This window comes from Agrobacterium sp. 5Ca50 (assembly GCF_055381905.1).
On sequence record NZ_AP026438.1, the window covers coordinates 2,380,145 to 2,841,517 of the forward strand.

At 54.8% G+C, this 461,373-nt stretch carries 421 protein-coding genes, 3 tRNA genes, 1 other RNA gene and 3 pseudogenes (1 of these 428 running past the window's edge); 177 read left to right on the top strand and 251 right to left on the bottom strand.

The window, feature by feature from the left end; translation table 11 throughout:
• Window positions 1–143, bottom strand: the start of a protein-coding gene (locus ACZ5FM_RS11605) for a DoxX family protein (RefSeq protein ID WP_464038741.1). 247 nt of this gene lie to the left of the window's left edge; the window shows 143 of its 390 coding nt (coding positions 1–143); the start codon lies at window positions 141–143; its stop codon lies beyond the left edge, outside the window.
• Between the two features lie 246 nt (window positions 144–389).
• Window positions 390–866, bottom strand: a complete 477-nt coding sequence (locus tag ACZ5FM_RS11610; protein WP_312945536.1) for an Lrp/AsnC family transcriptional regulator — start codon at window positions 864–866, stop codon at window positions 390–392.
• A gap of 122 nt (window positions 867–988) precedes the next feature.
• Between ACZ5FM_RS11610 and ACZ5FM_RS11615 the strand changes: the two genes are divergently transcribed.
• A complete protein-coding gene (locus ACZ5FM_RS11615) occupies window positions 989–1,408 on the top strand; it encodes a DUF2000 domain-containing protein (protein WP_464038742.1) in 420 nt (139 codons plus the stop codon).
• A gap of 6 nt (window positions 1,409–1,414) precedes the next feature.
• On the opposite strand, the gene ACZ5FM_RS11620 is transcribed toward ACZ5FM_RS11615, so the two are convergent.
• The gene (locus tag ACZ5FM_RS11620) at window positions 1,415–2,224 is read right to left on the bottom strand and encodes a class II glutamine amidotransferase (RefSeq protein WP_275641753.1); all 810 of its coding nucleotides are present in this window, start codon (window positions 2,222–2,224) and stop codon (window positions 1,415–1,417) included.
• Window positions 2,225–2,476: 252 nt separating this feature from the next.
• Here ACZ5FM_RS11620 and ACZ5FM_RS11625 point away from each other — a divergent pair, with 252 nt between their 5' ends.
• The gene (locus ACZ5FM_RS11625; protein ID WP_250982029.1) at window positions 2,477–3,700 is read left to right on the top strand and encodes a multidrug effflux MFS transporter; all 1,224 of its coding nucleotides are present in this window, start codon (window positions 2,477–2,479) and stop codon (window positions 3,698–3,700) included.
• Window positions 3,701–3,772: 72 nt separating this feature from the next.
• Here ACZ5FM_RS11625 and ACZ5FM_RS11630 read toward each other — a convergent pair whose 3' ends face one another.
• Window positions 3,773–4,387 (bottom strand): L,D-transpeptidase, encoded by a 615-nt coding sequence (locus ACZ5FM_RS11630; protein WP_192488320.1) that lies wholly within the window; start codon window positions 4,385–4,387, stop codon window positions 3,773–3,775.
• A 440-nt stretch (window positions 4,388–4,827) separates the two neighbouring features.
• Between ACZ5FM_RS11630 and ACZ5FM_RS11635 the strand changes: the two genes are divergently transcribed.
• The 4 genes from ACZ5FM_RS11635 to ACZ5FM_RS11650 are packed head-to-tail and all read left to right on the top strand — an operon-like array spanning window position 4,828 to window position 8,633.
• Window positions 4,828–6,237: a circularly permuted type 2 ATP-grasp protein gene (locus ACZ5FM_RS11635; RefSeq protein ID WP_250982030.1), complete on the top strand. Its 1,410-nt coding sequence runs from the start codon at window positions 4,828–4,830 to the stop codon at window positions 6,235–6,237.
• 3 nt (window positions 6,238–6,240) lie between these two features.
• Window positions 6,241–7,182, top strand: a complete 942-nt coding sequence (locus ACZ5FM_RS11640; protein ID WP_312945539.1) for an alpha-E domain-containing protein — start codon at window positions 6,241–6,243, stop codon at window positions 7,180–7,182.
• A gap of 19 nt (window positions 7,183–7,201) precedes the next feature.
• On the top strand, window positions 7,202–8,017 hold the full coding sequence (locus ACZ5FM_RS11645; RefSeq protein WP_312945541.1) for a transglutaminase family protein: 816 nt from the start codon (window positions 7,202–7,204) through the stop codon (window positions 8,015–8,017).
• Window positions 8,018–8,030: 13 nt separating this feature from the next.
• Window positions 8,031–8,633 (top strand): class I SAM-dependent methyltransferase, encoded by a 603-nt coding sequence (locus ACZ5FM_RS11650; RefSeq protein WP_464038743.1) that lies wholly within the window; start codon window positions 8,031–8,033, stop codon window positions 8,631–8,633.
• On the opposite strand, the gene ACZ5FM_RS11655 is transcribed toward ACZ5FM_RS11650, so the two are convergent.
• Complete coding sequence (locus tag ACZ5FM_RS11655) at window positions 8,630–9,439, bottom strand: transglutaminase-like domain-containing protein (RefSeq protein ID WP_464038744.1); 810 nt, start codon at window positions 9,437–9,439, stop codon at window positions 8,630–8,632. The genes ACZ5FM_RS11650 and ACZ5FM_RS11655 overlap by 4 nt on opposite strands.
• 103 nt (window positions 9,440–9,542) lie before the next feature.
• On the opposite strand from ACZ5FM_RS11655, the gene ACZ5FM_RS11660 reads away from it, so the two are divergent.
• Complete coding sequence (locus ACZ5FM_RS11660; protein ID WP_464038746.1) at window positions 9,543–9,953, top strand: VOC family protein; 411 nt, start codon at window positions 9,543–9,545, stop codon at window positions 9,951–9,953.
• Between the two features lie 83 nt (window positions 9,954–10,036).
• Here ACZ5FM_RS11660 and araD1 read toward each other — a convergent pair whose 3' ends face one another.
• From araD1 to chvE, 4 genes are all read right to left on the bottom strand, one after another.
• Window positions 10,037–11,032 (bottom strand): AraD1 family protein, encoded by a 996-nt coding sequence (gene araD1, locus ACZ5FM_RS11665; protein WP_464040461.1) that lies wholly within the window; start codon window positions 11,030–11,032, stop codon window positions 10,037–10,039.
• A gap of 99 nt (window positions 11,033–11,131) precedes the next feature.
• Window positions 11,132–12,328, bottom strand: coding sequence for a multiple monosaccharide ABC transporter permease (mmsB, locus tag ACZ5FM_RS11670; protein ID WP_192488313.1), 1,197 nt, complete (start codon window positions 12,326–12,328; stop codon window positions 11,132–11,134).
• Window positions 12,325–13,863 (bottom strand): sugar ABC transporter ATP-binding protein GguA, encoded by a 1,539-nt coding sequence (gguA, locus tag ACZ5FM_RS11675; protein ID WP_192488312.1) that lies wholly within the window; start codon window positions 13,861–13,863, stop codon window positions 12,325–12,327. The genes mmsB and gguA overlap by 4 nt, the downstream gene beginning before the upstream one ends.
• Window positions 13,864–13,954: 91 nt before the next feature.
• Window positions 13,955–15,019: a multiple monosaccharide ABC transporter substrate-binding protein gene (gene chvE, locus ACZ5FM_RS11680; protein ID WP_192488311.1), complete on the bottom strand. Its 1,065-nt coding sequence runs from the start codon at window positions 15,017–15,019 to the stop codon at window positions 13,955–13,957.
• A gap of 251 nt (window positions 15,020–15,270) precedes the next feature.
• Here chvE and ACZ5FM_RS11685 point away from each other — a divergent pair, with 251 nt between their 5' ends.
• Together ACZ5FM_RS11685 and ACZ5FM_RS11690 are read left to right on the top strand one after the other, a co-directional pair.
• On the top strand, window positions 15,271–16,317 hold the full coding sequence (locus ACZ5FM_RS11685) for a LysR family transcriptional regulator (RefSeq protein WP_192488310.1): 1,047 nt from the start codon (window positions 15,271–15,273) through the stop codon (window positions 16,315–16,317).
• Window positions 16,318–16,359: 42 nt separating this feature from the next.
• A complete protein-coding gene (locus ACZ5FM_RS11690; RefSeq protein ID WP_464038747.1) occupies window positions 16,360–16,812 on the top strand; it encodes a hypothetical protein in 453 nt (150 codons plus the stop codon).
• Here the strand turns inward: ACZ5FM_RS11690 and ACZ5FM_RS11695 are convergent.
• Together ACZ5FM_RS11695 and ACZ5FM_RS11700 are read right to left on the bottom strand one after the other, a co-directional pair.
• Window positions 16,802–17,041 (bottom strand): hypothetical protein, encoded by a 240-nt coding sequence (locus tag ACZ5FM_RS11695; protein WP_464038748.1) that lies wholly within the window; start codon window positions 17,039–17,041, stop codon window positions 16,802–16,804. The two genes, ACZ5FM_RS11690 and ACZ5FM_RS11695, sit on opposite strands and share 11 nt — an antisense overlap.
• An 18-nt stretch (window positions 17,042–17,059) precedes the next feature.
• On the bottom strand, window positions 17,060–18,307 hold the full coding sequence (locus tag ACZ5FM_RS11700; RefSeq protein ID WP_464040462.1) for an ROK family transcriptional regulator: 1,248 nt from the start codon (window positions 18,305–18,307) through the stop codon (window positions 17,060–17,062).
• A 273-nt stretch (window positions 18,308–18,580) separates the two neighbouring features.
• Between ACZ5FM_RS11700 and xylF the strand changes: the two genes are divergently transcribed.
• The 3 genes from xylF (at window position 18,581) to ACZ5FM_RS11715 (ending at window position 21,888) form a co-directional block, all read left to right on the top strand.
• The gene (gene xylF / locus ACZ5FM_RS11705; RefSeq protein WP_250982038.1) at window positions 18,581–19,621 is read left to right on the top strand and encodes a D-xylose ABC transporter substrate-binding protein; all 1,041 of its coding nucleotides are present in this window, start codon (window positions 18,581–18,583) and stop codon (window positions 19,619–19,621) included.
• A gap of 150 nt (window positions 19,622–19,771) precedes the next feature.
• Complete coding sequence (locus tag ACZ5FM_RS11710; protein WP_250982039.1) at window positions 19,772–21,085, top strand: sugar ABC transporter permease; 1,314 nt, start codon at window positions 19,772–19,774, stop codon at window positions 21,083–21,085.
• 20 nt (window positions 21,086–21,105) lie between these two features.
• Window positions 21,106–21,888, top strand: coding sequence for an ATP-binding cassette domain-containing protein (locus ACZ5FM_RS11715; protein WP_250982040.1), 783 nt, complete (start codon window positions 21,106–21,108; stop codon window positions 21,886–21,888).
• A 93-nt stretch (window positions 21,889–21,981) separates the two neighbouring features.
• Here ACZ5FM_RS11715 and ACZ5FM_RS11720 read toward each other — a convergent pair whose 3' ends face one another.
• The gene (locus ACZ5FM_RS11720) at window positions 21,982–22,893 is read right to left on the bottom strand and encodes a flagellin N-terminal helical domain-containing protein (RefSeq protein ID WP_192488304.1); all 912 of its coding nucleotides are present in this window, start codon (window positions 22,891–22,893) and stop codon (window positions 21,982–21,984) included.
• A gap of 527 nt (window positions 22,894–23,420) precedes the next feature.
• On the opposite strand from ACZ5FM_RS11720, the gene bcsN reads away from it, so the two are divergent.
• The 10 genes from bcsN (at window position 23,421) to ACZ5FM_RS11770 (ending at window position 38,465) form a co-directional block, all read left to right on the top strand.
• A complete protein-coding gene (gene bcsN / locus ACZ5FM_RS11725) occupies window positions 23,421–24,275 on the top strand; it encodes a cellulose biosynthesis protein BcsN (protein WP_464040463.1) in 855 nt (284 codons plus the stop codon).
• A gap of 87 nt (window positions 24,276–24,362) precedes the next feature.
• Complete coding sequence (gene bcsA / locus ACZ5FM_RS11730) at window positions 24,363–26,561, top strand: UDP-forming cellulose synthase catalytic subunit (RefSeq protein ID WP_464038749.1); 2,199 nt, start codon at window positions 24,363–24,365, stop codon at window positions 26,559–26,561.
• The gene (locus ACZ5FM_RS11735) at window positions 26,558–29,065 is read left to right on the top strand and encodes a cellulose biosynthesis cyclic di-GMP-binding regulatory protein BcsB (RefSeq protein WP_464038750.1); all 2,508 of its coding nucleotides are present in this window, start codon (window positions 26,558–26,560) and stop codon (window positions 29,063–29,065) included. The genes bcsA and ACZ5FM_RS11735 overlap by 4 nt, the downstream gene beginning before the upstream one ends.
• Entirely contained in the window at window positions 29,062–30,111 is a 1,050-nt protein-coding gene (locus ACZ5FM_RS11740) for a glycosyl hydrolase family 8 (protein ID WP_464038751.1), read from the top strand. The genes ACZ5FM_RS11735 and ACZ5FM_RS11740 overlap by 4 nt, the downstream gene beginning before the upstream one ends.
• Complete coding sequence (locus tag ACZ5FM_RS11745) at window positions 30,108–32,330, top strand: tetratricopeptide repeat protein (protein WP_464038752.1); 2,223 nt, start codon at window positions 30,108–30,110, stop codon at window positions 32,328–32,330. The genes ACZ5FM_RS11740 and ACZ5FM_RS11745 overlap by 4 nt, the downstream gene beginning before the upstream one ends.
• Window positions 32,331–32,572: 242 nt before the next feature.
• Window positions 32,573–34,096, top strand: coding sequence for a sugar ABC transporter ATP-binding protein (locus ACZ5FM_RS11750; RefSeq protein ID WP_464038753.1), 1,524 nt, complete (start codon window positions 32,573–32,575; stop codon window positions 34,094–34,096).
• 10 nt (window positions 34,097–34,106) lie between these two features.
• Complete coding sequence (locus ACZ5FM_RS11755) at window positions 34,107–35,108, top strand: ABC transporter permease (protein ID WP_464038754.1); 1,002 nt, start codon at window positions 34,107–34,109, stop codon at window positions 35,106–35,108.
• 74 nt (window positions 35,109–35,182) lie between these two features.
• Window positions 35,183–36,136 (top strand): substrate-binding domain-containing protein, encoded by a 954-nt coding sequence (locus tag ACZ5FM_RS11760; RefSeq protein WP_250982046.1) that lies wholly within the window; start codon window positions 35,183–35,185, stop codon window positions 36,134–36,136.
• 82 nt (window positions 36,137–36,218) lie between these two features.
• On the top strand, window positions 36,219–37,271 hold the full coding sequence (locus tag ACZ5FM_RS11765; protein ID WP_464038755.1) for a sugar phosphate isomerase/epimerase family protein: 1,053 nt from the start codon (window positions 36,219–36,221) through the stop codon (window positions 37,269–37,271).
• Window positions 37,272–37,292: 21 nt separating this feature from the next.
• The gene (locus ACZ5FM_RS11770) at window positions 37,293–38,465 is read left to right on the top strand and encodes a Gfo/Idh/MocA family protein (RefSeq protein WP_464038756.1); all 1,173 of its coding nucleotides are present in this window, start codon (window positions 37,293–37,295) and stop codon (window positions 38,463–38,465) included.
• 49 nt (window positions 38,466–38,514) lie between these two features.
• On the opposite strand, the gene ACZ5FM_RS11775 is transcribed toward ACZ5FM_RS11770, so the two are convergent.
• From ACZ5FM_RS11775 to ACZ5FM_RS11790, 4 genes are all read right to left on the bottom strand, one after another.
• Entirely contained in the window at window positions 38,515–39,267 is a 753-nt protein-coding gene (locus ACZ5FM_RS11775) for an ABC transporter ATP-binding protein (RefSeq protein ID WP_192488293.1), read from the bottom strand.
• Window positions 39,261–40,328: a FecCD family ABC transporter permease gene (locus ACZ5FM_RS11780; protein WP_464038757.1), complete on the bottom strand. Its 1,068-nt coding sequence runs from the start codon at window positions 40,326–40,328 to the stop codon at window positions 39,261–39,263. Before ACZ5FM_RS11780 ends, ACZ5FM_RS11775 begins: the two co-directional genes overlap by 7 nt.
• Window positions 40,328–41,464 (bottom strand): ABC transporter substrate-binding protein, encoded by a 1,137-nt coding sequence (locus tag ACZ5FM_RS11785; protein WP_464038758.1) that lies wholly within the window; start codon window positions 41,462–41,464, stop codon window positions 40,328–40,330. Before ACZ5FM_RS11785 ends, ACZ5FM_RS11780 begins: the two co-directional genes overlap by 1 nt.
• 101 nt (window positions 41,465–41,565) lie before the next feature.
• On the bottom strand, window positions 41,566–42,699 hold the full coding sequence (locus ACZ5FM_RS11790; protein WP_464038759.1) for an ABC transporter substrate-binding protein: 1,134 nt from the start codon (window positions 42,697–42,699) through the stop codon (window positions 41,566–41,568).
• A gap of 111 nt (window positions 42,700–42,810) precedes the next feature.
• On the opposite strand from ACZ5FM_RS11790, the gene ACZ5FM_RS11795 reads away from it, so the two are divergent.
• Window positions 42,811–43,623, top strand: coding sequence for a class I SAM-dependent methyltransferase (locus ACZ5FM_RS11795; protein WP_464038760.1), 813 nt, complete (start codon window positions 42,811–42,813; stop codon window positions 43,621–43,623).
• A gap of 61 nt (window positions 43,624–43,684) precedes the next feature.
• Here ACZ5FM_RS11795 and ACZ5FM_RS11800 read toward each other — a convergent pair whose 3' ends face one another.
• From ACZ5FM_RS11800 to ACZ5FM_RS11845, 10 genes are all read right to left on the bottom strand, one after another.
• Window positions 43,685–44,416 carry a L,D-transpeptidase gene (locus tag ACZ5FM_RS11800; protein ID WP_371815274.1) on the bottom strand — a complete coding sequence of 244 codons (732 nt, stop codon included), beginning with the start codon at window positions 44,414–44,416 and terminating at the stop codon, window positions 43,685–43,687.
• 14 nt (window positions 44,417–44,430) lie between these two features.
• Window positions 44,431–45,435: a L,D-transpeptidase family protein gene (locus tag ACZ5FM_RS11805; RefSeq protein WP_409515545.1), complete on the bottom strand. Its 1,005-nt coding sequence runs from the start codon at window positions 45,433–45,435 to the stop codon at window positions 44,431–44,433.
• Between the two features lie 176 nt (window positions 45,436–45,611).
• The gene (locus ACZ5FM_RS11810; RefSeq protein ID WP_464038761.1) at window positions 45,612–47,906 is read right to left on the bottom strand and encodes a heavy metal translocating P-type ATPase; all 2,295 of its coding nucleotides are present in this window, start codon (window positions 47,904–47,906) and stop codon (window positions 45,612–45,614) included.
• 170 nt (window positions 47,907–48,076) lie between these two features.
• Window positions 48,077–49,390, bottom strand: a complete 1,314-nt coding sequence (locus ACZ5FM_RS11815) for an HlyD family type I secretion periplasmic adaptor subunit (RefSeq protein WP_464038762.1) — start codon at window positions 49,388–49,390, stop codon at window positions 48,077–48,079.
• Complete coding sequence (locus ACZ5FM_RS11820) at window positions 49,377–51,224, bottom strand: type I secretion system permease/ATPase (RefSeq protein WP_464038763.1); 1,848 nt, start codon at window positions 51,222–51,224, stop codon at window positions 49,377–49,379. Before ACZ5FM_RS11820 ends, ACZ5FM_RS11815 begins: the two co-directional genes overlap by 14 nt.
• Before the next feature lie 14 nt (window positions 51,225–51,238).
• A complete protein-coding gene (locus ACZ5FM_RS11825) occupies window positions 51,239–52,006 on the bottom strand; it encodes a hypothetical protein (protein WP_464038764.1) in 768 nt (255 codons plus the stop codon).
• Window positions 52,007–52,134: 128 nt separating this feature from the next.
• On the bottom strand, window positions 52,135–54,906 hold the full coding sequence (locus ACZ5FM_RS11830; protein ID WP_464038765.1) for a TonB-dependent receptor: 2,772 nt from the start codon (window positions 54,904–54,906) through the stop codon (window positions 52,135–52,137).
• 148 nt (window positions 54,907–55,054) lie between these two features.
• Entirely contained in the window at window positions 55,055–56,062 is a 1,008-nt protein-coding gene (locus tag ACZ5FM_RS11835) for a FecR family protein (protein ID WP_464038766.1), read from the bottom strand.
• Window positions 56,063–56,174: 112 nt separating this feature from the next.
• Entirely contained in the window at window positions 56,175–56,675 is a 501-nt protein-coding gene (locus ACZ5FM_RS11840; protein WP_259143474.1) for an RNA polymerase sigma factor, read from the bottom strand.
• Between the two features lie 191 nt (window positions 56,676–56,866).
• Window positions 56,867–57,985 carry a mandelate racemase/muconate lactonizing enzyme family protein gene (locus ACZ5FM_RS11845; RefSeq protein WP_464038767.1) on the bottom strand — a complete coding sequence of 373 codons (1,119 nt, stop codon included), beginning with the start codon at window positions 57,983–57,985 and terminating at the stop codon, window positions 56,867–56,869.
• A gap of 256 nt (window positions 57,986–58,241) precedes the next feature.
• Here ACZ5FM_RS11845 and ACZ5FM_RS11850 point away from each other — a divergent pair, with 256 nt between their 5' ends.
• The 8 genes from ACZ5FM_RS11850 to ACZ5FM_RS11885 all read left to right on the top strand — a co-directional run bounded on the left by ACZ5FM_RS11850 (window position 58,242) and on the right by ACZ5FM_RS11885 (window position 65,660).
• Window positions 58,242–58,922 (top strand): GntR family transcriptional regulator, encoded by a 681-nt coding sequence (locus ACZ5FM_RS11850; protein ID WP_312945571.1) that lies wholly within the window; start codon window positions 58,242–58,244, stop codon window positions 58,920–58,922.
• 206 nt (window positions 58,923–59,128) lie between these two features.
• Window positions 59,129–60,613 carry a pectate lyase family protein gene (locus tag ACZ5FM_RS11855; protein WP_464038768.1) on the top strand — a complete coding sequence of 495 codons (1,485 nt, stop codon included), beginning with the start codon at window positions 59,129–59,131 and terminating at the stop codon, window positions 60,611–60,613.
• 192 nt (window positions 60,614–60,805) lie between these two features.
• Window positions 60,806–62,014, top strand: coding sequence for a TIGR03862 family flavoprotein (locus ACZ5FM_RS11860; RefSeq protein ID WP_464038770.1), 1,209 nt, complete (start codon window positions 60,806–60,808; stop codon window positions 62,012–62,014).
• Window positions 62,015–62,205: 191 nt separating this feature from the next.
• On the top strand, window positions 62,206–62,343 hold the full coding sequence (locus tag ACZ5FM_RS11865) for a DUF1127 domain-containing protein (RefSeq protein WP_192488279.1): 138 nt from the start codon (window positions 62,206–62,208) through the stop codon (window positions 62,341–62,343).
• A 266-nt stretch (window positions 62,344–62,609) separates the two neighbouring features.
• Window positions 62,610–62,816 carry a hypothetical protein gene (locus ACZ5FM_RS11870; protein WP_259143463.1) on the top strand — a complete coding sequence of 69 codons (207 nt, stop codon included), beginning with the start codon at window positions 62,610–62,612 and terminating at the stop codon, window positions 62,814–62,816.
• Between the two features lie 351 nt (window positions 62,817–63,167).
• Window positions 63,168–63,362 carry a hypothetical protein gene (locus ACZ5FM_RS11875; protein ID WP_464038771.1) on the top strand — a complete coding sequence of 65 codons (195 nt, stop codon included), beginning with the start codon at window positions 63,168–63,170 and terminating at the stop codon, window positions 63,360–63,362.
• Between the two features lie 34 nt (window positions 63,363–63,396).
• Window positions 63,397–64,602 (top strand): DNA cytosine methyltransferase, encoded by a 1,206-nt coding sequence (locus ACZ5FM_RS11880; RefSeq protein ID WP_464038772.1) that lies wholly within the window; start codon window positions 63,397–63,399, stop codon window positions 64,600–64,602.
• Window positions 64,602–65,660: a DNA cytosine methyltransferase gene (locus tag ACZ5FM_RS11885; RefSeq protein WP_464038773.1), complete on the top strand. Its 1,059-nt coding sequence runs from the start codon at window positions 64,602–64,604 to the stop codon at window positions 65,658–65,660. Before ACZ5FM_RS11880 ends, ACZ5FM_RS11885 begins: the two co-directional genes overlap by 1 nt.
• Here the strand turns inward: ACZ5FM_RS11885 and ACZ5FM_RS11890 are convergent.
• From ACZ5FM_RS11890 to ACZ5FM_RS11905, 4 genes are all read right to left on the bottom strand, one after another.
• On the bottom strand, window positions 65,586–66,872 hold the full coding sequence (locus ACZ5FM_RS11890; RefSeq protein WP_464038774.1) for a 5-methylcytosine restriction system specificity protein McrC: 1,287 nt from the start codon (window positions 66,870–66,872) through the stop codon (window positions 65,586–65,588). The two genes, ACZ5FM_RS11885 and ACZ5FM_RS11890, sit on opposite strands and share 75 nt — an antisense overlap.
• Window positions 66,872–68,578 carry an AAA family ATPase gene (locus tag ACZ5FM_RS11895; RefSeq protein WP_464038775.1) on the bottom strand — a complete coding sequence of 569 codons (1,707 nt, stop codon included), beginning with the start codon at window positions 68,576–68,578 and terminating at the stop codon, window positions 66,872–66,874. Before ACZ5FM_RS11895 ends, ACZ5FM_RS11890 begins: the two co-directional genes overlap by 1 nt.
• 232 nt (window positions 68,579–68,810) lie before the next feature.
• Complete coding sequence (locus ACZ5FM_RS11900) at window positions 68,811–68,948, bottom strand: hypothetical protein (protein ID WP_464038776.1); 138 nt, start codon at window positions 68,946–68,948, stop codon at window positions 68,811–68,813.
• Window positions 68,949–69,071: 123 nt separating this feature from the next.
• A complete protein-coding gene (locus ACZ5FM_RS11905; RefSeq protein WP_464038777.1) occupies window positions 69,072–70,256 on the bottom strand; it encodes a hypothetical protein in 1,185 nt (394 codons plus the stop codon).
• A gap of 830 nt (window positions 70,257–71,086) precedes the next feature.
• On the opposite strand from ACZ5FM_RS11905, the gene ACZ5FM_RS11910 reads away from it, so the two are divergent.
• On the top strand, window positions 71,087–71,656 hold the full coding sequence (locus ACZ5FM_RS11910; protein ID WP_464038778.1) for a tyrosine-type recombinase/integrase: 570 nt from the start codon (window positions 71,087–71,089) through the stop codon (window positions 71,654–71,656).
• 33 nt (window positions 71,657–71,689) lie between these two features.
• On the opposite strand, the gene ACZ5FM_RS11915 is transcribed toward ACZ5FM_RS11910, so the two are convergent.
• Entirely contained in the window at window positions 71,690–72,109 is a 420-nt protein-coding gene (locus ACZ5FM_RS11915) for a canopy family protein (RefSeq protein WP_464038779.1), read from the bottom strand.
• Between the two features lie 120 nt (window positions 72,110–72,229).
• Here ACZ5FM_RS11915 and ACZ5FM_RS11920 point away from each other — a divergent pair, with 120 nt between their 5' ends.
• The 5 genes from ACZ5FM_RS11920 (at window position 72,230) to ACZ5FM_RS11940 (ending at window position 76,654) form a co-directional block, all read left to right on the top strand.
• Window positions 72,230–72,700 (top strand): hypothetical protein, encoded by a 471-nt coding sequence (locus ACZ5FM_RS11920; protein WP_464038780.1) that lies wholly within the window; start codon window positions 72,230–72,232, stop codon window positions 72,698–72,700.
• 344 nt (window positions 72,701–73,044) lie between these two features.
• Window positions 73,045–74,025, top strand: a complete 981-nt coding sequence (locus tag ACZ5FM_RS11925) for a hypothetical protein (protein WP_464038781.1) — start codon at window positions 73,045–73,047, stop codon at window positions 74,023–74,025.
• Window positions 74,026–74,093: 68 nt separating this feature from the next.
• The gene (locus ACZ5FM_RS11930) at window positions 74,094–74,876 is read left to right on the top strand and encodes a hypothetical protein (protein WP_464038782.1); all 783 of its coding nucleotides are present in this window, start codon (window positions 74,094–74,096) and stop codon (window positions 74,874–74,876) included.
• A gap of 53 nt (window positions 74,877–74,929) precedes the next feature.
• The gene (locus ACZ5FM_RS11935) at window positions 74,930–75,613 is read left to right on the top strand and encodes an AAA family ATPase (RefSeq protein ID WP_464038783.1); all 684 of its coding nucleotides are present in this window, start codon (window positions 74,930–74,932) and stop codon (window positions 75,611–75,613) included.
• 552 nt (window positions 75,614–76,165) lie between these two features.
• Window positions 76,166–76,654, top strand: a complete 489-nt coding sequence (locus tag ACZ5FM_RS11940) for a hypothetical protein (protein ID WP_464038784.1) — start codon at window positions 76,166–76,168, stop codon at window positions 76,652–76,654.
• 46 nt (window positions 76,655–76,700) lie between these two features.
• Here the strand turns inward: ACZ5FM_RS11940 and ACZ5FM_RS11945 are convergent, their stop codons facing one another.
• The gene (locus ACZ5FM_RS11945; RefSeq protein WP_464038785.1) at window positions 76,701–77,459 is read right to left on the bottom strand and encodes a DUF2958 domain-containing protein; all 759 of its coding nucleotides are present in this window, start codon (window positions 77,457–77,459) and stop codon (window positions 76,701–76,703) included.
• A gap of 313 nt (window positions 77,460–77,772) precedes the next feature.
• Entirely contained in the window at window positions 77,773–78,219 is a 447-nt protein-coding gene (locus tag ACZ5FM_RS11950) for a DUF6641 family protein (protein WP_464038786.1), read from the bottom strand.
• A gap of 145 nt (window positions 78,220–78,364) precedes the next feature.
• Between ACZ5FM_RS11950 and ACZ5FM_RS11955 the strand changes: the two genes are divergently transcribed.
• A complete protein-coding gene (locus tag ACZ5FM_RS11955; protein WP_464038787.1) occupies window positions 78,365–80,062 on the top strand; it encodes an AAA family ATPase in 1,698 nt (565 codons plus the stop codon).
• 41 nt (window positions 80,063–80,103) lie between these two features.
• Here the strand turns inward: ACZ5FM_RS11955 and ACZ5FM_RS11960 are convergent, their stop codons facing one another.
• Together ACZ5FM_RS11960 and ACZ5FM_RS11965 are read right to left on the bottom strand one after the other, a co-directional pair.
• On the bottom strand, window positions 80,104–81,417 hold the full coding sequence (locus ACZ5FM_RS11960) for a tyrosine-type recombinase/integrase (protein WP_464038788.1): 1,314 nt from the start codon (window positions 81,415–81,417) through the stop codon (window positions 80,104–80,106).
• Between the two features lie 206 nt (window positions 81,418–81,623).
• A tRNA-Arg gene (locus ACZ5FM_RS11965) sits at window positions 81,624–81,700 on the bottom strand.
• Window positions 81,701–82,038: 338 nt separating this feature from the next.
• Here ACZ5FM_RS11965 and ACZ5FM_RS11970 point away from each other — a divergent pair.
• From ACZ5FM_RS11970 to ACZ5FM_RS11980, 3 genes are all read left to right on the top strand, one after another.
• Window positions 82,039–82,551: a MarR family winged helix-turn-helix transcriptional regulator gene (locus ACZ5FM_RS11970; RefSeq protein WP_464038789.1), complete on the top strand. Its 513-nt coding sequence runs from the start codon at window positions 82,039–82,041 to the stop codon at window positions 82,549–82,551.
• A gap of 407 nt (window positions 82,552–82,958) precedes the next feature.
• Window positions 82,959–83,822 (top strand): WecB/TagA/CpsF family glycosyltransferase, encoded by an 864-nt coding sequence (locus ACZ5FM_RS11975; RefSeq protein ID WP_464038790.1) that lies wholly within the window; start codon window positions 82,959–82,961, stop codon window positions 83,820–83,822.
• Between the two features lie 178 nt (window positions 83,823–84,000).
• On the top strand, window positions 84,001–84,210 hold the full coding sequence (locus ACZ5FM_RS11980; protein ID WP_275641795.1) for a hypothetical protein: 210 nt from the start codon (window positions 84,001–84,003) through the stop codon (window positions 84,208–84,210).
• Window positions 84,211–84,220: 10 nt separating this feature from the next.
• Here the strand turns inward: ACZ5FM_RS11980 and ACZ5FM_RS11985 are convergent, their stop codons facing one another.
• Both ACZ5FM_RS11985 and ACZ5FM_RS11990 read right to left on the bottom strand, forming a co-directional pair.
• Entirely contained in the window at window positions 84,221–84,997 is a 777-nt protein-coding gene (locus tag ACZ5FM_RS11985; protein ID WP_464038791.1) for a polysaccharide deacetylase family protein, read from the bottom strand.
• On the bottom strand, window positions 84,990–86,303 hold the full coding sequence (locus tag ACZ5FM_RS11990; RefSeq protein ID WP_464040464.1) for an O-antigen ligase family protein: 1,314 nt from the start codon (window positions 86,301–86,303) through the stop codon (window positions 84,990–84,992). The genes ACZ5FM_RS11985 and ACZ5FM_RS11990 overlap by 8 nt, the downstream gene beginning before the upstream one ends.
• A gap of 353 nt (window positions 86,304–86,656) precedes the next feature.
• Here ACZ5FM_RS11990 and ACZ5FM_RS11995 point away from each other — a divergent pair, with 353 nt between their 5' ends.
• A complete protein-coding gene (locus ACZ5FM_RS11995) occupies window positions 86,657–87,898 on the top strand; it encodes a lipopolysaccharide biosynthesis protein (protein WP_464040465.1) in 1,242 nt (413 codons plus the stop codon).
• Between the two features lie 6 nt (window positions 87,899–87,904).
• Here the strand turns inward: ACZ5FM_RS11995 and ACZ5FM_RS12000 are convergent, their stop codons facing one another.
• Both ACZ5FM_RS12000 and ACZ5FM_RS12005 read right to left on the bottom strand, forming a co-directional pair.
• On the bottom strand, window positions 87,905–88,846 hold the full coding sequence (locus ACZ5FM_RS12000) for a glycosyltransferase family 2 protein (protein ID WP_464038792.1): 942 nt from the start codon (window positions 88,844–88,846) through the stop codon (window positions 87,905–87,907).
• Window positions 88,847–88,858: 12 nt separating this feature from the next.
• Window positions 88,859–89,767 (bottom strand): glycosyltransferase family 2 protein, encoded by a 909-nt coding sequence (locus ACZ5FM_RS12005; protein ID WP_464038793.1) that lies wholly within the window; start codon window positions 89,765–89,767, stop codon window positions 88,859–88,861.
• Window positions 89,768–89,959: 192 nt separating this feature from the next.
• Here ACZ5FM_RS12005 and ACZ5FM_RS12010 point away from each other — a divergent pair, with 192 nt between their 5' ends.
• Together ACZ5FM_RS12010 and ACZ5FM_RS12015 are read left to right on the top strand one after the other, a co-directional pair.
• On the top strand, window positions 89,960–91,030 hold the full coding sequence (locus ACZ5FM_RS12010) for an endo-1,4-beta-xylanase (RefSeq protein ID WP_464038794.1): 1,071 nt from the start codon (window positions 89,960–89,962) through the stop codon (window positions 91,028–91,030).
• A gap of 3 nt (window positions 91,031–91,033) precedes the next feature.
• Window positions 91,034–92,104, top strand: coding sequence for a glycosyltransferase family 2 protein (locus tag ACZ5FM_RS12015; RefSeq protein WP_464038795.1), 1,071 nt, complete (start codon window positions 91,034–91,036; stop codon window positions 92,102–92,104).
• Here the strand turns inward: ACZ5FM_RS12015 and ACZ5FM_RS12020 are convergent, their stop codons facing one another.
• A complete protein-coding gene (locus tag ACZ5FM_RS12020; protein ID WP_464038796.1) occupies window positions 92,105–93,703 on the bottom strand; it encodes a GumC family protein in 1,599 nt (532 codons plus the stop codon).
• A gap of 331 nt (window positions 93,704–94,034) precedes the next feature.
• Between ACZ5FM_RS12020 and ACZ5FM_RS12025 the strand changes: the two genes are divergently transcribed.
• The 3 genes from ACZ5FM_RS12025 (at window position 94,035) to ACZ5FM_RS12035 (ending at window position 96,311) form a co-directional block, all read left to right on the top strand.
• Window positions 94,035–95,450: a phosphomannomutase gene (locus tag ACZ5FM_RS12025; RefSeq protein WP_464038797.1), complete on the top strand. Its 1,416-nt coding sequence runs from the start codon at window positions 94,035–94,037 to the stop codon at window positions 95,448–95,450.
• 94 nt (window positions 95,451–95,544) lie between these two features.
• Window positions 95,545–95,946 (top strand): group II truncated hemoglobin, encoded by a 402-nt coding sequence (locus tag ACZ5FM_RS12030; protein WP_464038798.1) that lies wholly within the window; start codon window positions 95,545–95,547, stop codon window positions 95,944–95,946.
• Window positions 95,943–96,311 (top strand): DUF423 domain-containing protein, encoded by a 369-nt coding sequence (locus tag ACZ5FM_RS12035; RefSeq protein ID WP_464038799.1) that lies wholly within the window; start codon window positions 95,943–95,945, stop codon window positions 96,309–96,311. The genes ACZ5FM_RS12030 and ACZ5FM_RS12035 overlap by 4 nt, the downstream gene beginning before the upstream one ends.
• Window positions 96,312–96,347: 36 nt before the next feature.
• Here the strand turns inward: ACZ5FM_RS12035 and ACZ5FM_RS12040 are convergent, their stop codons facing one another.
• The 3 genes and pseudogenes from ACZ5FM_RS12040 to ACZ5FM_RS12050 all read right to left on the bottom strand — a co-directional run bounded on the left by ACZ5FM_RS12040 (window position 96,348) and on the right by ACZ5FM_RS12050 (window position 97,828).
• Complete coding sequence (locus ACZ5FM_RS12040; protein WP_464038800.1) at window positions 96,348–96,623, bottom strand: hypothetical protein; 276 nt, start codon at window positions 96,621–96,623, stop codon at window positions 96,348–96,350.
• A pseudogene (locus ACZ5FM_RS12045) lies at window positions 96,604–96,927 on the bottom strand (DUF2325 domain-containing protein); the annotation flags it as partial. The pseudogene ACZ5FM_RS12045 and the gene ACZ5FM_RS12040, both read right to left, overlap by 20 nt.
• Window positions 96,928–97,177: 250 nt before the next feature.
• Complete coding sequence (locus ACZ5FM_RS12050) at window positions 97,178–97,828, bottom strand: TetR family transcriptional regulator C-terminal domain-containing protein (RefSeq protein WP_192488264.1); 651 nt, start codon at window positions 97,826–97,828, stop codon at window positions 97,178–97,180.
• 267 nt (window positions 97,829–98,095) lie between these two features.
• On the opposite strand from ACZ5FM_RS12050, the gene ACZ5FM_RS12055 reads away from it, so the two are divergent.
• The 11 genes from ACZ5FM_RS12055 to ACZ5FM_RS12105 all read left to right on the top strand — a co-directional run bounded on the left by ACZ5FM_RS12055 (window position 98,096) and on the right by ACZ5FM_RS12105 (window position 111,285).
• Entirely contained in the window at window positions 98,096–99,349 is a 1,254-nt protein-coding gene (locus tag ACZ5FM_RS12055; RefSeq protein ID WP_464038801.1) for a Zn-dependent hydrolase, read from the top strand.
• The gene (gene hydA, locus ACZ5FM_RS12060) at window positions 99,346–100,800 is read left to right on the top strand and encodes a dihydropyrimidinase (RefSeq protein WP_464038802.1); all 1,455 of its coding nucleotides are present in this window, start codon (window positions 99,346–99,348) and stop codon (window positions 100,798–100,800) included. The genes ACZ5FM_RS12055 and hydA overlap by 4 nt, the downstream gene beginning before the upstream one ends.
• Window position 100,801: 1 nt before the next feature.
• Entirely contained in the window at window positions 100,802–101,230 is a 429-nt protein-coding gene (locus ACZ5FM_RS12065; protein WP_464038803.1) for an NUDIX hydrolase, read from the top strand.
• A gap of 59 nt (window positions 101,231–101,289) precedes the next feature.
• Window positions 101,290–101,652 carry a hypothetical protein gene (locus ACZ5FM_RS12070; RefSeq protein WP_464038804.1) on the top strand — a complete coding sequence of 121 codons (363 nt, stop codon included), beginning with the start codon at window positions 101,290–101,292 and terminating at the stop codon, window positions 101,650–101,652.
• Window positions 101,649–102,443 carry an ABC transporter ATP-binding protein gene (locus ACZ5FM_RS12075; RefSeq protein ID WP_464038805.1) on the top strand — a complete coding sequence of 265 codons (795 nt, stop codon included), beginning with the start codon at window positions 101,649–101,651 and terminating at the stop codon, window positions 102,441–102,443. Before ACZ5FM_RS12070 ends, ACZ5FM_RS12075 begins: the two co-directional genes overlap by 4 nt.
• A gap of 156 nt (window positions 102,444–102,599) precedes the next feature.
• The gene (locus ACZ5FM_RS12080; protein WP_464038806.1) at window positions 102,600–103,475 is read left to right on the top strand and encodes an ABC transporter permease; all 876 of its coding nucleotides are present in this window, start codon (window positions 102,600–102,602) and stop codon (window positions 103,473–103,475) included.
• On the top strand, window positions 103,472–104,344 hold the full coding sequence (locus ACZ5FM_RS12085) for an ABC transporter permease (RefSeq protein ID WP_464038807.1): 873 nt from the start codon (window positions 103,472–103,474) through the stop codon (window positions 104,342–104,344). The genes ACZ5FM_RS12080 and ACZ5FM_RS12085 overlap by 4 nt, the downstream gene beginning before the upstream one ends.
• Window positions 104,345–104,364: 20 nt before the next feature.
• Window positions 104,365–105,357 (top strand): ABC transporter substrate-binding protein, encoded by a 993-nt coding sequence (locus ACZ5FM_RS12090; RefSeq protein WP_464038808.1) that lies wholly within the window; start codon window positions 104,365–104,367, stop codon window positions 105,355–105,357.
• Window positions 105,358–105,779: 422 nt separating this feature from the next.
• The gene (locus tag ACZ5FM_RS12095; RefSeq protein WP_464038809.1) at window positions 105,780–106,967 is read left to right on the top strand and encodes an efflux RND transporter periplasmic adaptor subunit; all 1,188 of its coding nucleotides are present in this window, start codon (window positions 105,780–105,782) and stop codon (window positions 106,965–106,967) included.
• Window positions 106,968–106,979: 12 nt separating this feature from the next.
• Window positions 106,980–110,306, top strand: a complete 3,327-nt coding sequence (locus ACZ5FM_RS12100; RefSeq protein WP_464038810.1) for an efflux RND transporter permease subunit — start codon at window positions 106,980–106,982, stop codon at window positions 110,304–110,306.
• 286 nt (window positions 110,307–110,592) lie between these two features.
• Window positions 110,593–111,285 carry a Crp/Fnr family transcriptional regulator gene (locus ACZ5FM_RS12105; RefSeq protein WP_250982092.1) on the top strand — a complete coding sequence of 231 codons (693 nt, stop codon included), beginning with the start codon at window positions 110,593–110,595 and terminating at the stop codon, window positions 111,283–111,285.
• Between the two features lie 207 nt (window positions 111,286–111,492).
• Here ACZ5FM_RS12105 and ureG read toward each other — a convergent pair whose 3' ends face one another.
• The 20 genes from ureG to ACZ5FM_RS12205 form a co-directional block, all read right to left on the bottom strand.
• Entirely contained in the window at window positions 111,493–112,104 is a 612-nt protein-coding gene (ureG, locus tag ACZ5FM_RS12110; protein WP_250982093.1) for an urease accessory protein UreG, read from the bottom strand.
• A 147-nt stretch (window positions 112,105–112,251) separates the two neighbouring features.
• Window positions 112,252–112,923 carry an urease accessory protein UreF gene (locus tag ACZ5FM_RS12115; protein ID WP_464038811.1) on the bottom strand — a complete coding sequence of 224 codons (672 nt, stop codon included), beginning with the start codon at window positions 112,921–112,923 and terminating at the stop codon, window positions 112,252–112,254.
• Between the two features lie 3 nt (window positions 112,924–112,926).
• Window positions 112,927–113,454: an urease accessory protein UreE gene (gene ureE / locus ACZ5FM_RS12120; protein WP_464038812.1), complete on the bottom strand. Its 528-nt coding sequence runs from the start codon at window positions 113,452–113,454 to the stop codon at window positions 112,927–112,929.
• 68 nt (window positions 113,455–113,522) lie between these two features.
• Window positions 113,523–114,395 (bottom strand): GGDEF domain-containing protein, encoded by an 873-nt coding sequence (locus ACZ5FM_RS12125; RefSeq protein ID WP_464038813.1) that lies wholly within the window; start codon window positions 114,393–114,395, stop codon window positions 113,523–113,525.
• Between the two features lie 363 nt (window positions 114,396–114,758).
• A complete protein-coding gene (locus ACZ5FM_RS12130) occupies window positions 114,759–115,295 on the bottom strand; it encodes a redoxin family protein (RefSeq protein WP_464038814.1) in 537 nt (178 codons plus the stop codon).
• Between the two features lie 151 nt (window positions 115,296–115,446).
• On the bottom strand, window positions 115,447–117,159 hold the full coding sequence (ureC, locus tag ACZ5FM_RS12135; protein WP_464038815.1) for an urease subunit alpha: 1,713 nt from the start codon (window positions 117,157–117,159) through the stop codon (window positions 115,447–115,449).
• A 31-nt stretch (window positions 117,160–117,190) separates the two neighbouring features.
• On the bottom strand, window positions 117,191–117,808 hold the full coding sequence (locus ACZ5FM_RS12140; protein WP_259143376.1) for a Urease operon accessory protein: 618 nt from the start codon (window positions 117,806–117,808) through the stop codon (window positions 117,191–117,193).
• 5 nt (window positions 117,809–117,813) lie between these two features.
• Window positions 117,814–118,224 carry a lysozyme inhibitor LprI family protein gene (locus ACZ5FM_RS12145; RefSeq protein WP_259143375.1) on the bottom strand — a complete coding sequence of 137 codons (411 nt, stop codon included), beginning with the start codon at window positions 118,222–118,224 and terminating at the stop codon, window positions 117,814–117,816.
• Between the two features lie 8 nt (window positions 118,225–118,232).
• The gene (locus tag ACZ5FM_RS12150; protein WP_464038816.1) at window positions 118,233–118,589 is read right to left on the bottom strand and encodes a GFA family protein; all 357 of its coding nucleotides are present in this window, start codon (window positions 118,587–118,589) and stop codon (window positions 118,233–118,235) included.
• A 1-nt stretch (window position 118,590) separates the two neighbouring features.
• Window positions 118,591–118,896, bottom strand: coding sequence for an urease subunit beta (locus tag ACZ5FM_RS12155; protein WP_464038817.1), 306 nt, complete (start codon window positions 118,894–118,896; stop codon window positions 118,591–118,593).
• A gap of 23 nt (window positions 118,897–118,919) precedes the next feature.
• Window positions 118,920–119,177 carry a DUF1272 domain-containing protein gene (locus tag ACZ5FM_RS12160; RefSeq protein WP_464038819.1) on the bottom strand — a complete coding sequence of 86 codons (258 nt, stop codon included), beginning with the start codon at window positions 119,175–119,177 and terminating at the stop codon, window positions 118,920–118,922.
• Window positions 119,178–119,197: 20 nt separating this feature from the next.
• Window positions 119,198–119,500: an urease subunit gamma gene (locus tag ACZ5FM_RS12165; protein ID WP_192488241.1), complete on the bottom strand. Its 303-nt coding sequence runs from the start codon at window positions 119,498–119,500 to the stop codon at window positions 119,198–119,200.
• Between the two features lie 19 nt (window positions 119,501–119,519).
• On the bottom strand, window positions 119,520–120,359 hold the full coding sequence (locus ACZ5FM_RS12170; RefSeq protein WP_464038820.1) for an urease accessory protein UreD: 840 nt from the start codon (window positions 120,357–120,359) through the stop codon (window positions 119,520–119,522).
• Window positions 120,278–121,462 carry a CE1 family esterase gene (locus tag ACZ5FM_RS12175; RefSeq protein WP_405049360.1) on the bottom strand — a complete coding sequence of 395 codons (1,185 nt, stop codon included), beginning with the start codon at window positions 121,460–121,462 and terminating at the stop codon, window positions 120,278–120,280. The genes ACZ5FM_RS12170 and ACZ5FM_RS12175 overlap by 82 nt, the downstream gene beginning before the upstream one ends.
• Before the next feature lie 241 nt (window positions 121,463–121,703).
• Entirely contained in the window at window positions 121,704–122,399 is a 696-nt protein-coding gene (urtE, locus tag ACZ5FM_RS12180; RefSeq protein ID WP_192488239.1) for an urea ABC transporter ATP-binding subunit UrtE, read from the bottom strand.
• A gap of 1 nt (window position 122,400) precedes the next feature.
• Window positions 122,401–123,162 (bottom strand): urea ABC transporter ATP-binding protein UrtD, encoded by a 762-nt coding sequence (gene urtD, locus ACZ5FM_RS12185; RefSeq protein WP_409515546.1) that lies wholly within the window; start codon window positions 123,160–123,162, stop codon window positions 122,401–122,403.
• A 5-nt stretch (window positions 123,163–123,167) separates the two neighbouring features.
• Window positions 123,168–124,346: an urea ABC transporter permease subunit UrtC gene (gene urtC, locus ACZ5FM_RS12190; RefSeq protein WP_250982103.1), complete on the bottom strand. Its 1,179-nt coding sequence runs from the start codon at window positions 124,344–124,346 to the stop codon at window positions 123,168–123,170.
• Window positions 124,343–125,947, bottom strand: a complete 1,605-nt coding sequence (urtB, locus tag ACZ5FM_RS12195) for an urea ABC transporter permease subunit UrtB (protein WP_464038821.1) — start codon at window positions 125,945–125,947, stop codon at window positions 124,343–124,345. The genes urtC and urtB overlap by 4 nt, the downstream gene beginning before the upstream one ends.
• 185 nt (window positions 125,948–126,132) lie before the next feature.
• Complete coding sequence (gene urtA, locus ACZ5FM_RS12200) at window positions 126,133–127,422, bottom strand: urea ABC transporter substrate-binding protein (protein ID WP_250982105.1); 1,290 nt, start codon at window positions 127,420–127,422, stop codon at window positions 126,133–126,135.
• A 222-nt stretch (window positions 127,423–127,644) separates the two neighbouring features.
• The gene (locus ACZ5FM_RS12205) at window positions 127,645–127,845 is read right to left on the bottom strand and encodes a DUF2735 domain-containing protein (RefSeq protein WP_464038822.1); all 201 of its coding nucleotides are present in this window, start codon (window positions 127,843–127,845) and stop codon (window positions 127,645–127,647) included.
• A gap of 497 nt (window positions 127,846–128,342) precedes the next feature.
• Between ACZ5FM_RS12205 and ACZ5FM_RS12210 the strand changes: the two genes are divergently transcribed.
• The 3 genes from ACZ5FM_RS12210 to ACZ5FM_RS12220 all read left to right on the top strand — a co-directional run bounded on the left by ACZ5FM_RS12210 (window position 128,343) and on the right by ACZ5FM_RS12220 (window position 133,818).
• Window positions 128,343–129,377, top strand: a complete 1,035-nt coding sequence (locus ACZ5FM_RS12210; RefSeq protein WP_192488234.1) for a glutamine synthetase beta-grasp domain-containing protein — start codon at window positions 128,343–128,345, stop codon at window positions 129,375–129,377.
• Between the two features lie 126 nt (window positions 129,378–129,503).
• Window positions 129,504–132,899: a hybrid sensor histidine kinase/response regulator gene (locus ACZ5FM_RS12215; protein ID WP_464038823.1), complete on the top strand. Its 3,396-nt coding sequence runs from the start codon at window positions 129,504–129,506 to the stop codon at window positions 132,897–132,899.
• Window positions 132,892–133,818, top strand: a complete 927-nt coding sequence (locus ACZ5FM_RS12220) for a response regulator (RefSeq protein WP_464038824.1) — start codon at window positions 132,892–132,894, stop codon at window positions 133,816–133,818. Before ACZ5FM_RS12215 ends, ACZ5FM_RS12220 begins: the two co-directional genes overlap by 8 nt.
• 13 nt (window positions 133,819–133,831) lie before the next feature.
• Here the strand turns inward: ACZ5FM_RS12220 and ACZ5FM_RS12225 are convergent, their stop codons facing one another.
• The 7 genes from ACZ5FM_RS12225 to ACZ5FM_RS12255 form a co-directional block, all read right to left on the bottom strand.
• The gene (locus ACZ5FM_RS12225; RefSeq protein WP_464038825.1) at window positions 133,832–134,563 is read right to left on the bottom strand and encodes a polysaccharide deacetylase family protein; all 732 of its coding nucleotides are present in this window, start codon (window positions 134,561–134,563) and stop codon (window positions 133,832–133,834) included.
• Window positions 134,564–134,734: 171 nt separating this feature from the next.
• Window positions 134,735–135,853, bottom strand: coding sequence for a branched-chain amino acid ABC transporter substrate-binding protein (locus ACZ5FM_RS12230; RefSeq protein ID WP_464038826.1), 1,119 nt, complete (start codon window positions 135,851–135,853; stop codon window positions 134,735–134,737).
• A gap of 119 nt (window positions 135,854–135,972) precedes the next feature.
• Window positions 135,973–136,326, bottom strand: a complete 354-nt coding sequence (locus tag ACZ5FM_RS12235; protein ID WP_259143357.1) for a DUF6867 family protein — start codon at window positions 136,324–136,326, stop codon at window positions 135,973–135,975.
• A gap of 330 nt (window positions 136,327–136,656) precedes the next feature.
• Complete coding sequence (locus tag ACZ5FM_RS12240; protein WP_250982113.1) at window positions 136,657–137,385, bottom strand: ABC transporter ATP-binding protein; 729 nt, start codon at window positions 137,383–137,385, stop codon at window positions 136,657–136,659.
• Window positions 137,385–138,230: an ABC transporter ATP-binding protein gene (locus tag ACZ5FM_RS12245; protein ID WP_464038827.1), complete on the bottom strand. Its 846-nt coding sequence runs from the start codon at window positions 138,228–138,230 to the stop codon at window positions 137,385–137,387. The genes ACZ5FM_RS12240 and ACZ5FM_RS12245 overlap by 1 nt, the downstream gene beginning before the upstream one ends.
• Window positions 138,231–138,250: 20 nt before the next feature.
• Entirely contained in the window at window positions 138,251–139,648 is a 1,398-nt protein-coding gene (livM, locus tag ACZ5FM_RS12250) for a high-affinity branched-chain amino acid ABC transporter permease LivM (protein WP_250982114.1), read from the bottom strand.
• Window positions 139,649–139,652: 4 nt separating this feature from the next.
• Window positions 139,653–140,555: a branched-chain amino acid ABC transporter permease gene (locus tag ACZ5FM_RS12255; RefSeq protein ID WP_192488225.1), complete on the bottom strand. Its 903-nt coding sequence runs from the start codon at window positions 140,553–140,555 to the stop codon at window positions 139,653–139,655.
• A 383-nt stretch (window positions 140,556–140,938) separates the two neighbouring features.
• Here ACZ5FM_RS12255 and cysQ point away from each other — a divergent pair, with 383 nt between their 5' ends.
• A complete protein-coding gene (gene cysQ, locus ACZ5FM_RS12260) occupies window positions 140,939–141,730 on the top strand; it encodes a 3'(2'),5'-bisphosphate nucleotidase CysQ (protein ID WP_250982115.1) in 792 nt (263 codons plus the stop codon).
• Between the two features lie 63 nt (window positions 141,731–141,793).
• Here the strand turns inward: cysQ and ACZ5FM_RS12265 are convergent, their stop codons facing one another.
• The gene (locus tag ACZ5FM_RS12265; protein ID WP_259143353.1) at window positions 141,794–142,498 is read right to left on the bottom strand and encodes a LuxR family transcriptional regulator; all 705 of its coding nucleotides are present in this window, start codon (window positions 142,496–142,498) and stop codon (window positions 141,794–141,796) included.
• Between the two features lie 517 nt (window positions 142,499–143,015).
• Here ACZ5FM_RS12265 and sciP point away from each other — a divergent pair.
• Both sciP and ACZ5FM_RS12275 read left to right on the top strand, forming a co-directional pair.
• Entirely contained in the window at window positions 143,016–143,291 is a 276-nt protein-coding gene (gene sciP, locus ACZ5FM_RS12270) for a CtrA inhibitor SciP (RefSeq protein ID WP_027675777.1), read from the top strand.
• Window positions 143,292–143,564: 273 nt separating this feature from the next.
• The gene (locus tag ACZ5FM_RS12275) at window positions 143,565–143,846 is read left to right on the top strand and encodes a GNAT family N-acetyltransferase (protein WP_192488222.1); all 282 of its coding nucleotides are present in this window, start codon (window positions 143,565–143,567) and stop codon (window positions 143,844–143,846) included.
• Between the two features lie 95 nt (window positions 143,847–143,941).
• Here the strand turns inward: ACZ5FM_RS12275 and ACZ5FM_RS12280 are convergent, their stop codons facing one another.
• Both ACZ5FM_RS12280 and ACZ5FM_RS12285 read right to left on the bottom strand, forming a co-directional pair.
• Window positions 143,942–144,229 (bottom strand): hypothetical protein, encoded by a 288-nt coding sequence (locus tag ACZ5FM_RS12280; protein ID WP_464038828.1) that lies wholly within the window; start codon window positions 144,227–144,229, stop codon window positions 143,942–143,944.
• On the bottom strand, window positions 144,174–144,524 hold the full coding sequence (locus tag ACZ5FM_RS12285) for a flagellar export protein FliJ (RefSeq protein ID WP_250982118.1): 351 nt from the start codon (window positions 144,522–144,524) through the stop codon (window positions 144,174–144,176). The genes ACZ5FM_RS12280 and ACZ5FM_RS12285 overlap by 56 nt, the downstream gene beginning before the upstream one ends.
• Window positions 144,525–144,963: 439 nt before the next feature.
• Here ACZ5FM_RS12285 and ctrA point away from each other — a divergent pair, with 439 nt between their 5' ends.
• The gene (gene ctrA / locus ACZ5FM_RS12290) at window positions 144,964–145,668 is read left to right on the top strand and encodes a response regulator transcription factor CtrA (RefSeq protein WP_192488220.1); all 705 of its coding nucleotides are present in this window, start codon (window positions 144,964–144,966) and stop codon (window positions 145,666–145,668) included.
• Window positions 145,669–145,738: 70 nt separating this feature from the next.
• Here ctrA and ACZ5FM_RS12295 read toward each other — a convergent pair whose 3' ends face one another.
• The 3 genes from ACZ5FM_RS12295 to chpT form a co-directional block, all read right to left on the bottom strand.
• Window positions 145,739–146,209: an alpha/beta hydrolase family protein gene (locus ACZ5FM_RS12295; protein ID WP_464038829.1), complete on the bottom strand. Its 471-nt coding sequence runs from the start codon at window positions 146,207–146,209 to the stop codon at window positions 145,739–145,741.
• Window positions 146,185–146,787: an alpha/beta hydrolase family protein gene (locus ACZ5FM_RS12300; protein WP_464038830.1), complete on the bottom strand. Its 603-nt coding sequence runs from the start codon at window positions 146,785–146,787 to the stop codon at window positions 146,185–146,187. Before ACZ5FM_RS12300 ends, ACZ5FM_RS12295 begins: the two co-directional genes overlap by 25 nt.
• A 179-nt stretch (window positions 146,788–146,966) precedes the next feature.
• A complete protein-coding gene (gene chpT, locus ACZ5FM_RS12305) occupies window positions 146,967–147,611 on the bottom strand; it encodes a histidine phosphotransferase ChpT (RefSeq protein ID WP_250982120.1) in 645 nt (214 codons plus the stop codon).
• 158 nt (window positions 147,612–147,769) lie between these two features.
• Between chpT and ACZ5FM_RS12310 the strand changes: the two genes are divergently transcribed.
• The gene (locus tag ACZ5FM_RS12310; RefSeq protein ID WP_192488217.1) at window positions 147,770–148,363 is read left to right on the top strand and encodes a DUF1134 domain-containing protein; all 594 of its coding nucleotides are present in this window, start codon (window positions 147,770–147,772) and stop codon (window positions 148,361–148,363) included.
• A 213-nt stretch (window positions 148,364–148,576) separates the two neighbouring features.
• Window positions 148,577–149,737 (top strand): coiled-coil domain-containing protein, encoded by a 1,161-nt coding sequence (locus ACZ5FM_RS12315; protein ID WP_464038831.1) that lies wholly within the window; start codon window positions 148,577–148,579, stop codon window positions 149,735–149,737.
• 12 nt (window positions 149,738–149,749) lie between these two features.
• Here the strand turns inward: ACZ5FM_RS12315 and ACZ5FM_RS12320 are convergent, their stop codons facing one another.
• Both ACZ5FM_RS12320 and ACZ5FM_RS12325 read right to left on the bottom strand, forming a co-directional pair.
• Window positions 149,750–150,631, bottom strand: a complete 882-nt coding sequence (locus ACZ5FM_RS12320) for a TrmH family RNA methyltransferase (RefSeq protein ID WP_464038832.1) — start codon at window positions 150,629–150,631, stop codon at window positions 149,750–149,752.
• Window positions 150,621–151,013 carry a hypothetical protein gene (locus tag ACZ5FM_RS12325; protein ID WP_192488214.1) on the bottom strand — a complete coding sequence of 131 codons (393 nt, stop codon included), beginning with the start codon at window positions 151,011–151,013 and terminating at the stop codon, window positions 150,621–150,623. Before ACZ5FM_RS12325 ends, ACZ5FM_RS12320 begins: the two co-directional genes overlap by 11 nt.
• A 37-nt stretch (window positions 151,014–151,050) precedes the next feature.
• Here ACZ5FM_RS12325 and ACZ5FM_RS12330 point away from each other — a divergent pair, with 37 nt between their 5' ends.
• Both ACZ5FM_RS12330 and rpoH read left to right on the top strand, forming a co-directional pair.
• Entirely contained in the window at window positions 151,051–152,088 is a 1,038-nt protein-coding gene (locus tag ACZ5FM_RS12330) for an RluA family pseudouridine synthase (RefSeq protein ID WP_464038833.1), read from the top strand.
• A gap of 203 nt (window positions 152,089–152,291) precedes the next feature.
• Window positions 152,292–153,194 (top strand): RNA polymerase sigma factor RpoH, encoded by a 903-nt coding sequence (gene rpoH / locus ACZ5FM_RS12335; protein WP_192488212.1) that lies wholly within the window; start codon window positions 152,292–152,294, stop codon window positions 153,192–153,194.
• A gap of 98 nt (window positions 153,195–153,292) precedes the next feature.
• Here the strand turns inward: rpoH and ACZ5FM_RS12340 are convergent, their stop codons facing one another.
• On the bottom strand, window positions 153,293–155,608 hold the full coding sequence (locus ACZ5FM_RS12340; RefSeq protein ID WP_464038834.1) for a hypothetical protein: 2,316 nt from the start codon (window positions 155,606–155,608) through the stop codon (window positions 153,293–153,295).
• 60 nt (window positions 155,609–155,668) lie between these two features.
• Window positions 155,669–156,967 carry an adenylosuccinate synthase gene (locus ACZ5FM_RS12345; protein ID WP_192488210.1) on the bottom strand — a complete coding sequence of 433 codons (1,299 nt, stop codon included), beginning with the start codon at window positions 156,965–156,967 and terminating at the stop codon, window positions 155,669–155,671.
• A 237-nt stretch (window positions 156,968–157,204) separates the two neighbouring features.
• On the opposite strand from ACZ5FM_RS12345, the gene ACZ5FM_RS12350 reads away from it, so the two are divergent.
• Window positions 157,205–158,092 carry a DMT family transporter gene (locus ACZ5FM_RS12350; protein WP_259143324.1) on the top strand — a complete coding sequence of 296 codons (888 nt, stop codon included), beginning with the start codon at window positions 157,205–157,207 and terminating at the stop codon, window positions 158,090–158,092.
• Between the two features lie 42 nt (window positions 158,093–158,134).
• On the opposite strand, the gene ACZ5FM_RS12355 is transcribed toward ACZ5FM_RS12350, so the two are convergent.
• Entirely contained in the window at window positions 158,135–158,680 is a 546-nt protein-coding gene (locus ACZ5FM_RS12355; protein ID WP_464038835.1) for a transglutaminase-like cysteine peptidase, read from the bottom strand.
• 552 nt (window positions 158,681–159,232) lie between these two features.
• Here ACZ5FM_RS12355 and ACZ5FM_RS12360 point away from each other — a divergent pair.
• Complete coding sequence (locus tag ACZ5FM_RS12360; RefSeq protein ID WP_192488207.1) at window positions 159,233–159,814, top strand: transglycosylase SLT domain-containing protein; 582 nt, start codon at window positions 159,233–159,235, stop codon at window positions 159,812–159,814.
• A 106-nt stretch (window positions 159,815–159,920) separates the two neighbouring features.
• Here ACZ5FM_RS12360 and ACZ5FM_RS12365 read toward each other — a convergent pair whose 3' ends face one another.
• From ACZ5FM_RS12365 to ACZ5FM_RS12385, 5 genes are all read right to left on the bottom strand, one after another.
• Window positions 159,921–160,532 (bottom strand): alpha/beta hydrolase, encoded by a 612-nt coding sequence (locus ACZ5FM_RS12365; RefSeq protein ID WP_464038836.1) that lies wholly within the window; start codon window positions 160,530–160,532, stop codon window positions 159,921–159,923.
• A 126-nt stretch (window positions 160,533–160,658) separates the two neighbouring features.
• A complete protein-coding gene (locus ACZ5FM_RS12370) occupies window positions 160,659–161,603 on the bottom strand; it encodes a VOC family protein (protein ID WP_464038837.1) in 945 nt (314 codons plus the stop codon).
• Window positions 161,604–161,837: 234 nt separating this feature from the next.
• Entirely contained in the window at window positions 161,838–162,911 is a 1,074-nt protein-coding gene (locus ACZ5FM_RS12375) for a DUF2218 domain-containing protein (protein WP_464038838.1), read from the bottom strand.
• An 85-nt stretch (window positions 162,912–162,996) separates the two neighbouring features.
• Window positions 162,997–163,701: a uracil-DNA glycosylase gene (gene ung, locus ACZ5FM_RS12380; RefSeq protein WP_250982130.1), complete on the bottom strand. Its 705-nt coding sequence runs from the start codon at window positions 163,699–163,701 to the stop codon at window positions 162,997–162,999.
• A gap of 24 nt (window positions 163,702–163,725) precedes the next feature.
• Window positions 163,726–164,121, bottom strand: coding sequence for a VOC family protein (locus tag ACZ5FM_RS12385; RefSeq protein WP_250982131.1), 396 nt, complete (start codon window positions 164,119–164,121; stop codon window positions 163,726–163,728).
• Window positions 164,122–164,449: 328 nt separating this feature from the next.
• Here ACZ5FM_RS12385 and ACZ5FM_RS12390 point away from each other — a divergent pair, with 328 nt between their 5' ends.
• Window positions 164,450–164,812, top strand: coding sequence for a YbaN family protein (locus tag ACZ5FM_RS12390; RefSeq protein ID WP_464038839.1), 363 nt, complete (start codon window positions 164,450–164,452; stop codon window positions 164,810–164,812).
• An 11-nt stretch (window positions 164,813–164,823) separates the two neighbouring features.
• On the opposite strand, the gene ACZ5FM_RS12395 is transcribed toward ACZ5FM_RS12390, so the two are convergent.
• From ACZ5FM_RS12395 to ACZ5FM_RS12405, 3 genes are read right to left on the bottom strand one after another with little or no spacing between them, the layout of a single operon-like run.
• Entirely contained in the window at window positions 164,824–165,606 is a 783-nt protein-coding gene (locus ACZ5FM_RS12395) for a heme ABC transporter ATP-binding protein (protein WP_464038840.1), read from the bottom strand.
• Complete coding sequence (locus ACZ5FM_RS12400) at window positions 165,603–166,691, bottom strand: FecCD family ABC transporter permease (protein WP_312945658.1); 1,089 nt, start codon at window positions 166,689–166,691, stop codon at window positions 165,603–165,605. Before ACZ5FM_RS12400 ends, ACZ5FM_RS12395 begins: the two co-directional genes overlap by 4 nt.
• Complete coding sequence (locus ACZ5FM_RS12405) at window positions 166,688–167,581, bottom strand: heme/hemin ABC transporter substrate-binding protein (protein WP_464038841.1); 894 nt, start codon at window positions 167,579–167,581, stop codon at window positions 166,688–166,690. Before ACZ5FM_RS12405 ends, ACZ5FM_RS12400 begins: the two co-directional genes overlap by 4 nt.
• A 218-nt stretch (window positions 167,582–167,799) precedes the next feature.
• Between ACZ5FM_RS12405 and ACZ5FM_RS12410 the strand changes: the two genes are divergently transcribed.
• The 4 genes from ACZ5FM_RS12410 to purU all read left to right on the top strand — a co-directional run bounded on the left by ACZ5FM_RS12410 (window position 167,800) and on the right by purU (window position 170,769).
• Window positions 167,800–168,147, top strand: coding sequence for an antibiotic biosynthesis monooxygenase family protein (locus ACZ5FM_RS12410; RefSeq protein ID WP_192488197.1), 348 nt, complete (start codon window positions 167,800–167,802; stop codon window positions 168,145–168,147).
• 7 nt (window positions 168,148–168,154) lie between these two features.
• Window positions 168,155–168,676 (top strand): heme utilization cystosolic carrier protein HutX, encoded by a 522-nt coding sequence (gene hutX, locus ACZ5FM_RS12415; RefSeq protein WP_464038843.1) that lies wholly within the window; start codon window positions 168,155–168,157, stop codon window positions 168,674–168,676.
• Between the two features lie 125 nt (window positions 168,677–168,801).
• Entirely contained in the window at window positions 168,802–169,596 is a 795-nt protein-coding gene (locus ACZ5FM_RS12420) for a YbaY family lipoprotein (RefSeq protein WP_464038844.1), read from the top strand.
• A 288-nt stretch (window positions 169,597–169,884) separates the two neighbouring features.
• A complete protein-coding gene (gene purU / locus ACZ5FM_RS12425) occupies window positions 169,885–170,769 on the top strand; it encodes a formyltetrahydrofolate deformylase (RefSeq protein ID WP_192488195.1) in 885 nt (294 codons plus the stop codon).
• Window positions 170,770–170,776: 7 nt separating this feature from the next.
• Here purU and ACZ5FM_RS12430 read toward each other — a convergent pair whose 3' ends face one another.
• Together ACZ5FM_RS12430 and ACZ5FM_RS12435 are read right to left on the bottom strand one after the other, a co-directional pair.
• Window positions 170,777–172,165 carry a sensor histidine kinase gene (locus ACZ5FM_RS12430; RefSeq protein WP_464038845.1) on the bottom strand — a complete coding sequence of 463 codons (1,389 nt, stop codon included), beginning with the start codon at window positions 172,163–172,165 and terminating at the stop codon, window positions 170,777–170,779.
• Window positions 172,162–172,842 (bottom strand): response regulator transcription factor, encoded by a 681-nt coding sequence (locus ACZ5FM_RS12435; protein ID WP_250982139.1) that lies wholly within the window; start codon window positions 172,840–172,842, stop codon window positions 172,162–172,164. Before ACZ5FM_RS12435 ends, ACZ5FM_RS12430 begins: the two co-directional genes overlap by 4 nt.
• Window positions 172,843–173,028: 186 nt before the next feature.
• On the opposite strand from ACZ5FM_RS12435, the gene ACZ5FM_RS12440 reads away from it, so the two are divergent.
• The 6 genes from ACZ5FM_RS12440 to ACZ5FM_RS12465 all read left to right on the top strand — a co-directional run bounded on the left by ACZ5FM_RS12440 (window position 173,029) and on the right by ACZ5FM_RS12465 (window position 179,099).
• On the top strand, window positions 173,029–174,096 hold the full coding sequence (locus ACZ5FM_RS12440) for an ABC transporter substrate-binding protein (RefSeq protein ID WP_250982140.1): 1,068 nt from the start codon (window positions 173,029–173,031) through the stop codon (window positions 174,094–174,096).
• Between the two features lie 278 nt (window positions 174,097–174,374).
• Entirely contained in the window at window positions 174,375–175,319 is a 945-nt protein-coding gene (locus ACZ5FM_RS12445) for a Bug family tripartite tricarboxylate transporter substrate binding protein (RefSeq protein ID WP_464038846.1), read from the top strand.
• A complete protein-coding gene (locus ACZ5FM_RS12450; RefSeq protein WP_275641849.1) occupies window positions 175,316–175,810 on the top strand; it encodes a tripartite tricarboxylate transporter TctB family protein in 495 nt (164 codons plus the stop codon). The genes ACZ5FM_RS12445 and ACZ5FM_RS12450 overlap by 4 nt, the downstream gene beginning before the upstream one ends.
• 99 nt (window positions 175,811–175,909) lie before the next feature.
• Window positions 175,910–177,427: a tripartite tricarboxylate transporter permease gene (locus ACZ5FM_RS12455; protein WP_192488189.1), complete on the top strand. Its 1,518-nt coding sequence runs from the start codon at window positions 175,910–175,912 to the stop codon at window positions 177,425–177,427.
• A 236-nt stretch (window positions 177,428–177,663) separates the two neighbouring features.
• Complete coding sequence (locus ACZ5FM_RS12460) at window positions 177,664–178,176, top strand: HPP family protein (protein ID WP_464038847.1); 513 nt, start codon at window positions 177,664–177,666, stop codon at window positions 178,174–178,176.
• 167 nt (window positions 178,177–178,343) lie between these two features.
• Window positions 178,344–179,099 (top strand): SDR family oxidoreductase, encoded by a 756-nt coding sequence (locus ACZ5FM_RS12465; RefSeq protein WP_250982144.1) that lies wholly within the window; start codon window positions 178,344–178,346, stop codon window positions 179,097–179,099.
• 65 nt (window positions 179,100–179,164) lie between these two features.
• On the opposite strand, the gene ACZ5FM_RS12470 is transcribed toward ACZ5FM_RS12465, so the two are convergent.
• The 7 genes from ACZ5FM_RS12470 to ACZ5FM_RS12500 all read right to left on the bottom strand — a co-directional run bounded on the left by ACZ5FM_RS12470 (window position 179,165) and on the right by ACZ5FM_RS12500 (window position 184,455).
• The gene (locus ACZ5FM_RS12470; RefSeq protein WP_464038848.1) at window positions 179,165–180,244 is read right to left on the bottom strand and encodes an amino acid ABC transporter permease; all 1,080 of its coding nucleotides are present in this window, start codon (window positions 180,242–180,244) and stop codon (window positions 179,165–179,167) included.
• Window positions 180,241–181,425 carry an amino acid ABC transporter permease gene (locus ACZ5FM_RS12475; RefSeq protein WP_464038849.1) on the bottom strand — a complete coding sequence of 395 codons (1,185 nt, stop codon included), beginning with the start codon at window positions 181,423–181,425 and terminating at the stop codon, window positions 180,241–180,243. The genes ACZ5FM_RS12470 and ACZ5FM_RS12475 overlap by 4 nt, the downstream gene beginning before the upstream one ends.
• 20 nt (window positions 181,426–181,445) lie before the next feature.
• The gene (locus ACZ5FM_RS12480) at window positions 181,446–182,477 is read right to left on the bottom strand and encodes an amino acid ABC transporter substrate-binding protein (protein ID WP_250982147.1); all 1,032 of its coding nucleotides are present in this window, start codon (window positions 182,475–182,477) and stop codon (window positions 181,446–181,448) included.
• A gap of 399 nt (window positions 182,478–182,876) precedes the next feature.
• Window positions 182,877–183,281, bottom strand: coding sequence for a BRA0787 family protein (locus ACZ5FM_RS12485; protein WP_464038850.1), 405 nt, complete (start codon window positions 183,279–183,281; stop codon window positions 182,877–182,879).
• Between the two features lie 96 nt (window positions 183,282–183,377).
• Entirely contained in the window at window positions 183,378–183,581 is a 204-nt protein-coding gene (locus ACZ5FM_RS12490) for a hypothetical protein (protein WP_250982149.1), read from the bottom strand.
• A 58-nt stretch (window positions 183,582–183,639) separates the two neighbouring features.
• The gene (locus ACZ5FM_RS12495; protein ID WP_192488181.1) at window positions 183,640–184,233 is read right to left on the bottom strand and encodes an RBBP9/YdeN family alpha/beta hydrolase; all 594 of its coding nucleotides are present in this window, start codon (window positions 184,231–184,233) and stop codon (window positions 183,640–183,642) included.
• 39 nt (window positions 184,234–184,272) lie between these two features.
• The gene (locus ACZ5FM_RS12500) at window positions 184,273–184,455 is read right to left on the bottom strand and encodes a hypothetical protein (protein ID WP_250982424.1); all 183 of its coding nucleotides are present in this window, start codon (window positions 184,453–184,455) and stop codon (window positions 184,273–184,275) included.
• 341 nt (window positions 184,456–184,796) lie between these two features.
• Between ACZ5FM_RS12500 and ACZ5FM_RS12505 the strand changes: the two genes are divergently transcribed.
• On the top strand, window positions 184,797–185,327 hold the full coding sequence (locus ACZ5FM_RS12505; RefSeq protein WP_250982151.1) for a flavin reductase family protein: 531 nt from the start codon (window positions 184,797–184,799) through the stop codon (window positions 185,325–185,327).
• 16 nt (window positions 185,328–185,343) lie between these two features.
• Here the strand turns inward: ACZ5FM_RS12505 and ACZ5FM_RS12510 are convergent, their stop codons facing one another.
• The 8 genes from ACZ5FM_RS12510 to ACZ5FM_RS12545 all read right to left on the bottom strand — a co-directional run bounded on the left by ACZ5FM_RS12510 (window position 185,344) and on the right by ACZ5FM_RS12545 (window position 195,606).
• Window positions 185,344–185,790, bottom strand: a complete 447-nt coding sequence (locus ACZ5FM_RS12510; RefSeq protein WP_464038851.1) for an RrF2 family transcriptional regulator — start codon at window positions 185,788–185,790, stop codon at window positions 185,344–185,346.
• Window positions 185,791–185,956: 166 nt separating this feature from the next.
• Window positions 185,957–187,126: an FMNH2-dependent alkanesulfonate monooxygenase gene (ssuD, locus tag ACZ5FM_RS12515; protein WP_464038852.1), complete on the bottom strand. Its 1,170-nt coding sequence runs from the start codon at window positions 187,124–187,126 to the stop codon at window positions 185,957–185,959.
• A gap of 311 nt (window positions 187,127–187,437) precedes the next feature.
• Complete coding sequence (locus ACZ5FM_RS12520) at window positions 187,438–188,871, bottom strand: FAD/NAD(P)-binding protein (protein WP_464038853.1); 1,434 nt, start codon at window positions 188,869–188,871, stop codon at window positions 187,438–187,440.
• Window positions 188,872–189,200: 329 nt separating this feature from the next.
• Window positions 189,201–190,247, bottom strand: a complete 1,047-nt coding sequence (locus tag ACZ5FM_RS12525; RefSeq protein ID WP_464038854.1) for a substrate-binding domain-containing protein — start codon at window positions 190,245–190,247, stop codon at window positions 189,201–189,203.
• A 268-nt stretch (window positions 190,248–190,515) separates the two neighbouring features.
• Window positions 190,516–191,559: an L-glyceraldehyde 3-phosphate reductase gene (gene mgrA, locus ACZ5FM_RS12530; RefSeq protein WP_464038855.1), complete on the bottom strand. Its 1,044-nt coding sequence runs from the start codon at window positions 191,557–191,559 to the stop codon at window positions 190,516–190,518.
• 75 nt (window positions 191,560–191,634) lie between these two features.
• A complete protein-coding gene (locus tag ACZ5FM_RS12535; protein ID WP_464038856.1) occupies window positions 191,635–192,897 on the bottom strand; it encodes an SfnB family sulfur acquisition oxidoreductase in 1,263 nt (420 codons plus the stop codon).
• A 10-nt stretch (window positions 192,898–192,907) separates the two neighbouring features.
• Window positions 192,908–194,176 (bottom strand): SfnB family sulfur acquisition oxidoreductase, encoded by a 1,269-nt coding sequence (locus ACZ5FM_RS12540; RefSeq protein WP_464038858.1) that lies wholly within the window; start codon window positions 194,174–194,176, stop codon window positions 192,908–192,910.
• A gap of 32 nt (window positions 194,177–194,208) precedes the next feature.
• Window positions 194,209–195,606: an LLM class flavin-dependent oxidoreductase gene (locus ACZ5FM_RS12545; protein ID WP_250982158.1), complete on the bottom strand. Its 1,398-nt coding sequence runs from the start codon at window positions 195,604–195,606 to the stop codon at window positions 194,209–194,211.
• Between the two features lie 344 nt (window positions 195,607–195,950).
• Here ACZ5FM_RS12545 and ACZ5FM_RS12550 point away from each other — a divergent pair, with 344 nt between their 5' ends.
• The 12 genes from ACZ5FM_RS12550 to ACZ5FM_RS12605 all read left to right on the top strand — a co-directional run bounded on the left by ACZ5FM_RS12550 (window position 195,951) and on the right by ACZ5FM_RS12605 (window position 208,203).
• Window positions 195,951–197,126, top strand: a complete 1,176-nt coding sequence (locus tag ACZ5FM_RS12550) for an aminotransferase (protein ID WP_464038859.1) — start codon at window positions 195,951–195,953, stop codon at window positions 197,124–197,126.
• Window positions 197,123–198,541 (top strand): FAD-binding oxidoreductase, encoded by a 1,419-nt coding sequence (locus tag ACZ5FM_RS12555; protein ID WP_464038860.1) that lies wholly within the window; start codon window positions 197,123–197,125, stop codon window positions 198,539–198,541. The genes ACZ5FM_RS12550 and ACZ5FM_RS12555 overlap by 4 nt, the downstream gene beginning before the upstream one ends.
• A gap of 10 nt (window positions 198,542–198,551) precedes the next feature.
• Window positions 198,552–199,349 (top strand): MetQ/NlpA family ABC transporter substrate-binding protein, encoded by a 798-nt coding sequence (locus ACZ5FM_RS12560; RefSeq protein ID WP_464038861.1) that lies wholly within the window; start codon window positions 198,552–198,554, stop codon window positions 199,347–199,349.
• Window position 199,350: 1 nt separating this feature from the next.
• A complete protein-coding gene (locus ACZ5FM_RS12565) occupies window positions 199,351–200,508 on the top strand; it encodes a methionine ABC transporter ATP-binding protein (RefSeq protein ID WP_464038862.1) in 1,158 nt (385 codons plus the stop codon).
• Window positions 200,462–201,154: a methionine ABC transporter permease gene (locus tag ACZ5FM_RS12570; RefSeq protein WP_192488166.1), complete on the top strand. Its 693-nt coding sequence runs from the start codon at window positions 200,462–200,464 to the stop codon at window positions 201,152–201,154. Before ACZ5FM_RS12565 ends, ACZ5FM_RS12570 begins: the two co-directional genes overlap by 47 nt.
• 77 nt (window positions 201,155–201,231) lie before the next feature.
• Complete coding sequence (locus tag ACZ5FM_RS12575) at window positions 201,232–202,290, top strand: isopenicillin N synthase family dioxygenase (protein ID WP_259143248.1); 1,059 nt, start codon at window positions 201,232–201,234, stop codon at window positions 202,288–202,290.
• A 194-nt stretch (window positions 202,291–202,484) separates the two neighbouring features.
• Entirely contained in the window at window positions 202,485–203,525 is a 1,041-nt protein-coding gene (locus ACZ5FM_RS12580; RefSeq protein WP_464038863.1) for an ABC transporter substrate-binding protein, read from the top strand.
• Between the two features lie 8 nt (window positions 203,526–203,533).
• Window positions 203,534–204,529 (top strand): ABC transporter permease, encoded by a 996-nt coding sequence (locus ACZ5FM_RS12585; protein WP_464038864.1) that lies wholly within the window; start codon window positions 203,534–203,536, stop codon window positions 204,527–204,529.
• Complete coding sequence (locus ACZ5FM_RS12590; protein ID WP_464038865.1) at window positions 204,529–205,320, top strand: ABC transporter ATP-binding protein; 792 nt, start codon at window positions 204,529–204,531, stop codon at window positions 205,318–205,320. Before ACZ5FM_RS12585 ends, ACZ5FM_RS12590 begins: the two co-directional genes overlap by 1 nt.
• Window positions 205,313–205,609: a hypothetical protein gene (locus ACZ5FM_RS12595; protein WP_464038866.1), complete on the top strand. Its 297-nt coding sequence runs from the start codon at window positions 205,313–205,315 to the stop codon at window positions 205,607–205,609. The genes ACZ5FM_RS12590 and ACZ5FM_RS12595 overlap by 8 nt, the downstream gene beginning before the upstream one ends.
• 38 nt (window positions 205,610–205,647) lie before the next feature.
• Window positions 205,648–207,009 (top strand): O-acetylhomoserine aminocarboxypropyltransferase/cysteine synthase family protein, encoded by a 1,362-nt coding sequence (locus tag ACZ5FM_RS12600; RefSeq protein WP_464038867.1) that lies wholly within the window; start codon window positions 205,648–205,650, stop codon window positions 207,007–207,009.
• A 186-nt stretch (window positions 207,010–207,195) separates the two neighbouring features.
• Entirely contained in the window at window positions 207,196–208,203 is a 1,008-nt protein-coding gene (locus tag ACZ5FM_RS12605; protein ID WP_464038868.1) for an acyltransferase family protein, read from the top strand.
• A gap of 168 nt (window positions 208,204–208,371) precedes the next feature.
• On the opposite strand, the gene ACZ5FM_RS12610 is transcribed toward ACZ5FM_RS12605, so the two are convergent.
• The 22 genes from ACZ5FM_RS12610 to ruvC all read right to left on the bottom strand — a co-directional run bounded on the left by ACZ5FM_RS12610 (window position 208,372) and on the right by ruvC (window position 231,725).
• Window positions 208,372–208,448 (bottom strand) — tRNA-Met (locus ACZ5FM_RS12610).
• Window positions 208,449–208,583: 135 nt separating this feature from the next.
• The gene (gene mnmA, locus ACZ5FM_RS12615; protein ID WP_464038869.1) at window positions 208,584–209,780 is read right to left on the bottom strand and encodes a tRNA 2-thiouridine(34) synthase MnmA; all 1,197 of its coding nucleotides are present in this window, start codon (window positions 209,778–209,780) and stop codon (window positions 208,584–208,586) included.
• A 208-nt stretch (window positions 209,781–209,988) separates the two neighbouring features.
• Window positions 209,989–211,170, bottom strand: coding sequence for an OpgC family protein (locus tag ACZ5FM_RS12620; protein WP_464038870.1), 1,182 nt, complete (start codon window positions 211,168–211,170; stop codon window positions 209,989–209,991).
• 366 nt (window positions 211,171–211,536) lie between these two features.
• The gene (locus ACZ5FM_RS12625; RefSeq protein ID WP_312945710.1) at window positions 211,537–212,604 is read right to left on the bottom strand and encodes a Tim44 domain-containing protein; all 1,068 of its coding nucleotides are present in this window, start codon (window positions 212,602–212,604) and stop codon (window positions 211,537–211,539) included.
• A gap of 201 nt (window positions 212,605–212,805) precedes the next feature.
• Window positions 212,806–214,401, bottom strand: a complete 1,596-nt coding sequence (gene serA / locus ACZ5FM_RS12630) for a phosphoglycerate dehydrogenase (RefSeq protein WP_464038871.1) — start codon at window positions 214,399–214,401, stop codon at window positions 212,806–212,808.
• A gap of 78 nt (window positions 214,402–214,479) precedes the next feature.
• Window positions 214,480–215,658: a phosphoserine transaminase gene (locus ACZ5FM_RS12635; RefSeq protein WP_250982175.1), complete on the bottom strand. Its 1,179-nt coding sequence runs from the start codon at window positions 215,656–215,658 to the stop codon at window positions 214,480–214,482.
• Between the two features lie 214 nt (window positions 215,659–215,872).
• The gene (locus tag ACZ5FM_RS12640) at window positions 215,873–216,718 is read right to left on the bottom strand and encodes an outer membrane protein (RefSeq protein WP_259143215.1); all 846 of its coding nucleotides are present in this window, start codon (window positions 216,716–216,718) and stop codon (window positions 215,873–215,875) included.
• Between the two features lie 194 nt (window positions 216,719–216,912).
• Complete coding sequence (glmM, locus tag ACZ5FM_RS12645; RefSeq protein WP_464038872.1) at window positions 216,913–218,268, bottom strand: phosphoglucosamine mutase; 1,356 nt, start codon at window positions 218,266–218,268, stop codon at window positions 216,913–216,915.
• A gap of 174 nt (window positions 218,269–218,442) precedes the next feature.
• The gene (ftsH, locus tag ACZ5FM_RS12650; protein ID WP_464038873.1) at window positions 218,443–220,392 is read right to left on the bottom strand and encodes an ATP-dependent zinc metalloprotease FtsH; all 1,950 of its coding nucleotides are present in this window, start codon (window positions 220,390–220,392) and stop codon (window positions 218,443–218,445) included.
• 153 nt (window positions 220,393–220,545) lie between these two features.
• Entirely contained in the window at window positions 220,546–221,835 is a 1,290-nt protein-coding gene (gene tilS / locus ACZ5FM_RS12655; RefSeq protein WP_464038874.1) for a tRNA lysidine(34) synthetase TilS, read from the bottom strand.
• A 37-nt stretch (window positions 221,836–221,872) separates the two neighbouring features.
• Window positions 221,873–222,877, bottom strand: coding sequence for a tol-pal system protein YbgF (gene ybgF, locus ACZ5FM_RS12660; RefSeq protein WP_312945719.1), 1,005 nt, complete (start codon window positions 222,875–222,877; stop codon window positions 221,873–221,875).
• Between the two features lie 165 nt (window positions 222,878–223,042).
• On the bottom strand, window positions 223,043–223,579 hold the full coding sequence (pal, locus tag ACZ5FM_RS12665; protein ID WP_192488149.1) for a peptidoglycan-associated lipoprotein Pal: 537 nt from the start codon (window positions 223,577–223,579) through the stop codon (window positions 223,043–223,045).
• A 211-nt stretch (window positions 223,580–223,790) separates the two neighbouring features.
• The gene (gene tolB / locus ACZ5FM_RS12670) at window positions 223,791–225,098 is read right to left on the bottom strand and encodes a Tol-Pal system beta propeller repeat protein TolB (RefSeq protein WP_192488148.1); all 1,308 of its coding nucleotides are present in this window, start codon (window positions 225,096–225,098) and stop codon (window positions 223,791–223,793) included.
• Window positions 225,099–225,118: 20 nt separating this feature from the next.
• On the bottom strand, window positions 225,119–226,291 hold the full coding sequence (locus ACZ5FM_RS12675; RefSeq protein WP_192488147.1) for a cell envelope integrity TolA family protein: 1,173 nt from the start codon (window positions 226,289–226,291) through the stop codon (window positions 225,119–225,121).
• Between the two features lie 8 nt (window positions 226,292–226,299).
• A complete protein-coding gene (tolR, locus tag ACZ5FM_RS12680; protein ID WP_192488146.1) occupies window positions 226,300–226,755 on the bottom strand; it encodes a protein TolR in 456 nt (151 codons plus the stop codon).
• 30 nt (window positions 226,756–226,785) lie between these two features.
• A complete protein-coding gene (tolQ, locus tag ACZ5FM_RS12685) occupies window positions 226,786–227,505 on the bottom strand; it encodes a protein TolQ (protein WP_192488145.1) in 720 nt (239 codons plus the stop codon).
• 261 nt (window positions 227,506–227,766) lie between these two features.
• Window positions 227,767–228,207, bottom strand: a complete 441-nt coding sequence (gene ybgC / locus ACZ5FM_RS12690; RefSeq protein WP_275641878.1) for a tol-pal system-associated acyl-CoA thioesterase — start codon at window positions 228,205–228,207, stop codon at window positions 227,767–227,769.
• Between the two features lie 122 nt (window positions 228,208–228,329).
• Window positions 228,330–228,851 (bottom strand): NUDIX hydrolase, encoded by a 522-nt coding sequence (locus tag ACZ5FM_RS12695; protein ID WP_275641879.1) that lies wholly within the window; start codon window positions 228,849–228,851, stop codon window positions 228,330–228,332.
• The gene (locus ACZ5FM_RS12700; RefSeq protein WP_275641880.1) at window positions 228,848–229,426 is read right to left on the bottom strand and encodes a DinB family protein; all 579 of its coding nucleotides are present in this window, start codon (window positions 229,424–229,426) and stop codon (window positions 228,848–228,850) included. The genes ACZ5FM_RS12695 and ACZ5FM_RS12700 overlap by 4 nt, the downstream gene beginning before the upstream one ends.
• Before the next feature lie 21 nt (window positions 229,427–229,447).
• Window positions 229,448–230,488 carry a Holliday junction branch migration DNA helicase RuvB gene (ruvB, locus tag ACZ5FM_RS12705; RefSeq protein ID WP_192488141.1) on the bottom strand — a complete coding sequence of 347 codons (1,041 nt, stop codon included), beginning with the start codon at window positions 230,486–230,488 and terminating at the stop codon, window positions 229,448–229,450.
• A gap of 77 nt (window positions 230,489–230,565) precedes the next feature.
• Window positions 230,566–231,183: a Holliday junction branch migration protein RuvA gene (gene ruvA, locus ACZ5FM_RS12710; RefSeq protein WP_275641881.1), complete on the bottom strand. Its 618-nt coding sequence runs from the start codon at window positions 231,181–231,183 to the stop codon at window positions 230,566–230,568.
• 29 nt (window positions 231,184–231,212) lie between these two features.
• Window positions 231,213–231,725, bottom strand: coding sequence for a crossover junction endodeoxyribonuclease RuvC (gene ruvC, locus ACZ5FM_RS12715; protein ID WP_192488139.1), 513 nt, complete (start codon window positions 231,723–231,725; stop codon window positions 231,213–231,215).
• A gap of 251 nt (window positions 231,726–231,976) precedes the next feature.
• Between ruvC and ACZ5FM_RS12720 the strand changes: the two genes are divergently transcribed.
• Both ACZ5FM_RS12720 and ACZ5FM_RS12725 read left to right on the top strand, forming a co-directional pair.
• On the top strand, window positions 231,977–234,292 hold the full coding sequence (locus ACZ5FM_RS12720) for a methyl-accepting chemotaxis protein (RefSeq protein WP_464038875.1): 2,316 nt from the start codon (window positions 231,977–231,979) through the stop codon (window positions 234,290–234,292).
• A gap of 156 nt (window positions 234,293–234,448) precedes the next feature.
• On the top strand, window positions 234,449–235,447 hold the full coding sequence (locus ACZ5FM_RS12725; RefSeq protein ID WP_250982187.1) for an LLM class flavin-dependent oxidoreductase: 999 nt from the start codon (window positions 234,449–234,451) through the stop codon (window positions 235,445–235,447).
• A 59-nt stretch (window positions 235,448–235,506) separates the two neighbouring features.
• Here ACZ5FM_RS12725 and ACZ5FM_RS12730 read toward each other — a convergent pair whose 3' ends face one another.
• On the bottom strand, window positions 235,507–236,253 hold the full coding sequence (locus ACZ5FM_RS12730) for a YebC/PmpR family DNA-binding transcriptional regulator (protein ID WP_275641883.1): 747 nt from the start codon (window positions 236,251–236,253) through the stop codon (window positions 235,507–235,509).
• A gap of 190 nt (window positions 236,254–236,443) precedes the next feature.
• Between ACZ5FM_RS12730 and ACZ5FM_RS12735 the strand changes: the two genes are divergently transcribed.
• A complete protein-coding gene (locus ACZ5FM_RS12735; RefSeq protein WP_275641884.1) occupies window positions 236,444–236,947 on the top strand; it encodes a pyridoxamine 5'-phosphate oxidase family protein in 504 nt (167 codons plus the stop codon).
• A 69-nt stretch (window positions 236,948–237,016) separates the two neighbouring features.
• Here the strand turns inward: ACZ5FM_RS12735 and ACZ5FM_RS12740 are convergent, their stop codons facing one another.
• The 7 genes from ACZ5FM_RS12740 to ACZ5FM_RS12770 form a co-directional block, all read right to left on the bottom strand.
• Complete coding sequence (locus ACZ5FM_RS12740) at window positions 237,017–237,859, bottom strand: MBL fold metallo-hydrolase (protein ID WP_464038876.1); 843 nt, start codon at window positions 237,857–237,859, stop codon at window positions 237,017–237,019.
• 132 nt (window positions 237,860–237,991) lie between these two features.
• The gene (locus ACZ5FM_RS12745; protein WP_250982190.1) at window positions 237,992–238,816 is read right to left on the bottom strand and encodes a TIGR00282 family metallophosphoesterase; all 825 of its coding nucleotides are present in this window, start codon (window positions 238,814–238,816) and stop codon (window positions 237,992–237,994) included.
• Between the two features lie 11 nt (window positions 238,817–238,827).
• On the bottom strand, window positions 238,828–239,406 hold the full coding sequence (locus tag ACZ5FM_RS12750; RefSeq protein ID WP_250982191.1) for a 5-formyltetrahydrofolate cyclo-ligase: 579 nt from the start codon (window positions 239,404–239,406) through the stop codon (window positions 238,828–238,830).
• Window positions 239,406–240,668 carry a hemolysin family protein gene (locus ACZ5FM_RS12755; protein ID WP_192488835.1) on the bottom strand — a complete coding sequence of 421 codons (1,263 nt, stop codon included), beginning with the start codon at window positions 240,666–240,668 and terminating at the stop codon, window positions 239,406–239,408. The genes ACZ5FM_RS12750 and ACZ5FM_RS12755 overlap by 1 nt, the downstream gene beginning before the upstream one ends.
• Window positions 240,669–240,983: 315 nt before the next feature.
• A non-coding RNA gene (gene ssrS, locus ACZ5FM_RS12760) (6S RNA) lies at window positions 240,984–241,142 on the bottom strand.
• 73 nt (window positions 241,143–241,215) lie between these two features.
• Window positions 241,216–241,599, bottom strand: a complete 384-nt coding sequence (locus ACZ5FM_RS12765) for a cell division protein ZapA (RefSeq protein ID WP_250982192.1) — start codon at window positions 241,597–241,599, stop codon at window positions 241,216–241,218.
• Window positions 241,600–241,616: 17 nt separating this feature from the next.
• Entirely contained in the window at window positions 241,617–241,889 is a 273-nt protein-coding gene (locus ACZ5FM_RS12770; RefSeq protein WP_192488130.1) for a DUF4164 domain-containing protein, read from the bottom strand.
• A 317-nt stretch (window positions 241,890–242,206) separates the two neighbouring features.
• On the opposite strand from ACZ5FM_RS12770, the gene tkt reads away from it, so the two are divergent.
• The 9 genes from tkt to rcdA all read left to right on the top strand — a co-directional run bounded on the left by tkt (window position 242,207) and on the right by rcdA (window position 253,416).
• On the top strand, window positions 242,207–244,189 hold the full coding sequence (gene tkt / locus ACZ5FM_RS12775; RefSeq protein WP_464038877.1) for a transketolase: 1,983 nt from the start codon (window positions 242,207–242,209) through the stop codon (window positions 244,187–244,189).
• A gap of 57 nt (window positions 244,190–244,246) precedes the next feature.
• Window positions 244,247–245,257: a type I glyceraldehyde-3-phosphate dehydrogenase gene (gap, locus tag ACZ5FM_RS12780; RefSeq protein WP_275641888.1), complete on the top strand. Its 1,011-nt coding sequence runs from the start codon at window positions 244,247–244,249 to the stop codon at window positions 245,255–245,257.
• A 375-nt stretch (window positions 245,258–245,632) separates the two neighbouring features.
• Complete coding sequence (locus ACZ5FM_RS12785; RefSeq protein ID WP_275641889.1) at window positions 245,633–247,441, top strand: potassium/proton antiporter; 1,809 nt, start codon at window positions 245,633–245,635, stop codon at window positions 247,439–247,441.
• A gap of 108 nt (window positions 247,442–247,549) precedes the next feature.
• Entirely contained in the window at window positions 247,550–248,749 is a 1,200-nt protein-coding gene (locus tag ACZ5FM_RS12790) for a phosphoglycerate kinase (protein ID WP_464038878.1), read from the top strand.
• A 191-nt stretch (window positions 248,750–248,940) separates the two neighbouring features.
• The gene (locus ACZ5FM_RS12795; protein ID WP_192488125.1) at window positions 248,941–249,966 is read left to right on the top strand and encodes a class I fructose-bisphosphate aldolase; all 1,026 of its coding nucleotides are present in this window, start codon (window positions 248,941–248,943) and stop codon (window positions 249,964–249,966) included.
• Window positions 249,967–250,197: 231 nt separating this feature from the next.
• Entirely contained in the window at window positions 250,198–250,677 is a 480-nt protein-coding gene (locus ACZ5FM_RS12800; RefSeq protein WP_250982197.1) for a 2TM domain-containing protein, read from the top strand.
• A gap of 397 nt (window positions 250,678–251,074) precedes the next feature.
• Window positions 251,075–252,352 (top strand): MFS transporter, encoded by a 1,278-nt coding sequence (locus ACZ5FM_RS12805; protein WP_250982198.1) that lies wholly within the window; start codon window positions 251,075–251,077, stop codon window positions 252,350–252,352.
• The gene (locus tag ACZ5FM_RS12810; protein ID WP_250982199.1) at window positions 252,349–252,540 is read left to right on the top strand and encodes a DUF1192 domain-containing protein; all 192 of its coding nucleotides are present in this window, start codon (window positions 252,349–252,351) and stop codon (window positions 252,538–252,540) included. Before ACZ5FM_RS12805 ends, ACZ5FM_RS12810 begins: the two co-directional genes overlap by 4 nt.
• Window positions 252,541–252,900: 360 nt before the next feature.
• Complete coding sequence (gene rcdA, locus ACZ5FM_RS12815) at window positions 252,901–253,416, top strand: protease adaptor protein RcdA (RefSeq protein WP_250982200.1); 516 nt, start codon at window positions 252,901–252,903, stop codon at window positions 253,414–253,416.
• A 177-nt stretch (window positions 253,417–253,593) separates the two neighbouring features.
• Here rcdA and rpmE read toward each other — a convergent pair whose 3' ends face one another.
• Complete coding sequence (gene rpmE / locus ACZ5FM_RS12820) at window positions 253,594–253,815, bottom strand: 50S ribosomal protein L31 (RefSeq protein ID WP_192488120.1); 222 nt, start codon at window positions 253,813–253,815, stop codon at window positions 253,594–253,596.
• A 253-nt stretch (window positions 253,816–254,068) separates the two neighbouring features.
• Between rpmE and ACZ5FM_RS12825 the strand changes: the two genes are divergently transcribed.
• A complete protein-coding gene (locus ACZ5FM_RS12825) occupies window positions 254,069–255,862 on the top strand; it encodes an ABC transporter transmembrane domain-containing protein (RefSeq protein ID WP_464038879.1) in 1,794 nt (597 codons plus the stop codon).
• 20 nt (window positions 255,863–255,882) lie between these two features.
• Here ACZ5FM_RS12825 and ACZ5FM_RS12830 read toward each other — a convergent pair whose 3' ends face one another.
• From ACZ5FM_RS12830 to ACZ5FM_RS12850, 5 genes are all read right to left on the bottom strand, one after another.
• Entirely contained in the window at window positions 255,883–256,914 is a 1,032-nt protein-coding gene (locus ACZ5FM_RS12830) for a peptidoglycan -binding protein (protein ID WP_259143078.1), read from the bottom strand.
• A 2-nt stretch (window positions 256,915–256,916) separates the two neighbouring features.
• A complete protein-coding gene (locus ACZ5FM_RS12835; RefSeq protein WP_192488118.1) occupies window positions 256,917–257,984 on the bottom strand; it encodes a flagellar motor protein MotA in 1,068 nt (355 codons plus the stop codon).
• Window positions 257,985–258,163: 179 nt separating this feature from the next.
• Entirely contained in the window at window positions 258,164–258,964 is an 801-nt protein-coding gene (locus ACZ5FM_RS12840) for an inositol monophosphatase family protein (protein ID WP_192488117.1), read from the bottom strand.
• Between the two features lie 142 nt (window positions 258,965–259,106).
• The gene (locus ACZ5FM_RS12845; protein ID WP_250982203.1) at window positions 259,107–260,195 is read right to left on the bottom strand and encodes a tetratricopeptide repeat protein; all 1,089 of its coding nucleotides are present in this window, start codon (window positions 260,193–260,195) and stop codon (window positions 259,107–259,109) included.
• Between the two features lie 7 nt (window positions 260,196–260,202).
• Window positions 260,203–260,856, bottom strand: a complete 654-nt coding sequence (locus ACZ5FM_RS12850) for a thiamine phosphate synthase (protein ID WP_464038880.1) — start codon at window positions 260,854–260,856, stop codon at window positions 260,203–260,205.
• A 106-nt stretch (window positions 260,857–260,962) separates the two neighbouring features.
• Here ACZ5FM_RS12850 and ACZ5FM_RS12855 point away from each other — a divergent pair, with 106 nt between their 5' ends.
• Window positions 260,963–261,724 carry a sulfite exporter TauE/SafE family protein gene (locus ACZ5FM_RS12855; RefSeq protein ID WP_464038881.1) on the top strand — a complete coding sequence of 254 codons (762 nt, stop codon included), beginning with the start codon at window positions 260,963–260,965 and terminating at the stop codon, window positions 261,722–261,724.
• 25 nt (window positions 261,725–261,749) lie between these two features.
• On the opposite strand, the gene ACZ5FM_RS12860 is transcribed toward ACZ5FM_RS12855, so the two are convergent.
• The 5 genes from ACZ5FM_RS12860 to ACZ5FM_RS12880 all read right to left on the bottom strand — a co-directional run bounded on the left by ACZ5FM_RS12860 (window position 261,750) and on the right by ACZ5FM_RS12880 (window position 264,513).
• Complete coding sequence (locus ACZ5FM_RS12860; protein WP_312945741.1) at window positions 261,750–262,352, bottom strand: tetratricopeptide repeat protein; 603 nt, start codon at window positions 262,350–262,352, stop codon at window positions 261,750–261,752.
• Window positions 262,353–262,455: 103 nt separating this feature from the next.
• Window positions 262,456–262,581 carry a type B 50S ribosomal protein L36 gene (gene ykgO / locus ACZ5FM_RS12865; protein WP_003497670.1) on the bottom strand — a complete coding sequence of 42 codons (126 nt, stop codon included), beginning with the start codon at window positions 262,579–262,581 and terminating at the stop codon, window positions 262,456–262,458.
• Between the two features lie 144 nt (window positions 262,582–262,725).
• Window positions 262,726–263,796 (bottom strand): 5-(carboxyamino)imidazole ribonucleotide synthase, encoded by a 1,071-nt coding sequence (locus tag ACZ5FM_RS12870; RefSeq protein ID WP_464038882.1) that lies wholly within the window; start codon window positions 263,794–263,796, stop codon window positions 262,726–262,728.
• The gene (gene purE / locus ACZ5FM_RS12875) at window positions 263,793–264,293 is read right to left on the bottom strand and encodes a 5-(carboxyamino)imidazole ribonucleotide mutase (RefSeq protein ID WP_250982207.1); all 501 of its coding nucleotides are present in this window, start codon (window positions 264,291–264,293) and stop codon (window positions 263,793–263,795) included. The genes ACZ5FM_RS12870 and purE overlap by 4 nt, the downstream gene beginning before the upstream one ends.
• A 16-nt stretch (window positions 264,294–264,309) precedes the next feature.
• Window positions 264,310–264,513, bottom strand: a complete 204-nt coding sequence (locus tag ACZ5FM_RS12880) for a YdcH family protein (protein ID WP_192488111.1) — start codon at window positions 264,511–264,513, stop codon at window positions 264,310–264,312.
• 234 nt (window positions 264,514–264,747) lie between these two features.
• On the opposite strand from ACZ5FM_RS12880, the gene ACZ5FM_RS12885 reads away from it, so the two are divergent.
• A complete protein-coding gene (locus ACZ5FM_RS12885; protein WP_464038883.1) occupies window positions 264,748–264,924 on the top strand; it encodes a YdcH family protein in 177 nt (58 codons plus the stop codon).
• A 104-nt stretch (window positions 264,925–265,028) separates the two neighbouring features.
• Here ACZ5FM_RS12885 and ACZ5FM_RS12890 read toward each other — a convergent pair whose 3' ends face one another.
• The 3 genes from ACZ5FM_RS12890 to ACZ5FM_RS12900 form a co-directional block, all read right to left on the bottom strand.
• Window positions 265,029–265,283: a DUF2312 domain-containing protein gene (locus tag ACZ5FM_RS12890; RefSeq protein ID WP_192488109.1), complete on the bottom strand. Its 255-nt coding sequence runs from the start codon at window positions 265,281–265,283 to the stop codon at window positions 265,029–265,031.
• 158 nt (window positions 265,284–265,441) lie between these two features.
• Complete coding sequence (locus ACZ5FM_RS12895) at window positions 265,442–265,747, bottom strand: DUF1244 domain-containing protein (protein WP_192488108.1); 306 nt, start codon at window positions 265,745–265,747, stop codon at window positions 265,442–265,444.
• Window positions 265,748–265,763: 16 nt separating this feature from the next.
• Window positions 265,764–266,555 (bottom strand): N-formylglutamate amidohydrolase, encoded by a 792-nt coding sequence (locus ACZ5FM_RS12900; RefSeq protein WP_259142998.1) that lies wholly within the window; start codon window positions 266,553–266,555, stop codon window positions 265,764–265,766.
• A 204-nt stretch (window positions 266,556–266,759) separates the two neighbouring features.
• Here ACZ5FM_RS12900 and ACZ5FM_RS12905 point away from each other — a divergent pair, with 204 nt between their 5' ends.
• Together ACZ5FM_RS12905 and pyk are read left to right on the top strand one after the other, a co-directional pair.
• Window positions 266,760–267,236 carry a DUF1036 domain-containing protein gene (locus tag ACZ5FM_RS12905; protein ID WP_275641899.1) on the top strand — a complete coding sequence of 159 codons (477 nt, stop codon included), beginning with the start codon at window positions 266,760–266,762 and terminating at the stop codon, window positions 267,234–267,236.
• Complete coding sequence (pyk, locus tag ACZ5FM_RS12910; RefSeq protein ID WP_192488106.1) at window positions 267,236–268,675, top strand: pyruvate kinase; 1,440 nt, start codon at window positions 267,236–267,238, stop codon at window positions 268,673–268,675. The genes ACZ5FM_RS12905 and pyk overlap by 1 nt, the downstream gene beginning before the upstream one ends.
• A 126-nt stretch (window positions 268,676–268,801) precedes the next feature.
• On the opposite strand, the gene ACZ5FM_RS12915 is transcribed toward pyk, so the two are convergent.
• From ACZ5FM_RS12915 to ACZ5FM_RS12925, 3 genes and pseudogenes are all read right to left on the bottom strand, one after another.
• The gene (locus tag ACZ5FM_RS12915; RefSeq protein ID WP_250982410.1) at window positions 268,802–270,583 is read right to left on the bottom strand and encodes a peptidoglycan L,D-endopeptidase MepK; all 1,782 of its coding nucleotides are present in this window, start codon (window positions 270,581–270,583) and stop codon (window positions 268,802–268,804) included.
• Window positions 270,584–270,871: 288 nt separating this feature from the next.
• Window positions 270,872–271,075: pseudogene (locus ACZ5FM_RS12920) on the bottom strand (helix-turn-helix domain-containing protein); the annotation flags it as partial.
• A gap of 170 nt (window positions 271,076–271,245) precedes the next feature.
• Window positions 271,246–272,434, bottom strand: a pseudogene (locus tag ACZ5FM_RS12925) (sigma-54-dependent transcriptional regulator); the annotation flags it as partial.
• A 169-nt stretch (window positions 272,435–272,603) separates the two neighbouring features.
• Here ACZ5FM_RS12925 and ACZ5FM_RS12930 point away from each other — a divergent pair.
• The 7 genes from ACZ5FM_RS12930 to ACZ5FM_RS12960 all read left to right on the top strand — a co-directional run bounded on the left by ACZ5FM_RS12930 (window position 272,604) and on the right by ACZ5FM_RS12960 (window position 280,692).
• Window positions 272,604–274,469: a M3 family oligoendopeptidase gene (locus tag ACZ5FM_RS12930; RefSeq protein WP_275641901.1), complete on the top strand. Its 1,866-nt coding sequence runs from the start codon at window positions 272,604–272,606 to the stop codon at window positions 274,467–274,469.
• A gap of 93 nt (window positions 274,470–274,562) precedes the next feature.
• Entirely contained in the window at window positions 274,563–275,198 is a 636-nt protein-coding gene (locus tag ACZ5FM_RS12935; protein ID WP_312945749.1) for an aminotransferase class IV family protein, read from the top strand.
• A 196-nt stretch (window positions 275,199–275,394) separates the two neighbouring features.
• Entirely contained in the window at window positions 275,395–275,763 is a 369-nt protein-coding gene (gene omp10 / locus ACZ5FM_RS12940) for an outer membrane lipoprotein Omp10 (protein ID WP_250982211.1), read from the top strand.
• Window positions 275,764–275,959: 196 nt separating this feature from the next.
• Window positions 275,960–277,870 (top strand): 5'-nucleotidase C-terminal domain-containing protein, encoded by a 1,911-nt coding sequence (locus ACZ5FM_RS12945; RefSeq protein ID WP_464038884.1) that lies wholly within the window; start codon window positions 275,960–275,962, stop codon window positions 277,868–277,870.
• A gap of 258 nt (window positions 277,871–278,128) precedes the next feature.
• The gene (gene hemH / locus ACZ5FM_RS12950; RefSeq protein ID WP_464038885.1) at window positions 278,129–279,163 is read left to right on the top strand and encodes a ferrochelatase; all 1,035 of its coding nucleotides are present in this window, start codon (window positions 278,129–278,131) and stop codon (window positions 279,161–279,163) included.
• Window positions 279,164–279,211: 48 nt separating this feature from the next.
• Window positions 279,212–280,228, top strand: a complete 1,017-nt coding sequence (locus tag ACZ5FM_RS12955; protein ID WP_259144722.1) for an SPFH domain-containing protein — start codon at window positions 279,212–279,214, stop codon at window positions 280,226–280,228.
• A gap of 2 nt (window positions 280,229–280,230) precedes the next feature.
• The gene (locus tag ACZ5FM_RS12960) at window positions 280,231–280,692 is read left to right on the top strand and encodes an NfeD family protein (protein WP_464038886.1); all 462 of its coding nucleotides are present in this window, start codon (window positions 280,231–280,233) and stop codon (window positions 280,690–280,692) included.
• Between the two features lie 20 nt (window positions 280,693–280,712).
• Here the strand turns inward: ACZ5FM_RS12960 and ACZ5FM_RS12965 are convergent, their stop codons facing one another.
• Window positions 280,713–281,708, bottom strand: a complete 996-nt coding sequence (locus ACZ5FM_RS12965; protein ID WP_464038887.1) for a KpsF/GutQ family sugar-phosphate isomerase — start codon at window positions 281,706–281,708, stop codon at window positions 280,713–280,715.
• 152 nt (window positions 281,709–281,860) lie between these two features.
• Between ACZ5FM_RS12965 and ACZ5FM_RS12970 the strand changes: the two genes are divergently transcribed.
• Window positions 281,861–283,375: an outer membrane beta-barrel protein gene (locus ACZ5FM_RS12970; RefSeq protein WP_464038888.1), complete on the top strand. Its 1,515-nt coding sequence runs from the start codon at window positions 281,861–281,863 to the stop codon at window positions 283,373–283,375.
• Between the two features lie 86 nt (window positions 283,376–283,461).
• On the opposite strand, the gene galU is transcribed toward ACZ5FM_RS12970, so the two are convergent.
• Complete coding sequence (gene galU, locus ACZ5FM_RS12975) at window positions 283,462–284,349, bottom strand: UTP--glucose-1-phosphate uridylyltransferase GalU (RefSeq protein ID WP_250982217.1); 888 nt, start codon at window positions 284,347–284,349, stop codon at window positions 283,462–283,464.
• A gap of 194 nt (window positions 284,350–284,543) precedes the next feature.
• On the opposite strand from galU, the gene ACZ5FM_RS12980 reads away from it, so the two are divergent.
• The 3 genes from ACZ5FM_RS12980 to ACZ5FM_RS12990 all read left to right on the top strand — a co-directional run bounded on the left by ACZ5FM_RS12980 (window position 284,544) and on the right by ACZ5FM_RS12990 (window position 287,373).
• On the top strand, window positions 284,544–285,767 hold the full coding sequence (locus ACZ5FM_RS12980; RefSeq protein ID WP_464038889.1) for a lytic murein transglycosylase: 1,224 nt from the start codon (window positions 284,544–284,546) through the stop codon (window positions 285,765–285,767).
• Window positions 285,768–285,833: 66 nt separating this feature from the next.
• On the top strand, window positions 285,834–287,054 hold the full coding sequence (locus ACZ5FM_RS12985) for an SGNH/GDSL hydrolase family protein (RefSeq protein ID WP_250982219.1): 1,221 nt from the start codon (window positions 285,834–285,836) through the stop codon (window positions 287,052–287,054).
• A gap of 133 nt (window positions 287,055–287,187) precedes the next feature.
• Window positions 287,188–287,373, top strand: coding sequence for a hypothetical protein (locus tag ACZ5FM_RS12990; protein WP_464038890.1), 186 nt, complete (start codon window positions 287,188–287,190; stop codon window positions 287,371–287,373).
• Between the two features lie 87 nt (window positions 287,374–287,460).
• Here ACZ5FM_RS12990 and ACZ5FM_RS12995 read toward each other — a convergent pair whose 3' ends face one another.
• Together ACZ5FM_RS12995 and gltB are read right to left on the bottom strand one after the other, a co-directional pair.
• Entirely contained in the window at window positions 287,461–288,918 is a 1,458-nt protein-coding gene (locus ACZ5FM_RS12995) for a glutamate synthase subunit beta (RefSeq protein WP_464038892.1), read from the bottom strand.
• Window positions 288,919–289,099: 181 nt separating this feature from the next.
• Complete coding sequence (gene gltB / locus ACZ5FM_RS13000; RefSeq protein ID WP_250982222.1) at window positions 289,100–293,845, bottom strand: glutamate synthase large subunit; 4,746 nt, start codon at window positions 293,843–293,845, stop codon at window positions 289,100–289,102.
• A 360-nt stretch (window positions 293,846–294,205) separates the two neighbouring features.
• On the opposite strand from gltB, the gene ACZ5FM_RS13005 reads away from it, so the two are divergent.
• Window positions 294,206–295,261: a threonine aldolase family protein gene (locus tag ACZ5FM_RS13005; protein WP_275641911.1), complete on the top strand. Its 1,056-nt coding sequence runs from the start codon at window positions 294,206–294,208 to the stop codon at window positions 295,259–295,261.
• 35 nt (window positions 295,262–295,296) lie between these two features.
• Here the strand turns inward: ACZ5FM_RS13005 and ACZ5FM_RS13010 are convergent, their stop codons facing one another.
• Window positions 295,297–296,157, bottom strand: coding sequence for a LysR family transcriptional regulator (locus ACZ5FM_RS13010; RefSeq protein WP_464038893.1), 861 nt, complete (start codon window positions 296,155–296,157; stop codon window positions 295,297–295,299).
• Window positions 296,158–296,246: 89 nt separating this feature from the next.
• On the opposite strand from ACZ5FM_RS13010, the gene ACZ5FM_RS13015 reads away from it, so the two are divergent.
• Window positions 296,247–297,251: a bile acid:sodium symporter family protein gene (locus ACZ5FM_RS13015; protein WP_259142895.1), complete on the top strand. Its 1,005-nt coding sequence runs from the start codon at window positions 296,247–296,249 to the stop codon at window positions 297,249–297,251.
• A gap of 35 nt (window positions 297,252–297,286) precedes the next feature.
• Here the strand turns inward: ACZ5FM_RS13015 and ACZ5FM_RS13020 are convergent, their stop codons facing one another.
• The 3 genes from ACZ5FM_RS13020 to ACZ5FM_RS13030 form a co-directional block, all read right to left on the bottom strand.
• Window positions 297,287–297,769, bottom strand: a complete 483-nt coding sequence (locus ACZ5FM_RS13020; RefSeq protein WP_464038894.1) for an Hsp20 family protein — start codon at window positions 297,767–297,769, stop codon at window positions 297,287–297,289.
• 165 nt (window positions 297,770–297,934) lie between these two features.
• The gene (locus ACZ5FM_RS13025) at window positions 297,935–298,519 is read right to left on the bottom strand and encodes a YceI family protein (RefSeq protein WP_464038895.1); all 585 of its coding nucleotides are present in this window, start codon (window positions 298,517–298,519) and stop codon (window positions 297,935–297,937) included.
• A complete protein-coding gene (locus ACZ5FM_RS13030; protein ID WP_464038896.1) occupies window positions 298,516–299,097 on the bottom strand; it encodes a cytochrome b in 582 nt (193 codons plus the stop codon). Before ACZ5FM_RS13030 ends, ACZ5FM_RS13025 begins: the two co-directional genes overlap by 4 nt.
• Window positions 299,098–299,446: 349 nt before the next feature.
• On the opposite strand from ACZ5FM_RS13030, the gene ACZ5FM_RS13035 reads away from it, so the two are divergent.
• Entirely contained in the window at window positions 299,447–300,388 is a 942-nt protein-coding gene (locus tag ACZ5FM_RS13035; RefSeq protein ID WP_464038897.1) for an alpha/beta fold hydrolase, read from the top strand.
• Window positions 300,389–300,408: 20 nt separating this feature from the next.
• On the opposite strand, the gene hisN is transcribed toward ACZ5FM_RS13035, so the two are convergent.
• Together hisN and ACZ5FM_RS13045 are read right to left on the bottom strand one after the other, a co-directional pair.
• Window positions 300,409–301,185: a histidinol-phosphatase gene (gene hisN / locus ACZ5FM_RS13040; RefSeq protein WP_312945766.1), complete on the bottom strand. Its 777-nt coding sequence runs from the start codon at window positions 301,183–301,185 to the stop codon at window positions 300,409–300,411.
• Window positions 301,186–301,588: 403 nt separating this feature from the next.
• A complete protein-coding gene (locus tag ACZ5FM_RS13045) occupies window positions 301,589–302,473 on the bottom strand; it encodes an N-formylglutamate amidohydrolase (protein WP_192488084.1) in 885 nt (294 codons plus the stop codon).
• A 183-nt stretch (window positions 302,474–302,656) separates the two neighbouring features.
• Between ACZ5FM_RS13045 and cpdR the strand changes: the two genes are divergently transcribed.
• Window positions 302,657–303,019 carry a cell cycle two-component system response regulator CpdR gene (gene cpdR, locus ACZ5FM_RS13050; protein ID WP_192488083.1) on the top strand — a complete coding sequence of 121 codons (363 nt, stop codon included), beginning with the start codon at window positions 302,657–302,659 and terminating at the stop codon, window positions 303,017–303,019.
• A gap of 82 nt (window positions 303,020–303,101) precedes the next feature.
• Window positions 303,102–303,176, top strand: a tRNA-Val gene (locus ACZ5FM_RS13055).
• A gap of 181 nt (window positions 303,177–303,357) precedes the next feature.
• On the opposite strand, the gene ACZ5FM_RS13060 is transcribed toward ACZ5FM_RS13055, so the two are convergent.
• A complete protein-coding gene (locus tag ACZ5FM_RS13060) occupies window positions 303,358–303,762 on the bottom strand; it encodes an acyl-CoA thioesterase (RefSeq protein WP_464040466.1) in 405 nt (134 codons plus the stop codon).
• A 212-nt stretch (window positions 303,763–303,974) separates the two neighbouring features.
• On the opposite strand from ACZ5FM_RS13060, the gene ACZ5FM_RS13065 reads away from it, so the two are divergent.
• Window positions 303,975–304,160 (top strand): hypothetical protein, encoded by a 186-nt coding sequence (locus ACZ5FM_RS13065; protein WP_192488081.1) that lies wholly within the window; start codon window positions 303,975–303,977, stop codon window positions 304,158–304,160.
• A gap of 12 nt (window positions 304,161–304,172) precedes the next feature.
• On the opposite strand, the gene ACZ5FM_RS13070 is transcribed toward ACZ5FM_RS13065, so the two are convergent.
• Window positions 304,173–305,960 carry an ABC transporter ATP-binding protein/permease gene (locus ACZ5FM_RS13070; RefSeq protein ID WP_464038898.1) on the bottom strand — a complete coding sequence of 596 codons (1,788 nt, stop codon included), beginning with the start codon at window positions 305,958–305,960 and terminating at the stop codon, window positions 304,173–304,175.
• A 247-nt stretch (window positions 305,961–306,207) separates the two neighbouring features.
• Here ACZ5FM_RS13070 and ACZ5FM_RS13075 point away from each other — a divergent pair, with 247 nt between their 5' ends.
• The 11 genes from ACZ5FM_RS13075 to ACZ5FM_RS13125 all read left to right on the top strand — a co-directional run bounded on the left by ACZ5FM_RS13075 (window position 306,208) and on the right by ACZ5FM_RS13125 (window position 326,264).
• Window positions 306,208–309,534, top strand: coding sequence for a transglutaminase family protein (locus ACZ5FM_RS13075; RefSeq protein ID WP_464038899.1), 3,327 nt, complete (start codon window positions 306,208–306,210; stop codon window positions 309,532–309,534).
• 1 nt (window position 309,535) lies between these two features.
• Window positions 309,536–311,941 (top strand): circularly permuted type 2 ATP-grasp protein, encoded by a 2,406-nt coding sequence (locus ACZ5FM_RS13080; protein ID WP_192488078.1) that lies wholly within the window; start codon window positions 309,536–309,538, stop codon window positions 311,939–311,941.
• Between the two features lie 6 nt (window positions 311,942–311,947).
• Window positions 311,948–312,832, top strand: coding sequence for a transglutaminase family protein (locus ACZ5FM_RS13085; protein ID WP_250982235.1), 885 nt, complete (start codon window positions 311,948–311,950; stop codon window positions 312,830–312,832).
• Window positions 312,833–312,984: 152 nt separating this feature from the next.
• Window positions 312,985–314,235, top strand: a complete 1,251-nt coding sequence (locus tag ACZ5FM_RS13090; protein ID WP_464038900.1) for a TadE/TadG family type IV pilus assembly protein — start codon at window positions 312,985–312,987, stop codon at window positions 314,233–314,235.
• 262 nt (window positions 314,236–314,497) lie between these two features.
• On the top strand, window positions 314,498–316,960 hold the full coding sequence (locus ACZ5FM_RS13095) for a glycogen/starch/alpha-glucan phosphorylase (protein WP_464038901.1): 2,463 nt from the start codon (window positions 314,498–314,500) through the stop codon (window positions 316,958–316,960).
• Window positions 316,960–319,167 carry a 1,4-alpha-glucan branching protein GlgB gene (gene glgB, locus ACZ5FM_RS13100; RefSeq protein ID WP_192488075.1) on the top strand — a complete coding sequence of 736 codons (2,208 nt, stop codon included), beginning with the start codon at window positions 316,960–316,962 and terminating at the stop codon, window positions 319,165–319,167. Before ACZ5FM_RS13095 ends, glgB begins: the two co-directional genes overlap by 1 nt.
• 36 nt (window positions 319,168–319,203) lie before the next feature.
• Window positions 319,204–320,466, top strand: a complete 1,263-nt coding sequence (glgC, locus tag ACZ5FM_RS13105) for a glucose-1-phosphate adenylyltransferase (RefSeq protein ID WP_259142766.1) — start codon at window positions 319,204–319,206, stop codon at window positions 320,464–320,466.
• Between the two features lie 5 nt (window positions 320,467–320,471).
• Window positions 320,472–321,911, top strand: a complete 1,440-nt coding sequence (gene glgA, locus ACZ5FM_RS13110) for a glycogen synthase GlgA (RefSeq protein ID WP_464038902.1) — start codon at window positions 320,472–320,474, stop codon at window positions 321,909–321,911.
• 3 nt (window positions 321,912–321,914) lie between these two features.
• On the top strand, window positions 321,915–323,543 hold the full coding sequence (locus tag ACZ5FM_RS13115; protein WP_312945771.1) for an alpha-D-glucose phosphate-specific phosphoglucomutase: 1,629 nt from the start codon (window positions 321,915–321,917) through the stop codon (window positions 323,541–323,543).
• A 106-nt stretch (window positions 323,544–323,649) separates the two neighbouring features.
• Complete coding sequence (gene glgX / locus ACZ5FM_RS13120) at window positions 323,650–325,632, top strand: glycogen debranching protein GlgX (protein ID WP_464038903.1); 1,983 nt, start codon at window positions 323,650–323,652, stop codon at window positions 325,630–325,632.
• A 143-nt stretch (window positions 325,633–325,775) separates the two neighbouring features.
• Entirely contained in the window at window positions 325,776–326,264 is a 489-nt protein-coding gene (locus ACZ5FM_RS13125; protein ID WP_259142709.1) for a MaoC family dehydratase, read from the top strand.
• A gap of 103 nt (window positions 326,265–326,367) precedes the next feature.
• Here ACZ5FM_RS13125 and ACZ5FM_RS13130 read toward each other — a convergent pair whose 3' ends face one another.
• Genes ACZ5FM_RS13130 through ACZ5FM_RS13145 form a run of 4 tightly spaced genes read right to left on the bottom strand, consistent with a single transcriptional unit; the run spans window position 326,368 to window position 331,496 of the window.
• Entirely contained in the window at window positions 326,368–326,922 is a 555-nt protein-coding gene (locus ACZ5FM_RS13130) for a sarcosine oxidase subunit gamma (protein WP_464038904.1), read from the bottom strand.
• Window positions 326,915–329,908 (bottom strand): sarcosine oxidase subunit alpha, encoded by a 2,994-nt coding sequence (locus tag ACZ5FM_RS13135; protein ID WP_464038905.1) that lies wholly within the window; start codon window positions 329,906–329,908, stop codon window positions 326,915–326,917. The genes ACZ5FM_RS13130 and ACZ5FM_RS13135 overlap by 8 nt, the downstream gene beginning before the upstream one ends.
• A complete protein-coding gene (locus tag ACZ5FM_RS13140; RefSeq protein ID WP_259142701.1) occupies window positions 329,905–330,225 on the bottom strand; it encodes a sarcosine oxidase subunit delta in 321 nt (106 codons plus the stop codon). The genes ACZ5FM_RS13135 and ACZ5FM_RS13140 overlap by 4 nt, the downstream gene beginning before the upstream one ends.
• A 17-nt stretch (window positions 330,226–330,242) precedes the next feature.
• Window positions 330,243–331,496, bottom strand: a complete 1,254-nt coding sequence (locus tag ACZ5FM_RS13145; protein WP_464038906.1) for a sarcosine oxidase subunit beta family protein — start codon at window positions 331,494–331,496, stop codon at window positions 330,243–330,245.
• Between the two features lie 341 nt (window positions 331,497–331,837).
• Here ACZ5FM_RS13145 and rpsU point away from each other — a divergent pair, with 341 nt between their 5' ends.
• On the top strand, window positions 331,838–332,065 hold the full coding sequence (gene rpsU, locus ACZ5FM_RS13150) for a 30S ribosomal protein S21 (protein WP_192488065.1): 228 nt from the start codon (window positions 331,838–331,840) through the stop codon (window positions 332,063–332,065).
• Window positions 332,066–332,198: 133 nt separating this feature from the next.
• Window positions 332,199–333,077 carry a tetratricopeptide repeat protein gene (locus ACZ5FM_RS13155; protein WP_371815298.1) on the top strand — a complete coding sequence of 293 codons (879 nt, stop codon included), beginning with the start codon at window positions 332,199–332,201 and terminating at the stop codon, window positions 333,075–333,077.
• Window positions 333,078–333,231: 154 nt separating this feature from the next.
• Here the strand turns inward: ACZ5FM_RS13155 and ACZ5FM_RS13160 are convergent, their stop codons facing one another.
• The 4 genes from ACZ5FM_RS13160 to ACZ5FM_RS13175 form a co-directional block, all read right to left on the bottom strand.
• Complete coding sequence (locus ACZ5FM_RS13160) at window positions 333,232–334,632, bottom strand: NAD(P)(+) transhydrogenase (Re/Si-specific) subunit beta (protein WP_192488063.1); 1,401 nt, start codon at window positions 334,630–334,632, stop codon at window positions 333,232–333,234.
• 11 nt (window positions 334,633–334,643) lie between these two features.
• Window positions 334,644–335,063, bottom strand: a complete 420-nt coding sequence (locus ACZ5FM_RS13165; protein WP_192488062.1) for a proton-translocating transhydrogenase family protein — start codon at window positions 335,061–335,063, stop codon at window positions 334,644–334,646.
• Window positions 335,063–336,214 carry a Re/Si-specific NAD(P)(+) transhydrogenase subunit alpha gene (locus ACZ5FM_RS13170; RefSeq protein ID WP_312945778.1) on the bottom strand — a complete coding sequence of 384 codons (1,152 nt, stop codon included), beginning with the start codon at window positions 336,212–336,214 and terminating at the stop codon, window positions 335,063–335,065. Before ACZ5FM_RS13170 ends, ACZ5FM_RS13165 begins: the two co-directional genes overlap by 1 nt.
• Window positions 336,215–336,354: 140 nt before the next feature.
• Entirely contained in the window at window positions 336,355–336,579 is a 225-nt protein-coding gene (locus ACZ5FM_RS13175) for an aa3-type cytochrome c oxidase subunit IV (protein ID WP_192488060.1), read from the bottom strand.
• A 349-nt stretch (window positions 336,580–336,928) separates the two neighbouring features.
• Between ACZ5FM_RS13175 and ACZ5FM_RS13180 the strand changes: the two genes are divergently transcribed.
• Both ACZ5FM_RS13180 and ACZ5FM_RS13185 read left to right on the top strand, forming a co-directional pair.
• Window positions 336,929–337,468, top strand: coding sequence for a TRAP transporter small permease subunit (locus ACZ5FM_RS13180; RefSeq protein WP_192488059.1), 540 nt, complete (start codon window positions 336,929–336,931; stop codon window positions 337,466–337,468).
• Window positions 337,469–337,494: 26 nt separating this feature from the next.
• On the top strand, window positions 337,495–339,003 hold the full coding sequence (locus tag ACZ5FM_RS13185; protein WP_192488058.1) for a TRAP transporter large permease: 1,509 nt from the start codon (window positions 337,495–337,497) through the stop codon (window positions 339,001–339,003).
• A gap of 77 nt (window positions 339,004–339,080) precedes the next feature.
• On the opposite strand, the gene ACZ5FM_RS13190 is transcribed toward ACZ5FM_RS13185, so the two are convergent.
• A complete protein-coding gene (locus ACZ5FM_RS13190; RefSeq protein ID WP_192488057.1) occupies window positions 339,081–340,190 on the bottom strand; it encodes a TRAP transporter substrate-binding protein in 1,110 nt (369 codons plus the stop codon).
• Between the two features lie 303 nt (window positions 340,191–340,493).
• On the opposite strand from ACZ5FM_RS13190, the gene ACZ5FM_RS13195 reads away from it, so the two are divergent.
• The gene (locus ACZ5FM_RS13195) at window positions 340,494–341,249 is read left to right on the top strand and encodes a gamma-glutamyl-gamma-aminobutyrate hydrolase family protein (protein ID WP_464038908.1); all 756 of its coding nucleotides are present in this window, start codon (window positions 340,494–340,496) and stop codon (window positions 341,247–341,249) included.
• Window positions 341,250–341,308: 59 nt separating this feature from the next.
• Here the strand turns inward: ACZ5FM_RS13195 and ACZ5FM_RS13200 are convergent, their stop codons facing one another.
• From ACZ5FM_RS13200 to ACZ5FM_RS13210, 3 genes are all read right to left on the bottom strand, one after another.
• On the bottom strand, window positions 341,309–342,271 hold the full coding sequence (locus ACZ5FM_RS13200) for a 2-hydroxyacid dehydrogenase (RefSeq protein ID WP_464038909.1): 963 nt from the start codon (window positions 342,269–342,271) through the stop codon (window positions 341,309–341,311).
• 287 nt (window positions 342,272–342,558) lie between these two features.
• The gene (locus ACZ5FM_RS13205; protein ID WP_192488054.1) at window positions 342,559–343,581 is read right to left on the bottom strand and encodes a LacI family DNA-binding transcriptional regulator; all 1,023 of its coding nucleotides are present in this window, start codon (window positions 343,579–343,581) and stop codon (window positions 342,559–342,561) included.
• Window positions 343,582–343,724: 143 nt separating this feature from the next.
• Entirely contained in the window at window positions 343,725–344,219 is a 495-nt protein-coding gene (locus tag ACZ5FM_RS13210; RefSeq protein WP_250982250.1) for a MarR family winged helix-turn-helix transcriptional regulator, read from the bottom strand.
• A gap of 81 nt (window positions 344,220–344,300) precedes the next feature.
• Here ACZ5FM_RS13210 and ACZ5FM_RS13215 point away from each other — a divergent pair, with 81 nt between their 5' ends.
• From ACZ5FM_RS13215 to ACZ5FM_RS13225, 3 genes are all read left to right on the top strand, one after another.
• The gene (locus tag ACZ5FM_RS13215; protein ID WP_464038910.1) at window positions 344,301–345,098 is read left to right on the top strand and encodes a creatininase family protein; all 798 of its coding nucleotides are present in this window, start codon (window positions 344,301–344,303) and stop codon (window positions 345,096–345,098) included.
• A 128-nt stretch (window positions 345,099–345,226) separates the two neighbouring features.
• Window positions 345,227–346,339 (top strand): CobW family GTP-binding protein, encoded by a 1,113-nt coding sequence (locus ACZ5FM_RS13220; protein WP_192488051.1) that lies wholly within the window; start codon window positions 345,227–345,229, stop codon window positions 346,337–346,339.
• Window positions 346,340–346,532: 193 nt separating this feature from the next.
• Window positions 346,533–347,525 carry a WD40 repeat domain-containing protein gene (locus tag ACZ5FM_RS13225; RefSeq protein ID WP_250982253.1) on the top strand — a complete coding sequence of 331 codons (993 nt, stop codon included), beginning with the start codon at window positions 346,533–346,535 and terminating at the stop codon, window positions 347,523–347,525.
• Between the two features lie 283 nt (window positions 347,526–347,808).
• Here the strand turns inward: ACZ5FM_RS13225 and ACZ5FM_RS13230 are convergent, their stop codons facing one another.
• The 5 genes from ACZ5FM_RS13230 to odc2 form a co-directional block, all read right to left on the bottom strand.
• Entirely contained in the window at window positions 347,809–348,456 is a 648-nt protein-coding gene (locus ACZ5FM_RS13230) for an outer membrane protein (protein WP_250982254.1), read from the bottom strand.
• Window positions 348,457–348,788: 332 nt separating this feature from the next.
• Complete coding sequence (locus ACZ5FM_RS13235) at window positions 348,789–349,253, bottom strand: glyoxalase superfamily protein (protein WP_464038911.1); 465 nt, start codon at window positions 349,251–349,253, stop codon at window positions 348,789–348,791.
• 261 nt (window positions 349,254–349,514) lie between these two features.
• Window positions 349,515–350,201 carry an OmpW/AlkL family protein gene (locus ACZ5FM_RS13240; RefSeq protein ID WP_464038912.1) on the bottom strand — a complete coding sequence of 229 codons (687 nt, stop codon included), beginning with the start codon at window positions 350,199–350,201 and terminating at the stop codon, window positions 349,515–349,517.
• A 299-nt stretch (window positions 350,202–350,500) separates the two neighbouring features.
• Window positions 350,501–351,070: a GNAT family N-acetyltransferase gene (locus ACZ5FM_RS13245; protein WP_192488046.1), complete on the bottom strand. Its 570-nt coding sequence runs from the start codon at window positions 351,068–351,070 to the stop codon at window positions 350,501–350,503.
• A gap of 194 nt (window positions 351,071–351,264) precedes the next feature.
• Window positions 351,265–352,398 carry an ornithine/lysine decarboxylase gene (gene odc2, locus ACZ5FM_RS13250; RefSeq protein WP_192488045.1) on the bottom strand — a complete coding sequence of 378 codons (1,134 nt, stop codon included), beginning with the start codon at window positions 352,396–352,398 and terminating at the stop codon, window positions 351,265–351,267.
• A 539-nt stretch (window positions 352,399–352,937) separates the two neighbouring features.
• On the opposite strand from odc2, the gene ACZ5FM_RS13255 reads away from it, so the two are divergent.
• The 3 genes from ACZ5FM_RS13255 to ACZ5FM_RS13265 all read left to right on the top strand — a co-directional run bounded on the left by ACZ5FM_RS13255 (window position 352,938) and on the right by ACZ5FM_RS13265 (window position 355,619).
• Window positions 352,938–353,831, top strand: coding sequence for a LysR family transcriptional regulator (locus tag ACZ5FM_RS13255; RefSeq protein ID WP_192488044.1), 894 nt, complete (start codon window positions 352,938–352,940; stop codon window positions 353,829–353,831).
• Between the two features lie 91 nt (window positions 353,832–353,922).
• Window positions 353,923–354,567 carry a DUF1007 family protein gene (locus tag ACZ5FM_RS13260; RefSeq protein WP_464038913.1) on the top strand — a complete coding sequence of 215 codons (645 nt, stop codon included), beginning with the start codon at window positions 353,923–353,925 and terminating at the stop codon, window positions 354,565–354,567.
• Window positions 354,564–355,619 carry a nickel/cobalt transporter gene (locus ACZ5FM_RS13265; RefSeq protein ID WP_464038914.1) on the top strand — a complete coding sequence of 352 codons (1,056 nt, stop codon included), beginning with the start codon at window positions 354,564–354,566 and terminating at the stop codon, window positions 355,617–355,619. The genes ACZ5FM_RS13260 and ACZ5FM_RS13265 overlap by 4 nt, the downstream gene beginning before the upstream one ends.
• A gap of 12 nt (window positions 355,620–355,631) precedes the next feature.
• Here ACZ5FM_RS13265 and ACZ5FM_RS13270 read toward each other — a convergent pair whose 3' ends face one another.
• The 4 genes from ACZ5FM_RS13270 to ACZ5FM_RS13285 all read right to left on the bottom strand — a co-directional run bounded on the left by ACZ5FM_RS13270 (window position 355,632) and on the right by ACZ5FM_RS13285 (window position 358,116).
• A complete protein-coding gene (locus ACZ5FM_RS13270; protein ID WP_464038915.1) occupies window positions 355,632–355,856 on the bottom strand; it encodes a hypothetical protein in 225 nt (74 codons plus the stop codon).
• Window positions 355,853–356,536, bottom strand: a complete 684-nt coding sequence (locus tag ACZ5FM_RS13275; RefSeq protein ID WP_464038916.1) for a GNAT family N-acetyltransferase — start codon at window positions 356,534–356,536, stop codon at window positions 355,853–355,855. Before ACZ5FM_RS13275 ends, ACZ5FM_RS13270 begins: the two co-directional genes overlap by 4 nt.
• A gap of 112 nt (window positions 356,537–356,648) precedes the next feature.
• Window positions 356,649–357,350 carry a tellurite resistance TerB family protein gene (locus tag ACZ5FM_RS13280; protein ID WP_464038917.1) on the bottom strand — a complete coding sequence of 234 codons (702 nt, stop codon included), beginning with the start codon at window positions 357,348–357,350 and terminating at the stop codon, window positions 356,649–356,651.
• Between the two features lie 127 nt (window positions 357,351–357,477).
• A complete protein-coding gene (locus tag ACZ5FM_RS13285; RefSeq protein ID WP_464038918.1) occupies window positions 357,478–358,116 on the bottom strand; it encodes a 2-dehydro-3-deoxy-phosphogluconate aldolase in 639 nt (212 codons plus the stop codon).
• A 154-nt stretch (window positions 358,117–358,270) separates the two neighbouring features.
• Between ACZ5FM_RS13285 and ACZ5FM_RS13290 the strand changes: the two genes are divergently transcribed.
• From ACZ5FM_RS13290 to trhO, 3 genes are all read left to right on the top strand, one after another.
• Window positions 358,271–358,759: a CYTH domain-containing protein gene (locus ACZ5FM_RS13290; RefSeq protein ID WP_464038919.1), complete on the top strand. Its 489-nt coding sequence runs from the start codon at window positions 358,271–358,273 to the stop codon at window positions 358,757–358,759.
• On the top strand, window positions 358,743–359,654 hold the full coding sequence (locus ACZ5FM_RS13295) for a CHAD domain-containing protein (protein ID WP_464038920.1): 912 nt from the start codon (window positions 358,743–358,745) through the stop codon (window positions 359,652–359,654). The genes ACZ5FM_RS13290 and ACZ5FM_RS13295 overlap by 17 nt, the downstream gene beginning before the upstream one ends.
• Before the next feature lie 107 nt (window positions 359,655–359,761).
• Window positions 359,762–360,706, top strand: a complete 945-nt coding sequence (gene trhO, locus ACZ5FM_RS13300) for an oxygen-dependent tRNA uridine(34) hydroxylase TrhO (protein WP_250982264.1) — start codon at window positions 359,762–359,764, stop codon at window positions 360,704–360,706.
• A gap of 130 nt (window positions 360,707–360,836) precedes the next feature.
• Here the strand turns inward: trhO and ACZ5FM_RS13305 are convergent, their stop codons facing one another.
• From ACZ5FM_RS13305 to ACZ5FM_RS13355, 11 genes are all read right to left on the bottom strand, one after another.
• Entirely contained in the window at window positions 360,837–363,047 is a 2,211-nt protein-coding gene (locus ACZ5FM_RS13305; protein ID WP_464038921.1) for a bifunctional diguanylate cyclase/phosphodiesterase, read from the bottom strand.
• Window positions 363,048–363,240: 193 nt separating this feature from the next.
• Window positions 363,241–364,020, bottom strand: coding sequence for a MetQ/NlpA family ABC transporter substrate-binding protein (locus ACZ5FM_RS13310; RefSeq protein ID WP_259142546.1), 780 nt, complete (start codon window positions 364,018–364,020; stop codon window positions 363,241–363,243).
• A gap of 33 nt (window positions 364,021–364,053) precedes the next feature.
• On the bottom strand, window positions 364,054–364,722 hold the full coding sequence (locus ACZ5FM_RS13315) for a methionine ABC transporter permease (RefSeq protein WP_259142544.1): 669 nt from the start codon (window positions 364,720–364,722) through the stop codon (window positions 364,054–364,056).
• Complete coding sequence (locus ACZ5FM_RS13320) at window positions 364,712–365,812, bottom strand: methionine ABC transporter ATP-binding protein (RefSeq protein ID WP_409515549.1); 1,101 nt, start codon at window positions 365,810–365,812, stop codon at window positions 364,712–364,714. Before ACZ5FM_RS13320 ends, ACZ5FM_RS13315 begins: the two co-directional genes overlap by 11 nt.
• Before the next feature lie 344 nt (window positions 365,813–366,156).
• Window positions 366,157–366,789 carry an NAD(P)H-dependent oxidoreductase gene (locus tag ACZ5FM_RS13325; RefSeq protein ID WP_250982268.1) on the bottom strand — a complete coding sequence of 211 codons (633 nt, stop codon included), beginning with the start codon at window positions 366,787–366,789 and terminating at the stop codon, window positions 366,157–366,159.
• A gap of 127 nt (window positions 366,790–366,916) precedes the next feature.
• On the bottom strand, window positions 366,917–368,296 hold the full coding sequence (locus tag ACZ5FM_RS13330; RefSeq protein ID WP_464038922.1) for a GH1 family beta-glucosidase: 1,380 nt from the start codon (window positions 368,294–368,296) through the stop codon (window positions 366,917–366,919).
• Between the two features lie 230 nt (window positions 368,297–368,526).
• Window positions 368,527–369,837, bottom strand: a complete 1,311-nt coding sequence (gene xylA / locus ACZ5FM_RS13335; RefSeq protein WP_464038923.1) for a xylose isomerase — start codon at window positions 369,835–369,837, stop codon at window positions 368,527–368,529.
• A 73-nt stretch (window positions 369,838–369,910) separates the two neighbouring features.
• A complete protein-coding gene (gene xylB / locus ACZ5FM_RS13340) occupies window positions 369,911–371,362 on the bottom strand; it encodes a xylulokinase (protein WP_464038924.1) in 1,452 nt (483 codons plus the stop codon).
• Between the two features lie 39 nt (window positions 371,363–371,401).
• Entirely contained in the window at window positions 371,402–372,430 is a 1,029-nt protein-coding gene (locus tag ACZ5FM_RS13345) for a LacI family DNA-binding transcriptional regulator (RefSeq protein WP_464038925.1), read from the bottom strand.
• A 139-nt stretch (window positions 372,431–372,569) separates the two neighbouring features.
• Window positions 372,570–374,153, bottom strand: a complete 1,584-nt coding sequence (locus ACZ5FM_RS13350) for a DHA2 family efflux MFS transporter permease subunit (RefSeq protein ID WP_259142513.1) — start codon at window positions 374,151–374,153, stop codon at window positions 372,570–372,572.
• A gap of 18 nt (window positions 374,154–374,171) precedes the next feature.
• Window positions 374,172–375,368, bottom strand: a complete 1,197-nt coding sequence (locus ACZ5FM_RS13355; RefSeq protein WP_259142494.1) for an HlyD family secretion protein — start codon at window positions 375,366–375,368, stop codon at window positions 374,172–374,174.
• A gap of 164 nt (window positions 375,369–375,532) precedes the next feature.
• Here ACZ5FM_RS13355 and ACZ5FM_RS13360 point away from each other — a divergent pair, with 164 nt between their 5' ends.
• From ACZ5FM_RS13360 to lysS, 5 genes are all read left to right on the top strand, one after another.
• Entirely contained in the window at window positions 375,533–376,186 is a 654-nt protein-coding gene (locus tag ACZ5FM_RS13360; protein WP_259144703.1) for a TetR/AcrR family transcriptional regulator, read from the top strand.
• A gap of 167 nt (window positions 376,187–376,353) precedes the next feature.
• Window positions 376,354–377,106, top strand: coding sequence for a TerC family protein (locus tag ACZ5FM_RS13365; protein ID WP_250982275.1), 753 nt, complete (start codon window positions 376,354–376,356; stop codon window positions 377,104–377,106).
• Window positions 377,107–377,253: 147 nt separating this feature from the next.
• Window positions 377,254–379,026 carry an SLC13 family permease gene (locus tag ACZ5FM_RS13370; protein WP_250982276.1) on the top strand — a complete coding sequence of 591 codons (1,773 nt, stop codon included), beginning with the start codon at window positions 377,254–377,256 and terminating at the stop codon, window positions 379,024–379,026.
• A 179-nt stretch (window positions 379,027–379,205) separates the two neighbouring features.
• On the top strand, window positions 379,206–380,663 hold the full coding sequence (gene gltX, locus ACZ5FM_RS13375) for a glutamate--tRNA ligase (protein ID WP_192488023.1): 1,458 nt from the start codon (window positions 379,206–379,208) through the stop codon (window positions 380,661–380,663).
• Between the two features lie 207 nt (window positions 380,664–380,870).
• A complete protein-coding gene (lysS, locus tag ACZ5FM_RS13380; protein ID WP_464038926.1) occupies window positions 380,871–382,367 on the top strand; it encodes a lysine--tRNA ligase in 1,497 nt (498 codons plus the stop codon).
• 191 nt (window positions 382,368–382,558) lie between these two features.
• Here lysS and ACZ5FM_RS13385 read toward each other — a convergent pair whose 3' ends face one another.
• The gene (locus ACZ5FM_RS13385) at window positions 382,559–383,470 is read right to left on the bottom strand and encodes a hypothetical protein (RefSeq protein ID WP_259142466.1); all 912 of its coding nucleotides are present in this window, start codon (window positions 383,468–383,470) and stop codon (window positions 382,559–382,561) included.
• Between the two features lie 335 nt (window positions 383,471–383,805).
• Window positions 383,806–384,537, bottom strand: coding sequence for an SDR family oxidoreductase (locus ACZ5FM_RS13390; protein ID WP_192488021.1), 732 nt, complete (start codon window positions 384,535–384,537; stop codon window positions 383,806–383,808).
• Between the two features lie 176 nt (window positions 384,538–384,713).
• On the opposite strand from ACZ5FM_RS13390, the gene ACZ5FM_RS13395 reads away from it, so the two are divergent.
• Window positions 384,714–385,493 carry an IclR family transcriptional regulator gene (locus tag ACZ5FM_RS13395; RefSeq protein ID WP_464038927.1) on the top strand — a complete coding sequence of 260 codons (780 nt, stop codon included), beginning with the start codon at window positions 384,714–384,716 and terminating at the stop codon, window positions 385,491–385,493.
• A gap of 117 nt (window positions 385,494–385,610) precedes the next feature.
• Here the strand turns inward: ACZ5FM_RS13395 and tal are convergent, their stop codons facing one another.
• Complete coding sequence (tal, locus tag ACZ5FM_RS13400; RefSeq protein WP_192488019.1) at window positions 385,611–386,567, bottom strand: transaldolase; 957 nt, start codon at window positions 386,565–386,567, stop codon at window positions 385,611–385,613.
• 210 nt (window positions 386,568–386,777) lie between these two features.
• Between tal and ACZ5FM_RS13405 the strand changes: the two genes are divergently transcribed.
• Window positions 386,778–387,770 (top strand): sugar-binding transcriptional regulator, encoded by a 993-nt coding sequence (locus ACZ5FM_RS13405; protein ID WP_464038928.1) that lies wholly within the window; start codon window positions 386,778–386,780, stop codon window positions 387,768–387,770.
• Between the two features lie 4 nt (window positions 387,771–387,774).
• On the opposite strand, the gene ACZ5FM_RS13410 is transcribed toward ACZ5FM_RS13405, so the two are convergent.
• Both ACZ5FM_RS13410 and ACZ5FM_RS13415 read right to left on the bottom strand, forming a co-directional pair.
• Window positions 387,775–388,647, bottom strand: a complete 873-nt coding sequence (locus ACZ5FM_RS13410; RefSeq protein WP_192488017.1) for a methylated-DNA--[protein]-cysteine S-methyltransferase — start codon at window positions 388,645–388,647, stop codon at window positions 387,775–387,777.
• Between the two features lie 78 nt (window positions 388,648–388,725).
• On the bottom strand, window positions 388,726–389,223 hold the full coding sequence (locus ACZ5FM_RS13415) for a DUF2244 domain-containing protein (protein WP_250982281.1): 498 nt from the start codon (window positions 389,221–389,223) through the stop codon (window positions 388,726–388,728).
• A 184-nt stretch (window positions 389,224–389,407) separates the two neighbouring features.
• Between ACZ5FM_RS13415 and nth the strand changes: the two genes are divergently transcribed.
• The gene (gene nth / locus ACZ5FM_RS13420; RefSeq protein ID WP_192488015.1) at window positions 389,408–390,178 is read left to right on the top strand and encodes an endonuclease III; all 771 of its coding nucleotides are present in this window, start codon (window positions 389,408–389,410) and stop codon (window positions 390,176–390,178) included.
• Here nth and ACZ5FM_RS13425 read toward each other — a convergent pair.
• Window positions 390,152–390,880: a sulfate transporter family protein gene (locus ACZ5FM_RS13425; RefSeq protein WP_464038929.1), complete on the bottom strand. Its 729-nt coding sequence runs from the start codon at window positions 390,878–390,880 to the stop codon at window positions 390,152–390,154. The genes nth and ACZ5FM_RS13425 overlap by 27 nt on opposite strands.
• Before the next feature lie 227 nt (window positions 390,881–391,107).
• On the opposite strand from ACZ5FM_RS13425, the gene ACZ5FM_RS13430 reads away from it, so the two are divergent.
• Window positions 391,108–391,944 (top strand): MurR/RpiR family transcriptional regulator, encoded by an 837-nt coding sequence (locus tag ACZ5FM_RS13430; RefSeq protein ID WP_464038930.1) that lies wholly within the window; start codon window positions 391,108–391,110, stop codon window positions 391,942–391,944.
• A gap of 36 nt (window positions 391,945–391,980) precedes the next feature.
• Here the strand turns inward: ACZ5FM_RS13430 and ACZ5FM_RS13435 are convergent, their stop codons facing one another.
• The 19 genes from ACZ5FM_RS13435 to ACZ5FM_RS13525 form a co-directional block, all read right to left on the bottom strand.
• Window positions 391,981–393,552, bottom strand: a complete 1,572-nt coding sequence (locus ACZ5FM_RS13435) for an FGGY-family carbohydrate kinase (protein ID WP_464038931.1) — start codon at window positions 393,550–393,552, stop codon at window positions 391,981–391,983.
• Between the two features lie 54 nt (window positions 393,553–393,606).
• Window positions 393,607–394,320, bottom strand: a complete 714-nt coding sequence (locus ACZ5FM_RS13440) for an HAD family hydrolase (RefSeq protein WP_192488011.1) — start codon at window positions 394,318–394,320, stop codon at window positions 393,607–393,609.
• A 15-nt stretch (window positions 394,321–394,335) separates the two neighbouring features.
• Window positions 394,336–395,817, bottom strand: coding sequence for a mannitol dehydrogenase family protein (locus ACZ5FM_RS13445; protein WP_464038932.1), 1,482 nt, complete (start codon window positions 395,815–395,817; stop codon window positions 394,336–394,338).
• Between the two features lie 54 nt (window positions 395,818–395,871).
• Window positions 395,872–396,873, bottom strand: coding sequence for an ABC transporter ATP-binding protein (locus ACZ5FM_RS13450; RefSeq protein ID WP_464038933.1), 1,002 nt, complete (start codon window positions 396,871–396,873; stop codon window positions 395,872–395,874).
• 11 nt (window positions 396,874–396,884) lie between these two features.
• The gene (locus tag ACZ5FM_RS13455) at window positions 396,885–397,709 is read right to left on the bottom strand and encodes a carbohydrate ABC transporter permease (protein ID WP_192488008.1); all 825 of its coding nucleotides are present in this window, start codon (window positions 397,707–397,709) and stop codon (window positions 396,885–396,887) included.
• A gap of 11 nt (window positions 397,710–397,720) precedes the next feature.
• Window positions 397,721–398,593 (bottom strand): carbohydrate ABC transporter permease, encoded by an 873-nt coding sequence (locus tag ACZ5FM_RS13460; protein ID WP_192488007.1) that lies wholly within the window; start codon window positions 398,591–398,593, stop codon window positions 397,721–397,723.
• Window positions 398,594–398,758: 165 nt separating this feature from the next.
• Window positions 398,759–400,072, bottom strand: coding sequence for an ABC transporter substrate-binding protein (locus tag ACZ5FM_RS13465; protein WP_464038934.1), 1,314 nt, complete (start codon window positions 400,070–400,072; stop codon window positions 398,759–398,761).
• Window positions 400,073–400,212: 140 nt separating this feature from the next.
• Window positions 400,213–401,166, bottom strand: coding sequence for a sugar-binding transcriptional regulator (locus tag ACZ5FM_RS13470; protein ID WP_464038935.1), 954 nt, complete (start codon window positions 401,164–401,166; stop codon window positions 400,213–400,215).
• A gap of 223 nt (window positions 401,167–401,389) precedes the next feature.
• Window positions 401,390–402,214, bottom strand: a complete 825-nt coding sequence (locus ACZ5FM_RS13475) for an ABC transporter permease (protein ID WP_464038936.1) — start codon at window positions 402,212–402,214, stop codon at window positions 401,390–401,392.
• Window positions 402,211–403,161 carry an ABC transporter permease gene (locus tag ACZ5FM_RS13480; protein WP_464038937.1) on the bottom strand — a complete coding sequence of 317 codons (951 nt, stop codon included), beginning with the start codon at window positions 403,159–403,161 and terminating at the stop codon, window positions 402,211–402,213. Before ACZ5FM_RS13480 ends, ACZ5FM_RS13475 begins: the two co-directional genes overlap by 4 nt.
• Before the next feature lie 56 nt (window positions 403,162–403,217).
• Window positions 403,218–404,753, bottom strand: a complete 1,536-nt coding sequence (locus tag ACZ5FM_RS13485; RefSeq protein WP_464038938.1) for an ABC transporter substrate-binding protein — start codon at window positions 404,751–404,753, stop codon at window positions 403,218–403,220.
• A 125-nt stretch (window positions 404,754–404,878) separates the two neighbouring features.
• Window positions 404,879–405,781, bottom strand: a complete 903-nt coding sequence (locus tag ACZ5FM_RS13490; protein WP_464038939.1) for a LysR family transcriptional regulator — start codon at window positions 405,779–405,781, stop codon at window positions 404,879–404,881.
• Between the two features lie 112 nt (window positions 405,782–405,893).
• Window positions 405,894–406,643: an ABC transporter ATP-binding protein gene (locus ACZ5FM_RS13495; RefSeq protein WP_464038940.1), complete on the bottom strand. Its 750-nt coding sequence runs from the start codon at window positions 406,641–406,643 to the stop codon at window positions 405,894–405,896.
• On the bottom strand, window positions 406,640–407,473 hold the full coding sequence (locus tag ACZ5FM_RS13500) for an ABC transporter ATP-binding protein (RefSeq protein ID WP_259142391.1): 834 nt from the start codon (window positions 407,471–407,473) through the stop codon (window positions 406,640–406,642). The genes ACZ5FM_RS13495 and ACZ5FM_RS13500 overlap by 4 nt, the downstream gene beginning before the upstream one ends.
• The gene (locus ACZ5FM_RS13505) at window positions 407,470–408,402 is read right to left on the bottom strand and encodes an ABC transporter permease (protein WP_250982296.1); all 933 of its coding nucleotides are present in this window, start codon (window positions 408,400–408,402) and stop codon (window positions 407,470–407,472) included. Before ACZ5FM_RS13505 ends, ACZ5FM_RS13500 begins: the two co-directional genes overlap by 4 nt.
• Entirely contained in the window at window positions 408,399–409,457 is a 1,059-nt protein-coding gene (locus ACZ5FM_RS13510) for an ABC transporter permease (RefSeq protein ID WP_405049369.1), read from the bottom strand. The genes ACZ5FM_RS13505 and ACZ5FM_RS13510 overlap by 4 nt, the downstream gene beginning before the upstream one ends.
• 28 nt (window positions 409,458–409,485) lie before the next feature.
• Window positions 409,486–411,126, bottom strand: coding sequence for an ABC transporter substrate-binding protein (locus ACZ5FM_RS13515; protein WP_312945818.1), 1,641 nt, complete (start codon window positions 411,124–411,126; stop codon window positions 409,486–409,488).
• A gap of 31 nt (window positions 411,127–411,157) precedes the next feature.
• Entirely contained in the window at window positions 411,158–412,219 is a 1,062-nt protein-coding gene (locus tag ACZ5FM_RS13520) for a dipeptidase (RefSeq protein WP_464038941.1), read from the bottom strand.
• 212 nt (window positions 412,220–412,431) lie between these two features.
• A complete protein-coding gene (locus ACZ5FM_RS13525; RefSeq protein ID WP_464038942.1) occupies window positions 412,432–413,106 on the bottom strand; it encodes a phosphoribosyltransferase in 675 nt (224 codons plus the stop codon).
• A gap of 241 nt (window positions 413,107–413,347) precedes the next feature.
• Here ACZ5FM_RS13525 and ACZ5FM_RS13530 point away from each other — a divergent pair, with 241 nt between their 5' ends.
• Window positions 413,348–414,520, top strand: coding sequence for a M20 aminoacylase family protein (locus ACZ5FM_RS13530; RefSeq protein ID WP_464038943.1), 1,173 nt, complete (start codon window positions 413,348–413,350; stop codon window positions 414,518–414,520).
• A 62-nt stretch (window positions 414,521–414,582) separates the two neighbouring features.
• Here ACZ5FM_RS13530 and ACZ5FM_RS13535 read toward each other — a convergent pair whose 3' ends face one another.
• The 8 genes from ACZ5FM_RS13535 to ACZ5FM_RS13570 all read right to left on the bottom strand — a co-directional run bounded on the left by ACZ5FM_RS13535 (window position 414,583) and on the right by ACZ5FM_RS13570 (window position 423,163).
• Window positions 414,583–416,376, bottom strand: coding sequence for an adenine deaminase (locus tag ACZ5FM_RS13535; RefSeq protein WP_464038944.1), 1,794 nt, complete (start codon window positions 416,374–416,376; stop codon window positions 414,583–414,585).
• Window positions 416,373–417,302 (bottom strand): nucleoside hydrolase, encoded by a 930-nt coding sequence (locus ACZ5FM_RS13540; protein ID WP_464038945.1) that lies wholly within the window; start codon window positions 417,300–417,302, stop codon window positions 416,373–416,375. Before ACZ5FM_RS13540 ends, ACZ5FM_RS13535 begins: the two co-directional genes overlap by 4 nt.
• Before the next feature lies 1 nt (window position 417,303).
• Window positions 417,304–418,326 carry an ABC transporter ATP-binding protein gene (locus ACZ5FM_RS13545; protein ID WP_464038946.1) on the bottom strand — a complete coding sequence of 341 codons (1,023 nt, stop codon included), beginning with the start codon at window positions 418,324–418,326 and terminating at the stop codon, window positions 417,304–417,306.
• Window positions 418,319–419,098: an ABC transporter permease gene (locus ACZ5FM_RS13550; RefSeq protein WP_250982305.1), complete on the bottom strand. Its 780-nt coding sequence runs from the start codon at window positions 419,096–419,098 to the stop codon at window positions 418,319–418,321. Before ACZ5FM_RS13550 ends, ACZ5FM_RS13545 begins: the two co-directional genes overlap by 8 nt.
• Window positions 419,095–419,922 carry an ABC transporter permease gene (locus ACZ5FM_RS13555; RefSeq protein ID WP_464038947.1) on the bottom strand — a complete coding sequence of 276 codons (828 nt, stop codon included), beginning with the start codon at window positions 419,920–419,922 and terminating at the stop codon, window positions 419,095–419,097. Before ACZ5FM_RS13555 ends, ACZ5FM_RS13550 begins: the two co-directional genes overlap by 4 nt.
• Window positions 419,923–420,041: 119 nt before the next feature.
• On the bottom strand, window positions 420,042–421,064 hold the full coding sequence (locus ACZ5FM_RS13560) for an ABC transporter substrate-binding protein (protein WP_464038948.1): 1,023 nt from the start codon (window positions 421,062–421,064) through the stop codon (window positions 420,042–420,044).
• On the bottom strand, window positions 421,061–422,128 hold the full coding sequence (locus ACZ5FM_RS13565) for a LacI family DNA-binding transcriptional regulator (protein WP_250982308.1): 1,068 nt from the start codon (window positions 422,126–422,128) through the stop codon (window positions 421,061–421,063). The genes ACZ5FM_RS13560 and ACZ5FM_RS13565 overlap by 4 nt, the downstream gene beginning before the upstream one ends.
• 120 nt (window positions 422,129–422,248) lie before the next feature.
• Complete coding sequence (locus ACZ5FM_RS13570) at window positions 422,249–423,163, bottom strand: LysR family transcriptional regulator (protein ID WP_464038949.1); 915 nt, start codon at window positions 423,161–423,163, stop codon at window positions 422,249–422,251.
• A 96-nt stretch (window positions 423,164–423,259) separates the two neighbouring features.
• Between ACZ5FM_RS13570 and ACZ5FM_RS13575 the strand changes: the two genes are divergently transcribed.
• The 3 genes from ACZ5FM_RS13575 to ACZ5FM_RS13585 all read left to right on the top strand — a co-directional run bounded on the left by ACZ5FM_RS13575 (window position 423,260) and on the right by ACZ5FM_RS13585 (window position 427,425).
• Window positions 423,260–424,447 (top strand): acyl-CoA dehydrogenase, encoded by a 1,188-nt coding sequence (locus ACZ5FM_RS13575; RefSeq protein ID WP_259142334.1) that lies wholly within the window; start codon window positions 423,260–423,262, stop codon window positions 424,445–424,447.
• Window positions 424,448–424,774: 327 nt separating this feature from the next.
• Window positions 424,775–426,211, top strand: a complete 1,437-nt coding sequence (locus ACZ5FM_RS13580) for an NAD-dependent succinate-semialdehyde dehydrogenase (RefSeq protein WP_259142324.1) — start codon at window positions 424,775–424,777, stop codon at window positions 426,209–426,211.
• Between the two features lie 116 nt (window positions 426,212–426,327).
• Window positions 426,328–427,425 (top strand): DNA alkylation repair protein, encoded by a 1,098-nt coding sequence (locus tag ACZ5FM_RS13585; RefSeq protein WP_250982311.1) that lies wholly within the window; start codon window positions 426,328–426,330, stop codon window positions 427,423–427,425.
• A gap of 11 nt (window positions 427,426–427,436) precedes the next feature.
• Here ACZ5FM_RS13585 and ACZ5FM_RS13590 read toward each other — a convergent pair whose 3' ends face one another.
• The 5 genes from ACZ5FM_RS13590 to ACZ5FM_RS13610 form a co-directional block, all read right to left on the bottom strand.
• The gene (locus ACZ5FM_RS13590; protein WP_192487982.1) at window positions 427,437–428,462 is read right to left on the bottom strand and encodes a sulfate/molybdate ABC transporter ATP-binding protein; all 1,026 of its coding nucleotides are present in this window, start codon (window positions 428,460–428,462) and stop codon (window positions 427,437–427,439) included.
• Window positions 428,459–429,352, bottom strand: coding sequence for a sulfate ABC transporter permease subunit CysW (gene cysW, locus ACZ5FM_RS13595; protein WP_250982312.1), 894 nt, complete (start codon window positions 429,350–429,352; stop codon window positions 428,459–428,461). Before cysW ends, ACZ5FM_RS13590 begins: the two co-directional genes overlap by 4 nt.
• A gap of 4 nt (window positions 429,353–429,356) precedes the next feature.
• On the bottom strand, window positions 429,357–430,178 hold the full coding sequence (gene cysT, locus ACZ5FM_RS13600; RefSeq protein ID WP_250982313.1) for a sulfate ABC transporter permease subunit CysT: 822 nt from the start codon (window positions 430,176–430,178) through the stop codon (window positions 429,357–429,359).
• Between the two features lie 72 nt (window positions 430,179–430,250).
• Window positions 430,251–431,237: a thiosulfate ABC transporter substrate-binding protein CysP gene (gene cysP / locus ACZ5FM_RS13605; RefSeq protein ID WP_464038950.1), complete on the bottom strand. Its 987-nt coding sequence runs from the start codon at window positions 431,235–431,237 to the stop codon at window positions 430,251–430,253.
• 177 nt (window positions 431,238–431,414) lie between these two features.
• Window positions 431,415–432,494 carry an enoyl-CoA hydratase/isomerase family protein gene (locus ACZ5FM_RS13610; RefSeq protein WP_464038951.1) on the bottom strand — a complete coding sequence of 360 codons (1,080 nt, stop codon included), beginning with the start codon at window positions 432,492–432,494 and terminating at the stop codon, window positions 431,415–431,417.
• 306 nt (window positions 432,495–432,800) lie between these two features.
• Here ACZ5FM_RS13610 and ACZ5FM_RS13615 point away from each other — a divergent pair, with 306 nt between their 5' ends.
• The gene (locus tag ACZ5FM_RS13615) at window positions 432,801–433,022 is read left to right on the top strand and encodes a DUF2934 domain-containing protein (protein WP_250982315.1); all 222 of its coding nucleotides are present in this window, start codon (window positions 432,801–432,803) and stop codon (window positions 433,020–433,022) included.
• Between the two features lie 44 nt (window positions 433,023–433,066).
• Here ACZ5FM_RS13615 and ACZ5FM_RS13620 read toward each other — a convergent pair whose 3' ends face one another.
• Both ACZ5FM_RS13620 and nspC read right to left on the bottom strand, forming a co-directional pair.
• On the bottom strand, window positions 433,067–434,308 hold the full coding sequence (locus ACZ5FM_RS13620; RefSeq protein WP_192487977.1) for a saccharopine dehydrogenase family protein: 1,242 nt from the start codon (window positions 434,306–434,308) through the stop codon (window positions 433,067–433,069).
• A gap of 83 nt (window positions 434,309–434,391) precedes the next feature.
• Window positions 434,392–435,489, bottom strand: coding sequence for a carboxynorspermidine decarboxylase (gene nspC / locus ACZ5FM_RS13625; protein WP_259142294.1), 1,098 nt, complete (start codon window positions 435,487–435,489; stop codon window positions 434,392–434,394).
• Between the two features lie 376 nt (window positions 435,490–435,865).
• Between nspC and ACZ5FM_RS13630 the strand changes: the two genes are divergently transcribed.
• The 3 genes from ACZ5FM_RS13630 (at window position 435,866) to galE (ending at window position 437,745) form a co-directional block, all read left to right on the top strand.
• Window positions 435,866–436,207 (top strand): ElaB/YgaM/YqjD family protein, encoded by a 342-nt coding sequence (locus ACZ5FM_RS13630; protein WP_275641983.1) that lies wholly within the window; start codon window positions 435,866–435,868, stop codon window positions 436,205–436,207.
• 8 nt (window positions 436,208–436,215) lie between these two features.
• The gene (locus tag ACZ5FM_RS13635) at window positions 436,216–436,632 is read left to right on the top strand and encodes a hypothetical protein (protein ID WP_464038952.1); all 417 of its coding nucleotides are present in this window, start codon (window positions 436,216–436,218) and stop codon (window positions 436,630–436,632) included.
• Window positions 436,633–436,767: 135 nt separating this feature from the next.
• Entirely contained in the window at window positions 436,768–437,745 is a 978-nt protein-coding gene (galE, locus tag ACZ5FM_RS13640) for a UDP-glucose 4-epimerase GalE (protein ID WP_259142262.1), read from the top strand.
• A gap of 74 nt (window positions 437,746–437,819) precedes the next feature.
• On the opposite strand, the gene ACZ5FM_RS13645 is transcribed toward galE, so the two are convergent.
• A complete protein-coding gene (locus tag ACZ5FM_RS13645; RefSeq protein ID WP_250982320.1) occupies window positions 437,820–438,401 on the bottom strand; it encodes a PRC-barrel domain-containing protein in 582 nt (193 codons plus the stop codon).
• 283 nt (window positions 438,402–438,684) lie between these two features.
• On the opposite strand from ACZ5FM_RS13645, the gene ACZ5FM_RS13650 reads away from it, so the two are divergent.
• The gene (locus ACZ5FM_RS13650; protein WP_464038953.1) at window positions 438,685–440,379 is read left to right on the top strand and encodes a sensor histidine kinase; all 1,695 of its coding nucleotides are present in this window, start codon (window positions 438,685–438,687) and stop codon (window positions 440,377–440,379) included.
• A gap of 252 nt (window positions 440,380–440,631) precedes the next feature.
• Here the strand turns inward: ACZ5FM_RS13650 and ACZ5FM_RS13655 are convergent, their stop codons facing one another.
• On the bottom strand, window positions 440,632–441,621 hold the full coding sequence (locus ACZ5FM_RS13655; RefSeq protein WP_250982322.1) for a sensor histidine kinase: 990 nt from the start codon (window positions 441,619–441,621) through the stop codon (window positions 440,632–440,634).
• A gap of 108 nt (window positions 441,622–441,729) precedes the next feature.
• Complete coding sequence (locus ACZ5FM_RS13660) at window positions 441,730–442,524, bottom strand: response regulator (protein WP_192487969.1); 795 nt, start codon at window positions 442,522–442,524, stop codon at window positions 441,730–441,732.
• A gap of 139 nt (window positions 442,525–442,663) precedes the next feature.
• Here ACZ5FM_RS13660 and ACZ5FM_RS13665 point away from each other — a divergent pair, with 139 nt between their 5' ends.
• Both ACZ5FM_RS13665 and ACZ5FM_RS13670 read left to right on the top strand, forming a co-directional pair.
• Window positions 442,664–442,867, top strand: a complete 204-nt coding sequence (locus ACZ5FM_RS13665; protein WP_192487968.1) for a NepR family anti-sigma factor — start codon at window positions 442,664–442,666, stop codon at window positions 442,865–442,867.
• On the top strand, window positions 442,864–443,430 hold the full coding sequence (locus ACZ5FM_RS13670) for a sigma-70 family RNA polymerase sigma factor (RefSeq protein ID WP_464038954.1): 567 nt from the start codon (window positions 442,864–442,866) through the stop codon (window positions 443,428–443,430). The genes ACZ5FM_RS13665 and ACZ5FM_RS13670 overlap by 4 nt, the downstream gene beginning before the upstream one ends.
• 69 nt (window positions 443,431–443,499) lie before the next feature.
• On the opposite strand, the gene ACZ5FM_RS13675 is transcribed toward ACZ5FM_RS13670, so the two are convergent.
• Entirely contained in the window at window positions 443,500–443,970 is a 471-nt protein-coding gene (locus ACZ5FM_RS13675; RefSeq protein ID WP_192487966.1) for an Lrp/AsnC family transcriptional regulator, read from the bottom strand.
• 176 nt (window positions 443,971–444,146) lie between these two features.
• On the opposite strand from ACZ5FM_RS13675, the gene putA reads away from it, so the two are divergent.
• Entirely contained in the window at window positions 444,147–447,836 is a 3,690-nt protein-coding gene (gene putA / locus ACZ5FM_RS13680) for a trifunctional transcriptional regulator/proline dehydrogenase/L-glutamate gamma-semialdehyde dehydrogenase (protein WP_464038955.1), read from the top strand.
• Between the two features lie 93 nt (window positions 447,837–447,929).
• On the opposite strand, the gene ACZ5FM_RS13685 is transcribed toward putA, so the two are convergent.
• The 6 genes from ACZ5FM_RS13685 to speB all read right to left on the bottom strand — a co-directional run bounded on the left by ACZ5FM_RS13685 (window position 447,930) and on the right by speB (window position 453,692).
• Window positions 447,930–448,712: a carbon-nitrogen hydrolase family protein gene (locus tag ACZ5FM_RS13685; protein WP_259144665.1), complete on the bottom strand. Its 783-nt coding sequence runs from the start codon at window positions 448,710–448,712 to the stop codon at window positions 447,930–447,932.
• A 2-nt stretch (window positions 448,713–448,714) separates the two neighbouring features.
• Window positions 448,715–449,515 (bottom strand): ABC transporter permease, encoded by an 801-nt coding sequence (locus ACZ5FM_RS13690; RefSeq protein ID WP_464038956.1) that lies wholly within the window; start codon window positions 449,513–449,515, stop codon window positions 448,715–448,717.
• Window positions 449,512–450,366: an ABC transporter permease gene (locus tag ACZ5FM_RS13695; protein ID WP_464038958.1), complete on the bottom strand. Its 855-nt coding sequence runs from the start codon at window positions 450,364–450,366 to the stop codon at window positions 449,512–449,514. The genes ACZ5FM_RS13690 and ACZ5FM_RS13695 overlap by 4 nt, the downstream gene beginning before the upstream one ends.
• On the bottom strand, window positions 450,363–451,400 hold the full coding sequence (locus tag ACZ5FM_RS13700; RefSeq protein ID WP_192487961.1) for an ABC transporter ATP-binding protein: 1,038 nt from the start codon (window positions 451,398–451,400) through the stop codon (window positions 450,363–450,365). The genes ACZ5FM_RS13695 and ACZ5FM_RS13700 overlap by 4 nt, the downstream gene beginning before the upstream one ends.
• A 73-nt stretch (window positions 451,401–451,473) precedes the next feature.
• Window positions 451,474–452,562 (bottom strand): ABC transporter substrate-binding protein, encoded by a 1,089-nt coding sequence (locus ACZ5FM_RS13705; protein WP_464038959.1) that lies wholly within the window; start codon window positions 452,560–452,562, stop codon window positions 451,474–451,476.
• Between the two features lie 77 nt (window positions 452,563–452,639).
• Window positions 452,640–453,692, bottom strand: a complete 1,053-nt coding sequence (speB, locus tag ACZ5FM_RS13710; RefSeq protein WP_312945838.1) for an agmatinase — start codon at window positions 453,690–453,692, stop codon at window positions 452,640–452,642.
• A 171-nt stretch (window positions 453,693–453,863) separates the two neighbouring features.
• Here speB and ACZ5FM_RS13715 point away from each other — a divergent pair, with 171 nt between their 5' ends.
• Window positions 453,864–454,826 carry a LysR substrate-binding domain-containing protein gene (locus tag ACZ5FM_RS13715; RefSeq protein WP_259142150.1) on the top strand — a complete coding sequence of 321 codons (963 nt, stop codon included), beginning with the start codon at window positions 453,864–453,866 and terminating at the stop codon, window positions 454,824–454,826.
• 60 nt (window positions 454,827–454,886) lie between these two features.
• On the opposite strand, the gene aptA is transcribed toward ACZ5FM_RS13715, so the two are convergent.
• Window positions 454,887–456,221 carry an omega-aminotransferase AptA gene (aptA, locus tag ACZ5FM_RS13720; RefSeq protein ID WP_464038960.1) on the bottom strand — a complete coding sequence of 445 codons (1,335 nt, stop codon included), beginning with the start codon at window positions 456,219–456,221 and terminating at the stop codon, window positions 454,887–454,889.
• A gap of 141 nt (window positions 456,222–456,362) precedes the next feature.
• On the opposite strand from aptA, the gene ACZ5FM_RS13725 reads away from it, so the two are divergent.
• Window positions 456,363–456,911 carry a cupin domain-containing protein gene (locus ACZ5FM_RS13725; RefSeq protein ID WP_192487956.1) on the top strand — a complete coding sequence of 183 codons (549 nt, stop codon included), beginning with the start codon at window positions 456,363–456,365 and terminating at the stop codon, window positions 456,909–456,911.
• 12 nt (window positions 456,912–456,923) lie between these two features.
• Here ACZ5FM_RS13725 and ACZ5FM_RS13730 read toward each other — a convergent pair whose 3' ends face one another.
• The 3 genes from ACZ5FM_RS13730 to ACZ5FM_RS13740 all read right to left on the bottom strand — a co-directional run bounded on the left by ACZ5FM_RS13730 (window position 456,924) and on the right by ACZ5FM_RS13740 (window position 461,021).
• The gene (locus tag ACZ5FM_RS13730) at window positions 456,924–457,820 is read right to left on the bottom strand and encodes an amino acid ABC transporter substrate-binding protein (RefSeq protein WP_464038961.1); all 897 of its coding nucleotides are present in this window, start codon (window positions 457,818–457,820) and stop codon (window positions 456,924–456,926) included.
• A 55-nt stretch (window positions 457,821–457,875) separates the two neighbouring features.
• Complete coding sequence (locus tag ACZ5FM_RS13735; protein ID WP_250982419.1) at window positions 457,876–458,745, bottom strand: amino acid ABC transporter substrate-binding protein; 870 nt, start codon at window positions 458,743–458,745, stop codon at window positions 457,876–457,878.
• A gap of 77 nt (window positions 458,746–458,822) precedes the next feature.
• The gene (locus ACZ5FM_RS13740) at window positions 458,823–461,021 is read right to left on the bottom strand and encodes a putative bifunctional diguanylate cyclase/phosphodiesterase (RefSeq protein ID WP_464040467.1); all 2,199 of its coding nucleotides are present in this window, start codon (window positions 461,019–461,021) and stop codon (window positions 458,823–458,825) included.
• Window positions 461,022–461,373: the final 352 nt, after the last annotated feature.

Below are 461,373 nucleotides of genomic sequence, written 5' to 3' on the forward strand. Positions count from 1 at the left end.
GGAGGTAGCGAACCTTCCATCTGGGAGGCGGGAAAGCCGAATAGTTTCTGTGTACCATGCTGAATGAACAGCAGCGCAACGATAATGCGAAGAGCAGCAAGGCCATAAGGCCGGTATTTGGAGAGATTGTCGAAGATTGCCATGAAGGATGCCCCTGTTGGATTTATTTCCGCTCGATAGCTCTTCGTAAACCCGTCGCGAAGACACATCTCGAACACCGGAATTCACATTTTCGGCATTTCCAAAGTCAGTCCAAGGGCCAAAAAGCCCTTATTCCACAAGTAGTTGAAAGCGAGCCGTGTTTGGTGGCCGAATCGCGAAATTACAACCTCGACACGTGAAGCAATATTAGCAAAGCCGGATTGTTTACCAACGCATTTTTGATGATTTTATACGCAATCCAGTGGAAAACCATGAAATGCCTTTATCTCTTTCAGCACAAATGTCGTCTGCATTTCCTTGATTCGCGGAAGGCGGCGAACAACAGACATGGCAAAATCTGCATAGCTATCCAGATCGGGCGCTACAACCTGCAACAGGAAATCCGCATCACCCGCGATACTGTAGCAGGCAACCACTTCCTTCAGGGCAGACACTTGTTGCGAAAAATCCTCCGCCTCTGCTTCACTGTGACTGTCGATCTTCACACGAATGAACGCCAGAACACCGAGCCCGACCTGCTTGCGGTCCAGTCTTGCGCCATACCCCTGGATAACGCCGGTTTCTTCGAGATTACGAACCCGCCTCCAACAGGGTGAGGTCGACAGTCCTACGGCGTCCGACAGCGCCTGATTGGTCATGCGACCATCCTGCTGCAAATGATTGAGGATGTGCACATCCTCCGCCTCAAGTCGCTTAATCGACATAAACTACCTCGTAAATCCCTTAATTAGGTAGAGCCTACCAAATTAGGCTTGATCTTAGCAATAATAGGTATGATCTACCTGGTAAAACCGCCTATTTTCCTCGCAGCACAATGAGGAAAACCATGACAACCGAGCTTCACACCGCCATCATCGTCAACCCTGCCCTGCCCGCTGGCCTGATTGCCAATACCGTCGGCGCCATCGGCATCGGCATTGGCGCCAAACGCCCGCAATTGGGGGGCGACCGACTGACAGACAGGCACCAGCGGACAATCGACATAAGTTCCAACAAGCCGGTTCCCATTTTGCAGGCGGATGCGGAAACTATCCGCAATATCATGCTGAAGATCATTGCCTCGGGTACGGAAGAACTTGTGACGGTACCGTTCCCGGCATTCGCCAGGGCCCTGCACAACTATCAAGATTATCAGCAAACGTTCCCTGACCGTGACCTGTCGCAGGAAACGATAGACGGACTGGGACTGGCCGGACCAACCAAACTGGTGAAGTCGCTGACCGGCGCTCTCAAACTGTTGCGCTGACCAGTATCACGCGGATTTGCAGAGAAGCTCTTCGTTGGCATCCGCCAGGCATGGATCGAACGGTGCAAAGGAAATCTTTGCGCCCTTCACCGTGGCAACCGTATCGGCCGGAATCAGTTCCCACGTCTCGTCCCGATCGCCGAAGGGCTCCGATGCAACAGCCACACCATCCGGCATGCGCCGCCAATAGAGCGACGGCGGCCGTTCATCGCTCGACCAGCGAAACGCATGCATCGTATCGCCATTGGCCAGAACCGCACTAAAACGGATGGGTTGGTCAACATTGGAAGAGCGCAGGATATCGAGGCAGGTCAGCAAGGTGCGTGAGAACGCCGAGATCGGATCAGCCGCCAGACCAAATCCCGCAGCGATCAGGAACATTGCCTCACTATCGCTGCTGCCGCTGCGTGCAGCATAGACATCATCAGGAATGAGCGCCTCGACCTTGCGTTTGACATGTTCGTAGCCACCAATCTGGCCATTATGCATGAAGAGGTGCCGATCAAGCCCGAAGGGATGGCAATTCGCCATCGACACGCCTCCGGTGGTGGCCGAACGCACATGTGCCAGAAACATCTGTGCCTGGATTTGGTGACAGAGCGAGGTCAAGTTGCGGTCAGACCAAGCGGGCAGAATGCCCTTATACATGCCAGGTTCCTTGCGGTCCCCGTACCAGCCAATGCCGCACCCATCGCCGTTAACAACGGTTTTGGCCTCGCGCGCCGCCATTGACTGGCTGATGAGTGAGCTCTCAGGCTCGATCAACAACGTGTCGAGCCAGACGGGTGAACCTGAATATGCAAGAAAACGGCACATAACTTTGGTTTCTCGTGTTTTTGCTAACAAGCAGCCACATTATAGAAAAATATGGCGCGAATTGATTAATGATTAGAAAAAGCGACTGCGCAACTCAAACACAGACAATTTTTGAAACAAAGCGCGATCACTGCGAAGACACCTTGCGCGATACAACCAGTGATTTCCCGCTGTAAAAAACGCCACGCACCTCTGCATTTCTTCTGAAAGCTGATAGAGCCGAACCATCTTCTTTATCAGCGCAGAATTTCAATGACCGCAGCCCCATCCTCGATTAGTTTTCGTGAGCGTATCGCCCTCTATGCCCTGCTGACCTCGTTGACCTCGCTCAGCATCGACGCGCTGTTGCCGGGCCTGCGCCAGATCGCCGATGAGGTCGGTACTGCACCGCCGCTATCGACCCAGCACATCATCTCGCTGTTCATTTTTGGCATGGCCTTTGGCGAATTGTTTCTGGGACCAATATCGGATGCATTGGGACGCAAGAAAGCGCTGGTTCTTGGCCTTTGCGTCTACGCAGCGGGAACGGTCGTAGCCATGCTGGCCGGATCACTCGAGATGGTCATTCTCGGCCGATTTCTTCAAGGTGTTGGCGTATCCGGGCCGAAGATCGCAACCCGCGCCATGATCCGTGACCAGTTTGAGGGCAATGACATGGCACGCGTCATGTCTTTCATGTTCACCCTGTTTATCCTGGTGCCGATGCTGGCCCCTGCGCTGGCGCAGGGCATCATTACCCTGTCGGGATGGCGCACGGTTTTTGCCATTTATCTTGTCATGGCAATGGTACTGGGCCTGTGGATGCTGATCCGACAACCGGAAACTTTGCCCGTTGAAAAACGTATCCCCTTCCGGCCAAAACTGCTTTTCAGCAATGCCGCGCGCATCCTCGCCAACCGCCGAGTGTTGCTGCTGATCATCACCACGGGCGTCGTATTTGGCGCGCAGCTTCTCTACCTCAGCACTGCGGCAGATCTGTTCTTTGATGCTTACGGCATCAAGGAAACCTTTCCGTTTTATTTTGCCGCATTGGCGACCGGCATCGGGCTGGCGTCATTCCTTAACGCAAAACTCGTCCAGCGTCTTGGCATGGAGGTGATGGCTCGCGCCGCTTTCGTGGCTTTGGCAATCACCGGCTTCCTGATGCTGCTCACCACCCTCTTGTGGACGGGTCATCTGCCGCTCACCGCCTTGATGGCATTCGGTTTTGCGGCATTCTTCGCAATCGGCATCCTGTTTGGCAATCTCAATGCCATGGCTATGCGATCGCTTGGACAGGTTGCTGGCCTCGGCGCATCCCTCATCGCTTCCGGATCCAGCCTTGTTGCCACGGTTTTTGCAGTAGTGATGGGCAGTTTTTACAATGGAACAGCAACCAATCTGGCTGCTGGGTTTTTTGTCGCCGGTATTATCTCGCTAATATTGGCAGAACTTGCCCTGCGCAGCGACGCCTCACCGATTGAAGCCCTGCGATAGGCACAACAGCCCGGAACACTGAAGCTCCGGGCTGTTGTGATATGGTCGTGTTGTCAGCGATCTCGACCTTGATCAGGCCTGAAGAACCACCACGCGTGCGCCAACCGGCACGCGCTCGAAAAGATCAATCACATCGTGGTTCAACATGCGGATACAGCCGCTCGACATGGCGTGGCCGATCGACTGCGGCTGGTTGGTGCCATGCAGACGGAACATCGTGTCGTTGCCACCGCGGTAGAGATAAAGCGCACGTGCGCCGAGCGGGTTGTTCGGACCACCCGGCATGCCGCCAGCATATTTCAGGTTCTTGGGGTCACGGCGCATCATGTTCGCAGTGGGTGTCCAGCTTGGCCATTCCGACTTCCGGCCAATATAGGCATCACCCTTCAACGCCAGCCCCTGACGACCAACGCCAACGCCGTAACGCATCGCACGACCTTCGCCCATCACGTAATAGAGGCGGCGGGCTGGCGTATCGACGACGACGGTACCAGCCGGATGTGCTGTTTCATATGCCACTTCCTGGCGGCGCAATTCCGGCTTGATCTTGTCAAGCGGCATGGCTGGAAGCGGGAACTTTTCAGCAGGCTTCGCGGCATACTTCTGCGTCATTGGAACACCGGTGCTCGCGCAACCGGCAACGAAAAGCGGCAATCCGAACAGTACCGCACGGCGTGAGATGGACATATAACCCCCGTCATCCAATCGAATATGAACAAGAGGTATAATTTTATGGTTAACAATGTACTAAACCCTTACGCGAAAGGTTAATCTTTTCCTCTTTGATGCATTTCCCCTTCTTCGTATTTTTGACGCGGCGCGCCACGCCTCGATTTTGTGCGCTTTGACTGGCATTTCTTCGTTCGCCCAAACTCAAAAAATGCAATTCAGAGTAAAAAATAAGCAATCGCATTTTTATCACGCAGACAGTTCGCAAAGATAATATTTGCCGCCCCGGAACCTTTGCGCAAATGCCGAATTTTTACACAGATCGGGCAATGCAAATTCCTGATTTGCGTGGGCTTTTTCTTGAACCAACGAATAAAAAATCTTTTTGCTGAACTGCGCATGGTTCTTGCATTGCTTCTGTCGTTGTATTCAAATGGTAAAAAATGGGGAACATACCGTTGGCATTTGACGAAATGATAAGTGCGGACAACGCTCCGCGAAGCCCATATCAAAACTATAACGAGTGGTACGACCGCCAGGACAGGGCGCACCTGATCCGCAAGTCAGAAGACGCAGAAAAGATCTTCCGAAAAACCGGCATTACCTTCGCAGTCTACGGACATGCCGACAGCGCCGAAAAGCTTATCCCCTTCGACATTATTCCCCGCATCATCTCAGGCCGTGAGTGGAGAAAGCTGGCACAGGGTATCGAGCAGCGCGTTCTCGCGCTCAACTCTTTCCTTGATGATATCTATCACAAGCAGGAAATCATTCGCGCCGGACGTATTCCGCGAGAATTGATCGAGAAAAACGAAGCCTTTCTTCCGGAAATGATCGGCTTCACACCACCGGGCGGCGTTTACACCCACATTGTTGGCACGGACATTGTCCGCACTGGCGAAGACCAGTTTTACGTGCTGGAAGACAATGCGCGTACACCATCAGGTGTCAGCTACATGCTGGAAAACCGCGAAACAATGATGCAGATGTTTCCGGAACTTTTCCACGAGAACAAGGTACAGCGGGTTGAGGATTATCCGTATCTGCTGCGTCAGTCTCTTTCGTCTCTGGCACCACCCGGTTGCACCGGCAAACCGCGTGTCGCCGTACTGACACCCGGTATCTACAACTCCGCCTATTATGAACATTCCTTCCTGGCCGACATGATGGGCGTGGAACTGGTGGAAGGGTCTGACCTTCGGGTGATGGATGGCAAGGTCAAGATGCGGACCACACGTGGCTACGAGGCCATCGATGTGCTCTACCGTCGCGTTGACGACGACTTCCTTGACCCGCTGACCTTCCGTCCGGATTCGGCACTGGGCATTCCCGGCATCATGGATGTCTACCGCGCAGGCAACATCACCATTGCAAACGCGCCCGGCACCGGCATTTCCGACGACAAGGCGATCTATTCCTACATGCCTGAAATCGTCGAGTTCTACACCGGCCGCAAACCACTTCTTGAAAACGTGCCAACCTGGCGCTGTTCTGAACCGGACAGTCTGAGATATGTGCTGGATAACCTTGCCGAACTAGTGGTCAAGGAAGTCCATGGTTCCGGTGGTTACGGCATGCTTGTTGGTCCGACAGCCAGCAAGAAAGAACGCACTCTGTTTGCTGAAAAGCTGCGTGCTCGACCCGCAAACTACATTGCCCAGCCAACACTTTCGCTTTCAACAGTTCCCATCATGGTAAAGAACGGCATTGCCCCGCGCCATGTCGATCTGCGCCCTTATGTTTTGGTTTCCGACAAGGTTCGCATTATCCCCGGTGGCTTGACGCGCGTTGCGCTGAAGGCCGGCTCGCTGGTTGTAAATTCCAGTCAGGGCGGCGGCACCAAGGATACATGGGTACTGGAGGACTGAAGCATGCTGGGACGGACTGCAAACGGACTTTATTGGATGTTCCGGTATATCGAGCGTGCCGAAAACATCGCACGCCTCATCGATGCGGGATTGCGCGTTTCTCTGACACGCAGTGGCACCGGTGATGAAGACTGGGACGGCGTGTTGCAAAGCGCTGGTGTGCGCGAAAGTTTTGCCGAGATACACGAGCGCGTCACCTCAAGTGACGCCATCGATTATCTGTTACGAGACAGCAGCAACCCCTCCAGCGTGATGTCGTGCATTGAAGCGGGTCGTAACAATGCCCGCATGGTGCGCACCGCACTAACACGGGAAACATGGGAAGCAACCAACGAATTCTGGATTGAGGTGAAAGCCATGCTTTCCCGAAAGGTCAAGGCAGCCGAACTTCCACAATGCATCGACGCCATCAAGCAACGCGCCGGACTGGTGCGTGGTGCATTCCATGGCTCCATGTTGCGCAACGATCTCTACAATTTCTCGCGCATCGGCACCTTCATTGAACGTGCTGACAACACCGCCCGAATTCTGGATGTCAAATATTATGTGCTGTTGCCGGCGGCCAGCCATGTCGGTTCTTCGCTGGACAACGCTCAGTGGGAATCCATTCTGCGCTCCGTTTCGGCGCATCGGTCCTATGGGTGGGTTTATGACGCTGAATACAAACCTGCAAACATCGCCGACTTCCTGATCCTCAATGGTCGAATGCCGCGCTCACTCGCCTATTGCTACGAAAAAATCGTCAGCAATCTCGGATATCTTGCTTCAGACTATGATGAAAAGCACAAGGCGCATGAAACCGCCGATGCTATTCGCGCAAGTCTTAAAAGCACGACGGTAACCCGCATCATGGATGGCGGCCTGCACGAATTCCTTGAGGAGTTTGTTAACCGGAATAACCAGCTTGGCCAGGAAATAACGGAAGGGTACCGCTTCTATCAATGAGCGGGAAACGGATGGAACAATGCGTCTGAAGATAAACCACGTTACCCGCTACACATATGATGCCCCTGTACCCTACGCCTTGCAGCGTGTGCGCCTGACACCGACAACGGGACCGGGCCAGACAGTAAGACATTGGGCGGTCAGCGTTGAGGGGGCAACAGTTGAAGCCAACTACGACGACCATTTCGGCAACCGTGTGGAACTTGTCGAACTTGAAGGACAAGGTCAGACCGTGACCGTGACGGCATCGGGCGAGATCGAGACGGAAGACCGCGCCGGTGTCTACGGTCCGCACAACACCTATGCGCCGCTCTGGTTGTTCATGCGCGAAACGCTACTGACAAAACCTGGCAAACTGATCCGAGAATTGGCCCGCAATGCGAGCGGTGAAAACGAACTTGCGAAACTGCATGGCCTGATGGAGACCATTCACCAGACTGTTGAATATTTGCCTGGTTCAACCGACAGTGAAACAACTGCCGAACAGGCGCTGGAGGCGCAAAAAGGCGTCTGTCAGGATCACACTCACATTTTCATTTCCGCTGCTCGAATGCTCAACATTCCAGCGCGTTACGTATCCGGTTATCTGCTGATGGATGGCGTGAAAGAACAAGCCGCAACCCACGCATGGGCGCAAGCCCATATTACCGGGCTTGGCTGGGTTGGTTTTGATGCCGCCAACAACCTCTGCCCGAACGACCATTACGTCACAATCGCCTCCGGCCTATGTTACCGTGATTGTGCGCCTGTTTCCGGCATGCGGATTGGGAACTCGGCGGAGGATCTGAACGTCTCGGTGACTGTGGAGCAGGCCCAAAGCCAGTCACAGAGCTAAGGCGGACGCCGGAATGGCAGACGGCAAACACGACATTACCACGCTGGACTTTTACACCCGGGAGGCAGATGCCTATACCTCGCGCGGCGAAAAACCATTGCATGTACAGTTGACACAGTTCCTGTCTCAGCTTCTGCCGGGCGCCAGCATTCTTGAACTGGGGTGCGGGGCCGGACAAGACAGCGAAGTGATGATTGCCCAAGGGTTTGACGTGCATCCCACTGACGGCACGGCGGAAATTGCACAAGCCGCAGCGCTGAGGCTTGGCATCCCCGTCAAAACTCTGCTGTTTCACGATATCGATGCCAAGCAGACCTATCATGGCATATGGGCCAATGCCTGCCTTCTGCACGTACCCCGTGCCGCACTTGGTGGCATCATCCGTCGCGTTCACGCTGCCTTAAAGGACGGCGGCATTTTCTACGCCAGTTTCAAGGCAGGGGAAAAAGAGGGGCGCGATCAGTTTGATCGCTATTTCAACTACCCCTCGGAAGCCTGGCTACGCGAGGTCTATGACCAATGTCCCTGGGCCAGCCTGTCAGTGGTGACGGCGAACGGCAGTGGCTATGACAGGCAACCCACACAATGGCTTCAAGTCACTGCGGTTAAACCCTAACCGTTCCGTTTCGCAAGAACGCCACCCGGTTGATGCGCATGTGCTGCTGGCCCTCCCGGAATAATTGGTATCTGGCCACCACGAATTTTGGCAACGCGAGCATTCATCCAATGCCGGATGACGCTGCGATATAACAGGCCCTTCAACCCGGTGATCGCCTGTCTATGCTGGCGATAAAAGACATCCGGACTGTCAAACAGGCCGAGATCGGCATTGATGCCGGTTTTCTGAATGTAGGTGCCGCGACCATTCCATTCAACGGCCGGCGCCTCAAGACAATCGGTGCCTGCACCGTAACCACACAGTGATGTACCCTGCCCCGCAAACCGACCCTGCAAAATTTTCAGAAATGCCGCGTCCAGAATGAAACCCTCAAGTTCCACCCAAGTGCCCTCATGATACACCTCCACCCAGCTATGCAGTATATTGTCAGGCGCAAGTCCATAGACCAGTTCCGGTACGACGCCACGCTGCAAACCCTTATGGATTGTAAAACCATGCAGGCGGCACGGGATGTTGACAGCGCGTAACAATGCCATCAGCAGCGTCGCCTTGGTGTTGCATTGGCCGTAACCATCAGCCAACACATCACTGGCCGGAATATCGTCAGCACTGTTGTAGCCAAACCTGATTTCGTTTCTGACATAGTCATAGACCACGCCAATGCGGGCATAAGCAGACAGCTCATTCCAGCCTCGCGCTTTCACCAGCGCTTGAATACTACCCGATCCGAAATTCAGCAAAGCGGTTTCTGCGAGATATTTCCTTGCTTCGTCTTCCATCATGACGCCATCCTTCAACTTCATGGTAAAAACCTACAAGCTACAGCGACTAGAGGTTCAAGCGCTAATTTGAAGAGAGCGGACGCAGAAACGTGCTTGACACGTTACTTGGACAACGGAGGAGACCATGCAACCACCAAATGCCATTCTCGAAACGGTGATTTACGCCGATGATCTCGATGCAGCAGAGCGCTTCTATCACGACGTATTCGGGCTTGAGATTGTGCGAAAACTGGCCGGGCAATTTGTATTTTTCCGCTGCGGCCAACAGATGCTGCTGATCTTCGACCCTGGGAAATCTCGCATCGCCGATCCCTCCAATCCCATCCCGCGTCACGGCACCACTGGCAGCGGCCATTTCTGCTTCCGGGTCGATAGCAAGACCGAAGTCGACAGATGGAGAGACCATTTTCTGTCACTGGGCATTGAGGTAGAGCACTATCAACGCTGGAACAACGGTTCTTATTCCGTCTACATCAGAGACCCATCAGGCAACTCTGTGGAGGTTGGTGAAGCCGGGCTCTGGAACCCGCAATAACGCATACAAAAGCAAAAGCCCCGAACCGCGAGGTTCAGGGCTTTTGATCGTAGTCAAAGAGCGCGGCATGCGCGCTCGGGAAATCAGAGCTGCTTTACCGCAATGATTTCTTCAGCTTCAACCTTCAGCGGGTTCTTGAGCGGCAGACCGAAACCGGCAGCTTCAATCTCGAACACGTCGCCAGCCTCGGGCTTTACGCCATCCGCGAAGGACAGGGTTGCCGTGCCGAACATGTGGACATGCACATCGCCCGGTGCGCGGAACAGGCCGTATTTGAAATGGTGGTATTCAAGGTTCTCGAACGTATGGGACATGTTGTCCTCACCCGACAGGAACGGCTTTTCGAAGATTGCCTTGCCGTTTCGAAGAATGCGCGATGTACCGCGAATGTCGGCAGGTGGCGCACCAACGCGGATTTCCGGGCCGAAGCTTGCAGGACGCAGCTTGGAGTGTGCCAGGTACAAGTAGTTGACCCGCTCTGTCACATGGTCGGAAAACTCGTTGGAAACAGCAAAACCGATACGGAAGGGCTCGCCCTTGTCCGAGATAACGTAGATGCCAGCCATTTCAGGCTCTTCACCACCGTCCAAGGCGAACGAAGGCGACAGAAGTGCAGCACCCGGTGCGGTGGCAACGTAACCGTTACCCTTGTAGAACCACTCCGGCTGAACGCCCTTTTCGCCAGCCTTCGGCTTGCCGTTCTCAAGACCCATCTTGAACATCTTCATGGAGTCGGTCAGCGTTTCTTCCGCCGTATCGTTGGCCTTCTTGTGCATGCTGTCACGCGTTGCAGCGGAACCGAGGTGGGTCAGGCCGGTGCCGGTCAGGTGCAGGTGGGCAGGATCCGGATGGGTGATCGGCGCCAGGAAACGACCTTCAGCATAGGCCTTCTCGAGATCGACAACATCGCCAAGACCATGGGCCTTAACAACATCAGCAAGGCTCTTGCCGCTGTTTGCGGCTTCGATTGCCAATGCATAAACGGAATCAGCATTGTTGACGGCACGCGCCTCGCCAGCGTCTTCGCGAACAGCGACGACCAGCTTGCCACTGGCATCCTTGACCTGTGAAATCAGCACGGTATTTCCTTTCCCGGCATTAAAAGCTTTAGACATGAACACGGCCGCTGAACGGCCGTGAAAAACCTCTGTAGTGAGGATGGAAGGCTGATCCGAAGATCAGCCCTTGTTCTTGTTGTAGACGTCGAAGAACACCGCAGCCAGCAGCACGAGGCCCTTGACCATCTGCTGGAAGTCGATGCCAAGACCGACAATCGACATGCCGTTGTTCATCACACCCATGATGAACGCGCCGATTACCGCACCGGTGATCTTGCCCACGCCGCCGGATGCCGAGGCACCACCGATGAAGCAGGCCGCGATCACGTCAAGCTCGAAGCCCACGCCGGCCTTCGGCGTTGCCGAGTTGAGGCGGGTTGCGATGATCATGCCAGCGAGGCCGGCCAGAACACCCATGTTGACGAAGGTCAGGAAGCTCAAGCGCTCGGTGTTGATACCGGAAAGCTTGGTTGCCTTTTCGTTGCCACCCAGCGCGTAGATACGGCGGCCGATGGTCGTGCGACGGGTAATGAAGCTGTAGAAAGCAATCAGCACCAGCATGACGATCAGAACGTTCGGCAGACCACGGTTGGCCGACAGCTTATAACCAAGGAACAGGATCGCAGCGGTTACCAGCACGTTCTGGATAACGAAGAAGCTGAGCGGCTCAACATCGATACCATGGCTCTGGTTAACCACACGGCGACGCCAGCTGAGGAAGAACATAACCAGCGGAATCAGGATGGTAATGATCATCGATGTGGTGTTGAGACCTTCGATGCCACCGATATCCGGCAGGAAGCCGGTGCTGATGATCTGGAAGTCACGAGGGAACGGACCGATGTTCTTGCCACCCAGCACGAACAGCGTCAGACCACGGAACACCAACATGCCCGCCAGCGTCACAATGAACGATGGAATGCGGTGGTAGGCAATCCAGTAACCCTGTGCCGCACCGATAACGCCACCGACAGCCAGACAGACAATAGCTGCCAAGAGCGGGTGCCAGCCCCATTGAACGGTCAAGATAGCCGCAATCGCCCCGACGAAGGCCACGATTGAACCGACCGAAAGGTCGATATGCCCTGCCACGATGACCAGCAACATGCCCAGCGCCATGATGACGATGAACGAGTTCTGCAGCACGAGGTTGGTCAGGTTGGTCGGAGCAAACAGAATGCCACCGGTATAAACCTGGAAGAACAGCATGATCGCGACGAGCGCAAGCAGCATCCCGTATTCCCGGATATTACTCCGCAGATAGGACGAGATGGAAACGACGTTGCTTTCTTCGGTATTGGTATTGGCCGAACTCATGAGTTCTTCTCCCCTGAGCGCATGATAGCGCGCATGATGCTTTCCTGGCTCGCCTCTCCCTTCGGCAGTTCAGCGACGATGCGTCCTTCGTTCATAACGTAGATGCGGTCGCAGTTACCGAGCAGTTCAGGCATTTCTGACGAGATCATCAGAACGCCTTTTCCATCGGCGGCAAGCTGGTTGATGATGGTGTAGATTTCGTATTTCGCACCGACGTCGATACCGCGCGTCGGTTCGTCGAGGATAAGAACCTCGGGGTTGGAGAACAGCCACTTGGACAGCACAACCTTTTGCTGGTTGCCGCCGGAGAGATTGACTGTTTCCTGGAAAATGCCATGTGAACGGATGCGCAGGCGCGAACGGAAATCCGTTGCGACCTTCATTTCCTTGATATCGTCGATGACGGATGCCTTAGAAACACCGGCAAGATTGGCAAGCGTGGTATTGTGCAGAATGTTGTCATTCAACACCAGACCAAGATGTTTGCGGTCTTCCGTCACATAGGCAAGCCCGGCATCAATCGCCTTGCGAACCGTGCTGACATCCACCGGCTTGCCATCGATCAGCACGTCTCCGCTGATCTTGTGGCCATAGGACTTGCCGAACACGCTCATGGCGAATTCGGTACGTCCTGCACCCATCAAGCCTGCGATACCGACCACCTCGCCCTTACGGACGGTAACATTGATATCATGCAAGACCTGACGGTCACGGTGCTGCTGGTGGAAGGCGTTCCAATTCTTGACCTCAAGAATGGTCTCGCCAATCGGCACGTTGCGTGGTGGATAACGATCTTCGAGATCGCGGCCCACCATGTTGCGGATGATGACGTCTTCGCTGATCTCTTCCTTGTGACAGTCCAGCGTCTTGACGGTCATGCCGTCGCGCAGAACCGTGATCTGGTCGGCCACTTTACGCACTTCGTTTAGCTTGTGCGTGATGATGATCGAAGTCAGACCCTGATTGCGGAATTCAATCAGCAGGTTGAGAAGAGCATCGGAATCGCTTTCGTTGAGCGAAGCTGTCGGCTCATCGAGAATGAGCAGCTTCACGCTCTTGGACAGCGCCTTGGCGATTTCAACAAGCTGCTGCTTGCCCACGCCAATATCGGTAACCAGCGTTTCAGGCGATTCTTTCAGCCCGACCTTCTTCAGAAGCTCACGCGTGCGATTGAACGTCTGCTGCCAGCTGATCACGCCATTGGTGGCGATTTCATTGCCCAGAAAAATGTTCTCGGCAATCGACAGCAGCGGCACGAGCGCCAGCTCCTGGTGAATGATAATGATGCCAATATCTTCACTGTCATTGATGGCGCGGAAATTACGCACCTGACCTTCGTAATGAATTTCGCCGTCGTATGAGCCCGCGGGATATACACCGGAAAGAACCTTCATCAAGGTCGATTTTCCTGCGCCGTTCTCACCGACGAGTGCGTGAATTTCACCCTTGCGAACCTTGAGGTTCACATTCTCCAGCGCTTTAACGCCGGGGAACGTCTTGGTAATATTCCGCATTTCGAGAATGGTATCGTCCATATCAAAATCCAGCGCCGGTTTAATCCGGCGATTTTTTCAAACAAAATCCGGGGGAGAAGACGATGCTCCACCCCCGGCATTCAGAAACAGATTACTTCAGCTGGTCTTCTGTGTAGTAACCGCCGTCAACCAGAACTTCCTTGTAGTTGTCCTTGGTTACAGCAACTGGCTTCAACAGGTAGGAAGGAACAACCTTCACGCCGTTTTCGTAGGTCTTGGTGTCGTTAACTTCAGGTTCTTTGCCCTGCATAACGGCATTGACCATGCCAACGGTAACCTTGGCCAGCTCGCGGGTGTCCTTGAAGATCGTGGAGTACTGTTCGCCAGCGATGATCGACTTGACGGACGGAACTTCAGCGTCCTGACCGGAAACAACCGGCAGCGGCAGATCGCCAGAACCGTAGCCAACGCCCTTCAGCGAAGACAAGATACCGATGGACAGACCATCGTAAGGCGACAGAACTGCATCAACCTTTGCATCTGTGTAGAATGCGGAGAGCAGGTTATCCATACGGGCCTGGGCCGTTGCTGGATCCCAACGCAGTGTACCAACCTTGTCCATGCCGGTCTGGCCAGACTTTACAACAAGCTTGCCGCTGTCGATGTAAGGCTGAAGAACAGACATCGCACCATCGTAGAAGAAGAATGCGTTGTTATCGTCTGGAGAACCACCGAACAGTTCGATGTTGAACGGGCCCTTGCCATCCTTGAGGCCGAGCTTGTCCGTGATCGAAGTTGCCTGCAGAACGCCAACCTGGAAGTTGTCGAAGGTTGCGTAGTAGTCAACGTTGCCGCTGTTACGGATCAGACGGTCGTAAGCGATGACCTTAACGCCCTTGTCAGCAGCCTGCTGCAGAACGTCAGACAGTGTCGTGCCGTCGATCGAAGCGATAACCAGAACCTTGACGCCCTTCGTTACCATGTTTTCAATCTGCGAAAGCTGGTTCGGAATGTCGTCGTCAGCATACTGCAGGTCTGTGGCATAGCCAGCGTCCTGAAGCTGCTTGACGATGTTGTTGCCGTCGTCGATCCAGCGTGCAGAGGACTTCGTTGGCATTGCGATGCCGACGGTGCCCTTGTCCTGAGCGAATACAGGCGCAGCAAAGCTTGCAACGCCGATGGCACAGGCTGCCATTAACGAGACGATGGATTTCATAAATCTCTCCCTTTGAACCCTTGTCAGGCGCGCCCCAGGCGCCGCCTTCAAATCCATGCCAGAATTGTAAGGAGGCAGATTTGGACAGGACGGTTTTTTACTTATCAGTACGCCTGCCCGCCGCTCCTCCACGGCACAGGTGCAAACTGTTCTGAATCCATATAACTGTCAAATAGAATATCTGGCGTTTGTCATATCAATTCTGATATATTAAATCGATATAACACCCGAAATTGGCGAGATGTGACATTATGAGCAACTCCAGAGAGCAAAACGCACTTGATAGGGATGATTTTTTCTCAGCAGTCGAGGATAATCCACTTTTGCGTGCAGGCTTGAAGATGGCCCATCTTCGTATGCTGGTCATGATAAAAGACCATGGACAAGTCAGCGCTGCGGCGGCAGCCCTCAACATGACGCAGCCGGCCGCATCACGCATGTTGTCCGAAATGGAATCAATCGTCAAAAGTCCACTCTGTCAGCGCGCCTCCCGTGGCGTCGTCTTGACACAGTTCGGTGAGGCTCTGGCCCTTCGTGCCCGCAAGATACTTTTGGAACTGCGCGAGGCCGGGCGCGAACTTGCCCAGATGAAATCCGGCAGCGGCGGATCGGTGTTTATCGGCTCGGTCACGGCACCCGCCATCAGCATGGTGGTACCCGCCATCAGCCGCGCCGTGGAGACTTATCCGGGCATTGAAATCAACGTGCAGGTGGAAACCAGTAACGTGCTGGCACGCGATCTCTTGGCCGCTCGTCAGGACTTTATCATCGGCCGTATACCCGAAGACCTGAACCCGGCTCCGTTCAACGCCCATGAAATTGGCGTCGAGCGCGCCTGTCTTCTGGTGCGAAAGGGCCATCCGTTACTCGACAATGGCCCTGCCCGCCTGCAGGATCTGTCAAACTTTGACTGGGTTTTCCAGCCACCGGGTGCCCTGCTTCGTCGCACCATGGAAGAGATTTTTGTGGCGAATGGCGCACCGATGCCCCGCAACATCATCAACACACCATCCGTGGTACTGACCCTGGCAATCGTCTGCAAAACCAACGCCATTGCACCGCTCGCCTATGACATGGCGGAGTTTGTGGCCGGGCAAAGCTCGCAGGTCGGGGAAATTCGCATTCTGCCAACCGACTTTGAGCTGAACCTGAAACCCTACAGCCTGATCACCGCAAAGGACCGTGCCCTACCTCCCAGCGCTCAGCTGCTTTACGACCTTGTTCTGGAAGAAAGCCGCAACGTCGCGTCCACCACCTATTCACCGTTGCAAGCCCTGCGCCATCTTTCCAATGCATAAGGTCTGAAACGGCAACGCTCACCTCAACGAAGGGAGGAAGACATGCTTTTTGGACAATCCGTCTTTCAGTCCGTTGTTGAACGGCTGAACCAGGAAGCGGAAGAACAGGCACAAGAAGAAGCAGTTACACCGCACAAGACGGTTACCGGTTTCACGACAAGTTTTGTGCTGGAGACAGAACGACCCGATCCTGAACGGTTTGGCGCGGCCTTCGATGCCTATCTCGACTTTCTGCCCGATCCACCAGAACCTGAGCCGGAGCCCGAACCGGAACCAATGCCCGCCTACCTGGAGCGGACGTCACTGGCGGACGTTTCCGATGAACTGGCAATCGATGACAAAGACACGGTTGAAAGCTTGTCGGAAAAACGTCGCGCTTTTGCCAAGCTCAATCATCCCGACCGGCTGTCACCCGACTTTCGTGCCAACGCCCATGCCCGCATGACAGCGGCCAACCTGCTGATCGATCAGGCTATCAAGCTGATCAGTCGTTAGCCTCGTCGTCTTTTGCCGCATCAGGCTTTTGTTCGACTGGCGGTCCAGGCTTGAATGTAAACAACAGCATATAGGCGGAATAGGCAGCAACGCCGCCGACAATCGTGCCCCAAAATGCTTCCTGGGTGATAAAGAACTCAATCAGAGACCACACAGTACAGGAGATAACAATCAAAAGCCGCACCCAGAGTGGACGGTAAATCGGATGATTGGTATCAATGAGCTGCATAAATCTCTCCCGTTTGGATCACCCCGCCTGTGCGCTGGGGGGTGTTGTCATTCCCGCCGAGACCATATCTTCATCCATGCGCGACAATGCAAGCCCCATATGCCCCTCAAAAACCAGTTCTGGTTCATTAAGTTCGACGTGAATGGCCGGTAAACCGCCAAAACGCACGGCTTGTGACTGTAAAAGCCCTTCCAGAATGCCGCCTTGCAGCAGATCATAATAGCGTGTGCCCGGCCCGGTGACGAAGACCGGCATATGATCATGAAGACTGAACAGGCGCGCAAGGCCATTGCCGAGCGCAAGTCCGGCCTGCCGGAATGCGAAGGCGGCCATGCGGTTACCATGGCGGGCATTGCTGGCAATCTTGTCCAGTTCGGCCAGCGGCACGAACTTCGCCGGTATCGTGTCCGGCGGCACTTCAAAGGCCGATCGCAAGATGGCGTAAAACCCGCAATAGGCTTCAATACAGCCACGCGAACCACATCGACAAAGCGCAGCGCCCGGCATGTGCAACATGTGCCCGAAATTCGGCGCTACCACTTCAAAGCCGCTTGCCGTTGAACGGGCAATACCAAGCCCGATACTGTGACCAAGCGACAGTGCCGCCAGCATGCCCTTGCCCCCGGTCAACAAACTATCCGGTTTGGTTTGCTGGCGCATCCACAAGGCTTCGGCCACCAGAAGCGTCTCATTGTTGACCGCAACGCGATTTTGCCAGACCTCGGCGAGATCGTCATGAAAATCGACCTGTTCGTCCCCGAGCACCGGCGACCAGACAAGCCGCCCACCGGCCGGATCCACCAGACCCTTGCTGCTAATTGACAAATGGCGGATCGCCTCATGGGTAATGCGCGAACGGCTGGCAAGTCGCGCAAGTCCCGCATTGATTGCCGCCACGAAGTCGCCGCGCCGCGTTTCCTGCCGTGGTTCGGAAAAGCGGTCGATCAGTTTGCCGTTGTAGTCGGCGAGTGAATACTGGATGGCGTCTGATGATATGATGACCACCGCCAGATAGGCGCAGGCGGCATTGGGTGTGAACAGTACACGAGGACGTCCCCGCCCCTGCGCCGACTGCTGCTCGGTGCGCAATATCAATCTGCTTTTTTCAAGCTCGGCCGTAATCGCCGACACGGTGCCCGAGGCAAGGCCGGTAAAGGACGAAATCTCGGTATGCGAAAGATTGCCGTGATGGCGTAGCGCCGACATCACCAGAAGACTGTTCTTCTGACGAACCAGTTCAGTGCTGGATATGGCCGAAAGCGGCAAATTACGTCCCTCATTACGAACAACACAACGCTGCCACCAGCGCCAGATAAGCCCGGCGCCCTCACAGTACAAGTGTTATCCGGCTCCTCCCGAAACCTTGGCTGATCCGACGTGGTTGCGAAGCACTACGTCTGGTTGACAGCTTTCAGAATCTCTGCCATTTAATTTCTCGACTGTCGAGAAAAAATGCATAGGGCATACTCGGACAGCAAATTCAGACAGTAGAAAACGCATGGAGGTGCGGACGCTACCTGTCACACCCGGGAGGACATCATGAAATCATTTGCCAAGTTATTGGCCGGAACGGCTTTACTCGTTTCACTGCACGGCGCTGCCATGGCAGCTGACCTCGTTGTTGGCGTGTCTTGGTCCAACTTCCAGGAAGAACGTTGGAAGACTGACGAAGCCGCCATCAAGAAAGCTCTTGAAGCCGCTGGCGCAAAGTACATTTCCGCTGACGCCCAGTCTTCCGCTGCCAAGCAGCTGACCGACGTTGAAGCCCTGATCTCGCAAGGCGCTAATGCGCTGATCGTCCTGGCGCAGGACAGCGATGCCATTGGCCCAGCCGTTGAAAAAGCGGTCGCTGAAGGTATTCCGGTTGTTGGCTACGACCGTCTGATCGAAAACAAGGACGCCTTCTACATCACCTTCGACAACAAGGAAGTTGGTCGTCTGCAGGCGCAGGAAGTATTCAAGGTCAAGCCGGAAGGCAACTACGTGTTCATCAAGGGCTCGTCTTCTGACCCGAACGCAGACTTCCTGTTTGCGGGCCAGCAGGAAGTGCTGAAGGCAGCGATTGACGGCGGCAAGATCAAGAATGTCGGTGAAGCCTATACAGATGGCTGGAAGCCGGAAAATGCCCAGAAGAACATGGAGCAGTTCCTGACCGCCAATAACAACAAGGTCGACGCCGTGGTTGCATCCAACGACGGTACGGCTGGTGGCGCGATTGCCGCGCTCGCAGCACAGGGCATGGCAGGTTCTGTTCCGGTCTCCGGTCAGGACGCTGACTTTGCAGCCCTGAACCGCGTGGCTCTTGGCACACAGACCGTATCTGTCTGGAAGGACAGCCGCGAACTGGGCAAGGAAGCAGCCAACATCGCGCTGGAACTGGCCGGTGGCAAGAAGATGTCCGAAATCAAGGGCGTAACAAGCTTTGAAGGCGGACCTAAGAAAGTTGCCATGCAGTCCGTGTTCCTCAAGCCGATTGCCATCACCAAGGACAATCTGAATGTGGTTATCGAAGCAGGCTGGATTCCAAAGGAAACCGCTTGCCAGGGCGTAAAGGCCGGTTCGGTCAAGGCCTGCGAATAATCGCATAGGCACCATCCTTTCCAAAGCGCCGCGAAGCAATGTGCTCCGCGGCGCCTTCGGAATGAAATGACCTTTATCAGGTCGTAGTGAGCAGCGGTTTCAGCCGGTAATGCTTAGACATCAGCATGATGTGAGGAGGAACGGCAGCCAATGGCCGACATCACGCAATCAAAATCGTCCCATCCCGCCAATGATGCAGGTCGCAGTTCAATTTCGCGCTTTATCGCGGCAACGGAACTCGACACCCGTCTTCTCGGCATGGTGGGTGCTCTTCTTCTTATATGGCTCGGGTTTCATTTCCTGTCCGGCGGATTGTTTCTCACGCCGCGCAACCTGTGGAACCTCTCCGTTCAGACGGCGTCGGTTGCCGTGATGGCGACGGGCATGGTGCTCGTTATCGTTACCCGCAACATCGACCTGTCTGTCGGCTCCATTCTCGGCTTCTCCGGTATGATCATGGGTGTAATGCAGGCTGAACTGCTGCCGAAGGTTCTCGGCTTTGAACATCCAGCGACCTGGATCATCACACTTGGCATTGGCCTGCTTGTCGGCGCTGCGATCGGCGCACTGCATGGCCTCATCATCGCCTTCATGAATGTGCCGTCCTTCATCGTCACACTTGGCGGCTTGCTGGTATGGCGCGGTGGCACCTGGTTCATCACCAGCGGCCGTACTGTCGCTCCAATGGACAGCACATTCCGCCTGATGGGCGGCGGTACAAACGGGTCGATCGGCGCGACATGGAGCTGGATCGTCGCGGCATTTGCCTGCGTGGCAATCATTGTCGCCATTCTCAACTCACGCCACCAGCGACGCCGTTTCGGTTTTCCCTTGCGCCCGGTCTGGGCGGAATATTTCCTCGGCGCGCTCGGTTGTGCCATCGTGATCGGTGCGGTTGCCGTTGCCAACAGCTACCCATGGCCGGTTGCCATTGCCCGTAACTATGCCGATGCCAATGGCATCGCATGGCCAGACGGCGGCCTGTTCATCGCCCATGGCATTGCCATTCCGGTGCTGATGGCGCTGTGCGTCGGCGCAGTCATGACCTTCATCGCCACGCGCCTGCGTTTTGGCCGTTACGTGTTTGCCATCGGCGGCAACCCGGAAGCCGCTGAACTCGCAGGCATCAAGACGCGCTGGGTCACCGTGAAGATTTTTGCGCTGATGGGAGCACTTTGCGCCATTGCTGCCGCCATTTCCACGGCACGCCTCAATGCAGCCACCAATGCCCAGGGTGAGCTGGATGAACTTTACACCATCGCAGCAGCCGTTATCGGGGGGACCTCGCTGGCTGGTGGTGTGGGCACGATCGCAGGAGCCATGCTCGGCGCGCTCGTCATGCAGTCGCTGCAATCCGGCATGGTTCTGGTCGGCATCGACACCCCGTTCCAGCGTATCGTCGTCGGTTTCGTTCTGGTGGTGGCCGTCTGGCTCGACACCATTTACCGCGCCCGCGCCAAGTAAGAGATTTAGGAGCTTCCGACATGACGGAACAAACCTCTCCCCTCGTGGAAATGAAAAACATCTCCATATCCTTCGGCGGCATTCACGCAGTCGAAAACGCCTCGGTCGATCTTTTTCCCGGTGAAGTCGTGGCCCTGCTTGGGCACAACGGTGCGGGCAAATCGACACTTATCAAGATATTGTCCGGTGCCTACCGCCGCGACCAGGGCGATATTCTCATCAACGGTGAAGCGGCAGACATCCGCAATCCGCGTGATGCCAAGAAATACGGCATTGAAACCATCTACCAGACACTTGCTGTCGCCGATAACGTCGATGCCGCCGCCAATCTTTATCTTGGCCGCGAGTTGAAGACCAAATGGGGCACGTTGGACGATGTAGCGATGGAAGCATCTGCCCGCGAAGTCATGGGACGCCTCAACCCAAACTTCCGCCGTTTCAAGGAACCGGTGAAAGCGCTGTCCGGCGGTCAGCGCCAGTCTGTCGCCATTGCCCGCGCCATTCTGTTCGATGCGCGCATCCTCATTATGGATGAACCCACTGCAGCCCTTGGACCTCAGGAAACCGCTCAAGTCGGCGACCTCATCAAGGAACTGAAAAAACAGGGTATCGGCATCTTCCTCATCAGCCACGACATTCATGACGTGTTTGATCTGGCAGACAGGGTATTCGTGATGAAGAACGGCAAGGTGGTTGGCCATGCCCGCACACAGGACGTTACCAAGGATGAAGTGCTTGGCATGATCATCATGGGCAAGGTACCGGCAGGTGCAACACCCGGCCCCGGCGCCATGAAAAACTGACCTATATTCTTTTCCATTGCTTGACCAAATGAAAAAGCCGCGCTCCGAAGAGCGCGGCTTCTCTCTTTATATATAAGAGAGTGAGTGGTCCGATTAACGGAACAGCGACAGGATGTTCTGCGAGTCCGAGTTTGCAATCGACAGCGACTGGATAGCCAGCTGCTGCTGCGTCTGCAGAGCCTTCAGACGAGTGGACTCTTCGTTCATGTCCGCGTCAACCAGACGGCCGATACCACGCTCAAGCGAAGCGTTCAGCTTGGCGATGAAGTCCTCCTGCATGTCGATGCGGGTAGAAACGGAACCGAGCTCAGCGCCAGCACTTGTCATCTTGGTCAGCGCGCTTTCAATAGCTGTCAACGCCTGATCGAGATAACCGGTAGAAGTGTTTGTAACGTCGAGGTTATTGACCGAAATGCCGAGCGCACCGCTGGTTGCACCGAGAATACCAGCTGTCGTGACGAGAGCGCCAGCAGTGTTGGTGCCGAACAGAACGTTCGCATCGGTGCCGGTCGACTTCATGACATAGTCGGTCTTCTTCACGGAAACGCCGCCGCTGCTGTCACGAACAAAGCCCGAGATAACAGACTGCGTACCGGAACCAGCGATCATGTTTTCGCCAGAGAAGGAAGCAGATTCAGCAATCGACTTCAGCTGCTCCTGCAGCTGCGTGATTTCTTCCTGAACCTTCTTGCTGTCTACGGAACCTTCCTGGGCCGTAACGAGCTTCTTCTTGATTTCTTTCACAACTTCAATTGCGGACTCCATACCGGAGTAGGCGGTATCAACCTTGGCAGCGCCAAGACCGATAGCGTCCTGAACAGCCGAAAGCGCACCATTGTCAGAACGCATGGTAGTTGCGATTGACCAGTAAGCGGCGTTGTCGGACGCTTGTGAAACGCGCTGACCCGTAGAAATGTTGTTCTGGGTCTTCTCGAGGTTGCTGTTGATCGAGCGCAGCGTCTGCAGAGCGGACATCGCGGAAACGTTGGTCAGAATGCTAGCCATAATTTTTTTGTCCCTGTTTTTACGAAATACTGGTTATGGGGACATACCGGACTGATAATATCCTACCGGAGCACAACAGTTCGGCATCATGCCACTCGGCTGATTGCTCTTAATGAACGACCAAGCCAAACCTGCTGCGGATGTAAGGAAATTCACATCCAATTGTTTCAGACTTCTTAATTTCGGGGGTTGTTCACATGGCTGAAAATGGGAAGGGTTAACAATCGCTTAACAAAATTCGCCAAATCTTAAAAAAATGTATGAACAAAAGATAAAAAACATCGCTCACAGGTTAATTTTCAGATTGCTAAATCAGGCACCTCCCCTATTCCATAGGCATGGTCTGGTCACAACTGATTCGGGTCCCTAGCGGCCTCTCCAGAACGCAAGATTCGGCGACAGTCACTCTCTCGAAAACCCTTGTTTTCGGGGCGATTCCGCTATTTCTTGGCATCCTCGCAGGCTGCACGGATAAGGGCGGAATCCAGACATCTGGCGCACCGCAAATGGTGGCAGCCGAACAGGCAATGATTTTCCCTCCGCCTGGCGGACCTGAAATCATGGCCGTGATTAACTACAATTATTCCAATGCCATGAAGCAGGATGTGCTTCTGCGTTCCGAAGGCACCACACCGGGCCAGAATTATCTGAAGATCGAGCTGTTTGGCCCGCAAAGGCAGGGTAGCACCGTAACAGATGGTCTTGGCTTTGAAGGCACGCGCGCCAGCCAGATTGCGCGTGAAATCCGTCGCGAGTTTCCCGGCAAGCGCATTTCGATGTCTCAAGAATATCTGCAAAACAGCTACGGCGCATTTTCCTATGCCGTGGGCAACGGACAGGGCAGCGATCTATGCCTTTACGGCTGGCAGGAAATTCGCTCCAAGCAGGACATGCGCCAGGGATTGCGTAACCTTGGCAAGATCAACGTTCGTGCACGCCTTTGTCAACCATCGGCAACCGTGCAGGAACTGCTGTCACTGATGTATAATTTCACGATCACTGGCAACTATACCAATCCGACATGGAACCCTTACGGCACGCCGCAGGCACCTGATGCAGGTATTGGTCGTTCCAGCAACCCGATTTATCCGGTCACGGCGACGTCCTTCCCGATGCAGCCGGGCTCGCAGGCACCGTTGCCACCACCAACACCACGCCGTGTCGCAGCCCCGGCCAATACAGTATATCAGCCTCAGGCCGTGGCACCGGTCACACCTCAGGCCATCGCAACGCAGCCAAAAGTAAATGTCGCCATACCGTCACCCCTACCTCAAGTGCCGCAAGCAACAAGGCAGGAAACGGCTGTAAAGCCCGAGAAAACGGTCGTCATTCCTTCTCCAGGATGCCTGTCAACAAATGGCAGCACGCAAGGATGTCGTTAACCTTTTTCGTTTAGGTTTTGTAAAGAAATGCCCGTGTGGGCGATAATTACAAAAGCTCAAAAGAGCATGCGAAACAGAAGGTCGCCGATGAGCAAGGCCATTACCATCCTAGTCTGGTTGCTGACATCGGTCTGCGTACTGACCATCATTACCTTGCCGGTGAGCCTTCAAACACACCTTATCGCCACCGCAATCTCGATTATCCTTCTTGGCACGATCAAGACGCTGGATGGCACTGGCCGCTGGCGGTTGATTGGCCTTGCCTTCGGCACGGCCATCGTACTGCGTTATGTTTACTGGCGCACCACCAGTACCTTGCCTCCGGTCAATCAGCTTGAAAACTTCATTCCGGGTTTCCTGCTTTATCTCGCAGAAATGTACAGCGTGCTGATGCTCGGCCTTAGCCTTGTCATCGTCTCGATGCCATTGCCGTCGCGTACCTCCAGACCCGGTTCGGAAGACTATCTGCCAACGGTAGACGTGTTCGTTCCAACCTATAATGAGGATTCGGAACTGCTGGCCAATACACTGGCCGCAGCCCGCAATATGGACTACCCGGCCGACAAGTTTACCGTCTGGCTGCTGGATGATGGCGGCACCGAACAGAAGCGTAATTCCAACAATATTCCAGATGCACAGGCCGCCTTGCGCCGTCACGAGGAATTGCAGAAATTATGCGCGGATCTCGATGTGCGTTACCTGACCCGTGCCCGCAACGAACACGCCAAGGCAGGTAACCTCAACAACGGCCTTGCCCATTCGACCGGCGAACTGGTGACAGTGTTCGACGCCGACCACGCCCCCGCCCGTGACTTTCTGCGCGAAACCGTTGGCTACTTCGAAAGCGACCCGAAGCTGTTTCTGGTGCAGACACCACACTTCTTTATCAATCCGGACCCGATTGAACGTAACCTCAATACGTTCGAGACAATGCCAAGTGAAAACGAGATGTTTTACGGCATTATCCAGCGTGGTCTCGACAAGTGGAACGGCGCATTCTTCTGCGGATCGGCGGCGGTCCTGCGTCGCACCGCCCTTGCCGATACCGATGGCTTCAGCGGTGTCAGCATCACCGAAGACTGTGAAACCGCGCTTGCCCTGCATTCGCGCGGCTGGAACAGTATTTATGTCGACAAGCCGCTGATTGCTGGCTTGCAGCCAGCCACCTTTGCCAGCTTCATTGGCCAGCGCAGCCGCTGGGCACAGGGCATGATGCAGATCCTGATCTTCCGTCAGCCACTGTTCCGGCGCGGCCTCAGCCTCACCCAGCGCCTGTGCTATATGTCGTCAACGCTGTTCTGGCTGTTCCCATTCCCGCGCACCATCTTCCTGTTCGCGCCGCTGTTCTACCTGTTTTTCGATCTGCAGATCTTTGTCGCATCGGGTGGCGAGTTCCTTGCCTACACCGCAGCCTACATGCTGGTGAACCTGATGATGCAGAACTACCTCTACGGCAATTTCCGATGGCCGTGGATTTCCGAACTCTATGAATATGTGCAGACCGTCCATCTGCTGCCGGCCGTGGTCTCGGTGATCTTCAATCCAAGCAAACCTACCTTCAAGGTAACGGCCAAGGACGAGTCCATCAAACAAAGCCGCCTGTCGGAAATCAGTCGACCGTTCTTCGTCATCTTTGGCGTACTGCTGGTGGCGATGGCCTTTGCGATCTATCGCATCTATGCCGAGCCCTACAAGGCCGACGTCACGCTGGTGGTGGGTGGCTGGAACCTGCTCAACCTCATCTTTGCCGGCTGCGCACTGGGCGTTGTCTCCGAGCGCGGTGAACGTTCGGCCTCGCGTCGCATCACAGTCAAACGCCGCTGTGACCTGCAAATTGGCGATAGCGATGTATGGCACCCCGCTATCATCGACAACGTTTCGGTTCATGGTCTGCTGATCAACATCTTTGATCGCAATCCGCCAACGGTTGAAAAGAACTCAACGGCCACCATCCGTATCAAGCCCTATGCAGATGGCGTGCCAACGACCATGACCATCAATGTTGTGCGCACCACCAAAAACGATGGTTACACTTCGATCGGCGCAACCTTTGCGCCTCAGCAGGCACAGGACCATCGCCTGATCGCCGATCTGATTTTCGCCAACTCCGAACAGTGGACGGCTTTCCAGCGCGCCCGGCGGTCCAATCCTGGCCTGATCCGCGGCACCTTGTCGTTCATGACCATTGCACTTTATCAGACCAACCGCGGGCTCTATTACCTGTTCCGCGGCATGCGGGGTGAACCACAAGCACCGGCAGCCGGTGCGAAGGGTGGCAAACAATGAAGCACCGTCTTGTTTGCGCACTTCTGCTGGCCTCCGTTTCAACATTTGCCTATGCGCAGTCAAACCCGTTTGACATGACCGGCGAGCGTCCAGCCAACCCGCCAGCTGCCGCACCACCAGCGGTCACTCCGCCACTTGCTCCTACTCCGGCTGCGCCACCTGTCGCTCCACCTGCAACACGTGTGGCACCGCCAGCTGCAACACCACAGGTATCAACACAGCCTGTGCGGCCACCGGTTGCACCGCAACCCACATATCAGCAGCCCGCACCCGCCGCGCCAGCTACGGTACAACAACCGGCCAGCAATCAGGCAACACAACAGCCACCGGCCAGACCTTCAACTGCGGCAGCTGTTGATGACCGCAAACGTTTTCTATTGCCGTTTAAAAGTCTTAGCCTTTCCGGTGAGACCGAACGCAAGCAATGGACAATCTATCTGACGCCGGAACAGGCACAGACGGCAACATCCCTTCGGATCGGTTACCAGAACTCGATCGTGGTGGCGCCTGAAAGCTCTAACCTGAGCGTGCGCATCAACAACACCATGCTGCCACCCAGCCCAATTTCTTCGCCGGATGGTGAAGGCAGCGCCTCGATGCCAATTCCTCCCGGCACCTTGCAGGCGGGAGCAAATGTCATCGCCTTCGCTGCACAGCAGCGACACCGCACTGACTGCACCGCACAATCGACCTATGATCTGTGGACAGACATCAATCCCGCTGAGACCTACATCAACTTCGGAGCCGATGTCGCCAATCGCATACAAAGTATCGATGACATCAGCGCAACCGGCCTTGATGCCTCCGGCGTAACCACGATCATCATCGTGGCGCCCACACTGTCCAACCCGGCATTTTCCGACCAATTGCTGCGCCTGTCACAGGCACTTGCATTGCGCACCCAAATGCCGAACCAGAATGTTGTTGTGACAACAGAAATGCCGGCGACCCAGCCTCCCGGCACCTTGACCGTTGTCGTAGGCACCACACGCGAAATTGCACCATTGGCTGGAGAACTGCCGCCGGAAGCCCTGGCTGCGGCGTATTCCGGTTTCGAAATGGATGCCAACCGCGCCTATGCGCCTCTGCTTGTCACCGGGCCGACACCACAGGCTGTGCAATCGGCAATCGACACATTGTTCACGGCCATGGAACGCCCTGCCGGATCGGTCAGAAGCACGCTTTATACAAAGGCATGGCACGGGCCCGATACGCCATTAGTAATGAGTGATCGTCGAATTGCCTTTTCAGAACTTGGCATTCAAAGCAGCGAGTTTTCCGGACGACGTTTCCAGACCGACTTCATGATCGGCGTTCCCTCAGACTTTTTTGCAGATGCCTATGGCGAAGCAACCTTGCTGCTCGACGCCGCCTATTCGGATGAAGTACTGCCCGGCAGCCAGATCAACATCTACGTCAACGGCAATATTGCGTCCACGGTACCGATCTCCAACAATGGCGGCGGTATATTCCGTCATTTGCCGATCAATCTGACGCTTCGTCACTTCGTCCCCGGCGCCAACGCCATTTCGATGGAAGCAGTGTTGTTGACTGAGGCGGACAAGGCCTGCCTGCCTGGTGCTACGGCGAGCGCAACGCCGAGATTTGCGTTGTTCGATACGTCCGAATTTTACATGCCGAACTTTGCGCTTCTTGGCAAAAAACCTGATCTCGCTGCTACCAGTGGCGTCGGCCAGCCTTACCGTGCAGACAACAGCCCTGTCGCAATTTCTCTGGATCGTGCCGATAGCGACAGCCTGTCGACGGCAGCAACGCTGGTCAGCCGCCTCGCCATGTCTGCCGGTCATCCTGTTCCGGTTGAAACTGTGGCCTCGGCCTCGGCAGTCGGCGACCGGGATGCAATTTTCGTTGGCACCGTCTCCCAAATGCAGCAGGCATTGCTTGCCCAATTCAACATCACACCGTCAAGCCAGGTCTCCTGGCTTGGAGGCCAAGGCGCCAACCAGAATGGCGACGATACCGAAGTGATGTTTGATGACTGGCGTCGCAAGGTTAACAACGGCAAATGGCAAGGTCAGATTTCTTCATTCGAGGAGTGGATGAAGCGCAACTTTGACATCAGTCCGGATACACTGCGCTTCCTGCCATCTGCGGAAGAATCCTATTCTCCACCAGCCAATGTCTCCTTCATGCTGGCACAGGGCTTGAGCCCGTCCGGTGACGGTGTATGGACCATGGCGACAGCACCAAATTCCAGTGATTTGCGCACCGGCATGGCCGCCATTTCCGAGGAAACCCGCTGGCGCAAGGTGGCAGGTCGCGTCACCACCTATGATGCCGCAACCGACACAGTGCAGAGCATACCCGTTCAGCAGCCGCGTTTTTATGTGACGCGCGAATTCTCGTTATCAAACTGGCGTTTGATTGCTGCCAACTGGCTTTCCACCAATGTCCTTTCCTATTCGCTGGCCTTTGTTGGTTTTCTCTGCCTTTTGGGCGTGATCACCACGGCCATGCTGCGCATGATGGGGAGACGCAAATGACGCCCTCGATCTTGCGCGCATTGCGTATCGCCGGATTTGCTCTGATGGCCACCCTTCCCGCCAAATCCTTTGCCGCAACAATCGATGCACCGGCATGGAGCGCGTATAAGAGCGCTTTCCTGGAAAATAGCGGCCGTATCATTGATACCGGCAATGGCAACATCAGCCACAGCGAAGGCCAGGGTTATGGCATGTGGTTGTCGGTGCTGGCTGATAATCCGGCAGATTTTGAGCTCATCTGGTCCTTCACCAAAACCGAACTGCTGGTACGCGATGATGGTTTGGCGGCCTGGAAATGGGATCCTCAGGCAAATCCGCATATCACCGACATCAACAATGCAACCGACGGCGATATCCTGATCGCCTACGCGCTGGCTTTGGCGGGACAGCAATGGAGCCGCCCGGATTACCAGCAGATAGCACGCACCATCATTGACACGATTGCACAAAAGGCCGTGATCCAGAACGCTGGCCGCACATTGCTTTTGCCTGCAGTCGAAGGGTTTTCTTCGGATGATCGGACTGATGGACCTGTGATCAATCCATCCTACCTGATTTTCGAAGCCTTTCCGGTGTTTGATGCCCTGTCGCCCTCACCCGTGTGGCAGGCATTGACAAATGATGGCGTCGCGCTGCTAGACAGCTTCTCTTTCGGTGATCGCAAATTGCCGGCCGACTGGGTGTCCATGAAGCGTAGGCCCCAACCGGCCGAAGGTTTTGCCCCTGAGTTCGGTTACAATGCCGTTCGCATCCCGCTTTACCTTGCCCAGGCAAAGGCAGGCAGCGCCGCCCTTTATAACCGGCTGCTGACCGGCATGAGTGCAGACAACGGCAATATTGCAACGATTGATCTCAGGCAGAATGCGGTGAAGGACACGTTGTCCGACCCCGGTTACCGTATGGTTGCGGCCATTGCTGCCTGTGCAGCCAATGGCACCAAGATCCCCGAAGATCTGCGCAGCTTTAGCCCAACCCTTTATTATCCCTCGACCCTGCACCTGCTGGCCCTGTCCGCAGCGACGCAGACACATCGGGAGTGCCTATGAAAACCACGCCACTTCTCGTCTCCACCGCTCTTCTGGCCGCAGTCGGTTTTGTCGCCGTCGAATGGCGAAGCGAAATCATGGGCCAGGTAACAGGCGTACATGGCAAGCCTGCGCAAAGCGGGCTGCTGGCGTTGCAGCCAACGCCATCAACAGCACCTGCGTCCTACAATGTGCCTGACAATAGCCAGAGACCGATTGAAGTGGCACAGCTAACAAATGATCTGCCAGCGCAGCAAACCGCACAGGCACGTGTCCCGCAGACCAACACCGCACCGCAGCCAGCAGCCACTGCTGTGCCGCAGGTGGACGAAAGCGCATTGCGTTACTTTGCCACGCAGGGCGACACGGCCCGTCTGAACGCCGAAATCGCCCGCCTGAAGTCGCTTTATCCCAACTGGGTTCCACCAGAAAACCCGCTTGCTGTACCACCGGTCGGTGATCCACAGCTTGAAAACATGTGGAAGCTCTATTCCGAGGCGCGTTACGCGGAAGTTCGCAAGGCAATTGTCGATCGTCAGCAGGCTGAGGCCGGTTGGCAGCCTCCGGCCAACCTGCTCGAGATGCTTGACATGGCAGAGGCCCGCATCAAACTAGTCAATGCATCCAACCTCAAACAATATGCGACAGTAATTGAGGTGGCGGCTGCCAACTCCGGCCTTTTGACCTGCAGCGAGGTCGATACGTTGTGGCGCGTTGCTGAAGCCTTCGCTCAAACCAATCGCGATAATCGCGCCCGCGATGCCTACATGTATGTGTTGACCAATTGCACGCAGGAAAATGAACGCCTGGCAACCGTACAGAAGGCCGCCGCTTTGCTGCCGCCCGCCATGACCGAGGAGCTGCTGGCGCAGGAAAAAACCAAGGCAGACGGAACACTTGAATTCGAACCGGTCAAGAATGATCTTGCCCGCCAGTTTGTCGCCAATGGCGGCACGGACGCAAAACTCACCGTCGCTCCGACCTATGTAAGTCGCTTGGAACGTCTTGCGGAAACCGATGGGCTGGCCAGCGATGATCTGTTGCTTGGCTGGTACTACATTATGCGGGAAAACGTCACCGACGCAGAAAAATGGTTCCGCAAAGCACACGACAAGGAAAATTCGGCATCAGCCTCTCAGGGTCTGGCGCTTGCTCTTCTTGCACGTGACAAACCGCAGGAAGCCGAGGAGATCATGTATGAGTGGCGTGATGCATCTGACGATGCTCACAAGACCTATCTGGCAGCAACCGCCAACCTGCTGGCGCTCGAACCGCCTGTTCCCCTGGATGCCGAGGTTCTGAAACGCATTGGCGAGGAAACCGTCAAGGCGAAAGACCCGGCAACCGCCCAGGAATTTGGTTGGTATGCCCGCGCTTTCCAGCAACCACAACTCGCCATTCAGTGGTTTACAACGGCCCTCGGTTGGAAGGCTGATGACGAACCATCTGCCTATGGTCTGGCATTGACCAACTACGAACTTGCCAATCTGCCAGAAACCCGTCGCATTCAACAGGAATGGGCAGGTCGCTCAGAGCGTATTGCCCAGCTTGGTCAGGTTCAGGCGGTCAATACCGCGCCGCGGACGGTCTATCCCCAGGCATATTCCACGGCACCTGCCGCGCAGGCGCCTGTTGACACGCGACCAGCCGCGGCAATTGTCCCTAGACAACCCCGTGCCGTTGCCGCCGATCGAGGTGGATCCCCGCAACAGCGTGGCTGCAACCTCACCAGCCGTCCGCAAAATCTGTCATCGCAAACTGCCTTGCAACAGGGTTGGTGCCTGATGGAGGCCAATCGGCCGGCAGAAGCTCTCAAAGCCTTTGAATCGGCCTTGCGCAGCGACCAGTCCAATATTCGCAGTGATGCCGCTTACGGCCAAAGCCTTGCTTACCTGCGCATGGGCCTAACCGACAATGCCGCTGTCTCTGCTGCCAAGGGCGGCATGGACAAAGGCAAGGCAACAGAATTGCAGGTCGCAATCCTGACTGATCGCGCGCTGGCGGCCTATCGCAACGGCCGTTACCCTGAAGCGCTGATCATGTTGGATCAACGGTCGCGTTTTGCCACGGAACGCACCGACCTTATGGTCATCAGAGGGTATTCCTACCTCAACATGAAACGCTATGCCGACGCGATCCAGATTTTCGAAAGCGTTGCAGCGACCGGCAACCGCGATGCTGTATTGGGTCTTGCCAACGCCCGCAGCGCCAGAGCTGCGGCCTCCGGCGCGGATTACTAAAACACTCAAAGAGCGAATTTTGACATGACTTCTCTCTTTTGATGTTCACGAAAAGCGTTATTCGAACGAATTTGCTTTACGTACCTCACAATGAAGGCTAGCCTTACATAAGGTCATGGTGAGCATGAAAAATGCCACCGAGCCGGAGCTTTGGGAGGAGTTCACGTGCAGCCAGAAAACCGGTGGACGCACAGCTTGTTGCTGGCGGCCTTTTCAGACATGCAGCCTGTGGGAAGCGCCCTATGACGGCGCAGGGCAAAGATTCCGCGTCTTTAATTCTCGAAGCCGCCTCACTCAACAAGTCTTTCGGCCCCGTACAGGTTTTGCACGACATAAATCTTCAGGTTTATGCCGGGGAAGTGCACGCCATCATTGGCGAGAATGGCGCTGGCAAATCGACATTGATGAAGTTGTTCGCCGGAAATGAACGCCCTACAAACGGCGAACTGCGCATTGACAAGAAACCGGTTACATTCGCCGGCCCTGTGGATGCTGAAAACCACGGCGTCGTGCTGGTCCATCAGGAAATCCTGCTGGCACCGGATTTGACCGTTGCACAGAATATCTACCTTGGCCGCGAGTTGACCCGTGGCCCGATCGTTGATGATACCGCCATGCGCGAAGGTGCTGCCAAGGCGATCCGTGATCTTGGCGCAGTTATCGATCCGGATGCCATCGTTGGTCGTCTATCGATTGCCCAAAGGCAGTTGGTGCAGATCGCCCGTGTTCTTCTGGTGCCGCACCGTCTGGTTATTTTCGATGAGCCAACCGCCTCACTCTCCCCTGTCGAAACCGATGCACTGCTGGCTGTCATCCGTGACATCAAGGCCAAGGGTGTCGCCGTTCTCTATATTTCGCACCGTTTGCCGGAGGTGAAGGAGATTGCCGATCGCGTCACCGTCCTACGCGACGGTCGCCTGATCGGCACCCATGACGCCGCGTCACTCAACCCGGCAGATATGGCTCGACTGATGGTGGGGCGCGATGTTTCCAAGCTCTATCCGGATCGCAAAACAGCGGCCGCACGGGAACCGGTGCTGGAAGTCGATAACTTCACCGTACCAGGCTACGTCACCGACGCCAGTTTCAAACTGCAAAAGGGTGAAATTCTCGGCTTTGCCGGGCTGGTCGGCGCGGGCCGCACAGAACTGATGGAGGGTGTTGTTGGTCTGCGGCCTGCAAGCGGCACTATCCGGCATAATGGCAACCCGGCACGCTTTCGTGACGCACAGGAAAGCCTGAAAGCAGGCATTGTTTACCTGAGTGAAGATCGCAAGGGCAAAGGCTTGCTGCTCGGTAAGGACCTGCGCATCAACCTTACCCTCGCCTCACTCAGACATTTCGTCAGCGGCCTGCAGATTGATGCCCGCAAGGAACGGCAAGCATTGGACGACGCTATCCGTGACTTCGATATCCGGACGGGCCGCAAGGATTTACTGGCAGGTCAGCTTTCCGGCGGCAACCAGCAAAAACTGTTGCTGGCAAAAATGATGATGCTCAATCCATCCATCGTCATCATCGATGAGCCGACACGCGGCATCGACATCGGCACAAAGGAACAGATCTACCGCTTCATCGTCGGGCTGGCCGAACAGGGAAAATCGGTGATCGTCGTTTCATCGGAAATGCCGGAGCTGATCGGCATCTGCGACCGCATCGTTGTCATGCGCTCCGGCCACATCGCAGGTGAAGTGACAGGCGATGCAATGACGGAACATGAAATCGTTGTGCTGGCAACAGGCGTCAGCTCTGAAAAAGTTGCTTAAGGGGGATTGAATGACAGACGCCGCTGCCGAAAAAACCAAGGCACCCAAAACCTCGAAAGACTGGGATTTACGCGCTGTCGCGCCCTTTGTCGCGCTGGCGCTTTTGCTGGTGCTCGGCACCATTGCCAACCCCAACTTCATCGGCATCGACAACCTGCTCAACGTCATCACCCGCAGCGCCTTCATCGCGATTATCGCACTTGGCGCAACCTATGTGATTTCGGCTGGTGGGCTTGATCTTTCCGTAGGATCCATGGTGGCCTTTGTCGCCAGCCTGATGATCCTGTTCATCAATAGCGGCACGATAGCCGATCCGACATGGATGTTGCTGACAGCCATGGTGCTGGCGCTGGTCATTGGCGCGATGTGTGGCCTTGCTAATGGTCTCATCACAACGATCGGGCGCATTGAGCCGTTCATCGCAACACTTGGTACGATGGGCATCTATCGCGGTTTGACGACATGGCTGTCGCAAGGTGGCGCAATCACCCTGCGCAACTCGGAAATTCAGGCCATGTACCGCCCGGTCTATTTCGGCACGGTGTTTGGCGTTCCGGTTCCCGTTCTGGTCATTTTCATCACCGCTGCGATCGCCGCATTCGTGCTCTACCGCACCCGTTATGGCCGCCATGTCATTGCTGTTGGCTCCAGTGAAGACGTCGCCCGTTACTCCGGTATTTCCGTCAACCGGGTTCGCACCATTGCTTATGTCGTGCAGGGTCTGTGCGTCGCAGTTGCGGTACTTCTTTACGTGCCACGCCTTGGCTCGACCTCTGCAACAACGGGCATGTTGTGGGAATTGCAGGCCATTACTGCCGTGGTCGTGGGTGGTACGGCGCTACGTGGAGGTGTCGGCCGCATATGGGGTACCGTTTGTGGCGCTTTCATTCTTGAGATCGTCGGCAACATCATGCTGCTGTCCAACTTCGTCAGCGAATATCTGATTGGGGCCATTCAGGGGGCCATCATTATCATTGCCATGCTGGTCCAGAGATCCTTGACCCGCAAATAGCAGGATTGGCCGGGCCGTTGGGGCGAGCCTGGTTGAGGAGGAGACGTGCCCCGCAATCTTTTGGGAGAAAGATCATGCGAACGAAAATATTAGGCATCGCGTTTGCAGCACTGGCGGCATCATTTGCCGGATCCGTGCATGCTCAGGACAAAAAAGTCACCATCGGCGTTTCCATTCCGGCAGCCGACCACGGCTGGACAGCCGGTGTGGTGTATCATGCAGAACGTGTCGCCAAGCTGCTGATGCAGGAACACCCTGGTCTCAACGTCATCGTAAAGACCTCCGCTGACCCAGCCAGCCAAGCCAACGCCCTGCAAGACCTTTCCGTACAGGGACTGGACGCGCTGGTTGTTCTGCCAACCGACCCGGATCCGCTGACAAACGCCATCAAGGAAATCAAGGACAAGAAAACCTTTGTTGCCCTGGTTGACCGTGCACCAAGTGTCAACGACAACACCATCCGCGATCTCTACGTGGCCGGTAACAACCCTGCACTTGGCCAGGTGGCCGGTGAATACATCAAGGCAACAACTCCTGACGCCGAAGTTGTGGTTATCAGAGGCATGCCAATCCCTATCGACCAGCAGCGTCAGGACGGTTTTGACAAGGGTATTGCCGGTTCCAACGTCAAGGTTCTCGACCGTCAATACGGCAACTGGAACCGCGACGATGCCTTCCGCGTCATGCAGGACTACCTGACCAAGTACAAGAAGATCGACGTGGTCTGGTGTCAGGATGACGACATGGCGGTTGGCGTGCTCGAAGCAATCCAGCAGGCAAAACGCACCGACATTCAATACGTGGTTGCAGGTGCGGGCTCCAAGGACATGATCAAGCGCGTTATGGATGGCGACAAGCTCGTACCGGTTGACGTGCTTTACCCACCTGCAATGGTCGCAACAGCCATGCAGCTGACCGCCGCGCATTTCTACGATCAGGTTCCGGTTAGCGGCGAATACATTCTCGACGCAACCCTGATCACCAAGGACAATGCCGAGCAGTTCTACTTCCCGGATTCCCCGTTCTGATATCGCCAAATGCAATGCGCCCGCCTGCGGGCGCATTCACCCCATTCCTATGTTTTTGTATGTTCGATAATGGAGGGTATTTATGAAGACGATCAAAGGACCTGCCTTGTTTCTCGGCCAGTTCGCGGGCGATGCAGCCCCATTCAACACCTGGGACGGCATTACAAAATGGGCAGCCGAAAAAGGGTACATCGGCGTGCAGGTACCCACATGGGCAAGCCAGTTGATCGATCTGAAAAAAGCCTCGGAATCGAAAGACTATTGCGATGAATTTGCCGGTGTCGCCCGCCAGAACGGCATCGAAGTAACGGAGCTTTCCACCCACTTGCAGGGACAGTTGGTCGCCGTTCACCCGGCCTATGATGAAGCGTTTGACGGTTTTGCAGTGCCGGAAGTGCGCGGCAATCCAAAGGCGCGCCAGCAATGGGCGGTAGAACAGGTCAAGATGGCCCTGAAAGCCTCCCGCAATATGGGTATCAAGGCCCATGCAACATTTTCAGGGGCGCTAGCCTGGCCTTTTGTCTACCCATGGCCACAACGGCCAGCCGGCCTGGTCGAAGCCGCCTTTGACGAGCTGGCAAAACGCTGGACACCAATTCTCAACTACGCCGATGAACAGGGTGTCGATATCGCCTATGAGATCCACCCCGGCGAAGACCTGCATGACGGTGTAACATTTGAAATGTTCCTGGAGCGGGTGAAAAACCACCCTCGCGCCAACATGCTCTACGACCCCTCGCACTATGTCCTGCAGTGCCTCGATTATCTTGACAACATCGATATCTACAAGGACCGCATCAAGATGTTCCACGTCAAGGATGCGGAGTTCAACCCCACCGGCCGACAGGGCGTTTATGGCGGTTATCAGGGCTGGGTAAATCGTGCCGGACGTTTTCGTTCGCTGGGCGACGGACAGGTGGACTTCGGTGCAGTGTTCTCCAAGATGGCTGCTAATGATTTTGATGGCTGGGCCGTGGTCGAGTGGGAATGCGCACTCAAACATCCGGAAGATGGTGCCCGCGAAGGCGCAGAATTCGTCAAAGCCCATATCATCCGCGTCACTGAAAAGGCATTTGACGACTTTGCCTCCAGTGGCACCGATGACGCCGCAAACCGCCGCATGTTGGGCCTGTAAAAAAGCTCCAAGAGGAACACGATGACTATTGAAGCAAAAACGACCGAAACAGCCACCAGCCGCATTCCTCTGGGCATGGTCGGCGGCGGTATCGGTGCATTTATTGGCGGCGTGCACCGCATGGCAGCGCGTCTGGACAACCGCTTTGAACTGGTGGCCGGCGCCCTCTCCTCCTCACCTGACAAGGCCGTGGCCTCGGGTCATGAACTAGGCCTGAGCCCGGACCGCGTCTATTCCAGTTACAAGGATATGGCGATCCGCGAAGCCCGGCTGAAAAACGGCATTGAAGCCGTGGCGATCGTCACGCCGAACAATGTGCATTACGAGGCGGCACGCGAATTTCTCAAACGTGGCATTCACGTCATCTGCGACAAACCGCTCACCTCTTCACTCGCTGACGCCAAAAAACTGAAAAAGGCAGCTGACGAAAGCGGTGCGCTGTTCATCCTCACCCACAATTACACGGGCTACCCCATGGTGCGGCAAGCCCGCGAAATGATAGCGGCCGGCGAGCTTGGCGACCTGCGTGTCGTTCAGGTCGAATATGCGCAGGACTGGTTGACCGAAGCGCTTGAAACAACCGGCGCCAAGGGTGCGGTATGGCGTACCGACCCCAAACAATCAGGCGTTGGCGGCTCCACGGGCGATATCGGCACCCATGCCTTCAATCTGGCCTCCTTCGTCACCGGACTGACACTGGATAGTCTGGCCGCAGATCTCGACAGCTTCGTTGAAGGCCGTCGTGTTGATGACAACGCCCACGTGATGTTGCGTTTTGCCGGCGGTGCCAAAGGCATGTTGTGGTGCAGCCAGGTGGCTCCCGGCAATGAAAACTCTCTGAAACTGCGGGTTTTCGGCACCAAGGGCGGGCTGGAATGGGCCCAGGAAGATCCCAACCGTCTGTGGTTCACACCCTTTGGTCAGGAAAAGCGGTTGATTACCCGTGGTGGTGCCGGTGCAGGTGCGGCAGCAGCCCGCGTCACCCGCATTCCCGGCGGCCATCCCGAGGGATATCTGGAAGCCTTTGCCACCATCTACACCGAAGCGGCCCATGCCATCGAGGCAAAGCGCAACGGCAAGAGCGTCGACAAATCAGTGGTTTATCCAACCGTTGATGATGGTGTAAATGGCGTGGCCTTCATTGAGGCTTGCGTTGCTTCATCGCGGAAAAATGCCGCCTGGGTGAAGCTGTAAAAAACAAGGCTTCCGGCTTCACTAGGAAACCGGAAGCGTTCTCCAAGTCTCAGAGCGCGCCGTCCACGATCACCAGCGGGCGACCCAGCGAGCAGTTTTCGATACGCGCCTCAATCTTGTAGATATCTCGTAGCATATCGGCATTGATCACATCAGATGTGTTGCCGCTGACGATCATCTCACCTTTTGCAATAACGATAGTGCTCTCGCAGTAACGAAGCGCATGGTTGAGGTCGTGCAGTGCAATAAGCACGATCATGCCATTCTTTTTGGCCAGATCGGCCACGAACCCCAGCACTTCGATCTGGCGATGCAGGTCTAACGCTGAGGTTGGCTCATCCATCAGCAGCACTTCCGGCCTGCGCACCAGCGCCTGCGCCAGCGATACCAGCTGGCGCTGACCACCCGAAAGTTCACCGAGGCCACGAAACGCCAGATCTTCAATGCGCAATGCCTTTAAAATGGCATCGATCTCATTGAGCTCACTGTCCTGAACACGCCAGCCACCACCCTGTTTGGCAGATAGCAGGATGGATTCGTACACGGTCAAAACCGCGTTCGCACCGGTATCCTGCGGCATGTAACATATGGTGCGATCACCCCGTTCCGTATCGGAAAGCTGCACCAGGCCGGGGCCGGAAATGAGCCCCGCAATACGCTTGAACAGTGTCGATTTGCCAGCCGCGTTTGGTCCAATAACCGCCGTCACACTGCCACTTTGCAAAAGGTCGATGCCGACCTTTGAAAGAACGGTAACGCGACCGTAGGACGCGCCGACATCCTTGAGAGCAAGGGCTACCATGCGCGCCTCCTGTTGGAAAAGATCAGAACGAAGAAGAAGGGAACGCCAACCAGCGCGGTGATGACACCGATCGGCAGGATAGCGCCGGGAATAAGCATCTTGCTGACAACCGAGGTCACGGACAACAGCAGTGCACCGCAAATGACCGAACCGGGCAGGAAGAAGCGCTGGTCCTCACCCACCACCATTCTGGCGATATGCGGACCAACCAGACCGACAAAACCGATGGTCCCGACAAAGGACACGGGAATGGCGGCCAGCAGGCTGACGGTCAGCATTGTCTGCAAACGCAGGCGACGAACATTGACGCCCATGCTGGCAGCCTTGTCGTCACCAAGACGAAGAGCCGTCAGTGCCCAGGCGTTTTTCATGAACAAAGGCACCGTCAGCACGATGATGCCACCGGTCACATAGACCTTCATCCATGTTGCCTTGGTCAGGCTACCCATGGTCCAGAACACAACTGCGGCCAATGCCTGTTCCGATGCCAGATATTCCAGCAGCGACAGCGCCGCATTGAAGGTGAACACCAAGGCAATCCCAAGAAGGACGATGGTCTCAACACTGACACCGCGCATGGTCGAGGCGAAGTGGATGAACATTGCAGCCAGCATCGCCATCAGAAACGCGTTGATCGGCACCATATAGTGTACGGCACCAGGAAAAATCGCCACGCCACCCACCAGTGCCAAGGCAGCACCAAAGCTGGCCGCAGCCGAGATACCAAGCGTAAACGGGCTGGCAAGCGGGTTGGACAGTATGGTCTGCATCTGCGCACCGGCAACCGAAAGCGATGCCCCGACTGTCACGGCCATAAAGGCAATCGGCATACGAATATCCCAGATAACCACACGAAGTTGGTCAGTGACCGAAGCCGGATCAAGGATCGCACCAACAACCTGCGACAGGGTATAACGCGCCGGGCCAAGCGCCATGTCTGCCGCAAGGCTGAGACACAGGGCAACAACCAACCCCACCAGAATGATAATCCTGCGCGCGGCAAGGGCGCGATATTGATCGCGCCCTGTTACTTTGACCTCGGTTTCACTCAAGGAAGCCATCAGTTCGAACCTTTTTCAAGAGAGACGAAATATCCCGGTTTGTAGGTAACCGGCAGGAAATTCTTGTGAAATTCCTCAAAGTTCTTCTCAGGGTCCAGATCGGCAAAAATATCGGGGTGGAACCACTTCGCAAATTGCTGGATTGGGAAGAACTCATATGGCGCGCCATAAAACTGGTGCCAGACACCATGAACCTGACCGTTCTTGACGGCAGACAGGTTCGGGAATGGCGTGCGTGTCATGAGACTGGCAAGGCGTTCGCGCGCCACCACCATGTCGGCCCCACGACCGAGCGGGACAAACTGGTTGATATCGGATTCAGCGGCCCAATTGGAACCGGTCACGATGACATGGGCAGGATCCGACACCACGAGCTGTTCGGGATTGAGGTCACCAAAGGTGGTCTTGATAATCCCCTCAGCTACATTGTGCCCGCCAGCCAGATCAACCATCGCGCCGAAATTGGCGGGGCCAAATGTGCGGCAGCAGGTGTTCTCACCCGAGATACCTGGCGAGCGTTCGATGAACACATTAGGGCGTTTCAGATCCTTGATGCCAGCCAGCCTGTCGGTGACGCGGGCAATTTCTGCACGGCGATAGGCAATGAATTCTTCTGCCCGCTGTTCCGCACCAAAAAGCTGGCCAAGAATACGGATTGATTTTTCGCTGTTCTTGTTTGGGTCAATTCGGAAATCAAGATAGATGACCTTGATGCCGGCAGCCGCTGCCTTTTCTTCAAAGCCGCTTTCCTTGGCACCCTTTTCAGCCTCAAGGTTCAATGTGATGACGTCAGGTGTCAGCGAAATTGCGGTCTCGAGGCTGAAATCGCCTTGCGGGATGTAGCCGAAACGCGGCAAATCTGCCAATGCCGGAAACTTTTCGACATAGGCCGTATAACTATCAGGATCTTTTTTGATGAGGTCATCGCGCCATCCGACAATGTTGTCGAATGTCTGATCACCTTTCAGCGCAGCGATAACGTGGATCTGCCTGGCTTCACCAACTATCACGCGCTTGGCGGGCAACTCGATCTCGACCGTATGTCCCGTGACATCGGTAATTTCAGCAGCGAATGCCGGCATTGCCAGAAGCGAAACGGCGAGCACCGTTACATGGCGAAACATCTTGAACCGCATGGGTGGTCCCTCTCTCTTTAATCAGAAATGGCGAGGCTGCAATTTTGCAGCCTCGCCTGTCGATCAACCGGCACACCCCCATGCACCGTCAGTCGTCTTTTTTACTCTGCGTCCTTCAGCGACACGAAGTAGCCGGGCTTGTAATCCAACGGCAGGAAACGTGCGTGCAACTCCTTGAAGGTTGCTTCAGGGTCCAGGTCTTTGAACAGGTCAGGGTGCAGCCACTTGGCAATTTCCTGAATGGCAACGAACTGGTACGGATTGTTGTAGAACTGGTGCCAGATGGCGTGGACATTGCCATCCTTGACCGCCTGCACACCGGTAAAGGCCGGACGCTTGGTCAGGTTTTCCAGTTTGCGGCGGGCTTCTTTCAAATCAGCGCCATAACCGACACCAACCCAGTTACCACCGGGAACATAAGCGTCCCACTTACCACCCGTCACGATGATCTGGTCAGGGTTCGAAGCAATGACCTGTTCGGGATTAACGGTACCGAAAGTGCCGGGAATGATATCCTTGGCCATGTTGATGCCACCGGCAATCTCAACCATCTTTCCAAAGTTTTCGTTGCCGAAAGACATGCAGCAATCATCGGAATAACCACCTGCGCGTTCGATGAAAACAACAGGCTTCTTCGGATTGTTCTTTTCCAGAACGTCTGTGACACTCTTGATGCTGTCGGCGCGGAACTTGATGAAGTCTTCAGCCAGTTGCTCCTTGCCCATCAGCTTGCCCATGACGCGCATGCTTGGCTCGGTGTTTTCCATCGGCTTTTCACGGAAGTCGACATATACAAGCGGAATGCCAACCTTGCCCAGCTTCTCGATGTAACCGGCTTCTTCCGTTGCCGTCTTGGCATCGATGTTCATCAAGATGACGTCGGGCTTCAGCGCCACTGCCTGCTCAATGTCAAATGTACCATCCTTCATGCCACCAAAAGTCGGCAGCTTGGCGATGTCAGGATATTTGGCCAGATAGGCCTCATAGGTTTCAGGGTCAGCCTTTGGCAGGTCATCGCGCCAGCCAACCACGTGTTCAAACGGGTTGTTCTTGTCCAGAGCAGCAAGGAAATAGATCTGACGGCCTTCGCCAAGAATGACATTTTTGACAGGTACATTCACCTCAACATCACGGCCGGTGACGTCCTTGACGGTGACCTTGTCTGCAAATGCCGGCCATACGCTCGACACGAGAAGACCCATTGCAAGTACAGTTGATTTGCCTGTAATGCGCATTGAAATTGCTCTCCGGTAAAAACTGCCGGGGCTTTATTATTTTATGACTGATACCGTCAAGTTTTATCTTTTAGACGGTTTCCAAAGTGACAAACGCCAGGGTTGGATACGATGTCGAGCATAGACGGACACGGGAATAATTTCGCGCTGCGTGATGAAATCAAGGCCTATTGGTCATCCCGCGCTGCAACCTTCGATCTTTCCCCGGGTCATGAGATTTTCTCCGATGAGGAGCGCGCCGCCTGGCACGCTTTGATCCTCAAGCATCTAGGTCCGGGTAACGGTCGGGTTGCACTGGATCTTGCCTGCGGCACCGGCGTAATCTCCCATCTGATGGATGATCTCGGTTTTGCCGTCACCGGTCTAGACTGGTCCGAAACCATGCTGTCACTGGCCCGCTCAAAGGCAATCTCCAGAGGCCGATCAATCCATTTCAGCATGGCAGACGCGGAAAACACCATGGAGCCGGATGGCACCTATGATGTCATCATAACCCGCCATCTGGTGTGGACGCTGGTAGACCCGAAGGCCAGCTTTGCCGAGTGGTTTCGCGTGCTGAAACCCGGTGGAAAACTGCTGATCGTGGACGGGGATTTCGTCAACATCAGTTTTGGCGAAAAGCTGCTCAAGAAGCTTGCCGCGCTTCTGGAAAAAGCCGGCATCAGCAACCCCGGAACACCACATGCGCCGGGCCACAGTGCCAGCACCCACAATAGCATCCTGTCCCGCGTCTATTTCTCGAATGGGGCACGCGCAGATGCCGTCGCCACACTGTTGAAAGACACGGGTTTCCAATCACTTACTGTCGATGCCAACCTTAAGAAAATCCATAAGGCGCAGGCCAAAGACCTCGGATTTTTCAAGGCAACTGCCCGTGGCCTGCAACACCGTTACGCCATTCTGGCAACCAAACCGGATGTCTGAGTAACAAAAAGCCCACGCGTTTCACCAAAGCGTGGGCTTTTGAAAATTCAGACCAAAACGATCAAACCGGCTGCGGGAGACCCGGAGCAACGGCAACCATCGGCGCCGAAAGGTTCATAACCAGGATCGGTGTCTTGCCCGGTACCCGGTTATAGAGATCGATGATATCCTGATTGAGCATGCGCACGCAGCCAGACGATACCGATTTGCCAATCGTCCACCATTCCGGCGAACCGTGGATACGGTAGAGCGTATCCTGGTTGTTCTGGAAAATGTAAAGCGCGCGTGCACCAAGCGGGTTGTTCAAACCAGGATCCATGCCGCCATTGGCTATGCTGTATGGCTGCAACTCAGGTTGGCGCGCCACCATTTCATCCGGCGGTGTCCAGCGTGGCCATTGGCGTTTGTACTGGATAACACCCCTGCCCGCCCATTCAAAACCGGCGCGACCAAGGCCAACGCCGTAACGCATGGCCTGACCACCTTCCATCGTCAGATAAAGGAAGTGGTTGCTCGTATCGACAATGATTGTGCCGGGACGTTCACTGGTAGGATTTGCAACCATCTGGCGATGGAAACGCGATGGAATTTTTTGATAAGGAATGGCCGGCAGCGGGAACTGCTCCTCCGGCATCGGGCCATACATGCTGGCCAGCATGGAATTATCCACAGACGGTTCAACCGGTGCCGCAACGGTCTGGTTGGAGGTCGTGGTGCAGCCAGCCAATACGGTGGTTGCCATTCCGGCCGTTCCTAGCAGGAACATGCGTCTTGTGATAATCTCGGTCTTCAATCGACGTCCTCAGTTTATTTTCTTATGCCCGCAAAGGGATCAGCCAGCGCCGCTTCGGGACGGCTGACGGGGTATTTGGTTTTAGATACGCTGGCCGCCATCTTCTTCGCGCCATTCTTCTCGAGAATTGCGCGGAAGCTCGGATGCATGCCTCCGTCGGAATATGCCATCACCGGAACCGACGTCGCCTGCGCGATGGCCAGATCCACTTTCTGCTTTTCCAAATCCAGTTTTGCCATGAGTGCCGAATCCGGCTGGTTTACGGCAGGAGGACAAACGGCCAAGGGATCAGAAGGTTCCCCACCGGAAAATTCTGTATTGAACACATAACGGCGACCGCAGACCGACACCTTCGGCTGGCGTTTTGTCAGCTCGAAGGAATCATATCCTTCCTTCAAGGTGCGCCAGAACGGCATGTTCTCGTCGTCCTTGTGCAGGGCCATATTTTTCGCCGTCATCCGGAAAGGATAGGCCTGCACCTGGAAGCGGCTCTGACCACTTTCCAGCGCCTTCTGAACGACAGCGTAAATTTCACCAACCTGCTGGTCCGTCATGGCGTAACATCCCGACGATGAGCACGCACCATGCACCATCAATGCCTCTCCGGTGTAACCGAGGGCAGATTCAAGACGGTTGGGATAACCAAGGTTGAACGATACGTAATATTGCGAGTTCGGGTTCAGCATCCCGGCCGAGACATGATAAAAACCTTCAGGCGCTTGACGGTCGCCAGATTTCATCTTCGGCCCAAGTTTGCCGGACCAGCGGCACATCGGGTAGGTTTTAAACAGCGCATAAGCACCAGACTTATCAACCTTCCAGACTTCCAGTTCGCTTTCCTGCTTGAAAATGCGAACAAGAACAGGGCTTTCCTGTTTCATGCCCTTGCTGGCCATCTCGGCCTTCACCTTACTGGACAGCTTTGGTGCCTCGGCCGTTGCGCTGAGGTCCATAGACGTACAGCTGGCCAGAGAAATACCCACCAGCGCAGCCGCCGCCAGCTTGTAAACAGATGGCAACAGAGAGCGCTTAAGCGAAAGACAGTGGTTTTGTTCTGGTAAAAACATTCCGCAATAATAGTCCGTATTCGAGTGCCGCTTTTATCACAGCTTCCGATGGACACATTACCCATTCGTTAAACATACGGACACAATGTGTTGATCACCGGAAGCAGTCTGTCAGACCCGCCAGGGCATTACTTGGGGATTTTTAGCAACCGCAGCGCATTGAGCGTAACCAGCACCGTTGCCCCCGTATCCGCCAAAATTGCAGGCCAAAGGCCAGTAATTCCAGCAATTGTGGTGACCAGAAACACCGCCTTCAAGCCAAGAGACATGGTGATATTCTGGAAGATGTTGCGCATGGTACGCTGAGACAACGACACCATTTGGGCAACATCCCCAACTCGGCTGTGAAGAATTGCTGCATCTGCCGTTTCCAGCGCAACATCCGTTCCGCCACCCATGGCAATGCCGACATTGGCAGCCGCAAGAGCCGGTGCATCATTGATGCCGTCTCCAACTTTGCCAACGATGTAACCTTCTTTCTGCAGTTCACCGACAATACGCTGCTTGTCCTGCGGCAACAGTTCGGCACGCACATCAATGCCAAGCTGCGCGCCGATGGCAGTCGCGGTGCGTTTGTTATCGCCCGTCAGCATCACAACCTTGATGCCACTATCCGTCAAAGCCTTCAAACCAGCGACCGCATCGGCACGGGGTTCATCACGCATGGCAATGGCGCCGCACAACACGTCACCGGCAATCAACAGCGACACCGTCTTGCCCTGATCGTTCAGCGCGGCAATCGCATCCAGCCGTTCCTGCGAGATCGTAACACGCTCAGCCGCAGCATTGGGCGACCCAAGGAAGACGTCGGTCCCTTCGAACCTCGCAGCAACACCCTTGCCACCCAGTGCCTTTGCATCGTCAACAGGCGGAATTTCAACGCCGTCTTCTTCCGCCTTGGTCAGAATGGCAAGCGCCAGCGGATGGCTTGATCCGGTTTCGAGGGCAGCGGCGAGACGTAGCGTTTCGACCGCCGTTTTCTCAAAGGCCAGCACATCGGTGACCTTCGGCTTGCCTTCGGTCAGAGTGCCTGTCTTGTCCAATGCAACCGCCGTCAGCTTGCCAAGCCCTTCAAGCACTGCGCCACCCTTCATCAACAGGCCACGTCGCGCACCTGACGACAGCGAGGCGGCAATAGCGGCGGGTGTTGAAATAACCAGCGCACAGGGGCAACCGATCAGCAGAATGGCAAGACCCTTGTAGACCCACTCGCTCCAGTCCGCCCCGAGCAGCAGCGGCGGCAGAACGGCAACCAGCGCCGCAACGACCACGACACCGGGGGTGTAATATTTGGAAAAACGGTCGATGAAACGTTCGGTCGGCGCCTTGCTTTCCTGTGCCTCTTCCACCAGCCGGACCACACGGGCAATGGTATTATCCTGTGCAGCCGCCGTCACTCGCACCCGCAAAGCTGCGTCACCATTGACCGTGCCTGCAAAGACTGCGTCACCGACAGACTTGCGAACGGGAACACTTTCCCCTGTTACCGGTGCTTCATCAATGGCGCTTTCACCCGAAACAACAGTGCCATCTGCCGAAATGCGGTCACCGGGACGAACCAGAATAACCGAACCTACAGCCAGGCTTTCGGCCGGCACTTCGCGGGTTTTGCCGTTTTCTTCCAACAAGGCGGTTTTGGGCACCAAAGCAGAAAGCGACTTGATGCTGGCACGCGCCTTTCCAGCCGCCACACCTTCCAGCAGTTCGCCAACCAGAAACAGGAAAACAACCGCAGCCGCCTCTTCCGTAGCGTTGATGATCAGCGCGCAGACTGCGGCAATGGTCATCAGCATTTCAATGGAAAATGGCGTTCCCGCCAAGGCCGCCATGATGGCGCGGCGCGCAATGGGAAACAGGCCAACCAGCATCGCTGCCGTAAAGGCGTAAAGCTGGATTGCCGGGAACAGGTGGCCGATGCCGTAAGCCAGCACAAGTGCCAGTCCGGCCATGATCGTCAAACGGCCCTTGCGGCTGCGCCACCATGGCCCGTCACTGACCCCGTGGTCATGACCATGCAACCCTTCAATCCCATCATCGGCCGCTGCACTCGCCGCACGGTCATGCTCGTGGTTATGTTTGTGATCAGTCCCGTGATCGTGGTTGCCATGACCGTGCTCGCCATGATCATGGCCCTTATTATCATGATTGTGAGAGCATGAGGGACCGTGCACATGCGGATCGGGCGCCGGCTTTACATCACGGCCTGCTAGACGTGTTGCCGGATAACCAAGGCCTGAGACCTTTTTTCCGATCGCAATCAGATCGCTCACATCATCATGCATCACCGTCATCGTGCCAGCGGTCACAGAAACGGAAACATCCTCCACGCCCGGCATACGGCGAACTGCCGTATCGATCTTGGATGCGCAGGACGCGCAGTCCATGCCGTCAATCTTGAAACGTGTGTTGTGCGACGTGCCCATAATGAACCCTCATTTTCCAGTCGCTCCTTTTTTAAGACCTATAGCAACTAGAGGTACAAGAGGGTTTTTCATGTAAATTCCCGAAAAATGACAACCATTTGAAACAAAAACATAAAAGCAGAAAACGACCTGAAATGGTCTGCAGGCCGTCTGTATATCATCAATACGTCTCACTCCTCACGGAATGCGCGGTTTACCTGATCGGACAAAGGTTTCATCAAATAGGAAAGTGCCGTGCGTTCGCTGGTCTTGATGAAGGCTTCTGCTGGCATGCCGGGCACCAGGGTGGCGTTTTCGAGTTTACTGCGCTCCCCTGAGGATACCGCGATACGGGCCACATAATAGGAAAATCCGGTCCGCTGGTCTGTGGTGAGGTCAGCTGCGATACGGCTGATATGCCCTTCAAGCTCCGGTGTTACACGCTGGTTGAAGGCAGACATCCTCAAAACGGCTTTTTGCCCCAGCTGCAGTTGATCGATGTCCTTCGGCGCAATTTGCACCTCCAGCGCAAGATCATCCCCTTCCGGTACAACAAGCATGATCGGATCTGCAGGCGTGACCACACCGCCCACCGTATGAACCGCCATTTGGTGCACGACCCCGGATTGTGGCGCAACGATATCGATACGCTTCAACTCATCTTCAGCGGCAACCTTGCGTTCGACATATTCCCCCATCTGGGCCTGAATTTCGCGCAACTCACGCCCAACTTCGGTGCGTAGTTCCTGATCGATCTGCAAAATCTGCAACTTGGTTTCGGTGATACGGCCTGCCGTCTGTGCCTGATAGGCAATCTTTTCACCACGCTCGCCACCAAATGTGGCGGCCTGCGTCTGCAAACTATTCAGGCGCTGGACGGACACGATGCCCTGCTCACGCAGTGATGTCTGCGAAACGATTTCCGCTTCCAGCACCTGAAGGCCCTTCTCGTAGGCCATCTCCTGCGCCTTCAACCCCTCGATTTCATGTTCGAACTGGGTGATGCGTTCGGCCAACTGCGCTTTTCGGCCTTCGCGGAAGGATTTGCGGAATTCAAAGAGCTTGGTTTCGCTGCGCATGGCGGCAGCAACATCGGCATCGTTCTGCCGCGATTGAAGCGCAACCGGAAAAACCAGCTCTGGCAAACCATCTCGCTCCGCTTCCAGCCGCACAAACCGCGCCATCAGCTCATCCAGCCGCTTGGTCACAATGGCAAGATTAGCCTTTGTCTGGGTCGCATCCAGCCGCATGACGATATCACCGGCCTTGACCTCATCTCCTTCGCTGACCAGAATTTCACCCACCACACCGCCGGTTGGATGCTGGACTTTCTTCACATAGGAATCCACCACCAGATGGCCTGATGCAACAATGGCGCCTGCCAGATTTGTAGTTGCTGCCCAGCCACCGACACCGCCCAGCAGAGCCACACTGACCACCAGAGCCATGACCAGATGTTTACGAATGGAACCTGAAACGTAAGTGCGCTGGTCAATGTTTGACATCAGGGTCTTCCTTCCGGTCATCCGGTTCACTTGCATTTTCAAGCCGTGCGGCCTGTGCATTGGCAACCACCCGCAGTGGTGTTACCGAATGGGCAGAAGCGGTGTAGCCACCGGCCGGCTGTTGTGGTGTAGGCGGTGTACGCAGCACTTTCGACAGAACCTCGTCACGCGGTCCAAAAGCCTTCATTCGCCCATCTTCCATCATCAGCACAAAATCGACGATACCGATGGCACTGGGGCGGTGAGCAATAACAACAACAATGCCTTTGCGATCCCGCACCGACGCCATGGCACGCACCACAGCAGCCTCACCTTCGGCATCGAGATTGGCATTCGGTTCATCCAGAACGACGAGGAAAGGCTCGCCGTAAAGCGCACGCGCCAGACCGATCCGCTGACGCTGACCGGCGGACAGCGACGAACCGGCCTCCCCAATATTGCTGTCGTAACCCTTTTCAAACCGCAGGATCAGTTCATGCGCACCAGCGGCCTTGGCCGCCGCAATAATGGCATCCGGATCGGCATTGTCCTCGAAGCGGGAGATGTTTTCGGCGATCGTGCCGTCAAAAAGCTCAACGCCCTGCGGCAGATAACCGATGTGACGACCGAGCGCCTCACGATCCCACTGATCAAAGCTGGCACCATCGATCCGCACCTTACCGCCGGCCGGAGTCCAGGCACCGGTCAGAATACGGGAGAGTGTGGATTTTCCGGAACCAGACGGCCCAATAATGCCGAGCGCCTGACCCGCAGCGACAGCAAAACCAACCCCGGCTACCGTTGGTCGTTTTTCGCCGGGCGGTACAATGGTGACATTCTCGACGCGCAAATCCTTGACCGGACGCGGCAAAGCCATTGATGTATCGGTCGATGGCACCTGGGTGAAAAGTGTGTGCAGACGCGCCCAGCTTTGCCGTGCTGCCACGAATGATTTCCAGTTGGAAATGGCGAGATCAACAGGTGCCAAAGCGCGGCCCATCATGATCGAGCTGGCGATCATGATACCACCAGAGGCTTCCTGCTCAATCACCAGCCAGGCACCGACCGCCAGAATGGCAGACTGCAACACCATGCGCAGCGATTTGGCGATATTGCCAAGGCTGCCGGCCACATCACCAGCCTTGCGATTGGCAGCAAGATAACCCTCGTTAGACACCTGCCAGCGCCTGCCAAGCCGCCCGGCCAGCCCCATGGCCTGTACAACTTCGGCATTACGGCGCGAAGCCTCCAGCAGTCGATTGCGCGCCATGTTTTCGGTGATGGTGTCGCGAATGGGTTTTTGCGAATAGATATTGGTGAGGACGGTCAATGCCACCAGCACGATAGCGCCGCTCAACGCCGTCACGCCGATCCAGAAATGGAAAAGAAAACATATGCCGAGATAAAGCGGCATCCACGGCAGATCAAAAAACGCTGTCGGTCCGGTGCCGGACACGAAAGTCCTGACATTGTCGAGATCACGTAGCGGCTGCAAACCATCACCAGAGGTCCGGGCGACAAGCGGCAGACGCACCACGGCATCGTGCACCTGACCGGAATATTGCATGTCGAAATGTTCACCGACGCGGATCAGCACGCGCGACCGGATGATATCAAGCATGCACTGGAAGGCATAAAGCCCGACGGCAATCAGGGCCAGCCCGACAAGGGTTGGCACGCTACCGCTGGCCAGCACCCGGTCATAGACCTGAAGCATGAAGATCGGTGAGGTCAAAGCCAGAATGTTGACCACGCCGCTGACGAGCGCAACACCGCTGAAGGCGCGCTTGAGGGGCGAAACGACCGCCGCAGCCAGAGACTGCGGCGGTGTTCGCTGCTGGTTTTGAAAGCCCACAGCGTTGTCTTCCCTTAGGCGGCCAGAGCCGTTGCACTTGCGAAGACGAAGTCAGATGCGTCCAGAACGCTGGAGTTCACGCCGACGAGCTGGATGGAGTCGGAGCCGTAGGCAACGTAAGCATCTCCAGCGTCATCGAAGATCGTCAGATCGCCGAAGTTGACAGCGCCCCAAGCAGAGATGTCGAGCTTGTCAACGCCGTCCTGGTAACCGGATGTACCAGCAGGGCCATCATTGGTGACAACATCGTTGCCGCCGGAGAACACAAAGGTGTCCGCGCCGCTGAAGCCGACGAGAATGTCGTCACTTGCGGTGTCTTCAATTACCGTGCCGGTGGCACCCAGGTAGGAGTAGAGGTAGCTCAGCGTGTTACCACGGGTGATGCCGTAGATTGCGTAGTCAAACGCATCAAGGCCCGTGCCGTTGTAGTTAAAGGACGGATCGAGATCGATCGAGAGCGCGACATTCGACAGAGTGATGCCAGAAGAGGATTCACCGTAGCCGGTGCCGAAATCCAGCGAGCTGACAGTACCGGTCAGGTTACCGAAGGAGTACTCGAAAGCACCACCGACGAGCACACCATTACCGCCGCTTGTGTTGCCGTTGCCCCACTGCGTGTAATCCCAGGACGGATTTGCACCGATAACTGCAGGATCTGTCTGCAGGCCTGGGCCGCTACCGTAGAATGCACCGTAAGTGGAGCTGTAAGTCGTGTTGCTCCAATTCTCCAGATAGGATTTGAAATCCGAAGATGCAGACGTTAGTGAAATAGTGGTAGCCATGATAAATTTCCTTTGCTTGGTTGCTAAGGTTTAGCCTGATCCAACAATCAGGACGGTTACTCCCTTGGCCGGGTTGCCGCCCGGTCAGGGGAACTTGCATTCGAGCCTGCCACCGGCTCGAAAATTCGTCACAATCTCACATTCAGACTGGCGAAGAAGGTCCGCCCTGGAGAGGGGTAACGGCTTCCGGCAGGAACGTGGTTGATATCGGTTACGTTATCGATGCTCAGTCGCAACGTGGTGCGATCGTTGAACTGGTAGGAACCGTAGAGATCGAGTTTTGTGTATTTGTTGGATGTGTAACCGCCATCCGGATTAAAGGTTTTCACCTGCGATAATGTCGGCGTCGAATGGGTTACGCGACCACCAATTGCCAGCTTGTTATCGAGGAAACGCACACCGGCATCAAGAGTAGCCTTGAGTTTTGGCGGCACACCCACGCTCGAATACATCTGAACATTGTCTGAGGAGACGGTTTGACCGTACCAGGTGCTTGGCACCTTTTGCGCCCATTCTGCGTCCAACCAGGTCGCAGAGCCACCGACCCAAGAGCGACCGGTGTCATAGTTGCCCTCAAGCTCGACTCCGCGCATCCGGGTGGCATCAGTTGTATTGACATAACTCTGGAGTTGTCGAGATCCTGCATATGGATAGAAATAACCAATCACAATAAGATCATCGATTTTGCGATTGAAAGCGGACACCTTCAGACGGAGCGTGTCATCCTCTGTAAAGACACCGTCAAAGTTGATGTTGGCACCAATTTCCCAGGTTTCTGCTGTTTCAGGCCGGAGACTTTCGTTCGGTGCATAAACAGACAGCGGAGATACGTCTTTCGGCAAGTCTCCAGCAAAGAACGCCTCCGTTACAGTCGGTGGCCGGTAGCTCTTCGAATAGCTAACATATGGTCGCAACCACTCAACCGGCGTAAACTCGACAGTGAAGGACGGCAACAATGCGCCGCCGGAACGATCGATATTCACGGTGTTTTCGGGATAACCGGCCGGCGTGCTTAAGGCAGCAATGGTTGTGCCAGCTCTGTAAAACTGGCCGTTATAGATTTCACCCTGACGGGTCGACCAGATATTTCTCAGAACGGCGTTAGCGCTGGCAAATCGTGCCGGATCATATGTCGCGACGTAATCATACTCAGTTGTGACGGCGGATGCGATGTAATTTACACGATCTCTGTAGTCGTAGTATTTCGGCGAACCCTTGAGCCGATACCAGTCATATCGTAAGCCTGCCGATAGTTTGACCCAATCGGTTGGCTCAATGTCTCCGTTGACAAAGAGACTTGCCATATCGCGACGACCGGCCGGACTGAACGAAGTAAAGTTCGATGCCAATTCCGGCCACACATCAATTGATGTACTGGACGCACTGGAATTTCCGTGATCACGGAATGCTTCGACGCCATAATTCAGTGTCGCCGGACCGACAGCAGTTTCAAAACGGCTGGTATTGTCGATATTGATACCAAAGCTCATGAAATCAGCGCTGATCAGTGTGTCAGGATAACCTGCAGCACCGCCCCGGGTGTGGCGAAGCGTCTCTTCCATCGTGTCGTTCAGCCAAAATGTTGAACGGAAATCGATCAGGTCATTATCGACGGGGTTCCAGTCAAGATTGGCGGTTACAGTATTAACTGTGGCCTCTTCATCGCTGAGCCCACCCATGAACCATGCAAAATCCTTCTTCTGATGGGTCCATGCTACGCCGGTCGTCACGTCTCCGAAATCACCTTCCAGTTTCAACAGCGACGACATATTGTCTCGTTGCATGAAGGTAACTTCACCGTCTTCATCCCCATCCCACTCAATATCCCCGTGGCTGCCAATCTTGTAATTGCCAAGCTTCTGGCGCGCGAAGCCGCCAGTGATCGAGAATGGGGAATCTCCCATACGCTTCGACGCCAGTATGGAACCGTTGAAATGCTGATTGTTGGTGCCAACAGTCGTATCGATCTCGACACCCCAGTCTTTTCCATCCGAGATGATATCGTCTGCGCCAACCGTGCGGAATGTCACCGCGCCCGCCAGTGAACCTGCAAGGCCCGATTTGGCGCCCGTTAACCGTTCAACCTCAACGGCACGAATGAAGGACGTTTCAACATAGCCCTTACCAGAACTGCCAATGTAGCTGTCGCCACCTGCTGAAATCGTACGATTAGCGTTCTGGCGCGCACCATCAACGGAAAGCACCACTCGACCCATGTCCTGCACACCGCGAACATTGGGCGACACTGCTGGAGAGTTGGCAACGGAGTTGTTGACGTAGGTCCCCGCGACATTGTCGAAGAGATCGCGCACATCACGTGCACCCAGGTCAGACTGAATGGCCTCGCGGCTGACAACACTGACACTGGCCGGTGTTTCGTACACCCAGTCGGGTGTTCCCTGATACCCGGCGCCTGATGCAGCGTTTCTGCCCGATTTACCGGTGATCGTAATGGTTTCAAGCATCGTGGAACCATCCGCTGACGGCACATCGGCAGCGGCCTGATCTGCACCGATAACCACCGACCGGCCATTGCCCGCAAACCTGAATGTAATACCCGTGCCACCGAGCAGTTGCGTCAAAGCTTCCTGAACGGTCAGGCTGCCGGTAACCGCGTTGGTACGCACGCTTCCGGAGGCCGGAGAGGCAAGCGTCACCTGCAGGCCGGACTGGCGACCAAATGCGCCAACCGCAGCCGACAGCAATTGCGCTGGGATATTGAAAGCACGACGTTCAGCCTGAGCTGCATTCGTTGCCGGTGTTGCCCCACCGGATGACTGCGCATGCGCCGCTGATACCCCGTAAAAAATTGCCATGGCCGTGCTGGCCATAAGAAGTGCGCGCTTGCCCGTCTGCCCCACGCCAGACTGCTTTGCACTTTGTTTATTGGAAGAACTCATTACCCTGCCCGTCTTCTTTGCCTACAGTGGCAAATGTTGAATTTCACATTCAACAAAAAGACGATTGCTCTCGGAATTTTTTTCAACCAAAACGAATTTTGTCTGTAACCAACTGGAAAGTAATGGAAATTTTTACGCCAAGTGAGACTTAAAAGCGCGACACGATCCGGACTGATCCCGATATCGAGCGGATTTTTCCGCCATAGGGCGTGACCAAAGCCTCAAGCGCCTGATCCGGCTCGTTGAGATTGTAAAAACCGGTCACCTTGCTATTGGCTAGCGACCTATCCGGCACGCTGATCCAGGCGGAGTGATAACGGCCAATCTTTTCGACGACTTCGGCGATTGTCTCGTCCACGACATAGAGTTCGCCACGACGCCAGGCACCAATCTCATCGACAGAAACCGCCTGTTTGCTCATGCGTTTTGTTGCACCGTCAACAGTCACCCGTTCACCCGGCACCAATACTTGTGTTGCGGATGGATCGTCACGGAGACTGGCCTTCACCGAGCCACGCGCGAGGGCAACGCTGGTCGCCTTGTCAGACATGCCAACATCAAAAGCGGTTCCCAGAACCTCCACTTTGACATCGCGTACATCGACCACGAACGGTCGCGCCTCATCCTTGATCACATCAAAGAATACCTCACCGGCAAGCACGGCGACATCACGCTGGCCTTGATGATAATTGACCGCAAGCGCACTTTTGGGTGCAAGCAGAGCCGTACTGCCATCCGCCAATGTCACGGTGAGACTTTCACCATTGCTGGTGCGATAATCAGCTTCCAGACGAACGGCCATGTCCGGAATGGACATGACGACAAGACAGAGCACCGCAAGCGTTGCCCCACCCAGCGCGAACCGGGAAAAGGTTCGTCTCGGCATAGAGAACCGCCGCATTGCACGACGTTGTGGTGTGGCCTGACCCGCATTCTCCCACTGGGAGCGCATAGCCGGTTCAACCGCCCCGAAAACACTCCAGCCACGACAGGTCTTTTCCCATGCCTGACGGTGGTCCGGACTTAGTTCCAGCCAGTTGCTGAATTCCTTCAGCAGATCTACATCATCCGAATTTTCCTCAAGACGTAAGAACCAGTCAGCGGCTTCGTCAAAAACATCCAATTCGCCTGCGTCTGGTTTCGCGGGATCGTTCATCGACGTGCTGCCTGTGTTCTCTCATGAGTAAAAATAACGGTTTTATGCTCTCCTTCTAAAGAGACGATTGAACGCAATATTTTTTTCATGGAAACGTCTTTTTTTTGGACGTTCATTTCATTTTCCTGACAAACTCCGCAAGCCCGGTCTTGACCAGACGGTGTGCGGTGGCAACCGAGACACCCAAATGCACCGCAATATCCTCCATGCGATAGCCGCCAAAACGGTGCATTTCCAACGCGAGGCGCGTGTCCGCCGGCATCTCGTTGAGGATTTCGCTGACCTGACGAACTTGATCGCAAAACAAAGCATGGTCTTCGGGTGATCCATGGTCCTGCGGCAGGCCCCAGAACGGCGTGTCATCCGGTCTTTCCCGAAGGTCGTAGCGACGACGTTTGCGGACGTCGAGTGCAAGGTTGCGAACAACACGGAAGAGATAGGCCTTGAGGGCACTCGGCGCTTCGGCCTGCTGCGGTACAAATTTGATAAAGGCTTCCTGCACAACATCCTCTGCCTCCTCTCGGGAGCCAAGAATGGGTGTGGCATATTTAATAAGATCAAGGCGATGCGCGACATAAACGGCATAACGCTTGTCGTCTTCCCGAATGCCCATTTTATACCAAACAGCTAATCAATATCGGATGACCCCGAACCATTCCAAGCTCGTATATCAGCCGGAACAACTCCGATCCAGAATTACATGAATGAAAAACTCATGAAATTCTACTTTCCATTGATTACCTTTATGTGATGTGTCCGATCGGCTGAGATCGGGCACATCAAAATTGAGATCGAGGGCCGGTCTTAGCTCAGGCTTTTGCCATAGCGGGCAAAACTTTCCGCCAGAATGGTGGTGCTGGCACCCGGACGTTCAGGACGCGCGTAGACACCATCCTTGACAGCAATCGGCTCTTCGAAATGGTCCTTGATCCATGGAATATACTCCAGAATGGTCGAGGCCGGATGCCAATAGCTGAGGTGCACATGCACTTGGCTCATTTCGCCGGCATGCGGCACGACCGGCAAACGATGCGCCAGCGCAAGGTCGGCCACCTGAATATATTCGGTAATGCCACCAAGGCGTGTCACATCAGGCTGCACATATTGAACGGCACCGGCCTCAATAAAGAAACGGAAGGCATCAACCGTATAAAGCTGCTCACCCAGTGCGACAGGGATAGTGGTGTTGCGCGCCAGCGTCGCATGGCTGCCGACATCATCGTACCAGAGTGGTTCTTCAAACCAGAAGATATCCAGTCCCTGCGCTGAGGCGCAAAACCGCTGGCAGGTGGGCAAATCCCATTTGCCATTACCATCAATGGCGATGCGAATGGAACTACCCAGGCGTTTACGCACTGCAGTCAGGCGCTCAATATCGACATTGGGGTCATCATGCCCAACCTTGAGCTTGATGCGTGTGAAACCATCCTCTTCCACAGCCTTTGCCGATCCGGCAAGCAATTGGTCCTTGCTAAAGGAAAGCCAACCAATATCAGTGTTGTAAGCCTCGACACCTTTGGTGCGGGCACCACCGAGATAACTCCACAGCGGTACGCCTGCCTTCTTGGCCTTCAAATCCCACAGAGCGACATCAACAGCCGCAAGCGCCAGATGGGTGATGCCGGCGCGGCCGACCCATTGCAGTGCCGGATTGCGCGCCAGTTTCGTCCAAAGGCGCGAGTGATCCGACGCATCTTCACCGATCAGCAGCGGTGCGTAACAATTTTGAATGCATGAAGTGATCAACCGGTCTGATGCAAGATGTGAGTGCGTACCGGTAAAACCATAGCCTTCCAGACCATCATCGGTGACGATCTTGGTACCAACCACACCCCAATGGGTGATGTTGTGCGTTGAATCTGAAATGGAATCCGAAGTCAGTGGCAGGTGGAGAATAAAGGGGTGAACTGAGGCAATTTTCATCTGTTTTGCTCCTGGTCGATCCGTGAACGCTGGAAAACGTGGGGGATCGTGAACTGGAATGTCATGAGTGGGGGCAGCTGTGCTGCCGCCGCAAGAGTGCAGGCAAACTGGGGCTGCAGGAAAAATCTGGCTAAAACGAAGGCCTCCTCTCCTTCTTTGATCAACATCTAACGCAGAACCATACGTTAGAAAATAAAAAATTTTTTATTTTTTGTTTTTAATTGCACTCGTGATGGATCTGACAGAAAATAACGCCATGACGATGATTAAGACCACGCTGGCCGAACAGGCCTATCAGGAGTTGCGCAACCGCATCATTCAGGGGCGATTGCCGGAAGGTTTCCGCCTTTTGCCCAACGAACTTGCTGTCGATCTCGGCATCAGCCCCACCCCCATCAAGGAGGCATGTCTTCGTCTGGAAGCAGACGGCCTTGTCACCACCTCAAGCCGGCGGGGAATGGTTGTCCGCAGTTTCGGTGAAACCGATGTCGAAGCGCTTTATGCCGCGCGTATCCTCATCGAAAAGGGCGCGGTGGAGGCAGCATTTGACGCAGGTCGTTTCGATCTGACCTTACAGAAGAAACTCGCAGAAACACTTGCGCAGCATAAATACTTCGCAACCCACCATTCCCTCGACGACCTGTCGAAAGCCCTGCAGCACGACCGGGCCTTTCACAGCTTGTTGGTGGATGCCGCGCAGATGCCGATCATCTCAGAAACCCATGCCCGCATTGTTGCGCAAACCCACACGGTGTTCGTTTCACTGCCGGGAGATTACAGCCGTTCGGTCGCCGAACATCAGTCCATCCTCGATGCTATCAAAGCTGGGGACAGGGATAAGATCGTGCAGGCGCTCAAGACACATCTGGAAATGAGCAGACGCAATACGCTGCATCAGGTTGCTATTCTAAAAGCCCGTAAATCAACTTCGGCATAAGTCGCTCTACACAATACCCTTTACATCGCTGTTTAGCATCGGCTGCTGGAGAGCAGCTCTTTAATGCATAGAGCTGGAAAACAGATTCAGCCAATATTATATGCAACCAAAAATTATATATTCAATTATTGATTGTACTAAATTCGCAGTAATGTCTACCATTCTAGCGGGGGGAGTTGATTCTACGTTTCGAGGAGGAGACAGTGATGACAACCACATTCCGCAAAGCCGCGTTTCTCGTGGCAGGGACAGTCCTGTCCTGCATGATCGTGCCAATTCTCGCCGCACAGGCACACGAAGAAATTGCCCGGCAGGCAATTGGCGCGAATGATGGCTGGGCTGCAGGCACGGATGGTGGCTCGAAGGCCGACCCGTCCAACATCTACACCGTGTCAAACCGCAACGAATTGCTGGACGCACTCCAGGCAGGCGGAAAACCTGATTTGCCCAAGATCATCAAGGTAGAAGGCACTATCAATCTGTCGGTCGACGATGACAATAAGGAGTTGACCCAGAAAGACTACGCCGATCCCGCCTATGACTTTGAGGCCTATAAAAAGGCTTACGCGCCCGCAGTCTGGAACGTGAGATTGACGGACAAAAAACGCCCGGAACGTGACTTGACTGGCCCACAGGAAGAAGCACGGCAACGGTCTGCCGACAATCAGAAAAAGCGCATCGTTATTCAGATCACCTCCAACACCACGATCATCGGCCTTGGAAATGATGCCAAAATCATCAAGGGTAATCTGTTTATCGGCAACGGCACCGAAAACGTCATTATCCGCAACATCACATTTGAAGATGCCTTCGATTATTTCCCGGCCTGGGATCCGGGTGATTCCTGGTCGCTGAACAAGAATTACCCCGGTTGCGACGAGATTTATGTCGATGCTGATACCGGCCCGCAAAAATGCCCCGGCGGCCGCTGGAACTCCGAATATGACAGCATCTCAATCAATGGCGGCAAAAGGGTCTGGCTGGATCACAACACCTTCACCGATGGTGAGCGGCCGGACAAGCTGTTCCCGCCAGTATTCCCCTTCCCACACAATCAGGTCGAGCAAAAAGTGCAGCACCACGATGGCCAAGTGGACATTACCAACGGCGCCGACCTCGTAACTCTGAGCTATAATCACTTTCAAAATCACGACAAGACATCACTGATCGGCGGTAGCGACAGCCTGACCTCAGACGAGGGCAAACTGAACGTTACGTTTAGGGGCAACTGGTTTGAAAACGCAGGACAGCGCATGCCGCGCGTGCGCTTTGGCAAGGTGCATAGCTACAACAACTACTTCTCCGGCGATGCATCCGGTGCGCCTGACGCAAATTTGAGCGTCCTTGAAAATCATGAACGCGGCATCAGCCAGTCAAAGGACATCCCTATTTTCCGCAGCGCTTTTGGTATCGGCAAAGGCTCCGCCATTTATTCGGAAAACAACTTCTTTGAGATCAGGAACGGCAACATTGGCAATGCGGGCAACATTCAAGGCGGAACGAGGTTCTTTGACTCCGGCTCGCTGGTGAATGGTGAGGCCGCAGACTTTGCGACAGTACTGAATGCTGATCCGAAAAAGCCGATTTCACCAGATGTGGGCTGGAAACCAACTCTCTATGGCAAGCTTCCGATTCCCGCGAAAAACGTACCTGATTATGTCAGGGCGAATGCCGGGGTTGGCAAACTTTAACTGCAAATCCCTGCCTTACGTACCAGAACGCTCTTATGGCGGTTTGCACCGCCATAAGTTCCCTGTCAGAACGTCGAATCGACGCCCCGCTATCAATTTCCAAAAATAAGTGCTGCGGCCGTGCAAAACCCGGCCGACTTGCGATAACAACGCTCTAACTTCAGCATTGGTAAAAGCAGGATGGCATTCCGAATGGCAAAAAAGCATGTGGCAATCATTGGCGGCGGACCATCCGGCCTGATGGCCGCTGATATTTTGTCTGCCGGGGGTCATGATGTCAGCATCTATGAAGCCATGCCCACCGTGGCACGCAAGCTGTTGATGGCCGGAAAGTCCGGTTTGAATATCACCCATTCCGAGCTCTACCTCGCGTTCATTGAGCGTTTCGGCGCAGCCAAACAACACCTGCAACCGGCACTTGATGACTTTGGACCATCCGATGTGCGTGACTGGATGGCAGAACTCGGCCAGCAAACCTTTGTGGGAACCTCCGGCCGGGTGTTTCCCGAGGTCATGAAAGCCTCGCCTCTGTTGCGCGCATGGCTGCATCGCCTCGAACAACAGGGCGTCAAACTTCATACCCGCCACCGCTGGACTGGTTTTAACGGCGACCTGCTGACCTTTGAGACCCCAACTGGAACAATCGACGTCCGCTTAGACGCCACATTGCTTTCACTTGGCGGCGCAAGTTGGCCCCGGCTTGGATCCGACGCCGCCTGGGTGCCGACCTTGAGAGACAAAGGGATTGGCATTGCCGACTTCAAACCAGCCAATTGTGGTTTTGATCTTCCGTGGAGCGATGTCTTCCGCAGCCGTTTTGCCGGTGCCGCAATCAAATCCGTGGTGACAAGTTCAGCGGCTGGCAGCTTTCAGGGTGAATTTGTCATCAGCAAACATGGCGTCGAAGGCAGCCTGATCTACGCCCACTCCGCCGTGTTGCGTGACGCGCTGCTGGACACAGGCAAGGCAACCCTGTTTCTCGATCTTGCGCCGGGCAAGACGGAAGAAAAGCTGGCCAGCGACCTCGCCAAAGCCAACTCGAAAGACAGCCTTACCAACAGACTGCGCAAAAAGACTGGTCTTAGCGACGTCAAGATTGCCCTGTTGCGTGAACTCACACCTGAGATCAGCCAGCTGGACCCTGCCGCTGTCGCAGCAAAGATCAAAGGGCTTGCACTTCCGGTAGCCACGACCAGACCAATTGCCGAGGCAATATCGGTCGCTGGCGGCATTGAATGGTCGCAACTGGATGAAAATTACATGCTGCGCCCGTTGCAGGGCATTTTTGCAGCTGGTGAAATGCTGGACTGGGAAGCGCCAACAGGCGGCTATCTGCTGACCGCATGCCTTGCGACAGGCAAAGCGGCAGCCAAAGGCATGCTAGAATTCCTCAAGACGTAAGCCAAAGCCACCTCCAGGTTTCAGGCCACACAGTTTCAGCGGCAATTTCGATCAAAATACAGGCAGTCTTGCAACCCAGCATCGTAAAGCGGCATGGGATGCAAAAAACGCATGCCTGCCAATTATACTTATGCATTATTTTTAGGCGAGAAATGTCCTATATTTAGTCATACCAAACAAAGGAGATGGACATGAAATTCGGCGAAATCGTAAGAAGTTACACAGCAAAGCGTCGCGCAGTTCGCGAACTGAACCAGATGGACGAACGTTCGTTGAACGATATCGGCCTGCGTCGTGAGCAGATCAGCCATGCTGTTTGGGGTCGTTGATCCCTTGGCAGGGTGCGCCAAAACGCACATTGAAACCATTGCACATTAATGGTGGCGGACGCCCAAAAGCCGGCACCATTTGGCTCCCATAAATGAGCCTTTTGACAGGTAACGCACAGTTTAGAGCGGCCTGCCCCAACCTGCCAAAAAACACATCACAGAACCCAGCAGGGCAAACATATATGCGCGGAATGGCAAACCGTGCCTAAGGTCACGCGCATCGCAGTTTGTGGAAATTAACCCACACGCACTGGTTTGCATTTGCGATGATTGGCAACAGCACAGTTTTGTTCTATGCAAATGCCATGTCAGAAAACGTTTTAAAATTCGAGCGTCGCCCTCAACCAAAACCACCGCGGCAAACCCCGCCGTGGCAAAAACGTTTGCTCGTCATTTTGGCTGTTGTGGCCTTTTTCGCCGCCGCCTTTTTCTATTATTATCTGACAGGCGAGCAGAGCGGCACGCTGGGCTGAAGTCCTGTTCGGACATCTGCATTCTACATGGCGGGCAACGGCGATCGTCACGTCTGCACGTGAAAACATAAAATCATTATTTTTGAAGATTATGGCGCACCCGACAGGATTCGAACCTGTGACCTTTGGAATCGGAATTGGAAGACTATGGTATTAAGCACTTGTTTTTACTTATTTCTCACCGATACTGTGTTAAGACTGCGCTAGTAATTTATTGGCGCGCCACGCTTCACGAGCCCATTCTAATATCGTCATGATCTGTCTGGCCGTGTGCGCAAAAGTGCGCACTCTTGCGAATACTGCAGCGAAAGTGCAATGTTGCCCATACGCCCGAATCACGGAGTGGTCTGTATGAGGCAACAACAAAAAATATCCGTCCTGCTCTCGGTCGAAGAGGACGCGCGGTTTTGTGCCTACTGCATCGAAAAAGGCTTCAAGAAAAGCACCTTGGTCGCCCGTCTCATTCGAGATCACTTGGATGAGCAAGGCTTTGGGTCTCGTAATTTAAATGACCAAAAATGGCTTGATGATAACCTGAAGGTCTAGCTCGCTCATTCTTTTTCTCAGCTCCAGGTGCTCAATGAATAGCTCATTTGAAAAATTTCAGAAGATGGAAGTGCAGGTCATCGATCTCTTCAGCGGATGCGGAGGGATGTCATACGGCTTTCAAAAAGCGAAAACCAATTCTATCTGCTACGACGTCCTCGGCGGTCTTGATATCGACAAGCACGCCAATAATACGTACCGCCGCATGATGAGGAAGCCCGCGCTCGACATGGATGTTCGATCCTTAGTCGAACGCCCAAAGCTTGATGCTGCTTTAAAGGAGTGGGGTTATAGTTCACGAAAGCCGCTGATCCTTATAGGATGTGCGCCCTGCCAAGGCTTTAGTTCGCATCGCAAGAAGGATCCGCGGTCAGATGACCGAAACGAACTGATTTCTGCCTTCGCGGAGATTGTTGCAATGCTGCAACCAGAGCTGGTGCTGATGGAGAATGTGCCAGAGCTTCTTCAGCAAAAGCATTGGCACTATTATGAGGCTTTCAAGAACCGGGTTGAACAGGAGGACTATATCGTCCGATCTAGAATACTGAATCTTGCGTCTTACGATGTCCCGCAAGAGAGGTATCGCGCGCTGGTTATGGCCTCGCGAGATAGTCTAAAGGTTGAAATGCCGTTGCCTACACGCGAGCCTAGCGCGTTTCGTACCGTGCGCGATGCGATATCTCATTTGCCGTCGCTTGCTCCCGGCGAAACCTGCTTCAATGATCCGATGCATGTGACCTCAAAGCACCGACCTGAAACCGTAAACCTATTGAGCCTAATCCCTAAGGATGGCGGAAGTCGTAGTGCTCTCCCAGCGGGAGTTGGTCCTGATTGCCACACAAGAGTTGACGGTTTTCGCGATGTTTATGGACGCCTATGGTGGGATAGACCGGCCGTCGCAATTACTGCCCGATGCAGGACGCCGTCATGCGGCAGATTCACGCACCCTGAACAGAACCGCGGTCTCTCGGTGCGAGAGGCAGCACTGTTGCAAGGCTTTCCGACGGAATACCAATTTGAAGGCCCATTTGACGACAAATATAAGCAGATTGGTAACGCCGTAGCTCCGATGTTCGCGGAAAATTTGGCCATCCACATCGACAGTTCATGGTTTGGTAACGCCCATAAGACCGATTTCTCCGATGATGTCCAAGCCCCAATAATGAAATCAATTTCATCCGGGCTGGCTGGAAGAAAACGACAGATCAGACTTGCCGAGAAACAAGTGGTGGCAGCCTAATGGCATACAGCCTCGTTGATTTATTCTGCGGCGCTGGAGGGATGTCTCTGGGATTTAAGCAAGCCGGTTGCGAGCCTGTGTTCGCAGCTGATTGGGATCAACACGCCTGCAATACCTATCGGCATAACCTCGGCAATCACGTACACAAGCTCGACCTAGCGTCAATCAGTGCGCCAAATCTGGATGCAGTGATACGACCACTTGCAGCCGAAATAGATATAGTAGCTGGCGGTCCGCCTTGTCAGGGATTCTCGGTACAGAGACGAGGCAATGCCTCCGATTCACGAAATGACCTCGTGCTGAGATTTGGGGAGTTTGCCACTCACCTTCGGCCGAAGGTAATCGTCATGGAAAATGTTCCGACCGTTTTAGGTTCACGTGGTAAAGAGCACATTAAAGAACTCTTTTCCCTGTTTGAAGCCAGCGGATACTCAACATCATCAACCATTCTTGATGCTTCGCTATTCGGCGTTCCGCAAAGTCGCCGCAGGGCGTTTATTATAGCGGTCAGAAGTGACGTTGGGGCTGCGTTTAGATTCCCCGCTCCGAATCATTTGGTAGTAAAGACTGTTAGAGATGCGATTGGTGATCTTCCGCCGCCGCCGGAGGACAATAGCGAGCATCCACTTTTTGCTAATCATCAGCGAGCAGCAATCTCGCCTAAAAATTTGGAACGGCTCAGTTACGTGCCCGAAGGCGGCGGTCGGTTAGACATTCCGTCGCACCTGCAACTGCCTTGTCATCGCAATTCAAATGGACATCGGCATTTGGACGTTTTTGGTCGACTTAGGTGGGATCGTCCCTCGGGAACAATCACGGCGATGTTTGATAACTTCACTAGAGGGCGCTTTGGCCACCCTGACCAAAACCGGAATATAACAAATAGAGAGGGCGCACGGTTGCAATCATTCCCCGACGAATTCGTGTTTTTTGGTCCTAAGAAGGATGTAGCTCGTCAAATTGGAAATGCAGTTTGCCCTGCGCTAGCGCAAACTGTTGCTCATTCGATTATTCAAATCCTCGCTGAGCAACGGAACTTCGCTAAGAAGGTTGCTTAGTGCTTGTGAGCCATCTCTTTCGAGCGACGCGGCTGTAAGCGCAATGCAGATGATTGGTGCGCCGTCTTGCGTCGTTCCCACCAAATGGGCTCTGTCTATGGTTTCTGAGTAGTATACAAGCGCCCCGAACAAAGCCTGCGTGCGACGTATATAAGCTGTGATTTGGTATATGTCTGCCGCTGGAGGGGAATCCTTCAGCAACAATTTGTATTTTGCGTCGACGACAGCTTTAACTTTGGACCCTAGTCGCAGCACAACGTCCGGATCCAGCACAGGGCCGCCGTCACCAAACAATTTGGTGCCTGTACCCGATAATCCATGAAGTTCGACCTCAATAGGTGAGAAGGCAGCTGACCAATTATCGAGCAGGTGGAAAACGCATCCTTCCCAAACAGTCTCAAGATTTTGGAAATGTGCAGTGCCAGCTGCTTTGAGAGAGACGGTGCCGCCAGACGCCGACATCTGTGACAATACTGCGATGCATTGCTTCAGAAGATCAAGATGGGAGGGATCCCATTCATTCTCGACAGCCTCGACAAGGAGATTAGTTGCTACTTCAATTGCCTCGTCAACATCCTCATAGATTGCGTGCTGATCTAAAGCGCCGAGCAAAACTTCGGTTTCACCTAGCTGTTGCAAGGTAATCAAAGGATGGCGCGTTATGTACTCGTGTGCCGTGAGGATGATGCGCGAATACTCGACGTGATGAATGCGCTCACTGTGCCTCACCGCGACTTGATGGTTGATGCCCTTGATTGCTAAGTTTGCGATTGTCTCGCCGAAATCGATGCAGCCATTGGGAAAGGATGTAATTTTGAGCCTACTAAGGTATCGCCATGGTAGACCATTTCGGATTGCTTCATTCAGCTTCCTTATAAAAGCAGGAACTAACCCATCGGGCCCTTCGGTTGAAGGTATTACTTCCTGGATGTACGCCGTGGCCGTTCTTCTGTTCCCAATATATGCGAGCTTTCGCATAACAGAGAGCATTTCGGGCGATTTGGGAGCTATATTAACTTCATAATTCGGCAGTGAAAGGCGCCCGACAAATGAACTAGGTGTGATAATTACTCCAGCACTTGTGTACGCAAGGCGGACGATACCAAGCTCTTCAAGCTCCCGAAGCGGCGTCTCGAGTTCGTTTGGGCTCCAATCCGCCAGCGGAATTACTGACGGACTTCCTCTCTCGCGAAGTGATATACGCAACATCATTACACGGCTGACTGGCTGTTTGTTTCATTCAGGAAGGGAAAATTCTCGCACGCTGGACGATAAGCCTCGCGCAAGAGCCCACGAGGATCAGACAGCATCGGAATGACTGTACCTCGCCAAATCTCCGTAAGTATTTTGTCATCTGTTGCACCTGCAAAAACCCCATGCCCGAAAGGAAGTAGGTTTTGGAAGCTGCTGTACCAGTCGCATAGCCTTTCCAGCACACCGGCATCAAGGCTTTCAGCCAGCATTGAGCGAAGACCTTCTACGGACGGCTTTACGTCTACCCGGTGTAACCTCCGGGATATCGCATCATCGAGCGACAATGCCGACTTATCCCTCGGATTCATCGTAGCAAGGATAACGAGATTAGGAGCAATCGTGATATCTTGCTGCGACAACGAGAGAGTAAAATTGCGCGATCGGTGCTCCACAAATGTTAGAAGTTCACCGATCACAGCATGAACATTTGCGCGCGTAAGCTCCTCAATAAGAAGAACGTGCTTGTCATGAGGATTATCTAACGCTCTTTGATTTATTACGCGGAAAATTTTATCACGCCTCTCGAATCCATTACCATCGCTCTTGGGCACGAATCCTTCCATAAAATCGGCGTAGGTCGTGTTTTCATGGAACTGAATTTCCTTAAGGCGCGCGTTGTCACCGTCTGTAAGTTGATCGGCAACCTTGCGCGCAAGCCGTGATTTTCCAGTTCCGGGGAGACCCGAGAGGACGATTATACGGCGATCCCCGACACTGTTTACGGCTTGAGTAACGTTATCGATCAGTCGTTGATCGCTGGTGCTGACAGGCGACCGCGAAGCAATTTCGACAGGTGCCATGAGATAACGCACGTAATCTTGTCGATTTGTGCGGGCGGCATCGTTCGGTTCAGGCTCGGGTTCACCAAGAAGAGCGTCAAATATGGTAGCTGCATTAGGTTCGAGCCGGCGAAACCCGTTCGCGTCCGACTCTGAAGGGATTAGCATGCCTCCGATGCCGGCTCGGTTAAACCAAGGCGTAATGTGCCGGGGGTCGTCGGTGAGCGGTACATCTCCGAGTTTTGCTAATCCCAGTTCATCTAAGGGATATCGGTCTCCGATGGTTGCTCTGAAAGCTCGGATCTTTCCTATCCCAGCATCTAGATCTGATGCATAGTGAATGTGCCCCAGTACCCTATTTATGTCCTGCCAGTGCAGCTTGTTATCTAGCTCCCTAAATGCCCGCCATATGGCACGTAGAGGAAGAAGATCTGCGTCATCTGGCACCGTGTTGCTACTCGATTTAGCTCCGGGCTTGGCTAGAAGAACTCGATTGGCAACTTGAGCACCAAGCAACGCTATGCGTCTGTTGGCGCCCTCAATAGCGACAGCAACATTTTCTACACCTTCGATCACCGCCCGGCCAAATCGCGTTTTGGCGATGATGTCATCGTGAACAGTTAAAAGACCCATTTCTTCAAACTCGGATTTCCAAGTTCGCAGGCGCTGATCACTGATGTCTTCTCTGGGTGCCTGGCCACCGGTGACACGAGAGGCAAACCGCTCGATAGCGGTGGCAAGGTGCCGTCTTACACCTGCGTTTTCACTGCCACGAAATATCTCACCCTCGGCGCTGAGCATAGCCCAAAGATAAGCGGGTGCGGTGACATTGGGAATGATGAGATCCACATCCGTGGAGCCATGATTAGAAATCGGCCAAGACATTCTGTTCACTCAATAATTAGGTTTTCATCAATAGTCGGCAATGGATGAAATTGCGTCCTGAAGAGTTATACCGAGTTTAGATTTATCTTTCGTTTCACATTCCCAGATTTTGTGTACACGCCATCCGGCGGTGCTAATTCCGACTGTATCCTGCCATTCCGCGCGATGTTGGCCGATAGCTTTTGTTCCAAAAAGCTTCGTACTTTGTCGGCCTTTTTGATTTTGCGCAGCCTCAATGTTGGTGCCAAAAGCAACCGTGAACAAAGAGGGCCAGTTTGATCTTAGGGAATATAAGGTCGGGTATACCGGGCAAAGCTTTCCGGTGAAGGCGAAACCGATACCCATGGAGTGGGCCATTTTCCGACTGCAAGCTCCGGTGATGTGTCGCGCCCCCGAAATGCGCGCATCACGCGAGTGCGTGTATGTTGGTCAAATCGGTCTATAGCACAGCCCCCGAGTGCCACAAAGGGAGCAGTGATAGTTAGGATCGCATTCAGTCTTTGAGCACCCTTAACATATCATCGCTCCAGCTGTTCGACTGAGACGTCGAAGTATCGAGGGCAGCTTGAGCTCGTTCTGCAGCTAGCTTGCCGGCTCCCCAAATGTTGTAAAGTAGCCAATCATCAGCAAGAAAGAACTCGCCGCCAAGTGGCTCTGCTTTTTCGTCCACCAGCCGCTTTTTCATCGCATCCTCGCCCGCGATGGCTATCACCGCGGTTGCGTAGGGGGCGGTCTCTGGCTGCGGATCAGGCTTGAACCTCTCCCAGTTGAAGGTGCCCTTGGGATAGGCGCTTTGGATTTGATCTCTGCGAGCAAGAGGGCTCTTTGAAAAGCCAACTTTAATAATGTGCTTGCCCTCCAGATCTTTCGCTGGTCGACCAAGATAAGCGGCAATGTCACCCGTTAGTCGAAGAATATACAGGTGTTTAGGCCCGTCAGTCTCACCCACCCAGTATGGTTGAGATGATGGCTTGACGGCACGGGTCGGAGTCAAGGCCGTTTCTAGCGTTTGAATCGTAGGGTCAATTAGGGCAGAATTTCCATAGACGGGAACCCCGTACACATCAAGTTCGAAGAGGTTGGCCGCCTCTACATCCTCAATTGGTACGCCGTTCGCACCAATAGCCTCCGGATTCGAGCCGCCGTAGGTGCGAGGAAAAAGCTCTTCCACATTTTTCCAGTCTTCAGGAACAATGCGCCAAGCTCGTGTGGCCTTAACTGCATATGGCCATTTCCCTTTGCTGTTTGGATCCAACTCCTTTTTTGCCCAATGTTCGCCAGAAATAAAGTCTTTAGCGTGGCCCGTTTCATGTGAGACCTCCAACACGCCAATGACTTTGCCGCGCATACTTTCTGGCCCCCTGTGCTTGGTTACGTAGATTGCTACCAGTCCGCCGGGTTGTGAGTTTTTTATGTAAGAGTTGCGTCGCCACTCGTTGGCAAAACCAATGCATCCCCATTCAACTGGGTCGAAGCCCCAGAACGATGTCAGCCAAACGCCTCGATTAACAGGAAGTACATCCCCAGGAGGAGCAAACTCGGGGATCGTATTCCAATCGAACGAGAAGACTTCTTGTTGCGCCGCGTCGATGTCGATATTGCCAAGCGCGCCGCGGATATAGTTCATGGCATCCTCTGCCGGATGGCGTCGGCCTTTTTTGACGAGAATGGTGGTCAAAGGAGGGAGCCCTCGGTCCGCCAGATAATGTAAGAGAACTTCGAGATGAGGCCCAAGGCCACGCCCTGTCGGATGCCCCCATCCGACGGCTTCGCCAACATGTTGGTACGTAGCGCGTCGCTTCATTAGAGCCCTTTGTGTAAGGAACCGCGCAATATCAAACTTCAACCCGTCCATCTTCATTCGCTTCCTACACCCAACTTCAGCCGCCTATTCGTCGTCTGGCCTCTGTTACCTTTAAGTCTATGTTTTGCGATTGGCTCTAGACCGATGCGCATAGTCTCGGACAAACTAGTCAAATTTCTGGGGAGTTTGCCACAAGCGCAGAAATTTCTATGAGAAATGCCTCGGTGATAATTACTCTATCTGCTACCCCGATTATTGCGCGAATTGTCTAAAGATTGGCCGGTGGAACTATAATCCACGGCGCTGGAGGGGAAAATCCAATCCCATTCCATTTCGGTTTATTGATTGATCTAATGATCGACCCGATGAGACCGATATTTGTTCGGCTGCTGCCCGATAATCGAGTAGAGACGAATTTCTGTCCCATTCACCGAAGAGGTGTTTCCTGACTGCCTAGATGGTCTGGTTTTGCTATTGCTCCGCACGCAAAAATAGTTGGCCGCACTAAAGTGGGTTTGCCGCTCCTTCAGTTTCTCTCGTCAGATCAAACCTCATAAAACACACATTTTCTGACGTTTGCGCTCTGGATGGCACTGAAGCCTTGATCCCGTAGAATAATTTTCGCTCAGCAAACAACGCTCGCCCTATCTGCTCATCGGCAACATAACTTGCGGTAGGAAAATGCTGCTTTTTATGAGGTTTCAATGAAGCAAGCTCGGGTTCTAACGGATACCGAATTCAAGCGGCTGCTGGCCGTAGTGGCGCAATCCAAGCATGCCGGTCGCAATCGGCTTGCCCTGATGCTGTCGCATCTTGCAGGGTTGCGGGTGGGTGAGATCGCCGCGCTTACGGTCCACGATTTAATCGACGGCGACGGCAAGGTGCGAGAGCAGTTACGGCTGCGAGCCGAGATTACCAAGGGCGGTCACGCTCGCGTTATCTTTTTAAATGAAAAGCTGCGCCGTGAGATCGCGCGTTATCGGATGGACTGGTTAGAAAGTCGGGATAACGATTCACCACTGCTTTTGACGCAGAAACGGACTGCGTTTTCTGCAAACACGCTCTGCCAACTGATGGGACAATTATACAAGAGCACCGGTCTCGACGGGGCGACTTCGCATAGTGGTCGCCGCTGGTTCATCACCCGACTTGCACATTCCGGAGTCAGCCCGAAGGTCATCATGACGCTGGCCGGTCATCGAAACCTGACGACCACCCAGCGCTATATCGATGTGCGTGACGAGATGATGAAAGCTGCCGTCGATCTGCTTTAGCCGACTTGTCGTGAAACACGACAAGTTCGATGGTCACGGAACTGCCGCGCGGTGGCGCGACAGCCAACCGGCAAGCTTCTGCAGGATTGAGGAAGCAGTCACGTCGCTTTTCTGCTGCGCAAGTACCTTCGCCGTGTCTTCCATCGGAAACACCCGGTGGTGTGCGATCCAGCCGAGCAGGTCATTACGGTGATCCTGATCACGTCGGTGCTGGTTGCATTGTTCGGATAGAATGGAGATTGCGACATCATCAGCCTCGATATCTGCCGTCAGTTGGTCGCTAAGAAACGCCACGACTTCCTGCGGCACTTGCCGACCCCGCGCACTCATCGACGTCAGATAGCTCGGACCCTTGCCGAGCATCCGCGTCGAAAACTCGGCCTTGCTCTGCACAAGCCGTACCTGCAGCATGCGCTCGCAGACTGCTTCCACAAGTTCGATATCGCTGACCATTGTATCCCTCCTTTAAAACCTGCAGTTCTGACCGGTTTGATGTTGGTTCTGCTGCTCACCGCTAAATAGCTGAGATATTTATCGGAATTGCGCTGCTGACCGAGCAGCAAGGAGAGGCGCATGGCGCAGATGAAAGACATCAATTATCGCGAGCTGCGGGAAGCGTATGTGGAACTCATGGCGAAAACCATTCGGCCCAATGGCTTCCTGACATTGGTTACAAATGGCGAGGGATCGATACTCGGAATACGGAAAGACCTGAAAAGCCTGCTTGCCCGTATTGACCGGGCACTGCTGGGGCCGAGATGGCAAAAGCTGGCGAAAGATGAGCGGACCGAAGGTGTGTTCATCTTTGAACACGTTGAAGGAAAAATCCACGCCCACGGCACGCTGCGTCTGCCGCCCCATGACGAGAACAATATTCACATGATCATCGGCAACCACTGGACGAAGCTATGTCCGGGTGGCAACTCCTTATTGCTGCCGATCGGAGATGCTGAAAGGCGCGCACGCTACTGTACTAAAGAAATGTCATTGCCGTGGTTCAGCGGCGATCAGGTCGTTTGCACCTGGGACTTTATGAACCGATAACTCATCTTTGTATGCTTCCGGCGCTGTTGCCACGCTACGCGCATGAGAGGCTGCAATTCTGGTACGTTTACTGCTGCTATGTTTGCAGAGCGGCAGATGTATTCTACCAACAGATGACAAGGTTCAAGACAACCAAAACGTCTTCGAAACGAACGCGCAGAGCGTGACACGGTCGAAGACGACTGACATTCAAACATCGACACCCATCACCCCCCAATGATCCGTCCAGATCGAATTCCCCGAAACAGCGCACAAGGTTTTGCCGAAAGCGCAAAGTTAATGGATTGGCAAGGAATTAGCCGCCAATCTACCACCTTCGTTCCTTTCATTCCGATACCGCGTTGATGAGCAGTATTTCCCCACACGTCAATAATTCCATCTTTCCTTCCCACACACAGGTTCCCTCTGTTCAGCGTCTGCGCGACGTTTTCCGCGAAGATCTACTTCCACTGAGCACCATCGAGGCTGTCGATCTGTTTGAGCGGTTATGGGCGTTGCACGAAACTGCCCGCCTCGACCATTTTCTCCGGCAGAAAACTCCTATGCGACGTTATGGAAAGGGACGCGGGCCGTTCCGCAAGGTATTACCCCCGCACGTTCCGTTGCGCGCCTTCAGCCTGCAGCAATTGGCGCTCATCAAGCTCTATTGGCCCGAACCCTGGCCAGTCCCTGAGCAGATCGACCAATCCCCGGCACGCTTGGTGCGAGGTGCTGCCATCATCCGCAAGGCCCTTTACGATTTCCTTGATGATGGGATGTTCCCACGCGAGCGTGCCATCAAACAGGAACTCGAACGGCGGCTTGCCGCGCCAGTTGCCAGCCTGGTGCGGCTGGATGCGTTCGCATTGATGATGCGCGACACTCCGCAAGAGCGGTTCGAAGCGATCAGTCATTATTATGAGCAGAAGCGTAAGAAGGGTTCCGGGTTTGCTGCAGGGCCGTTTCAGCAACGGCTCAAGGAGTGGCAGGTGAAGCCGTCTTACGACGCTTGCGCCATTCTGAGAAACGTCGAGCGGGAACTTGCAAACCCACGATACTTCTCCCCCGTAGATATCCAGAGGCTCGAACAGCGTTATTGCGTGGCCTCGCTGCCGCCCTTTCCTTCGATGAAGTCAATCCAGTCGCGCACCGCCAGACTAGCCATATGTATCGAAGCGGCGGTGCAAATCGGTCCGCATAGCAGGCGCCTTCGCTTGGACCCAGCGTTAGCCGAGAAGGTCGCAGGCAAATATAACGCATTTCTCACATCCGAAAATTCACCTCAAAAATCCAATCAATCTAAGCAATTGAAAATAAAAGAATATATCCGATACCTCCGCAAATAATACTCGATGAAGAACTTGTGGGTTCGGGCGATCTTCTGGCTGTCAATCACGACACACAGGAGAAAAAAATGTCTGAAATCACACAGGAAAACACCATCGTTGAAACCCCCGCCGCCCCGATCAGCTTGGCCGAACAGATGCGGGCAGAGACAACCCTGAAGTCCAAGGTCACCACGCTTCGCTGCGCCCGTCAGGCATGGGAATCTAGTGAGCTTGCTTTGAGCAATCACCGCAAATACGAGATCCTTGCCGAGACCTATCGGCTGCTGCGGTCCACGACGACGGAAGAGCTTCGCGAGGTCGCGACCGTGTTCGACATCAGCATGAATGCGGCAACCTCCGCGGCCTCGCTGGCCGTCAAGATCGTGTTCGGTGATACGGACCGCCGCCGTGCAAGCTCGCTCGGCAAGGTTCTCGAAGCCGCGGAGGCCAAGGAGAAGACGCCCGAAGACTTGGCCAGGTGGATCAAGGATGAAGGCGGCATCGAGAATATCCGTCTCCAGAAGGCAAAGTCGTCGGTCGAGAAGCCATCTGAAATCGGCAAGGCAAAGGCGCGTAAGCAGCACACACCGATTTTCGTCATTCCCGCAGCACAGGCTGCGGACATGAAGGATGGCACCGATGGCTTCCTCGTCCATATCAGCCGCCGTAACCCGGATAGCGGCCACGACGTCCTATTCACGCTGGACAGCGATGCGGTTCTCAACGCGGTGTTCGCTGCGATCGCAAAGATAAGTGAAGGCGAAGCCGCCAAGGCTGCGGACAGCAAAAGCCAGACGCGGTCCGTTGAGGTCAGCGGCGTTACGGCGAAAGGCCTCAAGGTTGCGATCGAAGACGCCGTACAGGCCTGATTTTACCGCGATGGCTAAGGGCCACCTCATAACACCCGAGCATGGAGATTACGATGAATTTTGCCGATACCTACGGACCGAAAGCGCTGTCCGACTTCCACCACTACGATCAGAAGCTTGCCGCCATGAGTTATGTTGGCGGCAACAACAAACGGCCTCTGCTGCTGTACGGCCCAGCCGGGACAGGTAAGACCGCATTCGCGCGTGCACTCGCCGAAAACCTCTGCGCGGAGGTGTCGCAGCACGACATCATGTTCATCAACGGTAGCATGGAGAACTCCATCGATACCGTGCGTGAGAAGATTTCGACCTTCGCATCGGTGACGAAGTTCAACGAAAGAGGGTTGAGCATCATCATCATCGATGAGGCTGATGGTTTCTCTGGTTCGGCGCAAAATGCTCTCAAGGCCGAAATCGACAAGGTGATGCCGTACACGCTATTCATCATGACGACCAACCATCTTGAGAAGCTGGCCGCCCCTATTCGCGACCGCTGCAAGGTCGCCCATTGCCCTTGGTCGATGCCTGGCGAACTCCTGCCACTAGCGCAGAAAATCTTGCTAGCAGAAGGCGAGACCATTTCCGACGACAAGCTCTTGCAAGTACTGGGAGCCGACTACGCGTATATCAGGGGGTTGAGCTTTCGGCAGATGTTCCAGCGTCTTGAGGACTTGGTTTGCCTCCGCAGGCTGCGCGGTATGAGCAATCCGACCGCCGCAGAGGCCAGGTTGTCGTGAAACACGACAACTCCGGGGCCAAATGGTCCCGGAGCCCATTCACACAAACCTTCACTTTTTCAACGGAGGAGTTTCATGCTTAGCGACACATCAGCCGATGCCGAGAGCGCCATCGACCAATACCAAACCGAATGGGCTGGAATGTACCGGCCTTTGACCGCCGAAATCAACGAAATCCGCTGCCGGATGGTCCCGCTTCAAATGAAACTCGATCGATGGGTCCCGTCGATTGGCTTGAACGCAACCCGATCTATGCAGTCGCGAAATAAGAGAATCCCCAGCTTCAGGATCTATTCATTGCGAAGACGACAGCCTCCTTAAAGACTGCGGCGAAACTATGCAGCGTATCTTTCAGGTCACTAGAAGGCTTAGCCTCGTAGATCTTGCAATTCGGTGGCCTCGCAATCTCCTGATGCAGCACACTACGCGCGCACTGAGGCGAGTGATGGCGAAGGCGGCCATCTGAATAGCCGCTTTAAGAAAAACTCAATTACCGCCAGCTATGGGGACCGGAGCAATTCGGTTCCCATTCGGCATAGGCAAATATTCGCAATGACACCATCAGAACTCAAAGAACGCATCGCACGACTACAAAAGCCACTGGCCTATTTGGAGGGTGGTATCTCTCTATACGTGGGAGCAGCCACATATACCGCGATGTTCAGCATGGACCGTTCCCAACGGACCAATTTGTATTTCGTTCGCCCTGACTTGAATTTGCGGAAGAAGGTATTGCCGGAGCCGCAGTTTTACGCGCAATTGAATGCAATTGTCGGTTTCGAATTCATCACCTCGCAGGATCGGATAGCGTTGGACCTTTTGGCCCGCAAGCATAAGCCGGTGACGAGCAAGTTCGTCGATGATGCGGAGTCCGAGGAAAGTGAGCGCCAAAGGCTTTCCGACTTGACGCTGGAACACAATGTCCCGATCCTGCGGTATGTGTTGCGTTGGGGACAAGACGGCTCGGAAGAGAAGTTCGCAGGTGCATTGCTGGCGACAAAGCAACAACAGTTTATTTTCGAGTTGGCGAACAAAGGCTGACTTCTCACCCGGACAATACGCAAGTCGACGGGCAGGTCGAAAGCACCTAGAAGCCATAATCCTCGTAGATCGTGCGACCACGCAGCTTCTCCCATACCGAATTTCTCAGGCACGCCTGATCGAAGACGCTGCGGACTGCCTTTGATGACGGCGGGGCTGCAAGCAGAGGTACGCGGCCAGTGAGAGGCAGGCTGAAAAGCTTCGGTTCATCGACAATCTGCCCTGCTATCGCGGCAGCTTTTAGATACGCGCTAATCGGCAAAGTGGCCGAGAATGTTTCGTCACGGACAAGCTCAATGCCCAGCATGGGTCTTATTGCCATAATGTCGGAAAGCCACAGCGACTGAAACACCGGCCCGCCATCGCTGAGATTGTGAAGCGCATCGACGGCATGACAGCAAACGCGGCTCCGGGTCAGTAGAATGACGGTTTTGCCGTTTGGGTCATAGAAACGTGCGACCGGGGGGAAATTCGCATTCTGCCGTGCATGCCATTGAAGGCGGCGCAGCAGCGTTTTCGGGAACATCTGCCGGTATCGTCCCGGCTCGTCCATTTCGTGGACGGTGACAGTTTGGCCCTCGGCCAGCGCAAAGAACAAAATTGCCCGCCATGACAACGCCGACAGATAGTTGCGCTGGTGCGTCTGGCCGTCGATCTCATAGCGCAGGTTCAGCGACGTGCCCTTGCGCTTGATCTTGTATAGGCGTTCGGACCCCACGTGTAGGTCGGTCATGAACAGCATGGCCAGATCAGTTTGCTCCTGTGTGGGTTTGTCGTTGTAATCGCCGGGTAAATGGTCTTCCATCAAATCTCCGCTCGGTTTCGGCGGAAACAAAATTCCAGATGGCGCAAAGGGCGAGTTCAAAGACACGAGCGAACAAACAGCCGAGCTGCGCGTACATTCGGAGTCAAACCTGACGGGCGACGCATATCAAGCAGAAGCACAGATGCATCAAGGAATGCAGCTAAGGGCGAAAATGCAGCGTGACAGCACAAAGACTAACCCGCGTTTCCGTGACGCTCCTTGACGATGTCCCAGCACCATCCGAACGCACGAACCCCATGGGATCAAATGATCCCATGGGGTTCGGATGCTTTCCCTGTGAAAACTGCGCAGTTTATGCGGGCTTACGCAGCATCTTGCCACGCTCGACAGCAGCAGCCGTCAGCTGCGCGTCAATCTCGCCCTCACGCACGGCCTCGATCAACGTGTCAATGATCTTTGGCAGTGCCGAAAGCTCACCGGCCTCGATGGCGTTTTTGTCCTTATCGAATTCGATAGTCTTGCCCGCGTAACGCAGGACGAAAAATACCTTGCCGTTGCCGTCAGTGAACCAACCCTGACGGACGCGCTTGGGGGCTTCGACCTGGATCCGAACGCCTTCAGCATTCTTACGGCGCACGATATGAGTCGGAATCAACGCTTGACCGGCGATCTTTGCTTCAGCCATCTGCTTCTGTTCGGCCAGTGCGGCAATCATCTTTTCCCGCGAACGCTGTACAGGGTCGGCCGACGCACGAATTGGGACTGCGGAAGTGAGCTTGAGGGCTTTGAGATGCGACATGGTGTCATCCTTTGCGAAACCGTTGAACGTGTTTCCCAGATACATCCGTTTGGCAAAAGGGCGAGTGGTTTATTAGCTGTAGACATCCACGGAGAATCGCCTTTAGGTGGTGAAAGTCTTCACATCCTAACCATTTCAGTTGCAGATGATCAAATCAATCAGGATCCAAAATTTCCAAAGAATAGACAATCCACTATCCATATCTCTCGGTCCAGTTACTGTCCTGGTGGGAGAGAATGGCTGCGGAAAGTCTTCATTTTTGAAAGGGGTTCATTGGGCCGTAAGGTGTGCAACCCTCGCTGAAGGTGGAAAAGTCACCCTCGACCAAATGGACTTTGTTCCTAGTAAAGATTTCTTGGATTTGGCCCATAAGCTCAAGCTTCAGAACAGTGCAGGCGGTAGAAAGATATCCGTTAGCCTGTTCGACGCCGACGATTCGGAAACTTCGATAGCTATCAGTGCCGCTCGCAACAACGCAGGCGTTCTGACGAATATCCAAGGTCCGCTTGCCGCAGAGATAACCGCGAATGATAAACCCAGCACCGCCTACATTCCTGGTATCGCGGGCGCTGCGGAAGAGGAGACGATCTTAGCGGTACCGATCATGCACCGGAAGGCGGCGTCTGGCGAAGGTGGCTCCGTTCTAAGACAAATAATTCTAGCTCATGCAGTTGGGGCTGACGGAACCGGAAAGCAACATCGAAAACTAGACGAGTTATCTAAATGGGTGTCGATGATCCTGCCCGACACAACCTTCTGGGTGAAATTCGATAGACTGCGCGATCGCAATATCGACGTGAAATTCCTTACTAATGAAATGAAAGTACACGGACAAAGCCACACGGTCGCATGGAAATCGATCGACATGGCCGGAACCGGATTTCTGCAAGTTGTACAGATATTCGCATACCTGTTATATTTTAGACCTAAGCTATTACTAATCGACGAACCAGACGCTCACCTCCATCCGGGGCGGCAGCAGCTTCTTATTCAAGCGCTTGAAAAAGCCTCGCTAGAATATCCGGAAACACAGATTGTTATTTCAACGCACTCACCGCACTTGGTCAGGGCCCTTTCGGATCGTGCATTGATTCACTGGTTGGAAGACGGAGTTGCAAAAGCCGATGGCGACGTTGTACGCGAACGGATGGGATGGAGTATATTAGATAAAGAGCTTCTCATCTTCACTGAAGACGGCAACACAGAGAAGCTCCAGCACTTACTGAATCAATGGCCGACGATCGCACAAAAATGCGCGATTTGGCCTACCTTTGGTAAAGAAAGCTTGCCTAATGGCCAAAAAGCTAGGGCTTTGATGGCAAAAATGCAAATAAAGATCTTGATCCACCGAGACCGAGATTTTATGTCCGACGAGGATGTGCAGGCGTGGAAGGAATTGAAGGGATACCCAGCGCAGAACATTCCTGTTTGGCTCACAGCAGGGTCTGATATAGAAAGCTCGTTTTGTAATGCAGCGCATGTCGCGGGTGTCATGAATGTTCCCGAACATGTTGCACAGGAGATAATAGATACCGCCATCGCGTCCTATGACCATGGCGAGTGGATGCAGCTATTTTCGAATGCCTATTCAGATGCAGTGAATAAACTGCCTGGAGATGGTGATCGTAATCCGATTGCCAGGTGGGCAGCGATGGGCGCCTACGACATATCAACCATTAAAGGGAAGAAGCTCCTAGGCTTGATTGCAAATGCTTGCATAGCCGTGCTTCCTAACCACGGCCTTGGTCAGAGGATGGGACGCCGTTCTGGTCTAACGAAGCCGACAGAAGGACAGCCTATTTGTATAGATCTGCGCACTGATGTGTTAGCAGCTCTCGCTTAAAGTATCTCCGACTGCCTAATTGGCAGTCGTTGAGCTGCCTCCTACCAGCCGACCTGCCCCGGCCTTAGCCTATCCTTGATATGTTCGGTAGCAACATGGGCGTAATGCTGCTCGATCATCTGCAATGAGGTGCGCGTGTTTAGCGCCACGTCATAGATCGACGCGCCTTTAATGAGCATTGTCGAGATATAATAGTGACGCAACGAATATGGAGTGCGGCGGACGCCTCGATAGTCGTATTCGAGACCAGCTGCCTTCAGAAGTTCGTTGAAGCTCCGTTTGAAAGACAGAATTTGCTTTCCTTCTGCGTCGGTAAACACTGGATCGTCGTCTTCCGGTTCACGACCGACCTCCTTTTCGAACATATCCCAAAGCATCGATAGCGCCGGGATAACGTCAAGAAGCGGGATGGAGGTGCCGTGCTTGCCCTTGCCGCGCACTTGCAGGCGCACGTCTTGTTCTCCAATGGGCTTGTTCTTGCATTCGCTGAAGCCGATGATGTTGGCCCAAGTGAGGTTCTTGGCTTCTGTCGGCCTCATGCCAGAATGGGCCATGATCTCGATATAGCAATAAAGGCGGATGCGGTCTGCCTTAATGTTTTTTGGCGTGGCCTTTATCGTCCATTCGCGGCCATCCTTGGCCTTGATGTCTTTCGTCTTCGGCTGGAGTTCAGAGATGCGGGCAAGAGCCGTGTTGAATAGCTTTTCATATTCCTCCGGTGTGAAACCGGGGCGGCGATTATCGATTCGTTTGCGTATGACAGGGTTCGGAATGACGATTTGTTGACAATAGCCCCAACGGACCGCCTGCTGAAACAAGCTACGGATGATGACCATCTCGCCCTTGATCGTACTCAGTGAGGGGATCTTGCGCGGAGCGGGGCGGCTGAAAACACGACCGCTTTCGCGTTCGACACGGATTTCGTTGATGTCGCTGCCCGGTCCTGATGTCCAATAGGTTTTGCGCCATTCCAGATAGCGTTCGATGTCGGGCGAGGTGATCTTGTCGATGGGCTTTTGACCGAAATAACCGATGAGAAAACGCCTGATCTTCGGCGGCCAGAAATAAGCGTGATCGGCGCTGCGTTCCTTACGCTCGGCTTCTTCCTCGACCCTCTTGATGAATTCCTCGGCCACCTCGTTGAAAGCGTGTTCCACGATGCTCAGTCCGTGCTTCAGGCGATAATTCTGCTCGTGCCAGATTTCGTTTGCTAGCCGACGAGCTTCTGTTTCGTCCGATGTGCCGAGGGACTTCCTGATCTGGCGGCTGTCCATCGTGTAGCGCATGGACCAATTTGTGCCGTCACGCTGGAAAAGAACGAAGGGGGCTTTGGCTTGTTTGACGCTTTTCAGCACGGGAACCTGGTCTCCAATGGTGTTACTAAGGTAGGTGGACCGCGCTAACAGTGTGCTAACAGTGGCTCCAGCCGAGAAACATCGACATTGAGAACAAAGAGTTTTTTCCGGCACGGTTAGCGTTGTGCTAACGCTGTGCTACCGATATTGCCTTGTCCGGAAAGGACAAGAAAAGACTGATAAACAAGAAATTTCAAATAGTTAACTGGCGCACCCGACAGGATTCGAACCTGTGACCTTTGGAATCGGAATCCAACACTCTATCCAGCTGAGCTACGGGTGCATCCGTAAGGGCGCTGAATCGCCCTGAACTATGTTGGTTCTTAGACTAGGTTGCGCTTCGCATCAATGCGGAAAATGCAGCGACTTGCATCACTCCACCCTTCAGTATGTATCTAGCCGTTATCGGGCAGATTGGCGCATGAAACTGGCCAAGCCCGTGACTTCGCCGACAAAACCACCGACTGCGCTACGAAGCACATCGTTACCAAAATCACAAAATCATCAGGACATTACTATCAGAAATAGAGCAATATCGTTTATTTTTCATTCGTTATTAAACTTGTTCTAATAAAGATAATTCTGTAATTAACTAATATCACTATCGAATCAGAGGAGTCGATGATGGATGGGAATCTCGCATATGTAACTTCAAAGAGTAAAAGCAAGTATGCAGCGTCCCCCGACAAGCCGTCCTATGGGGGGAGTGATGTCGATTATTCCATACTGTCGGAGGCAGTATTATACCGTTTGCGTCGCGCACAGCTCGCTGTAGTTCAGGACTTTAATGACAGCCTGGCATCGATCGGGCTGCGGCCCGCAGATTTCTCGGTCCTTATCGTCGTGGCCAATAACACTGATCTCAAGCAAAGCGACGTTGCCGAGGCGCTCGGCATACAAAGAGCAAACTTCGTTGCAATCATTGACAATTTGGAAGCCAAGGGGCTGCTGGCCCGCAGAAAATCAGACACGGATCGCCGGGTACATTTTCTAGATATGACACCTGATGGCCGCGAAATGCTCAGCAATCTCTCCGAGATCTGGAAACATAATGAGGAAAAGCTCATCAGCCGCCTTGGAGGAGAAAAGGCGCGCAATCAGCTGATCAATCTTCTACGACGCATAAAAGACTAAGGCATCTGCCCTAACGTCACATTACAAACGACACGACTACCGTAGCCGTGTCGTTTCCATTAAGAGCGGACCTCAGCCCCCCTCCTGTGAGGCCCCTCCCCGCTAACCTCATTACATGCCTTCATGCACAGCCCTTGTGCGGTATGGTTAGCAAAAGATGAATACAAAATCCCCTTATGCTGTTTCACCTGCCCGTTTGGGAACATTTGACCAACTTAACGACAGGAAACGACGCATTTTCTTGGCTAAATAACGGTAAAAACGCTCGATTATACGAATTGGCGTAACTTGCAGTTAACTAGACCAACCCTTTCGCGTTGCAGTTTTGTATTTAAAGAGGCAGTAATATAGTTCGAAACGGGCCAATAACCGTTTAAATCCAAAATGATTTTGTGGGGATGAACACCATGCATGCAAAAGGCCAAGGGAGAAACTGGCCGACGATTGCACTCGCGAGATTGCAAGTCGTTAAAGCAGGCATGGAAGAATCGGCCGATGACTTCATCGAACGTGCCACCCCCACACGTGACCGCACTGCCCGCCCCTATTACTCCACATCTGCAAACGGCCAAGTCATCGCCGAATGTCACGGCAATCCTGCCTTTGAGCAGACCATTGTCGAGGCCGATGAAATCCATGCTGACGGCATGTCGCTCGTGCTGTTCACCCGCTGGTTCTGCAAACAGCAATTGCCGGAACGTGTCGCCACAACGGATCTTGTTCATGCCGTTGCCAAACGGGCAGAGAAGACGGGAACGCGGTTTTATTTCCTTGGTGCGACGCCACAGGTCAATGACGCCGCAGTTGCCAAAATGAAAGAGCTTTATCCTGATCTGATCTTTGCGGGTGCCCGCAATGGCTATTTTACTGCCGATCAGGAAGACGCCGTCATTGAAGAAGTCATCAAATCAGGCACCGACATATTGTGGGTCGGCTTTGGCATTCCGCTTGAGCAGCAATTTGTCAGCCGCAATATCGACAAGCTGAAAGGCGTCGCCGTCATCAAGACCTGTGGCGGCCTGTTCGACTTCCTTGCCGGACGCAACAAACGTGCGCCGCAATGGATGCAGGATATGGGGCTGGAATGGCTTCACCGCATGCTGCAGGAACCCCGTCGTTTGGGCAAACGCTATCTACTGACCAATCCGCTGGCGATCTATGCCCTGCTACAGCACCGTTTTTTTCCCAAGCGCGCAGCAGCTGCCAAAAAACTGCCGCGAACAAAGACCCGGCCAAACCCAAAACCCTACCAGATGAGCCAGCCCAAATAAGGTCTGGCTCTTTTCGTTTCTGGCAAATATCTGTGACCCTAAGATTTGAAGGGTGACAATTAGACCGGTTTGCAGGCGTTCCGGGCGTTCTTCAATGTTGCCGCATTTCCATGATTGATATAATTTTAATCAATAACTCGGTAAATGAATTTTCTAACGTCCACAGTGGGAAACGACAATGCTCACGACCATTTCGCTTGTTATTTATGTGATCGGCACCGCAATTTCGCTGACCATGACGTATCTGGAAGGTGTGAAAAAGGGCCGCGGATGGGATGTCATGCGCGTCATGGGCCTGGCACTCTGCTTTATCTGGCCAGCCCTGATTGTCGTCATGCTTGTGGTCATTAGCGCCTCAGGCCTCAAAATGAAGCTGGCAAGGCACTAACCAAAACCAACTATACCTTGGCAGCCCGCTTCGCCTCTACGAGGCCAAGCTCCTCCAGCGCCGCATCGACAGTCAGGATGCGGCAACCAGCAGCAACCGACCTTTGCACAAGCGATTGCAGACGCTCCCTAGGGCATCCGTAAAATGATGGATTGTCCGAGACGTCATGCGTGAAGAAAATCAGCCAGCCGGGATTTTCAATCGCCGAATTCAGCCAATAATCTGCAGTTTCCAAAAAATGCGGATCAGGACGAAGTTCGACCGCCAGCAGATGGTAGAGATCGGTATTCTCGCGATTGACGCCAGGCAAAATGCCGCGTGATGAACGGAAGCGTCGCTTCAGCGTCGGTTGCGATGGCAAATAAGCCTTTCCAAACGGCACTGAAAAATTGCGTGGCGTTTGACGATGGTCGAAGCTTGAAAGCACTTCGCCATTGCGTGTCAGATCGTTATCCAACTCCTGCTTCGAAAAACTAATCAGTTTGCGGTGAGAATATGTGTGGCAGGCAAGCTCATGCCCGCGCGCGGCAAGTTCTCTGCAGTCGGCAGCGGTTGCCATCTGCTCGCCATTGTCGACCGTATCGATAAAACTGGCCGAGGTATAAAACGTACCCTTCCCGCCGGCATCTTCCAGGATCTGCGCACCAGCCCTGCTTGCCGTCTGCGGAATATCGTCAAACGTAAAGGACACGATTGGTGTACGAGTCTGCACATCCACGCGCTTCGTCGGAATATGCCGGACAAGACGGTTGGAAATTCTCTCAAACAGCGTTCCCTTGCTAGACATGGGTTATGTGCCTTTCCGGATAACGTTGTTTCGAAGAACCTGAAGCAACATTTGCCTCACAGAGTTGGTCATGTGCCTGATGATGCATACAATAGATTGCAATCAACATTGACGACCAGATGGGACCAGTCCCAGTGAAAAAATTGCTTTCAAGGCAAGCAGAAAGCAGAGCGAAGATCCACATACGGGCAAACAGCCGGTTCAAATCCGGCGCTGCACCGTTCTGGATAGACTTGGTAAGATCGCGTGCCGGCAGGATAACCAACCAGATGCAGGTGAGAACGAAAGCAGGCAGACCGCCATTCAGCAGGCTTTCAATGTAACCGTTATGGGCGTGCGCTGCGCCAACCGCCCATGTCTCATGAACTGCAAATTGGTCGAGCAAGGCGGTTGTGTTCCAGAAGGACTGGAACCCCTGCCCGAAAATCGGTGAATGGAAAAAGGTGACGAATGACAGTTCCCAGATATCCGTACGTCCGGTGAATGTCGCGTCGACACCCAGGCTCTCAACCACATCGCGGATCGAGCTGGAGAAGGTAGAGCCCACCGCAAACAGGTTCAAAAGACCGATCAGGCCACCCACAACCAAGAGAACCTGGCGCGGGTGCCGTTCCAGCCACCAGGACAACATCAGGGTAACAGGCAAAAGCATGGCGGCTGTTTTACCATTGGTCTTCATCAGAAAGACGAAGGCGAGCAACGTGATGATCGTTCCCTTCCATTTGGACCAGGAACCGCGCAGGTAAAGCCCAAAAAACACCAGCATGATCATGGCTGGTGCAGCGGCATTTTTGTGGTTGAACACGCCACGCCAGTCCCCGGCTAGCGCCGGTTCTGACAGGTCATAGGCCTGATGGATAGATCGTGCCGGCAAAAGGATGACACCGCCATAACAGACCAGCAGCAACACGCTGGACGCTATGGCCAGCAAACGCGCAAACTGCTGGCGATCAGACGGAAGTACCGCAATGATGCTGGTGATGAGACACAACAGGCCGGTAAAAACCAGGCGTTGGATGGCCGTGCCGGGCTGGCTGCCCAGCACGGACGCAATCAACATCCAGCCAAATAAGAGAAATATCGGCAAGCGCGGTTTCAGCAAAAGGCCAAGAAGCTGATAGCGCACTGCAAACAGCAAAAGCACGCCGGTAAGAGCAAGGCCAACAAGCTGGTTCAGCGCATTGGAACCACCAGAAGCAGTCGCAAGATTTTCAAATGGTCGAACGGAGATCCACAAGTACAGAAACACGGCCACGAACAAAAATCCGACAAGCCACCGCGGTCGCTCGGAGACGTCATCCGACATAGAAACATCATCCATGTCAGTTAAACGTGCCATAAGGTCCTGCTTTGGTGACGTTAATGTTCATAAAGCCGTTTTCAATTTGCCTGATCTTGCTAACTACTGGGCTATCGACCTGAAATACAGAATCATTTTCTCAGAGATACGATACATAAGCCCCAGTAACCATAAAAACATGAAGCTCTTTAACTCTCTCTTACCGTCAGGCAGTTAAGGTCAGAAGTCAAAACTCAATTCGGGTCTGGCAGGGCGTTGTCGCGTGACTGAAGCCATATATCCGGATGTGCGGCACACAAGCCGGAAAACAGGAGCAGGACGTGAATACGTCAAACTATAATTTCCGACGTTTGCTGCAAATGGCCCTGTCTTACTCGGCGTCCGGTGGCGCACTGCTGATGTCGAGCGCTGCACAGCTTTTGACATTCGCCCTGCTCGCCCGCCATCTCGGCGTAGAACAGTTCGCACTGTTTGCCTCGATTACCGCCGTCACCAATCTTGGCGTGCAAATCTGCGGCATCGGTTCCAACGAAACACTCATCCGCCGTGTGGCGCAGGACCGCTCGTCCTATCCGATGATGCTGGGTCATGCCTACATTCTCAGCGCTGCATCGGGCGGCCTGTTGTTTCTGATTGGCATGATCACCATACCGGTGTTTTTCCCGACGTCACCGCTGCTGGTCGACACGCTGATCACCGCCGCATTGATCCTGTTCACCAACCTCATTCTGTTGAAGGTGGTGTCGTTATCGACGCAAAGCTTTATTGCCCATTCGGAATTTGCCTCGGCAAACAAGCTGGAAGTGCTGTTTGCGATAACCCGGACCATTGCTGCGGTTGGCGCATGTCTGGTTTTCAATGTCACGACCGTGGAAGGCTGGGCACTGTGGAACTTTGCGGCTCACGCCATCACAGCCGTCATCTGCCTCAAGACCACCAAAAGGCTGGGCGCACCGCTGTTTACGATCGTGCGTGAAGAAATCCGTATCGGCATCCTGTTCTCGACCCAGTTTTTCTTCAAGGCTGTGCGCGGTAATGCCGACATCCTGATACTCGGCGCATTGGCCAGTGCAGAAATTCTCGGCAGCTATTCGATTGCACGTCGTATTCTGGACAGCTCCTACCTTTCTGTAGAAGCGCTCAATCGCCTGATCTATCCGGGCTCCGCGTCGCTTGCCATGCAGGGCATGGGCAAGACCATTGAACGTGCCAAGGGTATTTTGAAAGCAGCACTTGTTATCGCTATCGGCAGCGCCGGTGTCATCACCATTTTTGCGCCACTGCTGCCGCTGTTGTTCGGCCAGGAATACGTGTCCCTGCCAAGCCTCACCCGTATCCTCTGCTGGGCAGTGCTGCCTATGGCGGTTGCAGCTACGGCGCTCGAGGCATTGGGGGCTTCTGGACACCAGAATATCCGCGCAAAAATCTGGAACAGCGGCAACCTCATCGGTTCGCTGCTGGTGGCGCTGACCACCTGGGCCTTCGGTATTTATGGAACGCTTGGCAGCTATTTCATTGTCGAAATCGGCATTGCCTTGGCCGTATGGATGGCTCTTCTTAGCCTGCGCAATTCTCCCTCGCCTGCACAGGCAAGCGCCTGAACCGGCTTATGATTGCGGTTTTGCCTTATAGGGCGACAGCGTAATACCGATGCTGGCAAGCACACGGCCGACCGAAAGCAAAACCGGGTGTGTGGCAACCAGCGGCTGGCCGGTTTTTGCAAACACCGAGACGGCACGCACGAGCGACAGTCCAAGGCTTATAACATTTTTGGCCTGCAACAGCACCGCTCCCTGCAGGCCGGGCCTGCGGGCACGATCAATCGAATAGTTGATGATGCCGGTACGCAATGAGCGTGTCATGATCCATTTGGGTTCCATACGCTCAACCGGCACAAACTCGGTGATGATGGCTTCCGCACTCCAGCCAAAACGCAAACCGGCGCGTTTGCTGCGTGTGAAAAAATCCATGTCGCCGCCGCCGAGAAAGTTGAACTGTACGTCAAATTGCGGCTTTTCCAGCCTCTCGAAAACCCGTTTGGACAGCAGGCAATTTCCAGAGCCGTGGATCATATCGACAGGGCCGGTTTTTGCCTCGATCGAACCAAACAGCGGATGTAGCTCCACGCCCTTCGAAGCGGGCTTGTCAAAGGCGCGGATGACCGGACCACCAACAATGTCGACATCAAGCGTTTCAGCCGTTCGCACCATATTGGCAAGCCACATGGGCGATGCGATCTCGTCATCATCGATCATCAAAAAGTAAGATGCAGAGGGATAAAGGCTGCGCGCTTTGGCAAAGGCCGAGTTGATGGCATAACAATTGCCCTGCTGCGGTTCAACAAACGCCTGCCCCAACATGCCTGTATCAGTAAGAAAGCTTTGCGTGACCGCCAGAGCCTCTTGACCGACGCCATCATTGTCAATGACCACGATGGCAAAGGAAAAATCGACCTGTTGTGTGGCGAGCGACGCCAGCGTCTTTTTCAAACCGTCCGGCCGGCGAAAACTTGGAATACAGACAACGGCGTGAGGAGCCTGAGTGGTCATAAAATCTAACTCCTACAGTCCAGCGAGCGCAGCAGCCGAAAACAGCAATGCGCGCTTGGCCTGTCTTGGCCGGTGAATTAAAGTATCGCTTAATGCCATGAATGCTTTCCCATATCGGTGCGCACGTATGTCTTGGGCAATCGTATAAGCATTCATATGCCCTTCCGCCTTCTGCCGCAGGGCTTTTACCCGCTCGGACGGCAGACCTGCCAGAATGGACGGGTCATTAAAAATCGCGTCAATGACAGGAATACAATCGGCAAACTCCAGCGTCTTGGACATCATCACGCTTGAGGTGTGGACACGGTAATCGAGCACATGCGCGCCTTCGACATAGCGGAAAGGGCCTTTGGCCCCCAGCAGGCACCAGCCATGCCAGTCTTCGCCATAGCGGAGAGTTTCGTCAAAACCGCCTACCGCACGAAACATTGCCGTCTTGACCAGCATGATGCCGCCATTGACGATAAAATTTCCGCCGACCAGATTTTCCAGAATGTGACCTGAAGGCTTGCTGCGTTTGCGGATCAGGTTGCGCCTGCCGATTTTTTCTCCCTGCTCATTTATCCGCTCATAGTCGCCATAAATTGCAACGACGTCAGCGCCGTCTGCACCGGCAAGCAAGGTCGCAAAAGCCCCCTCACGCAACCGGTCATCGGCATCGAGAAACATTGTCCATTCACCCGAGGCTTTTGAAAGACCGAAATTGCGAACCGCCGACACGCCCTTTCGCCCGGAAGGTCTGGTCAGCAACGTGACGCGCGGGTCTGTAATTGCCTTAACAACTGCAGCCGTTCCATCCGTCGAACCATCGTCGACTACGATCACTTCCCCGGCCAGCGGACCTTGCGCCAGCACGCTGTTGATGGCTTCGCCGATAAAGGCTTCACCATTGCGAACAGGAATGACGACGGACACGGACATGGGTGATTTCTGGCCAAATAATAAAACTGGCGGCAGCATGCGCAGAGGGAAGTTACTACGGCATTAAATGAAAAACTGCCGATATATCATGCCAAACAGGGCGTTAACTTCATTTCACAAGAAAACCCTCCGGTAAACAATAGTCTGTTATTATCAGTCCCATCAAAAGACAAAGCGGAGCAGGTGCCGAGAATGTTTGGCAGAAGAGATTTTTTGCGCACAGCAACAGCAGCAGGTCTGTCACTGACAGCAGCTGGTTCATCTTTCGCCAAATCGACCAAGACCGACAGTAAACTTATCCCCTATGGCGCTGCGGTCTATCTGCCGGACATGCAGGCGGATTCACGGGTTGGCGAAGCCGTCCTGCAATATTGCTCGCGCATCACGCCCGTCAATGAGATGAAGTGGGACGCCATGCGTCCCTCCCCTGACGCATATGATTTTACCGCGGTGGATGCGATTGCCGACTTCGCCCGCCAGAACAAGCTGACCATGCATGGACACCCGCTGGTGTGGTATGCAGCGCTGCCAAGCTGGATATCGTCAGTCAGTGGTGCAGCCGCCGTTGAAAAGCTGATGGAAGATCACATCAACACTACTGTCGCCCGTTATAAGGACGTGACGCGAAGCTGGGATGTTGTGAACGAACCAATCCCCGACGCCGCAGATGGCCCAAAAGCCCGTCGTGATGGCTTCTGGTTCGAGAACCTTGGCAACGACCATATCGCCAAGGCGTTCCGTTATGCCCATGCGGCAGACCCAACAGCGCAGCTGGTGCTCAACGAATACGACATTGAATTTTCGATCCGCAACTCACCCAATAAGCGCACGGCCTTCCGCGATCTCGTACTGGAACTGTTGGATCAGGACGTGCCGATCCATGCCATCGGTCTACAGGGCCATTTGCGCGGCGGCTGGCCAATTGCCAAACAGGAACTGGCCGCGTTTGTCAGCGAGATGCGCGGACATGGCCTTAAGGTTCTGGTGACCGAGCTTGATGTGATGGACCATGAACTGCCGGAGCCAGCAGAGGAACGCGACGCAATTATTTCAGCACAGGTCAAGGACTTCCTTGAGGCGGCATCGGAAGGCGGCCCTCTCGATTCCATCACCACCTGGGGCATTTCCGACCAGTACAGCTGGATACGTTGGGCCTATCCGCGCAAGGACGGCACGGTCAATCGACCATTGCCGCTGGACTGGAGTTTCCAGCCGAAATCCATGTTGTCCGTTATCAACGAATTCCGTAATCGCGGTGCATAGTCCATGAATGCTGATCTGGCGCCCGTCCAAACTGCCCTTCAAATCAATATGCATCCTTTTGATGCTCCGCATGTCATCCACACATTGCCGCATCAGATCCGGGTATGGGAAAATCAGGTTGATCGTATTCTGGTGACGGTTGATACCGGACAGGTCAATGCTGGCCGCTACAAGGGCCAAGGCTTTGGCGCGGCCAAGGCACGGTTATTTGCATTTCTGGAAAGCCTGAGGATCAAGCATCCCAAACTGCATATCGATACTGTCGACTATAGCGCAGAAGCGCACCGAAAACTCGAGCACCTGTTCTTCTCCAGGGCTCCGCATTACCCCGACAAGGCATTCGATGGCGGTCCTTTCTATGTGTATTTTTATGGGCTGATGCGCGCCAACGCCCGTTGCGTGCTGCACATGGACAGCGACATGCTGTTTGGTGGTGCCAGCCAGACATGGATAAGCGAAGCCATTGCCCAGCTTGAAGCACAACCAAACGCGCTGGTCGTGTGCCCCTTCTCCGGCCCACCGAAAGACGGCGGCGACATGAGCCTTTCACTGCATGTTGGGATGCCCGGGGTAAAGCACATTCTTCGCGCGGAAAAACTGCAGCTGGACAGCCCCGCCTGGCGTTTCCCGACTGTCAGCACCCGCATTTTCATGATCGACATGCAACGGTTTGCTGACCGCATCGGTTCGCTTGACCTGCTGCGCCCCGACCTCAAGCGTCGCATACGCTCTTACGCCTTTAATCAGAAGCCGATTTCCATGCCGGCGGAAGAAGCCCTGAGCACCAATATGATTGCCAGGAATCTCTATCGGTTGGACTATATGGGAACCGGCCAGGGCATGTACTCACTGCACCCGCCCTATCGCTCGCCGCAATTTTACGCGGCCTTGCCATCACTGATTAAACGCATTGAAGCGGGCGATATCCCGGAAAGCCAGCGCGGCGATTTCGACATCAATTCGTCGATGGTCGACTGGAGTTCGGCAATTGCCGCCAAAAGCCGTTCCAAACGTTATCTCAAGGCGCTCAAGCACCTGATCTCCGCCAATATAGAACGGTTCTCGCGAAAATAATCAGGCGCGCGTGGCAGCCACTGGGGCAAATCCGTAGCTGCCGCGCAGGTAACGCCACGCACCAAACGTCAATGCCAGGCCAATTCCGAGGAACAGTCCAGCAAAACCACCCAAGATCATCAGCGTCATTTTACCGGGAGGCCAGCTGCGGAAGTTTGGCGAAACCGCACGGGAAATAACCCGCACGTTGGTGGAATTGATGGCCTGCTGTTCGGCAATCTGGCGCGATCGGGTCAGATAGGTTTCATAAATTGCAGCAACGGTTCTTGCATCGCGTTCAAGATCACGCAGTTTCACCTGCGCATCATTGTCGGTAAACACATTGGCGCGTTCGGCAACAGCCTTCTGGCGCAATGCATCCAGCGAAGACCGTGATTCAGCAACGCTGGTTTTGACGGTTTCGAGAATACGCTGCGCTTCCTGAGCAAACCCCTGTTCCAGCATCGCCTTCTCTGCATTCGCAGTCGCAAGGCGTGGATGGCGGCTGCCATAGGTCATGGTCATCGCGCCGATCTGCTGCTGCAGGATGCTGTATTGCTCGCGGATCGTGTTCATCGTCTCGCTGTCAAAAATGGCGGAACTCGCCACACGCTGTTGCGAAATGGCCTGCTCCATCTGCTTCAGTCGCGATTCTTCCTGAATAAGCCGCTGTTGCGCAGAAAGTACCTGTGCATTCAGTTCACCAGACAACTGGTTACTGACCAGTTCACCATTATTGACCTGCAAGCCGTTCTGCCGCTTGAACTCCTCGACCTTCTTTTCCGCTTCCGTCACATTGACGCGCAATTCCTCAAGGCGGGTGTTCAGGTCATCGGCAACACGACGACTGCCTTCAGACGTTGTCTGAAACAGTTCATTCTCAAACGCATTGATGATGGCGTTGGAAAGCGTCACCGACTTTTCGGGATTTGCCGACCAGACAGCCACTGTCACGACAAACGAACGTGGGTCGCGTTCGGCGACCACCCGGTCGCCCAATGCACGTAATGCTCCAATGCTGTTGTCGCCTTCTTCCGGCGGACGGGATAGCAACATCTTGAAGCGTTCAATCGGGGTAGGGTTGATAAATTCCGGGTCTCTGTCCAGCTTGAGTTCGCTCACAACCTGCGACAGCACGTTGCGGGATGTCAGGGTTCGCAGCTTGCTTTCGACTTCAAGGATTTGTGTATCGCGCTGCGGGCTGACCGAAAACACACCATCATTGATCACGTTGAGGTTGGATGGGTTAACGATGATATCGGTGTAGGCGGTGTAACGCTGTGGTGTCATTGCCGAATAGGCAAGCGCTGCACCAACACAAGCGATGATCGCCAGAATGATCCATATGATGCCGTCCCGCAGCCACGACAGAATATCACCGATACCAATGCGATCGATGAAGTTGATGCCGGGGAAATAACCGGCAAATGCGGATTGTTGCGGACGGATAACGTAAGGTTGTTGCGGCTCCGGCCTTAGTGCGGACCGTTCAGATTCCGTATATGACGGCTTATCGGATTCGGCATTCAGATAGGCGTCAAGCAGCGATCCCTGCGGCCGCGGAGCTTCTTCCATGGGCGAGTGAGCCTGTTTGTCTTTCGCTTTTCCAAGCTTGTACATCCGCTCTTCCAACACACTCCATGATCAACACTCAGCCGTCCCACAAATGGACAGGCAAAGCTTACGCACTAACGATTTGGCAAAATTGCGCAAAACCGCACACGTCATTTCTAGGTCATCATCATGAATATTGAGTTACTTTAGTTAAAACTTGAAAGGCTGGCTTTTAGCAACGACCAAACATTTTGTTGCTCTTGCAAAGCAGATGGGCCAGAAAATGTGGTAATGTACGCCAACATGGATGCTGGAACCTAACCGGGTTTAATTCATTTAAAAATCTGGACAAAATTCAATTTAGCTGCGTCGCAGCGCAAATGTGGAACGAGGGATTATGAGCCTGAAATTCGGAACGAGTGGTCTTCGCGGCCTCTCAGTCGACCTCGAAGGCAGCGCTTCTGCCGTTTACGCAACTGCCTTTGCAAAACACCTGATTGCTGCTGGTCTTGCCAAGACAGGATCACCCATATTGATCGGGCGCGACTTTCGTGCGTCCAGCCCTTCCATCGCAGAAACCTGCATTGGCGCGTTGACACGCGCGGGTTTCAAGCCGATTGACTGCGGCACAGTGCCGACCCCGGCTTTGGCGCTTCACGCCATGTCGCTTGATGCGCCAGCCTTGATGATCACAGGCTCCCATATTCCGGCTGACCGTAACGGCATCAAATTTTATCGCCCGGATGGCGAGATCGACAAGCAGGATGAGACCGCTATTGCTGCGCAAGCCGAAAAGGTGGAGCAGGAACTCCGCGATCTGACGCCCGGAACGGCAGAAGACCAATCGGCCAAGACGGCAAAACTGTTCTACGACCGCAACATCGCTCTGCTGCCTGAAAAAGCGCTCACAGGTCTGAAGATCGGCGTCTATCAGCACAGCACGGTCGCTCGAGATTTGTTTGTCGACGTTCTCAGCCATTATGGGGCAGACGTGGTAGCTCTCGGACGCTCTGAGACATTCATTCCCGTCGACACGGAAGCAGTTTCTGATGAGACGTTAAAACTCCTGAAAAAATGGGCCTACCAGCAAACGCTCGATGCCATTGTTTCCGCCGATGGTGATGGCGACCGCCCTCTCCTCGCCGATGAAAACGGCACGCCCTTGCGTGGCGACCTGATTGGCCTCATCACTGCTGGTTTCCTCGGTGCCAAAGCTGTCGTCACCCCGGTCACATCCAACTCCGGTATCGAAGCGAGCGGTGACTTCGATGTTGTCCGCACCAAGGTGGGCTCGCCCTTCGTCATTGCAGGCATGAACGACGCGCTAGCGGCGGGCAAGGATGCAGTCATGGGCTTTGAAGCCAATGGCGGCCTGTTGACGGCCTCGACCTTCACCATCAACGGATACAGCCTTTCACCGCTGCCAACCCGTGACAGTTTCCTGCCGATCCTCGCCGTTCTGTCGCTTGCCGCTGAGCGCAAACAAACACTGTCGGCACTGGCAGAAACATATAATCTGCCCATCGCAGCAGCCGATAGGCTGGAGAATTTTGCCCAGGAAAAAAGTGCTGCCCTGATGGCGCATTTGCGTGCCTCCGAGGACAATCTGGCTGGTTTTCTTGCATCTGTCGGCAAGGTACAGTCCACCAGTGACATAGATGGACTTCGTGTTACCCTGACCGACGGAAGCACCATTCACTTCCGCCCATCCGGCAACGCACCAGAGATGCGCTGCTACGTGGAAGCCGCCAACGAGCAGGACGCTGAAACGCTGTTGAAAAAGGGCTTGAACCTCATCCGTAATTTCGGCTGAGGTCACCCTGCGAAATTGCCGCATCCCCTGTTTCACTGTTGCGCTTGCGTTTTGTTAGCGCAATAAGTGCGGCAACCAACAAGGGATGACTGTCTTGAGCGATGAAACCATCACGCTGTATCAGGCGATTGGCGGCGACGAGACCGTCCGCGCGCTGACGAAACGGTTTTACGAATTGATGGATACCACGCCGGAAGCGGCCCGCTGCCGTGCCATCCATCCACCGGATTTGTCCAAAAGTGAAAGCAAGTTTTACGACTACCTGACCGGCTATCTTGGCGGACCACCGGTCTATGTCGAAAAATATGGCCACCCGATGCTGCGCCGTCGCCATTTCGTGGCACCGATTGGTCCGGCTGAACGGGATGAGTGGCTGCTGTGCTTCCGGCTTGCTATGGAAGAGACCATCGCTAACCCCAAATTGCGCGACATCATCTGGCGGCCGGTCGAACAGTTGGCTCTGCATATGCAAAATCAGGAAGAAAATCCATCATGACCGCACATGAACGATTGCGCCCCGTGGCGCTTTTCCTCGGTGGCATTCTTGGTGCTGCCGGTGTCGCTTTGGCGGCAGCGGCCACCCATACCGGCGAAGCCTACATGCTGGGCAATGCGTCAGCGATGAGCCTTGCTCATGCGCCTGTCCTCGTTGCACTGTTCATCGGATGGAATACTGTCAGAACAGCAATGCCTGCCAGCCTTTTATTGGGCCTGGGAACGCTGATCTTCGTTGGCGATCTTGTATCACGCCACTTCTCAGGAAGCAGCCTTTTCCCGATGGCGGCGCCATCAGGGGGACTTGGCATGATCGGTGGATGGCTGGTTCTCGCTGCGGGTGCTTTCTTCAAGGTCAGAACCTGAGCCAGGAAAGCACTCCGATATTGCAAGAGTAACGTTCTACCGCTTGTACCAGCGAAACCTCAGAATATTACCGCCATTTTCTGCATCCGCGCCGAGATCGATCGGAATGTCATCGCCGGGATGGCGTGCCCTCAAATGGGGAAAGAGCAGTATGTTGGTCTTTTCCCGTGCGGCGCGGGAGCGTCTCTCACGCTCGCCGATAATTTCATGCATATCAGGTACAAACCCTTCGCCATTGCTGGCTGCGATCTTGTGCAGATCGGCAAGGTCGTCGTTTAAAGATAATGAACTGTCACTGTGCTCTTCGCTCATTGCTGGCATTCCGCTCATTCATCGTCTGCAGCGCCCGCTCCAGACTGGATTTGCTACCGTTGCGCAGCGGAATAAACGTCTTGCCGAATTTCTTGCAGCCCGACTTCACCCGCAGACACGCATCATGACTAATACAGTCGATGGGGCAGAAAACGCAGTCGACAGAGGGAAGCAGCGTATCGATACGCGAGACGGCCTCACGCAACCCGCCATCGTGATGGATCAGTTCAGCATCGAAGTTGCTGGCAATCTGGCGAAGATGTGCAACCTGGCAGTCGCGGCCGCCAACATAAAGAAAGCTTTTCGGGCCGGCAGCGACCTGTTCATTGGCAGAAACTACAGATTGAGACTGACTTGCAGCAGCCTTGCCACCACGTTCAGCTTTCTTCTTGTCTTTCCGCGCCATGCCTCACCTTTATGTTGTTTAACACACCCTGAATCGTCGGGGTTGCCGGCACCATAATAAAGGTGAGTTTTAGAGTAAAGTATAAAGTTGATGATTTACGTCATGATTTTTCACCTGACGCATTTTTCAACCGTAAATATATATCGTATCACGCGCTCAACGGCTTGATATTGAGGCCGCCGACGAACAACTGCTCGAGATAGCGCGCCGCATCTTCAAAGCGCCCCTCCCCGTCATTTTCCTTGCCGAGCACGGCCCGCACCTGCACATCAAAGTCGGCATAATGCTGGGTTGTCGACCAGATCGAGAAAATCAGGTGGTAAGGATCACACTTGGTCATCAGCCCCGCCTTGATCCACACACGAATGACCTCGGCCTTTTCATCGACCAGTTCTTTCAGCGGGCCCTTCAATTCATCTTCAATATGCGGTGCGCCTTGCAGGATTTCATTGGCGAACAGTCGGCTTTCACGCGGAAAGTCCCGTGCCATTTCCAGCTTGCGACGAATATAAGACCGGATTTCCGTTTCAGGATTACCGTCCGCATTAAACGCCCGCAGCGGATCCAGCCATGTGTCGAGCACCCTTTCGATCAGGCCGCGATGCATCGCTTCCTTGGTGCGAAAATAATAGAGCAGATTGGGTTTGGACATTCCCGCCACTTCGGCAATCTGGTCTATTGTGGTGCCGCGGAAACCATGAACGGAAAATACATCCAGTGCCGCTTCCAGAATTGCTTCCTGTTTCTCTTCCTGAATACGGGTGCGTTTTTGGGTTTTTGCGGCACGTGGAATGGCCATGGGCTTCCTGTTTCTTTTAAATGCAATTGCCAACCAGCAATGACTAGAAAATTGGCACGGTCTATAGTTTAGGCATTATTTGCGGATTTTACCATTGAAATTCACGACACAGGGTAAATCAGCAGATCGAAAATTCACAATGTTTACCAAGCGGTCAATTTATCAAACATCGCTGGCAATGGGCAATCCACGAAAAAGAATTGCGAAAAATCAGGAATGGCATGCCCCTTGCGTCAGCAATGTCAAACAGGTGAGGAAAAGATAAGAATGGTGGCAGCACCGGGACAAAATATGCGGATCAATGCCGACAGGCTTTGGGATGCGTTGGAAGACATGGCGAAGATCGGCCCTGGCATTGCTGGCGGCAACAACCGCCAGACATTGACGGATGAAGATGGCGAAGGTCGCCACCTGTTTAAATCATGGTGCGAAGCTGCCGGCATGACGGTAGGCGTTGACCAGATGGGCAGCATGTTTGCCACCCGCCCCGGCTCCGATCCGGATGCCCTGCCGGTCTATATCGGCAGTCACCTCGACACCCAGCCGACGGGTGGCAAATATGACGGTGTTCTCGGCGTATTGGCGGGGCTTGAAGTTGTGCGCAGCCTCAATGATATGAAAATCAGAACCAAACATCCCGTTGTTGTTACCAACTGGGCCAATGAGGAAGGCGCGCGCTTCGCCCCAGCCATGCTGGCGTCAGGTGTATTTGCTGGCGTGCATTCGCTTGACTACGCCTATGGTCGAAAGGACCCGGACGGTAAAACCTACGGCGATGAGCTGAAACGTATCGGCTGGCTTGGCGAGGAAGAGGTCGGTGCACGCAAGATGCACGCCTATTTCGAATACCACATTGAACAGGGCCCCATTCTGGAGGCCGAAAACCGGCAGATTGGCGTGGTCACTCACGGCCAGGGCCTGTGGTGGCTGGAAGTGACGTTGACAGGCAAAGAAGCCCACACCGGCTCGACGCCGATGGATATGCGCGTCAATGCCGGGCTGGCAATGGGACGCATTTTGGAAATGGTTCAGGGCGTTGCAATGGACCATCAACCCGGTGCAGTCGGCGGGGTTGGCCAGGTCTTTTTCTCCCCGAACTCCCGTAACGTCCTGCCAGGCAAAGTCGTATTTACCATCGACATCCGCACACCGGATCAGGCAAAACTTGACAGCATGCGCGCGCATATCGAAGCCGCAGCACCAAAAATCGCCGCCGATCTTGGCGTTGGTTGCTCTATCGAGGCCATTGGCCACTTCGACCCTGTAACCTTTGACCCGACTCTTGTGAATTGCGTGCGTAATGCGTCGGAACACCTCGGCTACAGCCACATGGATATCATTTCCGGCGCCGGTCACGACGCCTGCTGGACCGCCAAAGTCGCGCCAACCACCATGATCATGTGCCCCTGCGTTGATGGACTTTCCCACAATGAAGCCGAAGCCATCTCCAAAGAATGGGCTGCGGCCGGTGCGGATGTCCTGCTGCATGCAGTGTTGGAAACAGCGGAGATTGCAGAATGACCACAGTCATCAAGGGTGGCACCATCGTCACAGCCGATCTCAGCTACCGGTCCGATGTGAAGATCGACGACGGCAAGATTATTGAAATCGGCACCGACCTCTCCGGCGGCGTGGTGCTGGACGCCTCCGATTGCTACGTGATGCCGGGCGGTATCGACCCGCATGTCCATCTCGAAATGCCCTTCATGGGCACCTATTCGGCGGATGATTTTGAAAGCGGCACAAGAGCGGCTCTGGCAGGCGGCACCACCATGGTGGTCGATTTTTGCCTGCCTGAACCCGGCCAGTCACTGTTGGATGCTTTGCACCGCTGGGACAACAAGACGACCCGCGCCAATTGCGATTATTCCTTCCACATGGCGATTACCTGGTGGGGCGAACAGGTCTTCAACGAAATGAAGACCATCGTTCAGGACAAGGGCATCAACAGCTTCAAACACTTCATGGCCTACAAAGGCGCATTGATGGTCAATGATGACGAGATGTTTGCCTCCTTCCAGCGATGCGCTGAACTGGGCGCCCTGCCCTTCGTCCATGCTGAAAACGGCGACATCGTTGCCCAGATGCAGGAAAAATTGATTGCCGAAGGCAATTCCGGACCGGAAGCCCATGCCTACTCCCGACCGCCCGAGGTTGAAGGTGAGGCCACCAACCGCGCCATCGTCATCGCGGACATGGCAGGTTCGCCTGTCTATATCGTGCACACCTCCTGTGAACAAAGCCATGAAGCGATCCGGCGCGCCCGCCAGAAGGGGATGCGTGCCTACGGTGAACCGCTGATCCAGCACTTGGTTCTGGATGAAAGCGAATATTTCGACAAGGACTGGGATCATGCCGCCCGTCGCGTCATGTCACCACCATTCCGAAACAAACAACATCAGGATAGCCTGTGGGCTGGCCTGTCCAGCGGTTCACTGTCGTGTGTTGCGACCGACCACTGCGCCTTCACGACAGAGCAGAAACGCAATGGCATAGGTGATTTTCGCAAGATACCAAACGGCACCGGCGGCCTTGAAGACCGCATGCCACTTTTATGGACCCACGGCGTAACGACTGGACGCCTAACCATGAATGAATTTGTGGCAGTGACCTCCACCAATATCGCCAAGATCCTCAACATCTACCCGCGCAAGGGCGCTATTCTGGTTGGCGCCGATGCCGATATCGTTGTCTGGGACCCCAAACGGGAAAAGACCATCTCGGCTGCCCAACAACAATCCGCCATCGACTACAATGTGTTCGAGGGCCGGAAGGTCAAAGGCCTGCCCCGCTTCACCCTGACAAGAGGTGTTGTTTCTATTGAAGAAAACACCATCAAGAACCGTGAGGGACATGGCAAATTTATCGCCCGAGATCCGTTCACGGCAACGGGCAAGGCGCTCTCGACATGGAAAGAACTGACCGCACCACGCAAGGTGGAACGATCGGGCATTCCGGCAAGTGGAGTGTGACATGAGCGACGATACAACACGCGAAATCATTATCTCCGCTGCAATTCTTCTCAACGAAAAACAGGAAATGCTGGTGGTGCGCAAACGCGGCACCAGCCAGTTCATGCAGCCCGGCGGCAAGATCGACGCCGGCGAAACGCCCGGTCAGGCGCTGTGCCGTGAACTGTCAGAGGAGATTTCTCTCGATCTCGACGAAAGCGCTTTCTCCTATCAGGGCGTCTACCGGGAAATGGCAGCCAACGAACCGGGCGCCACCGTTGTCGCCCATGCCTTTGTCGCCATGCTCAACCAAGACGTCACCCCGCAGGCAGAAATCGAAGATGTCCGCTGGCTTCCTATTCACGGGCAAAGCCCGCTGCCTCTGGCGAAACTGACAGAGTTCCACATGTTGCCGCTCGCCAGAAAGGCGCTTGGCAGCAACACACCGTAATAAGCAGGACAGTCCGTAAACACGTCAAAACGCAAATTTCACAACAGGTTGGATCAATCATGGCCAGAATTCTGATGTTGATTGCATTGCCTTTATTGCCTGCCACCACAGCCATGAGCGCCACCTTCCTGGATGGCGCTTATGGCGAAAAGGAAGGCTGCCGCTATTCCAAAACCGGGGAATCCAGCGGAGCCGATATCTTCTTCCTGCTGAATGACGACGGCATCACCACCTCGACCGCCTATTGCGCGTTTTCAGGCACCGCCGAGAAGACCTCGTCCGGTTTCCGCATTGAAACCCAATGCGAAAGCGAAGGGGAACAGGGCGACAAGGAAATGGTCGATCTGACCAAAAGCACCAAGGGTTACACGATCCGTTTCAAGGATGGCACAAGCTGGGGACCGCTTCCGAAATGCCGATGACAGTACCTCCTTCATACTCCGTTGTTTCCGCCCAAAACCTTGGCCTCACCTTTGAAACGGGTGATGGTCCGGTGCATGCCCTCTCCAACGTCAATCTAGAGGTCAAGAAAGGAGATTTTGTCTCCTTCATCGGCCCGTCCGGTTGTGGCAAGACGACATTCTTGCGAGTGATCGCCGATCTGGAAAAACACACTTCTGGCGATATCACCGTCAATGGCACGACACCGGAAAATGCCCGCAAGGATCGCTCCTACGGTTATGTATTTCAGGCCGCCGCCCTTTACCCCTGGCGCAGCATCGAAAAAAACATCGCCTTGCCGCTGGAAATCATGGGCTACACCAAGGCCGAACAGCAAAGCCGCATTGAGCGCACGCTGAACCTCGTCAACCTCAATGGCTTTGGCAAAAAATATCCATGGCAGCTTTCCGGCGGCATGCAGCAACGCGCCTCGATCGCGCGCGCATTGGCCTTCGACGCCGACCTTCTGCTGATGGACGAACCATTTGGCGCGTTGGATGAAATCGTGCGCGACCACCTCAACGAACAGCTTTTGAAGCTTTGGGACAGCACAGGCAAAACCATCTGTTTCGTCACCCACTCCATTCCGGAAGCGGTCTACCTCTCCACCAAGATCGTTGTCATGTCTCCGCGCCCCGGTCGCGTAACCGACGTCATTGAATCAACCCTTCCACGCGAACGGCCACTCGATATTCGCGAGAGTCCGGAATTCCTTGAAATCGCCCACCGGGTTCGGGAAGGTCTGAAAGCGGGGCACAGCTATGAGGAATAGTCTATTTTCCGCCTTGTTTCTCACCAGCCCTCCCGCCTCCAAAGACTTCTCATCACGCCCCTCTTCCCCACATTTGTCCTCACCTCGCAACACCTCGAGGGCTGAGGTAGAAGTAGAGATCAAGACAGGGATTGCGCCACAAACAGGGGGGCGGTCATGACGCTCTTCCGCGATCGCATCCTGCCCGTCCTTACCGTTATTCTCGCCATTCTTGTCATCTGGCACCTGTTTGTCGTCTATCTGAACGCGCCATTCGTGCGTGATCAGGCGGCACGCGCCGGTCAGGAAATCGGCTTCTGGCACGTGCTGCCGCAAACCTTTGCGCAGGAGCGGCCGGTACTGCCCGCCCCGCATCAGATCATCGCCGAACTTTGGGACACCACCGTCAACAAGGCGATCACCTCAAAACGCAGCCTCGTCTATCACGCCGGCATTACACTGTCGGCCACGCTGCTCGGCTTTGGTATCGGCACCGTGCTTGGTGTTGTGCTGGCCATTGCCATTGTGCATAACCGCGCGCTGGACCGCTCACTAATGCCGTGGGTCATTGCCAGCCAGACCATCCCGATCCTTGCAATCGCCCCGATGATCATCGTGGTGCTCAACTCCATCAATATCTCGGGCCTGTTGCCCAAGGCACTGATCTCCACCTATCTCAGCTTTTTCCCGATTGTTGTTGGCATGGTGAAGGGACTGCGCAGCCCCGAAGCCATTCAGCTTGACCTGATGCGCACCTACAACGCCACACCGCAGCAAACATTCTGGAAGTTGCGCTGGCCATCAGCCATGCCCTACCTGTTCACCTCATTGAAAATTGCGGTCGCCATTTCTCTGGTCGGCGCCATCGTCGGTGAGCTGCCAACCGGTGCTGTGGCCGGTCTCGGTGCACGGCTTCTTTCTGGCTCCTACTACGGGCAGACCGTGCAGATCTGGGCGGCCCTGTTCATGGCAGCTGCCGTGGCTGCCATCCTCGTATCGCTTGTTGGTATTGCCCATCGACGTGTGCTGAAACGCATGGGAGCAAGACCATGACCCAACCCTTATGGATTATCAGCGCAGTCGCATTCTGGATCGCCGCTTGGTCGCTGAATGAATGGCTTGTCCGCCAGAAATTCCAATCTGACGCGTTGAACCGGACAGCCCGTCTTGCCGTGCCTATCCTATTCGGTGTCACCTTGCTGGTTCTGTGGGAAGGGCTGGTGCGCGGCTTTGCCGTGCCCTCGATCCTGCTGCCGGCACCGAGCGCCATTGGTGCGCGGCTCTTTAGCTCACTTCCCATTCTCTGGGCGGACTTCCGCCAGACATTCCTGAAATCGGTTCTCACCGGGTACATCGCAGGCTGCGGCCTAGGTTTCATTGTCGCCATTCTGATCGACCGCTCTCCTTTCTTGCAAAAAGGCCTGCTGCCAATCGGCAATTTCATTTCCGCCCTGCCCGTCATCGGCGTAGCGCCGATCATGGTCATGTGGTTCGGTTTCGATTGGCCGTCCAAGGTTGCGGTCGTGATCATCATGACCTTCTTCCCGATGCTGGTGAATACCGTGCAGGGGCTGGAAGCATCGAGCCACATGGAGCGGGACCTGATGCACACCTATGCGGCCAGTTGGTGGAAGACGCTGCTGAAGCTGCGCCTACCTGCCGCCTGGCCGTTCATCTTCAACGCCCTGAAAATCAACTCCACGCTGGCACTGATCGGCGCCATCGTCGCGGAGTTCTTCGGCACGCCTATCGTGGGCATGGGTTTCCGCATCTCCGCCGAAATGGGGCGAAGCAATGTGGATATGGTCTGGGCCGAAATCGCCGTCGCGGCGCTGGCGGGTTCAGGCTTTTACGGATTGGTGGCGCTCGCAGAGCGGGCCGTCACCTTCTGGCATCCGTCCGTCCGTGGTGGACGAACGTAAATAAGAAAAAGGGAACAGCAATGAAAATGAAACTTGCATCCATTCTTCTGGCGGGCGCGTCGCTGATGACTGCGTTCAGCGCTCAAGCTGCCGAAAAGGTGACACTGCAACTCAAATGGGTCACACAGGCACAGTTTGCCGGATATTACGTTGCCAAGGACAAGGGTTTTTACGAGGCTGAAGGGCTTGATGTCGACATCAAGCCGGGTGGCCCTGACATTGCACCCGCACAGGTTCTGGCCGGCGGCGGTGCGGATGTCATCGTGGACTGGATGCCATCGGCGCTCGCAACACGCGAAAAAGGCGTGCCGCTGGTCAATATTGCCCAGCCATTCAAAAAATCTGGCATGATGCTGACATGCCTGAAAGAAACCGGCATCACCAAACCTGATGATTTCAAGGGCAAGACACTGGGCGTCTGGTTCTTTGGCAACGAATACCCGTTCCTGTCCTGGATGGCGCACCTGAACATCCCGACCGAAGGTGGTGCAGAAGGTGTCACGGTTCTCAAGCAGGGCTTCAACGTCGATCCACTGTTGCAGAAGCAGGCCGCTTGCATTTCCACCATGACCTACAATGAATATCTGCAGGTTCTGGAAGCTGGCGTGAAAGCCGACGATCTCGTGACCTTCAAATATGAAGATGAAGGCGTCGCAACTCTGGAAGACGGTCTCTACGTTCTGGAAGACAAGCTGAAGGATGCGACGTTTAAGGACAACATGGTCAAGTTCGTCCGTGCGTCACTGAAGGGCTGGAAATATGCCGAGGACCATCCCGATGAAGCCGCTGATATCGTTCTTGAAAACGACGCCTCCGGCGCACAGACCGAAGCACACCAGAAGGGCATGATGACGGAAGTGGCAAAACTGACGGCAGGCGCCACCGGTGCACTAGATGCTGTGGATTACGAACGCACAGTCAAAACACTTCTTGGTGGCGGCTCCGATCCAGTTATTACCAAGGAACCAAGCGGTGCCTACACCACTGAAATCACCGATGCTGCTCTGAAATAGTCGCAGGCCCCATAACTGGCGGAACCTGAACACTCATTCTCAAGTGCTTTGGTGCCGGGTCACGTCAACTGACAAAATGAGGTGCGTGGTTTTGTCTACGCACCTCATTTCATGTAAACCCGCGATTTCGATGAACAATACAACCACTGGAGATATTCATAAATGTATAGCAACTAAAGTTGTTGCGTATATTGATTTGTACCAGCTGACTAATTACATTGCGCTGCAGATAAAAAATTTCTGTTTGAGGTTTCGATGGCTGGCATTGGTGCGGGGGATACAGTTTCGCCTTAATGCTCTGGACAATATAGCCTGCGCCAAATGACAAGAGTTTTCGTCTCTGGTTTCACAAGTCGTAGTCAATGCCTTCTGACGTGGAGCACGCATAAGAGCATGTGAACGACCTTTCGCGGATATGACACATGCAGCGCAAAACCATCGGCAAGCCATTTGTTGTGGCACTTCTTTCCAGCGTATTGCTGCCCTTTGCAGCAACGGCCGAGGAGAAGTCTCCCGCTGAGGCACAAGCAAACCTGCCTTCAATCGTCGTGACAGAAACGGTCAAACGCGATTTGGTGGACCGGATTATCGCCACGGGCACCATTCAGCCGGTTGATGAAATCTACGTGCAGCCTTTGGTCGACGGTCTGTCCATTGACAAGCTGAATGTCGATATCGGTGACAAAGTGGAAGCCAACGAAGTTCTGGCTGTGTTGTCTACCGACGCGCTTCTCCTGCAAAAGAGCCAGCTTGAAGCCAACAAGGCGAAGGCTGAAGCGGCCCTTGCACAATTCAAGGCGCAGGTTATCGAAGCGCAGGCTAATTCCGACGATGCCTCCCGCCAGAGCGACCGTGCAGCAAGGCTCGGCAAAAGCGGCTCAGGTTCCGTCTCGCAGGTTGAACAGACCCAGGCACAGGCCGAAGTTGCAATGGCACGGCTGCAAGCCGCCAGACAGGCGGTCACGGTCGGCGAAGCCGATGTAAAGGTCGTTGATACCCAGATTGATGACATTGATCTGAAACTTGCCCGCACTGGCGTCAAATCTCCGGTGGGCGGTATCATCGCGGCAAAGAACGCCAAGATTGGCGCCATCGCCAACGGTTCCGGAACCCCGCTTTTTACAGTTATCAAGGACGGCGCTATTGAACTGGTCGCCGAACTCTCAGAAACCAGCATTCAGAAAATCAAAATCGGTCAGTCCGCATTTTTGACCATTGCCGGAGCCAGCAAACGTGTCGAAGGCAAGGTGCGTCTTGTGTCGCCAACCGTTGATCCGGTGACCCGTCTTGGCTCTATCCATATTACAATTCCGGCAGATGAGGCACGCTCGGGCATGTACGCCAACGCCGAAATCATTGTCGCCCAGGAAAATGCTCTGGCGCTTCCTCTTTCCGCTGTTACCACCAATCGTGACGGATCGACCGCACGCAAGGTGGAGGATAATATTGTCCGGCAGGTGAAGATCGAAACCGGCATACAGGACAACGGTTTCGTTGAAGTGTTGAGCGGCCTTTCCGCAGGCGACAAGGTTGTCGAAAAGGCCGGTGCATTTGTGCGTGATGGTGACCATATCAGCCCTGTCGCGGCTTCTGCCGCCGTCTCTAATTAACGGAGCGATCCCATGAACTTCTCAGCATGGTCGATCAAGAATCCGATTGCTCCGATACTCGGCTTTGTGCTGCTGCTTGTTGTCGGCATACAGTCGTTTTATACGTTGCCGATTACCCGCTTCCCCAACATTGACGTTCCAGTGGTGGCCATCACGGTCAACCAGAGTGGCTCCTCGCCATCTGAACTGGAAATGCAGGTCACCAAGGAAATTGAAGACGCGGTCGCCTCAATCAGCGGTATCGACGAAATCCAGTCAACGGTAACGGATGGCCAGTCGCAGACGACGGTTATCTTCCGTATCGAAAAGCCGACCGAAGAAGCCGTTCAGGACACCAAGGACGCCATCGACAAGATCCGTAGCGATCTTCCGTCTGACATTGAAGAACCAATTGTTACGAAGGTGGATGTCGAAGGCCAGGCCATTCAGACCTTTGCGGTTTCTTCGCCAAACATGACGCTGGAAGAACTGTCATGGTTTGTGGATGACACCGTCAAGCGCGCGCTGCAAGGCCAGCCCGGCATCGGCAAGATCGACCGTTATGGCGGTGCAGACCGTGAAATCCGTGTTTCGCTCAATCCTGCCAAGCTGGATGCCTATGGCATCACTGCAACCGAAGTAAACAGCCAGCTTCGTGGCACCAACATCGACCTCGGTTCCGGTCGCGGACAGGTCGCGGGCAACGAGCAGACCATCCGTACACTGGGCGATGCACGCAATGTCGCACAGCTTGCCGACACCACCATTTCCCTGCCAAGTGGCCGTTTCGTAAAGCTGTCGGAACTCGGCACCATCAACGACACCTACGAGGAGCCGAAGTCCTTCTCGCGCTTCAATGGCACACCGGCTGTAACCTTTGCCGTTTTCCGTTCAAAGGGCGCCAGTGAAGTCTCCGTTGCCGAAACCGTTGCGAAAAGCCTTGATGAAGTGCGTGCCGCACATAAGGACGTCACCATCGAAATGGTCGATGATGCCGTCTACTTCACCTATGGCAACTACGAGTCTGCCCTTCACACGCTGATAGAAGGTGCTGTTCTTGCCATCATCGTGGTGTTGCTGTTCCTCCGCAACTGGCGTGCAACACTGATTGCCGCCGTCGCGCTGCCGCTTTCTGCGATCCCGACATTCTGGATCATGGATGTCATGGGCTTCTCGCTGAACCTCGTCAGCTTCCTCGCCTTAACGCTCGCCACCGGTATTCTGGTGGATGATGCGATCGTGGAAATCGAAAACATCGCCCGCCATATCAAGATGGGCAAAACGCCGTATCGTGCAGCACTGGAAGCTGCCGATGAAATTGGTCTTGCGGTGATTGCCACAAGCTTCACCATCATCGCGGTCTTCGTGCCGGTGTCCTTCATGCCGGGCGTACCCGGCCAGTACTTCATCCAGTTCGGCCTGACCGTTGCCTTCTCGGTGTTCTTCTCGCTGATGGTAGCGCGTCTCATCACACCGTTGATGGCCGCCTATCTGATGCGTGCTGAAGACGCCATGGATGACCATCACGATAATGACGGCAAGCTGATGAAGGCATATACCCGCCTCGTCACTGCCACCACACGCAAATGGTGGGCCCGTTATCTGACCCTGGTCGGTGCAGTGGCGTTTCTTGCCGGCTCGCTGTTTCTTCTCAGCGGCGTGCCGGGCAGCTTCATGCCTCCGGAAGATTCCTCACGCGTCGTGCTGTCCATCGAACTGCCGCCTAATGCGACTCTCGATGAAACCGACGCCACCACCACGAAAATCTATGACGCATTACGCGACATCAATGGCGTGGAAAGCGTTTTCGTTCTCGGTGGTGCCTCGCCAAAGGGTGATCTGGAACTGCGCCGTGCCACCGTGCGCGTCATTTTGCAGAACATCGACCACTCACTTGTCAAAATGCTGCTCAACAAAGGTCTAGGCTCAATTCCGCTCATTGGACAGTACTTGCCAAAGGTCGAGGAAACAGGGCGCACCAGACCGCAATGGGATGTTGAACGCGATATTTTCGCTCGCGTAAAAAGCATTCCCGATGTTCGCATCATCAAGCTGAATGACCGTGCAGAACGCGAACTGACCTTCAACTTCCTGTCGTCAAATGAAGCCGATCTGAACGAAGCAACCGGCATCCTGGAATCACGCCTGCGCGCCTCATCCATTCTGGCAAATGTCAGCTCGGAAGGCGCCCTGCCCCGTCCGGAACTGCAAATTCGTCCGCGCAAGGATGAGATTGCCCGCCTCGGCATAACGCCCCAGCAGATCGCCCAAACCGTTCGCGTTGCCACTATCGGTGATATCGACGCCTTATTGACCAAGATTTCGTTGGATGATCGCCAGATCCCGATCCGGGTTCAGGCCTCGCTCGATGTTCGCCGTGATCTCGCACAAATCCGTGCGATCAAGATCAAGACGGCAGCCGGCGCATCCGTACCGCTCTACAGCGTTGCCGACATTGATTATTCGGAAGGTCCAAGCTCCATCAAGCGCAACAACCGTAACCGCGTAGTCGCCATTGGTTCGGACGTTCCATTCGGTACCGCACTTGATACGTCAACGGCTGAATTCAAGCGTATCGTTTCTGAAACCCAGCTGCCACCATCAGTGCATTTGGCCGAAAGCGGTGACGCCAAAATTCAGGCCGAGATGCAGCAGAGCTTCGGCAACGCCATGTTGCTTGGTCTGATGCTGGTTCTGGTGGTCCTGATCCTGCTGTTCAAGGACGTCATCCAGCCATTCACCATCCTGTTCTCTCTGCCGCTGGCAATCGGTGGCGTGGCGGTCGCGCTGATCATCACCCAGAATGCGCTGTCCATGCCTGTTCTGATCGGCATCCTGATGCTAATGGGCATCGTCACGAAGAACGCCATCCTACTGGTTGATTTCGCCATTGAAATGCGACGCCACGGCATGGAGCGTGTTCACGCCATGGTGGAAGCTGGCCGCAAACGTGCCCGTCCGATCATCATGACATCGATTGCCATGTCAGCCGGCATGCTTCCTTCGGCGCTCGGCGTTGGTGAAGGCGGTTCATTCCGCGCGCCAATGGCGATCGCGGTGATCGGCGGCATCATCGTATCGACAGTCCTGTCCCTGGTGGTTGTTCCTGCCTTCTTCCTGATCATGGATGACCTCTCCACGCTTCTGGGACGGATTTTTGGTCACTTTGTCGGCAAGAAGGAAGAAGACCCGGACGTTCTCTCCAAGGAAGAACTGTCCCAAATGGCGCTCGATAACTCCCGCGCCTTGGCAGAGGTTGAAAAACGGATGGATGCCATGGAGCGTACCGGTTCAGCTTCAACGCGAGCCAATACGAAAAACGACAATGTTCTGAGATTACCGCCCCTCGCAGCAGAATAAAGTCTTGCTCAATGACACGACAAACGCCGGATGCATAATCCGGCGTTTTTGTTTGCGCAGGCACATAAATGCCAAGCAACATTTACAGGGAACTTCACAGTTCGTTGATCGAAATCAAATAGCGGATTTTCCGCCGTGTTATTCTTTCCGAAATTGGCAAGTTTAATGTTGGCAAGACTTGGCAGACAGTGAGAACACCAGTGGCATGGTGTGCAGGGCCGGAAGCAGTGAACCGGACTGCTGCGTTCATGGTATCGTCTGTCAGGTCAGGGTTTGATCGGGAGCCATGACAAACGTGAACAAAACTGTGAAACTGAGCAATAAGGACAGGAACATCCTTGTCCGCGCTCCCTTCATAGGAGCGGGGGATGATGCGTCGGCGCTGAAACTTCTTGAAGCGGCGGCCATCGTAACATTCGATCCACGCCATATCCTTTTTCGCGAAAATGACCCGGCCGAGCACCTTTACTGTGTGCTGAACGGCTTTGTGCGTATCTATCGTCTGAACAAGGACGGCCGCGAAGCGGATATCCGTGTCTGCGGACCGGGTGACACTTTCAACGAGTGCCTGATTTTCGGTAGCGACCGTTACCGCTATAACGCCCAGACCGCCGAAAGCACAACGCTAGCGCGTTTCGAGCTGCCGCGTATCCGCAACATGATCGAGCAAGAGCCCGGTGTCGCGAAGGCCGTCATGCAGTGCCTGTCGAATAGCCTTCTTAATGCCATGGACTGTGTGGCCAATGACCGTTTGCAGACAGCACCACAGCGTGTCGCAAACTATCTGATCACCAGCGGCCCGCACGGCGCGACATCCTATTCCCTGCGCCTGCCATTCCAGAAAAGCCTTCTGGCAGGCAAGTTGGGCCTTGCGCCAGAAGCGCTGTCCCGCGCTTTTTCCACCCTGCGGGACGCAGGTGTGACTGTTCGTGGTCGCGTCGTTCAGGTAAATGATATCGGCGCGCTGCGCCAGATTTAGCAACGCATCTCTTAACGCTGAGATAGCATTGGGAAAAAAGACAACTGGACAAATTCGCGGCCGTTGCATGACAATTATTCGCAACGTCCTTTGACTCTTTCCTGCGGGGAGCGGGGGAGTGAAAAGACGGGATGCCTTCGTGGGGCGTTCCGTCTTTTCTGTTTCACGGCACATAGGATTTGCGCCGCAGGAAGCAAGGCAACAGTCTTAAAGGCCGCCCTGCATCTTCAGAAAACTGACGATACCATCGACGCCATCGCCGCGTTTCATATCTGTGAAAAGGAACGGCATCTGTTTGCGCATGCGCGTTGCATCCTTGTCCATCACATCAAGATCAGCCCCGACATAGGGCGCCAAGTCTTTTTTGTTGATCACCAGCAGATCCGAGCGGGTAATGCCCGGACCGCCCTTACGCGGGATTTCTTCACCCTGGCAAACGGAAATCACATAGATGGTGATGTCAGCGAGATCAGGGGAAAAGGTCGCAGCCAGATTGTCGCCACCCGATTCGATAAACACCACATCGAGATCCGGGAACCGTTCATTGAGACCGGCGATGGCCTGCAGATTGATGGTGGCATCTTCACGAATGGCGGTGTGCGGACACCCACCTGTCTCGACACCGACGATGCGCTCAGATGGCAAAGCTTGCATGCGCACCAGTGCCTCGGCATCTTCCTTGGTGTAGATATCATTGGTCACGACAGCAACGGAGTAATCCGCGCTCATCGCCTTGCACAGCTTTTCCGTCAGAGCGGTTTTTCCCGAGCCCACAGGCCCGCCAATGCCAACCCGCAAAGGGCCATTTCCCGATTTCATCAGCTGTTCCTCTATATATTCTGATCGCATGACTTTATGGAGCTTGATCGTCCGGTTCAATATGCTGCGCTGCACCGTCAGAAAAATTGACGCAACTTTTGTTTGGGGATCATGCGCCCAACGTCAGTGTTCAAAATGCCGCGATAATCAGGACCGAAACAGCCGTGAATGCTGGATTTCATGCCGCAGGAACGCGGTATCCGCCAAAATGGTCGAGCTTCCCAAATCATCCAGAGTCGAGCTCTTAGCCTTGACGGCGACGTCAGTCAGAAACAGCTCGGTACTTGCGAGAATAGCAACACCGTCCGTCTGTCCCGCAAGCCCCAAGCGTATCGCTGCCGACACCATTTGCGAGACACCGGCATGCAGATAGGCGGCAATGGCACTAACCGGATCAATCGCGTGGGCTGCCGCAACGGCACCAACGGCAACCGGATATGCGGTTTGCGCTGGCAGCCGCTCAAATACCTGGTGCGGCCAGGCCTTGGCAGCGACAACAAACGCGTCGCCCAGTTGAACCGTCTCGCGGTAACGCTCCGCAGATCCGGCCAGGGCACGGGCCAGTTCACACAGTTCATGCAGCGCCTGACTGTCTTCATGGCAACGGCTTGCCGCCGCCAGAAACACCGCGTCGTTCCACAGCGCACCACGTTCAAGTGATAGTTTCACCCAAACGGAAAGCTCGTGCGGATTGCTGAGCAAGCCATCATGCACCGCACCTTCAAGGCCAGCCGAATAGGAAAATGCTCCGACAGGAAATGCCGGAGACATCCACGCCATCAGCCGCAGCAGCCCGGCAACATCGCTCTGTGCGCTCATCGATCAGTCGTGATTATGGTGTTGATGACCGTGCCCGTGATCATGTCCGTGGTCATGCCCATGATCATGTTTGTGATCATGGCCGTGTGAGTGGCTGCCATGCGAATGATAGGCGCCCCGCGCTGGCTGGAACGGTTCTTCAACGTCGCGAACCGTTGCGCCAAGGCCTTCAAGCATCGAGCGAATGACATGATCACGCAGGATCAGAATGCGGCCCTCTTCGATCTGCGCCGAAAGATGCCTGTTGCCCAGGTGCCAGGCCAGTTCGATCAGATGAAGCGTGTCGCGTCCGGTGATTTCAAACAGTTTCTCATTGGCAGCACGCACTTCAATCAGGTCGCCATTTTCCACCACCAGAAGATCCCCGTGCGCAAACAATACCGGCTCCTTCAGGTCCAGCATCACCATCTCATCATTCTGTAAATGAAGCAGCTTGCGGCGCAGGTGGCGCTGATCATGGGCAAGCACCACAAAGTCGGATGTTTCATCGGCAGGCGTGCCAGCTGGCAGGTATGAAGTGACGCGTAACATGGCTTTTCCGGTTCCATTAAAAAGTCTCGAATGAAATACCTGCCGGATCACCTGCCCGATTGCAAGGTTCAACTTGCCCTTGCCTGCCCGTGTTTGACATCACGAGCCGCAGAACCGTTCAACAGCGTTACGCCACTGCGATATTCCTGCTGTACACCATGCATTTCATTCTCGTGCAGGGCGCGATTGCGGCCACTGGCCTTCGCAAGATAAAGCGCACGATCCGCAGAAATGAAAATATCGTCCTTGCGCCGACCGGGCACGATCTCCGCCACGCCAACCGATACCGTGGTGCTGACCACATCCGTTTCAAAATTCAGGGTCAGCGCTTCAATTTTCCGGCGCGCCAACTCCACAAGTGCCATTCTGTCACCCTGCTGTCCGCCCTTGATGATGACGGAAAACTCCTCCCCGCCCAACCGGGCGACTGGATGCAGGGAACTGAAAGAATCAGCCAGCGTGTTTGCAACGGTGCGAATGACGATGTCACCGGCGGAATGGCCGTGACAATCATTGATCGCCTTGAAGCGGTCAAGATCGAAGATGGCAAGCGAGGCATTATCCTGCACACTCTCAAAGGCCTCGTTGAACGCCCGACGGTTCAACAGGCCCGAAAGTGCATCGGTGCGGCTCAACCGCTCGAATTCATCGCGAGAATGATAAAGTTTGCGGATAAGGCGCCATGCACAAAAGGAAATAAACAGCGCGACGCTACCGCCAACCAGCCAGGACATGGCAATGCCATAGGCAATGGCCAGCGAGAATGTCACCGGCAAAAAGTCGAAAACACTCGCCATCAGCAAGACTGAAATACTGACGAAAATCGAAAGAATAATTGCAAGAAAAACCGTCTTCCCAGCGAATGCGGGAATAGTTCTCGCATTCTCAAGTTCGGCGGAATCAATATCGATTGAAAAGAGTTTTTTCAGACGAGCCAACATCGAAGCACCTCATTTAACCTCCTAACGGATAAGGCCCAGATGTTTGTTCGAAGTTAATACAATGTCTAAAATTTTAGTATTTCCAAGTATAAAACTGAACACACACAGAACATAGCAAAAATCTAAAAATAACTTGACACACCAAGAAGAAGACATCTTTCGGCCTTAAAAATAAGGACAAAGCGAATCAAATATGACTTGCGAAGGTCCGCGTCCGGCAAACGATAAAGTGTTCCAATGCCTTGCTGCATAGGGATAGTTGCTACGGATAACCATTAACACTTTAAAGTCATACATCATTTGCAAAAAAGGCCCGGAATTGCTTCCAGGCCTTTGCATTCAAATCCAAATTTGACGTGGGTCTCAGGCGACCTTGCGAGCCTGCAGATGCTCAAGAATGCTCTGTGGAGAAGACAGGCCGTATGGATCGCTTTCGCAATTGTCGGAATAGCCTTCTTCTTCGAACCACTGCTCGACAACACCGTCATTAACGACGGCAGCATAACGCCATGAACGCATGCCGAAACCGAGATTATCCTTGGCAACCAGCATGCCCATCTTGCGGGTGAACTCACCCGAACCATCAGGGATAACCTTGACGTTTTCGAGGTTCTGGCTCTTTGCCCACGCGTTCATGACGAACGCGTCATTGACCGACAGGCAATAGATTTCATCGACGCCCAGCACGCGGAATTCTGGTGTCAGCTTTTCAAAATCTGGCAGCTGGTAGGTAGAGCATGTTGGCGTGAAAGCACCTGGCAGGGAAAAAAGAACAACCTTCTTGCCTGCAAAGTAATCGTCGGATGTTACGTCCTGCCAACGGAATGGGTTTGGACCGCCAACAGCTTCGTCGCGAATGCGCGTGCGGAATGTAACTGCGGGAACTTTTTTACCTAGCATGATTTTCTCCTGTCGATGGCGCGACAAAGCTTGGGAACAATGCCCGCCTTTAATTCGTGTTTCGAGATAGCGTAAAACGGCGTTCAATGCAGCAGGAAATATCCCTCTGCACAGCAGCCATGCACAATTACGCGGTTTCTGAGGCGCTTTCTTAAAACAGGAAGTAACGTTGCGCCATAGGCAGAACGGTTGCCGGTTCGCAGGTCAACAATTCCCCATCGGCACGCACTTCGTATGTTTCTGGGTCGACCTCGATATGCGGTGTCAGATCATTGAGGATCATCGATTTCTTCGAGATGCCGCCACGGGTGTTTTTGACCGCAACAAGGTTCTTTGCAACACCCAGACGCTGCGCCAACCCTGCATCGAGAGAGGCCTGCGACACAAAGGTCACCGAAGAATTGGTACGTGCCTTGCCGTAAGCCCCGAACATCGGACGGTAGTGAACCGGTTGCGGTGTCGGAATAGAAGCGTTTGGATCCCCCATCGGCGCTGCAACAATCATTCCGCCCATCACCACCATATCCGGTTTGATACCAAAGAAGGCCGGGTTCCAGATCACCAGATCCGCACGTTTGCCAACCGCGATCGAGCCGATTTCATGGCTGACGCCATGTGCGATGGCAGGATTGATGGTGTATTTGGCAACGTAACGACGCACACGGAAATTGTCGTTATTACCCTTTTCTTCCGGCAAACGGCCACGCTGACGTTTCATCTTGTCTGCCGTCTGCCAGGTTCGGATCGCCACTTCACCCACGCGCCCCATCGCCTGACTATCGGACGAAATGATCGAAAACGCACCGATATCGTGCAGGATGTCTTCTGCAGCGATTGTCTCCTTGCGAATGCGGCTTTCCGCAAAGGCAATATCCTCGGGGATGGATGGCGACAGATGGTGGCAGACCATCAACATATCCAGATGCTCGGCCAGGGTATTGACCGTATAGGGCCGCGTCGGATTGGTGGACGACGGAATAACGTTCATCTGACCGCAAATCTTGATGATGTCAGGCGCGTGACCACCGCCGGCACCTTCGGTGTGAAATGCATGGATGGTGCGACCCTTGATCGACCCGACAGTGTCTTCGACAAAGCCACTTTCGTTTAGCGTATCCGTATGGATCATCACCTGAACGTCATATTCATCCGCCACCGAAAGGCAGCAATCAATAGCGCCGGGTGTTGTTCCCCAGTCTTCGTGCAGCTTGAGCGATGTGGCGCCGCCAAGCACCATTTCTTCGAGTGCGCCGGGCAGCGAGGCATTACCCTTGCCGGCAAAGGCAAGGTTCATCGGGAAGGCATCTGCGGCCTCGATCATGCGGGCAATGTGCCATGGCCCCGGCGTGCAGGTCGTCGCCAGCGTGCCATGGGCCGGGCCTGTGCCGCCACCCAACATGCAGGTTATGCCACTCATTAGCGCTTCTTCGATCTGCTGCGGGCAAATGAAGTGAATATGGCTGTCCATACCGCCAGCGGTAACAATCTTGCCCTCACCGGCAATCGCTTCGGTGCCCGGTCCAACGATAATGTTGACACCCGGCTGTGTGTCCGGGTTTCCGGCTTTGCCGATGGCAACAATACGTCCGTCTTTGAGGCCGATATCAGCCTTTACGATACCCGAGTGGTCAACGATGACAGCATTGGTGATAACCGTATCAACCGCACCATTGGCGCGCGTCACTTGGCTTTGCCCCATACCGTCACGAATAACCTTGCCGCCACCAAACTTGACCTCTTCACCATAGGTGGTGTGGTCTTTTTCGATTTCGATAAACAGTTCGGTATCCGCCAGACGCACCTTGTCGCCCACCGTTGGGCCAAACATGCTGGCATAGGCTGCACGGGAAATTTTATAAGCCATTAGATCATGCTCCCTGAAAAGCGGAGAAAAGCTATTCTATTGAAATTCTTACAAGTTTACCTTCGCTTGCGAAGGTATCGACCAATTGTTTTTCAGCCTGAAACGGATGCCCTGCCCACCCCTGATGGCCAAAGCCGGTAATAAAAACCTGGGCCTGATCTTTAGCCGCCATGTCCAGCACCTGGAAAATGGCAATCAAACCACTGCTCGGGCAAATATAGGGTTCTGGCGAATATGCGGCCAAAAATCCGTCCGCACGCTCATGGATGTCACGCGAAATGATCTGGTGCTGTTTGCCGTTGTCTGAAGCGATCACAGCAAAGGCATCACTATAGTCGTCACAGAAATCATCCAGCTCCGGATTGGAAACCTTCAAACCGGAACGCATGTCCAGAAATTTAGCGGGATCGCGTACCGACCAGATGGTTGACGCCGCCTGGACCGGCTGTAGTGAGCGCCATTGCGGCTCTTCACTCATCGACTTTCCCGGCCGTCCGGTATTACACACGGCAACGATATCAGTTTTGACGCCACCACGACCGAACGAACGGCAATCGTTGAAACGGATCACCAGATCCGCAACATCAATCAGTGCATTTGCACCGTCAGGTATGTCGCCATTGCCGACAACCACGATTTTTTGCCCCATCGCGGTTAAAATCCTTCCGAGAGGGAACGTAATTCTTCCGTCCGCTTACGGCTCATATCGGCAAGACATGACGACACCAGCAACGGTTCCATGGAGCCGCCGCGCGCCTGAAAGCCAACCGCTTCGCAATTGGCATCACGGTATGCAATCCATGCTCGCTGCGCTGCCAACAATGCCTTGACCGCACCTGCACCATCTTCACCCGCAGAACTGTCTCGCTCCGCCAGAACCTTACGCACGCTCTGATATTGCGTGTTTAGTTCCGCGTCCGCTGTCTCGTAATCTCGCGACGCGCAGATGTTCATCTCTGCCTGCGTCATCGGCGAATCACAGTCGATGTCAGGTTCACTCTGCGCTAACGCCGCTGTTGCGGAAGCAGCACTGATGATAAGTGCTGCTATTCCGTTATAAATCATCCGTCCTGTCATCTTGACGCGCCGTCATAGGCTTTGGGCGACAGCGCCCTAGCATCCACGCCGTCAAGGCAATTGGCGTTGACGGCGACCATCGGCGTACCATCAGGTGCATCGGCATAAGCAAAGCTTTCAATGCCGCAGGTTGCGCAGAACAGGTGATTGATCTTGTGCTTGTTGAACAGATATTCGCTGAGGCTCTTTTCGCCCGAGACCAGTTTAAAATGATCCTTTGGCACAAATGTCAGTACCGATCCCAGCCGTTTACAGCGGGAGCAGTTACACACCACCGTCTGATAGAGATCGGCATCTGCCTCAAAACTGACTGCGCCGCACTGGCAACTTCCGTGATAATGTTGCGTTGCCATATCAAAGCCTCCCCATGACCTGCTGACGAAAACCATAGACCTCACGTTTGCCGGAAAGCGGCACCAGCGTCACTTCACGGGTCTGCCCCGGCTCAAAGCGCACGGCCGTTCCTGCCGGAATATCAAGGCGCATGCCAAAGGCGCGGTCTCGCTCGAAGGCAAGTCCAGCATTGGTTTCTGCGAAGTGATAGTGGCTGCCAACCTGTACCGGACGATCACCGGTGTTGGAAACCTTGAGAGTAATCGTCTCCAGACCCACATTGAGTTCGATGGAGCCTTCGGCTGATATAATTTCCCCTGGGATCATTTGATCCTCCTTATATTTTCGGCCTATGCACTTGTTAGAGAACTACAGCCTTCCGCCTTGAGTACGCGAACCGTGGAGGGAGGAGTGTTCACCAGCTTTCCAGCCGGTCTTACCGGCCTGCGCACGAGTTCGCCGCCGCAATTCGGGCATTTTCCTCCAAGAGTGCCTTCAGCGCAATCGCTGCAATAGGTGCATTCGAAAGAGCAGATTACAGCCTCAAGGCTTGCCGGAGGCAAGTCCTTGTCGCAGCACTCACAATTGGGTCTCAGTTCCAGCGCCATGGTGTTCCCCTTGCTAAGCGTCAGCGGATTGGTTCGTGAACCGTCACCAGCTTTGTGCCATCGGGAAAGGTCGCTTCCACCTGAACGTCATGGATCATTTCGGCAATGCCTTCCATGACCTGGGCACGGGTAATGACATGCGCGCCAGCTTCCATGAGCTCGGCAACAGCGCGACCGTCGCGCGCGCCTTCCACGACAAAATCCGTGATGAGCGCGATTGCTTCTGGATAGTTCAGCTTCACACCGCGCTCCAGACGACGGCGTGCAACCATGGCCGCCATGGAAATAAGCAGCTTGTCTTTCTCTCTCGGGCTAAGGTTCATTATCGTCCCACTCTTGTTCTTATAGATTCCAGACTTTCGGCACTGGCGCGCCATTACGCAAGTGCGAAATGACCGGCACCAGTATTTTTCTCAACGCAAATCCGTCTTCCGCGGCAACACGCACCACAAGCTTGCCTTGCCACTCGCTTGCACCACCATGATCGCCCAGCGCTTCGCGCACCTTCGGCAACATCGCCTCTGCCAGAGGCCCGATATACAACAGCGTAGCAAAGGCCACCTGCCCGTTCAGTACGGAAGCCGATCCTGCCAGTTCTTCGATCTCACCATCCAGCAACAGCTCTTCGGCATGGATGAGTTTGCCGCCATAGCGAATGCGCCAACGGTCACGAAACAGCCCGCCACGCATCATTTCACCCATGGCCTTGCGGCCTAGCAAAACAGCTTCGACGGCCAGAAACTCTGCGGAGGGATCAATATCTGCCTCCAACCTGCGGCTGAGGGAGGCATTGTCGAAAAGAATGGTTTCCTGTGGCAGCCAGTGCAACACAGAACCAGCTTCAGCCGTAACCTTTGCAGTGACGGCAGCAGTACCAAACGACGCTTTGTAGATTTTTTCGCAGGCTTGCGTGGTGACAGTCAGTCGGGAGCCAGCACCTGCAACGGCGCTCCACTCAAGTTCATCGCCACCGGTCAACCCACCGGAGGAATTGATCAGAATGGCTTCCATCTCATTGGAAAACGTATCAGGAAGGCGGATCTTTGCGCAGCCTTCCTGAAACAATGTTTCTAGCCGGGTCTTGCCCTGCGGCGCCTTGGTTACAAGGCGTCCTCTACCACGCGCTCTTTGCTGACGGCTTTGATGGCGGGTATGCTCCCCGAGTTGCTGGTCTGAATGCACGTCGTCTCCGAAGTTTTCGCCGAAGCCGAAGCTGGCACTGCCTGCAAGACGCAATCGCTTTTCTTGACCGCAGCATCAACCACCAGCTGGCCTTCTGTGTTCTGGAAGAAATCCCACATCGTGTCAGCCGCATCAACCTGTCGCGACACCTCAGCCACAGCTTTGCGCTTGCCGTCGGCAGAGGCTTGAATAACCTCGGCTTTTACCGGGCTGCGCGGCCATGCATGGTCCCAACCGTCAATCACGTAAGAATAGACACGTGAACCGGATTTGCAGACATCATAGGTATTGAATGTCACACGACCGGCAGTACGGCTTTTGACGGCGCCCTTGCAGCCGTCCAATTCCGCCCAACGCTTCAGCGCGGTTTCACCGCTATAACGCCAATAGGCTTTACCACCACCTTGATAAGGGTTGGCAGGATCCTTGGTACCGGCAAAGGCAATAATGGAGATAGGACGCGCTGGTGTGCAGGTCGCACCGTCAGGCATCCATGAACCATCTTTTTCGACCGGATAACCGGCACGAAGCGACGCAACAAAACCGGCTGCCGCGAAGTCCTCGTTACCGTTGCACAGATATTGCGACAGCATGCGGCCACCACCGGAATAACCGGAGGCATAGATGCGCTGTTCATCGACACACAGTGTCTCCGAAACGGTCTTGATCGCCGCGCGGATGTAGCTGACCTCATCTAACCCGCCTTCGCGGGTGGTGACACCCGGTACATTCCAGGCATTCGTTCCGGTCATCTCGCCGGATAGACTGCCCTGCAGCGCAACTGTGATAAAGCCGTCGCGTTCCGCGACCCGGTCCCAGCCACTGCGGTTCATCTGGCCAATGGCATTGCTGTTGCTGCCATGGAAATCAAACACCACAGGCAATTTTTTCTGTCCGTCATACGATGATGGAACAAAATAAACGGCAGAGCGTTGATCACTACCGGACACCACGGAAAACTGGTGACGGCCCGGCTCGACAGGTTGACCGCACATCGATGCAGATGCGGCGGCACTCATGGCTGTGAGCGCGAAAAAGCTTGCGGTGATGGTTCGAAGGGGCAAAACAAACCGGACGATCCGGCCAGCATTATCAAGTTTCATCGGCACGCCTTTATTGGCACAAGTTCCCAACCATACGGCAGAGACACGTGGAATGTAAGGGATCGACGGGAGCCGCATGCTTTAAGGCTCTTCATGTGTCCTGCATGCGTCTATGTTGCGCCAGATACCACAACTCGTTATTCGATGAAATGCTAAAACAATGCATAAATGCCATGCAACAACGCATAGGACTTCACTTTATTATAGCGGCTTTACATGTCCGTGAACGAAAACAGGTTGATTACACTGTCAAATGGCGACGCGCCTCCTGGCTATCCAGCGTTTCAGCCGCCCCTTGATGAACGATCTCACCGCGATCCATGATGTAGACATAGTCTGCAAGCTCACGGCAGAAATCCAGATATTGCTCCACCAGCAGAATAGCCATTCCGGTGGAATCTCGCAGATATTTGATCGCCCGCCCGATATCCTTGATGATTGATGGCTGAATGCCCTCAGTCGGCTCATCCAGCACCAGAATTTTCGGCCGCGTTACCAATGCACGGCCAATTGCCAACTGCTGCTGCTGCCCACCGGACAAATCACCGCCACGGCGCGACAGCATGGATTGCAGCACCGGAAACAAGCTGAAAATATCATCCGGAATAAAACGATCCTTGCGTGGCAGCGGCGCATAACCGCTTTCCAGATTTTCCTGCACACTCAACAACGGAAAGATTTCACGTCCCTGCGGCACATAACCAACCCCACGCTTGGCGCGCTGATAAGGGGCGAGGCCGTTGAGGCTTTCACCACCAAAGCTTATGGTGCCGGCACTTAAAGGATGCTGACCGGTAACGGCCCGCAACAGCGAGCTTTTACCAACACCATTACGTCCGAGAACACAGGTAATCTTGCCCATCTCCGCATTCAGCGAAATGCCACGCAAGGCCTGCGCTGCGCCATAGTGAAGATTGATGTTGTTAACGCTCAGCATGTCATCGCCCCAGATAATTCTCGATCACCTTCGGATCGCTAGACACAAAATCGATGGATCCCTCCGCCAGCACCGAACCTTCGGCAAGGCAGGTCACCTTCACACCCAGTTCACGGATAAAGCCCATGTCATGTTCCACCACCACCACGGAACGTGTCTTGGCGATTTCCTTTAACAGCACAGCCGTTTCGGCGGTTTCGGCATCCGTCATGCCAGCCACCGGTTCGTCGACCAGAAGAAGTTTCGGTTCCTGGGCCAGCAACATGCCGATCTCCAGCCACTGCTTCTGGCCGTGCGAAAGATTGGCAGCCAGATCATTTCGACGATGACCAAGACGCACAGTGCCAAGAATTTCCTCGATGCGGGCCTTGTCTTCTTCGGTCAGCCGGTAAAAAAGCGTGGCAAAAACCCCGCGCTTGCGGTTCAGCGCCAGTTCCAGATTGTCCCACACCGTGTGGCTTTCAAATACGGTCGGTTTCTGGAATTTGCGACCGATGCCAAGCTGGGCAATATCCGCTTCATCTTTTTTGGTGAGGTCGACGCTATCCTCGAACAGCACCTTGCCGGTGTCAGGTCGCGTCTTGCCAGTGATGATATCCATCATCGTCGTTTTACCGGCACCGTTAGGGCCGATGATGGCACGAAGTTCCCCCGGCTCCACGACGAAGGACAGGGAGTTCAGCGCCTTGAAACCGTCAAACGACACCGACACACCATCAAGATAAAGCAAGCTTTTCGATCTGTTTTCAGCAATCATATTCATGGATATCACTCCGCCGCCTGCTGCGCAGGTGTTGCCGTGTTCACCTCAACCGCAGCTGCCTTTTTGGTGTTTGCCAAGGCATTACGCCTGTCCCGGCGGTTGCCTATGACCTGCTGGATGGTGCCAACAATGCCCTTGGGGAAAAACAGCGTGACGGCAATAAAAAGCCCGCCCAATGCAAACAGCCACAATTCAGGGAAAGCACCGGTGAAATAGCTCTTACCGCCATTGACCAGCACGGCACCGATAATCGGACCAATCAGGGTGCCGCGACCGCCGACCGCCGTCCACACCACCACTTCAATCGAGTTGGCAGGTGAGAACTCACCGGGGTTGATGATACCGACCTGCGGCACGAACAGAGCACCGGCAATGCCTGCCATCATGGCTGAGACAACAAAGGTGAAAAGCTTGATGTTTTCGACCCGGAAGCCGAGGAAACGCACGCGGCTTTCGGCATCGCGCACCCCAACCAGCACCTTGCCGAATTTGGAATTGACGATAGCCGAGGCGATCAAAAGGCTGAGCGCCAACATGATGGCCGTCATGGCAAACAGAACGGCACGTGTGCCATCGGCCTGCACGGAGAAACCGAGAATATCCTTGAAATCCGTCAGGCCATTATTGCCGCCAAAACCCATGTCGTTGCGGAAAAAGGCCAGCAGCAGCGCGTAGGTCATCGCCTGGGTGATGATCGATAGATAAACGCCGTTGACGCGGGAGCGAAAGGCAAACCAGCCGAACACGAAGGCCAGAACACCCGGCACTACCAGCACCATCAGCATGGCAAACCAGAACATGTCAAAGCCCTGCCAGAACCACGGCAATTCTTTCCAGTTCAGGAACACCATGAAGTCAGGCAAAACGGGGTGACCGTAGACACCCCGAGTGCCGATCTGGCGCATCAGGTACATGCCCATGGCATAACCACCCAGCGCAAAGAACGCAGCATGCCCCAGCGAAAGAATGCCGCAGTAACCCCACACAAGGTCAAGAGCCAATGCCAGCAAGGCATAGGCCAGATATTTGCCGAGCATCGACATGATATAGGTCGGCACATGCAGCGGGTTATCGGCAGGCAGCAAAAGGTTTGATGCCGGGATGAGCAGGGCAACCGCCAGAAGAATGGCAAGAGCAATGGTGATGTGGCGATCAAGCGCCCGAAGAAGGAAGCCGGTAATCATGCTTCGATGGCCCTTCCCTTGAGTGCGAAGAGACCACGCGGCCGCTTCTGAATGAACAGGATTATGAGCACGAGTACGAGGATTTTGCCGAGAACAGCGCCGACCGTCGGCTCCAGGAACTTGTTGAGCACGCCAAGCGACAGCGCCCCGACAAGCGTTCCCCACAGGTTACCCACACCACCAAACACCACCACCATGAAACTATCGATGATGTAGCTCTGGCCAAGGTTGGGTGACACGTTGTCGATCTGTGAAAGGGCGACGCCAGCAAGTCCAGCCACACCAGATCCGAGCGCAAAGGTAAAAGCATCAACCCAGGGCGTTCTGATACCCATTGATGAAGCCATGCGGCGGTTCTGGGTGACTGCTCGCATTTGCAGACCGAAGGATGACCGTTTCAAAAGCAGAAGCAGCGCAAAGAAAACCGTGAGAGAAAAGGCAACGATCCATACGCGATTCCAGGTAAAGTTCAGATAACCGACACTGAACGAACCGGACATCCAGCTCGGATTGCCAACCTCACGGTTGGTCGGCCCAAAAATCGTCCGAACCGCCTGTTGCAGCACAAGCGAAATGCCCCATGTGGCAAGCAGGGTTTCAAGTGGACGGCCATACAGGAAGCGGATGACACTCCGCTCCATGACCAGTCCGACAAAGCCAGTCACCAGAAAAGCCACTGGCAGTGCAATTGCCAGAGACCAGTCAAACAAACCAGGGTAATTGCTGCGGATAACCTCCTGCACCATGAAGGTGGAATAGGCACCAATCATCACCATTTCGCCATGCGCCATGTTGATGATGCCCATCACACCGAAGGTGATGGCAAGGCCAATGGCGGCCAGCAGCAGCACGGAACCAAGCGACAGGCCGTACCAGACATTTTGCACGCCGTCCCAGACAGCAAGCGAGCTTTCAATGTTTGAAATCGCGCTATCGATATCAGCCTTCAGGCTGGTATCGACAGAAGATGAGGCTGCCATCAGGATGCTGATCGCATCGCGCCCGCCAATCTTGCTGATGGTTTCAATTGCCGCTTTTTTCTCGTCCACCGAGCGGTCTGACGACAAAAGGGATACAGCCCGCGCCTCTTCCATGCGGCCACGCACTTCTGCGTCCGTTTCCTTGGCAAGAGCAGCATCCAGCAAATCGAGATTTTCGGCACTGGGTGCCTTGAGCACCGCATCTGCCGCGGACAGGCGAACAGATTTTTCCGGGCTCAACAGTGTCAAACCGCCCAAAGCGGAACGGATAACCCGGCGCAGATTGTTATTGACCTTGATCTTCGTCACAGCCGCTTTGGGCACTTCTCCAGCCGCCTCACCCGACAGCGGGTCGATCAACGCAAAACTGGAGCCAGCAGCCGTTGCCATGAAAACCAGATTATCTGCTTTGCGCACATAGAGGTCGCCGGATGCAAATGCCTCAAGAGCAGGAACGACACGTGGATCCCCAGTCGCTGCAATCTGCCCGATCAGGACCTCTGCCTGCTTGAAGTCAGCTGTGCCAAGCGCATCTAACAGCGCCTTTGGATCACTTTGCGCCATTGAAGTCGACGCCAGACTGAACAGCAGGCCGATCACGGCCAATAGACGAAATCTCATAGTCCCAAGTCCCCCTTGGAAGCCTGCACATCAGTTGCGAAAACTGGTAGACGAATTCTGGAGTGAAGGAGCTTTCCTTCATGCCTCAGGGGCTTTCCCCTTAGACGTCATCAGCGGGCCTCACCCGGCTTAGGCGCTTGGTGCCGACCAACTTCACGTTGATCGGCATCCGCATTTTTCGTTTATCAGCTGCCTTTGCCGCCGCACTTGCCCGAGGCCACGTTGAAGTTGCCGCACTCCATTGGCTTGCGCCAATCCGAGATCAGGTCCTTGCTGTCCGGCAGGTAATCGGACCACTCGTCGCCAACCACCTGTGGGGTCTGCTGAACGATATCGAACTGGCCATCGGCCTGGATTTCGCCAATCAGCACCGGCTTGGTGATGTGGTGGTTCGGCATGACGGTGGAGTAACCGCCGGAGAGGTTTGGAACCGATACACCAATGATCGAGTCGAGAACGGCATCCGTTTCGGTCGTGCCAGCGGCCTCAACAGCCTTTACCCATGCACTGAAGCCGATATAGGCCGCTTCCATCGGGTCGTTGGTGACGCGCTTGTCATTTTTGGTAAAGGCGTGCCAGGTCTTGATGAACTCTGCATTGACTTCGGAATCGACGGACTGGAAGTAGTTCCAGGCTGCAAGGTGGCCAACCAGTGGTCCAGTGTCGAGACCGGCCAACTCTTCTTCACCAACCGAGAAGGCAACGACCGGGATGTCTTCAGCCTTGACGCCCTGGTTTGCCAGTTCCTTGTAGAACGGTACGTTGGCATCGCCATTGATGGTGGAAACAACGGCGGTCTTTTTGCCAGCCGAACCGAACTTCTTGATATCGGAAACGATGGTCTGCCAGTCGGAGTGACCAAATGGCGTGTAGTTGACCATGATGTCTTCAGACTTCACGCCCTTGGATTCAAGATAGGCCTTGAGGATCTTGTTGGTGGTCTGCGGATAGACATAGTCAGTACCAGCCAGAACCCAGCGCTCAACGCCTTCGGTGCTGGCGAGATAATCAACGGCCGGAATAGCCTGCTGGTTTGGTGCGGCACCGGTATAGAAAATGTTACGCGAGGATTCTTCGCCCTCATACTGAACCGGGTAGAACAGGATGGAGTTCAGCTCTTCAAACACCGGCAGAACGGATTTGCGCGAAGACGATGTCCAGCAACCGAACACGGCGGCAACCTTGTCCTGGCTGATCAGCTGACGTGCCTTTTCGGCAAACAGCGGCCAGTCAGAGGCCGGGTCGACAACAACAGCTTCGAGTTTTTTGCCGAGAACGCCGCCCTTCTTGTTCTGCTCTTCAATGAGCATCAACATGGCATCCTTCAGCGTCGTCTCGGAGATCGCCATGGTGCCGGAAAGGGAGTGAAGAACGCCAACCTTGATTGTGTCATCGGCAGCAAACGCGCCGTGGAAGGCGGTGGTGGACAGGATTGCACCCAGCAGCGCGCCTGTAACCTTTGTTCTGAATGTCATCTGATCGAACCCCTCTTATGGTTTGCCTTAAAAGGCACCAGCAGCCTTTTTGACTGCCGCCGTGGGGAACTATCAAACGCACATCCGTAAAACCGTATACGTCAATTGACGTATGCAGGGTGGCGAAACAGGAAGGCAGAAAACTCAGCCATCAAGAAGGCCGCAAGAAGCGGCGCGGAAGGTCGAAGCACTATTCGTTTACAGAGAACCTAGTGGTGGAACTTAGTTTTGCGGTTTTGGATCTATAGACGTCTCAAGGATGGCTTCCTGGTGATACCAGCTGTCGAAGTCGACCTGAGGCAACGGAGTGGCATGAGGTTCAGGGTGCACAGACGCGTCCTTGCGGAAGCGGTTGTAGCCTGCACGACCACCAACGGGAAACTGATAAATTCTGGCACTTTCCATTTGCGGTTCATTTCTCATGATATTCTCTCTTCGTTAAAAACACCTCAGCATCTTGCTTCATCCTAATATAGCGCATCAGGATCGAAATTTCACCGTATCGATTAAAAAAAAATCAAAAAGATTAAAAAATAGGCACTTAAGAAATCAGAGACGTGAAAGAGTAGTCTTTATGCAGCTAACGACCTAAAATCGGTCATTCCTGGCGCAAAAAGCGCCTCTATCGGCAAATTTCCGGTCCGAAGCGTCATCATAGCGTCCTTCCCTTTATAAAAACTTCATATTTGCAGGGAATTACGATTTGTCGCTTCGGTTAAACGAACAGCTTAAACAGTCGTTCCACCGCACACGAATCCACTCTCCCAAAAGAATTTTGCAGCCGTTCCGCCATCCAAATTCAAACTGGCACGCCGCGTGCTTGTATATAGGCAGCCCTTGAAAGCGAAAGCGGTTTCCCTGCGGCCTGAACAGGTCAGGGGATATCAAGGCTTCGCATTATTACCTATGAGAGGTTCGCAATGACTAAGTTTAAACTCGAGTACATCTGGCTCGATGGTTACAAGCCGGTAGCAAACCTGCGTGGCAAAACGCAGGTCAAGGAATTCGACGAATTCCCGACACTCGAGCAGCTTCCGCTTTGGGGCTTTGACGGCTCCTCCACCCAGCAGGCCGAAGGCCACAGCTCGGATTGCGTTCTGAAGCCAGTTGCCATTTATCCTGATCCAGCCCGTACCAACGGCGCGCTCGTCATGTGCGAAGTCATGATGCCAGATGGCGTTACGCCACACGCATCCAACAGCCGCGCGACCATCCTCGACGACGAAGATGCATGGTTCGGCTTCGAGCAGGAATATTTCTTCTACGAAGACGGCCGCCCACTCGGCTTCCCTGAGCAGGGTTACCCAGCTCCGCAGGGCCCATACTACACTGGCGTTGGCTACAAGAATGTCGGCTCCATCGCCCGCGAAATCGTTGAAGAGCACCTCGACCTCTGCCTCGAAGCAGGCATCAACCACGAAGGCATCAACGCCGAAGTGGCCAAGGGTCAGTGGGAATTCCAGGTATTCGGCAAGGGCTCCAAGAAGGCCGCTGACCAGATCTGGATCGCTCGTTACCTGCTTCTGCGCCTTTGCGAAAAGTACGGCATCGACGTTGAATTCCATTGCAAGCCGCTCGGCGACACCGACTGGAACGGTTCGGGCATGCACTGCAACTTCTCCACCAAGTTCATGCGCGAAGTTGGCGGCAAGGAATATTTCGAAGCCCTCATGGCTGCGTTCTCCAAGAACTGGCAGGAGCATATCGACGTATACGGCCCAGACAACCACCTGCGTCTGACCGGCAAGCACGAAACAGCGCCATGGAACAAGTTCTCCTACGGTATTGCTGATCGTGGCGCGTCGATCCGCGTTCCACACTCCTTCGTCAACAACGGTTACCGTGGTTACCTGGAAGACCGCCGCCCGAACTCGCAGGGTTGCCCTTACCAGATCGCGTCTGTCGTTTTGAAGACGATCGCAGAAGTACCGACTGCAAAGTCGGCTGCGGCCTAACATAAAAATGATGGCGTCGTTCGATCCGGACGACGCCATTTTTGTGTCTGCACAGGCAAGCCGCGTTGCTAAGACGAGCAACGACCACAAACTCTGATAATGGTTTCGGAGGCTATGAAATCCGGCATGGCCGCACGACAACGCATCATTCCCGTCAGACGTGAATATAACCGTTGGGTCGCCAACCAGACGCTGGAAGATTATGCGTTGCGCTTTACCGCAAAAAGCGCCCGGCAGTTTTCATCAAACCGAATTTCCCATACCGCCATTGGCGCTATCTCCTTCCTAGCTCTCGAAGCTATCGGCGGTGCAATCACCCTGTCCTATGGCACGACCAACGCGTTTTTTGCCACTATAGTCGCGGCTGTCGCCATGTTGGCCGTCGGCCTGCCGATCAGCCGTTATGCCATCCGCCACGGCGTCGATATTGACCTTCTGACACGCGGTGCAAGCTTTGGCTACATCGGCTCGACGATAACCTCGCTGATCTATGCCGCCTTCACCTTCATGTTGTTTGCCATCGAGGCATCCATCATGTCCGGTGCGCTGGAACTGGCGCTCGGCATCCCCTTGTGGATCGGCTACATCATTTCTGCCGTCATGGTCATACCGCTCGTGACGCACGGCGTGCGGTTGATCAGCAAGTTCCAGATCATGACCCAGCCATTCTGGATCATCCTGAACATATTGCCGTTTATCTTCATTGCTTTTCTGGACTGGGACAAATTCGATCTTTGGCTGGCCTTTTCCGGCATCCACCACACACCTGCACCAGTTGGCGAGTTTGCGCGGTTCAATCTCGTTGAATTTGGTGCCGCCTCCGCCGTCATTCTGGCATTGATGTCCCAGATCGGCGAACAGGTCGACTTTTTGCGCTTCCTGCCCGCCGAGGGCCAAAGCAAATTGCGCCATCGCATCGCTGTTTTTCTGGCAGGTGCCGGCTGGGTCGTGGTGGGGGTGCCAAAACTGCTGGCCGGCTCCTTCCTTGTCGTTCTGACCCTGTCGTCAGGCGTGCCAGTCGACAAGGCCGCCGACCCCTCGCAAATGTACCTCACCGCCTTCGGCTACATGATACCGAACGAAAATGCAGCCATGCTGTTAATGGTGGCTTTCGTGGTGGTGTCGCAGCTCAAGATCAATGTCATGAACGCCTATGCAGGATCGCTGGCATGGTCGAATTTCTTCTCCCGCCTCACCCATAGCCATCCCGGTCGCGTTGTGTGGCTGGTGTTTAACGTTGCCATCGCCCTGCTGCTGATGGAACTCGGCATTTACAAATTGCTGGAAGAAACGCTCGGTATCTTTTCCATTGTTGCAATGGCGTGGCTATGCACGATCTCGGCCGACTTGTTTGTCAACAAGCCACTTGGCCTTGCTCCACCCGGTATCGAATTCAAGCGCGCCCACCTCTACGACATCAACCCGGTCGGTGTCGGCAGCATGATGCTGTCAGCAACCATTGCACTTGCCGCCCATTTTGGCCTGTTCGGCTCAATGGCCGCTTCACTTGCACCCTACATCACGCTGGTGGTTGCTTTCATCGCCTCCCCGCTGATTGCGTGGGGTACGAAGGGAAAGTTTTATCTCGCTCGTAAGCCGCGCCAGAAATGGCATGAAGAAAGCAGCATTACCTGCTCTATCTGCGAGCACCCATTTGAGCCGGAGGACACGGCGTGGTGCCCTGCCTATGCAGCGCCTATCTGTTCGCTCTGCTGTTCGCTGGACAGCCGTTGTCATGACATGTGTAAACCCAAGGCAAAGCTCAATTATCAGGTAGCGACGGTCGCCAAGTCCTTCCTGCCCAATGAGCTGGTAGCCAAACTTGCCACACGCCTTGGCCGTTATGGCATGTCAGCAGCATTGGCAATCGCAGTTCTTGGTGGCATTCTGGCGTTGATTGCCCATCAGGTCGCCACAGCCTCACCGGAAACTGCGGATGTCGTGAACCGCACCATTCTCATCGTATTTTTTGTTTTCGCGGTCATTGCCGGCATCGTCTGCTGGTTTCTGGTCCTTGCCCACGACAGCCGCGTGGTCGCGGAAGAAGAATCATCGCGCCAAAACACGTTGCTGCTTAAGGAAATTGCCGCCCACCGCAAAACAGATGCCGCGCTGCAGACCGCCAAGGAAACCGCTGAGGCGGCTAACCGCGCTAAAAGTCGGTATGTGGTTGGCCTCAGTCATGAACTGCGCACGCCGCTCAATGCCGTGCTGGGTTACGCACAAATTCTGGAACGGGATGAAACCATCCCGGCGCCGCGCCAATCTGCCATCAAGGTCATCAAACGTTCAGCAGACCACTTGTCCGGTCTGATTGACGGCCTGCTGGATATTTCCAAGATTGAGGCTGGCCGACTGCAGGTCTATTCCAACGAAATCAATATCCAGGATTTTCTGGATCAAATCGTTGATATGTTTCGCCCGCAGGCGCAGGCCAAGGGGCTGACATTTCATCACATCAGGGCAAAGTCACTGCCGCAATATGTGCGCAACGATGAAAAACGCCTGCGTCAGATCCTCGTAAACCTTCTGTCCAATGCCATAAAGTTCACCGATACAGGCAGCGTGACCTTCGATGTTGCCTATCGTAGCCAGGTCGCCACCTTCACCGTGACGGACAGCGGACGCGGTATTTCCCCCAAGGATTTGGCCCGCATCTACGAACCGTTCCAACGCGGCGAAGCGGATAACATTAAACCCATGCCGGGTCTTGGCCTTGGCCTCACCATCACCCAGCTATTGACCAACACGCTTGGCGGCGAAATTTCCGCCACCAGCGAAAAGGATGTAGGTTCGACATTCCGCGTGCGCCTTATGTTGTCGGCCATCGACCGCCCGAGCACGGCGCCGGCCGCTGAAAAGAAAATCGTGTCCTACGCCGGGCCACGTCGCACCATCATGGTGGTGGATGATAATGAGGACCACCGTGATCTGATGCAGGAAGTCCTCTCTCCGCTCGATTTTGTGGTGCTAACTGCCCAGAGTGGTCCGGACTGCCTGACCCTCATCGAAGGGTTAAGTCCGGATGCATTCCTCATCGACATTTCCATGCCTGGTATGAACGGCTGGCAACTGGTCGCCAAGTTGCGCGATGCCGGTCAAACCGCACCTATCATCATGTTGTCAGCCAATATTGGGGACACGGCCATTATTGGCGCAGGTACCGATGGCCATAATGATGCCATTGCCAAACCGGTCGACATTCGCAAGCTCTGTGACCGCCTCGCCGTGCATCTGGGTCTGCACTGGGTGTATGAAAAAGACCTTTCCACGGTCATTGTTTCGACAGCTCCGCCAGCCCCGTTAAAGGCACCGGCTTCTGTTCACCTTCAGGACTTGCTGCGCCTTGGGGAAATTGGCTACATCCGAGGTATCGAAGCCAAGCTGGATGATCTTGACCGCAGCCAGGAAAACCTGCCATTTACCGCACAAGCCCGCAATTTCGTGCGATCCTTCGACTTGACGGGTTACGCGGACTTTATAAAAAAATTTGAAGACAAAAGGACGGGCACGGATGACTGAGCCGATGAACCCGCGCGATATCGTGCTGCTGGTGGATGACAGCCCGGAAGCGTTGGGCTTTCTGACAGAGGCACTTGAGCAATCCGGTTTCTCCGTCCTGATTGCCACTTCCGGTCAAGCCGCCCTCAACATTGTCGAACGCATTACCCCAGATATCATTCTGCTGGACGCGATCATGCCCTCGATGGACGGTTTTGAAACCTGCCGTCGTCTCAAGGCAAATGCCTCGGTCGCACAGGTACCGGTTATCTTCATGACTGGCCTAACGGAGACCGAACATGTGGTGCACGCATTGGGTTCCGGCGGCGTCGACTATCTGACCAAGCCAATCAATATCGACGAATTGCACGCCCGTATTCGTGTTCACTTGTCCAATGCCCGCTCAGCACAAAGTGCCCGTGTGGCATTGGATGCCGCCGGGCGCCACTTGTTGGCGGTGCGGGCCAATGGCGCAATCCACTGGTCAACACCACAGGCGACACGGCTGATCAACGCAGCGACGGGCAGTGATGCCGGATTGGAAATTGTCTCTGCCGAAATTGCCACCTGGCTTGGCTCTCCCGATCGCGCCCAACATATGCGGGATGCAGCCTTAAGCATTTGCAACAATGGGCAGGCGATCCTGCAGCTTACCTTTTTGGGAGCAATGGGGGCTGACGAATATCTGTTCCGCCTGATGGCAACCAATGACAAACCGGCCGATGCCTTGCTGCGACAACATTTTGGCGTGACGTTGCGGGAATCCGAAGTGTTGTTGTGGATTGCCAAGGGTAAATCCAATCGCGACATCGGCGATATTCTTGGCCTTTCTGCCCGCACGGTGAATAAACATCTGGAGCAGATTTATGTGAAGCTTGGCGTTGAAAACCGCGCTTCAGCTGCTGTGAAAGCAACCCAGGTCATCCATAACAACGGCTGAGCCCCTCCTAAGTCTACGGTGCCTCCTCAGAACGGCTGGCGAGTAGCTGTGAAACGGTCACGAAATCAAAACCGCGCTGTCTCAGACCCTCAACGATCTTCGGTACGGACGCACGGCTTGCCTCTCCGCTGCGATACATCACATGCAGCAAAATGATCGACCCATTCTGCGCTTTTTCAAGCACATGCGCAGCCATGGCATCAGCATTGCCCGCAATGTCAGGATAACTTTCCGGCTCTATGTCCCAGGTGATTGTTTTGCGATTATTCTGCGACAGATACCACGGCAAGGTCACCAGCTTTTTGCCATAAGGTGGGCGAAAATCAATTTCACCTTGATAGCCGGCGGCACGGATAGCGGCATCAGTCCGCTCAATTTCGTCGGCAACGGTAGCAGGTCCCGTCAATAACATGCGGGAATGCGAGTAAGAGTGATTGCCTGCCTGATGCCCTGCCTCGACAATCGCCCGCGCCTGCGCCGGATTTTCCTGCATTTCCCTGCCCGTCAGGAAAAACGTTGCCAGGACATCATGCTCTTTCAGCATATCCAGCACATCCTGTGTGAAACGAACGGTTGGACCATCATCAAATGTCAGGGCAACGAGTGGCTTGCTGGTTTCGACCCGGGCAAAAATCTCGCCAAATAATTGTGTCGTGCGAGAATTGCCGAGGGTGTAAAGGCCAAGCAGACCGCCTCCCAGCCCAAGCACGACCAAACCGACTGTCAAAAGTCGCCGCATCACCATCGAATCTCTCCCGGCAGTTGTCCCCTCCACATTCATTGCAACGACAATGTCGCCTTTGTGGCAAAAACAATCTGGTGCGCGGGAAAGTCAGAAAACAGCTGCTATTCCGTGTCCTCAAAAGTAAAAAAGCCCGGCATCTCTGCCGGGCTTCTTGGATGCATTAGCAGAAACTTAGCTGCCATGCTGGAAGTAGCTGAACTTGCCGTCCGGACCCTTCTTCCACTCGTACATAACGTAACCAGGAAGCTTTGGATCGCCCTTTTCGTCGAAGGAGATATCGCCAAGAACGGTCTTGAACGTCCCCTTCTTCATTGCTTCGGCAACAGCTTCAGCGTCGGTCGAACCGGCAGCCTTGGCAGCTTCAGCAATCGTCTGGAGCGCAGCATAGGAGTACAGAGTGTAAGCTTCAGGGTTGAAGCCGGCAGCCTTGAACTTCTCTACCAGTTCCTTGTTTTCAGGACGCAGGGTTGGATCAGGACCGAATGTGTTGAGCGTGCCTTCAACAGCGTCACCAGCAATCGAGGCCAGTTCGTTGGACACGATACCGTCACCGGAAATGAGCGTTGCCTTGAGACCCTGGTCAGCAGCCTGACGGATGATCAGACCAGCTTCTGTGTGCAGGCCGCCCCAATAGATGATAGAAACGCCGGCTTCCTTCATCTTTGCGATCAGTGCGGAGAAGTCCTTGTCGCCGACGTTAACGCCTTCGTACATGGCTTCAGTCACACCGGCAGCGTTTGCAGCCTTTTTGGTTTCGTCGGCAAGGCCCTGACCATATGGGGTCTTGTCGTGAATGATGGCGATCTTTGCATCCTTGAAGTGGTCAGCAAGATACTTGCCGGCAATGCCGCCCTGCTGGTCGTCACGACCGCACGTACGGAAGGTGTTCCACAGGCCGCGTTCGGTGAAAACCGGGTTGGTCGCAGCAGGCGTCACTTCGAGAATGCCGTTTTCTGCGTACACTTCGGAAGCCGGGATCGAAACGCCCGAGTTGAAGTGACCAACAACAAACTTCACGCCGTCAGCAACGAACTTGTTGGCAACGGAGATGCCCTGCTTGGGGTCGGACACGTCGTCACCCAGGACGATTTTGATCTGTTCGCCGTTGATACCGCCAGCAGCATTAATGTCTGCTGCCGCTTGCTCGGCACCCTTCTGGAGCTGTGCACCGAACGCTGCGTTCGGGCCAGTCAGCGGGCCACCAACGGCGACGAGAATATCAGCCCAGGCAGAGCCGCTGAACGCGACCATTGCAGTCAGCGCTACTGCGGAAAGAAGAGACTTCTTCATTATGTTACTCCCAGTTCCTTTTGGATGGGTATTGTTGTTTACCTGTCCAGCCCCATCATCACTAAACAGGAAAGCTGTTCCACCTTTGCGAGCAGTCTGAGGTCAGAGACCCTGCCCTGTCAATCTTTCTTCTTCCAGGAAAAAGCAGAACTTTTTTCGTATAGCCAATAGTAGTTATTGACCATTTGGCTCGTTCTGCGAGTACGGAAACCGGCAACGGAAAAAACAAGCAACACCACCACATCGATTGTGTAGTAGAAGCCATTCAGTATCGGGCCGTTAAACAGCGCGTGATGCAAGAAGCGCATGGCAAAGCCCAGAAGTAACGTATAGACGATCACCCGAGGCATTTCGCCCCAACCATCGGCTACCGACTTGCCGGTACGCCATGCTGTCCAGAACCCCAGAAGCAGAACCAATACCCGCAAGACGTAACGAGGCATCGTATCTGTTTCGAAAAAAAGTCCCTGCATTTCATTTTCCCCTTTAGCGCGGTCGCCCTTACGACAGACGCTCCGTTATTCTTATTTTAAAACCGGTCCTTGCAGACCGGGAATTCCATTTCCCACCCCTTCAAATCTGTTGCCAGCTTTGAGGCCAAAGACGGGAAAGTATTTTGCGGCATGACATTTCTGAGAAAGAGAAACACCATTCCGATTGCAGGGGTGCCAGCTTCTTTTTGATGGCTGGCGACACCTGAATTTCTTTTTAAAACGGCGAATTCGTAGAAATCTCGCCGTTCAAAATCTCGTTGCCTCACCTTTTATCGTCTTGAAAACCGCCAAAAGTTTTCGTGACGCATATCAGTGGCGGCCACCTTCCAGATAGGCCGCACGCACTTCAGGATCGGCCAGAAGTTCCTTGCCGGAACCGCTCATGGTTACCTTGCCGTTCACCATCACATAAGCGCGGTCGGAAAGCTTGAGGGCAGCAAAAGCGTTCTGTTCAACAAGAAACACGGTCAGACCTTCTTCCCTGTTCAGTTTCTTGATAGCTTCAAAAATGCCCTTAACGATCAGTGGCGCGAGACCCAGTGAAGGTTCGTCCAGCAACAACAGTTTCGGACGAGCCATCAGCGCACGGCCGATGGACAACATCTGCTGCTCACCACCCGACAATGTACCGCCACGCTGGCTCTGACGTTCCTTCAGGCGCGGGAACATCACAAAGATCTTCTCCACGTCTTCCTTGAAATATTTCAGATTATCCAGACCAGCGCCCATCTGAAGGTTTTCCAGAACCGTCATGCGCGGAAAAATGCGACGACCTTCAGGAGACTGCGCAATACGCTTGCGCGCAATCAGATGTGTTGGAACACGGGTAATGTCCTCGCCATCGAAGATGACCGAACCGGAACGGGCCTGCGGGCTGCCGCAAATGGTCATCATCAACGTGGATTTGCCAGCACCGTTAGCGCCGATAAGGCTGACGATCTCGCCCCTGTTCACCTCGATATCGACACCGGCGAGCGCACGGATATTGCCGTAATAGGTTTCAACATTCTGGACTTTAAGAAGGGATTCACCGGACATTAGACCGCGCCCCCGTCAAGTTCTTCAGCAATAATTTCTTCCACTTCATCGTCCTCGACACCGAGGTAGGCGGCGATGACCTTGGGGTCATTCTTGACATGGTCCGGCGTCCCGTCAGAAATCTTCTGACCGTATTCAAGCACCACCACATGATCGGAAATTTCCATAACCACCGACATGTCGTGCTCGATCAGCAAAAGCGATGTTCCTTCATCGCGGATGCCACGCAGCAATGCGTTCAGTGCCAGGGATTCCTTCGGGTTTAGACCCGCGGCCGGCTCGTCGAGGCACAGAAGCTCAGGACCGGTGCACATGGCACGGGCAATTTCCAGACGGCGCTGCGCGCCATAGGAAAGATCACCTGCCGGATCATCAGCACGATCCGTCAGATTGGCCTTGTCGAGCCAGTACTTTGCCTTCTCGATGGCATCAGCTGCAGCGTTTTTGTAAGCCGCGAAACCCAGCAGACCGAGAATGGTGTAACCGGATGCCTTCATCAGCACGTTGTGCTGCGCAACCAACAAGTTTTCGAGCACCGTCAGACCGGAGAAAAGCCGGATGTTTTGGAAGGTTCTCGCAACCTTGGCTTTTTTGGTGATCTTGAAATCCGGCAAACGTTCCAGAAGGTGCTGCTGCCCCTCCTTCCCGTTCATCGTGATCATGCCCATTGTCGGTTTGTAAAAACCGGTGATGCAGTTGAACACGGTTGTTTTGCCAGCACCGTTCGGCCCGATCAATGCGGTGATTTCACCGCGCTTGGCTTCAAACGAAAAGTCGTTGATGGCCATCAAGCCGCCGAACTTCATCGAGAGGTGTTCGACCTTCAGTATCGTATCTTTTTTCATGGAACTTGCTCCGGATGCCATCAGCCGTGACCTTCCTTCGTAAAGCTGCCGGAGACAGCCTTGCGTTTTTTCAAGAAGGCAGTTGGTTCGCGTGAACCCACAAAACCACGTGGCTTGAACAGCATCACGATAATCATTGCCAGACCGAACAGCAGCATACGGTAGAGTTCCGGCGTGAAGTCATTGCCGAAGAAATGCTTGAGGAACTCCATTTCGCGCAGTGCTTCCGTGCCGCCCACCATCACCACAGCCGCAATGGCAATGCCGGTGAGTGATCCCATGCCACCGAGAACCACGATGGCCAGAATGACCGCAGATTCAAGGAACACGAAGGATTCAGGCGATACGAACCCCTGGCGAGCTGCGAAGAATGAACCGGCAAAACCACCAAACATCGCGCCTGTTGCAAAGGCGGTGAGTTTGGTCGCAACCGTATCGATACCAAGCGAGCGGCAGGCAATTTCATCTTCACGCAGGGCTTCCCATGCACGACCGATCGGCATGCGACGCAGGCGAATCGTGACGTAGGCTGTCAGAAGGCAAAGCGCCAGGATGACGTAGAACAGGAAGATTTTATAATAGGCCGACGACATCGACAGGCCAAAAGCCTTGGCGAAGTTGTTCGGCGCACCGGTATCGAATGACCAGATGCCGAAGACCGATGCCTTGGCGATGCTCGAGATACCGAACGTGCCCTTGGTCACATCTGTCCAGTTTATCAAAACAAGACGAATGATTTCACCGAAGGCAAGTGTCACGATGGCAAGATAGTCACCACGCAGGCGCAGAACGGGGAACCCGAGGATAACACCCCAAAACGCCGCCAGAATACCGGACATTGGCAAGAGCAGCCAGAACGAGAAGCCGAAGTAGCTGGACAGCAGTGCATAGGAATAGGCACCAACCGCGTAGAACGCCACATATCCCAGATCGAGCAAACCGGCCAGACCGACAACGATATTCAAACCCCATGCCAGCATGACGTAGATCAGGATCTGGATACCGAAGTTATCAACGTATTTCAGTGAACCCTGAAAGCCGTTAATTGCGACCATAACAGGTGGGTAGAGAAGCAACGCAACAAGCGCGATCTTCAGAAAATACTTTTGGAAATCGCTTTTTTCTTCAGTGATATCCAGTACGCCAGTGCGTGCTTTTTTCAGTTTGCGTGAATCAAGCGCTGGCTTGATAAAACCAACAACCAGAAAACGACCGACAGCAGCGATAGCGACAAAAATCGCCAGAAGATCCCAACGGGTCTCCCAGACCAGTGCGTTATTGATATCCTGAAAGGTACGGATACCAACGAAAAGAAGGAACATGCCGAAGGAAATCAAGCCCGCGTAGAGGCCTTCCTTCAACGCCACGGCCGTAAGATCGGGGCTGGAGGATTTTGTTTCAGAGCCAGGATTTGCCATGTTTTTATACCTTCTCGACTTCGGGACGTCCGAGGATGCCCGTAGGCTTGAAGATCAGAACGAATGCAAGAATGGCAAAAGCTGCAACATCCTTGTAAGCAATCGAGAAATAGGCAGACCACAGGCTTTCGATCAGGCCAATCAGCAGACCACCCAGCACAGCGCCTGGCAGTGAGCCAATGCCACCAAGGACCGCAGCCGTGAATGCCTTTACGCCCGGAATGAAGCCGTCATTGAACGAGGCAACACCATAATACATGAGGTACAGCGTGCCAGCGACGGCCGCGAGAGCAGCGCCCATAACAAAGGTGATCGAAATGGTGCGGTCTACATCGACACCCAGAAGTGCCGCCATCTTGCGGTCCTGCTCGGTTGCACGTTGCGCACGGCCAAGCGGTGTCTTGTTGACGATATACCAGAACACGAACAACAGCACGGATGTGACGGCCACAATGATAAGCTGCTTCAACGAGATGGTGATTGCGCCGAAGTGGAAGACATCTGTCACAAGCGACGGGATCGGCTTGTTGCGTGGACCCTGTGTAACCTGAATGAAGTTGGACAGCACAATCGACATGCCGATCGCGGTGATCAGCGGTGCGAGGCGGAAGGAACCACGCAGCGGCCGGTAAGCCACGCGCTCAATCGTCCAGTTCCACAAACCGGTCATCAGCATCGCAACAACCATCATAAGAAGAAGGAGCAGCGCCACCGGAATACCGGCAAAAAACGATGTGAGAATGAGGAAGACGATGAGGGCTGCGAAGCCACCCAGCATGAAGATGTCGCCATGAGCGAAGTTGATCATGCCGATAATGCCGTAAACCATCGTATAGCCAATTGCGATCAGGCCATAGATAGAACCAAGAGTCAGCCCGTTTATGAGCTGCTGGATAAAATACTCCATATTTTCCCCCGGATGCACTCTCTAAAGGAGCACATCTCTTTTATTACGTTCCCGCGATCCTGTAAGACAGATCCGTATGAAATGCATAACGCGTTCGAAAGAAATGTGAAGCCCAAAAGGAAAATTTCAGCCAAATATTTGGAGTTTTCATATTCACTGCCGCATTTGGGATCACAAAGAGCAGGAATTCGGCAGAAGCTGAGCAAAAACCACTCATTTCGCAGTGTAATACAACGTTATCACTTAACGTAACTCGAAATGATACCCGTACCATTTCCCGACACAATTTAATGCTGTATTTATCAATATTATATATCGTAAATACTTGAAATGAATGCGATATATCTGAGACAACGCTGGGAACCCGAGGACACATCGTCAAAATGCTGGAGCATCTGACACACGCAGCCTTTGCAGCAGGCCGAGAAATTATGGCCATCCACACGGCTGGGCCACATGTGCTCTATAAGAATGACTGTTCCCCCGTCACAGAGGCGGATCAGCGTGCCGAAGACGTTATTCTGGCAGCGCTGCAACAGGCTTTTCCCACTATTCCCGTTATTGCCGAAGAGGCCGTATCATCTGGCATCATGCCGGAAATATCCGGCGGCGATTTCTTTCTGGTCGATCCGCTTGATGGCACCAAGGAGTTCATCGCCGGAAACGACGATTTCACCGTCAATATTGCGCTGATTCGCGATGGTGAACCGGTAACCGGTGTGGTGCTGGCGCCTCTGCTCAGGACACTCTGGACCGGCCACGAAGGTATTGCCGAAAAGCTCACACTCGACGAGGATTTCAACATCGTCTCGCGGGAAGAGATCAACACAAGAAGCTGTCCTGACGCGATGATGGCGCTCATCAGTCGCTCGCACAGCACGCCGGAAACGACAGCTTTCGTTACACAGCATGGCATTCGCAATTTCAATTCGGTCGGATCATCGCTGAAATTCTGCCTTATTGCCGAAGGTCAGGCCGATGTTTATCCACGGTTTAGCCGCACCATGTTGTGGGATACGGCGGCAGGTGACGCCATCTTGCGCGCGGCCGGTGGCATCACAGTCACACCTGAAGGTGCCCCACTGGTCTATCTGCCCAAGATCTGCACGGAAGAAGGCCTTGCCAACGGCAACTTCGTGGCTTGGGGCACGCCCGCCATGGCGGAAAACACCTGATTAGTGCTTTGAGAAGTAAGGACGGTTGATTGCTCCAATCATCCGCCCTGCCCGTGACCAAATTCACAGCAATCGATAACGATAGGCCCGCGCCACCGCTTGCATGCGGTTGACTGCCTCAAGCTTGCGCATCGCGCTTTTCAGGTAGCTGATCACGGTATGGCTGGAAATGGAGAGAATGATGGCGATCTCTTCACTGCTTTTACCGGCAGCAGACCAACGCAAACACTCAATTTCACGAGCCGTCAGTTTTTCCCGTGGCCCAGCCTGCAACAGACTGTCGCCAGATGCCCTGTCCAGAATCTCCACAGCTTCAAAATATAATGACGCCATATCTGGCTGCGTGGGATCGACAGCGTCGCTGCTGAGAGCCAACACATAGATATTCATATGTGCATCATGCAACGAGCAGGCCAGGACATTGGCATAACCAAACCGGGCAAACTCCTTGCCAAGATCGGCCACATCACGACCATTCTCGTCCTGCCAGAAACATGAACCTGGCAGCAACACCGGAACGACCTTGCGCTTCAGCATGGCAATCAGCTTGCTGCTCCGAAACGCATCACTCAGCGAATAGGCATTCACCAGCCCGGTCGGCCAGTTGCTGTGAACGATATTGTCCCGGAAGCCGGATTTATCCGCACGTGGAAAAGCCGTCAGCATATAACGGTCAAAGCCATGTCGCTTGCATAAGTCTGCAAGGTCACTTTCCAGACGGTTTGGAAACTCGCTATCGCCCTTGTCTGTCATCACGGCCCCGGTCACACCCTGCACTCCGACGAAAACAGACCCTGAACTGCCATATCAATTGCATCAGTCGTTGAAACGTTGCCCGACACGTTTCTTCTCCCCTCTATAAAAGCATCTGGAAATTCACATTTGAAAATGGTGCTGGATTTTTGCATTGGCTTATCGGTTGGAACAGTACACGGAATCGCTGTGCAACCGACCATACTGCACGCATGAGAATAATAACATTAAAACATTCGAATATATTACAATTACAGTAATCGCCAGAAACAACAAATAAGAAATACTTAAATCAGCGGACACAGATATATCCGGCCGGGTTTATGTCGAAGATGTGCCTTTTTATTGGCACGACAAAGACTGCGTTTTTTTGATACGACCGTAATCTTTCGGCCAGATTTGAACCGTTTTCCTCACAGAACACCCGAAATAGTTCAAATTGTTAACAAATTCTCTCGAACAGCTTAGTTCTTTTTTAAAGTTAGCGCGCTAGGTTGATCCTATATGGTCTTGAGTTTGTATAGAGTGTCCAATGACCGAAATGATACGTCCACGAGTTAAATATGTCATCGGCCCAGATGGCAGCCCGCTAACAATTGCCGACCTTCCTCCGGCTGATACCCGTCGTTGGGTGATCCGTAGAAAGGCAGAAGTAGTTGCTGCGGTTCGGGGTGGGCTTTTGAGCCTGGAAGAAGCCTGTGAGCGTTATACGCTGACGGTTGAAGAATTCCTGTCCTGGCAGTCTTCGATTTCCGATCACGGCCTTGCAGGTCTGCGCACCACGCGCATCCAGCAGTACCGTCACTAGTTAAAGTCCTGTTGCGGCTTAAGCCGCATCGAGACCATTATACAAGATAGCGCCACGGCATGTTTAAAAACATGCACCGTGGCGTATCTGTTTTCAGCTGCCATACAAATGGCTCGCCTCGCGCTCCCCACCCACGGCATTCAGCAGCGCAGCACAAGCTGAGCATTCCAAATTGTAACATCACTGTTCACAAACTGCGGTCACCTTTTCCCGTCTGCTGCTCATGTGGCATGGTATAGCTACGCCATCACAAACGTTAAGCGGGAGAAGATGATGGAATTCAAAAGCAGTGAAACGGGCTCAAAAGGTCTCTACACGGCAACGCTTGAGGGCCATACCGGAGAGATGACCTATTCTCGCGCATCGGAAAAGTTAATCATTCTTGATCACACCGGTGTTCCCGACGAGCTTCGCGGCAAAGGCGTTGGCCAGGCACTGGCAGCGCATGCAATCGAAGAGGCGCGAAAAGGTGGCTGGAAAATCATGCCGCTTTGCCCTTTTTTCAAGGCGCAGGTGCTTCGTCACCCAGAATGGAACGACGTCATCTCCGGTTAAGCGGATTTCAGGTGCATAAAAATTGCCATTTTTTTGGATTCAAAACCCAACATTCGCGTCGATGGTCGTCAGGTCTTAACCATTTCAGCGGCGCGTTAACCGTTATAGATGGCCCCGGAACGCAAATCCAAGGTCGGATACTCGGCTAAAGCATCACGAAAATCACCAGCGCGCGCCAAACGAATCACTTTCAGCGCGAAAATGACAAAAAAATCCCAAAGTGGGTTCAGGCACGCGCCTTCGATGAAGGCGCCTGCCTGAAAATAGTCATCAGTACAGCCTTTGCGAGAAAACGGATTTATCGTTTTGCCAGCAAATAAAGGTGGCTTATGCCCGTGCTCGCATGGCGCCATCGCGACTTTCGAGAGCAGCAGCCTTTTCATAATCGGCCACGACTTCCTCAAGCGATGCTTCGGCCGCCTCCTGCTGCGCCCTCAGTTCCCGAATGGAAACCTGAAGGTTATCAGCACGTTGACGCGCCGCCTTGGCAAAGGTCGGATACGCAAAATGTGTTGGGTCCGTAATGCCCGACTTGGATTCTTCAAGACTGATCTGGTGTACCAGTTCCTTAGCCATCCGGTCGAACTCCGCCATCATGAGTTGCAACTGCTGCAACTGGCGGCGTTTCTCGTTGACCTGAAATTCCTTCAGGCGAATTAGGCTGTCACGCGACTTCATACGCAATACTCCGTGGATGTCGAAACCCCGGTTCAAGACAATTTTAACCCGTTGATGCCGGTGTGAGCCGAAATCGTTCAAAAAAATAACAAGACGTTAATAAAAAAACGTCCGCGTTAACCTTTCGTTTACGGGCATCATTAATGATAACGACGATCATTTAAGGGTCGGTAAATGCCATGTCCAAAAAATTGGACGCGACAATGTACGAGTCGGTTGAATCACTTAGCACGATATCCTCATGTTAAGATTCAATGTTGGCGATGGTGGATTCATATGGAAAATCAGTGGCGTGCCATTTATATTTAACAAATTCGATACACTTGCCAGAGGCGATTAGAATTTGTTAACCATTTGATGGCAGCCTGCAAATCAGGCAACGTCTGGATCCGTATCGCGCAAGGCACTTACCTTCCGGCGGGCGGCAAAGGGGATAATTATGCGGGTTCTACTCATCGAAGACGACAGCGCGACAGCTCAGAGCATCGAGCTAATGCTGAAGTCAGAAAGTTTTAATGTCTACACGACCGATCTCGGCGAAGAGGGCGTGGATCTAGGCAAGCTGTATGACTACGATATCATTCTTCTCGACCTCAATCTTCCGGACATGTCCGGTTATGAAGTTTTGAGAACACTTCGCCTGTCCAAGGTGAAGACACCTATCCTTATTCTCTCCGGCATGGCCGGTATTGAAGACAAGGTACGTGGTCTCGGCTTCGGCGCAGACGACTACATGACTAAGCCATTCCATAAGGATGAGCTTGTTGCCCGTATCCACGCTATCGTGCGTCGTTCGAAGGGCCATGCCCAGTCGATCATCGCAACTGGCGAGCTGATCGTGAACCTCGACGCCAAGACTGTAGAAGTCGGCGGCCAGCGCGTTCACCTGACCGGCAAGGAATACCAGATGCTGGAGCTGCTTTCGCTCCGCAAGGGCACTACCCTTACCAAGGAAATGTTCCTGAACCACCTTTACGGCGGTATGGACGAGCCTGAACTCAAGATCATTGACGTGTTTATCTGTAAACTTCGCAAGAAGTTGGCAAATGCCGCAGGCGGCGCGAACTACATCGAAACGGTGTGGGGTCGTGGTTACGTTCTGCGCGAGCCGGATGGCGCGACAGAATATCTTGAAACTGCCTGATACCGCATTCCCCAATGCAAAAGCCCGCCTTCATGGCGGGCTTTTTTGTTTCAAGCGGTGAAACATACGGTCATTTCAGTGCCTCATGCAAAAATGAGACAATACTGTCAGCGATCTCGCGGTGAATATCCGCCCGGTTTCGCCCGCCACCATCACGGCAAACAAAACCTTCCGCGGGTGATTCTTCTTCAATGATCTTGTCCGCACCAGGTTTGCACGTCTGGACAAAACTGAAATGCGTTGCATCGCCAATTTCACGGTAAAGCGTTGAAGAAGCTAGCAAATGTTGCCGCAAATACTCTGAATCGCTTTTTATCGCGGCAATCTCGGCCGTCTCATGACCCGCAGCATAGACCAAAACCGGTATATCGATCCCTGCAAGACTGTCAGGCACAAAGCCGGAGGCAGGTCCAAGGTCAAGCGAGACAGCAGCCCTGATGCGCTTGTCTTTCAAATCCTGAGAAAGCTCTGGACGAGTGTTGCCACCGCCGACAATACCGATCCGCGCCATAAGTTTCAGGTCTTTGCATTGCGCAGGCATGACATCGCCCGTGCAGTCCTTGAGAGCGCGATCCACCTGATAACGACCGCAGCCAGTTCGATTGCCGTCCAACCACCCAGAGAGTGGCCTATGACGGCGATTTTCCCGTCGTCTATCTCGCCAGCCAGCGACGTATTCTCCAGCACAGCCGTTAACGTGCGGCTGATATCGCGCGGACGCTCCCAAAGCCGCAAGGCTTCTGCGTTGTCCATATTCTGGAATGTCGTGCCAGGATGGTCTGGTGCCGTAACAACGTACCCGCTTTGCACAAGCTCACCAGCCAGCCAATTAAGGTTTCGCCAGCTGCCGCCATAACCATGCGACAGTAAAACCAACGGATGTTTGCCCGGTGCTGCCAAGACATCCTGCTCGACACCAAGACCATAAAAGACAGGATTTTCTCCAACTGTCTCGGCTTTCGTGACCGTCTCGTTTGCCGGGTACCACAATGAAATCTTCAGCGGCCGATCATTACCCTTCTCAGCCTGCTCGATTTGTTTGAAACCTACCGCCGTGCCCGCCAGGGCAACCTGCCCTGTTAAAGTCAACGCCAGCATCGCCAATGAGAAACAACGCATTTCCGTCTCCATATGTTGAACTGGGTCAATCCAATGAGACAGCTGTGTAAATGCGGCGACCTGAAACAGGTTTGAGGTCGACTGGCACATGATCAAGTTCCAGCGGCTCTATATAAAGCGGCACAAACAAAAACGGCGCCCATTGGACGCCGTTTGTTTAGCAATAGTCGGAGACCTGATCAGGCCTTGAGTGTCGCCACGAACACGATCTTGTCTTCGTGCACCGTATAATCCAGTTCCATGTCAGCTTCCTGTGCCAACAGCAGCGTATAATAAGGCTGCACGGAATGGGCGTCGATCGCCTCTTCAAGAGCGCCTTTGCAAAGTTCGGCGAACTTCGCCGGAACGCGCAGCATGCGGCCCTTAACGGTGATTTCAAATCGGGCATCGGTTTCTGGATTTTCCAAGACAACGTCGAGATTGCCACCGCGTGGAATAGCGCCGTAAGCGACCAGGAAAAGGTTCAGAAGCAACTTCACCCGGTTCTTGGCGACGATAGCGCGCGGCCCGGTCCAGCTAACCTCAACCTTCTTGTCGGCACCGGCAAAATCCTTTGCCGCTTTTTCACCCTCGCCCGTGTCGATGGACGCACCGGCCGAACCGGAAGCACCAAAGGCCAGACGGGCAAATTTCAGTCGCACAGAAGCGTTCAACGCGGATGTACGGATCAGATCCATTGCATCTTCGTCCGCGCCACCTTCATCAAGAAGCTCAAGGCCGTTGTTAATCGCGCCCACGGGCGAAATGACGTCGTGGCATACACGACTGCAAAGCAACGCCGCAAGATCGGCTCCCGAGAGTGTCAGGTTCGGGTTAATGGTCATAAATATCTCCTGCGCCGTCGGCTCTTCGGTCGTGCGTTATTTCAAGAATAACCTGCCGTCATAATGACACCATATTTGGTAAACCGATTATTAAGACCATGCTTCCAAAATGGTCAGATGTCATGATACGGCAAGTAAAACGAAACAGACGGACGGAAATGACGATGAGCCTCCACCAAATTCGCACTTTTGCGCACCTGGGACTGATCAGGATTTTCATGGTCGTTGCAGGAATGATTCTGCCGGCACAGGCCATGGCGCAAAGCAGTGACCAATACACGATGCAAGAAATCGTGGATGCAGGACACGGCTTTTTTGGCTCCACCACCGGTGGCCTTGCAAAGGTCGTTGAACAGGCATTCCAGCGTTACGGCCTGCCAAACGGTTATATTCTGGGCCAGGAAGGCTCAGGCGCATTTGTCGCGGGCCTCACCTATGGCGAAGGTCAGCTCTACACAAAGAACGCAGGTCAGCACCCAGTTTTCTGGCAAGGCCCATCGCTCGGCCTTGATTACGGTGGCCAAGGCACGCGCACCATGATGCTGGTTTATAACCTTGCATCCGTGGATGGTCTTTACCGCCGTTTTGGCGGTGTCAGTGGCTCCGCATTCGTTATTGCAGGTGTCGGCATGACCGTTTTGAAGAACAACGACGTAACCATTGCACCGATTCGCACCGGCATCGGCGCACGTCTCGGCATCAATGTCGGCTATCTCAAGCTGACGCAGCAGCCAACTTGGAACCCTTTCTGACATTTTTTGCAGTTGATATCGGCCGACGGTAAAAGCCAGCGTCGATTCGCCATCCCTTAACGCAGGTATGGAACGGCCAGCGCAAGCTGCGCGTGTGACACATGCGGCAGCTTTTTGCGTCGATGGTGGCGACAAAAGTCAGAACGGTATAGCGTGTCTTAGTTTGGAGATCCCGGCGTGATCGAGTTTGCGATTTTATTTGGATTGGGTTTTTTGAGTGCCGCTCTTGTTGCAGCCCTCATAGCGCCCGCCATTCATCGCCGCATCGTCGCCTATACCGAAAAGCGCCTGCGCGCCACCATGCCCATCAGCCCGCAGGAAGTGCGTGCACAGAAGGATATGGCGCGTGCACTATATGCCGCTGAAAATGCCAGAACCCGCCAGGAGCTTGAAAATGAGCGCGCCAAGTCGGTTCAGATTTCCGTGCGCAGCAACAGCTTGGCCGATGATGCCAGCAAAATCCTGACCGAGAACCGAGAACTTCGCCAGCATCTCGAAGAAATGTCTGTCGAGACCGGAGACCTGCGCTCCAGACTGCGCAAGCAGGAAGACGCCGCTGAAAAACTGAAAAGCACCTTGCGTCATGCAGAAGAAAGCAATCAGCTGAAGGCCGCAGAATTGGCTGACCTGATGAAGCGCGCCAGCCGTATCACTAGCGAGTTGGATGAGTTGAAAATCAACCTGTCTGCCCGTGAACTCGAGGTGGAGCAGGCGCGTCAGCGCAATGATTCCTGGCGCAAGGAAAAAGATGCCATCACCCGCGATCTGAACAGCTCGACCGACAAAAGCCGCGACATGGCAAATCAGATCACCCGCGACAGCCGCAAGATCCACCGCCTGGAAGAACAGCTGGCGCAGGAAGCTGCTCGCAATGCCGACAATGAAAATCTGATTGAACGCCGCAACCAGGAAATTGCACGTCTCAAGGAGCGGTTAGCAACATCTAGCCCGCAATCCGGCGAGATGGTCATTCGCCTGCCCAACCCGGCTGTGGCCAACAAAAGTGCTGCCTCCACCCTATCAGAGGTGCCAGTCGTGGCAGCAAAACCGCCCATCATCGATATTGCCGGCAGCGCTGCAACATCGGCCACAGCAGCTGACAAAGCTGATCTAAACAGCGAAATCGAAGAAATCCGCAATCAGGGAACGGCGCTCACCGAGCGTCTCATCAACATCAAGAATACCAACAATGATGAAGCGATCCGTCAGGAGATTGCCATCATTGCCGCGAGGATGATTGCCCTGACTGCCCGCCTTGAAGGCGACAACTCACCAATTCCGGAAATTCTGGCGCGTGACACCGCCAATCCGGATGCAACGCGCCAGAGCCTTGCGCAACGCGCAAACGAGCTTCTGTCGCAGAAACCAAACTAATCGAGATACCGATTACAAGCGGCCGAGTGCCGCTGCCATCTGGTAAAGCGCAAGACCGGATGACGTACCGGCATTCAGGCTGTCCAACCGCGCCGATTGCGAGATACGCGCCGTTCGAAAACGCGACAGCACCTCCGGTGGCAAACCGTCGCCTTCTGTTCCGATAACCAACGCCATACGCTCGGAAACCGGAATATTGCGAATTTCCGTTTCGCCGGCAGGAGACAACGCCCAGATGGTAAAACCTTCTGCCGCCAGTTTTTCCAGCAGCGACACCGCCTTGCCGTCACGGATATAGGGCACCGCAAGCACAGAACCGACAGAGACACGCAGCGCCTTGCGATACAGCGGATCGCAGCATGTCTCGTCCAGCAGAACCGCATCGGCATAGAAGGCCGCTGCATTGCGGAACATGCCACCGATATTATCGTGGTTCGAAATGCCACAGCCAACCGCCACCAGCGATGATTTTGGCAGCCTGGCAATCAGACTATCCAGCCCCTGCCCGGTCGCGTCGCCGTCAGCCTGCGGGGCAGCCAAACGTCGACCAAGCGCCAGAATACCGCGATGCAGGTGAAAACCGGCAATCGCATCCAGAACTGCAGCATCAGCAACATAGAGCGGAACAGAGGCCGGAAACTCCTCCAGAATGCTGGCAACACCCTCCAGCCGGTTCTTCAGCACCAGTATGCATTCAGCCTCGAATGCACCGCCCTCGCGGTGGGCGGCTGCCAGCATGCGCAACACCACGGTGCCCTCGGCAATAAAACGCCCCTGCCGTCCGGTCAGATCGCGTTCCCTGATGTTGCAGAACGCTTCTATACGCGGATCATCGGCAGAGGTTATCTCGATGACAGCACGGCCGGTCGCGGCCGTTGTTGCCTCATTGTGCATCGATTGTCACATCGGCCACGAAGCGGCCCGTTGCGATATCAAACACCATTGCCTTGCGTGTGCCATTGGCAAGCCTGCCGGTAAACAGCAACTGACCCGCAGCAAGCGAGGTATTTTCAATGACAAAGCCCTGTGGCAGGCTTGCGGTGGCAGAAACAGGTCCATCAGACGGCACTGCACCATTGACTGCAGCAACCGGAGCCTGCGTTTGCGTCTTGGATGGCCCCATAGCCTTGTAGACAACGGCTCCGAACACCGCCATAAGGCTGATGAACATCACGGACCCAGAAACGATCTGCAAGCGTATCATCTTGCGACGAACGCTTTCCATGGCCGGGTCGAGCGGCTTGTCTTCCTGTTCTTCTGGCTCGATCTGCGTCATCTGAGGTCCTGTCATTACTATTTGATCGGAAAGTTGAATGAACGACCCCTTTAAACAAGGCGCAGACGCAAGAAAAGTCCTGATTGCCGAAGAAGATGCCGAAGGTCGTCTGGATTCGTGGCTGACGACGGCTGTTGGGGGCGATTTTTCACGCAACCGCCTCAAATCTCTCATCGAGCAGGGAGCTGTCACCGTCAATGGTGTCGCCATCACTGAGCCAAAAAAGAAGATCCGCCCCGGTGACCGGGTGGAGATCAACATGCCGGAACCGGAAGATCCTGAACCGCAGGGCGAGGACATCCCGCTTGATGTTCTCTACGAAGACGAAGATTTGATCGTGCTTGTCAAACCGGCCGGTCTTGTCGTTCATCCCGGCGCTGGCAACTGGACGGGCACACTGGTCAACGCGTTGATCCATCACTGCGGTGATAGCCTTTCCGGTATCGGTGGCGTCAAACGCCCCGGCATCGTGCACCGCCTGGATAAAGAGACCAGCGGCGTTATGGTGGTTGCCAAAAACGACAATGCCCATCGCCATCTTGCTGCGCAGTTTGCCGACCATGGCCGCACAGGCCCACTGGAACGCGCCTACAAGGCAATCGTCTGGGGCCGCCCGAAACAGCTTCGTGGCACCATCGATGCGGCGCTCGGCCGTTCGGGCAATGACCGCACAAAGCGCACCGTGAAGCGCGAGGAAGCGGAAGACGCACGCGAAGCCATTACGCATTACGAAGTCATGGAACGCTACCGAGAGAAGCCGGACGCTTCGTGCCTTGCATCGATGGTCGAGTGCCATCTGGAAACTGGCCGTACGCACCAGATCCGCGTACATATGGCACATATCGGCAATCCATTACTTGGCGACCCCGAATACGGTGCAGCCTTCCGCACAAAGGCAAACCTGCTGGATGACGAAGCAAAAGCCGTAGTCAACCGCTTTCCCCGCCAGGCCCTGCATGCTTTCCTTTTGTGTTTTGAACATCCGCGCACCGGTGAGGTGATGGAGTTTGAAACAGACATGCCTGACGACATGGAGGAATTGGTGCAAGCGCTGCGAAACGACAAAGAGGCGTAAATTCAAGAAAGGGACCGTTACCGGTCCTTTTTTATCAAAAAAGCAAACCGTAACGGCTTCGTGATGCAACCGTATTCTTGAAACACCGTTCACCCCTACATACCTGTAACGGGAAATTGTGCGTGATACATTGTATGCGCACGAGGCGGCCTGCCTGAAAAGCAATGATTAGGGGGCCGTAGTTCAAGGATAGGGGGTGCTTTATGGCCCGCAATAGTTTGCCTTCAATTACCGCCGGCGAAGCCGGTCTTAATCGTTATCTCGACGAAATTCGTAAGTTTCCTATGCTGGAGCCGCAGGAAGAGTACATGCTCGGCAAACGTTATGCCGAACATGGAGACCGCGATGCTGCGCATAAGCTCGTCACCAGCCATTTGCGACTGGTAGCCAAAATTGCCATGGGTTATCGCGGCTACGGCCTGCCGATCGGTGAAGTGGTGTCCGAGGGTAATGTCGGCCTGATGCAGGCCGTCAAGAAGTTTGACCCGGAGCGTGGTTTCCGACTGGCGACTTATGCCATGTGGTGGATCAAGGCCTCGATCCAGGAATATATCCTGCGGTCCTGGTCGCTCGTCAAAATGGGCACCACCGCCAACCAGAAGCGCCTGTTCTTCAATCTGCGCCGCCTCAAGGGCCGTATTCAGGCAATCGATGATGGTGACCTGAAGCCCGAACACGTCGCTGAAATTGCCAGAAAGCTGAAGGTTTCCGAAGAGGAAGTTGTATCGATGAACCGCCGCCTGCATGGCGATGCTTCGTTGAATGCACCAATCAAGGCAGCGGAAGGCGAATCCGGCCAGTGGCAGGATTGGCTGGTCGATGACCACGACAGCCAGGAGCAGGTGCTGATTGAGCAGGACGAGCTCGAAACACGCCGCCACATGTTGGCGCGTGCCATGAGCGTTCTGAACGATCGTGAACGCCGCATCTTTGAAGCCCGTCGCCTTGCAGAAGACCCGATCACTTTGGAAGAACTTTCCGAGGAGTTCGATATCAGCCGCGAGCGCGTACGCCAGATTGAAGTCCGTGCCTTTGAAAAGGTACAGGAAGCGGTGCAGAAACAAGCTCTGGAAGCAGCCAAGGCTCTTCGAGTGGTGGACGCCTGATTAAGTTCGCTCCTCCCAAGCGACCTCGGCTGTAAAAGCCAAAAGAAAAGCCCCCGAACAGTGTTCGAGGGCTTTTTTAATGGCTGCGCGTTGAAACCTTACTGGCCAGCGGCAGGTGCGGTTGATGCCCAGTCTTTGAGCGCTGCATCAAAAGCAGCACGACCCTCAGGACCCTTCTGCATAGTCAGCAATGCACGGCGGCCGTTGCGATAGGACACTGGAATATCGATCCAGTCACGAGTGGCAAGCAGCTCCAGATTGGTTTTCATCGCATCTGGGAAGTCATTGAGGGCGATCATATGGAAATCGTCCGTGATCTTCGCTGGAACAGCAATTAAAGCGTTACCGCGGTCCTGTTCAGTCTGCTTCATGGCAATACGCTGAACGCTGTCGATCGCGCCGCCTTCAAAGCCAGGCGTAACAGAGAAAACGATTTCCACCAGATGGCTCGCAGGCAGCGACGAGTCCAGATTACGCTTGAAGGTAATCAGTGCACTCAAACCACGTGCAGGAATGCTCATCTGGCCCTGAACGGTCGCAAGCTGCTTACCATCTTCACCCTGCTCATGCTGCAGGGTCCACGCCACGCTGCCTTCGATTGCAGTCGGAACCGTTTGGCCAAGCACCTCTTCATAGAGGAACATGCGTTCTGCACCGGCTGCAAGTGGCGCACCCACGCCCGGTGTCGCAGTAGCGCCCTGAGTGGCTGGCGGTGTTGTAGTGGCAGCATCTGGTGTCTGCGCAGGAGCAGCTTCATTCTGCTCGTACACAGATTGACCTTCGGCGGTAACCGGCTGACCGTTGGCGCCAGGTGCCGGACCTTCGTCCCGCTCGGTGCCGTCAGGAAGCAGACGCTGGGTAAACTTGCTACCCTGCACAGAACCGTCATCCGTCTGCGGCGTGGCAGGTGGTGTCTGTTCCGTCGTTGCAGGTGGGGCCGTCGTTGTTTCGTCTGCACCGTTCTGGGCTGGCTGGTCTGTCGTGGCGGGTGTTTCTGGCTGCGCAGACTGCGTTAATCCGCTGACCATGTCATTCATGGCATCGCGGTTGACCCACAGCGCGTAACCACCACCGGCCAGAAGCAGAACACCCAGCAGAGCAAGCACATAGCTTGCATAATTGCGGCGCGGCTTTTTCTTGACCATGTAGGACGCAGGCGGAACACCATCGGCAGAAATGCCAGACGCCCCAGCCTCGTAGGAACCGACCTTGCCGGCAACCTTGGCATCGGTGCCAATGCCGTCATAACCGATCAGTTCTTCCAGATCGTCCCAAGGAGTGCGTTCCTTGTTGGCGGCTTCCTTTGTGGTGTCAGCAGGTGCCTGCTTGAAGTCCAGCGGCACTTCCTGCAAGGACGGCTTGCCGGTTCCAGCAGCCGCAGCAACTGCAGCGCTGGAAGCCTGCCCAGCGGTCGGCAGATCAACAGTCGCGTCTTCAAAATAGGAGGAGAAATCCTCATCCTGTGCCGAATGTTTGCGTGGCTGCTCGACAGCAGGCGTCGCAAACACGTCGTCACGGTAATCAGCACGGGCGGCGAAAGGATCGGATTCGTCTTCGAAACTGTGACGGTTATCCGGTTCAACCACGCCATAGGCTGGAGCGGCAACGACTTCCGGCTCAGGCTCGACCTCTGCCTCATTCTCGACAGCGGGAGCAACATATACCGGCTCAACCACTTCCGGATAGGAACGTGGCGCCTGCAGAACAGGCTCTTCCGCTTCTACACGCAAGTCATCGGCGTACACGGCATCATCGGCAGGCTTGCGCCATTCGTCTTCCGCAGCAGGAGCATCATCATCGACCCAATGCGGCTCTTGCGCATGGACGACGGGCTCATGGTAAGCGGTTTCTTGTTCTGGTGCCGGTTCGTCTTCTACGGGCTCCTCATAACGATGCTCATCGACGTAGACAGGTTCAACGGTCTGCGGTTTGAAGTAGGTAACTTCAGGCGCGGGCTCGTAAGCCTGTTCGTAAACAGGCTCAACCGGCTCTGGCTCTTGTTCGGTCTCGGGTTCATAGGCAGGACCCGCTGCATAGGCAGCAGGCTCTTCCTCCTCAACCTGCGGCTCTTCAACCGCAGGTGCAGGTTCTTCTTCAACCACATCGGCAGGCTCTTGCACGTAGGACTGCTGTCCGGAGGTTGTTTCCTCCGGCGCAGCATAGTCGTCATGCACATAGTCGTCTTCTTCAAGCGGCGGCAAGGCTTCGGCATATTCGCCTTCAACCTCGGCAATCGCCGCATCAAGTTTGACGACCTGACGTCGCAGCAACTCTTCCGGTGGACGTGGGTTCATATTCTCCAGTTGCCGAACAACGGCACTGCGAGCTTTTTCGTAAACCTTCGCCCGGGTTTCGGGAGTGTTGTTCGCCAAGCCATCAACGGCTTTGCGAATGACCGCTACAAAATCTGCCATAAGCACTTTCTCGTCGTCACCGGCGACGTACCGGCCCGATATGGTTTATTATTTGTGACATTAATCCTCAAAAGGATCAGTCACAAGTATCGTATCGTCACGCTCAGGGCTGGTGGAAAGAAGCGCAACTGGTGCACCGATCAGCTCTTCGACCTGACGAACGTATTTAATCGCCTGAGCAGGCAAATCCGCCCATTTTCGGGCACCGACGGTCGATTCTTTCCAGCCTTCCAGCGTGATGTAGATTGGTTCGACGCGAGCTTGCGCTCCCTGGCTTGCCGGAAGGTGATCAATCTCCTTGCCGTCGAGCTTGTAGCCGATGCAAATCTTCAGCTCATCAAGGCCATCAAGAACATCGAGCTTGGTCAGCGCGATGCCGGTAATGCCGTTGGTTGCAACCGACTGGCGAACCAATGCAGCATCAAACCAGCCGCAACGGCGCTTGCGTCCGGTAACGGTACCGAACTCATGCCCCTTTTCACCCAGGAACTGACCAATTTCATCGTTCAGTTCGGTCGGGAAAGGACCTTCACCAACGCGGGTGGTGTAGGCCTTGGTGATACCAAGAATGTAACCGAGGGCACCGGGGCCCATGCCGGAACCGGCAGCAGCCTGACCGGCAACCGTGTTGGACGAGGTCACGAACGGATATGTGCCGTGGTCGATATCGAGCAGCGAACCCTGCGCGCCTTCAAACAGGATGCGTGCGCCAGCGCGACGCTTCTTGTCGAGCAGAAGCCATACGGTTTCACGGAACGGCAGGATCTTGTCGGCGATCGATGTCAGTTCTTCCATGATTGTTTCATGGCTGACTTCAGCCACACCAAAACCGCGACGCAGCGCATTATGGTGGTTGAGGATACGGTCAACCTTGGCAGCCAGTGCCTCGGTGTCTTCCAGATCCATCACGCGGATAGCGCGACGACCGACCTTGTCTTCATAGGCAGGGCCGATACCACGACGCGTGGTGCCGATTTTTGTGCCGCTGTTGGAGGCCGCGTCTTCGCGCATGCCGTCCAGTTCGCGGTGCAGAGACAGGATAAGTGTGGCGTTGTCGGCGATACGCAGATTATCCGGCGTAACCGTAACACCCTGTGCAGCGAGACGGCCCATTTCAGCAATCAGCGCATGTGGGTCGACCACAACGCCATTACCGATCACGGCCAATTTGCCAGGACGCACGACACCCGAAGGCAGAAGAGACAGCTTGTAGCTGACGCCATCAATGACAAGTGTATGACCGGCATTATGCCCACCCTGGTAACGAACGACAACGTCCGCACGCTCGGAGAGCCAATCAACAATCTTACCCTTGCCTTCGTCGCCCCACTGAGAGCCGACCACTACGACATTCGTCATTATCTTGCTTTCCTGCTTATGGCGCGTGTCTGCGCCCTAACCCAAACCCGCGAATGTATACTGCGTTGTTTTAAGGAAAGCGACCCTGTTTATGCTAGCGTTTTTTGCTTTTTGCATGACAAAATCCGTGACAAAGCACGCTTTGCGGCTTTATCTCGGCACCGAGGCGGCAAAAACGTTGTCGACGACCGACGATTCCCGCCCTGCGCCTGCATATAACCACCGAAAGAATCCCCCGTGCCTTCAAGAGCCTACCTCGCCCTGATCATCGCCACACTGTGCTGGGGCGGCAATGCTGTCGCCGGAAAACTGGCTCTTGGCCACGTCAGTCCCATGGTGCTGACATATCTGCGCTGGGTATTTGCGGTTGCTTTCATCTTTGCCATTTCCGTGCCGCAACTGGTCCGTGACTGGCCGGTGGTGAAAAAGAACCTGCCCTATTTCTTCGGGTTGGGCGTCATCGGTTACACCAGCTTCAACGCCTTTCTCTACACCGCGTTGCAATACACCTCCGCCATCAATGCCGCCGTTATTCAGGCTGGTATTCCCATGGTGATTTTTGCGCTAAACTTCGCGCTGTTTGGAACACGTGTGATGAGTGGCCAGATCATTGGGTTCTTCATGACGATTGCCGGTGTTGCCCTGTTGGCCTCGCATGGCGATCCATGGTCGTTACTCGCGCTGGACTTGAATGCCGGGGATGCCATCATGCTGCTGGCGGTGCTGGTATATGCCGTCTACACCATCATGTTGCGCTGGAAACCACTGGTAAACTGGCGCACCTTGATGGCCATACCGGCGCTTGGCGCACTCATCTCATCTTTCCCGCTGATGGGATGGGAGGTCATGCAACAGACAGCCGTCTGGCCGGATCAGAAGGGTTGGATAATCACGCTTTATACGGCGATTTTTGCGTCGCTTCTGGCACAGATTCTCTACATCAGAGGCGTCGAAAGCATTGGCCCAAACCGGGCCGGACTGTTTATCAATCTCGTACCGGTGTTCGGCACGTTGCTCTCCGTCATCATTATTGGAGAGACATTGCACACCTACCAGATCATGGCTCTGCTTTTGACGCTGGGTGGCATTGCGGTGGCAGAACGAAAAAAGCTGCCAGTCCCTTGAAAGGGAGCCGGCAGCCAAGTCAGTCATGAATAGTGTGAACGCTTAGAGCGTAATTTCGCTGGCAGCTGGGCTGGCGTTGCGCGAACCGTTGCCGAGTACAACGCCGCCCTTTGCCGTTTCGACAATCAGAACCTTTTGCAGCGAGCCATCATCACCCAGCGCGTAACCGATACGCAACGCATGTGATGGCCAACCACGATGGATCAATTCCTGGCGCTTGATGGTGGCACAGTCACCGCAATTGTCGGCTTCCATAAAGGCCGGCACCGAATTGTTGCTGTCGAAAGAGCCGAAAAAGTCATCCAGCGCCTGCATTGGCTCATTGACCGCCTTGTTGACGCGCAACAGGTCCTTGCGACGGGCCTCAGTCAGCGAGATCGCGGCGCGCGGTGCGCACTGACCGGCAACCAGCAGGCAATCGCCGAGACGCAGACCCTTGCTGGCTGATGCCTCAACGGCCATTGCCTGCGCCTTTTCAGCTGAGGCAAAACCACGTGCGAAACCAGCAGGCCCGGCCGCATCGGCTTCGCCACTGACAGATGCTACGAATACACCGCAAATTGCGGCAGCTATGATCTTCTTCAACATTTCATACCCCGTTTCGGTATCAGCCAGCTTGCCCGCCGGTCTTGAATAACGTTTCTGGAGTTTGCTTCGGTATCTGCCGCCCTCGGGCAACAGATCCCTTCTCCAGTGACACCCAACTTACAGGGCAGTCTTTTCGGGGCATTTAAATCGATAGCTACAATTTTATCGGAATTTGTTTTTATTGCCATCTAACGCGATTTTTTGAAATCACGGCCTGGAACGGCACCAGCCCCCTCCCTCTTTCGGCAGCTGTCCATTAACATTTGCAACACGCGACGAGACGCTTTTGTTAATAAACGACCCTGTTGTTGCTGTCGGCTTTCGGCATCCAGGGAGCCTGTTTTCCCTATAAAAAACGAATGTGCTGCCAAGCTGAAAAATGGCCAAAATCCGGCATTTTCCGGACGCAAAATAAGCTTGAATCCATGCCCGTTTCACACATGTTTTCATAAGGTTAAACAGGCAGTGGACAAGCGGCCCAGCGTTAACCTTATCTAAAAACCTAACGTTAGTATTTACCAATTAGTAATCAGCAAAACGTGAGGTTTTGCGATGCGTAAACTATTTGTCGCGCTCTTTTTGACCGCTTTATTGGCAGGCTGTGCGACAGCCCCTACCCAGACGCGCAACATATGCGCCGTGTTTGAACAGCGCGATGGCCTGTTTAACAACTGGCGTCGTGATGCGCAGGCGGCAGAACGCACTTGGGGTGTGCCTGTACCTGTTCTCATGGCAACGATCTACACAGAATCCAGTTTCCGTCAGTATGCGCGCCCGGCACGCACCAAACTGTTTGGTTTCATACCGTGGAAGCGTCGTTCCACTGCCTATGGTTATGCCCAGGCACTGGATGGCACATGGAAAGAATATCAGCGTGACACCGGCCGCTGGAGTGCAAGCCGCACCGATTTCACCGACGCGATCCATTTCGTTGGCTGGTATCATAACAAGAGCAACAAGCGGAATGGCATCGCCTTGCGCGATACCTATAACCTCTATCTGGCCTATTATTCCGGCCACGGCGGTTATGCGCAGGGTGTCTGGAAAAGCAAACCTGCAATCCGCGAAGCCGCACGCCGTTCCGCCAACATTGCCGATAACTATGCACGACAACTGCGAAACTGCGGCTACTGAAGCAATTTCAGCGAAAACGAGCGCCGGCTCCGATCCCGGAATTGCGTGAAAAGAAAAGATGGAGCGCTTCCGGCGATGTGATGTCTGCCAGAAGCGCTCTTAAAAATTATGCGTAAGGCGCTATGAATTCGCGCACGGCATCAACTTCACCCGAGCGGATTTCATGGCCGCCCGGATGCCAGACCAGCGACACATCTGCGCCAGTTCCGGTAAAATGCTCAGCAAGCGCCTGCGTCAACGGTACCGGGCTGATGGGATCGCGTTCACCAGCAGTGATCAGGATACGTGGCGTCTTGGTGGATGGCTTGACGACCGGCTGGAACGGGATGAGCGGATGCATCAGGACCGCCGCATCAAACAGGTCCGGAAATTCGATCAACACATTGGCGAGGATATTGGCACCATTGGAAAAACCGAGTCCGATAACCTTTCCCGCCTGATAATGATCGCGGTGCGCCTCAACAAAGCCGGCCATATTTTTCGTGGCACGCTCAAGATCATCCAGATCATAAACGCCTTCCGCCTTGCGACGGAAAAACCGCGCAGCACCATGTTCGGAAACATCGCCAAGCGGCGAAACGACGGTGGCCTGCGGCAACAACCGGCTGCCAAAGTCGAAGAACTGGTTTTCATCCCCACCTGTGCCATGCAGCACGACAAAAAGCGGCTGACCAGCAGCACCGGCCCTGACATTGTGAATGTAGTTATCCTGACCCATGGAAAGGTTCCTTTTTTCGCTCGCGTCATGGCAAGATTTGATCTGACCATCCATGCCAATGGGCTGGCCCTCGGGCAAATCCCGAGGGTGACGTCATCGTTTCATCAATAGTTTCAGTGAAGGTCGTTACGCGGCCTTTTCGTCACCAAGCGGTTCCAGATGCTGTTCCAGAATGCCGCGCATATGCGCATGCTGTTCAGGCAGTTTCAGTGCTTCACCGAGATGCGCCGTGTCTTCGTCCCGATCAAAGCCCGGCTCATTGGTGGCAACCTCAAACAGTACGCCGCCCGGTGTGCGGAAATAGATCGCCCAGAAATAGTCTCGGTCGATCACGGGCGTGACCTGATAGCCGGTATCCATCAATGCCTTGCGCACCTCGAGCTGCTTTTCGCGGTTTTCGACCGCAAAGGCGATGTGATGAACGGAACCGGCACCAAGACGTGCACCCGAAATATTGGGCATGGTTTCGATGTCTATGAAGTCGGCACCGTTGCCGCCGGGAATACCAAGGCGCAACACCCCGTCTTGCCGGTCAACTTCCTCATACCCCATGAATTTCAGCAGTTCGCCAGTTGCACCTTCGTCACGAAGACGCAACGACGCACCCTGAAAACCATGGATCGCATGATCCGCCGTCACACCATTGCCAACCCATTGGGCACGATTATCGTCAGGCACTTCAACCAGCGCAAAACCATCGCCATCAGGACCTGCAAAATGCAGGCGCTTGTTGCCAAAGGCTTCGTCGGTTTTCAGGCCATCTGCACCGGCCTTGGTCAGGCGGTCCTGCCAGTAACCGAGCGATCCCTGCGGAACGGAAAACAATGTCGTGCCAACCTCGCCTGTTCCCGGGCGACCACGTGCAATGTGCGGGAATGGGAAGTAGGTCATGACAGAGCCGGGCGTACCAACCTCATCGCCATAATAAAGGTGATAGACGTCGGGCGCATCGAAGTTCACAGTCTTCTTGACGCGGCGCAGGCCAAGCGTATCGGTGAAGAATGCATTATTGGTGCGGGCGCTTGCTGCCATCGACGTGACGTGGTGCAGTCCCTTGATCTGGTTCAGCATGATAAAACCCCTTGTGCCTGATCCCTAAGAAAGGATCGTTGCTGTTGATGGGCTTATAATTAGGCCGATCTGCCGCAAAGCATAGACCGAGCTCTCAGAACGCATTGTTCACAAAATGAGAACGAAAAATCAAACCCGTTCAACAATCCACAAGATCTCAAAACACAAAAGCCGCCAGTTTATGGTGGCTTGAGAGGATTACATGGTAGGTCTGGCGGCTACCGACAATTACATTCAGTGATCATCGGCTTCGCCCAGCACCCAGTATCCGGCCGTGCGGAAATCGTTCTTCGGCAGTTTTGCCTCATCGCTGAGGAATTTCTTGATCTGGCGAACCTCACCCTTTTCACAAGCGATGAAAACATGGCGACTGTCGCTATCCTGGCTCCAGTCGTGCTGACGCAAAGCCTGTTCCAAAAGGCCGGATGTACCTGCAGCCTTGCCATTACGGTAAAGCCATGTCCAGTTGACATCGGCACTGGACTTGATGTCCTGACGTTCATTTTCGTCCGCCACTTCGGCGTAAACAGTGATCTTCTTACCCGCGGGCAACTCTTCCACCATGCGCGAGATAACTGGAAGCGCCGTTTCGTCACCGGCCAACACGCACGCATCAACCTCAACGGGAACGACGCCACCACCGGGACCGATAATACCGACCAGATCACCGGCCTTGGCAGTTGCCCCGAAATGCGCACCAGGCATGTGGTCTCCCTCATGCATGACGAAATCCAGTTCGATTTCCTGACGCTCCACATTGCCGTAACGAATGGTGTAAACACGCCGGATCAACTCGTCATCACCTTCCGGCCAGACGACAGCACCGGTTTGCGACAGGTGAGGCCAAACCGGTGTGCGACCCTGCGGCACTATCAGAATGCGGATATGCAGACCGCCGGTCATCAGGCGTTCAATGCCCTCACCAACCGAAATAACCAGACGACGCATGCGGGGTGTGACGTTAAACGCCCTGACCACGCGACCTTCAAACAGATTTGGCAGCTGGTTCAGATCAGCGCCGTGGCCCTGCCAACGAAAACGAAGATCCTTGTCGCCCGAGAACTCCAGCAGATGTTCCGCAAGCATTGCCTTGATCGACATCAGGACATGGGCGTCATAACAATTGACCTCAGCCTGGAAGCGGCCCTTCTCGCCAGCCATCCAGACTTTGCCGTATTCCGTTTCGTAATGGAGAACAGTACCTTCACGGATGACAGGAAAATGCTCGGCAAAGTGCTGCTGAAACTTGTCAACAATCAACTCCGCATTGGCAATTTCAACAGAAGTTTCCGCAAATAACACAGACACAACAAAAATCCTTCAGCCGTAAGTCCACTTATCTCATAGACCAACGAACTGGAACTTTAAAGTCAGGAATTGCAGAAAATACGACTTACGAAGCGTCCGCCACATCCGCCGGCAATGCCCACTCAACCGGCGTGCGGCCATGGGAAACGAGATAATCATTAGCCTGCGAAAAATGCCGGCTGCCGAAAAAGCCATTATGGGCCGACAGCGGGGAGGGATGCGGTGCCTTCAAGACCAGATGGCGGTCGCGGTCCACGAAGGATGCTTTTTTCTGCGCGTAGGAGCCCCACAACATGAAGACAACATGTTCACATTCGTCATTCACAACACGGATAACAGCGTCAGTGAATTTTTCCCAGCCCTGCCCCTGGTGAGAAGCCGCACGTGCCTCTTCAACAGTCAAAACGCTGTTGAGCAACAACACGCCCTGCTGCGCCCAGCTTTCCAGAAAGCCGTGGCGGACCGGCTGGATGCCGAGATCGCTTTGCAGTTCCTTGTAGATGTTTACCAGTGATGGTGGTGTGCGGACACCGGGGCGGACGGAAAAGCACAGGCCATGCGCCTGACCGTAACCGTGATATGGGTCCTGTCCGAGAATGACCACCTTGACCTTGCCAAGCGGCGTCAGGTCAAGAGCACGGAAATATTCATGCCCCTTGGGGAAGATGTGCTTTCCTGCCTGTTTCTGTTCAAGCAGGAAAGCCTTGAGCTGGGCCATATAGGGACTGGAAAATTCCGGAAGAAGCTTCTGCCGCCAGCTCTCTTCGAGCTTCACACTCTCTTCAGTCATCTCCTGCCCCCTTTGGCCAACCTTTTACTTGAAGCGACCGCGGCGCTCGAGAACTTCGATCTTGTAACCATCCGGGTCGCAGATGAAGAAGTAACGGGCAAACACGTCGTCCTTGCGGACAAACTCGATGATCTTGCCCGGTGCCAGACCGGCTTCGATCAGGCGTGCGTGTTCTGCGTCAAGGTTGTCGACGGAAACGGCCAGATGGCCATAACCATCGCCAAGCGCATAGGGAACATCACGGCCTCGGTTGATCGTCAACTCAAGTTCGAAACTCTCCTCTTCATTGCTCATATAGACCAATGTGAAAGTTTCCTGCTCCACACGCTCCGCCACATTCAGGCCGAATGCGAGAGAGTAAAAGTCAACCGAACGCTTTTCGTCCAGCACCCGGACCATCGAGTGGATCATTTTGGCCATGGTGTTTTCCTTCTTCTGTTGGCACTTCGACTTGGAGCCAAATAATTGCCGCACCGGGATAAAGGCATATACAGACGCGAAGCAAGCCCCTTATCACAACCCTTAATATAGGAATGCAACTCGGGCGACGCAAATTCACACATCCTACCCGCTGTGACAGTACCCAGCCTCACCTGTGAAACGAAAACGGGATGATCATTTCAAGCCTTTTACGCGGCGTCCTAGCCAATTTGTCTCACGCCATTTGTTCAAAAAACAAAGGTCAAACCTAGACATCACAAGCCTATCATGAGAATTGCACTCATAAAGACAAAAGGCAGCAAACGACATGCGGTACGTGTATCTCTGTTTGGGATGGATTATGGTGGCGACCGGCGTTGCTGGTGCGTTCCTGCCTGTTCTGCCGACCACGCCGTTCATGCTTTTAGCCGTCTGGTGTTTTTCCCGCTCGTCCCCGAAACTCGAAGCATGGCTGCTGTCTCACCCGCGTTTTGGCCCGTCTCTGCGCAACTGGAAAGAAACTGGCTCGATTGCCCGCCGTGCCAAGATTGCCGCCGTCTCCGTCATGACCGCCAGCTACGCGATCTTCTGGTTCACCACAGATCCACCCGCCTTGCGGGCGGTAATTGTACTCGTTGTCATGCTCTGTTCCGCCGCCTTCATCGTCACGCGGCCGGAACCAAAGGCGTGAATTCCAACCCGCTATCTGTGGCGTGACTGCGGTAAAACATAGGGGATGTGCGCCGCCGGCAGACGTCCCACCGCACCGCCAATGCCATAGACCCGTGCAATGGTTTCATCGCTGATCGTGTCGAAGGATGCGCCCTGCGCAGTGATCCTGCCATCGTGCATCACGATCAGGTGATCTGCGAACTCCGCCGCAAGATTAAGGTCGTGCAAAATGGTCAGTACCATACCGCCCTTCTCAGCGAAATCACGTGCTGTCTCCAGAACACTGATCTGATGGCCGATATCGAGGCTTGCGGTGGGCTCATCAAGAAACAGCGCCCGCGCCTCACCGTCTTCAACGGAATGCGGTACCTGCGCCAAAGCGCGGGCAAATTGCACACGCTGCTGTTCGCCGCCAGACAGGTAATTATAACAACGGCTTTCAAAGCCACGCAGACCGACATTGACAAGCGCCGTCTGGGCCTGTGCGTCAGGATCCAGGCCGCCATAGGCAACAGCGCCCATTCGGACAATTTCAAACGCAGTAAACGGAAATGCCAATGTGGTGTTTTGTGGCAGCACTGCACGTTGACGTGCCAGTTGCCGAGGCGAGAACAGGTTTATGTCCGCCCCACCATAAGAAACGGTGCCGACATCCGGCTTGGTTTCTCCACACAGCACTTTCATCAATGTCGACTTTCCGGCACCGTTCGGGCCGATAATCACATTGAACTTGCCCGGCTCGAGTTTCAATGAAACTTCGTAGAGCAGCCTGCGTCCCGACCGGGTTAGATTGATACCGCTTGCCGTGATCATGACAGGTTCCTCATACCCATACCGCCCTTGCCAAACAGCAGGAACAGAAACACCGGTGCACCAATAAGCGCCGTGACGATGCCGATCGGCAGCTCGGCAGGCGCAGCAACCGTGCGGGCAAAACTGTCGGCCAGCAATAGCAACGCGCCACCACCCAGCGCTGATGCCGGCAGCAGAAAGCGATGCGAGGGACCAATGGCAAGACGCAGCAGATGCGGCACGACAATGCCGACAAAACCGATCGAGCCGGCCGCCGCAACAGCTGCACCACAGGCGGCAGCAACCGCCAGAATGACCAGACGCTTCAAGCGTTGGACCGGCACGCCCATGTGGAAGGCAGCCGCGTCACCCAGGATGAGTGCGTCCAGCCCCTTGGCAACAAAGGGTATGATGACCAGAACCACCAGAATAAACGGCAGTGTCGCCAGAACTTTTGCCGGCGTTGCCCCACCCAGTGAGCCGAGGCTCCAAAAGGTGATGTCGCGTAGCGCACGGTCATCGGCGACAAAAATCATCAGACCGGTCAGGGCACCACTCAAGGCCCCAACCGCAATACCGGCCAGAACCAGCGTCGTGGTTGACGTCATACCGTTGCGCGTAGCAATCACATACAGAAGAATGGTGTTGATCAGGCCACCAAAAAACGCCATGACCGGCAGGAACTGCGAACCGAAAAACGCCGCCAGCGGCGCAAGCATGCCACCACCCAGCGCCAGTGCGGCAACCGCAAACAAGGCAGCACCCGAGGTGACACCGACAATACCGGGATCGGCCAGCGGGTTGCGGAACAGACCCTGCATCATGGCGCCGGACACACCGAGCCCAGCACCAATCAGAAGGCCAAGCGCGGTGCGCGGCAAACGCACGGCTTCAAGAATAATGCGGTCACGCGGCTCCATATCGGCCGCATGACCGGTGAAATAGGCCCAGAGTTCTGCCGGCCCGACCCCGGTTGGCCCGCTGACCAACGACACCAGACAGGCCAGAAACAACAGGCCGACAAGCACCGCAAGTGCAATGCCGCCAACGCGCGATCTCTTGCCTTCAACGGGAGCTGTGGCGGGCGTCACGGCAAGCGATTTCACGGCTTCACCACATCCGGATACAATTTGGAGGCCAGTTCATGTGCCGCCGCAGGTGTGCGCGGACCAAAACCGATCAGATAAAGACCGTCCATGCTGATCAGAGCCTTGTCGGCTGCGGCAGGTGTGCTCTGGAATGCAGGCAGCGCAAACACTTCATCGGGAGAGGCCTGATGATTGCCACGCGCCATGGTCAACACCACATCAGGTGCTGCAGCGATGACAGCCTCGTCAGTCAGCGGCTTGTAACCAGTAATCGCCGACGCAGCATTTACACCACCGGCCATTTCGATAATGGCCGCAGCTTCTGTTTCCTGACCGCCGGCCATGATACGACCACCCGCGGTCGACAGCACGAACAGTACGCGCTTTTTCTTCTCGCCAACCGCCGAAACATCCTTGGCCAGGGCTGCAAGGCCGGTGTCCACTTCTTCCGCCAGGGTCTTTGCCTTGTCTTCAAGACCAACGGCTGCGCCGACATCCTGGATCTTCTTGGCAATTGCGGCACCCGATGGCGGAGTGTCGATTGTAACGACAGGCACTTCGCTGTCCTTGAGAATATTGAGAACATCGGCCGGGCCGGCACCGTCTTCCGTCAGGATGAGATCGGGCTTCTGTGACAGAATGCCCTCAGCGGAGAGCGCACGCATATAGCCGACATCCGGCTTGGCCAGCGCATCAACAGGAAAGCTGCTGGTGGAATCACGTGCCACGATGCGGTCCTGCGCGCCAAGCGCATAGAGGATTTCCGTAATAGTGCCACCGACAGACACAATACGTTGTGCCTTGACGTTACCGCCATCGGCCGCCTGCGCAAAAGTGGATGTTATCAGCGCCACCGGCATGAACACGCCGAAAGCCAGAGATCGAAGCGAACGTTTTGAAGACATCATGAGCTTTTCATCCAGATAAAAGAGGCAAGCTGCCATGGGCAGTTCATTTAAGTGGAGTTTGGTACACATGTTTAAAAACCCGCGCAAGAGTAGACAAACCAAGAAATGAAAACTGTCAAAAAGCACTGGATTTCTTGCACATGCGGGCTTTTCAACCTTGGGAACCACCTATATCCTGACAATTACAGGAAACTTATTTCAGTCAAGGGAGTTATTGGATGTTCATCGCAATGAACCGCTTTCGCGTGGTACCGGGTTTTGAGGAAGCGTTTGAAACAATCTGGCGCGAGCGCAAGACGCAGCTCAACGAATTGAAGGGCTATGTCGAGTTTCACATGCTCAAAGGCCCTAAGTCTGACGACCACACGCTGTATGCCTCGCATACCGTTTGGGAAACCCGCGAAGATTTCACCGCATGGACCAAGTCCGAGCAGTTCCGCGCAGCACATGCCAATGCTGGCAACAACCGTGGCAAGGTCGAATACCTCTCCGGTCCGCATTTTGAAGGTTTTGACGTGATCATTCACGACGACAAGAACGGCCAACGCATTTTTGATGCGGCATGAGGAAACCATGACAGCTGTTGCATACAACACGCCAGAGCGTCGTGAGAGAGCCGTTGCTGCCTTGAACGAGAAGCCCGACGGCATCGTTGAGGCGATTGCCAGCAAGGCAGATGTCACGCCGGCCGAAGTTCTGGAAATCCTGCCGCAGGGCGCTGCAGTGACCATTCCGGCCGAACAGTTCTCCGCAATCTGGTCCGACATGATGACCTGGGGCGAAGTGCTGATGATCGTGCAGACCGCCGATATCGTACTGGAAGTGCCAGGTTTTCTGCCGGAAGGTACCGAAAGCCATGGCTGGTTCAACATTCACGGCGACAGCCCGATTGGTGGCCACATCAAGAAGGACAACTGTCACGCCATCAGCTTTGTGGACCGTGCATTCCACGGCCGTCGCTCCTGCTCCGTATGGTTCATGAATGCCAATGGTCAGGCCATGTTCAAGGTTTTTGTCCGTCGTGATGAAAACAAGGAGCTGAAGGCAGACCAGCTTTCGAAGTTCGAGACTTTGCGCGACAGTCTGTCACGCTAAACAACAACAACGCTGCCAGCCACGGCCCGGCAGCGTTGCTTATCCGGGCAGTTCATCCCGGATTCATCTGGCTTCCTTATTATCGAAGACGAATATTCGCACATCGTGATCATGGGGGTTTGGAAATGACCGACAAAAATACACTGAGTGGCAAAACGCCAATCTCTCGCCGCGGCTTTGCCAGCCTTCTTGGCCTGTCCGCCGTTCTGATTGCATCACCATCGCTTGCAGCCCCGGCCTCCATTCGCGGCACAGTCAGCTACCGTGAGCGCATGGCGTTACCACCTTCTGCGACAGTCACGGTTCAGTTGATTGACGTCTCGCGCGCCAGCGCAAGTTTCAGCATCATTGCAGAAACCACCCCACTGCCGGGACGCAACGTACCTATTCCCTATGTTATTCGTTACAATGACCGAGACATCCGCCCCAACCGACGTTATGCGCTTCGCGCCGAAATCCGCGATGGTCGCCGCCTGCTGTTTACCACCACGCAGAACCACCCGATCCTCAACAATCGCCGCGAGACCACGGACCTGATGCTTGAACGTGCCGGTGCGTCACCACGGCCGGAGCCGGACCGTGAACCATCTCTGGTCGGCTCCTGGGTTGTCGTCGACATTGCAGGTCAGCGTGTTACCGACAGAAAACCTCCGGTCCTGCAAATTGGGCCTGATAACCGTGTATCCGGCAACACCGGCTGCAATGGTTTTGGTGCCGAACTCAGAGTAAACCGCCGCGAGATTGATTTCAGTCGCGCCATTTCCACGCAAATGGCCTGCGAACCGCCAATCATGCGACAGGAAAGAGCGTTTCTTTCCGCGCTTGAGCAAGCACGCGGCTATGATTTGAGCCCGCGCAGCAATCAGCTGGAGTTACGCGACCGTCGAGGTCGCCCACTGATGCGCCTTCGCCGGGCCTGAACGGCATCTATTTCCGCCCCGTTTGATGGTGATATCAGGCGGGGCGTTTTCATCGCACGTCAGAAACTCGTTATCCGATGTCGTTTTGCGCAACACAGAACGGCAGCAAGCACCGTATGACTATGGGCGCTTGATCGCTCTTCCGCTCGCACACATGTCGCGGATAGTCAAATTGCGACAAAGCCACTATGCCACGGCCAGCGACTGCGCTAATGCAGGACGCCCGAATTGTGGCGCGTGACGTAAAACCAGAGGCACCGGAAATGGCGCTTCCAGAGGAATAGACTGATGACGACTTATGTTCTGACTGTAACCTGCAAATCCACCCGCGGCATCGTGGCGGCAATATCGGGTTATCTGGCAGACAAGGGTTGCAACATCGTAGACAGCTCGCAGTTCGATGACCTTCAGACCGGCATGTTCTTCATGCGCGTCAGCTTCATTTCCGAACAGGGCGAAAGCCGCGAAGCCATCACCGAGGGCTTTGCACCCGTCGCTGAGAAATTCGGCATGGATGCCAAGATCGAAAGCTCGGCTGAGCGCATGAAAGTGCTGTTGATGGTGTCGCGGTTTGGCCATTGCCTGAACGACCTGCTGTATCGCTGGAAGATCGGCGCGCTGCCAATCGATATCGTCGGTGTCGTCTCCAACCACTTCGATTACCAGAAAGTTGTCGTCAATCACGACATTCCTTTCCACCACATCAAGGTGACCAAGGATAACAAACCGAAGGCCGAAGCACAGTTGTTGGATCTGGTCGAACAGACCGGTACGGAACTGATCGTTCTTGCCCGTTACATGCAGGTATTGTCCGATGAGCTCTGCCAGAAAATGTCGGGCAAGATCATCAACATTCACCACTCGTTCCTGCCAAGTTTCAAGGGTGCCAATCCTTACAAGCAGGCCTATGAGCGCGGCGTGAAGCTGATTGGGGCGACTGCCCATTACGTCACGGCCGACCTTGATGAAGGCCCGATCATCGAGCAGGAAACCGTCCGGATTACACACGCACAAAGCGCCGATGACTATGTGTCGCTGGGCCGCGATGTCGAAAGCCAGGTGCTGGCACGCGCTATCCACGCACATATCCATCACCGCACCTTTATCAACGGCAACCGCACGGTCGTTTTCCCGCCAAGCCCCGGCAGCTACGCATCCGAGCGCATGGGCTGATAAGAGCTCAACCGGCCGCGGGCAGCAGCACGGTGACCTTCAAACCCTTGTCGTTCTGACCGGCATCCAGCAGCAATTGCCCGCCAAACAGGTGGGCAATTTCCTCGACAATGGCCAGACCCAGACCGGCACCGGGGGCTGGATTGCCATCCCCACGGGCAAAACGCTGGCGAACCATGTCGCGTTTTTCAGGCGCAATGCCCTGCCCGTTATCCTCCACCTCAAGGCAGACTTGCCCCGCAGAACTACGGTAAGCGCGCACTGTCACCTCAACATTATCACCGGCATAGGCAATGGCATTACTGATGAGGTTGCCCAGCAGCTCGCCGATCAACAACGGTTCGGCTAGAACGGCAACGGTTCCCTCACCCTCAAAACCCAGATCGACACCAGCTTCCGCCGCCTGAGGAATATACTCTGCAGTAATTGTCTGGGCGACTTCCACCAGGTCAATGCGTGACAGCGCCTGCGGCTCACCTGATCCTGCCGCATCGATTTTTGCCATGCGCAGAAGCTGCGCCAGAATATGCTCGGCATGAGCAACGGATTCATCGCCTTTCCGCGCTGCGTCCTTGGCCTGCGCCAATGTTTCCGCCCGCTCGGAAAGCGCCAACTGAGTACGGATGATCGCCAGCGGCGTGCGCAACTGGTGACTGGCATTACCGGTGAAATGTCGAAGCGCTTCCAGCGCTGCATTCAGACGCACCATGAAGGAATTGACAGTATCAACGAGGTTTTGCACCTCCACCGGGACCTTCTGGTCAATAGGATGGAGATCGCTCGGATTGCGCTCGGCAATCGCTTCACTCAGCCGAAACAGCGGCCGCAAGGAAATCGTCACCGCCACCCACACGATAACCGAAGCTCCGACAATCATCGCCAATAGGCGCAGGGCGGAACGAAACAGAATAGATTGCGCAAGCTGGCGGCGGGCAATGGTGGTCTCAGCAACTGTCACGGTAAACGGCACCGAATTGATGCCGGTGGACGCGGATCGCTGCATGACAGCGACACGAATGGGTTCACCTCGAAAAAACGCATCCTCGAAGATCGCCACATTCGGCTCTTCAGGCGAAACTGACGGCAGTCCTTGATAACCGGTCAGGAACTCGCCGTGCGAACCATCAACACGGTAAAACACCCGGTCCTGTGCAGCCGATGTCAGCATTTCCAATGCGACGTAGGGAATATCGACCTCAAGCTTGCCGTCCTCAGACACGGCAACCCGCTCGGCAATGGCTAGGGCAGAGCCCGCCAGCACACGATCCGACACCACATTTGCTGTTTTGACCGCCTCTGAATAGGTGTCCGTTAGGGCAACAGTGCCGATAATTGCCGTCGAAAATAGAAGCCAGCCCAACAGGCGCTTGCGGAGCGAGTAGGCTCCGCCTGTCATTCGGCGATCTCCGGTAGACGCTCCAGATAGTATCCTATGCCCCGTGCCGTCTTGACGGTTAGCCCATGGGGCGCAAGGCGTTTACGCAGACGGCTGACATATTGCTCAATGGCATTGCCGCTCAACTCGTCATCAAATCCGGCCAGCGATTGCATGATGGCCTCCTTGGCAACCACTTTGCCAGCGCGCATGAACAGCAGTTCCAGAATGCCAAGTTCACGCGCCGGAATATCCAGCGGCACACCCTCAGCGCTAAAGGTGCGCGAGGTCAGATCAAACGATACCTTGCCGTAACTGACGGTCGAAGAGCGCAGACCCGCCTGACGGCGCAGCAGAACACGCACCCTTGCCTCAAGCTCGCTGACATCGAAAGGTTTGATCATGTAATCATCGGCACCGAGGTCCAGTCCCTTGACGCGTTCTTCCGGGGAGCCACGCGCTGTCAGGATCAGTACGGCAGCCCTTTCCTGCCGCGCCCGCATGGAGCGCAACACGGAAATGCCATCCATTTCCGGGAGATTGAGATCAAGAATGACCAAATCAAAACTTTCCGTCGCGGTCGCAGCCAGGGCCGAGGTACCATCCGATACCCAATCCACGGCATAGCCACTGCCGCGCAGCAAAGCGACCAGACCGTCCGCCAGAACCTGATTGTCTTCGACCAGCAATATACGCAAATCAATCTCCTGCCCTCACCGCGCACCCTAACGCATCGATTTGAAAATCGGAATCGAATTTCGCTTGGGCATGCTGCATAGTTTCAAGGAGTTAGAGCGCCTCATCGTAGCATCGATCCGTCAGCTGTGCGGCAATCACAGGGGCAGACGCTTGTGCACGCAAAGCTGGTGCGGCATGATATTTTCATGCGTATTCTTCTCTGTCTCTGTCTGGGTCTCTCTTTCGCAGCACCTGCACTGGCCAAACCGACCGTGTTTCCGGCACCATCCGGCAATCCGGATGCACCGGTATTGATCGTTTATTCCTCATTGGATGAGCCATTGGCTGCTCCGATGATCGAAGGATTCCAGAGACAAAACCCGGATGTGACGGTGTCCTATGAGGATTTGCTGACCGGCGAAATCTATGACCGCATCGTCAAGGAAACCGATGCCGGACAGAAAACCGCCGACTTCGCCTTTTCCTCAGCCATGGATTTGCAGGTCAAACTGAGCAATGACGGTTATGCGCAACGCAGCGACCTGCCACTCAGCGCAAAATGGCCAAGTTGGGCCAACTGGCGCAATACCGCCTATGCCCTGACCTTTGAACCGGCAGTTTTTGTGTACCACAAGCCAAGTTTCACCACCGAAAAACCACCAGCCACCCGCGCCGAATTTGTCGATTATCTTGAGCACCATGCCAAGGACGTGCACGGCCGCATCGCCACCTATGACATTGAACGTTCCGGCGTCGGTTTCCTGTTCATGTCGCGGGATCAGGAACAATTTGCCGATATCTGGTCCGTCATCCAACACATGGGGGCAGCCGGCGTAAAACTCTACTCCAACAGCTCCGCCATTCTGGAGCGCATTGCCGATGGGCGATTCGTGCTGGGTTACAATATTCTCGGCTCCTACGCCGCCGACTGGGCATCCCGTCACCCGGATGTCGGCATCGTCCTGCCCAAGGATTACACGGTGGTGATGTCACGCATCGGCCTTGTGCCACAGGCCGCAAACTCCCCGGAACTGGGCCGTAAATATCTGGAATATTTCATGTCACGGGAAGGCCAGACAATCCTGTCAACGAGATTGCAAATTCCGGCCGTCAATCCGGATGTCGCCGGAGACAATACCGCCAACACTATGCAGGCCATTCATGGCGCCCAGCTTTTGCCAGTTCCTGTCAGCCTTGGCCTGATGGTTTATCTCGATCAGGTAAAGCGCAATCGGCTGATTGCCCGCTGGAACGAGGCCTTGCGCCTGCAATAAACACCCGCCAAAGCCGGTTATCAGCTAAAAACTGGACGTCATCCAAAAATTAATGAATGTTAAATTGGCAAAGCCGGGGATTGCGTCAGTTAAATGTCAGCTTTCTATGGTGCTCTGCTTCTACTCTTCGGCCGTGGAGGCGGCTTAACGAAGATGCGGGAGGAAATATCTATCGCGAATGAACAAACTGTCCTGTGATGGCAGCAAGTCTACATTTGCCCGCGTACTCCTTCCGCCAAAACAACGAAGCCCGATGGGCTATCAAGGAGGGTTCGCTTTTGAAACATTTCGTACTTGCTTCCATTATCGCCGGTGCTTTGGCTCTTCCAGCCGCAGCAGCCGATTACACGATCATTGCACCAGCAAACCCAGGCGGCGGTTGGGACCAGACCGCGCGTTCGTTGCAGACCTCGCTGCAGGATGAAGGCATCTCCAAGAGCGTACAGGTACAGAACGTACCAGGTGCCGGTGGCACCATAGGTCTTGCCCAGTTTGCAAGCCAGCAGAAGGGTAACCCAAATGCTCTGATCGTTGGTGGTTACGTGATGGTTGGCGCCATCCTGACCAACAATTCGCCAGTGACACTGAAGGACGTGACACCGATTGCCCGTCTGACCGGCGAATATGAAGCCGTTGTCGTTCCGGCCTCTTCTCCGCTGCAGACCATGGGTGACCTCATCGAGCAGCTCAAGAAAGATCCGGGCAGCGTTTCCTGGGGTGGCGGCTCAGCTGGTGGTACCGACCACATCGCAGTTGGCCTGATTGCCAAGGCTGCTGGCGTTGATCCAACCAAGATCAACTACATCGCCTACTCCGGCGGCGGTGAAGCACTCGCTTCCATCCTCGGTTCGCAGGTGACAGCTGGCATTTCCGGCTACGGTGAATTTGAAAGCCAGGTCAAGGCTGGCACACTTCGCCTTCTGGCCGTGTCGAGCGCAGAGCGCATCGAAGGCGTTGACGGACCAACCCTGAAAGAAAGCGGCCTTGATGTCGTGGTTGAAAACTGGCGCATGGTCGCAGCGGCTCCTGGCCTGTCTGCAGATCAGGAAGCAGCAATCAATGCCGACGTTGAAAAGCTGGTGAAGTCCAAGAGCTGGCAGGACACCCTGAAGACCAAGGGCTGGCAGGACACATACCTTGCTGGCGATGATTTCAAGGCACAGCTCGACAAGGATGTTGAATCCACTCAGGCTATTCTCAAAGACATCGGACTTGTAAAATGAGCATGGGTTCTGACTCATCCAACTCTCAAAAGCGCCGCCCTGACCGGGCGGCGCTGGTTATAGCCGCTGCACTCGTTGCCATCGCTGCTGTAATCTTCATGGACTCTACACGCCTTGCAGGCGTGTCCGGTTATTCGCCTGTTGGTCCAGCCACCGTACCTTACGCCATCGCATTCTGTCTTGTCGGCCTTGCCATCTGGACAGTCGTGGAAGCTCTGCGTGGTGAGTTCCCTAAGCGGGACAAGCAGGAAACAAGCGCCGTCATCTGGGTTATTGCTGGTTTGGCCGGGCAGATGCTGCTGCTGAAAACCGCCGGTTTCTCCATCGCAACAGGCATTCTGTTTGCCTTCACCGCCCGGGCCTTCGGCAAACGGGAGCTCTGGTATTCCATTCCCGTCGGCATCGCCATCAGCTTCGTAGTCTGGGTGATTTTTGCGCAGTTCCTGCAGCTTTCGTTGCCAGCTGGGCCTTTGGAACGCCTGTTCTTCTAAACGGAACCGGCCTTCTTTTCTTGATTGAAAAACAGGGAGTGACAATCGCTTTTGTGCAAGCGGTTGGTAACACTCCACCCGACAGGGGGACATTCGTCCATGAATACATTTGAATTTCTGCTTCACGGCCTAGAGGTCGCAATGCAGCCGATGAACCTGCTTTATGCATTGATCGGCGTAACGCTTGGCACGGCTGTCGGCGTTCTTCCCGGCATTGGCCCGGCGCTGACTGTCGCATTGCTGCTGCCGGTCACCTACAAGCTCGATCCTGCGGGATCGCTGATCATGTTCGCCGGTATCTACTACGGCGGCATGTATGGTGGTTCGACGACCTCGATCCTTCTCAACACACCCGGTGAAAGCGCGTCCATTGTGACGGCGCTGGAAGGCAACAAGATGGCCCGAGCGGGGCGTGGTGGACCGGCTCTTGCCACCGCCGCCATCGGCTCCTTCGTGGCTGGCCTAATTGCCACCATCGCCCTTGCCTTCATTGCACCCTATATCGTCAAGCTGGCACTGGTGTTCGGACCACGCGAATATTTCGCGCTGATGGTTCTGGCATTCGTCACCGTGTCTTCAGCCTTTGGTGATTCTGCGCTGCGCGGCCTGACCTCGTTGTTCATCGGCTTTGCCCTTGCCATTGTCGGTATCGACCAGTTGACCGGTCAGGCCCGTATGAGCTTCGGCGTTCCAGATCTGCTCGATGGTGTCGAAGTCACGACGCTCGCCGTTGCCATGTTCGCGATTGGCGAGACGCTGTTCATCGTCGCACAGGGACAAAGCGGCCCGGACAAGATCGAAGCTGTCAAAGGCTCTGTCTGGATGAGTGCGCAGGATTGGGCTCGCTCGTGGAAAGCATGGCTGCGCGGCACGTTGATTGGCTTTCCGATTGGTGCCATGCCTGCCGGTGGTGCAGAAATCGGCACGTTCCTGTCCTATGCCACGGAAAAGAAGCTTTCAAAACATCCGGAAGAATTTGGCCATGGCGCTATTGAAGGCGTCGCCGGTCCGGAAGCTGCCAACAACGCATCTGCCGCCGGTACACTGGTACCACTGCTGACGCTTGGCCTGCCGACCACGGCGACCGCCGCCATCATGCTGGCCGGCTTCCAGCAATACGGCCTGCAACCCGGCCCGCTGCTGTTTGCCACCAACCCGCAGCTTGTCTGGGGTCTGATTGCCAGCTTGTTCATTGCCAACTTCATGTTGCTGGTTCTCAACCTGCCGCTGATTGGCCTTTGGGTTAAGCTGCTGACCATTCCAAAGCCATGGCTTTATGCTGGCATCTTGCTGTTTGCGACGCTTGGCACGATTGGTGCGAACCCTTCGGTGTTCGAACTGGGCATGCTGCTCGGCTTCGGTATTCTTGGCTACATCATGCGCATCTTCGGTTATCCGATCGCACCTGCTGTCGTTGGCCTTATCCTTGGACCACTGGCCGAACAGCAATTGCGTCGTGCACTGGCCATCGGCCAGGGTGATCCTGTCGTGCTGTTCACGTCGCCGATTGCCGTTGGTCTGTTCATTGTTGCCGCAGCCGCCTTCATCATCCCGCTGATCATGCGTATCCGCGGTCGTGGACAGGTCCTGTCGCAGCTCGCGGCCAACGAAGACTAAAAAATATCAAACGTCAAAACAGGGCGCGGGGAGAACATAGTCTCCCCGCGTCTTTTTTATTTCAGCCACAGCGACGGACCGCATCTGTCTCAAGCCTCTATCGTGGGTAAGGGCGATCGCCACAGGGGCAAATATATTCGCAGAAATGGACGAGTTTCACAAAGACTTTGCTTGGAAAACATGCAGTCTTTGGTCTATTAAACGGCAATTGCATAATTTTAAGCCGGAAAAATTTCATGCGACGCCACTTGCGGCATTACATCCACCGCCATGAGCCTAAAGGACAGGCACATCATCACCTTAAATCGGGCATTGGTGCCATTGCCGCCATGCTGGCCGTGGGTGGCTTGGCGGTGGAGACAGGCATTCCATTATTGATCGCGCCTTTTGGAGCGACAGCGGTTTTGCTGTTCGGCCAGCCCAAAAGCCCGCTTGCGCAACCGGCAAATGTCATCGGTGGTTATTTGCTGGCAGCCCTGGTCGGCAGCCTTGCCTTGCAGTTCCTGCCCGGCATCTGGTGGGCTTCGGCAATTGCGGTTGGACTTTCTATTGCCGGAATGCTGCTGCTGCGCGTGACCCATCCACCAGCCGGCGCCGTACCACTTGTCGCTTACGGCTCGCATCTTGAAGGACAGGATTTGTTTCTGGTCGTTCTGGCTGGCAGCGCGCTACTTGTGGTCATCGCCGTGGTTCACCACCTGATTCCACCACGCCATCAATATCCACTGCGTGCACCGGAAGCCCCATAACCTGAAAACCGGCGTCCAGGCCAGCCACGCATTCGCCTCTGGACGACAGGGGAAGAAATAGCCTTTCACGCTGTTTTTAACAGCGGCAAGACTTGTCCCTGCCCATCCCCTGTGCTTGAAAACAGACAGTCGAAAAGTACGACTTATTTCAAGACCGGGAGAAAACCATGAGCATCCAGATATTTGACCTGACCGGCCGTCGCGCCCTTGTTACCGGCTCCTCGCAGGGCATTGGCTTTGCACTGGCAAAGGGTCTGAAGGATGCCGGTGCTGACGTCGTCATCAATGGGCGCGACCCCGAGAAGCTGAAAGCTGCGGCACAAGAGCTTGGTCATGTCGACTACCTCGCCTTCGACGTGACCGACCATGCCGCTGCCCGCGAAGCCATCGACGCCTATGAAAACGACAAGGGCGCCATCGACATCCTCGTCAACAATGCTGGCATGCAGCACCGCACCCCGCTGGAAGATTTCCCTGCCGATGCCTTTGAGCGTCTGCTGCGCACCAATATCTCGTCGGTGTTTAATGTTGGCCAGGCCGTTGCCCGTCACATGATTGGTCGTGGCGCTGGCAAGATCATCAATATCGCCAGTGTTCAGACCGCATTGGCGCGTCCAGGCATTGCGCCTTACACCGCGACCAAGGGTGCTGTCGGCAATCTAACCAAGGGAATGGCAACCGACTGGGCGAAACACGGCCTGCAATGCAACGCCATCGCACCCGGCTATTTCGAAACACCTCTCAATGACGCATTGGTCAAGGATCCGGCCTTTACCGAATGGTTGCAGAAGCGCACGCCAGCTGGTCGCTGGGGCAAGGTGGAAGAACTGGTTGGCGCCTGCATCTTCCTCGCGTCAGGCGCATCGTCTTTCGTCAACGGCCACATTCTCTATGTTGATGGCGGCATCACCGTAAGCCTGTAAGCACAGAGCATAGTGTTCTAAAGAAAAGTCCGCGAGTATTAGCACGCGGACCTTTTTATGCGACCTTATTTATTGTGGTGGCCGCGCAACCTGCCTTCCAGCCACAGGCTGTAACGTGAGGCACCAAAGCAGATCACGAAATAGATGAAGGCAACGGAAATATAGGCTTCGTTATAAAACCCAAGCCAGCTGGGGTCAGTTGCAGATGCCCGAGCAGCGTTGAGAATATCGAAGATACCGATCACGGCCAGCAAGGACGTGGCGAGCAGGAAACCGATCGCCAGATTGACCATGCCGGGAATAACGATCCGCAATGCCTGCGGCAGCACGATCAGCTGCATTGTACGCCAGTAACCAATACCAAGTGCTGTGGCGGCTTCCTCCTGCCCTTTGGGAATGGCCTGTAGTCCGGCACGCACGACCTCAGCGATATAGGCTGCCCAAAACAGCGTGACCATGATCATCGCTCTAATCATCTTGTCGAAAAACTGGCCGTCGGGTAACGCCATCGGCAGGATCAGCATCGCCACGTAGAGTATGGCGACCATCGGTGTGCCACGCATCAACTCGATATAGAGGATCGAAAATGTGCGCAGGCCACCAAGCTTGGAGCGACGCGCCAGCGCCAGCAGAATGGCAAGCGGTGTCGCGGCAGCAAAACAGCCAGCCCAGACAAACAGCGTAACGGGCAGTCCGCCCCATTGGTTGGACGGGACAGGCCCACCGAAAAAAGTGCCGGCCATCAGAAACCAGCTGGCCAGAATAATCAGCGGCCAGGCGAGCAGGGTTTCCTTCCTCCAAAAGCGCGGCATTGCCGTTGCAAACAGCAACAACACCAGTAACAGCACAACCAGAGCCGGCCGCCACAAAAACTCAGCGGGGTAAAAAGCAAACAGAATGAATTGCAGTTTGGCGCTGATAAACGCCCAGCAGGCACCACCACGCGCCGCGCAATCGGCCGACGCGCCACTCCACGTGGCATCGAGAATGCCCCAGCGAATAAGCGGCGGCACGGTCCAGACGATGGCGGCTGAGGTCAACAGGGTGATCAAACTATTGGTCACCGTACCGAACAACCCTGCCCTCAATCCTAACAACAGGATACGCAATTTGCCGCGGTGGCTGGGCACAACATTCACCGTCATCGGCCATTCCCCCGCAAGGCAACACGCCTGTTATATTCGTTCATCAACACCGAAACCGAGAGGTTGATGACCAGATAGGTACCAATCAGGATCATCAGCGCTTCAAGCGACTGACCTGTTGTATTGGCCGTGGTGTTGATGACGCTGACCAGCTCCGGATAACCGATGGCCACCGCAAGGCTCGAATCCTTGGTCAAGTCGAGATAACTTGACGTCGTTAGCGGCGTGATCACCCGCAAGGCCTGTGGTAACACGACAAGCCGCATGATCTGTCCCGGATGCAACCCGAGCGACCGTGCAGCCTCCCACTGACCATTGTCGACGGACTGAATGCCCGCCCGAACAATCTCGGCAATGGCCGCGGAAAACTTCACGACGAGCCCGGTCAACAACGCCGCAAACTCCGGAGACAGGCTGGAGCCGCCACGAATGTTGAACCCAGTCAATTCTGGAATATCAACATTCAGCTGTGCCCCGCTGAACGACAGTCCAGCGGCAACAACCACGACCACGGCCGTGAAGCTCAAGGCCGTGCTGGTAATGTTTAAAGCCCTGCTACGCTTGAGGATAAATAGGATGGCGGCGAAGGTCGCGATTGCACCGGCAAACACCGTGCTGCCGCTGACACTCAAACCCTCAATCGAACCACCGGGGATAAACACACCGCGATTGGTAAAATAGATCGACCCCAGAAACGCGCTGGCCTGTCGCGGCGCCGGAAAGGCACTTGTCAGCGAGATCCAGAAGAACAGTTGCAGAAGCAGTGGCGTGTTGCGAATAATCTCGACATACCAGCGCACCGCAGTTGCCAGCAGCAGATTGCGCGAAAGCCCGGCCACGCCGACCGCGACCCCAAGTACAGTCGCAAGAACGCAGCCCAGCACTGAGACTTTCAGCGTGTTCAGCAAACCGACGATAATGGCACGGATATAGGTATCACCCGCCTGAAACGGAATTGAGCTTTCGCCAATCTCGAAATTGGCCGCCCGGTTCAAGAAGTCGAACCCTGGCGTCACGCCAATACGGCGCATGCTCTCGATCACGTTGACCGCGAGAAAATACAGCGAAACGACAAGAAAACCGATGATGAAAACCTGAAGCAGCGGACGAGTGCCCCACCACATCAAGGCCTTGCGAAAGATGCCGGGCCTTTGAGGGCCCGGCGCTAGATTTACCGGCATTATTGATATGCCCCGACTGCTTAGCGGAATGGCGGAGAATAGAGGAGACCACCATCCGTCCACAAACGGTTGTAACCACGATCCCAACCGAGCGGCTTCAGGTTACGGTCGAAGATTTCACCGTAATTGCCGACAGTCTTGATGATGTTGTAAGCCCACTTCGGATCAAGACCGATCGCTTCGCCAAGGGCTGGATCAACACCAAGGAAACGCTGGATGGCAGGGTCTTCCGACTTCAGGAACTCATCGACATTTTGCGAGGTAATGCCCCACTCTTCCGCCTGGATGGTCGCATTGACAGTCCAGGTAACGATTTCCAGCCAACGGTCGTCACCACCGGCAACCGCAGGTGCAAGTGGCTCCTTGGACAGGCGCTCTGGCAGGATGATGTAATCATCCGGCTTTTTCAGCTGTGTACGCTTGCCGACAAGGTCGGACGAATCTTGGGTGATTGCATCCACGCGACCGGATTCAAGCGCCGCGATGAACTGTCCGGTATCTTCAATCGTCACTGGCGTGAACTTCTTGCCTGTCTTGCGGAAGAAGTCGGCAACGTTCAACTCACCTGTCGTGCCGCTCTGAGCACCAATTGTTGCGCCGTCGAGTTCGGCAGCTGTGGTCACACCGAGGTCTTTGCGGACCAGAATGCCCTGACCGTCATAAAACACCGTAGGACCAAAGTGGAAACCAAGCTTCAGCGCACGGGTGATAGTAACCGTCACACCCGACAACAGAATGTCGAATTCGCCGCTTTGAAGGGCTGGCAGACGCTGCTGCGGAGAAGAGTTGGTGAACTCTGCCTTGTCAGGTGTGCCGAAAACAGCGATGGAAAGAGCACGGCCGTAATCTGCAAACAGCCCCTGCCATTTGCCGCTGCTGTCAGGCGCAAAGAAACCTGGTGTCGTCCCAACACCAACCTTGATGGAGCCGCGTTGCGTTATCTTGTCCAGCGTTGGGCCGGCTTGTGCAACATTTGAAAGAGCCAGACTGGTCAACAAAGTCCCGGCGATCGCCGACTTGAGAAAGCCGCCGAGATATCCTTTAAATCTCATTGTTCAAATACTCCTGATGCTTCAATCAGGCGATCAGATCTTGGTGTCCCCCGAGGAACTGATGCCGAAATATACACTAATTCAATAGTTTTTATATTCGAGGCACCACATGCCCATTTTCCGATCACATCAGGAATGTAATTGCCATTTTTTCGATCATAGAAGATCACATTATTCCGCGTAGCAGCCACTCGACAAAACGAAATCGAAAGGCAAATCAACGCGAACCGGCAATCAAGTTTTCCAATCGGAAATTTGGACATCGCGTTTTGGCAAACTATTGAACCCACCTCAAAATGCTGCCCCCGACACCGGTCTGATATCGGGGGCAATCCAAGGAAGTCACGATGTCAATTGTACAGAACGGTGTTCGCAGACCTTACTGCGATAGTGGCATAACTATCTCAGACTGCCGTTATAGGAATGCCGCGAACGGTTCCAGTCAGCGGCATAGGCGGTGTCAAATGCAGGCGCAAAGGCCGGGTTCAATCTGCGCTTTCTGATCAGCAAGCTCATGATGCGCGCCGCTGTCGAAAAGCTCATTTCACCCAGCGGTCCATGACCCACCCACGGTTTGTTCAAACGTGCGACAACCGAGCCAACTAGGGCAGCCGGCACGATATCCGTGCAGGTACGCATGGCGTTGAAGACATCGGAAATCGGAATGTGAGAGTTTTCGAAGGTTACGAGGGGTTGGCCATCATAGGGCTTCCACTCTTCAAATTTCAAAACGGCTTCCCAGAACAGATAGTGCAGGTCGATTGGGGCGTGGCCGTTAAAAAGCTCCGGTAGTTTGGATGTCATAACATTCTCCTCCGTTGAGTGCATATTGGTTGAAAATATGCGCAATCTTCCTTGGATCTTGGTGACAGGCAAAAACACTATAGACGGATAGCTCCTTTATGAAACCGTGTGGGTCGTAAAAAACTGGTCGCCTTGTGGAGCGTGCACTGCGGGCCAGAACTGACCAGCATAATCGCGGGCAGCCTTTTCTGCGGCATCCCGGCTGGAGAGGTTTTTCAAGACATGGCTGCGATGCCCCAGTTGCAGCAACACCGTTTTACTGGGGTAATCATAGATAACCTGTAAATTGTCATGGCTCATTGAGATCCTCCATCTCATTGTTGCTAAACGACTTTCAGAGATACATGTTCCACCGGCATCAACAGCGTTGCACCTGGGGCTCATCAAAATCCAGATCGGCATATCTGCGTTTCTGTGCTTTGACCTTGCTGGCTAGGCCATCCAGCAGGCTGTAACCACTGGACCACCGGCCAAATCCGCTTGCGATATTGATGTGACCGGCCATCCCCAGATTGAGAATATTGGCCTGCCATTTTTCACCAACCGATGTCAGCCGATCTATCGGCATGTAATGGTCATTAAGGCTGCCAACCACGATGTTCGGAAACGGCAGACGCCCGTCATCCAGCCGTCCAAAAGAAATCGCGCCGGGATGCAATTCATCGGTCAACTCGGGGTCGCAGGGCGCAACAAGCAGCGCCGCCTTGACACGATTGGCAGAGGCGCGGGCCGCCAATTTGGCAGCCACCAGACATCCGAGACTATGCGCCACGATATAGGCCTCGCCCTCGCGTTCCAGCGCTTCTTCGACATTGGCCACCCAGCAATCAAGGCTGGGTTTGGACCAATCATCCTGCACGACGATGCTCGCGTCAGAATGATCCTTCTGCCAGTACCACTGCCAATGCCCTTCATCAGATCCATTCAGTCCGGGAAGAATAAGCGTGCGCATGCGTCCTCTTAATCAACAAGGTGACAACAGATCTTCATATTAGTGCTCGCCCAACAGCCGCAGTTCTTTGCCCACTTCGCGCATTCTGCTGCGCAACTCGAAACCGGTTCCGTCGTCGATTTCGTAATCACCGAAGCAATGACGGGCATCATGCAAAAGCAAGCGGTCCTCAAGTTCGTTCTGCGTTCTGATCAATTTTGCAACACGGCGAAAAATGCCCATTTCCGAACTCCTTCGTCGAAAAATCATGCAGTCAAAATTATACATAAATTTAGTAGACTAAAGGCACCACATGCCAAGATGCCAAATAGAAGGAGAAAAAATATCCGATAGTTATGGAAAAAATCCATATTCTAGATGAGGGTTTCCGAAAAACCTCTAAAGCATGGAATTTCATTTCGAGAATTTGAAATCCACAATCTCAACACAGCGCCTAAGCCGGTCGACTGACAATATTTTCTATAATATTGGTCAACAATGAAATTCTGTCGCTCATCAGTCCTGATCCGCGATGGTATATTTGCAAAATTGCAAGGGCATCTTCACCAGCCTTGGAGACCTATATGACTGCGACCGTGACTTATCTTCATAATCCGCTGGAAACACAGCTTACCCATCCCGACCAGCTAAAGTCTGCCATGCGCAATTTTGCCGGGGGCGTTTCCGTTATCACTGCGGGATCTGGAGATCAGCGCAATGGCGCAACCGTGACCTCGGCCACAGCACTTTCCATGGATCCAGCATCGATGCTGATCAGCATCAATCGCTCATCGTCCATCTGGCCTGTTATCAGCCGGTTCAACCATTTCTGTGTGAACATTCTCTCGGCACAGCAGCAGGATATTGCCAGCCGCTTTGCCGGCGTTGGCGGCCTCAAGGGCGTGCAGCGATACAGCAACGCCAGCTGGTCGACGCTCGAAAGTGGCGCCGCCGTGCTGGAAGGCGCACTTGCCTCCATCGACTGTGCCGTCGAAGACGTAATTGAACGGCATACCCACGCCATCGTTATCGGACGTGTGGTCGCCTTGGTGACTGGCCAAGGAGAACCATTGGTTTATCACAATGGCCAGTATGGAAACATCGTCCCGATTTAACCGTGGAGGTTCAATCTCAAGCGTATGCGGCATCGTCGACACCCTTGCCGGTGTCGGCAGCAAACTGCTCCAATGTCGTGTTATCAAGAACTTCTGCCATAGCATCGCGCACTCGGCCCATGGACCGGCGCACCTGACAGTGCTCTGGATCTTCACAGTCCTCGCATGGCTCAAACGCCGTCTTGCTTGCGCAACGGATCGGGGCCAGCGGCCCATCAAGGGTACGCACCACTTGGCCAATCAAAATCTCGGAAGCTGGTTTGGACAGGGAATATCCACCGCCTGGACCTTTCTTTGAACGCAGCATGCCTGCATTTCTCAGTTCCAGAAGAATCGTATCGAGGAATTTTTTAGGTATGTTGTTACGGCTGGCAATCTCATTGACAAATGCTGTCTGCCCCTCAGCAAGCCGGGCCAGATCAACCATGGCCTTCAAGCCGTATTTCCCTTTTTTCGTCAGCATCAACCGCTCTTTCACAATCACATCGCGGCGATAGATATGGGCAAAAACCGCGCTTAAGGCAACAGAGCGCGCACAATCTATTCGAGAGATTTAATCAAAATTACCCATGTCCGGTAGCCTGGTGTGAACGGGAAACCGGGCAAGGCATTTTAAACGGTGCTTCGTCTCAGGAACCGGAGACGATTTTTACGTTGCCGCCGTGGCCACCGCCGCCGAAAACACGGTGTTCGCCAAACGACGAGCGAATCTGGTTGCGCGGTCCGCCAAGGCCGATTTCTGGAAACAGCAATTCAGAGACTCGGTAAGCTTCCTCAAGATGCGGGTAACCAGAGGCGATGACAGTATCGATGCCGAGATCCTGGTATTCCCGAAGTCGGGCAGCTATGGTTTTGGGCGAACCGACAAGCGCTGTCCCGGCACCGGAGCGCACAAGACCGATACCGGCCCAAAGATTTGGCGAGACCTCAAGCTTGTCACGGCGACCATTATGCAATGCCACCATGCGTGCCTGCCCGACGGAATCGGAATTTTTGGCAAACACCTCCTGCGCTGCGGCAATGGTGTCGTCGGACAGTTTCGAAATCAGACGATCCGCAGCCTCCCACGCCTCTTCATCGGTTTCACGCACGATGAAGTGCAGTCGGATGCCAAAGCTGACATCGCGATTTTGCGCCGCCGCAGCCTTGCGCACCTTGGCAATTTTTTCCTCCACCAGATGAGGTGGTTCACCCCATGTCAGGTACTTATCGATAATGCCGGCGGAAAAATCGATTGCAGCACCCGAGGATCCGCCAAAATAGATTGGTGGACGTGGGTGCTGCACCGGAGGCAAGCCCAGTTGAGCGTGATGGGCCTGAATATACCGGCCATCAAGATGCGCCTTGCCGGTTTCGATCAGGTCATTAAACACCTGGAAAAACTCACCAGCATGATCGTAGCGCTCATCATGGGCTAAAAAAATACCGTCTCCAGCCAGTTCCTGCGCGCTGCCACCAACGACAATATTCAACAATAGCCTTCCGTTGGAAACCCGGTCAAGCGTTGAGGCCAATCGTGCGTAGTAGGCAGGCGACGCCGTTCCCGGACGAATGGCAACGAGAAACTTTAGCTGTTCCGTATGCGCCGCCAGATCGGCAGCGAGAATGAACGATTCTTCGCAAGCCAAACCGGTCGGAATAAGCACGCCGGAGTACCCAAGACGATCAACAGCCCGGGCAATCTCGCGGAAGTAACCGGGATCTGACTGCCGCGCCAGATCATCCGACCCAAGATAGGCGCCGTCACCGGAAGATGGAATGAACCAGAGAAAATCGAGTGGTTGATGAGGTTTTGCCATTGCTCAAGTCCTGTTTGATGATGTGACCACGAAAGCCCCATCGGACACATCATTCACGGCTTGCCAGACAATCAGCACCTCCGCGGAGAAGGGTCGAACTGAACTTTTCCAGTCCATTTCGATATTGGCCCCTCATTCGCTCCAACAATAATTATATCCATAGATTTTATAAGAAATACTATTCCAAAGAACCCACCGTTGATGAAGATTATCTCACGGCAGGTTCAAAGCGATGAAATTCCATCTTCAAAATCACGGACTGAAGGTGACCCTCCCCGCCCTCTTATCCACCAAGAGACTGTAAATCCTGGTCAGCCGGTACTGCTCAAAGACTGCTCTTGTTTGTCAAGATTGAGATAGGACGACAGCTGGCCGGCAACAAAAATCGCATGGTCCGTCACCTGCGGCAGCCCCATCAGCTCGCCAAATGTACCGCGCGCCAATGGCCCGGCAATGTACAGTCCCGGCACCGCCCTGCCCGTTTCATCAATCGCGATGGAGGCAGCATCACAGGCAATACCAAGGCCGGTGGCACACGATGAGATCAGACCGTCCCGTTGCAGGGCGGCGAGGAACGGGATTGAATGCAGGACCTCGCCATGCGCTGGGCCGGTGGTCACCGCAATCGCATCGAAAAGATAATCGACCACTTCGCCTGTGACCTTCTCTTTGAGAGACACACGGAAGCCAGAATCCTCGGACATCACACCTTGAAGGGAGGCTGCTTTTATCGACAGCTGGCCGGCAGCAACTGCTTCGTCCAGCACTTTCTCGACCTGCGGCGCGATGCGAAAACGGTGAACATCCCAATATGGACGGGCCAGCCGCACAATCCGCCGCCTCTCCTTGGTTGGCAAAGCCTGCCAGATTTTTTGCCCCTGTGCGCGGATGGCATCGATGACAGCATGCCAACTGAATCCCGCCTTCTCCGCCTGCCTGATCGTGTCGCGGATCCGATGCACCAGCTCAGACGCACGGACACTGGGTCTGGAGACAAAATCGCCGAACGCTTCCTGAGCGGTTGCCGAATGGCCACGCGAGCGCAATCCGCGCCGCGAGATTGAAACAATCGTTCCGTGATGCCTTTTATCTTTCAGGGTTGCGACGACATCGGCCGAGGTCAAGCCATTGCCGATGACAAGCACGCGGTCGTCCTGTTTGATCGGTTGAAGCGCATCAGGCTGCGTCACATCGGCAATCAGCTTCGGATGATTCCTAAAGGCGGCCAATGCGGCCGGCAGTGCCGGTGCCGGATGGCTAACCGCAATTGCAACGGCGTCAGCCAGCAGCACGCTGCCATCTTCGGCTTTCAACAGCCACTTTGTCCCGGATTTTCCGACACCGGTTACGCTGGTTTGACGATGTTCGACAACACCCTGATCAAGATAGGGCTGGATTTCAGACGACACATAATCGCCGAACGACGCGCGCTGCAAATAGGGCAATCCATCCGAGCCAAACGCATCCGCATCCTCTGTCAGAATGTTCCTGTCTGTTGCGAACCGCAGAAAACTCTCTGGATCGTCAGGGTAAAGCGTCATCTTGCCGGCAGGCACATTGATGCGGTGTGCCGGTTCATGTGTGCTGTAGGCCAGGCCCGCACCCAGCTTTTCACGCGGCTCAAAGACCACCATGCGGACAGTGCCAATACCGGGATAACGCCGGGCAAGATGGATTGCCAGTGCAGCCCCAGTAACACCGCCACCCACAATCGCAAAGACCGGACAAAGAGACTTTTGAGGCATCACAAGCTCCGACAGTTATGGAAGATATATGCGGAGCGCAGCATAGCGCCATGCAATCGAGGTTTAAAAATACGCGCATCCGACGATTGGCGAAAGCGTGCCAGCCGATCAGATATCGTGTTAGCAAAGCCAGATAACAGGGTTTGCCCTCCTTCATTTTGGACACTCCAACACAATCGTCTCGGACAGTCTCCTGCAAATATATTCTATAAAATTAGTGCTATATATGCATTCCTCATTTGAAAGAGCAACCAAAATGGAAAACGGAAGCACCCGCCGCGATGCTTCCGTTCGATTGTCTGCGCAGAGCATGCTTGGGAGGAAGTTGCTCAGAAAGCAGCAGACGGAATCCACGAGGCGGTTGCCGCCGTGCTGGTAGAGAATGCCGGAATTTTAGCCGCCAGATCGTCAATAGTCGTCACACCTGCCTCACGCAATTGCTGCTGGGTCACCAGAACAGGATCGACGATGATCTGGTGCGGAACCTCTTCCCCGGCAATTTGCAGGGCTGCCGCACGAATGGATACAGCACCCACAACCGCCGGATTGGTGGCAGCGGTTGCTACCCAAGGGCTGCCCTCTTCAACGATTTCCTGAATATCGGCCGTGGAAATATCCGCCGAATAGATCTTGAGCGTGTCGCTGATGCCAAGATCGGCCGCAGCCAGTTTCACCCCGCGTGCAAATTCGTCATAGGGTGCGAATACAACTGAAATATCGGGATTGGCCTGAAACACCGCCTTGGCCTGATCGGCCGTTGAGGTCGCCGTTGTATCGCTGACATTGCCGAAACGGGCCTTTTCCACGATACCGGCATTTGCCGCCTTCACCTTGTCCCAAACCTCGTTGCGACGATCAAGCGGCGCAAAACCGGCGACATAGGCATAACCGGCATTAAAGCTGGTGCCATTATCCTTGATGGCCTGATCCAGTGCCAACTCTGCCAGCTTGTGGTCGGACTGCTCGACCTGCGGAATTTTCGGATTGTTGAGGTTCACGTCAAAGGCAACAACCTTGATGCCCTTATCGAGTGCCTGCTGTACGACATCGCCTAAAGATTCCGGCAGGCCATGGTCAACCACAATACCCTGAACACCGAGATTGATGGCCTGTAGAATTTGTTCGCGTTGTTCTGCGGCATTCTGGCGGCCCGGAAAGATACGCAGATCAACTCCAAGTGCCTTGGCCTGCGCTTCGGCCCCGGCCTGATAGGCCTGGAAAAAATCACCGGCTGAGATGTAGCTGATCAGGGCCAGTTTCACGCCACCTTTGTCGAAGGGAGCCGGTGCGCCCGTAAGGCCTTCCGCCGATGCCGAATGCACCAAAGCCAAAGAGGACAGAGCGGTAAATGCCAGAAAACGCAGAGTTGACGTCATGGTGTTCCCCTTGAAACGAAAAGGCCTTTAGCGGCCCCGGATGACGTCCATTATTCAAATAAATACACTTATTTTATAGATTTAATATTTATCAATTCGGGATCGGAAATAGATTTCTTTGCCATTTAACGTCAGATGTCGGCAAGTTTCTGCCGCTTTCCGGCACCGGCCAGACGACGTCACCATCGCGAAAACATCTGTCCCACTCAATAGAATACCCGGCGGATAACACGCCGGGTATTCTTGTAATCCTCACGATATGTGCCGGTCAGACGGCTTCATCATGCGATGGTTTTTCCCAAAGATTGATACCACCTTCGACCGCATGACGATCAATCTCCGCCAGCTCCTCTGGTGTGAAAGAAAGGTTATTCAAGGCTGCCACGTTCTCCTCGATCTGCCTGGCCGAACTTGCGCCAATCAGGGCAGAGGTTACACGCGTGTCACGCAGAACCCAGGCAATAGCCAATTGCGCCAATGACTGGCCGCGCCGTGCGGCAATCTCGTTCAGTGCGCGGGCACGAATGATGTTTTCTTCCTTCAGATGTTCCGGCCGAAGGAAATCACCACCCGGCCGGTTCACGCGTGCATCCTGCGGAATGCCGTTCAGATATTTGTTGGTCAGCAAACCCTGCGCAAGCGGCGTAAAGGCAATGATACCAGCCCCGACATCCTCGACCGCATTCAGCAGGTCCTTTTCAACCCAGCGGTTGAACAGGTTATAGGCCGGCTGGTTGATCAGTAGCGGCACCTGCCTGTCACGCAAATGCGCGGCGATCTCACGGGTCTTGGCACCGGAGTAAGAGGAGATACCAACATAAAGCGCCTTGCCCTGCCGCACGGCCTGCGCCAGCGCATCCGCGGTTTCTTCCAGCGGCGTATCTGCGTCATAGCGGTGCGAATAGAAAATATCGACATAGTCGACGCCAAGCCGCGAAAGGCTCTGATCAAGGCTGGACAGCAGCGCCTTTTTCGAACCGCCGCCACGACCATAAGGACCCGGCCACATATCCCAACCAGCTTTGGTCGAGATAATCAGCTCATCGCGGTAACCGCGAAAATCTTGCTTCAGAATACGCCCGAAATTGATCTCGGCACTTCCCGCTGGCGGGCCATAATTATTGGCGAGGTCGAAATGGGTAATGCCCAGATCAAACGCCTTGAACAGGATGGAACGTTGCGTCTCAATGGTCGTCGTGTCACCGAAATTGTGCCACAGGCCAAAGGAAAGCGCTGGCAATTTCAAGCCGCTTCGCCCGACACGGCGAAACTGTGCATTATCGTAACGTTTTGGATCAGGCTGATAACTCATGTCTTGGTTTCCTGTGGTCAAGCAAAAGCCGGGCGCAGAGAAACCCTGCACCCGGCGGAACAAATGGCTCTGAAATCACAGAGCCCCATGTCTCGGCGGCAACTGGTCATTCAGATAAAAATTGCCGATATGGTGGTACTTCCAGCGAACCGGATCATGCAGGGAATGGGTTCTGGCATTGCGCCAGAAGCGATCCAGCCCATAACTTTCCAATGTTGAGCGTGCACCACCAAGCTCAATCAGCTTTGTTGCAGCAAGCTGCGCTACATCGGTGCCCAGCGCCTTGATCTCGGCAACGGCAATCGACGCCTCGGCAACCGTGCGCTCATTGGGATCGGCTACGGCAACATCGAGAAAACGCCCCGCCCGTGCCAACAATGCGTCAGCCGCGTGCACACGGATTGTGACATCCCCCACCGCATGGATTGTATGCGGGTCCTCATAACCGTGCTCTATCGTCAGCTCAAAAAACGGTCGCGAATGTGCCCGAACATAGGAAATGGTTTCGGCGAGCGCACCACGCGCAATGCCAACCTGTACGGCGGCGTGGATGATCTGCGCAAAGGGCCCCATCGCCGTTGGCCGGTCAAACGGGTCATCATGATCAACGACCTCAGACGGTGTAATCTCGACATCGTCGAATGTCACAGTGCCACTGCCGGTGGAGCGCTGCCCGAAAGACGTCCAGTCGTCCACCAGATCAAGTCCGGGCGTCGCACGGTCAATGAAAACAATATGAATGCGGCCATTCGGCCCCTTGGCGACCGCCACGATAATGTGAGCAAAAAGCGAGCCGGTGGAATAGAATTTCTGTCCATTCAGCACCAGCTTGCCGTTCTCCTCAGCAAAATGCGTCTTGTATTCAACCGGCGTTTTGGTGCCGATTTCCGTGAAGGCATTGCCGAAGCGCTCACCATTCAACACACGCTGAAAATAGTGCCGTTTTTGCTCTTCAGAGCCAGACAATCGCAACGCTTCAACCATGAAGAAATGGTTTTGCGGAATCTGACCAATCGAGGAGTCCGCCGCAGAAATGATAGCCGTCACCTCGGCCAGCGTAACGGCAGAAACACCCGCACCACCATAGTCCTTGGGCACCGAAATTGCCCAGAGCCCACTCTGCGAATACCGTTCGATTTCTGCAATTGGCAAACGCCGTTCCCGATCCCGCTCAGCGGCACCGACCGCGAATTCCGCCGCCAGTTCGCGGGCCACGACAATGGCCTCGGCATCATCACGGATGATGTGCGCATGGGTTCGCAGAGGTGGGATATGCGGTGCCGGGCGCCCCTTGGTCAGCGCGGCCTGGCGATGAAGCTGACGATCTGTCGTGGTCATCGGCGACACCTCAGTTCCAGGCATGGCGTGGCGGATGTTCGCCGTTCAGATAATAATTGCCGACATGGTAGAACTTCCAGCGCACCGGATCATGCAGCGTGTGAACACGCGCGTTGCGCCAATGGCGATCCAACCCGTGTTCGGCCAATGTCGAGCGCGTGCCGGCTAGTTCGAACAGCTTGTTGGTGGCGAGAATGGCAATCTCTGTTGTCAGAACCTTGGCCTCCCCGGTCTTGATCGTCGCTTCGGAAACCGTCTCCAGTGTGGTGTTGGCGCGCCCGGCGTCTATGCTGCGGCCGGCAATTTCCAGCAATGCTTCGGCTGCATGCAGCTTGATCTTCAGATCACCAATCGCAGCGATGGTGAACAGGTCTTCGCTGGCGCTCTGCTTTCCGCTGTCGATCCAAGGGCGGCTGAATTTCTTGACGAAAGTGATGGTGTCTTCAATGGCGCCCCGCGCAATACCCACATCAATTGCCGCCTGAATAATCTGCGATACCGGGCCACCAACCGTTGGATGATCAAAAGAGGTCACCTTGACGGCACGCACCTTCGGCACCCGCACATTCTCGATCTTGACTGAACCGGACGCCGTCGTACGCTGGCCAAAACTCGACCAGTTATTGGTCACGGTCAGGCCCGGCGCATCGCGCTCAGCAAACACCAGGAAGCCCTGTCCCTGCTCGTCGACGCCAACAATCGGCACAACATGCGACAGCAGCGCACCGGTCGCGTAAAACTTCTCGCCCTGAACGATGACATCATCGCCGTCATGCACCACCTTGGTCTCGAAATCGGCAACCCTTTTGCTTTTCAATTCCGAAAAAGCATTACCGTAACGAAGCCCTTGCAGGGCCCAGCCAAAGAACAGCTCTTTCTGTTTTTCTGTGCCATCAAGATCAACCGTTGCCACAATGGCCAGATGGTTCTGGGTAATCTGCGCAATCGCCGGATCGGCAGTGGCAATGATTGAAATCACCTTGGCAAGCGTCGCATAGGACACCTCAGGTCCACCATAGGCGCGCGGTACATTGATGCTCCACAGACCACTTTGCGAATATTCATCCAGCTCGTTGATCGGCAGCAGGCCTTCACGGTCGCGCAAGGCTGCATCGACCTTGAAACGTGCAGCAAGGCGTTCTGCGATCTCAATGGCCTCGGCATCACTTTTGATAATATGCGCTGGCTCCGCAGGCCGTGGCCGTGGGGCAACCGGATCATTGGAATTGACGCGCGGATGGACGGAATAATCAATCTTGGTTTCTGAAACGGTACCCATGGTCATGCCTCATCGGGTTCGAATAATAGGAGTTAGATCGCAAGCCGGGTTTGCTGGCCGCGTTTAATGGCTTCAATATCGCGGTAATGTTCCGCCGGATGGTCGGATGGCAGGTAAGGCCCCTTGCCGAAAAGCTTTTCCCGCAATGTGCCGGGACGATAGGATGTGGGATAAACGCCGCGCTTTTGCAGTTCGGGAACGATGTATTGCACCACGTCCTCGAAACTGTCAGGCGTCACGGCGTAGGCAAGATTGAAGCCGTCAACATCAGTGTCTTCGACCCACTCCTGCAATATGTCGGCAATCTGGCTCGGCGAACCGACAAACACCGGACCGAGCCCGCCAATGCCACCGAATTTCGCCAGCTCATCGATGGTCCAGGACTTGTCGCCGCCAGCAATGTGCTCAACGAAAGAATGGATCGCATTGGTTTCGACCTTCTGGATAACATCGGTTGGCGCATATTGCCCAAAGTCGATGCCGCTCCAGCCCGACATGAACACCAGCGAACCGTCATAGGACACGTACTGCCGGTAGTCCTCGAATTTGGCCTTGGCCTTTTCTTCCGTTTCATCGGTGATGATGGTCAAAAGCGTGTAGATGCGCAACGCCTTGGGATCGCGTCCCGCTGCCGCTGCCTTTTGGCGGATTTCAGAGACATAAGCTTTGAGAACCGACTTGGTCGGCGCTGCCACAAACACACATTCGGCATGTTCGGCGGCAAACTTTTTGCCCGGGCCCGATGCACCGGCCTGATAAAGCACCGGTGTTCGCTGCGGTGATGGTTCCGTCAGCCCGTAACCGGGCACATCGAAATATTTGCCCTTGTGGCCAATCTCGTGAACCTTGGACGGATCGGTGAATATCCGGCCATCTCGGTCACGCCGCACAGAGCCTTCTTCCCAGCTGCCTTCCAGAAGTTTGTAAACAACCTCCAGATATTCGTTGGCGATATCATAGCGGTTGTCATGCCGCTGCAGCCCGGCCTGCCCGATATTTTTGGCACCGCTTTCCAGATAGGAGGTAACGATGTTCCAGCCGATGCGCCCCTTGCTGTGGTGATCGGCGGTCGCAAGGCGACGTGCGAAAATATAGGGGTGCTCGAAGGATGTCGACGCCGTGATGCCAATGCCCAAATGCTCCGTTGCCAGTGCAATGGGTGCGGCAAGCTGCAACGGATCATTGACGGGGATCTGCGCCGCCTGCTGAATGGCGTGGAAATTCGAGCCCTTGTAGACATCGTAATAACCAATGACATCGGCGATGAAGATGCCGTCGAAAATGCCGCGTTCCAGCGTTCGAGCGAGATCCTGCCAATAGTCCAAATCCTTGTATTTCCAGGATTTGTCCTTAGGGTGAGCCCAAAGACCAGGAGACTGGTGGCCGACGCAGTTCATATCGAACGCATTGAAATGGATCGTTTTGCTCATTCTGGCCTCGTGCTCCGCCTGTAAAAGGCGTGTCCGCCTCGGGTGGTAAACTGGCCTCAAGCATCGCAGAGTGAAAAACCAATGATAGTAATTCTATCTTTTTTATCGATTACAAAGCGAAAGAATTTTCCGTCTTTTCCGCCTTCAACAAAAAAGCGTCGACACGGCTTTTAGCCGTGCACATCGGCCCATTTTACCGCTCTCCGCAAATCAATTCACGACAGGCCGATTTCCGGGGCAAATCTTTCTCCAAACTCAAATCCAAACGCTTTAAAATACTTTGTTTATCTATTTTATGGATTTTAAGCTGGCCGGGATAAATCAAAAATACGGGGAATATCTCGGTGGTGAACTCGGTCTTCGGTGCAGCAGGCACGTCGATATTTGAATCCATGTCGCGGCTGGCAACAGACACAGGCGCAATCAATCTGGGCCAGGGATTTCCTGAAGGTTTTGAGCCTGCAGCACTTGTGGAAGCCGCGATCTCAGCATTGCGTGACGGACCCCACCAATATCCGCCGATGATGGGATTGCCTGTTCTGCGTCAGGCGGTTGCTGACAACGCCAAACGGTTTTTCAATCTGGACATTGACTGGCAACGTGAAGTGCTTGTCACCTCAGGTGCGACCGAAGCGCTGGCCGACACATTCCTCGCTTTGCTTGAAACCGGTGACGAGGTCATTCTTTTCGAACCCGTATATGATGCCTATGCCACACTGATCCGTCGGGCGGGTGGCGTTGTCGTGCCTGTCAGGCTTTTGCCGCCCCATTGGGATCTGCCGCAGGACGCCCTGCAGAAAGCCATCACCAGCAAAACGAAACTGATTGTCGTCAACACGCCGATGAACCCGATCGGCAAGATTTTCTCACCCGACGAGCTGCGTTTTCTCGGTGAGCTTGCCGTCAAACATGACCTCACCATCGTTTCCGATGAAGTCTATGAGCATCTGGTTTTTGACGGCCGTCCCTTCCATTCCGTGTTTGCGGTGGACGGTATTCGCGACCGTGTCGTCAGGATCGGTTCGGCTGGCAAAAGCTTTTCCGTAACCGGCTGGAAAGTCGGTTATGTGACAGCGTCGCCCAAACTGCTGGAGCCGATTGCCAGAGCCCACCAATACGTTACCTTCACGACCCCGCCTGCCCTGCAAACCGCAGTGGCGACAGGACTGAACCTGCCTGACAGTTATTTCCTCGATCTGCGTCGCCAGTTGGCTGAGCGGCGGGACTTGCTAGTCGATGGCTTGCGTGACGCAGGTTTCGAGGTCGCCGATGCTCCAGCCACCTATTTTGTGGTCGCGGATATTTCCACACTCGACACGGCCGTCGACGACCTTGCCTTTTGCCGCCGTCTGACGCTTGAAGCTGGCGTAACACCCGTGCCGATCTCGTCCTTTTACGGTAGCCGCGATGTGCGCAGCCATGTGCGGTTCTGCTTTGCCAAAAAAGCAGAGACCCTCGTGAATGCAGTCGAGCGCCTTGCGCTGTGGCGGCAGGGACATGCCGTAAAGGTCGCGTCATGAATCTGCATCTTACGCATCGCAGTTACGATGCGGCGATCGCTGAGTTGCAAAACCGTTTCGGTGCTGCGGCATCAACCGGCGCATCTGTTTTGGACCTGCATGCTGGCGATGAAAGCCACCATGCCCGGCAGCGCCCAGACATTGTTGTGCGACCGCAGAGCACACAAGACGTTGCCGAGATCGTCAAGATCGCGGTCAGACATCGCATTCCGATCACGGCTTTCGGTGCCGGTTCGGGGCTTGAAGGTGGCGCTATTCCCGTTCACGGCGGAATTTCACTGGATATAAGTGATCTCAACGAGATTGTTGAAATCCGCGCCGATGACATGATTGCACGGGTGGGTGCCGGCGTTCGCCGGCTCGACCTCAACCATGCCCTGCGTGACACCGGTCTGTTCTTTCCCGTTGATCCCGGCGCCAATGCGTCGATTGGTGGCATGGTATCGACCGGTGCCAGCGGCACCAATGCCGTGCGATATGGTGTTATGCGCGAAAACGTGCTCGGCCTGACCGTGGTGACGGCCAATGGCGATATCGTCAAAACGGGATCACTGGCGCGCAAATCATCCTCCGGGTACGATCTGACACGGCTGTTTGTCGGTTCCGAAGGCACACTAGGCATCGTCACCGAAGTTTTGTTGCGCCTGCATCCAACACCGGAGGCGAGATCTGCCCATGCCGGTTTTGCCACGCTGGCCGGTGCGGTCAATGCGGTCACCGATATCAAGCGCGCTGGCCTTTCCATCGGCCGTGTCGAACTGGTCGATCAACCCTTGGTCGACGTGATCAATCGTCGGGGAGAGTTGAGCCTTGTGCCATTGCCGACATTGTTTTTCGAGTTTCACGGCTCGGTCGCAGAAATCGACACATTGTCGGAGACCATTGAGCAGATCATCTCCGACAATGGCGGCACACAGCTGACATGGACGGACACGGCGCAGGACACCAAACTATTATGGGAAACCCGCCGCGATTGCCTGGCCTGGGCGAAGGCTGAACGGCCCGGCTCTCACTCCTGGCCAAGCGATGTCTGCGTGCCAATCTCACGATTGGCAGAGGTAATCCTAGAAACACGACAGGATGTCGCCACTTCCACCGCACCCGCGTTTATCGTCGGCCATGTGGGAGACGGCAATTTCCACTGCGTTTTCATGTTGCACGAGCACGAAGAAACAGAGGTGGCGGATTACGCGTCCCGCATCGTGCAACGGGCCATTGCAGCTGGCGGTACCGCCAGCGGTGAACACGGCATCGGGCTTGGCAAACGGCAGTACCTGCAAAGCGAACACGGCGCGGAAGCCATCGCGCTAATGCAGACGCTCAAAACCGCACTTGATCCCCTCGGCATTTTCAATCCCGGCAAGGTTCTTCCCGACGTCGGTTCATTTTCAAACACATCGTCAGAACACCCATAAGGACCATTCCATGCGTTATAAATCATTTGTCGCCGGCACCGTTTCCGCACTGGCATTGCTTCTGGCAACCCATGCCACGGCACTCGCCGAAACCATCAAGTTCGGTGTCACGGCCGGCCCACATGCCCAGATTGCCGAAGCAATCCTCCCCGTTGCCAAGGCCAAGGGCCTGGACATCCAGATCATCGAATTTTCTGACGGTGCACTGATCGACCCGGCCACCAATGACGGCGATCTCGATGCCAACGGTTTTCAGCACACACCTTATCTTGATCGTCAGAATGCCGACCGTGGACTGAACCTTGTGGCGGTTGGGGGCAAGACAGTGCTTTTGCCGATGGCCGGTTACTCCCACAAATACAAATCCGTGGCCGATCTGCCAGAGGGTGCACAGGTCACCATTCCCAATGATCCGAGCAATGCCGGACGCGCCCTGAAACTGCTGGAAGCTGGCGGCCTCCTGAAGCTCACACCTGGCGTCACCTTCAACGCCACCGAACTGGACATCGTCGAAAACCCGAAGAAAATCAAGATCGTACCGCTTGAAACTGCTCAGCTGCCGCGCTCGCTCGAAGATGTTGATTTCTCCGTCATCACCTCGCATTTCGCACTCTCGGCCGGTCTCAACCCAAGCAAGGACAGCCTGCTGATTGAAGATCAACTTTCTGAATATTTCTGCCTGATCGCTGTTGCCGAAAAGAACAAGGATGCCCCTTGGGTCAACACCCTGATCGAAGCCTACAAATCACCGGAAGTGAAAGCCTTCATCGACAAGAAGTTCGAAGGCAATGTGATCGCGGGCTGGTAACATGACCCTTTTGGCACGCACAAATGACGCGACCGAAACGAAGCCACGCTCACAGGAGCATGGCTCTGGCCTTCGCCCGGCAAACACAAGGCCGATCATCGAAATCCAGTCGCTGAGTAAGACCTATGACGCCAAAAGCGGCCCGGTGCTGGATGACATCAGCTTGAATGTCAGCGAAGGTTCGATACATGGCATCATTGGTCGCTCCGGTGCTGGTAAAAGCACATTGGTGCGCTGCCTGAACGGGCTCGTCAGCCCCTCCTCTGGCCGGGTATTCGTGTCCGGCCGGGAAATAAGCGCCCTGAAGGGACAGGATCTGCGCAAGGCGCGGCGGCAGATTGCCATGGTGTTCCAGCATTTCAGCCTGTTGTCGTCCCGCACGGCAGCGGCCAATGTTGCCCTGCCGCTGGAAATTGCCGGCATAGCCAAAGAAACCATTCGCAAACGTGTCCCCGACCTTCTGGAACTGGTTGGCCTTTTGGGCAAGGCAGATGCCTATCCGTCAGAGCTTTCCGGCGGGCAGAAACAGCGCATCGGTATTGCCCGTGCACTCGCCCTTGAACCAGCCGTGCTGTTGTCCGATGAGGCAACGTCGGCACTCGACCCGGAAACCACAGAACAGATCCTCGATCTGCTCAAGGATATCAATCGCCGCATCGGGCTTAGCATCGTGCTGATCACGCATGAGATGGATGTGGTCCGGCAGATCGCTGATCACGTGACCGTTCTCGAACAGGGGCGGATCATCGAAAGCGGCCCGACATTTGATGTCTTTGCTTTTCCCCGTTCCAAGACAGCGCGCTCCTTCCTCTCCAGCATCGTCGCACATGACCTGCCGGAAGAGGTGACCGCACGATTGGTGCCGGACGCCACAGGCGACACCGACCCGGTCATTCGTATCACCTTTACCGGTTCATCGGCACATAGTGCCGTGGTGGCCGACCTTGTGGAGCGTTTCAAAGTGCGGCCCAACATTCTGCATGGGCGCATTGATTACATAGGTGATGCAGCGCTCGGTATCCTCACCATTGTCTCGGAAAACACCGGACCACGCCTGCCCGACATTCTGTCTTACCTGTCATCACTCGGTCTTCATGGAGAGGTTATCGGTCATGCTGTCCGACCTGCTGTCACCGGCGCTCATCGCGCTGCTCATTGAATCAATCAAGCAGACCGTTACCATGGTGGCGGTGGCTGCCCTGCTCTCGACGCTCATCGGCCTGCCACTCGGCGTGCTGCTCGTCGTCACTTCGCCAGGGCAGTTTCTCGAGCGGCCAATTTTCAACCGGGTCACTGGCACCCTGATCAATCTCATCCGCTCGACGCCCTTCATCATCCTGATGGTCGCTATCATTCCCTTCACGCGGCTTGTGGCCGGCACAACGGTTGGTACATTTGCGGCCATCGTGCCGCTGACGGTAGCAATCACCCCACTTTATGCCCGGCTTGCCGAAACCGCGATGCGCGAGGTTGATCAAAGCCTGATCGAAGCGGCTGAAAGCATGGGCGCAACACCGCTGCAGATCATCTTCAAGGTGCTGTTGCCGGAAGCCCTGCCCGGCATCATCGCTGGCCAAACCGTCACACTGGTCAGCCTGATCGGTTACTCCGCCATGGCCGGCACTGTCGGTGGTGGTGGATTGGGTGATCTTGGTATCCGTTTTGGTTACCAGCGGTTCATGCCTGAGGTCATGGTCGCGGTGGTCGTCATTCTCGTCGCTATCGTCCAGTCCGTGCAGATGACCGGTGATTTTGCCGCCCGTCTCGTCAATCACCGCATAGCACGCAGCCGCCGCTCCGCCTGACAGCGGCCGGGCGCCGACGCAGGAACCTTCTTAATTTCAGGGCTCAGGCTCACCAACGTAATTCAAAGGAGAACATCATGACCGTTCATACGCTTGCTACCCAACTGCCCTTTGTCGACATTTCCCGTTTCAACGCCGGTCCGGAAGAGCGCGCGCGCTTTATCGATGAGCTGCGCAAAATCCTGCATGACCATGGCTTTTTCTATCTGACCGGCCATGGCGTGGATCCAAAATTTCTTGCAGACGTAGTCGCAGCCTCCAAGCGGTTTTTCGCCCTGCCTGAAAAGGACAAGCTGGAGATCGAGATGGTCAAGTCTCCGCATTTCCGCGGGTACAACCGTGCCGGCCTCGAACACACGCGCGGTCAGCAGGATTGGCGCGAACAGGTGGATATCAACAATGAGTCCACGCCAGTCGAGATTGGTCCAGATACCCCGGCCTGGGCACGCCTGATCGGACCCAACCAGTGGCCATCAGCCTTGCCGGAACTCAAAGACCTGCTGCTCGCTTATCAGGCAGAAGTGACACGCATCGGCATCGACGTGCTGAAAGCCATTTCCGTCGCTCTCGGTCAGGACGAAAACGTCTTCTCCAGCATCTATGACCCAGAGCCGACAAAACTTCTGAAAATCATCCGTTACCCCGGCCGTGACGTGGCGCAGAGCGATCAGGGCGTTGGCGCCCATAAGGATGGCGGTTTCGTCACCGTGTTGCTGCAGGACGTCGTTCCGGGTCTGCGTGTGCAGACGGAAGATGGCGTCTGGATTGATGCGCCGCCGGTTCCCGGCACCTTTATCATCAACACCGGCGAATTGCTGGAGCTGGCCACCAACGGTTTTGTGCGCGCCGACGTTCATGACGTTATCGTGCCGCCAGCCGGCACCGAACGTTTCTCCGTCGCCTTCTTCATGGGCGCCCGTTACGATGCCAGCATTCCAGTCATTGACCTGCCGGAAGAGTTGAAGCGCAGCGAACGCGGCATCACCGTTGATCCACTGAACCCGATCTTCCGCGACGTTGGCAATAATGTTCTGAAAAGTCGTCTGCGCTCGCATCCGGATGTGGCGCGTGCCCACTACGCCGATCTGCTGACACCGGAACAGCTGACCGGCAACAAGGTGGCTTCGGCCTACTAACTCTTCGAAACAACAGACCCACCGGCCTTTCCATAGGCAGTGGGTCGTTCCATTGCATGTTGAACAAGCTGTGATCTGGACGCGCGTTTTGTTCGAAAAATTATCCGCTTTGTGTTTTATAAATAGTCTATAAAATCTATGTAATTTTATTGTTGCTGCTAAGTTTTTCCCTATCAAACGATGAGGGGCAAACCATGTCAAAGCTTTCCAGCAAATCTTCACCCGCCAAACGCGGTATCAGCCGCCGCACGATCCTCAAATCTGCCGCAGCTGTGGGAGCCACCGCAGCAGTTGGCGCGCTGGCGGGTCGCACAACAAGCTATGCCATCGCAGGCAACCTTATTCCCATCAAGTTGGAATGGACCGAAGTGGCAGCCTGCCACTCTCCCGTTGGTTTTGGCCTTTCCAAGGGCATCTACACCAAACACGGGCTGGATGTGGAACTGTTCTACCAGGGGGCTAGCGGCCAGACCCTCATCCAGGCACTGGCAACCCGCAAGGCAGAAGCAGGTCCTGGCCTTCTCTATGATTGGCTGAAACCCATCGAACAGGGTTTTGACGTCAAGCTGTTTGCGGGTTCGCATGGTGGCTGCCAGCGCGTTCTGGTCAAGCCGGATTCCGGCATCAAGACGCTGCTCGACCTCAAGGGCAAGACCATCGGCACATTTGATGTGATGTCCCCGTCACGCGTTGCCTTCTCGGTGGCATTGGCAAAGGCTGGCCTCAACCCGGAAACCGACGTCACCTGGAAGGTCTTCCCCTTCGATCTGGTCGCGGAAGGTGTGTTGAAGGGAGAAGCCGATGCGGTCGCGCATATGGACCCCTGGGCTTACTCCTATGAAAAACAGCATGGCTTCGTGAAGATTGCCGACACCCAGACCGAAACATTCCAGGATCGCGTGTGCTGCGTACTAGGCGTTAACGGCGATTATTATGAGGCCAACAAGGATGCCATCAAACGTGTCGCCTCTGCCAATCTCGAAGTGCATCAATATACCGCCAAGCACCCGGATGAAGTTGCCAAGTGGTATTTCGATACACTGAAACCTGGCCTTCCCTTGGAAGACCTGACGGAAGTCCTTGCGTCCTTGACCTACCATGACCACTGGTTCGGCAAGGAACTGCTCAACGAAGTTCGTATCGGTTACGAGGATCTGAAACTGACAGGCGTTGCCGATGCATCGACCGATCCGGAAGAAATCGCCAATCGCATCACTATCGACATATTCGCGTGAGCTGAACAATGACCGATGTGTTGAGAAACGATTTTGGCACAGTTCAACAGGCAGCCTTTCGGCCATGGAAACCATGGCGGAATGGACTGCTGGCTGCCGCGAGCTGGGGGACGGCAGCGGCAGTCACTTATCTGCTACCTGACGTCATCAACTGGAATGCCACGGGTCTGTTTGCCACCATCGTCGCTGGCATAGCCCTCCTCTTGCTCGCCTTGGCGTTTGTTGTTCCGCTCTCCGACAAAAGAACAAAGACATTGCAGCATTATGGCCCGTGGCTGGTTGCCATTGGTGTCTGGTTTGCGGTTTGGGAATTGCTGACTGCAAAGCTGGGCTGGTTGCCAAAGCCGTTTTTTTCGCCACCACAAGGCCTGCTCAACGTCTACATCACAGACTGGGAGCGTCTACTGGTCTGCGTTGGATATACCGCCCGCCTGTGGTCGCTCGGTTTCTTCTCCGGCATTGCGGTTGGCTTTGTTGCCGGTGTCGCTCTCGGTTGGTCAAAATCCTTTGCCTACTGGGGCATGCCGGTGCTGAAACTGATCGGCCCCGTGCCGGCAAGTGCGTGGATACCCTGCACCTTCTTCATTTTCCCAAGCACCTTCCAAGCGTCGATTTTTCTGGTGGCTCTGGCCTCGGGCATTCCTGTCGCCATCCTCACCGCCGCCGGTGTAGGGCAGGTCAACCGCGCCTATTATGATGTTGCGCGAACACTGGGTGCATCCACCTCCTACCTGATTTTCAAAGTGGCGGTTCCGGCATCACTTCCCAATGTGTTCGTCGGGCTGTTTATGGCGCTCTATTATTCCTTCGCTGTTCTGGTCGTTGCGGAAATGCTCGGCGCAAAATTTGGCCTTGGGTGGTACCTGCAATTCAACACAGCCTATTCCGCCTATGCCAACGTCTATGCGGCGCTGATCATCATGGCGCTTATCTGCGCTGGCCTAGTTCGATTGCTGTTCGTTCTCCGATACAGGCTTCTCAACTGGCAGAAGGGAATTCTCTGATGGCCCTTGCCTTTTCCTCGACCGAAGACAGAAACCGCAACCTGCAGCTTGAGATTGACGGCGTTTCCCATCACTACGATTTGGGAGACCGCACCCTGCCCGTGCTCGACAATGTCTCGATCAGCGTCAAACCTGGAGAGTTCGTGGCGCTGCTTGGCCCGTCTGGTTGCGGTAAGTCCACATTACTGCGGCTGGCTGCCGGGCTGGAGCAACCCAGCCAGGGATCGCTCAGCGAGGACGGCACGCCGATCACCAATCCCGACCCGGACCGTATTCTGGTGTTTCAGGATGCAACCCTGTTTCCCTGGCTCACCGTGCGCAAAAACATCGCCTCAGGTCTGGATGCACGCGGCGTGCTGAAAGAACAACAACACCGGGTCGATGAGCTTCTGAAACTGGTGAAGCTGGAAGCCTTCGCCGACGCCTATCCGCATCAGCTTTCAGGCGGCATGGCGCAGCGCGTTGCCATTGCGAGGGCTCTTGTCAATGATCCAAAATTGCTGCTGCTTGACGAACCCTTCGGCAAGCTCGATTCCCTGACCCGGCTGACCATGCAGAAAGAGCTGTTGCAGCTCTGGAAGCAAACAGGATTTACGGCGCTGCTTGTCACCCATGATGTCGAAGAAGCCTTGCTTCTGGCGGACCGTGTGATCGTGTTTTCAGATCGCCCGGCCCGGATAGTGGCTGAAGTCAATGTTGCCAAACCACACCCGCGCAAACGTGATGACAGTGACCTCTTGGATTTGCGCCGCAGTCTGCTGGAACAGTTAGGGGTATCCCACGATGTTTGAGAAGCGGTTTGTCGTCTTCACCCTGTCTTTGTCCATCACACTGCTATTGCTCAGCCTTGGCTGGTGGTGGCTGGTTTTCGGCAATGTCGTGAAAAACGGCTACATCACCACAGCACAGGCCGCGACATGCCTTGCTGCTGAGACCGATCTTTGTCGTCTCGCGCAGGCCCTCTGTAGCAACGAACATTTTTTTGAAATCCGCTGGTACGCCCCGGAAACCCTTTGGGCATCAGCAGCCCTGCTGCTTGTCGCACTGGCCCAGACATCCTTTCGACCAAACACACCATAACCAGACCTGTTTCCCAACCCGTTTCAAGGAGGAAGACGATGACCATTCAACAATCCACCGACGAAATTCTGCAATCTGTCCCGCAGCAGCCGACAGGCACAGCAACCTTCAAAAGCATTCATCCAGAAACACAGGCCATTCACGGTGGCAGCTTCCGTTTTGACCCGACAACAGGAGCCGTTGCGGTTCCGATTTACCAGACCACATCCTTCCAGCTTCCCGGCACCGACGGCGCCGACAAGCTGTTTGCGCTGGAAGCACCGGGACATCTCTACACCCGCGTGTCGAACCCCACACAGGACGCCTTTGAACAACGTCTGGCAGAGCTGGAAGGTGGCGCGGCCGCACTGGCAGTTTCCTCAGGTCAGGCAGCCTCTGCTTTCGCCATTCTCAACCTTGCCCGATCAGGAGACAACATCGTCAGCGCAGCCGGTCTTTACGGCGGCACATGGGCGCTATTTGCCGCCACACTGAAAAACTTCGGTATTGAGACACGCTTTGTCGATGGCAACGACCCCGAAGCCTTTGCCCGTGCAACCGACGACCGCACCCGCGCCTATTACGCAGAATCCCTGCCCAATCCCAAGCTGGAAGTGTTTCCGATTGGCGAGGTTGCAGCGATCGGTCGCAAGCTCGGCATTCCGCTGATCATCGACAATACAGCCGCACCACTCACCATCAAACCGCTGGAACATGGCGCTGCCATCGTCGTTTACTCCGCAACCAAATATATTGGTGGCCATGGCACATCGATTGGCGGCGCGATCGTTGACGGCGGCAACTTTCCATGGGCAGATTTGGCAGATCGCCAGCCGCAACTGAATGAACCTGACCCAAGCTATCAGGGCAAGACATGGATCGAAAAGGCCGATGCCATCGGCTTCTTCCCTTACATCCTAAGGGCACGCGCCGTTCTGCTGCGTGACATCGGTGCGGCGATCAGCCCGCAAAATGTCTTTCAACTTATTCAGGGGCTTGAGACGCTGCCACTGCGTTTGCGTCAGCATAATGAAAACGCCATCAAGGTGGCTGAGTTTCTGCAAAGCCACCCGAAGGTGTCCAACGTCATCTTCCCGAAATTCCAGACGGGCAAAGCTGCCGAACGCGCCAAGACCTATCTGAAAAATGGTGCTTATGGCGCACTTGTTGGCTTCGAGCTGAAATCAGGACGCGATGCCGGCCGACGTTTCATCGACTCGCTGCAACTCTTTTATCATCTCGCCAATATTGGTGATGCACGCTCACTGGCCATCCATCCGTCAACGACGACCCACTCACAGCTGTCGGTGGAAGATCAACTTAAAAGCGGCGTGACACCGGGCTATGTGCGCCTTTCGATTGGTCTGGAACATCCCGACGATCTGATTGCTGACCTGACACAGGCACTGGAAAACGCGTAACCACGCGTTTCATGTCATCTGGCGATTCAAATGACCTTAACGCCTCGTACGAAAACTACGGGGCTTTTTTGCTATTTTGGAAAGATGAGATGGATTCTTCCGTCGGCTTAAAATCAGTGTATTTACCCGTGGCCTGACGACCGGTTGTCATATATGCAACTTGCGAGTGCCGATTTGGGGAACTGCATGACTTTCACGAATGTTCAATCGCTACGCGCGATCGCCGCTATTCTTGTTCTATGTGCCCATCTAGGTGGGATCGGAAGATCAGTTCCCGAGGCCGCGATAATAGATGGCTTGGGGTGGGCCGTATTCGGAGTAGACATTTTCTTCGTAATAAGCGGCTACATCATTGCCTACGTCACGTCGAGGCAGTGGCGAAACGGACTGGAATTTCTGACACTACGCGCGATCCGTATCTACCCGCTCTATTGGGCTGCCATCCTGTTGTATGTGGGGCTGCCACGTGCGGATTCGTATGCAATACAATCTATCTTACTGCTTCCGGTCCTAAGCGCTGATGGAAGTTTTTACCCTATTCTTGATGTGGGCTGGACGCTCATTTTTGAAATGTTCTTCTACGCTTGTGTCGCGGCTTCGATGGTTCTTCCCAAGAGATTTATGGTTGCCACTGTGGTTGGCCTATTGGCTGCCTCGCACGCCGCCAGCTACATGATGCCTGGTGGGGCGTGGCAAGTCTTTTTTGGGCACACGATCCAGTTTGAATTTTGCATAGGTATTGCTGTGTGGAAACTCTCAAAGGCGGCAATTGATGGCCGACTGATATCAGTCCTCGCGGTTGCCGCAATTTGCTGTATTTTGCTTGTTCCAGCAAGCGAGCCTACCCGGGTTATTGCGTACGGTTTCCCTGCGGGCGTCGTATTACTTACAGCCCTGTGGTTAGAGAAAAGAGGCGTGACTTCGCCTAAGGTGCTTACCTATCTCGGCGACGCGTCATTCGCAATTTATCTGACGCATCCCATTACATTGATGAAGATCGCACCATCGGTAGGACGGTCACTTTCCTTCCTCGACCCAGTCTTGGTATGGTTTGCTATTGGCACATTATCAATTGCCGTGGGAGTGGCCACTTATGCTCTCTTCGACGGACCAGTTCACCGACTTTTGAAGAGGAAGTGCATCTGGTTCTTCAGCCGTCGCCTCGGCAGAAGTGTAAGGCAGGCGGCGGAGTAGCCTTCCTCCCGATCTTCAAAGCAGTTTTAGCTTTGAGACGCCTTTGACAGGCCTTTCAGATATAATGAAATTCCAATTCCCCCTGTCAAAATTCCGAAAAATCGCGGCGATCTACAAATCCACTCTGAAAAGAGCTTTTCGATTTTGTCGATTTGTCATGAAAGAATTTGGTAGCGGGAGAGGGACTTGAACCCCCGACACGCGGATTATGATTCCGCTGCTCTAACCACCTGAGCTACCCCGCCACAAGGAACGGCGACTTTGTTTCAAGTCTTTGTTCCCTTAGGATGAGCGGCTTATAAAGTGCCGCTCCCTTTTATGTCAAGCGCAAGATTTGCAATTTTAATAGCTTTCGACAAGCCTGTGAATATTGCAGGATTTTACGCGGCCACTGAACCTTCCAGCAGCGTCTTTAGAGACATCTCTGCTTCAGCCGAACGCTCTGAACGGCCAATGAAACCGCCGCCATACACGCGGGCATCGGCACCCGTCGCAGAATAGAGCACGCAAGCCTGCCCCGGTGCCACACCTGCTTCGCCGACCATCAGATCGACATAAACGCCGTTGCCGTCATAATGGACAACAGCCTCTGCTGGCGGACGCGTGGAGCGGACCTTGGCAAAACAGCGGAAGCCGTTTGCCGCATCTTCTTCCAGCGACCTGTCACCCAGCCAGTTGATGTCACGCAGATAAACACGGTGTGTTTCCAGCGCTTCCTTCGGGCCAACAATCACCCGTTTGCCGCGCGCATCGAGATGCACGACATAGAGCGGCTCACCCGTTGCGACGCCGATACCGCGACGCTGACCGATGGTATAATTGACGATACCTTCGTGGCGACCAAGCACACGGCCGTCGAGATGAACGATGTCACCCGACAACGCCGCATTCGGTTTCAGCTTGTTGATGACATCGGTATATTTGCCCTGTGGCACAAAACAGATGTCCTGACTGTCCGCCTTCTTGGCGACGACAAGGCCCATTTCTTCCGCCAGTTCGCGGGTCTGCGCCTTGGAGAGGCCGCCAAGCGGAAAACGTAGGTAATCGATCTGTTCCTGTGTTGTCGCAAACAGGAACCAGCTCTGGTCGCGATCACTGTCAATCGGCCGGTAAAGCGCCCGTCGGTTTGGATTACCGGGAACCGGGTTGTTGCGAGAGCGGATATAATGCCCAGTCGCCAGCGCATCGGCACCCAACTCCTGCGCAGTCTTCAGAAGATCTGCAAATTTGACAGTCTGGTTGCAGGCAACGCAAGGAATGGGTGTTTCACCCATGGCATAACTTTCCGCGAACGGGTTGATCACCGTTTCGCGAAAGCGTGCTTCGTAATCCAGCACGTAATGCGGAATGCCAAGCGTTTCACAAACGCGACGCGCATCATCAATGTCCTGACCTGCACAGCAGGAACCCGCGCGGTGTACGGCTGCGCCATGGTCATAGAGCTGCAGGGTGATACCGAGGACATCATAGCCCTCACGCTTGAGGATACCCGCCACCACGGAGGAATCCACACCGCCGGACATGGCGACAACAACGCGAGTGTCTTCCGGCTTCTTGTCAAAGTCGAGTGTATTCAAGTTTTTGTCCAATCGTCAGCCATACCGGGGGTCAAGGCCCCGGCGCCTGTCGTTCAATTCCACAAAACATGCCGCAGAGCAGCCTGGCGCTCAAGAGGTACGGAACGTGGAATTTTGAGGGTGCATATAAAGAATATCGGGCCCGCAAACAAGTACAGGGCGGGAAACCGCCCTGCCCTGTAAGCATATCTCTTGATTGTCGTTAAAATCAGGCGGTCGCCTTGGTTCCACCAATCCACTTGTCTCGTTCACGCCACAGCGCAGGCAAAGCAAGTAGGGCGATACCGAGGATCGCAATCAGCGTCTTTTCCAGCTGCGACAGCTCCGCTGTACGACCGTCCATGTAATAGACGGCATAGACGATAGCGACGTGCCAGACATAGACCTGCAGGGAATGGCGACCCAGCAGTTGCAGGAACTTGAGCGACAGCACCCAGATAACGCCATTGGCAATACGACGCACAATCTGGCTGTGGTGTTTAGGGCCGGCAATCAACAGCCATGTCAGGCCAACGCCAACCGCGATGAAGTTGATCAGATAGACCGGGCCGAAGTCAGCACGAATTTCCATCGCTGCGAACTTGCCAATCACGTAGTCGGGCATGAAGCCCCAAGCCGTCGCAATACGCAGTGGCATGAAGAACAGGCAGACCAGAAGAGCAACCTTCGGAATCCAGCTGTTTTCTGGCGAGAAGATCTTCTTCCACTCGATCTTGTTCTGGGCGGTCATTGCACCCATTACCAGAGCCGAGAAGAACACTATCTGCCAGCCCAGCATGTTGAAGCTGACACGGATACCCTGATCGTCAGGACCTTTGACGAGCTCATGCAGTGGCGTGGTGATGACCTTCTGCAAACCAAGCTGTCCAGCCATCCATACGAGCAACGAACCAACCATCACATAGGCCCATTTGCCATCGAGGCACAGCTTGATGAGTACAGGCGCAAACAGCATGTAGACGATATACTGTGGCAGAATGTCCATGAAAGTCGGCTGGAACACAAAGGTCGCGATGGCGGCCAGACGCAGCGGATCATCAAACGATGTCGCACCGATCCAGTTGAACCAGACATAGGAAGCATGTGGCAGAACTAGCGTGACGGCCAGAACCGCAATCACCAGACCCATGGCATATTTGTAAAGCTCCATGGAACGGTTCCAGATGGCCTGACGCCCGGTCTCATAACCGTACTTCATCATCTTGCGGGCATAGACCAAGCCAATCAGCAGACCGGACAGGAACACGAAACCCTGCGCATCTTCCACGAAGGCAAACTGGCGGTGGTTGACCTCAACCAGCCAATAACCGCCCACAAACACAAGGTGGTTTATCAGCATGAAAACAAGAAAATAACCGCGCATCCCGTCGATCAGGTCAAAGCGTTTCATCTCGATAGCTCTCCATTCTCTTGAGGACCGCGCATCGCCCGGCCTTGTTTACGAACCTCTGGCATCGGTTTGACAACGCACATTTCGCCAAGCGGTTCCGCAGAAAACGATCATGGTAGCCATAGGCTTGATCACGTTTTTGCAAGTGCACAATGGTTACGAAGGTGCCGCTGAATGCCGGATGAACGAAAAAGGGCAATAATGTGAATGTGATCAGCCCAACAGCTAAAGCTGCGATCACAGATTGCAAGCGACCAGTAAAACAGCAGTGACGCGTCAATTATTTGCACGCAGCAATACGCAAAACGCCGCAGTGCATCTCGGTGCACTGCGGCGTCATAAACCTTCAAATCAGTCTTTTATGGATCAGGATGCCGACTGGATAGCCGAAACCTGCCACTCGGATCCTTCGCGGCGCACAAAAGTCCACAGCTCGGTCGATTCGGTTGCCTGGGTCTCGTCACCCTCGATAACCTTACCCGTTGTACGGTCACGCATCACGTCGATACGCGAGTACAGCATGGCGACAGTCGCGTAATCACGTCCTTCTTCATGCCAGGCTTCTGCGAGGTCGCCCTGCAGCAACTGAACATCGCTGACGTCGTTCTTGACGCCGCTTGTCGCGTTGTCGCTCAACTCTTCCGCCAGGTAGGACATGGCTTCTGGAGTGGTGAGCTTGCGAAGTGCAGCATAGTCTTCTGCAGCATAGGCAGCCTGTACGTCCTTGAGCATCTGCTCGAACTGACCAAGGTCTTCGCCCGTAACGCCAATCTCATCGCCTTCAGACATGGCATTGGCATGCGGAACTGGCTTTGGCGCGACAGCGGCTTCAGCAGCAGGCGCGGCGTTACCGGCAGCACCGGACAGGGAGCCCATCTGCGGGATCTTGAAGCCACCCTGACCCGTCGGCGGGTTGGACGAACCGGAATAGTTGCTACGCTGCGACTGGCCGCCGGCATAAGCAGGCTGCTGCTGACGGCGCGACGCGAAGAAACGCATAGCCAGCATAACCAGCACACCAATCAGCGCGACCTGCAGCAACATGCCGAAGAAACCGGCCATACCGCCAAAACCGCCGCCCATCAGCATACCGAACAGACCACCCATCAGAAGGCCGCCCATAAGGCCACCGGCCATACCGCCGAAAAGACCACGGTTCTGCTGTGGCTGCTGTGCGTTGGCCGGACGTGTCTGCGCAGCACCAGGAGCCGCCTGGCTTGGCGCCGTGTTCGGTGTCATGCTGCGATTGATCGGTGCAGCCTGACCCGGCGCAGTGTTGGTTGCAGGTGGGGCAGAGAATGTACGCGTTCCACGGCTGCCGAAACCACCGCCAGCGCGACGAGCCTCAGCCATATCCACAGCCACGAACGAAACAGCAATTCCCAAAGCGGCAACCGCAAACAAACCTTTAAAGCGCCGAACGGCAGCAAACATCGTCTTCTCCTGTTGTGCCGCCCTCCCATGAGCGGCCTATCGTCGGACCATATAGCAACTCTGGATGATCATTTTTAGTGCCTAATTATAAAATTTTTCGTGATAAACAACCCTTGATTGCGTCCACCAATAATGCACAAAAAACCCGGCACTGGATTGCTCCAGTACCGGGCCTCTATTGTCCCCTTGGGAGGAACGATATTACTCGACGTTGAACGCCAGAGACTTGACCTGGCGGATGGCCGGGTTGGCACGGAGCTTGTCCAGAACGGTTTCTGAAACAGGGCCGTCCACGTAGAGAAGCGCGATAGCATCGCCAGCTTCTTTTTCACGGCCGAGCTGGAAGTTGGCAATGTTAACGCCCGCTTCGCCCAGTGTCGTACCCATGAAGCCGATCATGCCCGGTACGTCGGTGTTGGTGATGTAGATCATGTGCGAACCGACATCAGCGTCCATGTTGATGTTCTTGATCTGGATGAAGCGTGGCTTGCCGTCCGAGAACACGGTACCAGCGACGGAACGAACTTGATTTTCGGTCTTGACCGTCAGCTTGATGTAACCGTCGTAAACGCCGGTTTTGTCGCGCTTGACTTCGGAAAGGATGATGCCCTTTTCCTTGATCATAATCGGTGCGGAAACCATGTTCACGTCAGAAACCTGCGGACGGATCAGACCGGCCAGCAGCGCTGATGTCAGCGCCTTGGTGTTCATGTTGGCGGTTGCACCATCATAAAGAATTTCGATTTCCTTGGTGGCGCTTTCCTGCACCTGACCAACGAAGGAGCCGAGAACGTCTGCAAGGCGAATGAACGGCTTGAGGCGTGGAGCTTCATCAGCAGTGATCGACGGCATGTTGATGGCGTTGGAAACAGCACCCTTGACGAGGTAGTCCGACATCTGCTCGGCAACCTGTAGAGCAACATTTTCCTGTGCTTCTGTTGTCGACGCGCCAAGGTGCGGCGTGCAGACAACGTTTGGCAGGCCAAACAGCGGGCTTTCCGTTGCAGGCTCAACTTCGAACACGTCGAAGGCGGCACCGGCAACGTGGCCGGACTTGATGGCGTCAGCGAGAGCCTTCTCGTCAACAAGACCACCACGGGCGCAGTTGATGATGCGAACGCCTGGCTTGGTCTTGGCAAGGTTTTCAGCGCCGAGAATGCCGCGGGTCTTGTCAGTCATTGGAACGTGCAGGGTGATGAAGTCAGCCTGTGCTAGCAGCTCGTCCAGTTCAACCTTGGTAACACCCATTTCCTGGGCGCGCTCAGGCGACAGGAAGGGGTCATAGGCCAGAACGCTCATCTTGAGGCCGAGTGCACGCGAGCAGACGATGCCGCCGATGTTACCGGCACCGATAACGCCAAGCGTCTTGCCAGTGATTTCAACACCCATGAACTTCGACTTTTCCCACTTGCCCGCCTGCGTGGAGGCATCGGCAGCAGGAAGCTGGCGAGCAACAGCAAACATCAGCGCAATGGCGTGTTCAGCAGTGGTGATGGAGTTACCAAATGGCGTATTCATGACGATGATACCGCGACGCGATGCCGCCGGGATATCTACGTTGTCGACACCAATACCAGCGCGACCGATAACCTTGAGGTTGGTTGCAGCTTCGATCAGCTTTTCGGTTGCCTTGGTGGCGGAACGGATGGCCAGACCATCGTAGTTGCCGATGATTTCGGCTAGCTTGTCCTTGTCCTTGCCAAGCTTTGGCTGGAAATCAACTTCAACGCCGCGATCACGGAAGATCTGGACAGCAGTTTCCGACAGTTCGTCAGATACGAGTACGCGAGGTGCCATGTTTGGGCTCCCTAAAAACGGTTTATTCATAAGATGAGGTATGTGCGGCCCTGCACTTTGCAGGGCCGGTAATCCAAATCAGGCCGCAGCCTTGGAAAGCTCAGCCTTCTGCGTTTCAAACGCCCAGGCAAGCCATGGCATGACAGCTTCAATGTCAGCCGTTTCAATCGTGGCGCCAGCCCAGATCCGAAGACCGGACGGAGCATCGCGGTAAGCGCCGATATCGAGCGCTACATTTTCTTTTTCGAGAAGTGCAACAACGCCCTTGGCGAAAGCAGCCTGTGCGTCAGCATCTAGAGCTGCAACATCCTTGTCGACGATCTTGAGGCAGACAGAAGTGTTGGAGCGGGTTTCATCGACAACGGCCAGATTTGCAATCCAGTCATTGGCGGCAACGAAATCGTAAATCACCTTGGCATTGGCATCAGCGCGCGCGATCAGCGCGTTCAGACCCCCGAGATTCTTCGCCCACAGCAGCGCATCGATGTAGTCTTCTACGCAAAGCATCGAAGGTGTGTTGATGGTTTCGCCGGTGAAGATGCCTTCAATCAGCTTGCCGCCGGATACCATCCGGAAAATCTTTGGCAGCGGCCATGCAGGCGAATAGCTCAGCAGGCGCTCAACAGCACGTGGCGACAGAATGATAACGCCGTGGCCGCCCTCGCCGCCGAGAACCTTCTGCCAGGAGAAGGTGACAACGTCGAGCTTGGTGAAGTCCATGTCCTGCGCAAAAGCAGCCGAAGTGGCGTCACAAATCGTCAGACCCTTGCGGTCCGCCGGAATGAAATCAGCGTTAGGAACGCGAACGCCCGAGGTTGTGCCGTTCCAGGTGAAAACGACGTCACGATCGAAATCAACTTCCTTGAGGTTCGGCAGCAGGCCGTAGTCGGCCTCGAACTTACGAACGTCTTTCAGCTTGAGCTGCTTGACGACGTCGGTAACCCAACCGGCGCCAAAGCTTTCCCATGCAACCATATCAACGCCACGCTCACCGAGCAGCGACCACAGTGCCATTTCAACAGCGCCAGTGTCAGATGCGGGAACGATACCGATGCGATAATCGGCGGGAACGTTGAGTACTTCGCGGGTGAGGTCAATGGCCTGCTTGAGCTTGGCTTTGCCAACCTTGGCGCGGTGCGAGCGACCGAGCGGGGCATCAGCGAGCGCTTCGAGCGACCAACCGGGACGCTTCGAGCAAGGACCAGAAGAAAAATGGGTGTTGTTCGGACGTACGTCCGGTTTTGCAATCGCAGTCATAATGCTATCCTTCCAGATAGAAAGCCTCTCGTTAGGGAGAGGTGGCCTGCCCCGGTGGATATGCCTGTCGCTTGTTACAGTCAAGCGGAATATGTCGCTGGAACAAAAAATATTGGCGCAGCTGCGCCATATCGATGATCAGGAAAGTGCCCTGAAAATGCAAAAAACCGCCCGCACCTGAAAGGCACGAGCGGTCTTGTTTTCGAAACTGAAATTACTTGTAAACTGCTGGTTGGATTGGGATTTCTGCTGGCGGCATGTACTGTGCCGTGTCGCAACCGCCGAAGACGTAACGACCGCCAAGGCGCACTTCATGCGAGTAGAAGCCCTTGTCGCGGCCTGGGCCACCACCGACGCTGTCATAGCCAAACATGTCGCCCTTGCCGATCTGGCGGAAACGATATCCGACATCAGCCTTGAGATTGCAGGTTACGTCGATCGATGCACCGGCCATCAGCGCATAGGCGAATCGCCAGCCGCCCTTGCCGCCATGGGTGAAGGTCGGGTCGCAGTTGGAAGGATCGCCTACCTCACACGATGTGTTTCTGAGGTTAGCCCACTTAACGTAGGAACCGCCGATACCAGCACCAACGTAAGGTGTGAAACGGCCAAATGTCGCCAGATCGACATATGCATTGGCCATCAGCGTGTAAGCGCGCAGTGAAGACAGATCTGTCGATACGCAGCTACCAGCTACGCCACAGCTGCCAAAGGTCGAGCCACGGAAGTTGCTCTTGGCCATGTAGTCAAACGTCAGATCCGTACGGAAGTGGTTGTTGATCTGATAACCAACACCAACGCCGCCCATAAAGCCACCCTTGAGCTTTGTGGAGCGGAAATCTGTCAAACCGGCTGTGAATGGACCCTGATAAAATTCAGCGCCACGCGACTTGTTGTAGGCGTAGCCGATATCTCCACGCAGATACCAACCGTTTGATTCGGTGATCTGAATTTCTGGTGCCTCAATATAGGCCGGAGGATCTGGCTGATAAAGGTCGGCTGCAAATGCGCTGGATCCCGCCGTCAACGCGGCGAGAATGCCAATCAGGCTTTTTTTCATAACATCAACTCCAGAAGCGGCACCTGCGCCCATGGCCGCATGCCAGTAAACTGTTCCGTTATGAATAATGAATGAGAAAGGTTAAGTGCCGATTAACTACGATCATTCACCAAGATTTATTAATACAGGCGAAGAACCGGCAACAAAAAAGCCGGTACAAGGCCGGCTTTTCAGTAACTTAGAGAGTATTTTTCTTACGCAGCAGCACTGCGCGCATTGACAATAACGTCAACCAGACCGTTTACGACGCTCTCAACTTTCACGCTGTCATCGCCTTCTGCCATAACACGGATCAGCGGCTCAGTGCCGGACGGACGAATGACAAGACGGCCATTGCCAGCCAGCTCGCTCTCCGCGTCGGCAATCGCCTGAATAACCACAGGGTTTTCAAGTGGCTTGCCGCCGGAAATACGAACATTCTTCAGCAGCTGAGGTACAGGCTCGAACTTGCGGCAGATTTCGCTAACCGTCTTGCCGGACCGCTTCACACAGGCAAGCACCTGCAGCGCAGCGACAAGACCATCGCCCGTCGTACCGTAATCAGACAGCACGATGTGGCCGGACTGCTCACCACCAACATTGAAGTTATGGTTGCGCATATGCTCAACCACGTAACGGTCACCCACCTTCGTACGGGCAAGAGACAGTCCTTTACCGCCAAGGAAACGTTCAAGGCCAAGGTTGGACATGACAGTCGCCACGATACCACCGCCCCGTAGAATATTGTCATTGGCCCAGCTGTCGGCAATGACCGCCATCAACTGGTCGCCATCGACCACTTCGCCACGCTCATCGACAATGATCACGCGGTCAGCATCACCATCAAGGGCAATACCGATATCGGCACGCACTTCATGCACCTTCTTGCGCAGGGCTTCCGGATGGGTGGAACCGCATTCAAAATTAATGTTGGTGCCATTCGGCTCATTGCCGATCGTCACGATATCAGCACCCAGTTCCCACAGTGCTGCGGGAGCAGCCTTATAGGCCGCTCCGTTGGCGCAATCGATCGCGATACGCAAACCATCCAGCGTCACTTCGCGTGGCAGGGTGCGCTTCACGAATTCGATGTAGCGATAGATATCGCCATCGACGCGCTTGGCACGGCCAATCTCGTGCGGTTTTGCCAGCTGGGAATAGATATCTTTGTCGAGCAGGTCTTCAATTTCCAGCTCCAACTCGTCGGACAGCTTGTAACCGTCGGGGCCAAACAGCTTGATGCCGTTATCCGCAAACGGATTATGCGAAGCGGAAATCATCACGCCGATATCGGCGCGCAGAGAACGCGTCAGCATGGCAACAGCAGGTGTCGGAATTGGTCCAAGAAGGAAAACGTCCAGTCCAGCTGCAGTAAAACCGGCGACCAATGCGTTTTCGAGCATGTATCCCGAAAGACGGGTATCCTTGCCAATAACCACGCGGTGGCGGTGATGTCCGCGGCGGAAGATTGTGCCGACCGCAATACCAACCCGCATTGCCAGATCAGGCGTCATGGGAAAGACGTTGGATTGTCCGCGGATACCATCGGTCCCGAAATAACGGCGTGTCATGTGAACTCCAGAAATAGTCGCGCGATCAGCGCACATGCTCTGCTCATGCCATAAACAGCACAATACAGCACGTAAATTACCGCAAACACGGATTACATCTTGTTACTGTAAAAAAAGACCATCCGGCAAAACCGGATGGTCTGTTTTCCACTGACATTTACTGTCAGGCACAACTTAATGTGGTTGTGGCTCCATGCCACCTTCAGCTTCACCGTCGCCCTTGGCTTCGGTTGGACCGTCTTTCTTGGTGCCAGCCTTCGGAACTGCGGAACCACGGCTGTTGGAGGAACCATCATCGCCAAGATCGCGGGCTGGTTTTTCACCCCTGATCAACGCCTTGATTTCTTCGCCCGTCAGGGTTTCGTATTCCAGCAAGCCTTCTGCCAGAGCCACGAATTCGTCGTGCTTCTCCGTCAGGATGCGGCGTGCTTCGGTGTAAGCCTCATCAATCAGACGAAGAACTTCGTTGTCGATTTTCTGGGCTGTGGCTTCGGACACATTCTTGGACTGCGAAACCGAGTGACCAAGGAAGACTTCCTGCTGGTTTTCACCATAGGCAACCTGACCGAGTTCATCGGAGAAGCCCCACTGGGTCACCATCGCACGGGCCAGCTTGGTAGCCTGCTCGATATCAGAAGACGCACCAGAAGTGATGTTTTCCTTGCCGAACGTCAGCTCTTCAGCAACGCGACCACCCATCATGATAACGAGACGAGAAACCATCCACTTGTAGCTCATGGAGTAGCGATCGCCCTCAGGCAACTGCATGACCATACCAAGGGCGCGACCACGCGGAATGATAGTTGCCTTGTGCAGCGGGTCGGCCACCGGCACATTGAGCGCGGTGATGGCGTGACCAGCTTCGTGGTAGGCTGTCAGCTTCTTTTCGGCTTCAGTCATGGCGGTCGAGCGGCGCTCGGCACCCATCATGATCTTATCCTTCGCGTCTTCGAATTCCTGCATCGTGACAACACGCTTGTTACGGCGTGCGGCCATCAAGGCAGCTTCGTTGACGAGGTTCATCAAGTCAGCACCGGAGAAGCCGGGTGTGCCACGTGCCAGAACCTTGAGGTCGACATTTGGCGCAAGCGGAACGTTGCGAACGTGGACCTTAAGAATGCGCTCACGGCCAACGATATCCGGGTTCGGCACAACAACCTGACGGTCGAAACGGCCTGGACGCAGCAGAGCCGGGTCAAGAACGTCAGGACGGTTGGTCGCCGCAATCAGGATAATACCTTCATTGGCTTCGAAACCATCCATCTCGACCAGCAACTGGTTGAGTGTCTGTTCACGCTCGTCGTTACCGCCGCCAAGACCGGCGCCACGATGGCGGCCAACGGCGTCGATTTCGTCGATGAAGATAATGCACGGCGCATTCTTCTTCGCCTGCTCGAACATATCGCGCACACGGCTTGCACCAACACCCACGAACATTTCAACGAAGTCCGAACCGGAAATCGTGAAGAACGGAACGTTGGCTTCACCTGCGACAGAGCGGGCAAGAAGCGTTTTACCGGTACCAGGAGGACCAACGAGAAGAACACCACGCGGAATTTTACCGCCGAGGCGCTGGAACTTCTGCGGGTCACGCAGAAATTCCACGATTTCTTCCAGATCCTGCTTGGCCTCATCAACACCGGCAACGTCATCAAACGTGATACGGCCATGTGCTTCAGTTAGCAACTTCGCTTTGGATTTGCCAAAGCCCATTGCGCCGCGCGAGCCACCCTGCATCTGCCGCATGAAGAACAGCCAGACGCCGAGAATGAGGAACATCGGCAAAAGCGTGCCAAGGTAGCTCAAAAAACCGGAGGAGCCATCGCTCTCCGGCCGCGCTACGATCGTTACGTTTTTGCTTTGCAGACGCTCCATCAATGAATCATCGATAACCGGAGAGTAAGTCTGGAAAGCGGTGCCGCTTTCCGTGTACGTGCCAAGCACTCGATTGCCCGTAACAGTCACGTCACGCACTCGACCGGAGTCCACATCACGCAGAAACTGCGAATAAGGAATCTCACGCGAACCCGATTGCGAGGGCGACGTCTGGAACATGCTGAACAACGCGATCAGCAAGAGGGCAATAATGGCCCACAAGGCGAAATTTCTAAAATTTGGGTTCATCGAACTCCCCGAACTCACACGGACATCTTATGTGCCCGCTCATCTGTGCCACTAACATAAGGTCGACATATGCCGTTGCCAAGGCAGACACGGCATTCAGATGCGTTTTCAAGCAAAAAGTCTGAAAATTAAATCGATAAAAACAGCTCTAATTTAAACCGGTGGCTGTAACACAGGTGCGCAATCCAGCAGAATTGCTATTTCGCCTGCCAACTCAAGGTCGAAATCCGGTAAAAACAATTCGTAAGGCATAAGTACAGAACGCGTGAGAATCGCCGTTCGACCCGCGTCAAAAATATCCGGCATGGAGGAGAAGGCACGTTTTGCCACACCAACCGGCACATTGGGGAAAATCACAGACGCCAGTTCCGTATTTTTTCCACCATTTGCGGAGACATCAACCGGCTCTGCAGACGGATTGTGCAGCATGAACCGCTCATCCCATAACACAGTCTCACCGGGTACAATTTTCAGCGACGGCAGGTTTCGGTTTTCACGGTAGAGGTACAAACCATCACGACGACGATCAAACACCGTGCGGGATACTGTCATCCGGCCAAGCCTATTTTGCAGAATGAACGCGGAGAGCCGGTCCATGCTGTCCGCCGCCGGCAGATGTTGGCGGCCACCAATCACCGCAGCCACTGCCGCAAGTGCGGGACGCCACACGTCCAGTTTCTGATCGAAGGCCTCATTATGCAGCCAGATCACACCACTGCCCTCACCCTGCGCGTGGTCTTTCAAAAGACCGGCAGCAGCATGAGAGATTGCCTTGCGCTTTTCTCCTGCATTGCGATCAACAGATGCTGCTGAGAGCTGCTCCAGACCTTGCCGTGTCCGCACCCGCTCATATTTGCGGTCTTCATTGCTGGGGTCATCCACCCAGCCCAACTGCTCATTGCCGAGAAATTCACGAATATCGGCGCGGCGTACGGACAGGAACGGTCGGAAGAGCCAATGCCGGCCAGCATAGAGCGTGCGCTTTGCCATGCCGGAAAGCCCGGTATTTTCTGTGCGCGTGCTGCGGGCGGCCCGCATTAACACGGTTTCAAGCTGATCATCGAGTGTGTGCCCGGTTACGATGACGGTCGTGCCGAGCTCTTCGGCAACCGCTGCTACCAATCGGTAACGGGCGAGCCGCGACGCCTGCGAAATGCCAGAATTGGGTTTAACCTCGTCCCATCGGCGAATGACGTGTTTGACGCCGAAACGTCGGCAAATCTCGCCAACCTGCCTGGCCTCTTCGGCAGCCTCGGGCCGCAACTGATGATCGATAGTAACAGCAGATAGGGCGACATCATCATTGGCGCTGGCGTGTGCAGCTTTTATCAGCGCCAGCAGCAGACCGAGGGAATCGCTGCCACCAGAAACCATAACGAGGATTTTGGCGGGTTTGCGTAATTGCCTGATAAAGGTCTGCGCGGCGGCGGCAGGGCTTGTCACGGGAAAATTCATAATCGGATCGAACACTGTCGATCGGTTAGCAGCTTAGTCGCTTCTGCTCAGACGCAACCTTGCCCAGAACGGCTTTCGGTGCGGAAGGATAACGTTTGGTCACTTCACGCAACGTTGCGCAGGCGGTGTCCTTGTTATCAAGTGCCGCAAGCGACATGCCGAGCTTCAGCAGCATTTCAGGTGCGCGTGGCGACTTGGCAAAGTTCTTGTGCGCATCAAGGAACGTCTTGGCGGCATCGTTGAAACGGCCCTGCGAATATTGTGCTTCGCCCAGCCAGAAAGTTGCGTCGGCAGCCTTACCGCCCTTCGGATAACCCTTGAGGTAGCTCTGGAAACCGTCTTCAGCCAGCTTGTAGTCACCCGAGAGGATATGACCGTAAGCCGCTTGGTAAATGTCGTTCTCGCTGGTCAGCGCTCCATTGCCCGCACCACCAACCGAAGCCGTGTTGTTCTGCTCGACACCTGGCAGAGAACCGGAAGAGTTTTTTGCGCTGTCGTTCAGCGTCCCACCGACCGGCATACCGCTGCTGTCAAGCTGGATCGAACCAAGTGTGGTTTCACCGGGCGCTGCACCAATGTCACGCGACGTTGTTGTTGAAGCGCCGTTGTTGGACGGCGTTTCAATAATTGTTGCCACCTCATCCGTGTTGGATGGTGCGGTCGATGATGGAGAAGAAGAGGAAGCTGTGGCAGCGCCACGGCCTCCCTTTGTGTTCTCACTCTTTTCAAGTTCCTGGAAACGGAACTCGTTGTCTTCCTGCGCCTTGCGCAATTGCTCCTGCATTTGAAGAAGCTGGAAACTCATTTCCTCGATACGGCCGTTCAACTGCCGAATCTCTTCTTCAAGCTGCTGTACGCGAACGGCTTCACTGCCCTGCTGTACACGCACAACAGGAGCCTGCGACGCCGATTGGGAATTGACTGCGCCAGCGCTCCAGCCTGAGCCGAAAAGTGGTGCCGAAACGGCAATTCCACTCAAGCCCGTAAAAGCTGCAAGCCCCAGCATTCCCGCCACGACAAGTTTCTTCATGTCAACGTCCTGCCTGTTCTGATTTGCGCCAGAGTGACGCAAAGCCGGATTGTTCTCAACTTACGCCAAAAAGCAACTTAACTTCGGCCAAACTATGAAAAAAACAAAAGGCGGCACGAGGCCGCCTTTTGCTTTTTGATAACGAGCGCGTGAACGCCCGCATAATTACATGCCTGCGCCACCGAGAACGGTAACCGCACGACGGTTCTGCGACCAGCAGGAAATGTCGTCGCAAACTGCAACCGGCTTTTCCTTGCCGTAAGAGATGGTGCGCATACGGTTGGCAGGAACACCGCGCGAAGCAAGGTAATCACGCGTTGCAGCAGCGCGGCGAGCGCCCAGTGCAAGGTTGTATTCGCGTGTGCCGCGCTCGTCAGCGTGACCTTCAACGGTGATGGCGTAGTTCGGGTAACGCTGCAACCACTGTGCCTGACGGTCGAGTGTCTGCTGCGCATCTGCGCGAACCGAAGTCGAGTCGGTGTCGAAGAAGATACGGTCGCCAACGTTGACCGTGAAGTCCTGCTGCGAACCAGGAGGGCCACCGGCACCACCGTTAAGGCCAAGATCGCCTGCACTGTTAGGCATGTTCTTGTTACCCTTCGCACAACCGGCAAGAGCCAGAGCAAGCGTAAGAGCGATGACGGCCGGGTTACGGGCCAGTTTCTGCATTGGGCTGATCGACGAAGTGTGTGTACGGCTCATCGCCGGTCTCTCCTTAGAATTTCAGTAACGTTGCCAGACAATAACTGTTTTCGGTTAACCACGATCAAATATTCATGGTTAACAAATCGTCACATTAGCACCGGTCCTCACAATAGAATGAGGCGAGAAAGAGGCGTCTTTCCGTGCCCGTGACGAAAATGCGGCGGCCATCGGTGCTTTTGTACCCACGGCCGCTGCAAATCTTGAGATCTTAGTCCAGCAGCGGCGACCAGGCCGGATCCGAACCAAATGCAGGGGTTTTGACCAACTGCTCGTTATAACCGGTCAAATCGATCGAATAGAGCTGCGGTCCGCCGGCACCCGCGTTCTGACGGAAGAACATCAGCACGCGGCCATTCGGCGCCCAGGTTGGCCCCTCATTGTGGAAGCCGGTGGTCAAAATACGCTCACCAGAACCATCCGGACGCATCACACCGATCGAGAATTTGCCACCAGACTGTTTGGTGAAGGCAATCAGATCGCCTCGTGGAGACCAGACCGGTGTCGAGTAGGAACCGTCACCGAAGGACACACGCGTCTGGCCGGAACCATCTGCATTCATGGCATAAATCTGCTGGCGGCCACCACGGTCGCTTTCAAACACCACACGCGCGCCATCGGGAGAATAGGACGGTGCGGTATCGATAGCAGCTGAGTTCGTCAGGCGTGTTGTCGTCCGCGACCGCAGGTCCATCGTATAGATGTTTGAGTTTCCGTCCTGCTGCAAGCTCATGATAACCTTCTGGCCATCAGGCGAGAAACGGGGCGAGAACGTCATGCCTGGGAAGTTACCCACGACTTCGCGCTGTCCGGTTTCAAGCTGCAACAGGTAAACGCGCGGCTGCTGACCTTCAAACGACATGTAGGTGATTTCCTGACGATTCGGCGAAAAACGCGGCGTCAGAACGATGTCGTTGGAGTTGGTCAGCGTGCGTACGTTGAAGCCGTCCTGGTCCATAATGGCAAGCTGACGCTTGCGTGCCGTTTTAGGACCGCTCTCGGAAACGAAAACCACACGTGTATCAAAATAGCCCTTTTCGCCGGTAATGCGCTCATAGATAGCGTCGGCAATGATATGGGCCACACGACGCCAGTTGTCCGGCTGTGTGAAGAATTGCTGGCCTGTCATCTGCTCGCCAGCAAAGGTATCCCACAGACGGAACTCGGCGCGCAGACGACCATCTGCTTCGCGGGTCACACGTCCGGTTACCAGTGCCTGTGCGTTGATGACCTTCCAGTCTTCAAAACGTGGCGCCTGATCGGGGTTGGTGATCTTTTCAATAAAGGCGCTTCTGTTGACCGGCGCAAAAAGGCCAGACCTTTGCAGGTCAGCGGCAACAACAGCCGAGATTTGCGCACCGAGTTCGTTGCCGGAAATGAAATCCGTCACGGCAATCGGCAGCGGCTCGACGTTACCTTTGTTGATGTTGATCTCGACCTTGGCGTAAGCCGGTGCGGAGAACATGGCCATGACAGCCACAAGGGCAGCCACCAGCCGTGTTGAAAATAATGTCTTCATGTTGCCAGGCCTTTCAGCATTCACAGCAAATCACTGGGATCGAAATTGATAACCACCTCACTCCAGGCGTCATATTTGTCCGGAGGCAGGTTGGTGAATGGTTCTGAACGTTTAACGGCACGCAATGCACCACCGGCCATCGCCCGTCGGGTACCATCTGTGCCGCCTGTCGCGGTAACTTCAGGCTGGCCGATAATCGAGCCGTCACGATCAAGACGAATGCTGACCTGCACCCGCACTTCTGACGCATCGACCATGCCGGGAATAATTTGCCAATTCTTCTGGATCGCGCCACGCAGCGCGTCCATTTCCGTCTGGCTGAGCGTGGATCCGCCTGTTGTCTTCTTGCCACCAAGCGAAGCCTGCTGGGTGGAGCGTTTTGCTCCGCCGCCGGAAGGCTCCTGCTTGTTCAGGAGTGCTGCAATGTCATCCGCATTGAAGTCGCTCTCCTTGGAGGAGGTCGCTTTTGCGGTTTCCTGCTTTTTCTCACCCGGCTTCTTGTCCGAAGGCTTTTCCGTCGACTTGGCCTGATCCGGTTTCGTCTCAGCCGGCTTTTCAGCGGGCTTGCTTTCAGCAGGCTTCGTTTCAGCCTGTTTCGGTGGCTCCGGCTTTGGTTGCGGCGGCTGCGGACGAGCATTCGGGCGCGGCACATTTGGGGGCACCGGAATTTCAGCCGGCTCCTGATTCTGCGGAGGCGGTTCCTGCGCCTGCGTTTCCGCTGGCGGCTGCTGTTGTGGCGGCGGCGTTACCTCGGGCTTCGGCGTCGGCAGAGAAGCCATCTCCTGCGGTGGCGGAGCCGATGTCTCTTCCTTGACGATTTCCTTGACCTCATTGGCCTTGGTGTCAACGACAGGCTGCGGCTTTTCCTGCTTGGCAGGTGCTGCGGCGCTGACATTGTTGCTTGGCTTTGTCGAAGGGGTCGGCGGCGCTTCAATGTCAGCAGTGTTGTTGCCGATATTCTGGGCTTCCGGAACGACATCAGGGCGCGTGGTCGGAACAGGGGCCGACTTCTCAGCAAGCGGCGCAGTTTTGTCACCCTGCTGGATTTGCGTCAGTTCTTCAATGGGTACCAGATCAACAGGCAACGCTTCAACGTCAGTCACGTCGAAGGGCTCCGGCGCGCCTATGGAAACAAGCGCAAACGCCAGAGCAGTGACATGCAGAATAGCAGATGTGGTCAGACTGCCCTTCATAGCGCGCTTCAATTATCCTGTTTCTGCTGCGTAACGAGACCGATGTTCTTGAAACCGGCGGCCTGAATGCGCGCCATCACATCTGCCACGATACCGTATGCGGCGACGGAATCTGCGCGCACGAAAATGCGCTCATTGTAGCCGGTGGTAGAAATAGCCTGCAACTTATCGGCCACCTCAGCAGCTTCGATCGGAGTTTCCTGCAAATGGATCTGGCCATTGGCATTGACCGAAATGGTGATCGGCTGCGTTTCGGAATTGAGAGCATTCGCCGAGGTCTGTGGCAAATCGACTGGCACGCCGACCGTCATCATCGGTGCAGCCACCATGAAGATGATAAGCAGCACCAGCATGACGTCGACCAGCGGTGTCACGTTGATTTCACTGATGGCGCCCTTGCGGCGACCGCCGCGACCGCGCCGACCACCGGAACCGGCGCTATTGCCACCTGCTGACATACCCATAGCGTCTACTCCACAAATTACCGTATGCGATTACTGTGCGGCCTGGCGGGGCTGCAGTTTCTCATCAATCTGACGGGACAGGATGGCGGAAAACTCGTCCGCGAAGCCTTCCATACGTGCAGAAAGCTTACCTGCATCCGCCGTGAACTTGTTGTAGGCGATAACCGCAGGAATAGCGGCAACAAGGCCGATCGCGGTTGCCAAAAGCGCCTCGGCAATACCGGGAGCAACAACAGCCAGGTTGGTGGACTTGGAACCGGCAATCGCCTGGAACGAAGTCATGATACCGACAACCGTACCGAACAGGCCGATGAACGGACCGGCAGAACCGATGGTCGCCAATGATCCGAGCTTCGATTCCAGCTGTTCGCTTTCACGCGCCATGGTCACATCCATTGCGCGGTCAATACGCATCTGAAGGCCGATGGGTGAACGCGCGCCACGTTCGAAGGATTTCTTCCATTCGCGCATCGCCGCGACGAAAATAGCGGCAAGGCCACCATTCTGACGCTCTGCGAGCGTTCTGTAGAGTTCTTCAAGTGACTGGCCGGACCAGAAGACCTGTTCGAACTGGTCGAACTGCTTCTTCGCCTTGCCGAAGCTCACATATTTGTCGATGACGATTGCCCACGTCCAAACGGACGCAGCCAAAAGACCAATCATGACCACCTTGACGATGAAGCCCGCCTGCATGAACAGTGCCCAGAGACTTACGTCATGTGTCGCTGCTGCCAAACCTGCCTGTTCCATAAATACTCAATCCCCGAATCCAAACGCCCGGCACGAGACCGGGCGGTTTCAAGTGTGCGCTCATGGCCGAAGAACGGCACCTGACCGTTAACCCCGTTGCGCAAGCCCCGTTATTTGCCATTGCGCCTTCCTTGCCTGTAAATTTGGTTAAAGGAAGGCGTGCAGCGCACAAATAGCGATCGTGAAAGTAAGACTACATTATGGTTAAGAGAGTGTTACACTTTCGCTACCATCAGAAAAGAACGCTGGCTTTTGTCACGTTTATTTGAGAAATTTCTCGCTGATGGTCTCTGGCAAGCGCCTCGGCCGCCCTTTGGCGTTGATCACGGCAATAATAACCTTGGCTGCAACAAGCAGAGTTTCGCCCCGCAAAATCTCCTGATTGAGCACCATTTTCGCCCCACCCGCCTTTTCGGTACGCGTTATGATGGTCAACACGTCATCCATTCGCGCCGGCGTTTTGAAGTCGATTTCCATACGGTGGACAACGAAAACCAAGCCCTCTTCATCCGCCGTCAGCAGCGCGCTTTGTTCGCAACCCAGGCACCGCAGATAGTCGGTGCGGCCGCGCTCAAGAAAATGCAGGTATCTGGCATGATAAACCAGACCGGAGAAATCCGTGTCTTCGTAATAGACCCGTTGCGTCAAGCGGTGGCCATGTTCAATGAGTTCGCCGGAGAGTGAAAAAAGCTGGTCGCTCATGATGTGACGTCCGTCCCGATTAGGAAACTGATTGCTTCAGATGAAAACCGGCAGATACCACAACAGCTGGAACGAAAGAAAGCGCGATGCCAACCCCATTCAAAACTCTGTGAACATAACTTTCAGGGATGACCGGTCGCGTCCAGATCGCCATCCCGCCACACAAGATGTTTGACAGTCGTTGGAAGATTTTCGATTTCGTCGGCAATGAAATAGGGAGGAATATCGAGTGCTTTCAAGGCGTCACGCGTCGCCGGCACCCAGCGGAATTCCAGCTCGTTTTTACCATCTTGCACCCGGTGGATGATATCACTGGGGTGGAATGGGAAGTTCTCAGGCAGTTCCATCAAGTAATAAAAGCCGAGTTCGTGCCAATGTTTTTCTTCATAATGGAAGAAGTTTTCGACGGCCCAGAGCAAGCGACCGACCTGGACTTCAGCACTCAACTCTTCCACCATTTCGCGGGCAAGCGTCTCGGCAGAGGTTTCCCCCACTTCAGCCCGACCACCGGGAAATGTCCAAAATGTCTCGTGTGTCGCACGGTGCACCAGCACATGCCCATCGCGAAAAGCCAGTCCGGCAATCCGCATCTGGAAAATACGCTTTGGTTTGAATTTCATGCGAATGCGCATGTCTTGTGTCATAAAAATGATCCTGCCTGCATAAGCCGTTTCTCATCCAGCCCTAACGCTGCGACCTCGTCCTGACGAAATTTCGCGTCATCGGCAACAATGAATTCATCCAGTTGCGGAGGCTTGACACTTGTACCAGCCAACATTGCATGCACCTGGCCACGATGATGTGTCTGATGTTGAAAGACGTGCTGTAAGACGTCGTCAAACCGTTCACGCTGAATACGCTGCTGACGGTGAATGAGGATCTCGGAGGAGAGCTCCTCAGCGGTGAGATCATCAGTAAGCGTGATGAGAACCTTGTCCAAGGCGCCTTGCTCAATGGCCAAGTCGTCAATGTTCTTGTAGGGTTCGGGGTCAGCCCATGCAGCGGGGCCCAAACTCCCACCCTGCAACGCATCGATATAAAATCGGTCCACAACGAGGATGTGATTGAGTGTCGACCGAATGGATGGGAAGAAGGAAACCCGCGGCGCCTCAAATTCTCCCGGCTGCAACTGCCGACAGGCCTGATGTAGACGGTAATTGGCCAGCGCATTGTTAAAGGCAAGTTTACGAAAGCCGCGGACAGGATCGTAAATGCTCATGCTCTCTCCTTCAAACGAGCCTCAGTCATCCTCCAGTGTCAGGCGGAACTGTGCCGCCTCCATATCCTTCGGTGGCTGTAGCCCGAGATGTTTCCATGCCGTTGCCGTCAACACGCGGCCGCGTGGCGTGCGCTGAATGAACCCCTGCTGGATCATGTAGGGCTCGATGATATCCTCAATGGCATCACGTGGCTCTGACAATCCGGCGGCAATTGTTTCAATACCCACCGGACCGCCACCAAAGTTGACGGCAATCATCGTCAGATAACGCATGTCGAGTTGATCGAGCCCCATATTGTCAACCAAAAGACGGGTCAGTGCCTGATCTGCGATTTCCCGCGTGACAGCTTCCGCCTTGGCAACTTCGGCAAAGTCACGCACTCGCCGCAACAAGCGGCCGGCAATACGTGGCGTACCACGTGCACGACGGGCAATTTCGCGGGCACCTTCATCGGTCATGCCGAGGCCCATCAATCGTGCACCACGACGAACGATCAGTTCCAGCTCTTCTACCGTATAAAAGGACAGACGAACTGGAATACCAAAGCGGTCACGCAATGGCGTGGTCAGCAGACCAAGTCTGGTGGTCGCGGCAACGAGCGTAAACTTGGACAGGTCAATCTTGACCGAACGCGCAGCCGGCCCTTCACCGATAATCAGATCGAGCTGAAAATCTTCCATCGCCGGATAAAGGATTTCTTCGACGGCCGGGTTCAATCGGTGGATTTCGTCGATGAACAGAACGTCGCGTTCTTCCAGATTGGTCAGCAAGGCGGCAAGATCACCGGCCTTGGCAATCACCGGACCGGATGTCGAACGGAAATTGACGCCCAGTTCCTTGGCCATGATCTGCGCGAGTGTCGTTTTGCCAAGGCCGGGTGGTCCCACGAACAATACGTGGTCCAAAGCCTCACCACGGTTCTTGGCGGCCTCGATAAAGATCTTGAGATTGGCGCGCGCCTCAGCCTGCCCGGTGAACTCGTCGAGCGATTGCGGGCGTAAGGTTGTGTCGATATCCTCGCCACGCTTGTCCGCCGATATCAGTCTTGTGGCATCGCTCATTCAGCGCATTCCATCTTCATTACAGAGAATAGACGGCACCGGGTCAAAACAGATGCCTTTGATGTTGTTCTTTTGCCTTACCGGGACAGTTCCTTCAACCCGAGGCGAATAAGCTTGGCACTGTCGGCATCTTCACCGCCGTTTTTGAGCGCCGCCGCCACTGCATTGGCAGCCTGATCACGCGAATAACCCAGATTGGTCAAAGCCGATACGGCATCGGCAACTGGCGCAGGAGCTGCCCCCTCACCCAGTTCCTGTCTCAGACCGATCGAACCGGATGCCTCACCGGCAAAGGCAGGCGCCTTGTTGCGAAGCTCGGTCATGATGCGAATGGCGACCTTCGGCCCAACACCAGGTGCACGGGACACCACGGTCTTATCCTGCAGCGCAATGGCATTGGCCAGTTCCGAAGGTGACAACGTCGACAACACAGCAAGTGCCACCTTGGAGCCTACCCCCTGCACGCTTTGCAGCAAGTTGAACCATTCCCGCTCCAGCGCAGACATGAAGCCGAACAGCTTCAACTGGTCTTCGCGCACATAAGTCTCGATGAACAGCACAATGGCTTCCCCCACCGAGCCAAGCCTAGACAGTGTGCGCGCTGAACAATGCGCGACGTAACAGACACCATGCACGTCAACGAGGACATAGTCATCGCCGATTTCTTCAATTGTGCCCTTGAGTTTACCGATCATGACAACGCCCGTTTAAACAGTGAAAAATATCAACCCGCCGCCAGCGCGCGACGCATGCGGTCGCCACCGCGATTATGTGCATGGCAGATGGCAATGGCCAGCGCATCCGCCGCATCGTTACCCTTGAACTCAGCTTTCGGCATCAGGATTTTCAGCATCATGTGAATTTGCTGTTTGTCACCATGTCCGACACCGATCACAGATTTCTTGACGGCATTCGGCGCATATTCGGAGACGGGCAACCCGGCGCGTGCGGGAACGAGCATAGCAATACCACGCGCCTGTCCCAGTTTCAGCGTCGCCACAGCGTCCTTGTTTACGAAGGTCTGTTCAACCGCCGCCTCATCCGGTGTGTAGGAATGCACCACCTCGGCAAGTCCGTCATGCAACTGGCAAAGGCGCGAAGCCAGATCCATATCGCCGTCAGAAGTCACTGTTCCAGAGGCGACGAAACGCAGGCTGTTGCCCAGTGTTTCGATAATCCCCCACCCCGTGCGGCGAAGGCCGGGGTCTATTCCTATGATGCGAATCGTCTGTTGCATGGTCTCACTCTATCGTCAGCAACAAATACCTGCCAGCGAGAAGTGAACAAAACGACAACATTGATAAATTTGCACTGCAGCATTTACCAACACTTAAATTCCTGTCCGCATGCTGCGCATCAAAAATAGAGGGGAATTCCGGGCACCGCCTGTCGTTCCAAACAAAACAAGAAGCATAAACTTCACTTGGCACTGGCAACCCTGTGGCCTGTTGGTCTGCGGTTGTTCCAGACAGGCATAGGCTCGTATTGATGTTAAACAGGTTTCATTCAATCTCATCAAAAGTGCTGGTCATTTTTCTGGCACTGATGTTCGTCTCCATCTCGCTCATGACCCTGCTGGCTTACCGAAGCAGCAGTAGCGTTCTACAAGAGCAGGCCCAGAACGCCATGGAAAGTGTGCTGACGTTCCGTGGCGACATGCTGAAAGAGCGGTTGGAGCAACTGCAAAACCAGGCCGATTCCATCGCAAAAATCGAAGCCCTACAGATGGCCGTGGTTTCTATGCGTAGTGGCTGGGGAACGGTCCAGAAAAACTCCGGAGATGCCAAGGCTGAATTGAAACGGGTATTCATCTCGGAGAATCCCAACCCTGCGGATCAGCGCGAAAAGCTGATCAAACCTGAAAATCCGAGTGGCTTTTATTACTCCACCCACGAAAAAACCCAGACTGACATTGCTACCTACCTGAAAGGCACACCTTTCAGCGATATCCTTTTTGCCGACACATCAGGCACCGTCTATTACTCCTATAAAAAAGACGCGTCCTTCGCGGAAAACACCACGGATGCGGCCTGGAAGGATACTGGATTGGGAGTCGCCTTTGCGCGTGCGGCCGAAAACGCCAGCAAAGCGGTTGGTGACATCGCAGCCTCCAGCTTCTCCGGCTGGAAGGTAGAACAGGCAACCGGTCAATCCGATATTTATTTTGCCGTACCCGTCATGAAGTTCGAAGCCTTCAAGGGTGTCGTCCTTTTCCGTGTTCACAGCGATGTTTTCGTACAGTTGCTTGCAAAAGGTATTGCACCGGCAAGTTCTGAACAGTCTGCCGTTTTGTCTGCTGACGGCTCGGCAATCGGCCTTGATCAGAGCAAGCTGACCAATCTCGATCCTGCACCGTTTACCTTCCAGTCCAAGGCAATGGCTGAAAAGGGTATGACGGTCGCCGAAATCCAACGCGGCAACGCCAAGGCCAACGCCTATGCGCGGCCGTTCGAGTTTAATGGCCAGACCTATCTTGCCGTTGAAAGCATCCTGCAAAGCGAACTGGATGCTGGGTCGTTCTCCATTGCCAGCGCTTTGGCGGTCATCGGCATATGTGTACTGATCGCCATGTGCCTAATCACGGCCGTATTCTCCAGACGACTTTTTGCACCGCTGTCGAAACTCGCCAACCTCACGCGCGATGTTGCCAATGGTAACCTGCAAACCGAAATCACCGCGCAGGACAGAAAAGACGAAATTGGCACCATGGCCAAGGCGCTCGGCAGTTTCCGGGAAAAGCTGATCCAGCAACGCGAATTGGAAGACACCACGTCCCGCACCCGTGCCGAAGCCGAGGAAAGCCGGCGGCAGAACCTGGCGGAACGTGAGGCTGAGGCCGCAACATTGCAAATGGTTGTCCACTCTCTTGATCAGGGGCTGGACCGCCTTGCCAAGTGTGACCTCTCCTACCGTATTGAAAAGCCCTTTCCACAGGAGCTTGAAAGCCTGCGGCTGAACTTCAATCAGGCCTTGGCAACCCTCAGCGACACCTTGCACTCAATCGGCGGCAATTCGCAGGCTGTGCGCAGTGGTTCGGAAGAAATGCGCGTTGGATCAGACCAGTTGGCCGAACGCACGGAACGACAGGCCGCTTCGATTACGCAAACGGCAAGTGCCATCAACGCCATCACCGATGCCGTCAAACACCAGATCGCGCGCGCCGAGCAGGCAAGCAAGATAGCCAAGGATGCCAACGCCGAAACGCAATCCTCCGGCAAGATCATGGGGCAGACGATAGCGGCCATGGAAGCCATTCAAGCCTCGTCACGACAGATCAACCAGATCATCGGCGTGATCGATGAAATTGCCTTTCAAACCAATCTTCTTGCGCTAAATGCCGGTGTGGAAGCCGCCCGTGCTGGCGAAGCAGGCAAAGGCTTTGCCGTGGTAGCCCAGGAGGTGCGTGAATTGGCGCAACGCTCTGCCACCGCAGCCAAGGAGATCACGGCTCTCCTCAAGAAGTCGACCGACGAAGTCTCAAGCGGTGTTTCACTGGTGGAACAGGCCAGCAATTCGCTTTCCGGCATCGGCAGCCATGTTGAAACCATCAACAGCCGCATCCACGACATCATGGAATCCACGCGCGAAGAGGCAACCACACTGCTTGAAATCAACCGGGCTGTTTCCAGTCTTGATTCCATGACGCAGCAAAATGCCGCCATGGTGGAAGAAACCACAGCTGCCATTCACAATCTTGCAACGGAGGCCGGAGAAATGGACAGCAAGCTCAGCCAATTCGTGCTGGCACCTGCGACCGATGCATTCGCTGGCAGCCACAGCCAACATTTGCGACGCGCCGGATAAAGTGGGTTCACCGCTCTGACCAGAAACCGGATTGGGGCTTCAATCGAAGCCCCAATTTTTTTGATCCTTCATACAATTACGCTTTCACACTCTGGCAATAGTGTCCACGCACCTTACATCCTGCACAACAACAATTCGCATATGCAGGAGCCGCCGATGATCCCATTTTCAATTCTAGATCTTTCCCCCATCGGCGAGGGAGAAACGGCAAGCGATGCCTTGCGCAACTCCCGTCATCTGGCCATCAAGGCCGAAGAACTCGGCTACAAACGGATATGGCTGGCCGAACACCATGGCATGCCGGGCATTGCCAGTGCCGCAACATCGCTGGTTATCTCGCATGTCGGCGCGGCAACATCGCGCATCCGCATCGGCTCTGGCGGCATCATGTTGCCGAACCACTCGCCGCTGGTCATTGCAGAACAGTTCGGCACACTTGCAGCGCTTTATCCTGATCGCGTTGATCTGGGCCTTGGCCGTGCACCGGGTACCGACATGCGCACCGCACGTGCCCTGCGTCGCAACATGGACAATGGCGTAGACACCTTCCCGCACGACATCATTGAATTACAGCGCTATCTCGGACCAGAACGCGAGGATCAGGCGATCTTTTCCGTGCCCGGCACCGATACCAACGTGCCGATCTGGCTTCTGGGCTCCAGCCTCTACAGCGCCCATTTGGCGGCGGCCCTCGGCCTGCCCTATTCCTTCGCGTCACACTTTGCGCCTGACATGTTGATGGACGCAATCGCCATTTATCGTGAACGCTTCCAGCCATCGGCAACACTCGACAAACCCTATGTCATGGTGGGTGTCATGGCATCTGCGGCCGATACTGATGAGGAGGCGAAATATCACTTCACCTCGGCGCAACAGCAATTCATCAATCTGCGCCGTAATGTCCGCAAACGTTTTCCAAGGCCAGTGGCCGATATGGATGAGTTGTGGAATGAAATGGAGCGCATCAATGTCGATCACACATTGCAATACGCAATGGTCGGCTCGCCGCAAACTGTCCACCGTCAGCTTGAAGAATTCCTTCGGGTGACCGCTGCCGATGAATTGATTATCTCCACCCCGATCCACGATGTGGATGCCCGACTGCGATCTATTGAAGTATTTGCCGGGCTGGACGGCCTGTTTTCAAAATCTTGACGAAACAAAAAAAGCCCCAGACGAACCGGGGCTTTTTTAAATTCTGATGGCGAAAAAAATCAGGCCGACAGCTTGGCCAGAATTTCTTCTGACACTTCGAAGTTCGAATAAACGCTTTGAACGTCATCATCGTCTTCAAGGTTGCCGATAAGCTTCATCAGCGACTCGGCCTTGTCTTCGTCAACAGGAACCGTGTTCTGTGGCTTCCAGATTGACTTGACGCTTTCAGCTTCGCCGAGCACGCCTTCCAGCGCCTTGGAAACTTCGTTCATCGCTTCGAAAGCGCAGATGATCGTGTGACCATCTTCGGTGGTTTCAACATCGTCAGCGCCAGCTTCAATAGCAGCTTCCATCACCTTGTCAGCATCGCCAACCGATGCCTTGTAGGTGATTTCGCCAACGCGGTCGAAGGAGAAGGACACCGAACCGGTTTCGCCGAGCGCGCCGCCAGCCTTGGTGAAGATCGAACGAACGTTTGATGCCGTGCGGTTACGATTGTCCGTCAGAGCTTCAACAATGACAGCCGTGCCGCCTGGGCCGTAACCTTCGTAGCGAACATAATCGTAGTTCTCAGCATCAGCGCCCGATGCCTTTTTGATGGCGCGGTCGATGTTGTCTTTCGGCATCGACTGGGCCTTGGCGTTCTGGACGGCCAGACGCAGAGCAGCGTTCATGGTCGGATCTGGCAGACCGGTCTTGGCCGCGACGGTAATTTCACGCGCGAGCTTGGAAAATATCTTCGAACGAATCGAATCCTGTTTTCCTTTGCGATGCATGATGTTTTTGAACTGTGAATGGCCAGCCATGGCACCCCTGATCCGATAATTTGTTTGGAATGCGGCCTTATAAGTGTGAAGCGCCTTTCATTCAAGCCTGTTGGCAAACTGAAATGCCATCATGCACTGGAACGGAACGCAATGTTCGTTCGTTTTCTGACCGGAAACACAAAAATGCGGCATTAACGCCCATTTGGGAAAAGGCAGAAAGGACAACAGAATGGTAAGTCTTAGCGAAGCTCGTGAGGCACCGGCCCAACAGCTGTGGGACGAGATCAACTCCGTTCATGCTGGCATGCTCGGCCTAGAGGGTCTTCACGCGCATATGCAGCCAATGGCACCCCATGCCGACCCGAAAACAAATACGATCTGGTTTTTTACCAAAACCAATACGGATTTGGTCAACCAACTTAAACCGGGCTCGAGAGCGCATTTTTGTCTCGTTGGCAAAGACCACGACTACCACGCCTGTCTTTCAGGGAAGCTCGAACAGCGCAAGGATCTTGGCAAGATAGACGAATATTGGAATTCTGTTGTCGCTGCTTGGTATGAACACGGCAAGGAAGACCCGGAACTGACCATGCTGGCCATGCACATTGATGACGCAGATATCTGGGCATCGACCGACAGCACGTTGAAATTCGGATGGGAAATCGCCAAGGCCAATTTGACCGATAACAAAATGCCGGATGTCGGCGTTCGCCAGCATCTCGCATTTGCATAACAAGACGCAGACAAGCGATATCAATCAAGGGCATGCGGTTTCCGACCTGCATGCCTTTTTCATATATCCTCACATACCCTGAGGCACAAGAATGGTCGGCTTTTTCGGTAGCGAACGCATGGACACCGTAATGACGGGATCCTTTGCATAGGCAATATCAAACGACGCGCTGAACATGCTGACGAACTGTTCAAGCGGTGGCCCAGTGCGGTGCATCGGCAGGATCAGCGCTGAACGCAATCGTTTGACCACCCGGCTCATACTATCGGCGCCCATGGTCAAACCGCCGTCCACCGGCACCATCAGAATATCGAGACGGCCGATTTCGGCGTAATGTGTGTTGGTCAGCTCATGGTGCAGATGCCCAAGATGGCCAATACACAGGCCCGCAACCTCAAAGATAAAGATCGAATTGCCATTCTGCTGAAAGGACTCGTAGTCCGCCCAACCGCTGCGAATATCCGTCGTGACGTTTCTGATATAGACGTCATCCACCATCACCTGATGCTCAGCCTTTTCACCCGCCTTATCGCTCCAGCCATGCAGGACATATTCAATGCCCGGGTCTGGCTTCAGTGTGTAATGAGTGGTGTGGGCACGGTTCATCGTCGCCACGGTTGGCGTACGCTGCGGCCTATAGACCCCGTTATAATCGGTTGCGATCCGCACACCGGCCGGTGTCTCAATTTCATAGGTAGAATGGCCGATGAAGGTGATTTTCACCTCTTCTTTGGCCGACTGTTGCACAAGCTGTACTTCTGGAAGTTTGAGACTGGCGAAGGTCACGCCAGGGATGTTCTGTGCGATTGCCTGACATTGGCTGACAGGTAATCTTGCTGCCTGTTGGGCGAATGATGGTCCCGCCACTGACAGAAGTCCGGTGAATGCACTTAAAAGCACGCGCAGCATCATGCCGCTCTCCTGAACTGGTTTCCCGTCAGAAAGATGCGGCAGAACAGGCAAACCGTCCAGCGGCAAGCCAGAACGGCCTTTCACAATCTCGTCATCAACACGCTATTGCAAATGATATCGACGTTTAGATGATCAGGCCCAGAAGGACGGAACGGTTTCTGCCAAACGTGGTCCGAGACGCAGGGGTGCAATCTTTTCAGCCAGACCCGTGCTGTCTGAGATTTCCACACCAACGCCGCAAATCGTGGCAGGCCCGCTCGCAGCCTCAAAACGACCCTTTGGCATCTTGGAAATGAACCGGTTGATCGGCTCTTCTTTTTCCATGCCAAGCGAGGAATCGTAGTCGCCGCACATGCCGGCATCCGACATATAGGCTGTTCCGCCATTGAGGATCTGCGCGTCCGCTGTCGGAACATGCGTATGCGTTCCAACCACGAAGCTGGCACGGCCATCGACGAAATGTCCGAAGCACTGCTTTTCACTGGTCGCTTCGGCATGGAAGTCGAAGATAATGGCATCCGCCTGCTCTTTCAGCGGACAGGCAGCCAGAATGTTTTCTGCTGACTTGAAGGGGTCATCCAGTTCAGGGTGCATGAAAACGCGCCCCATAATATTGGCCACCAGCACGCGCGCACCATTGCGAGCATAAAAAATTCCGGAACCTTTACCTGGTGTGCCATCAGGATAATTTGCCGGGCGCAGAAACTGGTCATGGCGCTCACAGAAAGATACGGCTTCCTTTTGGTCCCAGACGTGATTTCCGGTTGTCACCACATCGGCACCGGCATTGATCGTTTCGAGGTAGATATCCTCGGTGATACCGAAACCACCGGCCGCATTCTCACCATTCACGATCACAAAATCGAGTTTCAGATCAGAAACCAAACCCGGTAGTCGGTCCCAAACCGCTGTCCGACCTGTTTTTCCAACCATGTCACCCAAAAACAAAAGCCGCATGCAAAGATCCACTACTCGAAATATCGGAAGCCGTTTTCAGTCAGAACGGCATGAAGGCGCACATCATGCGGCTCCGCTGGCACTGATGGCACTTCCTGGCAGGCAAATGCAACGCCCACGAGCACGGGATTCAGGCCTTTTTTGTGCAATTTATCGGTGGCACGGTCATAATGGCCAGCACCATAGCCAATACGATTGCCCTGACCGTCAAAAACTGCAAGCGGCACCAGAAGAATATCCGGATCCAGCACAGCAGCATTGTCCCCCGGCCCACGCGTGCCGAAACCGGTATCAACGAGCGGAATGTCGGGATGAAACTCACGAAACACAATAGTCTGGCGATCCAGAACCACTGGCAGACACAGTCGAACATCCTTTTGTGCCAATACAGTCAGCAGCGGCAAAAGGTCGACCTCGGAACGGATTGGCAAAAATCCTGAGATAATCGCACCGGGCTTGAAGGCAAGCCCGGCCAGGCCGTGTCTGGCAATCAAAAGGCTTTTCTCAACACGCTCATCTTTTCCAAGCGCATCGCGCGCGGCAAGTCTTTCGCCGCGCAGCCTTGCTTTTACCAGTGGATCGCCGGACATCAGGCAGCCCGGCTCACGAGCACCTTGTCGATACGATGACCATCAAGGTCGATAACCTCGAAGCGCCAGCCGTTGCGGGTGACGTGCTCACCCAATTGCGGCAGACGGCGGAATTCACCCAGCACCAGACCGGCCACGGTCTCAAACTCGGCATCGTCATCAATCTGGAAGCCCATGAGATCGGCAAACTCGTCGGCAGGCATCCAGCCCGCAACGAGGAAGGATCCATCTTCACGTTCAACCATTGCAGGCTCTTCGTCGTCCTCTTCCTGAAACGCACCTGTGATGGCTTCAAGAATGTCACCAGAACTGATGATACCTTCGAAATGGCCGTATTCGTCATAGACCAGCACCATATGCACCGTAGAACGGCGCAGCGACTGGATGACATCAACAGCACTTGTCAGGTCGGAGACGACGGGAACTTCACGCATCGCTTCACGAACATTAAGTTCTTTGCCCGATGCAAAAGCGTCGAACGCGTCCTTAACAAACAGCACGCCGAGGATTTCATCCGACGAGCCGTTACGAACCGGCAGGCGGGATCTCTGCGTGCTGCGAAGCTGCTCGCGAATTTCCTCAGCGGTGTCTTCAATGTCGATAACCTCGACGTCGCGACGTGGTGTCATCAGACCACGGGCGTTACGGTCCGCCAATCGCATAACACCCGATATCATCGCCGATTCTTCGGTTTCGATAACACCGGCACTATGGGCTTCGGCAAGAACAGTACGGATTTCATCATCCGTGACAGATGCGCCGGTATCACCGCTGTGACCCAACAGGCCGAGGATCAGCTTGCCGGACTTGTCCAGCAGCCACACCAGCGGCGCACCGATTTTGGACAACAGCATCATGGCCGGAGCGACGCGTGCAGCAACCCGTTCCGGGTCGCGCAAAGCGATCTGCTTGGGAACCAACTCACCAACGATCAGCGAAAGGTAGGTAATGGCAACAACGACGGTACCAACACCAAGCGCATCGGCAAGCCTGTCGGAAACGCCCTGTGCCAACAACCAAGCGGTAAAGCGCGCGCCGAGTGTTGCACCAGAGAAGGCGCCGGACAGAATACCGACAAGGGTAATACCGATCTGTACCGTGGAAAGAAATCGGCCGGGATTTTCCGACAGACTAATGGCGATTGCGGCTCCCTTACTGCCCTGAGCGGCAAGCACCTTCAGCCTCGCCGGTCTGGAGGAAACCACGGCGAGTTCTGACATGGCAAGCACACCGTTCAGGACGGTGAGCAGAACCACGATAATAATTTCAGTAAACAAGTTTAGCTCTTTGGGCTGTTGAACGTCGCATCACGGCTGGAAACAGCAGAAACCCTAGGGGGGTTAAACGGATACGCCATGTCGGATAATAAGGAATAAAATTATCAATGCAATGACCGCCAATATAAAATATCAGCGTAAACTCATGATTATTTCTACATTGGCGATAATATTTATCGTTCGCAACCTATGAGTAAGGCACAGCAACAGACAATTGATCCAAATGTCTGAACAGGGCCGAAAGGGGGCATGCGTCGCCTTGGCGACGACTGTAGCAAACATCACGGAGAAAAGAGTTAAGCGCGATCCACGGCGACCGATGGAGGTTTACGATCCTGGGTGCCTACAAACGTAGGTGGGCGCCGTGTGTCCAGTCCCACGGGACTGGTCAGGGACAGCTCCCTTTGGATCGAGTATGGCCCCAGGGATTGTGATTCCTGTCGAGAAGCGCAGACCGCACATCAGATATAGAGTGTATCAAATCGCTTTGCCAGAGGCAGACGTAATTGAGGCAGGGAAAATTGTCTGCGGATCAGTTCGGGTGGGCCTGCGACTTTGGCCGCGACAACAGTTTTTCGGTAACACCGTTAAGCCGCGACGTCAGATCGCCAATGGCCTGCACCAGCAAGGCATCGGTCTGGGCGCGGTTTTCTGCAGCACCATCGCGGTGTTGCTTGAGATTATCGACCTGCTCCTGCAGCGATGCCAGCTTGCGGTTCACTTCCGACAACTCGTCCGTCACCATGATACCAGCCATCACGGTCAGGCGCAGATCGCCAATTTCGCCAAACTGGTTCTTCAAATGGCCAACATATTGATCGAACCGCGAGGCGAGTTCAGTCAAATGACCCTCCTGCCCTTCTTCGCAGGCCATGCGATAGGCCTTGCCATCGATCATAACGGTCACTTGCGCCATTCGATTACCTTTTTACCTCAGCGATCCAGAACCGCACGTATGGTTTCCATCGCCGTCACCAATCGACGCGATACTTCGCGATTGACTTCCTCGAGCCTGTTGGCACGAAACTCGGATTGGTCCAGTTCCTGAGCCAGCCGGGAGCGATCCGTGTGGACACGGCGCACTTCGCTATCGATATCGCCCTGCTCACGTTGACGCTCGATACGCATGTCGATTGCGTTTTCAAGGCCTGTAATCGCGGAGCCCAGCTCCGACAGCGCCAGTTGTAGTGTCTTGTCCGCCGCCATTTTCTTATCCGGTTTGACGCAGCCGCGACGAATCGTCCGATTGCGTCCTCTTCAGCCCGGATACGATATTCCCAGAGTAACAAGCACGTCAATCAAACGTGGGATAATGCTATAATATAGCCTGTGGACGGAGATTTATGCGGCCCTGCCAATCGTCAATCACGCTCAAGTCCAAAGCACAGTGTTTTTTTATAGCATCGACGACGGCAAACGCGCGTGCTTTTATTGACTTGGCTGTACCACCTGCTATGGATCAGCCGCTTTCTGGATAGTATCTCGAAACTATCACCTTTCACCCGAAACAAAGCGGAAAAGCCATGATCTCTCGCGACAAACATAACCGGATGGCGAATGCGATCCGCTTCCTTGCCATGGATGCTGTGGAAAAGGCCAATTCCGGCCACCCCGGCCTGCCGATGGGAGCCGCAGACGTAGCAACGGTCCTGTTCAGCCGTTATTTGAAATTCGATCCCAAAAATCCATTGTGGCCAGATCGCGACCGCTTCGTGCTGTCTGCCGGTCATGGTTCCATGTTGCTGTACGCCCTGTTGTACCTGACGGGTTACGAAGACATGACGATCGATGAGATCAAGCGTTTCCGCCAGTTGGGCTCTAAGACCGCCGGTCACCCGGAATATGGTCATGCTACCGGCATCGAAACCACCACCGGCCCGCTCGGTCAGGGCATTGCCAACGCCGTTGGTATGGCAATCGCCGAAAAGAAGCTCGAGCAGGAATTCGGCAGCGACCTGCAGAGCCACTTCACATATGCTCTGTGCGGTGATGGTTGCCTTATGGAAGGCATCAGCCACGAAGCCATCGCACTTGCTGGCCACCTGAAGCTGAACAAGCTGGTCCTGTTCTGGGACAACAACAACATCACCATCGACGGTGAAGTTGGCCTGTCCGATTCCACAGACCAGATCGCACGCTTTAAGTCCGTTCACTGGAACACCATCGAAATCGACGGTCATGATCCAGACGCGATTGCCGCTGCCATTGAGGCTGCCCAGAAGTCGGACCGTCCGACCTTCATCGCCTGCAAGACCGTGATCGGTTTTGGTGCGCCGAACAAGCAGGGCACACATAAGGTCCACGGCAACCCGCTGGGTGCTGAAGAAATCGCTGCTGCCCGCAAGCACCTTAACTGGGAAGCTGAAGCATTTGTTGTGCCGGAAGATGTTCTGGACGCCTGGCGCCTCACCGGCCTGCGCTCCACCAAGGCACGCCAGGAATGGGAAGGTCGCCTTTCCGCCACTGAAAATGCCAAGAAGGCTGAATTCACCCGCCGCTTCGCGGGCGACCTGCCGGGCAACTTCAACAGCGCCATCGACGCCTTCAAAAAGAAGGTCTCCGAGAACAACCCGACTGTTGCGACCCGTAAGGCTTCGGAAGACGCTCTGGAAGTCATTAACGGCATCCTGGCCGAAACGCTGGGCGGCTCTGCCGACCTGACGCCGTCGAACAACACCAAGACCAGCCAGATGAAGTCCATCACGCCTTCGGACTTCTCGGGCCGTTACATGCACTACGGTATCCGCGAACACGGTATGGCTGCTGCCATGAATGGTATCGCCCTTCACGGCGGTCTCATTCCTTACTCCGGCGGCTTCCTGATCTTCTCGGATTATTGCCGTCCGTCCATTCGTCTTGCTGCTCTCATGGGCATCCGCGTCGTTCACGTTCTGACACATGATTCCATCGGTGTTGGCGAAGACGGTCCAACCCACCAGCCGGTCGAACATGTTGCAGCACTGCGCGCCATTCCAAACCTGCTGGTTTTCCGCCCTGCGGATGAAACCGAAACCGCAGAATGCTGGCAGATTGCTCTGGAGCATAAAGACCGCCCATCGGCACTTGCGCTGACACGTCAGAACCTGGCGCCAGCCCGCAAGGAATATGAAGAAAAGAACCTATGCGCTTACGGTGCCTATGAACTGGTTTCCGCAAGCGACGCCAAGGTTTCGATCTTCGCGTCCGGTTCTGAAGTCGAACTGGCACTCAAGGCCGCAGAAACATTGAAGCAGAAGGGTGTTTCCACCCGTGTTGTTTCGGTTCCTTGCTTTGAGTTGTTCGCTGAGCAGCCAGAAACCTACCGCAATTCAGTGATCGGCAAGGCACCTGTCAAGATTGCCGTCGAAGCTGCAATCCGTCAGGGCTGGGATTACTTCATCGGTTCGGATGGCGCATTTGTCGGCATGAACTCCTTCGGTGCATCCGCACCGGCCAAGGATCTCTTCAAGCATTTCGGCATCACGGTGGAAGCCGTTGTCGCTGCAGCCGAAGCAAAGCTAGCGTGAGGGCCCCAAGCCCTCACTATTTCCCACTACAAGCATTTTTTGATCGGGAGTATGTAAATGACTGTAAAAGTAGCCATTAACGGCTTCGGCCGTATCGGCCGTAATGTCCTTCGCGCTATCGTTGAATCCGGCCGCACTGACATTGAAGTTGTCGCAATTAACGACCTTGGACCAGTAGAGACCAACGCGCACCTGCTGCGTTACGATTCGATCCACGGCAAGTTCCCAGCCGAGGTAAAGGTCGACGGGGACACCATCACCGTTGCCGGTGGCAAGCCAATCAAGGTTACCGCAGTTCGTGACCCAGCCCAGCTGCCGCACAAGGAACTCGGCGTCGACATCGCTCTGGAATGCACAGGCATTTTCGTTGCACGCGACAAGGCTGCTGCTCACCTGACAGCTGGCGCAAAGCGCGTTATCGTTTCGGCCCCTGCTGAAGGCGCTGACCTGACCGTCGTGTTCGGCGTCAACCATGACCAGTTGACCAAGGACCACCTGGTCATTTCCAACGCATCATGCACCACGAACTGCCTCGTGCCAGTCGTGAAGGTTCTCGATGACGCTGTTGGTATCGACCATGGCTTCATGACCACCATCCACTCTTATACGGGCGACCAGCCAACGCTGGACACCATGCACAAGGACCTGTACCGCGCTCGCGCTGCTGCCCTGTCCATGATCCCGACCTCGACCGGTGCTGCCAAGGCCGTTGGCCTGGTGCTGCCTCACCTCAAGGGCAAGCTGGACGGTACGTCGATCCGCGTTCCGACACCAAACGTTTCGGTTGTCGACTTCAAGTTCGTTGCCAAGCGCGACACGACAGCTGCAGAAATCAACGAAGCCATCAAGGCAGCCTCCAATGGCGCCCTGAAGGGCATCCTCGGCTACACCGAAGAGCCGCTGGTTTCGCGTGACTTCAACCACGACAGCCACTCCTCGATTTTCGCAATCGACCAGACCAAGGTTCTGGAAGGCAAGTTCGTTCGCATCCTGACCTGGTACGACAACGAGTGGGGTTTCTCCAACCGTATGTCCGACACGGCTGTTGCCTTCGCAAAGACCATCTAATCAGATTTCACTCTGATGATGAGAACCCGGTAGAAGCAATTCTACCGGGTTTTTCTTTTTCCGACATCAACACGTCGACATTCGCGCTTCGACAGCCCTGCAAACATAAATTTATTGCATTGCAAAATTTTTGCGAAATGGACACTAACTTTCCGTCTTCCTGCCTTGCTGTGGTCCACTTTGCTGCGGAAAAAAGAAGCAGGGATTGGTTGCGCATCATGTGCTTCATGCCCTGCCCGTATCAATCGATACACCCCGCCTTGCCCTGCCTTGACCAGTAAACCCTGCTGTCAGAAGGCCGTCCAACCCGTGGCGCATTGACTGCTGACGTGCACGGCATGCCTGATGACACAGCACTGCTGAAGGATTAGGGCATTGGAATCATTTTATATTCTTCTTTTGGCAGCAACCGTTCTTGTTCTTGTCGCTGCGTTTTCCAGTCTCATTGCTTTCCGCTTCGGCGCACCCTTGCTGTTTCTCTTCCTGCTGATCGGTCTTCTCGCAGGATCAGATGGGCTCGGCATTCACTTCGAAAACAACCCGCTCGCCTACATGCTCGGGTCTGTCGCGCTTGCCGTCATTCTGTTCGACTCAGGTTTCGGAACCAACCTGCAATCCTTCAAGCTATCGGCAGCCCCCGCCATAACCCTTGCCTCCGTCGGCGTGGTGCTGACGGCAATCTTTTTCGCCGGGGCGGCCTCACTGCTGCTGGGGCTCTCATGGATTGAAGGGCTTTTACTCGGCGCCATCGTTGCTTCCACGGATGCCGCAGCGGTGTTTTTCCTGCTGCGCATTGGCGGCATTCATATTCGCGATCAGGTCCGCTCTACACTGGAAGTCGAATCCGGCACAAACGATCCCATGGCCATCTTCCTGACGCTTATGCTGGTTGAGGTTATTTCCAGCGGTCGCGGCATGTCGGGTCTCGATAGTAGCATCCTCCTGCTGTTCATCGAAGAAATGGGCCTCGGTGTGCTGGTCGGTCTTGCCGGCGGTTACATGATCGTTGCCGTCGTCAATCGTTTTGCAGTGGATCGCGGGTTGGCACCGATCTTTGTACTGGCGCTGGCGATGCTGGTGTTTTCATTCACCGGCACGATTGGAGGCAGCGGTTTCCTTGCCGTCTATGTCGCCGGCATCGTGGCCGGCAATCGCAAGATTTTCGCCAAACATGCTATCCGACGCTTCCACGAAGGCATGACCTGGCTTTCACAGATCATCATGTTCCTGATGCTCGGACTTCTCGCCACGCCATCGCAGTTTCCGGCCATCATCGTACCAGCCATACTCCTGGCCTTGTTCCTGATCTTCATTGCCCGCCCGCTGGCCGTATGGCTGAGCCTGATGCCGTTCAATTATACGCAGCAGGAAACCTCCTTCATCGCTTGGGTCGGCCTGCGTGGTGCGGTTTCCATCCTGCTTGCCATCATGCCGATCCTCGGCGGGCTGGAGAACGGCCAGATATTCTTCAATGCCGCCTTCATCATCGTTCTTGTGTCTCTGATGTTGCAGGGCTGGACCATCAAACCCGTTGCCATGCGTCTCGGACTGATCGTGCCGCCACGCATGGGCGAGGTCGATAAGCTGGAGGTCGATTTGCCTGGTACAGCCAATCATGAACTGATTTCATATCGTGTGACCAAAGAAAGCCCTGTGCTGCACGGAGAGCGCATTCCACGCTGGGCAATGCCTTCGCTGGTCATTCGCGATGGCAAGTCCATCCGTTACCAATATGCAGGTCGGCTACGGGAAAATGACCAGATCTATCTGTTCGTTGCCCCTGGTTACTCCCGACTGCTCGACAGACTGTTTGCCAGCCGCATTCCGGTTGCTCCAGATGACGCCGACTTTTTCGGAACATTCTCGATTTCGCCCACCGGCTTGGCCCGCGACCTCGACACGTCCTATGGGCCGGATCTGTTGGCAACCTCTGAGCATTCGATGACCATTGTCGAACTGATTGAAAGCCGCCTTGGCGGCAAGGCGGAATATGCCGACCGTATTCGTCTGGGCTCAATCGTCCTGATCGTTCGCAATCTCGATGAAAACAACGCAATATCGAGTGTTGGATTGTCGCTTGAGCCGGTAGAACCGGCTACACATCTGCCGGTTTTCATCAATCTTCGTGAAATCATCCACCGCGTCCAAACCCACTTTGCCAGTCGTGAGGTGAAAGGTTCCTAGGATGTTTGGCCGCAGTATCAAAAATGACACTTGAACCGCTTGCGTCCAAAAGCAGTCATAGTATGGTCCGGCAATATTTTTCCACAACGCATAGATCAGGACCGACACATGCCCGCCTTTAAGACCCTTGACGATCTGAACGACATTTCGGGAAAACGCGTTCTTGTACGCGTCGATCTCAACGTACCGGTTGCTGACGGCAAAGTAACGGATGCTACCCGCATTGAGCGCGTTGCACCGACCATTCTCGAGCTGTCGAACAAAGGCGCCAAAGTTATTCTGCTTGCGCATTTCGGTCGTCCGAAGGGTGAGCCGGTCGCCGACATGTCACTGAGCCTCATCGTGCCGGCCGTGCAGGACGTTCTTGGCAAGCCTGTTCAATTTGGTGCCGATTGCATTGGCGATGCCGCTGCCGAAGCCGTTGGCAAGCTGGCAAACGGCGACATCCTGCTTCTGGAAAATACCCGCTTCCACAAGGGCGAAGAAAAGAACGAGCCGGCATTTGTTGAGGCACTTGCCAAAAACGGCGACATCTACGTCAACGACGCGTTTTCGGCGGCACATCGTGCGCACGCTTCGACTGAAGGCCTCGCTCACCATCTGCCATCCTATGCCGGCCGCACCATGCAGGCCGAGCTTGAAGCACTGGAAAAGGGTCTCGGCAAGCCATCGCGTCCGGTTGTTGCCATCGTTGGCGGTGCCAAGGTTTCCAGCAAGATCGACCTGCTGATGAACCTTGTCAAAAAGGTAGACGCACTGGTGATCGGTGGTGGCATGGCCAACACCTTCATTGCAGCTCGCGGCACCAATGTCGGCAAGTCGCTTTGCGAGCATGACCTGGCCGCGACCGCCAAGCAGATCATGATTGAAGCAGCAAGCTCTGGCTGCGCAATTGTTCTGCCGGAAGATGGCGTAGTTGCCCGCGAGTTTAAGGCTAATGCTGCCAACGAAACTGTCGACATCAACGCAATTCCTGAAGACGCGATGGTTCTGGACGTTGGTCCGAAATCCGTCGAAAGCATCAAGGCATGGATTTCCCGCGCTGAAACACTGGTCTGGAATGGCCCGCTTGGCGCATTTGAAATCGCTCCATTCGACACGGCAACGGTTGCGGCCGCCAAACATGCTGCTGAATGCACCAAGTCCGGCAAGCTGGTGTCGGTTGCTGGCGGCGGCGACACCGTAGCTGCCCTTAACCACGCTGGCGCTGCAGACGACTTCACCTATGTGTCGACAGCCGGTGGCGCGTTCCTCGAATGGATGGAAGGCAAGGTTCTTCCAGGCGTCGCGGTTCTCAGCAAGGTCTGAGATCAACCTATCATTTGATACTTTTGCAGCCGGACAAAATCTTTTGTCCGGCTTTTTCTTTTTGGGTGTACAATGGGCCAACAACTTTCAAACGATTGAAATGATTTCAATCGTTTCAATGAGTTAGCATGCCATTTTCCTCGTCGTAAACATCTGTTATCGCGAAAACATTGTGCCTTGGGAGAATAGCAATGACCGAACGCCTTGAAGACATCGCAATTAAAATGGTTGCCGACGGCAAGGGTATCCTGGCTGCCGACGAATCCACATCCACAATCAAAAAGAGATTTGACACCATCAATCTGGAATCCACGGAAACCAGCCGTCGCGACTACCGCGAGATGCTGTTCCGTTCCGATGATGCCATGAAGAAGTACATCTCCGGCGTCATCCTTTACGAAGAAACCCTCTACCAGAAAGCTGCCGATGGCACGCCTTTCGTAGACCTCATCAAAGCTGCTGGCAGCATTCCAGGTATCAAGGTTGATATCGGTGCCAAGCCAATGGCTTACCACCCACACGAATTCATCACCGAAGGCCTCGACAACCTGTATGAGCGCCTGCGCAAATATCACGAAGCTGGTGCACGTTTCGCCAAGTGGCGCGGCGTTATCACTATTGGTGAAGCGCGTCCGAGCTGGGGTTCGATCAAGGCCAACTCCCAGTCGCTCGCACGTTATGCAGCTCTCTGCCAGCAGGCCGACATCGTTCCGATCGTCGAGCCAGAAGTGCTGATGGACGGCGAGCCAGGCACTCACGACATCGATCGTTGCGCTGAAGTAACCCAGTGGGTTCTGCAGACCGTGTTTGCAGACCTGTTTGACGCCCGCGTCAATCTCGAAGGCATGATCCTCAAGCCGAACATGGTCATCGACGGCAAGAAAGCACGCAAGGCAGGCGTTGAAGAAGTTGCGGAGAAGACCGTCAAGGTTCTCAAGGCAACCGTACCGGCTCTGGTGCCTGGTATTGCTTTCCTCTCCGGCGGGCAGTCCTCGGAAGAAGCAACGGCGCACCTGTCGGCCATGAACTCCGGTTACGACCTGCCTTGGGGCCTGACCTACTCTTATGGTCGCGCCTTGCAGGACACCGCGCTTAAGACCTGGGCCGGCAAGTCGGAAAACGTTGCTGCTGGCCAGCGCGCTTTCACGCACCGTGCAGAAATGAATAGCCTTGCCGCCACCGGCAGCTGGAAAAAGGAACTGGAAAAGGCTGCCTGATAAAGGCATGTTTCCAAAACCATCAAAGCCGCCCTCCGGGCGGCTTTTTTTGTTGCCATGCAGAACCCTTGAGGCTGGAAATGGCAATATGGACGCAAAGGCGTTATCAAATAGTCTGGCTCCTGCACCCTCGCTACCGCCCACCCGACAGCAACACGACAGTCGTGTGCCTGACGTGGTGACGGCCCGCAAATTTGCGCATCAATCCGCCGTCGAACTTGGAGAGACAGTATGCTGATACAGAAACTCAGGCTTCAGCGCGGATGGTCACAGGAGCAATTGGCAACCATAAGCGGGTTGAGCACACGCACCATTCAACGGTTGGAGCGCGGCCAACCCGCCAGCCTCGAAACCATGAATACTCTGGCAGCAGTCTTCGAAGTCGATTTGTCTCAACTGACAGATCAGAAGGAAGCCGAAATGCCGAATTATGTCGCAAGTCACACCGAGGCTGAGGAAGCGATTGCCTTTGCCAAGGTTCGCCGCATCAAGAAATTCTATCTGCACCTCATTCAATACGTCGTCGTTCTGTGCATATTGACCGTGATCAATCTGCTTACCAACCCCGGATATTTCTGGGTGATCTGGCCGGCTCTCGGCTGGGGTATTGCGCTTGCGTCCCATGCCCTCAAGACCTTTGAACTTATTCCCTTCCTGAATGCGGACTGGGAAAAGAAACAGGTCGAAAACCACCTCGGGCGTAAGCTTTAATCGACAATTGGAAAAGTCCGGCGCGATGGCTGGTCCATAACGAAGATTGCAATTTTGCAATTCGCTTTCCTGCCTTCAATGGGCAGGAGAGCGGCCCGTTACGGCCTAATCAACAAAACAATTGACCAGATAACGAAGGCTGCGACAGCAATCTTCCAACAGTCGCTACGCTTTTTCAGGCCCGGATATCCAAGCGGCCTGATGATCTGCACCAACATTGCCAAAAGCAAAAAAAGACCTATCGCTTTTGTCATCGCATAAACCTTTTGTCTTTATCCATATCCCGTCACAGGGTGGACATCTTTGACGTGCAGCAGGGAAAGTGCAGTATCCCTTTCACCTACCCTTCATCAAAGACAAACGCGATAACGACGAGCGGAAAAATGAGAGTGTTGCTATGAGCAGAAATCTTCTACCCGTATTCGCACTTTTATCCAGCACTCTGTTTTTGTTTTTAGGCAATGGTCTTCAAGGTCTTATCCTGCCCCTTCGCGGCGCAGAAGAAGGTTATTCCAACGAAATCCTTGGCTTTCTCGGCACATCCTGGGCTGCAGGTTTTGTGATTGGCTGTTTCATTGCGCCAAATATTGTCCGCAGAGTGGGCCACGTTCGGGCCTTTGATACATTTCTTGCGCTGATATGCCTTACGGTTCTGACCACCGGCCTGATCATTGACGACGTCTGGTGGATTGTTCTGCGCGCCATTACCGGTTTCTGCACCGCTGGCACCTCGATGATCATCGAAAGCTGGCTGAATGAACGCGCCACCAATGAAAGCCGTGGCACGATCTTTTCGCTGTATATCGCCATCACGTTGATGGGTGTAGTGGGTGGCCAGTTGCTGGTGCCAATTGGCGACATCAGCAACACCTCGCTGTTCATGATTTGCGGCATTGTCTACTGCATCGCCATTTTGCCCGCGACCTTGTCCAAAGCAGAAAGCCCCAAACCGTTGCAAACTGTGCGGTTGGATCTGCCTGCCCTCTATAAAAACTCACCGGTCTCATGCGTTGGAATATTGATGATCGGTATTGCCAATGGTGCCTACGGTACACTGGGCGCTGTCTTTGCCTCCCGTGCGGGATTGGAACCAACAATGATCGCTGTCATGGTCAGCGTCACGATCTTTGCCGGTGCCATTGCCCAGTTTCCGGCAGGACGCCTCTCTGACAGAATTGACCGTCGTTATGTCCTGGCCGGTCTTTCAGCCCTCGCGGCCTTTGCAGGCCTTGCCGTGGCGCTGTTCCAGCCATCCAACGTCTATGTCCTGATCAGCATGATCGCCATCTATGGCGCAGCCGCAAACGCGCTTTACCCAATCGCCGTTGCCCACGCCAACGATTACGCGTCGCCTGAAGATTTCGTCAAAGTTTCTGGCGGCCTGCTGCTGCTTTTCGGCATCGGCACGATTATCGGACCAACGATTGGCGGCCCGATCATGACCGCAGTCGGACCCTACGAACTGTTTCTGGTCACAGCCGTTTCTCACCTTCTCATCACCGCCTATGCGATGTTCAGAAGTAAGAAACGTGCAGCGCTGACCACCGAGGAGAAGGACAACTTTTCGACGATGCCAGCCGTTACCTCTGCGTTGGCAACACCGGAAAGTGCCGTACTTGATCCACGCGCCGCCCAATCTAACGATGACGACGTCGATAAAGGAGCCGGAATATGAGTATATCGGATGACGATCGCCCCAAGAGGCTTGCAGCCCATGAAATCGGCTGTGACCTCACGCTGCTCTCGGTGGATGAACTCAGCTACCGTGTAAAGTTACTTCAGGAAGAGATTGAACGTCTGGAAGAAGAGAAGAAGAAAAAGTCAGCAGGACGGCTCGCCGCTGAGAACTTCTTCCGTTCATGAATATAGAAAAAAATCCGTAAACGTTGATTTTTGGATCAGTCATTCGTTTACCATTAAGACTTTATAAACCTTTTTGAGAGATAACTATACCTATCCAGAGCTTCTGGATTTCAGGCAGCTTCTCCAACTGGCGAATTGGTCTGATTTTTCTCCCTGTTTTACCTTGAGAGCCGCTTTTGCGGCTCTTTTTTTATGGTCCGCTTTGGCCATCAAAACTGTGGGTATTAACCCTTCTTTAATAATCAACTTGCGCATTTGAGTTATTGGTATCATCCTCAAAAGCAGAAAAAAGGGAACCGTATTAAGATTTACGGATTCTATTACCTGACAAAAGTGATGCGTGAGCAGGGATATTAAGAAATGTCGGAACAGGTTTTGAATACTATCAGCTTTGCGGGGCATGCCGCAGCATCCAACCAGTTCAAGACTCTTTATGCCGAGGGCATGACGCTGGTTGAGGAAACAGCGTCCTATCTCGATGGCGCCGGACGCGCAGCGTCCAAGGTGCTGCCGCGCATGGCCTCCGTGCTTTACGCAGCAGAATCGATGCGCCTGACAACCCGTCTCATGCAGATGGCGTCTTGGCTTCTTCTGCAACGCGCCGTCAACAATGGTGAAATGAGCCGTGACCAGGTTCTGAACGAAAAGAGCAAGGTTCGCCTCGACAGCTTCAACGTTGATCGTAACGCACCAGGCTGGAATGACCTGCCAGAATCATTCCGCGATCTCGTGGAACGTTCCCTTCGCCTCCAGAATCGCGTTGCCCTGCTCGATCGCGAAATCTACCGTCCTGCAGAAGCCGCGAAGGTGCCGGACAATGAAAATAGCGTTCAAGCCCAGCTTAACCTGCTGCGTACGGCCTTCGTGAACAACTGATCCGCTTCACATCACATGTCATGAAAAAAGCAGGCTCGTAGCCTGCTTTTTTTGTTTTTGCCATCAGAGGCAATACCAACACCTGAGACATAGCGTCTCATGCACCCCCCTATTACAGGACAAACAAAAAGCCCCCGAACGATGTTCGAGGGCTTTTTGTATTCAAATCCAAACGGATTAGAGACCGAGGCCGCCAAAACGCTTGTTGAACTTGGAAACGCGGCCAGCACGGTCAACGAGCTGCTGGTTACCACCGGTCCATGCCGGATGAGACTTAGGGTCGATTTCGAGGTTCATGACCGCGCCTTCGCTGCCCCAAGTGGAACGTGTTTCGTATTCGGTGCCATCAGTCATGACCACTTTGATCACGTGATAGTCGGGATGGATTTCAGCCTTCATGACAATCTTCCTGCTGTGTGACTGCGGTCCATTTGCCGCAATTGCGTCAACGGAGCCAATTCAATAAATGGAACCGCAGCACATTTATTCCACGGCTTCCCAATTCGATGCCGTGCCTATACATGAAGGTCGTCCAGATAACAAGTGCCTGGCGATCTATCGCTAAGTGATGAAAGTGCCAAAAAACGACCTGTTTGCAAAAAGCAAACACAGACGGCGGTTGTGAGGCAAAACAGGTAGCAGGAGTGGTTACGTGGAAGCGACGCAGGAACAGAAATCAGCACGGCGCAAGGGTCTGAAACCGCTTGCCAGCCTGCTGCCTTACATGAAGCGTTACCGCGGCATGGTCGCAGCAGCCCTGTTCGCACTTGTTCTTTCAGCGCTGACCACACTGGCCCTGCCACTTGCCGTTCGCCGCATCATGGACCACGGTTTCGAAAATGCCGATGGCGCCATGATCAACAACTATTTTGGCATGCTGTTCGGTCTTGCCATCGTACTCGCTGTCGCCAGTGCCATGCGCTATTATTACGTCTCCGCCATTGGTGAGCGGGTTGTCGCGGATGTCCGCAAGGACGTTTTCAATCATATCACGACACTTTCGCCTGCGTTTTTTGATATCAACCATTCCGGTGAACTGACCTCACGCCTGACTGCCGACACCACGCTGATCAAATCCGCGTTCGGTTCTGCAGCTTCGCAGGCGCTACGCAACACCCTGCTCTGTTTAGGTGGCGTGGCAATGATGGTTTACACCAGCCCCGGCCTGTCCGGTCTGGCGCTTTGTGCCATACCACTGATCGTGTTCCCGCTGATTGCCTTTGGTCGTTCTGTTCGCAAACGCTCGCGCGCCACGCAGGACACACTGGCCGCCTCATCCGCCTTTGCAACGGAAACCATTGGTGCTGCCCGCACCATTCAGGCCTTTAATGCCGAATCGCTGGCTACTTCAAAATACGGCGCTGCCGTCGAAAGCGCCTATCGTGACGCACGCTCTTCGATCAGCGCCCGTTCGGGCCTGACCGGTTTTGCCATTGCCATGGTATTTGGCAGTGTTGTCGCCATTCTCTGGTACGGTGCCCACAGCGTGCTGAACGGCACCATGTCGGCTGGTACCCTTGGCCAATTCGTACTTTATTCTGTCATTGCCGCCAGTGCGCTTGGCCAATTATCCGAGGTCTGGGGTGAATTGTCGCAAGCCGGTGGTGCCGCAGAGCGCCTGTCCGAACTGATGCAGGAAGTTCCCGCCGTGCGTGCGCCGCAGACGGCAAGCGTCATGCCAACGCCGGCCCGAGGTGAAGCCGCATTTGAAAATGTCAGCTTCGGATATGGCACCAAGGAAATCCTGCGCGACCTGTCTTTCCACGTTGCACCGAGCGAAACGGTTGCCATCGTCGGTCCGTCAGGCGCCGGTAAGAGCACCATCTTCTCGCTGCTCCTGCGTTTCTACGATCCAGCATTCGGCCGCATCGTGATTGACGGGACAGATATTCGCACGACCTCACCACAGGATCTTCGCTCCCGTATTGCCATCGTGCCGCAGGACGTGACTATCTTCACCACCTCCATCCACGACAACATTGCTTTTGGTCTGCCAACTGCAACCCGTGAACAGGTGCGTGCAGCAGCCGTGGCCGCACAGGCCGACAATTTCATCAGCAAGCTGGAAAACGGGTATGACACGCAGCTTGGCGAGCGTGGCATTACCCTCTCAGGCGGCCAAAGACAGCGTATTGCGATTGCCCGCGCCATCCTGCGCAACGCCCCGATTTTGCTGCTCGACGAGGCTACCTCGGCGCTGGATGCGGAAAGCGAAACACTCGTGCAGAAAGCCTTGGACGGTTTGATGCAGCAGCGCACGACAATCGTCATCGCGCATCGACTTTCTACCGTGCTGAAAGCAGATCGTATTCTGGTATTAGAGGACGGCAAGCTGGTTGAAGAGGGCACCCACCAGAGCCTGATCAATCACGGCGGACTTTATGCCAAGCTGGCGCGTCTGCAATTCCAGACCAGCGAAGTGACCCATATCGAGGTGGCAGAGTAATCCTCTGCCACACTCTTATTTTATCTCTCCGTGAGTTTCAGTTCGATGCGCCGGTTTTGCGAACGTACTTCCGGAGTATCGCCTTCGGCAATCGGCTGATATTCACCGAAGCCTGCCGCAACCAGACGGTTGGCTGGTACACCCTTTGAAATCAGGAATTTGACCACCGAGGTCGCACGGGCAGAAGAAAGCTCCCAGTTATCTGCAAACCGGCCAGTGCCAGCCAGCGGCACATTATCAGTGTGACCGTCTACGCGCAGAACCCAATTGATCTCGGCTGGAATTTCCTTTGCGAGATCAATCAGCGCCATGGCCAGCTTTTCCATTTCAGCCTGTCCTGCCGGATTGAGATCATTGCCCCCGGAAGGAAACAGCACTTCCGACTGGAACACAAAACGGTCGCCGACAATGCGGATATTCTCGCGATCGGACAGAATTTCACGCAAGCGTCCAAAAAAGTCGGAGCGATAGCGATTAAGCTCCTGTACGCGCTGCGCCAGCGCCACATTGAGGCGACGTCCAAGATCAGCAATCCGCACCTGTGAAGACGCGTCCTTGGCCTCCGATGCCTGAAGCGCTGTCTCAACAGACGCAATCTGTGCTCTCAGCGCTGCGATTTGCTGGTTGAGAAGTTCGATCTGGCTCGCAGCCCGCGCACTGACCTGCTTCTCCGCATCCAATTCACCTGTCAGCGCGCCGATCCGGGAGTTAGCAGCAGAACTGCTGCCCGTACCAGCATCCAGCAAGGCCTGCAACCGGGTTCTCTCCTGCTCGGAAACAGCAAGGGTGGACTGCAGATTGGCCAGCGTGTCTTCGATGTCCTGCTTGTTGCCCTGTTCAAGGGCCAGAAGTTCGGTCAACTCAGATATCTGGTTGTTGAGACGAGTAAGAACTTCATCCCGGCCAGTGATTTCGCGCGATAGCACAAATTGTGCCAGCACGAAAACGGTAAGCAGGAACATGATGGCCAACAACAGTGTGGACAAGGCATCCACAAAGCCAGGCCAATAGTCCACGCCCCGCTCACGGCGACGGTTGCGAGCAAGAGCCATATTTATTTGCTCCCGCCGTCACTAGGCCTGTCAGCCGCTGCAGAGGCATTGAGATCAGCGTTGACGCGTGCGGTCAGCCGATCCAGCGTTCGCCGCAGCGCCTTGGCCTCATCCTGTTGTGCTTCCATCCAGTCGCGCAGCATTTGCTGTTCGCTCCGCATGGTCTTGACCAAGCCCTGCACACCTTCCGCCAGATTGGACAGTGCAGCCAGCGAGCGTTCGCCGGAGGCATTATCGCCCTGCGACGATTTCGAAAGATACTGCGCAATCTGCAGCAGCTCTTTCTTGATCTGAGCAGGCGACGACGCTGCTTCGGAACCGGTATCCGTTACGGTCGAAAGCCAGTTTTCAAGATCAGTGTAAAAGCGGTTTTGTGCCCTGCCGGCTTGCAGGTCGAGGAAACCGAGAATGAGCGAGCCGGACAGACCAAGAAGCGATGACGAGAACGCCGTGCCCATGCCGGATAGCGGCGCTGTCAAACCTGATTTCAGCGACGACAGAACGTCATTGGCATCGCCGGCATTCGGGTCTAGCGACTGAATGACGTTGCTAATCGATCCAATCGTGCCAATCAGACCCCAGAATGTGCCAAGCAGGCCCAGAAACACCAGAAGGCCGATCAGATAACGCGATGTATCACGTGTTTCATCCAGACGGGTAGCAATCGAATCGAGAATGGACCGCTGGATGACGGGCGACAGTGTGATGTCGCCCCTGCGCCCGATCAGCGCATGCATAGGCGCCAAAAGCTTCGGAATGCGCCCGGCCTTATCGACGCTGCCCGTCGCCTGAAAGGCGTTGAACCAGCGGACTTCCGGCCGCAGGCTCAAGATCTGCGTAAACACCAGAATGATACCGATCAGCAGCACGCCAAGGATGAAGCCGTTAAGACCCGGATTGGTCATGAACGCCTGATGTGCCTGCCGGTAGAGAATGGCAGCCAGGAAACCGACGATGATTAGGAAAATGAACATCGTCCAAAGAAACGGCGTGGGGCTGGATAGCCGATACTCAAGGCCGTGCTTAACCGGCCTCTCGACCCCCATATCGAGCATTTCAGTATTCGCCATAATACCCATTCCCTTCGGCTACAGTGTTGGCGAAGCTAGTGGAAAAATGCGACGAATTGAAGTGGAAAGCAGCAAATGCTCAAGCCGTCTGAGCGGAATAAGGCAGCCGAACGAAAATGCCCGCCAGCAGCACTAAGGCCATTGGCGGGCATCTTGCAATAATCAGACCCTGTAAGGTCTTACTTCGCGGGAACCGGACGGTTGACGACCTCGACAAGTGCCTTGTGGATATATTCGTTACCAGCCACAACGGTGGACGAGGTGAACATGTCCTGTGTGCCCTTCATGTCGCTGACAAAACCGCCAGCTTCACGAATCAGCACGATACCGGCTGCAATATCCCATGGGGAAAGGTTGGCTTCCCAGAAGCCGTCAACGCGACCGGCTGCAACATAGGCTAGGTCAAGCGCTGCAGCGCCCATACGGCGAATACCCGAAACTTCACCCATGACGTGACGCAGTTCAACCAGGAACTTGCCGTGGTTGCCACGGCCCAGATGCGGCACGCCGCAGGCAATGACGCAATCCGGCAGGGTCTTGCGGGCAGCAACGCGAATGCGACGGTCATTGAGGAATGCACCACCGCCACGCTCTGCGGTGAACAGCTCGTCGGTTGCTGGATTGAAGATCACACCGGCAACAATCTCGCCATTGCGCTCCAGCGCAATCGACACTGCAAACTGCGGAATACCATGCAGGAAGTTGGTGGTGCCATCCAGGGGATCAACGATCCAGCGGTGCGCGCCATCAGTACCTTTTTCTTCGCCGCCTTCTTCACCCAGAAAGTCATAGGTGGGGCGTGCCTTCAACAGTTCGTCACGAACGATTTTTTCGGCCTTGAGATCGGCCTGCGATACGAAATCGCCTGGGCCTTTGACAGAGACCTGAAGGTTCTGCACTTCGCCGAAATCGCGCGATAGCGATTTACCCGCCTTGAGAGCGGCCTGAACCATGACATTAAGAAGGGCAGAACGGGCCATTACAATTTCCCTGAAAGCCGAGCCGAACCTAGCCACATACAAGGGCCGGAGCAGACGGTTATGAATGCTGATTGAAAGATTTGGGGTTCAAGACCACAAAATGACCGGAAATTCAAGGGTAAAGGCAAGAAAGGGCAATAGTTCAGCTGCGCCGGAACTTGTTTGCCGCATCAATTGCCTGTTTCTGCTGCTCATCGGTGAGGCCAAGATAAAAGTCCTCAAGCGCCAGATCCTTCATTCCGGCACGCCGTGACAGCACATACCACTTCGCCGCTTCCACCGGGTCCGGCCGTGTGCCAAGTGCCTGAATATAAAGGTGCGACAGCTTGTTCTGGGCGGCAACATTGCCTTTCAAGGCGGCACGCTGCATCCAGTTATAACCCTCATTGTAGTCACGCGGACCACCAACGCCGTTTACCAGCCACACACCCATATCAAGTTGTGCGGTATCAAAGCCGGCCTTCGCCGCACGCAGCATCCAGTCACGCGCTTGCGCCCTCTTTTCTGGGCCTATATCGCTGACCGACACGTAAATCTGGGCGACGGCATATTGCGCATCGGCAACGCCCTGCTCAGCGGATTTTTCATAATAAGGCAAAGCCTCCGACAAACCTTTTGCGCCAGGGTTTTCCGAAACAAGGATCTGCGCCCAATTGAACTGCGCCGATGCATTGCCAGCATCCGCTGCCTTTCTCATGAACTCGTCGGCTTTCGCCTTGTCACGGGTAACGTTTTTGCCTTGCATCAACAGCAGCGCATACTGGAACATCGCAGCAGGATCGCCACCATTGGCCGCCTGACCATACCAGAAGGCTGCCGTCTTCGGGTCACTGGCAATGCCAAGCCCCCGTGACATCATTTCAGCGACCAGTGTTTGTGCCGCGGCATCACCGGCCTGTGCGCGGGTCAGCGCCTTGTCCAGTGCCGTTACATATTCACCGCGTTGGAAAGCGCCGTAAGCTTCGTCAATCTTGCCCTTGAATTCTTTCTCGGGCGGCAGTGGCGGCAGATCAGCCCCCATACGGTCAAAAAGCGTTACGCCCTGCGATGGCTGGATGCCATCACCTTCCGGCGCATCCACCCTGCCCTTGCGGATGACATCGGCGTCCTTTTCCAGCGGACGCGAAACCGCATCCGGCGCGGATTGGGAAAACGCCTCGCCACCGCTGGCTATAAGCAGGGTCGATGCAACTATGCCGGTCAGAAACCGATATGAAAACTTTCGATACATGCCCCTATCAATCTTCAAACCGTGGCGCTTTTTCGTCAAGCAAGGCATTGATTTCAGCAACCGCCTGAGCAGGTCCTGCGGCGTGCTCAAAAACCGCCCGGCCCATTGCCACAAACTCTGCACCAGTTTCTGCGACAGCAACCGCAGACGCCGTATCGGTGCCACCCATGACCATGCATGGAATTTCAATCATGGATGCCCACCATTCTGCAAGCGCCAGATTTTTCGGATGAGCTTCCGGCTTAATATCGCCGTCAAATTTGCCAAAGAAAATATAGTCCGGGCCCGGTTCACCAATTTCCAGCGCCTTGTGGCGGTCGTCCGCGTTGCCACCGCCGACAATCATCTTCGGCGTGAATTTCTCCACAGCTTCAGCGACATCGGCCACCGGCCCATTGATATGCAACCCATCCGCCTTGGCACGGCCAGCAATACGGGTGTCACCGGCGATCAGCGCCGCAGCACCTGCGCCCTGAATGACCGGCACCAATGTTTCAGTAAATTTCTGAAACGCGCCCTCAGGCTGTGCATATTGCGGCACGATGACCGAGGCCACGTCACCACCGCGCAGGGCTTCTGTCAGCGCGGTTTTTTGCGCTTCGGCATCAATATTGTCGTTCAGGATCAGAACGAGGCGGCAGCGGTCGTCATGTACACTCATAAGGTCATCCATTCCGGAAACGTGCAGCCGTTAAAATCCGCACTCGTTTTTATTTCCTAAATCCGATAAACCGGACAGAAATCAGGATCAACCCACCCTTTTCATCATGCTTGATATGTATTTCTTCGCCGCAGCGATTCCAGCCGTCGCTTTGGTTGGATTATCGAAGGGTGGATTGGGCGGTGCCTTGGCCTTGATGGGCGTGCCGCTTATGGCACTTGTCATGCCACCGGTACAGGCCGCGGCGGTCTTTCTCCCTATTTTGATCGTCATGGATATGGTGGCGCTATGGTCGTGGCGGCACTTCAACCATCGCCAGACACTTCTTCTTCTGCTACCCGGTGCCATGGTTGGCATCGCAATTGGTTGGGCAACCGCCGCCATCATCCCGCCGGATGCCTTGCGCCTGCTAATTGCCATCATAACCATTCTGTTTGTGCTGCGGTATTTCTATGACAGCTGGAAATCCAAGCCGGGACAAACCACACCACCCAAACCGCAAAACCGCATTCTGGCTTCCATTTTCTCAACCCTGTCGGGATATGCCAGCTTTGTGGCCCATGCTGGCGGCCCGCCATTCCAGATCTATGTCCTGCCCCTGAAACTCGACCCCAAGATCTATACTGGCATGAGTGTGCGGTTCTTCGCGATCATGAATGCAGTCAAACTGATCCCGTATTTTGCACTTGGCGGACTGGACAGCACCAATCTCACCGCCTCAGCCAGCCTGCTACCTGTTGCACTGATCGCAACGCTTGCTGGCGCAAGGGTCGTCAAATACCTCAAACCACAGGTATTTTATCCGCTGATGTATGCCATGGCGCTCTGCGCCGCCTTAAAGCTTCTTTGGGATAGCCTTCCGGTTTAACAACAGCCTGCAGGAGGCTGCGCCCTCAGCTGCGCTGGCCAGCCAATTTTTCCGAGAGGTCCTGAAGTTCTTTTTGCGCTTCGCGATTGGACGGATAGATATCCAGATATCGTTCCCACGCCTTTATCGCCAACTCATCACGGCCTGATGCCTCGAGAATCTCCGCCATGCTGGCCAAAGCCAGAAAATGCCGTGGCTCATCACTCAGAACCCGGTTGATATCCGCCATCGCCTTTTTGGTGTCACCATCGGCCAGATGCAGCTGCGCCCGCGCAAAAATCGCCTCGAAATATTCAGGCTCAAGCAGAATGGCCTGATCGAGAAAATCATAGGCGGCAGATTTGCGCTTGTCTTCGACCGCTTCAGCGGCCCACTGCGTGAGAAGATTGACTGTTGGGCTTTCAGAATCAGCCCACTCCCCCACGATCTGCATAGCGATGCTTTTGCCCTTGTCGGCATTACGCTCTTTTTTCAAACCATCAAAAAGCGAATCGACTGTCTGGGAAACACTGTCCTGCTGTGGCGCGACAGTTGCGGGAGCAACATCCTGCGCAAAGGCAACAGAACCAATCGCGGTTACAAAAACCGCAGGAAGGACAAATAGGCTGTAAAAATGAAATCGGCGCATTGGGATATGGTAATCCCGTCGCGCCGAATATCAAATCATAATTTATGCAGTATCAACAATGTGAACCGGCCTGTTTGACAAGGACGGATCAACCTCGCAGCAATCAGCCCTGACGAGCCTTGAAGCGTGGGTTCTGCTTGTTGATGATGTATACGCGGCCCTTGCGGCGAACCAGGCGGTTATCGCGGTGACGGGCCTTAAGCGCTTTAAGCGAATTCTTGATCTTCATTTTACTGGTCCGCAGTTCTGCGAGACATTCTGTCTCGCGTGGTATCTAACAATCAAAAACGCGCAACGAGGCGCGCTCTTTTCGGTTGGCAGGCAAATACCCTGTCGCCCCCGCCCTGTCAACACGCAAAGCCGTGTTTCCAGTTCAGGAGCGTTGTTTTACAGCACCTTTCAGTTCCGTAACATGCCCCATCTTGCGGCCTGCACGGGCTTCCGACTTGCCATAAAGGTGCAAGACGCAATCACTTTTGCCGAGCCATTGCGGCACGGAATCCACATCATCACCAATCAGATTGGTCATAACGCAGTCGGAATGACGTCGGGAATCAGCAGCAGGCAGCGCGCTTATGGCGCGAATATGCTGCTCAAATTGCGAAACTGCACAGGCAGCTTCCGTCCAGTGGCCGGTATTGTGGACACGTGGCGCAATCTCATTGGCTACGAGCGAGCCGTCGGGCAACACAAAGAACTCGATGCCGATAATTCCGACATAGTCCAGAGCGTCAAGAATTTTGCCCGCAGCATCAACCGCTTGACTGGCAGTCGATTCGGAAATGGAGGCCGGTACGGTCGAGGTGTGCAAGATGCCGTTCAGATGGACATTTTCGGCAGGGTCGTAACAAACCACCGAACCATCCTGGAAACGGGCCGCAATGACGGAAATCTCACGCTCGAAATTCACAAGGCTTTCGAGAATCAGTGCACCACCACCCAACGCATCAAACGCCCCGTCAGCACTTTCGCCACGGAACAGCTTCTGTCCCTTGCCGTCGTAACCAAACCGGCGGGTCTTCAACACGCCCTTGCCGGAAAATTCGGAAAGCGCGTTCTCCAGATCAGACTGGCTATCAACAGCGCGAAAATCAGCGGTTCTGATTCCACAGCCATTGATGAATGTTTTTTCGACCAGACGATCCTGCGAAACGCTGAGTGCCTTCGGCGGCGGGTAAACCGCAACCGTCCGCGCCAGTTCTTCAGCGGCACCAACCGGCACGTTTTCGAATTCATAGGTGACGATATCGCAAAGCGAAGCGAGTTCCGCCAGCGCTGCGGCGTTATCATACGCCGCCACGATCTGGCGGTTGCAAACCTGCGCCGCCGGACAATCGGCCTGTGGTTCAAGAACAATCGTTTTGAAGTTCAAACGGGCAGCAGCCATGGCCAGCATACGGCCAAGCTGGCCACCGCCAATAATGCCGATGGTCAAAATATTCATTGAGGATTATCCATCGGGTACTCAGCAACCGAGGCGGTCTGGCGGGCACGCCATGCATCCAACCGGTCTGCAAGATCTTCGTCAGACAGCGCCAGAACCGCAGCCGCCAGCAGCGCGGCGTTGACTGCGCCGGCCTTGCCGATGGCCAGTGTGCCGACAGGAATGCCAGCGGGCATCTGAACGATCGAATAAAGACTGTCCTGTCCGGACATGGTTTTGGACTGCACCGGAACGCCAAAAACCGGCAAAGAGGTCATTGCAGCGGCCATGCCCGGCAAATGTGCGGCACCACCGGCGCCTGCAATAATTATCTTGAAGCCTTCATCACGTGCGCCTGTTGCAAAATTGAACAGTCGTTCAGGCGTGCGATGCGCAGAGATAATACGCGCCTCATATTCAATATCCAGGGCATCCAGTGTGTCGGCAGCGTTCTTCATGGTCTCCCAATCCGACTGGCTGCCCATGATGATTGCGACTGGCGGCGTTTCTGTCGTCATGCTTACCGGCTCCCTGTCAGGCAATAATGTCGGGAATGATCTGGTCTTCGATCTGGCTCATCTGATCCTTAACCACCAGTTTTTTCTTCTTCATCCGCTGAACACGCAAGGCATCGCAATTGGTCTGGATCATCGCATTGATGGCGACGTCGTAATCTTCATGTTCCTGCCGCAATCGCGCCAATGCCAATCTGATATCTGCCTGTGACTGATCGGGCATTTCTGCATCCCCACTGTATGATCCCGGCTGTGCCGGTGTTCTGACATTCGCTGACCTGCCTCTACCACCAAATGCCGGTAACGGGAAGTTATCCATTGCGACCAAATTGCCCAGATGTTGCCCTGATTTCGCCTTCGACAATCCTAACAATCCGTGTCACATTAGTTTCGTAAACCTGAAACTCCAGCAGTGGAGTGCTGGAAGTAGGTCACAAAAGAAGGAAGGACGTGCAGCATGACCATACAGGCTCATATCGCATCGCTCGAAAAGAAACACGGAGCTCTTGAGGACGAGCTCGAAAGTATTCTTGCTTCCCCGTCATCGAATGACCATGAGATTTCGGAACTAAAGCGACGCAAACTTCGCCTGAAGGATGAATTGCAAAAACTCAAAAAAAATACACGTCATTAAAAATATGCTTCCGCGGCGCCAATGAGCGACAGGAAGCTGAAGTGTAAGAAGAACTGGCCGTCTCGCAGGAGACGGCCAGTTTTTTATTGCCCGTTGAAGGACACTTATTCCATGCCAAGGGCAGCCATGTAGGTCTGCAGAATGGATTCTTCTTCCAGACGCTCATTGGCGTCCTTCTTGCGAAGGCGGATAATGGTGCGGATGGCCTTGGTGTCGTAACCACGGCCCTTGGCTTCGCCCATCACGTCCTTGATGTCGCCCTGGATAGCCGCTTTTTCTTCTTCAAGGCGCTCGATCCGCTCGATGAACTGGCGCAGCTCGGCAGCGGCTACGGTTTCTGTTGTGCTGGTCTCATCCATCGTGAATTCCTTCATCTTGTCTGTTCTTGAGCCCGATCGGGCATGTTTCATCCGGCACATGTCAATGGAACGACGTCCAGAACATGGCACCAATTTTTTCCCGCTGTGAACTGCCGACTGGAAACGCCCGCGTCAAGCCTGTTCGACAGCGCGAACCCTCATTCCTTTGGCTTATTTATTTCAAATGCTGATTTTTGCGCATCTGACGCCTCATGCTGGTGCTGGTTCTTCCAGTCCTCGTAAGGCATGCCGTAGACGATTTCCCTGGCCTCGTCCTTGCTGATCTCGACACCGGCATCTGTTGCCGCATCGCGGTACCAGTTTGACAGGCAGTTACGGCAGAACCCGGCCAGGTTCATCATATCGATGTTTTGCACATCGGTTCTTTCACGCAGATGCTGAACGAGCCTGCGGAAAGCGGCCGCTTCAAATTCAATCTGCTGTCTGTCGTCCGGTGTCGTCAAAACGTCACTCCCCTTTTCAGGCATAAGGTCCGGTCCGGGATTGGAATAGCTGGTATTCGTGCAACGCCGGATCGCTGTTCATTGCGGCAAAAATAGGAGCAAGCCTGTCAGACCATGAGGTAATTCCTGCCTCATCGGCGATCAGATCCTGCCGCACCTCCAACAGCGCATGTGCAAGACCCTTGCTCATGCAGTGCTGATACATGCAGTCGCCTTTAAGCGCACCATCATAGGGTTCGTTGTCGCCAACCAGAATATCGCCGGGCAAACGCAGCGCGTCCAGAAGCGGGTGAACCGCGCGATAATCCGTGTCCCACAACACCGCAGCATGCCATGGGCGCGGCGTCTGTTTCCAAAACGGCGTGTAGGAATGCAGCGAAAACACCAGCGGCGCCTTGCCAGTCGCCTGTTTTGCCTGACCGAGAACCTTGTCGACAGCATTATGGTACGGACGGTGGTAGGTCTCGATACGCCGGTTCCATTCTTCATCCGAAATCGGATGGTTGCCGGGAATGATGGCGCCATCGGAAATTTTCATGATCAGCGTCGGATCGTCCTCACCGCGATTGGGATCAATCAGCAGCCGGGAAAAGCGGCTCATGACCGCAGGCACACCCAGCTTCTTTGACAGGGACCGGGTCAAGCCCTCAATACCAATGTCAAAAGCAATATGTCGTGAAAATGCACTCTCTGGTAAGCCAAGCTGATTATACTGTAGAGGAACAGTGTTCATGGCATGGTCCGCTATCAGAACCATGCCTTTGTCATAATCACCATCTAGGATTTCAAATGCGGGGAAGTCTTGCATCGTCAATTTCTTGAAAGCATTCGTGGGAGCGCGTTTGATGACATGGCTGGCCCAACAGCGCAAGCCAAACGGGGGTGCCAGCTCTCAACAGCCATCAGAATGCAGACACACACCGAATATAATCGATTAGACTTGCGTTGACATTCGCCGCCCGTCGCGCCAAGAAAGTGTATCATGAATAACTATGGAAACCGGAGGGAAGCCATGCGCAAAACCATCTCCTCTCTCCTTCGAGTACCTACCCGGCTCAGCGCCGCAACACCTGCCATTGGCGCCCTTCTGGTCGCTCCGTTCCTGTTCGCAGCGCCTGCAAAAGCAGATTTCCGTGTTTGCAACAGCACACAGAACCTCGTTGGCGTGGCTATCGGATATCGCGCCGAAGCGGGTTGGGTCAGCGAAGGATGGTGGCAGGTTCCGGCCTCTACATGCGCCACGTTGATCGAGGGCGAGTTGCAATCACGATATTATTATCTTTATGCGGAAGATGCTGCACGCGGTGGTCGCTGGACTGGCGATGTCAACATGTGCGTGGCTGAAAACGAGTTCAAGATTGCAGGCATCGACGATTGCTACGCTCGCAGTTTCCAGCGCATGGGTTTCAAGGAATATGATACGGGGCGCCAAGGAAGCTGGATGGTCCAGCTTTCGGATACGCCCGGCACACAGGAAAGTCAGCACTGATGAGGCGTAACCGCAAAGTCAAAATTCTTGCAACACTTGGTCCGGCTTCCGGCGAAGAAGCCATGATCGAAAAGCTGCACCTTGCTGGCGCAGACCTCTTCCGCATTAACATGAGCCATGCAAGCCATGAACTCATGCGTACGCTCGTGGCGCGCATTCGCTCGGTCGAAAGCCGTAATGGCCGCCCGATTGGCATTCTCGCAGATTTGCAGGGACCAAAACTGCGCGTCGGCAAATTTGCCGATACCAAGGTTGATCTCGTACCGGGACAGACCTTTACACTGGATAGCAACGAGGAGCCGGGCGACAAGAACCGCGTTTTCCTGCCGCATCCTGAAATCCTCGAAGCCGTGAAGCCGGGCGACCGCCTGCTGATCGATGATGGCAAGTTGCACCTGCGCGCTGAAAAGTGCGACGGCAAGAGCATCGTTGCCACGGTTGTCGCTGGCACCAAGATTTCTGACCGCAAGGGTATCAGCCTTCCCGACACACTGCTCGGCGTTGGCGTGTTGACCGACAAGGACCGTGTCGACCTTGATGCGGTTCTGGCAACCAATGAAATTGACTGGGTTGCCCTGTCCTTCGTGCAGCGCCCGGAAGACCTTGCAGAAGTTCGCAAGATTGCCCGTGGTCGCGTTGGCCTGATGTCGAAGATCGAAAAGCCACAGGCTATTGAGCGAATCGAAGAAATCATCGAGCTGTCTGACGCTCTGATGGTTGCCCGTGGTGACCTTGGCGTTGAAATGCCGCTAGAAACTGTGCCTGGCCTGCAAAAGCAGCTCATTCGCGCATGTCGCCGCGCCGGCAAGCCGGTTGTTGTGGCAACACAGATGCTGGAATCGATGATCACCGCGCCGGTTCCGACTCGTGCGGAAGTCTCCGACGTGGCAACAGCCGTGTTCGAAGGCGCCGACGCCATCATGCTTTCGGCTGAATCAGCCTCGGGTGACTATCCTGTCGAAGCGGTTTCAACCATGGCATCGATTGCCAGCACCGTTGAACTCGATCCGCATTATTCCGGCATCATCTATGCGCAGCGCGCCCAGCCGGAAGCAACCGGTGCCGACGCGATTTCGCTTGCTGCCCGCCAGATCGCTGAAACACTGAAACTGTCGGCTATCGTTACCTACACGTCCTCAGGCACCACCGGTCTGCGTGCGGCCCGTGAACGTCCACAGGTTCCGATCATCGCTCTTTCTCCGGTCATCCAGACAGCACGCCGTCTGTCTGTTGTATGGGGTCTGCACTGCGTGGTCACTGGCGACGCAGACAATCTGGACGACATGGTCAATCGCGCCTGCCGTATCGTTGTATCGGAAGGTTTCGGTAATCCGGGCGACCGTATCATCATTTCCGCAGGTGTACCGCTTGGCACGCCTGGCGCAACCAACATGGTCCGTATCGCCTACATCGGCTCCGACGGCCAGAGCGGCGTCTAACACAACAGTTGCGGCATACTCCTAATCTATCGAGTATGCCGCCTGTTTTAGAAAGCCCAATCAACCAGACAACAAAAAAGCCCGCTGACACTATCAGCGGGCTTTTTTAATGAATGGCTTTATGCGTTACGGCATTCTGGTTGGTGTGCTGAAGCGGCTGGAGTCGATTGCTGCGGCACCCTGCTTGAAGCCGGAAGAGGCGTTCGAAGCTGTCATCTCGTTATTCAAAATACGGTTGCTGACAACACGTGGAGCCTTCACGTTACGCGGAGCCTCACCCTTGGTCTTGTTGAGCGCCCAGCCGGAAATCAGGTCCTGGGTCAAGCGACCACCACCGGTCATCGCCTGCTCGGAGATCGCAGCTTCCTGCTTGCTTGGACGGCCACCCTTGGCAGGCAATCCAGCGCGCAGACCATTATCGGCCGTGCCCTTCACATCGAAAGCATCACCAAACTGCGCAGCAGTTGGCTTGGTCGCCTGCACGGCAGCAGCTGGAGCAATCGAAGCAACCTGCTGCTTTTGCTGAGCTGGCTTCTGGTTGTGGATCAAGTCAGCAACATTATCTTTCGCAGCAGGCGTGGCCGGAACCGGTGCGGACGCAGACTGTATGCTATCGCGTGCACTCTGACCACTACGCTCAAGCGCAGCAACCACGATAGGCGAAAGAACAGCTTCTTTCTGCTCGGCCTCGTCTGCCTGTGCTTCAGTATCTGCATCAGCCACGGCAATCAGCGATTCGACACTTGCAGGACGGTGAGATGGAATTGGCGCCATGATATTGGGTTCGCCGGACGCCTGCGGATCAACAGCAGCTGTCATCACACCATTTTCAGCATCGCCACGCATACCGCGCGGTCCGAGCAGGGTCGGAACCGGGATTTTGTAGTCGCCCAGATCTGCAAACTGTGGGTTCGCAGGCGTTGGCGTTGCTGGAAGTGCGGCCTGCAAAGCTTCTTGCGCCGCATTACGCGTCGGAGAATACAGCGCCGTTGCCAGACCGGTATTGGCCTGCTGGGTGTTCAGCGAAGGACGCGAAAGCGGAAGCGGAGCATCGATATTAACGCCCGGAGGCGGTTCTGCGCTTGCTACAGCAACAGGCTGCTGCGCCCGCACCACAGGAGCAGGACGCTCTTCAGGTGCTGGTGCTGCAATGCTTTCTGCATCTTCATCCTCGTCGCCACCTCCGCCAAACAGCGCAGACAACAGGGTTCTCTTCTTGCCACCGGAGGATGATGTCGGGCCTGCACCGGCAGTGCTTGCCACCTGAACGGACGACGAGCTGACACGACGCTTGTAGTCGGCCAATGCCTGATCATAACCCGGCAATGGCTTACCATCGGCAGGCAGGTGAATAGTATTGCCCTTCGGGAAAATGCGCACGAGGTCCTGACGGCTCATGCGTGGCCAAGCGCGAACGCTGCCGACATCAAGATGCACGAAAGGAGAACCGGAGGTTGGATAGAAGCCCACGCCGCCGATCTGCATCTGCATGGCGACTTCACGAAGACGGGAAAGTTTTACGCCAGGAATATAAAAGTCCATGGCCTTGCCAAGCGTGTGCTGGCTGTTCTTTGCAACACCCTTGGTGCGCGACCGCAACATGCCATTGGTCTCTGGCGAGCGGAACGCGGACACAACATTGATATATTCAGTCGCGCCACTGCGCTGATAGACTTCCCAAACAAGGTCAAAAAGTCTCGGATCCATCTTGGTTGGCTGGTTACGACGCCAGTCGCGGAGGAAGCGATTAAGCTCCTGAAGACCCTTCTGATCATACTTTCCATTACGCTTGAAGGTGATAACCGCCTTCTCTTTCGTATGGATGTAATACAGCTTGAGGCTACGGGTCTCGGCTGCCGCCGGAGCAGCAGACAAGGACAATGCAGGCAATGACATCAGAGCAGCCATAACCAGGGCGATACCACGCCCGGAAAGCTTCTCTCCCACATGCTTGAGCCTGTCACACACGCTTTTGCCCGAGCGCGCTATATTCCGCTTCAAATCTGGCAATTCGATCCCCGTCTGATAGACAACCCACCATAGTGTCTCAGATGAACGTAAATTACGGTGACACGATGGCAAATTTACCACACATATACAACCTTCCTCTTTATAGTGAATATTACGCTAATAAGAGGTTTACAGATGGTAAGGGAATATCCTTGCCTGACGGTTAACGCAAGAAGTCATTGGTTTTTAAGCAGCTTCGTTGAGTGGATCGTCCGGATCGATGCCATAATCCTTCAGTTTGCGATAAAGCGTGGAACGTCCAATCCCCAGTTTTCTGGCAACTTGACTCATCTGACCACGATAAAATCTTAAGGCAAAGCGGATCAATTCTTCCTCAATGTCGGCCAATTTGCGCACATTTCCATTGTCATCAACGCTGGAAATGAGGTTGCCGCCTGAAAAAACAGGGGAGGATTGGCTGTCTTCGGCGGAAAAAGCCTCCATCACCGAAAGGATATCAGGCGCGCGCGACATCGGGCGTGGTTCCGGCGCCGGTGTGCTCAGCAACATGCGGTCGCTTATACGATGGCTAAGGTCATGCAACTCGTCGGATGATGCAAATTCCGGCATCTGCAGTGCGATTTGCGGGAAATCGTCTTCCGTCAATTCATCGCCCTGCGCCAAAACAACAGCGCGGAAAATCGCATTTTCAAGCTGACGAATATTGCCCGGCCAGTCGTAAGCCGTCAGCAGCGCAAGCGCACTGGCGTTAACGCCCATGGCATGTGGCAGTTTCTGTTCGGCCGAAAAACGCTCTGCAAACACCCGCGCCAGATATGGAATATCTTCCTTGCGACGACGCAATGCTGGAATGGTGATGGGGAACACATTGAGGCGGTAATAAAGGTCTTCGCGGAAACGACCTTCTTTCACCTCTTCAATAAGGTTCTTGTTGGTCGCCGAAATCAGGCGGACATTGACCTTCTGTACCTTGGCAGAACCGACCGTCTCTATTTCTCCCTGCTGCACGGCGCGCAGCAGCTTGACCTGCACTTCAAGCGGCAGGTCGCCAATCTCGTCGAGGAACAACGTGCCACCGTCCGCCTCCATGAACTTGCCGACATGTTTTTCGGTCGCGCCAGTAAAGGCACCCTTTTCGTGACCGAACAGAATGCTCTCAACCAAATTTTGCGGAATGGCACCGCAGTTGACGGTAATGAATGGTTTGCCAGCGCGATCACCGGCCGACTGGATGGCACGCGCCACCATTTCCTTGCCGACGCCGGATTCACCTTCCAGCACCACAGGAATATTGGACTGCGCTGCGCGCTGCGCCAGTTCGACAACCCGCAACATGGCAGGGCTTGCCGATACGATATCGTTAAAGCCAACCGCGTGATGACGGCTGCGACGGCCCGTTCGGGCTTTTGCTTCACGCTGATCAAGCTTCAGGGCATTGGCAATGGCCGCGCCAATACGTTCGGGTGAAACCGGCTTCACCACAAAATCAAATGCACCTGCGCGCATAGCCTGAACGACGGTATCAATGCCTCCCTGCCCGGTCTGAACGACCACTGGCACATCGATACCCTGTTCGCTGATCGCCTTGAGGAAGGAAAGCCCATCCATTTCCGGCATCATGAGATCAAGCACGACAACGCTGATTTCGCCGCTATGCTGCTTGAGCAGTTCGAGACCGGCTCTGCCGTTTTCGGCGATCATGGCGGCATGGCCATAACGTTCAACCGCGTTTTTGAGCAGGCGGCGCTGAACTGGATCGTCATCGATAACGAGAATTTGCGCGATCATCTTGGGCTCCCGGTTTCCGGTTTATGGACCCACTTCATGCAGACCCTTTGATGTCACACTTGCACAAAAGGCTTGAACATCCAGTTTTGAGAATTGCTTGCATTTTATCGATTGGCGGGGGAAACAAGAGGCGAAATTTTGTGAGATGCACAGCTGATGAGGACAGAAAATGACATTTCCGACGCAAGGCAAACACCGCACGTTCTCGACTTCGGTTGCAGGTGGGCAGGCATTCGATCCAGCCCTTGGAGAACTTCCTGTCTGGAAATTGTCTGATCTTTATCCTTCAGCAGATTCTGCCGCACTGAAGCAGGACATCGAAAAATCAGCAGCAGATGCCAAGGCCTTTGAAGACAAGTGGAAAGGCAAGCTGGAACAAGCAGCAGCCAAGACCGGCAACGAAGGCATTGGTCAGGCGCTGCGAGAATATGAAGCGCTGGATGATCTGCTCGGCAAGATTGGCTCTTTCGCGGGTCTCACCTATTTTGCCGACACGGCAAACCCGGCCAATGGCAAGCTGTATGGCGACACACAATCCAAGCTCACCGATATCTCGGCACATTTGCTGTTCTTTACGCTGGAGCTGAACCGGCTTGATGACGCAACGCTTGAAAGCGCCATGCAGAATGACACGGTTGCCGGTCACTACCGCCCATGGCTGGTGGATCTGCGCAAGGACAAGCCGCACCAGCTGGATGACAAGCTGGAGCAGCTGTTTCTTGAAAAGTCGATGACCAGCGCTGCAGCCTTCAATCGCCTGTTCGACGAGACCATGGCCGAACTGCGCTTCGACATTGACGGCGCAGAACTGCCGTTGGAAGCCACGCTCAACCTTTTACAGGACCCGGAAGCAGAAACCCGCGCCAAGGCCGCCAAGGCGCTGAGCAGCACATTCTCCAAGAACATCCGTATCTTTACGCTGATCACCAATACGCTGGCCAAGGATAAGGACATCTCCGACCGCTGGCGCAAGTTTGACGATATTGCCGACAGCCGCCACTTGGCCAACCGCGTCGAGCGCGAAGTGGTTGACGCACTGGCCGCCGCTGTTCAGCAGGCTTATCCCCGTCTGTCCCATCGTTATTACGCCATGAAAGCCAAGTGGCTTGGCATGGAACAGATGGAATATTGGGATCGCAATGCGCCCCTGCCTGACACCTCCAACACGCTGATTTCGTGGAATGAAGCAAAGGACACGGTTTTGACCGCTTACGGCGACTTTGCGCCGGAAATGGCAACAATCGCCGCCCGTTTCTTCGATGAACAATGGATCGATGCGCCTGCCCGCCCCGGCAAGGCACCGGGCGCGTTTGCTCATCCGACAGTTCCCTCTGCCCACCCTTATGTCCTGGTCAACTATCTTGGAAAACCACGCGACGTCATGACCCTTGCCCACGAGCTTGGTCACGGCGTGCATCAGGTACTGGCCGGCGAACAGGGCGCATTGATGTGCTCCACACCGCTGACGCTGGCGGAAACCGCATCCGTCTTTGGCGAAATGCTGACCTTCCGAACCCTGTTGAAAAACACCACCGACAAGCGCGAGCGCAAGGCCATGTTGGCGCGCAAGGTGGAAGACATGATCAACACCGTCGTGCGCCAGATCGCCTTTTACGAATTTGAGCGTAAGGTTCACACCGCCAGAAAAGACGGCGAACTGACCTCAGAGCAGATCGGCGAATTGTGGCTGTCGGTGCAGGCAGAAAGCCTTGGCCCGGCCATTCGCATTTCGGCAGGCTATGAAAGCTGGTGGGCCTATATCCCACACTTCATCCATTCGCCCTTCTATGTCTACGCCTACGCCTTTGGCGATTGCCTCGTGAACTCGCTCTATGCGGTCTACCGCAATGCGGATGAGGGATTTCAGGACAAATATTTCGCGCTCCTCAAGGCTGGCGGTACCAAACACCATTCGGAGCTTTTGAAGCCTTTCGGTCTTGATGCGACCGATCCATCCTTCTGGAGCAAGGGCCTGTCGATGATCGAAGAATTGATCGATGAACTGGAAGTTCTCGACAAAGACGAAAATCCTTAAATTTCGGGCAAGCTTCATAGTCCTGAATGCGTATGAAAATTCGTCCCCGCGCCAGCGGGGATGAACACGTTTTGGCAAGCGGATGAAACAGCAATGAAACGCAAACCAGTCGATCTGACCTTGATGGAAACCCTGCGATGGGAGCCGCAAACCGGCTTTCAGCGTCTGGAGCAGCATCTTCGCCGCCTGGCACGGTCAGCCGATGCGCTTGGTTTCCGCCAGCCAGTCGATGCCCAGAAGACGTTGGAAAAAAGCGTTGCCGGAGAGGCAGCCCTCAGGGTCAGCCTTGTGATGAACTACAAGGGACAATTGGACATCACCACCTCAGACCTGCAGGTTCTGCCTGAAGGTACCGTCTGGAAATTGAAAGTTGCCAACAAAGCACGGCTGGACTCCAGCGACACGTTTTATCGTCACAAGTCATCCCGCCGTGAGCCTTATGAAACCGCGCGCGCCGAATTCCCGATTTCTGAAGCAGACGAGGTCTTGCTGCTGAATGAACGCGGTGAGGCATGCGAAGGCTCTTCCACCAGCCTGTTTGTCGAAGATAGCGAAGGCCAATTGCTGACGCCACCGCTGGACAGCGGCATTCTACCCGGCGTGTTGCGCGCCGATTTGATAAGAGAACGGAGGGCACGTGGTCAGGCGCTCAAGCTGGAAGACCTGCAGGGACGACGTATTTTCGTCGGCAATTCGGTGTATGGCCTTATTCCTGCACAGCTGATTTAGGACGCAAGAAACGACGCAACGATTTCGCGCGCTGCGCATTTACCGGCTGCGTATCTGCGAAGATGCGAGTTTTTGTGCAACGCATATCTGAAATCTATTGTTGTTTGACGTGATTGAAACCAATGCATCCTTGCAACGCACCATTCTTCACGGCATGTTTTCACACCATAAATATCGAATCGCAGGGAGTTTACGCATGAAGATCAAGACCGGCATTGCTCTGGGCCTGGTTTCCATAACATTGGCATCGTGCGTTTCCGCACCGCCCCCGCGTTCGATGGCTCCGGCCGCACCACAGAGACCTGCTGTTGATGGCCGGTGGGTGGATCGCAACGGTATTGTGTCGACGTTCCAGAACGGAACATTCTCCACCCATTCGACCGACAGCAATACGCTGCTGGCCTCGGGCAACTACAGCATGATTTCACCGACCCTCATCGAAATCAACATGACCTCGCTGCTGCGTAACACCCAGTCGAAGGTTAATTGCGCCATGGTTTCTCAGTCTCAGCTGAACTGCACCACGGATAGCAACAATCAGTTTTCTCTGTCCCGTCAGGGCTGATTCATTCCTGTTATATTTACGGTTTAAAGAGTGCGCGCATGAGAAGTGTGTTCGCAAGGAAAAGCTGTGTCACAATTTAGCTTGCAGTTCGTGCGGCCAAATGGAAACATCTGCTTCGGGTGAACAGCTCATGAGGCATTAGCGGCCTCTGCAAAATGCGGTGGCCGTTTATATCGTATTGATACAGGAGAGAAAAATGCACAGACTTACCAAACTCGGCTTGCTGGCCGCATCGGTTGTTACGCTGTCGACAAGCGCCGCCTTTGCCGATTACGAACTCAACATCCTCCATATCAATGACCTGCATTCACGCATCGAAGCGATCAATAAATTCGATTCGACTTGCTCTGAAAGTGAAGCAGCCAAGAATGAATGCTTTGGCGGCATTGCCCGCGTAAAAAGCGCTATTGACGCTCGCCGTGGCGAACTCGGCAACGCCAACACGCTCGTTCTCGATGCTGGTGACCAGTTCCAGGGCTCGCTGTTTTACACACAATATAAAAGTGGCCCAGTTGCCGAATTCATGAATGGCATCGGTTTTGACGCCATGGCCATCGGTAATCACGAATTCGATGATGGCCCTGAAGAACTGCTGAAATTTATCGACGCCCTGAAATTCCCGATCATCTCTGGCAACACCATGGCGGGTGACAGCTCCATCCTGAAGGACAAGTTCAAGGGTTACGTCATTAAGGAAATGGGCGGCGAGAAAGTTGCTGTTGTTTCAGTTCTGGCCACAGACACGGACGAAACCTCTTCGCCAGGCGACAAGATTCTGTTTGCCGACGAAATTTCCTACCTCAAGGGTGCGGTAAAGGAAATTCAGGATCAGGGCGTCAACAAGATCGTGCTTCTGTCGCATGTCGGTTACGTCAAGGATCAGGAAATCGCCAAGGAAGTTGATGGCATCGACGTTATCGTTGGCGGCCACAGCCACACACTTCTGTCCAGCACGGATGACAAGGCCGCCGGTCCTTATCCAACACTGGTCAAGAACCCATCGGGCGTCGAAGTTCCAATCGTCACGGCTTATGCCTATTCCAAGTATCTTGGCGACCTCAAGGTAACTTTCGATGACAACGGCGTCGTCAAGTCGTGGGAAGGCGCACCAAAGCTACTCGACGCATCGGTTACCCCTGATGCCGGCTACGTGACCCGCGTTTCGGAACTGGCACAGCCGCTTGAAGAGCTAAAGAAAAAGGAAATCGGCTCGACCACGGAAAGCATCGATGGCTCGCGTGAAGTTTGCCGCGCCAAGGAATGCACCATGGGCAACCTGGTGTCCGACGCGCTACTCGACCGCGTGAAGGATCAGGGCATCTCGATTGCCATCCAGAACGGTGGCGGTCTGCGTGCCTCAATCGACTCTGGCACCATCACCATGGGCGAAGTGCTGACGGTTCTGCCATTCCAGAACTCGGTGGCCACCTTCCAGCTAAAGGGTTCCGACATCAAGGAAGCACTTGAAAATGGCGCAGGCCAGATCGAAGAAGGTGCAGGCCGCTTCGCACAGGTTGCCGGTCTGAAATACTCCTTCGACCGGTCCAAGGCACCCGGCGGCCGTGTGGTTTCCATTGAGGTCAAGGAAGGCGATGCCTTCGTACCGCTGGATAATGACAAGGTTTATGGCGTCGTCTCGAACAACTACATGCGTTCGGGCGGTGACGGCTACAAGGTATTCGCAAGCAAGGCGATCAATCCTTACGATTTCGGGCCAAGCCTTGAAGATTCCGTTGCAGCCTACCTGACGGCAAACAACCCGTACAAGCCTGCAACCGATGGCCGTATCACCGACGTAACCCCTGCTGACTATGTTGCTCCTGCCAAGGAAGCTGCTCCTGCAACTGCTGCCGCACCGGCTGCCCCTGCTCCAGTTGCGACAGCACCTGTAGCTCCGGCCCCTGCAGCACCAGCGGCAACTGCACCGGCAGCAACCGCTGAAAACCTTGCCAAGTATGTCGTCACCAAGGGCGACTCGCTTTGGAAGATCGCCGTTGAAAAATACGGTGACGGCACCCTGTGGACAAAGATTGCCGAAGCCAATGCGCTGAAGCGTCCAAACCACATCGAGGTTGGCGCCGAGCTGGAACTGCCAGCCAAGAACTAAGCTGCAAAGACAATTTGCCGCACATGACACAGCCGGCCCTTCAAGGGCCGGCTTTTGCTTTTTTGCAGTTCTATAAATATATGAAAAACCGGCATTATTTGACATATGTCATATCAATAACCGTCACCTGCCCTTTTATGGGAGGCGAAAAGCAATTCCGGAAGATGTTCACGGTGAACCATTTTCCGTTAGAAGAGTGAACCGTTGCAGCAATACGAACGTATTGCACACAACCTATTGATGTTCAGGAATTTATGTATGGTAGCCAGCACTTCAGTCATTCCGGCAGATCACCCTCCTGTTTCCTTCGGCAAGGTCGGCGTACTTCTCGTCAATCTCGGAACTCCGGATGGAACCGATTACTGGTCCATGCGCCGTTATCTCGCAGAGTTTCTTTCGGACAAGCGCGTCATCGAATGGTCGCGCCTGTACTGGTACCCCATTCTCTACGGCATCGTGCTCAACAAGCGCCCGCAGAAGGTTGGCAAGGCTTACGAAGAAATCTGGAACAAGAACCTAAACGAAAGCTATCTGCGCACCTATACCCGCAACCAGTCTGATCTACTTGGCAAGATCCTCACCGACCTGCCAAATGTGGTTGTCGACTGGGGCATGCGTTATGGCCAGCCATCCATTGCCGAGCGCATTGACGCGCTAAAGGCCAAGGGTTGCGAAAAGCTGCTGATTTTCCCGCTTTACCCGCAATATGCCGCTTCCACGACGGCAACGGTTAACGACAAGGCATTCGAACATCTGATGAAACTGCGCTGGCAGCCTGCCGTTCGCACCGTTCCTCCCTATCATGATGACGACGCCTACATTGAAGCGCTTGCCAACTCGGTGAAGTCACATCTTGCCAAGCTGGATTGGGAGCCAGAAAAGATAATTGCCTCGTTCCACGGCATTCCGCAGTCCTACTTCAAAAAAGGCGATCCCTACCATTGTCATTGCGCAAAAACGGCACGTTTACTGCGTGAAAAACTGGGCATGGACAAAAACCGCTTCCTGCTGACATTCCAGTCGCGTTTCGGACCGGAGGAATGGTTGCAGCCTTACACCGACAAAACGGTTGAAAAACTGGCGCAGGAAGGCGTCAAGCGCATCGCGGTCATGAACCCCGGCTTCGTTTCCGATTGTCTGGAAACACTGGAAGAAATTGCCGGTGAAGCGGGGGAGATATTCCTGCATAATGGCGGCGAACATTTCACACATATCCCATGTCTCAATGACAGCGAGGATGGCATGCGCGTTCTGGAAACAGTTGTGCGTCGGGAATTGCAAGGCTGGGTATAAGCGCATAAGACTTTCTACGGAAAGTTTAACATGCATATGGAGGAACCGATGGTTCTCGGAGGGTTTGATATTGTGGTGTTGGTCGGGGTGGCGCTGGTCATTCTGGTCCTGTTTGCGGGTATAAAAACCGTACCACAGGGTTTCCGTTATACGGTGGAGCGCTTCGGTCGTTACACACGTACGTTGGAACCAGGCCTCAACATCATAACGCCCTTCATCGAGTCCATCGGCGCTCGTATGAACGTCATGGAGCAGGTGCTCGACATTCCGACCCAGGAAGTCATTACCCGCGACAACGCCAGCGTCTCTGCGGACGCCGTTGCCTTTTATCAGGTTCTTAATGTTGCGCAGGCCGCTTACCAGATCTCCAATCTGGAAAACGCCATCCAGAACCTGACCATGACCAACATCCGCTCGGTAATGGGCTCGATGGATCTTGATGAATTGCTGTCCAACCGTGACGCCATCAATGACCGGTTGCTCCGCGTCGTGGATGAAGCCGTTGGACCATGGGGCATCAAGGTAACCCGCATTGAAATCAAGGACATCGCACCACCGAAGGATCTGGTTGATTCGATGGCCCGCCAGATGAAGGCCGAGCGCGAAAAACGTGCGCAGGTTCTGGAAGCTGAAGGTTCGCGTGCCGCGCAGATCTTGCGTGCGGAAGGTTCCAAGCAGTCGGCCATCCTGCAGGCGGAAGGTCAGCGTGAAGCAGCGTTCCGTGACGCTGAAGCCCGCGAACGCCTTGCCGAAGCGGAGGCCAAGGCAACCCGCATGGTGTCGGAGGCCATTGCTGCGGGCGATGTACATGCCATCAACTACTTCATTGCACAAAAATACACCGAAGCCCTGTCGGATATCGGGACTGCCAACAACGCCAAGATCGTGCTGATGCCGATGGAAGCCTCGGCGCTGATCGGTTCACTGGGCGGTATCGGAGCAATTGCCAAAGAAGTGTTCGGCAGCGACGGCACACAACGCCAGCCGGAACCCCGGCCACGCCCTGCAGCGCCTTCGCGCACCGCACCTCAGGTCAATCCATTCGCACCGCCGTCGGATAGATAATCATGATAAAACAGGCCATAGCAGAGCTTGGTCCATGGAGCTGGTGGATCACCGGCTTCATCCTGTTTGCCGCAGAACTTGCCGCTCCAGGCGTATTCCTGATCTGGATCGGTGCAGCGGCTATCGTTGTTGGTGCATTGTCACTGCTGCTTTGGGACGCAACATTGTGGTCATGGCAGGTGCAATTTGTGCTGTTTGCAGCACTTTCTGGCGCCTTTGCCCTGATTGGCCGCCGTTACTTCGGCAAGCCAAATGCAGCCTCGGACGAACCCTTTCTCAATCAGCGTGAAGCAAGCCTGATTGGCCGCACGGCAACACTGATGGAACCGATTGCGGAAGGTCGCGGACGCATAAAATTGGACGATACGGTCTGGCCGGTCAGCGGACCGGATCTGCCAGCCGGAACGCGCGTGCGCATCATGGCTGCACATGGGCGCAACCTCACCGTCGAGTCCGTGGAATAAGTCAGAAAAAACCTTGCGGCTTAGGCAACGCCGAGCCGCAAGAAATCGTGGAAATGCACCAGCCCAAGCGGCCGGTTCTCATCGTCGACCACGATTAGCGCGCCAATCTGATGCTTTTCAAGGAAGGCAAGTGCGCTGGTTGCCAGCATGGTGGTCTTAACCACCTTGGGCGTGCGGGTCATGATGTCGTCAACCTGCAATCCTGAGAGATCGCGCGACAGATTACGGGCAAGGTCACCCTCGGTGACGATACCGCACAATCGGCCATCCTCATCGAGAATTCCGACACAGCCAAAATGTTTGTGCGACAGAACCTTGACCGCCTCGGGCATCAAGGTGCCCTTGCGAACCAGCGGAACCCGCTCACCGGTGTGCATGATATCACCGACCTGCGCGAGGCTCGCACCCAGTTTTCCACCTGGATGAAACACCCGGAAATCACCAGCCGTGAACCCGCGCGCTTCCAGCAGTGCAACGGCAAGCGCGTCACCCAAGGCGAGCTGCATCAATGTCGACGTGGTCGGCGCCAGACCATGCGGGCACGCCTCCTGCTCGTTCGGCACCAACAGCACGATGTCGGCCGCCTTGGCGAGCGAAGAATTTTCCGAACAGGTCAGTGCAATCAACGGAATGGAAAACCGCCGGGTGTAATCGATGGTGCTACGCAGCTCTGCACTCTCACCACCCTTGGAGATGGCCAACACCACATCATTGCCGGCAATCATACCAAGATCGCCGTGGTTTGCCTCGGCGGCATGCACGAAAAAGGCGGGTGTTCCGGTCGATGCAAATGTCGCCGCGAGCTTGCTGCCAATGTGCCCGCTTTTGCCAATACCTGTGATGATGACACGGCCGTCGATCGAACCAATCGTCTCGATTGCCGCGTTAAACGGCTGGGCAAGACCATTCTGCAGCGCCAGTTCCAGTGCCTCAAGACCCTTCCGCTCGATATTGATCGTGCGCAGGGCCGAGTCGATGGCGAGATTATCGATGAGTTTCACAGATCTTTTAATCATGCCGGACTGTTACTCCTTTCGAAAAAAACTGTCCAGCGGTCAAAACCAACCTGGCACCCGCATTATAATCGCCGCAATCCAGGCTTGCGAAACCAGATGTTAACCACATGGCTTTACCTTTGGGTAAGATTTGGAAATTTGCCGGAACAGCCATGCCGAAACCCACAGACAGCGCGGCCAGACGCCTTAAAGCGTGGCGCAATGCAGCCGCATTGCTGGTGGCATGCACATGTCTGTATGAGCCGGCCATCGCCTTTGCCCAAAGCACACAAGCCACGCCCGTCCTCAAAAGACGGACTGACAGCCGTGTCGCCACAGCCCTGCAACAAAACCAGGCGGAAGTAGAGGCTGAAGCCACCGGCGTTGATCCGGCAGCGGCAAACCCAGCCGACCCGACAACACTGACCACACAAGGCATTGCCCCACCGGTCAATGCGGGCGATGCCATCACCGACGAGCCGGACGAGGCAAATGCACCCTATGAGCAGCAGCTCAATTCATACGAACCGACCATAGATGGGGGTGACGTTGATCCAACGGCTGCAACGAACCTGACACCCGGTATCCGGTTGGGAACGATGGTGCTGCGCCCGACAATCAGCCAGACGCTGAACACCGAAAAACAGAAATCATCCGGCAGCTCTGATCGTCGCAACTACATGACGACAGGCATTCGCGGTACTCTAAACAGCGACTGGTCGCGCCATTCCTTGACGATAACGGGCGACGGAGCCTGGGAGCGTAATTTCGGCAGCGATAAAAGCGGCGAAGAACCACGCGCCTCGATCGATGCCGACCTGCAGCTTGATCTGGCAAAAGACACAACGGTCAACATAACCGGCGGCTACAACTTCAGCCGCGAAGATACTGATGACCCGAACGCCCTGAACAATGCATCCGTTCAGTCAGGTGTCCATGAATTTACCGGCGGCGTTGCCGTGGCGCGCGATCTTGGCCGTATACGCGGACTGGCGGCCGTTGAACTGCAACGCAACGTCTATTCTGCCGCCAAGGTGCTCGATGGCAGCTCGATTGATCTGAGCGCCCGCGACCGCACCGGCGGCGATATTCGCGTGCGGGCAGGTTATGAACTGTCACCTGCTCTCATTCCGTTTCTCGAGGTCTCATCCGGCCTGACCCGTTATGACGACAAATTCGACGATACGGGTTATGAGCGCTCTTCCAAATCCTACGGTGCCAAGCTTGGAACGGAGCTTGATCTCGGTGAGAAACTTCGTGGCGAACTGGCACTCGGTTATCTGCGTAAAAGCTACGACGACCAGAGATTGGGCTCCATCAATGCATTCAGTGTTGACGGCGATCTCGCGTGGTCGCCGCAGCGCGGTACGGACGTGAGCCTTGGCCTGCGCACAACCATCGAAGATTTTGCTGGTGGCTCACAGGGTGGCTGGATATCTCATCGCCTGACGGCAGGCCTGACCCATCAGTTGCGCAACAACCTGGTGGCGCGCCTCACCGGACAGGTCACCCGCCGCAACTTCCCATCCGGAGATACGCGGGACGTGACGGAATATTTCACCTCTGCCGGGCTGACATGGAGCCTCAACCGTTATCTCGATCTGACAAGCGATATCAGTTACCAGACGACACCGGCCTACGACACCGGCACATGGCGGATTGGCGCAGGTATCGCTTTCAAGCGTTGAACGCGCCGCAGCGGTTGCTTCAAATCGAGACATAAAAAAATCCCGGCTTTCACCGGGATTTTCTGCTTTTCTGACTGTGCCGCCGCTTATTTCAGCTTGGCGAGCAGTTCCTTCAGAGGGCCTTCGATGGACGGGCGAATATCGCTCCGCTCCAGCGCAAATGCCAGGTTGGCAAGAATGAAGCCATCCTTTGCACCGCAGTCATAGGTCTGACCCTGGAAATGGTAACCGAAGAAATCCTGGTCCTTGGCAAGCGTTAGCATGCCATCGGTAAGCTGGATTTCATTGCCGGCGCCACGTTCTTGCGTTTCCAGAATGTTGAACACTTCCGGCTGCAGAATGTAGCGGCCGTTGATGTAGAAGTTGGAAGGTGCAGTGCCCTTGGCTGGCTTTTCGACCATTTCTGTGATCTTGAAGCCGTCGCCAGCCTTTTCGCCAACGCCGACGATACCGTACTTGTGCGCCTGATCAGGGTCGCATTCCTGCACGGCAATAACGTTGCCACCGGTCTGGTTGTAAACGTCGACCATGCCCTTGAGGCAGCCCTTTTCGGAATGCATGATCATGTCAGGCAACAGAACCGCAAATGGCTCATCACCAACGATGTCGCGTGCACACCATACCGCATGGCCAAGGCCAAGTGGTGCCTGCTGGCGTGTGAAGCTCGCTGTACCTGCCTTTGGCAAAAGGTCTTCGAGCAAAGTCAGCTCGACCTTTTTGTTGCGCTCGCGCAGCAGCTGCTCGAGTTCGAATTGAATATCAAAATAGTCTTCGATGACCGCTTTGCCGCGACCTGTAACAAAAACAAAATGTTCGATGCCTGCTTCAATGGCCTCATCGACCACGTACTGCAGAACAGGCTTATCAACAACAGTAAGCATTTCCTTCGGAACAGCTTTCGTTGCCGGCAAGAAACGAGTTCCCATACCTGCGACCGGAAAAACGGCCTTCCGAATTTTCGTATTTTCTACCACGCATCCCTCCTGAGAGACTAATTGGATAATATTCCCCGCGCAGCGCTATATTCCAAAACTTTTTAAGATTTGCAAAGGGTGACGCTACGAACGGTTAATGGTAAAGAATTTGTTGACATTAATTTGTTATCACATCGTGAAGCCCGATGCGTATCTCGCCATCGAAATGAAATTCGAGAGACGAAAGACTGACGATGAAAAAGCTGATCCTTTCAGATGTCCGTAAATTTGGCTGCATGGTTTTTGCAGGCTTAGCAATAACTTTGACCCCAGCGTCTGCCAGCGCTGATGCTGGTTTTCGAAAATGGATCAACGACTTTTATACCACTGCCGCTAAAAGTGGTATTACGAAGGCGACATATCAAAAGGCTTTTTCAGGCGTTACTGAACCAGACCCTGAAGCCTTGCGCAAAGCAAACTTTCAGCCGGAATTCAGCAGCCAGATCTGGGACTACCTGGATTCACGCGTAAACCCGTACACGGTTCGCATTGGTCGCGAAATGAAGGCCAAGCACGCCTCGACGCTGAATGCCATCGAGCGTCACTTCAACGTCGATAAAAACATCCTGCTCGCCATCTGGTCAATGGAATCGAATTATGGTGCCGTTCTGGAAAAGCCAGAACGCCTGCATCACATTCCAACCACGCTGGCAACGCTTGCCTATGCCGATCCGAAGCGCGCAAAATTTGCCAGAACGCAGTTGATTGCCGCCTTGCAGATTCTCCAGAACGGCGACGTGTCAGCGAAAAACCTCACCGGTTCCTGGGCAGGTGCCATGGGCCACACGCAGTTCATTCCTACCAGCTACCTACTTTACGCGGTTGATGCGGATGGAAACGGCAAACGCGATATCTGGCACTCCATTCCTGATGCTCTGGCGACCGCCGCCAACCTTCTGGCGAAGAATGGTTGGGAGCCCGGCAAAACATGGGGTTATGAAGCCGCTGTCCCCTCAGGTGCCGGTCGCTATGAAGGCCAGACAAAAACTCTGGCGGAATGGGCAAAGCTTGGTTTCGCCAGACCGAATGGCAAGGCGTTTCCACGCGGCTCCGACAGAGCGCAACTGGTCATGCAGGGCGGAAAATCCGGTCCTGGCTTCCTGATGATGAAAAACTTCTTCACCATCAAGAAGTACAACGCTTCCAACAGCTACGCGCTTGCTGTCGGTCTTCTGGCCGATGAAATTGCCGGTTATGGCGGCATGCAGCAGCGTTGGCCACGCCCGGATGGCACGCTCGACATTCGTGAGAAATTCGAGCTGCAAAGCCGCATGAAGGAACTCGGTTATTATGATGGTGAAATCGACGGCAACTTCGGTTCCGGCTCGAAAGCAGCCATCAGCGCCATCCAGCAACGTCTGGGCATGACCAATGACGGCGAACCATCGCAGCGACTTCTGCGTGCACTGAGGAACTGACAACCCTGAAGCAGGCTTCCGGTTATAGGCAAGCCTGTGATATGGTATGTCATACGAGGATGCATCATGAATAAGCAGGCAAAGATCAACAAGCCAGCCCGGCTTCGCGCAGGCGCGAGTGCTCTGTGTGTGCTTGTTGTCCTGCCTCTTTTTCCCTCACCTGTGTTCGCACAGGAACGTGAGCGACCACGTACTCTCATGGATATGCTGTTTGGCGGGCGCCAGCGCGAAATGCGTGACGGCCGTCAGTTGCGGGAGGAGGAACCGCGCGTAAGGCGTCCCCCTCCCCGCGAACGCTCCGTTTCGCGCCCGCAAACACCGCGCACGACACCATCCGTTACACAGATGCGCACCACAGCCCCGGCCGCACCGGTGACCAAACTTGAAAATGCCCGCCGCGTTCTGGTCGTCGGTGATTTTCTGGCCAGCGGCATGGGTGATGAGCTGACCAAAACCTTTGCTTCATCACCGGCAATTGCCGTTGATGTCAGAGCAAATGGTTCGTCCGGCCTTGTCCGTACAGACTATTATGACTGGCTCTCCAACCTTCCGAATTTCATTCAGGAGGTCAAACCTGCCGCCGTCGTTATCATGCTCGGTTCCAATGATCGGCAGCTGATGATGATTGGCGACCTCAGGGAAAAATACGGCACCGATCTGTGGTTCAAGGAGTATGAGCGGCGCATCGATGCGCTGGCAACGATTGTCTCGCGGCAAAAGATACCACTTTTGTGGGTCGGCCTGCCTGCCTTCCAGTCCCCGTCGCTCACCACAGATTTTGTCGGTTTCAACCGCCTGTATCGCAACCACACCGAAAAACACGGTGGCGAATTCGTGGATGTCTGGGACGGGTTTGTCGATGAAGGCGGCAAGTTCATCATCACCGGTTACGACGTCAACGGACAGCAGGCCCGCCTGCGTGAGGCGGACGGCATCGGCATGACGCAGGCCGGCAAACGCAAGCTCGCCTTCTATGTCGAGAAGTTCCTGCGTCGCCACGTCGATACCGCCGCCCCAGAACAGGATTTGAACGCAAGCAATCTGCCCGCTCTTACGTCCCTGCCTGCGCTTGGCATTGATGCCGGGCAAGTTAGAACGCAGCCAATCAGCTTGACCGACCCGGAATTGGACGGTGGCAATGCATTGCTGGGGGACAGGCCGGCACCGGCCACCATTCGCGAAACGCCACGCGAACTGTTGATCAAGCGCGGTGAAATGGCCGATGCGCCGTTGGGCCGCGTCGACGATTATCGTATGCCAACGCCCGATACCGGCACGACGGAATAATATCCGGCCGTAAAAAGCAGGCCTGCAGTCCATCACATAATATTAAAACAGGAACGTTCCTGAGACGCCTTGGTTAAGCTTGGGGCAGAGCAACATTGCTTTGCCCAGATGATGGATATGAGGAGTAAACATCATGGCCCACCAAGGTGGCACGCATGACCAGCACAGCAAAGCTGGCCAGAAATCCGGAAAAGGCGGCAGCGACAAAACCCGCAGCGCATCTTCCGGGGCAGCAACAGAAAACAAGAACGGAATGAAAGACAGCCCTCGCGACCAGTCGATGAAGGGCGGTCAGCAGGATCATAAAAACAAACACTGATCCTGGATTTGTCATGATCCCCGTGTTGATTCGGGGATCATTTCCTCAAACAAAAGGCGGCCGAATGGCCGCCTTTTTTTAATGTTTTTAGCGCGGCAGAACCGTCGATCCCATCAACGCTTCGTCAATCGCATGTGCTGCCTGACGACCCTCACGGATCGCCCATACAACCAGTGACTGGCCACGGCGTACGTCACCGGCCGCCCACAGCTTCTCGACCGAGGTCTTGTAGTCTGTTTCATTGGCAACAACGTTGGTCGAACCACGGCGATCAGTGTTGAGCGTCAGCTTGCCGTCCATTTCCTTCAGAACGCTGTCGGTGAACGGACCGGAGAAACCGATGGCGATGAATGCCAAATCGGCCTTGATGATGAATTCGGTGCCCGCAATCGGCTTGCGCTTGTCATCAACCTGGCAGCATTTCACGCCCGTCAGAACACCATCTTCGTCACCGACAAATTCTAGGGTTGCAACCTGGAACTCACGCACAGCACCTTCAGCCTGCGAAGACGATGTGCGCATCTTTGTTGCCCAGTATGGCCAAACAGCGAGCTTATCTTCCTTTTCAGGCGGCATCGGACGAATGTCGAGCTGCGTTACCTTCACAGCACCCTGACGGAATGCAGTGCCAACGCAGTCAGACGCCGTATCGCCACCACCAACAACAACGACATGCTTGCCGCCGGCCAGGATCGGGTCGGAAGGCCAGCCAACGCTATCGATGTTTTCACGGCCGACACGACGGTTCTGCTGCACCAGATAAGGCATAGCATCATGAACGCCATGGAAATCCGTACCGCCAATACCGGCCGGACGTGGGGTTTCGGAGCCACCGCAATACAGAACCGCGTCATGATCAGCGATCAGCTTTTCAACGGTCAGATCAACACCGATGTTGACGCCGTAATGGAAGGTCACGCCCTCACCCTTGATCTGCTCAACGCGACGATCGATGAAGTTCTTCTCCATCTTGAAGTCAGGAATACCGTAGCGCAGCAGACCACCAGCCTTGGATTCACGCTCGTAAACGTGAACTTCGTGGCCAGCGCGGCCGAGCTGCTGGGCAGCGGCCAGACCGGATGGGCCGGAACCGATAATCGCAACTTTCTTGCCGGTGTGAACGGTCGCAGGCTTTGGCACGATGAAGCCAAGCTCATAGGCCTTGTCGGCAATCGCCTGTTCAACGGTCTTGATCGCAACCGGTGTGTCTTCAAGGTTCAGTGTGCACGCCTCCTCACAAGGCGCGGGACAGACGCGACCAGTGAATTCCGGGAAGTTGTTGGTGGAGTGCAGGTTACGGATCGCCTGTTCCCAACCGCCATTATAGACCAGATCATTCCAGTCTGGGATCTGGTTGTGTACTGGGCAGCCCGTCGGGCCATGACAGTAGGGAATACCACAGTCCATGCAGCGTGCCGCCTGCTTCTGCACTTCGGCATCCGACATTGGAATGGTGAATTCACGGAAATGGCGAATACGATCCGACGCAGGCTGATACTTGCCCACCTGACGGTCGATTTCCAGAAAGCCTGTAACCTTACCCACTTTATATCCTCACATCAAAGCAGGGCGCCTGTCGGGCCCCAATACCAGTAAGCGAAACCAATGACCGCTCCCAGTATGATAAACTCAAATCTGACTTCGCCACTTGCAAGATAGGTTGCCGCGGGTGCGGCAACTGCAACGATTAGCGAAACCAGTCGGTGTAATGTCTTCACGCGGCGGATTACTCCGCCGCCACGCCTAGCCGCATCCGTTCCATGTCCTCAAGCGCACGACGGTATTCAACCGGCATGACCTTGCGGAACTTCGGACGGAACTCGGTCCAGCGGTCAAGAATGTCCTTGGCACGAGCCGAGTTGGTGTAGTGGAAGTGGTTCGAGATCAGCTGGTAAAGACGCTCCTCGTCGTGACGTGTCATGTCCTCGGAAACGTCCACACGTCCCTTGTGCATGAGGTCGCCGCCGTGGTGATGCAGCTTTTCCAGCATGTCGTCTTCTTCCGGAACAGGCTCCAACTCAACCATCGCCATGTTGCAGCGGGTTGCAAAGTCACCGGTCTCATCCAGCACGTAAGCGACACCGCCCGACATGCCGGCTGCAAAGTTGCGGCCGGTTTCACCGAGCACAACAACGATACCACCGGTCATGTATTCGCAGCCATGGTCACCCACGCCCTCGACAACGGCGACTGCACCGGAGTTTCGAACAGCGAAACGCTCACCGGCTACACCGCGGAAATAACACTCGCCGGTGATCGCACCATAGAGAACGGTGTTACCGACGATGATGGAGTTTTCCGCAACGATACGGGCATTTTCCGGCGGACGAACGATGATGCGTCCACCCGACAGGCCCTTGCCGACATAGTCGTTACCATCACCCACCAGATCAAAAGTGATGCCGCGTGCAAGGAAGGCACCGAAGGACTGGCCAGCCGTCCCCTTGAGGGTGACGTGGATGGTATCGTCCTTGAGACCCTTGTGACCCCAACGCTTGGCAAGCGCGCCCGACAGCATGGCGCCGGCAGAACGGTCAACGTTCTTGATCGGCACTTCAAAGACAACCGGCTCGCGGTTTTCCAGCGACGGGGCAGACTTCTCGATCAGCTTGCGGTCGAGAATGTCGTCAATCGGGTGGTGCTGGCGTGCTGTCCAGAATGTCTCCGCTTTCGGTGCATCGACCTTGTGGAAGATACGGCTGAAATCGAGACCCTTGGCCTTCCAGTGTGCCAGCATCTCATCCTTTTCGAGCATTTCGGAAGCGCCGATGATCTCATCCAGCTTGGCAACGCCGAGCGAAGCGAGAATTTCGCGCACTTCTTCAGCTACGAAGAAGAAGTAGTTGATGACGTGTTCCGGCGAACCCTTGAAGCGCTTGCGCAGAACAGGATCCTGCGTTGCAACGCCGACCGGGCAGGTATTGAGATGGCACTTGCGCATCATGATGCAGCCAGCTGCAATCAGCGGCGCCGTTGCAAAACCGAACTCGTCTGCACCCAGCAGCGCGCCGATGATGACGTCGCGGCCGGTCTTCAGACCACCATCCACCTGCAGGGCGATACGCGAACGCAGACCGTTCAGCACCAGCGTCTGCTGGGTTTCGGCAAGGCCGATTTCCCATGGCGAACCGGCGTGCTTGAGCGAGGTCAGCGGCGATGCACCGGTACCACCGTCAAAGCCGGAAACAGTGATATGGTCGGCACGGGCCTTGGCGACACCGGCAGCAACCGTTCCAACACCCACTTCAGACACCAACTTGACGGAAACATCGGCTTCCGGATTGACGTTCTTCAGGTCATAGATCAGCTGCGCCAAATCTTCGATCGAATAAATGTCATGGTGCGGCGGCGGCGAAATCAGACCAACGCCCGGTGTGGAGTGACGGGTCTTGGCGACCGTTGCGTCGACCTTGTGACCTGGCAACTGACCGCCTTCGCCGGGCTTTGCACCCTGTGCGACCTTGATTTGCAGCATGTCAGCATTGACGAGATATTCCGTCGTCACGCCAAAACGACCTGAGGCGATCTGCTTGATGGCAGAACGTTCCGGGTTTGGCTGGCCGTTGAGCAGCGGCGTGTAACGATCCGCCTCTTCACCACCCTCACCGGTGTTCGACTTGCCGCCGATCTTGTTCATGGCAATGGCAAGCGTGGTATGTGCTTCACGGCTGATCGAACCGAAGGACATCGCACCCGTCGAGAAACGCTTGACGATTTCGACGGCAGGCTCAACCTCGTCAACCGAGATCGGCTTGCGGCCCAGAGCCTCGGCAGTCTTGACCTTGAACAGACCACGAATGGTGTTCATGCGCAGCGCCGTGTCATTTACCATCTCGGCAAATTCGCGGTAACGATCCTGGCTGTTGCCACGAACCGCGTGCTGCAGGGTCGCAACCGCATCCGGGCTCCAGGCATGGCTTTCACCACGCATACGGAAGGCATATTCGCCACCGATATCGAGCGTGTTGGCAAGGATCGGGTCCTTGCCAAAAGCCGCTGCGTGGCGCGAAACGGTTTCCTGCGCAATTTCCGTCAGGCCAACACCTTCGATAGTCGTGGCCGTGCCGAAGAAATATTGCTCGATGAACTCGGACGACAGGCCGATGGCATCGAAAATCTGCGCGCCGCAATAGGACTGGTAGGTGGAAATGCCCATTTTGGACATGACCTTGAGAATGCCCTTACCAACAGCCTTGATGTAGCGATAAACCACTTCATCATCAGACACTTCCTTCGGGAACGCGCCGTGCTTGTGCATGTCCAGCAGCGTATCGAAGGCGAGGTACGGGTTGATGGCTTCCGCGCCGTAACCGGCCAGAAGGCAGAAGTGGTGAATTTCACGCGGCTCACCGGTTTCAACCACAAGGCCAACCGAGGTGCGCAGACCCTTGCGGATCAGGTGATGGTGTACGGCAGCGGTCGCGAGCAGCGCTGGAATGGCAACACGGTCCGGTCCGAGCTGACGGTCTGACAGAACGATGATGTTGTAACCGCCACGCACGGCAGATTCTGCACGTTCGCACAGACGGTCAAGCATGTCCGGCATGCCTTCGGCACCACGCTCCACATCATAGGTGAAGTCGAGTGTCTTGGTGTCGAAACGGTCTTCCGTGTGGCCAATCGAGCGGATCTTTTCCAGATCGCCATTGGTCAGGATCGGCTGGCGCACTTCCAGACGCTTGGCGCGGGCAGCGCCGGCATGGTCAAGAATGTTCGGGCGTGGACCAATGAAGGACACAAGGCTCATCACCAGCTCTTCGCGGATCGGGTCGATCGGCGGGTTGGTAACCTGCGCAAAGTTTTGCTTGAAATAGGTGTAAAGCAGTTTGGACTTTTCCGACATCGCAGAGATCGGCGTGTCCGTGCCCATCGAACCGACAGCTTCCTGACCCGTCGTTGCCATTGGCGACATCAATAGCTTGGTGTCTTCAATGGTGTAACCAAAGGCTTGCTGGCGATCGAGCAGCGACACGTCGCGACGCAGCGCACGTGGCTCCACCGGCTTCAAATCTTCAAGGATCAGCTGGGTGCGATCCAGCCATGTGCGGTATGGATGTTTTGCAGCAAGCTCGTGCTTCACTTCCTCGTCGGAAATGATGCGGCCCTTTTCCATATCGATCAGCAGCATCTTGCCAGGCTGCAAACGCCACTTCTTGACGATACGCTCTTCCGGAACCGGCAGCGTCCCAGCTTCTGATGCCATGATAATACGATCATCATCAGTGACCAGATAACGGGCTGGCCGCAGACCGTTACGGTCAAGCGTTGCACCTATCTGCTTGCCATCGGTAAAGGCAACGGCAGCCGGGCCATCCCATGGCTCCATCAGGGCAGCGTGATATTCGTAGAATGCCTTACGCTCAGGTGACATGGACTGGTTACCAGCCCAGGCCTCCGGGATCAGCATCATCACGGCATGCGCCATGGAATAACCGCCGCGCACCAGGAATTCCAGCGCGTTGTCGAAGCAGGCGGTATCCGACTGGCCTTCATAGGAAATCGGCCACAGCTTGGAAATGTGCTCGCCAAACAACTCGGACGAAACCGATGCCTGACGTGCAGCCATCCAGTTGACGTTGCCACGCAGCGTGTTGATTTCGCCGTTATGCGCCACCATTCGGTACGGGTGCGCCAGCTTCCAAGACGGGAAGGTGTTGGTCGAAAAACGCTGGTGAACAAGCGCCACGGCCGATTCAAAGCGCGGATCCGACAGATCCTTGTAATAGGCACCAACCTGGTAGGCGAGGAACATGCCCTTGTAGACGATGGTCGAGGACGACAGCGATACAGGATAGAAATCCTGCGCTTCCTTGCCGCCACGCTCGTCATAGATGCGGTTGGAAATAACCTTGCGGATCAGGAACAGCTGGCGCTCGAACTCGGCATTGGTCGCGGCGTCGCGCCCTGCACCGATGAAAACCTGCACGTGATGTGGTTCGGTCGCCGCAATATCCGCAGCCTTGGACAACGAAGCATTGTCGACAGGCACGTCACGGAAACCGAGGAATTGCTGGCCCTCTTCACCGATGACGTCGATGATGACCTTCTTGTAGTGTTCGATACGCTCGGCATCGGTCGGCATGAAGATGTGGCCAACCGCATATTCGCCAGCCTTCGGCAGTGTAATGCCCTGCTTTGCCATTTCCTCACGGAAAAAGCGGTCCGGGATCTGCACCAGAATGCCAGCGCCATCGCCCATCAGCGGGTCTGCACCAACCGCACCGCGGTGGGTCAGGTTTTCAAGAATGAACAAGCCATCCTTGACGATCTGGTGAGACTTCTGGCCCTTCATATGCGCGACGAAGCCGACGCCGCAGGCATCATGTTCATTGCGTGGATCGTAAAGACCCTGACGCTCGGGAATACCACGTGCAAAGCTCTTCTGAGCGACGACGGACGCGGCCCCGGCCGCGGTGGGACAGTCAGTCGTCATGCTTGCGGCAGCAAATTCGCTTTCCGGCTTGTTGGTCATTTTGGTCCCTCCTGCAAAACATTGCATAAAACGGCGGTAAAAGCCGGATTGACGAAGCCCCCTTTTTTAAGGAACCTCACAACCGGCTTATTCAATTTAGGACAGCAAGACTGTCTCAATTCTCGGTAATTTTGACAGAAACCCCCGCCGTTCGCAAGTGCGTGCTAACAAAATATAAACATGAGTTTCGCAGTGAAATTACGACAACATGCGAGAGCGCGAAATTTTGTTACGCCATACAGCGCTTGTGCGTTGCTTTCATTGCCCGATTTGCCAACATCGCCCCAACGCCATAAAAGATTCACACAGATCATTTCTTCTGGCTGCAATCCGCATCATCTCATCTGAAAGCGTAGATACATGTTTTTTGCTTCCGATAACTGGGCCGGCGCTCACCCCGCCATCAACGAACGGCTCATGAAAGAATCGACCCGCTTTGCGGCCGCTTACGGCACCAGCGAGCTCGACAAAGCCATTGAGCAAAAGTTCAACGAAATATTTGAACGGGAAGTTGCCGTATTTTTTGTTGGCACCGGAACGGCCGCCAATTCTCTGGCACTGGCCAGCGTTGCCCGCCCCGGCGGCATCGCTTTCTGTCACTCCGAAGCCCATGTCATCGAAGACGAATGTGGCGCGCCGGTCTATTTCTCCAATGCCTCGCGCTTGATGCCGGTTGCTGGTCCGGCTGGCAAAATGCTGCCAGAGAATCTGAGCGCCGCCATTCGCCGCTTCCCACCCGGCTCCATCCATCAGGGCCAGCCAATGGCTGTGACCGTCACCCAAGCAACCGAGGTTGGAACGGTTTATTCGCTGGATGAAATCGATGCTATTTCGGCGATTGCCAAGCAGCATAACCTGCCGCTGCATATGGATGGCGCACGTTTTGCCAATGCGCTCATGACGCTCGGCACCAACCCGGCAGAAATGACCTGGAAGCGCGGCGTTGACATCCTGTCGTTCGGCGCCACCAAAAACGGATGCTGGTGTGCGGAAGCCATCGTTTATATGGATCCGAAAATGGCAAAGGACCTGCCGTTCATGCGCAAGCGTTCGGCACAGCTGTTCTCGAAAACCCGTTTCATCGCCGCACAATTCGAAGCCTATTTTAATGACGGCCTTTGGCTGGCACTGGCCGGTCACGCGAATGCCATGGCAAACCGCTTGCGCACAGGCATCGAAGCTTCCAACAGCGCCCGCCTTGCATGGTCTACACAGTCGAACGAGCTGTTTGTGGTCCTGCAAAAGGAAACCGCGCTTGCCGCGAAACAACAAGGTGCGCATTTTTATGACTGGGCTGTCCCGCATGACATGGCCGAGCCAGTACAGGAAAACGAAACGCTGATCCGCCTCGTCACCAGCTTTGCAACCAGCGAAACCGATGTCGACAGCTTCCTAGCGATTTGCGGCGCCGCCTGATTATCACGGGCCCCGACAAACATCACCCCATTCGCTTAGGGCGTATGGGGTGCAATCGCTACCTTGGCAACAACACGTGCAGCCAGTGCCTCGACAAGCTCCGGGTTGGCACCCTTTCGCGGCACCAGCACAAACTCCACATCTTCCAGCGCGGGCAGACTGCCCTGAGTGATTTCACGCAAGGCCGCAGGCGTCATGCTGCGTGGCTGCACCAGCACACCCATGCCGGCTTGGGCCGCCGCGACCAACCCACTCAAACTGCCGCAGGTACACACAATCCGCCAGGCAATGCCTTTGCGATCCAGTGCTTCCTGCGCCACCTTCCGCGTTATGCTCGGCTGCGGAAAGGCAATAAGCGGCACAACACCGTCATGGGCTTTGAGAATTTCCGGATCACGTGCCAGCCACACCAGCGGTTCGCGATAGAGGAAACGTCCAAGTCGATCGCCCAGCCGGCGCTTGGCCAACACGACATCCAGATCACCATTATCCTGCATCTGGTAGAGCACGCCACTCAAGGCAACCGTCAACTCAAGGTCGACCAGCGGGTAGAGCCGGATGAAGTCTTCCAGAATAACCGTCAGGCGGTTGGCAACAAAATCCTCGGAAACACCAAGCCGCAACCGCCCCCGCAGCCGATTTGCGGTAAAAAGCGACGAAACCTTGCCATTAATATCCAGCATGGAGCGTGCATAACCGAGCAGCGCTTCGCCTTCTGCCGTTAACCGAACCTGATGGGTATTGCGCTCAATGAGCCGTTGGCCAAGAAAGGTCTCAAGCCGTTGAATATGCTGACTGACGGTTGATTGACCGATACCAAGCTGCTCGCCAGCCAGCGTGAAACTTCCGGTCTGCTCCAGCGTTACAAAACTGGCGAGATGATGAAGATTGAGCATCGTTATCACAAATCACAATAACTGTTAGTCTTTGCATCCTGCTTCACGATAAGCGATATGTAAATTGAATTCCCTAAGAGACAAAGACCATGAGCCGATTTCTGCCTGACCGCTTCACTCTGATGCTGATCTGCACCGTCATTTTGGCCAGCCTCTTGCCGATCAGCGGCGAGCCCGCTGAATATTTCGGCCTGGCGACCAAGCTGGCAATTGCACTGCTGTTTTTCCTGCACGGCGCGCGATTGGCACGCGATGTGGTGATTGCCGGTATTCTGCATTGGCGCCTGCATCTCGCCATTCTTCTGGTAACCTTCGGGCTTTTCCCGCTGATTGGCGTAGGGCTTGGCTATATTCCCGAAAGCATCTTGCCAGCGCCGCTTTATATGGGCGTGCTGTTTCTATGCGTTCTGCCGTCTACCGTGCAGTCCTCCATTGCCTTTACATCCATGGCAGGCGGCAATGTTCCGGCAGCCATCTGCTCAGCATCAGCATCCAACATTTTCGGTATGTTTCTGACACCACTCTTGGTCGGCCTGCTGTTTACGGTCGGTGGTCATGGTGGCGGCTTTTCGCTTGATGCGTTCGGGCAAATCTTCCTTCAACTGCTTTTGCCTTTCATAGCAGGTCAGGCCCTGCAGCCGTGGATCGGCGACTGGATCCGGTCGCGCAAGAAGCTGCTTGCGCCTGTTGATCGCGGCTCTATTCTGATGGTGGTTTATCTCGCCTTCAGTGAAGCGGTCATCGAAGGCATCTGGCAGCAGTTCACATTGCGTGACATCGGCGTCGTCGTTGCCATCAACATTGTCCTGCTGGCCGTCATATTGTGCGTGACCATGTTTGGAAGCCGCCTGCTGGGCTTCAACAAACAGGACGAAATCACCATCACTTTCTGCGGATCGAAAAAGAGCCTGGCAAGCGGTGTGCCAATGGCAGGCGCGATCTTTGCCGGCCAAAGCATCGGCGCCATCGTTCTGCCGATCATGCTGTTCCACCAGATCCAGCTGATGGCCTGCGCAGTGATTGCGCAGCGTTATGCAAGAGCGGCAAAGGCTGCACAAGCTGAACCCGCAAATGCAAAAACGGCCCTCACGTGAGGGCCGTCCTGAATATTATACGTGCATGATGAAGCTTAGTTGACCTGGGTTGGCGTAATCTGCGCCTCGATGGTCTTTGCACCTTCAGCAGCATCCGAAACGATCGCGATCCGACGCGGTTTCATTGTTTCTGGAAGGTTACGTAGGAGGTCGATGTGAAGCAGGCCGTTCTTCAACGAAGCAGATTGCACTTCCACATAATCGGCCAACTGGAAGCGACGCTCAAAGGCGCGCTTGGCAATGCCACGATACAGGAACTCGCCTTCATTCGCCTTTTCCTGCTCCGACTTCTCAGCCTTGACGGTCAGCACATGGGCACGCGCCTCAATGCTCAGCTCGTTTTCATCAAAGCCGGCAACAGCCATCGTTATACGATAGGTGTTATCGCCAGTGCGTTCGATGTTGTAAGGCGGATAGCTCTGCGCCTGTTCCGGCTGCCCAACATTATCAAGCAGATTGAAGAGGCGGTCAAAACCGACAGTGGAGCGGTAGAGTGGCGAAAAATCCAAATGACGCATGGTGTCCTCCTTGAGAAGCGACTGTTTGCGGTTAAGGCTTTCATCCCGTATTGGCGATGAGGAAGCCGGGTCACGGCCCCGTTCTGGCGACCGTGACAAACAGATGGGAACAGTTTTGCCGCACTTCAAGAGGCAACGATAAAGTGAAGATTGTCGCTTGGTGACCTATCGTCGTTCACCTTCAACAGACATATCGAAATGCACGACATTGGAATAAATCGGTGTCCCGACATCCATGTCATAACGCGACCGAAAAACGTCCCCGCTCACATCAAAAGCAATCGACTTGCCGTTCCAGCGGGTCAATTTGACATTGAAACTTTCGCTACGCTGGTGACCCTTCGCGGAGAGCTGACCGGTTACCGTTGCCGTGTCCGGCCCCGTCTGCTTGATAGCGCTGGAGCGAAAGGTGATGGCATTGAAATTCGCCGCATCGAACACGGCCGTTGATTTCAGGAACGTATCAATACGCTTTTCTCCCGCCACCACACTGTCTGGCACCAGCGTGAAAGACACCGTCGAATGTTGCAGATCGCCCGCCTCAAGTGTGAAGGAACCGGAGAATTTGCCAAATACACCCTTGATGCCGCCACCGCCAACCTGCGCCACCGAAAAGGCAATACGCGAGGACGGAGTTACAGTGTACTTGCCGGCAACCTCGCTCAACTCTGGAGTATTTGCCGCCCAGACCTGACCAATTGTGCTGGCGAGCAACAAAGCCGATGCGAATAAAAGTCCAGACCTGCTCATGAGCGTTTCTCCCTAGGCGGTGAACGACGGCGCCCCAGCATGCGCATCAACACATCATCACGACGCCAGAGGTGGTGATAAAGTGCGGCCAGCGCATGAAGCACGACAAGACACAACAGCGTGTAGGCCAGCGTTGCATGAACCTCTGACCACAGGGTTTCTGCACCTTCCGACTGCGCAAGCGGCAGATGCGGCACCACAAAGAGATTAAACATAAATGTTGGAATTCCAAGCGGCGACACGGACGCAATGACCCATCCCGCAAGCGGCACAAGCACGCCAAGCACCAGAAGCAATTTATGTGTGGTGGATGACAGCAGCCGCTCAAGCGAAGACAGGCTAGCAACCGGCGCAACTTTCACCGACATGCACCATTGCACCGCCCGAATAAAGGCAAGTGCCAACACCAGCATGCCGAAAGATTTGTGCCACTGGAAAAGCGAAAACTGCAACGCCGGATCAATATCAGGCCTGGTCATGAAGTAGCCAAGGGCCAGCAATGCAAGGATCAACAGTGCGATCAACCAATGCAGCAGGATAGCAAAAAATCCATAGGCATTCCCGGAACCACGCAACATCTGGATCCTCCCGGCTGGTACCAAAATCCTCCTTTGCCAGAGTTTAGGCAAGCGGCGAAAACATCACGTTGTCGCGATTTTTGGCGCTCCAGAAAGGTGCTCTGCAACCCGCTTTGAAACTGAACTTAAAATGAACAGCCAGTTCCAAATCGGTTCATATTTCAGCCTTTAGAAAACAGCCATCGGGGGCAACTCCGCTGACTGAAGAGTACAACGTCCCTTCTTCTTCAGTCCTGTTGGCCGGGACCGTGACTGCGCACAACCGACGGTTCCGGCATTTTTTCTTTGACGAGATAACCCACTCGACCTATCCCATTATTATCCACCAGGGAATCGGCCGGAAAAGGTAATGGACGACGTTATTTTACACGCCACACCCGGCAATCCGCTGCCCGAGAATTACACGGCCGGATATTTCACCGGACACCGTAACAAAAAACTGCGCTACGCGGTTTTTCGCTGCGAACAATCGGTTGCCAAGGGGACCATCGTTCTGCTGCACGGCAGAAACGAGTGCATCGAAAAATATTACGAGACCATCATCAACCTGACGACGATGGGTTTCTGGGTCGCGACGTTTGACATGCGCGGTCAGGGCGGATCGGATCGACTGATCAAAAATCCCGACGCTGGGCACGTCCATCGGTTCCGGGATTATGAGCAGGACGTCTCGCTGTTCATGGAACAGATCGTGCTGCCCGATACGCGCCTGCCATTTTATATGGTTGCACATTCCACCGGTGCGCTGATTGCCTTGTCCATGGCACCCAACCTGTCGAACCGCATCGAGCGTATGGCCTTGTGTTCGCCGTTCATCCAGCTATCCGGGCAATCCATGCCAAGCCCTGCCGTTTTTACAATCGCAGCGACCTTGAGCCTGATCGGCCTTGGACGGATGAGGCTGGGCAAGGACCAACGGGAGCGCAACTTCATTGGCAATCCGCTGACATCAGATGAACTGCGTTTTGCCCGCAATCTGACCCTGATGCAGAAAATGCCGGAATTGTTCGTTGGTTCGCCAACCGCTCGCTGGGTTTATGAGACCATGAAAGCGGCAAGTCGCGTTACAAAGCAGGAACACCTGACTCATATTCACGTGCCAACCTTGCTGCTGGCGCCGGTTCTGGACCCGATCACGCCCTATGGTGCACAGGAAGAACTGTCACGCAATTTCCGTGCAGCGCAACTCATCCCTGTGACCGGCGCCCGGCACGAATTGCTGCACGAGCGCGATATCTTCAGAAGTCAGGCGCTTGCGGCCATAGAGGCATTCTTCTCACCGGAAGAGTAACCCCGGGGCGTATCGGCCGCTCAAAGGCCGGACAGGATCTCCAATGCCTGCGCATGAACAGCTTTGCTGCCTGCCGCGATGATCCGACCCGCCGCCTCTGGCCTGCCGCCATCCCAGGTCGTTATCACGCCACCAGCCTGCTCGATGATTGGAATAAGCGCGCCGACATCATAGGGCTTGAGCGAGCTTTCAATCACCAGATCGATATGGCCGGCTGCGAGCAACGCATAGGCATAACAATCAACGCCGTAGCGGAACAGACGCACCTTATCCTGCACCCTGTTGTAACGCGGCGCTTCCTCGGCATCGAAAATATGCGGGGATGTCGTGAACAATGTCGCGGCGGAAATGTCTTTGCAATCACGGGTCTTGATCTGACGGGTACCATCAGGGCCGCTGTACCAGGAGGCCTTGCCATCGGCGAAATAACGTTCGCCGGTAAAAGGCTGATCCATGACACCCATGACAGAGCGACCGTTGCTCTGCAGACCAATCAAGGTACCCCAGACCGGAACGCCGGAAATGAAGGCGCGCGTACCGTCAATCGGATCAATCACCCAGACATTTTCCCGGTCCAGACCGACGCTGCCATGTTCTTCGCCGAGAATACCGTGGTCCGGATAGGCCTTGCCGATAAGCGCTCGGATCGCCTGTTCGGCCGCCTGATCACCCTCGGTGACCGGATCGTAACCACCGTCCTGCTTGTTGGTGACATCGATGCCGGTACGAAAGCGCGGCAACGTCTCTGCTTTGGCAGCATCCGCGAGAGAAAAGAAAAAATCCCGATCCGGCAGCATGACATCTCCACTTGGCAAAACAATAGCTTCAGCCTTGTAAGAGCACTGCCGGAAAAGAGGAACAGATTTTGTAGTTTTTTCGGAAAAATCATCTTGGTGAGCGCTTAGCGGCCCCTCCATCAATAGAGCCCGGCAATGCAAAACCAGCACATCACAGGTAAAAATTGCATCATTTTACATCGTAAAAGCGCATCTTCTGCCTACGGCTAAGCAAATAGCACATTTATTAAGCAAAAATAAAAATGATTGACAATTGTGCATTCTGGCGTATCTTTTCCATACAGTCTTTGACTGTAAATACCCTCCTTGGGTGTTTCCTCCCTAGACTCAGCCGCGCCACGAGCGCGGTTTTTTTTGCCCGTAAAAGAGCAATAAGCCATCAAACAGAAGAGATTAAAGAGAATTATTCGGCAGCCAGAGCCGAGTCGCCACAGAACTCAGTGACGAAATCACCCATTTGGCGCATGAACACTGCAAGCACCGCAGAAAGTGCTGCAAAATCACTTCTTTTGAGAAGCGTCTTTTCATCCACGTATAGCGCGCGGTTTATTTCAATCTGCAAGGCATGCAGAGAACGCACGGGCCGCCCGTAATGTTCGGTAATAAAACCGCCAGCATATGGCTTGTTGCATACGGCAACAAATCCGAGTTCTTCCAGGAAATGCAATGCAGCACGTGATATTTCGGGAGAAGCGCTGGTGCCATAGCGATCACCGATAATCACATCAGGTCGGACATTGGACCCGGCAACCCGGATATTACCGGGCATCGAATGGCAATCAATCAGCACCGCCATGCCGAATTGTGAATGCGTGCGCGAAATCAGCCGGCGCAGGCAGGTGTGATAGGGCTTGTAAATACCCTCCACCCGCAGCAAACCCTCTTCAACGGGTATGCGGTGGTTATAGATCTCCATGTTTTCCGCAACAATGCGCGGCACGGTTCCCAGCCCACCGGAGACCCGCATGGAGCCGATATTCGCATAAGGCGGCAACGCCCCCTCGAACATGCGCGGATCCAGTTCATATGGCTCGCGGTTCACATCCAGATAGGCGCGCGGAAAATTGGCAATCAGGAAAGGCGCACCCAGTTCAGGCGCTGCAGAAAAAAGCTCATCAACGAAATGGTCTTCAGATCGCCTGATTTCTGACGAATCAAGGCGAGACGATTCGAGAAATGAAACAGGGTAGCAACGTCCACTATGAGGTGAATTATAGACGAACGGGATTCTGTGCGTATCCGGCTCGCGGACTTCGAACAGCTCATATTCACCCGTTATCCAGTCCATTCGATGATATTTACCATGTCACAAATATGCCAATAAACATATGTTGCCAGTTGCATGGCCACAAGTCCATACTGGCGCAACCATAACCGGATTCCTCAAACGCCATTCACGGGATATTTACCCAGAGCAGGCTACAATTGGGATACGGTATTCTCAATTTCACAGGCAGTTACGGTCACCTACATGAGTCAGAAAATTCTTCTCGCAGAAGACGACAACGATATGCGCCGCTTTCTGGTAAAAGCGCTTGAGAAAGCCGGCTACCAGGTATCTTCTTTTGACAACGGCGCAAGCGCATATGATCGGCTTCGTGAAGAGCCCTTCTCTCTGCTGCTGACCGACATTGTCATGCCGGAAATGGATGGCATCGAACTGGCGCGCCGCGCCACCGAGCTGGATCCAGACCTCAAGGTTATGTTCATCACCGGTTTTGCAGCGGTCGCGCTCAACGCCGATTCGAAGGCTCCGAAGGATGCAAAGGTGCTTTCCAAGCCTTTCCACCTGCGTGACCTTGTGGATGAAGTCAACAAACTCCTTGTGGCATAAGGCTTTCAAAAAACCTTTCACAAAACCGCAAAAAAGCAGTTGACGCGTCAATCGGTTTTGTGATCTATGCGCCACATCGGATGGGCGTGTAGCTCAGCGGGAGAGCACTACGTTGACATCGTAGGGGTCACAGGTTCAATCCCTGTCACGCCCACCATCCAAATTCCTTAAGTATCAAGGCCTTGCAGAACACTGCGAGGCCTTTTTACATTGTGCAGTTAGGTTCGATGAACCTGTCGAGACATCACTTTCCGGCCTCCCACACAGCGTCATTTCGAAGCCCATGCACCCGCCACAAAATGCAGCGGGCACCGGTTCGGTTTGCTGTCACAATTCGATCAGGCTAATGCTTCAGTCGGACGCGATGGCACCGGACGCGGATTACCATTGTCATCGACAGATACCATCACAAAAACCGCTTCGGTGACCTTCTCACGCGAATCCTGGTAGTGCCTGCGTGTCCAGGCCTCAATCTTGAGTGTGATCGATGTACGGCCAACTTTCACGATGTCAGTATAGACACACAGCGTATCGCCAACCTTTACCGGCTTCTTGAAAACAATCTCGTGCACGGCAACTGTTACGGTGCGCCCGCCTGCCACATCATTGGCACGAACAAAGGCCGCAAGGTCCATTTGCGACATGACCCAGCCACCGAAAATATCACCGGCCGGATTGGCATCCGCCGGCATGGCGAGTGTGCGCAGTGTCATTTCCATTGTGTCAGGAGGATTACCGTCCATCTTATGCATACCTTCATTCAAGAGCCTCCCACCCCTTGCTTAACAAAAGCAAGGGACGGCCGCCAAGAGCAAGCTGCCCCACAGTGCTGCAACCCTGTTATGCACGGGTGATGCGTCAGACACATTTGGTGAATTTCCATAGGTTTCATAATGCGACATAGACGGATCATTAACCATGATCGGCCAGTATCAGCTCATATACGAGGTGCTAAATGGCGTACGACTGGACTGGCAATAACGTCATGCAGAAGCGTGACGACAGGTTTCTTGCAGCATGCATCATTTCTGCTTTGTTTTTGACTGCGGTCACGATTGGCGCGCTTTTGAGAGAGCCAATCCCTGCACGACAGGACAATCCTTATCTTCTGACAACAGACAAATGGCAGCTGCGGCTGTAATATCCGCTTTCCTCATTGGCCATTTCCGTTGGTCGGCAGTGCCTCAAGATGCACGACGGTCGGAGCAAACTTGTTGAGGAATGTTTCAGAGCGCCCAAAATAGATCACCGCACTGTCTTTCAGCGTTAACAACGCGTCGGCAAGCAGGTTTTGCGTGTTCGGCTCGAGCCCTTCCAGAATATCATCAAGAATGAGCCAGCGCGGCTGCAAGAGAATGGCATTCGCCACCCGCAGGCACATCTGGGCATCCGTATCGAGCTTCTTGTCCCAACGGGCATTTTCATCAAGACGCGGCACCAACTCCTCCAGCCCACAGAGTGTCAGGACCTCGGAGCACTCCTCGTCGTTGAAGACTGCCGGAGAATGCGGGTAGGACAGAATCTCCCGCAGTGGTGCGACCGGAATGTAACCGCGTTGCGGCATTAGCAGCGCGTCTTCAAGCGGCGGCACGGAAATACGTCCCTGCCCCCACAGCCAGAGCCCGCCCATGGCAGCAAACAACAGACGCCTGTTCACGCCCTGATCGCCATTGACCAGCAAATGCTCGCCAGCTTGCAACTCGACAAACTCTTCCTTCAGGCGGAAACCACGTACCACCTGCTTTGCACCGGCTTCGCCGCAAATCATCACATTAGACAGGATAATCGACTTGGCGGCGGGATCGACTTCGAAGTCGATCGTCGCGCCTTGCTTTTCCACGGCGTCCATTTGCAAAAGCGCATTACGGAATGCCGAGACACGCAGCAGTGTCGCCTTCCAGCTGGCAATGGCACCAAAATTATCTATGTACCAGCGCAGGGCATTGTTGACCTGGTTGAAGGCACCAACCGCCATCATCAATCCGCCAAAGGTCAGATTGCCGGAGAAATACACTGGAGCGGCAATCAAGATTGGCGCGACAATCGCCAGCCAACCGTACCCCGAGGACACCCAGGTCAGATGCGTTAGTGCCATCGCTAGACCACGGATCACGGAAAGTACGGAATTGATGTCAACGCCAAGCCTAGCCCGTTCGTTTCGCTCCCCCCGCGCCAGTGTAATTGCGGTCATGTTTTCATTGGCGCGCATCAGCGAAAACCGTAGCTCCGCCTCTTTCGAGTAACGTTCGGCATTCAGCCCGACCAGACGATGACCGACAAGATTGCTGAGTAGCGAGGCAGAACCGGCGTAAAACATCGCTGCCCAGACCATGTAACCCGGTATTGCCACCTGCGATCCGCCGATGGTCAGATAGAAACCGCTTGATAGACCCCACAAAACACCGATGAAGCTAACCAACAATATGGTGGAATTGACCAGACCAATGGCAAGTGACGTACTGCTTTCCGCCAGGTTTCGTGAATCCTCATGCAGGCGCTGATCGGGATTAACAGCAATACTGCCAAAACCAGCCAGCTTGGCAGCCCGCCCCGGCTTGAGCCACTGGTGAACCATGTCCTTGCTCAGACCTTCGCGCATATAAAGAGCGGTCATCTGATTAAGCCAGGTTTGAAACACGTTCAGCAACAATAAAGTGCCGGCTATAATGGTGAAAATCTCTAACTGGTGGATGAACCCGTCCATATCTCGCCGCTCAAGCGAGTTATAAAACGGCGCGTACCACTCATTTAATCGAACCTGCCCGTAAGCAGTCACCAAGATGATGAACAGAAGCGCGAATATAAGAGCGAGAAGCCTGTTTCGGACCGGCGAAATCCAGAACGCATTACCCATCATTCTCAACTGGTCCATAAAACCAAGTTCAAAATTCAATGGAGCTGCTGGATCAGGTTTCAAGTCAACCTGGCGGGTATTTTCCATGCGTATCGTCCAAACAATAAGGCACAGCAGACGGCCAAATCATCGAGACTCAGCAACGCAAGCCGCCAGACCTATTTACCGTAAGCCCAAAAGATAAGGAACTGCTTACTCTTCGCTGCCCCGGAAAAACCATGACAAAGCCTGTATAATCCGCCTTGCTTTATTTGCGTGCATTGCACAAAATCCTGATAATAACAGAGGGGGCGGCTAAGTCCGCAATAACCGGCTTGGCCGGAAAAAGGATAATATGTCTATTAAGGCAAGTATTTATCATCTAACCCATTACATCTACGACAAACCGGTCCGGCTCGGGCCTCAGATCATCAGGTTAAAACCGGCAGTTCATTCCCGCACCCGGGTTATCAGCCATGCACTCAAGGTCACACCTGCAAATCACTTCGTGAATTTGCAGCAGGACCCCTACGGCAATTACCTCGCCCGTTTTGTGTTTCCCGAACCGGTTACGGAGTTCAAGATAGAGGTCGATCTGGTGGCAGATATGACCGTCTATAACCCGTTCGACTTCTTTGTTGAGGAAGAGGCCCAAAAATGGCCTTTCGATTATCCCGAGACACTGCGCGAAGACCTGTCGATCTACATGAAACCGGAACCCACCGGTCCCTACCTTTCCGAGTACATGCAGACTATCGACCGGTCTCCCGGCCAGCCAACGGTGGATATGGTTGTCGGCCTCAATGCACGCTTGCAGCAGGAAACCGGTTACGTCATTCGCATGGAGCCGGGCGTTCAAACGCCGGAAGAAACTCTGCAGACCAAAATGGGCTCATGCCGCGACAGCAGTTGGCTTCTGGTGCAGATATTACGGCACTTGGGTTTTGCTGCTCGATTCGTATCTGGCTACCTCATTCAGTTGGCACCTGATTTGAAGGCGCTCGACGGCCCCTCCGGCACCGAAGTTGATTTCACTGACCTGCACGCATGGGCAGAAGTCTATCTGCCTGGTGCTGGCTGGGTTGGACTGGACCCGACATCTGGCCTTTTGACGGGTGAAAGCCATATTCCGCTGGCAGCCACACCGCATTACCGAAACGCCGCACCAATTTCCGGCGGTTATTACGGACAGGCCAACACCGAATTTGCCTTTGATATGCAAGTACGTCGTGTGGCAGAGCATCCCCGCATTACCAAGCCTTTCTCCGACGAAAGCTGGGACAAGCTGAATGCGGTTGGCGAGGAGGTCGATAGACTTCTGAAGGAACAGGACGTTCGCCTGACGATGGGAGGAGAACCGACCTTCGTTTCGATCGATGACTTTGAAGCGGAAGAATGGAACACCGGCGCCGTTGGCCCGACCAAACGGGAAAAGGCTGATATCCTTATTCGCAAACTCCGCGAACGTTTCGCCCCAGGCGGTTTCCTGCATTACGGCCAGGGTAAATGGTATCCCGGTGAAAGCCTGCCACGCTGGACATTTTCGCTCTATTGGCGAAAGGACGGAAAACCGATCTGGCAGAACCCGGCACTGGTGGCACAGGAAGGCGCAGAAACCGGCGTGACGGCGGCCGACGCCGAAAATCTCCTGACCACGATTGCGACAAATCTCGGCATTGCCAATGACATGGTTTTGCCCGCCTATGAAGATCCGGCTGAGTGGATCGTCAAGGAAGGCAATCTGCCCGAAAACGTCGATCCGTCGAATTCAAAACTGAAGGACCCGGAAGAGCGAAGCCGCATTGCACGGGTTTTCGAGCGCGGATTGACCACGCCAACCGGCTACATCCTGCCGGTGCAGGCTTGGAATGCCAAGGCATCGACGCAACGATGGATCAGTGAAAAATGGAAAACAAGGCGCGGCCGGGTTTTCCTCGTTCCCGGCGACAGCCCGGTCGGGTATCGCCTGCCGCTTGGCACGCTGCCTTACGCCCCCCCTGCCGCCTACCCCTACATTCACGAGGCAGACCCATCCGTTCCAAGAGGGCCATTGCCGGAGGTTACGGAACCAACCGGCCGCGTCATGCCGGAAGCATCCTTTCATGCGGATGAAACGATATCGCAGGACCGCATCGAACAGTCGATCGGTGAACTGGGCGGCGCAGTGCGCACCGCAATGTCTGTGGAGCCGCGCGACGGTCGTCTTTGTGTATTCATGCCGCCGGTCGAGCGTATTGAAGACTATCTGGAACTGATTGCCGCGGCAGAAAGTGCGGCCAGCGCGCTTGGCCTGCCCGTCCATATCGAAGGATATGCGCCCCCCCATGACGAGCGGATAAATGTTATCCGCGTGGCACCCGATCCCGGGGTCATCGAGGTTAACATTCACCCGGCATCAAGCTGGAAAGAATGTGTCGACATCACTTCGTCGATTTATGAGGACGCCCGGCAGTCTAGACTTGGTGCCGACAAGTTCATGATCGACGGTCGTCACACTGGCACCGGCGGTGGAAACCATGTGGTCGTTGGTGGTGCAAACCCCAATGACAGCCCCTTCCTGCGCCGCCCGGACCTGCTGAAAAGTTTGATCCTCCACTGGCAGCGCCATCCGTCGTTATCCTACCTGTTTTCGGGCCTATTCATTGGCCCAACAAGTCAGGCCCCGCGTATAGATGAAGCGCGGCACGACAGCCTTTACGAGCTGGAAATTGCTATGGCGCAGGTGCCAGCCCCCGGCGAAGGCGTACCTCCCCTGCCTTGGCTGGTCGACCGGCTGTTCCGCAACTTGCTGACCGACGTAACCGGCAATACGCACCGTGCCGAGATCTGCATCGATAAGCTGTTTTCGCCGGATGGTCCGACGGGCCGTCTGGGACTTGTCGAGTTTCGTGGTTTTGAAATGCCGCCAAATGCCCGCATGTCGCTGGCACAACAGCTTCTGGTGCGTGCACTGATTGCCCGCTTCTGGAAAAATCCAGCAAGTGGCAAGTTCGTCCGTTGGGGTACTGCTCTGGCGGATCGTTTCATGCTGCCACACTTCATCTGGCAAGACTTCATGGATGTGCTGGCCGATCTGAAGGCCAACGGTTTTGATATCCAGCCTGAATGGTTCAAGGCACAGCTTGAATTCCGTTTCCCGTTCTTCGGTGAAGTGGAATATGAAGGTGCGAAATTGGAACTGCGTCAGGCGCTGGAACCTTGGCACGTGATGGGTGAGCAGGGGGCAATTGGCGGCACTGTGCGTTATGTCGATTCCTCCGTTGAACGTCTGCAAGTCCGTCTGGAAACAGCAAATCCGGAGCGTTACACCGTTGCCTGCAACGGTCGGGCTGTGCCGTTGAAGCAGACAGAGGAATCAGGTGTTGCCGTTGCCGGTGTCCGCTTCAAGGCCTGGCAGCCATCGTCCGGTCTTCACCCGGTATTGCCCGTCAACGCGCCATTGACCTTTGACATTTATGATACATGGTCAGGTAGATCGATTGGTGGCTGCATCTATCATGTTGCCCATCCCGGTGGCCGAAACTATGACACGTTCCCGGTCAATGGTAACGAGGCGGAGGCACGCAGACTTGCGCGTTTCGAACCTTGGGGCCATACCGCAGGAAATTATCCCTTGAGGCCGGAAACGGTTTCACCGGAATTTCCACTGACACTCGATTTACGTCGCCCTCTGGGAGTTTGAATTGGCAAGAACGCCGGCATCGCAGCGCAAAAAGCAAACAGACAAACATTCATTGTTTGCCTATAGCGCTTTGCCGGGCATTGCCGATGAAATGCTGGATACCAACGGCAATATTCGCCCCGTCTGGCAGCACATGGTATCGGCGCTGTCGCGCATGCCCGAAAGGGAACTGCACGACCGTTTTGCCAGAACCGACCGTTATCTGCGCGATGCTGGCGTCTTTTACCGTGACTACGGATCTGGCGCCAATATCGAACGCAGTTGGCCGATTTCACATATTCCGGTCCTCATCGATGGCAAGGAATGGGAAAGCGTTTCACGCGGTCTCATTCAGCGCGCCAACCTGCTGGAAGCAGTCGTCGCTGACATCTACGGAGAGAACCGTCTGGTGCAGGAAGGTTATATTCCACCTGCCCTGATTGCATCCAATCCGGAATTCTTGCGCCCCCTCGTCGGCACAAAACCGGAAGGTGGCCATTATCTGCACTTCTGTTCCTTCGAAATCGGCCGTGGTCCGGATGGCAACTGGTGGGTGCTGGCTGATCGCACACAGGCTCCATCAGGAGCCGGTTTTGCATTGGAAAACCGCGTGGCAACAACCCGCGCCTTCTCCGATATCTATGCAGAAACCCATGTGCATCGGCTGGCCTCGTTCTTCGGTGCTTTCCGCGACACGCTACAGGCACACCGCAAACACCCGGAAGAACGAATTGCGGTTTTGACCCCCGGCCCTGCCAACGAGACCTATTTCGAACACGCCTATATCGCTCGTTACCTCGGTTTCATGCTGTTGGAAGGTGAAGACCTGACGGTGGTCAACGGCCGTGTGATGGTACGCACAGTTGCCGGCCTGAAGCCGATTGGCGTGTTGTGGCGGCGCCTGGATGCCTCTTATTCAGACCCGCTGGAACTCGACCAGAATTCGCGCATCGGTACACCCGGTCTGGTGCAGGCACTGCGTGATGGCTCTGTGACCATCGTCAACGCACTGGGTTCGGGCATTCTCGAAACACGCGCCCTGCTATCATTCCTGCCGACCATCAGTCGCCATATGCTCGGTGAAGACCTGCTATTGCCGTCCATCGCCACATGGTGGTGTGGCCAGAAACAGGAGCGTGAACACGTCGCCCGTAACATCGAAAAAATGGTGATCGGCCCTGCCTATTCCCGCATGCCGTTCTTTGATGATAACGGCCAGTCGGTGCTGGGCGCCACCTTGCGCGACACGGCAAAGGATTCCATCGGCGAATGGCTTGCCACCGACGGCAACAAGCTGGTCGGTCAGGAAGTCGTGACGCTGTCCACCACCCCTGCCTTTGTTGACGGCAAGCTGGTACCGCGGCCGATGAGCCTGCGTGTTTTTGCCGCCCGCACACAAAATGGCTGGCAGATCATGCCGGGTGGCTTTGCCCGTATCGGCAGCAGCCCTGACGTGACAGCCATTGCAATGCAAAATGGTGGCACGGCAGCGGACGTGTGGATCGTCAGCGACAAGCCGGTTGAGCGCACGACACTGCTGCCCGCCGAGGAAACATTCAGCCGCAACATGCCGGGCAGCCTGCCAAGCCGTGCGGCAGACAATTTGTTCTGGCTTGGTCGTTACATTGAACGGGCTGAAGGGGCGTTGCGTATCCTGCGCGCTTGGAATGCGCGTTACGCAGAATCTGCCGATCCGCGCCAACCGCTGCTGGCCCATGTCACGAAATATCTCGCCACCACGGATATCGAAATGAGCGAGGCGGTACCCGCCAGCCTGATTGCCAACATCAACAGCGCCATATATTCGGCCAGCAACATCCGTGACCGTTTTTCACCGGATGGCTGGCTGGCGCTGAACGATCTCGCCAAGACAGCGCGTCGCTTCCACGACAATATTGGCCATGGCGATGACGCCACCCATGCCATGACCATTTTGCTGCGCAAACTCGCAGGCTTTGCCGGTCTGGTGCATGAAAACATGTATCGTTTCACCGGCTGGCGTTTTTTGACCATCGGTCGTTATCTTGAACGTGGTCTGCACATGACCCGCCTGCTAGGCCACATGACAGGTCCGGATGCACCGGATGGTAGTTTCGACATGCTGCTGGAAATCGGCGACAGCGTCATGACCCACCGCCGCCGTTATAACGTCAATACCGCCGGCCTGACGGTGACTGACCTTCTGGCGCTTGATCCGCTCAATCCGCGTTCGATCCTGTTCCAACTGAACGAAATCCGCACCGAAGTCGAACAGTTGCCCAACGCTCTGGTCAACAGCCAGATGTCGCCCTTCTACCGCGAAGCCATGCGCATTCATTCAGGCCTTGCCGTCATGACGGCGGAGAAACTCGACGTGGCGCTTTACCGTCAGTTGGAAAAGGACCTCGAACGCCTGTCCGATCTTCTTGCCCAAACCTACCTTGGTTGATGTGTCATGCTTTATGATCTTTCCATGCACATGGGCTATGTCTACGACGCTCCGGCAAGCGGCGCCCGTCACATCATCCGTGTCATGCCTCTGTCGCTGCCAAACCGCCAGCGGCTAATCGCCGGCTCACTGGCCGTAAGCCCGACACCGGATGAAAGAACGTCTTTCTCGGATTTTTTCCAGCAGACGGCAACATCTGTCTATCTGCGCGCCGCCCATGAAAAATTCGACATTCGCATGCAGGCCCGCGTGCAGGTGGAAACACAGCCGCAGCAAGCCGATCTGTCACCGCTGCTGGCACGTCTGCCGGATGACATTTTCAACCACTGGTCACTGGATGCATCATCCCCGCATCATCTGATTGGCACCAGTCCGCGCATTCCGCAGGATGAGGCCATCCATGCCTATGCGCTCGAGACTGTCAAACCTGGCATGACGGTGCAGGAAATTGCCAAGGTGCTGTGCAAGCGCATCCACACAGACTTTACCTATGACCCCAAGGCAACGACAGTCGACACCACACCGAGCGAGGCCTTCAAGCTGAAGCGTGGTGTGTGTCAGGATTTTTCGCATGTGCTGATCATGGCGCTACGCAGCCTTGGCATTCCCGCAGGATATGTCAGCGGATTCCTCAGAACCATTCCTCCCCCCGGCAAGGAGCGGCTGGAAGGCGCAGACGCCATGCATGCCTGGGTGCGGATCTGGTGTGGCACGGTCACCGGCTACATCGAACTTGATCCTACCAACAATATTTATGCCGGCCATGACCACATCGTGGTTGGTTACGGACGCGATTACTCTGATGTATCGCCAGTTATTGGTGTTCTAAAAAGCTACGGCAATCAACAAACTGTACAGGCTGTTGACGTTATTCCGATCGCGGCCGTTTAAGTGTGTTTTTACAAGTCACGCCTGCATTATTTCATGCCAATAACAGCTTATTTTTGCACCAAAATGAGTATCGCTAAAATTTAACCTAACAACTTAAGCCTTCACGAAGACAGCTTGAATTATTTATGCCTCACTAATTAAGGGGCTGAACCATGACTGTGTTCTCGAAAACAATGCCAGTGCTCAATAAGCTGGTTGCCAACAAAGATGGTAACTTCGGCATCCTGACTGCCATTCTCATTCCGGTGACGATTGCCACCGCGGGTGTCGCCCTTGAAATGACCAATGCCATGCAGACGAAGGCGGGTTTGCAGAGCGCTGTAGACGCCGCAACCCTCGCAGCCGCCACCGCTTTCATGCACGAAAACGAAAACCTCTCACCAGAGCAGGCCTCCAAGAAGGCACAGGAATTTATTACCGACGAAGTATCAAAACTTCTCGCACCTGACGCCACTGACGAACAGAAAAAGAAGCAAAAAGAGGAGCTGATGAAGAGCTCCAGCGTCACCGCAAAGGTGGACGAAAGTGTTTCCGGCAAAAACTTCCAGATCACTGCAAACATGAGCTACGGCATGCAGCTCAACCCGCTGATCTCACTGATTTCATCCAAGACCGTCACCATCGGCGTTACCAGCACCGCAGTCAGCAGCATTAACAAGGGTTCGCCTTTGTCGATGTATCTGGTTCTCGACCGTTCGGGTTCAATGTCGTTCAAGACGGATACCATCGACAAATCAAAGTCGTCCTGCGCCAACTATACCGAAAGCAACTGGGGACAGAGCGAATCCAAGGTAACGTCCAGCCCTTGCTACATCAACAAGATCGCGTCGCTGAAAACCGCCGTCAGCTATCTCGTCGACACGCTCAACAAGGCTGACTACAGTTATGTCAAGAATGGCTCGCCTGAATCGAAGCTCGTTCGCACCGGCGCCATCGGCTACAGCGACACGACCTATTCAGCGCAGGCCATGAACTGGGGCACAACGAAAGCAAATGATTACGTCAAAGCCATCCCCGCCTATCCGACAGGCGGCACAAACGCATACACCGCACTAAACAATGCCTATACAGCGTTGAGAAAATCGACTGCGACTGAAGCAGCAGCTCACAAGGGCAATGGCAGCACGTCGTTTGAACGTTACATTGTGTTTATGACTGATGGCGAAATGTCGAGCACAACCATCGACACCAACGTGCGCACCATGTGCCAGACGATCAAAAACGACGGCATCAAGATCTTCTCGGTTGCCTTCATGGCCCCGACCAAGGGTAAGTCTTTGCTACAAACATGTGCATCGAGTGCCGAAAATTACTACGCACCTGAAAACATGGAAGAAATTGTTGAGGCATTCGGCGAAATCGCTCGCAAGATGAACGACGAGACCAGCCGTCTCACCAACTGATACAACAAAAAGCACGAACCACCTTACGGCAGCGGCATCTCCGCTGCCGTTTTCGTTTTGATCATTTATCAAAACGCAAATTGCGGGCTCATGCCGACAAGCAGTTATACTTTTGACATAATAAAATAATCATCCCGAACTGCATTCTTCGCTAAAACGATTATTGCAACGGTTCCGTATCGGTGCATAAATTGCTTCGACTAAGTGTAAGCCAGATCGACAGAATCAGACCCTCCCTCCCTCTCAAGGTGCTGACCAAATAATGATCAATAACCTCTCGCCGGCCGATCTTCCTCTCCCCACTCCGCGCAGTTCCGATCCGGAAATTCTTGCTTCGGAAATCATTGAACGCCTGACATACAGAATCGGCAAAGACGTCAAGGTTGCCAAGCCGCATGACTGGCTGACCGCAACCATTCTCGTTGTCCGTGACCGTGTAATCGACAGGTGGATGGAGTCCACCCGCAAGGTTTACAAAACTGGCAACAAGCGCGTTTATTACCTGTCGCTTGAGTTCTTGATTGGCCGCTTGATGCGCGATGCAATTTCGAACCTTGGCCTGATGCAGGAAATTCGTGATGCCCTGACATCTCTTGGTGTCGACATGGACGTCATAGCGGGGCTCGAGCCGGACGCAGCGCTTGGCAATGGCGGTCTTGGACGCCTTGCTGCCTGCTTCATGGAATCCATGGCAACAGTTGAAATCCCGGCCTATGGTTACGGCATCCGTTACGTTCACGGCCTGTTTCGCCAGCAGATGGCGGATGGCTGGCAGGTCGAACTGCCGGAAACATGGCTCGCCCACGGCAATCCCTGGGAGTTTGAACGGCGCGAAAGTTCCTATGAAATCGGCTTCGGCGGCGCTGTCGAAACCATTGGCGGTTATGATGACGCCCAACGTTTTGTCTGGAAACCGGCCGAGCGTGTTATCGCCATGGCCTACGATACCCCGGTCGTTGGCTGGCGCGGCAAGCGCGTCAATACACTGCGCCTATGGTCGGCCCAGCCGATCGACCCTATTCTTCTCGATGCGTTCAACGCTGGTGATCACATTGGCGCCCTGCGTGAAAGCAACAAGGCTGAAAGCCTGACACGCGTTCTCTATCCGGCAGATGCCAATCCGGCCGGTCAGGAACTGCGTCTGCGGCAGGAATTTTTCTTCTCGTCTGCATCCCTGCAGGACATTCTGCGCCGCCATCTCCAGCAGTACCCGGATTTTACCAGCCTGCCGGACAAGGTCTCCATCCAGCTCAACGACACCCACCCGGCAATTTCGATTGCCGAAATGATGCGTCTGCTGACCGACATTCACGGCCTGGACTTCGATGATGCCTGGGAACTGACCCGCAATACATTCTCATACACCAACCACACCCTGCTGCCGGAAGCTCTGGAAAGCTGGCCTGTGCCGTTGCTCGAGCGTCTCTTGCCGCGCCATATGCAGATCATTTATGCGATCAACGCCAAGATCCTGTTCACCGCGCGCAAGGAAAAGAAGGTCGAAGATCAGCAAATCCGCTCGATCTCTCTGATCGATGAGAATGGCGAACGGCGCGTGCGCATGGGCAATCTTGCCTTCATCGGCTCACATTCCGTCAACGGTGTTTCGGCATTGCACACGGAGTTGATGAAGGAAACGGTATTTGCCGACCTGCATCGGCTCTACCCAGATCGTATCAACAACAAGACCAACGGCATTACCCCGCGGCGCTGGTTGATGCAGTGTAACCCGGGCCTGACTGGGTTGGTGCGTGAAGCTATTGGCGACGATTTCCTTGATGATGCCGAGAAACTAAAGGCACTGGATGGGTTCGCTCAGGACAGTGCATTCCGCGACAAGTTTGCAGAGGTCAAGCGCCTGAACAAGGTGCGTCTCGCCAATCTCGTTGCGCAGCGCATGGGCATTCGTGTCGACCCTTCGGCGATGTTCGACATCCAGATCAAGCGTATCCATGAATACAAACGCCAGCTTCTCAACCTCATTGAGGCGGTGGCACTGTATGACCAGATCCGCTCCCATCCGGAGTTGGACTGGGCGCCACGCGTCAAGTTCTTCGCGGGCAAGGCAGCACCGAGCTACCACAATGCCAAGCTGATCATCAAACTCGCAAACGACATTGCTCGTGTCATTAACAATGATCCTTCCGTGCGCGGTTTGTTGAAAGTTGTTTTCATTCCGAATTACAACGTTTCACTGGCAGAAATCATGGTCCCCGCCGCAGATCTGTCGGAGCAGATTTCGACCGCTGGCATGGAAGCATCCGGTACCGGCAACATGAAGTTTGCACTCAACGGCGCGCTCACCATCGGCACGCTTGACGGTGCAAACGTCGAAATGCTGGAACATGTAGGCGACGAAAACATTGTTATCTTCGGAAAGACAGCTGAAGAAGTCGCTCAGGCCCGCGCGGATGGTCACAATCCACGCGCCATCATTGAAAGTTCGCGTGAATTGTCACAAGCCCTCTCGGCAATCGCCTCCGGTGTGTTCTCTCCGGATGACCGTTCACGGTTCGCAGGTCTGATGGATGGCATTTACAACAATGACTGGTTCATGGTTGCTGCGGATTTCGATTCTTACTCCAAGGCCCAGCGTGATGTTGACGCCATCTGGAGCGACCCGGCTTCCTGGTACTCCAAAACCATCTACAATACCGCGCGTATGGGCTGGTTCTCTTCCGACAGAACAATACGGCAATATGCCTCAGAAATCTGGAGAGCTTGATGAAAAAACCGCTCGATACGCCTGATCCAAAACAGAAGAGTGAAATATCTCAAGCAGAAATCGAGGCGATAACGGGCGGTCTGCATTCCAACCCCTTTGCAATTCTCGGCGTGCATCAAGTCGCGGACGGCTTCGTTGCGCGCTGTTTTATTCCTGGCGCGGAAGCGGTAACGGCTCTGACGATTGACGGCAACGTTGTGGGTGAATTGACCTGCCGCGATCCGGCCGGTTTCTTCGAAGGTCCGGTCAGCCTGACGTCGAGGAAAGCCCTGAGATACCGTGCACTGCGTGGCGATGCGGAGTGGGCAGTCACCGACCCCTACAGCTTCGGTCCTGTACTTGGTCCGATGGATGATTATCTGGTCCGTGAAGGATCGCATCTGCGCTTGTTCGATAAGATGGGTGCACACCCGCTCAAGTTCGAAGGGGTCGAAGGATTTCATTTCGCCGTCTGGGCACCAAATGCCAAGCGGGTGTCAGTGGTGGGCGATTTCAACAATTGGGATGGCCGACGCCATGTCATGCGCAATCGCGCCGATACCGGCATCTGGGAAATTTTTGCACCAGACGTTTATGCCGGCTGCATTTACAAATTCGAGATTATTGGCGCCGATGGTACCCGCCTTCCATTGAAGGCAGACCCTTATGCCCGCCGCGCAGAACTGCGCCCTAAAAACGGTTCTATGACAACACCTGAACTGGTCCAGAAATGGGAAGATCAGGAGCATATGGAGCACTGGGCCAAGGTTGACCAGCGCCGTCAGCCAATCAGCATTTATGAGGTGCATGCCGGGTCGTGGCGGAGGCACAAGGACGGTGGCATGCTGAGCTGGGATGAAATGGCCGCAGAGCTCATCCCCTACTGTGTCGACATGGGTTTTACCCATATCGAGTTCATGCCCATTACCGAACACCCTTATGACCCGTCCTGGGGGTACCAGACCACCGGTCTTTTTGCGCCATCGGCGCGGTTTGGAGAACCGGAAGGATTTGCCCGCTTCGTAAACGGTGCCCACAAGGTTGGTCTCGGCGTTATCCTCGACTGGGTTCCGGCCCACTTCCCAACCGACGAACATGGCCTGCGCCAGTTCGATGGCACCGCCCTTTACGAGCATGCCGACCCGCGTCAGGGCATGCACCCCGACTGGAACACCGCAATCTATAATTTTGGACGCGTTGAGGTGATGTCATACCTCATCAACAACGCTCTCTACTGGGCGGAAAAGTTCCATCTGGATGGCCTTCGTGTCGATGCCGTGGCCTCAATGCTTTACCTCGACTATTCCCGCAAGGAAGGCGAGTGGATTCCCAATGAATATGGCGGGCGCGAAAATCTCGATTCCGTACGCTTCCTGCAAAAGATGAACGAGCTGGCCTATGGTGCCAATCCAGGCATCATGACCATTGCCGAAGAATCCACCTCTTGGCCCAAGGTCTCGCATCCGGTGCATGAAGGTGGCCTCGGCTTTGGCTTCAAGTGGAACATGGGTTTCATGCACGACACGCTGAGCTATTTCGCACGCGAGCCGGTGCACCGCAAATTCCACCATCAGGAACTGACCTTCGGCCTTCTCTATGCTTTCACCGAAAACTTCGTGCTTCCTCTGTCTCACGACGAGGTTGTGCATGGCAAAGGGTCGCTGATTGCCAAGATGTCAGGAGATGACTGGCAGAAATTTGCCAATTTGCGCGCCTATTACGGCTTCATGTGGGGTTACCCCGGCAAGAAGCTGTTGTTCATGGGACAGGAATTCGCCCAGTGGAGCGAGTGGAGTGAAAGCAAGTCACTCGACTGGAATCTGCTGCAATATCACATGCATGAAGGCATCCGTCGCCTCGTCCGCGACCTCAACCTGACCTACCGATCAAAAGCGGCACTACATGCCCGTGACTGTGAGCCGGAAGGCTTCAACTGGCTGGTGGTCGACGATCAGGAAAACTCTGTTTTTGCCTGGCTTCGTTCGGCACCGGGTGAAAAGCCGGTTGCGGTGATTTGCAATCTTACCCCGGTCTACCGTGAAAATTATTATGTGCCGCTGCCAACGGCTGGCCGCTGGCGCGAAATATTGAATACCGATGCCGAGATTTACGGCGGCAGCGGCAAAGGAAACGGCGGCAAGGTACAAGCCGTCGATGCGGGAGGGGCCATTGGTGCGGTGCTGACATTGCCGCCCTTGGCCACAATCATGCTGGAACCAGAAAACTGACAGCACACACATGAAGGCCCATGAGGGAGGACGAACATGAGCGAAAAAAGAATACAGCCTCTGGCACGCGATGCTATGGCCTATGTGCTTGCCGGTGGGCGTGGAAGCCGTTTGAAGGAACTCACCGACCGACGCGCCAAGCCTGCGGTTTATTTTGGCGGCAAAGCCCGCATTATTGATTTTGCACTGTCCAATGCCTTGAACTCAGGTATTCGTCGCATTGGTGTGGCCACACAATACAAGGCCCATTCGCTTATTCGCCACCTGCAACGCGGCTGGGACTTTCTGCGTCCGGAACGAAACGAAAGTTTTGATATTCTGCCGGCCAGCCAGCGCGTGTCAGAAACGCAGTGGTACGAGGGCACCGCCGACGCCGTTTTCCAGAACATCGACATCATCGAGCCCTATGCACCTGAATACATGGTCATTCTGGCTGGCGATCACATTTACAAGATGGATTATGAATTGATGCTGCAACAGCACGTCGATTCAGGCGCGGATGTCACCATTGGCTGCATGGAAGTGCCGCGCATGGAAGCAACCGGCTTCGGTGTCATGCATGTTAATGACAAGGACGAAATCAGCGCATTCATCGAAAAACCAGCCGATCCGCCTGGCATTCCCGGCAACGAGGATTTCGCGCTGGCCTCGATGGGCATTTACGTCTTCCATACGAAATTCCTGATGGAATGCCTGCGTCGCGATGCCGACGATCCCAATTCCAGCCGCGATTTCGGTAAGGATATCATTCCCTATATCGTGGAAAACGGTAAGGCCGTGGCGCATCGTTTTGCGCAATCCTGCGTCCGTTCCGATTTTGAACGCGCTCCTTACTGGCGCGATGTTGGCACGATCGATGCCTACTGGCAGGCCAATATCGACCTGACCGATATTCTGCCGGAACTGGATATCTACGACAAATCATGGCCGATCTGGACCTATGCGGAGATTAACCCGCCAGCCAAATTTGTCCATGACGACGAAGGTCGTCGTGGTTCGGCCATTTCCTCGCTGGTGTCAGGCGATTGTATCATCTCCGGTTCGTCGCTTTACCGCAGCTTGCTGTTCACAGGTGTTCGCGCCAACTCCTACTCGCGTCTTGAAGGTGCGATCATTCTTCCGAAGGTTACCATTGGCCGCCATGCGCGTTTGACCAATGTGGTCATTGACCATGGCGTGACCATTCCGGAGGGTCTGATCGTTGGCGAAGACCCGGAAATGGATGCAAAACGCTTCCGCCGTTCCGAGAACGGCATATGCCTCATCACCCAATCCATGATCGACAAGCTGGACGTGTAACACCTATGAAAGTTCTTTCGGTTTCATCCGAAGTCTACCCGCTCATCAAAACCGGTGGCCTTGCGGATGTTGCAGGCGCCCTGCCCCTTGCGATCAAATCGCTGGGGGTGGAAACCAAGACCCTTATTCCGGGCTATCCGCCGGTCATGTCGGCGATCAAGGATGCTCGCAAGATTGCGACCTTCGATAATCTGCTGGGTGAAACCGGCAACATTCTCGAAGTTACGCATGAGGGTCTGGACCTGCTGGTGCTGGACGCACCCAGCCTGTTTGCGCGCTCGGGCGGGCCGTATCTTGATGCGACCGGCAAGGACTATCAGGATAACTGGAAACGTTTCGCCGCACTGTCGCTGGCGGCGGCACAAATCGCCACCGGAAAAATGCCCGGCTGGCAACCGGACATTCTGCACGCCCATGATTGGCAAGGTGCCATGGCACCGGTCTATATGCGATATGGTGAGGCACCGGAAATTCCAAGCCTGCTGACCATCCATAATATCGCCTTCCAGGGCCAGTTCGACGCCACTATTTTCAGTCAGTTGGGTCTGCCAGCCCATGCCTTCATGGAGGCTGTCGAATATTACGGTTCCGTCAGTTTCCTGAAAGGTGGTCTGCAAACCGCGACTGCGCTGAGCACTGTCAGCCCATCCTATGCCGAGGAAATCCTCACACCAGAATTTGGCATGGGCCTTGAAGGGGTAATTGCCAGTCGCGCCGATGCCCTGTTCGGTATCGTCAACGGCATCGACACGCAGGTTTGGAACCCAGCCACCGATACTTTGATCGCGGACAATTTCAGCCAGGCAAACATCAAGGCGCGCAGCGCCAACAAAGCCGCCGTCGCGTCGCACTTTCGCATCGATGAAGACGACACGCCACTATTGTGCATCATTTCCCGTCTGACCTGGCAAAAAGGCATCGACCTGATGGCCGAAGTCGCCGATGAAATCGTTGATATGGGTGCACGGCTTGTGGTGCTGGGTGCTGGCGATATCGCACTGGAAGGTGCGCTGCTTGCGGCATCTTCCCGCCACAATGGCCGCCTAGGCGTCGCTATAGGCTACAATGAACCACTTTCACATCTCATGCAGGCAGGTTGCGACAGCATTATCATCCCTTCCCGTTTTGAGCCTTGTGGCCTGACCCAGCTTTATGCCCTTCGTTACGGTTGCGTGCCCGTTGTCGCCCGTACGGGTGGCCTGAATGACACGGTTATCGATGCTAACCCGGCAGCCCTAGCCGCCAAGGCAGCGACCGGCATTCAGTTCTCGCCCGTGTCGGCCAACGGTCTTCGCCAGGCATTGCGCAAGACATTGCGCTTCTACAGTGAACCGAAACTATGGACGCAAATCCAGAAACAGGGCATGAAATCAGACGTATCGTGGGAAAAAAGTGCAGGCCTTTATGCCAACCTTTATTCCCGTCTTGCTTCGAAAGGCAATTGAACAATGATCAAGACCGTCGCAACGACGCCATTTCAGGATCAGAAACCCGGCACGTCCGGACTGCGCAAGAAGGTGAAAGTCTTCGCGCAACCAAATTACGCAGAAAACTTTATTCAATCCATTTTTGACTCACTTGAAAACTTCAATGGCAAGACACTGGTGATTGGCGGCGATGGCCGTTACTACAACCGCGAAGTCATCCAGAAGGCCATCAAAATGGCCGCAGCTGCTGGGTTCGGCAAGGTTCTGGTCGGAAAGGGTGGCATTCTCTCCACGCCGGCCGCTTCTAACATCATTCGCAAATACGGCGCCTTCGGTGGCATCGTTCTTTCCGCAAGCCACAATCCCGGCGGCCCGGATGAAGATTTTGGCATCAAGTACAATGTCGACAATGGCGGCCCTGCACCGGAAAAAATTACCGATGCGATCTTCGCTCGCACCAAGGTTATCGACAGCTACAAAATCGCCGATATTGCCGACATAGATCTGGATGCCATCGGCTCTGTCGATGCTGGCGGTATGACCGTCGAGGTCATTGACCCCGTTGCCGATTATGCCGAACTGATGGAGAGCCTGTTTGATTTTGGCGCGATCAAGACATTGATTGCTGGCGGCTTCGGCGTGATCATCGACAGCATGAGCGCCGTCACCGGCCCTTATGCGGTCGAAATCCTCGAAAAACGCCTTGGTGCACCAAAGGGTTCGGTGCGCAACGCTGTTCCTCTGCCTGACTTTGGTGGTCACCATCCTGACCCGAACCTCGTGCACGCCAAGGAACTTTACGACGACGTAATGAGCGCAGAAGGTCCCGATTTCGGCGCTGCGTCGGACGGCGATGGCGACCGCAATATGGTGGTCGGCAAGGGCATGTTCGTGACACCATCCGACAGCCTCGCCATCATTGCCGCCAATGCCAAACTGGCACCCGGTTACGCTGGCGGCATTTCCGGTATTGCCCGCTCCATGCCAACCAGCGCCGCAGCAGATCGTGTTGCCGAAAAACTGGGCCTTGGCATGTATGAAACCCCGACCGGCTGGAAATTCTTCGGCAACCTGCTGGATGCTGGCAAGGTGACGGTATGCGGTGAGGAAAGCTTCGGAACCGGCTCCAACCACGTACGTGAGAAAGACGGCCTCTGGGCCGTGCTGTTCTGGCTCAACATCGTTGCCGTCCGCAAGGAAAGCGTCAAAGACATCGTGACGAAACACTGGGCCGAATATGGTCGCAACTACTATTCGCGTCACGACTATGAAGAGGTCGATGCTACCGCCGCCAACACGCTGGTAACGACACTGCGCGAAAAGCTGGCCACACTCCCGGGCACATCCTACGGCAACCTCAAGGTCGCCTCAGCCGATGATTTTGCCTATCACGATCCGATCGATCACTCCGTCAGCAAAAATCAGGGCATCCGTATTCTGTTTGAAGGCGGCTCACGCATCGTGCTGCGCCTGTCCGGCACCGGCACAGCGGGTGCAACGCTGCGCCTTTATGTCGAACGTTACGAGGCTGATCCGGCCCGTCACGCCATTGACACGCAGGAAGCTCTGGCCGACCTGATTTCCGTGGCAGATACCATTGCCGGAATCAAGTCCCATACCGGCCGTTCCGAGCCAACCGTTATCACCTGATAACAGCAGGCACCGCACAGTAAGATGTGCGGTGCCACAGCCGTGCGCGCTGGTCGAAACCTTCCTGTTAAAAACCACGCAGGAAAAGCTCGGGAAATATCTTCCAATGGCAGATGACACCGCTTTCACCAACACCGGCAGTGCTTTGCATGGGGGAACTCAGCTTTTCCAGGATAGCGTCGAGTTCGCCGTCCGCTCGCAATATGCGTCCAAACTTGAACTGTGCCTGTTTGACGAGACCGGAAACAAGGAAATCGCCCGCTTGGCGATGGAACGCGGCGATGACGATGTTCACCGCCTGTTTGTAGAAGGGGTAAAACCCGGCGCACGGTATGGCTACAGGGCACACGGTGTTTATGCACCCGATCACGGCCTGTGGTTCGATCCAACAAAACTGCTGGTCGATCCTTACGCGACCGTGCTTGATCGTCCCTTTTCCAATCATCCAAGCATGTTCACCTTTGGTCTGGAAACAGCCTTCGTCACACCAAAATCGGTTGTGACACGGCACAAGCCCGTCACACTGGACAAACCGCGCTTCAATAAGGGCGGTTTCATTTATGAAATTGCCGTCAAACCTTTCACCATGCTGCATCCTGACGTGCCTGAACATCAGCGGGGTACGATTGCAGCTCTCGCCCATCCGTCGGTGGTGGCCCACCTCAAACATATCGGCGTTGATGCCATCGAGCTGATGCCGATCACCGCTTGGATTGATGAACGCCATCTGCCGCCTCTCGGCCTGAACAATGGCTGGGGCTACAACCCCGTTGCCTTCATGGCGCTTGATCCGCGACTGGCGCCGGGTGGTGTGAACGAACTGCGCGACACCGTCGCCGCACTCCATACACAGGATATTGGCGTCATCCTCGATCTGGTGTTCAACCACACAGGCGAAAGTGATCGTCACGGAACAACGCTGTCACTGCGCGGGCTCGACAATCTCAATCATTATCGCCACGCAGCAGACAATCCCGGCGTGCTGGTCAATGATACCGGCACCGGCAACACCGTTGCCTGCGACAGCGAGCCGGTGCGTCGGCTTATTGTCGATAGCCTGCGCCATTTCGTTCAGCATGCGGGCATAGATGGTTTCCGCTTTGATCTGGCGCCGGTGCTGGGTCGCTCGGAAACCGGTTTTGAACGGCAATCACCGACACTGGCTGCCATTCACAACGACCCTCTGCTGAAAGATCGCATCCTGATTGCCGAACCCTGGGACATCGGACCGGATGGATATCAACTCGGCAATTTCCCGGATGCCTATCTGGAATGGAATGACCGAGCCCGAGATGATCTGCGCCGTTACTGGCGTGGCGACCAGTGGACAACCGGTGCATTGGCCGATGCGCTGGCCGGCTCGTCTGGCATTTTTTCACGCCATAGCGGAACGGAAACCCGCAGTGTCAATTTTCTCGCCGCCCATGATGGTTTCACCCTGATGGACATCGTCTCCTATGCCGGCAAGCACAATGAGCGAAACGGCGAAGAAAACCGTGACGGCCATAATGAAAACCACTCGTGGAACAATGGTGCAGAAGGCAGTACCGACGATCCGGAGATACTTAAAAGACGTGCCGCTGACGTAAAAGCCATGTTGTCCACACTGTTTGTCACTCATGGGACAATCATGCTGACGGCAGGTGACGAAGGTGGACGCTCGCAGCAGGGCAATAACAATGCCTATGCGCAGGACAATGAGCTAACCTGGCTCGACTGGAGAGGCCTGAACAGCGAACTGGTTGCCCACACCGCGTTCCTGTCGTTTTTGCGCAAACGCTTTGGTGTCTTTTCCTCGACGGAATTTTTCACCGGACGCGATCAGGATGTTGAATGGTTGAACCCTGAAGGCGTGGCTATGAGCGTCGCAGACTGGGAAAGAGCCGATGGCACACCCTTTTCCATGCTGTTAAAAACCAAAGATCTGAAAACCGGCAAACCGACGCGTCTCGCCGTGCTGTTCAACCGCAGATATGAACCTCAGAACTTTATCCTTCCCGGCAGCGGTTGGAAGTCTGTTGGCGGTGATGCCGAGGAGGGTGGCGCTACCGTGCCTGCCCGCAGCGTCGGTTTCTATCATCAGCCATGACAAATCTTGTTATTGCCACACCAAGTGAACATTTATGATGTAGCAGCACGCCTCCCGAAATTGCATACCGCTGTTGGGAGATAGGCAACAAACATAGACTGAGGCATTGCAGTGCTTCACCTCACCATTTCTGGTAAAATCTTATGACCCGCGAAATTTCATTAAAAGACGTAAAAGACCTGGTAGGCAGCGAGATCGGTGTGTCGGACTGGATCCTCGTCGACCAGCCGATGATTGACGCCTTTGCCAAGGCCACTCTGGACGAACAGTTCATTCACACAGACCCGGACCGCGCCAAGGCTGAAAGCCCGTTTGGCGGCACCATTGCCCATGGTTTCCTGACACTGTCGCTGCTGTCTGCCATCAATTACAGCGCGCTGCCAAAAATCCGCGAACAGACCATGGGTATCAACTATGGCTTTGAAAATATTCGCTTTGTCAGCCCGGTTAAAAGCGGTGCTCGTATCCGTGGACATTTCACACTGGTTGAAGCACGCCTGCGCGGCGCGGCCATGATGATGACCAGCTACGATGTCTCGGTAGAAATCGAAAACGAAAAGAAACCTGCCTTGACCGCGCGATGGACAACCATCGTTCAGTTTGACCCCAAAGACAGACCGACCGACGATTGAAAAAATGAAATCGGTCACGCCGATTTTCATGTTCCCCCGGCAGAATGATTTGGCTGGCCCGGTCTTTGACCGGAACAGCCCGTCGCGCTTTACACGTCAACTCTCAGAATATGACTTCGGATACCGCCTCACCCAGCAACCCGCCGACATATTCGGCAAATGAGCGCCAGCATTCCAGCCGAAACGTATCCTCGGTCACGCGGAAGATAACCACTTCAGCCTTGCCAAACAGCGTGCGCGAAACCGCACCCACCGGGAAGACCGCAAGCGACAGGTCCTGCGGGCAGCCTGCATTCAGCACATCGGCCGCATCCTCACCTGACACAATAAAGGCTGTGTTGCGGTGAGAAATATCAGCAGACGAATGTATGGCATCGACAGTGGCACACACCGCCACCAGATCTCCGCCTGATTGGTCGATCACCAGCCACTCATCCGGCCCGAGCCACAATGCTGAACGCAGTCCGGACACGCTGGATGTTTTGGGTCTGGTTGGCAGCACAAGACCAAGTGCCGTGGACAGAGGACCAGCCGCATCTTCCTTGGCACGCAGCGAGATGCGTGATGCAAATGCCGCCTGTTCGATGGAAACGCTGCCCTTAACACGCCTGAAGCTGGCATTCGGCTGTGTTCTTGTTGCTTCAATCGTATCAACCATGGATGCGGCCTCCTTCCTTGTCAAAGAACACCATATCGGTGACTTCAACGGCAATCGTTCTGTCGACCAGAGGGATATAAAGCGTCTCGCCCACCCGCTTATGGCCATCCACCACCAGGCCGAACGCGATGGAACGACCGAGATTTTCCGACCAGTAGGCAGAGGTGACATGACCGAGCATGGTCATCGGTTTGGGCTGGTTGGGATCGGCAACAATTTGCCCGCCCTCTTCCGGTACGATGGTCGGTTCCTTGCTCAAAAGCCCGACCAATTGCTTGCGTCCAGACCGTACGAGATCTGGTCGTTTCAACCCGCGAATACCGACGAAGTCCGTCTTCTTTTTGGAAACTGCCCAGGATAGACCCGCATCGTCAGGTGTCACTGTGCCGTCAGTATCCTGACCGACGATGATGTACCCCTTTTCGGCGCGCAGAATATGCATGGTTTCCGTACCGTACAGGCAACCACCCGCCGCTTCTGCCCGTTTACGAACGGCCTGCCAGACCGCCGGTCCGAAGTCAGCGGGAACGTTGATTTCGAAACCAAGTTCACCGGTGAACGACACACGGAACAACCGGGTTGGCACACCGCAGAACTTGCCTTCCGCAACACTCATATGCGGGAAGGCTTCGTTGGAAATATCAATGCCCTCAACAAACGGCTCAATCACCTCCCGCGCCTTTGGTCCCTGCACTGCAATGACCGCCCATTGTTCGGTGGTCGATGTCAGCCAGACATTCAGATGCGGGAATTCAGTTTGCAGATAATCTTCCATATGGTGCAACACGCGTGGCGCGCCACCTGTTGTCGTCGTCACATGGAAACGGTCTTCCGCAATGCGCCCGACAACACCATCATCATACACAAAGCCATCTTCGCGGGTCATAATGCCGTAACGGCATTTGCCCGGTTTCAGCGTGTCCCAGGCATTGGTGTACATCAGATTGAGGAACTTTGCGGCATCCGGCCCAACAACCTCGATCTTGCCAAGGGTTGAAGCATCAAACACGCCGACCTTGTCACGGGCGGTCTTGCATTCGCGGTTGACCGCTTCATGCATGTTTTCACCGGCTCGCGGGAAAAACCACGCACGTTTCCAGTTGCCGACATCTTCAAACACCGCACCGGCAGCCTCTTCAAGCGCATGCATCGGTGTCTTGCGCGTCGGATCAAACAGATGGCCACGCGAGTGGTTGACCAGCGTGCCGAAGGTCACCGGCGTATAGGGCGCACGGAAGGTGGTCAGTCCCACTTTCGGCAGGTCGCGACCCAGTGCTTCAGCAGCAATGGCAAGACCATGCATGTTGGAGAGCTTGCCCTGATCAGAAGCCATGCCGTTCGTCGTGAAGCGCTTGATATGTTCGATGGAGTGCATGCCTTCACGCACCGCAAGGCGAATATCCTTGGCGCATACATCGTGCTGGAAGTCGATAAAGGCTTTGACGCCGCTATCTTCCCCTGCACCTTCCGCCGCCCCGATCATGCCACCGGTCCAGTCGCGCGAGTTGCTGCCAGTGAAGTAGACATCGGCATCCTCGGCGGCACCGGCCGCTTTTGCGGCATTTTCACCGGCCGCAAGTGCCTCGGCAATCAGTGCTTCCATATCATCCGTGCCATTGCAGGTACCAACGGAAATACAGTCCTGCACGTGGACATCAGGCAGGAAACGATCATTCTGCGCATCGAACCGCAGCTTGCCGCGTGATTGCGAGAACAGATGTACTGAAGGCGTCCAGCCAGCCGAAACCAGCAGAGCATCAACCGAAATCTTGCGCTTGGACGCACCGCCGTTGCGACCGACCGTTATCGACGACACCCGCAGACGTCCCGATGTGTTGAAAACACTATGACCAGTCAGGACTGTGATGCCGAGCGAACGGGCCTCAGCCAACAGACTTTCAGCCGGGTTATCGCGGCAGTCGACAATAGCGGCAATCTCGACGCCAGCCTTTTTCAGATCAAAGGCCGTTTCATAGGCAGAATCATGGGCGGTATAGACGCCCACCTTGTGACCGACCGCCACACCATAATGGTTGAGATAGGTGCGCCCTGCCGATGCCAGCATGATGCCGGGTCGGTCATTATTGGCAAACACCATATGACGTTCGATGGAGCCTGTCGCCAGAACAACCTGCTTGGCGCGAACCTGCCACAGACGCTCACGCGGCTGCGCCTTTTCCGGCAGCACCAAATGGTCGCTCAACCGTTCCGCAAGCCCAAGGAAGTTGTGATTGTAATATCCAAACACGGTGGTGCGCGGCAAGATCCGCACATTTGGCATGGCTCTCAACTTGGCGATGGTTGCCTGCGCCCAGTCATATCCTTCCATGCCATCGATAATTGCACCCTTGTCGAAATGCAGGGCGCCACCGGCCTCCGGTTGCTCATCCGCAAGGATCACATTGGCACCGGTGCGGGCAGCAGCAAGTGCCGCCGTCAGACCCGCAGCGCCACCGCCAGCCACAAGCACATCACAATGCGCGTAGCGGGTGGCATAGTGATCGGCATCCGCCTCATCTGGCACCACGCCAAGACCGGCAGCCCGGCGAATGACCGGCTCGTAAATCTTGTGCCAGAAGCTCTTTGGCCACATGAAGGTCTTGTAGTAAAAACCGGCGGCAAAAAACGGTGAAAACAGATCGTTGATCGCTCCAACGTCAAAAGACAGGGTTGGGAAGCGATTTTGCGAACGGATGATGGCACCGTCGAATACTTCCTGCACCGTGGCGCGCACGTTTGGCTGGCGACGGCCAGCGTCACGCGACACATCAATCAAGGCATTGGGCTCTTCCGGACCTGCCGAAAGAAAACCGCGTGGCCGGTGATATTTGAACGAACGACCAATCAGGTGAACACCATTGGCCAGCAATGCTGCGGCCACCGTGTCACCTTCAAGCGCCGTGTAAATCTTCCCGTCAAAGGTAAAACGGGCAGTGCGTGCAGGCGTTAGACGCCCCACTCCGGCAATACGATATGCGCCGCTCATTTCGACGCTCCTTTATCACTGGCAGTTTCAAGAATGGCATCGGCATCAGGCTTCGGTTCACCTGCCTTGTAAGTCAGGTAAATTCTGTCACTGACCGTGTGCCGGGCTGCATTGAAAAAACGACCGCAGCCATGAATGTGGCGCCAGCGCTCAAAAATCAGCCCCTTGGTATTGTCACGCATGAAAAAGAACTCCGAAAAAGCCTCATCGGAAATCTCGGCAATGTTTTCAGGGCGCGCAATATGCGCCTCACCCGCCCAGCGAAACTCCAGTTCGGAACGGTCATCTTCGCAATAAGGGCAACGAATAATCAGCATGGTTTAATCCTCAGGCCTTAGTGCGCAACAGCCGCAGCGGCAGCTTCATCGATCAGTCGGCCGGAGCGGAAACGGTCGAGCGTCAACCCGGCGGCCAGGCGGTGCGGTTCTCCTCGTGCAATCAGATGCGCAAACAGATGCGCTGAACCCGGCGTCGCCTTGAAGCCGCCGGTACCCCAGCCGCAATTGACAAAGAGGTTTGGCACCGGCGTCACGCTCTGGATGGCGGAACGATCGGGTGTGTTGTCCGTAATGCCACCCCACTGGCGCATCATCTTGACGCGACGCAGAACCGGGAAAAGCTCACAAATCGCATCCAGCGTGTGGGTGATGATCTGCAATCCACCGGTCTGCGAATAGGATGTGTACTGGTCCGTTCCAGCACCGATTACCAACTCTCCCTTATCGGATTGGGAGATATAGGCATGCACCGTATTGGACATGATCACGCATGGAATGATGGGCTTGAGCGGTTCGGACACCAGCGCCTGTAGCGGCTGGCTTTCAAGCGGCACCCGCACATCAGCCATCGACATGACGACAGAGGAATGCCCGGCCGCCGATACGCCAATCTTTTTCGCACCGATAAATCCACGGTTCGTCTCAACCCCGGTCACCGCACCGTCAGGCCCGCGCCGGATGGCGGTCACTTCGCAATTCTGAATGATATGGACACCCCGGTCGGAGGCAGCACGCGCATAACCCCAGTTGACCGCGTCATGACGGGCCGTACCGCCGCGGCGCTGCAAGGCAGCACCATTGATCGCGTAACGGGCTGTGCCGGAGATATCGAGTGGCGGGCAATAGGCCTTGGCCTGTTCCGGTGTCAGCCACTCATTATCAATGCCATAAAGACGGTTGGCATTGATGTGACGTTTGAACGACTGCATGTCATGGATGTTATGCGACAACATCATCACGCCGCGTGGCGAATACATGACGTTGTAGTTCAATTCCTGGCTCAAGCCTTCCCACAGTTTCAGGGAATGCTCGAAAATGTCCATGCTCTCTTCGTAGAGATAGTTGGAGCGGATGATGGTGGTGTTACGTCCACTGTTGCCCCCACCCAGCCAGCCTTTTTCCAGAACGGCAACATTGGTAATGCCGTGCTCCTTGGCCAGATAATAAGCTGCCCCAAGACCATGCCCGCCGCCGCCGATGATAATGACGTCGTATTCACTGCGAGGTTCGGGCGACACCCACTGGGCGTCCCAGCCCTTGTGACCGCGTAATGCCTCGCGGGCCACGGCAAAAACCGAATATTTCCGCATGTGATTTCAGACTCCCTTGGAAGGACCGGTAGAGTTTTCGGCGCACCATACACATGACAAATCGCGACATGGCGTATCGTCCACTTTGCGACGCATGACACACGATGTTTTGACATGAAGCAACATATTCGTTGTATTAAGGCAGCGCTGTTGATTTGCCTGATGTCGGCGCAGCCGGGCTTTTTGACGCGCCGTCAAGGTTAACGGCTAGACTTTCTGCAGATCATCTGATATTGCACGACACCAATCGCGTGGCCGTCTGGCCAACGAACGATATTTTGTTTGCCTGAGGATGCCATTCGTCTTCGGCTCTAAGAACCAAACAAAGGAACGGGATACACGTGCAGGTACTAGTCCGCGACAATAATGTCGATCAGGCGCTACGCGTTCTGAAGAAGAAATTGCAGCGCGAAGGCGTCTTCCGCGAAATGAAGATGCGCGACCATTTCGAGAAGCCATCCGAGAAGCGTGTTCGCGAAAAGGCTGAAGCAATTAGCCGCGTTCGCAAGCTCGCACGCAAGCGTGCACAGCGCGAAGGCCTGGTTGCTGGCGCCCGTGCGGCTCGCTAAGCGGTCGTCTTTTCGACGTTTTTGAATGCTTGTTGGGCGGGGGCGATTTTTCGCCGCCGCTTTTTCAGTTTACGGCCTCAAGCATAGTTGAGTGCCAGGCCTTTAAGGGAAAAGACACCAGATGATCGCCGACATGAATTGTGCAACCGCTCGTTCCAACACCCTGCGGCGCAACGTGGTTGATAAGCACAAGACATCGGCACTGTTCCCGATCATGGCCTGCTTGCTAGTTGCCGGCCTCTCCGGCTGCGCCACAACCACTCAGCCATCTGACGCCATTCGTCTGGATCGTGCTCAGGGCTCCAGTGAAAACATCGCCTCCCTGTCATCGGTTATCAGTTCGAACCCGCAGGATCCGGAAGGCTATAATGTGCGTGGCTCCGCTTACGGCCGCGCTGGTGATTTCCGCCGTGCGCTGGCCGACTTCGACCGCGCCATCCAGTTGAACCCGCGCTTTTACCAGGCTTATGCCAACCGCGCGCTGGTCAACCGCAACATGGGGCAGCAGGCGCAGGCACTTGCCGATTACAACGCCGCCCTGCAGATCAACGCATCCTATGACGTGGCCTATATCGGCAGAGGTAACCTCTACCGTCAGACCGGCCGCACCAATGAGGCTTTCAACGATTTCAGCCGGGCGATCCAGCTTGAAACCACAGATGGTCGCGCCTGGCATAACCGTGGTCTGATCTATCAGCTCCGAAACCAGCATGCGCAGGCAATCGAAGATTTCTCGAAGGCCATCTCGCTGTCGCCAAGCTCGCCAGAGCCATATAACGGTCGCGGTATTTCCTACATCGCCCTCAACGACGATGAAAACGCGTTTGCCGACTTCAACACAGCCATTGCGTTGGACGACAAGATTGCAGAATCCTGGGCAAACCAGGCTTTGGTCTATGAGCGTCGTAATGAGACGGCAAAGGCGGCAAAGTCCTATTCGCACGCAGCGCGTCTTGATCCCAAATACAAGCCGGCACTTGACGGCGTTGCCCGTACTCGCGGCGGCGCATAAAGCTCGAGCCTCACATAATCATGATCGAAAGCCGGAAGGGAAACCTTCCGGCTTTTTTGCATTCCATACCGTCGCTAACTCTGCACGACGCAAGACAAAAAAAGGGCGCGTGCACTGCTGCACGCGCCCTTCAAAACAAACCTCAAGCCGATGATTAGTGGTTCATGGCCTTGACGATTTCTTCCGTTACCTTCTTGGCGTCGCCAAGCAACATCATCGTGCCGTCCTTATAGAACAGCGTGTTGTCGATACCGGCATAACCGGAACCAAGCGAACGCTTCACGAAAAGGCAGGTCTTTGCCTTGTCGACGTCAAGGATCGGCATGCCGTAAATCGGAGAGGTCTTGTCGTCACGCGCAGCCGGGTTGGTCACATCATTCGCTCCGATCACATAGGCCACGTCGGCCTGTGCGAATTCGGAGTTGATGTCTTCCAGCTCGAACACTTCATCGTAAGGCACATTGGCCTCGGCCAGCAGCACGTTCATGTGGCCAGGCATACGACCGGCAACAGGGTGAATTGCGTATTTCACTTCAACGCCGTTCTTCTTCAGCGTATCGGCCATTTCACGTAGCGCATGTTGTGCCTGTGCTACCGCCATGCCGTAACCCGGCACGATGATAACCTTGGATGCATTGGCCATCAGGTAAGCCGCATCGTCAGCAGAACCCTGCTTGACGGTGCGTTGAACGCCATCGTCAGCGGTGGCGGCAGCTGCTTCACCGCCGAAGCCACCCAGAATAACCGAGATGAACGAGCGGTTCATACCCTTACACATGATGTAGGACAGGATCGCACCCGAAGAACCAACCAGTGCACCGGTGATGATCAGCGCCAGATTGCCGAGCGTAAAGCCGATACCGGCTGCAGCCCAGCCCGAATAGGAGTTCAGCATCGACACGACCACAGGCATATCCGCGCCACCGATCGGGATGATCAGCAGAACACCGAAAACCAGCGACAGGGCAACGATCAGCCAGAAGACAAAGTGGCTTTCGGTAGCAACCAGAATGCCGATCAGCACGACAATGGCCGCGAAGATCGATGCGTTGATGACATGGCGCATCGGCAGCATGATCGGCTTGCCCGACATGCGACCATCAAGTTTCAGATAGGCAATGATCGAGCCGGTAAAGGTGATGGCACCAATTGCCACACCAAGCGACATTTCAATCAGTGCCTGCGCATGGATCGAACCAAGTTCGCCAATGCCAAAGGATGACGGCGTGTAGATGGCAGCAGCTGCCACCAGCACAGCTGCAAGACCAACCAACGAGTGAAAACCGGCGACCAGCTGCGGCATCGACGTCATCGGGATTGTGCGGGCAATATAGGCACCGGCACCACCACCAATGGCAAGACCGAGGATGATCAGCACCAGACCACCGAAGGACGGCGTTGCCAGAAGCAGCGTTGTGCCGATGGCGATTGCCATACCGACCATGCCATACAGGTTACCCTTGCGGCTGGTGGCAGGATGCGAGAGGCCGCGCAGTGCCATGATGAACAGCACGCCCGAAACGAGGTAGAGGAAGGCAGCAAAATTTTGGGACATTCAGGCAGCCCTCACTTATCTTTTTTCTTGTACATGGCGAGCATGCGGCTGGTGACGAGGAAGCCACCAAAAATGTTGACCGATACGAGGACCAGCGCCACGAAACCAAAACCGGTCGCAAGACCGGAGGTGGAAATGCCCACGGCAAGCAATGCACCGACCACGATTACAGAAGAGATCGCGTTGGTGACAGCCATAAGCGGTGTGTGCAGTGCAGGCGTTACCGACCACACGACGTAATAACCGACGAAGATCGACAGCACGAAAATAGCCAGACGGAATACGAAGGGATCGATTGCGCCGCCGGAGACACCGTGCGCCGCCAAACCGACAGCGTCCACAACATCAGGCGTTTGCGCCGCTGCAGCCTTGACCGCTTCGACAGCCTGATCCAGCCCATCAAGAGCCTTGTTCAAAACTTCATTCGCCATCATGCGGCTCCTTCATTCTTGACGCCACCGAAATTCGGATGAACGACGGCGCCGCCATGCGTCAGCATGGTTGCTTTGACCAGTTCGTCTTCCGTGTTCAGGGCAAGTTGCTTGGTTTCCTTTGAGATCATCGTCTCCAGAAATGTCAGCAGGTTCTTTGCGTAAAGCAGCGACGCCGATGCCGCTACCCGGCCCGCGACGTTGCTGTAACCGATGACCTTGACGCCCTCGACATAGACAACCTTTCCGGCCTCAACACCTTCCACGTTGCCACCACGCTCGACAGCAAGATCAACGGCAATCGAACCGGAACGCATGGAGGCCAGCATCGCGCGCGAAACAAGCTTCGGTGCCGGACGGCCCGGAATAAGTGCTGTCGTGATGACGATATCCTGCTTGGCAATATGTTCGGCAACCAGAGCGGCCTGCTTGGCCTGATATTCAGCCGACATCTGCTTGGCGTAACCGCCAGCGGTCTCGGCGGCCTTGAACTCGTCGTCTTCAACGGCGATGAACTTGGCACCGAGGGACGCAACCTGCTCCTTGGCAGCCGGGCGTACGTCGGTGGCCGAAACCACAGCACCCAGACGGCGTGCCGTCGCGATGGCCTGAAGACCGGCAACACCGGCACCCATCACGAACACCTTGGCGGCTGGCACGGTACCGGCAGCGGTCATCATCATCGGCATGGCGCGGTCGTATTCACCAGCCGCATCAATAACCGCCTGATAACCGGCCAGGTTGGCCTGCGACGACAGAACGTCCATCGACTGGGCACGGGTGATACGCGGCATCAGTTCCATGGCGAATGTCGTGGCGCCAGCTTTCGCCAGAGCAGCCAACGCTTCTTCGTTGCCGTAGGGGTCCATGATGGCAATGACGATAGCGCCCTGCTTTATGGACTTGATTTCCTTGTCCACCGGGCGACGAACTTTCAAAATGACATCGGCGGTTTTGGCGTCGGTTGCCTTGCCGATTTTCGCTCCGGCTTTTTCGTAGTCCGCATCGGGAATACGTGACAGCAGACCTGCCCCGGCTTCGACAACAACCTCAAGTCCGAGGCCGATCATCTTTTTGACGGTTTCCGCCGAAGCGGCAACACGCGGTTCGTCCGGCGAGGTTTCCTTCGCCACAAATACCACACTGCTCAACGCAGACTCTCCTTAGATCACTGGAAAATCCGGAGATGCGCCCGGCATGTTCCATCCATTAAATTTCACGGCAATACAGCCCGGTGGAGACGGTGATCTCCAGCAGGATGGCTTCGACCAATCAGATTGCTGACGAAATATCAGCGCAGGATAATTGTGCCCGCTACAAGCAGAACGACGAACACAATAAATCCGCCGAAAAAGCCGGCAGTGGTGAAGAACCCTGCGGCCATGGCGATCATCAATGCGCAAAGCGCAATGGTACCCAGTTTGGTCGCGCTTAGAAAAAGATTGTAGGTTTTTTCGTGCTCTGCATAGTTCATCGGCGCGCCGACTTCGACAGGTCCGGTATGATGTTCGCTCATGGTAATTTCCCTTCCAAAAATCCGTAAAGGAACAGACGCTTTTTGAAGCGCGATACGCAATAAAACGCCGGAATACGTGACCTTTACGGCTCTCTCTCCACGCCGAGACCTAACACAAAGCAACTAAACTGCGCAATGGACGTGATGCCGCATCAAATCGATATAAATGCACAAAGCACTACTATTGACGCATGTCAGGACCGTTGCATTTCAACATTACAACACATACAGAAATTTAAATGGCTTTTTCGCTGCCCGCTTAAGGGCAGGATACGATGCGTGGCAAAATCAATAAATATAGCCTTGGAGTCGGATCAGGGACGAAAAGACGACAAGAGGGGGGAGAATAATGACAGCTCTATTGAAGCTGAGCACGGTGATCGATGCGATCAGTGAGTTTCTTGGCAAGGTTTCAGGTTACCTCGTTCTGATATGCTGCCTCGTCAGTGCCATCAACGCCCTTGTGCGTTACATCTTCAACTACAGCTCCAATGGCTGGCTTGAAATCCAGTGGTACATGTTCGGGTTCATCGTGTTGATCGGGGCGTCCTATACACTGCGCATGAACGAGCACGTCCGTGTCGACATCATCTACGGTTCGATTTCATCGCGTGCCCGTATCTGGGTCGATATTATCGGCATCACGCTTTTCCTTCTTCCCGCCTGCTTCTACCTGATGTGGCTCAGCTGGCCGATGTTTGCCCTGTCCTTCCACCAGGGTGAAATGTCCTCGAATGCCGGTGGTCTTATCCGCTGGCCGGTCAAACTCATTATCGTTGCAGGTTTTGCGCTGCTGTTCCTTCAGGGTCTGTCGGAACTGATCAAGCGTTTCGGCGCTCTTGCCGGTTTGGTGGCACTCGACACCAAATACGAAAAACCACTTCAATAACGGCGTCGGGAACGGGGACTTAAAACATGTTCGAATACGGTATTCTGCCGCCACTCATGTTCGTCAGCATGGTCATTTTCATGCTGTACGGTTTTCCTGTGGCCTTTTCGCTCGCAACCGTCGGCCTGATGTTTGGCGTCATCGGTATTTTCACCGAGCATTTTTCACCAGCGTTTCTGCAGGCTCTGCCACTGCGCATCTTTGGCATCGTGTCGAACGATCTACTGCTGGCTATTCCGTTCTTCACCTTCATGGGAGCAATTCTCGAACGATGCGGTCTGGCGGAGGATTTGCTGGAAGGCACCGGAAAACTGTTCGGCGCCGTTCCCGGCGGTCTGGCCTACGCGGTTATTGTCGTGGGTGCCATTCTCGGCGCCATAACCGGTACGGTTGCTGCCTCGGTTATCACCATGGGTGTCATTTCACTGCCGATCATGCTGAAATACGGCTACAGCCCACGCCTTGCCACGGGTGTTATTGCCGCCTCCGGCACCATCACCCAGGTTATCCCGCCATCGCTCGTGCTGATCGTTCTGGCTGATCAGCTCGGCAAGTCGGTTGGCGACATGTATCTGGGTGCTATCGGACCATCCTTCCTTCAGGTCGGTATCTTCCTGCTGTTCATCTTCATCTTGTCGCTCGTTCGCCCGAAGGATGTGCCAGCCCTGCCTCCGGAAGCGCGTGGCGAGTTGAACCGCGCCCTCGTCCTCAAGGTGCTCGGCGGCATGATCCCATCCATCGTGCTGATCTTCCTGGTTCTGGGAACGCTGTTCCTCGGCCTTGCCACACCGACCGAAGCCGGTGCGCTTGGTGTTGTCGGTGCGCTGGCACTGGCTGCAGGCCATCGCCGCCTGACCTGGGATCTCGTCAAGCAGGGCATGCACTCCACCATGCACATCACCTCCATGGTGGTGTTCATTCTGGTGGGTGCGACCTGCTTCAGCTTGGTGTTTCAGGGCATGGATGGTTCGTTGTGGATCGAACACTTATTGTCCGGCATTCCAGGCGGCCCGATCGGCTTCCTGATCTTCGTCAACATCTTCATCTTCTTCCTCGCCTTCTTCCTCGATTTCTTCGAGATCGCCTTCATCGTTATCCCGATGCTGGCACCGGTTGCACAGTCGCTCGGCATCGACCTGATCTGGTTCGGCGTCCTGATCTGCATCAACATGCAGACCAGCTTCATGCACCCGCCCTTCGGGTTTGCACTGTTTTACCTTCGCAGTATCGCGCCGAGATCGGTCAAGACGTCAGATATTTACATGGGGGCGATACCGTGGCTCGGCATGCAACTGATCCTCGTCGCCATCGTGATCTTCTGGCCCGAATCCGTGACCTATTGGCTGGACAAGGCACCTGAAGTCGACCTGAATTCGATCAAGATCGAAGTGCCCGCCTTCGGCAATCAGGGTGGCAACACCATGCCGAACTTCGGCCTGCCGCCAATGGATGGTGCGCCAGCTCAACCGGGTGGCGGCCAGGGTGGTGGATTACCGGGAATGCCAAATCTTAGCGAACCACCCAAGATCCAATAACAATCAAAAACCCCGCCAGATCGCTCTGGCGGGGTTTTTACTTAGAACTGGTGGTGCTCGAGAAGTCCGCGACGATCCTACAGCTTGCCGCTGCGTTGCTGGATCATCATGAACGTATCGAAGGTATATTCGGACAGCTGCATCCAGAGATAACCTTCCCGCTTGAACGCCGCCTGATCTTCATAGATTTTCTTGAAGTCAGCATTGGTAGCGGAAATCTCGCTGTAAACTTCCATCGACGCCTTGTAGCAGGCCTCTAACACTTCTTGGCTGAATGGCCGCAGCACCGCGCCTTCCGCGACCAGTTGCTTGATGGCCGTTGGGTTCTTCGTGTCGTATTTTGCCATCATATGGGTATTTGCATAAGCGCAGGCGTCTTGCAGCGCTGCTTGGTAATGCTTTGGCAAATTGTTCCACTGGTCAAGATTAACAAAGGCGTGAATGGCAAGTCCGCCTTCCCAGAAGGCCGGATAGTAATAATATTTCGCCACCTTCTGGAAACCGAGCTTGTGGTCGTCATAAGGTCCGATCCACTCCGCCGCATCAATGGTGCCTTTTTCAAGCGCCGGATAGATGTCGCCGCCAGCCACCTGCTGCGGCACGACACCAAGTTTCTCTACCACCTTGCCGGCGAGACCGGCAATACGCATCTTGACGCCCTTGAGGTCATCAACCGTGTTGATCTCCTTGCGGAACCAGCCACCCATCTGCGCACCGGTATTGCCAGCCACGATGCCGTAAATCTTATGCTTGGCATAAAACTCGTTCATCAGCGTGTTGCCATTGCCTTCATAGAACCAGGCATTGGTCAGGCGGGCATTAAGACCGAATGGAATGGCCGAACCAATCGCAAAGGTCGGATCCTTGCCAACGTAATAATAGGAGCAGGTATGCGCCATCTCCACCGTGCCTGACGACACGGCATCAGCAGCTTGCAGGCCGGGCACGATTTCACCGGCGGCAAATGTCTGGATCGTGAAGTTGCCATCGGTTGCCGCAGCAACATGTTTGGCAATGTCTTCCGCCCCACCAAAAATCGTATCCAGCGATTTGGGGAATGATGACGTCAGACGCCACGTGATCTTGGTCTTTTCCTGCGCAATTGCCGGTGCGGCCAACGACACAGCTGCGGCACCTGCACCCGCACCTGTCACTGCACTGTTTTTCAAGAATGAGCGGCGATCCATATTATCCTCCCAGATAATCGCGACAAAGCTTGACCGTTCTCCCCACGGCTACGCCTGGTTGAAAGTAAACATGAGCACTTTGGCGCTGGCAAGGTCAGCCACGATTTTCAGACACGCCAGAACCGGCCTGTTAGCCGCATTTACCGGAAAAAACGGCTGAAAACCCGCCTGCAGCACATAGCCTTAGACTAAAGAATGAGCCGCGTTCAGCAATTACTTCGTGGGTTTTGCGGACGCTTGACTTCCGGCACGAACAGGCATTTTTACAAGGCTTGAAAAGTTTCAAGTTCAGCCGGAGACATCATGCCAAGACCAGTCATTGCCATCCCAGCCGATATCCGGGAATTCGACGGCACAACATGGCATGCGGCACAGACACAATATATCAATGCAGCGCTCAAGGCCGCTGACGTCATGTCCTTCATTATCCCGGCACTTGTCGAAGGCAATGACATTGATGAAATCCTTGATCGTGTCGATGGGCTCTTGGTGTCCGGCTCCGCCACCAATGTGCATCCCTCACTCTACGGCATGGAAGCCAAGGAGAGCGATGGACCTTTCGATCCAGCCCGTGATGCCACTAGCCTGCCATTGATCCGTCGTGCACTGGAACGCGGCATTCCGATGTTTGCCATCTGCCGTGGCATTCAGGAACTGAACGTGGCACTGGGCGGCACGCTGGCCAGTGAAATTCAGGAGCAGCCGGGCGTGTGGGATCATCGCAAACCCACCGATGTTGATCGTCATGAAGCTTATGCCATTCGCCAGCCAGTGATCATCCGAGAGGGTTCCTGCATTGCCCAGCATCTGGGTCTCGCAGGCGAAATCCAGATCAACTCCCTGCATCGTCAGGCGATTGCCGAAACAGCACCGCGTCTGCAGGTGGAGGCAACGGCAGAGGATGGCACGATTGAAGCCGTGTCGGTTATCGATGCAAAGGGATTTGCCGTCGGTGTGCAATGGCACCCGGAATATTGGGCTGAGACGGACGCACCGTCTCGTGCCCTTTTTGAAGCTTTCGGCAAGGCTATCAGGGAATATCAGGCCAGCAAGGCCTGATACCAGCACAATCTCGCCCGCCGAGGGAGAGATCAAATTTCAGCATGCCGGTACGCCCATCAACCCTTTACAGGAGTTTCCGGCACCGGTGTCAGAACTGTCTTGTCCTTGAACCAGCCAAGAAGATTGTCGGCCACCAGATCTGCCATCGCATTTCGCGTCGGAACGGACGCCGAAGCGACATGCGGCAATATCGAAACGTTGTCGAGGCTGAGAAACGCATCCGGCACTTGCGGCTCATTGTAGAACACATCAAGTCCGGCAGCACCGATCACCTTGTCCTCCAGCGCCTTGATCAGAGCATCCTCGTCAACGCTTGAACCACGGCCGACATTGATGAACACGCCCTGCGGCCCCAACGCCTTGAAGACATCGGCATCGATAATCTTGTGGGTTGCAGCCGTGCCAGGCACGATACTGATCAAGGTATCGACCTTTTCAGCCATTTCCTTCAGCGAACCATAATAGGTATAGGCCACGTCATCCCGCTTTGTGCGGGTGTGGTAGCCAAGATTGACCTTGAATGGTTCCAGACGCTTGGCAATCTCCAGACCGATACGACCGAGGCCCAAAATACCGATCGTACGACCCTTGAGCGAAAACGGCGAAAGGCCAAACGCACCTTCCTTGGCCCAACGTCCTTCACGCAAATAGTTCTCCGCCTGCGGCAGACGGCGCAACGTATTGATCAGCAGCGCAATGGTGGTGTCAGCCACCTCATCGTTCAGAACATCCGGTGTATTGGTCACGACAACGCCACGCGATGCCGCATGTTTGGCATCCACACCATCATAACCGACGCCAAAATTGGCAATGATTTCAAGCTTCGGCAAGGCATTCATCCAAGCCGCAGAAACAACGCCGGACACGGCAATACCACGTACGCGTTCAGCTACGCCCTCCGGCAGAACGAGCTCGTCACCGGCCGGAACGGTAATGATTTCGACATTGCCCTTCAGACGTTCGGAAACACGCGGATTGATCTTGCCAGGAACGAGAACGGTCGCTTTGGTATCAGACATGCACTTCCTCCATAGGGTCAGGACCCACTAAATTCATCCATTCTGCGAGGAAATTTTCAGTCTGAAGGGCAAAATGAGCCATGCAAATGTAAAATTCATTTCAAGCTCAGCTTGTCTATCCATACGTCAAACAGCCCCGCGATGAAGGCTTTGAAGCCCTTGATCGCCTGTTGCAGGCAATGCATGACGGGATAAATCGCTCCCGACATGCCCTTGTCTGCCGCCATACAATTCAAGACTTTAAAACAGAATAGTATGACTTTGAAAGGCCACGATGCCGATATCCGTTACTGTCTTGGGCGGACAGGGCCAGTCGATTGGCGAATACGCATTTCCGGCTTGATCAGATGGATACCATCCGGTTCATGGCTGCCTTCAAGGCGGTCAAGCAGCGCACGCGCTGCCATACGGCCAACCTCGGCCTGACCGTTGGACACGGTGGTCAAAGCTGGCGTTGCAATTGCCGCTTCCTCAAGGTCGTCATATCCGGTCACAGAAATATCCACACCCGGCACAAAACCAGCGCGTGAAATACCGTTCATCAGACCGATGGCCACAAGATCATTCCAGCACACCGCCGCTGTCGGCTTTTGTGGCAGGGACAGGAAGTGAACCGCAGCCTCAAAGCCGCCCTGCTTGGAGCGTGGGCCGGGAATACGCAGGTTCGGATCAACTTCAATATTGGCCTTGCGCAGCGCATTGACGTAACCCTGATAACGGTCACGTCCGGTTGAAGTCTGGTCAGTACCGCCGACCATAGCGATCGTACGATGACCAAGACTGATCAGATGGTTGGTGGCCAGCGAAATGCCATAACTGTCGTCACCGCGATAGGTCGGCATATCAACGCCGTCCATCGAGCGGGCAACCAGAATGGCCGGCATGCCGTTTTCTTCCGCCAGCTTCAGATCTTCAGTCGGAGTGCCGATGGCCGGCGACATGATGATGCCATCACTGCCCAACTGCAGCAGTGTCTCGATGAAATTGCGTTGTTTTTCAACGGAATCGTAGTGGTTCGACAGAATGAAAGTTTGGCGACTACGGTCGAGTTCACTCTCGATGGCCTTGAGAATTTCGCCGTAAAACGGGTTCATCACATCATGGAAAACCACGCCGACAATGCCGGATCTGGAGGTTCTGAGACTGGCGGCACGGCGGTTATAAATATAACCCAGCGTGCGGGCCTGTTCCTTGATTTTCTCGCGCGTATCGGCGGCAACCAGCGGGCTGTCGCGCAGTGCCAGAGAGATGGTTGCCGTTGATAATCCGAGACTTTCCGCAATCGTCGAAAGTTTGATTTTTTGAGCCAAAGGCTCCCCTCCACATCGGGCTTGATCAGGCCCTGCTATTCCCATTTAAAATTACCTAAAGAATTTAAATAGATTTCGCAATCTGTTTAATCACGAAAATCTGATAAACCGGGAAATCCGCAATGGAGAGACATCGGGATGGCTTATTCTGCGCTGCCATTGCTCTGCAGATTGGCATCAATCACCCGCAGCAACTTGACCACAGTTTTGACTTCCTTGTTGGAAAGCCCATCAATGGCACGTGCCGCGCACACCGAAAGCGAGGCATTGATGTGTTCGACGCTACGCAGACCGGCATCGGTCAACTTGACCCGGGTCATGCGGCCATCACCGTCATCTTCACTGCGCTCGACAAAGCCCTGCGCCTCCATACGTCCGATTGTGCGGGTCATGGTCGGAGCCTTTACCCCCAGCTTCTGGGCAATCTGGCCAGGGGTCATGCTGCCCTCATTGGCAAGCGCCAGCACAACGCCGTCCTGGCCAGCATAGAGGCCGCTGGTTGCAAGGCTGTGGCTAAGCGCTGTGCGCATGGACCGGGCGGCCTGGGCAATGGACTGCGCCAGAACTTCAGGGTTCAGCACCTCGTCCTTTTTCTTGCCGTCCTTGACCTTCTTTTCGCTCTTGTCTTTTTTGCCCATCGCCTTTGAACCTTTTACCGGATAGCGGATCGGATATAAGCTGTACGATATCCAATATAGAAAGCCGGATCGCACTGCCAGATGCCGAACACATACACGCACTTTTACGAAGATAATGTAACAGCATCAGGGAATAACCCGGCGAAGCATATTATTGTGCTGCCTTTGGGAGCCCATGAGCAGCACGGCCCGCACCTGCCGTTTGAAACGGACACATTGATTGCGACTGGAATTGTCAGTCGTTTGCAACGGGCGCTTCCTCCATCCCTGCCCGTCAGCTTTCTGCCGGTAGAGCCGGTCGGGTATTCAATCGAACATATCGACGTGCAGGGCACAAGAACCCTGCGTTATGACGAAGCCGTGGAACGCTGGCTCGGCATTGCCGAAGAAGCAGCGTCTAGGGGCATCAAAAAGTTCGTTATGCTGAATGCGCATGGCGGCAATTCGCCGCTTATGACCATCGTCGCAACCGAAGCTCGTGTAAGGTTCGGCATGCTGGCCGTCGCCACAAGCTGGACTCGCTTTGGCGTGCCAACCGGTCTGATTACGCCGGAGGAAAAGGCCCTCGACATTCACGGTGGCGATATCGAAACGTCGGTAATGCTGGCGATGTATCCCGAGCTGGTTGACATGAAAAAGGCTGTCAACTTCTCCTCAAAGCAGCAAGATTTCGCCAGAAATTACAAGCATTTGCGCGCCTACGGCCCACATGCTTTCGGCTGGAAAATGAGTGATCTTAATCCGCTTGGTGTGGCCGGAAATGCCAGTGCTGCAACGGCTGAAAAAGGAGAGGCACTGATAAACCACTCCGTCACCGGACTGGTTGAATTGCTGGAAGACATCAATTCCTTTGATACGGCGCAGCTTGCTGACGGGTAACAACCGGCCAACAGCATGGATCAAAAAAACTGAAGGCAGATTCTCTTTGAACTGCCCGCACACGCAGCCTATATGAACAGCAGATTTTATTTGGCGTTCCGACGCTTCTTTCTTATTCGAGGTTTCCCATGACCGAAACAGCCCCAATCAAGCCAATTCCCGTGACCGTTCTGACCGGCTATCTCGGTGCTGGTAAAACGACACTGCTCAACCGCATTCTCTCAGAGAACCACGGCAAGAAATATGCAGTTATCGTCAACGAGTTCGGTGAAATCGGCATCGACAACGATCTGATCGTTGAGTCTGATGAAGAAATCTACGAAATGAACAATGGCTGCGTCTGCTGCACCGTTCGTGGCGACCTTATTCGCGTTGTCGAAGGCCTGATGCGTCGTCCCGGCCGTTTTGATGGCATCATCGTCGAAACCACAGGTCTCGCAGACCCTGTTCCTGTTGCCCAGACCTTCTTCATGGATGACGATGTTCGCGCCAAGACCGAACTCGACGCCGTTGTGGCGCTGGTTGATGCCAAGCACCTGCCTCTGCGCCTGAAAGATAGCCGCGAAGCTGAAGACCAGATCGCCTTTGCCGACGTCGTCGTCATCAACAAGACTGACCTCGTCAGCCCGGAAGAGCTGGCCCGCATCGAAGATGTCGTGCATGCCATCAACCCATCCGCACGCGTTTACAAGACCACCCGCTCTGGCGTTGATCTTGCCCGCGTTCTTGATCAGGGTGCATTCAACCTTGAGCGCGCTTTGGAAAACGATCCGCATTTCCTTGAGCACGGCCATGAAGACCATGTCTGCGGCCCGGATTGCGGCCATGACCATCATGATCATGGACATCATCATCACGACCATGATGGCCACGATCATCACCACCACGATCACGGTCATGACCACCATCACCATCATGGCGATGTCTCGGCCATTCACGATGTCACGGTAAAGTCTGTCTCGCTGCGCGGCGGTGAAATGAACCCCGACCGCTTCTTCCCATGGATCCAGAAGGTTACCCAGACGGACGGTCCGAATATCCTGCGCCTCAAGGGCATCATCGCATTCAAGGGCGATGCCGAACGTTACGTCGTTCAGGGCGTTCACATGATCATCGAAGGTGATCACCAGCGTCCATGGAAAGACGGTGAAAAGCGTGAATCCCGCCTCGTTTTCATCGGCCGCGATCTTGATCGTGAAAAGCTGGAAAAGAGCTTCCACGCCTGCGAAGCAACGGCGTGATGCATGACATGTGCTTGAAGACCCGTTTTTCAGGCACGTCAGCGTAACCTCCAGACGTCCTCGGGCTTGACCTGGGGCGCCAGTCTCGAAATGTTGTCGATGGTCGGGCCAAACCCGACCATTACCATGATAGGGTAGCGTGAAAACGTCCCTGCAGGACCCAGAATACCAAACACAGAAAGACCGTTATTCAATGCCCACCGTTGCTCCATTTGATCTGGAAGGCCATGTCGTTTCCACGCATTTCCTTGGCGATATTCCTTTTTTCGCCACAGCGGCCGGCACAATTCACCGGCTTGATGGCGGTGAAAAAGTAACCGAAGCCCATCAGGGCCTGTTGACCTGCATTCGCGATCCTTACAGCGCCACACTGTTGACCGGCGGTGAAGATGGCAAGGTTCTGCGCGTGCTGCATGATGGCTCGTTCAATGAACTGGCCAATGTGCCGCGCAAGTGGATTTCAGTCGTCGCTGGCGGTCCGCAGAACAGCATCGCCTACGGTGTTGGAAAATCCACCTTCGTGCGCCTCGGTGATGGCAGCGTGAAGGAATTTACCGAAACCCGCACCGTCGAAGGCGTGGCCTTTGCGCCCAAGGGCATGCGCATTGCCGTTGCCCGTTACAATGGCGTTTCCCTGCATTGGGTTGGAATGGCTGGCGAGCCTGTCGATCTGGAGTGGAAGGGTGCGCATACCGGCGTCACCTTCTCGCAGGACGGCAAGTTCCTCGTCACCACCATGCAGGAAAATGCGCTGCATGGCTGGAAGATGGAAGCAACAAAGGGTGGTATGGAAGCGCGCCACATGCGCATGACCGGTTATCCAGCCAAGGTCAAATCACTGTCCTGGTCCGCCAAAGGCAAGTGGCTGGCGTCGTCAGGGGCACCTGCTGCTATCGTCTGGCCCTTCGCCGGCAAGGATGGCCCAATGGGCAAAGCGCCGCAGGAACTGGGCACACGCGCCAATATCATGGCGACCTGCGTCAGCTTCCACCCGGCGGAAGATGTACTGGCGATTGGCTTTATCGACGGCATGGTGCTGGGTGTCAGACTTGCAGACGGCAAGGAAGCACTGCTGCGCCGTCCCGGCAAAGGTGCCATCACCTCAATGTCATGGAGCAGCACCGGCAAACTGCTTGCTTTTGCCTCGGAAGCCGGTGACTGCGGCGTCATCGATATTTCCGGCTGACAGTCAGCGACTTAAAAGACCAGACGAAAAAAGGGGGCCTTACAGCCCCCTTTGAGTTTTCGGTGCATTTTGTTGCTCTTATGAAGTTATGGCATAAAGAGCATCACCGTTGATGCAGTTCCAATGGTAGCCGCGAATACCTATTATGCAAGCATATGCTAATGTTATAATAAAAAGTTAAGATTAACGTTTACAATTTTAACGAATACCGGAAGCGTAATAACGAAAATGCCCGGCCTCAACGAAGAGACCGGGCATCTTGAAAATCGATAGTTAAAGCGTCTTAGAACTTGTAGCCAACGCCGACGTTGACGACGTGTTCTCTGACTTTGAGGCTGTAGCTGTCAGCACCGTCGGTGTAGGTGTTCTTGCCGAAGTCATTGTAACGATATTCAGCACGGGCAAAGATGTTATCGGTTACGGCGTAGTCAACACCAGCACCGATTGTCCAGCCGTGGAATGTGTCGCTGTCGCTGTAGCCAGGAACAGAAATCTTACCGTTAGTGGCAGCATAACCACCTGCAGCGTAAACCAGCGCCTTGTCCATGGCATAACCAACGCGTGCACGTACAGAACCATTCAGGCCAGCTTCGATCTTCGCGCCGCCAAATGTCTTGTCAGCCCAGTTGTAAGCGAGCTCACCTTCAGCACCGAGAATGATCGAAGGTGCGATTTCGGCGTTGTAGCCAGCAAAACCACCGAAGCGTGCGCCGTTAAATGTAGTGGAACCAGCAAAGGTGTCGTCTTCCAGCTTTACCTTGTCCCAAGCGTAACCACCGGTCACACCGCCGTAGAAACCAGCCCACGAAAATGCAGGTGCAGCGTAGTCGGCGACAGGTGCGGCAGGCACCTCGTTCACAGCGTCAGCAGCATGGGCAACGCCCGACAAAGCAGATGCAGCAACTGCGGCGAGGATAAGATTTTTCAACATTAGTACATTCCTTGATATGATTGGCTCTGGCTACAACCTCTTCCTATGGTTGTCTATAACAAATATGTCACACTCGAAAATCCCCAGATGACTTTCGCGTTTAGGTTTATAAACGGTTACAAGAAGGGGACTTTATTCACACTTGAGTAGCGTTTGTCGCGTCACCGTTTAACAAACGCAGGCATGCAGGTGCTCGGCGAAGCCCTACGACCTTGCAATAAATTGCACCAAAACGCCCGAATGCGAATCAGATTACAAAACAAAGTATTAAGGCAGGCGTTTACAGGTTAACTAACCACGCCTGCCCCAAGTTTCCTGAGCTTTTAATCTGACTACCAGACCAGTTCCACCTGCGGCCGGCCATTCGATGTCTTCTCGGTCGTCCGGCCAGTGGCGTCGACGTTGCAATGCACGCGTTGCCTGAAAGCAGAGAAGCTCTCAAACGTCACGACATCGACAGGTTGATCAAAATGCAACGTTAACCTGTACCGCTCCGGACTGCCGCCAAGCGACTGCACGCCCAAAACCTCGGCCTCAAAAGCCTGTCCGAGATAGAAGCCACGCACCTGCGATCCCAACAAATAGGGATTGAATGGCGGACGGTTGCCGACGCGCGCATGTAGGGTATTCCAGTCACGAAATCCCATTTGTGCGGCAATCAGTTCCAGTGATTTTGAATGAGACATCTCCTGCCCCTCGGCCTGCAGCCGTGCGCGAAGACGTTTTGCCTGATCTTTCAAACTCTCAAGCGATGGCAGCGCCTGAGACACATGTGATTGTGATGCCGTATGAGCCACGACAGTTCTCCAACAAAAGCATGCTGTTCAGAAGGGGTCCGCGTTGCCATCGGATTGCATGCATAAATGCGGAAAACCGTGGTTCGACTAAGAGAGACTTCACCATGGCATATGCCTGCGGACGGCCGGTGCTCTCACCCGTGCCGCCGTTATACGAGATAAGGCCCGTCTTCGTCAAACGGGCCTCGCTAAAAGCTGCATCAAATGGAACTGCTGCGGTTATGACTATGCAATAAACCGCTCCGCTTGGGAGCTAGGGCCTTAGAAGCGGTAAGTGATACCGGCACCAATCAGCCAAGGATCAATCTTTGCCTTGCCGCTGACAGGACCAAGCACGTCATGTGTGGCAGTCCATTTGGTGTCGAGGAAGATCTTCTTCACGTCGAAGTTCACACCCCAGTTTTTGTTGATCATGTAGTCGGCACCAACCTGCAGCGCGTAACCAAAATCGTTCTTAACATCGAGATTGGAGAAACCGGGCTTTTCAGACTGGTTGTAGAACAGCGAGTAGTTCACACCGGCACCGACGTAAGGCTTGAAGTTGCCGAAATTGGTGAAGTGGTACTGCAGTGTCAGTGTGGGTGGCAGCAGCCAGGATTTACCAACCGCTACGCCATCTAGACCGCCGGTGCCATCGATCTTGGCATAGGTCGTGCCAAGAATGAGTTCTGCAGCGATATTGTCGGTGAAGAAATAGCTGATGTCGAGTTCCGGAATAACCGTATCGGAATAGGAGAGACCAGCGCCGGCCAGTTGATCAACAGAACCGCTGTCATGTGTGATAACGCCAACGCCACGAACACGGATCATCCACGGGCTCGCGGCCTCAATGGCTTCTTCAACGGTTGGCGCAGGCGCTGGTGGCGCGAGATCTGCAGCCATTGCGTTTGCACCGATCAATGCTACGCCAGCCATCAACATGACCCGCATTGCGTTCTTCGTGTTCATTTCATCTCTCCTTGTACCAATTGAGCACCGAAACCTGCTTTGCTCCATCAGCAACAGGATTGGCACGACAACATCGCCTGCGGTTTTGGAATAGGTTTTCCTGTCAGCAGGGTTGTTGGGAGAGACTATGAGACCCGAAATCACCACGGTGGTTTGAGCCAGATCAAACACACAGGTTTAACACTGCGTTTTGAAACGCGGAAAAGCGGGTCGCGACAAAAATGTCACACAAATAATAGTTGCCCGATATGACAATGGCCCCGAACGGGGCCATCGCACGGAATTTCAGGGAATCAAATTCAGTAGGAGAGCTTGCGGCCGCTGGCCACCAGCATGCCGGCGGCGCCATCCAGCCAACCGTCTTTCAACTCCAGCGCCAGAAAACGGTGACGCTCAAATGGACCTGGCATCACCAGATGCTGTGTTTTGGCTGCAAAGAAACCGAAACGTTCGTAATAGGGTGCATCGCCGACCAGCAGAACCGCACCATGGCCACGGTTGGCCGCTTCGGAAATCGCCGCACGCATCAAAGCTGCGCCAATACCCTTGCCTTCATGCAAGGAATCAACCGCAAGCGGGCCCAGCAGAAGCGCAGGTAGCGGACGACCTTCCGGCGTAACACCAGCTTCAACATTCCACAGGCGCACAGTGCCGATGACGTGACCATCATTGTCACGGGCAACAAGTGCCAAACCATCGGCCGGAATGCGGCCCTTGCGCAGCTTCTCGGAAGACTTGCGGCGACGGCCCGGGCCCATGGCACGGTCAAGCAGGTTTTCGCGCGCGACAACATCGCCCGGATTTTCAGCTTCGATATGGAATGTCTGCGGCGTGAAAAACGCCCGGACTGAATTGAGAACAGCGGCCATCACGGCCTCCCGTTACATAACCGCGCACAAGCGGCCCCAAAACAATATTGTGAATAAGCCGTCCCGGCCCCTCGCCGGCTCATCCTCACTGGAGGAGGTGCAGCAAGCAGGGGTTGCGCAAAGCGTGGCGCGAGGCCGGAACGGAAAGATCCGGGTTAATTGGCCGGAGCACTGACAGCCCGGCCAAAGAACACTCAGATCACATAGGCTTTGAGTGGCTCGAAACCGTTGAACGCCACCGCCGAATACGTGGTGGTGTATGCACCGGTGCCTTCGATCAGAACTTCATCGCCAATCGTCAGGGATACGGGCAGCGGATACATGTTCTTTTCGTACAGCACGTCGGCGCTGTCGCAGGTCGGGCCAGCCAGAACGCAAGGCTGCATTTCGTCCTGGTCACGCTCGGTGCGGATCGGGTAACGAATTGCTTCGTCCATGGTTTCAGCCAGACCACCGAACTTGCCAATGTCGAGGTACACCCAACGATGGTTGTCATTGTCGGACTTGCGCGAAACCAGCACGACTTCTGCCTTGATGACACCGGCGTTGCCGACCATGCCACGACCTGGCTCGATGATCGTCTGTGGGATCTGGTTGCCGAAGTGCGTACGAAGCGCAGCATCGATCGCCTGACCGTAAGCTTCTGCCGATGGAATGTCGCGCAGATACTTTGTCGGGAAACCACCGCCCATGTTGACCATCTTCAGGTGGATGCCCTGCTTGGCAAGCGAGGAGAAAACCCGCTTTGCATCGGAAAGAGCAGCGTCCCATGCGTCAAGGTTCAACATCTGCGAACCGACGTGAAAGGACACACCGTGGGATTCAAGGCCAAGCTGGTGTGCGTAAACCAGAACATCAACAGCCATCTGCGGTACGCAGCCGAACTTGCGAGAAAGCGGCCATTCGGCGCCTTCACCGTCAGTCAGGACGCGGCAAAACACACGCGACCCAGGGGCTGCACGGGCAATCTTTTCAACTTCTTCATGGCTGTCCACCGCAAACAGGCCAACGCCCAGTTCGAAAGCACGGGAAATGTCCCGCTCCTTCTTGATGGTGTTGCCGTAAGAAATACGGTCAGCAGTCGCACCGGCGTCAAGCGCCATCTGGATTTCGGCAACCGAAGCGCAGTCGAAGTTCGAGCCGAGGGAGGCGAGCAGCGACAGGATTTCAGGAGCCGGGTTTGCCTTCACGGCATAATAGATCGAGCTGTTCGGCAGCGCGTGCTCGAAAGCATGGTAGTTGTCGCGCACGACCTCGAGGTCAACCACGAGGCATGGGCCTTCAGGACGGCGGGTCTTGATGAAGTCAAGGATGCGTGCAGTCGTCATCGTTATAATCCCTGTATAATCCGGCTCCGGAAATTCCGGAGGACAAAGAACGCTCGAGATATGCTTACCGATCAGCCGGTGGAGGCGCAGATCAGTTGCATACGCTCAAGGCGCAAATATGGACAAAACCCTGCCACGGGAATTATCCGGCTTTGTCTGCCATAGATTGGAGGGATTGGACCCAACCGCACTTCCGGCAATGATGGTGTGCCTCTTTAGTACCCCGGCTGATGGAAAGCCGGCAGAGAACCAGAAAGGCCCGCACCGTCGTTGCTTCAGATGTCCTCGCATTTTCCGGTTGGCCGGAATAGCGACTGGAGGGGTTAGTTCCAGGTACCTTACCGAACTCCTCACCACATCGAGGGACGGCGGACACCCATGGGCACGTGCGACTTTGGGCAAAACGGGAAATAAGAATATTCGCCGTCATAATCAAGAGGATTTTTTCATCGAATTGAGGTTTTTTTCACCATGTATTTTTCCATTGAACAGCGACGCCCGAACGTTCAATTATATGGAACAAACAGGAGAGAACAGCCATGGATACCCTCACCCGCATCCGTGCATTTATTGACGTTGTCGAAGCGGAAGGTTTCTCGGCTGCAGCCCGCAAAACCGGGCGCTCCAAAGCATTGCTTTCGAAATATGTACGCGAGCTGGAAGACGATCTCGGCGCCCTGTTGCTGAACCGGACGACACGGCAGTTTTCGCTGACCGAAGCGGGCCATACCTATTACCGCACCGCCTCTGATATTCTGAAGGAAATCGACAACCTCGCCGACCTGGTGCGTGAGAACAATGCGGACCTGAAAGGCAAGTTGCGCATCTCGGTACCACGCACCTTCATCGACGCCGAAATCGGCCAGAGCCTGATCGACTTCGCCAAGGAAAATCCTGAGCTTCAGCTGGAGATTTTGGCAGAAGACCGTTTCGTTGACCTGATCGAGGAAGGTTTTGACCTTGCGGTGCGCATTACCAAGCTGGAAGATTCCGGTCTCATTGCCCGCAAGCTCTCCGATTTTCGAGTCTATGCTGTCGCCACAGCCGATTTTGTCGCCCAGTACGGTCCGCTAAATGAGCCGCAAGACATGTCCCGCGTGCCGTTCATTGTCGATACCAACTCACGCTTCCACAACAACATCAGATATTTCGAACCGAATGGCGCCAATGCCTCGGTGGCTGTCAGTGGCCCGATTGAGGTCAACTCGCCACAGGCCACATTGCGTGCGGCGCGAGCGGGACTGGGTGTCGCCATGGTACCGGACTTCATTGCCAAGCCCTATATCCAGTCCGGTGAACTGGTAACCCTGTTCGATGACTACATCGCTAGAGACCGAGGCATCTATGCGGTTTACCCTCATCGCCGTTATCTGCCCGCCAAAGTGCGCAGCTTTGTCGACTTCCTGTCGAACTGGTTTCGCAAGAACGGATAGGTCACCGATAAATTGATCGTGAGCTGAGTCGAAATTCGGTCCCATTTTCCGCTAAAACTGGCTGACAGATTCGCGAAGGGCACATGGGTTGATGAAAAAGACAAGAACTGCAATTGCGGCTGGGCTGTTGCTCGCCCCTGCCCCGGCCTTTGCCCATCCGCATATCTTTGCAGAAGCACGTCTTGAGGTCATTGCCGGTTCACACGGCAACATCAGCGAACTGCGCAACATCTGGCGTTTTGACGAAATGTTTTCTGCCAGTGTGATGCTGGATTTCGACAAGAACAGCGATCTGAAGCTCGACAAGGATGAGTTGGCCGAAGTGGGCAAGGTGGTACATGAATCGCTTGCCGACTTCGACTATTATACCTTCGTGACCGAAGACGGGAAAAAGACCGAGCTTGCCAAACCGGACGCCATTCATGTCGATTACGACAACGGCCAGATCCTGATGTTCTTTTCGATCAAGCCCGCCAAGCCGATGCCAATGAAAGGCAAGATGAGCTTCGGTGTGTGGGATCCGACCATGTATACCGCGATCGATTTCGCAAATGATACAGATCTGGCCACCAAGGGAGACGGTTTTAACGCCTGTAAACGTGCCGTCATCCGCCCGGACGCCGATGAGGTTCTGGCGCAGAACCAGTCTACCTTGACGGACGCGTTTTTTAACGACCCAACCGGAACAGACATGTCGAAACTGTTTTCGACAAGGCTGGAGGTAACCTGCCCATGACAAGCAGATTGAACCGCATGGTGCCGCTTCTTTTGATAAGTGGCGTCTTTCTGGCAACGGCTGCCCATGCGCAATCTCCGCTTGGCATTGGCTCTGCGGAGCCATCCTTTTCCGTATCAGGTCCATTCGGTTCATTTTTCGCCTGGATCAACATGCACCAGCAAAGCTTCTATCGCGCCCTGACCGGTGCATTAAAAGCGATGCGCGAAGATCCTTGGGCCCTGGCCTCGCTTATCGGCCTTTCCTTCGCATATGGTGTGTTCCATGCCGCTGGTCCCGGCCACGGCAAGGCAGTCATCTCCTCCTACATGATTGCCAATGAGACGGAGCTGCGTCGCGGAGTGCTCATCTCGTTCATTTCGGCGGTGCTGCAGGGCATCGTCGCAATTCTGCTGGTTGGTGCGGCCTATCTGGTCCTGCGCGGCACGTCGATCACCATGACAAAGGCCACACAAGCCATGGAGATTGCCAGCTTTGCGATGATCGCCCTGTTTGGCGCATGGCTGCTGGTGCGCAAATTGCGCAGCATTATGGTGCGTGAACCGGCCGCTGCCCCTGTTGTGGTTGAAAATGCTGGCGCAAGCGCCCTTGGAACCAAGGGCATGGGAACCGGCCTCAAATTTAAGGGACAACAGGTTTTCCCTGATCATCAGCACAGTGGCGCCGGCAATGTTTGCTCGACATGCGGTCACGCCCACACACCGGACCCATCCATGTTGCGGTCTCGTGATTTCAGTCTGCATGAGGCATGGTCTGCCATCATTGCAGTGGGCTTGCGCCCCTGTTCAGGCGCGATCATCGTCATGAGCTTTTCGCTGTTGAACAGCCTCTATCTCGGCGGCGTCCTGTCTGTATTGGCAATGTCGATCGGCACGGCGATCACCGTATCCATCCTGGCCACATTGGCCGTCATGGCCAAGGACGTGGCTGTTCGTTACGCAGGTTCCGGCACCACCAAAGCCATGCGCGTCGCCACCGTCATTGAAATTGCCGGTGCGCTGTTTGTGTTGTTGATGGGCCTCGCCTTGCTCGGCGCTTCCTTGCAGTCCTGATGCGCCACGCAGTCAGGTGTCAGACTGGTCCTTGCGACGCTGGTACCGCCCGCGCAGCCAGAACAGAAGAAAGAATGACAGCACTGCCATCGCGCCAAATGCCGCAGCCAGCCAGGGCGAATAATCCGCCAGCCACAGCATGATGTTTGGCATCACAAAAAACAGCAGGGCAACGCCAACAAAAATCACGGCAGCAGCAAAAACAGGCGAACGTCCTTTTGGATCAGCACTGGTCATGCGGACATCCCCGCGCGGATATCTTCCAGTTTCCGTTTCTGTGAGCCATCAGCATCGAAATTGTCAGGATCGAGCCATGCCTCAAAGGCATCACGGATCACAGGCCATTCGCTGTCAATGATCGAAAACCATGCGGTATCGCGGTTCGCACCCTTTGACACCATGTGTTGACGGAACACACCTTCGAAAGTAAAGCCGTAACGTCTCGCCGTGACCTTGCTCGGCTCGTTTTCATTATGGCATTTCCACTCGTAGCGGCGATAACCAAGATCCTCGAACACATGTTTGGCCATCAGGTAATGAACTTCGGTGGAAAGCGCTGAGCGCTTCATCGCTGCGCCATGCGCCACGGAACCAACCTCGATCACGCCATTGGCAGGATCTGGCCGCATGTAGCTTGCCATACCAACAACGGTACCGCCGGCATTTTCGGCAAATACCAAAGTGACCCAGCCGAGTTTCTGCTGCGCGCCTTCGATCCAGTCACCAAACGCATCAGCATTCGGGAAGGCTTGCTGCGGGAAATATTTCAAAAGGGCGTTGGTTTCCAGACCGCCAAGGGCATCCCAGAGTTTCTGCAGATGTGCGGTGCGATCAAATGGCTGTGCGGTGACGTACTTTCCCTTAAGCGTCACCGGTTTTGGAGCCGGACATCCCTTGAAATCAGCAAGATCGCGCATTCTTTTCCTCACCATTTTGTTGAGAAAAGATGTAGGCCAGTCATTGCTCAAAAACAACAGCATATCGGGCAGTAGGGTTGCCACCTAACGCGCAACCCCGCCGAAATCTTTATCAGGCCTTAGCGGCTGAAACCGTCGCTTCAATGTGGTCGACCAGCGCATCCGGCAACCCAAGTCGGCCGGCCAACAGGTCAAGATAACCGCGTTCTGCGCGTGTATCTGGATCAATCGTCAGGCGGGATGCCGTATAAAGCTCCACCTTCTGTTCTTCGCTCTTGGCAGCGGCCACAAGCGCATCGAGATCGAGCGGTTCAGCCAACTCTTTTTCAATGAAGCGTTCAGCTTCCGTATCGAGACCGGAAATCTGTACCTTTTCCATGATACGCACGCGTTCACCGGCATCAATGTGACCGTCAGCCTTGGCAGCAGCAATCATCGCCTGCACCAGCGTCAGGGCAAAATCATTGGATAGTGTTGGCGCCTGAGGGTGGAAGGGCGAATCTGCCGGCGGCGGCAGAAGTTCAGTTGTCGGCTCAGGCTGCGGTACGTTTTGCGGCGCCTGCCCGGATTTGTAGTTCTGATATGCGAGATAACCAAGACCGGCAATGGCAGCGATACCGCCCACGGTTGCCGCGTTGCCCGCCAGCTTGCGGCCGGTCTTTGTGCCAAGAATAGCTGCGGCAAGTGCGCCGGTTTTCAGCGGGTTGTTCTTGGCGATATCGGCAGCCTGACCTGCTCTGTCACGAACAGTCCCTGAAAGTCCCGGCACCTGGGAACCAAGGAATTGTTCAAGAAGCTTCTTGGCGTCGAACATCAAAATCTCCTGTTTCGATCAAACTCGTCACTGGAGATAGGAACGGCAATAGCCAAATACAAATCACAAAAAAAGCAGCGTGACGGATATCACGCTGCTTCGCGAAAATTCTGGTCTTGCGGTCTGATTAGACGGCGAGAGCCGCTGCTTCTGCTGCCAGCTTGGTAATGCCTGCCCAGTCACCCGTTGCCACCAGCTCACGCGGCGCAACCCATGAACCGCCAACGCAGACGACATTTGGCAATGACAGATAGTCATTGGCGTTCTTCAGCGAAATGCTGCCGGTTGGGCAGAAGAAGGTGCCCGCCAACGGCGAAGACAGTGCCTTGAGGTAAGGTGCGCCACCAGCCTGCTCGGCCGGGAAGAACTTCAAAACCTTGTAACCTTCATCGCGCAACGCCATGACTTCGCTGGCGGTTGCAGCACCTGGCAGCAACGGAACCTTGGAATTTTTGGCAGCATCCAGAACGCTTCTGTTAACGCCTGGGCTAACGATAAAGGTCGAACCAGCTTCAACAGCCGCGTCGAAATCCCGAGCATTGAGAATGGTGCCAGCGCCGACATGCGCGCCTTCAACCTCTTCAGCTACGGCGCGCACGGCATCAAGCGCCGCAGGTGTGCGCATGGTGATTTCGATGGCCTTCAGACCACCAGCAACCAGTGCACGCGCCAGCGGGACGGCAGAGGCAACGCTGTCAACAATCAGAACAGGCACAACCGGCTGAAGTTTCAGGATGGAAAGAAGTTTTTCAGAGTCCTGCGCCATTACGGTGCCTCCCAGATATGAAACGATTGAATTACAGGTGATGAATTATCGCGTCGTGATTGTCCTGTCGAGACTAAAGCAAATATTTCAGGCAAATTGCTTTTTCCAAACGAAACCATGAGATAGTGTGCCACAAAATTGGACATGGGCTTGCATGGCAAAAGAAATAGAACGCAAATTTCTCGTTTCGGGCGATGGATGGAAAACCGACGTGTCCTCCAGCATGACCTTCCGTCAAGGATATGTCGTTTCAACAGAAAACCGCTCAGTCCGCGTACGCATCGTCAACGATGAAGACGCCACACTGACGATCAAGATTGGCGCCAGCAGTCTTGTACGCGACGAATATGAATATTCGATAGCGCTTGGCGATGCGCAAGAGATGATCGGCACCGCCATTGGCAATGTCATCCAGAAAACCCGCCACCTTGTCGAGCACAACAACTTCACCTGGGAAGTTGATGTCTTCGAAGGTGTATATGGCGGTCTGGTCGTTGCCGAAGTGGAACTGACATCTGTTGACGACACTCCCGACCTGCCAACATGGCTGGGCCGTGAAGTGACCGGCGACAAACGGTATTCAAACCAATATCTGGCCACGGAAAACCTGCTCGGGGAACTGCCGGATGTCGTATCGTCTTGATCCTGCAAAACCATTTGCGGAAGAGGTGCGCAAACTAGGAAATGCGCTTCTGGCAGACGCCATTGCCATTTTGTCTGATACAACTGGCGATCGCCACGAAGCCATTCATGAGGCACGCAAGAAGTTCAAGCGTCTGCGTGGCCTCTACCGGCTGATCAGGCCGCTGGCGCCTGGTTTTTTCAAAACCGAAAATGCCCGCTTGCGTGACGTTGCCCGTTCGCTTTCCGGTGCACGCGATGCCGCCGCTCTGGTCGAAAACATCAATTACCTTCACCAGCACGCTCGTTCCGCCGCAGAAGCCGAAGCACTTGATATGGCACGCACCGCACTGACGCAAAGACGTGATCGCATTTACAGCGAAGAAGGTGATCTCTCAGGTGTCATCAACGCTGCCATAGCCGAGTGCGAAAAAGCGCTGATCGCCGTGCAGGGCCTGTCCTTGCCTGATAGCAGGCGTAGCGTCGCCAAAAGCATTGCCAGGGCGTGGCTGACAAATGGCAAAAAGGCCGCCCTTGCGCAGCAAGAATGCCGCAAGGGAGAAAAAGCGGAAGCTTTCCACGACCTGCGCAAATGTTGCCAGACCTACCGCATGTATCTCGCCTTGCTGCGAAAAATCTGGCCCTCAGCAATGCTGGCCAAGGAAAAGAACGCCACAGCTCTCGCTGAACTGCTGGGTCACCAGAATGACCTTTCGGTGCTAGCCGCCTGTGCAGATCGCGAACCCGATATTTTCGGCAATGGCGATACACTGGCCCGGTTGCTGGACGCCATCATCAACCAGCAGCAGAAGCTGGAACAAACATCTCTCGAGCTGTCTGAGCTCGTTTTCCGCGATCGCCCAGACGCCGAAAGCAAAACCATCAAATCACTCTGGAAACGGGCATGCGCTGCATGAGAATGCCTGTACGCCAGGGGATTTGACAAAATTCAAAATCACCTGAACCCTGTAAAAATCGTAGAATCCGCATTGCGTAGCGTGCCGTCTGGCTGTATTTCAGCGCCATGACCGACACAACAATTCTTCCGCGCCCGGAAGCCACTGGCGAATTTCTCGTGGCTGCCCTTTATCATTTCGCAAGCTTTCCGCAGTTTGAAAGCTTCCGCGAAACGCTGTTCCGCGCCTGCCAGGAAAATGGCATCAAGGGCACGCTGCTGCTGGCCCATGAAGGTATCAACGGCACGATTGCCGGGACGGACGAAGGAATTGCCAAAATTCTGGCTTTCATCCGCTCGCAACCGGAATTTTCCGCGCTGGAACACAAGGAAAGCCGCGCTTCCAAAATGCCGTTCGTGCGCATGAAGGTGAAGCTGAAAAAAGAAATCGTCACCATGGGTGTGCCGGATATCGATCCGAAGAAGATTGTTGGCACCTATGTCGACCCGAAGGACTGGAACGCGCTGATCTCGGATCCTGAGACGATCCTGATCGATACGCGTAATGATTATGAAACGGCAATCGGCATCTTCAAGGATGCTGTCGATCCGAACACCAAGACATTTCGCGAGTTTCCAGACTGGGTGAAAAACAATCCCGGCCTGCACAACAAGCCGAAAATCGCCATGTATTGCACAGGCGGTATTCGCTGTGAGAAGGCCACTGCTTTCATGAAAGAGCAGGGTTTTGAAGAGGTTTACCACCTCAAGGGCGGCATTCTCAAATATCTGGAAGAAATCCCGCAGGAAGAAAGCCTCTGGGAAGGCGCATGTTTCGTGTTCGATGAGCGCGTTTCGGTGACCCACGGACTGGCCGAAGGCAACCACCAGCTTTGCCACGCCTGCCGCAATCCAATTACCCCAGACGTTCGCCTGTCCCCTATGTTCGAGGAAGGCGTATCTTGCCCGGGTTGTTATGAGGAACGCACGGAAGAAGACCGTCAGCGTTTTCGTGACCGTCAGCAGCAGATCATGTTGGCCAAGAAACGCGGTCAAAAACACATCGGCAGTTAAGCCGATCCAGTCTACGCCAACACGGCTTATATCAAAATGCTGGGGCATACTGATTTGAACGTCAGTGTGCCCTTGTCTTTTGGAATTTGATCGTCCCGGAAACAGGCAGGCTGAATACACGCAAAGCCGCTCAGCCAAATGCCCTTTGCTCGTCACGGGGCAAGGTTGCCTTCTGGCGTTCCAACAGCAAAGTTACCTCTTCCGGCGAAACCGGCTTTGAGAACAGATATCCCTGCAATTCGTCGCAACCGCATAATTGCAGAATGGATGCCTGCTCGACGCTTTCCACGCCTTCAGCCGTGACAGGAATTTCCAGCGAGCGCGCCAACGCTACGGTCGCTTCCAGCATGTCAAGCGAACGGCCACCATTCTCCAGAGCCGCGACCAGAGAGCGATCAATCTTCATTCTATTAAAACCGAAACGGCGCAGATATCCGACACTGGCAAAACCTGCGCCAAAATCATCCAGCGCAATCTGAACACCAAGAGCCTTCAGCTTCTCGATGACAAAGCTGGCACGTTCAGGATGCTGGATGAAATAGCCTTCTGTCATCTCCAAGCGTAGCCGCTCCGGCTCCATCTGGGTTTGACGCAACACATCATGCACAGAGGTTGAGAAGGACGGATTTCTGAACTGAACCGGAGAGATATTCACCGACAGTTTGATCTCTGGCCAGCGTCGGGCGGTCATGCAGGCTTTGCGCAACACGATTAGACCCAACTGGTCAATAAGACCGCTGGTTTCCGCGACCGGGATAAACACCTCTGGAGACACAGGACCGTGCCCATCACGGTTCCAGCGCACCAGGGCCTCGACCCCCGTGATGCGGCGGCTTTTTGCACTGACGACAGGTTGGAAAACGACCGTCAATTCATCTTTTTCAATCGCACGACGCAAATCCGCTTCCAGCATGTTGCGGTCTTCGCGTTCGGTATCCAACTGCGCATGATAGGAGACCCAGCGACCGCGGCCATTTTCTTTGGCTTCATACATCGCCATATCGGCGCGTCTCAGCAATTCCTCGCCGTCAACCTCCCCGCGCTCGGAGGTCGCAACGCCAATGCTGCAGCCGATCGTTGCGACGCGCTCACCAATCACGAATGGTTCGGAAAACAGCAACAGACAGGCCTCACAGAGATCAAGGCACTGCTGCTTAGAATAGGGACCGTTGATGGCAACAGCAAATTCATCGCCGCCCAAACGTGCAAGAACCGCTCCCTGCGGCACCAGCATCTTCAGGCCGGCAGCAACGCCCTTGATCAGACGGTCACCCGTTCCGTGTCCGTAGGAATCGTTGACTTCCTTGAAACCATCCAGATCGAGATAGAGAAGGTTGACCTCATCGGACCCTAGGCGGGCCTTGGCAACCATCTGCTCAAGCCGCTGGAAAAGTCCGGCGCGGTTATAAAGGCCGCTGAGACGATCCCGCAGCGCCTCTTCCTTGGCGTGCGCCTCATCAGTCTTGATACGGCCAATAATTTTTGAGCCGACAAAAAACAGCGTCAGGAAAAACAGGCCGGCAATTACCACAGCCAGAAGAACGGTCGGACGCACCTCCCGGAAGCTGACATCACCAGGAGCACGCGAACGCCAGGTCAATTTGCCAAGCACCTCACCTTGCGGGCTGAAGATGTTCACAAAATAGCGAGCGTCAAAGTTGGCTTTACGTAATTGCAGACCATCGACAACATAGGTTTTCGACAGGCGCTTGATCTTGGCAGTGTCCAGATGACGGGCGAACACCAGATAACGACGTGTCTCACCAGCGGGAACGTCAAGTGCCATCTTGGGGCGGATGAGTGCTGCGCCGATAACGGTAATGCCGCGGTCCGATTGGACAAAGCCGGTCGCCTCTGGGTTCTGGCCGAAAGGTATCTGCCGGACAGTCTTGAGCAGCTCTGTCAGACCGGTCGGAAACAGTTCCTGCGGAGAACGCAGAACCGGCTGCCCAAACTGATAAAACATCTGAACACGGTCATTTTCGTCGATCACCAGCGCCGTATCAAACAACTCGCTGTTGACAGTCATATCGCCGTAGTTGCTGACAACCCAGTCGTGGCCATTGGCAGCATAAACAAACTGGGCAGCATCATCCCAGGCAGCATAGTCGTTTAGCGTTGCACCCAACTGCGCCTGAAACGTCTCCAACGCACCGGTAATGGTTTCGCGTGAACGTTCCTCATCCAGCTTGTTGGTGTTCTGGGCAACGTCGTTCAGAGCAGACAAAACGAGCATCGTGACGACTGTTACAATAACGGCCAAAGCAGCAAGGAGAGCAGTGACGATGCGACGCCACTCTCTTTGCGATGTATTCACGACGTCTCGCGGTTTGGTCCGCATGCAATTCCCTTCGAGAAAACAACACTTTCCGGGGAAATTGTTCAAAAGATATTAAATCTGCGACCGGCTACCCCCTTAAAAAGCACAGGTATGAAACTGTAGTCGGCTAAGGGGAGTTTTTCGGACAATAAAAAGCCTTCCTCGCTTTTGCGAGGAAGGCCCATAAACTCTAGGTTATTTCGCGGTAAAATGCTTACCAGGAAGGGATAACCGTGCCCTTGAATTCGTCGGTGATGTAAGCCTTCACTTCCGGGCTCTGGTAGGATTCAACCAGAGTTTTTACCCATGGCTGGTCCTTGTCGGCAGTGCGCACAACGATGATGTTGGCGTAAGGCGACTTTTCGCTTTCAATAGCGATAGCATCGGTCTTCGGATTAAGGCCACCCTGCGAAGCGTAGTTGGTGTTGATGACCGAAGCATCGGTATCATCAAGCGCGCGTGGCAGCTGGGCAGCATCCAATTCTGCAAACTGCAGGTTCTTCGGGTTTTCGATAACGTCAGCAGGCGTTACTTTGAGACCAGCTTCTTCCTTGACCTTGATCAGACCCTTGGAGGCCAGTACCAGCAGAGCGCGGCCGCCATTGGTCGGGTCGTTCGGAATACCGATTGTCGCGCCGTCCTTCAATTCGTCCAGGCTCTTTACCTTCTTGGAGTAAACGCCCATCGGAGTGGTGATGGTTGTGCCAACGCTGACGAGGTCGAACTTGCGGTCGGCAACCTGGTTGTCGAGGTATGGCTGGTGCTGGAAGGAGTTGGCGTTCAGTTCGCCGTCATTCAGCGCCTGGTTCGGAACAACGTAATCAGAGAATTCGAGAATTTCGAGGTCGAGATCCTTCTTGGCAGCCACTTCCTTGACCACTTCCATGATCTTGGCATGTTCGCCTGGCGTTACACCGATCTTGATGGTTTCAGCCAGCGCGCTGCCGGTGGAAAACAGGGCAGCGAGGGAAGCTGCGATAATCAGTTTTTTCATGTCAGTCTCCTTGGGGTAGATTGTTATTGCTTGTTAGTTTTTACGATTACGCTTGTCGAAATGGCGGGCAAGCCTGTCGCCCGCACTTTGAACCAGCTGCACCAGAACGATCAGCACTGCGACAACGGCAAGCATCACTTCCGGCATAAAACGCTGATATCCATAGCGAATGCCAAGGTCACCAAGACCACCGCCACCGACAGCACCGACCATGGCCGAGTAACCGATCAGGCTGACCAGGGTTAGGGTAAGCGCCAGCGTAATGCCGGGCTTGGCTTCGGCCAGCAAAACCTTGGTAACGATCTGCACCGGTGTGGCACCCATGGCGCGCGCCGCTTCCACCAGACCCTTGTCGACTTCGCGGATCGCCGCTTCCACCAAACGGGCAACAAATGGAATGGTCGCAACCGTGAGCGGAACGATGGCTGCCGAAGTACCAATGGAGGTACCGGCAACAAGGCGGGTAAATGGAATGATGGCCACCACCAGAATGATGAACGGCGTAGAGCGGGCGGCATTGACGATCAAACCAACGATACGGTTGGTGATCGGCGCTTCAAAAAGCTCGCCTTTGCCGCTGGTCGCCAGGAAGATGCCGATCGGCAGGCCCACAAGCGACCCGACCAGACCGGAGATCGCCACCATGTGCAATGTCTGTAAAAGTCCCTTCCACAGAAGGATAAAGAGCATATCAGGCGACATAGCCGAGCACCTCCGTGGCAAGTCCGGTTTCCGCATAAAGGCGGTCAGCGCGGGAAATTGTTTCAGGTGTTGCGGGGTAGGAAACCACAAGTGAACCAAATGGTTCGCCTGCAATTTCCTCGATCGTGCCGGCCAGAATATTCACATCTGCACCGATTTCGCTGACCAGTCTTGCCGTCAGCGGCTGGAAGGCCGTCGCACCGAAGAAGATCAATCGCACCAGAACGCGGTCACCACTGTCCGGTTGCGGTTTCAAAACGCCGCTGATCCATTCAGGCAGCTTGGCACCGATCGAAGATGACAGCAGGCTGCGGGTGGTTTCATGCTTGGCAGACGTGAACACATCAAAGGTGCGACCGCTTTCGACGATCAGACCCTTGTCGATAACGGCAACCTGCGACGCGATTGTTTTCACCACTTCCATTTCATGGGTGATGAGAAGCACCGTAAGGTTAAGTTCCGAATTGATCTTCTGGAGAAGTTCAAGAATGGACTGGGTGGTTTCAGGATCGAGCGCCGAAGTCGCTTCATCTGATAGCAAAAGCTTTGGCTCGGTTGCCAGAGCGCGGGCAATACCGACGCGCTGCTTTTGACCGCCGGACAGTTCCGCCGGATAGCGGTTGGCCTTATCACCAAGTCCGACAAGTTCAAGCAAAGGCTGAACTTTCTTTTTGATGTCCTGGCGGCTGACACCGGCAATCTCCAGCGGCAGCGCCACGTTGTCGTACGCGGTGCGCGAAGCCAGCAGGTTGAAATGCTGGAAGATCATGCCGATCGAGCGGCGCAACTGGCGAAGACCCTGTTCATCCAAACCGCCAACATCAACGCCATCGACCAGAACGCGACCGGATGTCAGCGTCTCCAGGCCGTTGACGAGCCGGATCAGTGTGGATTTACCAGCGCCTGAGCGCCCGATGATGCCGGTAATGGAGCCGCGTGGAACAGATAGGTCCACACCGCCAAGCGCCGTAAACGCCGCTTCGCCGTTTTGGCCGCCAAAACGTTTGGTGACATTTTCAAACACAACCATGGCATCAGCATGTGCTGGTGGTTGCTGAGCGGTGCCGCCCGCTGTCAATTGGAAACTCATGGATAACTCTACGGATAATGTCTGTTGTGCGTATCTCTTTAAATCAATTCCGGCTGAAATAAAGGATTCTGCGGTTTTTGGTGTCTGTCCTGCCATTTTTACAGCATCAACGATGCTCGCAAGATAAGTCACCCGTGCATTCAGTGCGTGTCGTTACGCAATCACGAAGCACATTCGATTACAGCACATAGTCCGTGTCATTTTATTCTGCTTTCACACCAAAGTCGTTATCGACTTTCTTAGGTGCCCCAAACATGCCTGTATGCGACACCTTTTGACAGGGAAAATTTTTCAACTGAAAGGCAGTTTCAGGAAAATTTTCCGCAGTTATGTCCTTAAAGCGATTACTTTACCGAAGAAATGAACTGATCGTTCGGACGACGGACCTTTTTGAGGTTCACCAGCCAATCACCATCTTCCTTGCGGTAGCCAAGCGGAAGGATGGTAACCGAGCGCAGGCCCTTCTCACGCAGGCCCAAAATCTCATCCAGCTTGTCCGGATCGAAACCTTCCATTGGTGTCGAGTCCACGCCTTCGAATGCAGCCTGAGCAAGCGCCATGCCGAACCCGATATAGGCCTGACGTGCAGCGTGTTCGAAGTTCACCTGAGCATCGCGTGGGGGATACATGTTCAGGAGCATCTGGCGATAGTTCTCCCAACCTTCATTCTTGATGCCGCGCTCTTCATTGACGAGATCGAACATGCCGTTGATGCGCTCAGCGGTGTAGTTATCCCACGCTGCAAAAACGAGAAGGTGCGAACCATCGGTAATCTGAGCCTGGTTCCAGGCGATTTCCTGGATCTTCGCACGCACTTCCGGATTGGTAACGACGATAATTTCAAACGGCTGCAAGCCGCTTGATGTCGGAGCAAGACGGGCAGCCTCCAAAATACGGGCAACCTTATCTTCCGTTACCGGCTTGGAAGGGTCCATCTTTTTGGTGGCATAACGCCAGTTCAGTTTTTCAATAAGCAAAGCAGTCTCCTTGGGAGGATCACCGACGCTGCTATCATGCAAGCGTGCAGGTTTCGTTTTGAAACCCGCTACACATAGGATGCCTGCCTGCAACTGCAAGCAGGCACCTCAAGGTAACCACCGAAAACTACAAGGCTGCCTTTTTGTGATTGCCCTTCGGAAATTCGGCCGCCAGCGACGAGTACCATTTGCCGCTTTTTTTGATGGTCCGGACCTGCGTGTCATAATCGACATGCACAAGGCCGAAGCGCATGCGATAACCCTGCGCCCATTCAAAATTGTCCATCAGGCTCCAGGCAAAATAACCGCGCATCGGGTAACCATCCTTGATCAGATCGGCAACCACCGACAGGTGGTCAGCGTAATAATCAAGGCGCGGCTGGTCATCGACCTCACCATTTTCAACACCCATATTGTAGCAGGCACCGTTCTCGGTGATGTAACAATCGGGCAATTCATAACGGCGATAAAGCTCCTCTACCAACGAATGCAGGGCCGGAGAATAGACCTCCCAACCGATATCGGTCGTCACATCGTTGACGAAAGGTGCTTCAACCGTGGCTGGGAATTCAGCTGATGGATCGGGATCAGCGGCAACCCGCATTGGTGTGTAATAATTCAATCCCCACCAATCGAGTTTCTGGTTGATGATGGTGAGATCGCCCTCTTCGACAACCGGCATGCGGTCACCCAGCGCCTCAACGAAATCCGAGGGATATTCACCCTTGAATACAGGGCCAAAAAACACACCATTATGGAACTGGAATGCCCGCTCGGCTGCCGCCTTGTCCGCCGCACTGTCGGAAGCAGCAATGACCGAATGTGCGTTCAGTACCAAACCGACCGGCACGTTGGGCGCAACATCCCGGCAGGTCTGTACGCCAAGACCGTGGGCAAGATTGGTGTAATGCATCGCCGCCAGTGCGGCGTCCATGTTGCGCTCACCCGGCGCGTGAATGCCGTAGAGATGGCTAAGCCATACCGAGCACCATGGCTCGTTAAAGGTGGCAACAGCGTCCAGCCGGTCGCCCAAGCGTTCCATAACCGTGCGGGCGTAGCGCTGGAAGGCATAGGCGGTGGAACGCGCCGTCCAGCCTCCATCACCCATCAGGGTCAACGGCAGATCCCAGTGGTAAAGTGTGGCATAGGTTTTGATGCCCCTCGCCTTGCAGCCGTCAACCAGACGGTCATAAAAATCCAGCCCTCTTTCATTGATCAGACCGGTGCCATCAGGAATGATACGTGGCCATGCAATAGAGAAACGGTACGCCTCGACACCCATATTTTTTATGAGATCGAGATCGGCATCCAGACGGTTGTAATGATCGCAGGCAACGTCACCATTGTGGCGACCATAAACGTGGCCCGGCATGTTGCAAAAAGCATCCCAAATCGAAGGTTTGCGACCATCTGCCTTGGATGCTCCTTCAATCTGGAAGGATGCCGTCGCGACACCAAACAGAAAATCACCGGGAAAGCGTGTTGCAAGCACCTTGGGATCGATCATTCCGTCTCCTCCTGAATAATTTGGCCCGTTAAGTATCGGGTTTTGGTCCTGCCCTGGACAGGTGTTTGCAAGGTATAAAGGCAAATCATCGCCTACTGCAACGTTTCAGTTAAATCATACAAAACTTTTACGACAGGGATTTGGTGCAAATGCAGCGAGTTAGCAACAAAAAAGGCGGGGCTTGATCCCCGCCTTTCATCAGCTTTTTTACATAAGGCTTTTCGGCCGTTTTAAACGTAACGATTTACGACGTTTTCGAGATATTCCTGACGACCCGACTTCGGTTGAGGATTGATGTTTTCACGCTCGACCAGAGCAGCAATCTCATCCAGCTTCAACTCGCCACGCAGCATCTTTTGCGCCGAAGGAGAATCCCACTTTGAATAACGGTCCGTAAGCGGCTTCGACAGCGCGCCATCTTCAATCATCTTGGCAGCAGCCTTCAGGCCACGGGCGCAGCAATCAATGCCGCCGATATGACCGATCAGCAGATCAGCCGGATCAAGCGACTGGCGACGCAGCTTGGAATCGAAGTTGGTGCCGCCGTTCTGGAAGCCACCACCGGCCAGAACATGGTAATAGGCCAGCGCCATTTCCGGCACGTTGTTCGGGAACTGGTCGGTATCCCAACCGGACTGGTAATCATTGCGGTTCATGTCGATCGAACCGAAAATGCCGAAGGCATTTGCCATGGCCAGTTCGTGTTCGAAGGAATGGCCCGCAAGGATGGCGTGGCCCTGCTCGATGTTGACCTTGATTTCTTTTTCCAGGCCATGACGCTGCAGGAAGGCATAAACCGTTGCCACATCATAATCATACTGATGTTTGGTTGGCTCCTGCGGCTTCGGCTCGATCAGGATCGTGCCTTCAAAGCCAATCTTGTACTTGTATTCGACGACAAGGTTGAGGAAGCGGCCCATCTGGTCGAGTTCGCGCGACAGGTCGGTATTCAGCAGGGTTTCATATCCCTCGCGTCCGCCCCACAGAACATAGTTGGCACCGCCCAGTCGCTTGGTAGCATCGAGGCAGGTTTTGACCGTCGCAGCCGAGAATGCAAACACATCCGGATCCGGATTGGTCGAAGCGCCCGACATGTAACGGCGGTGCGAGAACAGGTTAGCAGTACCCCACAAAAGCTTGACGCCGGTTTCCGCCTGCTTCTTCTCAAAGTGGTCAACGATCTCGTTGAGGTTACGGGTGTTCTCCGCAAAGCTGTTGCCTTCGGGGCGAACGTCCGCATCGTGGAAGCAATAAAACGGTGTACCCAGCAGCGAGAAAAACTCAAAGGCAACATCAGCCTTCAGTTTTGCCGCATCCATTGTGTCGGAAAACCATGGGCGCTCAAATGTCTGGCCACCGAACGGATCCCCACCTGGCCATGTGAATGTGTGCCAGTAGGCCACCGCAAAACGCAGGTGATCTTCCATGCGTTTGCCAGCCACGATCTCGTCCGCATTGTAATGACGAAACGCCAGCGGATTTGTGCTGTCCGGTCCTTCATATTTGATTTTGGTGATATCACCGAAAAAGCCTGTCGACATGGGTATTCCTCCTGAAATCTAACCTCTGTCAATGAAAGTAGACCCCCGGCTTGCGCCGGAAGAAAACGGGATGTTAGTGCGCGAGTTGGCGAATGGCCGGGTAGAGCTCGCGGTAACGCTGATAGGCAGCATCGTAGGCACCGCTAAGTGCCGAGACAGGTTCGATGGTTCTGGCAGTCTGCGGCGCCGTGCACACGGCAACCGGGTCGGCGCCCGTGGCCGCAATAAGACCAAGACGTGCGGCACCGAAGGCAGCACCAAAATCACCATCGGCGGGAATATCAACCGGCACATCAAGGGCCGTTGCAATCGACGCCAGCCAGTATTCCGAGCGTGAACCGCCGCCAATGGCCGTGACGCGCGAGATGCTTGTGCCGGCCGATTTCAACGCTTCCAGATTGTCACGGATGGCAAAGCTGACACCTTCAAGCACCGCCTGCGTCAGAACCGAACGGTCACTTTCATGACCAAGGCCGATAAAGGCGCCACGAATGACCGCGTCATTGTGTGGTGTGCGCTCGCCAGACAGATAAGGTGCAAATGTCACGCCGCTTGGTGCCTTCAGGCTGTTGCCCAGCTCCGTGGTCAGTTCGGCTGCAGATTTGCCTGCAATGCCGGAATACCAGTTAAGGGCATCGGTTGCCGACAGGATCACGCCCATCTGGTGCCAGGTGTTTGGCAAGGCGTGGCAAAACGCATGTACGGCACTTTCCGGCTTGGGCAGATAGCTGCCGTTGGCCGCAAACAAGACGCCTGAAGTACCAAGCGAAACGAAAGCAGCGCCTTCCGATACCGTACCCATGCCGCAAGCCGATGCAGCATTGTCACCGGCGCCACCGGCAACCACGACATCGCTCATGCCCCAAGCAGATGCAAGCTCGCCGCGCAGTTTACCAGCCTGCTCAGTGCCTTCCACCAGCGAAGGCATGTGGCTTTCGCTAAGGCCAGTCACATCCAGCAATTCTGCCGACCACTTGCGAGCACCGGTATCAAGCCAGGACGTGCCGGCAGAATCCGACATTTCGGAGATATATTCACCGGTCAGCCAGAGGCGCAGATAATCCTTCGGCAGCAAAACCTTGGCGACCTTGGCAAAAATCTCCGGTTCATGTTTGGCAACCCATGCCAGCTTTGGCGCGGTAAAGCCTGGGAACACGATATTGCCGGTCAGCTTGCGGAACCTTGGGTCAGCATCCAACTTGGCAGCCTCGGCATAAGAGCGCGTGTCATTCCATAGAATGCAGGGACGAAGCACCCCACCGGCCGCATCAACAAGGGTTGCACCATGCATTTGCCCGGACAGTCCAATGCCTTTCACGGCAGCAAGTTCCTTGGCATGGGAGGCCTTCAGTCCGGCGATTGCCACTTCACTTGCCTTGATCCAGTCCGCAGGGTTCTGCTCCGACCAACCGGAATGAGGCCGGGACACCTCAAGTGCGCCATTGGCAGAACCGATAATACGCTGGTTGCCATCAATCAGCAGCGCCTTGACGCCAGACGTCCCCAAATCGAGACCAAGATACATGTTATTCCTCCATGAAAATACGGTGAGACGGATTTGCAATCACGGCAAATTATCTCGCATGAATATGTCGAGGCGAATGCGTTCTTGTGCCGCAATCACTCCCACCTTGTCAGCCTTGGCCTTGAGCACACGAATGCTGCTGCGCACCTCATGCCCGGCATCCTGATTGAGTACGGCGTCGACAAGCCCGGCCTTGAGCGCCGCAGTGGTGTGGGTGCTCAGCTCGTGTGCAATGACCGCCGGTCTGCCACGCGATTGCGGCAGGTTTTCCAGCGCCCGGATAAGACCTCTGTTACCGGCACCCAGGCTGTAAACACCGCCAATATCTGCATGTTGGGCAAGTGTATCGCGCACCAGCTTTTCAACCGTCGCAACATCATCACGCCCTTCGAGAACCGGCAGAATTTCCAGCTGCGGAAACTCTGATCCCATCACCGACATGAAACCGTCGACGCGCTCGCGGTGATCGCGCACCATCAGCGAACCGGCCAGCACAGCGATCTTGTTGGCCGACGGATTGGCAAAACGCCCAAGCAGGCTGGCCGCCGTCTTGCCGGCAGCAATATTGTCGACACCGGCATAGTGGTCGCGTTTTGAACCGGAGAGGTCCGAAACGATTGTCACTGTCGCTATACCGTCATCCGACAGTGCCGCAACCGCCTGACGCACCGCATCACCCTCAACGGCAACAAACGCAACGCCGGCCGGCATGTCGGCCCGCGCGGTTTCCAGCGCAGCAACAAGTGCGGCCGCATCAAATGGGGGAATTTCAAGCAGCGTAATTTCGGCGCGCTCCGAGGGGCCACGCGAAATCGCTGCACGCACTTCATCCCGCAATGCCTGCATGAAGGAGTTGTCATTGTTTGGCAAAATGAAAACCAGTGGATAAACGCGGCTGCGCGCCAGATTGGCAGCGGCAACATCACGCACATAACCCAGCTCGGCGATGGCTGCTTCCACACGCGCCTTGGTCACTTCCCGTACACCGGAACGGAGGTTGACCACACGGTCAACCGTGGCAAGGCTCACACCCGCCCTCGCAGCAATGTCGTGAACTGTTGGCTTCATTTCCGTCCTCCGACAGCCCTTCTATTCCCAAATTTGAGGTACGTAAATCAAAAAATAGCGGACGGTAGCAATCATCTTTAAACGTAAAATGAAAAAGGCCGCCATTTCTGGCGGCCTCGGCGGTGGATAGGGAAAATCCTTAATGGCCGCTGCCCGCAGGCGGTGCAGCAGATGGCTTGCGGATCAGCAACGTCAGCGTCACCAGGAAGCAGAACAGCACTGTCAAGGTCATGAACACATCGGCAAATGACAGCAGCCATGCCTGTTGCGTTACCATGCCCGCCAGCTTCTTGAAGGCGACTGAAGCGCCATCCAGACCATAGCTGTCATAGTTCGCACCTACACTGCTCAACCAATCCAACGCTTCCGGATTTTTGAAGTTCACATGCTCCGACAGACGCGCATAATGTTCATCGGTGCGCTGTGTCAGCATGGTGTTGATTATGGCCAGACCAACCGCACCACCGAGGTTACGGGTGAGGTTGAACAGGCCCGACGCGTTCTTGATACGCTGCGGCGGCAACGTGCCGAGAGCAATGTTGTTGATCGGCACCATGCACATCATCAGCGAGCAACCGCGCAGGATCTGCGGAACAAGCAGTTCGTAGAAATCCCAGTCCGAGGTAATGCCAGTCATCATATAGGTGCCAGTGGCAAAACCGAGGAAGCCAATACCCATCATCACACGCGGATCGAGCTTGTTGGACAGCATACCGGCAACCGGAGCTGTGAAGAACATCGCAAGACCGGACACGAACATTGTCTCACCGATCATCAGCGAGTCGTAACCACGGATACGTCCGAGATAGAGCGGGTAGAGATAGGTCAGACCGTAAAGGCCAACCCCCATCACGAATGAGAACAGTGAACCAATCGAGAAGTTTCGGTCCATGAAGGCCCGCAAATCCACGATCGGGAATTCGACCTTGAACGCTCTCCAGAAAAACACCACCGCACCGATGGTCATGGCAATCGAACCGACAACGATATGTTCATCGTTGAACCAGTCCTTGTTGTTGCCTTCCTCGAGCACATATTCCAGCGAACCCAGGAACACGCCCATAGCCAGCAGACCCCACCAGTCAAACTTCTTCCAAAGTGACTTTTCGGGCTTGTCGAAGTCGATCAGGCTCCAGGTCAGCAATGTGACGATGATACCCGGCACAACGTTGACGAGGAACAACCAGTGCCAGGACATGGCGTGGCTGAGATAACCACCCACCGTCGGACCGATGGTGGGCGCAAGTGTTGCCACCAGACCAATGATCGGAGACACGATGCTACGCTTGGACGGCGGAAAAATGGTGAAAGCTGCCGCAAACACCGAAGGGATCATGCCACCGCCGATAAAGCCCTGAATGGCGCGGTACACGATCATCTGGTCGATGTTGGTGGCCGTGGCACATAGCGCGCTCGAGAGGGTAAAACCTGCCGCACACATGCTGAACAGCACCCGGGTTGACAGGATACGCGCCAGCGTGCCCGACAGCGGGATCATGATAACTTCAGCGATCAGGTAAGACGTCTGCACCCAGGCGATTTCATCCGAGCCGGCACCAAGGCCGGCCTGGATTTCCGCGAGAGAGGCAGACACAATCTGGATGTCCAGAATGGACATGAACATGCCCACGACCATGGCAAAGAAGGCAATGAGCCGCTTTTTATCCATGGGGGGATCGGACGCGGCAACTGCATTGCCGCCTCGGATGACCGCTTCCGTCATGATGCGAGCCTTTCGCGCTTACTTCTGCGCTACCGCATTGTTGTCAGGTGCAGTGCGTGTATCCACGTCCACGACAACACTCAAACCGGCACGAAGATTATGCTTGGCAAGATCTTCGGCAGAGAAAGCGATACGGACAGGCACGCGCTGGATAACCTTGGTGAAGTTACCGGTGGCATTTTCAGGTGGCAGCATGGAAAACACCGAGCCGGAAGCAGGCGAGATCGACTGGACCGTGCCGATAATATCCTGCTTACCAAGCGCATCCACATGGATACGCACCTTGGAACCCGGCTCGACCTTGGCGATCTGCGTTTCCTTGAAGTTCGCATCAATGTAGAGGTCGTTCATAGGCACCAGGGCTGCAAGCCGCTTGCCGCTTGAGACGAGATCACCCACCTGAACAGCCACATTGCCGATGACACCATCATACGGCGCCTTCAACACTGTAAAGCTAAGGTCACGTTGAGCCTTGTCCTTGGCCAGAACCAGCGAACGGATGGTGCTTTCAGCTTCGTTTCTCTGCGCTGCGAGCAGAGATATATTGGCTTTGGCGGATTCGATGCTGGCCGCACCGGCAACAGCATTTGCGGCAGCCTGATCAAGCGCGACCTGTGCATTATCTGCAGAGGCAACCGTACCAACATCCTTGGCTTGCAACTCGTTGGCGCGCTTCTGGTTGATTTCCGCGCCGCGCAGGGCTGCGTCAAGCGCACCCTTCTGTGCTTCGGCCTGCTGCAGAGCAGCCTTGGCACCTGCAAGCTGTGCATCGATACGCGACAGCGACAGCTCCTGGGTACGAACCTGTGCTTCGGCTTGTTCAAGCGCGATTCGATAATCACCATCATCCAGAGTGACGAGCGGATCACCAGCCTTGACTTCCTGATTGTCGACGACATGGACCTTGTTCACATAACCGGAAACCTTAGGCGAAATGATCGCAATGTCACCTTCGATATAGGCATCATCGGTTGAGATGAGGAAACGACCATCGGTCCACCATTGGTAACCATACCAGCCGGCACCGGCCAGCACGGCAATTGCCAACACAGGCAAAATAGGCGAGCGACGCTTTGCCTTCTTCTGCTGTGGCGCATCCTGTGGCGGCGCAGGTGTCTGAGATGTGGTTTCTACCGCATCATCTTTACGCGCCGTTTCATCTGCGCCCTCATTTGTATTGACCGCGCGTACCGCGCCTGTGTTCTGGGCAGACATGTGCTCACCACCATGTAGGATATAATTTTATTGAACTGAACCGTTCGGTTCGATTGACATAAAGCTTTTCATGACACATATCAAGAGGGCATCGAACCAAACAGTTCGATTTGACGGGACTCAAAATTTCAAACAGGGATAAGAGTGTGAGCACGCAAGAAGACATGGAGACATCTGGAACGCCGGTCACCACCGGGCGTTTCGCGGCGGGAGAAGATCCTGCAAAGCGCGAACAGATCCTCGATGGCGCCTGGATTGTTTTCCGCAAACTTGGCTTTGATGCTGCCAGCATGAACGATATTACCCGCGAAGCAGGCGTTTCCAAGGGTACCATCTATGTTTACTTCGCAAATAAGGAAGATCTTTTTGCGGCCCTGATCGACCGGCACCGTACCCGTTTTGCCGAAGCCATGCGTGATGTGCTGGCGGGGGAACAAGCGGTTGAAGAAGGTCTCAAGAAGTTCGGCTTCACCTTTTCCCGACAGATGACCTGCTCTGAAGTCATACCTGCTATGCGTTCTGTGATTGGCGTTATTGACCGCATGCCAGGTCTCGCGAAGCGTTTTTTCGCCAGTTCACCCGTCAACATCAAAAGCGTGCTACAGGATTTCATCGAACATCATGTGAAGCTTGGAAACTTGCAGGTCGACGATATCGAATTGGCCGCCCGGCAATATATCGAACTGTCGTCAGGTCCGTTTTTCAAACTTCGCCTGTTTGGTGAAATTAATGGTGACGTGCCGCAGCAGGAACTGGACCGGGTGGTCAACAGCGCCGTGCGCGTATTCATGGCCGCTTACGGAACCAAAATCAGTTGAGCGCATTAGGCAAAATCTGCGCAGGCGTAATTTCGCGTTAAACGCGAAAATTGCGAATAATCAGGCATATCGTTGAAATAAATGCGCTTGTTTCTCGCGTTTTATAACGTACATGATTGCGTCGTATATTTGCCAATGCTGCACAATTGAAAGGACAACACCCCCCGATGGAGACCATTCTCCCTCTCTTGAGCGACCCCACTGCCTGGGTGGCATTGATTACCCTGATCGTCATGGAGGTCGTGCTCGGCATTGACAACCTGATATTCATCTCGATCCTGACCAACAAGCTGCCACCGGAACAGCGTGAAAAAGCCCGCAAGATCGGTATTGGCCTCGCACTTGTCATGCGCCTTGGCCTGCTTGGCACTGTCGCCTGGATCGTACAGCTTACCAACCCGGTTTTCGATGTTTTCGGTCACCCCTTCTCCTGGAAAGACATTATCCTGATCGTCGGCGGTCTGTTCCTGCTGTGGAAGGCGACCAAGGAAATTCACCACAATGTTGACCCTATCGACCACAAGGAAGACATGGTTGGCGGAACGGTCACCAACACGTTCTCATCTGCAATCATTCAGATTCTGCTGCTTGACCTCGTATTTTCGGTCGACAGCATTATCACGGCCGTTGGCATGACGCCGCATCTGCCGATCATGATCGTTGCTGTTGTGTTTGCTGTCACTGTGATGCTGGTAGCTGCAACGCCTCTGGCTAACTTCATTGAGCGCAACCCGACAATCGTCATGCTGGCTTTGGCCTTCCTGCTGATGATCGGCACCACGCTGATTGCCGAAGGCATGGGCATGCATGTGCCGAAGGGCTACGTCTATGCAGCTATGGCTTTCTCTGCCCTGGTCGAACTTCTCAACATGATGGCGCGTAACGCCCGTGCCCGTAAACGACAGGCCGCCAAGCATTAACCGCTGAATCGAATATTGAAAGACCCGCCTGACAAGGGCGGGTCCTTTGCATTTTGACGACGGAACGCGCTATGGTTTCATACGTTTAATACCGCATCTGATCGGCTGTTCTGGCCAATCACTCTCCTGCCGAAAGTGCATTCCTGAATGACAACAGACCAGATTTTAGCCTTCGCCGTTATCGCAGCAATGATGGCAGCTTTCATCTGGGACAAGTTGCGTTATGACGTGGTTGCCTGCTCCGCCCTATTAGGCGCTGTTGCGGTGGGTATCGTGCCCTTCGACAAGGCATTCTCCGGTTTCAGTGACGATATTGTCATCATCGTCGCCAGTGCACTGATCGTCAGCACGGCGGTGGCCCGTTCCGGCATTGTCGATACGCTGATCAAGAAATATTTCCCCGAAATGCGCTCGAAAGGGTTGCAGCTCGCTTTCCTGATGATTGTTGTGGCTGTCATGTCGGCCTTCATCAAGAATATCGGTGCATTGGCTATCATGATGCCAGTGGCTTTTCAGTTTGCCCGCAAGTCCGGCACCCCCGTGTCCTTCTACCTGATGCCGATGGCCTTTGCTGCCTTGCTCGGCGGATTGATGACGCAGATCGGCACCTCGCCCAACATCGTGGTCTCCAGACTGCGTGAGGAAATGACCGGTCAAAGTTTCTCGATGTTCGACTTCACGCCTGTCGGTCTTGGTCTGACAGTCATCGGCATCGTATTTTTGACATTTGGCTACCGGCTGCTGCCAGTGCGCACCAAGCCGGACGCCTCCGTCGAAGACATTATGGAAAAATCCGCCTACACAGCCGAGGCCTCCATAACAGCAGATTCACCGATTAAAGACAAAAGCCTCAATGAACTGCTGAAACAGGGCGATGGTGCGGTCATTGCGACAACCATTCTCAGAGGCCACCGCAGGATTTCCCCCTTCCCCGATGTTGTGCTTAAGGTTGGCGATACACTGCTGCTGGAAGGCAATGCCACTGATCTGGACAGGGTGGTCTCCAGTGCAAAGCTCACACTGTCAGGCAAGCCATTGACCGGCAGTGGCCAGAAGGAAAGCGATGTCATGGCCATGGAGGCGGTGATCGACAACACCTCGATCCTCAAAGGCCTTTCGGCGAAAGAATTGGCACTGTCCTACACACGCGGCGTCAATCTGATTGCCGTCAGTCGTCGCGGACATCGCCTGAACCAGCGTCTGAGTGACCTGTCATTGATGGCCGGTGACGTGATCGTTTTGCAAGGCAACAGCAAAAACATCTCACAGGTTTTGAAGGAATTCGACCTTCTGCCGCTCGCGCAACGTGAAATCCTGCTCGGCACCCGCAGACGCGCGATTTTGCCACTTCTGGTACTTGCAGCTGCCATGGCAGCTGCGGCCACCGGCATAGCACCGGTCGCCGTTGCCTTCTTTGCCGCCGCCTTCGCGATGATCGCTATTGGCGCTATCCCGTTGTCCGACATCTACAAATCAGTAGATGGCCCAATTCTTGTGATGCTGGCGGCACTTATCCCGGTCAGCGATACACTGCGCACGACAGGTGCGAGCGACCTTATTGCGACCTGGTTGGGGGAAACGGCAAAAGGCATGCCACCCTTTATGGCTCTTGGTCTTATTCTGCTGGCTGCGATGGCTGTCACGCCATTCCTCAACAATGCCGCAACGGTACTTGTCATGGGCCCGATCGCGGCAGGATTTGCCACCACACTTGGCTTCAAGCCGGAGGCATTTCTGATGGCTGTCGCGATTGGCGCCGGCTGTGATTTCCTCACCCCCATCGGCCACCAGTGCAACACTCTTGTCATGGGACCGGGCGGCTACAGGTTCAGCGACTATCCACGGCTTGGTCTGCCGCTATCATTCCTGATCATCATCACCAGCATTCCAATGCTGCTTTACGTCTGGCCGGCATCCTGATTTGACCTAATTTTCTTGACGCATGGGGCTGAATGTGGCCTAAGGCCATTCCAATGGAAAATTGCGGAATTGCGGGCATCCTAGATCCCCAAATCCCGTTTCCTCAATGCATGCTAAAACCAGTCGTCGCATACGGGAACTTCCCGTAACCCTTGCACGTCAATACGAGCGATCATCCAATGAGCACTTCCAACGTTCGCGTCCGTATCGCGCCCTCTCCTACCGGTGAGCCGCATGTCGGAACTGTCTACATCGCACTTTTCAACTATCTGTTCGCCAAGAAAACCGGCGGCGAGTTCATCCTGCGCATCGAAGATACCGATGCGACCCGCTCGACCCGCGAATATGAAGAAAAAGTGCTGGAAGCACTGAAATGGACCGGGCTGAAATGGTCTGAAGGTCCCGATGTCGGCGGTCCTTACGGCCCGTACCGCCAGTCCGAGCGCAAGGACATGTACCAGCCCTATGCTCAGGAACTTCTGGATAAAGGCCATGCCTTCCGTTGTTTCTGTACGCCTGAGCGCCTGGAACAGATGCGTGAAGCCCAGCGCGCCGCTGGCAAGCCACCGAAATATGACGGTCTGTGTCTGCATCTGAAAGCTGAAGAAGTAACAGCGAAGCTGGCGGCCGGTGAAACATCTGTTGTTCGCATGAAGATCCCGACCGAAGGTTCCTGCGACTTCACCGACGGCGTGTACGGCGAAGTGTCGATCCCGTGGGATTCCGTTGACATGCAGGTCCTGATGAAGGCCGACGGCATGCCGACCTACCATATGGCCAATGTCATCGACGACCATCTGATGAAGATCACCCACGTTGCGCGTGGCGAGGAATGGCTGGCCTCAGTGCCTAAGCACATTCTGCTTTATCGTTATTTTGGATGGGACCAGCCGGTATTCATGCATCTTTCGCTGATGCGCAATGCCGACAAGTCCAAGCTCTCCAAGCGCAAGAACCCGACGTCGATTTCCTACTACTCGGCACTCGGTTACCTGCCAGAAGCCTTGATGAACTTCCTGGGTCTGTTCTTCGTGCAGATCGGTGAAGGCGAAGAGCTTCTGAACATGGACGAGCTTGCAGACAAGTTCGACCCGGATGCATTGTCCAAGGCTGGCGCGATCTTTGACGTGCAGAAGCTGGACTGGCTGAACGGCCGCTGGCTGCGCGAAAAGCTGAGCCAGGAAGAATTCCTTGCCCGCATTTTCGAATGGTCATCGGAAAACGGCCGTCTGACCGAAGGCCTCAAGCTGGCACAGAGCCGCATCTCCCGATTGAGCGAACTGCCGCAGCTGGCAGGCTTCCTGTTGTCTGGTGATGTTGGCCTGACACCAGCCTCCTTCGCAGGGCTGAAAAGCAAGCCGGAAGAAATTCATGAAATCCTGACCACCGTTGCTGCCGATCTGGAAAAAATGCCAGACTGGAACATTGAAAGCATCGAGGCGGAATTGCGTGACCTTGCTGAACGCACCGGCAAGAAACTGCGCGTGGTGACACCACCGCTGTTCGTTGCCATGTCAGGCACATCGCGTTCGCTGCCGCTGTTTGACAGCATGGCGCTGCTTGGCCGCTCCGTGGTACGCCAGCGCCTGAAGGTTGCCATTGCTGTTGTCGCCACAATGGTTGGCAGCGGAAGCTAAGGTTTACCGGGGCGGATTATCATTCGCCCCTCATTCCTGTGTTTGTCACAGGAAAACCAGCTACGGCGTATTTGCGCCGTGAATGAATGTAAGAAAATCTCCCGCGCCCAAAGACCTGTGCGCACTGGTATCCTGTGATAATCACAGGAATGAGGGAGAACCGGAAACTAATTGCCGCCGCGGTACCGCCGCAACAGGAATTGAACAATGAACGACAAGACAACCGAAACCGCTCTCTCCTCCGACGTCACGGAAGTGCGCCGCCAGAAACTGGCGTTGCTGCGCGAAAAAATCGGTGACGTCTACCCTGCGCATTTCCACCGCACGATGACCAATGCCGAATTGGCGGAAAAATACGCCAATATCGAGCCGGACGTCGAAACCGGTGATACGGTCACCGTTGCTGGTCGTGTTTATTCCAACCGCAATTCCGGCATGTTCATGGACATTCATGACGCGTCCGGCAAGGTGCAGATCTTCAGCCACAAGGACACCACACCGGAAGCGGCACGTGAGCTGCTGCCGTTGATCGACATGGGTGACATTATCGGCGTCACCGGCAAGGTTCGCCGCACCAAGCGTGGCGAGTTGACCATCAACGCTGAAGAAATCACCATGCTGACGAAGTCGCTGCTGCCGATGCCTGAAAAGTGGCACGGCGTTTCCGACGTCGAAGTGCGTTACCGCAAGCGTCATCTGGACATTCTCTCCAATGAAGAGTCCAAGCTGCGCTTCCAGCAGCGCTCCAGAATTATCTCCGGCATTCGCCGCTTCATGGAAGCGGAAGGTTTCCTCGAAGTGGAAACACCAATGCTGCAGACGGTTTATGGCGGCGCGACTGCCGATCCGTTCAAGACCTTCCACAACACGCTGAAGCAGGACATGTACCTGCGTATTGCGCCGGAACTGTTCCTCAAGCGCACGCTGGTATCCGGCCTTGCCGACAAGGTATTCGAGATCAACCGCAACTTCCGTAACGAAGGCGTTTCCACGCGGCATAATCCTGAATTCACCATGATGGAGTGCTACTGGGCCTATTCCGACTACGAAGACATTATGGGTCTGGTCGAGCGCATGTTCGAAACCCTCGCTGTCGCCATCCATGGCACGACCGAGTTGGAGTTCCAGGGCCAGACGATCTCCTTCAAGGGCCCGTTCAAGCGCGTTCCTATGCCTGATGCCGTCAAGGAAGCAACCGGTATCGACTTCCTGAACATCAAGACCGATGAAGAAGCCCGCGCCGCCGCCAAGGCTGCCGGTTTCGAAGTCGAGAAGGACTGGACATGGGGCGAGTGCCTGGCATTCATCTTCGAAGAGAAGGTTGAAGGCACATTGATTCAGCCAAGCCACGTCACGCACTTCCCGAAGGACATCTCGCCTTTCGCCAAGGAAGTTCCCGGCGAACCACGTCTGGTGGAACGCTTCGAAAGCTACTGCAACGCCTGGGAGGTGGGCAACGCTTTCTCCGAACTCAACGATCCCGAGGAACAGCGCCGCCGTATGGTCGAGCAGCTGGAACAGGCTCACGCTCGCGGCGAAAAAGACAAGCAGCTTGACGATGAATTCCTTGATGCAATCGATCAGGGCATGCCACCAGCAGGTGGTCTCGGCATCGGCGTTGACCGTCTTATCATGCTGCTGACAAATGCACCGTCGATCCGCGACGTCATTCTCTTCCCGGCCCGTCGCCAGAAGGCCGACTGACGCCGCGGCATGTTTCACAGGACCGTTTAGCGGTTTTTGGCAGAAACATCTGATCGTCAAATAACAACAACACGCTGCGTGATAACCACCATCTGCAGCGTGTTACACAGGCAGAACATCAACAAAGCCGGAGAGCGAAAACGCCTCCGGCTTTTTTGTTCTCATCAAACTTTTGAAAAATTACCGAGATATCAGTGAGATGGCTGCGAATGACCTTCAGAAGCCTCGGCGCCTGTGCCTTCAGCCGCTGGTGCGTCTGCAACGGGTGCGTGCTCTTGCTCCGCAGCTTCCGCGGTGGCGGAGCCTTTCCCGAAAATCAGGGATTTCAGATAGCTGAGGCTGAAAATGCTACCGCTGTCATGCACGGGCGTCGACGTCAGCAACTGTTCATCATCTGGCACAGGGTGCGCCTCTGCCGACGGGTCACCATGGCCTGTTTCACCCTCGCCGCCGTGCCCTGCCGGCTCCGCGGCTTTTTCTGTTGGCGCACCATGGCCATCGCTTTTTCCATGCGCACCCTCGGCATTCTCCGACACGCCACCTTCACAGCCGGTATTATCGGACAACGAATGTACAACCTGCTCAATGTCTTCAAGCGGAAGGTCAATTCTCAAGCCGTAGAAGAAACCCTGTGCGTTCGGCACGCCATCATAATAGAAGCCGGAATATTGCTTGCCATCCGTACCTTCGGGTATTTTGGCCATATCAGGGATATAAACTGCCTGCGCTGCAATCGCACGACCACGCATCTCGGAGCGCAGCTGCGGACCATTGGCGTCCAGAACCGACACCTGCACAAGATCAGGGTGCTGTTTTTCGTGAATAGCCTTGGCTACACGCACGGCGGTTTTCAGCCTGTCCGTACCATCACCACCGGTTGTGCGGATAAACTGCCTTATCCAGAATGTACCGTTTTTCTTGATGGTCACAGTCTGGACGGCCTGACATTCCAGACCATTGACTGAACGATAGGAAGGGCCAAGCAAACGTTCGGTACCCACGTAAACAGCAGCGAGACCAGCTGCTCCGCTGATAAGCAGAACACCGCAACTGATAAACACTACTTTACGGGAAAGCCGTATTCGGCTGAATACTGCTTTCACACTAGGCGCCCTGACATACCTACCCCGTCAATTACGCAATGCCCCAGCCCTAATGGGCCAACCAAAGACCATCCGGCATGGATCAAAAATCCACGTCCAGACTGGCTTTGATCCTGACGGTTTCTCCTTGACGAAGATTTAACCCGGAGTGTTATTCAGTGTTTTTAGTGAACCATTTTTGGACTCTGCCAAAAAATATTACTGCGCTTCATGTATAAAGCGTTGACAGGCGCAAACTGACAATAATCAAGCGCGTCCAGTAGCCGCACATCCGTGATACGGCATTCTCAAAATGAAGCAAAAAAGACCCGCCGCAGCGGGTCTTTGTTTCATAATCAGGCAGTCCAGCCGCCATCGATCACATGGATTTGGCCCGTGGTGAAACCGGCCTCTTCCGACGCCAGATAGGTCACCAGAGCAGCAATTTCTTCGGGCTTTGCAATACGGCCCATGGGCTGACGCGCTATGAAGTCGCTCAATGCCTGCTCGTAGTTGCCGGTCTGCTTCAGACGTTCATGCAGGGACGGGCTGTCTACGGTGCCCGGGCAAATTGCATTACAACGAACGCCCTTGGTCACGAAATCAGCGGCAATCGCCTTTGTCAGACCTACAACAGCTGCCTTCGAGGCCGTGTAGGCAAAACGATTTGGAACGCCCTTAACGCTAGATGCCACCGACGACATGTTGACGATAGCACCCTTGCCCTTTTCCAGCATGCCTGGGAGGAATGCGCGGCAAGTACGGTACATGGCCTTGGCATTCAGATCGAACGAGAAGTCCCAGTCCTTTTCCTCGCATTCGAGGATAGTGCCAGCATGCACGTAGCCTGCACAATTAAACAGCACGTCGATTGGGCCAACTTCTTCCGCAAATGCCTTTACAGCGTCGCCATCCAGAACGTTCAGAACGCGTTTTTCAACACCCTCCAGTGTGGCCAGTGCCTGCTCATTGATATCGGTTGCGATAACGCGCGCACCGAGGCTCGCAAAACGTTCAGCCGTTGCGCGGCCAATACCCTGAGCGGCTGCCGTCACAACAACGGTCTGCCCTGCAAAATTCTGGGACATATGGTAATCCTCCCTGCCAATCCAGTTTACCGCGCCAATGACTGGCCTTCACAATGAGGACATTCAGATGCGGATTGATAATTCATATGTAAACAGTGTATTTATAAGCCGTCAAGCGCAACAGATAGACAAGAAGATGTTTGGCATAGGCAAAATGAGGTTAGTGGAGGGGTACCATGACGACCGAAGACAATAGTGATCGCTATCGTGCGCCCGCGCTCGACAAAGGGTTGGATATCCTCGAACTGCTGGCCCATACGGATGGCGGTCTGACCCAGGCCGAGATTGCCAAGTCGCTCGGCAAAAGCCCCAGCGAATTTTACCGCATGCTCGATCGTCTGGTACGGCGCGGGTACGTCTACCGTCAGGATGGCGACCGCTTTTTCCTCAGCCTGAAAATGTTCGGCCTTGCCCATTTTCACGCCCCTGTTCGCAGACTGGTATCGTTCGCGACGCCTGTCATGCGCGACTTTTCCAACAAGGCTCAGCAGGCCTGCCATCTGACTGTGCACGACAGAGGCGCTGTCACTGTTATTGCCCAGCAGGATTCATCGACCTATTGGGCGCTGTCGGTGCGGGTTGGCGCGCATATGAGCCTGTTCAATACCGGCTCCGGTCATATCCTGCTGGCTTTCCAGACCGAAACACAACGCGAGATGATGATTGCCGAGCAGTTGCGTTTCAACGAGGGCATGTCGACACCTGACAATCTCGGTGAAACATTAAGCCGCATCCGGCACGACGGCTACGACATCATGAAAAGCATGCAAACCGCCGTGGTCACGACATTGTCGGCACCGGTGCTGACACTGGATGGCACCGCCATCGCGGCTTTGACCTGCCCATTCATTGAACCGCTCAGCGCCAGTGCGCCGACCCAGAAAGTATGTCTGGACTATATTGTAGAAGCAGCCGCCCGCATTTCGGAAATCGTTGCCGGCAGCCGCACGCAATAAGAAAATAGATTGCACCATAGCAAATAAAAAACGCGACCGGCAGGGAGACGGTCGCGTTTGGCACTGGAGTATTCTTGGAATTTAAACGGGTAAACGTTTCAAAAGTTCCAACAAACCTCAGGCTGCAAGTTCTTTTTTGACCATCGAGCGCAGTGCAACGAGGTCCTTGGCAAACAAACGGATGCCTTCCGACAGCTTTTCAGTTGCCATCGCATCTTCGTTGAGCATCCAGCGGAATGCCTTTTCGTCCAGCGACTGCAGCGGCTCTGCCGTGACATTGTCAGGCGACAGCTTGCGCTCAAGCGTGCCCTGATCCTTGTCGAGCTCTTCCAGCAGCGCCGGGCTGATGGTCAGACGATCGCAACCAGCAAGCGCTTCGATTTCGCCTGCATTGCGGAAGGAAGCACCCATGACGATGGTCGAGATGCCGTTGGACTTGTAGTAGTTGTAGATGCCACGCACCGAGACAACGCCGGGATCGGTTTCAGACGTGTAGTCCTGACCGGTGGACTTCTTGTGCCAATCAAGAATACGACCAACGAATGGCGAAATCAGGAATGCCTTGGCTTCCGCGCAAGCAATCGCCTGAGCCTTGGAGAACAGCAGGGTCAGGTTGCAATCGATGCCTTCCGACTGCAGAACCTGCGCAGCACGGATACCTTCCCATGTGGAAGCCAGCTTGATGAGAATACGGTCACGCTCAATACCGCGTTCCTTGTAGGCAGCAATGATGCCATGCGCCTTGGCAATAGAGGCTTCGGTATCGAAGGACAGGTCGGCATCCACTTCGGTGGAAACGCGGCCCGGAACGAGCTTGGCAAGTGCGGCACCAACCGAAATGGCAAGGCGATCTGCAACGGCAGCAACAACGGCATCCTGATCGCCGCCCTGTTTTTTACCCCAGCTGACAGCTTCTTTGACCGCATCTGCAAACGCAGGCGTTCCCAATGCTTTAAGAACGATGGTCGGGTTGGTTGTGCAATCGACTGGCTTGAGGCGTGCAACCGCATCAATGTCGCCGGTATCAGCAACCACGGTTGTAATGGAACGGAGTTGATCGAGCTTGGACGTCATCCGGGTGATCCTTATGGATTGACTATAAAAGTGCTTCAGCCGCCGTTTCGTTCCCCCAAGAAAGCCATGGAAGTGCGGCCGAAATTACGGTCCTGACCTGATTAAAAGTATCGCTTGGCAGATCGATAAAAGTCAAGACATTTGCGCAACGCAATTGACATAAGTTTCACGAAAGTCATACTCGCTGCATAACAAACATTGGTGAAAAGCGTGGCGAAACTCAGACGCGAAACCCACACATCCATTTCCGAAGCCTCGTCCCTACGCCTCAGAGCCGCCTGGCTCTATTATAATCAGGGCATGACGCAGAAGGATGTCGCCGAAAAACTGGGGATCAGCCGGTCCACCGTCATTCGCCTGCTCGACGAGGCCATGAAACGGTCCGAAGTGCAGATCTGGATCAACGAAGGTATCGAAGATTTCATTGAGCTGGCGGGACAGCTCGAAAAAGCCTACGGGCTGGACGAGGCCATCATTGTTCCTTCCCCGGCCAATACGTCGGCACCGGCCATCGCAAAGGCAGTGGGCCTGGCGCTCGGGCAGTTTCTCTCTGAAGCCATCCCGGAAAATGCCACCATAGGCGTTGGTTGGGGGCGTACCATGACAGCGTCGCTTGCGAGCTTCCGCCCACCGCGTCGTGATAACTGCAAAGTGGTTTCTTTGCTGGGAGGTATCGTCGCTGTACACCAGACCAACCCTTTGGATTACACATGGCGACTGGCAAGCCAGCTTGGCGCCGAATGCTACATGTTCCTTGCGCCGCTGCTGGTCGATTCCATAGAAACCCGCAAAACCCTGATTGAAAAATGCGGGCTGAACACGCTTTACGATCTGGCTGAAAAACTCGACATAGCCATTGTCAGTTGCGGCGACATAGGCCCGCAGTCCACGTCATTGTCCGAAGGTTTTATCAGCCGCCAGACGCTGGAAGAACTGATCGATGCAGGCTGCGTCTGCGATACAATGTTCAACTTCCTCGACAAGGACGGCAATTCCGTTGAACATCCAATCAACCAGCGCGTCATGTCGATCGACCTCGACACGCTGAAGAAAGCAAAGCACATTGTTCTGGCATCCGGTGGCGCGCAGCGTGCTGTCGCCATTCAGGCCACAATACGACGCATCGGCTGCAACACCCTTATAACAGATGAAACAGCCGCACGGGCATTGCTGGCCCTGTCAAACGACTGTTCCGCCGCCTGACATCTCAGGCGTGCGCGGATTCCCAGCCGAGCATAGCCCGTTTACGCGTCAGGCCCCAATGGTAACCGGTCAAGGCACCACTTTTGCCAAGCGCACGGTGGCAGGGCACCACGAATGACACCGGGTTTGCACCGACAGCGGCACCCACCGCGCGGGACGCCGTGGGCTGGCCAATATCCTGCGCGATGTCGGAATAGGTAACCGCCTTACCAAACGGGATCTTCAACAGACTTTTCCAGACACGGACCTGAAAATCCGTGCCCAGCAACACGACGCGAAGCGGCTGGTCGCAACGCCATGCCTGCGGCTCGAAAATACGCGAGGCATAAGGCATGGTGGCGGCAACATCTTCGACGTAGTTCGCCTTCGGCCAACGCTGCGCCATATCCTCGAAACAGGCGGCCTCTTCACCGGCATCAGCAAAGGCAACGCCCGCCAGACCACGGTCGGTGACCATGACGAGCGCCAGACCGAATGGAGAGACATGATAACCCCAGCGGATCGTCAGCCCTTCACCCTTGGCCTTCCATTCACCCGGCGACATGGCCTCATGTGTAACAAACAGATCATGCAACCTGCCCGGCCCGGACATGCCAACCTCGATGGAGGTTTCCAGTAGCGGCAACTGTTCCTGCCGCAACAGACGTTTCGCATGATCGAGCGTCACGGCCTGAAGAAACGCTTTCGGTGACAAACCGGCCCACCGCGTGAATGTCTTCTGCAACTGTGTTGGCGATCTGCCCATACGCGCCGCAATCATTTCCAGCGATGGCTGATCACGGTAGTCCACCGTCATGATTTCGATGACCTGCCGGACGGTCTCGTAATCGGAACCGTCAGGTGTGATATCTTCCTGCAAAATAAGATCGGCTTTCATGGCATGTCTCCTTGGGTAACAGAAGACCACGGACGGACGATCATCGCCACCCGTTTCTTGCGTCTGCAAACCATCACGTTAAATTCTGCGTCTTACTCTAGCCAGGGCACCCTTGAATGCTTTCGCAAAGCTTTCGCGATCATCCGGATTGAGAAAGGAGCCGACATCCGTCACGTGCCCCTGCCCTGAAACATGCATGGAGAGGATGCCAAATTCCTCGTGTCGACGCACCCGAAACCTTGTCCAGAACGGGTTGAAAACATGCTCTTCCATCCGCCCAGAAGGAGCGTATTTACGCACCGACAGGCGGGTGCGCCAGATGGTGACTTCCTCCCGTCTGCGCGCGGCCCGATAGTTCAGTTTGAAGGCTCCGTAGAGCAGCAGAAAATCAAGACCGAAGAACACGCCCACCAGCCACGCGCCGGTAACGACAAAAAACACCCCGTAGACGAAGCAGACCATGCCTGTCAGTAACAGCAGCACCCGAAACCCTTTTCGCCCCAGCGAACGGTGTGGCACCAACTGTGCAGCAAAAACCGGTTCATCGTTTATCGTATCCACGTTGCGTTCCCGCATTCCGGCTAGTCACCCGAATCTGAAGTTCGTCACACTGTTTGGCACGCACAGAACGAACTTCAGATTCAAAAGGGTGACTAGAACTTATTTGATTCTCGTGTGGTTTATGGATTTTAAATACGCTCCCCACCTAGCCTCGAATGAGGCGTATTTAAAATCCACCACACGAGCTATAGATGAAGGCATGACAATAGCGAAGAAACGATCCAGCACCCAAACCTTGCAAAAGTCAAATCAGACTTCTGCGCGGAAAGGACGCACGCCCCGCTCCCTGTATTCGAAGGCAGATCTGGAAGAGATCTTCCGGCGTTTTTCGGTGCAACGACCTGAGCCCAAGGGTGAACTGGAACACACCAATCCCTTCACGCTGCTGGTGGCGGTTGCACTGTCAGCGCAGGCAACGGATATTGGTGTGAACCGGGCAACGCGTGCCCTGTTCAAGATCGCCGATACCCCACAAAAAATGCTCGACCTTGGTGAGGAACGGCTGATCGATCACATCAAGACGATCGGACTTTATCGCAACAAGGCCAAGAACGTCATTTCGCTGTCGCGCATGCTGATCGACAATTTCGGCGGCGAGGTGCCAAAAACCCGCGACGAACTTGTCACGCTGCCGGGTGTGGGGCGCAAAACCGCCAATGTGGTAATGTCCATGGCGTTCGGCGTACCAACATTGGCCGTTGATACCCACGTCTTCCGTATTGCCAACCGGCTCTGTCTGGCACCGGGCAAGACCCCGGATGACGTTGAAGACAAGTTGATGAAAATCATACCGGAACAATACCTGTTCCACGCGCATCACTGGTTGATCCTGCATGGACGATACTGCTGCAAGGCCCGCAAACCTGAGTGCGAGCGCTGCGTGATCGCTGATTTATGCAAGTCACCGGAAAAATCCTGCGATATTCCGGCTCCGCTGGTCGAGTTACCGGCCCAACTGTTGCGTGACTAACGGCGGTTCGCGCATGCTGATGGATTTGTGCAAATGCACCATCAGCGAGGCAGCAAACAGTGGCGTCAGCAGGTTCACAAACGGGATAGCCAGAAACAGCGCGATAACAAGGCCGGCGGTAAAGACCGTGGCCGCGTGTTTTGCGCGTAACTGGCGAGCTTCATCGGGCGTCCTGAACCGCATGGCAGCAAATTCAAAAAACTCTCGGCCCAGCAGGTAACCGTTGACCAGAAAGAAAGCGACCAGATTGACGCCGGGAACCAGTAGCAACAACAGCGCGATCAGGTTGCCAAGAATGATCACCCCAAAAAACTTGAGGGAAGCCCAGATGGCCTCACCCATCGGCATGGCACGACCCGGCGCATCCTGCGGATAATCGCGCTTCTCAAGCACTTCGGCCACATCGTCGAGAAACAGACCAGCAATGATGGCCGTTACCGGCGCAATCAGCAAGGCCAGTGCCAGCGCCAGTCCGATGCCTGCGAGAATGGCAAACACAAAACCGAGCCAACCTGCCCAGTCCGGAATACCCGGCAACAGCGTATCGATCCACGGCAGCGCCAGATAAATGAACAGCTGTCTGATGGCCACCCAAAGGCCAGCCAGCACCAGCAGGGTAAGGCCTAATACCTTCCAGAAAACCGAACGTGTCTCGGGCGAAAGAATGTTGGTCAAGGCCAAACGTGTCGCATCAAATATCATTTGGTCCCTCGCAAAGTCACAATTGTTTCCCACATAGGAAGGTAGTGCGGTTATCGCAATGGAGACCCGGGCAAGCATTAATAAAATGTAAATGCAACACCCAAGATTTGGCTTGAAAAAAAGCACTTTCTAATTTAATGTTTATCCCATGACAGCTTATGGGGGAAATAGTTTGCCAACTCATGCGGCACGCTCCCATAGGGGTCGCGATCAACAGGCAAACGGCGTTGGAAAATCTACTCCTGAAACTGACCCGGCTTTTGAAATTCGGAACGCCTTCCGAGCGTAGAATTGCAAAATACCTTCTGGAACATCTCGCGGAATTGCCATTCGAAACGGCTGCGACCTTAGCCCAGCGCCTTAACCTCAGCCCGATGACTGTCGGTCGCTTTATCCGTTCGCTCGGTTATCAGCAGTTCAGCGACATTCGCCAGCATTTGCGCGATCCAGCTTCGTTGCAGCTGCCGCAAACAGACATTGTGGCACCGAAACAACCGGACACGCCGGAAAACGCTCTTTCGGCGCTTTTGCTGCAGCAGGTTCAGTCCATTCAAAACGTCTACGACCTCTGTCGCCAGCCTGTCTGGCAACAAACGCTTGATGCCATTGCTTCCAGCGAAGACGTGTTCATCGTCTCCTGCTGCGATGCGTTTTGCATTTCCGATTACCTGCATTCAAAATTGCTGGAACAGCGTGGCAATGTGCATCACCTGAGAGAAAAAGGTGCGGGTTATGTCGCAGTTTTTGACGGCAAACCTGCGAACACCACGCTGATTATCGTGGATTGCGGCGGTAACCCGGCGCATGTCCAGCGTCTCGGACATGAGGCAGTCAAAGCCGGTTACACCGTCGTATTGATCACCGGTCGTTATTACGAATGGGGTCCGGGCAGTGCCAGTATCTGCCTGATAATTCCGCTGGTGCCGATGACCGATCATGGCAGTGCCATTCAGCTGCTGTCGATGATCGAGTTTCTGGCCTGTGCCGTCACAAAACAGCTGCAGAGCGAAAACGAGGATCGCAGCCAGCGGCTGATGGAATTGAGCCGGGCCCTAGCGTTCTGAAACGGTCAAACCCCTGGCATCGCAAAACATAGGGTGTCAAAGACTTTCGAGTTCTTCACGATGTCGCTGCATGGCCATAAACCGTCGATAATCACGGTCATAACCACCGGTCAGACCCGGATTGGGCCGCAACATCTCACCTGCCGAATGCATGGCCTTACCGGCAGCAAAAAGATCGGCATGCACGCCACCGGCCGAGGCCGCCGTCATTGCCGTGCCGAGCAGCACGGCATCAACCGTTTTTGACATCACGATATTGCGACCTGTCACATCGGCATAAAGCTCCATCAGCAACCTGCTGTGCACATGACCACCCGTCACATGCAGCGTATCGATGTGGTAGCCGGTGTCTTCCATCGCTTCGAGAATATGCCGCGTGCCAAGCGCGATGGACACGGCTGTTCGCCAATAGAGGCGGCAGAGCCCGTCGAAGGACATATCCAGCGTCAGACCGCTGACAACACCCAACGCATGGGGATCCGCCAAGGGGGATCGATTGCCATGAAAGTCAGGCAGCACATGCAGCCGACTACCAAACTCCGCCCCCTCCTTCACCCGCAATTGCTGCACGCGTTGCTCTATACGCTGGTGCAAACCGGTCTCAGGTTTACCACCAGCTGCATGCATCTGCACGATGTAGTCGAGTAGGCCGCCACTGACCGATTGCCCACCCTCGACCAGCCAATGGCCGGGCAGCACACAATCCCAATACGGTCCCCACAGGCTGTGGCCCGGTTTGGGTTTTTCCGTAAAGGCAACAAGACAACTGGATGTGCCGGCAATCAGCGCGGCATGCTGCTCGATATCATCTTTCAGGCAACCGCCCAAAGCGCCAAGCGCGCCCGCATAGGCATCAATCATGCCTGCAGCCACCTTGCAGCCGGTATCAAGCCCAAGCTGCTGTGCGGCTTCGGCCGAGACAAATCCAACGCTTGTCCCCGGCCCAATGGCCGATGACGGCAAACCGCCGCGCGACAGCAAATCCTCAAGACCGGCCATTGCCAGATAATCTTCGGACCAGCCACCATCATGCGCCAGAAAATTCCACTTGGCCGTGAGCGTGCACAGTGACCGGTTGGCCGAACCCGAGGCTTTCCAGGTCAGAAAGTCTGCCAGATCAAAAAAGTAACCCGAACGCTGCCAGGTTTCCGGCATTTGTTGCTTCAGCCACATCAGCTTGGGGATTTGCATTTCCGGTGAAATTGACTGGCCGGAAAATTCCAGAACCGGATGGCCGGAAGCGGATAAAAAGTCACTTTGGGCCAGAGCACGGTGATCAAGCCAGACAATCGTGTCAAAACGGTCTTCACCCGTGACCGAAACAGTAACCGGCTCACCTTTTTTACCACGCACAACCAGCGAACAGGTCGCATCGAACCCGATGGCAGCAACTTGGCCCGCGGTTACCTTCGCAATATCAAGGGCTTCACGCACGCAGCGGCAAACAACCCGCCAGATTTCTTCCGACTGGTGTTCCGCATGGTTTTCCTGTGGCCTGCTCATGGAAATTGGATGTGCGACACGCGAAAGCAAGGCGCCCTTCACTGTGAACACGCCGACACGTGCGCTGCCGGTGCCCACATCGACCGCCACGAGAAACTCACGCATACGGATAATTCCCACCCCTTGGCATCATTCAAAAACCGGACCCTGAATCAGGCTTCAAGAACGCATCGGTCTTTCGTTGGTTGCATGACCGTTTTTTGTAAATTGACTGACAAGGTGGACCAAATCGTCCATGTCGTCAAACATGCCGTGCGGTTGCAGGATTTCAATTTTTTGACGAAAGGCTGGAAAGCGGGCGTGGCTTGCCCCGGTGAATGCAAGAACAGTCATGCCAGCGGCCTTTGCAGCGATGATACCGGCAGGGCTATCTTCCACGACAATGCAGTCCGATGGGCTGGTCTGCATATTTTCAGCAGCAAACAGAAACAGGTCAGGTGCGGGCTTACCATTCTTGACCATGGTCGCACTGAAAATATGCGGCTCCAGCTTGTCCAGCAGACCAGTCAGGCCAAGGGAAAAACGAATGCGCTCCGGCTGGCTGGATGACGCAACACAACGGCGGCACTCAAGATTATCCAGTGCCTGTGCAACACCGGTGACAGGTTTGAGATCTGTGCGAAAGCGTTCATAAAGAAGGCTGCGCATGTGGTCGAGAAAGTCGATATCGGTTTCAACACCGTAATCATTCCACAGGGTTGAAATCATGCTCGCGACGCTGCGCCCGAGGAAACGATCATACGCGTCCTCTTCTGAAATATGCACGCCGAGATGGGAAAGCATCTCGATCAGAACGGCAATCGACAGCGGCTCACTATCAACAAGAACGCCATCGCAATCGAAAATCAGCAGAGGAGTATTTTCGTTATGCATGGCGCATCTCTTTTGTCAGCTGGTGAGCTTGTTTTGCAGATAGAGTTCAAGTGTCTTTGCCGTACCTTGGCTCCACAGTGTCCGCAAGGCATGCGCGAAGCGTTTGCGGAAAAGTTCTGACTTGGCGACCTCGCCAAAGATGTCATCAAACACCAGGAATGCCGAGGGTTCGTCCTTCGCCTTGATAGCTGCAGCTTGCAGGCGCTCGGCGCTGGAGTCGTTAAATACGATCTTCTGGCCGCTATCGGACGTGCCGTGGAAATACCGGCACCAGAGCGCCGAAACCAGCGACAGGCCAACAATATCCTCACCGCGGGCCAGACGATCAGCCGTCGATGGCAAAATGAATTTTGGCTGACGGTTGGAGCCATCCTGCGCCAGACGCGGAATGGTGTCGCCAATTTTCGGGTTGGAGAAACGTCGCTCGATCAGATCGAAATAGGCGTTGAGGTCAGTATCCGGCACCGGCGGGATAACCGGAATGATTTCGTCTTTTTCCAACTTGGCAAGGAAAGCCCGGATCAGCGGATGTTCCATCGCCTCATGCACAAAGTGGATGTCCAGCAATGCTGCAGGATAGGCAATGGCGGCATGACCACCATTGAGAATGCGGATTTTCATATGCTCGTAAGGTGCGACTTCGGGCACGAACTGCACACCGGCCTTTTCAAGCTTCGGACGGCCCGCCGGGAAATTGTCTTCCATCACCCACTGTTTGAACTCTTCGCAGAACACCGGCCAGTTGTCCTCAATGGCAAAATCATCACGGGCAATGTTGATTTCCCGTTCGCCGGTTGCCGGCGTGATGCGGTCCACCATCGAGTTGGGGAAGGAAACATTGGCTTTGATCCAGTCTGCGAACGCCGGATCGGACAGCTTCGCAAGACCAACCACTGCATTCTGGGTCACTTTGCCATTATGCGGAATGTTATCGCACGACATCACGGTAAACGGCTGAACGCCGCGCTCCTGGCGCGCCTTCAAACCGGCCACAATAAAACCGAACACCGTCTTGGGTGCGGCCGGATTGCGGCCATCCTCGACAATGGCAGGATGTGCCGGATTAAACGAACCGGACGCATCGATGAAATAGCCACCCTCGGTAATCGTCATCGAGACGATACGGATCTTAGGATCTGCCAATGTTTCAACTGTCGTATTGATATCGCCGACTTTCAGGATATCGACCATCGGCCCCGTCACCCGGGCAGCCGTACGGTTGTTATCCTGTTCAACAACCGTCGTCAGGAAATCCTGCGCCGCAAGTTTTTCGCGCATCGCGGTGTCGGATGGTAATACGCCTGCACCAATGATCGCCCAGTCATGATCATTACCTTCATTGAACAGGTCATCCAAATAGACGGCCTGATGAGCGCGGTGAAAATTGCCAACGCCAAAATGCACAATACCAGCAGAGAGTTGCGCACGGGAATAGGCAGGAACAGAGGCAGTCGCTTTTACCTGATCGAGTGTTGCCAGAGAGAGTTTGCAGGTCATGGTACTATCCTCGATAGGAAACATTATTCGTGATGCCAGGTGTCTGAGCCAAGCTCAGGCAATGGCGATACCCCGCTCGTCGAAACGATGCAGTTTGCTTTCATCCGGCGTCAGGAAAACCGTGTCGCCGTGTTTGCATTGGAATTCGCCGCCAGCACGTGCCGTGATGCTGCCAATGCCTTCAACATCAAGGTGCAGGAACGTGTCTGAGCCCAGATGTTCCGCCACCACGACCTTGCCCTTCCAGACGCCGCTTTCATGCGACAGTGAAATGTGCTCAGGCCGCACGCCGACGGTCGCCGCATTCTTCGATTGGGCGTAAGCACCCTTGAAAAGGTTCATGCGTGGTGAACCGATAAAACCTGCCACGAACAGGTTGGCAGGAGAGCGGTAAAGCTCCATCGGAGAACCAACCTGCTCGATGTTACCGCGGTTAAGCACCACGATCTTGTCCGCCATGGTCATGGCTTCCACCTGATCGTGCGTGACGTAAATCATTGTTGTTTTCAGCGTGTTATGCAGCTGCGAAATTTCCAGACGCATGGTGCCGCGCAACGCCGCGTCCAGGTTGGAAAGAGGTTCGTCAAACAGGAACGCCGATGGCTCGCGCACAATCGCACGACCTATCGCCACACGCTGGCGCTGGCCACCGGAAAGCTGCGAAGGCCGACGCTCCAGATAGTCGGTCAGATTGAGGATACCAGCCGCATCGGTGACCTTCTTGTCGATGGCCGCCTTGTCCATCTTGGCCATTTTCAACGGAAAGCCGATATTGTTGCGCACACTCATATGCGGATATAGCGCATAGGACTGGAACACCATGGCAAGACCGCGCTCGGCCGGTGCCGTTTCCGTCACGTCCTTGCCATCGATAATGATCTGGCCACCGGTCACATCTTCCAGTCCGGCAATCAGGCGCAGCAGCGTGGACTTGCCACAGCCGGACGGTCCGACGAACACCACGAACTCACCATCGTTGATATCGAGATCGATGGAAGGAATAACCTTGGCCTCACCAAAGGCTTTCGAAACTTTTCTGAGAGAAATGCTGCCCATTGTTTTTATCCTTATTTGACCGCGCCGAAGGTGAGGCCGCGAACGAGTTGCTTCTGGGAAAACCAGCCAAGAACGAGGATTGGTGCAATCGCCATCATGGATGCTGCCGAAAGCTTTGCCCAGAATAGACCCTGAGGGCTGGAGAAAGACGCGATGAACGCCGTCAACGGAGCAGCATTCGTGGTCGTAAGACGGATGGTCCAGAAGGACTCATTCCATGCCAGAATGACATTCAAGAGAAGCGTAGACGCGATACCCGGCACCGCCATCGGTGTCAGCACATGCACGATTTCATTCCAGAGTGACGCGCCATCCATTCTAGCCGCTTCGAGAATTTCACCCGGAATTTCACGGAAGTAGGTGTAAAGCATCCACACCACGATCGGCAGGTTGATGAGCATCAGCATGACAGTCAGACCGATGCGGGAATCCAGCAGACCGGCATCACGGAACATCAGGTAGATCGGCACCAGCACAGCAACAGCAGGCATCATCTTGGTGGAAAGCATCCACATCAGAATATCCTTGGTGCGCTTGGTCGGCGAAAATGCCATTGCCCAGGCCGCCGGTATAGCAACGATCAGCGCCAGGATTGTTGAGCCAACCGACAGGATGACCGAGTTCATGAACGGCTTGAAATAGTCCCGCTGCGTGTTGACGGTGACATAGTTTTCAAACGTTCCCGATGGCCAGAGGCTGAACCCGGCAATCGCTTCCGGCTCGGTCTTTATGCTGGTGATGAATGCGTAGAGAATGGGGAAAAAGATAATCAGCGCAACAGCCCAGGCAGCAATTGTTAGACCGATTTTTCTTCCTTTGGTAATTTGGCGAGCCATTACAAAGCCTCCTATCGGTCCAGGTTCTTGCCAACGGCGCGCATCAGGAAGATGGCAACCACATTGGCCAGTACAACGGCGATGATACCGCCAGCGGAAGCTCCGCCTACATCATAGCCAAGCAAAGCTGTGCGGTAGATGAGGAAGGCGAGATTGGTCGAAGCGTAGCCCGGGCCGCCATTGGTCGTGACAAGGATTTCCGCATAGACGCCAAGCAGGAAGATCGTCTGGATAAGGATGACGACAGTAATTGCGCGCGCCAGATGCGGCAGCACCAGATAAATGAACCGGTTGATGAAGTTGGCACCGTCCATTTCGGCCGCTTCCTTCTGTTCACCATCAAGCGATTGCATGGCCGTCAACAGAATGAGCGTTGCGAAAGGCAACCACTGCCACGCGACGATGATAACAATTGATAACAATGGAAACTGTGAAAACCAGTCGATCGGTTGAAACCCGAATAACCTGTTCAAGTCCGCCAGCACCCCATAACCGGGATGCATGATCATGTTTTTCCAGATCAGCGCGGCGACCGGCGGCATGACGAAAAACGGCGAGATAATCATGATACGCACGATGCCCTGACCGAAAATCGGCTGGTCGAGCAACAGTGCAATGGCGATGCCACCGATGACGGTGATCAGCAGCACGCCGCCAACGATCACCAGCGTGTTCCAGATCGACTGGAAAAACGCCGGATCGGTATAGAAGAACTTGTAATTGAACAGACCTGCGAAACTGACATTGGCCGGGTTCAGCAGATTATAGTTCTGGAAAGAGAACCAGAGCGTCATTGCCAGCGGCACGATCATCCAGACCAGCAGCAGCAAAACGGAGGGCGCCATCATCACGCGCGCCAGATTTTTTGTATTTTGCGTAGCCATCGATGCGGCTCCCTCCCAATGACGTTCCTTGTTTGATCAGCAAACAACGTCTGGCATTTTCTTGTTTTGAATGGGTGTCAACGCAGGCCCATGCCCCACCAACTCAAGCAGTCAGTGCATGCCCACCGCCCGGCACCAAGTGCCGGACAGTGGTCTTCAGGAGGATTACTTGATGTAACCGGAGCGGGTCATTTCGCGCGTGGCGGTGGACTGCGCGCCAGCAAGGGCGTCATCAACACTGGACTGACCGGCAACCACAGCAGAGAAAAGCTGGCCAACCGTTGTACCGAGTGCCTGGAACTCAGGAATAGCCACGAACTGGCCACCTGTGTACGGCACTGGCTTCACCGTTGGTTTGGTTATGTCAGCCGCATCCATCGCTGCAAGGGTCGGCTCGGCAAATGGAGCTGCCTTCTTGTATTCTTCGTTCTTATAGAGCGAGGTGCGTGTACCCGGAGGAACGTTTGACCAGCCTTCCTTAGCGGCTACAAGCGCGGTGTAATCCTTGCTTGTTGCCCACGAAATGAATTTTTCAGCAGCTTCCGACTTCTGCGAGCTGGCAGGAATGGCTAGGTTCCAGGACCACAACCAGTTGCCGTGGTTCTTCAATTCACCCTGTGTTGGGAACAGCGCATAGCCGACCTTGTCAGCAACGGTGGAATCCTTCGGGTTAGACACGAAGGATGCCGCAACCGTGGCATCAATCCACATGCCGCATTTGCCCTGCTGGAACAATGTCAGGTTTTCGTTGAAGCCGTTGGAGGAAGCACCGGAGGGGCCGGCATCCTTCATCAGGTCTACGTAGAACTGAAGGGCATTTTTCCACTCAGGCTGATCGAACTGCGGTTTCCAGTTTTCATCGAACCAGCGACCACCGTAAGAATTGGCAAGAGCAGTGATGAACGCCATGTTCTCACCCCAGCCAGCCTTGCCGCGAAGGCACATGCCGTTGATGTCTGCAGAACGATCGGTAATCTTGCGTGCAGCATCGCCAATGAATTCCCATGTCGGGTTTTCCGGCATCTTCAGACCAGCTTTTTCGAACAGGTCCTTGCGGTACATGATCATCGCGGATTCGCCATAGAACGGCGCCGCGTAAAGTTTGCCCTCAACCGACAGACCACCGCGGATAGCAGGCAGAAGGTCATCAACGTCGTAGTTATCGCCCAGCTTCTCAAGGGGAAGAAGCCACCCTTGCTTGGCCCAGATTGGAACTTCGTAGTTGCCAATTGTCAGGACGTCATACTGACCGCCCTTTGTGGCAATGTCCGTGGTGACGCGTTCACGAAGAACGTTTTCTTCAAGCGTGACCCACTCAAGCTGGATATCCGGGTTCTTGGACGTGAAGTCTTCCGTCAGACCCTGCATACGGATCATGTCGCCATTGTTGACGGTTGCGATGGTGAGGGTTTCAGCCGAAGCCATGCCCGCAAAGGCGAGCGCCGAGCATGCGCCCAGCAAAATTGTTTTCAATGTCATATCTTCCTCCCAGAAGAAAATTGAGCATTCGCTTTGCTCCAGGGCAATTACTCACTTAAGGCGAGATAAAGTCAAGCCCCGACCTGTCACATTGATGCGACCGGCAATTAACGACATGAAAAGGAATAATTATTTTTTGCTCAGTGAGAGAGCAAATATTCGGCAGCACGTTCGTCGGTAATCAAACCATTGAGCAAACGTCCCCGCAAAGCAGCCAGCATGGGCAGTAATTTACGTTGCCCCTGCGCGATGCCAATCACGACAGAACTGTCGCGAGAAGGGAGCGGCACACTCGCCACGCGCTGGTTGACGACGTTGTCGAGGATGTGGCCATTCTCATCATACATCCAGCCGCAGATTTCCCCGGCTGCACCCTGAGCAACAAGTGCCCTCATCTCGTCGACACCAAGGAAACCATCGAGACACAGAGGCGCGTTCTCACCCATTTCGCCAACACCGACGAAGGTCACATCAGCGGCTGTGCCCAACGCCAGGGTCGAGCGGACAAGCGGTTGATCATGCAGCAGTTCGCGCTCCTCGGGCGAGGAACACAACACCGGCAGCGGCATTGGAAAGTGGCGCGCCTTGATAGCATCGGCCATGCTGAAGATGACGTTGTAATAGGCGGCGGAGCCATCTGGTCCGATATTACCGGTCAACGAAACGATCCGGTGCTGCGGGCACTCCATCGGCGGCAATTGATCCACTGCCGCTTTCAGCGTGCGGCCGGTACCCACCGCAAGCACGATAGGGTCTGGCCGTTTCAACCATCGCTCGATCTCTGCCGCTGCGGCCTCGCCAATGCCGACCGTGGTCGAAATCCCCTCGGGGTCGCTCGGTACCACCTCGATATATCGAAGGTCGAATTTCTGACGCAGGGCTTCTGCCTTTTCAAGGCATGCAGCGATGGGATGATCGAGCCGGACTTTAATGAGACGCTCAGCCACCGCAAGCGACACGAGACGCTGCGCGGTCTGGCGGGAAATGCTCATGGCTGCAGCTATTTCATCCTGCGTACGTCCAGCAACATAATAGAGCCAGCCAGCACGTGCTGCATCATCCAGACGACTGCCAGTCTCGGACCGCTTTGCCATTCAACAGCGCCTTTCTCAAGAATCCCGCCCTGTTTTGCTGCCATTATTTGCCGGCCGCTGTCAAACAGTGCCTGTCAGGATACGCCTGAAAATCATGTTGCACCACGCATTAACGGCCAAATTGACAGTGGTAAAGACGGCCACGCTGAACGACGGGCGTAAATTAGAAAATAAAAGCAAAAACAGATAGATAAATGTTGCTACTATATTCAAGGCGCCGATTTCAGGTTGAGTGCGAGCGAGGATCAAGCAAGTCCCGCAAACCATCTCCCAACATATTGAAACCAAGCACGGCAAGCGCAATGGCAATACCCGGCATGATGGCAAGCCATGGGGCCACACCGAGATAGGTTTGTGCGTCCGACAGCATACGCCCCCAGGTTGGGGTGGGTGGTGGCATGCCAAGACCAAGGAAACTCAGACCCGTTTCGGTGAGAATGGCTAGACCAAGTTGGATGGTAATCTGCACAGTAATGATATGGGCAATATTCGGCAGAATATGTGTCCGCGTGATCTGCAGACGACTGCGCCCCATGGCAATGGCTGCGGTAACATAATCACGCGTCCAGATTTGAAGCGCGGAGCCCAGCGTCAGTCGCGCAAACACCGGCACCATGAACACGGCAATCGCGACGATGGCCGTGAAACGTCCGGCACCGATAAATGCGCCAAGCATCATCGCCGAAAGGATGGGCGGTAAAGCAAAGATGATATCGCACAGGCGCATGACGACGTTTTCTGTCACGCCTCGTTTGGCGGCCACCACAACACCGATCAGGCTGCCAACACTGGCACCGAGCGCCACGGCAATCAGCGAGATCGAAAGTGAGTTCCAAGCACCCACCATCAGCATCGACAGAACGTCACGCCCGAAATGATCCGTGCCAAGCAACCCCTGCTCCAACGGTGCCTTGAGCTTGTTGGCGATCTGCATTTTCGTGGGCGAATACGGCGTCCAGAACAGCGACAACACGGCCATGGCCAGCAACAGCATGGTTATGACCAAACCGCTCATGAAGATCGGGCGACGTATAGCGGATATCGTCATGACACCTGCTCTCTCAAGCGAGGGTCGATCAAGAGATAAGCCAGATCGACGAGGAAATTCATGATGATAACCAGAGCGCAGAAAAACATGATCACGCTTTGCATGACAATGATATCGCGCTGTGTCAGGGCCTGATAGGCAAGCCTGCCCAATCCCGGCAGGTTGAAAACATTCTCGACCAACACAGTTCCGGCAATCAGGAATGTGAACTGCAATCCGATCATCGTCACCACAGGAACCAGCGCGTTTGGCACTGCGTGGCGCCAGATGGTGGCAGCTTCGCTCAAGCCCTTGGCGCGCGCCGTACGGACATAATCTTCACTCAGCACTTCCAGTACGGCCGACCGGCTGACCCGTGTCAGCACACCGGCCTGTGAAAGCGCCAGTGCAACCGCTGGCATGACAAGCGCCTGCAAACTGGCAGCAATGCCAGCCTGCCAGCCGGGAAAACCACCGGCGGGCATCCAACCCAGCAATGTCGAAAACAGAATGATTAGCAACAGCCCAACCCAGAAACCGGGCACCGCTATGCTGACATAAGAGAACATGCCAGCCACCACATCAAACGCCCTGTTGCGGTTTCTGGCCGCATGCACACCGAGTGGCAAGGCAATGGCGATGGACAGCACAATAGCCATCAACGCCAGTGGCACTGTGACCTTCAGCCGTTCCAGAACAAGACCCGTCACCGGCACGCCATAGGTGATGGACTGCCCGAGATCGCCCTGTAAAACACCGGCCAGCCAGTGCAGATAGCGCAGTGGCAACGGCTGGTCCAAGCCGAGCTGTTGTTGAAGGGCCGCAAGTGTTTCCGCACTTGCCGATGTGCCAAGCATGATGGCCGCCGGATCACCCGGCAGCAGCCCCATCACAAAAAAGATCAGCACGGACACTAAAGCCAGAGTCAGCATCAGATTGAGAAAACGGCGACCGACGAGTTTCAGCATAATACCTTCCACAACACGCCGGGCACACCACGTCTCTTAACCTGTAAACCCAAGGGTTACTCTTCCCAATGAACGTCGCTCAGGACGTTAGACGGAATAGGTTCGTTTTCCCATAATCCCTTTAGTTTCCCGTCCCAGACGCCCAGTTTTGGCATCACGAACAGGAACAGCGCTGGCACATCCTTTGCCAGAATTTCCTGTGCGTCTTCGTAGAGCGCATCCTGCTGGGCAATGTCAGTTGTCATCTCGACATTGCGGATGATCTCATTGAAGGCCGGGTTGCGATAATTGAAGTAGTAGGGATCCCGTGAGTAGATATCGATGTCCATCGGCTCGGCATGCGCGACAATGGTCATGTCGTAGTCTGCACCCTTCAGCACATCGGAAACCCACTTGGCCGGAAACTCCGTCGTTTCGATATTCATCGTTACGCCAATTTCCGCAAACATCGCCTGAAGGACTTGCGATGTGCGTTGGGAATACGCCATTTGAGGCGCCTTGATCGTAAACGTCAGGCCATTGGCGTACCCGGCCTCAGCCAGCAGTGCCTTCGCCTTTTCAGGGTCGTACGGGTATGTGCCGGTCATATCGACATAGGCGCGGTCATTGGGCGTGTAGTGGCTGCCAATCGCCGTACCATAACCAGACCATGCACCTTCTATAACGGCTGAACGATCCACGGCCATCATCAGGGCCTGACGAACCCGCTTGTCGTCAAAAGGCTTGCGGGTATTGTTCATTCCCGCAACAACCTTCAATTCGGTATTGCCGATGACGGTCACCAGACGCTTGTCGCCACCAAAGGAATGCATCAGTTCCGGTGCACCAAACTCCGGAAACGCATCAACATCACCAGCTTTGAGGGCTGCAGCCTGCGCTTGCGGGTCGGTGATGAAACGGAAAGTCGCCTTTTCAAGCTGGATCGATGCGGAGCTGTCCCAATAAGCATCGTTGCGAGCCAGTTCGACCTTGTCGCCCTTGGCCCAGTTCACAAACTTGAATGGTCCGGTACCGACGGGCGTGGTCTTATTGTTCTCCGCAGATTTCGGAGCAACCATTACCGATGCCGGCCAGCCCAGCCAGTACAGCAGACTGCCGGCGGGTTGCTTCAGTTTGATGACGAGAGTGGTGGCATCAGGCGTGTCGATCGTATCAATCGAGGTAAAGAACCGTTTTTGCGGGTTAACCGATGCATCGCCACGCGCCCGGTCCAGCGCAAACTTGGCAACGGACGAATCGAACGCTTCGCCATCATGGAAGCTGACACCACTGTGCAGCTTGAATGTGTAGGTCTTGCCATCGTCAGATATCGTCCAGCTTTCAGCCAGCTGTGGCTGGATCTTGCCGTCATGGTCGATGCGGACCAGACCTTCAAAAATATTCTGCCATGTCACCTGACCGATAGCGACAGGTGCGGCAATGGTCGGATCAAGCCCTGCTGGCTCTATGCCCATGCCAAGAGCAAGCGTGGTCTTGGGTGCAGCCAATACGGGTGCAGGAACAAAAGACAGTGCCAGCATACCACTGAACGCAATGCCAAGCGCGACACGCCGCGTCAGCTGTACCGGCTGAGAAAAAGAACTGCGCATCATTATCCCCCGTTAGGCGGCAACAGCAAAGAAACACACTGGCCGTATATTCGCAAAATCGCGCAAACATTTTGTGTTCATCGCGTTGCCGAAAGCGCTACACGAAGTATGGGGTAAAAATCAACCACCTACTTTGAAATAGATTGCTGCATGAAGTGCTCGATGAAATCGGCAAGTGTTGAAGCGGCAAAGGACAGCTCCCGGTCTGGCGCAACACAAAGCTCGACATAAGTGCGAACGCCCTTGGTGCCAACAAGGGGAATTGCCACCATCTGCCCGGACTTGATTTCGCGTTTGACCGCCATGGCAGGCAATACGGTCACGGCGGTTTCATCAAGGACGAGCTCTTTCAGAATTTCGAGTGAACTTGCCGTAACCACCGGTTCACAGGAAATCCCCGCCTCTCCAAACAGGGCATCAAAGGCCTGTCGTGCCGCAAAATTCTTTTCCGGAAGCGCCAATGGCAGGGTCGCAAGATCTGCGAGTGATATGCCATCTTTACCGGCAAGAGCATGGCCAGCCGGGAGAATGACATCATAGGCGATTTCGCGACGGGCGCGGATTTTGACCTCGGCGGTCTTTGGCGCAAACAACGTGATGGCAATATCGGCCTGCGCGGAGACAAGCGCATCGATGGCCTGACGGGCGCTGGTGATCCGTACTTCGAAACGCAGTTTGGGATAGGTCCGGCTGAACTGGGCAAGAACCGGTGCAAGCAGGCTCGAAACCGCCGCGCCATTGGCATAGATTGTTACCTGTCCACGCTCGAGCCCCTTCAGGTCATCGATCAACTGATGGACCTGATCGAGTTCACGCAGGGTCTTGCCTGCCCGTGCGGCCAGAAATTCGCCGGCAGCCGTCAGCGTCACACCCCGGCTGGATCGTTCCACGAGTTGTGTTCCGAAATACTCCTCGAGATTTTCAATCTGGCGGCTGATGGCTGTTGGCGCAACGTTGAGGTTTTCCGCTGCCGCACGCATTGAGTTGGTGCGCACAAGTTCGTCGAAATACAGCAATGCACGCAGGTTCATCCGGCAGAAATCCTTCTAAAACGGGCGGAGCATAGGGAAGATAATGTCACGCGAAAACATCTCATTCCTGACACGCACAGGAATGAGATGGATCGCGAGACAGACGTCTTGCTCAGTTACGGCGGAAACCCTCGCTCGCAACAAGCAGCTTGTGTGTGTAATCGGCAGAAAACTCGCGGGTTTCCAGTGCCTTTGCAGCCAGCATCTCCACAACCTTGCCGCTTTTCATCACCGCCAGGCGTTCACACATATGGCTTATGACGCCAAGGTCGTGGCTGACCATGACGAAGGTCAGCTTGCGCTTCTTGCGTGCCGCCTCCAACAGGTTGAGGATTTCAGCCTGAATGGAAGCATCGAGAGCAGACGTCGGCTCATCCAGCAGCAGGATTTTTGGCTCTACGATCAACGCACGGGCAATGGCAATACGTTGACGCTGGCCACCGGAGAGCTGATGCGAATAACGGAAGCGGAAACCCGCACCGAGACCAACCTCATCGAGCGCACGCGATATACGCTGCTCGCGATTATCCATGCCGTGAATGACAAGCGGCTCCAACAGCAGGGCATCCACCGTCTGGCGCGGATGCAGGGAACCATAGGGATCCTGAAACACCATCTGCACGTCGCGGTAAAAGCTCTTGTCGCGCTTTTTGCCTTTATAGGAGCGTCCGGCAACCGAAAGGCTGCCCTCCTCAAAAGAGGCAAGCCCGGCAATCGCACGCAGCAGCGTGGATTTACCAGAGCCAGATTCACCCACGATGCCGAAGGATTCGCCCTGCGCCACATCAACACTGACCTGATCAAGCGCCACGAAATCATCAAAGGCGACAACCATGTCACGAACAGAAAGTACAGCCGTCATAGCGCCCACTCCGGTTTGCGTTCCAGAACCGGCAGGGGATGACGATCATCACCGATCTGCGGAAGACATTTCAAAAGCCCCTGTGTGTAGGGGTGCTTGGCCGAGGCAAGGTCTGCGGAAGGCAGTTCTTCAACCACCCGCCCTGCATACATCACGATAACCCGGTCACAGAAGGATGACACCAGTCGCAAATCATGGGACACAAAAATCAGCCCCATGCCACGCTCGGTCACAAGCTTGTCGAGAATGCCAAGCACCTCCAACTGCACCGTCACATCGAGCGCAGACGTCGGTTCATCGGCAATCAGCAGTTCTGGCCCGCAGACCAGCATCATGGCAATCATGACGCGCTGGCCCATGCCGCCTGAGACTTCATGCGGATAAAGATTGAACACACGTTCCGGGTCACGGATCTGTACCGCTTCCAGCATGTCCAAAGCCCGCTTGCGTGCCTCGGAAGATCCGATGCGCTCATGCGTTTTCAGCGTTTCGACAATCTGGCGACCAATCGTCATGACAGGATTGAGCGAATATTTCGGGTCCTGCAGGATCATAGCAACACGCTTGCCACGCAGCGCCCGCCTTCTGCCGGCAGACATCCCAAGCAAATCCTCGCCCGCAAATTCGAGACGGTCTGCCTCGATTTTCGCGTGTCCCGGTGTCAGGCCCATAATGGCCCTGCCCGTCTGCGATTTTCCGGAACCGGATTCACCCACGATACCAAGACGTTCCTTGCCAAGCGTAAACGACACGCCGCGCACCGCTTGCACCTCACCCGTTCGTGTCGGGAAGGTCACGCGCAGGTTTTCAACCGTCAGAAGCGGCGTCATTGTCCAGCCTCCTTCGGGTCAAGCGCATCACGCAAACCATCACCCAGCAGGTTGAAGCCAAGGCTGACGACGAGAATGGCGATACCCGGCATGGCGGCAACCCACCACTGGTCAAGGATGAAACGACGCCCGGACGCGATCATCGCACCCCATTCAGGCAGCGGCGGCTGTGCGCCAAGGCCGAGAAAACCAAGACCGGCAGCCGTCAGGATGATGCCAGCCATATCCAGCGTCACACGCACGATCAGCGACGACATGCACAATGGCATGACGTGTTTCAGCACGATGCGAAGCGGTGAGGCACCCATCAACTGCACAGCAGCAATGAAGTCCGAATTGCGGAAGGTCATGGTCTCTGCACGGGCAATACGCGCGTAGGGAGGCCATGAGGTCAGCGCAATCGCCAAGACCGCATTTTCAATACCTGGTCCGAGAGCCGCAACCAGCGCAAGCGCCAGAACCAACTTTGGAAATGCCAGAAAGATATCGGTAATGCGCATCAGAACCGCATCGACCCAGCCACCGGCATAACCGGAAACCGTACCGATGATCAGTCCGACAGGTGCTGCAATGATCGCCACCAGTCCAACGACAAACAGCGTTAGCCGCGAACCGTGGATAAGACGCGACAGGATATCGCGTCCCTGATCGTCAGTGCCAAGCCAGTACCCTGCCGTTCCCGGTGGCATAAGGCGCGCATTGCGCAAATCGCCCTGTACCGGTGAGTGCGGCGCCAGCACATCCGCAAAAATGGCCACCAAAATAAGAGCCAGAATAATACCGAGACCAGCAAGCGCCAGCCGATTTTCAGAAAACCGGCGCCAGATAATGTAGGCACGACCAAGCCGTGCCTGCTTGCGCGAGGTTGGACGGTCCGACAGCAGCCATTCACGGCTATAGGGTTTAAGTGATGTAGTCAGTGTATTCATCGGCTGCGCGTCCTCGGATCGAGTGTGCGGTACAGCAGGTCGGACAACAGGTTGATACCGACGAAGACGGCACCCACAACGATGGTACCACCCAGCACGGCATTCATGTCCGCATTCTGAAGCGAATTGGTAATATACAGCCCAAGACCGGGCCATGCGAAGATTGTTTCCGTCAGCACCGAGCCTTCCAGCAATCCGGCATAGGACAGTGCAATCACTGTCATCAGCGGCACGGCAGCATTGCGCAGTGCGTGGAACCAGATGATGCGGGCCTCGGAAAGACCTTTGGCGCGAGCTGCCACGACATATTCCTGTGCCAGTTCATTCAGCATGAAGCTGCGCGTCATGCGGCTGATATAGGCAAGAGAGAAATAGCCGAGCAGACCGGACGGCAGAATGATGTGACGGAACAGGTCCCACAAAACATCCCATTGCCCCTGCCATGCGGCATCGAACAGATAAAAGCCGGTAATGGGCGTAAACGTAAATTCGTAAACGATATCAATACGCCCGGGATAGGCTACCCAGTTCAGCTGCGCATAAAATACCAGAAGAGCCAGAAGTCCGAGCCAGAAGATCGGCACAGAATAACCAACAAGTCCAATGATGCGAACGATCTGGTCGATAAAGCTGCCACGTTTGACAGCCGCCAATACACCAAGCGGAATACCGAACACCGCACCGATCAGCGTACCAATCGTGGCAAGCTCCATGGTGGCGGGGAAAACGCGCTTGATGTCCTGCATGACCGGGTTGGTCGTGAGAACGGAAATGCCGAAATCACCCGACAGTGCCTGCCGGATGTAAATGATGAATTGATGCCACAAAGGCAGATTGAGACCGAGTTGCTCACGCACCCGTTCCACAACATGCGCCGGTGCACGGTCTCCCACGATGGCCAAAGCCGGATCGATAGGCACAACACGACCGATAAAGAAGGTTACGGCCAACAGACCCAAGAAGGTCGTGATGACGGTAAGGGCGAAGCCGAGAACGGCTTTAAGGCGTGCGTTGGCGCGGCTTTTGCCGCGCCTTGCCTTTGGTTTTGAATCCACGATGCTCAAAAGCGTGATCCCTTACGGATCAATCCTTGGAGATCGGGAAAACGAAGTTGGTATCAAAGCTCGGACCAAGCTTGAAACCCTTCAGTTTGGCGGAATAACCGGCAACTTCTGTCTGCTGGAAAATCACGACAAACGGACCGCTTTCGAGAACCTTCTTCTGCAGGTCTTCGTAAATCGCCGCACGCTTGGCATTGTCTTTTTCCAGAAGCGCAGACTGTGTTTCCTTCGTCAACTCAGGCACGTCCCAGGCGTTGCGCCAGGCAAGTGTCTTGTTCTTGCCTTCGTCGGAGTTGTCATAGTTGATGGTGAAGGTTTCAGCATTGGAGTTCGGGTCGAAATAGTCAGAGCCCCACTGGCCGATATAAATGTCATGCGTGCGTGCACGATACTTGGTCAGTGTCTGCTTGCCGTCACCTGGAATGATTTCCAGCTTGATACCAGCCTGCGCAAGTGTCTGCTGTACGCTTTCGGCAATGCCGGTCACCGGCTGCGTGTTGCGAACATCCATGGTGACAGTGAAGCCATCAGCAAGACCGGCCTTTGCCAGCAGTTCCTTGGCCTTGGCAACGTCCAGCTTGTATGGGTTCTCGTCGAGTGCACCCAACTGGCCCTTTGGCAGGAATGTTTGGTGGATTTCGCCGATGCCCTTAATCAGGGTTTCGCCAATGGCGTCGTAATCAACGAGGTATTTGAAGGCCTCGATAACTTCAGGCTTCTTCAGGTTCTCGTTTTTCTGGTTGAGGCTGAAGTAATAGACGGTGCCCTTTGGTGCTGAGGTAACCGAGAGGCCTTCCTTCTTGGAAACGGCTTCCATGTCGCCTGGCTCAAGGTTACGGGCAACGTCGATGTCACCATTTTCCAGCGCCAGACGCTGGCCCGAGCTTTCCTTCATGTGACGGTAAACGACACGCTTCAGCTTTGGTGCTTCACCGTAATAGTTGGTGTTGGCTTCCAGAATAACCGCTTCGTTAGCCTTCCAGCCAAGGATCTTGTACGGGCCGGAACCGGCGTAACCGGTCTTCAGGAATTCGTTGCCGAAATCTGTTTCATATTTGTAGTCGTCAGTCGGGGTAACGGCCTTTGCCTTTTCCTCGATCAGCTTTTTGTCGATAACGGACGCAACAGTAGAGGTCAGCACGTTGAGAACGAAGCTCGGTGCATAGGCCTTGTCGACGGTCAGAACAAAGGTTGCATCGTCTGAAGCCTTCGCCTTTTCAGTGACGTTATCGCCAGTCAGGCCGAACTGCGTCAGCAGGAATGCAGGGGATTTATCAAGCTTGACTGCACGCTCAAACGAGAACGCAACGTCGGCAGCCGTAATCGGATTGCCGGAAGCAAACTTCAGACCCGACTTCAGCTTGAACGTATAGGTCATGCCATCGTCAGAGATCGTCCAGCTCTCAGCCAGATCGCCAATAACCTTGGACGTATCGTCAATATTGATGGTGACCAGCTTGCTGTAGGTGTTACCGGTCACTTCCGCAGCCGACAGCTCGAATGCCTCACCCGGATCGAGCGAAATAATGTCGTCGATTGCGAACCCTTCGACCAGCGTGTCCGCCGGTGTTGCAGCAAACACCTGCGGTGCAAATGCAACCGACAGGGCGAGCACAGCACTGGTGCTGAGAATACGCATGTTTTTATTGAACGACTTAATCATAGTTTCCCCTTTTCTGTGAGTACGACTGCACTCAACCTTTCACTGGCTCATGCCACGCTTGAGCCAGAACCCTCAGCCAGTTTTCCCGGCATATTTTAGCTATATCTTCTTCACCGTATCCCGCGTTTTGAAGCGCGGCAACCAGAATATGATTGCCACTCGCATCGGAAATTTCTGCCGGAATAGTTGCACCGTCGAAATCCGAACCAAGCGCCACACAATCAATTCCCATGCGCTCCACCATGTAATCGATATGGCGGATCATGTCGGCAACTGGCGTGTTGCCGTCATTGCGACCGTCGGCACGCAGCATGGTCACGGCATAATTGAGGCCTGCAAGTCCCTTGCTTTCCTTGATTGCATCCATCTGCTTGTCGGTCAGGTTGCGGGCGACCGGCGTCAATGCATGCGCATTGGAGTGACTGGCAATCAATGGCTGGTCACTGGTCTTTGCCACATCCCAGAAGCCTTTTTCGGTGATGTGCGAAAGATCGATCAGAATACCCAAGCGGTTGCACGCACGCACCAGTTCAAAACCGGCATCGGTCAAGCCAGGTCCGGTATCCGTCGTCATTGGATAGGCGAATGGAACACCATGGCCGAAAATGTTGTGGCGGCTCCAAACCGGACCGAGAGAGCGCAGGCCCGCCGCATAAAACACCTCCAGCGCATCGAGATCAGCCCCGATCGCCTCGCAGCCTTCCATATGCATGACAGCAGCAAACACGCCATCCGCCATCGCTTTGCGAATGTCGGCGGTGCTGCGGCACAGTCTCCAGGCACCGGCCTGGTCGAGCTTCAGGGCAATCGCTGCTTTCTCAAGCGCAATATCGAGAGAGGGGGACCGCTCCAGCGGTGCAGCCAAAGGCGTCTCGTAGTGACCGTTTTCATCCGGCTCTTTCAGAACCAGATCACCCGAGGGAATATAGATGGCACAAAGCCCACCAGCCACACCACCTGCCTTGCAGCGAGGCGCATCCATGTGCCCCTCTTTGGTGCCTTTCATAAACTCGGCAACGGGATCCGCGCCGGTTTTGCTGTTGTGCCACAAGCGAAGCAAAACATCATTGTGACCATCAAAAATCAATTGCATGCAGGAATGTCCGATACGGTTTGGGCGGGCAGCCATAATGGCCGTTTTGTCTGGCAGATGCCGGAATGTCACCGCGCGAGCAGCCTTTATCGGAGGCAACCTCCAAAGGCTCGAATATCTGTCGTATTCAAAGCTAAGAACATATCCTCAAAGAGTGCAAGCCGGATTTTTCATCACGACGCTTTTTTCACCAGTTCCTCAGAGGGGTAAAGTTAAGCCATCCAACCGCCTTGCGTTTTGCCAAGAACAGGCGTGTGAAACACGCCACAGACCTTTGCCTGCCAATCCGGATCCGAGGCGGAAACCCGGTCACGCCAACGGTCGGATTGCAGCATGGCCGCCCCAATCACCACAGGAGCCAATCCACGCGCTGCAAGCAGCGACAAACCGGCAATAATCGATGTTCCGCTGGAGATCACATCATCAACAAGCGCTATTCTTTTCCCCTCCATCAAAGGCAACATGCGCGGGTCTATATAGAGGCGTTTCTGCTGGTCCGGTGTGGTGATGGAGGACAGCGGCACCGACAATTCATCCAGGTACCAGAACTTGCGCGATGTCCCGAGCGGCACATACCGTGTGTGGCCGAGCTTGCGGGCAACTTCCGAGGCAAGGGTCAGTCCCAGTGTCGGCAAACCAACAATCACATCGGGATCATAGGTTCTAAGCTTCGCGGCAAGGTTTTCCGCCAGCGCATCCAGCACCGCAAAACTGGCCTGATTGACGATCAGCGACGCAAGCGCATGCTGGCCATCGGCAAGCGGACGAATTGGCAGGCAAATCTGCCGACCATCTTCAAGACTTGCCGGATAAAATCCGTCATGGGGACCGGAAACATCAAAACTGCCGGCTGCGTGGATTTCCTGCCAGAATTCGTGAGGGAGCATATCGGGTACCTTGCTCTGAGTGCGGGAAAAGGTCAGTCAATTCAGAGGTTGCTGTTCATTTCACTGATTGCCGCGCTTATAAAGCATCAGATCAAAAAGTGTACGCGGTTTTCAGATAATTAGCGCCGCGGAACCAATTCTGATTTGTTTCCAGCCGCTACGGACTATAAGCTTGGCGGACATTTCGAAAGACAGGAACCGCCGCTTGTTTCCGGTTCCATTTACCAGCAGGAATACCGCAATGCCCATGCAGGACAGAATATCAAAAGACGTGCCGTTTCTGACTGCACTGCGCCGGGACTTGCATGCCCACCCCGAGCTTGGTTTTGAAGAAGAGCGCACCAGCGATATCGTTGCAAAACTGCTGGAAGAAGCAGGCGTAAAAATCCATCGCGGCTTGGGCAAGACCGGCGTTGTCGGCACGCTGCAGATTGGCAACGGCACCAGAACAATCGGCCTGCGTGCCGACATGGATGCGCTTGCCATGCCGGAAGTGGCAGAGCGGCCGTACAAGTCGACCGTCGCCGGAAAAATGCATGCCTGCGGCCATGATGGACACACCACCATGCTGTTGGGTGCTGCACGTTATCTCGCCGAAACCCGCAATTTTTCAGGCACAGTCCATTTCATTTTCCAGCCAGCCGAAGAAGGTCGTGGCGGTGCGCGCAAAATGCTGGAAGACGGTTTCTTTGATCTGTTTCCATGCGATGCAGTCTACGGCCTGCACAATATGCCGGGACTGGCAACCGATGAAATGGCTGTGGTCGAAGGCCCGCAACTTGCCTCGTCCGACAGCTGGCGCATCACTTTCAAAGGCGTTGGTACCCATGGTGCAAAACCGCATCTGGGCCGCGACCCGGTGACGGCAGCCGGAACGTTTCTGGCCTCCCTGCAAAGCATTGTCGGCCGGGTGGTTGACCCGCTACAGCCAGCTGTCGTTAGCGCATGCTCCGTGCAGGCTGGCAATCCAAAGGCTCTGAATGTCATTCCGGATATCGTTGAAATCGGCGGAACTGCCCGTGCGTATACACCGCATGTGCGAGACCAGCTTGAGGAAGAAATGGGTCGCCTCGCACATGGCACCGCCGCCATGTTCGGCATTGAGGTTTCCTATGAATTTGAACGCCGCATTCCACCTGTCGTGAACGATGCAGACGCAACAAAGCGGGCTTTGTCGGCAGCGCAAACTGTGTTTGGGCAAAAAACACAAACCAGCTTCCCGCCGTCAACGGCCGGCGATGATTTCTCGTTCTTCTCTGGCAAGGTGCCCGGCTGCTATGTCTGGCTGGGCAATGGTCCAGCCGTGGACGGCGCGCTGCACCACAACACATCCTATGACTTTAACGATGACGCCATCGCCTCAGGCGTGGCCTTCTGGTCGACATTGGTCGAGCAGGAATTGCTGGCCGAGTGAAAACTTCACTGTCAACAGACGTCACCCCCGCCTCAAGCGAGGGGGGTGACGAGTTTGATATCTTAGCCGACAACGGCCAGAACTGGGCTTGTCATGACCTTCCCGGTGACGACATCAGCAATGCCCATATCGGTCTGATGTGGACCAACATTGCAGGCAAGCGTTGCACCAAAGCAGGCCTTGAACACCAGATAAGGCGGTTGCCACTCAACGACATTGCCCACAGCTTCGCGAACCTGTTCAAAGGCAGAAGATACCTCGGCAAGTGGCGCCTCAGACACCAATCCTGACAATGGCAACGGCAGCAGCGCCGTCACTTTACCCTTCGACGCAACGGCCATGCCGCCGCCCGCCTTGATGACCGCATTGGCAGCCAGCGCCATGTCGTCGACATTGCCGCCAAACACCGTGAGGTTGTGGCTGTCATGGGCAACTGTGGTGGCAAATGCCCCGTCCCACTCTCCCCACCCACCGAGGAAACCGGTGCGTGGTTTGGCAGTCGCCTTGCCGTGGCGATGAACAACCGAAATCATGGTTGTTCCCTGTGGCGGCACGACAAAACCATCAACGACGTCGGCTTCCGTTTCACCCCACTGGGTAAAGCGCGGCCGATCAATCGTTGCAAGACGAACTCTGTTGCCGGCAGATTTCACCCGGAAATCATCGGCCGACAGTTCTTCGACATGCACGGAGCCAAGCAGCGGTTTGCTATCGGCAGCCGACAGAGCCACAGACATCACACCATTTTCGGCAACGGGTACACCGCCTGCAAAAACGTGGCGCGCCCTAAAGTTTTGCAGGTCCTCAAACAGCACCAGATCAGCGCGTCTTCCGGCGGCGATCAGACCAAGGTCAGAGCGACCAAGCCGCATGGCTGCGTTCAATGTCGCGGCCTTCAGCGCCCAGACTGCTGGCAGACCGTAGCGAACCAGCCGCCGCACAACGTCATCCAGTCCACCACCATTGAGCAGATCATCGGGAAACACGTCGTCGGTGCACAGTGTCAGGGTTTGCGGCAGGTGGCGCAGCTTGTTCAACGCTTCGACAAATTCCGGCAGCAAGTGATCATGCGAACCGCGAAGCTCAATCGTCAGACCGGCTTGCAGCTTGGACATCAGATCTTCGGCAGAGGTAAGCTCGTGGTCGGAGGTTACGCCAGCCGTCATGAAGGCATTGAGGTCAGCACCGGCAAGACCGCGCGCATGGCCGCAGATCAGCTTTTCGCTGGCAAGACCTTCCTGCATGATGGTGCTCATACGCGGGTCGCCATCGATGACACCGCGCATGTTCATCATTTCCGCAACGCCACCAATTTCCGGCCAGAGCAACAGTTCCGACAGAACACCGGCGTCGAAATCCGCACCGGCCTGCTCCAGACCCGGAGCGGATGGCACGCAGGATGGTGCAAGCACGATGGTTCTGAGATTGAGGCCTTTGACCGCTTCAACAGCCCAACGCACGCCATCGACACCATGCACATTGCCGAATTCATGTGGATCCCAGACGATGCTGGTCACGCCTCGACTAAGAACGGCACCGGCATAAACCGACGGCGTCACCATGGAGCTTTCGATATGCATATGCGTGTCGATCAGGCCCGGCGCGATGAAGGCACCGCTGGCATCGATTACCCGCTCGGCATCCGACCGGCTGCCAGCCTCATGCACACTGGCAATCAGCGGACCAACGAGACCGATATCGGCAGGCCGAAGCTCTTCCGTCACCATATCAACGAGTGTGCCGCCCTTGATAAGAATATCAAACGGCATGTCACCACGGGCCGCCGCCACCGCACGGCTTCGCAGAGCTTCGACGTTCAGATCGTCAGGCTCATGCTGCGGATAATCCGACATCATCGCGCCCCCTCCACAAAGAGGGTTTTCAGAATGATGTCGCGGGCACGTTCAGCATTGACCTCCGCACCGTAACGGGCGTTGAACACTGCACGACCGGGCCGCGCTTCGAGAACCGTACGTCCACGCGTGAACGTGCCTTGCAGCTCAACGTCAATACGCGCCTTTTGCCATGTCACAAGCTCAGGATAACAAAACGCCACGGCAGCAACCGGATCATAAAGCGCCATCGAGGAGCGACCACGGCTGGTTGCGATACGAATGAAACCACCCAGGAAATCGGCAATCATCTCCGCGTTGCGCCCACCGGCGTTGCGCACCGGATCAACATCCTCAGGGCTCGCGGTGACCTTACGGCAAAGGTCGAGGTCCACCATGTGGAATGGCAGCCGACTGGAAATGACAATCGACAGGGCTTCGGGGTCCGCGAAGGCATTGAACTCGGCAGATGCCGTGTGATTGCCAGCGGTAACGCCGCCGCCCATCCACGTCAGGTCGATAATTCGCTCGGCAAGATCAGGCCGTGCGAGACAGAGCGCTGCAATATTGGTGAGCGGGCCGAGCGCAAGAATACGCTTTTCCCCTTCACCATTTTCCAGCCAGTCACACAATGCAGTAAAAGCCATGCCGCGTGGAATGGTCAACGGTCCAACATCCGGCAGGGTCCGGCCAAGCGTCGGAATGCCCGTTTCACCGAGAATACGCTCGGCAGTTTCCAGCTGGCCGAGCACCGGCAGTTCGCGGCCACTATGGATCGGAAAATCCCAGCCAAATGCGGCAACTGCACCGGCTGCATTCTGGCAGGCCTGCTTTAGCGGGGCATTGCCGAATACCAGCGACACACCGTCGATTTTAAGGCCAGACTGCATCACCACCAGAACGGCGGCAATGTCGTCAAAACCCATATCGGTATCGATCCAGACACCCATATCAGACCTCGTTCACACGTGCCGCTTTTTCAATCGGCAGGTCAAAATCAAGTTGGTCGCCTAGCGCATGCGATGACAGTGCTGCATCCGTTTCCGCCTTGATCGGACCAAGCGGCGTATCGAGAAGATATTCACGTGTGTTGCCGGCAAAGGACGTGCCGCGCACGGTACCCCGGAAAGGACCGGAACCGAGGTTTACCATGCGCGGCCGCCAGGCCAGTCCTGCAGCAGCAGGGATCTGGCCGGAAAGAGCCACATTGCCGTTCGGCGTTTTCAACTGGCCATTGTCAAGCGAGAAGACATTTTCAAAACCGACGAAGTCTGCAACGAAAGAGGATACCGGAGCATTATAGATTTCCTCCGGCGTGCCGATCTGCTCGATGGCACCGCCCTTCATCACGACGATGCGGTCAGCAAGCGCCAGTGCTTCGATCTGGTCGTGGGTAACGAAGATCATCGTTACGCCAGTTTCCTTCTGAACACGCTGAAGTTCGGTGCGCATTTCAAGACGCAGACGCGCATCGAGGTTGGACAGCGGCTCATCCAGCAAAAGCACTTTCGGCTCCATCACCATCGAACGGGCCAATGCCACACGCTGCTGCTGACCACCGGAAAGTTCTGCCGGCTTGCGCGATGCGAAGTTGGAAAGGCCAACCGACTTCAGACCGGAATTGACCTTGTCTTCCAATTTTTTGCCCGTCATGCCCTTGAGCTTGAGGCCGAAGGCCACATTCTCAAACACCGTCAGGTGTGGGAAAAGCGCGTAGGACTGGAAAACCAGACCGACCGCACGCTTGTTGGCAGATACGCGGGTAATGTCGACGCCATCAAGATCAATCCGTCCACCGGCAATCGGCATGAGGCCGGCAACTGCGCGCATGGTCGTGGTCTTGCCACAGCCCGACGGGCCAAGCAAAGCCAGCAATTCACCCTTGCGGATGTCCAGATTAAGATCCTTGACGGCAATCGAATTGCCGTAGGCCAGCGAGAGGTTCTGAAGGGAGAGATATTTTGCGTCAGACATAACGGGAGAACCCCAGGAAACGTTCGGCAAGGAAAACAATGCCGATGGAAAGGAAAGCCAAGAGCGAAGAAAGCGCGGCAACGGACGGATCGAAAACAATTTCCATGTAGCCCAGCATGTCGATGGGCAGGGTGCGCACGCCTGGACCGGATAGGAACAGCGACACAGGCACCTGATTGAAGCTCGTTACGAAACCAAGAATGAAGGCGGACAGGATGCCGCCACGGATGTTGGGCAACACCACCCGGAAGAAAGCGCCAAGCCGCGAGGAGCCAAGCAGAACAGCCGCTTCCTCAATGTCCGAACGCAGGTTGTTGAGGCTGGCAGACACCACCCGCACCGCATACGGCAGGATGAGCGCCGTATGCGCCAGAAACAGAGCCAGCGTAATGCCAACGCCAAATGGCACGACAAAGTAACGCAGCAACGCCAGACCAACGATGATGCCCGGCACGATAATCGGCGCGGAAACGATGGTTCTGACCGTCTCGGCAAACGGCAGCTTGTAGCGCGACATGGCGTAAGCTGCGGGAATGCCGAGCACCAGGGCCGTAAACGTGCCGCCAATCGCCAGGAACATCGACATGGCAAAACTTGCCCGGAAGCTCTCAACAGTAAAGACCTTGGCGATCCATTTCAGGGAGAAACCCTGCGGCGGAAAAGCCAGCGTATCACCGGCGGAGAAGGATGCCGCCACAATGATCAGGAACGGCCCGATAAGGAAGCCGAGCACCAACAGGAGCGTAATGGGAATGAAAAGGCGTTGGGTCATTTCTTGTTCCTCGCTGTCGCCAGTCGCTTGAGCAGGATGTTGGCAGCAAAGCTCATGATGATGAGAATGAAGGCGATGACGCTGGCAGATACGAAATTGTTCGAAACCGTAACCTGCTGGTAGAGGAGCGTTTCAAGCATCAGCACCTTGGAACCGCCGAGGATGGCGGGCGTGATGTAGGCGGTCAGCGAACCGGTGAAAACCAGCGTACCACCCACCACCAGACCTTCTTTGGTCAGCGGCAGAATGACCTTCCAGAACACCTGGAACCAGTTGGCACCCAGCACGCGGGCGGCAGCAATCGTGTCCTTCGGCATGTTTTCAAGCGCGCTGATCAGCGAAATGATCATCAACGGCAGGAAAAGCTGCAACAGACCGATAAACACGGCCGTTTCACTGAACAGGATACGGATCGGCGCGTCGCTCAAACCGATCGACATCAGCGCCTGATTGACGATACCGGTGCGGCCAAGAATAACGATCCACGCATAGGTACGCGCAACCGGTGAAATCATCAGCGGCAAAACGACCAGATTGACAGCGTGACCCTTGGAGCCAGGCGGCAAGCTGACAATGGCAAAAGCCGCCACATAACCGATGACCGCAGAGACCAGCGTTACCATGGCACCCAGCTTAAGTGTGCGCAGAAACACCGCCTGGTTCAGCGGCTCGGAGAAAAAGTCGACATAGGCGCTCAATGTCCACCCTTGCGGAGTGCGGAAACCCTCCGAAAGCAACATGAACACCGGCACAAGAAAAACCGCTGCTGCAAAAATCGCTGCCGGCAGAGCAAGCGCCAGAGCTTCAGTCCGGTTCTGAAACATTCAAATCATCCTTCAAGCGGTGCACCGTGCACCGCAAAGCGCAATCAAACCTCGTAAAGAGCGGAGTGCGGTCGGGTTACCCCGAGCCGCACTCCTCAAGCCTTGGGAGGCTATCTGTATTACTGGCCGACCTTGGCGTTCCACTCGGACAACCATGCGTCGCGGTTGTCGAGAGCGACAGCAGACGGAATGAGCTGCAGGCTCTTTGCGGTTTCTTCGCCGTAGGTGATGTTGTTGGCAACATCGTCGGAAACCTTGACTTCCTTGTTGGTCGGGCTATCGACCAGCTTTTCAGCCAGAGCCTTCTGAACGTCTGTCGACAGCCAGAAGTCCATGAACTGCAGTGCCAGGTCTTCGTTCTTGCCATCCTTTGGCAGGATCAGAACGTTCATGCCGCCCGTCTGGCCTTCCTTTGGCGTTGCCCATGCCAGTGGCAGGTCAAGCTTGGTGAAAGGCGCCCAGGAGAACCGACCGATCGGTGCGGCCCAGATTTCTTCCTGCTGCATAAGCTGCACGAGCTGCGAAGACTTCACGTAGAAGGTCACGATCTCGTCCTTCTTTTCACCGAGCGCTTCGATAGCGCCCTTCAGGTCCGGCGTGTCCTTGCCGATGGCCTTGCCGAGCATGTAGAGCGCTGGCGGGCCCTGGTTGGTGGTGACGTTCGGGAAAGCAACGTGATCAACAACGTCATCCTTCAGAAGATCAGCCCAGGAATCGATCTTCATCTTGTCGGTGCGATAAACGATGGATGTGGCGTAGAAGTTGACGCCAACACTCATGCCGTCGCCATTCGGGTCCTTGGCAATGTCGTACAGCTTTTCGATGTTCGGAACCTTGGCGGCATCGATCTTCTGCGTCAGGCCCTTGCGTGTGGCGGAAAGAGCGTCAGCCATCGAAACGATTGCGAGATCAACGACAGGATTTGCCTTGTTGGCTTCCATCTTGGCAAGACGTTCAACGCTGTTGCCGGTTTCAACGACCAGCTTGCAACCACACTTTTCTTCGAATGGTGTGTAGACGAGTTCCTTGAACTCATCCTGGGCAAATGCGTAGACGGAGATAGTCAGCGTCTTGTCCTGCGCCTGTGCGGCACCCATGGTCAGCATCAAGGCTGTGCCCGACGCGAAAAGAATCTTTTTCATGTTATTTGTTCTCCAGCTCTAGAGTTTTTGACGTTCATAAGACGATTGGTCACCGGGCCTGCCGAACCACGAATGACAAGTTCCATCGGCACCTTGGACACCTCCGAGGTGACATTTCCCGATATCTGTTTTCCGGCCACATCCTCGTTTTCGATCACGCTGACGAGTGCTGCCACGGCAATTTCTGCAATACGGTCCATGTCCATGCGCATTGTGGTCAATGGCGGCGTGACGACAGGACCCCAGATAAGATCATCAAATCCTGCAACGCTGGCCTGCTCGGGCACGTTGATGCCTTCCCGCTGCAATTCCGTCAGGATACGCAGGGCATGCAGATCGGATACAGCCGCAAATGCTGTAAATCCGTTCTGGACCTTTTCCGCCAGTCCGAGACCGCAATCGCCGCCGGCCGTCTGTTCCAACCGTTCGATCCACAATGTCTCCGTCACGCAGCCATTTGGCAAGGCGGAGCGAATGCCACCCAATCGGTCATTCTGCACGTTGGAGTCAGGGTTTTTGCCGACAAGCAGGATTTTGCGATGACCGAGATCGGAAAGGTAATTGCCAAGAGTTGCGCCACCTTCCCAGTGGTCGGCAGAGACCGTATTCCCCGGTGTCGACGGGCTGTCGATAACAGCCACCGGAAAATCCACATCAGCAATGCGGGTGCCACGACGTGGAACAATCACCATGCCATCAACGCCCCGCTCGATAAGCCGGTTGATCGCTTCGGTCTGTTTGGAAATTTCGCCGCGGGAGTCGGCAATCAGCACGCCATAACCAGCATTGCCAGCGGCCTGTTCAATGGCCTGCGCAATTTGCGGGAAAAGGGGATTGGCAATGTCGGGCAGAACAAGCCCAAGAACGCCGCTGCGGCCGGTGCGAAGTGCACGCCCGGCAGAACTTGGCACATAACCCAGTTCATCAGCGGTTTTGCGGATTTTTTCACTCAATTCGGCAGAAACACGGCCCTTGCCCGACAGCGCGTTGGACACCGTCGCAACCGACACACCCAATGCCGTTGCGATCGCGCTCAGATTTGTTCCGGGCCGCAGAGTTGCCATACCAATCAATCGTAGTGATTAAACGTTTAATCAGCATAATCGAGATGAATTTGCGAGTCGAGTCCCGTCGCCTCAAAAACAAGGGATAACGCGGTAACGCCCTCAAACGACGCTAAAAATTTATAAATTGGCCTGTTTTCGATATTGCTCGACCTGCCCCAGCAGCCACTCTCGGAACAACTTTACCGGCACATGGTTGCTGCGCGAAACCGGCGCGACGGCGTAATAGGAACTGGGGCTTCTGACCTGATGCGGAAACGCCTGCACGATCTGCCCGACCTTCAACTCCACCTCGATCAGAAACAATGGCATCAATGCAATACCAAGGCCGGCAATACAGGCCTGCGCAACGCTTGAAAACTGTTCGAAACGCATGCCTTTGGAGGGAGACGTGACAATACCCAAGCTCTGAAACCAGTGATCCCAGGCGCCAGGCCGTGATGCCATATGCAATAGCGGAAAATCAGCAATATCTTGCGCGGATTTGATGGGATGATCTGCCAGAAACGCAGGGCTGCAGACCGGTGCCACCATTTCCGGCATCAGAAACGTGCTTTCTGCCGCTGGCCAGTCCGGCTGCCCGATATGGATCGCCATATCGATGCCCTCCCTCTCGAAATCGAACTGACCGATACGGGTGGCAAAATTAATGGTGATCTCGGGGTGGCTGTCGACGAAATCGGGAATACGCGGCAGCAGCCAACGTGTACCGAATGTCGGCAACATGGCCAAATTTAAAACATTGCCATGCGTTTTAGTCATAAGCTGTAGAGATGCAGCGCGTATTTCACCCAGAGCTGCACCGATCGCCTTGGCATAAGTGCGGCCTTCAGCTGTCAGCGAAACACCGCGTGCACCACGCTCAAACAATCGTACACCAAGCTGCTCTTCCAGCGACATAACCTGCCGGCTGATAGCACCCTGCGTGAGCGACAACTCATCGGCAGCCAATGAAAAACTGCCAAGCCGCGCCACGGAATCGAAGGCGGCAAGTGCACTGGAGGACGGCAGTAATTTGCGGCTGAGCGTTGTCATGGATCATTACTATATGGAATAGGAAAATGAGTAAACATTGCTTGCTTGCGACGGCACAATGCCCAATTATCGCTCCTACAAACAGGAGACGTGATTGTGAGCGAGCGTGTTGCATTCAACTGGCAGGACCCTTTCCTGCTCGAAGACCAACTGACCGAAGACGAGCGGATGATCCGCGATACGGCGGCGGCATTTGCCGAAGCCGAACTTCTGCCTCGCATTCAGGAAGCCTATCTCACCGAGACATCCGAGCCAGAATTGTTCCGCCTGATGGGCCAGACCGGCCTGCTGGGTGTGACTTTGCCTGAGAAATACGGCGCAGCAGAAGCAAGTTACGTTGCCTATGGTCTCGTCGCACGCGAAGTCGAACGTATCGACAGCGGCTATCGTTCGATGATGAGCGTGCAGTCCTCGCTGGTCATTTATCCGATCTTTGCCTACGGCTCGGAAGAACAAAAAGACAAATACCTGCCAGGCCTCGTGTCCGGCGAACTGATCGGCTGCTTTGGTCTGACGGAACCGGATGCAGGCTCCGATCCCGGCGGCATGAAAACCCGCGCCGAAAAGATCGAAGGCGGTTACCGTCTGCGTGGCGCCAAGACCTGGATTTCCAACGCACCGATCGCGGATGTTTTTGTGGTCTGGGCAAAGTCTGAAGCACACAACAATGAAATCCGTGGCTTCGTACTGGAAAAAGGCATGAGGGGTCTTTCAGCTCCGAAAATCGGCGGAAAACTGTCCCTGCGCGCATCGATAACAGGCGAAATCGTCATGGACGGCGTTGAAGTTGGCGAAGACGCGCTACTGCCAAACGTCTCCGGCCTCAAGGGCCCGTTCGGTTGCCTCAACCGCGCCCGCTACGGCATTTCCTGGGGCGTGCTGGGTGCAGCGGAAGACTGCTGGGTCCGCGCCCGCCAATATGGCCTTGACCGTAAACAGTTCGGCAAGCCGCTGGCTGGCATGCAGCTTTACCAGAAGAAACTGGCCGACATGCAGACGGAAATCACCCTCGGCCTTCAAGCCTCCTTGCGGGTTGGCCGCCTGATGGATGAGCACAAGATGGCACCGGAAATGATTTCCATCGTCAAGCGCAACAATTGCGGCAAGGCACTGGATGTGGCGCGCCAGGCCCGTGACATGCACGGCGGCAACGGCATTCAAATTGAATACCATGTCATGCGCCATGCGCAGAACCTGGAAACGGTCAACACCTATGAGGGCACCCACGACGTGCATGCGCTGATCCTTGGACGTGCGCAGACCGGCATTCAGGCATTCTTCTAATCCTTAAAAGCCATCACCTGCAAAAAACCGGCATCCAAGAAGGTGCCGGTTTTTTTCATTGCTGAACATGGTTTGAAACGCACCAATTGCGCCCATCAGCATCAAAAACCACGTTTCAGTTCAATAAATTTGAACGCAAATCATATTGCAATGCAGCAGACGAAACCCAATATGTCAGGTGTCCGGTCTCCCATCCTATAACGGCACAAAGATTTTACAACGCGCTGTCAGCCAGTTTCACGTCTATGGTTTTGTAACCACCGGACAAGTCCTGGAATTGGTCTCCCCCCTGGCGCGCTGATACACACCAAATCACAAAGGTTTGACATGTACACTTATCCAGACATCCAGCTTTTCATCAATGGCGAATGGCGCAATGCCATCAACGGTGAGACGATTGCCGTCAGCGACCCCGCCACCGACGAAATCATTGGCAAGATCGCCCATGCCACCAAGCCTGATCTCGATCTGGCACTGGCCGCGGCGGACGAAGGTTTCAAGGTCTGGCGTGATACTTCGCCCTATGATCGCTCCAAGATCATGCGTCGCGCGGCCGACATTCTGCGCGAACGCAAGGATTACATTGCCTGGATCATGACCCGCGAACAGGGCAAACCTCTGGCACAGTCTGCCATGGAAGTCGTGGGCGCGGCCGACACAATCGACTGGTTTGCCGAAGAAGCCCGCAGAACCTACGGTCAGGTCATTCCCTCACGCGCCACTGGGGTTTCGCAGCTTGCCATCAAGCTGCCGGTTGGCCCGGTTGCCGCCTTCACACCATGGAACTTCCCGATCAACCAGATCGTCCGCAAACTGTCCGCTGCCCTGTCCACTGGATGTTCGATCATCGTCAAGGCGCCAGAGGAAACCCCGGCATCACCCGCTGAACTGATCCGTGCCTTTGCGGATGCCGGTGTTCCGGCTGGCGTGATCAACCTCGTTTATGGTGTTCCTGCCGAAATTTCCGAATACCTCATTCCGCATCCGGTTATCCGCAAGATCTCGTTTACCGGCTCGACACCAATCGGCAAACACCTTGCCGCCCTGGCTGGCAAGCACATGAAGCGCGCCACCATGGAACTGGGCGGCCACGCACCTGTCATGATCTTTGATGACGCGGACATCGAAAAGGCAATTGCCGTTACCTCCCTGTCGAAGTATCGCAATGCCGGTCAGGTCTGTGTTTCCCCGACCCGCTTCCTGGTTCAGGAGGGTGTGGCCGATCGTTTCCTTGAAGGCTTCGTGGAAGCTGCCAAGGCCGTCAAGGTTGGCAATGGCCTTGAAAGCGATGTCACCATGGGCCCGCTGGCCAATGAACGCCGCATTCCGGCCATCGAAGCACTGATCAACGATGCTGTTTCGCATGGCGCCGAGTTGAAGACCGGTGGCAACCGCATCGGCAACCGCGGCAACTTCTTCGAGCCAACGGTTCTGGCCAATGTACCAACCCACGCCAAGATCATGAATGACGAGCCGTTCGGCCCGGTCGCTATCATCAACAAGTTCTCGAAGTTCGAGGACGCAGTGACGGAAGCAAACCGCTTGCCCTTCGGTCTCGCCTCTTACGCCTTCACCGGTTCTGCCAAGACAGCCCACGACCTCGGTCGCCAAGTGGAAGCAGGCATGCTGACCATCAACCACAATGGTCTGGCCCTGCCGGAAGTGCCGTTTGGTGGCATCAAGGACAGTGGTTACGGCACGGAAGGTGGCTCTGAAGCCACACAGGCTTATCTCGAAACCCGCTTCATCAGCCAGATGAGCTGATACAGCACTGCTTTTCGAGGAAACCCGGCGCCACAAACGCCGGGTTTTCTTTTATCGATTGCCTCGCTGTCGTTTTACGATTAAGGAACAAAAAGAGAACAATCGGATCGCAGAAAATGGCGCAAGAACCCCAGCCCGCCCTGAAGGAAATATTCAATCGCGACCGCCTGCGGCACCTTGCGTCCATTACCAAGGCAGCACACGCACCTTTTGATGAGGCGGCTTTCATGCACCATGCCATGTTGGGACTTGATGATCTCGGCATCATGCAACGCATGCGGCAAGTTGCCATTGCCTGGCACGCCGTTTTGCCCGGCGACTACAACCGTAATATCGAAATTCTCACGGCTCTTGCGCCTCACATCAATCATGGTTTCGCCTCGATCAGCCTTGCAGAATATGTGGCGCTTTATGGTCAGGACCATTTCGAACAGTCGATGCAGGCGCTGCACTATTTCACCCGTTTCGGCTCATCGGAATTTGCAATCCGGCATTTTCTGGCAAAGGACATGTCGCGCACATTGGATGTTATGCAGACATGGGCATTTGATGAAAACGAGCATGTGCGTCGGCTGAGTTCGGAAGGTTGCCGTCCGCGCTTGCCATGGTCTTTCCAGTTAAAGGCATTGGTATACGACCCCGCCCCGGTCATGCCTATTCTGGAGAAGCTGAAAAGCGATCCGTCCCTTTATGTCCGCAAATCCGTGGCCAACCATCTCAATGACATCACCAAGGATAATCCGGCCTTCGTTTTGCAGAAGGTGGCGACATGGCCCACGGATAATCAGCACACCACGTGGATCATCCGCCAGGCGCTGCGTACCCTGATCAAGAAAGGCGACAACTCGGCTCTGGCCATTCTTGGCGTGAAGGGCAAGGCAGACGTTGTTGTTGAAAGCTTTCAGGTATCACCTGACAACATCTCACTTGGAGAGAATGTACGAATTGCCGCTGCGATCAAGGCGACCGGTACGGAGCGACAAAAGCTGGTAGTGGACTATGCCCTCCACTACGTCAAAAAAGCTGGCAGCACGGCGCCCAAGGTTTTCAAATGGAAAGAACTGCATCTGGAACCTGGCGAGCGTGTCGAACTTGGCATCAACCGCGCTATCAAAGACTTTACGACCCGGACACATTATCCAGGCCGCCATCAGGTCGATCTGCTGATCAATGGTGAAATCAAGGCGCAGGGCGAATTTACCCTCACCTCATAATACCCACGGCTTTAGCTTGCTGGAAAAATCCGGGCCCGTCGCACGACCACATATCCGGTTTCACCAGCCTCTACACCGTTTTCCGGGGGCACATCGAATTCGAGGATATCCCCGGCTTCGGTGCTGGCAATCACCCGTCGTTCACCGGCCCGGTCCAGCACCCGGATAACCTTCGCAGGCAACCCGTCGTGGAGGTGTTCCCAATCCAGATCGACTGGACGAACGAAGATATCGACCTTGCCGTCACCGGAATGATAGGCAAAGGGCAATTCCATTTCGCCGACAAACACCTTGCCGTTTCTGGCAACGCCGGAGATACGATTGGCATCGCCCAGAAAGCGCATGACGAACGGCGACACCGGATTGCGGCAAACCTCTTTAGACGTGCCCTGCTGCTCGATCTTTCCGTCTTTCAGAATGACGACACGGTCGGCCAGATCGAGCGCTTCCTCCTGATCATGCGTCACGAAAATCGTGGTGATACCAAGCTCCTCATGAATTTCGCGCAACCAGCGGCGCAGATCACGGCGCACATTGGCGTCGAGAGCACCAAAAGGCTCATCCAGCAGCAACACTTTTGGATCAACCGAAAGCGCGCGTGCCAGAGCAACACGCTGACGCTGGCCGCCGGAAATCTGCGCCGGAAACCGATCACCCAGCCCGTCCAGCTTTACCAGCCGCAACAGCTCGTCAACGCGTGCCGCAATCGCTGCCTTGTCACGTTTGACGCGTGACACCTTCATGCCAAAAGCAATGTTTTCATTGAGCGTCATGTGTGGAAACAGCGCATAATGCTGGAACACAAAACCAACCCCACGGTCTCTCACCGGAATATTGGTCGCGTCCTCGTCACCAAACATGATGCGGCCGCCATCGGCATATTCAAGCCCGGCCACCATGCGCAGGATCGTCGTTTTGCCAGAACCGGAAGGGCCAAGCAGCGCAAGCAATTCACCGCTTTCGATATCCAGAGACACATCATGCACGGCACGGAATGTATCGAAGGTCTTCACCACATTTTCGAGGCGGATTTTCATGCATGTGTCTCCGTGGATGCAGCACTGGCACCATTTTCAGCCTTGCGGCCACGCCCGGCGCCGCGTCGTTCCAGCATGACCTTGGCAATGATGGTGACCACCGCCAGGAAAGCCAGAATGGAGGCGGACGCGAAGGCGCCCGCCGTCTGATAGTCATGATAAAGCAGCTCGATATGCAGCGGCAGCGTATTGGTTTGCCCGCGAATATTGCCCGATACCACTGACACCGCGCCGAATTCGCCCATCACACGCGCGTTGCAGAGCACAACGCCATACAGCAAAGCCCATTTGATATTCGGCAATGTGACCGAGAAGAATGTCCGCCAGCCGGAAGCACCCAGCGAGGTTGCCGCCTCTTCCAGATCACGGCCCTGCGCCTGCATCAGCGGAATAAGCTCACGCGCCACAAAGGGTGCCGTCACGAACATCGACGCAATCACGATGCCCGGAAGGGCAAACAGGATCTTGATGTCGTAGGCATCCAGCAACGGCCCAAACAGCCCCTGCAGACCATAGACAAATAGATAGGCCACACCCGCAACAATCGGAGAGATCGAAAAAGGTATTTCAATGACCACCAGAAGCAGCCTGCGACCGGGAAAATCAAACTTGGTGATTGCCCATGCCGCCGCAATACCGAACACCGTATTGATCGGAACCGCAATCAGCGCCGTAACCACCGTCAGGAAAATCGCGTGGCGTGTATCCGGATGAATGATCGTCGCGGAATAGGCCTTCAAGCCAGCCGAAAAAGCCTCAACACCAATGATAACAAGTGGCGCAACCACCAGCAGGAAACCGATGATCAACACAAAGGCAATCAAGGAGCGGCGAACAAGCGGTGTATCACCGACGCGTGGCGGTTTGCGATGAGAATAGATTGCACTCATGGCTTCAACTCCTCACCGTATAACGGAGGGCCCGAGCCTGCAGCAGGTTGGTCACCGCCAGCATCAGGAATGCCGTCAACAACAGCACCGATGCAATCGCTGCGGCGGCCTGGTAGTCATATTCCTCGAGCCGAATGAAAACGAGCAACGAGGTGATTTCAGTTTCAAATGGCTGGTTTCCGGCGATAAAAATAATCGCACCAAATTCACCCAGACTGCGGGCAAAGGACAGCGAAAGACCCGCCAGAATGGCGGGTGTGAGCAACGGCAGAATGACTTTGCGAAAGATTTCCCAGTCAGAGCCACCAAGCGATTGTGCGGCCTCTTCGAGAGCAGGATCGAGGTCTTCCAGCACCGGCTGCACAGTGCGCACGATAAAGGGCAGGCTGGTAAAGGCCATCGCAATCATGATGCCGATCGGCGTGTAGGCAACCTTGATACCGACCATTGCGAGAACGGAGCCAAACCAGCCATTGCCTGCAAACAGGGCCGTCAGTGCGATACCGGCAACTGCGGTCGGCAAGGCGAAGGGCAGATCGACAATTGCATCGACAAAACGCCAGCCGGGAAAACGGTAACGGGTCAGCACCCATGCCAGCGCCAAACCGAACACCACGTTAAAGCAAGTGGCCGCCAAGGCGCAAAGAACCGTAACTCGGTAGCTGGCAACCGCGCGCGGCGACGACACGATGTTCCAGTATTCAACAGGCCCAAGGCTGGCAGCCTTGAACACCAGTGCTGCCAGCGGCAGCAACACGATAACGCCAACGTAAAAAAGGGTTACGCCGAGTGAGAGGCTTAACCCCGGCAAGACATTGCGTTTCAAACGGCATCCCCCAAACAAATTGACCCGGCAGGTTTGCCCTGCCGGGTTAAATCCGTACTCAGTGCGATTTTATCAACGGTTGCCGTAAAGCTTGTCAAGGACGGCGCCGGACGCAAAATGCTCCTTCTGCACCTTATCCCAACCACCGAAAACATCGCCCACTGTCACCAGGCGAATTGCTGGGAACTGATCCTTGAATTCTGCAGCGACCTTTTCGTTGTTGACGCGGTGGCCGAATTCAGCGGCGATTTTCTGGCCTTCTTCCGTATAGAGGAAGTCGAGGTAGGATTTTGCCAGTTCACGCGAGCCGCGCTTGTCAACGACCTTGTCGACGACAGCAACAGGGAATTCTGCAAGCAGGCTGACCGACGGCACGACGCTTTCGAACTTGTCGGTGCCATATTGCTTGGCAATGCCACGGGTTTCCGCTTCAAACGTGATGATCACGTCACCGATTTCGCGCTCAACGAAGGTGGTGGTGGCAGCGCGGCCTCCGGTGTCAAAAACCGGAACGTTCTCAAATATTTTCTTGATGAAACCTTCAACCTTCGCCTCGTCGCCGTTGAACTTTTCCTTGGCGTAAGCAGTGGCAGCCAGATAGGTGTAACGCGCATTGCCGGAGGTTTTCGGGTTTGGGAAAACAATCTTCACATCATCGCGGGCCAGATCGTCCCAGTCCTTGATATTCTTCGGGTTACCGGCGCGAACGAGGAAAGACGGGAAGGAATAAAATGGCGAAGCGTTGTTCGGAAAGTCTTTCTGCCAGTCAGCAGAGACAAAACTCTGCTTCACCAGAAAATCGATATCCGTTACCTGATTGAACGTCACAACGTCGGCTTCCAGACCTTCGACAATGGCGCGCGCCTGCTTGGATGTACCAGCGTGAGACTGGTCAACCGTTACGCCCGGATGCGCCTTGATGAAGGCTTCATTTTCGGCAGCAAAGACTTCACGCGCAACGTCATAGGATGCGTTGAGCAGCGTTTTCGGCGCTTCGGCAAAAGCCTGACCGGAGAAGAGAACAGCAAGTGCTGAACCGAGAATGAGAAGGCGCTTCATTGAATTCCCCACAAATGAACTGAGGATGAAACTATAGATAGCAGCCCGCTCATGCGAGGAATCCCCCTCCAACACCTCTACGGAAAGGAGAATTTTACGCCAAATGAATTGGCGGTATGCGATTAATATTCCCTCTCAGGCAAATAGGAGGAAGTATTGCCTAAAGCTTTCGCAAGTTTACAGCCTGTGGCTGGCAAAAACGGGGTGGGGATTTTGGCCAAAATACCGTGCGACATCTTCATCTGTGACATCACTGAGCATAGCCGGTTGCCACTGGGGATTGCGGTCCTTGTCGATGATCGCCGCCCTCACACCCTCATAAAAATCATAGCCCTTTAAAACCTCTAATCCAGCCGCGAATTCACGCTCCAGACATTCGATCAGACCGGAACTGTCACGGGCCAGCCGCAACATACGCAAGGTGATTTTCAGGCTGGTTGGTGACCTCTTCTGCAGGGTCTGTAGTATAGATTGCGAAAAAGCATTATCCCTGGTCTTCAATGTGGCAATGATCTCATCAACCGTATCATGGCTAAACACGGCATCGATAAGCTCGCGACCAGTTTCAAACATCCCCGGTGCTGGCGGCGTTGAAAATTGCGCAAACAGCATCTCAATGCCCTTATGCACATGCGATGGAGCCAGTGCAGAAATTGCAGTGGTCAACTCCTCCAGTCGCTCTGATGGAACGTGCACATCCGCAAGTCCTGCAAATACCGCATCCGCAGCATTGACCTCATTGCCGGTCAAACCCATCCATGTACCAATTTCCCCGGGCGCCTTTGGCAAAAGCCAGCTGACCCCGACATCTGGAAAATAGCCTATCCCGGTTTCGGGCATCGCAAGACGTGTCGTCTCCGTCACCACACGGAACGCACCGTGGGCGGAAAGCCCCACGCCACCTCCCATGACAATGCCATCCATTAGAGCGATATAGGGTTTGGGATAATGTGCGATAGTATAGTTGAGCGGAAATTCCTCCCGCCAAAAACGGCTGACATCCGGATCGTTTGCCTTGCCAAGGTCATGGATAATGCGGATGTCACCGCCGGCGCAAAAGGCCCGTCCGCCCTCACCGGCAACAATGACACTGGCAATCTCAGGGTCATCGGAGAAGGTGGCCAATGCCTCCCTCATGTGATGCACCATGTTCAGGTTCAGACTGTTGAGTGCACGCGGCCGGTTAAGCCGGATAATCCCGCAGTAACCTTTACGCTCGACCATGAGGTCATTGTCGGGACCGGTCATGTCATTCATCTGATCACCTAAAATTGAATGCCAGGAATCGCTGTTCGGTTTTCATTGTGAAAGTACATTTTACAGGTGGCAATGCATTGATAAACACCAATGCCGGTCCAGGATCGATACAACTTTCGTCCCAAAAATCGCATGGATTTGACAAATGGCAACCATGGCGTTCTTGCAGCGCAGCAAGAACGCTTGACGCCTGCCGAATCATGCCTTGTAATGACCTCTCAGATTGCCGGCGCAATCCCTGTCCAGCGTCCTGCCGGCCATGCGTATCGCGTTGCACAAGCAACGATCATCAACAGGAGATTTGAAATGCAGTCTTCGGAATACGAATGGATCAGCAAGCGTGCCTACACCCTGTGGGAGGCAGAAGGACATCCAAATGGCAGGGATGCCGAACATTGGGGTCAAGCGACCCGGGAGTTTAAACTTTTGAACGAATCCACTGCCACCCATCCGGCCGTCAAAAGAAAAACCGCTGCAAAGGCTGCCGCACCTGCCAAACCGAAAAAGATCAAGGTTCCGGCCGAATAGGCCATAAAAAAGCCCCGCAATTGCGGGGCTTTTTTTGTCTATCTTCAAGAGAAGTCCAGCGCGCGATCGCCGTTCTCATCCTTGATGCGCGTCGGCAGGCCGATGCGGTTAAGGATGTCGAGGAATGGCTGCGGCGGCAGTTCTTCCACGTTCGCCATCTGCTTCACATCCCACTCACCTGTCGCAATCAACATCGCCGCAGCAACTGGTGGCACGCCAGCAGTGTAGGAAATGCCCTGACTGCCGACTTCTTCATAGGCTTCCTTGTGGTCAGCCACGTTGTAAATGAAGACTTCGCGTTCCTTGCCGTCTTTGGTGCCCTTGACGATATCGCCAATGCAAGTCTTGCCGACATAATCAGGTGCAAGAGATGACGGATCAGGCAAAACGGCCTTGACCACCTTCAGCGGCACAACTTCAAGACCTTCGGCGGTCTTAACCGGCTTCTCAGACAGAAGACCAAGGTTGTTCAGCACGGTAAAGACGTTGATGTAGTGATCACCAAAGCCCATCCAGAAACGGACATCGGCGCCGTCCATGTTCTTGGACAGCGAATGCACTTCGTCATGGCCGGTCATGTAGGCTTTTTGCTTGCCAACAACCGGCAGGTCAAATTCCTGACCAACCTCGAACATCTTGTTGGTCTGCCACTGCTGGTTCTGCCAGGAGTAAACAACGCCCGTAAACTCGCGGAAGTTGATCTCCGGATCAAAGTTGGTGGAGAACCAGCGACCATGGCTGCCAGCGTTGATATCAACGATATCAACCGAGGTCACCTTGTCGAAATATTCATCCTTGGCAAGGCGTGCATAGGCGTTCACGACACCCGGGTCGAAACCGACGCCGAGAATGGCAGTAATACCTTTTTCCTTGCACTCTGCGGCGCGCTTCCACTCGTAGTTTCCGTACCACGGTGGTGCTTCGCAGATTTTACCCGGATCTTCGTGGATTGCAGTATCCATATAGGCAACACCTGCATCCATGCAGGCGCGAAGAACGGACATGTTCACGAAAGCCGAACCGACGTTGATAACAATTTCAACACCGGTTTTCTCTATCAAGGCTTTTGTTGCCTCAACATCCATAGCGTCAAGCGCATGGGCCTCAAGCTTCACCTCGGTTTTGAGGCTCTTCTTCTCGCGTACGGATTCGACAATCTTGCGGCACTTTTCAACGGTGCGTGACGCAATATGAATGTCTCCCAATACATCGCTGTTCTGGGCGCACTTGTGCGCCACGACCTGTGCCACGCCACCGGCGCCGATGATGAGAACGTTCTTCTTCATTTCAGGTGATGCCTCCTTTTCCCCACGGGGATAAGATACAATTGGATTAGGTTTTACAGGAGCTGCCCTTACCACAGCTCATGTTATGAAAGACTTTGCTCGTAATCGGCAAAATCAAATTCACGGACCGAACGGAGCGAGCCATCCAGTTCCTTGATGACGATGGCCGGCATTTTCACGCCATTGAACCAGTTCTTTTTGACCATAGTATAGCCAGCAGCGTCCTGGAACGAAATCCGGTCGCCGATCTTGAGCTCGGAGCCAAAACGGAACTCCCCGAATATATCGCCGGCGAGGCAGGACTTACCGCAGACCATAACGCTGTGATCGCCTTCATTTGGCGTTACCTTGGCATTTTCGCGGTAGATCAACAGATCGAGCATATGGGCTTCGATCGAGCTGTCGACAATTGCCAGGTTTTTGCCGTTATAAAGCGTATCGAGAACCGTCACTTCAAGCGTCGTGCTCTTGGTGATCGAAGCCTCGCCTGGCTCCAGATAAACCTGCACGTCGTATTTTTGCGAGAACGCCTTGAGGCGGTCACAGAATGCATCGATCGGGTAACCTTCGCCGGTAAAGTGGATGCCACCACCAAGGCTTACCCATTCGGCGCGAGAAAGCAGCGTTCCAAACTTTTCCTCGATCTGCGTCAACATGCGGTCAAACAGCGCAAAATCATTGTTTTCGCAGTTGTTGTGGATCATGAAGCCGGAGATCCGATCCATGACCTTCTCGACCTTGGCGACGTCCCACTCACCGAGACGGCTGAACGGACGGGCCGGGTCCGCCAGATCAAAACTGGACGAGCTGACCTGAGGATTGAGGCGAAGTCCGCGCGTGATACCAGCAGCCTTGTCAGCAAAACGCTCAAGCTGGCTGATCGAGTTAAAAATAATTTTGTCAGCATGCGAGATGACTTCATCGATCTCGTAATCGGCATAGGCCACGCTGTAAGCATGAGTTTCGCCGCCAAACTTCTCATGGCCAAGACGAACCTCGTACAGCGATGAGGATGTCGTGCCATCCATATACTGGCTCATGAAATCGAACACCGACCATGTGGCAAAGCACTTCAACGCCAGCAAAGCCTTGGCGCCGGACTTCTCCCGCACATAGGCAATCTTCTCCATGTTCTGGAGCAGTCTGGACTTGTCGATCATGTAATAAGGTGTCTGAATCATCGCGGCGTCACATCTTCGTCTATAGGATTTTGATGGGCCTTATATGATGCTTGTGACAGGAAAACAAATAACCACGCAGAAATGTTGTGCGTGTGCAAACCCTGTTTGCCAAAAAAAGCCGTCAACAGGCTGTCATCGCCAGCAAATTCCTTTTGTCATGGAACAATATGCAGTCTCGAGCTGTTTAAAGCCGTAGTTGGTAAAGTTGGCGTGAAGCGTACCTGCGAGCGCCCTAATGGAGATAAATATGAGAGGCATTCTTCTCTGGCTGGTGGGTATTCCTATCCCAGTCATTATCCTTCTCTACTTCTTCGGCTATATGTGAGACACGCAATAGACGTATTTTTTACAGGGCAACAACTGAAAGGGACAACACATGGCTGGACCACGCAACGTGAATGAAAAGATCGATCAGGCGCTCGAAAATGAGAATGTTGCGGAGATTGCCGAGCAACTCGCACGCTTGCGAGAAGACCTTGCCGGCCTCGCCAAAAGTGTGAAAGCGCTTGGCGTTGATGCAACAGATGAGATCAAAGCGCAGGCAAGTCGTGTCACAGATGAGGCAATCAACGCCTCCACCCAAGCAGCGCAAAATGTTCGCGACGAGTTTTCCGCCCTCAACCAGAGCCTGACAGAACAGGTGCAAAAAAAGCCCCTGCAGTCTATTGGCATTGCTGTTGCGGTCGGCTTTTTGCTTGCCGTTATCAACCGCCGCTAATAATCGCCATGCTCCAAACCCTTCTCGTTTACCTCAGCGACAGCCAGCGTGAGGGCAGAGTTATAACCCGCCGCATACGCTGCAAGGCCATGTTGTGGGCATTCTGCTTGTTCAGTTTTCTGGTCGCTTTGATCTTCGGCATCATTGCTGGCGCCATCTATCTGGCCCGGGAAATTGGCGCCGGCCCTGCAGCTTTGTTGATTGCAGGCATCGCATTCTTGCTTGGTGTTATCGCACTGATAGTCTTGGCTGTAATGAACCGGCCACGTGCCTACGGCCCTCCGCCTGGAGTGGGGCAAGTCGCGATGGCGCCGCTTGTTGTGCAGTCATTGGTTGGCAACGCCATGCAGTCCCGGCCCTATGTGACCCTAGCGGTTGCCGGTGTGCTCGCATTTCTGGCTGCCCGGCCAATCGTGCGCAAATAACAACTCTATCCGGCTGTTTTCGGACGGCCGGATACCGTTCTCCTGTAATATTGCCGTAACAACTATCTGCGTCTCTGGCCTCGATCCGGAAACCATGCAATGAAACGCATGGGTTCAATATTTGAGAGATTATCGATGCCAGAAAAAATTCTCGTCGTTGGTGGGGCCGGATATATTGGCTCGCACACGTGCCTCCTGCTTGCAGAAAGAGGCTACGAGCCCGTTGTTTACGATAACCTTTCCAATGGACATGAAGAATTTGTGCGCTGGGGCCCATTCGAGCAGGGCGACATCAGAGACCGTGCGCGCCTTGACGAGGTCATTGCAAAGCACAAGCCAAAGGCGGTGATGCATTTTGCTGCGCTGATCGAAGTTGGTGAATCTGTCAAGGAACCTGTCGCCTTTTACGACAACAATGTCATTGGTGCACTGACCCTGCTCTCCTGCGCGCTAAATGCAGGGATTGATGCATTTGTGTTTTCATCCACCTGCGCGACCTATGGTCTTCCGGAACGGGTGCCGCTGGATGAACAACACCCACAAGCACCGATCAATCCCTACGGCCGCACCAAGCTGATCATTGAACAAGCCTTGAAGGATTTTGGCACCTACAAAAACCTGCGGTCGGTTATCCTGCGTTACTTCAACGCAGCAGGTGCAGATTTTGAAGGCCGTATCGGCGAATGGCATACGCCGGAAACCCACGCTATCCCGCTTGCAATCGACGCAGCACTTGGCCGCCGTGAAGGTTTCAAGGTCTTCGGAACAGACTATGACACACGCGACGGCACCTGTGTTCGTGATTACATCCATGTGCTCGATCTGGCCGACGCCCATGTTCGTGCTGTCGATTATCTGCTGGCGGGAGGCTCAACCGTTGAGTTGAACCTTGGCACCGGCACGGGCACCACGGTCAAGGAATTGCTGAATACCATTTCCGACATATCCGGACGCCCATTTCCTGTGACCTATGCCGATCGTCGCGAGGGTGACTCCACCACACTGGTCGCCAATAATGACAAGGCACGCGAAGTTTTGGGTTGGGATCCACAATATACGTTAAAAGACATTATCAGCTCGGCCTGGCAATGGCATTCCACTCATAACGGCTGAAATGTCTCTGATAGACAGGCAACAAAAAAGGCGATGCCAACAGCATCGCCTTTTTATTTGAACTCAACCAACCGTTACGGGGTGGTCGACGAGGTTGTCGAGGTATCAGGCATTGCTGGCGCCTGGGCATTCTGTGCATTACGCTTTTCTTCCAGCGTCATGAACTGTGGTGCCGCTTTCAGGGCATCAGCTGTTTCCATCGTCGTCAAACGAACGGTACCAGCTTCAGCGTCACGCGTTACAGTTACCTTGTCGATTGGCAGCGCTACGTTTTTAGCGCCAATACCAAGGAAACCACCAACACCTACGACAACTGCATCAATGCCACCGTTTTCCTGAATAATAAGGTCGGTCACGTTACCGATGCTTTCATCACCAGAGGTGTAGATCGACTTACCAATATAGTCATTGGCACTGACCTGCTGCTCAGACTGCTCGGTCAAATATTCACCCGACGCGGAAGCGGCTGTGTCTGGGGCAACAGTCGCATCAGGTGTTGCAGGAGCAACAGGAGTTGCGGGTGTAGCCGCAGGGCTTTCTACCGAAGGGCTTGCTGGAGCACCCGGGGCCGGTGTGGTTTGCGCCATCGCAAGTGGTGCGAAAGCAGTTGAACCCAACAGGGCAGCGGATGCGATCATGGTGAGTGTCTTCTTCATATCGAACCTTCCTTTCGTAACATCAAGAACTTGCAATAACCGGTATGTTCGGTTGTGTTTGCTGTTCGGTATGGAAACGGCACAAGGGCGGAGATGGTTCCTTATTTTATCGAGAAAGTTGCTCAACACACGGAAATGTCTTTGCTTTTTCATTCTAACGCCCTAAATTTCGGGGTGTAATCATGCTTTTAAAATGATCCGGCATGACATAATGTATCGTCAGTTTGGCAATCGTTCTCATCGCCTGAAAGTGAAATCAGTCGCATGACCGACAAGGAACGGGATGATCGAGAAACTCAAAGCATACCTTGGACGGTTGTTCCCGGTCGCTTCGCTAAGAGCTTATATTGTGGTGATGACCACTGTCGTCACCTTGCCGCTGATTGTTTTTACCGGCTACCTGATGTTCAAACTCGAGGCCGACGAACGTTCCGACCTGCAACGTGAAACCGTAGACGATGCCAGAGCGATAAGCCGCAGCATTGAACGCCGCCTACAGGAAATGGCAACATCCCTCAACTTGCTGGCACAGTTTCCAGAACTTGAAAGCAACGATCTTCCCGCCTTTCAGCGCCGTATTCATTCAAGCCTCGCGCAAGAAGGTCTTTACGTTATTGTCGCCACCAAAGACGGGCAGCAGAAGCTGAACACGCGCCTGCCATCAGGCGAAACGCTGGGAAAAATTCCTGGGCAGGCAGACCTCTCGAAATCGCTGTCTCAAAACCGCATAACCGTATCGAATATCTTTTTTGGCAACACCAGCAAGCAATGGGTGTTTAACGTTACATTGCCGCTACCGTCGAGACTTGCAAGCACAGGCGATGCACTGATCATGACGCAAAATGCCGCTGATCTTCGCCCGCTTATCTCGACAGAGAACCTGCCTGCTGACTGGTCTGTTGCCGTGCTGGACGATGAAGACAGGGTGATTATCTCAAGCGAACCAGGCAAGGTCGTGCCTGGAGAAGCATTTACCGAGGAAAATCTGCTCGGCCGCATGAGCGGTTTCAGTGGCAACTTTCTCGATGATCACGGCAACGTCTTCGCCTATTCCCAGTTTCTCGGCTGGTCATGGAAAACCGTTATCTGGGGTCCGGCATCCTCTAGCCAAGTCGCATTGGTCAGCACCTGGCGCAACATGATGATAGGCAGCGTGCTGATGGTGCTGGCCGCAATCACCGGCGCCTATATCGTCGGTCGGCAACTGCGAAGCTCGATACTGGAAATAACCGATATGGCGGAGCGCATCGGCCAGGGCGAAATTGTTGCACCGGTACAGACCAAGATCACCGAAGCGAACCAAGTGGCTATTGCTCTGTCCAATGCCTCCTTCGACCGAAGTCAGGCTGAAGACCACATGTTGCTGGTTCTGCACGAGCTTGTTCATCGATCAAAAAATATCCTGACACTTGTGCAAGCGATGATGCGGCAGCTTGCGCGTGAAAACACGTCGATTGCTGATTTCCAGAGAGAGGTCGATCACAGACTGCGTGGCCTTGGTATGTCTATTCGTGCCCTGACAGAAACCCAGTGGCAGGGATTGCCAATCAAGAAATTGATCGAAACCCATCTTGATGTGTTCGGCAGTGTAAGCCAGCAAGTCGTCAACAAGGGTGAAGACTTCATGCTCTCGCCAGAGGCAGCACAGAATCTCGGATTGATCCTGCACGAATTGACAACCAACTCCATCAAGTACGGTGCGCTGTCCGTCAAAAACGGCATCGTTGAAATTGAATGGCAGCAATCTGAGAGAGAAGATGGTCAGGAGATGATGACGATTTACTGGCGCGAGAAAAATGGGCCGGCGGCCGAACAACCAAGCCGCAAAGGATTTGGCTCCACCATTGTCAAACGTCATGCAGAAGGCGCGTTTTCGGGCGTTGTCGCCATGGATTACGCCACCTCTGGCTTTGCCTGGACGCTCACTGCCCCAACACGCTATTTCATCAAATCAAGCAAAACATCCGAGGCAGAATAAAAATGAAAATTTCTTGGGAACGAAATGAATGCTCACGCATTCTTTCTGCAAGCCAGGAATGTTACCCCGTCCCCCGTCATTCCCTTGGCTTATGCAGGTCCCGCCCTAAGACCTGTATAAAAAAGCCCGGTTCAGCCCCCGAACCGGGCTTTTTTTATGGCTGATTTCCTGAGTATCAATCACTTGCCCAAATGAATAACCCTCCCGCAACAAAATTGGGGAGGGCCGCAAAACTGGCAGAAGTAACCACTGTTAAATAGGGAACGTCAGACGATAGCGGATGTGGTCGGTATGAATTTCATAAACCGCCTCGCCAGCCAAAGCCGCCGGGACGACCTTTTCAAGCACCACACTGCCAAAATGGGCATTGTGCTTATGCCCCTCCGGCTTTGGTTCGATAGGCCGGTTTGAGAGTGGCTCCTCCCATAGAATTTCCAGCCGATCCTCCCCATCCGTCTGCGAACGGGTACAGTGCAAGGTAACTGGAAGATGGCTTGCCAAATTACCGCCATGAGAGATGGTGTTAACCACCAGCTCATGAAACGCCAACCCGACATAGACAGCACCATTCGGGTTCAGCAGCACATTATCGCCATGCATGCGAACCAGATGCGGATATTCCGGCAGATAGAGATTGGACTGCTGACGCAATAGGTCAAAAACCGAAGCGCCTCGCCAATCGGAATCGGTAATCAGATCCTGCGCCTGCGACAGCGCATGCAGACGCCCCCTGAACTTGCGCAGGAACTCGTCTTTAGACAGCGTAAAACGTGCCGTTTGCGAAGCAAGACTTTGAATGATCGCCATCAGGTTCTTCGACCTGTGGCTCACTTCACGCAATAAAGAGCGCAATAGTTGCTCACGCCTGCGTTCTGCAGTGACCTCACGGATCGTCGTTTTGATCACAAGCTGCTCACCGCGCGTGACGGTTGTGTAGGCAGCAAACTGGAAAATCCGGTCTTCGCCCGCATTCACCTCCAGCATACCGCTGGCACCGGACACGTTGAGCCCTTGCTTCAAATCTGAAAGCCGAAGGGCCAACTCCGATCCAAAAAGATTTTCATCAGTCGGTTCGCACCCGGCGGGAACCTGCCAAAGATCCGGGAGATTGGCTATGAAGATGTAGTTTGAGGAACAATCCTGAAGCATGACAGTCTCGCCGGAATCCAGCAGAGCGAGTATCAGCGATTCACGTAATTCCTGCTCATCCTGCCCAGGCGTGTACCAAGCCAGACGGTGCACTCATGATCTCCTTAAACAATGTCACAACAACCGCTTCGCGAAGGTTGTGACGAACACCATGTCCGGGGAAGAGCCTTACCCTTCACCCGTCATGACCGGGCAAATCACCTATGCAGCAGCACGTGAATTTTCATTAAAGAAGAGCGCCTGACTGATCAGTGCCTTCACCATATCTGGGTTGAATGGCTTGGTGACCAGGAATGTCGGTTCTGGCCGTTCGCCAGTCAGCAGTCGCTCCGGGAATGCCGTGATGAAGATAACTGGCAGCGATGTGGACTGCAGGATTTCATTCATCGCTTCAAGACCGGAACTTCCGTCGGCCAGCTGGATATCTGCAAGAACCATTTTTGGACGGGTGGTCTTGAACAGCTCGATGGCTTCTTTGTGGGTACGAGCAATGCCGGTAACATTGTGACCGAGGTCTGTCACCATTTGCTCGATATCCATGGCGATCAAAGGCTCATCTTCGATGATCATGATATCGGTTGCCACTTGGCGGGCGATTTCCGATGCGGCTGTGTCGATCAGTTCGCCAAGCTTCTTTTCCGAAACCTGAATAATTTCCGCAGCTTCACTGGCGCTGAACTCTTCCACTGTAGTTAGCAGAAATGCCAGCCTTGGAAGAGGCGGCAGTGCTGCCAAATTGGCAGAGGCCTGCTTTTCCCAACCACTCAGTGGTTCTTCGGGGTTTATATTGATGCTAACGGAACCAAAAATAGAGACAAACAATTGATAGACTGAAACTCTGTCGCTGCTGGTCTTGGGATAAATACTGACATCGGCGATCAAGGCCTCGAGGCTCGCAGCAACATAGGCATCACCTGTGGTCTGGGAACCGCAAACGGCTCTCGCAAACCTGCGTAAATAAGGCAGATGAGGCGCTATACGAGTGGAAACTGACATTAATAATTCTCCCCTTACATGCGATTTGCCCTGCAAATCCGTGTGTAAACACAACACTTAAAAAAAAGTTCCACACTGCCGGAACTCTTTTTTGCTTGCCGCATTTTATTGTACGGCGATGAAAGGACTACTTTAAGTTATGAGTGATTTTCAGACAGATGATGATATTGCAGGAAAGGCGGATGGACCAGTTGTTCCAGCCTCCGGACGTACTGTTATTTCCCGCAAGTTAAGAGAACTCTACGACACTGTTCAAGACGAAGGTATTCCGGACAAATTTCTCGATCTGCTGGAAAAGCTGGATGAAGCCGAGCGTAACGCCGGTACATCGGAGGCGCGATGACCGCTTCCTCGGATCAGAACGAGCGCGACTTCAAGCGTGAAATGCTTGCTGCGCTGCCAAACTTGCGTGCCTTCGCCATTTCCCTGATTAGATCGCGCGATCGCGCAGATGATCTAGTTCAGGACACCATCATGAAAGCCTGGGCAAAACAGGACAGCTATCAACCTGGCACCAATATGCGTGCTTGGCTTGTCACCATTTTGCGCAATGAATTTTACAGCCAGATCAGAAAATCAGGCCGTGAAGTCCAGGACACCGACGGTGCTTTCACATCCAAGCTTTCAGTGCCACCAGAACAGAACGGTTCAGTAGACCTCCAGGATTTCAAGCAGGCACTTGCCTTGCTGCCGGATGACCAGCGTGAAGCCATTCTGCTGGTTGGTGCATCAGGTTTTGCCTATGAAGAAGCCGCCGAAATTTGCGGCTGCCCTGTTGGCACCATCAAAAGCCGTGTAAGCCGCGCGCGTCTGCGCCTGCAGGAACTGCTCGGCATTGAGGATGAGCGGGAGTTTGGGCCGGATGCCCAGATGACTGCGGTTACCACAAGCGCTATCATTCGCTGATATCAAGGCTTGAGAGTTCAACACTCTCAAGCCTTTTCCTTTTGCATGAAAACCACAGGCGCTTGCGCCTTAAATACCCGTGTCCTTCACGGACTGCATCACGACATAGGTCGATGTATTGGAAACGGATGGAAGGCTGGAGATTTTTTCACCCAGCACCCGGCGATATTTGCGAATATCCGTTGTTCTGACTTTGAGAAGATAATCGAACGAGCCCGCGATCATGTGGCATTCTTCGACTTCCTTGATTTTTCGTACAGCCGAGTTGAAATCCTCAAGCGCCTTTTCGCGGGTGTCGGACAATTTCACTTCCGTAAAGGCAATATGTTCGAGTCCCAGCTTGGCCGGATTAAGTGTTGCGCGAAAACCCAGAATATATCCGTCTTCGATCAGTCTTTTAAGTCGCGCCTGACACGGCGTTTTCGACAGGCCGACCTGTTTCGACAACTGCAAAACCGACATGCGGCCATCATCGCTGAGTGCTTCAAGGATCTTCATGTCGAACTGATCCAAATCGCCTGATTTTACGCCTTGAACCATCAATATAGACTTTCATTATGATTTAATAAGACTGTTTTGCCTATTTTATTGCAAAAATAAGGACAATGCAATTTCCTGCGAAATGTTATGTTCTCAGCAGAGAAAAGGTGCGCGAAATATTTCTGTGCACCTTTGCAAAAACGATTTCATGCATTGAGAATTGGAAGGACGAACCGATGGCGGATGTCACAGGCAGCATGGGTGTGAATGGAAATACGACTGCTCAAGGCGTCTTCGAGCGGTTTGCACCGCCTGTACGCGAACAGAATGCATACCGTCAGGCCATTACCCAGGCTTATCGCCGCTCTGAGCAGGACTGCATTGCTCCTCTTCTGGAACGCGCCACTGTTACCGAACAGTCGGCACAAGAAATCCGCTCCATCGCCCGCAAGCTGATTGAAGCCCTGCGCTCCAAGGCAAAAGGCACCGGCGTGGAAGGTCTGGTGCAGGAGTATTCGCTGTCCAGTCAAGAAGGCGTGGCGCTGATGTGTCTGGCAGAAGCGTTGCTGCGCATTCCCGACACCGCAACCCGTGACGCACTGATCCGTGACAAGATTGCCAATGGTGACTGGAAGTCTCACATCGGTGGCGGTCGCTCGCTGTTCGTCAATGCCGCCACATGGGGTCTGGTGATCACCGGCAAATTGACATCGACCGTCAACGATACTGGTCTTTCCTCCGCCCTCACCCGTCTGATCGCCCGCGCGGGCGAACCAGTCATTCGTCGTGGCGTCGATATGGCAATGCGTATGATGGGCGAGCAGTTCGTAACCGGCCAGACGATTGGCGAAGCCATCCAGCGTTCCAAGCCCTATGAAGCAAAGGGCTTCCAGTATTCCTACGACATGCTGGGTGAAGCAGCCACAACCGGCAAGGATGCCGAGCGCTATTACAAGGATTATGAGGCAGCCATCCATGCCATCGGCAAGGCATCTGCTGGCCGTGGCGTTTACGGTGGGCCCGGCATTTCCATCAAGCTCTCCGCACTGCATCCACGTTATTCGCGCTCGCAGGCAGACCGCGTCATGGCCGAACTGCTGCCACGCGTCAAAGCGCTGATGGTGATGGCGAAAAACTACGACATCGGCCTCAATATCGACGCCGAAGAAGCAGACCGCCTGGAGCTTTCGCTTGACCTGCTGGAATCGCTGGCGCTCGATCCTGATCTCGGCAACTGGGAAGGTCTGGGCTTCGTTGTGCAGGCCTATGGTCGCCGCTGCCCGTTTGTCCTCGATTACATCATTGATCTTGCCCGTCGCTCGAACCGCCGCATCATGGTGCGTCTCGTCAAGGGCGCTTATTGGGATGCGGAAATCAAGCGTGCGCAACTGGATGGTCTGGAAGACTTCCCCGTTTACACCCGCAAGATCCACACCGATGTTTCCTATATCGCCTGCTCGCGCAAGCTGCTTGCTGCGCGCGACGTGATCTTCCCGCAATTTGCCACACACAACGCCCAGACCATGGCGACCGTCTACCACTTGGCCGGACCGGACTTCAAAATTGGCGATTATGAATTCCAGTGCCTGCACGGCATGGGTGAGCCGCTTTACAGCGAAGTTGTCGGCAAGGATAAACTTGACCGTCCGTGCCGTTTCTACGCACCTGTCGGTACGCATGAAACGCTGCTCGCCTATCTCGTTCGCCGTCTTCTGGAAAACGGCGCCAACTCGTCCTTCGTTAACCGTATTGCCGATCCCGCTGTACCGGTCGATGAACTGCTGACCGACCCGGTTGCCATTGTGAAGGCAATGCCGGTTCCGGGTGCTCAGCATGACAAGATTTCGAGCCCAGCCGGCCTGTACGGGACAGAGCGCCGCAACTCCGACGGCATTGACCTTGCCAACGAAAACTCTCTGTCGGCATTGAGTGCCGCACTGACGGAAAGTGCCGCCATGCAGTGGACGGCGGCTTTTCCGGCATCGACAGGTGCAAACCGTCCGGTTTTGAACCCTGGCGACCACACCGATATCGTCGGCTATGTCACCGAGCCGTCGGAAGCTGACGTCAAGCAGGCATTCGAGGCTGCCACCGCATCCAATTGGCCAAACCTGCCAGTCGCAGAACGTGCAGCAATCATCGAGCGCGCCGCGGATCTGATGCAGGCAAAAATGCCAATATTGCTTGGCCTGATTGTGCGCGAAGCAGGAAAGTCCCTGCCCAACGCCATTGCAGAAGTGCGCGAGGCCATCGACTTCCTGCGTTATTACGCGGAAGAAGCCCGCAACAACTTTGCAAGCGAACAGAAGGCACTCGGTCCAATCGTCTGCATCAGCCCATGGAACTTCCCGCTGGCGATTTTCATCGGTCAGGTGACAGCAGCATTGGTCGCTGGCAATCCGGTTCTCGCAAAGCCAGCGGAAGAAACCCCGCTGATCGCCGCCGAAGGCATCCGCCTTTTGCATGAAGCAGGCGTACCGGCCGATGCCGTCCAGCTGATGCCTGGCGACGGCAAAACTGGTGCTGCCCTCGTTGGTGCGCCGCAGACAGCTGGTGTCATGTTCACCGGCTCCACCGAAGTTGCCCGCCTTATCCAGAGCCAGCTTGCAACGCGCGTATCGGCAGGCAACCGCCCAATTCCGTTGATTGCGGAAACCGGTGGCCAGAATGCCATGATCGTCGACTCCTCTGCCCTTGCAGAGCAGGTTGTCTTCGACGTGATTGCTTCTGCCTTCGACAGCGCCGGTCAGCGTTGCTCGGCACTGCGTGTCTTGTGCTTGCAGGAAGATGTGGCGGACCGCACGCTGACCATGCTGAAGGGTGCGTTGCACGAACTCAGCATCGGCCGTACCGACCGTCTGTCCGTGGATGTCGGCCCTGTTATCACTGCTGAAGCCAAGGGCATCATTGAAAGCCACATTGAGGGCATGCGTTCGATTGGCAATCGTATCGAACAGATCGAACTGGCTGGCGAAACTGGCAAGGGTACATTCGTACCGCCGACCATCATCGAGTTGAAAAACCTATCCGACCTCAAGCGCGAAGTGTTTGGTCCGGTTCTGCACGTCATTCGCTTCAAGCGTGACAACCTCGACAAGCTGATCGATGACATCAACGCAACCGGTTATGGCCTGACATTCGGCCTTCATACACGCCTTGATGAAACCATCGCCCATGTCTTGTCTCGCGTGAAGGCAGGTAACCTCTACGTCAACCGTAACATCATCGGCGCGGTCGTCGGTGTGCAGCCATTCGGTGGTCGCGGTCTATCTGGCACCGGTCCTAAGGCAGGTGGACCACTTTACCTTGGCCGTCTGTCGACCAAGGCACCGGTCTTTGCAGAAAAGCACAACGGTAAAGCCGATCCGGCGATTGCCGAATTTGCAAAGTGGCTGGATAGCAAGAGCAAGACATCAGCCGCCGCCAATGCCCGCAACACCGCAGACCTGTCCGCCGTCGGTTTTGAAACCGAACTGGAAGGCCCGGTTGGCGAACGCAACGTCTATGCTCTGCATCCGCGCGGTCGCATCCTGCTGGTTCCGGAAACTGAAAGCGGTCTCTACCAGCAACTGTCGGCAGCATTGGCAACAGGTAACAACGTGGTCATTGATACGGCTGCAAACCTGCAGCCATCGCTTTCCGGCGTGCCGCAGGCGATCGCAAATCGCATCACATGGTCTGCAGACTGGAAGAACGCAGGACCATTTGCTGGCGCGCTGATTGAAGGCAATGTCGACAAGATCAAGCAGACAAACGGGCTTATTGCTGCCCTGCCTGGCCCGCTTGTGCTCGTACAGGCCGCATCGAGCGCTGAACTGGCCGGTGAAGAGCAGGCCTATTGCCTGAACTGGCTGGTTGAAGAGGTATCTGTCAGCGTCAACACCACAGCTGCCGGCGGCAACGCCAGCCTGATGTCAATCGGCTGACACCACCAAAAATAAAGCACGTTGCTCAGATCACCTGAAGCAACGTGCTTCTTTCCATAACCCGGCAGATGCTCGAAGCTTCTGTCGGGTTGTTTATGTGAGTGGAATGAGATCGCGCAGATAGGTATTTTCCTGTCGGGATTGCGCGTAGGCCCCGGGCTCTATCTCAGCGTAAAGAAGGGCGTCATTGTCCGCGGACGCCTGTGCGAGGAATTGGCCGTCCGGCGCCGCAATACAGGATAGTCCGGCATAATCAAAGGCGCCGTCGCTCCCGGAGTGATTGACGTAAGCGACATAAACCTGGTTTTCAAAAGCACGCGTGCGGATCAATGTCTGGGCAATAAAGCTGCCCGACGCCCCCTTGGGCAAGGCTGTCGGCACAACCACCAGCTCAGCGCCGGCAAGTGCAAGACGGCGGACATTTTCCGGGAACTCGACATCGTAGCAAATGAGCATACCGAAAGTGATGCCACCATACTCAACCAGAACGGCCGATGGTTTTTCAGCACAAAACAGGCCACGCTCGTAATCGCCATAAAGGTGGGATTTTCGGTAGATGCGGCTATTGCCCTTTTCATCGACAAAGATCGCGCTGTTATAAACCTTGTCCCCGGCACGTTCTGCAAACCCCGCCACAACGGCAATCGAATAGACGCGTGCAATCTCTGCCAAGCGTTGTTCAATCTCGCCACCGGCCGGAGATGCCAGTGACGCCATGGCTTCGCCTCCCCCGTAACCGGTGACTGCAAGTTCAGGCACAATCAGCAATGCGGCACCCTGAGAGGCTGCCTCCTTTGCTGCCTGTTCAACACGCGCCAGATTGGCCGAAACATCTGCCAAAACCGATTGCATCTGCAAAGCTGCGATCTTCATGATACTCACTTGTCGTTGGAGGACATGGCACCCAGAAGTTTCGGCAAGTCACCGAACCGGGCCACCAGACCAAAGACCACAGCTGCAATTGTCAGGAATAACACGGTCACCGAGGCCATGGTCGGGGTGTAGCCGTAACGCAAAGCATTGAAGATCTTGATCGGCAGGGTTTCCATGGTGAAACCGACAGTCATATAGGCGACGATATATTCGTTGAGCGACAGCACGAATGCGAAGGCATAACCTGACACCAGATAGGGCAGGATCAATGGTAATACTACAGTCCTGAAGATGGTACGGTCATTGGCGCCCATCGTCGATGCAGCCTCGACCAGCGAGCGATCGATCGAGGAAAATCCGAGTGAAATCGTCACCAGCGGCAGTGTCACGAAAAAGATGGCGTGACTGACAACTGCCGTCCAGGGTTGGCCATAAAAGCCCGTTGTTGCCCAGAAGGTCAAAAGGCCAAGCGCTGTGATAACTGGTGGTAGCGTAAATGGCGCAACACCCAGCACCTGAAAAATATTCGCCCATGGCGCGATACGACGCCACAGAAACCACGCCAGCGGCAAAGCGATCAACAACGCAAGGGCAGCCGAAAGAGCAGCCAGCGTTACCGATGCAAACAGCGCGTTACGCCATTCGACATTGGTAAAAATTTCGCCATACCACGACAGTGAAAAACCCTGCGGCGGAAATGCCAGCGTCTGTTTTTCATTGACCGACACACCGGCAACCACGATCAGCGGCATTGCCAGAAACAGGCCGAACAGCGTGAAGAAAAGGCGTTTCAGAAACGTGGTCATGCCGCTTCTCCCTTACGTCCCAGAAACAGCGTCAAGCCGACAAGTCCAAGGGTTACCAGAACAAGGAATACCGCCATGGCCGCTGCAAACGGCATGTTGGACTGGTAGATCGCCTGGTCCGTAATCAGCACCGACAAGGTCCAGTGCTGCGGACGACCGAGCAACTGAGGCAGCAGGTAACAACCGAGCGCAAAGATGAACACCATGATCGAGGTTGCCATGATCGTGCTTCTGAGCGCTGGCACCACGACGGTGAAGAACGCCTTGATTGGAGAGGCACCAAGCGTGCGTGCAGCCTCGGTCAATGTCGGATCAAGCCGCACAAGTGCGGGATAAAGCACCAGAACGGTGTAAGGCAGTGCCTGGTAGACAATACCTGTCAACACAGCGCCAAAACTCGGCGTCAGAGCCTTTGCCTGATCCATCAACCCGATCGCCACAAACAGGTTGCTGATACCGGCGGTGCGCGAAAACAGCGTTGACCATGCAAAGCCGATCATGACTTCAGACAACGACAACACCGACAACAAAGTCACTAGCCACAGTACCTGCACCTTTCGCGCCGAGCGCGACAGCAGGTAGGTGAAGGGCACGGCAATCACCACGCAGCAGATGGCGACAAGTACCGCCAGCATCAGTGAAAAGCCAAGCACACGCCCGAAAAACAGGCTCATGAACCGGGCATAATTGTCTAGAACGAAGGCGGGTTCGTAAAACGCCCCCTGCAAGCGTTGAAAAAACGAAACCGAAATCATCGTGCCAAAGGGAACGACGAAGAAAATGATCAGCATCAGGGCTGGAAACAGCAGCGGCCCGTAATCGGTCAGTTTTTGCGGCGCTTCCCGTCTCATGATTTCAACACCACGCAGACATCAGCGCCGAGCTTCACGCCGACATTTTGCCCGACAGTAACCTGAGGACGGGCACTCGGTGTCGACACGGCAACAATCTGCTTGCCGCCCGCCTCGACGAAGGTTTCGATCGTACCGCCAAGATCACGCACAAAGGTAACGGTTCCGGATATCGTGCCATGACCGGGCGCCGTCAGTTCGACATCTTCCGGTCGCACCGAAATCACGCCCTTTGACAGGCCGGACGAAAGTGCCAATCCCTCGACAGCTTCGCCAAGCACAACAGCACGGCCAGCACTGTCGGCGGAAAAATCAATGAGGTTGGTCATGCCTATAAAGTCGGCAACGAAGGTATCGGCCGGTTTACGATAGACATCGACCGGGGCTGCGGCCTGGCGGATTTCGCCGCCATTCATCACCACAACCGTGTCGGCCATGGTCATCGCTTCGCGCTGATCATGTGTTACCACAATGGTGGTAATGCCCAGACGCTGCTGAAGCTGTCGCAGTTCAACCTGCATCGCCTCGCGCAATTTCGCGTCCAGCGCCGACAGGGGCTCATCCAGCAGAAACAGCTTTGGCGAAATTGTTAGGGCACGGGCAATGGCGACGCGCTGGCGCTGGCCGCCAGATAGTTTGGAAACCGGACGGTCGGCGTAACCGGGCAGATGGATCATCGCCAGCAGCTCGTCAACGCGCTTTTTCTGCTCTTCCCTGCCAGCACCACGGATGCGCAACGGGTAGGCGATATTTTCGCCCACCGTCAGATGCGGAAACAGCGCCAGCGACTGGAACACCATGCCAAGGTCGCGTTTGTGCGTCGGCACGGTTGTAATGTCATCACCATCAAGACGGATCGTACCGCTGGTTGGCAAATCCAACCCGGCGATCATACGCATCAATGTCGTTTTTCCGCAGCCGGACGGGCCAAGCAGACAGACAAATGTGCCGTGCGGAACATTCAGGCTGACGCCATTCACGGCCGTGAAGTTGCCGAATTGCTTGACGATGTTATTCAGGGCCAGACCGGACATACATTCCCCGTTATTTTTTTGAAGGCCGATCCGGGTTTCCCCCGGACCGGATGTTGTTTTGTAAACGAATGCCTTAACCGGCAATCATCTCAGTCCACTTCTGGTTCAACCAGTCAGACTTGGTCTGGTAGAGATCGTAACGCGGGATAACCGGATCGATATCCGAAGACACTGCCGCGAACTCTTCCGCCGTCAGGTCGGTCAGTTCACGCTTTACGGTTGGCGCTGTGCCAACCTTGCGTGACAGCACGGCCTGCGTTGCCGGTTGGCTCATATATTCGATGAAGGCATGCGCTTCTTCGGTTTTCTTGGATGCACGCGACAGAACCCACGAACCGGCGTCCTGAATGCCGCCTTCCTTCGGGAAGGTCGAGCGAACCGGCTGACCCTGCGAAGCGGCAAGACCGGTTACGTCGTGGTAATACTGACCCATCGGGATTTCGCCCGACTTCAACGCCTGTTCGAACTGCGCCTCATCACGGTACCAGAGGCTGACATTGGACTTCACTTCCGCCAGCTTTTCAAACGCCTTGAGAAGACCCTCTTCGGTGTCGAGTGCATTGGTGCCGCCAAGGTATGTCTTGGCTGTCACTTCCAGAAGGAAGGAGTTGGACACCAGTGCCAGAAGGCCAATCTTGTCGGCATTGGCCGGATCCCACAGGGCTTCCCAGGAGGTTGGTGCTTCCTTGTAGACATCCGTGTTGGTCACCAGCGTGATGTACCAGGACACCGCACCGATACCGGACACGCGACCGTCAGGATATTTGTTGATGAAACGATCGATCAGACCGGAAGAGCTTGGGATCTTGGCAAGATCAAGCGGTGCCCACAGATCGGTCGCCTGGCCCTTCAGAACCGCCACCTGTGACATCATGGAAACGTCGGCCGGAGCCTGACCTGCCTTGGCGGCCTGCTCAAGCTGCACCAGCCATGCTTCGCCTGTCGGCTCGGCGACGGATTCAACGGCAATGCCGGTGGCCTTGGTGAATTCAGGGAAAATGTTCTTGTCAAACGAATCCTTGAAGTAACCACCGTAAACGCCAACCTTCAGCGACTTGTCCTGCGCGCGCAGGATGGAAGGCATGGCCAGCATGGATGCGCCAGCAAGACCGGCTCCCAGAACCGTGCGGCGACTGACCGGCAATGTAATTTTTTCAGACATCGACTTCTCCTTTATTGTTCGGCCTGTCTTCTTTTATCAGACCGTCCCCAGTTTTTGTTACGGATAATAAGTCATCATCAGCTTTTGACGGAAGGACTAAACACCATCAGGCTCAAGATTTCGAACAACATTTGCGCACCAGCCTGTGCGGTATTGGTTGTGGCATCATATTGTGGTGCCACTTCAACCACATCACCACCCACGATGTTCATGCCCTTCAGACCGCGAACCAGTTCAAGAACCTCGCGCGTCGTCAGTCCGCCGATTTCCGGTGTGCCAGTACCGGGCGCAAAAGATGGATCAAGACTGTCGATATCGAAAGACAGATAGGTCGGGCCGTCACCGATAATTGCCTTGGCCTTTTCGATGATTGCGGGAATACCGAGGCCGGTTACTTCCTCGGCGTGGATAACGGTCATGCCGGATTCGTAGGAGAACTCCCACAGATATTCGGACGAGCCGCGAATACCGATCTGGATCGTGCGGGTCGGGTCGAGAACACCGTCGAGGACCGCATTACGGAACGGACCGCCGTGGTGGAACTTGGTCAGATCATAGGCGCCGCCAGTGTCGCAATGCGCATCGATATGGATCATGCCGACCGGGCGGTTTTTCCCGACCGCTTTGAGGATCGGATGGGTGATGGAATGATCGCCGCCCACTGACAGCGGCAGAACACCGGCATCGACAATCTGGTTCAGACGCTTTTCGATATCGTCATGGCTCATTTCCAGACGGTAACGACTGCGGAAGGCAACGTCGCCAATGTCAGCAACGCGCAAATCATGCACCGGCGCGCAATTGAGAACGTGATTGTAGGGACCAATACGTTCGATGGCGCGCAACGCGCGCGGCCCGAAACGAGAGCCGGTGCGGTTGGTCACACCAAGGTCCATCGGCACGCCAAGCAGGGCAACCTGAAGATTGCCGAAATCCGGCTCGTCATTGTCAACAGGCATATGCGGCGCAGCCAGCAGCGTCGGCATTCCCGCATAGGGCGCAACACGTGTGCCGCTCTTGGAAAAAATCTTGCTCGCCACCTTGCTGAACTTGGGATCGAACAGTTCACCGCCATGGCTTTCGCCATACTTCGCCTTCAGTTCTTGCAGCTTTTTGTCGTCAAATGTCATCTTGTGGTTCCCATTCACATTGACCGGCAACGCATCCCGGTGCGCCGCACATTTTTTGGACTGTAAAAATACTGCCCATGTTTTCGTCATTTCAACGCAAGGCAATTGAAAAAGCAATTCACATTGTTGTAGCAATTAATGTGAATTTTTCTCACACAAGGACAATGCTCAATGTCCAGTCGTCTGCCCCCTCTCAACCCTCTCAGGGCTTTCGAAGCAACTGCCAGACGTGGCTCCGTATCAGCCGCCGCGCGGGAGTTGAACGTGACACATGGCGCCATCAGCCACCAGATCAAGTCGCTCGAGGAATCGCTTAACACAGTGCTGTTTGAACGGGGCGGCAGACGGTTGAAACTGACTTCACAAGGTGCACTCCTGTTACCTGTCGTCACACAGGCATTCGGCAGTATTGCCGCAGCCACGGCGCTGATGGCACGCCCTGCAACCGGCGGAAAACTGACGATCGGCAGCGTGGCTGGCCTTCTGTCCCTTTGGCTGATCCCGCGGCTAAACAGGTTCTCGGAACAGTTTCCGGATATCAGCCTGACGCTGATGACCGGCAATGATCCGGCCATGCTCAACTCGTCCGATATTGATCTGTGCATTCTCTATGGAAACGGCCGGTGGCCCGGCATATGGAGCAGCCTGTGGAGCGAAATCCGGCTGTTTCCAGTGGCAAGTCCGACCCTGCTCAACAACAGACCGTTACGCTCGATACGCGATCTGTCGGATCACGTGTTGCTGCATGGCGATACCGGCCGGGAATGGAACACCTGGCTGACGGCGGCAGACGCAACTGCCGTACCTCGCCCGCGCCAGCACTTCATGAGTGACGCCCATCTTTCCACACAGGCTGCGCTTTATGGACAGGGCATTGCCTTGGGCGACACCATCACCGCTGCAAACCTGATTGCCGAGGGTGAGCTTGTCCTGCCATTCGATTTGACTGTTCCGGCCGATGACGCATTTCACGTCGCCTGTCGTCACGAAATGCGCAACGCACCCATCGTTAGCGTGTTTATCGACTGGCTTTACGCCTCACTGGATGAAGACAAGCTGCCGGAGCCAAAACGGTCAGCGCATACACTGCTCCGCTCCCGCTCGGCACGACAGGACACGGACGATAAACAATGATGGTGTTTCGAAGCAGCCAACAAAAAAGGCGCCAGTGACTGGCGCCTTTTTTAGGATTGATCAGGCTGCTCTTTTAATTGCATCGCCAATGATCGACACAAGCGTATCGATTTGTTCCTTCTCGATAATCAGCGGCGGTGAAAGCGCAATCACATCACCGGTCACGCGGATCAGCAGACCCTTGTTGAAGCAATCAACAAACACGTCATAGGCTCTGGCTCCCGGCGCACCGTCGCGTGGTGCAAGTTCGATCGCGCCAACCAGACCGAGGTTGCGCACGTCAACGACATTTGCATGTCCATTGAAGGAGTGCAGCGCCTCCTGCCAGTACTCGGCAAGCTCTGCTGCGCGGGTCAACAGGCCATCTTCAGCATAGACTTCAAGCGTTGCAATGCCAGCCGCGCAGGCAACCGGATGCCCGGAATAGGTATAACCGTGGAACAGTTCGATCTGGTTTTCCGGTCCCTGCATCAGTGCATCGTAAACCGCACGCTTTGCAAACACCGCGCCCATCGGGATCGTGCCGTTGGTAATGCCCTTGGCCGTGGTAACGAGGTCAGGAACAACGCCGAAATAATCCGTGGCGAAAGGTGTTCCAAGGCGACCGAAGCCGGTGATCACCTCATCGAAAATCAACAGGATGCCGTATTTGTCAGCCGTGGCACGCAGCTTCTCAAGGTAACCCTTTGCTGGCAGCACCACGCCAGCAGAACCGGACATCGGCTCCACGATCACAGCAGCAATGGTTTCGGCGCCATGCAGGCCGACAAGCCGCTCCAGATCATCTGCCAGTTCGATACCATGCTGCGGCAGGCCCTTGCTGAATGCATTGCGCTCCACATCCAGTGTATGGCGCATATGGTCCGCCGGGATTTGCGGGAAAACACGCCGGTTGTTGACGAGGCCACCAACCGAGATGCCGCCAAAACCAACGCCGTGATAACCCTTTTCACGACCGATAATGCGAGTACGCGTTCCCTGCCCAATGGCACGCTGATAGGCAATGGCAATCTTCAGCGCAGTATCGACGGACTCAGAACCGGAACCGGTAAAGAACACGCGGTCCAACTGGGCAGCATCACCGCCGGGCGCAATGGCGGCCAGCTTTTCGGCAAAATCAAAGGCAATCGGGTGGCCCATCTGGAAGGTTGGTGCGAAATCCATGGTGCGAAGCTGACGCTCGACGGCTTCGGCAATCCGCTCACGGCCGTGACCGGCATTCACGCACCACAAACCGGCAGTGCCATCCAGAACCTTGTTGCCGTCAACGTCGGTGTAATACATGCCCGAGGCACTGGCCAACAGACGAGGCGCTGCCTTGAACTGCCGGTTGGCAGTAAATGGCATCCAGAAATTTTCAAGCACGGGTGTATTGGGTTTGCTATGCGCGTTCATGATGCTCTCCATGTTTGCCAATTTGTGAAATATTTCCCCTTCTTCAACAAGCCTTTTTCTTCAAGAAGCCAACCTATTGAAAAAACTGATGCCGAAGAGCTAATGTTTCGATATTTCGAACAACGACAACAGGATTAAGGCATGTCGGTTGATATTGGCAACAGGTTGCGACATTTAAGAACGCTTCACAACCTCTCGCAGAGAGAATTGGCGAGACGTGCAGGCGTCACGAATTCCACCATTTCTTTGATTGAATCGAACGCCTCCAACCCGTCAGTTGGCGCTCTAAAACGTATTCTCGATGGTATCCCGATCGGCCTTGCCGAGTTCTTCGCGTTTCAGCCGGAGAAACCAAGGCAGTTCTTTTACGCAGCGGAAGAATTGACTGAAATTGGCAAGGGCTCGATTTCTTTTCGCCAAGTGGGCAACAATCTGTTTGGCCGCAGCCTGCAAATTCTGAAGGAATGTTATCAGCCCGGTGCTGACACCGGCAAAGTGCCACTTGTCCATGAGGGGGAAGAAGGCGGCATTGTTTTAAGCGGTCGGCTGGAAGTCATCGTGGAAGATGAACGGCGCATTCTCGGGCCGGGTGATGCCTATTATTTTGAAAGCCGTCGCCCGCACCGCTTTCGCTGCGTGGGAGTGGTTCCCTGCGAAGTGATCAGCGCGTGCACGCCGCCAACATTTTGAAAAGTTTGAGTATTAGCCGCCGAGATTGACAGGATTGTCGAACGCCGCCTTCAGATCGTCAGTCATCGGCGTGTTGAGGTTGACGCCATCAGGTCCGATATCCGTCATGAACCATTTGTTGTAGATGTCGTTGATCTCGCCGCTTTTATAGATCGTCAACAAAGCGTCATTGACAGCATCACGAAAGCCAACGTCGTCCTTGCGCAACATTAGCCCATAGGGTTGCGGTTCTGACAACGTATCCGCAGACAACGCATAGTTCTCGGGATTTTGCGAGTTCGCCACCAGAGACGCCAGTAGAATTCCATCCATCACGAAGGCAGATGCCTTGCCCTGTGTGACCATATCAAATGCATCATTGATGCTGACACCCTGCACCAGCGCCAAATAGAGGCTCTTTTCACGGTTGATGGTGTTCAGTTGGGCAATATTGGTCGAACCCTTGGTAACGACGACAGTACGTCCGGCCAGATCGTTGATAGAGTTGATTCCGCTGGATTTAAGCGTCACGAAGCGCGTCGATGTAATGAAGTGGCTATAGGAGAACCGCACGCTTCTACGACGTTCTTCGGTATTGGTGCTCGAAACACATTCCAGATCGATCGAACCGTCATTCAACAGCACCACGCGGTTACTGGCAGTGCGTTCAACAAACTCAATTTTGATGTCAGGCCGGGAAAGTTTTTGCTTCACCAGATCGACAACCCGCCTGCATAAATCAATCGTATAACCGACCGGTTCACCCTTGTCATCGAGATAGGAGAACGGAATGTTTTTCGTCGCATATCCCAGTTTGATAGTGCCTGACTGTGTCATTCTCTCCAGTGTCGGCACCGGTTCATTCGCAAGAACCTGACCGGACGACGCCATCATCAAGCCGGTAAAAAGCAGAGCTTTAAGTCGCAACATGGTGATCCTCTGAAAGCATGAGCTTCATTTCCATCATCAAACAACAGCATGGGGATTAATCGTTAAACTCCACTGGCGCAGCGTAGGCTTTTCTTAAAGCTGCAGACATCGGCAGGTTCATATTCATGTTGCTCGGCGGTATCGGCGAAGTGAACCATTTGCTGTAAAGTGCCTTGATTTCATCTCCCGCGAAAATCTCCCTCAGGCTGTCATTAACCAGCGTCTTGAAGGCTGTGTCTCCATGGCGAAGCATCAGACCATAAGGCTCCGGTTCACTCAATGTTTCCTCAGACAGCCTGTATTTCGACGGGTCTGGTGACTGGGCGATCATTGCCGCGAGCAAAATACCATCCATCACAAAAGCTGATGCTCGTCCCGAGGCCACCAGTTCGAAGGACTCTTCGTTATTCTTGGTTGGAATGACCGCGATGTTCAGCTTTTGCTCGCGGTTGATCTGGTTCAGCTGATCAATATTGACCGTGCCGGATGCCGAGGTCACCGAACGCCCTGTCAAATCCTTCATGCTGGAAATGCCGTCTTCGGTCCGTGACACGAACTGCGTTGCGGTCATGAAATTCGAATAGGAAAAGTCCACCGTTTTGCGGCGCTCTGCCGTGTTGGTGGTTGCCGCACACTCAATGTCGATATTGCCTGTTTTGACGAGAATGAACCGAGTGGCCGGTGTCGCCATGACATATTCGACATCCAGCTTGTCCAGCTTCAGATATTGTCGAATATGGTCTGTCAGACTTTTGCAGAGATCGATGGAAAAACCGACTACCTCACCGGACGGCAAGCGGTAGGAAAACGGAGGTTCTGCCTCACGGTAACCAATGCGGATTTTTCCCGATTTGGATATGGCCTGTAATGTCACACTTGCCGTTTCCGCGCTGGCTGTCGACCAGGACACAAGGCTGCCAAGCATAATAAGAGACAACGCAAATTTACGCATTCCAAGTCTCCTGCTGATTTACCTAAACATCTGAAAAGGTATTGTTTCGCTCAACCGTGAGCCGTTGCTTTCCTCAAAAAATCTTCATTCCCTGTCGACAGGTCATGGCACAGTTGCGACGCAGGCATCGGCCGCGCGAAGTAATAACCCTGCGCTTCCGTACAACCTGCAACCTTCAGCACCGCTACCTGCCCCGGCCCTTCAACACCTTCGGCCGTTACTTCCATATCCACCTGCCGCGCCAATGTGGTGATGGCGCTGATAATGGCGTTGCTGGTCGCATCATCCGGCAAGCCAGCCACGAATTCGCGGTCGATCTTCAATTTGGTGAAGGGCACGTTTCTCAACGCCCCGAACGAGGCGTAACCCGTTCCGAAATCGTCAAGAACGATACGCACGCCACTTTCCTTGAGTTTGACCAGGGCCGCAATGCTGGTCGCACCGGTCAGCATTACGGTTTCCGTCACCTCAAGCTCAAGGCGCTCAGGTGACAATCTGGTTTCCTGCAAGGTCTGCTCAACCGTTCCGACGATATTGCTCTGTCGCAACTGGACGGCAGAAAGGTTTACAGCCAGCCTGATGTTATCAGGCCAGCTCATCGCATCGGTGCAGGCTTGTTTCAGGATCCATTCGCCGAGCTGAATGATAAAGCCGGTTTCTTCCGCCAGCGGAATGAACTTGTCGGGCGGGATCATCCCCTGTTTGCGGTGACGCCAGCGCACAAGCGCTTCATAAGCGGCAATCCTGCCATCATGCAGATTGATGATCGGCTGATAATGCAGCTCGAATTCATTATTCTGCAAGGCAAATTTCATGTCCATTTCCAGCGCGTGCTGGTCTTGAACGGCCATGTCCATGCCTTCTTCATAGAACACGGAAATGCCGCGCCCCATTGCCTTTGCACGGTACAAACCAAGATCGGCATTTTGCAGCAACTGGCCCGCAGACACGCCATGCGCAGGCGCACAGGCAATGCCGATACTGGTGCCAACCATCACTTCATGGTCATCCAGCATGAAACTGGTGGAGATGGATTCCAGAATGCGCGAAGCCAGCTTCTGGCCCTCGCGCAATGGATTGCGGTTCACCCTCTGCACAATCGCAAACTCGTCACCACCGAGACGTGCCGCGATGTCATCAGGACCAAGTACGGAACGAACACGCGATGCGGTGGACACTAGAAGCGCATCGCCTGACGCATGGCCAAGCGTGTCATTGACCGTCTTGAAGCGGTCGAGATCAAGCAACATGACATTGAACATCTTGCCGGTCTGGGCGGTCTCTTCCAGGCAGGCATTCATGGTTTTCATTAGCAAGGCACGGTTGGGCAAACCAGTCAGCCCGTCATGGTGAGCCATATGCTCCATTTGCAGCGCCATATCGCGCACCTGTCGCAACCGGCCTCTTTCGACCACCGCCTCACGCAGGCTTTCAATGGCTGTGGCCATCGCACCGATTTCGTCCTTGCGGTTGCGAAACGGTGTTTCCACATCGGTTTCTTCGTTGGCGATACGCAACGTCGCCTGAATAAGCGCCGGAACGGGTTTGAGAAACCGCTTGGCAACAAAGCTGACGATGATGCCTGTGACGCTAAAAACCCCTAGCAAAACCAACAGGGAGTTCCGAAGCAACCGTTGCTGGACATTATAAAGCTCTGAAGCCGTGCCGATGCTGGTCGCCACCGCACCGATAACCTCGCCACCCTGGTTTTTCAGGATCGGCAGCAGCCCAATATAATGTTTGACGCCGTCGATCTGCGCAAAGCCGGTGGCAAACTCACCTTTGCCACCATAATCCTGAAAAATCGGATCATGGATCGGTGCCAATACGTCTGAACCGGAACCACCATCATAGGCAACGGCAACGCTGACAAAGGCAGCCTGCTCGGCATCATAACGGTAAAGCCACGTGGTCTTTTTGGTTTGCGCACTGACCAGCGCCAGCACATCGATGGGACTGAAACCGGTCACCAGGACGGATTCGTCATCGCCGATCGGCTGATCGGTAACAATGCGATCGACCTGCCCGCCATCATCCACACTGACAGCAATGTAGGTGTAGATGCTGCGCAAGGTAGCACTGGCGATTTGGGTATTGATCCGCGCCTGGTTACGCCATTGTTCACTGGCGGCAGTCACAAACATCGACCAGCCGACAAAAGCTCCGGCGCCATAGGCAAAAATTACTCCGCCCAGAAAAACAAGGGTGATCTTACCGACAAGCGAACGCCTCCACGCGTTCACACGCATGAAAAGTGTCGGCTGGCGGACATGAGCGCCTGCCTGTTGTGGCACCCCCGTTTCAATCGAACGGATAATTTTCTGAACCATGTGACAAAGTAATTCCCAGTCATACGAAGGCACTGTGTCCGGTTTGTATTTTTCTCACAGGCCTCACCCCATGGAAAACCATCATCAACGGGGGGTATTGAGAACCAATTAATGAAATAGAATGATTACGACGCATAAGTAAGAATCTTATCAAAAATGCATAAAAGCCGTCCCTTAAGGACGGCTTTCACGATGATTCAGCAAATATACTGTCGCTCACGTATTCAGAGCGGGGAGTGTTCTCCACAAAAATTTGCGGAGAATAGCTCGT

Bases quoted from the DNA above. Each gene is read 5' to 3' on its own strand.
- ACZ5FM_RS13185 (WP_192488058.1), top strand. From the start codon at position 337,495: ATGTTCGAATACGGTATTCTGCCGCCACTCATGTTCGTCAGCATGGTC.
- ACZ5FM_RS11765 (WP_464038755.1), top strand. From the start codon at position 36,219: ATGAAGACGATCAAAGGACCTGCCTTGTTTCTCGGCCAGTTCGCGGGC.
- ACZ5FM_RS12240 (WP_250982113.1), bottom strand. From the start codon at position 137,385: ATGTCCGGTGAATCCCTTCTTAAAGTCCAGAATGTTGAAACCTATTAC.
- ACZ5FM_RS12055 (WP_464038801.1), top strand. From the start codon at position 98,096: ATGGTGGCAGCACCGGGACAAAATATGCGGATCAATGCCGACAGGCTT.
- ACZ5FM_RS12340 (WP_464038834.1), bottom strand. From the start codon at position 155,608: ATGGCAGATTTTGTAGCGGTCATTCGCAAAGCCGTTGATGGCTTGGCG.
- ACZ5FM_RS13085 (WP_250982235.1), top strand. From the start codon at position 311,948: ATGCTTTATGATCTTTCCATGCACATGGGCTATGTCTACGACGCTCCG.
- ACZ5FM_RS12600 (WP_464038867.1), top strand. From the start codon at position 205,648: ATGACCATTCAACAATCCACCGACGAAATTCTGCAATCTGTCCCGCAG.
- ACZ5FM_RS12300 (WP_464038830.1), bottom strand. From the start codon at position 146,787: ATGCGTTGTTTCTCATTGGCGATGCTGGCGTTGACTTTAACAGGGCAG.
- ACZ5FM_RS12585 (WP_464038864.1), top strand. From the start codon at position 203,534: ATGACCGATGTGTTGAGAAACGATTTTGGCACAGTTCAACAGGCAGCC.
- ACZ5FM_RS13130 (WP_464038904.1), bottom strand. From the start codon at position 326,922: ATGGTTGATACGATTGAAGCAACAAGAACACAGCCGAATGCCAGCTTC.
- ACZ5FM_RS12460 (WP_464038847.1), top strand. From the start codon at position 177,664: ATGCGACGCCACTTGCGGCATTACATCCACCGCCATGAGCCTAAAGGA.
- tolB (WP_192488148.1), bottom strand. From the start codon at position 225,098: ATGAAGACATTATTTTCAACACGGCTGGTGGCTGCCCTTGTGGCTGTC.
- ACZ5FM_RS12980 (WP_464038889.1), top strand. From the start codon at position 284,544: ATGAAAAAGCTGATCCTTTCAGATGTCCGTAAATTTGGCTGCATGGTT.
- ACZ5FM_RS13620 (WP_192487977.1), bottom strand. From the start codon at position 434,308: ATGAAGAAGAACGTTCTCATCATCGGCGCCGGTGGCGTGGCACAGGTC.
- ureE (WP_464038812.1), bottom strand. From the start codon at position 113,454: ATGTTACGCGTCACTTCATACCTGCCAGCTGGCACGCCTGCCGATGAA.
- ACZ5FM_RS12860 (WP_312945741.1), bottom strand. From the start codon at position 262,352: ATGCGCCGATTTCATTTTTACAGCCTATTTGTCCTTCCTGCGGTTTTT.
- ACZ5FM_RS13070 (WP_464038898.1), bottom strand. From the start codon at position 305,960: ATGGAAAATACCCGCCAGGTTGACTTGAAACCTGATCCAGCAGCTCCA.
- ACZ5FM_RS13330 (WP_464038922.1), bottom strand. From the start codon at position 368,296: ATGATCGATCCCAAGGTGCTTGCAACACGCTTTCCCGGTGATTTTCTG.
- ACZ5FM_RS13065 (WP_192488081.1), top strand. From the start codon at position 303,975: ATGGCGTACGACTGGACTGGCAATAACGTCATGCAGAAGCGTGACGAC.
- ACZ5FM_RS11985 (WP_464038791.1), bottom strand. From the start codon at position 84,997: ATGTCTAGCAAGGGAACGCTGTTTGAGAGAATTTCCAACCGTCTTGTC.
- ACZ5FM_RS12310 (WP_192488217.1), top strand. From the start codon at position 147,770: ATGACGATGAGCCTCCACCAAATTCGCACTTTTGCGCACCTGGGACTG.
- ACZ5FM_RS12125 (WP_464038813.1), bottom strand. From the start codon at position 114,395: ATGTTGGCTCGTCTGAAAAAACTCTTTTCAATCGATATTGATTCCGCC.
- ACZ5FM_RS13350 (WP_259142513.1), bottom strand. From the start codon at position 374,153: ATGACGGAAGCGGTCATCCGAGGCGGCAATGCAGTTGCCGCGTCCGAT.
- hutX (WP_464038843.1), top strand. From the start codon at position 168,155: ATGACAGCTGTTGCATACAACACGCCAGAGCGTCGTGAGAGAGCCGTT.
- ACZ5FM_RS13435 (WP_464038931.1), bottom strand. From the start codon at position 393,552: ATGCGTGAGTTTCTCGTGGCGGTCGATGTGGGCACCGGCAGCGCACGT.
- hisN (WP_312945766.1), bottom strand. From the start codon at position 301,185: ATGCTGCCGGATCGGGATTTTTTCTTTTCTCTCGCGGATGCTGCCAAA.
- ACZ5FM_RS13140 (WP_259142701.1), bottom strand. From the start codon at position 330,225: ATGCTGATTATTCGTTGCCCTTATTGCGAAGATGACCGTTCCGAACTG.
- ACZ5FM_RS13425 (WP_464038929.1), bottom strand. From the start codon at position 390,880: ATGATATTTGATGCGACACGTTTGGCCTTGACCAACATTCTTTCGCCC.
- ACZ5FM_RS12730 (WP_275641883.1), bottom strand. From the start codon at position 236,253: ATGGCTGGCCATTCACAGTTCAAAAACATCATGCATCGCAAAGGAAAA.
- ACZ5FM_RS12810 (WP_250982199.1), top strand. From the start codon at position 252,349: ATGAGTATATCGGATGACGATCGCCCCAAGAGGCTTGCAGCCCATGAA.
- ACZ5FM_RS13535 (WP_464038944.1), bottom strand. From the start codon at position 416,376: ATGATGTCGGATTATCCGCAGCATGAGCCTGACGATCTGAACGTCGAA.
- ACZ5FM_RS12215 (WP_464038823.1), top strand. From the start codon at position 129,504: ATGGCCGCACGACAACGCATCATTCCCGTCAGACGTGAATATAACCGT.
- ACZ5FM_RS11810 (WP_464038761.1), bottom strand. From the start codon at position 47,906: ATGGGCACGTCGCACAACACACGTTTCAAGATTGACGGCATGGACTGC.
- ACZ5FM_RS13690 (WP_464038956.1), bottom strand. From the start codon at position 449,515: ATGACCACGTTTCTGAAACGCCTTTTCTTCACGCTGTTCGGCCTGTTT.
- ACZ5FM_RS12500 (WP_250982424.1), bottom strand. From the start codon at position 184,455: ATGGGCATTTTTCGCCGTGTTGCAAAATTGATCAGAACGCAGAACGAA.
- ACZ5FM_RS13530 (WP_464038943.1), top strand. From the start codon at position 413,348: ATGCCCATGCAGGACAGAATATCAAAAGACGTGCCGTTTCTGACTGCA.
- ACZ5FM_RS13045 (WP_192488084.1), bottom strand. From the start codon at position 302,473: ATGGACTGGATAACGGGTGAATATGAGCTGTTCGAAGTCCGCGAGCCG.
- ACZ5FM_RS13275 (WP_464038916.1), bottom strand. From the start codon at position 356,536: ATGCGCGATCTTGCTGATTTCAAGGGATGTCCGGCTCCAAAACCGGTG.
- ACZ5FM_RS11975 (WP_464038790.1), top strand. From the start codon at position 82,959: ATGCATGCAAAAGGCCAAGGGAGAAACTGGCCGACGATTGCACTCGCG.
- odc2 (WP_192488045.1), bottom strand. From the start codon at position 352,398: ATGACGACTGCACGCATCCTTGACTTCATCAAGACCCGCCGTCCTGAA.
- ACZ5FM_RS12955 (WP_259144722.1), top strand. From the start codon at position 279,212: ATGGTTCTCGGAGGGTTTGATATTGTGGTGTTGGTCGGGGTGGCGCTG.
- xylF (WP_250982038.1), top strand. From the start codon at position 18,581: ATGAAATCATTTGCCAAGTTATTGGCCGGAACGGCTTTACTCGTTTCA.
- ACZ5FM_RS13005 (WP_275641911.1), top strand. From the start codon at position 294,206: ATGTTTTTTGCTTCCGATAACTGGGCCGGCGCTCACCCCGCCATCAAC.
- ACZ5FM_RS13585 (WP_250982311.1), top strand. From the start codon at position 426,328: ATGGCGCAAGAACCCCAGCCCGCCCTGAAGGAAATATTCAATCGCGAC.
- ACZ5FM_RS11780 (WP_464038757.1), bottom strand. From the start codon at position 40,328: ATGGCTTCCTTGAGTGAAACCGAGGTCAAAGTAACAGGGCGCGATCAA.
- ACZ5FM_RS12830 (WP_259143078.1), bottom strand. From the start codon at position 256,914: ATGGCTCTTGCTCGCAACCGTCGCCGTGAGCGGGGCGTGGACTATTGG.
- ACZ5FM_RS12020 (WP_464038796.1), bottom strand. From the start codon at position 93,703: ATGTACAAGCTTGGAAAAGCGAAAGACAAACAGGCTCACTCGCCCATG.
- gltX (WP_192488023.1), top strand. From the start codon at position 379,206: ATGAGCACTTCCAACGTTCGCGTCCGTATCGCGCCCTCTCCTACCGGT.
- ACZ5FM_RS13665 (WP_192487968.1), top strand. From the start codon at position 442,664: ATGAGTGATTTTCAGACAGATGATGATATTGCAGGAAAGGCGGATGGA.
- ACZ5FM_RS13135 (WP_464038905.1), bottom strand. From the start codon at position 329,908: ATGAGCGGCGCATATCGTATTGCCGGAGTGGGGCGTCTAACGCCTGCA.
- ACZ5FM_RS12395 (WP_464038840.1), bottom strand. From the start codon at position 165,606: ATGATCACGGCAAGCGGTATCAATCTAACCCGGTCGGGACGCAGGCTG.
- ACZ5FM_RS12505 (WP_250982151.1), top strand. From the start codon at position 184,797: ATGACTGCGACCGTGACTTATCTTCATAATCCGCTGGAAACACAGCTT.
- ACZ5FM_RS11650 (WP_464038743.1), top strand. From the start codon at position 8,031: ATGGCAGACGGCAAACACGACATTACCACGCTGGACTTTTACACCCGG.
- ACZ5FM_RS12450 (WP_275641849.1), top strand. From the start codon at position 175,316: ATGAGCATGGGTTCTGACTCATCCAACTCTCAAAAGCGCCGCCCTGAC.
- cpdR (WP_192488083.1), top strand. From the start codon at position 302,657: ATGAGTCAGAAAATTCTTCTCGCAGAAGACGACAACGATATGCGCCGC.
- ACZ5FM_RS13570 (WP_464038949.1), bottom strand. From the start codon at position 423,163: ATGACAACGCTCAGCCGCAAATTACTGCCGTCCTCCAGTGCACTTGCC.
- ACZ5FM_RS12235 (WP_259143357.1), bottom strand. From the start codon at position 136,326: ATGCAGGGACTTTTTTTCGAAACAGATACGATGCCTCGTTACGTCTTG.
- ybgC (WP_275641878.1), bottom strand. From the start codon at position 228,207: ATGAGCGACCAGCTTTTTTCACTCTCCGGCGAACTCATTGAACATGGC.
- ACZ5FM_RS11720 (WP_192488304.1), bottom strand. From the start codon at position 22,893: ATGGCTAGCATTCTGACCAACGTTTCCGCGATGTCCGCTCTGCAGACG.
- ACZ5FM_RS12765 (WP_250982192.1), bottom strand. From the start codon at position 241,599: ATGGCGCAAGTGACCGTTATGATCGATGGCAAGGCCTATCGCATGGCC.
- ACZ5FM_RS11640 (WP_312945539.1), top strand. From the start codon at position 6,241: ATGCTGGGACGGACTGCAAACGGACTTTATTGGATGTTCCGGTATATC.
- ACZ5FM_RS11645 (WP_312945541.1), top strand. From the start codon at position 7,202: ATGCGTCTGAAGATAAACCACGTTACCCGCTACACATATGATGCCCCT.
- ACZ5FM_RS11930 (WP_464038782.1), top strand. From the start codon at position 74,094: ATGTCTGAAATCACACAGGAAAACACCATCGTTGAAACCCCCGCCGCC.
- urtB (WP_464038821.1), bottom strand. From the start codon at position 125,947: ATGAGATTTCGTCTATTGGCCGTGATCGGCCTGCTGTTCAGTCTGGCG.
- ACZ5FM_RS13715 (WP_259142150.1), top strand. From the start codon at position 453,864: ATGTCCAGTCGTCTGCCCCCTCTCAACCCTCTCAGGGCTTTCGAAGCA.
- ACZ5FM_RS12510 (WP_464038851.1), bottom strand. From the start codon at position 185,790: ATGCTGACGAAAAAAGGGAAATACGGCTTGAAGGCCATGGTTGATCTG.
- ACZ5FM_RS11790 (WP_464038759.1), bottom strand. From the start codon at position 42,699: ATGCGCATTACAGGCAAATCAACTGTACTTGCAATGGGTCTTCTCGTG.
- ACZ5FM_RS12935 (WP_312945749.1), top strand. From the start codon at position 274,563: ATGAAACGCAAACCAGTCGATCTGACCTTGATGGAAACCCTGCGATGG.
- ACZ5FM_RS12275 (WP_192488222.1), top strand. From the start codon at position 143,565: ATGGAATTCAAAAGCAGTGAAACGGGCTCAAAAGGTCTCTACACGGCA.
- ACZ5FM_RS11835 (WP_464038766.1), bottom strand. From the start codon at position 56,062: ATGAACGATCCCGCGAAACCAGACGCAGGCGAATTGGATGTTTTTGAC.
- ACZ5FM_RS11935 (WP_464038783.1), top strand. From the start codon at position 74,930: ATGAATTTTGCCGATACCTACGGACCGAAAGCGCTGTCCGACTTCCAC.
- ACZ5FM_RS12075 (WP_464038805.1), top strand. From the start codon at position 101,649: ATGACAGTACCTCCTTCATACTCCGTTGTTTCCGCCCAAAACCTTGGC.
- ACZ5FM_RS11825 (WP_464038764.1), bottom strand. From the start codon at position 52,006: ATGGCTACCACTATTTCACTAACGTCTGCATCTTCGGATTTCAAATCC.
- ACZ5FM_RS13255 (WP_192488044.1), top strand. From the start codon at position 352,938: ATGGATACCCTCACCCGCATCCGTGCATTTATTGACGTTGTCGAAGCG.
- ACZ5FM_RS11620 (WP_275641753.1), bottom strand. From the start codon at position 2,224: ATGTGCCGTTTTCTTGCATATTCAGGTTCACCCGTCTGGCTCGACACG.
- ACZ5FM_RS13470 (WP_464038935.1), bottom strand. From the start codon at position 401,166: ATGGCAAAGCGGTCCGAGACTGGCAGTCGTCTGGATGATGCAGCACGT.
- ACZ5FM_RS11945 (WP_464038785.1), bottom strand. From the start codon at position 77,459: ATGGAAGACCATTTACCCGGCGATTACAACGACAAACCCACACAGGAG.
- ACZ5FM_RS11920 (WP_464038780.1), top strand. From the start codon at position 72,230: ATGGCGCAGATGAAAGACATCAATTATCGCGAGCTGCGGGAAGCGTAT.
- ACZ5FM_RS12930 (WP_275641901.1), top strand. From the start codon at position 272,604: ATGACATTTCCGACGCAAGGCAAACACCGCACGTTCTCGACTTCGGTT.
- ACZ5FM_RS12485 (WP_464038850.1), bottom strand. From the start codon at position 183,281: ATGACATCCAAACTACCGGAGCTTTTTAACGGCCACGCCCCAATCGAC.
- nth (WP_192488015.1), top strand. From the start codon at position 389,408: ATGACAATAGCGAAGAAACGATCCAGCACCCAAACCTTGCAAAAGTCA.
- ACZ5FM_RS13310 (WP_259142546.1), bottom strand. From the start codon at position 364,020: ATGAAAAAACTGATTATCGCAGCTTCCCTCGCTGCCCTGTTTTCCACC.
- ACZ5FM_RS13060 (WP_464040466.1), bottom strand. From the start codon at position 303,762: ATGGACGGTAATCCTCCTGACACAATGGAAATGACACTGCGCACACTC.
- ACZ5FM_RS13730 (WP_464038961.1), bottom strand. From the start codon at position 457,820: ATGTTGCGACTTAAAGCTCTGCTTTTTACCGGCTTGATGATGGCGTCG.
- putA (WP_464038955.1), top strand. From the start codon at position 444,147: ATGGCGGATGTCACAGGCAGCATGGGTGTGAATGGAAATACGACTGCT.
- ACZ5FM_RS12695 (WP_275641879.1), bottom strand. From the start codon at position 228,851: ATGACACAAGACATGCGCATTCGCATGAAATTCAAACCAAAGCGTATT.
- ACZ5FM_RS13035 (WP_464038897.1), top strand. From the start codon at position 299,447: ATGGACGACGTTATTTTACACGCCACACCCGGCAATCCGCTGCCCGAG.
- purU (WP_192488195.1), top strand. From the start codon at position 169,885: ATGACGACTTATGTTCTGACTGTAACCTGCAAATCCACCCGCGGCATC.
- ACZ5FM_RS12965 (WP_464038887.1), bottom strand. From the start codon at position 281,708: ATGATTAAAAGATCTGTGAAACTCATCGATAATCTCGCCATCGACTCG.
- urtE (WP_192488239.1), bottom strand. From the start codon at position 122,399: ATGCTGAGCGTTAACAACATCAATCTTCACTATGGCGCAGCGCAGGCC.
- ACZ5FM_RS12455 (WP_192488189.1), top strand. From the start codon at position 175,910: ATGAATACATTTGAATTTCTGCTTCACGGCCTAGAGGTCGCAATGCAG.
- ACZ5FM_RS11795 (WP_464038760.1), top strand. From the start codon at position 42,811: ATGTCGAGCATAGACGGACACGGGAATAATTTCGCGCTGCGTGATGAA.
- ACZ5FM_RS13025 (WP_464038895.1), bottom strand. From the start codon at position 298,519: ATGAGCAGGTCTGGACTTTTATTCGCATCGGCTTTGTTGCTCGCCAGC.
- ACZ5FM_RS12320 (WP_464038832.1), bottom strand. From the start codon at position 150,631: ATGCACAATGAGGCAACAACGGCCGCGACCGGCCGTGCTGTCATCGAG.
- ACZ5FM_RS11735 (WP_464038750.1), top strand. From the start codon at position 26,558: ATGAAGCACCGTCTTGTTTGCGCACTTCTGCTGGCCTCCGTTTCAACA.
- ACZ5FM_RS13650 (WP_464038953.1), top strand. From the start codon at position 438,685: ATGATCGAGAAACTCAAAGCATACCTTGGACGGTTGTTCCCGGTCGCT.
- ACZ5FM_RS12790 (WP_464038878.1), top strand. From the start codon at position 247,550: ATGCCCGCCTTTAAGACCCTTGACGATCTGAACGACATTTCGGGAAAA.
- ACZ5FM_RS13635 (WP_464038952.1), top strand. From the start codon at position 436,216: ATGCTCCAAACCCTTCTCGTTTACCTCAGCGACAGCCAGCGTGAGGGC.
- ureC (WP_464038815.1), bottom strand. From the start codon at position 117,159: ATGGCTTATAAAATTTCCCGTGCAGCCTATGCCAGCATGTTTGGCCCA.
- ureG (WP_250982093.1), bottom strand. From the start codon at position 112,104: ATGAAATCGGGAAATGGCCCTTTGCGGGTTGGCATTGGCGGGCCTGTG.
- ACZ5FM_RS13545 (WP_464038946.1), bottom strand. From the start codon at position 418,326: ATGTCTGACGCAAAATATCTCTCCCTTCAGAACCTCTCGCTGGCCTAC.
- ACZ5FM_RS13270 (WP_464038915.1), bottom strand. From the start codon at position 355,856: ATGACCAGTGCTGATCCAAAAGGACGTTCGCCTGTTTTTGCTGCTGCC.
- ybgF (WP_312945719.1), bottom strand. From the start codon at position 222,877: ATGAAGAAACTTGTCGTGGCGGGAATGCTGGGGCTTGCAGCTTTTACG.
- ACZ5FM_RS12050 (WP_192488264.1), bottom strand. From the start codon at position 97,828: ATGGCCATTCCACGTGCCGCAAAAACCCAAAAACGCACCCGTATTCAG.
- urtA (WP_250982105.1), bottom strand. From the start codon at position 127,422: ATGACATTCAGAACAAAGGTTACAGGCGCGCTGCTGGGTGCAATCCTG.
- ACZ5FM_RS13395 (WP_464038927.1), top strand. From the start codon at position 384,714: ATGACGACCGAAGACAATAGTGATCGCTATCGTGCGCCCGCGCTCGAC.
- ACZ5FM_RS13455 (WP_192488008.1), bottom strand. From the start codon at position 397,709: ATGGCTCGCCAAATTACCAAAGGAAGAAAAATCGGTCTAACAATTGCT.
- ACZ5FM_RS12015 (WP_464038795.1), top strand. From the start codon at position 91,034: ATGAATGCTGATCTGGCGCCCGTCCAAACTGCCCTTCAAATCAATATG.
- ACZ5FM_RS13495 (WP_464038940.1), bottom strand. From the start codon at position 406,643: ATGACGGCTGTACTTTCTGTTCGTGACATGGTTGTCGCCTTTGATGAT.
- speB (WP_312945838.1), bottom strand. From the start codon at position 453,692: ATGACATTTGACGACAAAAAGCTGCAAGAACTGAAGGCGAAGTATGGC.
- ACZ5FM_RS12405 (WP_464038841.1), bottom strand. From the start codon at position 167,581: ATGATGTCTTCAAAACGTTCGCTTCGATCTCTGGCTTTCGGCGTGTTC.
- ACZ5FM_RS12410 (WP_192488197.1), top strand. From the start codon at position 167,800: ATGTTCATCGCAATGAACCGCTTTCGCGTGGTACCGGGTTTTGAGGAA.
- ACZ5FM_RS12330 (WP_464038833.1), top strand. From the start codon at position 151,051: ATGAACGACCCCTTTAAACAAGGCGCAGACGCAAGAAAAGTCCTGATT.
- ACZ5FM_RS12230 (WP_464038826.1), bottom strand. From the start codon at position 135,853: ATGAAGAAGTCTCTTCTTTCCGCAGTAGCGCTGACTGCAATGGTCGCG.
- ACZ5FM_RS11990 (WP_464040464.1), bottom strand. From the start codon at position 86,303: ATGTCGGATGACGTCTCCGAGCGACCGCGGTGGCTTGTCGGATTTTTG.
- ACZ5FM_RS12000 (WP_464038792.1), bottom strand. From the start codon at position 88,846: ATGACCACTCAGGCTCCTCACGCCGTTGTCTGTATTCCAAGTTTTCGC.
- ACZ5FM_RS13480 (WP_464038937.1), bottom strand. From the start codon at position 403,161: ATGCTGAAACTCGTCGGTCGCCGTTTTCTCAATCTGATGCTGACTCTG.
- ACZ5FM_RS13295 (WP_464038920.1), top strand. From the start codon at position 358,743: ATGTCGTATCGTCTTGATCCTGCAAAACCATTTGCGGAAGAGGTGCGC.
- ACZ5FM_RS13265 (WP_464038914.1), top strand. From the start codon at position 354,564: ATGACAAGCAGATTGAACCGCATGGTGCCGCTTCTTTTGATAAGTGGC.
- ACZ5FM_RS12890 (WP_192488109.1), bottom strand. From the start codon at position 265,283: ATGGATGAGACCAGCACAACAGAAACCGTAGCCGCTGCCGAGCTGCGC.
- ung (WP_250982130.1), bottom strand. From the start codon at position 163,701: ATGACTGAAGAGAGTGTGAAGCTCGAAGAGAGCTGGCGGCAGAAGCTT.
- ACZ5FM_RS12565 (WP_464038862.1), top strand. From the start codon at position 199,351: ATGACCCTTTTGGCACGCACAAATGACGCGACCGAAACGAAGCCACGC.
- cysQ (WP_250982115.1), top strand. From the start codon at position 140,939: ATGCTGGAGCATCTGACACACGCAGCCTTTGCAGCAGGCCGAGAAATT.
- ACZ5FM_RS12040 (WP_464038800.1), bottom strand. From the start codon at position 96,623: ATGAGCGAAGAGCACAGTGACAGTTCATTATCTTTAAACGACGACCTT.
- cysW (WP_250982312.1), bottom strand. From the start codon at position 429,352: ATGAGTGCAATCTATTCTCATCGCAAACCGCCACGCGTCGGTGATACA.
- ACZ5FM_RS11870 (WP_259143463.1), top strand. From the start codon at position 62,610: ATGATTGGCAACAGCACAGTTTTGTTCTATGCAAATGCCATGTCAGAA.
- ACZ5FM_RS12560 (WP_464038861.1), top strand. From the start codon at position 198,552: ATGCGTTATAAATCATTTGTCGCCGGCACCGTTTCCGCACTGGCATTG.
- ACZ5FM_RS13125 (WP_259142709.1), top strand. From the start codon at position 325,776: ATGACCCGCGAAATTTCATTAAAAGACGTAAAAGACCTGGTAGGCAGC.
- ACZ5FM_RS13245 (WP_192488046.1), bottom strand. From the start codon at position 351,070: ATGGCCGCTGTTCTCAATTCAGTCCGGGCGTTTTTCACGCCGCAGACA.
- ACZ5FM_RS12525 (WP_464038854.1), bottom strand. From the start codon at position 190,247: ATGACGTCAACTCTGCGTTTTCTGGCATTTACCGCTCTGTCCTCTTTG.
- ACZ5FM_RS12725 (WP_250982187.1), top strand. From the start codon at position 234,449: ATGATCCCATTTTCAATTCTAGATCTTTCCCCCATCGGCGAGGGAGAA.
- ACZ5FM_RS13260 (WP_464038913.1), top strand. From the start codon at position 353,923: ATGAAAAAGACAAGAACTGCAATTGCGGCTGGGCTGTTGCTCGCCCCT.
- ACZ5FM_RS13525 (WP_464038942.1), bottom strand. From the start codon at position 413,106: ATGCTCCCTCACGAATTCTGGCAGGAAATCCACGCAGCCGGCAGTTTT.
- ACZ5FM_RS11755 (WP_464038754.1), top strand. From the start codon at position 34,107: ATGACAGACGCCGCTGCCGAAAAAACCAAGGCACCCAAAACCTCGAAA.
- ACZ5FM_RS11950 (WP_464038786.1), bottom strand. From the start codon at position 78,219: ATGTCGCATCTCAAAGCCCTCAAGCTCACTTCCGCAGTCCCAATTCGT.
- ACZ5FM_RS13675 (WP_192487966.1), bottom strand. From the start codon at position 443,970: ATGGTTCAAGGCGTAAAATCAGGCGATTTGGATCAGTTCGACATGAAG.
- urtC (WP_250982103.1), bottom strand. From the start codon at position 124,346: ATGATTACCGGCTTCCTTCTTCGGGCGCTTGATCGCCACATCACCATT.
- ACZ5FM_RS13290 (WP_464038919.1), top strand. From the start codon at position 358,271: ATGGCAAAAGAAATAGAACGCAAATTTCTCGTTTCGGGCGATGGATGG.
- ACZ5FM_RS13360 (WP_259144703.1), top strand. From the start codon at position 375,533: ATGGAGACATCTGGAACGCCGGTCACCACCGGGCGTTTCGCGGCGGGA.
- ACZ5FM_RS12735 (WP_275641884.1), top strand. From the start codon at position 236,444: ATGGTAAGTCTTAGCGAAGCTCGTGAGGCACCGGCCCAACAGCTGTGG.
- omp10 (WP_250982211.1), top strand. From the start codon at position 275,395: ATGAAGATCAAGACCGGCATTGCTCTGGGCCTGGTTTCCATAACATTG.
- gguA (WP_192488312.1), bottom strand. From the start codon at position 13,863: ATGGACGATACCATTCTCGAAATGCGGAATATTACCAAGACGTTCCCC.
- ACZ5FM_RS13550 (WP_250982305.1), bottom strand. From the start codon at position 419,098: ATGACCCAACGCCTTTTCATTCCCATTACGCTCCTGTTGGTGCTCGGC.
- ACZ5FM_RS12010 (WP_464038794.1), top strand. From the start codon at position 89,960: ATGTTTGGCAGAAGAGATTTTTTGCGCACAGCAACAGCAGCAGGTCTG.
- ACZ5FM_RS11925 (WP_464038781.1), top strand. From the start codon at position 73,045: ATGAGCAGTATTTCCCCACACGTCAATAATTCCATCTTTCCTTCCCAC.
- ACZ5FM_RS13240 (WP_464038912.1), bottom strand. From the start codon at position 350,201: ATGAACACGAAGAACGCAATGCGGGTCATGTTGATGGCTGGCGTAGCA.
- ACZ5FM_RS13115 (WP_312945771.1), top strand. From the start codon at position 321,915: ATGATCAAGACCGTCGCAACGACGCCATTTCAGGATCAGAAACCCGGC.
- ruvC (WP_192488139.1), bottom strand. From the start codon at position 231,725: ATGCAACAGACGATTCGCATCATAGGAATAGACCCCGGCCTTCGCCGC.
- chpT (WP_250982120.1), bottom strand. From the start codon at position 147,611: ATGACCATTAACCCGAACCTGACACTCTCGGGAGCCGATCTTGCGGCG.
- ACZ5FM_RS12580 (WP_464038863.1), top strand. From the start codon at position 202,485: ATGTCAAAGCTTTCCAGCAAATCTTCACCCGCCAAACGCGGTATCAGC.
- ACZ5FM_RS11875 (WP_464038771.1), top strand. From the start codon at position 63,168: ATGAGGCAACAACAAAAAATATCCGTCCTGCTCTCGGTCGAAGAGGAC.
- ACZ5FM_RS13365 (WP_250982275.1), top strand. From the start codon at position 376,354: ATGGAGACCATTCTCCCTCTCTTGAGCGACCCCACTGCCTGGGTGGCA.
- ACZ5FM_RS12390 (WP_464038839.1), top strand. From the start codon at position 164,450: ATGCGGTACGTGTATCTCTGTTTGGGATGGATTATGGTGGCGACCGGC.
- ACZ5FM_RS11690 (WP_464038747.1), top strand. From the start codon at position 16,360: ATGCTTTTTGGACAATCCGTCTTTCAGTCCGTTGTTGAACGGCTGAAC.
- ACZ5FM_RS12430 (WP_464038845.1), bottom strand. From the start codon at position 172,165: ATGACAGGCGGAGCCTACTCGCTCCGCAAGCGCCTGTTGGGCTGGCTT.
- ACZ5FM_RS12795 (WP_192488125.1), top strand. From the start codon at position 248,941: ATGACCGAACGCCTTGAAGACATCGCAATTAAAATGGTTGCCGACGGC.
- ACZ5FM_RS12640 (WP_259143215.1), bottom strand. From the start codon at position 216,718: ATGAAAAAAAGCCTGATTGGCATTCTCGCCGCGTTGACGGCGGGATCC.
- glmM (WP_464038872.1), bottom strand. From the start codon at position 218,268: ATGACACGCCGTTATTTCGGGACCGATGGTATCCGCGGACAATCCAAC.
- ACZ5FM_RS13230 (WP_250982254.1), bottom strand. From the start codon at position 348,456: ATGTTGAAAAATCTTATCCTCGCCGCAGTTGCTGCATCTGCTTTGTCG.
- ACZ5FM_RS11995 (WP_464040465.1), top strand. From the start codon at position 86,657: ATGGCCCTGTCTTACTCGGCGTCCGGTGGCGCACTGCTGATGTCGAGC.
- ACZ5FM_RS12255 (WP_192488225.1), bottom strand. From the start codon at position 140,555: ATGGAGTATTTTATCCAGCAGCTCATAAACGGGCTGACTCTTGGTTCT.
- ACZ5FM_RS12365 (WP_464038836.1), bottom strand. From the start codon at position 160,532: ATGGGTCAGGATAACTACATTCACAATGTCAGGGCCGGTGCTGCTGGT.
- sciP (WP_027675777.1), top strand. From the start codon at position 143,016: ATGACCGAAATGATACGTCCACGAGTTAAATATGTCATCGGCCCAGAT.
- ACZ5FM_RS13165 (WP_192488062.1), bottom strand. From the start codon at position 335,063: ATGGCGAATGAAGTTTTGAACAAGGCTCTTGATGGGCTGGATCAGGCT.
- ACZ5FM_RS11750 (WP_464038753.1), top strand. From the start codon at position 32,573: ATGACGGCGCAGGGCAAAGATTCCGCGTCTTTAATTCTCGAAGCCGCC.
- ruvB (WP_192488141.1), bottom strand. From the start codon at position 230,488: ATGAGCGATGCCACAAGACTGATATCGGCGGACAAGCGTGGCGAGGAT.
- ACZ5FM_RS11615 (WP_464038742.1), top strand. From the start codon at position 989: ATGACAACCGAGCTTCACACCGCCATCATCGTCAACCCTGCCCTGCCC.
- pal (WP_192488149.1), bottom strand. From the start codon at position 223,579: ATGAGCCGTACACACACTTCGTCGATCAGCCCAATGCAGAAACTGGCC.
- ACZ5FM_RS12880 (WP_192488111.1), bottom strand. From the start codon at position 264,513: ATGCCCGATCAGTCACAGGCAGATATCAGATTGGCATTGGCGCGATTG.
- ACZ5FM_RS13145 (WP_464038906.1), bottom strand. From the start codon at position 331,496: ATGCGGAAATATTCGGTTTTTGCCGTGGCCCGCGAGGCATTACGCGGT.
- ACZ5FM_RS13520 (WP_464038941.1), bottom strand. From the start codon at position 412,219: ATGCAATTGATTTTTGATGGTCACAATGATGTTTTGCTTCGCTTGTGG.
- glgC (WP_259142766.1), top strand. From the start codon at position 319,204: ATGAGCGAAAAAAGAATACAGCCTCTGGCACGCGATGCTATGGCCTAT.
- aptA (WP_464038960.1), bottom strand. From the start codon at position 456,221: ATGAACGCGCATAGCAAACCCAATACACCCGTGCTTGAAAATTTCTGG.
- ACZ5FM_RS12140 (WP_259143376.1), bottom strand. From the start codon at position 117,808: ATGGGGCAAAAAATCGTGGTTGTCGGCAATGGCGACATACCTGACGGT.
- ACZ5FM_RS12740 (WP_464038876.1), bottom strand. From the start codon at position 237,859: ATGATGCTGCGCGTGCTTTTAAGTGCATTCACCGGACTTCTGTCAGTG.
- glgA (WP_464038902.1), top strand. From the start codon at position 320,472: ATGAAAGTTCTTTCGGTTTCATCCGAAGTCTACCCGCTCATCAAAACC.
- ACZ5FM_RS13180 (WP_192488059.1), top strand. From the start codon at position 336,929: ATGACAGCTCTATTGAAGCTGAGCACGGTGATCGATGCGATCAGTGAG.
- ACZ5FM_RS12855 (WP_464038881.1), top strand. From the start codon at position 260,963: ATGCTTGATATGTATTTCTTCGCCGCAGCGATTCCAGCCGTCGCTTTG.
- ACZ5FM_RS12800 (WP_250982197.1), top strand. From the start codon at position 250,198: ATGCTGATACAGAAACTCAGGCTTCAGCGCGGATGGTCACAGGAGCAA.
- ACZ5FM_RS12225 (WP_464038825.1), bottom strand. From the start codon at position 134,563: ATGGTGATGCGGCGACTTTTGACAGTCGGTTTGGTCGTGCTTGGGCTG.
- ACZ5FM_RS12555 (WP_464038860.1), top strand. From the start codon at position 197,123: ATGAATCTGCATCTTACGCATCGCAGTTACGATGCGGCGATCGCTGAG.
- hemH (WP_464038885.1), top strand. From the start codon at position 278,129: ATGGTAGCCAGCACTTCAGTCATTCCGGCAGATCACCCTCCTGTTTCC.
- ACZ5FM_RS13415 (WP_250982281.1), bottom strand. From the start codon at position 389,223: ATGCGGGAACGCAACGTGGATACGATAAACGATGAACCGGTTTTTGCT.
- ACZ5FM_RS11770 (WP_464038756.1), top strand. From the start codon at position 37,293: ATGACTATTGAAGCAAAAACGACCGAAACAGCCACCAGCCGCATTCCT.
- ACZ5FM_RS12490 (WP_250982149.1), bottom strand. From the start codon at position 183,581: ATGAGCCATGACAATTTACAGGTTATCTATGATTACCCCAGTAAAACG.
- ACZ5FM_RS12325 (WP_192488214.1), bottom strand. From the start codon at position 151,013: ATGACGCAGATCGAGCCAGAAGAACAGGAAGACAAGCCGCTCGACCCG.
- ACZ5FM_RS13565 (WP_250982308.1), bottom strand. From the start codon at position 422,128: ATGGCAACTCTGCGGCCCGGAACAAATCTGAGCGCGATCGCAACGGCA.
- ACZ5FM_RS12470 (WP_464038848.1), bottom strand. From the start codon at position 180,244: ATGACGGTGAATGTTGTGCCCAGCCACCGCGGCAAATTGCGTATCCTG.
- hydA (WP_464038802.1), top strand. From the start codon at position 99,346: ATGACCACAGTCATCAAGGGTGGCACCATCGTCACAGCCGATCTCAGC.
- ACZ5FM_RS11980 (WP_275641795.1), top strand. From the start codon at position 84,001: ATGCTCACGACCATTTCGCTTGTTATTTATGTGATCGGCACCGCAATT.
- ACZ5FM_RS13370 (WP_250982276.1), top strand. From the start codon at position 377,254: ATGACAACAGACCAGATTTTAGCCTTCGCCGTTATCGCAGCAATGATG.
- ACZ5FM_RS12745 (WP_250982190.1), bottom strand. From the start codon at position 238,816: ATGCGGCTTTTGTTTTTGGGTGACATGGTTGGAAAAACAGGTCGGACA.
- ACZ5FM_RS13215 (WP_464038910.1), top strand. From the start codon at position 344,301: ATGCCGAACACATACACGCACTTTTACGAAGATAATGTAACAGCATCA.
- ACZ5FM_RS12385 (WP_250982131.1), bottom strand. From the start codon at position 164,121: ATGGCCAAAATGATCCACTCGATGGTCCGGGTGCTGGACGAAAAGCGT.
- ACZ5FM_RS13500 (WP_259142391.1), bottom strand. From the start codon at position 407,473: ATGACGCCGCTTCTGACGGTTGAAAACCTGCGCGTGACCTTCCCGACA.
- ACZ5FM_RS13015 (WP_259142895.1), top strand. From the start codon at position 296,247: ATGAGCCGATTTCTGCCTGACCGCTTCACTCTGATGCTGATCTGCACC.
- ACZ5FM_RS12160 (WP_464038819.1), bottom strand. From the start codon at position 119,177: ATGGCGCTGGAACTGAGACCCAATTGTGAGTGCTGCGACAAGGACTTG.
- ACZ5FM_RS13090 (WP_464038900.1), top strand. From the start codon at position 312,985: ATGACTGTGTTCTCGAAAACAATGCCAGTGCTCAATAAGCTGGTTGCC.
- ACZ5FM_RS13560 (WP_464038948.1), bottom strand. From the start codon at position 421,064: ATGAAAAAGATTCTTTTCGCGTCGGGCACAGCCTTGATGCTGACCATG.
- ACZ5FM_RS12130 (WP_464038814.1), bottom strand. From the start codon at position 115,295: ATGCTAGGTAAAAAAGTTCCCGCAGTTACATTCCGCACGCGCATTCGC.
- ACZ5FM_RS11610 (WP_312945536.1), bottom strand. From the start codon at position 866: ATGTCGATTAAGCGACTTGAGGCGGAGGATGTGCACATCCTCAATCAT.
- ACZ5FM_RS12625 (WP_312945710.1), bottom strand. From the start codon at position 212,604: ATGTTTGCTGCCGTTCGGCGCTTTAAAGGTTTGTTTGCGGTTGCCGCT.
- ACZ5FM_RS13610 (WP_464038951.1), bottom strand. From the start codon at position 432,494: ATGAATGACATGACCGGTCCCGACAATGACCTCATGGTCGAGCGTAAA.
- ACZ5FM_RS12990 (WP_464038890.1), top strand. From the start codon at position 287,188: ATGGCCCACCAAGGTGGCACGCATGACCAGCACAGCAAAGCTGGCCAG.
- ACZ5FM_RS11890 (WP_464038774.1), bottom strand. From the start codon at position 66,872: ATGATGTTGCGTATATCACTTCGCGAGAGAGGAAGTCCGTCAGTAATT.
- ACZ5FM_RS11785 (WP_464038758.1), bottom strand. From the start codon at position 41,464: ATGCGGTTCAAGATGTTTCGCCATGTAACGGTGCTCGCCGTTTCGCTT.
- ACZ5FM_RS13475 (WP_464038936.1), bottom strand. From the start codon at position 402,214: ATGACGATATCCGCTATACGTCGCCCGATCTTCATGAGCGGTTTGGTC.
- ACZ5FM_RS11760 (WP_250982046.1), top strand. From the start codon at position 35,183: ATGCGAACGAAAATATTAGGCATCGCGTTTGCAGCACTGGCGGCATCA.
- ACZ5FM_RS12070 (WP_464038804.1), top strand. From the start codon at position 101,290: ATGGCCAGAATTCTGATGTTGATTGCATTGCCTTTATTGCCTGCCACC.
- ACZ5FM_RS13660 (WP_192487969.1), bottom strand. From the start codon at position 442,524: ATGTCAGTTTCCACTCGTATAGCGCCTCATCTGCCTTATTTACGCAGG.
- ACZ5FM_RS12850 (WP_464038880.1), bottom strand. From the start codon at position 260,856: ATGAGTGTACATGACGACCGCTGCCGCCTCGTTCTGATCCTGAACGAC.
- rpoH (WP_192488212.1), top strand. From the start codon at position 152,292: ATGGCCCGCAATAGTTTGCCTTCAATTACCGCCGGCGAAGCCGGTCTT.
- ACZ5FM_RS11715 (WP_250982040.1), top strand. From the start codon at position 21,106: ATGACGGAACAAACCTCTCCCCTCGTGGAAATGAAAAACATCTCCATA.
- ACZ5FM_RS13280 (WP_464038917.1), bottom strand. From the start codon at position 357,350: ATGTTCGACGCCAAGAAGCTTCTTGAACAATTCCTTGGTTCCCAGGTG.
- ACZ5FM_RS11970 (WP_464038789.1), top strand. From the start codon at position 82,039: ATGATGGATGGGAATCTCGCATATGTAACTTCAAAGAGTAAAAGCAAG.
- ACZ5FM_RS11745 (WP_464038752.1), top strand. From the start codon at position 30,108: ATGAAAACCACGCCACTTCTCGTCTCCACCGCTCTTCTGGCCGCAGTC.
- tolQ (WP_192488145.1), bottom strand. From the start codon at position 227,505: ATGGAACAGGCAGGTTTGGCAGCAGCGACACATGACGTAAGTCTCTGG.
- pyk (WP_192488106.1), top strand. From the start codon at position 267,236: ATGAGGCGTAACCGCAAAGTCAAAATTCTTGCAACACTTGGTCCGGCT.
- ACZ5FM_RS11955 (WP_464038787.1), top strand. From the start codon at position 78,365: ATGATCAAATCAATCAGGATCCAAAATTTCCAAAGAATAGACAATCCA.
- ACZ5FM_RS13390 (WP_192488021.1), bottom strand. From the start codon at position 384,537: ATGTCCCAGAATTTTGCAGGGCAGACCGTTGTTGTGACGGCAGCCGCT.
- ACZ5FM_RS13460 (WP_192488007.1), bottom strand. From the start codon at position 398,593: ATGGCTACGCAAAATACAAAAAATCTGGCGCGCGTGATGATGGCGCCC.
- glgX (WP_464038903.1), top strand. From the start codon at position 323,650: ATGGCAGATGACACCGCTTTCACCAACACCGGCAGTGCTTTGCATGGG.
- ACZ5FM_RS13200 (WP_464038909.1), bottom strand. From the start codon at position 342,271: ATGTCTGATACCAAAGCGACCGTTCTCGTTCCTGGCAAGATCAATCCG.
- tolR (WP_192488146.1), bottom strand. From the start codon at position 226,755: ATGGGTATGTCAGCAGGTGGCAATAGCGCCGGTTCCGGTGGTCGGCGC.
- ACZ5FM_RS12915 (WP_250982410.1), bottom strand. From the start codon at position 270,583: ATGGCTGCTCTGATGTCATTGCCTGCATTGTCCTTGTCTGCTGCTCCG.
- ACZ5FM_RS12480 (WP_250982147.1), bottom strand. From the start codon at position 182,477: ATGAGATTTAAAGGATATCTCGGCGGCTTTCTCAAGTCGGCGATCGCC.
- mgrA (WP_464038855.1), bottom strand. From the start codon at position 191,559: ATGAGTTATCAGCCTGATCCAAAACGTTACGATAATGCACAGTTTCGC.
- serA (WP_464038871.1), bottom strand. From the start codon at position 214,401: ATGGCACCTCGCGTACTCGTATCTGACGAACTGTCGGAAACTGCTGTC.
- ACZ5FM_RS12970 (WP_464038888.1), top strand. From the start codon at position 281,861: ATGCCGAAACCCACAGACAGCGCGGCCAGACGCCTTAAAGCGTGGCGC.
- ACZ5FM_RS13020 (WP_464038894.1), bottom strand. From the start codon at position 297,769: ATGCGTCATTTGGATTTTTCGCCACTCTACCGCTCCACTGTCGGTTTT.
- ftsH (WP_464038873.1), bottom strand. From the start codon at position 220,392: ATGAACCCAAATTTTAGAAATTTCGCCTTGTGGGCCATTATTGCCCTC.
- ACZ5FM_RS13195 (WP_464038908.1), top strand. From the start codon at position 340,494: ATGCCAAGACCAGTCATTGCCATCCCAGCCGATATCCGGGAATTCGAC.
- bcsN (WP_464040463.1), top strand. From the start codon at position 23,421: ATGATTTTCCCTCCGCCTGGCGGACCTGAAATCATGGCCGTGATTAAC.
- ACZ5FM_RS13210 (WP_250982250.1), bottom strand. From the start codon at position 344,219: ATGGGCAAAAAAGACAAGAGCGAAAAGAAGGTCAAGGACGGCAAGAAA.
- ACZ5FM_RS11910 (WP_464038778.1), top strand. From the start codon at position 71,087: ATGAAGCAAGCTCGGGTTCTAACGGATACCGAATTCAAGCGGCTGCTG.
- ACZ5FM_RS13725 (WP_192487956.1), top strand. From the start codon at position 456,363: ATGTCGGTTGATATTGGCAACAGGTTGCGACATTTAAGAACGCTTCAC.
- ACZ5FM_RS11660 (WP_464038746.1), top strand. From the start codon at position 9,543: ATGCAACCACCAAATGCCATTCTCGAAACGGTGATTTACGCCGATGAT.
- ACZ5FM_RS13590 (WP_192487982.1), bottom strand. From the start codon at position 428,462: ATGAAAATCCGCCTCGAAAATGTGGTGAAGACCTTCGATACATTCCGT.
- ACZ5FM_RS13740 (WP_464040467.1), bottom strand. From the start codon at position 461,021: ATGCGTGTGAACGCGTGGAGGCGTTCGCTTGTCGGTAAGATCACCCTT.
- ACZ5FM_RS13735 (WP_250982419.1), bottom strand. From the start codon at position 458,745: ATGCTTGGCAGCCTTGTGTCCTGGTCGACAGCCAGCGCGGAAACGGCA.
- ACZ5FM_RS12840 (WP_192488117.1), bottom strand. From the start codon at position 258,964: ATGGCCCGTTCTGCCCTTCTTAATGTCATGGTTCAGGCCGCTCTCAAG.
- ACZ5FM_RS11840 (WP_259143474.1), bottom strand. From the start codon at position 56,675: ATGGGCATTCGGGAAGACGACAAGCGTTATGCCGTTTATGTCGCGCAT.
- ACZ5FM_RS12835 (WP_192488118.1), bottom strand. From the start codon at position 257,984: ATGGCGAATACTGAAATGCTCGATATGGGGGTCGAGAGGCCGGTTAAG.
- ACZ5FM_RS12590 (WP_464038865.1), top strand. From the start codon at position 204,529: ATGGCCCTTGCCTTTTCCTCGACCGAAGACAGAAACCGCAACCTGCAG.
- ACZ5FM_RS12595 (WP_464038866.1), top strand. From the start codon at position 205,313: ATGTTTGAGAAGCGGTTTGTCGTCTTCACCCTGTCTTTGTCCATCACA.
- ACZ5FM_RS13705 (WP_464038959.1), bottom strand. From the start codon at position 452,562: ATGTCTGAAAAAATTACATTGCCGGTCAGTCGCCGCACGGTTCTGGGA.
- ACZ5FM_RS12175 (WP_405049360.1), bottom strand. From the start codon at position 121,462: ATGAAACTTGATAATGCTGGCCGGATCGTCCGGTTTGTTTTGCCCCTT.
- ACZ5FM_RS12675 (WP_192488147.1), bottom strand. From the start codon at position 226,291: ATGAAGGGCAGTCTGACCACATCTGCTATTCTGCATGTCACTGCTCTG.
- ykgO (WP_003497670.1), bottom strand. From the start codon at position 262,581: ATGAAGATCAAGAATTCGCTTAAAGCGCTTAAGGCCCGTCACCGCGAT.
- ACZ5FM_RS13445 (WP_464038932.1), bottom strand. From the start codon at position 395,817: ATGACCTGCAAACTCTCTCTGGCAACACTCGATCAGGTAAAAGCGACT.
- ACZ5FM_RS12285 (WP_250982118.1), bottom strand. From the start codon at position 144,524: ATGAAGTCGCGTGACAGCCTAATTCGCCTGAAGGAATTTCAGGTCAAC.
- ACZ5FM_RS12035 (WP_464038799.1), top strand. From the start codon at position 95,943: ATGACCGCACATGAACGATTGCGCCCCGTGGCGCTTTTCCTCGGTGGC.
- ctrA (WP_192488220.1), top strand. From the start codon at position 144,964: ATGCGGGTTCTACTCATCGAAGACGACAGCGCGACAGCTCAGAGCATC.
- ACZ5FM_RS12545 (WP_250982158.1), bottom strand. From the start codon at position 195,606: ATGAGCAAAACGATCCATTTCAATGCGTTCGATATGAACTGCGTCGGC.
- ACZ5FM_RS12100 (WP_464038810.1), top strand. From the start codon at position 106,980: ATGAACTTCTCAGCATGGTCGATCAAGAATCCGATTGCTCCGATACTC.
- ACZ5FM_RS11915 (WP_464038779.1), bottom strand. From the start codon at position 72,109: ATGGTCAGCGATATCGAACTTGTGGAAGCAGTCTGCGAGCGCATGCTG.
- galE (WP_259142262.1), top strand. From the start codon at position 436,768: ATGCCAGAAAAAATTCTCGTCGTTGGTGGGGCCGGATATATTGGCTCG.
- ACZ5FM_RS11940 (WP_464038784.1), top strand. From the start codon at position 76,166: ATGACACCATCAGAACTCAAAGAACGCATCGCACGACTACAAAAGCCA.
- ACZ5FM_RS12025 (WP_464038797.1), top strand. From the start codon at position 94,035: ATGAGCCTGAAATTCGGAACGAGTGGTCTTCGCGGCCTCTCAGTCGAC.
- ACZ5FM_RS13225 (WP_250982253.1), top strand. From the start codon at position 346,533: ATGCCCACCGTTGCTCCATTTGATCTGGAAGGCCATGTCGTTTCCACG.
- ACZ5FM_RS11865 (WP_192488279.1), top strand. From the start codon at position 62,206: ATGAAATTCGGCGAAATCGTAAGAAGTTACACAGCAAAGCGTCGCGCA.
- ACZ5FM_RS11860 (WP_464038770.1), top strand. From the start codon at position 60,806: ATGGCAAAAAAGCATGTGGCAATCATTGGCGGCGGACCATCCGGCCTG.
- ruvA (WP_275641881.1), bottom strand. From the start codon at position 231,183: ATGATCGGTAAACTCAAGGGCACAATTGAAGAAATCGGCGATGACTAT.
- tal (WP_192488019.1), bottom strand. From the start codon at position 386,567: ATGACGTCCAAGCTCGATCAACTCCGTTCCATTACAACCGTGGTTGCT.
- ACZ5FM_RS12720 (WP_464038875.1), top strand. From the start codon at position 231,977: ATGTTAAACAGGTTTCATTCAATCTCATCAAAAGTGCTGGTCATTTTT.
- rcdA (WP_250982200.1), top strand. From the start codon at position 252,901: ATGTCGGAACAGGTTTTGAATACTATCAGCTTTGCGGGGCATGCCGCA.
- mmsB (WP_192488313.1), bottom strand. From the start codon at position 12,328: ATGAGTTCGGCCAATACCAATACCGAAGAAAGCAACGTCGTTTCCATC.
- ACZ5FM_RS12960 (WP_464038886.1), top strand. From the start codon at position 280,231: ATGATAAAACAGGCCATAGCAGAGCTTGGTCCATGGAGCTGGTGGATC.
- ACZ5FM_RS12115 (WP_464038811.1), bottom strand. From the start codon at position 112,923: ATGAGCGCACAGAGCGATGTTGCCGGGCTGCTGCGGCTGATGGCGTGG.
- ACZ5FM_RS13645 (WP_250982320.1), bottom strand. From the start codon at position 438,401: ATGAAGAAGACACTCACCATGATCGCATCCGCTGCCCTGTTGGGTTCA.
- ACZ5FM_RS11830 (WP_464038765.1), bottom strand. From the start codon at position 54,906: ATGAGTTCTTCCAATAAACAAAGTGCAAAGCAGTCTGGCGTGGGGCAG.
- ACZ5FM_RS13700 (WP_192487961.1), bottom strand. From the start codon at position 451,400: ATGTCCGGTCTGGCCCTGAATAACATCGTCAAGCAATTCGGCAACTTC.
- ACZ5FM_RS13175 (WP_192488060.1), bottom strand. From the start codon at position 336,579: ATGAGCGAACATCATACCGGACCTGTCGAAGTCGGCGCGCCGATGAAC.
- lysS (WP_464038926.1), top strand. From the start codon at position 380,871: ATGAACGACAAGACAACCGAAACCGCTCTCTCCTCCGACGTCACGGAA.
- ACZ5FM_RS13515 (WP_312945818.1), bottom strand. From the start codon at position 411,126: ATGATTAAGTCGTTCAATAAAAACATGCGTATTCTCAGCACCAGTGCT.
- ACZ5FM_RS13540 (WP_464038945.1), bottom strand. From the start codon at position 417,302: ATGGGTGTCTGGATCGATACCGATATGGGTTTTGACGACATTGCCGCC.
- ACZ5FM_RS12360 (WP_192488207.1), top strand. From the start codon at position 159,233: ATGCGTAAACTATTTGTCGCGCTCTTTTTGACCGCTTTATTGGCAGGC.
- ACZ5FM_RS13670 (WP_464038954.1), top strand. From the start codon at position 442,864: ATGACCGCTTCCTCGGATCAGAACGAGCGCGACTTCAAGCGTGAAATG.
- ACZ5FM_RS12105 (WP_250982092.1), top strand. From the start codon at position 110,593: ATGACAAACGTGAACAAAACTGTGAAACTGAGCAATAAGGACAGGAAC.
- ACZ5FM_RS12280 (WP_464038828.1), bottom strand. From the start codon at position 144,229: ATGAAAAGGCTGCTGCTCTCGAAAGTCGCGATGGCGCCATGCGAGCAC.
- ACZ5FM_RS12345 (WP_192488210.1), bottom strand. From the start codon at position 156,967: ATGACGAATGTCGTAGTGGTCGGCTCTCAGTGGGGCGACGAAGGCAAG.
- ACZ5FM_RS13345 (WP_464038925.1), bottom strand. From the start codon at position 372,430: ATGAAGCCAACAGTTCACGACATTGCTGCGAGGGCGGGTGTGAGCCTT.
- ACZ5FM_RS11845 (WP_464038767.1), bottom strand. From the start codon at position 57,985: ATGAAAATTGCCTCAGTTCACCCCTTTATTCTCCACCTGCCACTGACT.
- ACZ5FM_RS11655 (WP_464038744.1), bottom strand. From the start codon at position 9,439: ATGAAGTTGAAGGATGGCGTCATGATGGAAGACGAAGCAAGGAAATAT.
- ACZ5FM_RS12165 (WP_192488241.1), bottom strand. From the start codon at position 119,500: ATGAACCTTAGCCCGAGAGAGAAAGACAAGCTGCTTATTTCCATGGCG.
- ssuD (WP_464038852.1), bottom strand. From the start codon at position 187,126: ATGGCAAAACCTCATCAACCACTCGATTTTCTCTGGTTCATTCCATCT.
- ACZ5FM_RS12355 (WP_464038835.1), bottom strand. From the start codon at position 158,680: ATGTTGAAGAAGATCATAGCTGCCGCAATTTGCGGTGTATTCGTAGCA.
- xylB (WP_464038924.1), bottom strand. From the start codon at position 371,362: ATGTATCTTGGTCTCGATTTGGGGACGTCTGGCGTCAAGGCGCTGCTG.
- ACZ5FM_RS12155 (WP_464038817.1), bottom strand. From the start codon at position 118,896: ATGATCCCAGGGGAAATTATATCAGCCGAAGGCTCCATCGAACTCAAT.
- ACZ5FM_RS13630 (WP_275641983.1), top strand. From the start codon at position 435,866: ATGGCTGGACCACGCAACGTGAATGAAAAGATCGATCAGGCGCTCGAA.
- rpmE (WP_192488120.1), bottom strand. From the start codon at position 253,815: ATGAAGGCTGAAATCCATCCCGACTATCACGTGATCAAAGTGGTCATG.
- cysP (WP_464038950.1), bottom strand. From the start codon at position 431,237: ATGAAGCGCCTTCTCATTCTCGGTTCAGCACTTGCTGTTCTCTTCTCC.
- ACZ5FM_RS12210 (WP_192488234.1), top strand. From the start codon at position 128,343: ATGACTAAGTTTAAACTCGAGTACATCTGGCTCGATGGTTACAAGCCG.
- ACZ5FM_RS13075 (WP_464038899.1), top strand. From the start codon at position 306,208: ATGTCTATTAAGGCAAGTATTTATCATCTAACCCATTACATCTACGAC.
- ACZ5FM_RS11630 (WP_192488320.1), bottom strand. From the start codon at position 4,387: ATGTCCATCTCACGCCGTGCGGTACTGTTCGGATTGCCGCTTTTCGTT.
- ACZ5FM_RS12495 (WP_192488181.1), bottom strand. From the start codon at position 184,233: ATGCGCACGCTTATTCTTCCCGGACTGAATGGATCTGATGAAGGGCAT.
- ACZ5FM_RS13490 (WP_464038939.1), bottom strand. From the start codon at position 405,781: ATGAACCTGCGTGCATTGCTGTATTTCGACGAACTTGTGCGCACCAAC.
- ACZ5FM_RS11885 (WP_464038773.1), top strand. From the start codon at position 64,602: ATGGCATACAGCCTCGTTGATTTATTCTGCGGCGCTGGAGGGATGTCT.
- ACZ5FM_RS12540 (WP_464038858.1), bottom strand. From the start codon at position 194,176: ATGGGTACCGTTTCAGAAACCAAGATTGATTATTCCGTCCATCCGCGC.
- ACZ5FM_RS12575 (WP_259143248.1), top strand. From the start codon at position 201,232: ATGACCGTTCATACGCTTGCTACCCAACTGCCCTTTGTCGACATTTCC.
- nspC (WP_259142294.1), bottom strand. From the start codon at position 435,489: ATGATTCAGACACCTTATTACATGATCGACAAGTCCAGACTGCTCCAG.
- ACZ5FM_RS13320 (WP_409515549.1), bottom strand. From the start codon at position 365,812: ATGAGTTTCCAATTGACAGCGGGCGGCACCGCTCAGCAACCACCAGCA.
- ACZ5FM_RS13190 (WP_192488057.1), bottom strand. From the start codon at position 340,190: ATGGATCGCCGCTCATTCTTGAAAAACAGTGCAGTGACAGGTGCGGGT.
- ACZ5FM_RS13485 (WP_464038938.1), bottom strand. From the start codon at position 404,753: ATGATGCGCAGTTCTTTTTCTCAGCCGGTACAGCTGACGCGGCGTGTC.
- ACZ5FM_RS12985 (WP_250982219.1), top strand. From the start codon at position 285,834: ATGAATAAGCAGGCAAAGATCAACAAGCCAGCCCGGCTTCGCGCAGGC.
- ACZ5FM_RS13505 (WP_250982296.1), bottom strand. From the start codon at position 408,402: ATGAATACACTGACTACATCACTTAAACCCTATAGCCGTGAATGGCTG.
- ACZ5FM_RS12900 (WP_259142998.1), bottom strand. From the start codon at position 266,555: ATGCAAGACTTCCCCGCATTTGAAATCCTAGATGGTGATTATGACAAA.
- ACZ5FM_RS11815 (WP_464038762.1), bottom strand. From the start codon at position 49,390: ATGTCAAACATTGACCAGCGCACTTACGTTTCAGGTTCCATTCGTAAA.
- ACZ5FM_RS12245 (WP_464038827.1), bottom strand. From the start codon at position 138,230: ATGAAAAAAGATACGATACTGAAGGTCGAACACCTCTCGATGAAGTTC.
- ACZ5FM_RS12520 (WP_464038853.1), bottom strand. From the start codon at position 188,871: ATGCCTCAAAAGTCTCTTTGTCCGGTCTTTGCGATTGTGGGTGGCGGT.
- ACZ5FM_RS12085 (WP_464038807.1), top strand. From the start codon at position 103,472: ATGACCCAACCCTTATGGATTATCAGCGCAGTCGCATTCTGGATCGCC.
- ACZ5FM_RS12700 (WP_275641880.1), bottom strand. From the start codon at position 229,426: ATGAGCATTTACGATCCTGTCCGCGGCTTTCGTAAACTTGCCTTTAAC.
- trhO (WP_250982264.1), top strand. From the start codon at position 359,762: ATGACCGACACAACAATTCTTCCGCGCCCGGAAGCCACTGGCGAATTT.
- ACZ5FM_RS13615 (WP_250982315.1), top strand. From the start codon at position 432,801: ATGCAGTCTTCGGAATACGAATGGATCAGCAAGCGTGCCTACACCCTG.
- ACZ5FM_RS12065 (WP_464038803.1), top strand. From the start codon at position 100,802: ATGAGCGACGATACAACACGCGAAATCATTATCTCCGCTGCAATTCTT.
- ACZ5FM_RS12475 (WP_464038849.1), bottom strand. From the start codon at position 181,425: ATGCCGGTAAATCTAGCGCCGGGCCCTCAAAGGCCCGGCATCTTTCGC.
- ACZ5FM_RS12145 (WP_259143375.1), bottom strand. From the start codon at position 118,224: ATGATTTATAACGGAATAGCAGCACTTATCATCAGTGCTGCTTCCGCA.
- ACZ5FM_RS12535 (WP_464038856.1), bottom strand. From the start codon at position 192,897: ATGACCACGACAGATCGTCAGCTTCATCGCCAGGCCGCGCTGACCAAG.
- ACZ5FM_RS11710 (WP_250982039.1), top strand. From the start codon at position 19,772: ATGGCCGACATCACGCAATCAAAATCGTCCCATCCCGCCAATGATGCA.
- ACZ5FM_RS12005 (WP_464038793.1), bottom strand. From the start codon at position 89,767: ATGTCCGTGTCCGTCGTCATTCCTGTTCGCAATGGTGAAGCCTTTATC.
- ACZ5FM_RS13155 (WP_371815298.1), top strand. From the start codon at position 332,199: ATGAATTGTGCAACCGCTCGTTCCAACACCCTGCGGCGCAACGTGGTT.
- ACZ5FM_RS12295 (WP_464038829.1), bottom strand. From the start codon at position 146,209: ATGCCTGCGCAATGCAAAGACCTGAAACTTATGGCGCGGATCGGTATT.
- ACZ5FM_RS13440 (WP_192488011.1), bottom strand. From the start codon at position 394,320: ATGCATAACGAAAATACTCCTCTGCTGATTTTCGATTGCGATGGCGTT.
- ACZ5FM_RS13285 (WP_464038918.1), bottom strand. From the start codon at position 358,116: ATGGCGCAGGACTCTGAAAAACTTCTTTCCATCCTGAAACTTCAGCCG.
- ACZ5FM_RS11625 (WP_250982029.1), top strand. From the start codon at position 2,477: ATGACCGCAGCCCCATCCTCGATTAGTTTTCGTGAGCGTATCGCCCTC.
- gltB (WP_250982222.1), bottom strand. From the start codon at position 293,845: ATGACCAACAAGCCGGAAAGCGAATTTGCTGCCGCAAGCATGACGACT.
- ACZ5FM_RS13160 (WP_192488063.1), bottom strand. From the start codon at position 334,632: ATGTCCCAAAATTTTGCTGCCTTCCTCTACCTCGTTTCGGGCGTGCTG.
- ACZ5FM_RS13695 (WP_464038958.1), bottom strand. From the start codon at position 450,366: ATGAGACGGGAAGCGCCGCAAAAACTGACCGATTACGGGCCGCTGCTG.
- ACZ5FM_RS12205 (WP_464038822.1), bottom strand. From the start codon at position 127,845: ATGAGAAATGAACCGCAAATGGAAAGTGCCAGAATTTATCAGTTTCCC.
- ACZ5FM_RS13465 (WP_464038934.1), bottom strand. From the start codon at position 400,072: ATGACATTGAAAACAATTTTGCTGGGCGCATGCTCGGCGCTCGCCTTT.
- ACZ5FM_RS12370 (WP_464038837.1), bottom strand. From the start codon at position 161,603: ATGCTGAACCAGATCAAGGGACTGCACCACGTCACGTCGATGGCAGCA.
- ACZ5FM_RS11880 (WP_464038772.1), top strand. From the start codon at position 63,397: ATGAATAGCTCATTTGAAAAATTTCAGAAGATGGAAGTGCAGGTCATC.
- ACZ5FM_RS13220 (WP_192488051.1), top strand. From the start codon at position 345,227: ATGACCGAAACAGCCCCAATCAAGCCAATTCCCGTGACCGTTCTGACC.
- bcsA (WP_464038749.1), top strand. From the start codon at position 24,363: ATGAGCAAGGCCATTACCATCCTAGTCTGGTTGCTGACATCGGTCTGC.
- glgB (WP_192488075.1), top strand. From the start codon at position 316,960: ATGAAAAAACCGCTCGATACGCCTGATCCAAAACAGAAGAGTGAAATA.
- ACZ5FM_RS11740 (WP_464038751.1), top strand. From the start codon at position 29,062: ATGACGCCCTCGATCTTGCGCGCATTGCGTATCGCCGGATTTGCTCTG.
- gap (WP_275641888.1), top strand. From the start codon at position 244,247: ATGACTGTAAAAGTAGCCATTAACGGCTTCGGCCGTATCGGCCGTAAT.
- ACZ5FM_RS12750 (WP_250982191.1), bottom strand. From the start codon at position 239,406: ATGTCCGGCGATCCACTGGTAAAAGCAAGGCTGCGCGGCGAAAGACTT.
- ACZ5FM_RS11850 (WP_312945571.1), top strand. From the start codon at position 58,242: ATGACGATGATTAAGACCACGCTGGCCGAACAGGCCTATCAGGAGTTG.
- ACZ5FM_RS12805 (WP_250982198.1), top strand. From the start codon at position 251,075: ATGAGCAGAAATCTTCTACCCGTATTCGCACTTTTATCCAGCACTCTG.
- ACZ5FM_RS12090 (WP_464038808.1), top strand. From the start codon at position 104,365: ATGAAAATGAAACTTGCATCCATTCTTCTGGCGGGCGCGTCGCTGATG.
- tkt (WP_464038877.1), top strand. From the start codon at position 242,207: ATGATCTCTCGCGACAAACATAACCGGATGGCGAATGCGATCCGCTTC.
- ACZ5FM_RS12845 (WP_250982203.1), bottom strand. From the start codon at position 260,195: ATGTATCGAAAGTTTTCATATCGGTTTCTGACCGGCATAGTTGCATCG.
- ACZ5FM_RS11775 (WP_192488293.1), bottom strand. From the start codon at position 39,267: ATGGTAGCCCTTGCTCTCAAGGATGTCGGCGCGTCCTACGGTCGCGTT.
- ACZ5FM_RS12870 (WP_464038882.1), bottom strand. From the start codon at position 263,796: ATGAATATTTTGACCATCGGCATTATTGGCGGTGGCCAGCTTGGCCGT.
- ACZ5FM_RS13305 (WP_464038921.1), bottom strand. From the start codon at position 363,047: ATGCGGACCAAACCGCGAGACGTCGTGAATACATCGCAAAGAGAGTGG.
- ACZ5FM_RS12770 (WP_192488130.1), bottom strand. From the start codon at position 241,889: ATGGCGGCGGACAAGACACTACAACTGGCGCTGTCGGAGCTGGGCTCC.
- ACZ5FM_RS11895 (WP_464038775.1), bottom strand. From the start codon at position 68,578: ATGTCTTGGCCGATTTCTAATCATGGCTCCACGGATGTGGATCTCATC.
- ACZ5FM_RS12945 (WP_464038884.1), top strand. From the start codon at position 275,960: ATGCACAGACTTACCAAACTCGGCTTGCTGGCCGCATCGGTTGTTACG.
- ACZ5FM_RS13410 (WP_192488017.1), bottom strand. From the start codon at position 388,647: ATGAAAGCCGATCTTATTTTGCAGGAAGATATCACACCTGACGGTTCC.
- purE (WP_250982207.1), bottom strand. From the start codon at position 264,293: ATGACGACAGAAACGCCGCCAGTCGCAATCATCATGGGCAGCCAGTCG.
- ACZ5FM_RS12080 (WP_464038806.1), top strand. From the start codon at position 102,600: ATGACGCTCTTCCGCGATCGCATCCTGCCCGTCCTTACCGTTATTCTC.
- ACZ5FM_RS13555 (WP_464038947.1), bottom strand. From the start codon at position 419,922: ATGTTTCAGAACCGGACTGAAGCTCTGGCGCTTGCTCTGCCGGCAGCG.
- livM (WP_250982114.1), bottom strand. From the start codon at position 139,648: ATGGCAAATCCTGGCTCTGAAACAAAATCCTCCAGCCCCGATCTTACG.
- ACZ5FM_RS12420 (WP_464038844.1), top strand. From the start codon at position 168,802: ATGACCGACAAAAATACACTGAGTGGCAAAACGCCAATCTCTCGCCGC.
- chvE (WP_192488311.1), bottom strand. From the start codon at position 15,019: ATGAAATCCATCGTCTCGTTAATGGCAGCCTGTGCCATCGGCGTTGCA.
- ACZ5FM_RS12570 (WP_192488166.1), top strand. From the start codon at position 200,462: ATGCTGTCCGACCTGCTGTCACCGGCGCTCATCGCGCTGCTCATTGAA.
- ACZ5FM_RS11695 (WP_464038748.1), bottom strand. From the start codon at position 17,041: ATGCAGCTCATTGATACCAATCATCCGATTTACCGTCCACTCTGGGTG.
- ACZ5FM_RS13010 (WP_464038893.1), bottom strand. From the start codon at position 296,157: ATGCTCAATCTTCATCATCTCGCCAGTTTTGTAACGCTGGAGCAGACC.
- ACZ5FM_RS12440 (WP_250982140.1), top strand. From the start codon at position 173,029: ATGCGTATTCTTCTCTGTCTCTGTCTGGGTCTCTCTTTCGCAGCACCT.
- ACZ5FM_RS12605 (WP_464038868.1), top strand. From the start codon at position 207,196: ATGACTTTCACGAATGTTCAATCGCTACGCGCGATCGCCGCTATTCTT.
- urtD (WP_409515546.1), bottom strand. From the start codon at position 123,162: ATGAATATGATTGCTGAAAACAGATCGAAAAGCTTGCTTTATCTTGAT.
- ACZ5FM_RS12220 (WP_464038824.1), top strand. From the start codon at position 132,892: ATGACTGAGCCGATGAACCCGCGCGATATCGTGCTGCTGGTGGATGAC.
- ACZ5FM_RS12635 (WP_250982175.1), bottom strand. From the start codon at position 215,658: ATGACTGCGATTGCAAAACCGGACGTACGTCCGAACAACACCCATTTT.
- ACZ5FM_RS12885 (WP_464038883.1), top strand. From the start codon at position 264,748: ATGACCATACAGGCTCATATCGCATCGCTCGAAAAGAAACACGGAGCT.
- ACZ5FM_RS12150 (WP_464038816.1), bottom strand. From the start codon at position 118,589: ATGGCAACGCAACATTATCACGGAAGTTGCCAGTGCGGCGCAGTCAGT.
- ACZ5FM_RS13095 (WP_464038901.1), top strand. From the start codon at position 314,498: ATGATCAATAACCTCTCGCCGGCCGATCTTCCTCTCCCCACTCCGCGC.
- xylA (WP_464038923.1), bottom strand. From the start codon at position 369,837: ATGTCGACAGGCTTTTTCGGTGATATCACCAAAATCAAATATGAAGGA.
- ACZ5FM_RS13450 (WP_464038933.1), bottom strand. From the start codon at position 396,873: ATGGGCAGCATTTCTCTCAGAAAAGTTTCGAAAGCCTTTGGTGAGGCC.
- ACZ5FM_RS12465 (WP_250982144.1), top strand. From the start codon at position 178,344: ATGAGCATCCAGATATTTGACCTGACCGGCCGTCGCGCCCTTGTTACC.
- ACZ5FM_RS13580 (WP_259142324.1), top strand. From the start codon at position 424,775: ATGTACACTTATCCAGACATCCAGCTTTTCATCAATGGCGAATGGCGC.
- ACZ5FM_RS11855 (WP_464038768.1), top strand. From the start codon at position 59,129: ATGACAACCACATTCCGCAAAGCCGCGTTTCTCGTGGCAGGGACAGTC.
- ACZ5FM_RS13315 (WP_259142544.1), bottom strand. From the start codon at position 364,722: ATGTCGCCTGATATGCTCTTTATCCTTCTGTGGAAGGGACTTTTACAG.
- ACZ5FM_RS12095 (WP_464038809.1), top strand. From the start codon at position 105,780: ATGCAGCGCAAAACCATCGGCAAGCCATTTGTTGTGGCACTTCTTTCC.
- ACZ5FM_RS12905 (WP_275641899.1), top strand. From the start codon at position 266,760: ATGCGCAAAACCATCTCCTCTCTCCTTCGAGTACCTACCCGGCTCAGC.
- ACZ5FM_RS13355 (WP_259142494.1), bottom strand. From the start codon at position 375,368: ATGTCTGCCCAGAACACAGGCGCGGTACGCGCGGTCAATACAAATGAG.
- ACZ5FM_RS11685 (WP_192488310.1), top strand. From the start codon at position 15,271: ATGAGCAACTCCAGAGAGCAAAACGCACTTGATAGGGATGATTTTTTC.
- ACZ5FM_RS13030 (WP_464038896.1), bottom strand. From the start codon at position 299,097: ATGTTGCGTGGTTCCGGGAATGCCTATGGATTTTTTGCTATCCTGCTG.
- ACZ5FM_RS12620 (WP_464038870.1), bottom strand. From the start codon at position 211,170: ATGAAACGCTTTGACCTGATCGACGGGATGCGCGGTTATTTTCTTGTT.